Raw genomic sequence first — 452,505 nt, forward strand, 5'->3', positions numbered from 1 at the left:
CACCCGTGTTGACGACGAAGTCGGGGCGCAGGCCGGCCAGGGACTGCAGCCAGGCGCGCTTCTTGCGCTGCCCGCCCACCATGTGGATGTCGGACACCTGGAGTACGCGCAGCGAGCGCATCCCCCGGGGAAGGACCGGCACCGTGACCCGGCGCAGCCGGAAGGACCTCGCCTCGAAACCGGCGGCATAGGCCACACCCGCGGCCCCCACCGCAGCGATTCCGGCAGCCGCTTTCAGGGGTACTCCGTAACGCGCACGCATGGACCCATCGTCTCAGACCCGGAAAACCAATGAGCGCCACTGCCCCCGCACCTGGCAGACTCACATCCATGACCACGCTCAAGGCCAAGCTCCAGGAAGACCTCACGACCGCCATCAAGGCGCGTGACGAGCTGCACTCGTCCACGCTGCGCCTGACCCTCTCCGCCATCACCAAGGAGGAGGTCGCCGGCAAGGAGGCACGTGTGCTCTCCGACGAGGAAGTCCTCAAGGTGATCGCCAAGGAGGCGAAGAAGCGCCGCGAGGCGGCGGAGGCCTTCGCCCAGGGCGGCCGCGCCGAGCAGGCCGCGCGGGAGACCGCGGAGGGCGAGTTCCTCGACACGTACCTGCCCAAGCAGCTCACCGACGACGAGCTCGTCGCGATCGTGGCGCAGGCGGTCGAGGAGGCCAAGGCCGCGGGTGCCGAGGGGCCGCGGGCCATGGGCGCCGTCATGAAGATCGTGAACCCGAAGGTCGCCGGGCTGGCCGAGGGCGGGCGTGTCGCCGCCGTCGTCAAGCAGCAGCTCTCCTAAGAGCAGGGAACACAAGGAGGGCCCCAGCCGGAACCGGCTGGGGCCCTCCTTGTGTTCCTTGTGTGCTCTGTGTTCCCTGTGTTCCCTCGCGTCGCGTGCCGACCGCTACCGGTCGTCGCGGCCGCCGATCACGCCGCCCGGGTCGATGGTGATCCCGGGGAAGGGGGGCTGAGGCTCGACGCCGCCCGTGGCCCCGCCGGTGGCCCCGCCCGTAGCCCCGCCGGTGGCTCCGGCGGTCTGGCCGCCGGGCCGCCCGCCGGGCTTTCCGTCGCCGCCCGGCTTGCCGGGCCTGGGCTGGGTGGTGGGCGGCTTGTTGCCGCGGGGGCCGCCGGACGGAACGTTCGATTCCGGGATGCTGACCGTGATGAAGCGCAGGGCCTCACGGCCGTCCAGCGCGCCCGTGACCGCGTCCTTCCAGATCGGGCCGGGCAGCCCGCCGCCGAAGACCTTCAGGTAGGGCTTGCCGCCGATCACGATGTTCTCCATCGTGATCTTCTTCGCCCCGCCCGAGCCGACCCACACCGCGCCGGAGATGTTCGGGGTGTAGCCCACGAACCAGGCGTTGTAGCGGTTGTCCGTCGTGCCCGTCTTGCCCGCGCTGTCGCGGTCGGTCAGACCGGCCCGCTCACCGGTGCCGGAGTCGATCACTCCGCCCAGCAGGGTGTTGATGGTGTCGGCGGTCGTCTCCGACATCGCCCGCTCGCACTTGCTCTTCGGCACCGAGAGGGCCTTGTTGTGCGAGTCGGTGATCGACTCGATGGCGACGGGGGTGCAGTAGACACCGCGGTTGGCGAAGGTCGCGTACGCGTTGGCCATCGTCAGCGGGGACATCTCCTCCGAGCCGAGCGCGATGGCGGGGCCGTCGGCCAGCTTCGCCCCGCTCGCCGGGACCACACCGAGCTTCTGCGCCATCTCCGACACCGGGCACAGGCCGATCTCGGAGATCATCTCGACGAAGTAGGTGTTGATCGACTTCTCCATCGCCGTCCGCAGCGCGTAGGGGCCGATCTCGTCCTCGGTCTCGTTCTCCGCCGATTCCTTGTTGACGTTGACGTACTGGGACCCGTCGCAGCGGGTGATCCCGCTCGGGTAGTCCATCTTGTTCGGCGCCGGGTAGACCTTCGTCGGCGGCAGGCCCCGCTCCAGCGCGGCGGCCGCGATGAACGGCTTGAAGGTCGATCCGACCTGGAAGCCGAAGTTCGAGCCGCCCATCCGCTTGTCCACGGAGTAGTTGATCTGCGTCTCGTTCTTCCCGAAGCCGTACGGCTTGGACTGACCCATCGCCAGCACCCGGCCGGTGCCCGGCTGGACCATGGTCACGGCCGTCGCGATCGCGTCGTCCTGGTAGACGTGGTCCTTGATCGACTCGTTGGCCGCGTCCTGCGACTGCGGGTCCAGGGTCGTACGGACGGTCAGACCGCCCTGGTTCCAGACCTTCGCCCGCTCCTCGCGCGTCTTGCCGAAGGCGGTGTCGGTCAGGAAGGTGTTGCGCACGTAGTCGCAGAAGAAGCCCGCGCCCTTGACCGCGGTGATGCAGCCGTTCTTCGGCTTGGTCACCTTCAGGGTGACCGGCTTCGCCTTCGCCGCGTCCGCCTCGGCCTGCGAGACGTCCCTGGTGTCGGCCATCCGCTGCAGGACGATGTTGCGGCGCTTCGTCGCCTCCTGCGTGTCGTTCACCGGGTCGTACCGGCTCGGCGACTGCACGACGCCCGCCAGCAGCGCGGACTCATCCAGGGTCAGGTCCTTGGCCGGCTTGCTGAAGTAGCGCTGGGCCGCGGATTCGATTCCGTACGCCTGCTGGCCGAAGTACGTGATGTTGAGGTAGTTCTCGAGGATCTTCTTCTTCCCGAGTTCCTCCTCGACCTGGATCGCGTACTTCAGCTCGCGGATCTTGCGGCCGAGGCTCTTCTCCTGGGCCTCGCGCACCTTGGTCTCGTCGTCGCCGGCCTCTTCGACGAACACGTTCTTCACGTACTGCTGGGTGAGCGTGGAGGCGCCCTGTGCGGCGCCGCCCTCCTGCGCGTTGCGGTTGACCGCGCGCAGGATGCCCTTGAGGTCGACGGCTCCGTGTTCGTAGAAACGGGAGTCCTCGATGGCGACGATCGCCTTCTGCATGTACGGGGAGATCGCCGTGAGCGGGACCACTTGCCGGTCGCGTGAATAGACGGTGGCGATCAAGCCACCCTCGGCGTCCAGAATCGTGGTCCGCTGGCTCAGCGGCGGAGTCTTGAGATTGGCCGGGATCTCATCGAATCCCTCGACCGTGCCCTTGGCCGCCAGCCCCAGGGCGCCTGCAGCCGGAATCGCCATGCCGGCCAGCACAACTCCGGAGAGAACGGACACCCCGAGGAACTTGGCGGCCTGCTGGCTCCCCGTGAGCCCGCCGCCCGAGCGCTTCTTTCCCATAGAGGGCAGCCTACGTTCTGATTCGCCGGACACACGCGAATGCCTTGGCCTAAGCTGTCCCCAACTGTCACAGCAGTGCGGTGCGACATCAACCCCTCGGCTTGATTTTCACCCTTCCCGAATGGGGTGGACACATGTCCGAATCTCGCCCCTCTGCTGAAGCTGATCCTCCGATTCCACCCGAATTGCCTGAATGGCCGGGCATGTCGCCGGATCACTCCGTCGGGTGATCTGCCGCTTACCCATAGTCCGTTCGGACCATTCAAGATTGGGCCCGTCGGGGGTGTTGCACTGTGCCCGCCTTCCGTAACGTCCTCAACTGGCAGCGGTGAATATGCCGCTACCGCCGTGGGGGAGCCTCGATTCGGGAGAGGACGGCGCCGGGATGGGCTGGGTTACCGACTGGAGTGCGCAGGCAGCCTGCCGCACTACCGATCCGGATGAACTGTTCGTTCAAGGAGCGGCACAGAACAGGGCCAAGGCGGTGTGCACCGGATGTCCGGTGCGGACCGAATGCCTGGCCGATGCGCTCGACAATCGCGTCGAGTTCGGCGTGTGGGGCGGAATGACCGAGCGGGAACGACGTGCGCTGCTGCGCCGGCGTCCCACCGTCACCTCGTGGCGACGGCTGCTCGAAACCGCCCGTACGGAGTACGAGCGCAGTACGGGCATCCTCACCATGGATGCAGACACGGAGATCGACGTTCCGTACGAGACATACGCGGCAGCCGGGTAGACCACACGGACGCCACGACGTACGAACGCCTACGCTCCGGCCGGAACCCCGGCCGCGAGTCGCTCTCCGATGGCCCGCAGCCCGGCGAGGTCGTGCACATCGCCGGGCAGGGCGGCCACTTCGGCCACCGCCACCTCGGGGTGCAGTGAGGTGAAGCGATCGCGTGTGCGCTGCTCACGCGCGATCACCTGCATCCGTTCGGCATGCAGGCGCAGCAGTCCTGCCGTGATCCGGTCGACGACCGCGGTATCGCCTTCGGTGCCGGGGGAGCCTGTCTCGGGAGGGTTCGCGGTCTTTGCGGTCCGTGCCGTCGTCTCTGCGGTCGGTGCGGTCGCCGTCCGGGTGGTCGCCGTCCGTGTGGTCCCGGCCGCCTCGGTCGGTCCCGCGGCCGTGTCACGAAGTCCAGCTTTCCCGGACTCCTGATCGACAATGCCGCCTTCTTCAAGATTCTCTGCGGCGGCCAACGCCCGTTCGGCGGACAGCTGGTCGGCGCCGCTGCCGTGCACCCGGTTCAGTACCAGTCCGGCCAGCGGCATGCTCTCCGCGGCCAGCCGCTCCACGAAATACGCCGCCTCGCGCAGGGCGTCCGCTTCGGGCGCCGCCACCACGAGGAAGGCCGTGCCGGGGGCCTGGAGCAGCCGGAAGGTCGCGTCGGCGCGCGTGCGGAAGCCGCCGAACATCGTGTCCATCGCGGCCACGAAGGTCTGCACGTCCTTCAGCAGCGAGGCCCCCATCAGCTTGCTGAGGGTGCCGGTCATCATCGACATGCCGACATTGAGGAACTTCATCCCCGCCCGGCCGCCCACCTTCGCCGGAGCCATCAGCACCCGGATGAACTTCCCGTCCAGGAAGGACCCGAGGCGCTTCGGCGCGTCCAGGAAGTCCAGCGCGGACCGGCTCGGCGGGGTGTCCACGATGATCAGGTCCCAGTCGTCCCGGGCCCGCAGCTGTCCCAGCTTCTCCATCGCCATGTACTCCTGCGTGCCCGCGAAGCCGGCCGACAGCGACTGGTAGAAGGGGTTGGCGAGGATGGCCCGGGCCCGCTCGCCGTCCGCGTGCGCCTCGACGATCTCGTCGAAGGTCCGCTTCATGTCCAGCATCATGGCGTGCAGTTCACCGCCGTCGGCGCCCACGCCCGCGACCTTGCGCGGGGTGTTGTCCAGCGAGTCGATGCCCATCGACTGCGCGAGCCGGCGCGCCGGGTCGATGGTGAGCACGACCGCCTTCCGCCCGCGCCCGGCCGCCCGTACGCCCAGTGCCGCGGCCGTGGTGGTCTTGCCGACCCCGCCCGCCCCGCAGCACACGACGATCCGGGTCTCCGGGTCGTCCAGCAGCCGGTCGACCGCCAGCCGCGGCGGAGTGTCCAGCCCCACGGTGTCCACCCCCTCGCTCATTCGGCCACCGTCTGCTTCCGCAGTTCCTTGGCCAGCTCGTACAACCCGGCCAGATCCACCCCCGCGCCGAGCAGGGGCAGTTCGTACGTCGGCAGGTCCAGCCCCGCCAGTACGGTGCGCTGCGCGCGCTCCAGCTCCACCCGGCTCGCGTGCTCGGCGGCCTGCGCGAGCAGCGGGTCCACCAGCCGCTCGGCCAGGCCGCCGCGGCGCGCGCCGCCGAGGCCCGCCCGGGACAGCGCCCTGGCCACCTCGGCGCGGTGGTCGCCGGCCGCGGTGCGCAGGGTGTCCTCGTCCAAGTGGTGCGGCCGCACCATGTTGACGACGACCCGGCCGACCGGCAGCCCGGCCTCGCGCAGTTCCTCGATGCCGTCGGCGGTCTCCTGGACGGGCATCTCCTCCAGGAGGGTGACCAGGTGGACGGCCGTCTCGGGGGACTTGAGCACCTTCATGACGGCCTGCGCCTGGTTGTGGATCGGCCCGAACCGGGCCAGGCCCGCCACCTCGTCGTTGACGTTCAGGAACCGGGTGATCCGCCCGGTCGGCGGCGCGTCCATGATCACGTGGTCGTAGACGTACCGGCCGGCCTTGTCCTTGCGCCGCACCGCCTCGCACGCCTTGCCGGTCAGCAGGACGTCGCGCAGTCCGGGAGCGATGGTCGTCGCGAAGTCGATGGCGCCGAGCTTCTTGAGCGCGCGGCCGGCCGAGCCGAGCTTGTAGAACATCTGGAGGTAGTCCAGCAGCGCCCGTTCGGCGTCGATGGCGAGCGCGAAGACCTCGCCGCCCCCGCCGGGCGCGACGGCGATCTTCCGCTCCTCGTACGGGAGCGCCTCGGCACCGAAGAGCTGCGCGAGCCCCTGCCTGCCCTCGACCTCCACCAGAAGAGTCCGCTTGCCCTCGCGTGCGAGGGCAAGCGCGAGTGCCGCGGCGACCGTGGTCTTGCCGGTGCCGCCCTTGCCGCTGACCACCTGGAGCCTGCTCACAGCGTCCGAGCCTAACCACTCGCCTCCCGGAACACGCATGAGCCTCCCCCGGACTCGGCCCGGGGGGAGGCTCGGCACCACAGGCACTACCCTCGCTCCCATGACCAAGAAGTTCGAATATGCGACGGTCCCGCTGCTGGTTCACGCCACCAAGCAGATCCTGGACACCTGGGGCGAGGACGGCTGGGAGCTCGTCCAGGTCGTGCCCGGCCCGAACAACCCCGAGCAGCTCGTGGCCTACCTCAAGCGGGAGAAGGCATGAGCGGGGTCGTCGACGCGAAGCTGGCCGAGCTCGGCCTGACCCTGCCCGAGGTCGTCCCGCCGCTGGCCACGTACCAGCCGGCCGTGCGCTCGGGCGTGTACGTCTACACCGCGGGCCAGCTCCCGATGGTGAAGGGCAACCTGCCGGTCACCGGCAAGGTCGGCGCGGAGGTCTCGCCGGAGCAGGCCAAGGAGCTGGCCGCCACGTGCGCGCTGAACGCCCTGGCCGCCGTCAAGTCGGTCGTCGGTGACCTCGACAAGATCGCGCGTGTCGTGAAGGTCGTCGGCTTCATCGCCTCGGCCCCCGACTTCACGGCCCAGCCGGGTGTGCTCAACGGTGCGAGTGAGCTCCTGGGCGCCGTCCTCGGCGACAAGGGCGTCCACGCCCGCAGCGCGGTCGGCGTGGCGGTCCTGCCGCTGGACGCCCCGGTCGAGGTCGAGATCCAGGTCGAACTGGTTCCCGGAGCCTGACCCTTTCGGAGGGGCTGGATTGCCCGCAGGGCAATTTCGGCCCCGCCGGCGTTCGAGGCGTGAGGTCCGGGGCGGAGCCCCGGTCCTCAAGGCCCGGCGCAGCGACCTGCGCGGCCCGCCAGCGCCGCATGCCGCGACGGGTGACCCTCGAACATCGGGCCGGATGGCCGTAGCATCCGGCCATGCCGAATGGTCAGCATGGTCAGCAGCAGCCCCCCGCCGGAGGCCAGTGGTACCCGCCGGAGTGGCCCGACCGCATCCGCGCGCTCGCGGACGGCTCCCTCGTCCCGGTGCCACCGCGCCGCGCCGCCACCGTGATGCTCCTGCGCGACACCCCCGCCGGTCCCGCCGTGCACATGTTGCGCAGACGGGCCTCCATGGCCTTCGCCGGGGGCGCGTACGCCTATCCGGGCGGCGGGGTCGACCCCCGCGACGAGGAGCACCAGGTGGGCTGGGCGGGGCCCTCGCAGCAGGACTGGGCCGCCAGGCTCGGTACGGACGCGCGGACCGCCCAGGCCATCGTCTGCGGCGCCGTACGGGAGACCTTCGAGGAGGCGGGCGTCCTGCTCGCCGGGGAGACCCCGGACACCGTCGTCGGCGACACCACGGGTGACGACTGGGAGGCCGACCGGCAGGCCCTGGTCGCCCGCGAGCTGTCCTTCGCGGAGTTCCTCGACCGCCGCGGCCTGCGGCTGCGCTCCGACCTGCTCGGGGCGTGGGCCCGCTGGATCACCCCCGAGTTCGAGCCGCGCCGCTACGACACCTGGTTCTTCGTCGCCGCCCTCCCCGAGGGCCAGCGCACCCGCAACGCCTCCACCGAGGCCGACCGGACCGTCTGGATCCGCCCGGCCGACGCGGCCGCCGGCTACGACAAGGGCGAGCTGCTGATGATGCCGCCGACCATCTCCACCCTGCGCTCCCTGGAGCCGTACGGGAGCGCCGTCGACGCCCTCTCCGCGGCCGCCGCCCAGGACCTCACCCCGGTGCTGGCCGAGGCCGTGCTGGAGGACGGCGAGGTGGTGCTCAGCTGGCCGGGCCACGACGAGTTCACCAAGCGGGTCCGCCTCGGCCGTCCGGGAGGCACCGCATGAGCGACGCCGCCGCACTGCCCGGACAGCCCCGCGGAGTGGTCACCTCCGGTCCGGCGACCGCCCGCGCGGTGAACGTCCTGGCCCCCAACGCCTCCGCGATGACCCTGGACGGCACCAACACCTGGCTGCTCTCCGAGCCCGGCTCCGACCTCGCCGTCGTGATCGATCCCGGCCCGCTGGACGACGTACACCTGCGGGCGGTCATCGCCACCGCGGAGCAGGCCGGCAAGCGGATCGCCCTCACCCTGCTCACCCACGGCCACCCCGACCACGCCGAGGGCGCGGGCCGCTTCGCCGAGCTCACCCGTACCAAGGTCCGCGCCCTGGACCCGGCCCTGCGCCTCGGAGACGAGGGCCTGGCCGCCGGGGACGTGATCCGGACGGGCGGGCTGGAGCTGCGCGTGGTCCCGACGCCGGGCCACACCAGCGACTCGCTCTGCTTCCACCTGCCCGCCGACCGGGCCGTGCTGACCGGCGACACCATCCTCGGCCGCGGCACCACGGTCGTCGCCCACCCCGACGGCCGTCTCGGCGACTACCTGGACTCCCTGCGCCGCCTGCGCTCGCTCACCGTGGACGACGGGGTGCACACCGTCCTCCCGGGCCACGGGCCGGTCCTGGAGGACGCGCAGGGGGCCGTCGAGTACTACCTGGCCCACCGCGCGCACCGGCTCGCCCAGGTCGAGACCGCCGTCGAGAACGGGTTCGTCACCCCCGAGGCGGTCGTGGCCCAGGTCTACGCGGACGTGGACCGTTCCCTGTGGCCTGCTGCGGAATGGTCCGTCCGGGCGCAGCTCGAGTACCTTCAAGATCACGGACTGATCCCTGGAGGGCCCGAATGAACACCGTTTTCCTGCTCGTGATGCTGATCGGCACCGCCGGATGGATCACCTCGACGGTGTCGCTGCGCGTGAAGAGCCTCCAGATGAAGGCGGACCGGATGGAGCGCCGCCTGGCCCTCGTACTGGACCACTTCGGCATAGAGGAGCCGGAGCCGGCCGGCCTGGACGAGGTACGCGCCCTGATCGCGACCGACCGGCAGATCTCGGCGATCAAGGCCTACCGCCAGATCACCGGCGCGGGTCTGGCCGAGGCCAAGCTGGCCGTCGAGGCCCTCGCCGACACCCGGACGTCCTAGCCCGCGTCCCGCGGGGTCTTCGTGCCGTGCCGGGCCGTGTACTCGTCCGCGAGCCACGGCCCGAGGTCCTCGACGTACGCGCGCAGCACGGCCGGGTCGGCGACCGGATCCAGTGCCGCGACGGCGGCGGCGCGCATCTGGTCCGCGCGCTCCGGGTAGTACCCGCCGAAGATCTCCGCGGACTCGGCGAGGTCGCTGGTCCAGCCGCCCCACCGCGGCATCACCAGCGTGAACCCGGTGCGCACCAGGTGCCGTGAGAAGAACCGGCACAGCCTCCGGTGTTCGTCCTCGGTCGACGCCTCCCGCACCCGCCTGCGCCACCTGGGCAGTACGTCGGCCAGGTCGCCGTTGGTCTCGCGGGCGAGCAGGCTGTCCGGACGGTAGCGCGGCAGGTGCTCGGCCAGGTCCGCGCCGAGCAGGGGCGTGCACAGGCAGGCGAGGAACCAGCCCAGGTCGAATCGTTCCGCCTCGCTCAGCAGGGTGTCCTTGCCGTACAGCAGGATGCCGACGCCGTCGATCTCCGGGAAGTCCTCGTCGAGACCGCGCGCCAGCACCTCTGCGGCGTCGCGGTCCTCGTCGGCGGGCTCGTGGTGCAGGGCCAGCAGGAGGTCGAGGTCGGACCGCCCGGGCCGGGCCGTCCCGCGCGGTACGGACCCGTACAGGTACGCGCTGTGCAGCCGCCGCCCGTACGCCTCGCGGATCCGCCCGCGGGCGGCCGCGACGACGCCCGCGAACTCTCCCTGGACCTGCCCGAGGGAGCCCTCGCGCTCGAAGTACCCGTACGCGTCCAGCCCTCTGTGCTCCATGCACCAACTGTGCACGGAGCGGCCCCCGAGGGGTTCGAGGCGCGGGGGCCTCGTCCTGGACGTGCGAAAGGGCCCCGCCCCTTCGGGCAGGACCCCCTCGAACAGCCGGGACCGGGCGTCAGCGCGAGCGCTTCGCCAGGCGCTCCACGTCCAGCAGGATGACGGCACGCGCCTCCAGGCGGAGCCAGCCGCGGCCCGCGAAGTCGGCCAGGGCCTTGTTCACGGTCTCGCGGGAGGCGCCGACGAGCTGTGCGAGCTCCTCCTGCGTGAGGTCGTGCACCACGTGGATGCCCTCCTCCGACTGCACGCCGAAGCGGCGCGACAGGTCGAGGAGCGCCCGTGCCACACGGCCGGGAACGTCGGAGAAGACCAGGTCGGACATCTGGTCGTTGGTCTTGCGCAGGCGCCGGGCGACGGCGCGCAGCAGCGCGGTCGCGACCTCGGGCCGGGCGTTGAGCCAGGGCTGGAGGTCGCCGTGGCCGAGGCCGAGCAGCTTGACCTCGGTCAGGGCGGTTGCGGTGGCGGTGCGCGGGCCCGGGTCGAAGAGCGACAGCTCGCCGATCAGCTCGCCGGGGCCGAGGACGGCCAGCATGTTCTCGCGGCCGTCGGGGGAGGTGCGGTGCAGCTTCACCTTGCCCTCGGTCACGACATACAGCCGGTCGCCGGGGTCGCCCTCGTGGAACAGGGCGTCACCGCGTGCGAGGGTCACCTCGCCCATGGAGGCGCGGAGCTCCGCGGCCTGCTCGTCATCGAGCGCCGCGAAGAGCGGGGCGCGCCGCAGAACGTCGTCCACGAGTCTCTCTCCTATGTCGACCAGCTCAGGGGACCGTGCTCCCCATTTTGCCGGACGGCTCAAACAGTGCGATCAATCACAAGGATGCCGGACAGACGGGCGTGCTGTGCGGCGAGAGGCCAATCGGAGTGGTGTTACCTGAGGTCCGGGCGGGTGTCAGCGGCCGGCCTTAGGCTGGCCGGGTGTCCAATAAGCCGGTGAGAGCACAGGCCAAGGGGTCCGCCGGAGTGACGGAGCCCCAAAATTCAGCCGTGGGCGAACAAGCCCCAGTGAACGCGTCCGCGAAGGCCGCTGCCACCCCCCAGGGCAAAGTTTCGGCCAAGAAACCGAAGCCGGCCAAGCCGGAATCACGCCTGGCCATGGTGCGCAGGGCGCGGCGGATCAACCGCGAGCTGGCCGAGATCTATCCGTACGCCCATCCGGAACTCGACTTCCGCAATCCCTTCGAACTGCTCGTCGCGACGGTGCTCTCCGCGCAGACCACCGACCTGCGGGTGAACCAGACGACACCGGCCCTCTTCGCCGCCTACCCGACGCCCGAGGACATGGCCGCGGCCTCCCCCGAACATCTGGAGGAGCTGATCCGGCCGACCGGGTTCTTCCGGATGAAGGCCAAGTCCCTGCTCGGCCTCTCGAAGGCCCTGCGCGACGACTTCGGCGGGGAGGTCCCGGGGCGGCTCGAAGACCTGGTGACGCTGCCCGGAGTGGGCCGCAAGACCGCGAACGTGGTCCTCGGCAACGCGTTCGGCGTCCCCGGGATCACCGTCGACACCCACTTCGGCCGGCTGGTGCGCCGCTGGAAGTGGACCGAGCAGCAGGACCCCGAGAAGGTCGAGGCGGAGATCTGCGCGATCTTCCCGAAGAGCGAGTGGACGATGCTCTCGCACCGCGTGGTCTTCCACGGCCGCCGGATCTGCCACTCGCAGCGGCCGGCCTGCGGGGCCTGCCCGATCGCCCCGCTCTGCCCGGCCTACGGGGAGGGCGAGACGGACCCGGAGAAGGCGGCGAAGCTGCTCAAGTACGAGAAGGGCGGCCAGCCGGGCCAGCGGCTGACCCCGCCCCCGGACTACCCGGGCCTGCCCGCACTGCCGCTGGGGGGTGCTCCGGCGCCGTCCTGAGCGGTCCCGGGCGGACCCCGCAGTGGCGCTGCACCTGAGGAACCAATCGGTACCCGCACTGCGTTTGGCGGTGTGGGAGATCACGGACGGGGATGCCTATGACGCGCGGTAGCGGTAGCGGTACACGGGACGAGGCTGCGGCGGGAGCCCGCGAGCGCGACGCCGTCGCCCTCAGCACGCACGGCCTGCCCGCCTGGCTCGACCCCGTCGTCGAGGCCGCCCGGAGCGTGCAGCCGCGGCAGCTGAGCCGGTTCCTGCCGCCCGAGGACGGCCGCGGGCGGCAGTCCGCCGTGCTCGTCCTCTTCGGGGAGGGCCCCCGAGGCCCCGAGCTGCTCCTCATGGAGCGCGCCGGCACCCTGCGCTCGCACGCGGGGCAGCCGTCCTTCCCCGGTGGCGCGCTGGATCCGGAGGACGGCGATCCGCACACCACCGGCCCGCTGCGCGCCGCGCTGCGCGAGGCCGAGGAAGAAACCGGACTCGACCCTTCCGGCGTCCAGCTCTTCGGTGTGCTGCCCCGGCTCTACATCCCGGTCAGCGAGTTCGTCGTGACCCCGGTCCTCGGCTGGTGGCGCACCCCCAGCCCGGTCGGCGCCGTGGACCCGGCCGAGACGGCCCGGGTCTTCACGGTTCCCGTGGCCGATCTCACGGATCCCGAACACCGGGTCATGGCCGTCCACCCGGCCGGCCATCAGGGGCCGGGATTCACGGTCGAATCGGCTCTGGTCTGGGGTTTCACCGCCGGGGTGATCGATCGGATCCTGCATTTCGCAGGCTGGGAGCGCCCCTGGGACCGCACGCGCCAGGTCCCGCTCGACTGGCGCGCATGAGACGGTGGCCCACGTGAACGTGCTGGACATCCTGTTGCTGCTCGCCGCCGTGTGGTTCGCGATCGTCGGCTACCGCCAGGGGTTCGTCGTCGGCATCCTGTCGGTGATCGGATTCCTCGGCGGTGGCCTCATCGCCGTGTCCCTGATTCCGCTGATCTGGGACCGGGTGACGGACAACGGCACCCAGGTGTCCACCACCGTCGTCGTCATCGCCGTCGTCGTGATCATCGTCTGCGCCTCGGTCGGCCAGGCCCTGACCACCCACCTCGGCAACCGGGTCCGCCGCCAGATCACCTGGTCACCGGCGCGCGCCCTCGACGCGACCGGCGGCGCCCTGGTCAACGTCGTCGCGATGCTGCTGGTGGCCTGGCTGATCGGACTGCTGCTCGCCGGGACCGCAATACCCACCCTGGGCAAGGAGGTCCGCAACTCCAAGGTGCTCCTCGGCGTGTCGAGGGTGCTGCCCGACCAGGCGAACACCTGGTTCATGGACTTCAGCTCCACGCTCGCGCGCAACGGCTTCCCCCAGGTGTTCACCCCGTTCTCCAACGAGCCGATCACCGAGGTCAGGGCACCCGACCCGGCGCTCGCGATCAGCCCCGTGGCCGAGCAGGCCAAGCGCTCGATCGTGAAGGTCGTCGGCACCGCGCCCAGCTGCAGCAAGGTGCTGGAGGGCACGGGCTTCGTCTTCGCGCCCGGCAAGGTGATGACCAACGCGCACGTCGTCGGCGGCGTCGGCGAGCCGACCGTCCAGATCGGCGGCGAGGGCAAGCTCTACGACGCCAAGGTCGTGCTCTACGACTGGGAGCGCGACATCGCCGTACTGGACGTGCCCAAGCTGAAGGCGCCGGCGCTGGAGTTCACCGACAAGGACGCGACGAGCGGCAGCGACGCGATCGTCGCCGGCTTCCCGGAGAACGGCGCGTACGACGTCCGCGCCGCCCGCGTCCGCGGCCGGATCAATGCCAACGGACCGGACATCTACCACCGCGGTACTGTCCGACGGGACGTCTACTCGCTGTTCGCGACCGTCCGCCAGGGCAACTCCGGCGGCCCGCTGCTGACCCCGGAAGGCAAGGTGTACGGGGTCGTCTTCGCGAAGTCCCTCGACGACCCGAACACCGGCTACGCGCTGACGGTGGACGAGATCCGCGACGACATCCAGACCGGCAAGGTCGCCGACCGGCGGGTCCACAGCCAGGGCTGCGCCCTCTGAGGCACCGCGCCCGCCGGGCCCCTACGTCCGTGGATGGCGCAGGCGCGCCGAGACCCAGCGGGCCCGTCGGCGCAGGATGCGCGGAATCCCGAGGCGGAGGTCGTGGCCGTGGCGGCCGGCCCTCTCGTGGGTGCCCGGCGTAGCCGCCGAGCGGTGTTCGTGCGCGGTGTCACCGTAGTCGTGCGTCCAGCTCATACTCCGAGCTGTGCCCGTGCCCCAAGGTCGGTAACCCCGCCAGGGGCGGCCAATTGGCCTATGCGCCAGGCAATTGAATGCTCGTAAGACGGGCGTACGAGCGAACTGTCCGACTTTCACAGGGTGGTCGGGTCCGGCCGGGTGCCGGACGGAGGGCCCGGCGCGGGACCTGACGGAGAGTCGGCCGGAGGGCGGTGCGGCGGTCCGGTGTGGCGGTCCGGTGCGGCGGTCCGTGCGGTGGTCCGTGTGGCGGTCCGGCTCAGCGGTCCGGCTCGGGATCCTTCAGCCAGTTCACCAGCTCCGTCGAGAAGGCCACGGGGTCCTCCTCGTGCGGGAAGTGCCCGAGCCCGTCGAACAGCCGCCACCGGTACGGGGCTTCGACGTACTCCCCGGACCCGGCCGCACTGCGCGTCCGCATCACCGGGTCGAGCGAGCCGTGCAGATGCAGCGTCGGCACCCGCACCGGCCGCTTCATCCGCCGGTTGAACTGCAGTCCGTCGGGCCGCGCCATCGACCGCATCATCCAGCGGTACGGCTCGATCGAGCAGTGCGCGGTGGACGGGATGCACATGGCCCGCCGGTACACGGCGAGGTCCTCCTCCTCGGGCGGACGCGGCCCCGACCAGTCCCGGATCAGGTCCCCTACGAGGGCCCCGCCGTCGGCGACGAGTTGACGCTCGGGCACGAACGGCCGCTGGAAGCCCCAGATGTGCGAACTGGCCCGCGTCTGCCCGAAGTCCGACAGCATCGCCGAGCGCCAGCGGCGCGGGTGCGGCATGGAGGAGACGACGAGCCGGCGCACCAGCTTGGGCCGCATCACGGCCGCCGTCCAGGCGAGGTACCCGCCCAGGTCGTGCCCGACGAGGGCGGCGTCCGGCTCGCCGAGGGACCGTACGACCCCGGTGATGTCGAGGGCCAGATTGGCCGGGTCGTAGCCGCGCGGGGTGCGGTCGCTGCCGCCCACTCCGCGCAGGTCCATCGCGACCGCCCGGTACCCGGCGTCGGCGAGCGCGGTCAGCTGGTGCCGCCAGGTCCACCAGAACTGCGGGAAGCCGTGGAGCAGCAGCACCAGTGGCCCGTCGCCGAGTTCGGCGACGTGGAAGCGGGCGCCGTTCGCGGCGACGTCCCGGTGCGTCACCGCCTGCCCGCCGGGAAGGCCGAGCCGTACCGCCGTGGCGGCTGTGGGGGGAATGCCGGAATCCGGGGTGGGCGCTGTCATGAGGACGAGCGTGCCACACCCACAGCCTTGTCACTCACCGGCCGCGGGTGCGGCTTGACGGTCCCGACCATCGCGGCGGTCTGCTTGACGGAGGCGATGGACCTCTCCGGCGGCTTGATCTTCTTGAACTTGCGCACCGCGATCAGCACGAGCACACCCGCGATGAGCAGGAACGCACTGCCGACGATGAGGAAGGACCAGGCGAGCCCGAGCCCGAGGTTGTGGATCCCGTACGCGGCGGCGAAGGTCAGCACCGGAAGCGAGAAGACCGCGAGCACACCTGCGCCGGCGAGGGAGGCGGAGCCGCTGCCCACGCGCTTGACGTCCTCGCGGATCTCCGCCTTGGCGAGGGCGATCTCGTCGTGAACCAGGGCGGACATCTCGGCGGTGGCCGAGGCGACCAGCTGGCCGAGTGTGCGCTCGGCTCCCTGCGCCTCTTGGTCCACTGCGCTCATCGCTCTCTCCCTCTGTCGTCTGCTGCCGTGCGGCTGTCCTGCGTCGTCAGTCAGATCATGCCGGACGGTCGCCCTCGGTGGTGGACCCGGCCGTGCTTTGGAGCGCCGCGGCCGCCGCGCTCTCGGCCTTGCGGCGGTGCTCCGCGGCCCGGTCCTCGTAGATCCTGGCCATCCTCAGGTGGTACTCGGGGTTGTGCTCCTCGTAGATGTCCGGGATGCCGTCGAGGTCCTCGTCCCGTTCCTCGGCGTCGGTGAGCGCCTTGTACCTGCGGTTGCGGAGCTTGAGCATGATGCCCGCGATCAAGGCGGCGATGAGCGAGCCGATCAGCACGGCGGCCTTGACCTCGTCGGTGAGGACCGGGTCGCCGGTGAAGGCGAGCTCGCCGATCAGGAGGGAGACGGTGAAGCCGATGCCGGCGAGCGAGGCCACGGCGAGCACGTCGGGCCAGGCGAGGTCTTCGTTCAGTTCGGCCTTGGTGAAACGGGCGGCCAGCCAGGTGCCGCCGAAGATGCCCACGGCCTTGCCGACGACGAGGCCGAGGACCACGCCGAGGGTCTCGGGCCGCGTGAACACCTGGGCGATGGCCTCGTCGGAGAGCGAGACGCCGGCGGACATCAGCGCGAAGAGGGGCACGGCGAGACCGGCCGAGATGGGCCGCACCAGGTGCTCGATGTGCTCGCCGGGGGAGTGCTCCTCGCCCTCCCTGCGGGTGCAGCGGAGCATCAGGCCCATGGCGACGCCGGCGATGGTGGCGTGGACCCCGCTGTTGTACATCAGGCCCCAGATGACCAGCGCGAGCGGGACGTAGACGTACCAGCCGCGGACGCCCCGGCGCAGCAGGAACCAGAAGAGGGCCAGGCCCACGAGCGCGCCGCCGAGCGCCAGGAAGTCGATCTCGCTGGTGAAGAACACTGCGATGATCATGATGGCGAAGAGGTCGTCGACGACCGCGAGCGTCAGCAGGAAGGCGCGCAGGGCCGACGGCAGGGAGGTGCCGAGGACGGCGAGGACGGCGAGCGCGAAGGCGATGTCGGTGGCGGTCGGGACCGCCCAGCCGTCCATCGCGCCGTTGCCGAGGACGTTGACCAGTACGTAGACGAGCGCGGGCACGGCCATGCCGCAGACGGCGGCGATCACCGGGAGGGCCGCCGCCTTGGCGTCGCGCAGATCGCCCGCGACGAGCTCGCGCTTGAGCTCGATGCCGGCGACGAAGAAGAAGATCGCCAGCAGCCCGTCGGCCGCCCAGTGCTCGAGCGAAAGGTCCAGGCCGAGGGCGCTGGGGCCGATGTGGAAGTCCTGGACCGCCTGGTAGCTGGCCGCCAGGGGTGGGGTGTTCGCCCAGATCAGGGCGGCGACGGCGGCTGCGAGCAGGAGCACGCCGCCGACGGTCTCGGTGCGCAGGGCATCGGCGACGAAGCGGCGCTCGGGCAGCGAGAGCAGGCCGAGCAGCTTGCGGCTCTGGCGGTCGGTGGGGCTGGGCGCTGCCACGAGGGGGCACCTCCGGGGTCGGTTGGACGGCATGGCGAAGCACATTGCCGACCAGACTTCCCGGCGCACCCTGTGGTCTTTCTTTACGCTTTAAATATTTTACAGGGTGTACGCGAGGGCGTATCCGGCGATCTTCACTTTATGTGCGAAAGGGGCACCCGGCGCGTCACGCCGGGTGCCCCTTTCGGTGTGCCTCGGTCCCTCGGTCTCTCGGTCCCTTGGCGTCCTGGACTCTTGGTGTCAGTCCTCGCTGCCGGCGGCGGCCGGGAGCTTGCTCTGGATCAGGTCCATGACCGAGGAGTCGGCGAGCGTGGTGACGTCACCGACCGCGCGGTTCTCCGCCACGTCGCGCAGCAGACGGCGCATGATCTTGCCCGAGCGGGTCTTCGGCAGCTCCTGGACCGGCAGGATCCGCTTCGGCTTGGCGATCGGGCCGAGCGTGGTGCCCACGTGGTTGCGCAGGTCGGCGACCAGGGTCTCGGTCTCGGACGCGCTGCCGCGCAGGATGACGAATGCCACGATGGCCTGGCCGGTGGTCTCGTCGTTGGCGCCGACCACGGCCGCCTCGGCGACCGAGGGGTGCGAGACGAGCGCCGACTCGACCTCGGTGGTCGAGATGTTGTGGCCGGACACCAGCATCACGTCGTCCACCCGGCCGAGCAGCCAGATGTCCCCGTCGTCGTCCTTCTTGGCGCCGTCACCGGCGAAGTACTTGCCCTCGAAGCGCGACCAGTACGTGTCGATGAACCGCTGGTCGTCACCCCAGATGGTGCGGAGCATCGACGGCCACGGCTCGGTGAGGACCAGGTAGCCGCCTCCGCCGTTCGGGACCTCGTGCGCCTCGTCGTCCACGACGGTGGCGGAGATTCCGGGCAGGGCGCGCTGCGCGGAGCCAGGCTTGGTGGCCGTGACGCCCGGCAGCGGGGAGATCATCATCGCGCCGGTCTCGGTCTGCCACCAGGTGTCCACGATCGGACAGCGGTCGCCGCCGATGTGCTTGCGGTACCAGATCCAGGCCTCGGGGTTGATCGGCTCGCCGACCGAGCCCAGCACGCGCAGGCTCGACAGGTCGAACTTCGCGGGGATGTCGTCGCCCCACTTCATGAAGGTACGGATGGCCGTGGGCGCCGTGTAGAGGATGGTGACGCCGTACTTCTGCACGACCTCCCAGAACCGGCCCTGGTGCGGGGTGTCCGGCGTGCCCTCGTACATCACCTGGGTGGCGCCGTTCGCGAGCGGCCCGTAGACGATGTAGGAGTGCCCGGTCACCCAGCCGATGTCGGCGGTGCACCAGTAGACGTCGGTCTCCGGCTTCAGGTCGAAGACCGCGTGGTGGGTGTACGCGGCCTGCGTGAGGTAGCCGCCGGAGGTGTGCAGGATGCCCTTCGGCTTACCCGTGGTCCCCGAGGTGTAGAGGATGAAGAGCGGGTGCTCGGCATCGAAGGGCTGCGGGGTGTGCTCGGCGGACTGGCGGCCGACCACGTCGTGCCACCACACGTCGCGGCCCTCGGTGAAGGCGGTGTCCTGGCCGGTGCGGCGCACGACGAGCACGTGCTCGACCTGCGGGCACTTGGCGACGGCCTCGTCGATGGCGGGCTTCAGGGCGCTGGGCTTGCCGCGGCGGTAGCCGCCGTCGGCGGTGATGACCAGCTTGGCGTCGGCGTCCTGGATGCGGGAGGCGACGGCGTCGGCGGAGAAGCCGCCGAAGACGACGGAGTGCGCGGCGCCGACGCGGGCGCACGCGAGCATCGCGACGACCGCCTCGGGGATCATCGGCAGGTAGACGGCGACGCGGTCGCCCGCCTCGACACCGAGCTCGGTCAGGGCGTTGGCGGCCTTGGAGACCTCGTCCTTGAGCTCGGCGTAGGTGATCGCGCGGCTGTCGCCGGGCTCGCCCTCGAAGTGGATGGCGACGCGGTCGCCGTTGCCGGCCTCGACGTGGCGGTCCACGCAGTTGTAGGCGACGTTCAGCTTGCCGTCCGCGAACCACTTCGCGAAGGGCGGATTCGTCCAGTCGAGCGTCTCGGTCGGCTCGGTGGCCCAGGTCAGCCGCCGGGCCTGCTCGGCCCAGAAGCCCAGCCGGTCCGCGTCGGCCTGTGCGTACGCAGCCTCTGTGACATTGGCGGCGGCGGCCAGATCGGCAGGCGGTGCGAACCGCCGCTCCTCCTTGAGCAGATTGGCCAGGCTCTCATTGCTCACGACATCTCCCTTTCCCAGGGTGTCCGTTGTGTCCCCGGGCATAGCTCATCAGTCAGCGGCCCAGGTGACAAGGGGTAGCCGAGAATTGGTTTAGACCTATATCACGATCGGCCCGCACGCGAACGACGCGCGAAGGCCTCTTCCCGCTGCAGGGGGCGGGAAGAGGCCACACGATTGCACGGATACCGGAGGCTATCGGTTCACGGGCGCCGGGGTTCAGGCGTGCCGCGATGCAGGTGTGCCGCGGCTCAGCGTGCCGTGGCTCGGCGTTCAGGCATCGAGGCGTTCAGGCGTGCTGGCCCACCGTGTCGAAGACGCGGCAGTCGAAGAAGTCCTCGCCCTCGGACAGCAGGTAGGCCTGCGCCTCGCCCACGTGGAAGTACATCCCGTGCAGCTCCAGGGTGCCCTCGGCGAGCCGCCTGGCCACCGATTCGTGCGCCCGCAGATGCTCCAGCTGCTGGACCACATTGGTCAGGCACAGCTGCTCCACCGCGTCCGCCGGGAGCCTGCCCGAGATCCGGGCCCAGGCGTGGTGGCGGCTGGCCATCCGCTCCAGGCTGGGCAGTCCGTGCCGCAGCCAGCGGCGCAGCGGGGTCATCGGAACCCCGGGCGCGGAGCTGAGCAGCGCCTGCATGGCCCCGCAGCCCGAGTGCCCGCACACGGTGATGCTGTCCACCTTCAGTACGTCCACGGCGTACTCGATCGCCGCCGCCACGGAGTCGTCCGTGGACTCCGCGCCGGGCAGCGGGACCAGATTGCCGACATTGCGGACCGTGAACAGGTCGCCCGGACCGCTGGCCGTGATCATGCTGGTCACCAGGCGGGAGTCCGCGCAGGTGAGGAAGAGCTGCGAGGGCCGCTGCCCCTCGCGGGCCAGCCGGGCCAGCTCGTCCCGCACGTGCGGGGCGGTGTCGCGCTGGAAGGCGCTGATCCCGCTGGCCAGTTGGCCGGCGCCGCGCCGCCGGGGCGCCGGCGTGGGGGTTTCGGCCGCGGAGGTCTCGGCGGCCGCCGCCGCCCTGGCCGCGGCCGTCGGCGTACGGGTCCCCGTGGGGCGGTGGTCGCAGTGGTTCTGCCAGGGGGTCCAGGGCCGGCAGCACTGGTGCACCCCGCGCTGGGCCGCTCGCCGGGAGCGGTCTGCGCCGTGGGCCGCGTGGATCTCGTCGCCGGCTGCCCCATGGGGCCCGTCGGAGCCGCCGGCGCCGGCGTCCGGATCGGTACCGTCGGCCGGGTCGGCGTCCCCGGTGGTGCGGGTCGCCGAGCCGGAGCGGCCGGTGACCTCCAGCGAGCCCCCGTGCGCCAGGTGGGACTCCTGCCAGTCGTGCAGCGTCTCGTAGGCCGCGTGGTCCATGAAGGAGCCGTCCAGCTCGATCACCGCGTGCCCGTCGTGCGGAATCTGGTTCAGCACCCGGCTCAGCCGCGGCACCGCGAGGAAGGTCAACTGCCCGCGCGCCCGCACCCGGTGCGTCCCGCTGTCCAGCCGTTCCATGGTGATCCGGGTCCGGGCGAGCCGGTGCAGGGCCAGGGCGACGGCCACCGCGATGCCGATGGCCACACCCTCCAGGACCCCGCCGAGTACCACGGCCACGATGGTCGTGCCGTAGACCAGGATCTCCCGGTGCCGGGTGACGCTGCGCAGGTGGGTGATGCTGACCATCTGCACGCCCACGGCCATCACCAGCGCGGCCAGTGCGGCCAGCGGGATCAGGTCGAGGACCGGGACCAGCAGCCCGGCCGCGAGCAGCACCCAGAGCCCGTGCATCATGGCCGATTTCCGGCTGACTGCGCCGGACTTGACGTTCGCCACGCTGCGGACGGCCACGCCCGTGATGGGCAGTCCGCCCAGGGCCCCGGAGACGATGTTCGCCGCGCCCTGCCCCCGCAGTTCCCGGTTGAGGTCGGCGCGCGGCGGCCGGTTGCCCGTGCGCCGCTCGGAGGCGATCAGCTTGTCGGTCGCGACGGCGGAGAGCAGGGACTCGACGCTGCCGACCAGGGTGATGGTCAGTACCGCGGCGATGATCCCGAGGACCGGGCCCTCGGGCAGCTCGGGCAGGGCGTGGCTGCTCCAGGACGGCAGGTCCACCCGGGGCAGGCTGAGCCCGGCCAGCGCGGCGAAGGCGGTGGCCATGCCGACGGCGGCGAGCGCCGCCGGCACCTTGCGCAGGGCGCGGCCCACCCGCCCGGGCAGCCGAGGCCAGCCGAGCAGGACGATCAGGGTCAGCACGCTGATCCCGAGTGCGACCGGGTGCAGGTCGGCCAACTGGCCGGGCAGGCCCTGGACGTTGGCCACGGCGGAGCTCTGCGGTGTGCCGCCGAGCACGATGTGCAGCTGGGCCAGGGCGATGGTCACGCCGATGCCGGCGAGCATGCCGTGCACGATGGCCGGGCTGACCATGAGCGCCGACCGGGCGGTGCGCAGTGCGGCGAGGCCGAGCTGGCAGAGGCCGGCGAGCACGGTGATGGCACACGTGGTGCGCCACCCGTAGTGCTGGATCAACTCGGCGGTGACCACGGTGAGTCCGGCGGCGGGGCCGCTGACCTGGAGCGGGGCGCCGCCGAGCCGTCCGGCGACGATCCCGCCGGCCGCCGCGGCGACCAGCCCCGCCTGGAGTGGGGCGCCGGTGGCCAGAGCGATGCCGAGCGAGAGTGGCAGGGCGATCAAGAAGACGGCGATGGAGGCGGAGAGGTCCGCGGGGAGGTCTTTGCGGATCTGTTCGGTCGTGCGCGTGGGGGAGGTGGCTGTCATAGGTTCCCGTCTCCTCTGAGGGAGGGATGAAGCGGCGGGAGTCTCAACACTCGGTAAATGGATGGTAATGGAGAGTAAAGGCAAGCGGTGAATAATACGGGCAAATGGCCCATGAATTAGCACTCAAGAGTGATTAAGCATTTTGTCCGGCTTGTCATACCTTCTTCAAAGTTGACCCCGTGGGACGTTGCGGAACGGAAGTCCTGCGATGGAACTGCGAGGGAGAGGTGGGGCGGATGATCGCCGCCACGAAGAAGATCGCCGGCGGCCTGGTCGCCACGGCGCTGGTCCTGGGAGTCGCCGGGTGCAGTGCCTCGGGACCCGCCAAGTCCCCGAACCCAGGGGCCCCGAACGCGCGGAAGGGCAACGCCCCCGAAGCTCCCGGCAGCGTCAACCGGCCCATCGGCGACGGTTCGACCGCTTACACCGGCCCCCAGCCGAACGTGCAGAAGGCGCAGAAGCTGAAGCCCGGAGAAAAGCCGCCGCAGTTCGTGGTGTTCTCCTGGGACGGGGCCGGTGAGGACAGCCAGAAGCTCTTCTCGCACTTCCGCGAGGTCGGAAAGCAGTACAACGCCCGCATGACCTATTTCCTCAGCGGCGTCTACATGCTCCCCGAGGAGAAGCGTTCCCTCTACACCGCGCCGCAGCACTCGCCCGGCCGCTCCGACATCGGCTTCGGCGACCTCCAGGGCATCAAGGACACCGCCACCCAGGTCCGGGGCGCATGGCTCGAGGGCAACGAGATCGGCACCCACTTCAACGGGCACTTCTGCGGGCCGGACGGGGGCGTCGGCACCTGGTCCGTGGACGAGTGGAAGAGCGAGATCAACCAGGCCAAGTCCTTCGTCAAGAACTGGAAGACCAATGCGGGCCTGAAGACCATGGATGCGCTCCCCTTCGACTACGAAAAGGAGCTCATCGGCGCCCGCACCCCCTGCCTCGAAGGTCAGAAGAACTTCATGCTGGCGGCGAAGGACATGGGCTTCCGCTACGACTCCAGCGGCATCAGCAAGCAGATCTGGCCCAAGAAGACGGACGGGCTCTGGGACGTCCCGCTCCAGCTGGTGCCCATGCCGGGGCGCGCCTTCGACACCCTGAGCATGGACTACAACTACATGGTCAACCAGTCCGGGACGACCTCGCAGGGAGATCCCTCGCAGCACGCGTACTGGGGCGACCAGATGCGCGACGGCCTCCGGGAGGCCTTCGACCGCGTCTACCAGGGCAACCGTGCGCCGCTGATCATCGGCAACCACTTCGAGTCCTGGAACGGCGGCACCTACATGCGCGCCGTCGAGGAGTCCATCAAGACCATGTGCACCAAGCCGGAGGTCCGCTGCGTGCCGTTCCGCGAGCTGGTGGACTGGCTGGACGCCCAGGACCCGAAGGCCCTGGAGTGGATGCGCACCCTCGACGTCGGCGAGGCGCCGAAGCAGGGCTGGGCGAAGTTCCTGACCGCGGGGCCGCCGGCAGCGCCGGCCGCCCCCGCGGGCGTCAAGCCGGCTGCGGAGCCGGCTGATGAGAGTGCGGACGAGGGCTGACGAAGGACTCGCCTCCGGCAGCGCTCGCGACGCCCTCGCGCAGGGTGAAACCGGGGTCGATCTGGTCCGCCAGGTCGGCCCCGGTCTTGGCGTTGCCCCAGCTCTCCGCGTTCTTGAGGTGGAACCGCACCATCTGCTCGGTGTACCGGTCCCAGTCGCGGTGCGCGTACGAGTCGTCGGCGGCGTCCTGGAGCGCCTGGAGGGCGAACCGGTTGGTCGCCTCCAGCAGCTCGAAGGCGGCCGGACGGCCCTTCTCCATCGCCCGTACCCAGTCGGAGTGCCCGACGGTGACCAGCAGGTCCTCGCCCACCTCGTCCTGGAGGAACTCGATGTCCTCGGGGCCCTGCACCTTGTTGCCGACGACCTTCAGGGCGACGCCGAAGTCCCGCGCGTACTCCTTGTACTGGCGGTAGACGGAGACGCCCTTGCGGGTCGGCTCGGCCACCAGGAAGGTCATGTCGAAGCGGGTGAACATGCCCGAGGCGAAGGAGTCGGAGCCTGCCGTCATGTCGACGACCACGTACTCGTCCGGGCCGTCGACCAGGTGATTGAGGCACAGCTCGACCGCCCCGACCTTGGAGTGGTAGCAGGCCACGCCCAGGTCGGCCTCGCTGAACGGCCCGGTGGCCATCAGCCGGACGGGCTCCCCGTCCAGCAGGAGCGTGCGCGCGCAGGCCTCGTACACCGGGTTGTCCTCGGTGACCCGCAGCAGGCGGGAGCCCCGGCCGGGCGGCGTGGTCTTGATCATCGTGTCGGCGGACGCGATGCGCGGGTTGGAGCCCCGCAGGTACTCCTTGATCAGGGGCAGGTGCGCGCCCAGGGCGGGCAGTTCGGCGGCCTCGTCCTCGCCGAGTCCGAGCGCGGCGCCCAGGTGCTGGTTGATGTCGGCGTCCACCGCGACGACGGGGGCTTCATTGGCGGCGAGGTGGCGGATGAAGAGGGAGGACAGCGTCGTCTTGCCGCTGCCGCCCTTTCCCACGAAAGCGATCTTCATGTTCACCAAGCGTAGTGGGTCGGTAGCACGGTGTTGTCAAGCTGAGTGAAGAAGACCACTCCAAGGAGGGGTCGGTGCTATGGGTGCGCAGTGCGTAGGCTCCCTACTTATGAGTAGCGCTTCTGACCCGTTGGTCGCCCTGGCCGGGCTTCCGGGTGTCGCCGATTCCGTGGATTCCGTACGCAAGGCCGTGGACCGCGTCTACGGGCACCGGGTGATGCGCCGCCGCAGCGGTGAGATCACCTCGGAGGCCGCCCTGCGCGGCGCCCGCGGGAGCGCGGCGCTGTCCGGTGCGGACTGGGCCCTGGAGGAGGTGCGCCGCCGCACCGACTTCGGGTCGGAGCCGGAGGCGCTGACGGTGGGCGCGGCTCTGCGGCTCACCGCGGAGGCCGGGCAGCTGCTGAGCATCTGGCGCCAGTCGCCGCTACGGGTCCTCGCGCGGCTGCACCTGGTGGCGTCGGGGTCGACGGCGGAGGGGGACGTGGTCGGCCGCCCGCGCCTGGCGGGCGAGCAGGTGGTGGAGCCCCTGGTGGACCTCCCGCTGCCGAGCGCCGAGGAGGTCGCGGGCCGGCTGGACGGCCTGTCCCGCCTGATCATCGCGGGCGGCTCCGCCCCGGCCCTGGTCACGGCGGCGGTGGTGCACGGCGAACTGCTGGCCCTGCGCCCCTTCGCCTCGTACAACGGGCTGGTCGCGAGGGCGGCCGAGCGCATCGTCCTGATCAACAGCGGTCTGGACCCGAAGGCGATCTGCCCGGCGGAGGTCGGCCACGCGGAGCAGGGGCGCGAGGCGTACCTGGCCGCTTTCGAGGGCTACGTCTCCGGTACCGCGGAGGGGATGTCCGCCTGGATCGCCCACTGCGGGCGGGCGATCGAGCTCGGGGTGCGCGAGTCGACGGCGGTGTGCGAGGCCCTGCAGCGCGGCGCGGCCTGACCCGGGGGCGGAAGGCCGGGGCGGAGGCGGGCGGCCGACGGGTTCGGATCGCCCCCGGACATGGGTTGCGGCGACACCGTACTGCTTTGGTGTCGCCGCTGGCATTTACGCCCAGTTACCAAGCGTCCTCGATAGTTGCCCATCAGGTCGGGGACTTTGCCCGTTACCTGGTGCGGCTGGCCCGTAATCGACGGGTCGACGTCGCGTGGGTGCTCGGCGTTCATGCTTCGGTCCGTGGGCCTTACTGCGTTTTAAAGATGATCCTCTCGGATGTTCTTTGGTCTCGCGGGCCGTTGCTTTATTTGTACTCCGCTTCGGTGCCATGCGAAACCCCTGGCTCCACTTTTTACTTTCCGGGGCGAGTCCGGGTGAACCGGACAGCCCGTATCCGCGCAGGTCAGGACAATCAGCCGGACGCGGCGGCGGCCAGTGCATTGGCCCGGCGGCGGCTCGCGTACCAGACCAGCCCGGCCGTGGCGGCTGCCGCGCCCACGGCGGCCGCTGCGACCAGGGCCGGACGCGTCGGCATCGAGAGCCCGGGAAGCCGCTGCTTGAGCCGCACGGGCCGGTTGAACACCAGGACCGGCCACTCGCGGGCCACCGCTTCCCGGCGCAGCGCACGGTCGGGATTGACCGCGTGCGGGTGTCCCACGGCCTCCAGCATCGGGATGTCGGTGGCCGAGTCGCTGTAGGCGTAGCACCGGGCGAGGTCGTAACCCTCGGACTCTGCGAGCTCGCGCACCGCCTCCGCCTTGGTGGGCCCGTAGGCGTAGTACTCGATCTCGCCGGTGAAGCAGCCGTCCTCGCCCACGACCATGCGCGTGGCGACGACCCGGTCCGCGCCGAGCATCTCCCCGATGGGCTCGACGACTTCCGCGCCGGAGGTCGACACGATGACCACGTCGCGGCCCGCCGTGTGGTGGGCCTCGATCAGTGAGGCGGCCTCGTCGTAGATGATCGGGTCGATGAGGTCGTGCAGGGTCTCCGCGACGATCTCCCGCACCTGCTGCACGTTCCACCCCTTGCAGAGGCCGGACAGGTACTCCCGCATCCGTTCCATCTGATCGTGGTCGGCGCCGCCGGCCAGGAAGATGAACTGCGTGTACGCGGTGCGCAACACGGCTCGCCGGTTGATCAGGCCGCCTTGGTAGAAGGACTTGCTGAACGTCAGGGTGCTCGACTTCGCAATGACCGTCTTGTCCAGGTCGAAGAAGGCTGCGGTGCGAGGCGAGGAGTGCGGCAAGGGCTGATTTTCCACGCCTCGAGCATATGCGCCCACCATTCGGCGTAAGGTGTGGCGCGTGGGTTTGCCTGAGAGGGCTCTCGGGTACACCATGGAAGTCACGGATCGTTCGCGACCGTGCTAACCCGGTCTGGCTCCTCCCCCCCCGAGTCGGACCGTGGGGACGACCCCCGCTCTCCCCCCCGGCGGGGGTCGTCGCATGTCCGGACGCGGTTCGCGTCCCTGCCTTCGGCCCCAAGTGGCCATCCCCCCGGCCCTCCTCTTGTGCGGGGCCGACGCGGCGAAGGCCCTCACCACATCAGACTCGTGACGGTGCGTAGTGGTTCCGCCGCGCTCCGGAACTCACCTGCGTGGGTGACCGGGTTATTCACAATCGATGGGTTGTCCACAGTTATCGAGCAAGATCCACTTGTTTTTCCTGATCGCTGCACGGTGATTCCAGCCGCGAAGTCCGCGGTGCTGGATTTGCAGTGAGAAGGGGGCGGAGATCGTGGCTCGATCGAAGTCGTGTGAAACGCCGGAGTCCGTGGTGGCGGGCACGGGAGCAGGGGTGGCAGCGGCGGCCGGAGCCGCGCCCGGCGGCGGGCGGCCGCTGATCATCACCGAGGATCCCGTGCTCCTCGACGACCTGCTGAGGCTGTGCGCCGCCGCGGGTGCCGAACCGCATGTGCACCACGCGGTGCCCGGGCAGAGCGGTGCGGGCGGTGTGTCCGGCGCAAGTGACGGGAGTGCCGGTGCTGTTGGCTGGGATTCCGCGCCGCTCGTGCTCGTCGGGGACGACGCCGCGGGGCGGGTCCGGGGGGCGCCGCGCAGGGCCGGGGTGCTCCTCGTCGGCCGGGACCTGGACGACCCCCTCGTGTGGCAGCGCGCCGTGGAGATCGGCGCCGAGGAGGTGCTGCGCCTTCCCGACGCGGAGAGCCTGCTCGTCGACCGCATCGCCGACGTCGTGGAAGGGGCCGGGCGGCCCGCCCTCGCCGTCGGGGTGATCGGAGGCGCCGGCGGGGCCGGAGCCTCCACCCTCGCCTGCGCGCTCGCCGTCCGGGCGGCCCGCGCCGGGGAGCGGACCATCCTCATCGACGGCGATCCGCTGGGCGGGGGCATGGACGTGCTGCTCGGCGGCGAGAGCGCCGAAGGGCTGCGCTGGCCGGACTTCGCGGCGTCGCGGGGGCGTGTCGGCGCCGGAGCGCTGGAGGAGTCCCTGCCCGAGCTGCACGCCCTGCGGGTGCTCAGCTGGGACCGAGGGGACCGGGTGGTGGTGCCGCCCGCCGCGATGCGGTCGGTGGTGGCCGCCGCGCGCCGCCGGGGCGGGGTCGTGGTGGTCGACCTCCCGCGGCGGGTGGACGAAGCCGTGGCCGAGGTGCTGGCCCAGCTCGACCTGGTGCTGATGGTGGTCCCGGGCGAGCTGCGGTCGGTGGCCGCGGCGGGCCGGGTGGCGGCCGGGGTGCGGATGGTGGCCCGGGACGTGCGCGTCGTCGTACGGGGCCGCTGCCCGAGCGGCCTGGACCCGGAGGCCGTGGCGGGGCTGCTGGGGGCGCCGCTGGCCGGCGAGGTGCCGGTCGAGGTGGGACTGCCGGGGCGGGTGGCCGAGGGGGAACCGCCGGGGGCGCAGGGGCGGGGCGCACTGGCCCGCTTCTGCGACGGCTTCTGGCAGCGGGCGCTCGGTCCGGCCCAGGGGGTGCCGGCATGAGCGCGGTGCTCCTGGACGCGGTGCGCCGGCGGCTCGCCGAGAGCGGGGCCGAACCGACCCCGGCTCGGGTGGCGGCGGCCCTGCGAGCCCAGGGTCGGCTCCTCGGGGATGCCGAAGTGCTGGGTGTGGCCGCAGAGTTACGGTCCGAGCTGGTCGGTGCGGGCCCGCTGGAGCCGCTGCTGGCCGACCCCGAGGTCACCGATGTGCTGGTGGCGGCCCCCGACCGGGTGTGGGTGGACCGCGGTGGCGGACTGGAGCTGACCGGGGTGACCTTCGCCGATGCCGCGGCCGTGCGCAGGCTCGCCCAGCGGCTGGCCGCCGTGGCGGGACGGCGCCTCGACGACGCCCGGCCCTGGGTGGACGCCCGCATGCCGGACGGCACCCGGCTGCATGCCGTGCTGCCGCCGGTGGCCGTCGGCTCGGCCTGCCTCTCGCTGCGGGTGGTGCGGCCGCGGGCGTTCACGCTGGAGGAGCTCGTCGCGGCGGGGACGCTGCCGCCCGGCGGGCACCGGCTGCTGCGGGACATGGTCGAGGCCCGGCTGTCGTTCCTCGTCTCCGGTGGCACGGGAACCGGCAAAACCACTCTGCTCAGCGCCCTGTTGGGGCTGGTGGGGCCAGGCGAGCGGATCGTGCTGGCCGAGGACTCGGCCGAGCTGCGCCCCGACCATCCGCATGTGGTGCGGCTGGAGACCCGGCCGGCCAATCAGGAGGGGGCGGGTCTGGTCACGCTGGCGGACCTGGTCCGGCAGGCACTGCGGATGCGGCCCGACCGGCTGGTGGTCGGCGAGGTGCGGGGCGCCGAGGTGGCGGATCTGCTCGCCGCCCTGAACACCGGACACGAGGGCGGCTGCGGCACCGTCCACGCCAATGCCGCCGCCCATGTCCCCGCCCGGCTGGAGGCGCTCGGGACGGCCGCGGGGCTCGACCGGGCCGCCCTGCACAGCCAGTTGGCCGCCGCGCTGACCCTGGTGCTCCACCTGGTCCGGGACCGCGAGGGCCGGCGCCGGCTGGCCGAGGTGCACGTGCTGGAGCGGGACGCCGCCGGACTGGTGGTCACCGTACCGGCGCTGCGCTGGGCCGCCCGGGGCTTCGTACGGGAGCGGGGCTGGGACCGGCTGCGTCCACTGCTGCGAGGTGCCCGGTGAGCGCCGCGGCGGGGCTGCCGGTGCCGGTGTTCGCCGGGGTGCTGTGCGCCGGGGCGGCCGCCTGGGGGCTCTCGGGGGGCGACCGCATGGTCCGGCGGGCGCGGGTGGTGCTGGCCGCGGGCGGTCCGGCGGTCCCCGGCGGACCGCTGCACCGGGAGCGGCTGCTGATCGCCGTACGGGTGCGGGCGGCGCAGTGGCGGGAGTGGGCCTGTGTCGGGGCCGGCCTCCTGGTCGCGGTGGTCGGTGGGTCGGTGATCCCGCTGCTGGCGGGCGCGGCCGCGCTGCCGCTGCTGCGGAGGTGGCTGCGGGTACGGGCGCGGGAGCGGGCCCGGGCGGCGCGGGCCGCCGAAGTGGTGGCCCTGTGCGGGGCCGTGGTGGGCGAGTTGCGCGCGGGAGCCCAGCCCGGGCAGGCGCTGACGGCCGCGATGCGGCGCACCGCTGCGGGCCCCGGCGGGCCGGGTGCGGCGGAGGCGGGGGTGCTGGCCGCCGCGGCGTTCGGCGGGGACGTGCCGGGGGCGCTGCGACAGGCGGCGAAGGAGCCCGGCGCGCAGGGGCTGGCCGGGATGGCCGCCTGCTGGCGGGTGTCGGTGGACGGCGGTGCGGGACTGGCCGCCGGGCTGGACCGGCTGGAGGGGGCCCTGCGGGCGGAGCGGGACCGGCAGGAGTCGCTGCGGGCCCAGCTGGCTGGGGCGCGCTCGACGGTGCTGGTGCTCGCCCTGCTGCCGCTGGTGGGCCTGCTGATCGGCACCGGGCTGGGGGCGGATCCGCTGCGGGTGCTGCTGCACACCCCGATGGGGTGGGGCTGCCTGCTGGCGGGCGCACTGCTGGAGGCGCTGGGGCTGTTGTGGTGCCGGCGGATCGTACGGGCGGGGGAGCGGTGATGAGCGGCTTCCTCGTCCACAGGCTGGGGATCGCGCTGGGCCTCGCCGTCGTGGCCCTCTGGGTGGGGTGGGCGGTGGTGGCGCGGGTCCGGGAGCGGTCGGCCCGGCGCAGGATCACGGCCCTGCTCGGGGTGGAACAGGGTCTTCGCGGGCCGGTGTTCGCTTCCGCGGTGCGGGGTGTGGTGGCGGCCTGGGCCGGGCCGGCCGGGGCGCTGCTCGTGTGCTGGTTGCTCGTCGGCGGGACGACGGGTGCGGTGGCCGGCGTGCTGGCCGCACTCGGGGTGCGGCGGTGGCAGGCGAGGGCGCGGCCGCCGGCCGGGGTGGATCCGAGGGAGGCGGAGCGTCAGCTGCCCTTCGCCGCTGATCTGTTGGCCGCGTGCCTGGCGGCCGGGGCGGGTCCGGTGGAGGCCGCGGAGGTGGTCGGGGAGTCCCTGGGCGGTCCGGTGGGCGAGTGTCTGGCGCGAGCCGGGGCGGAGCTGCGGCTCGGCGGCGAACCGGGCGCCGGGTGGGGGAGGTTGGCCGAGATACCGGGCGCCCGGGCCCTCGCGGAATGCCTGGAGCGGGCCGCCCGGACGGGGGCGCCCGCGGCGGAACCGGTCTCCCGGCTCGCGACGGGCCTGCGGGAGGAGCGGGCCCGGCTGGCGGGAGCCAGGGCGCAACGGGCGGCGGTCCTCGTCACCGCGCCGGTGGGGCTGTGTTTCCTGCCCGCTTTTCTCGCGATCGGGGTGGCGCCGGTGGTGATCGGAATGGCCTCGGGACTTCTCTCGAACACCTGACGTCGCATTGACCACAAACATCAACAACGAAAATCCACAGGAGGTTTGCCATGAGGATCATCTGGTTTCGGGTGCGGACGGCGCTGCGCGGTCGCGGGAGCGACGCGGGGATGTCCACCTCGGAATACGCCATGGGCACGATCGCGGCCTGCGCATTCGCCGCCGTTCTCTACAAGGTGGTGACGAGTGAAGTCGTCGCGACGGCCCTTCAGTCGACCATCGGGAAGGCGCTCGATGTGCCGTTCTGAGGGGAGGTCCGTGGCGCGCCGGGGAATGTCGGACCGGGGATATGTGACGGCGGAGGCGGCTCTGGTGATCCCGGCGCTGGTGCTGTTCGCGGCGTTGCTGGTGTGGGCGCTGATGGCGGCGGCCGCTCAGATCCGGTGCGTGGACGCGGCCCGGGCCGGCGCCAGGGCGGCGTCCCGGTCGGAGCCGGCCGAGGTGGCCGTGGCGGCGGCGCGGGAGGCCGCGCCGCCGGGGGCGCGGGTGGAGCTGGAGCGGGTGGGCGACCTCTGGCGGGTCCGGGTGGCGGCGCCGGCGCCGGGGCCGGGTGGGCTCCCCGTACGGCTCGGGGCGCAGGCGGTGGCCCTGGCGGAGGACAGCGTGGGGCCGCCGCCGTGAGCCGGGACCGGGGCTCCGCCACGGTCTGGGCGGCGCTGGTGGCCACGGTGCTGGGGGCGGTGTTCGGCGGGGTGCTGCTGCTCGGCCAGGCCGTCGTGGCCCGGCACAGGGCGGCTTCGGCCGCCGATCTGGCGGCGCTCGCCGCGGCGGCCACCTGGGCCCACGGACCGGAGATCGCCTGCGCCACGGCATTGCGGGTGGCCCGGGCGCAGGGAGCGGGGCTCGCCGGGTGCCGTCTGCACGGCGAGGTCGCCGAAGTGACGGCCCGGGTCCCGGCGGGCCCCTTCACCCCCGCCGTCGCGGCCCGTGCGGGCCCGCCTCGGGCGTCGCCGGACTGAGCCGGGCACAGGAGCCCGGGCAGGGCCTCAGGGGCTGTCAGGGCCCTGGTCAGGGCCGGAGGGCGGGGTCGGCGGGGATTCGGCGAGGAGGCGGGTGAGGAGACGGATGGCTCCGCGTTTGTGGAGGGGGTCGTTGCCGTTGCCGCACTTGGGGGACTGGATGCAGGAAGGGCAGCCGGCATCGCACTCGCAGGCGGCGATCGCGTCGCGAGTCGCCGTCAGCCAGGCGGCGGCGGTGTGGAAGGCGCGCTCCGCGAAGCCGGCGCCGCCGGGGTGGCCGTCGTAGACGAACACCGTGGGGAGGAGGGTGTCGGGATGCAGCGGCACGGAGACGCCGCCGATGTCCCAGCGGTCGCAGGTGGCGAACAGCGGGAGCATGCCGATGGAGGCGTGTTCGGCGGCGTGCAGGGCTCCGCCGAGGATCTCCGGGTTGATCCGGGCCTCGTCGAGCTGGTCCTCGGTCACCGTCCACCACACGGCCCGGGTGCGCAGGGTGCGGGGCGGCAGGTCGAGTTTGGCCTCGCCCAGGACCTCGCCGGTGATCAGCTTGCGGCGCAGGTAGGAGACGACCTGGTTGGTGACCTCGACGGAGCCGAAGCAGAGCCGGGCCGAGCCCCACGGGATCTCGGTCTCGGTCTCCAGGATGGAGATGGAGGTGGTGTCGCGGGCGGTGGTGGAGAAGGGCGGGTTCGCCTCCTCCACGAGGGCCGCCGAATCCTCCAGGTCCAGGTGTTTCACGAGATACGTGCGGCCCTGGTGGAGGTGGACGGCCCCCTCGTGGACGGCGGTGTGGGCGGCCGACTCGTCGACCGTGCCCAGCAGCCGGCCGGTGGCGGCCTCGACGATCTGCACCGGGCGGCCGCCGCCGCCCCGGATGTCGGTCAGGTCCGAGGCCCGTTCCCGGCGGGTCCAGTGCCAGGCGGTCGCCCGGCGGCGCAGCAGCTTCGCCGCTTCGAGCTGGGGGAGGAGGTCCTTGGTCGCCGGGCCGAAGAGGTCCAGGTCGGAGTCCGTCAGCGGCAGCTCGGCCGCCGCCGCGCACAGGTGGGGGGCGAGGACGTACGGGTTGTCGGGGTCGAGGACGGTGGCCTCCACCGGCTGGCGGAACAGCGCCTCGGGGTGATGGACGAGGTAGGTGTCCAGCGGGTCGTCGCGGGCGATCAGCACGGCCAGGGCGCCCTGGCCGGCGCGCCCGGCGCGGCCGGCCTGCTGCCACAGGGAGGCCCTCGTGCCCGGGTACCCGGTGATCAGTACGGCGTCCAGCCCGGAGACGTCCACGCCCAGCTCCAGGGCGGTCGTGGCGGCCAGTCCCAGCAGCTCGCCGGAGTGCAGGGCCCGCTCCAGGGCCCGGCGCTCCTCGGGCAGGTAGCCGCCCCGGTAGGCCGCGACCCGCCGGGCCAGCGAGCGGTCCACCTCGGCGAGCCGCTCCTGGGCGATCACCGAGATCAGCTCGGCGCCGCGCCGGGAGCGGACGAAGGCGACCGTGCGGACCCCCTGGACGACCAGGTCGGTCAGCAGGTCGGCGGTCTCCGCGGTGGCCGTACGGCGTACGGGGGCACCCTTCTCGCCCCGCAGCTCGGTGAGCAGCGGCGGTTCCCACAGGGCGAAGACCAGCTCGCCGCGCGGGGAGGCGTCGTCGGTGATCTCGATCACCCGTACGCCGGTCAGCCGGGACGCGGCGGCCGCGGGATCGCTGGCCGTGGCGGAGGCCAGCAGGAAGACCGGTTCGGAGCCGTAGCGGGCGCACAGCCGCCGCAGCCGGCGCAGGACCTGTGCCACGTGGGAGCCGAATACCCCGCGGTAGGTGTGGCACTCGTCGATCACGACGTAGCGCAGGGCCCGCAGGAAGGAGGACCAGCGCGGATGGGCCGGGAGGATCCCGCGGTGCAGCATGTCGGGGTTGGTCAGGACGTAGTTCGCGTACTGGCGCACCCACTCGCGTTCCTCGACGGGCGTGTCCCCGTCGTAGACGGCGGGGCGGACGGCGTTGCCCAGCGGGGCGGCCAGTTCCCGTACGGCGCGCCGCTGATCGGCCGCCAGTGCCTTGGTGGGGGCCAGGTACAGGGCCGTGGCGCCCCTGCCGTTCGGCGCCTCGGCGCCGTCCGCGAGGGCGGAGAGCACGGGCGCGAGGTAGGCCAGGGACTTGCCCGAGGCGGTGCCGGTGGCGACGACCACCGACTCGCCGTCCAGGGCGTGCTCGGCCGCCGCGGCCTGGTGTTCCCACGGATGGTCGATGCCGGCGGCCTGGATGGCGGCTACGACATCCGTTCGGATGCGATGGGGCCAGACTGCATGACGGCCCGCCCGAGGGGGCAAGTGCTCCGTATGGGTGATGCGCGCAGCTCGGGAAGGCCCCCGTGACAGGCGGTCCAGGACCGTGCCGGGAGTGGGTCTTGGGTCCACGGGTGGCTTGGGCCGTCCGGGACCGTGAGTATTGGCCATTGGAACCGAGTGTGTCACCGGCGTGCGGGACAATGGTCCGAAGGCGTCGTGCGCGCCTGCCGGTAAGTGATTGAATGCCATCGCGGCAGCCAATCCCTCGCCTACCTTCGGGTGGGGAGGCCCCTAGGGGGCGCCGCTCGATAGCAAGGTGCTGGAGGATCCGTGGACCTGTCCCTGTCGACTCGCACTGTCGGCGACCGTACGGTCGTGGAGGTCGGTGGCGAGATTGATGTGTATACCGCGCCCAAGCTGCGCGAGCAGTTGGTCGAGTTGGTGAACGACGGCAGCTACCACCTGGTTGTCGACATGGAGCGAGTGGACTTCCTCGACTCCACCGGACTTGGTGTGCTCGTGGGAGGTCTCAAGCGTGTCCGTGCGCACGAGGGTTCGCTGCGCCTGGTGTGCAACCAGGAGCGCATCCTGAAGATCTTCCGCATCACCGGTCTGACCAAGGTGTTCCCGATCCACACCACGGTGGAAGACGCCGTCAACGCCACCGACTGACGGCTCCAGGCGGCCCCCGGCAGCCTTCGGGCGGCCGGGAGCCGGCAAGGAGAGCGGGGGTACCGGGCCATGGATGGCCCGGGCCCCTCTCAAGGCACGCCCGTAGTCCGAGGGGGACGCGCATGGCCACCGTTGAACTGCGCTTCAGCGCCCAGCCCGAACACGTCCGGACGGCCCGCCTGGTCGCGGCCGCCGTGGCGCGCCGGGCCGGTGTCGAGGAAGCCGTCCTCGACGAGGTCCGCCTCGCCGTGGGCGAGGCCTGCTCGCGTGCCGTCGGACTCCATCGCAGCAACGGCCTGACCGCGCCCGTCCGGGTGGTTCTGACCGAGGAGGACAAGACGTTCTCCATCGAGGTCGGCGACGAGGTTCCGGGACCGGCCGGCGGCGCCGATGCCGTACCCGGCCTCGAGGCCGCCCTGGACCCCGACGCCGACACCGAGGACGAGATGGGGCTCGCCGTGATCAGCGGGCTCGTCGACGACGTCGAGGTGACCAGTGGGGAATCGGGCGGGACCATCCGGATGAGCTGGCCCGTCTCCGGGTCCTCCGATCTTCCCTGAGATCCACAAGGCGCTCGCCCTTCATATCTTCCGATCTTTATCAAGGCCCTGCTGAGCAGGGCCTTTTTCATTTCCCTAGATCAATGACCGGGCGTCAATGCCTTTGCCCCATTACTACTTTCGAGGGTAATGGAGTGACGCGATCTATTGCTGAGGAGCAAGAGCACGCCAATTGCGTTTCCTGCGCACTGTTTTGATCGGGGCGCGCTCCCTACAATCCGTCCACATCTTGAGCTCATCACGTCAAGGAGGACGAATGACGGGGCTCTTCACCCCTATCGCGCCGGATCGCACCACAGATCTGGCATCCGCAGTACTCACCGATGACAATCGGCTCATCGTGATCGTCATTGCGGCCGTGGCACTCGCCGCACTCGTCGTCGCGCAGATCCTGGTCCGCCAGGTCCTCGCGGCCGACGAGGGAACCGACAGCATGAAGAAGATCGCCGCGGCCGTCCAGGAAGGCGCCAACGCCTACCTCGGCCGACAGCTGCGCACCCTCGGCGTCTTCGCCGTCGTGGTCTTCTTCCTCCTCTTCCTGCTCCCCGCAGACGACTGGACGCAGCGGGCGGGACGTTCCGCCTTCTTCCTCGTGGGCGCCATCTTCTCGGCGGCCACCGGCTACATCGGCATGCGCCTCGCGGTCCGCGCCAACGTGCGCGTCGCCGCCGCCGCACGCGAGGCCACCCCCGCCGAGGGAGAGCCCGCCAAGGACCTGACCGAGGTCTCCCACAAGGCGATGAAGATCGCCTTCCGCACGGGCGGCGTGGTCGGCATGTTCACCGTCGGCCTCGGCCTCTTCGGCGCTTCCTGCGTCGTGCTGGTCTACGCCGCCGACGCCCCCAAGGTCCTGGAGGGCTTCGGCCTCGGCGCCGCCCTGATCGCGATGTTCATGCGCGTGGGCGGCGGCATCTTCACCAAGGCCGCCGACGTCGGCGCCGACCTGGTCGGCAAGGTCGAGCAGGGCATTCCGGAGGACGACCCGCGCAATGCCGCGACCATCGCCGACAACGTGGGCGACAACGTCGGAGACTGCGCCGGAATGGCGGCGGACCTCTTCGAGTCCTACGCCGTCACCCTGGTGGCCGCGCTCATCCTGGGCAAGGCCGCCTTCGGCGACCTGGGCCTCGCCTTCCCGCTGATCGTCCCCGCGATCGGCGTCATCACCGCGATGATCGGCATCTTCGCGGTCTCCCCGCGCAGGTCCGACCGCAGCGGCATGACCGCCATCAACCGCGGCTTCTTCATCTCCGCCGTGATCTCCCTGGTGCTGGTCGCGATCGCCGTCTACGCCTACCTGCCCGCCACCTACAAGGAGCTCGCCGGCGTAGAGAACCCCGCGATCACCAACCACTCCGGTGACCCGCGGATCCTGGCGGTCGTCGCCGTCGCCATCGGCATCGTGCTGGCGGCCCTGATCCAGCAGCTGACCGGCTACTTCACCGAGACCAACCGCCGTCCCGTCCGGGACATCGGCAAGTCCTCCCTGACCGGCGCGGCCACCGTCGTCCTCGCCGGCATCTCGGTGGGCCTGGAGTCCGCCGTCTACACGGCGCTGCTCATCGGTCTCGGCGTCTACGGCGCGTTCCTGCTCGGCGGTACGTCGATCCTGCTCGCGCTCTTCGCGGTGGCCCTGGCCGGCACCGGCCTGCTCACCACCGTCGGCGTCATCGTCGCCATGGACACCTTCGGGCCCGTCTCCGACAACGCCCAGGGCATCGCCGAGATGTCCGGCGACGTCGAGGGCGCCGGTGCGCAGGTCCTGACCGACCTGGACGCCGTGGGCAACACCACCAAGGCCATCACCAAGGGCATCGCCATCGCCACGGCCGTGCTCGCCGCGGCCGCGCTCTTCGGCTCGTACAACGACGCGATCGCCACCGCGGTCAGGGAGGTCGGTGCCAAGGCCGGGGAGATGAACCTCAGCCTGGACATCGCACAGCCCAACAACCTGGTCGGGCTGATCCTGGGCGCGGCGGTCGTGTTCCTGTTCTCCGGCCTCGCCATCAACGCGGTCTCCCGCTCCGCGGGCGCCGTGGTCTACGAGGTGCGCCGCCAGTTCCGCGAGCACCCCGGGATCATGGACTACACCGAGAAGCCCGAGTACGGGCGCGTCGTCGACATCTGCACCAAGGACGCGCTGCGCGAGCTCGCCACGCCCGGCCTGCTCGCCGTCCTCACCCCGATCGCCGTCGGCTTCTCCCTCGGCGTGGGCGCGCTCGGATCCTTCCTCGCCGGAGCCATCGGCACGGGCACGCTGATGGCGGTCTTCCTCGCCAACTCCGGTGGCGCGTGGGACAACGCGAAGAAGCTCGTCGAGGACGGCCACCACGGCGGCAAGGGCAGCGAGGCCCACGCCGCGGTCGTCATCGGCGACACGGTCGGCGACCCGTTCAAGGACACCGCCGGTCCCGCGATCAACCCGCTGCTCAAGGTCATGAACCTGGTGGCGCTGCTGATCGCACCCGCCGTCGTGCAGTTCAGCTACGGCCCGGACACCAACCCGACCGTGCGGGCGATCGTCGCGGTCCTCGCGATCGCCGTCATCATCGGCGCGGTGTACGTCTCCAAGCGCCGCGGCATCGCCGTCGGCGACGAGACCGAGGGCGGAGCCGCCGAGCGGGTGGCCCAGCCGGCCGACCCCGCGACGGTCTCCTGACCCGAGGTCCCGGCAGCAGGACGGGCAGAGCCGGGCAGGGCCGGCCGTACGCCCGAAGGGCGGACAGGCAGCGCGGACTGACGCGCCGTCTGTCCGCCTTTGTGCGTGCCCGGATGGGAGGCGTGTATCTTCCGGGCCGAGAGCCTTCGAAGGGACCAATCCGGTGAACAAGAAGCTTGCGACCGCGTTGTCGGGCGGTGCGGTGCTGATGCTCGTCCTGTCCGGCTGCGGCGGGGACGACGGCGACGAGAAGGCCAATGCGTGGGCCAAGAAGGTCTGCGACCAGTGGCAGCCCGAACTGAAGAAGATCGAGACGGCCAACGCCGACATCAAGCGTGTGGCTACGGAGAGCAGTAAGCCCGACGAGGTGAAGCAGACGGACTCGGCGGCGTTCGCGACCATGTCGGAGTCGTACAAGACCATGGGGACCGCTCTGCAGTCGGCGGGAGTTCCGCCGGTCAAGGACGGCGCGGCGACCCAGGAGGCGGCCGCCAAGGGCTTCGAGTCGACGGCCAAGGGGTACGCCGACCTGAAGGCGAAGATGGACGCCCTCGACCCGCAGGACCAGACGAAGTTCGCCGACGGCCTCAAGGAGGTCGCGGGCGGCCTCCAGGAGGCGACGAAGGGCGGTCAGGACGCGCTCGCCACGCTCAACGCGGGAGGCCTGGACAAGGCGATCAACGCCCAGAAGGGCTGCCAGGTCGCTGCGGCGTCGGCCTCGCCCAAGTAGTTCACCCAAGTAGTGCGCTCAGGCAGCTCGCCCAGGTAGCCGGCCCAAGTGGCCCGCTCAGGCAGGGCGTCCGATCAGGGCGGCCGGGGTCCCGGAAGGGACCGCGGCCGCCCTTTCGTACGTACGGGCCCGGGCTGATCGGCAGGACGGGCCCCAGCGGACACAATGGAAGCGTGAGTAACACCAGCCTTCCCACGTCCGACCACGCCGCCGAACTCCGCAGCGCCCTGCTGGCCGCCGGCTTCACCGCCGACGGGCTGCTCGAGCTGCTCGGCGCCCCCGCCTACGCCGCGCTGGCCCGCAGTGAGACGGTCCCCGCCCTGCGTGCCACCCGTGGCCGCGGCGACGGCCCGCTCGCGAGCCTGGTCCGGCTGTTCCTCCTCCAGCAGCCCGAGGCGTACGTGCACGCCGCGGCCGCGCTGCCCGTCGACGTGGCCCTCGCCGACGGCTGGCTCCGGATGGAGGGCGACGAGGTGCACGCCACCGTCGACGTGCGTCCGTACGGCGGCCCGGACGGCGAGGACTGGTTCATCGTGTCCGACCTCGGCTGCGCCGTCGGCGGGGCCGGCGGGATCGGCAGCCGCGAGGAGGGAGTGGTCCTCGGCGTCGGCGGTGCCTCCACCACCCTGGCCGGGATCACCGTCCGCACCCCGGTCGGCTCCGCCCTCGACGTCGGCACCGGATCGGGCATCCAGGCGCTGCACGCCTCCCGGCACGCCACCCGGGTCACCGCCACCGACGTCAACCCCCGGGCCCTGGACTTCACCCGTCTGACGCTGGCCCTGTCCGGCGCCCCGGAGGCCGAGCTGCTCACCGGCTCCCTCTTCGAACCGGTGGGCGAGGCCACGTACGACCTGATCGTGTCGAACCCGCCGTTCGTGATCTCCCCCGGCGCCCGGCTGACGTACCGGGACGGCGGCATGGGCGGCGACGACCTGTGCCGGACCCTGGTCCAGGAGGCCGGAGCACGGCTCAACCCGGGCGGGTACGCGCAGTTCCTCGGCAACTGGCAGCACGTCGAGGGCGAGGACTGGCGCGACCGGCTGCGCTCCTGGGTGCCGCGCGGCTGCGACGCCTGGATCGTGCAGCGTGACGTGCAGGACGTGACGCAGTACGCGGAGCTGTGGCTGCGCGACGCCGGCGACCACCGGACCGACCCCGAGGAGTACGCCGCGCGGTACGAGGACTGGCTGGACGAGTTCGAGGCCCGCAAGACCAGGTCCGTCGGCTTCGGCTGGATCACCCTGCGCCGGTCGGACGCCGCCGAGCCCTCGATCGTGGTCGAGGAGTGGCCGCACACGGTGGAGCAGCCGCTCGGCGAGGCGGTGCTCGCCCACTTCGCCCGCCAGGACTACCTGCGGGAGCACGACGACGCCGCCCTGCTGGAGGCCTACTTCGTGCTGGCCGAGGAGGTCGTGCAGGAGCAGGTCGGCGCGCCGGGCGCGGAGGATCCGGAGCACGTCGTGCTCCGGCAGAACCGCGGGATGCGGCGCGCCACCAAGGTCGACACGGTCGGCGCGGGCTTCGCCGGAGTGTGTGACGGCTCACTGACCGCGGGCCGGATCCTGGACGCGATCGCGCAGCTGGTCCAGGAGGACCCGGTGGTGCTGCGGGACCGGACTCCGGAGGCGATCCGGTTGCTGGTCGAGCAGGGCTTCCTGGAGCCGGCACAGGGCCCCGCGCAGTAGCGGCACCGGGATGTAACCCGGGGTTCGCCCGGTGTACCCCCGGGGCTGGCAGTCTCCTGCGCAGCGGGTTCCGGGGGGAACCCGAGGGTGGCCCGGGGGTAAGGGGAGCAGCGTGGAAAACGGTCCGGCGATCTTCGCGGCGCCCGTGTTCCTGCTGTTCGGGGCCGCTCTGCTGGCCTGGACGGGGGCGCGCGCCCTGCACCGCGAGCCGGTGGCCGAGGGCGTGCGCCCCGTCGTGGCCGTACCACTGCTCCTGCTCGCCGGCGGAGGCTCGCTGGCCCTCGGGGCGTGGTGCCTCGCCCGGCTCTGACACCGGAGTGTGAAGGTCCCGTACGAGGGCCCGGTCCGGACCTGATCCGGCCGCGAAAGCCGACGTGGGACGGGGTGCGGGAGCGGGGCCAGACGGCCCCGCGGCCACCCTGCCCGGTGATCGGGAACGCTCCGGCGCGGCATCCGGGCGGCAGAAACGGCACTTGTCGGGTTACCGTTCGAGTGGCCGTTGCGGGCTTCTGCCGTTTGACACGGGGGCGGGTTGTACCGTCACACTCCGCAGCGTCGCCGTACTGCGACCGAGTGCCGACCGGAGAGAAGAGCCAAGTTGTCCCCGACTAGCGAGACCGCAAAGGGCGGCCGCCGACTCGTCATCGTCGAGTCCCCAGCCAAGGCGAAGACGATCAAGGGCTACCTCGGCCCGGGATACGTCGTCGAGGCGAGCGTCGGGCACATCCGCGACCTCCCGAACGGCGCGGCCGAGGTTCCCGACAAGTACACCGGTGAGGTCCGTCGCCTCGGCGTGGACGTCGAGCACGACTTCGCGCCGATCTATGTCGTCAACGCGGACAAGAAGTCCCAGGTCAGGAAGCTCAAGGAGCTGCTGGCCGAGTCCGACGAACTCTTCCTCGCCACCGATGAGGACCGCGAGGGCGAAGCCATCGCGTGGCACCTGCAGGAAGTCCTGAAGCCCAAGGTCCCCGTCCACCGGATGGTCTTCCACGAGATCACCAAGGACGCGATCCGCGACGCCGTCGCCAACCCGCGCGAGCTGAACCAGCGCATGGTCGACGCCCAGGAGACCCGCCGCATCCTCGACCGCCTCTACGGCTACGAGGTCTCGCCGGTCCTGTGGAAGAAGGTCATGCCGCGGCTGTCGGCGGGCCGCGTCCAGTCGGTGGCCACGCGCATGGTCGTCGAGAGGGAGCGCGAGCGCATCGCCTTCCGCTCGGCCGAGTACTGGGACCTGACCGGAACCTTCGCCACCGGCCGCGCCGGTGACGCCTCCGACCCCTCGACGCTCGTTGCCCGCCTGAACACGGTGGACGGCAAGCGCATCGCCCAGGGCCGTGACTTCGGCTCGAACGGGCAGCTCAAGAGCGAGGTGCTGCACCTCGACGAGGCGAACGCCCGGGCGCTCGCCGCCGCGCTGGCCGACACCTCGTTCGCCGTGCGGTCGGTCGAGTCCAAGCCGTACCGCCGGTCCCCGTACGCCCCCTTCCGTACGACGACGCTGCAGCAGGAGGCCTCGCGCAAGCTGGGCTTCGGTGCGAAGGCGACGATGCAGGTGGCGCAGAAGCTGTACGAGAACGGCTTCATCACCTACATGCGTACCGACTCCACCACGCTGTCCGACACCGCGGTGTCGGCGGCACGGGCGCAGGTCACCCAGCTCTACGGGGCCGACTACCTGCCGGAGAAGCCGCGCGTCTACGCCGGCAAGGTCAAGAACGCCCAGGAGGCGCACGAGGCGATCCGTCCTTCGGGTGATCGTTTCCGCACCCCGGCCGAGACGGGTCTCACCGGCGACCAGTTCCGCCTGTACGAGCTGATCTGGAAGCGGACCGTCGCCTCCCAGATGAAGGACGCGGTCGGCAACAGCGTCACCGTGAAGATCGGCGGCCGTGCCTCGGACGGGCGCGACGCCGAGTTCACCGCCTCCGGCAAGACGATCACCTTCCACGGCTTCATGAAGGCGTACGTCGAGGGCGCTGACGACCCGAACGCCGAGCTCGACGACCGCGAGAAGCGGCTGCCGCAGGTCGCGGAGGGCGACGCGCTCGCCGCCGAGGAGATCACGGCGGACGGGCACTCGACCAAGCCGCCGGCCCGCTACACCGAGGCCTCGCTGGTCAAGGAGCTCGAAGAGCGCGAGATCGGCCGCCCGTCGACGTACGCGTCGATCATCGGCACGATCCTCGACCGCGGCTACGTCTTCAAGAAGGGCACGGCGCTCGTGCCGTCCTTCCTGTCGTTCGCCGTGGTGAACCTGCTGGAGACGCACTTCGGCCGGCTCGTCGACTACGACTTCACCGCGAAGATGGAGGACGACCTCGACCGCATCGCGCGGGGCGAGGCCCAGTCCGTGCCGTGGCTGAAGCGGTTCTACTTCGGCTCGGAGGACGCGACCGAGGTCGTGCCGGCCGACGGGGACCACCTCGGCGGTCTGAAGGAGCTGGTCACGGACCTGGGCGCGATCGACGCCCGGGAGATCTCCTCCTTCCCGGTCGGCGAGGGCATCGTGCTGCGGGTCGGCCGCTACGGGCCGTACGTGGAGCGGGGCGAGAAGGACGCGGAAGGCCACCAGCGGGCCGACGTGCCGGACGACATGGCTCCGGACGAGCTGACGGTCGAGTACGCGGAGGAGCTGTTCGCGAAGCCGAGCGGCGAGTTCGAGCTCGGCAAGGACCCGGTCAGCGGGAACGAGATCGTCGCCAAGGACGGCCGCTACGGGCCGTACGTGACGGAGATCCTGCCCGAGGGCACTCCGAAGACGGGCAAGAACGCGGTCAAGCCGCGGACGGCCTCGCTCTTCAAGTCCATGAGCCTGGACACGGTCACCCTCGACGAGGCGCTCAAGCTGATGTCGCTGCCGCGCGTGGTCGGCGCGGACGCGGAGGGCGTGGAGATCACGGCCCAGAACGGCCGCTACGGCCCGTACCTGAAGAAGGGCACGGACTCGCGGTCCCTGGAGACCGAGGACCAGCTCTTCTCGATCACGCTCGACGAGGCGCTCGCGATCTACGCTCAGCCGAAGCAGCGGGGCCGCGCCGCGGCCAAGCCGCCGCTGAAGGAACTGGGCACGGACCCGGTGAGCGAAAAGCCGGTGGTCGTCAAGGACGGCCGCTTCGGGCCGTACGTGACGGACGGCGAGACGAACGCGACGCTGCGGCGGGACGACGACGTCGAGACGATCACGCCGGAGCGGGGCTACGAGCTGCTCGCGGAGAAGCGCGCGAAGGGCCCGGCCAAGAAGACGGCGAAGAAGGCTCCCGCCAAGAAGGCCCCGGCGAAGAAGGCGACGGCGACGAAGACCGCCGCCGCGAAGAAGACGACGGCGGCCAAGAAGACGACCGCCAAGAAGACGGTGGCGAAGAAGACGGTGGCCAAGAAGGCCGCCGCGGCCCCCGCGGACGAGTAGTCGCCACGAGAGCCCCACGCGAAGCGTGGGGCTCTCGTGCGTCCGCCCGTCACATTCGGCCTCGCCGGCGTTTGAGGCGTGGGGTCCGGGGCAGAGCCCCGCAACGGCGCCGGGCTGGCTGCCGGAAGGTGGGTCAGGGGTCACACCCGGCTCTGTCCACAGGCTTCCGCACCTGCCAAGCGCAGCGGATAGGCTGGGCGGATGACGCGAGCCGAGCAGCCAACGGTCGTGACCGCCCCGGCGAACCCCACCTACGACGAAGCCCTAGCCGCGGATTCCCGCGAGCGTGCGGTGCGCGCACTGCTGCGCACCCCCAGGCTGCGCCGACTGTGGAGCGCCCAGCTGGTGAGCGGCATCGGAGATGCCCTCGCCCTGCTGGTGCTGGTGCTGCTGGCCCTTCAGGCCGCGGCCTCGGAAGGGGCCTTCGGCGGCGGATACCGCGGTGCGGCCCTCGCCGTCGCCGCCGTCTTCGGGGTCCGGATCCTCGCCACCCTCCTCTTCGGCGCGGTCCTCCTCGGCCCGCTCGCCGGGCTCCTCGGCTCGGGCGGCAAGCTGGACCGCCGCTGGACGATGATCGGGGCCGACGGGGTCCGCCTCGGACTCTTCGTCGTGGCCCCGCTCTGGCTCGACTGGATCCCGGCCCACGCGCTGACCGCGCTGCTGGCCACCGTCTTCGTCTCCGGCGCCGCCGAGCGGCTGTGGACCCTGGCCAAGGAGAGCGCGGCGCCCGCGCTGCTGCCCGCGCCGCCGCCGGAGGGGGCGACCGTACGGCCGCTCCCGGACCACCTGGACGCGCTGCGCCGGCTGACCCTGCGTACCGCCTTCGCGGCGCTCCCCATCGCCGCGGCCGCGCTGCTCGCCGCGACCCTGGTCGGCAAGGCGCTCGGCCTCGGCGTGGACTGGTTCGCCGCCAACCAGGCCGCCCTCGGCTCGTACGTGGCCTCCGGCCTCTTCGCCGCGTCGGTCTCGCTGCTGCTCCCGCTCGTGCTGCCCACCGCGGCGACCCCGCGACCGCGATCCCCGCTGGAGGGCCTGCGCGCCCCCAAGGCGGGCGACCGGCCCGACAAGGGCCGTACGGGCGCCATCCCCCTGCTGGTCCTGAGCTGCGCCGCGGTCGCCGGAGCGGTGTCCTGCGCCGTCGCCGTGTCAGTCCTGCACGCCTTCGACCTGGGCGGCGGCCCGGCCGCCTTCGCGCTGTTCGTCCTCGCGCTGGTCGGCGGCACCGCCGCCGGCATCCGCGCCACCCAGGCCGGCAAGGTGCTGCCCGGGCTGTCCCGGCGCCGGCTGCTGGCCCTCGCCATAGCGGTGACCGGGCTGGCGCTGCTGCTGACCGGCCTCGTCCCGGACACGGCGACGGTGCTGTTCCTCTCGCTGCTCGCCGGCACCTCCGCGGGCATCGCCGCCCATTCCGGCCACACGCTGCTGGACCAGGAGACCGAGGAATTCCGCCGGGCCCGGGTCACCGAGCACCTCCAGGCGGTCGTGCGGGTGGCCGTGGCCATCGGCGCGGTCGCCGCCCCGGTCCTGGCCGCGGTGATCGGCCCGCACCGGCTGACCGGCGCCGAGGTCGTCTTCTCGCACGGCGGCGCCGCCTTCACCCTGATGCTCGTCGGCGCCCTGCTGCTGCCGGTAGCCGTCGTGGTCCTCACCAAGGCCGACGACCGCAGCGGCGTACCCCTGCGGCGCGACCTGCGCGAGGCGCTGCGCGGCGGGGAACCGGTGCAGACCGCGTCCGCCACCGGATTCTTCATCGCCCTGGAGGGCGGCGACGGAGCCGGCAAGTCCACCCAGGTCGAGGCGCTGGCCTCCTGGATACGGGGCAAGGGCCACGAGGTCGTCGTGACCCGCGAGCCGGGGGCGACCCCCGTGGGCAAGCGGCTCCGCTCGATCCTTCTCGACGTGTCCTCCGCCGGACTCTCGAACCGCGCCGAGGCGCTGCTGTACGCCGCCGACCGGGCGGAACACGTCGACACCGTGGTGCGCCCGGCCCTGGAGCGCGGCGCGGTCGTCATCTCGGACCGCTACATCGACTCCTCCGTGGCCTACCAGGGCGCCGGCCGGGACCTCTCCCCGACCGAGATCGCCCGGATCTCGCGCTGGGCGACCGACGGGCTCGTCCCGAACCTGACCGTGCTGCTCGACGTGTCGCCGGAGGCGGCGCGCGAGCGGTTCACGGAGGCCCCGGACCGGCTGGAGTCGGAGCCGGCGGAGTTCCACCAGCGCGTGCGGTCCGGATTCCTGACGCTGGCCGCGTCCGACCCGGGGCGCTACCTGGTGGTCGACGCGGGCCAGGACCCGGACTCGGTGACCACCGTCGTACGGCACCGCCTGGACCGGATGCTCCCGCTCTCCGAGGCCGAGGTGGCCGCCCAGGTGGAGGCCCGGCGCCTCGCCGAGGAGGAGGCACGGCGCAAGGCCGAGGAAGAGGCGGCCCGCAAGGCCGAGGAAGCGCGGCTGCGGGCCGAGGAAGAGGCCCGGCTGGCCCGCGAGGCCGAGGAAGCGCGGATCAAGGCCGAGGCGGAGGCCGCGCGCTTGGCCGCCGAGGAGCGCCGGCGCGCCGAGGAGGAGGCCCGGGCCAGGGCCGAGGCCGAGCGGCTGCGCGCGGAAGCCGAGGAGAAGGCGCGTGCGGCTGAGGCCGAGCGACTGCGCCGGCAGGCCGAGGAGGAGGCCCGGCTGCGGGCCGAGGCCGAGGAGCGGCGGCTGGAGAAGCAGCGGCGGGCCGAGGAGGCCCTGCTGAAGGCCGAGGAGGCGCGCCGACTGGTGGAGGCCGCGTCGGCCGAGGCGGCGGCGAAGGCCGCGGCCGCTGCTGCCGCGGCGGAGGCCGCTGCGGCTTCGGCGGCTGCTCCGGCGCCGGCGGCTCCCGCGGCTGCCCCTGCTCCCGCGCCCGCCCCCGCGCCGGCTCCCGCTCCCAAGGTGGGCATGACGAAGGAACCGCACCCGGACGACGCCGTGACGGTCGAGACCCCGGTGGTCAAGCGGGTCGTCCAGCCGGACGACGTCACCCAGACCGTCCCGGTGCCGAAGGTCGACCCGGCCTCCGCTGCGGAGACGGCGGTGCTGCCGCCGGTGCGTCCCGCCGATGAGACGGCCGTGCTGCCGCCGGTCCGCCCGTCGGCCGCTCCCCAGGGCAGCGGCACCGGCGCCGGCGCTGGTAGCGGTAGGGCCCGGTCCGCTTCGCGGCCGACGGCGCAGCGTCCCGAGGAGAACCCGGCCGACCGGGTGCCGTCCGGAATCTTCCGGGACTCGGCCAACGACCGGACGCGGGAGCTCCCCGTACTCGGTGAGGACGGCCGGCAGCAGCGGCCGCGCCCGGACTGGGCCGAGGAGACCCCGCTGGACGATCTGCCGACGCTGGCGGACGAACTGCTGGGCCGCCACCGGGACGCCGAGGACGGCGACGAGGGCGAACGAGGACCGCGCCGCCGCCGCTGACCCCGGCGGGGACGGGATTGTCGGTGGCGCCCGCCACAATGGGTGCACGGTGAGTGAAAGGTGGTGGGCGGGATGCCCGTATGGGACGACCTGGTGGGACAGGAGCGGGTCCAGACGCAGCTGGCCGCCGCCGCCGTCGACGCCGACGCCCTGGTCACGGCCATCACGGACGGGACCGCGCCGCCCGCGGCGTCCAAGATGACCCACGCCTGGCTGTTCACCGGCCCGCCCGGATCCGGGCGGGCCACCGCCGCCCGGGCCTTCGCGGCCGCCCTGCAGTGCACCAGTCCCGACCGCGCCCTCGGCGGTGAGCCCGGCTGCGGGTTCTGCGACGGCTGCCACACCACGATGGTCGGCACGCACGCGGATGTGGAGATCGTACGCACCGACCTGCTCTCGATCGGTGTGAAGGACACCCGCGACCTGGTGCGCCGTGCGCAGCTCTCCCCGGCCGTCGGCCGCTGGCAGGTCATCGTCCTGGAGGACGCCGACCGGCTCACCGAAGGCGCCGGGAACGTGCTCCTCAAGGCCGTGGAGGAGCCGGCTCCGCGGACGGTGTGGCTGCTGTGCGCGCCCTCCCTGGAGGACGTGCTGCCCACGATCCGCTCCCGCTGCCGGCACCTGACCCTGCGCACCCCGGCCGTCGAGGCCGTCGCCGAGCTGCTGGTCCGGCGCGACGGCATCGAGCCCGCGGTCGCCGCGGTCGCCGCCCGGGCGACCCAGGGGCACATCGACCGGGCCCGCAGGCTCGCCACCGACGAGACCGCCCGCGCCCGCCGCGCCGCCGTGCTGAAGCTCCCGCTGCGCGTCGACGACGTGGGCGGCTGCCTCAAGGCCGCGCAGGAGCTCGTCGACGCCGCCGCCGAGGACGCCAAGCAGGTCGCGGAAGAGGTCGACACCAAGGAGACCGAGGAGCTGCGGGCCGCCCTCGGCGCCGGAGCGGGCGCCGGCAGTCGGATGCCGCGCGGCACGGCGGGCGTGATGAAGGAGCTGGAGGACCGGCAGAAGCGCCGTCGCACCCGCACCCAGCGCGACACCCTCGATCTGGCGCTGACCGACCTCACCGGCTTCTACCGGGACGTCCTGGCCCTGCAGCTCGGCTCGTCCGTGGCCATCGCCAATGAGGAGATACGGCAGGACCTCGACCGGATCGCGCGGGCCTCGGGCCCCGAGCGGACCCTGCGCCGGATCGAGGCGATCATCGCCTGCCGGGAAGCCCTCGACCGCAACGTGGCTCCTCTCCTCGCGGTCGAGGCGATGACGATGTCGCTGCGCGCGGGCTGACCGCCGCCGGGCCGCCGCCTGTCCGGTGCACGGCCGACGTCCGGGTCCACACCCGGTTGACGGACTCACCCGAACGGGCGGACCGGCCGCCGGGGCCGGGACGGGCCCGGTCCGTGCCCCGCCGGGCGCGGGCCACGGAAGGCCCGCGGCCGTCCGCCGCAGAAGAGCCTCCCGGCTCCCTCCGGCAGCCGTACGCTCCGTGGATGGACACCAGTCGCCTGCTGCGTACCACCGGGACCGTGATCGCAGCCGCCGGGCTGCTGCTCTCCGGGTGCACCTCGGGCGGTCTGGACGCCCCCCGCGCCGCCGCGGGCGGATCGGACGCCCCGCGCGCCGCCGAGTCCTCCGGGGCGGCGTCCGGCAAGGCGTCGGCCCGGCCGTCGCCCGACGCGGCCGCGCTGCGCCGGTACTACGAGCAGAAGCTGACCTGGCGCGACTGCGGGGTCCCCGGATTCCAGTGCTCCACCATGAAGGCCCCCCTGGACTACGCGAACCCCGGCTCCGGCCAGGACGTCGACATCGCGGTGGCGCGCCGCGCGGCCACGGGTCCCGGCAAGCGGCTCGGCTCGCTCGTGGTGAACCCGGGCGGCCCGGGCGGCTCCGGCATCGGCTACCTGCAGGCGTACGCGGGCATCGGCTATCCCGCGCCGATCCGCGCCCGGTACGACATGGTCTCCTTCGACCCGCGCGGGGTGGACCGCAGCAGCCCCGTCGAGTGCCTGACCGGCCCGGCCATGGACGCGTACACGCAGGTGGACCAGACGCCGGACGACCCGGCCGAGCGGGCCGAGCTGGTGGCCGCGTTCAAGAAGTTCGCGGCCGGCTGCCAGGAGCGCTCGCAGCGGGTCCTGCCGCACGTCTCCACCGTCGACGCCGCCCGCGACATGGACCTGCTGCGCGCCGTGCTCGGCGACGAGAAGCTCACGTACGTCGGGGCCTCGTACGGCACCTTCCTCGGAGCCACGTACGCGGACCTCTTCCCGGACCGGGTCGGCCGGCTGGTCCTGGACGGTGCGATGGACCCCTCCCGTTCCGCGATCGATCTGAACCGGGATCAGACGGCCGGTTTCGAGACGGCCTTCACCTCCTTCGCCGTGGACTGCGCGAAGCAGCCCGACTGCCCGCTCGGCAAGGGCGGCCCGGACGCGGTGGCGGCGCGCCTGAAGGAGTTCTTCCGCAAGGTCGACGCCCAGCCCGTGCCCACCGGGGACGCGGACCGCCCGCTGGGGGAGGCCCTGGCCACGACCGGGGTGATCGCGGCGCTGTACGACGAGAGCGCCTGGCCGCAGCTGCGCGAGGCGCTGACGTCGGCGATGAACGGCGACGGAGCGGGCCTGCTGAGCCTGGCCGACAGCTACTACGAGCGCGGCGAGGACGGCAAGTACGCCAACCTGATGTTCGCGAACGCCGCCGTCAACTGCCTCGACCAGCCCCCGGCCTTCAAGGACCCGGCAGCGGTCGATGCCGCTCTGCCCTCCTTCGAGAAGGCCTCGCCCGTCTTCGGCGCGGGCCTGGCCTGGGCCGCGCTGAACTGCGCGTACTGGCCGCTGGAGGCCACGGGCAAGGCGGAGAAGCTGGCCGCGAAGGGCGCCCCGCCGATCGTGGTGGTGGGCACCACGCGGGACCCGGCGACCCCGTACAAGTGGGCGCAGGCGCTGGCCGGCCAGCTCGAATCGGGCACCCTCCTCACCTACGACGGCGACGGCCACACGGCGTACGGGCGCGGCAGCGACTGCATCGACACCGCGATCAACCGGTACCTGCTGGAGGGCAAGGCACCGCAGGACGGCAAGAAGTGCTGAGGCCGCTGGTGGGGTGAGGGGTGTGGGGAGCGGGGTGCAGGGTGTGTGCGGGGTGTCGAAACGATACTGCTGCGGGCATTGGAGTGAACTGCCGTTCCCGTCGCGGCACCCGGGCGGTTGGACCGGCCGACGCGTACATCGACCAGCGCGTCCTTCCGTACATCCCTAGGGGAGTCATGCGTATTCGCTCTGCTGTCACCGCATCCGTCCTGGCCGCCGGCATCCTGCTGGGCGGGGCCGGCGCCGCCCTGGCCAACGACGGGGTCGACATCGACTACTTCTCCGGCGGTCACGCGGGCTACTCGTCGAACTGCTCGACGTTCGCCGCGGTACCCAACAACCGCCCGGCGTTCACCGGCCCCGTCTACAGCTCGAACTGCATCACGGACGGCGAGAAGAAGTGGGCGAAGGGGCACCACCTGGGCGCCTGACCCGGGCGGCTCGCGCCGCGGGGGCGGACCGGCGGCGACGTCGGCCGCCCCCGCGGCGTTTCCGCTCCCGGGAGGCCGGTGCGGCCTAGTGCGCGGACCCGGTGGTCTTGAACGAGCCGGGCACCATCCACACCACGAGCACCAGGACGGCGGCCGTGATGCCGATCGAGACGTACGAGGTCGTGGCCAGGGCGCTGTCGAAGGCGTCGCGGGACCGCTCCAGCAGCCCGGTGGCCTCGGCGGCCTGCGCGGCCGGCAGGCTCTCGGCGTACTCCTTCGCCCCGCCGATCGACTCGGCCGCCTGAGCCGGCGCCCCGGCCATGTGCGCGGCGTACGCCGCGGCGTGGACGGAACCGAGGAGGGCGACGCCGAGGCCCACGCCGAGCTCGTACGAGGTCTCGGAGACGGCGCCGGCCTGCCCGGCCCGCTCCGCCGGGACCGCCGAGACGAGCACGGCGGCGGCGGTGGTGACGGCGAGGCCGTCGCTGAAGCCGAGGGTGACCAGGAAGACGGCGATGTAGGCGTACGAGGTCGGCTGCGGGGCCAGCGCCAGCAGGGTGAACCCGGCCACCAGCCCGGCCAGGCCGATGGCCATGCAGGCCCGTACGCCGATCCGGTGCATCAGCGTCGGCGCGAGGAGCGAGCTGCCGAGCATGGCGAGGGCGGTGGGGAGGGTGCGCAGGCCGGCCTCGAAGGGGGAGTAGCCGTGGACGTACTGGAGCCACAGGGAGACCAGGAAGAGCGCGGCGCCGGCGGCGAGCATGGCCATCAGGGTGACGAGCGCGGCGGCGGTGAAGGGGCGGTTCCGGAAGAGCCGTACGTCGAGGAGCGGATCCGCCAGCCGCAGCTGGCGGCGGGCGAACCAGGCGAGCAGCCCCATCCCGGCCGCGAGGATCAGCACGTCCGACGCCTTGGGGCCGCCCTTCGCCAGGTGCTTGATGCCCCAGGCGAGGGCGATGATGCCGACGACGGAGAGCACGGCGCTGAGCACGTCGAGGGCGTGCTCGCCGGCGTCCTTGTACTCGGGCAGCAGCCACAGACCGGCGACGACCGTTACGACCACCACCGGGACGTTGACCCAGAAGGCGGCGGACCACCCGTACCGCTCGACCAGCAGCCCGCCGACGAGCGGCCCGATCGCGGCGCCGGCCCCGGCGACGGCGGCCCAGATGCCGATGGCGAGGGCCCGCTCGTGGGCGTCGGTGAAGATGTTCCGGATCAGCGAGAGCGTGGACGGCATGACCATCGCCCCGCCGACGCCGAGCAGCACCCGCCCGGCGATGAGCTGCGCCGAGGTCCCGGAGGTCGCGGCGACCACGGAGGCGACGCCGAAGATCACGAAGCCGATGAGGAACAGCTTCCGCCGCCCGAACCGGTCGCCGACGGCGGCAGTGGTGACGAGCAGCCCGCCGAGGACCAGCCCGTAGATGTCGATGATCCACAGCTGCTGCACGGCGCTGGGCTGCAGATCGTCGATGAGGGAGGGGAGCGCGACGTTCAGGATGGTGGCGTCCATCGCGACGAGCAGCAGGCTGGCACAGAGCACGGCGAGCATCGCCCAACGCCCGGACGTTCCCGCTACGGCTCGGGCCACGGGACAACTCATCCCTTCGGGGGACGCACAGTAGAACGATGCACCGAATGCAGTGCATCTGCCCCAGTATGTGACGTCCGCCTCACCCCCGCAGAACCCGGTTCAGGGCACCCGTCCACACCCTGTAGACTTGGCGCCGCTGCTGATGAGCGCCCCTCTTCGAGGGAATACTTGTCTGACCAGCGGTGCCGCCTTAGCTCAGTTGGCCAGAGCAACGCACTCGTAATGCGTAGGTCTCGGGTTCGAATCCCGAAGGCGGCTCTGTAGAAGCCCCAGGACTCACTCGCCGTGACCTGGGGCTTTTGCTATTTTCCGGATCTTGCGCCGCCGTGCACGGGCCGCCCGGGTGCCGAAGGATCTCCATGATGGTGGGCATGTCCACCCCCAACTCGTTGAGGATCGCCCCAGCCGTGTGACGGCTCCCGTCGTGCCGGCGCGGTCACTGATCCCTGACTCGTCGGGGAGCTGCTTGAACTCCTCAGGCGCGCCCGTGGTTCGATGGCGTCTGGGAGACCGTCGGAAGGGACTTCGACCCGGATGGGAAGCAGCACCCTCGCGGAAGTCCTCGGAGCTACCCGAGCAGTCCTGTTCGACTTTGACGGGCCTGTCTGCGACGTGTTCGCGGGGAGCCCGGCCCCCGATGTCGCACGTCGCCTGGCTGAGACCCTGGCGGGGTACGACGCGGCTCTGGGCAGCAAGGCTCGAGGCACCGACGACCCGATGGAGATCCTCCGTCTCTCTCCGCAAGGCGGAGAGCCCGCCCTACGGGCGGTAGAGGAGGAGCTGACCAAGGCCGAAGTGACAGCCGTCAAGCTGGCGGGACCGCCCATCCCGGGCGCCGTGGCCGCTCTAGAAGCGGCCCGCTCCTCGGGCCGCAAAGTCGCCATCGTCAGCAACAACTCGACGGCGTGCGTGCGCGCCTTCCTGATGTTGCACGGGCTCCGTCATCTCGTGGACGCGGTCGTGGGGCGCGCACCGTACTGGCCGGACGCGATGAAGCCCGATCCCCACTCGTTGTTGCTGGCCGCCAGCCAACTGCAAACGCACCCTCATGAATGCACCCTCATCGGCGATTCAGTGACGGACGTGGAGGCCGCGAAAGCCGCTGGTGGCCCCTCTATCGGTTTTGCCAACAAGCCCGGCAAGGTACGCGCCTTGAGCGATGCCGGCGCGGACGTGATCATCACCGCGATGGCCACCGTGGCCGACGAGCTGAGCCCGCCATGGGCCACTGCAGACCACCGCTCTGGCCAACCTGTGGCCAGGGTGGCGACACCGTGTGCGTTGTGGCGCGGGGGCCGATTCCCACAGTGCCGGTGGGTGGGTTCATCCGGCGGCCGACGAACGGCCCCGGGCGCGCAACGCAGTCACCCGTTCGTCAGGTATCGAGTGGCACGAATGGCCCAGTCGCCTGAAGCTGGTCTATGCGCCCGGGATTGGGCGATGCGAGCGAGCAGCCAATCTTCCTTCGAAGTCGGAGGTCCGCATGTCTACGCTCATCATGGAAGAGTCAAGGCCGATCAACGCGTTCCACCCCGATGACGGCTCGTACACGGCGTATCCCACCACCACGGTGAACGTCCAGATCAAGGGCCTCCAGATCCCCCCTCCGCCCGATGGTTGGGAAGTGTGTGTCCACGTCGGGCTCGCCCGCCACGAGGCTGAGCACGCAGAGATAGGGATCATTTCGGTGGCCAAGGTGGGCCTGGGGCCGAGTGTGACGTTCGACCCGTGGGAAACGGCGGCCTACGGCCAGATCCTGGGGTTCACGGTGGGGGCTTACGCCCGCCACGGCGCCATGCGGGGCTGGTGGCTCTGGCAGCTGTGGAAGACCTGACAGGGTGAATGACGGGCGGGGCGGCGATGGCGGTGGGGCGGCCTCGTGCACGACTGTGGGGGCACGGGGGGCAGATCGGCCCCATCTCCTGATTCGTGGCTGCCAGTTCGTCTACCGCAGAGCGGCGTGCTTCTTCGTGAGGCGGGACCGCCACGCCCAGCGGGCGAGGCCGCCGACGGAGAGGGAAACGATGATGGCGCCCCAGTCGATCACGTGAGGAAGGCCGGGGAAGAAAGCGAAGAAGGCGAAGGAAGCCGCGGCACCGACAAGGAAGGCAACGACGCCGGCGCGCCGGCGTTTGGCTGCCCAGGCGGGGTCTTCCGGGGTGGACTGGGTCATGTGCGGCTCACTTCGTGATGTGGTGGCACTGGCCGGCTCGGCGAACACCGTTGACGTGGATGTATGCACACGCTTTCCCGTAACGGGGGAGCTTCTGGGGTGCGTTGTCGCGCATCGGGTTGATCTTGCACTCGGTGTGGGTCTTGCCGCGGGAGGTGCGATAGGTCTTGTTGTCGGTGTCCGCGTAGGTGAAGTCGATGCGCCAATTGCAGAAGCCGGCGTTGAGGGCTCCGACGAAGCCGCAGTCGATGCCCGCGTTCTGGTAGGTGATGTTCTTGCCCTCGCCGCGGATGATGTGGGTGAACATGCAGCCTGTCGGGACCTTCATGGTGACGCCTCCGACTTGGTAGTCGAAGGTGGCTACAGGGGTAGAGCCGATGGCGCCGGCGTGCGCCTCGGCGGGAGGTAAGACGGCCAGTGCGGCCGTCGTGGCGAGAGCGGCGATGATCCGTGCTGTGGAGAGCCTGCCCATCGGTGTCCCCTTCTGGCGGAGTGTGTCTGCAGATCGGAACTCCTGTCGTCGGCGCAGGGTGCCGCCCTCGAGAGGCAGCCCACTACGAAGAGTGATCAGCTGATTGGCATGCTGACCACCCGTAACCAGCACCACCGGCCATCGGGCTCATGCGTGAGCGGTGCGTGAGTGGAGGGGTCGCGCAGGGTGGATTGGGTGGCACTCGGTGGTTGGGCCTGTGTTTCAGAGTCTGCGCGGCGCATGTATCGACCGGGCCCCGGGCCCGTACGTGAGCGGAGCGGCTGCCACCTTTCTCGCGGCCTTGTCCTACTCGGGCTTGCGCCGGAGCGGGTCAGGCCGTGAAGCCCGCTCGGCGGGCGTCGGCTCTGTGCGCTGCCCCGGTCATGGGGTGGGCGTGGGGGAGGGGGTGGTGGGGGTGAGGCGGACCGTGTTCAGGATGCGCATGATCAGGGTGTCGGGGATGGCGCCGGGGACGGCGGTGCGGCCGTAGAAGTCCCAGGCCACGAAGGCGCCCTCGGTGTTCTTGAAGCTGAAGACGATCGCCTGGCCGTCGCCGGCGCAGCGGTTGGGCTGGGCGGCGCCCTTGGAGCGGGCTTTGACGTACGTGCCCTTGAGGCCGGTCTTCGTCGTGTACTCCACGGGCTTGTCCCACTTCACGACGCTCTTGTCCGGCTGGGTGAAGGCGGCGTAGACCCAGGTCGGGGCGTTCTTCTCGGCGACCTCGGCGGTGTCCTTGGCGCCTTCGGCCCCCTTGGTGCCGACGCTGCCGAGCGGGAAGTCGGTGACCGTGCCGTCGCCGTTGGCGTCGATGCTGCACCACTCGGACTTGTAGAAGGCGGGCGCCGTGTGTCCGATGAGGATCTTGTCCGGGTCGTTGTCGTCCGCGTGGCCGCTGAAGACGTCGGGCGAGAGGACCTCCCAGTCCGGCGGGACGTCGAAGGAGGTGCCGTACTTGGGGTTGACCACCGTCTTCCAGCCCGCGACGAGCGGCTTGGAGGGGTCCGGGGGGCCGTCCGGCTCGTCCCTGGCCATGATGACGGCGGTCACGGCGGCGGTGGCCGCCACGGCCATGAGGGCCGTCAGTGCGGCCGTGAGCCTTCTGTTGGGCTTGCGCGGAGGCTTCGGCGGCTGCTGGAAGGGCGGCGGCTGGTACAAGCCGTCCGGCCGGCCCGGCTGTTGGTACGGGTTCTGCACGTGCCCCTCCTGGGGTGCGGGACTGCGCGAGGTTACTTGCCGAACGAGAGGATCGCGCGGCTCTTCTTCTTGGGCTCCGGGCTGTAGACCCAGCCGTTGAGCAGGAACAGCCGTCCGCCCGCCCAGGTGGTGCGGATGCTGTGCGAGTAGAAGACGCTCGCGGCTCCGGCGGACACGGCCGGGCTCTGCAGGACGGGCTGCGAGGCGCCGTCCGCCGGTGCCAGCGAGACGACCGAGCCGGCCGCGCCGCTGCCGGGGGAGACGTACACGAGGACCCTGCCCTCCTCGATCGCCAGCGGCCACATGGCGCGGCCCTTGGGCTGCTCCGCGGTGCGCCACCGCTCCTTGCCCGTGTTCAGGTCGACGGCGACGACCTGGTTGGTGTCCTCGGTGTCGAGGGTGGCGGCGGGCTTGCCCGCGCCGATGTAGAGGGTGTCGGCGTCGGCGACGGCCGCGTAGCACTCCTGGAACCCGCTCCCGTTGCCGAAGCCGTTGCACCGGCCGCTGACCCCGAACCCGGCGGCGCTCTGCGAGCGGACCTTTCCGTCGGCCGTGAACGCCGTGATGTTCCAGGTCTTGCGGTCGTCGTGGTGCGCGGCGACCACCAGCGGGTCCACGGAGAGCACCCGGCCGACGGTCCAGCCCTTGTCGTACTTGTAGCTCCACTTGGAGGTGCCCGTGGCCGGATCCAGCTCCTCGATCATCGACTGTCCGCGCGCGGTGGCGTCGCCCGGGTCGAAGCAGTTGCGCAGGCCGATCAGCCGGGATCCTCCGCCGAACGCGGACGGGGTGCAGCCGTCCGTCTTCGACGTGCCGAAGAGCTTCCTGCCGTCGGTGACCGAGAAGCCGCTCATGACCGCCGACCGGGCGAGGGCCACGGTGTCACCGCTGATCGCGATCTCGAACTCCGTCGAGGAGTCGTACGCGTTCTCCGCAGGCACCGCCACCTTCCATCCGGCCTTGCCCGTGGCGAGGTCGATCAGCTGGAGGTGCGTGCAGTGGGAGCTCTCCGAGGTGCTCTCCTTCAGCCCGACGACCAGTTTGCCGTCCGTGGTCGGGGCCCGCGGAACCGCGCACAGCCGGGTCGCGAGCGGGAGCTTCCACTTGTCCTGGCCGTCGGTCGCCCCGTAGCCGGTCAGCTCGGTGGCGATCGCCTTGACCACCACGTCGCCCACCCGCCACGGGCCGTACTGGGAGGCGCCCGAGCCGGGGAGCTCGGCCTGGTTGTCGCGCAGCCAGACCCGGGCCTCACCGGGCCGGATGCCGGCGTTGGGGTCGTAGGTGTCGGGGCCGACGCCGGGGCCCTTGCCGTCGCCCTTGTCGATCGAGGGCGAGGCGGCGGGCCGGGCCTCGGACGGTTCGTCGCGGCCGTCGCCGACCGCGAGGTACACGCCGCCGCCGAAGGTGAGCAGGACGGCCACGGCCAGTGCCGTCAGGACGGCCGACCGGCCCTTGAACCGGCCGCCGCGGCCGCCGCCACCTGCGGGGCCGCCGGGCGCCGGGACCGGTTGTGGCTGCAAATGCGCCGGGGGCTGTGGCTGTGCCGGTGCCTGCGCCGGAGGCCCTGCCTCCGCCGGCGGCTGCGGTTCGAACGGTTCGGGCGCGGGGCCGAAGCCGCCGTGCCGCTGCTCATCGCTCATGGGGAGAGTGTGGCCGGTAGAGCACCCTTTCTAGAATAGATTTTTAGACTACTTCGCCACACCCCTTCGGGTCGCCCGGCCGGAGGCGCAGGGCTACGTTGGTACATGTGGGTGCCTGTCCCGCCGTGTGAGGAGGCCGGGCATGACTACACATCGGCGCAGGTCAGCAGCTGTGGTGGCGGCCGTGGCCGGCCTCATGATGCTCCCCCTCCCGGCCGGGGCGGGCGCGGGGGCGGCCTATGCGCGGGACGCGGCGGCGACCGTGCCGTATGCGCCGTCGACCGTACCGAACGCGCCAGCCGTGCCGAATGCACCGACTGCGCCGAACGCGCCGGCCGTGACGGTCCCGGTTCCGGCCCCGACGCCCGCCCCGCCCCCCGCCTCCGACGAGTTTCCGCAGCTGACGCCCGCCGTGGCCCGGCAGTTGGACGACGCGATCCGGAAGGTCCAGACCGAGGCGAAGGTGCCCGGGGTGATCGTGGCCCTGTCGGCGCCGGGCAAGGGCGAGTACGTACGGTCCTTCGGCATCGCCGACAAGGCGACGGGCGCGCCGATGACCCCCGGCCTGAACATGCGGATCGGCAGCGAGACGAAGACCTTCACCGTGACCGCCCTGCTGGAGCTGGTGGACGAGGGCAAGGTCGGGCTGGACGACCCGATCGGCAAGTACATCGAGGGGGTGCCGAACGGCGACCGGATCACCCTGCGCCAGCTGGCCGAGATGCGGAGCGGATTGTTCAACTACTCCGAGGACGAAGGGTTCTTCAAGGCGCTGACCAGCGATCCCCGACGGCCCTTCACCCCGCAGGAACTGCTCGCGTACTCCTTCAAGCACCCGGTCCTCTTCGAGCCGGGCGCGAAGTTCTACTACTGCAACACCAACCTGATCCTGCTCGGGCTGGTGGTGGAGAAGGTCAGTGGGATCCCCCTGGCCGAGTACATCGACCGGGAGGTCGTCAAACCGGCCGGGCTGGGGCACACGCTGTTCCCCACGGGCGCGGAGTTCCCCAAGCCGCACGCCCACGGCTACACGGACCAGACGGCCACCGGCAAGACCGCGGACGCCACCGACTGGAACCCCTCCTGGGGCTGGGCGGCCGGCGCGATGATCTCCGACCTCACCGACCTGCGGAGCTGGGCGAAGACCCTCGCGACCGGGACCCTGCTGACCCCCGCCACCCAGGCCGAGCGGCTGAAGGTGATCGACGCGCTCCCGGGCACCGGCTACGGCCTGGGCATCTTCAACGTCCAGGGCTGGATCGGGCACAACGGCTCACTGCCCGGCTACCAGTCGCTGACCGTCTACCTGCCGCAGGCGCAGGCCACGCTGGTCGTGCTGCTCAACACGGACATCGCCTACCAGGGCAGCGAGCCGAGCACCCTGTTCGGTCGGGCGATCACCGAGATCGTGACCCCCGAGCACGTCTTCACCCTGCCCGCCCAGCCCGTCACCGGGCACTGAACAGGCCTTCTCACGACCGCTGGTGCGGATCGGCGCCGCCCGTGCACCATGGGTGCGGCGCGCGAGACAGCCTCCAGGGAGATGTGAGACGTACATGAGCGGTCAGGCAGCAGCACAGCAGGACATCCAGCCCCCGCACGGGGAGGGCGCGGGCGAGGTGGCGGTCCGGGCCGCGGGCGAGGCGGACCTCGACACGGCGGCCGCGCTGTTCCGCGGATACCTCGACTTCTACGAGGTGGACCTCGAAGACCCGGACGGCCCGCGGGCCTTCCTCGCGGAACGCATCGCGAAGGACGAGTCGCTCGTCCTGCTCGCCGAGGCCCCGGGCCTCGGGACGGTCGGCTTCGCGCAGGTCTACCGCGCCTTCTCGTCCCTCACCCTGAGTACTGCCTGGGTGCTCAACGACCTCTACGTCGCCCCCGTCGGCCGCCGCACCGGCGCCGGCCGGGCGCTGCTGCGCGAGGTGCTGCGCCGGGCCCGCGAGGCCGGGGTGTCCGGCGTGCAGCTGGAGACGGCGTACGACAACACGGTGGCGCAGGGGCTGTACGAGGCGGAGGGCTTCGTCCGCGAGGAGTTCCACGTGTACTTCCACGACCTGGGCTGAGCAACTCCGTCCGGGGGATGAAACATTGTCGCGCTGCCATCGCGTCAATGGGGTGAGACGGACGCGAGGGAGAGCACATGGGGCAGGGCCGCAGAGACGGCTTCCGTGAGTTTGCGGCAGGCCGGTCGGGCCACCTGTACCGGTCGGCATGTCTGCTGGCGAGCGGGGACACCCACCTCGCGGAGGACCTGGTGCAGGAGACCCTGGGCCGGATGTACCTGCGCTGGGGGCGGATCTCCCGTATCGACAATCCGGCGGCCTACGCCCAGACGGTGCTGGTACGGGCCTTCCTCACGCACCAGCGCCGCCGGTCGGCGGGGGAGCGCCCGGTCGGGGAGTTCCCCGACTCGGGCGCACCGGCCGGCGGCGCCGACCCGGAGCTGCGGCTGACGCTGCTGCAGGCGCTGGGGCGGCTGGCGCCCAAGGACCGGGCGGTGCTGGTGCTGCGCTACTGGGAGGACCGGAGCGTCGAGGAGACCGCCGACGCGATGAACTCCAGCTCGGCGGCGGTCCGTACGCGGACCTCGCGGGCGCTGGCCCGGCTGCGGGAGCAACTGGGCGGGAGCCTCACAGCGTTCGCCGATCTCTGAGAGCGGCGGACCGGCCGGGGCCGGGCCTGATCAGGTCAGGTCAGGTCAGATGCGGTCCGGTCCGTGCGGTTCCTTCGCGTCCCTTGTCTGCCCTCACTCCACCCTTGAAGCGGAAGGCTTGCTTCCTCATGCCCTTTGAAGATGACCTCGGCGCAGCCCTCCGGAGTGCGGGGGACGGTTTCACGGCCGACCGGGACGCCCTGGCGGACGCCGGCGAGCGGCGCGGCCGACGGATGGTGGCGCGTCGCCGCCAGGCCGCCGCGGCCGGCGGATCCGTGCTGGCCCTGGCCCTGATCGCAACGGCGGGCGCCTATGCCGGCGGCCTGCTCGACGGCACCGGAGGGGCCGGCACGGTCAACGTCGCGGCGCCGCCGCCGACCTCGCCCGGCAGTGACGACAAGGGGCCGCTCGCCGGCTCCGGCACCGTCTCCGCGGAGCAGATGATCGCGAACCTGCGGGGGCTCCTGCCCGGCGGCCAGCTGACCGAGCCCGTGGGGCGGGGTTCGGACGACCAGGTGCCGCTGGTCTCCGGCGTGTACGACGACGGGAAGGGCAAGGCGGCCATCAGCCTCGGCCTCAGCCGGGTGGACCCGGACGGCAGCAACGCCCGCGCGGCGACCGAGTGCGGGGACAAGAACCTGCAGGAGTACGACGACTGCCAGACCGAGAAGCTGGCGGACGGTTCCCGGCTGCTGCTCCACAAGGGGTACGAGTACCCGGACCGGCGGGCGGACACCAAGGTCTGGCGGGCCGTGCTCGTGACCCGACAGGGTTTCCAGGTCGAGCTGTCCGAGTGGAACGCCCCCGCCGAGAAGGGCGTCCCCGTCTCCCGGAGCAACCCGCCGCTGACGACCGACCAGTTGAAGACCGTGGTCACCTCGGCCGTCTGGCACCCGGCGCTGAACGACCTGCCGGCGCCCGAGCCGGAGCCGTCCGCCCGGCCGGGGTCTTCGACCGCCCTGCGGGACCAGGACGCCGCGAAGGCACTGGAAGACCTGGTGGCCGGGCTCGGGATCGAGATCCCGATCAGCTCCAAGGGCGGGGAGGGCCCGTACGGCTACATCGTGTTCGACGACGGCAAGGGCAAGTCCCTGGTCCGGCTGAGCCTGGGCCGGAGCGACTCCGGCTTCGCGGGTCTCAATCAGCCCCCGCTGCCCGACGGCACCCTGGTGAACGTCAAGCAGGGCCCCGCCGAGAAGGGCAAGGGCGTGATCGAATGGACGGTGGACACGGTGCGCACGGACGGCCTGCGCGTGGTGGTCTCCGCCTTCAACACCGCCAATACGAGCGGCACGGCCACCCGCGAGCAGCCCGTGCTGACGCTGGACCAGCTGAAGGAGATCGCGCTGGCCCCGGGGTGGAACCGGACCCGGAACTAGTACTCGTACGAGAGGGACGCCCCGGCCGCTGCGACCGGCCGCTATTTGGCGTCGGCGTAGCACTCCACGACCGCCGCGGTGAACGGGAACCGGACCGGGGTGTCGCCGAAGGCGATCCGGCCGGCTCGGTCGCCGGCGGCGCGGATCGCCTCCACGACGGCCCCGGCCTCCTCGGCGGGGCAGTGCACGATCACCTCGTCGTGCTGGAAGAACACCAGCTCGGCCCGCATCCCGGCGGTCGCCTGCCGCAGGGCCGCGAGGAGCAGCAGGGCCCAGTCGGCGGCGCTGCCCTGGACCACGAAGTTACGGGTGAACCGGCCGCGGGCCCGGGTGTTGGTGGAGGCGTAGCTCGGGGTCCAGGCGTCGCCGTCGCCGTCCTGCGGGATCCCGGCCTCGCCGTCGCCCGGGTCGCCGTCCCCGTCCGCGTCCCGGGCGGAGACGGGCGGCGGGCAGGTGCGGCCGAGCCAGGTCCGTACGAGCCGGCCCTCCTCGCCCGCCTTCGCCGCGTCGTCCACGTACGCCACGGCCCGGGGGAAGCGGCGGCGGAGCGCGGCCAGGTTCTTCAGGCCGTCCCCGGAGGTCTGGCCGTAGACGGCGCCGAGGACGGCGATCTTGGCCTTGTCCCGGTCGCCGGAGAAGCCCTGGCGGGACACGGCGGTGTAGAGGTCCTCCGGGCGCCCGGCCACCTCCATGAAGGCGGGGTCGCGGGAGATCGCGGCGAGCACGCGCGGCTCCATCTGGTCGGCGTCGGCCACGACGAGCCGCCAGCCGGGGTCCGCGACCACGGCCCGGCGGATCACCTTGGGGATCTGCAGGGCCCCGCCGCCGTTGGTGACCCAGCGGCCGGTCAGGGTGCCGGCGGGGATGAACTCCGGGCGGAAGCGGCCGTCGTGGACCCAGTCCGCGAGCCAGCTCCAGCCGTGGGCGGTGTAGATCCGGTACAGCTTCTTGTACGCGAGCAACGGCTCCACGGCGGGGTGGTCCAGCTCCTGGATCTCCCAGCGGCGGGTGGACTTGAGCTTGATCCCGGCCTCGGCGAAGGCCTTGATGACGTCGGCCGGCAGCTCGGGGCGCACCCGTCGGCCGAAGGCGGCCGAGACGCGGTCGGCCAGCTCGGCGAGGCGCCGGGGCTCCCCGCCGCCCGCGTACCGCTCGCCGAGCAGCTCGGTCAGCAGGGCGCGGTGCACGTCGGCCCGCCAGGGCAGACCCGCGCGGTTCATCTCGGCGGCGACGAGGAAGGCCGCGGACTCGGCGGCGGTGAGCAGCCGCATCCGGTCGGGGTGGGCGGTGGCGTCGAGCCGTTTCGCCTGGTCGGCGTGGACGGCGAGGAGCGCGTCCAGGGGGACGGGGGTCGGCTGCGGGTCGAAGAGGGAGTCCTGGGCGCGGGGCTCCGCGGCGCGCTGCCGCGGATCGGGCGGTACGGGGGCGTTCGTGAGCCGGGCCCAGGCGGCGGCCGCCGACCGGGGCTCGCCGAAGCGGCCCTCGTGGCCGAGGAGCAGCAGCTCGGCGTCCTCGATGTCGTGGCACCGCTCGACGCGGGCGCCGGCCGCGAGCAGGCGGGGGTACACGGCGGAGGTGGACCGCCAGACCCAGCGGGTGCCGGGCGGGGCGGAGCGGATCGCGTCGGCGGGGTCGCGGACGCGGAGCCGGACGCCGTCCGCGGGGGGTACGGGGGCGGCGTGCCACCAGCCGTCGGCGTCCTCGGCGAGGGCCCAGCGGGGGGTGCGGTCGCTCATGGGTGCGAGTGTCCCACCGGGGTCTGACAGGGGTGGGCCGCCGGGCCGGGCGGGCGGCGCGGCGTTGCCGGGGGCGCTGCCCCCGGACCCCCGCGCCTCAAGCGCCGGCGGGGCTGAAGGTGGGGCGGCGGGGCTGAAAGATCGGGGCTCCGCCCCGGACCCCGCGCCTCGAACGCCGGCGGGGCTGGATGGTGCGGCGGGCTGAAGGTGGGGCGGCGGGGCTGGAATCGGCTCGTGCCAAGCTGGGAGGTGTGAGAGACCTTGCCGAGACCGTTGACCGGGCCTTTGCCGCCGCCCTCTATGCCCAGGACGATGCCGGGCTGGACACCGGGGCCTCGTTGCTCGTCGCCGATCAGGGGCGGTGGGGCGGGGTCGGGCGGGAGCTGCTGGCGCGCGGGGAGGCGTACGTACGGCAGGGGTGGGAGCGGGGGTGGCAGCCGGCCGATGTGCTGCGGCTGGTCCGGCGGGATCTCGACGAGCGCCACCTGCGGATCGCCGGGGACCTGATAGCCGCCGAGGCGCGCCGCTACGCCCGGCTCCCGGAGCGGTGGACCGACGCCGAGGTGTGGTGGACGGGCGACGACACGTACGCCGAACAGCTCGCGCAGCGGGAACGGGCGGACCGGTTCACGCTGGCCACCGCCTTCCTGGAGGTGCTGCGGATGCTGATCCGGCTGCCCTCCATCGAACCGGTGGGTCCGGTTCCCGGCGACCCGGCCGCCGACGCCCTGGAGCACGCGCACATCGAGCCGCGCATGCTGGGACGGATCCGGGCGCTGCTGGCCAAGGCCGAGGCGACCACCTTCCCGGAGGAGGCGGAGGCGCTCAGTGCCAAGGCCCAGGAGCTGATGGCCCGGCACACCGTGGACGAGGCGCTGCTGGCCGCGCGCGGCGGCGCCCCGGCGCAGGTGCCGGGGGCCTGCCGGATCGGCGTCGAGCCGCCGTACGAGGAGGCGAAGGCGGTGCTGCTCGACGCGGTGGCCACCGCCAACCGCTGCCGGGCGGTGTGGAACAGCGGCTTCGAGTTCTCCACGGTGGTCGGCTTCGAGAGCGACCTGGAGGCCGTCGAGCTGCTCTACACCTCGCTGCTCGTCCAGGGCACGGCGGCGATGACCCGCGCCGAGGCCGCGCAGCGTTCGGGCGGACGCAAGCGGACGAAGACCTTCAGGCAGTCCTTCCTGCTCGCCTACGCCAGCCGGCTCGGCCACCGGCTCGCCGAGACGGCCGAGCACACGGCCACGGAGGCCCCCGACAACCTGCCCGCGCTGGTGGCCCGCGATGTCGCCGTCACCTCGCGGGCGGACGAGATGTTCCCCCGCACCACGACCACCCGGCTGCGCGGGGCCACCGACCACGCGGGCTGGGAGGACGGCACGGCCGCCGCCGACCGCGCCCACATGGCAGGCAGGCGCAAGCCGTTGCCCCGGTAGGCCCGGTCCGTCAGGGCTTCGGGTCGTCCTCCGCGCGCATGGGCCCGCGCCTCCGACTTCAGGATCCGCGCCGATCTGCCCAGCGAGCGGGCCATGTCGGGCAGCCTCGCCATGAGTCGGTTCCGGGTGCTGAAGGAGGCCGCCCGCGCCCCGTGCCCGGGCGACGCCCCGGCCGCGCCTGGCTGGGGCGCGAGGCTCCTGGAGGCCCACCTTCCGGACCGCGGCCCTGGGGGCGGACCTGTCTGTGATCAAGGGACCACCCCGCGTGCACGTGCATCTGCCCGTGCAGCCGCTTGTGAACACAGCTATGATCCGGAGGAGTTGACATCTGCACTATCGGGGGCTTCCTGTGGACCACGCGTACAACGGGATGGCAGCTGCAGAACTCGCTTCCTTGTTTGAGCTGACGTGGCAGAAGAGCAGACACAGCAACTCGCAGGGTTCCTGCGTGGAGTTCGCGAAGCTGCCCGGCGGCGACGTCGCCATGCGCAACTCGCGCTTTCCGGACGGACCGGCACTCGTCTACACGCCGGCCGAGATAGAAGCCCTGCTTCTGGGCGTCAAGGACGGCGAGTTCGATCACCTGATCGGCTGACGGAACGGCGCATCCATCAAGCCATGCACGTGCACTGGCCGGGACCGATCGCAGTGATCGGTCCCGGCCAGTTGTCTTGATCTTCGCTCTTGTGTCAGTCCTGGAGCAGGAACAGCGCCCAGACCACTTTCCCGGTGAGCCGCCCCGCGAGCGGGTGCCAGCCCCAGCTGTCGCTGTACGAATCCACCAGGAACAGCCCGCGCCCGGACTCCAGGTCGAAGTTCTCCTCCGTGCGCTCCGGGGAGAAGGCCCCGCCGGGCCGGTCCTCGCTGGGGTCGCGCACCGCGCACACCAGCCGGGTGCTCCACCGCATCAGGTGCAGCCGTACCGGCGGCTCCGGCTCGCCGTCCGGGCACCGCGCATCCTCGGGCAGGGCATGGCGCAGCGCGTTGGTGACGAGCTCGGAGACGACCAGGGCCACATCGTCGAAGCGGTCGTCGAGGCCCCACTGGGACAGCGTCGACCGGGTGAAAGTGCGCGCGCCCCGCACCGCGTCGAACCGTGCGGGCAGAGCGCAGGAGGCGGACCCGGAGACAGCCGTGGGGTCGACCGGGGGAAGCCCCTGCCGTAACGGCTCGAGCATGGTCGATCCATTCGTCCCCATGCGAGGCACTCCCGGGATTCGCGGACGAAGCGGCGGCTTTGTCCAAAGAGAACTGCGGGGTGGGTCCGGCGCCGGCGCGAAGAGCACGCAGGTGCGCGGGGACCATCGTTCCGAATGCGCGAGCCGGATGCAAGGGCAGATGCACGTGCACGCGCCGGACCTGTCCCCTCACGTGACGGTTCTTGCTCATTTCTTCCTACGCATACTTACGGACTTCTTTTCCCGGAGGCAGGATTCCGTTACAGAACGAGTACGGCCCGATGCGTTTTGGTGGCAGACTGCGGGCCCTGGGGTACGGGGGCCCCGCGACGCACGCGCACACCACGCGCACGCCAATGCGATGGGGAGGGCAGTACTAGTGACCGCAGAAGCAAGCGGTTCTGTGGTGCGCCGCATCCTCCTGGGCTCCCAGCTCAGGCGACTCCGAGAATCCCGCGGCATCACCCGTGAGGCGGCCGGCTACTCGATCCGCGCATCCGAATCGAAGATCAGCCGCTTGGAGTTGGGAAGGGTGAGCTTCAAGGCAAGGGACGTCGAGGACCTCCTGACGCTCTACGGGGTCACGGACGCCTCCGAGCGCGAGTCCCTCCTGGGACTGGTGCGCGAGGCCAACGCGACCGGCTGGTGGCACAGTTACGGCGACGTGCTGCCCGGGTGGTTCCAGACGTACATCGGCCTGGAGGGCGCTGCCTCGCTCATCCGGATCTACGAAGTCCAGTTCGTCCACGGCCTGTTGCAGACGGAGGCCTACGCCCACGCCGTCGTCAGCCGAGGCATGCCCGGCGCCACCACCGCCGAGATCGACCGCCGCGTCGCCCTGCGCCTGGAACGGCAGAAGGTCCTCGTCTCCGAGAGTGCCCCGGTCTTCCACGCCGTCCTCGACGAGGCCGCGCTGCGCCGCCCGTACGGGGACCGCAACGTCATGCGCGGTCAGCTGGAGCACCTCATCGAGGTCTCCCAGCGGCCCAACGTGCAGCTCCAGGTGATGCCCTTCTCCTTCGGCGGCCACGCGGGAGAGAGCGGAGCCTTCACCCTGCTGCGCTTCCCCGAGTCGGACCTCCAGGACATCGTCTATCTGGAACAGCTCACCAGTGCCCTCTACCTGGATAAAGACGAGGAAGTGGGTCAGTACGAGCGGGCGATGGAGCGGCTCCAGGCCGACTGCCCCGACCCCGACCGGACCAGGGATCTTCTCCGTGGCCTGCTTCAACTGTCTTGATTCGCACGTAGTATGACGTCTGATCAGTGCATGATGACCGATCGGTCTCCGGTGCAGCGCACGGGTGCGCGCTCGCAGTAAGGGATGGCATGTCCATATTCAGCGACCTGGCTCACCAGTACATCGACGGCGAATGGCTGGCCGGCACCGGTTCGTGGGACATCATCGACGTCAACCCGTACAACGGGGAGAAGCTCGCGGCCATCACCGTGGCCACCGTCGAGCAGGTGGACCAGGCCTACCGCGGCGCCGAGCGCGCCCAGCCGGAGTGGGCGGCCACCAGCCCTTACATCAGACGCGCGATCCTGGAGCGCGCCCTGCGGATCACCGAGGAGCGCGAGAAGGAGATCGTCGAGGCGATGATCGACGAGCTCGGCGGGACCCGTCCCAAGGCCGAGTACGAGGTGCACCTCGCCAAGGAGTTCATCCGCGAGTCGATCCAGCTGGCCGTCCGCCCCGAGGGCAGGATCCTCGCCTCGCCGGTCGAGGGCAAGGAGAACCGGGTCCAGCGGCTTCCCGTCGGCGTCGTCACCGTGATCAGCCCCTTCAACTTCCCCTTCCTGGTCACCCTGAAGTCGATCGGCCCGGCCCTGGCGCTGGGCAACGCGGTCGTCATCAAGCCCAACCAGAACGCGCCGGTCGTGGGCGGCGGGCTGATCGCCAAGATCTTCGAGGACGCGGGACTGCCGGCCGGTCTGCTGAACGTCCTGGTCACCGACATAGCCGAGATAGGCGACGCACTCCTGACGCACCCCGTCCCCAAGGTCATCTCCTTCGCGGGATCGGACCGGGTCGGCCGGCACGTCGGGGCGGTCGCCGCCCGCCACTTCAAGCGCACGGTCCTGGAGCTCAGCGGCAACAGCGCGCTCGTGGTCCTCGACGACGCCGACCTCGACTACGCGGTGGACGCGGCAGTCTTCAGCCGCTTCGTCTACCAGGGCCAGGTCTGCATGGCCGCCAACCGCATCCTCGTCGACGCGGCCGTCGCCGAGGAGTTCACCGAGAAGTTCACCGCCCGCGTGCGGGGACTGAAGACCGGTGACCCGCACGACGCCGACACCCACATCGGCCCGCTGATCAACTCCTTCCAGGCCGACGCCCTGACCGCGCTGGTGGACCAGGCCGTGGAATCGGGCGCCCAGGCGCTCGTACGAGGGTCTACGCGCGGCAACCTCGTCGAACCGACGGTGCTCGCCGGGCTCCCCGAGGACTCCCCGCTGCTGGGCCAGGAGATCTTCGGCCCGGTGGCCCTGCTGGTGGTCTTCGACGGCGAGGACGAGGCCGTACGGCTGACCAACGCGACCCCGTACGGCCTGAGCGGCGCCGTGCACACCCGGGACGTGGAGCGCGGGGTCCGCTTCGCGCAGCGCATCGAGACGGGCATGATGCACGTCAACGACTCCACGATCGGGGACGAACCGCTGGCCGCCTTCGGCGGCGAGAAGGCCTCTGGCCTGGGCCGACTGAACGGCGAGGCGACCGTCGAGGCGTTTACCACCCAAAAGTGGATCTCGGTGCAGCACGGGCGGAGCCGCTTCCCGTTCTAGACTCAGCCGGGCGTACGGCATGCGTCCGGGGGAGATCAGCGTTGAGCAACATACCGGAGACCGGACGGACCCCTCGGGTCCAGAACCGGCTCGTCGTCATCCAGATCGTGGTCTTTTCGCTGCTGCTCACCCTGGGCGGACGGCTCTGGTACCTCCAGATACGCAATGGCCGGGAGTACACGGACGAGGCGAAGAACAACCACGTCCAGCAGGTGGTCCAGCCCGCCGTGCGCGGCTCGATCCTCGACTCGCGCGGGGTTCCGCTCGCCGACAACGCCACCCACCTCGTGGTCTCCGCCAGCCGCACCGAGCTGCTGACCATGAAGGACAAGGGCAAGTCCGTGCTGACCCGGCTCGCCGGGGTGCTGGGCATGGACGCCCAGGAGGTCATCGACAAGGTCCGGCTCTGCGACGCCAAGACCAAGCAGCCCTGCTGGAACGGCTCCCCGTACCAGCCGATCCCGGTCAGCAACCAGGCGACCACCGAGCAGGCCCTGCAGATCCGTGAGCACCCCGAGGACTTCCCGGGCATCACCGCCGAGGCGACCGCCCTGCGGCGCTACGCGGCGCCCGACGAGGCCAACACCTCCCAGGTGCTGGGCTACCTCTCGCCGGTCACCGACGAGGAGATCGCGAAGGCGAAGAAGTCGGACTCCCCGTACCTGCGCTCCGACCAGGTGGGCCGCTCCGGCCTGGAGCGCACGTACGACAAGGAGCTGCGCGGGAAGGCGGGCATCACCCGCTACGAGGTGGACAACCTCGGCCGGGTCATCGGGCAGGGCGAGACCGATCCGGCGCAGCCCGGCGCGAACATCGTGACCTCGATCGACTCGCGCGTGCAGGCGGTGGCCGAGCGCGAGCTGAACAACGCGATGGTCGAAGCCCGCAAGGTCAACGACAAGAACACCGGCAGGAACTACGAGGCCGACTCGGGCTCCGTCGTGGTGATGGAGACCAAGACCGGCCGCATCGTCGCGATGGCCTCGAACCCGACCTACGACCCGAACGCCTGGGTGGGCGGGATCTCCGCCAAGGACTACGCCGGGCTCACCGACAAGGAGTCCAACTACCCGCTCCTGAACCGGGCGATCCAGGCACAGGCGGCGCCGGGCTCCATCTTCAAGGTGGTCACCTCGACCGCCGCGGTCAATGCCGGGTATCCGTTCAACAACCGCTACCCCTGCCCCAGCTCGTACTCGGTCGGCAGCCAGACCTTCACGAACTTCGAGTCGCAGGGCCACGGCGACATCACCATCGGCCGGGCCCTGGAGGTCTCCTGCGACACGGTGTACTACGCCATCGCGGACCAGGAGTGGAAGAAGGACGGCGGCATCAAGCCGAAGAAGGACCCGAACGACTGGTTCCTCAAGACCGCGCACGAGTTCGGGCTGGGCAAGCGCACCGGCATCGACCTGCCGAACGAGGTCCCCGGCCGGATCCCCGACCGCAAGTGGAAGCAGGACTTCTTCGACGCGAACAAGGACGCCTGGTGCCGGGACGGCAAGAAGAACGGCAGCTTCGCAGAGAAGATCGCCTACGAGAACTGCCGCCAGGGCAACCAGCTGCGCGAGGGTGACGCCATCAACTACTCGATCGGGCAGGGCGACACGCTCGTCACCCCGGTCCAGATGGCCTCCGTCTATGCGGCCATCGCCAACGGCGGCACCCTGCACCAGCCCAGCGTCGGCAAGGCGGTCGTCAGCGCCGACGGGAAGTCGGTCCAGGAGATCGCGCCGAAGGAGCAGGGCAAGCTGCCGATGGACCGCAAGACCCGCGACAACATCGACGAGGCACTCGCCGGCGTGGCCACCAACGGCAGCGCCGCCTGGCGCTTCGGCGGCTGGCCGCAGAAGCAGATCCCGATGCACGCCAAGACGGGCACGGCCGAGGTCCAGGGCAAGCAGACCACCTCGTGGTTCGCCTCCTACACCGAGGACTACGCGATCGTCATGACGATCTCCCAGGGCGGCACCGGCTCGGGCGCCTCCGGCCCGGCGGTCCGCAACATCTACGAGGCGATGTACGGGCTGGACAAGACGGGCAAGCAGGACCTCACCAAGGCCCTGCTCCCGCAGCCCGCCACCGCGCTGCCGGCGATTCGGCCGGACGGGGAGATTTCCCCGAACTGAGCGGGCATCTAGGACAGGATCTGACCGCAAGGCTCCGTAGCGTGTGAGGTGTCGGGGGGAGGGCCCCCGGCACACCCCACGCAGAGGCGGTCCGGTCATGGCCCAGATTTCCACCGAGGTCCTCGGCGACGAGCGCGGCACGCTCCTCGCCTTCGTCGAGGCCCAGCGCACGGCGATCCGCGAATCGCTCCTCGGGCTCGGCGAGGAGCAGGCGGCGAGCCGCACCACCGCCAGCGAGCTCACCCTGTCCGGGGTGCTCAAGCACGTGGCCGAGGTCGAGCTGAACTGGCTGCGGCTGGCCCAGCAGGCCCCGAACGAGCGGCAGCGGACCCAGGAGACCTGGGGCGAGGCCTTCCGGCTGGTGGAGGGCGAGTCCATCGCGTCCGTCCTGGCCTTCTGGGACGAGGTCGCGCGGGAGACGGAGGCCTTCGTCGCCACCCTCCCGAGCCTGGACGACACCTTCCCGCTCCCGCCGGCGCCCTGGTTCCCGAAGAACGGCAAGGTCTCGATGCGCTGGATGCTCCTGCACCTGGTGGAGGAGTTCGCCCGGCACGCGGGCCACGCGGACATCGTCCGGGAGTCCCTGGACGGCACCCGCGCCATGGGCTGAGGGTCCGGCCACTAGCCTGGCCGCATGTCAGCGATCAGGCTTCTCGTCCTCGGCGCGGTCCGCCAGCACGGGCGGGCGCACGGGTACCAGGTGCGCAACGACCTGGAGTACTGGGGCGCCCACGAGTGGTCCAACACCAAGCCCGGCTCGATCTACCACGCGCTCAAGCAGATGGCGAAGCAGGGCGTCCTGCACGCCCACGAGGTGGCGCCGAGCGCGGCGGGGGGTCCGCCGCGCACGGAGTACGAGGTGACGGACGCGGGCAGCGAGGAGTACTTCAAGCTGCTCCGCGAGGCCCTGGCGGCGTTCGACCAGAAGACGGACCTCCTCTCGGCGGCGATCGGCTTCATGGTCGACCTGCCCCGGGCGGAGGTCCTGGCCCTGCTGCGGGAGCGGCTGGCGAAGCTGGCGGCCTGGCGGACGTCGGTGACGGACTACTACACGCCCGAGGAGGGCCCGCAGGCGCTGGGTCACATCGGCGAGATCATGCACCGCTGGGTCCATTCCGCGGACGCCGAGGCCGAGTGGACCCGCGGGCTGATCGCCCGGATCGAGGGGGGCGCCTACTCGTTCGCGGGCGAGGGCGGCGACCCCTTCGTCGGGGTCCTGGCGGACGGCCAGGAGAACCCGTACGCCTAATCAAGTTTGACTAGCCCGGATCCGGGCAGTACCTTGGCGCATCCTGCTACTCAAATTTGACTAATGAGCTGGGCGTGAGGAGTTGGAATCGCGTTGGCGATCTTCGTGGAAGGTGTCCACAAGCGGTACGGGGACAAGCCGGCCCTGGCCGGACTGGACCTGGAGGTGACGCGCGGGACGGTGCACGCCGTGCTCGGCCCCAACGGAGCCGGGAAGACCACGGCGGTCCGCATCATGAGCACCCTGCTGCGGCACGACGAGGGTGTGGTCCGGGTGGCGGGCCACGACGCACGGAAGGATCCGGCGGCCGTCCGCGCCCGGATCGGGCTGCTCGGCCAGCACGCGGCGCTCGACGAGGAACTGTCCGGGCGGCAGAACCTGGAGATGTTCGGCCGCCTCCACCACCTGGGCGCGGGGCGGGCCGGGCTGCGGGCCGACGCGCTGCTGGACCGGTTCGGCCTCGCCGACACCGGCAGCAAGCCCGTGAAGCAGTACAGCGGAGGCATGCGGCGCCGGCTCGACCTCGCGGCGTCCCTGATCACCGAGCCCGAGGTGCTCTTCCTCGACGAGCCGACCACCGGGCTCGACCCGCGCGGCCGCACCGAGGTGTGGAGCGCGGTCCGCTCGCTGGTGGGCGGCGGCACGACCGTCCTGCTGACCACGCAGTACCTGGAGGAGGCGGACCGGCTGGCCGACCGCATCACGCTGATCGACGCCGGCCGGGTGGCGGCCGAGGGCACGGCCGACGAGCTGAAGTCCCGCGTCGGGCCGGACCGGATCGTCGTCGTCCTGCGGGACGCGGCCCGGCTCGCGCAGGCGGCGGCGCTGCTGCCGGACCCGGCCGTGGACGCGGACACCCTCACCCTGGGCTTCCCGGTGGCGGACCGCATGGCCGGCCTGGCCCTGACCCTGCGCGCGCTGGAGGAAGCGGGCATCGAGGCGGCGGACCTCTCGGTCCGGCGGCCCACGCTCGACGAGGTCTTCCTGCACCTGACCGACCGCACGGACCCCGACCGTAGGAACACCGACCGCACGGACGCCGCGGAGGTGGCCGCATGACGCAGCACACGATGTCCGGGGCGGGCTGGGTGGCCGTGGACTCCTGGACGATGACCCGGCGCGAGCTCGCGCACTGGGCGCGCCAGCCGGTCCAGATGGTCGTCGGCCTGGTCTTCCCCGTGATGATGCTGCTGATGTTCGGCTTCCTGATCGGCGGCGGGCGCGGCATCGACGGCGAGTACGTCGAGTTCCTCGTGCCCGGCATGCTCGCGCTGACCATGGCCTTCGGACTGGAGGCGACCATGACGGCGGTCACCCGGGACCTGGGCAAGGGGGTGATCGACCGGTTCCGCGCCATGCCGATGTCCTCCTCGGCGGTCCTGGTCGGCCGCAGCGCTGCGGACATGCTCCAGTCGGCCGTGGGGCTGGTGGTCCTGGCGGGCGTCGGCCTGCTGCTCGGCTGGCGCTGGCACGGCTCGCCCGCGGCCGCGCTGCTGGCCTTCGCGCTGCTCCTGCTGCTGCGCTTCGCGATGCTGTGGATCGGGATCTTCCTGGGCATGGTCGCGGGCCGGCCCGAGCTGGTCCAGGCGGTCCAGATCCTGGTGTGGCCGGTGGGCTTCCTCTCCAACGCCTTCGCCACGCCGGAGGCCATGCCGGGCTGGCTGGGGACGGTGGTGGAATGGAACCCGATGTCGGCGACGGCGACGGCGGTCCGCGACCTGTTCGGCAACCCGGCGGCGGCGCCCCATTCCTGGGCCTCCGACCATGCCGCGCTGCTCGCGGTCGGCTGGCCGCTCCTGCTGCTGGCGGTCTTCCTCCCGCTGGCGGTGGCGAGGTTCCGCGGCCTGAGCAGATAGGCCCGGGGCGGGGACTTGCACCTCACGCCACGTGAGGAACCACAGTGAAGGGCGTACCCAACCAAGAGGAGAGGGACGGGAAGATGGGCTACTCCGTGGGCCAGGTCGCCGGTTTCGCCGGAGTCACGGTGCGCACCCTGCACCACTACGACGAGATCGGTCTGCTCTCCCCGAGCGACCGCAGCCACGCGGGTCACCGGCGGTACGACGACGCCGACCTGGACCGGCTGCAGCGGATCCTGTTCTACCGGGAGCTCGGCTTCCCCCTCGACGAGGTCGCGGTCCTGCTGGACGACCCGGAATCGGATCCGCGGGAGCATCTGCGCCGGCAGCATGCCCTGCTGACCGACCGGATCGCCCGGCTCCAGCAGATGGCCAAGGCCGTTGAGCACGCCATGGAGGCGAAGAAGATGGGCATCAACCTCACGCCCGAGGAGAAGTTCGAGGTCTTCGGGGACCAGGATCCCGAGCAGTACGCGCAGGAGGTGGAGGAGCGCTGGGGCGACACCGAGGCGTACGCCGAGTCGCAGCGCCGGGCGGCCTCGTACACCAAGGACGACTGGCAGCGGATCCAGGACGAGTCCGCCGACTGGGGCCGCCGGTACGTGGCGGCGATGGAGGCGGGCGAGGCCGCCGGCGGTGAGCGCGCGATGGACCTGGCCGAGGAGCACCGCCTGCACATCCACAAGTGGTTCTACGACTGCCCGTACGAGATGCACACGTGCCTCGGTGAGATGTACGTGGCGGACGAGCGGTTCACCGCGTTCTACGACGCGATGAAGCCGGGCTTCGCCGCGCATCTGCGGGACGCGATCTTCGCGAACGGTGTGCGCAAGGTGTAAGCGGAATATCACGCATCCGACCCCCTCCGGTCCCTGGAACCGGGCGGGGGTCGTGTGCGTTGATAATTGAGACCGCCTTTACCTTGCCCGCAACCGCCTGCTGCCCCCGGCACGCCCCCCGATCCAGGAGAGTCCGGAACCCGTGTACACGATTGCGCTCGGCCCTCAGTGGCTGTCCCCGGACTACCTGATCTCGCACTTCGGCCTGATCGGCATTCTCGTCATCGTCTTCGCCGAGTCGGGGCTCTTCGCGTTCCTGCCCGGCGACTCCCTGCTGTTCACGGCGGGTCTGCTGGTCGCGGACGGGCAGTACATCAAGCAGCCGCTGTGGCTGGTCTGCACCCTGATCGTGGCCGCCGCCATCATCGGCGACCAGGTCGGCTACATGATCGGCAAGTTCTTCGGCCCGAAGCTCTTCAACCGGCCGAACTCCAAGCTCTTCAAGCGGGAGAACCTCGACAAGGCGCACGAGTTCATGGACCGGCACGGCCCGAAGGCCATCGTGCTCGCCCGCTTCGTCCCGATCATCCGCACCTTCGCGCCGATGGTCGCCGGCGCCGGCTCGATGAAGTACCGCACGTTCCTGACGTTCAACGTCATCGGCGGCATCGGCTGGGGCGCGGGCGTCACGATCGCGGGTTACTGGCTCGGCCAGATCGAGTTCATCAAGACGAACGTCGAGCCGATCCTGGTGGGCATCGTCCTCATCTCGGTCATCCCGGTGATCTTCGAGGTGCTCAAGGCCCGCAAGGAGAACAAGGCGAACGCCGTCGAGGCACAGGCCGAGGCCGCCGCCGTCGACGGGGGCCCCCAGACCCCGGGCACCCGCGGCCGCCACGCCAAGCGCTAGCCGTTTCGCCCCGACGGGGTACGCACACGCCCCGCAGGCACGCAGGAGCCTGCGGGGCGTACGCGTACCCCGTAGGGCTAGAAACCCCTCGTCCGCTTCGCCGCACGGCGCTTGGCGGCGCTCGCGGCCCCCGGGATGCGCATGAACAGCCGGGAGGTCTCCGACCCCAGGTTGACCCCGATGGCGATGGCCAGCGCGATGGCCGCCGCGTTCACCAGGGAGCCCAGCCCTTCGTTCAGCCGGTTCTCGGCGATCAGCAGCAGTCCGTAGTACGTCGCCGAGCCGGGCAGCAGCGGGCCGATGGCGGCCGTCACGTACGGCAGTGCGGATGCGAAGCGGTAGCGGGAGAAGAGCTGCCCGAAGAGGCCCACCAGCCCGGCGGCGATGGCGGTGGACGGCACCGGCGGGATCTCGCCCGCGTAGTGCAGGGCGCCGAAGGTGACCCAGGCGACGCCGCCGTTGAGGGTCACGATCAGCACGGTGGAACGTTCCTGCTGGAGCAGGATCGCGAAGGTGAAGACCAGCACCATCGAAGCCGCGATCTGGAGCAGCGGCCGCTGCTGGATCTCCAGGACCTCCTCCGGCCGCGGGGAGGCGTCGAACTGCAGGCCGACGTAGAGCACGACCAGTACGCCCATGATGATGCCGATGAAGAGGTACATGACCTCCAGCAGCCGGGCGGAGGCGGTGATGTAGAAGCCGGTCAGGCCGTCCTGCACGGCCGCGACCAGGGCCCGCCCGGGCAGCAGTGCGAAGAGCCCGCCGGTGATCACGGCGGAGGCCTTGACGTCGATCCCGGTCATGTTCAGCGCCACCCCGATCGCGGCCGGCGGCATCGCCGCGACCACGAACTGGTAGAACTCCGGCAGCCCGCGGCCGGCGCACAGCCAGGCCAGCCGGTCGCCGAGGACCGCGCCGAGCGCCGCCGCGATGAACACCAGGACCCCGCCGCCGACCAGGGTGGAGGCGGCGCCGGCGAGCAGCCCGGCGGCGGCGGTGAGCATCCAGCCGGGGTACGGGTGGCGGTTGCGGCGGATCTCGGCGAGGCGCCGGTAGGCCTCCTCCAGCGAGATGTCGATCTCGGGGGCGCTGATGTCGTCCACCAGCCGGTAGACGGCCGAGAGGCGGTTGTAGTCGGTGCCGCGGCGGCGCACGGTCCGGTTCGCCGAGACCGGGTGGTCCACCAGCGAGGGCTGGTGGGTGATCGACAGCAGGGTGAAGGTGACGGTGGGCTCGCAGCGGTCCAGCCCGTAGGAGCGGGTCACCGCGAACATGGCGGCCTCCACGTCCTCGGCGCCCTCGCCGCCCGCGAGCAGCAGCTCGCCGATGCGCAGGGTCAGGTCGAGCACGCGGCCCACGGCGGGCCCGGCCTCGCTCGGCCGGTGTACGAGATCCGGTACGGGACGCACGTCGACCGGCATGCGCAGCATCGTGCGCATGCGGTCCTGCCAGGGGGATTCCTTCAGCTGGGAGAGGGGGAAGTCCTGGCCGGGGGTGTAGGCGGGCGGGGAGTGCGCGGCGCTGTAGGTGGCCGGGGTGGCGAAGGCCGATCCCTCGGGCTCGGGCTGCACCGGCTCGGCGCCCGCCGGACGGGCGAACTCCGAGGTGGGCTGGTCCTCGTCGAGGGCCTCCGGCTCCATCCCGGGCGGCGGCGTGAAGGCGCTGTGCGCCTCGTCGGACTGGGGCTTCCTGTCCTCTGCCCCGTCGGCCTCCGCCACGCGTCCTCCAGTCCGTGATCACCTGCCGTATCAGTATGCGGAACCGTTTCCTCCATGGCGAAGGCAGGTTGCAGCCCGGCTCCGCATGCGACAGCGGGCGGCACCCCGTCCGGGGTACCGCCCGCCATGTCACAGAGGGCGCGGGGGAGACCCCCGGCCCGTTACCGCCGAGCGCGAGCTCAGTGGTGGCCGCCCTGCGCCTCCAGGCGCTTGTACGAGGCCTCGATCTCGGCCTCGGCCTCGGTACGGCCGACCCAGTTCGCGCCCTCGACGGACTTGCCCGGCTCCAGGTCCTTGTAGACCTCGAAGAAGTGCTGGATCTCCAGGCGGTCGAACTCGGAGACGTGGTGGATGTCGCGCAGGTGCTCGACACGCGGGTCGGAGGCCGGCACGCAGAGCAGCTTGTCGTCGCCGCCCGCCTCGTCCGTCATGCGGAACATGCCGATGGCGCGGCACTTGATCAGGCAGCCGGGGAAGGTCGGCTCGTCCAGGATGACCAGCGCGTCCAGCGGGTCGCCGTCCTCGCCGAGGGTGTTCTCGACGAAGCCGTAGTCGGCCGGGTAGCTGGTCGAGGTGAAGAGGCGACGGTCCAGACGGATCCGGCCGGTCTCGTGGTCCACCTCGTACTTGTTCCGCGAACCCTTGGGGATCTCGATGGTGACGTCGAACTCCACGTCCTGCTCCTCCATGATCAGCTTCAGCGGTCCGAGTTGCTTCGGGACCGCACTTGATTCAAATACGCGCGCGTCCGGCCCAGCCTCCCCCAGCTACCGCTGGGAGGGGCCCCCAGCCGGTGGGGTGCCATGCTCGCGGCAAGACGCAGTGGTTAAGTGTCCCTCACGCATATGTGTGATCGCGAAAGGGGCTGGTCCGAGGTGCCATTGGTCAAGTCGTGGCAGCTCATCGCGGGTGCGGCCGTCGCCGGTCTCGCCCTGTCGGTGGCAGCGGTGGCCGCTGCCGGTCCGTGGGACTCCGGCCAGCGTAAGGCCGAGCGGGACAGAGCCGCCTCCTGGGGCGTCACGGGTGGCGCAGATCACGGCGGAGGGCCCGGCTCCGGGCTCCTGCCGCAGGCCGCGCCCAGCGCCCCCGGCGTGCTCGGCGCGATCGGCCCCGGTGTCGCGCAGGGGCAGGCGGCCGCCCCCGCCGCCGCCGGGAAGCTCGCCGCCGCGCTCAAGCCGCTGCTCGCCGACCCCGCGCTCGGCACCCTGCGCACCGCCTCCGTCGTCGACACCGCCACCGGGGAGGTGCTCTACGAGTCGGGGGCGCGGGACGCCATGACCCCCGCGTCGACCGTCAAGATCGTCACCGCCGCCGCCGCGCTGGCCGCGCTCGGGCCCGAGCACCGGATCAGGACCACCGTCGTGCCCGGAGCGGCCCCCGGGCAGATCGTCCTGGTCGGCGGCGGCGACCCCTCCCTCACCGCGAAGAAGAAGAGCCCCGCCGGATCCGGCGGCAGCCTCGTCGCGCTCGCCGCCGACACCGCGCAGGCCCTCAAGGCCGCCGGAACCGACACCGTGACCCTCGGCTACGACGACAGCCTCTACACCGGCCCCGCCCGCCACCCGATCGGCGTGAACCCCAACATCGCGCTCGTGACCGCCCTGACGGCCGACGAGGGCCGCCCCGACGACTCCACCTCCGGGCCCGTGGACCGGACCGAGGACCCGTCCAGGGACGCCGCCCGAGCCTTCCGCACGCTGCTCACGGACCGCGGCATCAAGGTCACCGGCGAACCGGCCAGGACCAAGCCCGCAGCCGGCGGGGCCGCCCCCGCCCAGCCGCTCGCCACCACCCTCTCCACGCCGGTGGCCGGGCTCGTCGAGCGGATGCTGACCAACAGCGACAACGACATCGCCGAGGCCCTCGCCCGGCAGACCGCCCTCGCCTCCGGCCAGCCCGCCAGTTTCGAAGGCGCGGAGAAGGCCGTCGCCGCCAGGCTCGCCGCCCTCGGCGTCGACGCCGCGGGCTCCCGCTTCGCCGACGGCAGCGGCCTGAACCGCGCCGACAAGGTCAGCGCCGGCCTGCTGACCGGCCTCCTCACCAAGGCCGCCGACCCGCAGCGCCCGGAGCTGCGGCCGGTCCTCACCGGGCTGCCCGTCGCAGGCTTCACCGGGACCCTGCGCGGCCGCAACGCGGGCACCTCCCCCGCCGCGGGCCTGCTCCGGGCCAAGACGGGCACCCTGACGGGCGTGAACTCCCTCTCCGGGACGGTCGTGGACTCCTCCGGCCGACTGCTCGCCTTCGCGTTCCTGACCGCGAACAGCCCCGGCCCCGAGGGCGCCGAGAAGGCCCTCGACAAGCTGGCGGCGGCCGTCGCGACCGCTTCGTAGGTCTTGCCGGGCAGGACCTGAGGGGGTCCGCCGGGGGCCCTGCCCACGTACGGTTGACGCATGACGAGCATCAGTGGTGCGGAGATGGTCGACTGGAACCTCGCGGTGGCGACCGCGACCCGTTTGGTGCGACCCGGGCCGGAGGTCACCCGGGACGAGGCACGGGCGGTCGTCGCGGAGCTGCGCGGGCACGCCAGGACCTCGGAACGGCACGTGCGCGAGTTCACCCGGATGATCGCGGAAGGGGCCGCCGTCCCCGACACCCCCGTCCTGGTCGTCGACCGGGCCGGCTGGGTCAAGGCCAACGTCGCCGGATTCCGCGAGCTGCTCCAGCCGCTCCTCGGCAAGATGCAGGACCGCCGCGCGGGCGCCCCCGGCGGTGCCGTGCTCGGCGCGGTCGGCGGCAAGGTCACCGGCGTCGAGCTGGGCATGCTGCTGAGCTTCCTGGCCTCCAGGGTCCTCGGCCAGTACGAGACCTTCGCCCCGGTCTCGCGCGACCTGCCGGCCTCGGCCGGGGGCGGGAGGCTGCTGCTCGTCGCCCCCAACATCGTGCACGTCGAGCGCGAGCTGGAGGTGAACCCGCACGACTTCCGGCTGTGGGTCTGCCTGCACGAGGAGACGCACCGTACACAGTTCACGGCCGTCCCGTGGCTGCGCGACCACCTCGAAGGCGAAATCCAGACGTTCCTGGGCGCCACCGACGTGGACCCGGCGACCGTCCTGGAGCGCATCCGGGAGGCCGCCCAGTCCTTCGCGGGCGCCCGCCCCGTCGCCGAGCAGGGCGACGAGGGGCGCTCCTTCGTCGAGCTCGTGCAGACCCCCGAGCAGCGCGAGATCCTGGGCCGCCTCACCGCCGTCATGTCCCTCCTGGAGGGCCACGCCGACTTCGTCATGGACGGGGTCGGCCCGCAGGTGGTGCCGTCGGTCGCCGAGATCCGCGAGAAGTTCCAGCAGCGCAGGGCCAGCGGAGCCGGCCGTCTCGACGCCGCCCTGCGCAAGCTCCTCGGCCTCGACGCCAAGCTGCGCCAGTACCGCGACGGCGAGCGCTTCGTGCGCGCCGTCGTCGGCCAGGTCGGCATGGACGGCTTCAACCGGGTCTGGACCTCCCCGAACACACTGCCGACCAAGGCCGAGATCGCCAAGCCCGCCGACTGGGTGGCCCGGGTCCACCGCAAGGGGAGCGAAGAGAGCGAATGAGGGTGACTCAAGGGGCGTAAACATGTCTCACTGGGGGAAGCAGCGTCACCCGTCCGAGGGACCGTGGGCCGTGGAAGGGCGTGCGATGCTCGGGGAACGGCTCGGTTCTGTCACCATCAACGCACTCTGAGTGACATCTCTGAGTCACGGCCCCCGTCCGGCGGGGGCACCGGGCACCACCCCCAGCGCACCACACCCCAACGCCTCCGAGGCATCCGAACTCCATCGAAGGGCACCGGACATGGGTCCCCATCCTGCGGTCGCGGCGATACGCCTGGCGGTCCGCCGCGTACTCCACGACGTCCTCACCGACCTCACCGACACACCCGCCGGCCCCCGCACCGCAGCGGGCACCCGGCCACTCGTCCTCGTCGCGTGCTCCGGTGGCGCCGACTCCATGGCGCTCGCCTCGGCCCTCGCGTTCGAGGCCCCCAAACTCGGCATCCGGGCCGGCGGCATCACCGTCGACCACGGCCTCCAGCCGGGCTCCGACCTGCGCGCCGCCGAGGTCGTCACCCGCATGACCGCACTCCGCCTCGACCCGGTGGAGTCCGTCGCCGTGCGCGTGGGCCGTGAGGGCGGACCCGAGGCCGCCGCCCGCGATGCCCGCTACGGGGCCCTGGACGAGGCCGCAGACCGCCTCGGCGCCGCCGCCGTGCTCCTGGGCCACACCCGGGACGATCAAGCCGAAACCGTCCTGCTGGGCCTCGCCCGCGGCTCCGGGATCCGCTCGCTGTCCGGCATGGCCGAAGTGTCCGGAGGCCCCGGCCGCAGCCACCGCTACCGCCGCCCCTTCCTCCAGGTCGACCGGCAGACCGCCCGCAAGGCCTGCATGGTCCAGTCCCTCGCCGTCTGGGACGACCCGCACAACATCGACCCCGCCTACACCCGCTCCCGCCTGCGCCACGAGGGACTGCCCGCCCTGGAGAAGGCGCTGGGCAAGGGGGTCGTCGAGGCCCTGGCCCGCACCGCCCAGCTCTCCCGCGACGACGCCGACGCCCTGGACGCCTGGGCCGCCGAGGCCGAGACCGGCGTACGGGACGCGGACGGCCGCCTGGAGTGCGCCAAGCTGTACGCCCTGCCCCCGGCCGTCCGCCGCCGGGTGCTGCGCAGGGCCGTGGTCGCCGCGGGCTCTCCCGCGGGTTCCCTCTTCGCCCGCCACATCGAGGAAGTCGACCGGCTCATCACCGGATGGCGCGGCCAGGGCGCCATCAACCTGCCCGGACGGGTGGAGGCCCAGCGGCAGGGTGGCAGACTTGTCATCCGGCAGGGCTGATTGGTGCTGAAACACGGCTGAGTCCTCCGGGGTCACCCCCGGAGCCCCGGCCGACAACGAAAGTGATGCGGGTGGACGAGAAGGACATGGGCAACGACCTCCAGTCGGTGCTCATCACCAAGGAAGAGATCGACGCGAAGCTGGCCGAGCTGGCCGCGAAGATCGACGCGGAGTACGCGGGCAAGGACCTGCTCATCGTCGGTGTGCTCAAGGGTGCCGTGATGGTGATGGCGGACCTGGCGCGCGCCTTGTCCACCCCGCTCACCATGGACTGGATGGCGGTGTCCTCGTACGGCGCCGGAACCCAGTCCTCGGGTGTGGTCCGGATCCTCAAGGACCTGGACACCGACATCAAGGACAAGCACGTCCTGATCGTCGAGGACATCATCGACTCCGGTCTGACGCTGTCCTGGCTGCTGTCGAACCTGGGCTCCCGCCAGCCGGCCTCCCTCGAGGTCGTCACGCTGCTGCGCAAGCCCGAGGCCGCGAAGGTCGCGATCGACGTGAAGTGGGTCGGCTTCGACATCCCCAACGAGTTCGTGGTGGGCTACGGCCTCGACTACGCGGAGAAGTACCGCAACCTGCCGTTCGTCGGCACCCTCGCCCCGCACGTCTACGGCGGCTGATCCCGCTCCCGGTCCCCGGGGCCCGTTGCGGGAAGCAGCGCACGCTCCGGGGAACCTGTGGGCGATTCCCGCCGTTGGAGCAGGGGAAGGCGGGTCTGTCAGCCGTCCCACGGGGCAGCGGGTGACAATACAGGGGTACATTCCGAAGAACAGTCTTTACTCACAGCAGCATTTACCTACGGGCAGGAGGGACGGGGTGCCTGGCGCCCCGTATGGATGGACGTGAAGCGATACTTCCGTGGGCCGGTCATGTGGATCGTGCTGGCCGTCCTCGCCGTGGTCGTGTTGATGAATGTCGTCGGCTCCGGCGGCGGCTACAAGTCGGTGGACACCAGCGAGGTCATCAAGGCGATCAACACTGGCCAGGTGGAGACAGCGAAGCTGACCACCGGCGACAGCCAGATGATCAAGATCGAGCTGCGCGACGGCCAGAAGCTCGGCAAGCACGACGGCACCAAGTTCCAGGCCAACTACATCGGGGATCAGGGCGTCCAGCTCGCCCAGAACCTCCAGACCAAGTACGACGCCGGTCAGATCCCGGACGGGTACTCCGTCACTCCGGACAAGACCAGCCCGTTCCTGAGCGTTCTCCTCTCGCTCCTGCCCTTCGTCCTCATCGTCGTTGTCTTCCTGTTCCTGATGAACCAGATGCAGGGCGGCGGCTCCCGGGTCATGAACTTCGGGAAGTCCAAGGCCAAGCTCATCACCAAGGACACCCCGAAGACGACGTTCGCCGATGTCGCGGGCTCGGACGAGGCCGTCGAGGAACTCCACGAGATCAAGGAGTTCCTCCAGGAGCCGGCGAAGTTCCAGGCCGTCGGCGCCAAGATCCCCAAGGGCGTGCTGCTGTACGGCCCGCCCGGCACCGGAAAGACCCTGCTCGCGCGCGCCGTCGCGGGTGAGGCCGGTGTCCCCTTCTACTCGATCTCCGGATCCGACTTCGTCGAGATGTTCGTCGGTGTCGGTGCCTCGCGTGTCCGTGACCTGTTCGAGCAGGCCAAGGCCAACGCCCCGGCGATCGTCTTCGTCGACGAGATCGACGCCGTCGGCCGGCACCGCGGTGCGGGTCTCGGCGGCGGTCACGACGAGCGCGAGCAGACCCTCAACCAGCTGCTGGTCGAGATGGACGGCTTCGACGTGAAGGGCGGCGTCATCCTGATCGCCGCCACGAACCGTCCGGACATCCTCGACCCGGCACTGCTGCGCCCCGGCCGTTTCGACCGGCAGATCGCCGTCGACCGTCCGGACATGCAGGGCCGTCTGGAGATCCTCAAGGTCCACCAGAAGGGCAAGCCGGTCGCCCCGGACGTCGACCTGAGCGCCGTCGCCCGTCGTACGCCCGGCTTCACCGGTGCCGATCTCTCCAACGTCCTGAACGAGGCCGCGCTGCTCACGGCCCGCTCGGACAAGAAGCTGATCGACAACCACTCGCTGGACGAGGCGATCGACCGCGTCGTGGCGGGCCCGCAGAAGCGGACCCGGATCATGTCGGACCGGGAAAAGAAGATCACCGCGTACCACGAGGGCGGACACGCCCTGGTCGCGGCGGCCTCCCCGAACTCCGACCCGGTCCACAAGATCACGATCCTGTCCCGCGGCCGGGCCCTGGGCTACACCATGGTCCTGCCCGACGAGGACAAGTACTCGACCACGCGCAACGAGATGCTCGACCAGCTGGCGTACATGCTGGGCGGGCGCGCGGCCGAGGAGCTGGTCTTCCACGACCCGACCACGGGCGCGGCGAACGACATCGAGAAGGCCACCGCCACGGCGCGGGCCATGGTCACGCAGTACGGCATGACCGAGCGTCTCGGTGCGATCAAGTTCGGCGGCGACAACACCGAGCCGTTCCTGGGCCGCGAGATGTCGCACCCGCGGGACTACTCGGAAGAGGTCGCGGCGCTGGTCGACGAAGAGGTCAAGAAGCTCATCGAGACCGCGCACAACGAGGCCTGGGAGATCCTCGTCGAGAACCGTGACGTCCTCGACAACCTGGTCCTCGCGCTGCTGGAGAAGGAGACGCTGAACAAGGAGCAGATCGCCGAGATCTTCTCGACGATCGTGAAGCGTCCGGCCCGCCCCGCGTGGACCGGCTCCTCCCGCCGCACCCCCTCCACCCGTCCGCCGGTGCTCTCTCCCAAGGAGCTCCAGCTGACGAACTCGGCGAACGGCACCTCGGCGACCACCGCCGTCACGCCGGTCTCCACGGAGAAGGGCATCGAGGTGGCCCCCGAGGACCGCCCCGAGGTCTGATCCACCCGGAATGGAAGCCGCGCCCCCCAGGTTCTAGCCTGGGGGGCGCGGCACTTTCATCTGGTCATACTTGGGTGGCCGCGAGCGCTGTGCACACAGGAACGAGGAAGAGATGACCGACCCAGTGACCCTGACCGGCGACGAGGGCACGATCGGCGTGTTCGACGAGAAGCGCGCCGAGGCGGCGGTCCGTGAGCTCCTGATCGCGGTCGGCGAGGACCCGGACCGCGAGGGTCTCCTGGAGACCCCGGCGCGCGTGGCCCGGGCGTACAAGGAGATATTCGCCGGCCTATACCAGAAGCCCGAAGAGGTCCTGACCACGACGTTCGACCTCGGCCACGACGAGATGGTCCTGGTGAAGGACATCGAGGTCATGTCGAGCTGTGAACATCACCTGGTCCCCTTCCACGGTGTCGCCCACGTCGGCTACATCCCGTCCACCGACGGCAAGATCACCGGCCTGTCGAAGCTGGCCCGCCTCGTGGACGTGTTCGCCCGCCGTCCCCAGGTGCAGGAGCGCCTGACCACGCAGATCGCGGACTCCCTGATGGAGATCCTGGACCCGCGCGGCGCCATCGTGGTGATCGAGTGCGAGCACATGTGCATGACCATGCGCGGTGTCCGCAAGCCGGGCGCGAAGACCATCACCTCGGCGGTCCGCGGCCAGCTCCGCGACCCCGCCACCCGCAACGAGGCGATGAGCCTGATCATGGCCCGCTGAGCCGGCGCCCGCGGGGCACCTACACCCCGCACAGGCCCGTCGGCCCCGGCGCGCAGCCGGGGCCGGCCTAGGCCTTGGCCGTGGCCTTGCCGGGGTCCTCGTCCTCGGGGAGCTTGAGCACGTGTTCCAGGAAGAGCGCGGCGGCGATGACGGCCGCTCCCGCCAGGACCGAGAACCCGGCGTACCAGGCCTGGTCGCGGCGGGCGGGGATGTCCAGGGAGTCGGTCAGCAGGAAGACGCCCACCCCGCCGTACATGCCCGCCACCAGCGCCGCCACCAGCGCGCTGGCCTGGCCGAATACCACCGCTCGGGCCGCCATCAGCGGCTCCACGCCCTTGGCCCCGGGGCGGCGCTCACGCTGGGCCTTGAGCCGGGAGCGCATGGACAGGGCCGTGGCCAGCAGCACCGCCGCGATGACGCCGAGGACGATCGGTGCGGCCAGCGGAACGCCGGGCAGTGTGCCGTACGCGTTCCACAGCCGGGCGCCCGCCCAGGACAGGATCCCGGCGACCACGAAGATGCCCGCCAGGACCGCCGGCCTCAGTTGCTTCACTTGCCCGTTCCCCGCTTTCCGCGCCGATCAGTCAGGCAGTCCACAGGGTAACGACTACTCCGGGAGGTGGAGTTCCAGGTCGGGGCGCGGCGTGACGCCGCTCAGGCCGGTTTCGGCCAGCAGCGCGGCGACCGGGCCGCGGCCCGGGATCCGGGCCTCCGGGTCGATGTCGTTCCAGGGGGCCAGCACGAAGGCGCGCTGGTGGGCGCGCGGGTGCGGCAGGGTGAGGACGGGGTCGTCGGAGACCCTGTCGGCGTACGCGACGATGTCCACGTCGATCGTGCGCGGGCCCCAACGCTCCTCGCGGACGCGGTCGAAGGCCTCCTCGATGGCGTGGCCGCGCTCCAGGAGCGAGGAGGGGGGCAGCGTGGTCTTCACCGCGATGACCGCGTTGAGGTACGAGGGCTGCGAGCCGGGCTCGACGCCCCACGGCTCGGTCTCGTAGACGGGGGACACGGCCTTGACCCGCAGGCCCGGGGTGTCGCCGAGGGCGTCGATGGCGCCCTGGAGGGTCTCCAGCCGGTTGCCGAGGTTCGCGCCGAGCGCGATCACGGCCCATTTGGGGTTGGACAGGGTGACGTCCGCCGCGTCGACCGTCTCCACGACGGAGGCGGGTACAGGCTGGACGGTGGGGTCGCTCTGAGCGTTCAGTCCGTTGTTCATGCGCGGCTCCGGGTGATCGTGATGGTCACGTCGTCGAAGGGGACGGTGATGGGCGCGTCCGGCTTGTGGACGACGACCTCCACCTGCGCCACCGCTTCGTGCTTCAGGCACTGCTGGGCGATCCGCTCGGCCAGGGTCTCGATCAGATCCACGGGCTCGCCCTGGACCACGTCGACGACCTCCTCGGCGACCACCCCGTAGTGCACGGTCTTCGCCAGGTCGTCTCCGGCCGCCGCGGGGCGGGTGTCGAGGTGCAGCACGAGGTCGACGATGAAGGTCTGGCCTTCCTCGCGCTCCCGGGGGAAGACGCCGTGGTGCCCGCGAGCCTTGAGGCCGCGCAGCGCGACACGATCCACGCGAATCACTCCTGCTTTCGTAGTGCTTCCGGTCCCGGGGCTCCCCGGGGCCATGGGCCTACGCCGAGTGCGGTCGGCGTCGTCCATCTTCGAATTTACCTGCGAAATACTCCGGGTCCCGCCGTAGGGGTCAGGAGGCGTCGTCCTCGTCCTCGTCCTCGGACTCCGTGAGGACGGGAGAACCGTGGTGGGACCAGAGGCGCCAGCCCGCGGATGTGCGTCGGAACACATTCGTGGCGACGACGAGCTGACCGACGAGCGGGCCGAGTTCCCCGCCGTCCTCGGCTGGTCCGCCGCTGAGGATGTTCTCCGTGCACGTGACCAGGGCGGTGTCGCCTATCACGGTCACCTTGGTGTCGGTGAGGAAGAACTGGATGTAGTCCGTGTGGGACATGATCAGCGCGTACGAGCGGAGCACCTCGCCGCGGCCGGAGAGCACGGGCCAGCCGGGGTGGACGCACGAGATCTCGTCCTCCAGCCAGAGCGCCGACAGAGCGTCGAAGTCCCCCCGCTCCATTGCCTCGTAGAAGGCCGTGTTGACCTCTTCGACCGCTTCGATGTCGGTTCTGCTCACAGTGCTCCTTGTCGGTCGTTGAGGATCAGAGTGCCCCTTCCACGGCGCGTGCCACCCGAACCGCGTCCGCCGTCGCCCGTACCTCGTGGACCCGTACGGCCCAGGCGCCCTGGTGGGCGGCGATGGCCGAGACGGCGGCCGTGGCGGCGTCGCGCTCGCGGGCGGGCGGCGGGGCCGCGCCGTCCGCGCCGGCCAGGACCCGCCCGAGGAAACGCTTCCTCGACGCGGCGACCAGCAGCGGGAAGCCCAGCGCGCGCAGCTCGGGCAGGTGGGCGACCAGGGCCAGGTCGTGCTCGGCGTTCTTGGCGAAGCCGAGGCCCGGGTCGACGACGAGCCGCTCGGGGGCGATCCCGCCGGCCACGACGGCGTCGATCCGGGCCCGGAGCTCGGCGGTGACCTCGGCGAGCACGTCCTCGTAGACGGCGAGGCTGTTCATGCCGGCGCTGAAGCCGCGCCAGTGCATCACGACGAAGGGCACCTCGGCGGCGGCGACGGCCGGGATCATGCCGGGGTCGGCGAGGCCGCCGCTGACGTCGTTGACCAGCAGGGCGCCCGCGGCGACGGCCTGGGCGGCGACGGCCGCGCGCATGGTGTCGACGGACACGGTGACACCCTCGGAGGCGAGGCCGCGGACCACGGGGACGACCCGGCGCAGCTCCTCCTCCTCGTCGACGCGGGAGGCGCCGGGCCGGGTGGACTCGCCGCCGACGTCGACGAGGTCGGCGCCCTGCTCGACGAGGTCCAGGCCGCGCTTGACGGCTGCGGTGGTGTCGAACCAGCGGCCGCCGTCGGAGAAGGAGTCGGGCGTGACGTTCACGACGCCCATGACCGCGCAGCGGTCCCACTCCGGCAGACCTGCGACCCGGCCCCTGCCGGTGGCTCCGCGCTTCGTGTTCATAGGTCCAAGGGTAGGGCTGACCTGGATACGACAGGGCCCCGGCGGTCTGTCGGCCGCCGGGGCCACGGTGGGGCGTGCGGGCGGCTATGCCGCCTGCGCCTCGCGTTCCGTCTGCTTCGGGACGGTCGTCATGTGGTTGTGCGTGCAGGTGCGGACCGGCTTGGGACGGCGGCGGCTGGCGAAGAGGCGCGGGAGGGCCAGCGTCACGAAGCCCTCGGCCTGCATCACGGCGAAGCCGATGCGGGGCAGGTCACGGGTGGAGCGGTAGACCATGAAGCGCGGCTCCCAGCGGGGGCGGAACTTCTCGTTGAACTTGTACAGCGACTCGATCTGGAACCAGCGCGAGAGGAAGACCAGCAGGCCGCGCCACATCCGCAGCACCGGGCCGGCGCCGATCTTCTCGCCGCGGGCGAGGGCGGCGCGGAACATCGCGAAGTTCAGCGAGACCTTCTCGATGCCGAGGCCCGGGCAAGCCTCCAGCGAGGCCACGATGAGCAGCTCGTTCATGCCGGGGTCGGCGGCGCGGTCGCGGCGCATCAGCTCCAGCGACATGCCGTCCTTGCCCCACGGGACGAAGTGCAGGACGGCCTTGAGGTCGCCGTACGGGCTGGTGTCGCCCTCTTCCACACGGTGGGCGGTGGCGATGAAGCAGTCGCCGTCGCCGTCCTCGCCGACCCGGCCCAGGGCCATCGAGAAGCCGCGCTCGGTGTCGGTGCCGCGCCAGGCCTCGGCTGCGCCGCGCACCTGCTCCAGCTCGGTCTCGGTCAGCTCGCTGACCCGGCGGACCTTGGTGGTGTAGCCGTTGCGCTCGATGCGCTTCACCATCTGGCGGACATTGCGCATGGCGCGGCCCGAGAGGGAGAAGTCTTTGACATCGACAATCGCCTCGTCACCCAGCTCCAGGGCGTCCAGACCGGTCTCGCGGGTCCAGACCTCGCCGCCGGTCTCGCTGCACCCGACGACGGCCGGGGTCCAGGAGTGGGCCTTGGCCTCCGCCATGAACCGCTCGATGGCGCCGGGCCAGGCCTCGACGTCGCCGATGGGGTCGCCGGAGGCGAGCATCACGCCGGAGACGACGCGGTAGGTGACGGCGGCCTTGCCGCTGGGGGAGAAGACGACGGCCTTGTCGCGGCGCAGCGCGAAGTGGCCGAGCGAGTCGCGGCCGCCGTGCTTGGCGAGCAGCTCGCGCAGCTTGGTCTCGTCGTCGTCGGTGAGCCGGGCCGCCGGGTGCTCGGGGCGGAAGGCCAGGTAGACGGTGGTGAGCGCGGTCAGCATGCCGAGGGCGCCGAGGGAGTAGCCGACGGTCCAGGAGACCCGGCCGGCGTAGTCGACGGGACCCTCGAAGCCGAAGAGCCCGTAGACGACGTGGGTGATCTGCTCGTACAGGCCCGGGTTGCCGACGACCTTGCCCGGGTGGACGTTGACGATGACCAGCCCGAGCCCGATGGAACCGGCGCTCATCAGCACGAAGTTCGCGAGGGCCTTCCAGCGGCTGCGCGGATCCGGCAGCGCCTTGAATTCACCCTGATGGCGCACCAGCAGGGCGAGGAGCACCGCCGCGAGGACCACGCTGATGACCGAGTGGCGGTACGCGAACTGCGCGGCCGCGCCCGCGGGCAGCAGGACGACTGCGGCCCGCCAGGCCCGCCGCTTGTGGCGCTTGAGGCCGTGGGCGAGCAGCAGGAGCAGTACGCCCGCGCTGATGGAGAGGGCTGCCGCGAACGGGCCCAGGGACCCGGGCAGCACCTCGGCGACCGCGTGGATCCGGCTGTGCCGGAAGCGCGGGAAGACACCGGCCGCAACGTCCAGAAGGCCGACGATCATGACGGCCGTGCCTACCAGGCCGGGCACCGACTCCGGCTGTGGGCCTCGGAGGATTCGGCGGACCCTGCTCGGAACCTGTCCCGACTTATCGCCATCTATCCTGCTAGACATCGCTTCCCGTTGCTCCGCGAGAGATCATGTGGCCGAAGGCCGCTACAGCCTCCGGTGTTGTGGTGCGTCCCTTAGGACGACATCGACGAGGAGCGGGTTCACTCTTTCGTCGGAAAAATCTGTCCTGCCACCAGAAAGTCGACTGACTGCTCATGGGTCTCACGAGTACTACGGTTCTGGCGTTGGCCATCCTGGCCGGTGTGCTGCTGTTCGCGGCCACGGTCTGGCTGTGGCCGAAGCTGTCGGGCCGCACCTGGCGCGCTGTCGCCGGCCGGATCGGGCTCCTGCTGGCGACGCAGCTGGCGCTGTTCTCGGCTGTGGGTCTCGCGGCTAACAAGTCGTTCCTCTTCTACGGTTCCTGGGCCGACCTGTTCGGCCAGGAGACGTCCATGGGCAAGGTCGTCGACCACTCGATGAGCAGCGATGACATCAAGGTCGTCGACAAGCAGAAGCTGGACGTCCCCGGTGGTGCCAAGCCGCAGGTCGGCGGTCAGATCCTGAAGGTTGCCATAACCGGGCAGAAGTCGAAGATAACGAGCCCCGGCTACGTCTGGCTCCCGCCGGAGTACTTCCAGCCCCAGCACAAGGACCAGAACTTCCCCGCGTCCATCGTCCTGACGGGCTACCCGGGCACCGCCGAGAACCTGATCAAAGGGCTCGACTACCCCATGAAGGCCTTCAGCCTGTCCAAGTCGGGCAAGATGAAGCCGATGATCCTGGTCATGCTGCGCCCGACCATCGCGCCGCCGCGTGACACCGAGTGCGTCGATATACCCGGCGGCCCGCAGACCGAGACCTTCTTCGCCGAGGACCTCCCGCAGGCCATCCAGAGCACCTTCCGGGTCGGCAAGAAGCCGCAGAACATGGGCTTCATCGGCAACTCCACGGGCGGTTACTGCGCACTGAAGATCGCCGCGCACTACCCGGAGACCTTCGGCGCCGCCGCGGGCCTGTCCGCGTACTACGACGCCCCGGACGACCCGACGACCGGCGACCTGTTCCACGGGGACGAGAAGCTGAAGAAGCGCGCGGACGTGCTGCACAGCATCGAGAACAAGAAGCCGAGCGGTACGTCCTTCCTCGTGACCAGCAGCGAGAAGGGCGAGCCGAACCTCGGTGACACCCGGAAGTTCATCAAGAAGGTGAAGGGCCCGGACCGGGTCTCCTCGATCATCCTCGACAGCGGTGGCCACAACTTCAACACGTGGCGACGCGAGATCCCGCCGATGCTGATGTGGATGAGCGGACGCATCCAGGCCTGAGGCCGTGGACGCGGTGAAGGCGGAAGGGCCCAGCTCATAGGCGAATTCCAGGGGTCGTTGCAACACGTGATCACCGACGTGTGGTGGCGAGCAGTTCAGACAGGCGCTCGGCCGGGGTTTCCCAGCCGAGCGTCCTGCGTGGGCGGCTGTTGAGTTCGGCAGCGACTGCGTCGAGGTGGTCCCGGGTGTGGCCGGACAGGCTGCTGCCCCAGAGACTGCCCGATTCGCGACCAGCGTACGGGCCCCTGTCTCTCGCCCCATGGCAGCTCCAGCCCAAAGCCGCTCCCGCCGACCTCATCCGGCCCGTGTGCGATCGTCACGCCTCCTAGGTACGTTGAGCCGTCAGCCGAGGGAGAACGCTCGCGAGGGAGTCGCCCCGCAACGCGTGGCTGCGGGGCGACGATCCACTTTCGCAACGGGCCTAGGGGGGTTAGTCGACCGTCTGCCCGTCGTACATACCGCCCCTGCAGGTCGGGAGCACGGGCGTCGACCGATCGATCGTTCCGCCGTTGTCCGTGCACTCACCCGGGGTGACGCTGGCCGGGGTGACGCTGACGGCGGTGGCGGTGGCGGTGGCGGCGGTGGCGGCGCCTGTGAGGCCGAGTCCGGCGAGGGCTGCCGTGGCGAAGACTGCGGCGAGGATTCGTCGAATGCGCATTTGGTTCGCCTTTCACAGATTGCCTCGGTTGGGGCACTAACCAGCTTGATCTTCACCCATGTGGGTGGCACGTCATGTTGGGCCATTCGGGTGACAGTGTTGTCGGGTGCGGGGTCGGTGACGCGACCCGTCAGAGCCGATGGAAGCCCGTGCCACATCCGTGCCAGAAAGAGCGGATCCCAGCGGTCAGGAACAGTCAAGCGCGACGCCTCGCGATTCATCACCAGAGGCCGTTTGCGCTGGTCAGCGTCAACCCCCTCCGTGTCGGCCCGGTGATTCCCAAGCTCAGAGCGCGGGTTCGATTCCCGTCACCCGCTCCACGGCGGAGGCCCAGCTCATAGGCGAATTCCAGGGGTCGTTGCAACACGTGATCACCGACGTGTGGTGGCGAGCAGTTCAGACAGGCGCTCGGCTGGGGTTTCCCAGCCGAGCGCCTTGCGTGGGCGGCTGTTGAGTTCGGCAGCGACTGCGTCGAGGTGGTCGCGGGTGTGGCCGGACAGGCTGCTGCCCTTGGGGAAGTACTGCCGCAGGAGGCCGTTGGTGTTCTCGTTCGAGCCTCGCTGTCAGGGGCTGCCAGGGGCTGCCGGGATCGCAGAAGTAGACCGGCACGTCCGTGGCGACACTGAAGGCGTGGTGGGCGGCCATCTCGGCGCCCTGGTCCCAGGTCAAGGACCGTTTCAAGTGGGCAGGCAGGGTCTGGACCGTGTCGACCAGTGCCTTGCGGACAGCGGCGGCTCCGTGGCCGTTGGGAAGGTGGACCAGCATCAAGTAGCGAGTGCTGCGTTCGACCAGGGTGGCGGGGAAGCGTCTGCGCAGAGCGTGGCGGATCTGCTCGGGACTCCAGCGCAGGGTCAGGTGCTGCTGGACGAAGTCACGGAGCTCCGGGTTCTGGCCGATCTTGCCGACCTTCGGCCGAGGCCGTCGCCGAATTGCTCGCCGGTGGGCCGCATGCGGTCGGTAGTACCACTGGCTGCTGGGCAGGACCGTGCGGTTGCGGCGGATCTCCCGGCTGATGGTGGACGGGCTGCGTCCCAGCTCGGCAGCGATCGTGCGGCCTGACACCTTCTCCCGGAGGCGGTCGGCTATGTGGATCCGGTCCGCCTCGCGCAGGTAGCGCGAAGGAGCGTCGTCCTCGGGCTCCTGGGCGGCCGCCGGCTCTGGGGCCTCGATGTACCGCCACGGCCCCGTTTCCACGAGAGGCGGTGCCGCCTTGTTCTTCCCGGACGCCTGCCGGCCGTTACGCCATCGCCTGCCTGTCCGGTCGTTGATGCCAACGATCCCGCAGGCGTCCAGGTGAGAAGTTCCTTGATCCACGAGCAGAAGGTACGTCTCCCGCTCGCGGCTCAATTTCTTGCGTCCCTGTGGCCGTCGATCCGCCCGAACCTCGAAGTCCATCGCATCCCCTGAGCTGGGGTGTTGCGACGACCACTAGAACTCAAGCCGGCCGGGCCCTTCCGCGTTCGCGCTACGCGTCCTGCAACTGGGCCCGGCGCAGTGCCCGGTGCACGCCCTCCGGGGTCAGTACGCCGACCAGGGCGCCGGAGTCCGGGTCCGTGACCCCGATCCGGCCCGAGTCCTCCTGCAGCAGGGCGGCGAGCGCCTCGCGCAGCGTCGCGCCCAGCTCCACGGCCGCCGCCGGGGCCTTGCCCTCGGCCGCCGCCAGGTCGCCCGCCTCGACCGCGGTGACGGCGAGCCGCTTCAGCCCGCGGTCGGAGCCGACGAAGGAGGCCACGTACGGGGTGGCCGGTGAGCCGAGGACCGCCGCGGGGCGGGCGAACTGCTCGATGGTGCCCGTCCCGTAGACGGCCATGCGGTCGCCGAGCCGGATGGCCTCCTCCAGGTCGTGCGTGACCAGCAGGATCGTCTTGCGCACCGTCTTCTGCAGCGCCAGGAACTCGTTCTGCAGCCGTTCGCGCACCACCGGGTCCACCGCGCCGAACGGCTCGTCCATCAGCAGCACCGGCGGATCGGCGGCGAGGGCGCGGGCCACGCCGACGCGCTGGCGCTGCCCGCCCGACAGCTGCTCCGGGTACCGGCCCCCGTACACGGCCGGATCCAGCCCCACCAGTTCGAGCAGCTCGGCCGCCCGGGCGCGGGCCTTGGCCTTCGGGGTGCCGATCAGCTGCGGCACGGTCGCCGTGTTCTCCAGCACCGTCTTGTGCGGGAACAGCCCGACCTGCTGGATGACGTACCCGATCCGGCGGCGCAGCTCGACCGGGTCGGCGGCCGCGATGTCCTCGCCGGCCAGCAGGATCCGGCCGGAGGTCGGGTCGATCAGCCGGTTGACCATCTTCATCGTGGTCGTCTTGCCGCAGCCGGACGGTCCCACGAGCGTGACCAGCTCGCCCTCCGCCACCTCGAACGACAGGTCCTCGACGGCTGTCGTCCCGTCGGGGTAGCGCTTGGTCACATGCTCGAATCGGATCACGGGTCCATCCTTCCGCACGCGCGGTGCGGTTTTGTGAAGGGCGTGTTGCTCCGGTGCGAAGGATTCCGGCCACGGGGGGTGGTGGGGGTTATGGTCGCTCGTGGCTGTGTGATCGGAAGACGTGTGTTCGAAAGCGGGGGGTGAGGTGCATGGCCGGGCAGAACTGCCTGGTGGCGAACGACTGGATCTGCTGGGACTACGTCACCTCCCGTTCCCAGGAACTCACCGACGCCACCGTCGAACACATCTGGATCACGGCCGTGTCGGTCCTGATCGGCATCGTCGTGTCCGTGCCGCTCGCCCTGCTGGCCCGCCGCGGCCGGCACTGGGCGGCGCCCGTGCTCGCCTTCACCACGCTGCTCTACACGGTCCCCTCACTGGCCATGTTCTCCCTGCTGCTGCCGGTCTTCGGGCTCTCGGCGGCGCTGGTGGTGACCGGGCTCGTGCTGTATTCGCTGACGATCCTGGTGCGCAACGTGCTGGCCGGCCTGGAGGCCGTGCCCGAGGAGGTGCGCGAGGCCGCGCGCGGCATGGGCTACGGCCCGGGTCGGCTGATGTGGCAGGTCGAACTGCCACTGGCGCTGCCCGCGCTGCTCGCCGGCGTACGGATCGCCACCGTCTCCACGGTCGCGCTGACCACGGTCGGCTCCATCGTCGGCAAGGGCGGCCTCGGCAACCTCATCGCCCCCGCGGTGAACAGCTCCTTCAAGGCCCAGGTGCTCACCGCCTCGGTGCTGTGCGTGCTGCTCGCCCTCGTGGCCGACCTCCTGCTGCTGGGCATACAGCGGCTGCTCACGCCGTGGACCCGGGCCGGAGCCCGCCCGGCGGCTTCCGGGAAGGGGGCCTGAGCCCGTGGGAGTACTGGGAGGGGCCTGGGACTGGCTGGCGAACGGCGCCAACTGGTCGGGGGAGAGCGGGGTCTGGCACCGGCTCGGCGAGCACGTCTACGTCAGCGGGGTCGCGCTGGCCATCGCCTGCGCGGTGGCGCTGCCGGTCGGCCTGTACCTCGGCCACCTCGGCAAGGGCGGCGCCCTCGCGATCAACGTCTCCAACATCGGCCGGGCCGTTCCGGTCTTCGCGGTGCTGGCGCTGTTCATGGTCTCCCCGCTGCGCAACGCGGGCTATCTGCCGACCATCGCCGCGCTCGTGCTGTTCGCCGTCCCGCCGCTGCTGACGAACGCGTACGTCGGCATGCGCGAGGTGGACCGCTCGGTGGTGGAGGCCGCCCGGGGCATGGGCATGTCCGGCGGCCAGCTCTTCCTGCGCGTCGAGCTCCCGCTGGCCCGCGGCCTGGTGATGACCGGGCTGCGCTCGGGCGCGGTGCAGGTCATCGCCACGGCCACGATCGCCGCCATGGTCGGCCAGGGCGGCCTCGGCCGGATCATCACCGCCGGCTTCAACACGTACAACACCCCGCAGGTCGTCGCGGGCGCCCTGCTGGTGGCGGCGCTAGCCCTGCTGGTGGAGGGCGTGCTGGTGGCGGCGGACCGGCTGTTGCCGCGGGCCGCGGGCCACCGCTGAATCCTGTCCACAGTCTCGAACGGAGTCACTCCATGACCAAGACCACGCGCGTCCTCGGCGCGTCCCTGGGCGCCCTGGCCCTGACGGTGTCGCTGGCCGCGTGCGGCGGCGACAGCCTGGAGAAGAGCAAGGACGGCGGCTCCTCGGCCCCGGCCGCGGAGGGCAAGGGCAGCCTGGTCGTCGGCGCCGCCGGGTTCACCGAGTCGAACGTGCTGGCGGAGCTGTACGCGCAGGTCCTCAAGGACGCGGGCTACAGCACCTCCGTCAAGACGGTCAACAACCGCGAGCTGTACGAACCCTCGCTGGAGAAGGGCGAGATCGACGTCGTCCCGGAGTACGCGGCCACGCTCGCGGAGTTCCTCAACGCCAAGGTGAACGGCCCGAAGGCGCCCGAGGAGAAGCCGGTGGCGTCGAGCGACGTCGCGGCGACGGTGGCGGGCCTGGAGAAGCTCGCCGCCCCGCTCGGGCTGAAGGCGCTGCCCGCGGGCGGGGCGGTCGACCAGAACGCATTCGCGGTGACCAAGGAATTCGCCCAGAAGAACAACCTCAAGACGCTTTCCGATCTTGGTAAGTCGGGGCTGAAGGTGAAGATCGCGGCGGGCGACGAATGCTCCGTACGGCCCTTCTGCGCACCGGGGTTGACGAAGACATACGGAATTCAGGTTTCCGGCATTGACCCGAAGGGCGTCGGCACCCCGCAGGCCAAGCAGGCCGTCAAGGACGGCGTCGACCAGCTCGTGCTGACCACGACCACGGACGCCACCCTCGACAGCTTCGGCCTGGTCCTGCTGGAGGATGACAAGAAGCTCCAGAACGCCGACAACGTGCTCCCGGTGGTCAACGCCAAGGACGCCGGCGCCCCCGAGGTCGCGGCCGCCCTCGACAAGCTGACCAAGGCCCTCACGACGGCCGACCTCGTCGACCTGAACCGGAAGGTGGACGCGGAGCGCGCCAAGCCGGCGGACGTGGCGAAGGCCTACCTGGAGTCCAAGGGCCTTCTGAAGAAGTAGAAGTCACGTGGGTTGATGGAGGAATGTGGCGTACCTGCCCGGGAAGAGCGGCAAGAGATTTGCCGGGCGGGTATCCCGCTGGACCCCCACGCCCTGTAAATTTCGGGCCATGCCCCGTGGACGCCACCGCAATCCCGAACCCCTGCACCGGCTGCTCACGCCGACGACCGTCGCAGGTGTGTCCGTCATCAGCGCCGGAGCGGCCTGGCTGCTCGCGGAACCGCTGGCGCTGAGGCTCCTCGTGGCCGTCACCGCGGCCGCCGGGGTCGGCGGCGCCGTCGTGATGCGCGCCTGGGACCGCTCGGCCGGCCGCCGCGTCGCGGAGCTCGTGCGCGAGCGGGTCAAGGACGAGTGGCGGACGGACGAGCGGATAGCCGAGCTCGAATCCGACCTCGAAGAGGCCCGCGTGCTGCGCGGCCGGCTCGACGCCAAGCTGCGCGCCAAGCGGGTCGAACTGGCCGGGCTGCGCGGCGAGCACGCGGCGCTGCTGCGGCGGTACGCGACCGCCGAGACCGAGCGCGCCAGCGCCCTGGAGGGCCGCCGGCTGCTGGCCATCGAGGCCTCCGCGGCCCCGGCTGCGGCGCAGAAGGAACTTCCGCCGGTCTCCGAGGAGCGCACCTCGGCGGGCGCGCCCACCACGGTCGGCTACGCCCGGGCCCACGCGGCTCTGGGGGCGCTGGCCCGCAGGGCGCAGACGCAGGCGGCGCTGCCCGCGGCCCCCGCCGCGCCGGCGCTCCCCTCGCCCGGGGCCCCCGCCTCCGCGGTCCCCGCCCGGCGTCCGGCTGCGGCGGTGGCCCCGTACGCGGCCCAGCGGCGTACGGCCTCCCGCGTCGAGGGCGGCTTCGACTTCTTCGGCACCAAGAACGCGGCGCAGGCCCGTGCGGTGATCGAGGCGGTCCAGAACGAGGACCTGGCCGACGTGGTCGGCGCCGAGGCCCTCGCGGTCCACAAGGCGGAGTCCGCCCAGGACGCCCCCGGACCGGAGTTCAAGCCGGCGACCGCCGAGACCCGTGCGGTGGGCCAGGTCATCGACCTGACGGCCCACGACGAGACCGAGCCGATCGACGTGGTCCGGCTGCGCACCGCGATCTCGTAGCGCCCGTCCCCGTCCCCGTTCGCCGTCGGCCCGTCCCCGTCCGGCACGTCCCCGTCCGGCCCGTGCTCAGTCCCGGTACGAGGCCACCAGCCGGGCCAGGTGCCGGCCCGCCACCAGGAGCGGGGTGCGGCTCTGGGTGACCTGTGAGGTCATCTCGGCGCCCTCCAGGGTGTTGATCACGGTGACCGCCAGATCGCGCGCCTCCGGCTCGGGGTGGCCCGAAGCCAGGAGCTTCGCGGCGACCAGCTCCTGCCAGTGGGCGAAGGCCCGGGCGCAGGCCGCCTGGATCTCCGGCACCCGGCCGACCGTCTCCAGGGCCGTGGCCGTCACCGGGCAGCCGTCCCTCCAGTCGGAGGCCTGCAGTTCCTGCGCGAGCAGGACGGCGACGGCCTCGACCGCCTCCGCCGGATCCTGGTGGGCGGCCAGTCCGGTGCGGAGCATCCCGGCGAACTCCTCGTCGCCGAAGTGGATCGCGGCCACCGCGAGCTCCTGCTTGCCGCCCGGGAAGAAGTGGTACAGCGAGCCCAGGGTCGCCTCGGCCTCGCGGACGAGCTGCTTGACCGGGGTGTTCTCGTAACCGCCGTGCTGCATGAGGCGGGAGGCGGTGCGGACCAGCCGGTCGCGCGTGCCCAGTTCTGTCTTCGTCCCTGCTGCTGCCATGGACGTGATCCTACCGCCGATTCTAGATAGAGCGTTCGTTCTAGTCCGTGTTACGGTCGTCCCGATCGCTGGATAGAGCGTTCGTTCTAGTCCATTTCGCAGGGGGAGGACTCCGTCATGAACCAGGTTTCGACCGTCCAGGACACCAAGGTCACCGTCGTCGGTCTCGGCCCCATGGGCCGGGCCATGGCCGCCGCCTACCTCGACGCCGGCTACGAGGTCACCGTCTGGAACCGCAGCGCGGGCAAGGACGCCGACCTCGTGGCCCGCGGGGCCCGCCGGGCGGCCGGCATCGGCGAGGCCGTCGCCGCCAGCCGGCTGACCGTGCTCAGCCTCATCGACGTGGAGGCCATGTACGGCGCGCTCGGCGACACCGACCTGCGCGGCCGGGTGCTCGCCAACCTGTCCTCGGACGTCCCGGACAAGGCCCGCGCGGCCGCACGGTGGGCCGGGGAGCGCGGGGCCGCGTACCTCACCGGCGGGGTCAACGTCCCCCCGACCGGCATCGGGCAGGAGGGTTCCTCCGTCTTCGTCAGCGGCACGGAGGAGGTCTACGAGGAGCACCGCGCCGCGCTCGACGTGCTCGCCGCCACCGACTACCGGGGCGCCGACCCCGGCTACGCGCAGCTGTACTACCAGCTCAACATGATCCTCTTCTGGACCGCCTACACGGGCTGGTACCAGGCCCTCGCCGTCGCCCGCGCCAACGGGCTGACGGCTGCCGACATCCTGCCCTACGCCGGCTACACGGCCGACAGCATGCGCGGCTTCTACACCCAGGGCGCCCCGCGCGTCGACGCCGGCGAGCACGGGGGCGCGTACGAGCGCCTCGCCATGTGCGCCGCCAGCGTCGAGCACGTCCTGCACACGGCCGCCGACTCCGGTGTGGACACCGGGATCCTCGCCGCGCACGCCGAGCTCTACCGGCGCGGGGTCGCCGCGGGCTTCGGCGCCGACAGCAGCTCGCGGCTGATCGGGCTGCTGGGCGGCGCCGGCAAGCCCGCCTAGGCCCGGCCGGGGGCCCACAGGCGGACGGGCCCTAGCGGATCGAGTCGAACCAGCGGACGGCCTGCGGCGCCGAGCGGACGGCCGTGGTGAAGTGGTCGGCGTCCGGCCCCTGGTCGACGACCTTCGCGCGGACCCCGTGGCGGGCCAGATCGGCGGCGCAGGCACGGGTGTTGGCGATCGGCACGTCGGTGTCGGCGGCGCCCGTGTAGAGGCGTACGGGCGCGGCCGGCTTCCAGTCGCAGGCGCCGTCGTTGGCCGCCAGGACCTCGCGCAGCGCCCCGTGCGGCTCGCGGATGTTCTCGGCCCACTCCGGGGTGAGGAGCTCCTGCGGTGTCGCGGGGAGCGCGGCCACGATGTCCTGCTCCCGGTGGCTCCCGTCGAACAGGCCTTCCACAGCCTGTGCATAGGGTGCGCGGAAGACCTCGGCGGGGTCCTTGTAGAGCGGGTGCAGCCGGTTCTGGGCGGTGAGGAAATAGGAGAGGTAGAAGACGGCGGACACGGGTGCGACCCGGCCGTCGCCGATCGCCGGTATCTCGGAGCCGGTCAGGTCGTACGGGCCGGCCATCGGGGCCAGCGCCCGCAGCCGGAACCCGTCGCGGCCGCGGGAGAGTTCGCGGCCCAGGGCCATCGCCACCTGGCCGCCCTGCGAGAAGCCGGTGGCGTACACGTCGCGGGTGACGGGACGGCCCAGCCGGCCGGCGGCGGTGCGGGCGGCCTTCAGCATGTCGACGGAGGCGGTCACGGAGGACCGGGTGTCCATGTACGGGTGGCTGCCGGGGCCGCCGCCCAGGCCCAGGTAGTCGGGGGCGGCGACGGCGCGGCCGGCGGAGGCGTGCAGGTACGGGGTGAGCCGGTTGTAGCCGGCCCCGCCGGACGGGGCGTCGTCGCGGGTGGCCAGCGTGCCGTGGGTGTCGGAGACCAGGTCCAGGCGGTGCGGGCCGCCGCGCGGCAGGACCAGCAGCCCGGTGGCGGTGGTGGGGCGGCCGTGGGGGTCCACGGTGGCGTAGGTCAGCCGGTGCGCGGTCACCCCGTACCGGACGGTCCCGGTGTCGAAGCCGAACGCGGCGAGTGCGGCGGAGACCTGCTCGCGGCCGAGCGTGTCGAGGGGGGTGACGGAGATCAGGGTCCCGCGGGCGGTGGCCGAGGCGGGTGCAACGGTGGTGGCGGCGGAGGCGGGCGCGGCCAGGGCCGCCGGGGCGGCGATCCCGCCGAGTACCGCCGCGAGGGCCACGGCCGCGGCGCCGCGCCGCAACCACTGCCGGCGCCGCTGCCTGCTGTTCTGCGTGAGCGTCATGGCGGAGACGCTACGGTCGCCCGCCCGGCCCCGACATCCGGTCGGCCCCCGCCGGTTGAGGGGGGAAAGCCCCCGGGAACGGGCTCAGAACAGCGGTAGCTGACCGGGGTGTTCGGGCAGCACGAAGCCGTCCAGCGTCGGCGCGGAGGCGCCGAGCACCACCCGGGCCCGGGATCCGGGGCAGGACACCAGGTCGCCGCGTTCGCGCCCGGCCGGGGGGTCGTGGCGGGCGATCCGGCCGGCGGTGACGGCGCAGTCGCGGCCGCAGGCGGGGCAGGCCCGGCGGGGGGAGTGGGACATGGCCCCCAGTCTGCCCTGCCCCGCCGACATCAGCCCTGCCGGGCGGCGAGCCACGCCTCGTGGGCCTGCTGGACCCGGGCCCACAGCGCCGCCCGGTCGGCGGCGGTCAGGTCGTCCAGTCCGCGCCCGAAGACGCTCCCGATGACCTCGAAGAGCTCGTCCTCGTCGGCCAGTTCCCGCTCGCTGGTCCCCTTCGCGGAGTCGAGCCGGGTCAGGATGCGGCCGCGCAGCACGTCCGCGCCCTCCGCGTCACGGCGGAACAGCGCGAAGGTCCGGACGAAGACCGAGTCCTCGGCGGTCGACAGCCAGGTGTGCATGGCCTCGAAGTCGGCCGTCGCCGCCGGGGCGTCCCGGAAGTTCATGCGGGGCATGTGCATGTCGGGGGTGAGGAGGCTCCAGCCTTCTCCCTCGCCCTCCAGCGGCTCCAGCCGCTCCAGCCGGTACCGCAGGCCGCCCTGCTCGTACGCCCCCTCGCGCAGCGGCAGCGGCTCGTACGGGCCGTCCCCGAGCCCGGCGTCCACCCAGTACGCGGTCCCGTCGACGCGGACGGTCAGGGTGAGGTGGCCGCCGCCGACCTCGCGGGAGGCGGCGTCGTCGCACACGCCGCCGATGTGCCGGGTCACCTCGTAGCCGAGGGTCTCCAGGAGGAGCGCGAGGCCGCCGTTGAGGTGGAAGCAGTAACCGCCGCGGCCGGCGGCGAAGCGGCGGGCCGACAGTTCGGGGTCGATGCCGGGCGGCCGGCCGAGCTGGATGTCGATGTTGTCGTAGGCGATGCGCTCCAGGTGGGCGCGCTGGAGCGCGAACAGCCCTTCCACGCTGGGGGCTCCGGGATCGATGACGCCGAGCCGGCGCAGGTAGCCGTCGAATATGTCGGAGATCATCCGGTCAGCCTAGGCGCCGGCCGGGTGCGGTCCCCGGGATTTACCCCGACGCTCCCGACGCCTCCGGTGCCTCCTGTGCCTCCGATGCCCCGGCGGTCACGGGCGTGGCCTGCCGAGGGCTGCGACGGCGTCGACCATGTGGTCCCAGAAGAGCCCGGTGTCGAGGGTCACGGCGACCTTCGCGTTGACCGGGCGGTCCAGGTACCGGTGGAGGTCCACCACGGTGGCCCCGCGCGTGTACCGGCCGTGCAGTTCCACGGTGACGTTCGCCTCCACGCACTCCACGACGGCCGGGTCGATCACGCGGGCCACCGCGACGGGATCGTGCAGCGGCGGATGGGGCATGTTCCACAGCCGCCTGTACGTCGATCCGAAGTAGGCCAGCAATCCGGCGCAGATGTCGCCGAGTTCGGTGCCGAGGCCCTCGAAGCGGGCCAGGACCTCGGGCGTGGCGAGGGCCTGGTGGGTGACGTTGAGCCCGCACATGGTCACGGGTACCCCGCTGCGGAAGACGATGTCCGCGGCCTCCGGGTCGGTGTGGATGTTGAACTCGGACGCGGGGGTGCGGTTGCCCCGCTCCGTGGAGCCTCCCATCAGCACGATCTCGCGGATGCGGGCGGCGCTGTCGGGGTAGCGGGTCAGCAGCAGGGCGATGTTGGTCAGCGGGGCGGTGGGGACCAGGGTGACCGGCTCCGGGTGTTCCACGAGGATCCGGTGGATGAGCTCCACCGCGTGCTCGGGGACCAGGTCGACCGTGGGCTCGGGGAAATGCGGTCCGTCCATCCCGGATTCGCCGTGCACGTCGTCCGCGACGGCCAGCTGCTGGAGCAGCGGCCGGTCGCACCCGGCGGCGATGGGCACGTCGGTGATCCCGGCGACGGTGCACACCCGGCGTGCGTTGAGGGAGGTCTTCTCCAGCGTCTGGTTGCCGGCGACGGTGGTGATGGCGAGCAGGTCGACCGCCGGGTTCGCCGCCGCCAGCATGATCGCCAGTGCGTCGTCGTGCCCGGGATCGCAGTCGATGATGATCGGGACGGGCACGGGCGACCTCCTCGTCGGACTGTGGACCACCCAGTCTGCCGCCGAAGGGGCCGCTCGCGCGGTCTCTACTTGTCGATGTCCCCGACCACGAAGAAGAGCGAGCCCAGGATCGCCACCATGTCCGCGACGAGCTGCCCCGGCAGCAGCACGGCCAGGGCCTGGATGTTGTTGTACGAGGCGCTGCGCAGCTTCAGCCGGTACGGGGTCTTCTCGCCCTTCGAGACGAGGTAGTAGCCGTTGATGCCGAGCGGGTTCTCGGTCCAGGCGTACGTGTGGCCCTCGGGCGCCTTCAGGACCTTGGGCAGCCGCTGGTTGACCGGCCCCGGCGGCAGCTCCGCCATCCGGTCCAGGCAGGCGACGGCCAGGTCGAGCGCGTTGTGGGTCTGCTCCAGCAGGCATTCGAAGCGGGCCAGGCAGTCGCCCTCGGTGCGGGTGACGACCTTGAGGACGTCCTGCAGCTCGCCGTAGGCCAGGTAGGGCTCGTCGCGGCGCAGGTCGAAGTCGACGCCGGAGGCGCGGGCGATCGGGCCGGAGACCCCGTACGCGTGCACCGCCTCGGCGGACAGGACCCCGACGCCGCGGGTGCGGGCGCGGAAGATCTCGTTGCCGCGCACCAGGTCGTCGTAGACGTGCATGCGGGTGTTGACGTCGGCGATGGCGGCGCGGGCCCGGCCGAGCCAGCCGGCCGGCAGGTCCTCCTTGAGGCCGCCGACGCGGTTGAACATGTAGTGCATGCGGCCGCCGGAGATCTCCTCCATGACGGCCTGGAGCTCCTCGCGCTCGCGGAACGCGTGGAAGATCGGGGTGATTCCACCCAGTTCGAGCGGGTATGAGCCGAGGAACATCAGGTGGTTCAGCACCCGGTTCAGCTCGGCGAGCAGGGTCCGCATCCACACGGCCCGCTCGGGGACCTCCATGCCGAGCATCCGCTCGACGGCCATGACCACGCCGAGCTCGTTGGAGAACGCGGACAGCCAGTCGTGGCGGTTCGCGAGCATCACGATCTGCCGGTAGTCGCGGGCCTCGAAGAGTTTCTCGGCGCCGCGGTGCATATAGCCGACCACGGGCTCGGCGCTGACGATCCGCTCGCCGTCCAGGACGAGGCGCAGGCGCAGCACGCCGTGCGTGGAAGGGTGCTGGGGGCCGATGTTGAGCACCATGTCGGTGCTCTCCGCCGCTCCGCCGATGCCGACCGTGGTCTCCGTCATGCGGGCATTGTCTCAGTCCTAGGCTGAGGGCATGGATACGGGGACAGAGGGTGAGACGGGCGGGCCCGTGTGGGTGGGGCTGCCGGGCGGGCTGCTCACTCTGCGGCGGCTGCTGCTGGTGATCTGGACGACGGGGTTCGCCGCCGTGACGGCCGTCGTACTGGGGCTGACGGTCGGCCCGTGGTGGGCGTTCTTCGCGGTGCCGTGGCTCGCCGCCCTGGTCTGGGGCTGGGTGCTGCTCGGCCGGAACTGGCGGTCCTGGCGGTACGCCGAGCGCGCGGACGACCTGCTGATCAGCCGGGGCGTGCTGTGGCGGGAGGAGACCGTGGTCCCGTACGGGCGGATGCAGCTGGTCGAGGTCACCTCGGGCCCGCTGGAGCGGCGCTTCGGACTGGCCTCCGTACAGCTGCACACGGCGGCGGCGGCCACCGACGCCAAGATCCCGGGCCTGGTGCCCGCCGAGGCGGAGCGGCTGCGCGACCGCCTCACCGCCCTCGGCGAGGCAAGGTCGGCGGGGCTGTGACCTCCGGCCCGGCGGGCGGGGACCCGCTGACCCCCACCCCCGCTGCCGCCCCCGCCGCCGAGCCCGCCGCGGGCGGACGGCGGCTGCACCCCTTCACACCGCTGCGCCGCGCCTGGGTGCCGATCGCCGCGACCGTCGGCGTGATCGCCCAGCAGGGCGACCAGGCCCAGAAGTGGATGGCGGGCCTGTCGGTCCTCCTGCGGCTGCTGGCACTGGCCGCCATCGTCCTCGTCTTCGCCGTCTACGGCTTCCTGAGCTGGTGGTTCACCCACTACGCCGTGACCGACACCGAACTGCGCATCCGCACCGGGCTGCTCTTCCGCCGCACCGCGCACATCCGCCTCGACCGCCTCCAGGCCGTGGACGTCACCCGCCCCCTGCTGGCCCGGCTGACCGGCGTCGCCAGCCTGCGCCTCGACGTCATCGGCACCGACGACAAGGACCAGCTGTCCTTCCTCGGCGAGAAGGAGGCCGTCGCCTTGCGGGCCGAACTACTCGCCCGCGCGGCGGGCTTCGCCCCCGAGGAGGCGGTGCGCCTCGGCGAGGCCCCCGACCGGGAGCTGCTGCGGGTGAGCCCGCGCGAGCTCGTCGTGTCGCTGCTGCTCAGCCTCGGCGTCCTGGCGGCGCTCGCGGCCGGGGTCGTCGGGCCGGTGGCCGTGTGGTGGTTCAGCTCCAGCCCGTGGGCGGCCGTCGTCGCCCTGCTCCCGCTGCTCGGCGCGGTCTGGGCGGCCACCGCGGGCCGTTTCCTCGCGGAGTACGACTGGCGGGTCGCGGAGTCCCCGGACGGGCTGCGCCTGGACCACGGCATGCTGGACCGGGCCCACGAGACCGTGCCGCCGGGGCGCGTGCAGACCGTACGGATCGTGGAGCCGCTGCTGTGGCGGCGGCGCGACCGGGTCCGCGTGGAGCTGGCCGTGGCGGGCTCGAAGAACGAGGTCCTGGTCCCGGTGGCCTCGCGGGCCGCGGCGTACGCCGTGATCGCCCGGGTGCTGCCCGGGGTGGACCTGGCAGCCCTGTCCTTCTCCGGCTCCCCGCGCACGGGCTCGCGCTGGGTGGTCCCGGTGTGGTGGAAGGGTTACGCGCTGGCCGTCTCCCCGGAGGTGTTCGCCGCACGGCACGGCCGCCTGTGCCGCCGAACGGAGATCGTCCCGCACGCCAAGGTGCAGAGCGTCCGCCTCACCCAGGGCCCGTGGGCCCGCGCCCGCGGCCTGGCCGACGTACACGTGGACACCGGCGCGAACGGCACGGTCACGGCCCGGCTGCGCGCGGCGGACGAGGCCGCCGCCCTGCTGGCCGCCCAGGCCGTCCGGGCCCGCACCTCCCGTGCGTCGGCCCGCCCGGACCGCTGGATGACGGAGCCCGGGGCGTGAGCCGGGCCCGTGAGCCGGACGGGGGGCCGGCTGCGGCACACGAGGTAACTGTGTGATTACAGGAAGAACCTATCGGTGACTCCGGGTAGCGAAGGGGGCGACGGATCCTCGCCTGATCCGTCGTCAGCAACCCCAAGGGACAGCACTGATGAACCTGAACGCCGCACGTCTCCCGCGCATGGCACGAGTGGCCGCCCCCGTCGTGGCCGCGCTCGCGCTGACGATGGCCTTCGCGGGCCCGGCCGCCGCCGACCCGTCGTTCGTGACGAAGTCGGGCGGCGCGATCCTCTTCGCGGCCCTGCCCGGAGAACAGAACACCGTGAAAATCCAATTGAGCGGCTCCAACGTCATCGTCAGTGACACGACGAGCACGCTCACCGCAGGTCCCGGCTGCGCCCAGCTGAACCCCAACGCGGTCAACTGCGGCGGTGGCGTGACCCGTATCCAGGCCGCTCTGGGCAACGGGAACGACGTCCTGAGCAACCAGACCTCGATTCCCGCCGATGTCGACGGCGGAGCGGGTGAGGACAGCATCACCGGCGGGGGCGGCAACGACCGGCTGACGGACCCCGACGGCTGGAACTCCACGCCCGGCAGTCTCACCTTCGACGGGGGCGGGGGCAACGACACCATCGTCAGCAAGAACGGCGGCTTCGACCGGATCGCCTGCGGCGCCGGCTTCGACATCGTCGTGGCCGACCAGGCCGCCCTCGACGGCCTCAGCGTCACGCCCGCCCACGGCTGCGAGTTCGTCATCCGCTGACGCCGCCCGGGCCGCGCACGGCGTTTCCCCTCGGGCCGGGGCGGCCCGAGGGGAAACGCTCGTGAAGCGGGCTACCCGGCGCCGCCGCCCGCGCGGACCAGACCCGTCTCGTACGCCAGGACCACCACCTGCACCCGGTCGCGCAGCCCCAGCTTCGTCAGGATGCGGCCCACGTGCGTCTTCACGGTCGCCTCGGAGAGGACCAGCCGGGCGGCGATCTCCCCGTTCGACAGCCCCTGTGCCACCAGCAGCATGACCTCGCGCTCGCGCTCCGTCAGCCGCTCGATCTCCTTGTTCTGCGGCTCCTGCGTGGTCGTCGGCAGCATCGGCGCGAAGCGGTCCAGCAGCCGGCGCGTCGTGGACGGGGCCACCACCGCGTCCCCGCTGTGCACCGAGCGGATGGCCCCCAGCAGCTCGGCCGGCGGGACGTCCTTCAGCATGAAGCCGCTCGCACCGGCCTTCAGGCCGGAGAAGGCGTACTCGTCCAGGTCGAAGGTGGTCAGGATGATGACCTTCGGGTGCTCGTCCGGCTCGCAGATCCGCCGCGTCGCCTCGACACCGTCCAGCCGCGGCATGCGGACGTCCATCAGCACCACGTCCACCTTCGTGGCCCGCAGCACCTCCAGCGCCTCCAGGCCGTCGCCCGCCTCGGCGACGACCTCCATGTCCGGCTGGGCGGCGAGCACCATCCGGAAGCCGGTGCGCAGCAGCACCTGGTCGTCGACCAGCATCACTCGGATGGACATCAGTTACCTCGTCCTCGTCATCTCTTCTTCAGGGGAAGCAGTGCGCTGATCCGGAAGCCGCCGCCGGGACGCGGGCCCGCGTCCAGGGTTCCGCCGACCATACCGATCCGCTCGCGCATGCCGATCAGTCCGTGCCCGGCGCCGTCCGCGCCGCCGTCCTCGTACAGCTCGTGGGCCGCGCCCCGGCCGTCGTCCTCGACCAGCAGGCCGAGTCCGTCGTCGAAGTAGACCAGCCGGACGCTGGCCTTCGCCTCGGGGCCGCCGTGTTTGCGGGTGTTGGTCAGCGCCTCCTGCACGATCCGGTACGCCGTCAGCTCGACCCCGCTGGGCAGCCGCCGCGGTGCGCCCTCGACCTCGAAGTCCACCGCGAGCCCGGCCGCCCGTACCTGCTCGACCAGGACCTCGATCTGTTCGACGTCGGGCTGCGGCACGTAGTCCTCGGACTCCTGCGGCTCGCCGGTGCGCAGGACGCCCAGCAGCCGGCGCATCTCGGCGAGGGCCTGGCGGCCGGTGCCGGAGATGGTCTGGAGGGCCTCCTTGGCCTGCTCGGGAGCCACGTCCATGACGTACGCCGCCCCGTCCGCCTGGACCACCATCACCGAGACGTTGTGCGCGACGACGTCGTGCAGCTCGCGGGCGATCCTGGCGCGCTCGCCGGCCACGGCCACCTTGGCCTGGGCCTCGCGCTCCTTCTCCAGCCGCTGGTTCCGCTCGATCAGCTGGGCGTAGTAGGCCCGGCGGGTGCGCAGGGAGTCGCCCAGCACCCAGGCCAGCACGAAGGGGATGACCATGAAGACGGCGAAGAGGACGTTGTCGACGCTGTTGCTGCCCTTGTCCACGCCGAAGCGCACGAAGTACAGCGGCGCGGCGGCCAGCCCCCAGCCCAGTGCGGTGCGGGAGACCCAGCGCGGGACCTCGCTCGCGGCGACCGTGAAGAGGATCACGAACATCGCGACGTCGTAGACCCCGGCGACGATCCCCATCAGCAATTGGAAGACGCCCGCCCCGAGGGTGAGCCAGAACATGGCCTGCGTCCATTTGCGGCGCAGGGCCACGGCCGTGCTCAGTGCGATCACCACGGGGACGGCGGCGAACTTCAAGGGTCTGCCGATGTCGGGCTCACCCACGACGTTCAGCATCGAGACCCCGAAGAAGAGGACAGCCCAGAAGCTGTCGACGCCCGTCGGGTGTCTGCGGAGGAAGTCGTAGAGGCGCTGCACGTAACCCAGAGTAGGGAACGACGATAGGTGCTGGAGTCAACCAGAGGTTCGAACCTGGCAACAGGGGCGTACTCCCCAAGGTGGAGGGTGAACCTAACCTTTGTGGGGTGAGCACCCAGGTGGGACATACGACTCCGGTCCGGTGGCGCGACGCGATGGACGCCGCCCTGTACGGGCCCGGCGGCTTCTACGTGCGCCCGGGCGGGCCCGGGCCCGCCGGACACTTCCGCACCTCCGTGCACGCCTCCGCGCTGTACGCGGGCGCCGTGGCCCGGCTGCTGCGCCGGGTGGACGCGGAGCTCGGGCACCCGCAGGGGCTGGACCTGGTCGACGTGGGGGCCGGGCGCGGGGAGCTGCTGGCCGGGGTGCTGGCCGCGCTGGACCCGGAGACGGCCGCACGGGTGATCCCGTACGCCGTGGAGCGGGCGGAGCGGCCGGCCGGGCTCGACCCGCGGATCCGCTGGGTCGCGGCCCCGCCCGAACGGGCGACGGGGCTGCTCTTCGCCAACGAGTGGCTGGACAACGTGCCGCTGGAGATCGCGGAGGACGGGCGCTACGTCCTGGTCGCCCCGGACGGTACGGAGAGCCCTGGCGGCCCGCTGGACGGCGCGGACCGGGCCTGGCTGGAGCGGTGGTGGCCCGGCGGCGGTGCGGAGGCCGGCGGGGTGGAGATCGGCCGGGTGGAGATCGGACGGGCGCGCGACGAGGCCTGGGCGGCGGCCGTGGCGAGTCTGGAGCGGGGGCTGGCGGTGGCGGTGGACTACGCCCACACCCGCGACGCGAGGCCGCCGTACGGCACCCTGACGGGCTTCCGGGCGGGCCGGGAGGTCCCGCCCGTCCCGGACGGCAGCTGTGACGTCACCGCGCACGTGGCGCTGGACTCCTGTGCGGGACCGGACGCGGTCCTGCTGACCCAGCGCGAGGCGCTGTCGAGGCTCGGGGTCTCGGGCTCCCGCCCCGCGCTGGCGCTGGCCTCGGCGGATCCGGTGGCGTACGTCCGGGCGCTGGCGTCTGCGGGCGAGGCGGCGGAGCTCACGGCACGCGGGGGGCTCGGCGACTTCCTGTGGCTCTGCCAGCCCGTCGGGATCCGGGCGGCTTGGCCGGGGGCCGCCGCCGACTGACGCGGACCCGGTGTGCGGAGCCCGGCCGGCGCCGGCCGGGGCTGGAATGCCGGGGCTTGACCGGGCGGCGCGGTGTCGGCCCCGTACGCCGTCAGGCGCGGCTGATGATCAGCCGCGCCTGACGGTCCGGGGACGGAAGGGTTACTGCTGGACCTCGTCGTGGCCCTGGTGGAGGCCGCCGCCGCTGCCCGAGCCGCCCGTCGGCGTCGAGACGACCGGCTTCGACAGCGGGGCCAGGTCGTGCGCGTAGTGGCCGACCGCGTCCGCGATGACGTCGACGTTGATGTCGAGCGCCTTCTGGTCGATGTTGGTGATGTCGTCACCCTTGCCGTGGTAGTTCACGTCGTAGGCGACGCCCGCCTGGCCGCCGAACTTCGCGGCCTGCTCCGGGGTCTTGATGCCCTCGGCGCCGGTGAAGGTGCCGCCGGACGGGATGCCGACCTCGATGAACGGGCCGTAGTCCGAGCGGCCGGAGAAGTCCGTGCCCTCGTGCGGGATCTTCTTCGAGTCGAGGAAGTCGGTGATCCCCTTCTCCAGCTGGGCGGAACCGGCCGGGCCGGGGCCCGCGCCGGTGGCGTCCGAGTCGTCGCCGTCGTAGACGAAGTACGCGGAGTTCGGCGAGGCGATCATGTCGAAGTTGAGGTAGAGCTTGATCTGCTTCTTCTGCTCGTCCGTCAGCCCGGCGACGTACGCCTCCGAGCCGAGCAGGCCGAACTCCTCCGCCGACCACCAGGCGAACTTGACCTTGTTCTTGACCTTCTTCTGCTCGCTCGCGAGCCGCTGGGCGACCTGGAGGATGCCCGCCGAGCCGGAGCCGTTGTCGTTGATGCCCGGGCCGGCCGCGACCGAGTCGAGGTGCGCGCCGAGGAAGACGGTGTTGTTCTCGTCGCCGCCCTTGGTCTCGGCGATGACGTTGAACGTCTTGCGGTTCTCGCGCAGCTGCCGGATGTCGAGGGTGACCTCGACCGGGCCGGCCGCGGCCTCGGCGGCGAGCTTCTCGCCGTCCGCCTGGGTGATGCCGCCCGTCGGGACCTTGCCCGCGTTCGGGTCGCCGAGGGTTCCGTTGAGGGCGCCCGCGGTGTTGTTGTAGATGACCGCGCCGACCGCGCCGGCCGCCGCCGCGTTCTGCTGCTTCACCGCGAAGGTGCAGCCGCCGCGCTTGACCAGGGCGATCTTGCCGGTGAAGGTGCCGGAGGCGAAGTCGCCCGGCTCGCAGCCGTTCGTCCCGTCCGCGTCGACCGGGGCGACGGCGACCTGGGCGGTCACGCCGCCCTCCGGGCTGTTCGCCGTGTAGGACATCAGGTGGATCGGTACGTCGCGCTGGTTCGCGCCGCCCACCGTCAGCTTCTCCTCGATCGTCTCGACGTAGACGAAGTCGAACTCGTTGCGGGTGACGGTGTATCCGGCCGCCTTCAGCACGGCCTCGATGTACTTGGCCGACTGCTCGTGGCCCTTGGAACCGGCCGCACGGTTGCCGTTGTTGTAGTCGGCCAGGGACTGCAGGACCTTGAGGTGGTTGTAGGCGCCCTTGCCGGTCGCGTCCTTGACCAGCTTCCTTGCGAGCGCGTCACCGCGGGCGGCGTCGCTCTGCGGGCTCCCGGTGGCTCCGGCCGGTCCGGCGAGCAGCAGCGGTGAGACGAGGGCCGCTGCGGCCAGGGCGGCGGTTGCTGCGGCTATACGGCGTGAGGGCATGAAGGTCCTTCCACGACAAAGGCGAGCAGGGCGGGCGGATCTGGGCACAGCAAGGCAGAGCAGGGCACAGCAAGGCAGAGCGTGGTGCAGCTGAAACGCAGAATCGGTGTGCGTCAGGTGGGGAAACAGTGAGCGCACGTTAGACAGCAAGTGGCCATCATGGCCAGAGTTTTCGCTGATTTCGGTTTATGAATTCCGTATATCGGTGACTCTGCGCCGACGAAATCCGGCCAATCGCCCGCCGGTTCCGCCTAGCGGAGGACGCCCTCGATGAAGTCGGCTCCGATGCGGGCGACCGCCCCGAGATCCAACTGGTGCTGGGCGTAGCGGCCTTGTCGTCGCGTGTGCATCAGGCCGGCCTTCTTCAGGACGGCCAGATGCCGTGACACCTCCGGCGCGGTGATCCCGTACACGGTCGCCAGCTCGCTCGTCGTGAACGGGGCCCGGGCCAGGCTCCGGCACAGCATCATCCGCATGGGATGCGCCAGCGCCTCCATCCGCCGCTGGAGCAGCTCCACCGAGCCGGGCTCGGAGACCGGTTCGGGGGAGCCGAGCGGATAGTGGACCACCGGTCGCCAGCCCGGCGCGTGCAGCACCAGCAGATGCGGCCAGCCGAAGTTGGTCGGCACGAAGACCAGGCCGGCGCCTATTCGGGGATCGGTCGCGGTCGTCGATCCGTGGACCATCTTGTCGGCGGTGATGGTGGTGCCGCCCTCGTCGACGCTCAGCGCCGCCGAGACCTCCTTCAGCACGGCCGGCAGCCCCTTGCGGCGCAGCACCTCCGTCTTGTGCCGGGCGTCGGCGCTCTGCCCGGGCTCGACGCGCTTCCACGTCTCGGCGAAGAAGGCCTCGTCGCAGTCCTCCAGGAGGCGCCGCATCCACACCCGTACGGCGGCCGTGTCGTCGAGGAGCCGCATGGAGAAGTCCAGCTGGCGCGGGCCGCGGGCGGCGGCCGTCTCCAGCGCCTTGGCCCGCGCCGCCGGGTTGTCCAGGGGCGAGGAGGACGGTCCGCCCTCGTTGTAGAGCGCCAGCCAGCACTGCTCCAGGGCGGCCCGCACGAACCGCTCGTCGTCCAGCCGGTCGAGCACGTCCAGCGCCTCGGCCAGCGTGGCGGCGGGCAGCCCGGTTCCGCCGGGCAGTCCGGCGAAGGGCATGAAGATGTCGGAGAACGAGCTCCGCCACATGAAGTCGGCCTCCAGCAGCCGGTCCGCGAGGCACGGATCGAGCGAGGCGGCGGTGGCGGTGGTCCAAGAGGTCAGCCCCGGGTGGTGCGCGGGCTGGGAGAGCGCGTGCAGCGCCATGCAGAGCTCCGCGAGCGGGGAGGGCGCGAAGGTGATCCGCTCTGCGGGGAGTCCGGCGATGTCGATCGTGACGCTCATCAGGCCATTCTGTCGTCCCGCCCGCCGGGGGAGCGGCAGGGCGGGCGGGCCGGCGCCGCCGTCCGAGTGGCCGCGGGCGCTCCGGCGCGGCGGCCGGAAGAGTGATCGTTTGCCGGTGGGGCGGCCGCGGGGAGCCGTCGATTGACGGGGAACGTCAACTGTCGTGCGCGGTGCCGCCGACGGGGTGAGGGTAGAGGTATGAGCGCGATCGAGCAGTACCTCATAGACACCTGGCGGGCCTCCCAGCACGCGGAGCCGATGCCCCCGCCTCCCGGCCGCGACGACATCGCCGTGCTGCGCGAGATCCGGTCGTACGAGCAGGTCAAGGCCGTCGTGGAGGGCCGCCCGGCCCGCCACCCCTGGCGCGCGGCCCTGCACCGGATGCTGACCCGCCCCCGCGCGTGCTGATCCGCCCCCGGCGGCCGGACCGGGCCGGTGGCCGGTGAGCGGGCCGGCTGCGCCGGGGCCGGGCGGCCCTGAGACGGCTCAGGCGAAGCTGGGCGCGTTGCGCTCGTAGACCAGTCGCAGTCCGATCAGCGTCAGCCACGGTTCGTGGTCGTCGATCACCGAGGACTCGCCCAGCACGATCGGCGCCAGCCCGCCCGTCGCGATGATGCGGACGTCGTCCGGATCGCCGTTCGGCCCGGCCAGCTCCTTCGCCATCCGGGCCACGACCCCGTCGACCTGGCCCGCGAAGCCGTAGACCACGCCCGACTGCATCGCCTCGACCGTGGACTTGCCGATCACGTTGCGCGGCCGGGCCAGCTCGATCTTGCGCAGCTGGGCCCCCCGTACGCCGAGCGCCTCCATCGAGATCTCGATGCCCGGGGAGATCACCCCGCCCACGTACTCGCCCTTCGCGGACACCGCGTCGAAGGTGGTCGCCGTACCGAGGTCGACCACGATCGCCGGGCCCCCGTAGAGCTCGACCACGGCGACGGCGTTGACGATCCGGTCGGCGCCGACCTCCTTCGGGTTGTCCGTGAGGATCGGCACGCCCGTCTTGGTGCCGGGCTCCACGATCACCGCGGGCACGTCGCCGTAGTAGCGGCGGGTCACCTCGCGGAGCTCGTGCAGGACCGCCGGCACCGTCGCGCAGATCGCGATGCCGTGGATGCCGTCGCCCAGCTCGCTGCCGAGCATCGGGTGCATGCCCATCAGGCCCTGCATGAGCACGGCCATCTCGTCGGCCGTGCGCCGCGGGTCGGTCGAGATGCGCCAGTGCTCGACGATCTCGTCACCGTCGAACAGGCCCAGGACCGTGTGGGTGTTGCCCACGTCGATGGTGAGGAGCACCGGTTACACCGCCTCGCGCAGATCGAGGCCGATGTCCAGGATCGGCGAGGAGTGCGTCAGCCCGCCGACGGCCAGGTAGTCCACGCCGGTCTCCGCGTACGCCCGGGCGGTGTCCAGGGTGAGGCGGCCCGAGGACTCCAGCACCGCGCGCCCGGCGACCAGGGCCACGGCCTCGGCGGTCTGCCCGACCGTGAAGTTGTCCAGCAGGATCAGGTCGGCGCCGGCCTCCAGGACCTCGCCGATCTGCTCCAGGGTGTCGACCTCGACCTCGATCGGGACCTCCGGGAAGGCCTCCCGCACGGCCTTGAAGGCCTGGGCGACGCCGCCCGCGGCCACCACGTGGTTGTCCTTGACCAGCGCGGCGTCCGACAGCGACATCCGGTGGTTGACGCCGCCGCCGCAGCGCACCGCGTACTTCTCCAGCGCGCGCAGGCCCGGCGTGGTCTTGCGGGTGTCGCGGACCTTCGCCCCGGTGCCCTCCAGCACGTCCGCCCAGCGGCGGGTGGCGGTCGCGATGCCGGACAGCCGGCACAGGATGTTCAGCGCGCTGCGCTCCGCCGTCAGCAGGTCGCGGGTGCGCGAGCGCACCGACAGCAGCAGCTGCCCGGCCTGGACGCTGTCGCCGTCCTCCGCGTGCCGCTCCACCTCGAAGGCCTCCGTGCACACCACGGAGAACACGGCCTCGGCGATCCGCAGACCGGCCACGACGCCGTCCTCGCGCGCGACGAAGTCGGCGACCGCCTCGGCCTCCTCGGGCACCGTGGCGACGGTGGTGACGTCCACGCCGCCGTCCAGGTCCTCGGAGAGCGCCATGTGCGCGATGTCCTCGACCTCGATGGGGTCCAGGCCCGCGTCGGCCAGCAGCTGGGCGAGCGCCGGGTCCAGGCCGCTCTCCTCGCCGTCACCGCAGGCGCAGTCGTCGCCGCAGCCGCCGTCGTTCTGGTCGATCAGGGGAAGTTCGGGGGTGCTCACGGTCACTGCTCCAGGCTCGGGGTGCTCAGGGGGTGCACGGACGGGAAGTCCGCGGAGTCGGTGGGGACGACGACCAGGGCCCGCTTCTCGGTCGCCGAGAGCCGGACGACGAGGTGGCGCCGCCAGTCGGCATCGTCCCGGTCCGGGTGGTCCTCGCGCCAGTGGCAGCCGCGGGTCTCCTCGCGCCGCTGCGCGGCGGCGACCAGGACCCGTGCCACGCACAGCAGGTTGGTGGCCTCCCAGGTGTCCACACCCGGCTCGGCGGTCTTGCCGTGCGCTTCGAGGTCGTTCAGGGCGGTCGCGTACAGCGCTTCGAGGGCCTCGGCCGCCGCGGCCAGCGAGTCGGCGGAGCGGAGCACGCCCGCGCCCTGCGTCATGATCCGCTGGATCTCGTGCCGGGCCGCGGCGGGCTGCAGCGGGCCGGTCGCCGGGACCGGGACGACCGGGCCGTTGGCGCCGAAGCGCTGCGCGGCGATGTCGTCGGCGATCCGCTCGGCGAAGACCAGGCCCTCCAGCAGCGAGTTGGAGGCGAGCCGGTTCGCGCCGTGCACACCGGTGCAGGCGACCTCACCGCAGGCGTACAGGCCGCGGACGGTGGTCCGGCCGTGCAGGTCGGTCCGTACGCCGCCGGACGCGTAGTGCGCGGCGGGCGCGACGGGGATCGGCTCGGTCACCGGGTCGATGCCGTGCGAGCGGCAGGCGGCGAGGATCGTCGGGAACCGCTGCTCCCACATCTCGGCGCCGAAGTGCCGGGCGTCCAGGTACATGTGCTGCGCGCCCTGCTCCTGCATGCGGCGCATGATGCCCTTGGCGACGATGTCGCGCGGGGCCAGCTCGGCGAGCTCGTGCTGCCCCTGCATGAAGCGGACGCCGTCCGCGTCGACGAGGTACGCGCCCTCCCCGCGGACCGCCTCCGACACCAGCGGCTGCTGCCCCTCGGCGTCCGGGCCGAGGAAGAGCACCGTCGGGTGGAACTGCACGAACTCCAGGTCGGAGACCTCGGCGCCGGCCCGCAGGGCGAGCGCCACGCCGTCACCGGTGGACACCGACGGATTGGTGGTGGCCGAGAAGACCTGGCCCATGCCGCCGGTCGCGAGGATCACGGCGGGCGCGTGGACGGCGCCGACGCCGTCGTGCTGCCCCTCGCCCATCACGTGCAGGGTGACTCCGGCCGTACGGCCCTGCGCGTCCTGCAGCAGGTCCAGTACGAGTGCGTTCTCGACGGTCTCGATGCCGGCGGCCTGGACCGCCTCGACGAGCGCCCGGGAGATCTCGGCACCGGTGGCGTCGCCGCCCGCGTGGGCGATCCGCCGGCGGTGGTGGCCGCCCTCCCGGGTCAGTTCTATCTCGCCGGTCTCCGCGGAGGTGTCGAAGACCGCGCCGGCGGCCATCAACCGCCGCACCGCGTCCGGGCCTTCGGTGACGAGCAGCCGTACGGCCTCCTCGTCGCACAGGCCCGCGCCCGCGACCAGGGTGTCGTCGAGGTGCTGCTCCGGGGTGTCGCCGTCACCGAGGGCCGCGGCGATGCCGCCCTGGGCCCAGCGGGTGGAGCCGTCGTCGAGCCGGGCCTTGGTGACCACGACGGTACGGCGGCCCGCGGCGGCGCAGCGCAGTGCGGCGGTCAGGCCCGCCACACCGGAACCGACGACCACGACATCGGCGTCGAGGGACCAGCCGGGGGCGGGCGCGTGCAGCCGTATGCCGGTGCCCGCGGCCGTGTCTCCGCCGTCGCTGCCTGCGGGGCCTCTGCCTGGGGTGCTCACGAGTGTGCTCCGAATTCCAATGGGATGTTGTCGATCAGCCGGGTCGCGCCCACCTTCGCGGCGACGGCCAGCACGGCCTGCCCGGTGAAGCCGGGACCGGCCTCGGTGAAGTCCTGCGGGTCCACCAGCGCCAGGTAGTCCAGCACGAGCGGCGGCTCGTGGCGGCCCGCCTCCTCCAGGACGTGCAGCGCGGCGGCCCGTACGGCGTCCGGCAGCCCCCCGCCCGCCGCCGACACGGCGTGCGCGTCGGCCGAGGCCCGGATCTCGCCGAGCCGGGCCAGGGCGGTGGCCCGCTCGTCACTGGCCGGGGAGGCCTCGGCGCGGGCGCGCAGCGCCGCCTGCGCCGCGAGCCGGTCCTGCCCGGCGAACAGGGCGCGGGACAGGGCCAGGGCGGTGTGCCGCTCGACGGGGGAGAGGTAGCGGTTGCGGGACGACAGCGCGAGCCCGTCCTCCTCGCGGACGGTCGGGACGCCGACCACCTCCACGGGGAAGTTCAGGTCGGTCACCATCCGCCGGATCAGCGCCAGTTGCTGGGCGTCCTTCTGGCCGAAGAGGGCCAGGTCGGGGCGGGTGAGGTGGAGGAGCTTGGCGACGACGGTCAGCATCCCGTCGAAGTGGCCGGGGCGGGTGGCCCCTTCGAGGCGCTCGCCCATCGGCCCGGCGCTGACCCGCACCTGCGGGTCGCCGCCCGGGTAGACCTCGTCGACGGACGGGGCGAACACCGCGTCGGCGCCCGCCCCTTCGGCGATCCGCAGATCGGCGTCGAGGGTGCGCGGATAGCGGTCGAGGTCCTCGTTCGCCCCGAACTGCAGCGGATTGACGAAGACGGTGACGACGACCTGGCCGTCCGGCCCGGCCTGTTCGCGCGCGGTACGGATCAAGGTGGCGTGGCCCTCGTGCAGGGCGCCCATCGTCATCACCACGGCCCGCCGGCCGGTGCGCGCAAGACCGTGCAGCTCCTCGGCGGTGTGCAGCAGCAGCCGGTTCACTCGTGGCCCCCGTCGGCGTCCGTGTCGGCGAGAACGCCGAGCAGGTCCTCGGCGAGTTCCGGTTTGAGCAGACCGTGCGCGAGGGCGCGGTCGGCGGTGGTGCGGGCCATCGCCAGGTATCCGGCGACCGTGCCCGGCGCGTGCCGGCGCAGTTCCGAGACGTGCGCGGCGACCGTACCGGCGTCCCCGCGGGCCACCGGGCCCGTCAGGGCGGCGTCTCCGGAGCGCAGGGCGTTGTCGAGGGCCGCGCCGAGCAGCGGGCCGAGCATCCGGTCGGGGTGCTCGACCCCGGCCTTGGCCAGCAGCTCTATCGCCTGGGCGACCAGCGTGACCAGGTGGTTCGCGCCGAGGGCGAGGGCCGCGTGGTAGAGCGGACGGTTCTCCTCCGCGATCCACTCGGGCTCCCCGCCCATCTCGATGACCAGGGCCTCGGCGGCGAGCCGCAGTTCCTCGGGGGCGGTGACGCCGAAGGAGCAGCCGGCCAGCCGCTGCACGTCGACCTCGGTGCCGGTGAAGGTCATCGCGGGGTGCAGGGCCAGCGGCAGCGCGCCCGCACGGCGCGCCGGGTCGAGCACGGCCGTCCCGTACCGGCCCGAGGTGTGCACGATGAGCTGGCCGGGGCGGATCGCACCGGTCTCGGCCAGACCCTCCACGAGGGAGGGCAGGGCGTCGTCGGGGACGGTGAGGAGGACCAGATCGGCCCGCTCCAGTACCTGCGCGGGCGGCACGAGCGGCACGTCGGGCAGCATCCGCGCGGCCCGGCGCACGGACGCGTCGGACACACCGGAGACGGCGACGGGCCGGTGCCCGGCCTGCTGGAGCGCACGGGCCAGCGCCGGACCGACACGGCCGGCTCCGACGACGCCGACGGCGAGCCGGGCAGGGCGTGGCTGCTGTGATGGATTCACGCGGGGAGGGCCTTCCGTTCCAGTCCGCGGGGGGTACCGGACGATACGCCGCCATGCTAGCTCCTGGGGCAATTGGCCGGACGGCGACGACGAGGGCGAGGATCGGGCTCCATGAGCGACGACAGTGACCAGACGGAACGTACGAAGCGGCAGGTGGCGGCCTGGCGCGGGGCCGGGCGCAGGCTGTCGCGCAGCCTGCTCGAACCCACGGTGGGGGAACTGCTCGCCGAGCTCGCCGAAGCCCCGTACGCCATGGACGGACCGGCCGACGTGTACGGCGACGGGGTCGTCGAGGAGCTGGAGCGCCGGGTCGCGGAGCTGCTGGGCACGCAGGACGCGGCGTTCTTCCCCAGCGGGACGATGGCCCAGCAGATCGCGCTCCGCTGCTGGGCGGGACGGACCGGGAACCCGGTGGTGGCGCTGCACCCGATGAGCCATCCGGAGCGGTGGGAGGGGGACGCGCTGTCCAACGTCTCCGGGCTGCGGGTGGTGCACCCGACGACGGAGGCCCGCCAGCCGACGCCCGCGGAGGTCGCGGAGGTCCGGGACCCCTTCGGCACGCTGATGCTGGAGCTGCCCCTGCGGGACGCCGGCTTCCTCCTCCCCAGCTGGGAGGAGCTGGAGGCACTGGTCGAGGCGGCCCGCGAGCGGGAGGCGGTGGTCCACTTCGACGGCGCCCGCCTGTGGGAGTCCACCGTCCACTTCGGGCGCCCGCTGCCGGAGATCGCGGGGCTCGCGGACTCGGTCTACGTCTCCTTCTACAAGTCCCTCGGCGGCCTGAGCGGGGCCTGCCTGGCCGGGGCGCGGGAGTTCGTGGAGGAGACCCGCGTCTGGCGCCACCGGTACGGCGGCCAGATCTTCCGGCAGTTCCCGCAGGCCCTGTCCGCGCTGGCCGGACTGGAACGGGAACTGCCCCGGCTGCCGTCGTACGTCGCCCAGGCGCGGATGGTGGCCGGGGCGCTGCGCTCGGCGTTCGCGGAGTCCGGGGTCCCGTGGTCGCGGATCCACCCGGAGGAGCCGCACACGCACCAGTTCCAGGTGTGGCTGCCGTACGAGGCGGACCGGCTGACGGAGGCGGGACTGCGGCTGGCGGAGGAGACGGGCACGGTCCTCTTCCGCCGGTGGTCTCCCGACGGGCCGCCGGGTCTCGCGGTGACGGAACTGGAGATCACCGAGCCGGGCCTGTCCTGGACGGAGTCCGACGTGAAGGAGGCCGTCGCGGCTTTCGTGGCCCGGCTCTGAGCCCCCGGAGGGAAGTGGCGAATCACCGAATTCGGGGAAACTCATCGGTCCGGGCCGGTGTCGGAGTTACCGTCCACTCGACGGCAATTACCGGCCACCGTTGCCCGGAGGAGACACCATGACCGCTCAGCCCACGTGGCGGAAGTCCTCGTTCTGCGCTGAGGGCGACGCCTGCGTCTACGTCGCCACCGCCCCCGGAGCCCTAGTCAAGGTCGCCGACCGCGTCGACCCCGCGCACCTCGTGCTCGCCACGACCCAGGCCGCCTGGGCCGATTTCATCCGCGCCGTGAAAGAAACCGCCGCGCCGTAATTGCTCACCCTAAGGGGATTTTGTCCGATTAGCGCGTATCTTCGGCCCATGCCCACGCCCTACGGATCTCGCGGCGGCATGGCGTTCAGCGCTGCTGAACTGCACGTGCTCAGGCGTCTCCTCGCCCACGCCCTTCAGTCCTCCCCGGCCCCCCTGGCGGCCGCGGAGGTCCAGGACTGCCTGCGCCTCGCGCAGTCGGTGGACGAAGCGGTCCAGGAGGCGGGCCGGCTCAGAGCGTTCCTCCTGGAGGACCTCGCCCGCTACCGGGGCGCCCTGCCCGGCAGCCTCTCCGGCTACCTGGAGCTGCTGCAGGACGCCCTGGCCGCCGGCTACGAACCGGTACCCGACGACCTCGCCGCCCTGCGCGCGCTCCGCGCCAATCCGGTCGCCGCCGCGCTGCTGGAACGGGCCCAGGGCGTCGCGGAGCGCTCCGTGCGCCGGCGGCTGTCGACGACTCCCGCGCCCCGGACCCGGCTGCTGGCGCTGGCCGGCGGGCGGGAGGAGCAGCCGAAGCCGGCTCCGCAGCCCAAGGAGCCGCCCCGGCCGGAGCGGCCGGTTCCCACCCCCGGTGAGGTGTTCCCGCCGCGCCGCAAGCCGGCCCCGCCCCCGGCGGCCGGGTGGGCCGTCGGGTAGCTACGCTGTGGGGCATGGACTACGTCTCCGCGCTCGTGCCCCCCATCGTGATGGCCGCGTTCTTCATCGCTCTCGTCGTGACGATCGTGAAGAGCCAGGGCGGCGCCAACAAGGCCAAGGAAGACGCGGCGGTCGACGCCGTGATCGCCCGGGCCGAGGCCGCGCGCCAGCAGAACTAGCCCTCCGGGCGACGGGAGTGCGGCCCACCGGCCGCACTCCCGATTTTGTCGCGCGTTGCCGAGTGAATAGTCGGGCAATTCCGCACAAGCAGCACTATCGTGCTGTTGTGCCTCGCCCCTTGGGAGAACTCGAAGACGCCGTCATGACGCGGGTGTGGCAGTGGAACCGCCCGGTCACCGTTCGTGAAGTACTGGAAGACCTCCAGCAGGAACGGTCCATCGCGTACACCACGGTCATGACCGTTATGGACAATCTTCATCAGAAGGGCTGGGTCCGCCGGGAAGCCGAAGGCCGCGCCTATCGATATACGGCGGTCTCCACCCGCGCCGCCTACTCGGCCGCACTGATGAACGAAGCCTGGTCGACGAGCGACAACCCCGCGGCCGCCCTCGTCGCCTTCTTCGGCATGATGTCCGCGGAACAGCGGGAAGCACTCCGGGACGCCGTACGGGTCGTCCAGCACGACGACGAGTCCGGCGCCGAAGCCGTGGCCGAAGCCGCGGCCCGGCCCTCCGCTCCGCCGGAAGCCGAAGGGGACTCCGGCGAGCGCCGGGGGGAGCCGGGGCGATAGCGTCCGCAGCCATGGGAGAGTTTTCCTCTGCACATGCAGAAACAGTGACGATCCGCCGTGCCCGCACCGGTGATGTTCCCGCGCTGCGCCGCCTCCTCGACCAGTACGTGCAGCAGCGGATCCTGCTGGACAAAGCCCCGGTCGTCCTTTATGAGGACATCCAGGAGTTCTGGGTCGCGGAACGCGACTCCGACGGTCAGGTGGTCGGCTGCGGAGCTCTCCACGTGATGTGGGAAGACCTCGCCGAAGTGCGTACTCTCGCCGTGGACCGCGACTTGAAGGGCGGCGGCGTCGGCCACAAGGTGCTGCAGCAGTTGTTGCGGACCGCCCGCACGCTCGGGGTGAGCCGGGTTTTCTGCCTGACCTTCGAAGTCGAGTTCTTCGCGAAGCACGGGTTCGTCGAGATCGGCGAGACCCCGGTCAAGACCGATGTCTACATGGAGCTCCTGCGTTCCTATGACGAGGGCGTCGCGGAGTTCCTCGGTCTCGAACGAGTGAAGCCGAACACCTTGGGCAACAGTCGGATGCTTCTGCACCTCTGATCGATGGCCTCAGCTTTTCCGTCGAACCGCACACCTGTGGCCTATGTCCGAATCGCGCACGTTTCCCGCCCTGTTGCGGTCCTGAACCTCTCCCCGGGGGTTTGTGTTTTCCAGGCAAAAGCGGTTTCCTTTCCACGTACTGCTTTTCGATGAAAGGAAATCCCGGTGGCACAGAAGGTTCAGGTCCTTCTTGTCGACGACCTCGACGGTGGCGAGGCGGACGAGACGGTGACGTTCGCTCTGGATGGCAAGACCTACGAGATCGACCTCACCACCGCCAACGCTGAAAAGCTCCGCGGTCTGCTCGACCCGTACACCAAGGGCGGCCGCCGCACCGGTGGCCGTGCCACCGCGGCACGTGCCAAGGGCCGCGCTTCGGCGACGACCGGCAACCCGGACACCGCGGAGATCCGCGCGTGGGCCAAGGAGAACGGTTACAACGTGAACGACCGCGGTCGCGTGCCGGCCGAGATCCGCGAGGCCTACGAGAAGACCAAGGGCTGACGGACCCCCGTCGTACGCCGGCCCAGGCGGGCCCGGTGGCATTCCGTCGCCGCCGCCGCCACCAGGCGTACGAGATCGGGCCCGGCGGTTCCCTTGCCGGGACCGGGTCCGGCGGCCTGCCCGGGACCGGGCAGGGCCGGCAGCAGTGCCTCACACCCCTGCTCGGGGGGTCGCAGCCAGACAGCGGCCCCCCGAGGGCTTTCTCCCAGGGGCTGCCCCGGGGGAGCCGGGGCGGTGATCCGGCCACCCGCACCCAGGGCGGTCAGATCCAGGGCGACCCCGCCCCACTCCAGCCAGTCGAGCAGCCCCTCCAGCTCCTCTGCGCTCCCCGCGGCCACCAGGAACCGCATCCGGCGCCCCATGAGCGCCACCGGGCCCGTGGCGACCGGCCTGCGCAGCAGCGCCGCCCCCGCATCGGACGGCAGCTCCAGCACGTCGAACCGGATCCCGGTCGCGAGCCGGCCGGGCGGACCGCCCGTGACGGCCCAGCCGAGCACCCTCTCGTACCAGGAGGCGTACGCGCCCTCCCCGGGCGCGACGCGGGGGAGCGGGACGGTCGGCGCAGCGGTTACGGCCATACCCGGAGCAACTCGCGAAACGCTCCGGGGTTACGGGCGCCGTGACACACCGCACTCACTCATATGCGGAACGTAAACATCTGTGGAGGCGGAGTCCCACATTCGGGACGGAACTGTGTTCGCCCTTAGCTGAGGCGACCGGTGCCGAGGGCATGGAGTGTCAGTCCTTACGGGTAAGACATTCCTAGTGGATCGGGGCGACACGCTGATTTGACGGGCTTCCGTTCGCCGTCGGCGTACACGCATGACGGGTATCTGCCTGGCCTGCGGGAACATCGTCTCGCACCATCGAGTTGGAGCAGTTGTCGGCTCTGTGAGCCGGTTTTCCCGCTGATGCAGGGGTGAGCCGAGGACGGATGTCGGCAGTTGGAATGAGCTGTCCCGCCCCGCGGGACTAGCATGCGGAAGGACAGGGCGGGGACCGACCCCGAACTGCCCGACCGCTCTGAGGAGCGATAAACGATGTTCGAGAGGTTCACCGACCGCGCGCGGCGGGTTGTCGTCCTGGCTCAGGAAGAAGCCCGGATGCTCAACCACAACTACATCGGCACCGAGCACATCCTCCTGGGCTTGATCCACGAGGGTGAGGGTGTCGCCGCTAAGGCCCTGGAGAGCCTCGGGATTTCGCTCGAGGCTGTTCGCCAGCAGGTTGAGGAGATCATCGGACAGGGGCAGCAGGCCCCTTCCGGCCACATCCCCTTCACCCCGCGGGCGAAGAAGGTCCTGGAGCTTTCGCTCCGAGAGGCCCTCCAGCTCGGCCACAACTACATCGGCACCGAGCACATCCTGCTCGGCCTGATCCGCGAGGGCGAGGGCGTCGCCGCCCAGGTCCTCGTGAAGCTGGGCGCCGATCTCAACCGAGTCCGGCAGCAGGTCATCCAGCTGCTCTCCGGCTACACCGGTGGAGGCAAGGAGTCGGCCACGGCCGGCGGCCCGGCCGAGGGCACGCCCTCGACCTCGCTCGTCCTGGACCAGTTCGGCCGCAACCTCACCCAGGCGGCCCGCGAATCCAAGCTCGACCCGGTCATCGGGCGCGAGAAGGAGATCGAGCGGGTCATGCAGGTGCTGTCCCGCCGTACGAAGAACAACCCGGTCCTCATCGGCGAGCCCGGCGTCGGCAAGACCGCCGTCGTCGAGGGCCTGGCCCAGGCGATCGTCAAGGGCGAGGTTCCCGAGACGCTGAAGGACAAGCACCTCTACACGCTTGACCTCGGCGCCCTGGTCGCGGGTTCCCGCTACCGCGGTGACTTCGAGGAGCGCCTGAAGAAGGTGCTCAAGGAGATCCGCACCCGCGGCGACATCATCCTGTTCATCGACGAGCTCCACACCCTCGTGGGTGCGGGCGCCGCCGAGGGCGCGATCGACGCCGCCAGCATCCTCAAGCCCATGCTGGCCCGTGGTGAGCTCCAGACCATCGGTGCCACGACGCTGGACGAGTACCGCAAGCACCTCGAGAAGGACGCGGCCCTCGAGCGCCGCTTCCAGCCGATCCAGGTGGCGGAGCCTTCCCTCCCCCACACGATCGAGATCCTCAAGGGCCTGCGCGACCGCTACGAGGCCCACCACCGCGTCTCCATCACGGACGAGGCCCTCGTCCAGGCGGCGACGCTGGCGGACCGGTACATCTCGGACCGCTTCCTCCCGGACAAGGCGATCGACCTGATCGACGAGGCCGGCTCCCGGATGCGCATCCGCCGGATGACCGCGCCGCCGGACCTCCGCGAGTTCGACGAGAAGATCGCGGCCGTGCGCCGCGACAAGGAGTCGGCCATCGACTCCCAGGACTTCGAGAAGGCGGCTTCCCTCCGCGACAAGGAGAAGCAGCTGCTCGCGGGGAAGACCAAGCGCGAGAAGGAATGGAAGGCCGGCGACATGGACGTCGTCGCCGAGGTCGACGGCGAGCTCATCGCCGAGGTCCTCGCGACCGCGACCGGCATTCCCGTCTTCAAGCTCACCGAGGAGGAGTCCTCGCGACTGCTCCGCATGGAGGACGAGCTCCACCGTCGGGTCATCGGCCAGAAGGACGCCATCAAGGCGCTCTCCCAGGCGATCCGCCGTACCCGTGCGGGTCTGAAGGACCCGAAGCGCCCGGGTGGCTCGTTCATCTTCGCCGGCCCGTCCGGTGTCGGTAAGACCGAGCTCTCGAAGACGCTCGCCGAATTCCTCTTCGGTGACGAGGACGCGCTGATCTCCCTCGACATGTCGGAGTTCAGCGAGAAGCACACGGTTTCCCGTCTCTTCGGTTCGCCCCCCGGCTACGTGGGCTACGAAGAGGGCGGCCAGCTCACCGAGAAGGTGCGCCGGAAGCCGTTCTCCGTCGTCCTCTTCGACGAGGTCGAGAAGGCCCACCCGGATATCTTCAATTCCCTTCTGCAGATCCTGGAAGACGGTCGTCTGACCGACTCCCAGGGCCGGGTCGTGGACTTCAAGAACACGGTCATCATCATGACGACCAACCTGGGTACCCGGGACATCTCGAAGGGCTTCAACCTGGGCTTCGCGGCGCAGGGAGACACCAAGACCGGTTACGAGCGCATGAAGGCGAAGGTCAACGAAGAGCTCAAGCAGCACTTCCGGCCCGAGTTCCTGAACCGCGTCGACGACACGGTCGTCTTCCACCAGCTCACCGAGGAAGACATCATCCAGATCGTCGACCTGATGATCGCGAAGGTCGACGAGCGCCTGAAGGACCGCGACATGGGCATCGAGCTGAGCGGCGACGCGAAGCTCCTGCTCGCCAAGCGCGGCTACGACCCGATCCTGGGTGCCCGGCCGCTGCGCCGGACCATCCAGCGCGAGATCGAGGACGTCCTGTCGGAGAAGATCCTCTTCGGCGAGCTGCGTCCCGGTCACATCGTGGTCGTCGGCAAGGAGGGTGAGGGCGAGGAAGCCAAGTTCACCTTCCGCGGCGAGGAGAAGTCGGCCCTGCCGGACCTCCCCCCGATCGAGGCCACGGGCTCCGGCCCGGACCTGTCGAAGGGCGCGTAAGCGCGACTGGGCACCAAAGGGGCGGCCCCGGGACTGAAAAGTCCCGGGGCCGCCCCTTTTCGTCGTGGGGTGCGAGCGGCCGCTCTCCGCGCGCGGGCCGGGGTGCGCAGGGGGAGGACGCACGGGACGGGCCCGTCGGCGGGGCTGCGGGCGGCGGAGACGGCCTGCCACCGGACGTGGGTGGTCTCGGCCGGCTCCGGTCTTGCCGGGCGGCAGGACGCGCTCGTACCGGGAGCGGCTCGCGCCGGGCCGCGTAGGGGGGTTCCGCAGGGTGCCCGTCGAATGTCCCGGATGGGTGGGCCGCAGGTCCTGAATCGGTGACAAGCCGCACAGAACAAAACGGACGTACTAGGTGGATTCGTAGATCGAAAAGGCCTGCGGAGCGGACTTCCGCCCCAGGAGGGGGGCCGTCAACCGGCCACATCACACCGGCCCGGCTACGAGCCCCGGTAGTAATCGGGACATTTGGGGAAGTCCCCGGCCGCGGGTTACCAAAGGTGAGCCAACCCGGCACACGGTCCAGCGTGCCGGGTCACTTCATGCCCGTGGCGGGCATGAACCGCCCTTGTCCCCGGCCCCGGAGGTCTGCACATGTCCGCGAAGCGCGTCATCACCCGTCGTACCCGTATCGCCGTCGGCACCACCGCTCTCGGTGCAGTGCTGGCCCTGGGGGCCGGGACGACCGCCGCGTTCGCCGACACCACGCAGACGGCCCTCGCCGGCACCGCCGAGCTCGTCGCCCAGCAGGCCTCCGCCCAGGCCGGCGCCGCGGCCGCCAAGACCGAGGCGAAGCCCGCTGCGAAGACCGCCTCGAAGAAGGGTCTCTGGGACAAGCCGCTGGAGAAGTACACGCTGTCCGCGACCTTCGGCAAGGGCGGCAGCATGTGGTCGCACAAGCACTCCGGCCAGGACTTCGCCGTCCCGGTCGGCACCCCGGTCAAGTCGGCGGCCGCCGGCACCGTCGTGAAGGCCGGCCCGAACGGCGGCGGCGACGGCCCCGCGTACGGCAACGCCATCGTGATCAAGCACGCGAACAACACGTACTCGCAGTACGCGCACCTCTCGAAGATCCAGGTCCGGATCGGCGAGAAGGTCGCCGCCTCCGAGCGCATCGCGCTGTCGGGCAACACCGGAAACTCCAGCGGCCCGCACCTGCACTTCGAGATCCGCACCACCCCGAACTACGGCTCGGCCGTCAACCCGGTCGCCTTCCTGCGGAACGTCGGCGTCAGCGTCTGACCCGACCGGTCCCCGTGACCGTCCCCACGACCCGGCCCGGCCGGCTGCTCAGGTGAGCAGCCAGGCGTGGGCCGGCTTCGTTTCCGCCCCGAGCTTGCCCTCCTTGTAGGCGGCCGCCTGCTCCGGCGTGAAGGCCGTGTCGTAGATCTTGATGTTGTGCAGGGCGCCCTGCCAGGCACCGGTCCAGATGTTGTGGTGCTTGGAGCGGCCCAGCTGGAGCGGACCCGGGGCCTGCCAGATGGGCGGCACCTGGGTGGTCTCGCCGGCCTTCTTGCCCTCCACGTAGAGCGCGATGGTCTTCTTCTCGGCGTCGTAGGTGGCCATCAGCATCGTGGGGGTCTTGAGCACGGTGGGGCCCTCGGCGGTCACGGTCCTCGTCGTGGCCGCGGCGCCCTTGTCGCCGGTCTGCACGCGGAAGATCCAGACCTGCTTGCCGCCCACCTCGTTCACGCCCAGCTCGAAGGAGAACGACTCCCCGTCGCCCTGGCTGATGGCGATCCGCGAGCCCTTGGCGCCGGAGCTGTAGACGCGGGCCGTGACGGTGAAGCTCTTGGTCACGTCCACGACGGGCTCGGCGGACTGGGCGTACGAGTTCGCGTTGCCCTTCCCCACGATCTGGAACCGCTTGCCCAGCGGGCCGAGCTGGAAGTCGGGGCCGAGCCGGATGCCGGTCTTGCCGTAGCTGTCGCGCAGCAGGGTCGCGTCACCCTCGACGGTCGCGGTGTAGGCCGCGGGGGACTTCGAATCACCGGGCTCCGGCGATGCGGACGTGGAGGGCTGGGCATCGGCCCCGTCCGGCCCGTCGCCGTTGTCGCCCAGCAGGAAGAACGTTCCGCCGCCGGCCAGCAGCGCCAGTACGGTCACTCCGCCGCCCAGCATCCACAGCCGCTTCTTGCGCCGCTCGGCCGCGGACCGGTCGGCCATCGCCTCCCAGTCGGGCTGCGGCGTCGAGGATATGCCCGGCTGGGCGGACTGGGCCGGGGGCCACTGCCCTCCGGCGTCCTGCTGCTGGTACGGATTCGGCTGCTGCCCCTGCTGCGGGTAGCCGTAGCCGTACCCCTCGCCACCGCCGGCCGGGTAGCCGTAACCGCCCTGCTGGGGCGGGCCGGACGGGAAGCCGTAGCCGCCGCCCTGCCCGGACGGACCCGGCGGGAACCCGTATCCGCCGCCGGGGGCGGGCTCGGGCTGCGGGTTGCTCGGGGGATTCACGGCGTCGGTCATGCCAGGGATGCTAAAACACGGACCCCGAACCCGTACCGCCCGGTACCGGTACGGGCTCCGCAGTCCCGCCCCCGGACCGCCTCTGCGGGGACCTAGCCCTGCGGCAGCTTGATCACCGGGAAGCTGCCCGTCGCCGTCGGCGCGTGTTCCGGCAGCCACAGGACGGCCACCGCGCCCGCCGCCGCGCCCTCGCGGTCGAAGCCGCCCGGAGCCGCCACGTTGCGGAAGGTCAGCCGGGCGCCCAGGACCCGCGCCTGGCCCTCCGCGATGGTCAGGCCCAGCCCGTGGCCCACGCCCGCGCGGTCCGTCGACCCGGTCCGGAACCGGCTCGGCCCCTCGCGCAGCAGTGCCTCCGGGAAGCCCGGCCCGTGGTCCCGGACCCGTACGACCCGGCCCTCGACGTCGACCTGGATCGGCGGCTGCCCGTACCGCGCGGCATTGGCCAGCAGGTTCCCCAGGATCCGCTCCAGCCGTCGCGGGTCGGTGCTGACGATCTCGTCCGCGACGACCCGTACGGTCGCCTCCGGCATCAGCGCCGTCACCCGCCGGCTCACGAACTCGCCCAGCGCCACGTCCTGGAGCTCCGCCCGCTCCGACGCGCTGTCCAGCCGGGCCACCTCCAGCACGTCCTCGACCAGCGCGCGCAGCGCCTGCGCCCGGTCCCGGACCAGCTCGGTCGGCCGCCCCGGAGGCAGCAGCTCCGCCGCCGTGAGCAGGCCCGTCACCGGCGTGCGCAGCTCGTGCGCGATGTCCGCCGTCACCCGCCGCTCGGCCTCCAGCCGCTGCTGCAGGGCGTCGGCCATGGCGTCCACGGCCCGCGCCAGGTCGTCCGTCTCGTCGCGGACGACGCCGCCGACCGCGTCCCGCACCCGTACGTCGGGATCACCGTGCGCCACCCGCTGCGCGGCGGCCGCGGCCTTGCGCAGCCTGCGCGAGATCTGCCCGCCGATGAGCACGCCGAGCGCCGATCCGCCGATCACGGCGGCCAGCCCGCCGACGACCAGGGCCCGGTCCAGGTCGGGGATCAGGTTGGCGCTCTCCCGGAACTGCGTGTGCAGCGACAGGACCTGCCCGTTCTCGAGCGGCACGGCGGCCCACACCTCGGGCAGCCCGTGCGGCCGCTCCTGGATGTAGGTCCCGCGCCGTCCCGACTGCGCCTTGTGCCGCAGCTCGGCGGGGAGTTCGGGGTCGTTGAGCTTGGCTCCCATCGGCGGCTTGCGCCCGGCCTCGGCGTTGCGGGAGATGAACTGCACGCGGTCCAGCTGCACTTCGCGCGCGCTCTCCAGCATCGACACGCGGGCAGCACTGTGCACCACCAGGCTCAGCGCGATCGTAACGAGGGCGCCCACGGCGGCGATGGCGAGTGTGATCTTCCAGCGGATCCCCGTACGGAGGGTGAACCGTCTCATGCCTTGAGCTTGTATCCGAAGCCCCGGACCGTCTCGATCCGGTCCTGGCCGATCTTGGTGCGCAGGCGCTGCACGTGGACGTCGACCACGCGGGTGTCGCCGCCCCAGTCGTAGTCCCAGACCCGCTCCAGCAGGCGGTCGCGCGACAGTACGGTGCCCGGCGCCGAGGAGAATTCCAGCAGCAGCCGCATCTCGGTCGGCGTCAGTGCCACGGCGGCGCCCGAACGGCGGACCTCCATGCCCTCGGTGTCCACCTCCAGGTCGCCGAAGGAGAGCACGCCGCGCTCCGCGTCCGACATGTCGTGCGGGGAGCCCGGTCCGCCGTTCTGCGGGCCCCCGGAGTGGTCGAAGCGGCGCAGCACCGCGCGGATCCGGGCCACGAGCACGGACCCGTCGAAGGGCTTGGTGACGTAGTCGTCGGCGCCCGCCTCCAGGCCCAGCACCACGTCGATGGAGTCGGCGCGCGCCGACAGCATGATCACGGGGACGGTGGACTCGTCGCGGATGCGGCGGCACAGGCTCACGCCGTCCATGCCCGGGACCATCACGTCGAGCAGCGCGATGTCCGGCCGGTCGGCGCGGAAGGACTCCAGGCCGGACAGGCCGTCGGGCATGGCGGTGACCACGAACCCGTCGCGTTCCAGCGCCAGGGTCGTGGCCTCACGGATGACGTCGTCGTCCTCCACGAACAGGACATGGGTCTCGGCCATGCGGAAGCCTCGCCTCGGTTCTTCTGTGCTCAGTTCTTCTGACTCGTGGCCGGGGCGGGCTGGACACCGCCGTCGATCACGTTGCTGTACTCCGAGTGGACTCGGTCGTGCTCGGTGAACGCCTCCCCGTTCCAGCGGTACGTGATCACGTCCTCGCCCGACGGATAGGAGAGCGGGTCGCTCTTTCCGTAGACCTGTTTCGTGACCACCAGGTCGCCCCGGTCGATCTCCGCGTAGACGGGTGGCTGTTCGTCCGAGAACACATTCTCGTACGAGCCGCCGTCCGCCCGGTACACGTACGAGCCGCGGCCCAGGGCGTCGGCGCAGGACAGCACGTTGACGACGATGTCGACGACGGGGCTCCCGGTGACCTTCCCGTAGCTCACGTCCACCGGGTACTCCTTGCCCGTACAGGGCTTGAGATCCCGCTTGATCTCCGCGCTGACCTTCGGGTCCGCCTTGAGCAGCGCGATGGGGTCGACCTTCTTCAGCGGCCGGCCGGACGCGGTGGCCGAGCCCGAGGAGGGGTCGGCGGAGGTGGACGGGGTGGCCGGGCTGGCCTTGGCCACGGTGTCGGAGCGGGCGGGGCCGCCGTCGCGCAGGCCGGTGCCGCCGGTCGCGCAACCGACCGCGAACACGGCAGTGCCGACGAGGACGACAGCCCCCGCCGACACCAGTACCAGCGATCTCCCGCCGGTCAGAACTTGGCCGTTCAGGCCGCGCACCGCTCACGCCCCTCGTACCGCATGGTGTGGTCACCGCGCTCCAGCGCCCGCATGTCGAGGTCCCGGCTCTCCAGTTCCTGCCGGAGGCGGGCCAGCGCGCGGTGCAGAGTGCTCTTCACGGTACCCGCAGACATTCCGAGTGCCGCGGCCGTCTCCTCGGTGCTCATCTGCTCCCAGTGTCGCAGTACGACCACGCTGCGCTGCTTGGGTGCGAGCACCTTGAGGATGTCCATCAGCAGGGCGCGGTCGGCGCGCTGGTCGGAGCCGTCCTCGACGGAGGCGTCGGGGAGCTGCTCGGTGGGGACCTCTTCGAGCTTGCGGGCACGCCACCACTCGGTGCGGGTGTTGATCATGACGCGGCGCAGGTAGGCGTCGGCCAGGGACTTGTCGGCGATGCCGTCCCAGCGGCCGTAGGTGCGCACGAGCGCGGTCTGCAGGAGGTCCTGGGCGTCGGTGGGGTCCGGGACCAGGCGCCGGGCGCTGCGCAGCAGCGCGTCCTGCCGGGTGCGTACGTACTCTTCGAATCCGAGTACCTCACCGTGCGCCATTCGAGACCGCCTCCGCTGCCGTCCACCGCTCATCCGCTGCCTTACGGATTCGAAGGTACGGAGGGGTTGTCACGGGCCTGTGCGGGCCAGCCTTCGGTGGACGCACGGACACCCATAGGTTGTGTAACAGTGCCGTGAGCTGGGGTTTCGCGGACGGAAGCGGAATTGTCGACTCAGTTTCAAGGTCGACTACGCGTGGTCGCGGAGTGGTCGCCGAGTGCTTGCCGGGCCGTCGCCGGGATGTCATCCGCGGGGCGCCGGGACCCCTGCCCCGGCCTCGCCCGGCGACGGCTCCGCTCAGGTCTGCGGAAGCCGGTACAGGCCCCCGTCGAGGGGTTCCACCAGTCCGTCCGAGACCAGCCCGTCCAGAGCCCGGGCCCGCTGCACCGGCTCGTCCCACACCGTGTCGAGCACGGCCTGCGGCACGGCGCCCACCGCCTCCCGGAGCACCGCGAGGAGCTTGCCGCGCACCTGCCGGTCGGTCCCGGCGTACGTCTGCCCGCGCCGCGGCGGTCCCTCGTGCGGCGGCTTCCCGGCGAGGCGCCACGCGCACAGCCCGGCCACCGGGCAGCGGACGCAGTCCGGGCTCTTCGCGGTGCACACCAGCGCGCCGAGCTCCATCGAGGCCGCCGCCCAGCGCGCCGCGGTCGCCTCGTCCCCGGGCAGCAGGGCCCGGGCCAGGCGCCGCTCCGCGGCGGTGGTGGCATTGGGCGGGTACTCCACCCCGGTGGCGGTGCGCGCGAAGACCCGCCGGACGTTCGTGTCGAGGACGGCGTGCCGCTGCCCGTACGCGAAGGAGGCCACGGCGGCCGCCGTGTACTCGCCGATCCCGGGCAGCGAGAGGAGCTGCGCGTGCTCCCGCGGTACGTCGCCCCCGTGCCGCTCCGTTATCGCGACGGCCGCGCCGTGCAGCCGCAGGGCGCGGCGCGGGTAGCCGAGCCGCCCCCAGGCCCGTACGGCCTCGCCGGGGGCCTCGGCGGCCAGGTCGGCGGGGCGGGGCCACCGGGCGAGCCACTGCTCGTAGACCGGGAGGACCCGGCTGACCGGGGTCTGCTGGAGCATGAACTCGCTGACCATGACCCCCCAGGGGCCGGCCTCGGGGCGGCGCCAGGGCAGGTCGCGGGCGTGCTCGTCGAACCACGCGATGACGGGGGAGTGCAGCGCGTGCGAGGAGTCGGGGGATGCGGCCGTGGCGGAAGCGGGAGATGCAGTCATGACAGACGGCATCCTGGCACGTTTCAGGCCCCTCCCGCCGGGCCCGGGCCGGTGAACCGGACGGCGGCGCGGACCCCGCTCGCCCGTATGGCGGCGATGACCGCACTTCACCGCCTCCGAGGCGACGCACGCGACGGCGGTGGCCGGCGGGGCGAGGACGGCGCGATGTCGAGGTACGGGCCTGAGCTGTCCATGGCCACCGAAGGTAGTCAGAGCGGATCAATCTCCGCATCAGACCTCTGGCTGGTTCCCGGCGGTTCCGGATGCGCCCGCAGGATGATCATCGGCAAATCAAGTCCGCTGCGCGGCATGTGGGGCACTGATCGGGCCGCGAACTCTCGTAAAGTTCCGTCCGTGGGATCTCTGCGCAATCCGGTCGGGCCGCTCCCCTCCTCCATCTACTGGCGACGGAGGGCTGTGCTGGCGTCCGTCGTCGCGCTCCTCGCGCTCCTCGCCGTATGGACCGTCAGTTCCGGCGGGGGGAAGACGAGTACGAACGGAAAGGGCCAGAGCGGCCCCGACCCCGTCGCCTCGATCACCCCCGGCCCGGCCGGGACGGGCCCCGCGATCAGCGCGGCCCCCGGCGGGCGCCCGGAGACCGGCAGCGGCGGAACCACCGGCTCCGAAGGCGGCGGAACGGGCGGCGCGGGCAAGAACGGTGAGCCGGGCGGCGGCACGGCCGCGGGCGGAGGCTCCGGCTCGGGCGGCGGCGGCGCGGCGGCCGGCCCGGCGCAGGTCCCGGCGGACTCCCCGCTCCCCACGTGCGCGACGGGTGCGCTGCAGTGGGAGGTCAGGAGCGTGAAGAACGAGTACGAGGCGAACGAGAAGCCCCGGCTCGAACTGGTCGCCCGCAACACCTCCGGCACCACCTGCAAGATCGACCTCGGCCCGAAGCAGGCGGTCCTGACCATCCTTCAGGCGAGCAGCAGCAAGGCGGTGTGGTCCTCGGCGGACTGCCCCCCGGGCGCGGGCAACGCCTTCTTCCGGCTGCCGGCGCAGGGCGAGACGAAGCAGGCGCTGGAATGGGACCGCAGGTTCAGCGCGGCCGACCAGTGCCAGTCGCCTCCGGCGGGGTCCGCGGCTCCCGACACCTACGTGGTCGAGGTCAAGTCCCCGGGCATGCCGGTCGCCCGGACCTCGTTCGTCCTGAAGCAGGACTAGCGTCCGCGGCGCCGCTGCGGGGGCTCCGCCCCCGAACCCCCGCGCCTCAAACGCCGGCGGGGCTGTATGTCAGACGTAGCGCTCGAGGATCGAGGACTCCGCCAGGCGGGAGAGGCCCTCGCGGACGCTGCGCGCACGCGCCTCGCCGACCCCGTCCACCGTCTGCAGGTCGTCGACGCTCGCGGCGAGCAGCTTCTGCAGCCCCCCGAAGTGCTCCACGAGCCGCTCGATGATCGCGCCCGGCAGCCTCGGCACCTTCGCCAGCAGCCGGTACCCGCGGGGCGACACCGCCGAGTCCAGGGTCTCCGGCGAGCCCGTGTACCCCAGCGCCTTCGCCACGATCGCCAGCTCCAGCAGCTCCGGATGCGTCAGCGCGTCCAGTTCCGCCAGCGCCTCGTCCACCGTGCGGGAACGCTTCGCCGTCGGCTCCGGGACGTAGTCCCGGATGACGAGCTCCCGCTCCTGCTCGATGCCGACCGTCAGCTCGTCCAGCTGCAGCGACAGAAGTCGCCCGTCCGTGCCCAGTTCGACCACGTACTCGGCGATCTCGGTCGCGATCCGGCGGACCATTTCCAGCCGCTGCGCCACCGCCGTCACGTCGCGGACCGTGACCAGGTCCTCGATCTCCAGCGCCGACAGCGTGCCCGCGACCTCGTCGAGGCGCAGCTTGTACCGCTCCAGCGTGGCCAGCGCCTGGTTCGCCCGCGACAGGATCGCCCCGGACTCCTCCAGGACGCGCCGCTCCCCGTCCACGTACAGCGCGATCAGCCGCATCGACTGGGAGACGGAGACGACCGGGAAGCCGCACTGCTTGGAGACGCGGTCCGCCGTGCGGTGACGCGTACCGGTCTCCTCGGTCGGGATCGAGGCGTCCGGCACCAGCTGCACGCCGGCCCGCAGGATCTTGGTGATGTCCTTGTCGAGGATGAGCGCGCCGTCGAGCTTGCACAGCTCGCGCAGCCGGGTCGCGGTGAACTCCACGTCCAGGACGAAACCACCGGTGCACATGGCCTCGACGGACTTGTCCATGCCGAGGACGATGAGCCCGCCGGTGTTGCCGCGGACGATCCGCTCCAAGCCGTCACGCAGCGGCTGACCAGGTGCGACCGCGCTCAGCGAGGCGCGCATCATGGCCTCCTGCTTGGAGCTGGCGCCCGACTTGCCGGATGCTGCTGCCCCGTCCTTGGCTGCCACTGCACTCCTCCGGTCGCGGGTTGCGCCGCCCCGCACCGCGGGCACGAGGACGTGCGTACGGCCGGGCGGACCAGCACAAAGTCTACCGGCGCGCGCTGCGGCCCCGCCGTGGCTTGGCCAGGTACGCCTTACGGGGGCCCCGTACGGGCCCCCTGACCAGGGCCGCTGCCCCGTCAGTCCGAGGCCCGCTCCCTGGCCGGAGTACGGGAGCGGCCGCGCGGCAGCACCCGCAGCGCGTCGCCCATGTCGGCCACTTCGATCACCTTCATCCCGGCCGGGACCTTCCCCGGATCCGCCGGGACCAGCGCGTGCGTGAAGCCGAGCCGGTGCGCCTCGGCGAGGCGCCGCTGCACGCCGGTCACCCGCCGCACCTCGCCGGCCAGGCCGACCTCGCCGATCGCCACGAGGTTCTTCGGCAGCGGGACGTCACTGGCGGCGGAGGCCAGGGCGAGCGCGATCGCCAGGTCGGCGGCCGGCTCGGTCAGCTTCACCCCGCCCACGGTCGCGCTGTAGATGTCGCGCTTGCCGAGCGCCGTGATCCGGCCGCGCTGCTCCAGCACCGCCAGCATCATCGACACGCGCGAGGTCTCCAGGCCCGAGGTCGTGCGCCGGGGGGAGGGGATCTGCGAGTCCACGGTCAGCGCCTGCACCTCGGCGACCAGCGGACGCTTCCCCTCCAGAGTCACCGTCAGGCAGGTGCCCGGAACGGCCTCGGCACGCCGGGTCAGGAACAGCCCGCTCGGGTCGGCGAGCCCGGTGATCCCCTCGTCGTGCAGCTCGAAGCAGCCGACCTCGTCGGTGGCCCCGTACCGGTTCTTGATGCCGCGCACCAGCCGCAGCCGCGCGTGCCGGTCGCCCTCGAAGCTCAGCACCACGTCCACGAGGTGTTCCAGCAGCCGGGGGCCGGCGATCGCCCCGTCCTTGGTCACGTGGCCGACGAGCAGGGTGGACATCCCGCGCTCCTTGGAGGCCCGGATCAGCGCCCCGGCCACCTCCCGCACCTGGGCCATGCCGCCGGGCGCGCCGTCGATCTCGGGGGAGGCGACGGTCTGTACGGAGTCCAGGATCAGCAGGGAGGGCTTCACGGCGTCGAGGTGCCCGAGCACGGCGGACAGATCGGTCTCGGCGGCGAGGTAGAGGTGGTCGCTGAGGGCGTTGATCCGGTCGGCCCGCAGCCGCACCTGGCTCGCCGACTCCTCGCCCGTGACGTAGAGGGTGCGGTGCTCGTCGCTCGCCGCCTTCGCCGCGACGTCCAGCAGCAGCGTCGACTTCCCGACGCCGGGCTCGCCGGCGAGCAGGACGACGGCGCCGGGGACGAGCCCGCCGCCGAGGACGCGGTCCAGCTCGTCCACGCCGGTGCTGCGCGCGGTCGCGGTCCGCCCGTCGACCTGCCCGATCGGCACCGCGGCGGTCGACACGCGGCCGGCGGCGGTGGTCCGCACGGCGGGTGCGCCCATCTCCTCGACGGTGCCCCAGGCCTGGCACTCGGGGCACCGGCCGAGCCATTTCGCGGTCGTCCAGCCGCACTCGGTACAGCGGTAGGACGGCCGGTCCTTGGCGGATGAACGAGCAGTGCGGGCAGCCATGCCGCTCACGGTAGCCGCCCGCACTGACAGACCCGGCGGGGGCGGGGTGCGGACGGGGGGCGGGGGCGGAACCTTCCCACGTCAGGGCCTTCGTCAGCGGACCACCGATCTGTTCACCCGTAAGGGCTAAAAGTGGGGAAGGCTTCCAGGGCGCCACCGGCGCGCCGCCTACGGTCGCCAGGTGAACAGCAGCAACCAGGCACACCCCTCATCGCGCACCGGCGCACACCGGGCGCACGGGCGCACGCACAGCGAGGGGGAGCAGCCGCCCCCCTTCCGGCACGAGCCTTACCTGGACGGTCTGTTCACGTACTGCCTGTCGGTCCTGTGCGACCACGACACCGCCACCGACGTGCTGGGCGACGTCCTCGCCGTGGCCGAGCGGCACCCCGGCCGCTGCCCCGACGAGGGGGACCGGCGGGCCTGGCTCTACGCGCTCGCCCGCTGGGGCTGCCTGCGCCGGCTGGCAGAACAGCGGCGCACCCGACCCGGAGCGCATTCCGCCCGGCGTGCGCCGGAGCACGCCGGGCGCACGCGTGCGCCCGGCGGGGACACGGACCCGGGCGATGCCCCGGACACCGAACGCGCCCCGGACACCCGTCGGCCCGTTGACGTGAACGCCTACCGCCGTACCGAACTGGCACGGCTCGCCTGGCCCGAGGCCGCCGGTACCACCCCCGCCCAGCGCGAGGCCCTCGAACTCGCCGTCCGCCACCGCCTCGGCGTCCCCGAACTCGCCGCCGTCCTCGGCGCGCCCCCGGCCGCCGCCCGGGAGCTCCTGTCCGGCGCCGCCTGCGAGGTGGAGCGCACCCGCGCCGCCCTCGCCGTCGTGGAGACCGGGAACTGTCCCGCCGTCTCCCTGCTCACCGGCGGCGACGGTGACGGCCAGGGCGACGGCAACGTCCTGCTGTCCGGCACCCTGCGCGCCGAACTCGTCCGCCACGTCGACGACTGCCCCCGGTGCCGCCGCGTCGCCGAACGCGTGGGCGTCGCCGCCCCGTGGCCCGGCTCCGGCGGCATCAACACCGCCGCCCTCCCGCTCGTCCCCGCCCCCCGCACCGCCGTCCACGCGGCGATGCTCCGCTCCGGCCGGGGCCGCGGCCGCAGGCCCGGCCCGCGCTTCGACCGCACCGGCTTCCCGATGGACCCCAGGGACCGCGCGGCCCGCCGCGACCGGCTGCGCGCCCGGGCGGTGACCACCACCGTCGTCGCCACCGTCGTCGCCGCCCCGGTGCTGGCCCTGTGGGCGGCGTACCGCGGCGCCCCCAGCACGGGGGAGCCCGTCGGCGGCGACTCCACCCGCATCTCCGCCAGCGAGTCCGAGCTCCCGACGGCACGGACCGACGGCCGCCCGCTGACGGCGTACGAGAACGCCGGGAACGCCGCCAGCACCACCGGCGGCCCCGGCTTCGCCCAGAGCGACGACGAATCCGACGTCTCCGTCGAGGTGATCAGCAGCGGCCCGCCGGCCGGCCCCGACCACGCCGGAGCCCCCGGCCGCCTCGCCGTCGCCGCGTCCTCCCGCGGCTCCCTCACGCTGCTCACCCTCACCGCCTCGGGCGGCGCCCCGGTGGACTGGCGGCTCTGGTCCGACGCGCCCTGGCTCCGTGCGAGCCGGACCGCGGGCACGCTGGCCCCAGGAGAATCGGTCACCCTGCGGATCGCCGTGGACCACGAGGCCCAGCCCGTGGGCGCCTGGACGGCCCGGGTCGGGGTCGATCCGAGCGGTGCGGTGGTCTCCATCCAGGGCCGCGGACGCCCCGCGTCGACCCCCGCGCCGTCGCCCGATCCGACGCAGCCGGCGACCCCGACGGCCACCCCGGACCCGACGCAGCCGCCCACGCCGACCCCGACGCCCACGGAGCCGACGATCCCGCCGCCGTCCCCGACGCCCACGCCGACCGCGACGCCGTCGGACGGCTCAGGCGGAACGGTTTCCCCGGGGCCGGACCCGGGCCCGTCGGGGGCACCGGGCTAGCGGGCCGCCGGGCCGGAAGCCCGCCCGCCCGACCGGTTCGGCCGGCCGGACGGACGGGTCACGCAGGTCAGGCCGGGTCGGCCGGGTGCGGGGCCATCGGCAGCAGGGAGGCCAGCCGCGCCTCGCACAGCTTCACGAGCGCCTCGTACCCCTCCTTGCCCATCAGCTCCGTCAGCTCGGCGCGGTACGACACGTACACCGGGTCGCCGGCGCCGTGCGCGGAGGTGGCCGACGTGCACCACCAGTGCAGGTCGTGGCCGCCGGGACCCCAGCCCCGGCGGTCGTACTCGCCGATCGACACCTGCAGCACGCGGGTGTCGTCGGGCCGGTCGATCCACTCGTACGTCCGGCGGATCGGCAGCTGCCAGCAGACGTCGGGCTTGGTCTCCAGCGGCTCGCGGCCCTCCTTCAACGCGAGGATGTGCAGCGAGCAGCCCGCCCCGGCGGGGAACCCCGGCCGGTTCAGGAAGATGCACGCGCCGTCCCAGCGCCGGGTCTGCTTCTCCCCGTCGTCGTCGTGCTGCGTCCACCCGCTCTCGCTGCCGACGTCGTGGAACTGCCACAGCTCGGGCGTCAGCCGGGCCACGTGCTGCGCGACCCGCTTCTCGTCGTCCTCGTCGGAGAAGTGCGCGCCGAGCGTGCAGCAGCCGTCGTCCGCCCGGCCCGCCTGGATGCCCTGGCAGCCCTGGCCGAAGATGCAGGTCCAGCGGGAGGTCAGCCAGGTCAGATCGCAGCGGAAGACCTGCTCGTCGTCGCCGGGGTCGGGGAATTCCACCCAGGCCCGGGGGAAGTCGAGGCCCTTCTCGTCGGAGACGACGGGGGGCTTGCCCTTGCCGTTCTTGCCGCCGGAGTTCTTGCCCTTGGCGGTGGTCTTGCCCGTGTCCTTCTGCGACCGGGTCTTGTTGGCCTTCTTCGTATTTGGCACAAACCCAAGCCTAAGCGCCCCTTACCTCACCCCTCGGCGTTCGTCGCAGTAGCGTTTCCCCCTATGAGACTCGGTGTCCTTGATGTGGGTTCGAACACGGTCCATCTGCTGGTGGTGGACGCGCACCCCGGTGCGCGCCCGCAGCCGGCGCACTCGCACAAGGTGGAAATGCGCCTGGCGGAGCTCCTCGACGAGGGCGGAGCCGTCACCCCCGAGGGCGTGGAGCGCCTCGTGTCGGTGATCGGCGACGCCGTGCAGGCCGCCGAGGACAAGGGCTGCGAGGACGTCCTGCCCTTCGCGACCAGTGCCGTGCGCGAGGCCACGAACGCGGACGAGGTGCTGGCGCGGGTCAAGACCGAGACGGGCGTCGACCTGCCGGTGCTCAGCGGCGCGGACGAGGCCCGGCTGACCTTCCTGGCGGCCCGCCGGTGGTTCGGCTGGTCCGCCGGGAAGCTGCTGGTCCTGGACATCGGCGGCGGCTCGCTGGAGATCGCGTACGGCATCGACGAGGACCCGGACGCGGCCGTCTCGCTGCCGCTGGGCGCGGGCCGCCTCACCTCGGGCTGGCTCCCGGGCGACCCGCCGGACGCGCTGGACATCAGGGCGCTACGGCGGCACGTGCGGGCGGAGATCGCCCGCACGGTCGGCGAGTTCAGCCGCTTCGGCGCCCCGGACCACGTCGTCGCGACGTCGAAGACCTTCAAGCAGCTGGCCCGCATCGCGGGCGCGGCCCGTTCGGCGGACGGCCTGTACGTGCAGCGGGACCTGAGCCGGAAGTCCCTGGAGGAGTGGGTGCCGCGCCTCGCGGCGATGACCACGGCCCAGCGCTCGGCCCTGCCGGGTGTCTCGGAGGGCCGGGCGAACCAGCTCCTGGCGGGCGCGCTCGTCGCGGAGGGCGCGATGGACCTCTTCGGTGTCGACGAGCTGGAGATCTGCCCGTGGGCCCTGCGCGAGGGCGTGATCCTCCGCAGGCTGGACCACATGCCGACGGGATCGTAGGAAAGTACGGGCTCCCGGGCGCGCGGGCTCCGGCGGGCCGGGGAGGTCAGTGCAGTCGGAGCACGCTCGTGAGGCCGGCGTGGTCGGAGGGCCACAGGCCTGACGGGGTGCGGTCGCCGGGGTTCTCGCCCACCCGGTCGGCCGTCAGCGCGTGGATCCTGCCGCGGAAGAGCACGTAGTCGATGCGCTGGGTGAGGTTGGAGGCGGCGTTGCGCAGGCCGGGGTCCTGGCAGCAGGTGAAGCCGGGGCCGCCGGGGCGGTGGCGGTTGGCGGTCCAGGCGTCCTTGAAGCCGGCGGCCAGGAGGCGGTTGTAGCTCTGCGTGGCGGTTCCCGGTGTCGCGCCGACTCCGCCCGCCGCCGAGTTGAGGTCGCCGAGCAGCACGGTGGGGTGCGTGGTGTTCAGCGGGCCCGCGAGCAGTTCGCCGGCCTGCGCCTCCTGGACGGCGGGGGCGGCCGGTTCGAGGTGCGTGGTCACCACCCGGGCGGTGCGGCCGCGGAGCGTGACGTCGGCCGAGACCCAGCCGCGCTCGATCTTGAGGGGCGCATTGGGCGGGCAGCCGAGCACGGGCCGGCAGACGGGCACGTGGTTCTGGAACCGGGCGGCTTGCGCGTGCGCCACGGAGAAGGCGCGGGCGGGCAGGTCGGTGCGGGCCAGGAGTACGTCGCGGTCGGTGAGGCGGATGTCCTGGAGGCCGCCGCCGGGCGCGGCGCGCGGGGCCTCGAAGTCGCTGCCGACGGTGACGCTGGCCACCGCGGCGTAGTGCTTGCCGCGGGCGGAGAGCTCGTCGAGGAGGATCTGCAGGAAGTCGTACTCGACGTGGGTGGCGCTGCCCGGCCCGGCCGGGGTCTGGCTGCGCCACAGCACGGCTTCCTGGAGGCCCACGAGGTGGGGGTCGCTCTCGGCGATCTCGGCGGCCAGTGCCTTGGCGCGCTCCGGGAAGTTCGTCGCCTGGACGTTCGCCCACACCGCGGTCACCGCGGCGACGAGCCCCTGCGGGCTGGTGGCGGCGAGGACGGGGGCGAGGTCGGCGCCCAGGTAGAGGTTGCGGGTGGCGACGCGCAAGGGGGTCCGGCCCCCCTCGGCGGCCGAGGCCGTGCCGAGCGAGCCGGGTGCGAGCAGCGCGAGCGCGCACAGGGCGGATGTGATCCAACGGCGAGTCATACGGGCAGCCCTCTCGGTGCATTGCGGGCGAAAACCCGCATCTTGCCTGCAACCTAGGGCGGCTGACGGACCGTGGCGATCCCACTGTGGGCCGGGCGGCCTACGGTCCACCGGCCCGCGTGCGTCCGGTTCGGCCGGAGCCCGCCCGCAGCGGCCGGCGCCGGCCACGCAGGGCGGCGGCCCGGGCCGGCCCCGGCCTCCCGCCGGCGCAGGGCCCGATCCGGGCCCGCGCCGCTCCCCTCCCGGCATCGGGCCAGCTCCTGCGCAGGGCCTGCGCAGGGCCCGCGCCGGCCTCCCGCCAGCCCTCGCGCCGGGTACGCCCCGCCCTCGGGTCGGCCCCGGCCTCCCGCCGGTGCTCGGCCGCGCCGGCGCAGGGCCCGATCCGGGCCCGCGCCGCTCCCCTCCTTGGCCTCCGGTCAGCGCTCGCGCCGGGCCTGTGCCGGGACCCGCAAGGCCCGCGCCGGCCTCCCGTCGGCGGTGCCGCCGTCGGCCTCCCGCCAGCCCTCGCGCCGCGTACGCCCCGCCCTCGGGTCGGCCCCGGCCACGCAGGCCCCGGCCACGCCGGCCCCGGGCCGGGCCGGAGTCCCGCAGACGGTGCCGCCGTCGTCCTCCCGCCCGCCCTCACGCCGCGTACGTCCCGCCCTCGGGTCGGCCGTACGCCGGGCGCGCGTCGGCGTCGCGGCGCCCTAGGGGCGGGCTCGGGCCAGGCTCGCCCAGCCCTCGCCCAGCCCTCGCCCCGGCCTCGCGCCGGCCTCGCGCCGGCCTCGCGCCGGCCTCGCGCCGGCCTCGCGGCGGGCTCGGGGCCCGTCTCCGGGCCGGGTTCGGGTGGCGGTCGTCACGTACCGGGCGGGCGTCGGGCCCGTACCCTGTCTCCGTGGCAGAACCAGTCCGCATCCCGACCGCGAAAGTCGCCCTCTCCACGGCCTCCGTCTATCCGGAGTCCACCGCGACCGCCTTCGAGATCGCCGCGCGCCTCGGGTACGACGGCGTGGAGGTCATGGTCTGGACGGATCCGGTCAGCCAGGACGTCGACGCCCTGCGCCGGCTGTCGGACCACCATCAGGTGCCGATCCTCGCCGTGCACGCGCCGTGTCTGCTGATCACCCAGCGCGTGTGGTCCACCGACCCGTGGACCAAGCTGCAGCGGGCGCAGGCGGCGGCCGAGCGGCTCGGCGCGTCCACCGTCGTCGTGCACCCGCCCTTCCGGTGGCAGCGCCAGTACGCGCGGGACTTCGTCACCGGGATCTGGCGGATGGCCGACGAGACCGACGTCCGGTTCGCCGTGGAGAACATGTACCCCTGGCGCTACCGCGACCGCGAGATGCTCGCGTACGCACCCGAGTGGGACGTGACGAAGGACGACTACCGGCACTTCACCGTCGACCTCTCGCACACCGCGACTGCCCGGACCGACGCCACCGCGATGATCGACCGGATGGGCGACCGGCTCGCGCACATCCACCTCGCCGACGGAAACGGTTCGGCGAAGGACGAGCACCTGGTCCCGGGGCGGGGTACGCAGCCCTGCGCCGAGCTGCTGGAGGGCCTCGCCCGGAGCTCGTTCGACGGTCACGTGGTGATCGAGGTGAACACGCGGCGGGCGATGTCGTCGGCCGAGCGCGAGGCCGACCTCGCCGAGGCGCTGGCCTTCACACGGCTGCACCTCGCCACCACCGCCACCACGAACACCACCGCCACCACCACGAAGACCACGAACACCACCACCCGGGACGGGGCCCGGCGGTCATGACGGGAACGGAGAAGCCGCGCCGCCGCGGGCCCGGCCGGCCGCGGCAGGACGAGGCCGACGACGGCCCCGGCACGCAGGAGCGCATCCGGCTGGCCGCCCGCGAGGTGTTCGCGGAGCGCGGGTACGACAAGACCTCCGTCCGCGGCATCGCGAAGGTGGCGGGGGTGGACCCGGCGCTGGTCCACCACTACTTCGGCAGCAAGGACGACCTCTTCGCCGCCGCCATCGAGATGAGCATGGAGCCGGCCCTCGTGGTCCCCGCGATCATCGGCGCCGGACCGGACGGCATCGGCGAGCGACTGGCCCGGTACTTCCTGGGCGTCTGGGAGAACCCGGTCACCCGGGCCCCGCTGCTCGCCGTGATCCGGTCCGCGCTCACCCACGAGGCCGCCGCGAAGGTGCTGCGCGGGCTGGTGCTGCGGCGGGTCCTGGAGCGGGTCGCCGCCGACCTCGACGTCCCCGACCCGACCTTCCGCGCCGAGCTCGCCGCCTCCCACATGGTGGGCATCGCGATCCTGCGCTACGTCGTGCAGGTCGAGCCCCTCGCGTCCGCGGACGCGGAGGACATCGTGGCGCTCGTGGCCCCTACGCTGCAGCGGTACCTGACCGAGGAGTGAGCCTGTCGTCCCGTCATGCGGACGCACCGTCCGGACCGCGGGCGGTGGGCGTAGCCTCGTACCTGAGCCATATCCGCAGTCGCGGCTGACCGTACAGCCGCACTCATGGGGAGTGAACCGCATGCCCGAGCTGAGGTCCCGCACCGTCACCCACGGCCGCAACATGGCAGGCGCTCGTGCGCTGATGCGCGCGTCGGGCGTAGCGAGCGAGGACATCGGCAAGCCGATCATCGCGGTCGCCAACTCCTTCACCGAGTTCGTCCCCGGGCACACGCACCTGGCCCCGGTCGGCCGGATCGTCTCCGACGCCATCCGGGCCGCGGGCGCGATCCCGCGCGAGTTCAACACGATCGCGGTCGACGACGGCATCGCCATGGGCCACGCCGGCATGCTGTACTCCCTGCCCTCTCGCGACCTGATCGCGGACAGCGTGGAGTACATGGTCGAGGCGCACTGCGCCGACGCCCTGATCTGCATCTCCAACTGCGACAAGATCACCCCGGGCATGCTGATGGCCGCGCTGCGCCTCAACATCCCGGTCGTCTTCGTCTCCGGCGGCCCGATGGAGGCCGGTCAGGCCACCCTGGTCGACGGCACCGTCCGCAAGCTCGACCTGATCGACGCGATGGTGGACGCCTCCAACGAGAACGTGTCCGACGAGGACGTGCTCCGCATCGAGGAGAACGCCTGTCCCACGTGCGGGTCGTGTTCCGGCATGTTCACCGCCAACTCGATGAACTGCCTCGCGGAGGCCATCGGCCTGGCCCTCCCCGGCAACGGCTCGGTCCTCGCCACGCACACCGCCCGCCGCGCCCTGTACGAGGACGCCGGCCGCACGGTCGTGGAGATCACCAAGCGCTACTACGAGGGCGGCGACGCGTCCGTCCTGCCGCGCAACATCGCCACCCGCGAGGCCTTCGAGAACGCCATGGCCCTCGACATCGCCATGGGCGGCTCCACGAACACGATCCTCCACCTCCTCGCCGCCGCGCAGGAAGCGGGCCTGGACTACGACCTCACCGACATCGACGCCGTCTCGCGCCGCGTCCCGTGCCTGTCCAAGGTCGCGCCGAACGTGGCGCCCGGAGGCACGTACTACATGGAGGACATCCACCGGGCCGGCGGCATCCCCGCCATCCTCGGCGAGCTGCACCGCGGCGGCCTCCTCAACAAGGACGTCAACACGGTCCACTCGGACGGCCTGGAGGACTGGCTCGCGAAGTGGGACGCCCGCTCCGGCACGGCGACCGAGACGGCCATGGAGCTGTGGCACGCGGCCCCCGGCTGCAAGCGTTCGGCCACCGCCTTCTCCCAGTCCGAGCGCTGGGAGACCCTCGACCTCGACGCCGAGGGCGGCTGCATCCGCTCGGTGCAGCACGCGTACTCCAAGGACGGCGGCCTGGCCGTGCTGCGCGGCAACATCGCCGTCGACGGCTGCGTCGTGAAGACGGCCGGCGTCGACGAGTCGATCTGGACCTTCGAGGGCCCGGCCGTGGTCTGCGAGTCGCAGGACGAGGCCGTCGACAAGATCCTGCGCAAGGAGGTCAAGCCGGGCGACGTCGTCGTCATCCGCTACGAGGGCCCGCGCGGCGGCCCCGGCATGCAGGAGATGCTCTACCCGACCTCCTTCCTCAAGGGCCGCGGCCTCGGCAAGGTCTGCGCGCTGGTGACGGACGGCCGCTTCTCCGGCGGCACCTCGGGCCTGTCCATCGGCCACGCCTCCCCGGAGGCGGCCTCGGGCGGCAACATCGCCGTCGTCCAGGACGGCGACCGCATCCGCATCGACATCCCGAACCGCTCCATCGAGCTCCTCGTCGACGAAGCCACCCTGGCGGCCCGCCACGAGGCCCTCGGCGGCGTCTACGCCCCGAAGAACCGCGAGCGCAAGGTCTCCGCGGCCCTGCGCGCCTACGCGGCGATGGCCACCAGCGCCGACAAGGGCGCGGTCCGCGACGTCACCCGCCTGGGCTGACACCGACCCCCGCCGGCGCCCCCGCACCCTCCGGTGCGGGGGCGCCGCCGTCTCACCACCCGCCCGGATCCCCCGCCCCCACGGCGAACACCGACCCATCGGGCGCCCCCGCGAACACCCGCCCCCCACCGACCACGGGCGCGGGCAGGGTGGAGGTGTACTTGGTGGTGCCGTCGGCCATGCGCGGCTTGGTCTGCCCCGTCGGCCGGCCGCTGCCCGCGTCGACGGCCAGGAGCCGTCCGTCCGGGGCCGTCAGGAACACCCGGCCGTCGGCGAACACCGGTCGGGAGGCCACGGCCAGGCCAGTCTCCAGCCGCCACTGCTCCTTGGCCGGTCCGACCGCGACCAGCGTGCCCGAGGTCCCGAACAGGTACACGGTGCCGTCCTGCCCCACCGTCGCCTCCGCGTCGTACACCGGCGCCGTCAGCCGCACGCGCTGCACCCCGTGCGCCGCCAGGTCGGTGCGCACGACCGCGCCGGTCCCGGAGGACGCGTCGAGGTCCAGCAGGTACAGGCCGCCCTGCGCTGCGCCGACCGGGCGCAGCCGCCCCGCGGTCCGGAGCTGCCAGCGGACCGTCCCGTTCGCCGGATCCACCGCGGCGAGCTGTGTCGACCTGCCGTCGCTCCCGGGCGTCGCCACGTACAGCCCGGGCGCTCCGGACTCGTCGGTGCCGCCCCACCACTCGGCACCGACCCCGCCGATCTGCTGGGTCCAGAGCGGAGTGCCACCGGCCGCGTCCAGCGCGGTGACGCTGCCGGTCGTTCCCACGAGCAGGACTTGCCCGCCCGCGGTCACCACCCGGGAGCCGCCCGGCAGCTTCCGCTTCCAGGTTTCCCGTCCCGTGCCCGGGTCCAGCGCCTGCAGGGTCTCGCTGCCCGGCGCCACGACGAGAACCTGCCCGCCCGCGTGCACCGGCGCACCGAGGGCCGCCGTCCGGGGCGCCTGGGTGGTCGCCTCCACCGCCCACACGGTGGTGCCGTCCGCGGGGTCGAGCCGGGCCGCGGCGAGGCCCGGCCCGGCGCAGTAGAGGGCCGCCGACTGCCAGGAGCAGGCGCCGATCCGGCTGCCCGTACCGGGTTTGCCCAAGGGGACCGCCCAGGGGACGAAGCTCTTCTGCGGCGCCGGATCCGCCTGCGCGGCGATCTGGCCGCGCGGTCCGGCATCCGCCCCGAACTGCCAGTACCCGCCGACCGCGGCGGCGCCGGCGAGCAGCAGCCCGACCCCGACCCCGATCCCGACGGCCGCGCGGGGCCGGCGTCCGGCCTTCTCGGGCTCGACGGCGCTCCGCTCCCGCCGGTGCGTGAGCTGCTCCGACTCCGAAGGCTGCCGCGGCCGGGGGATGAAGGCCTGGGTGTCCTCGGCCGTCGGGTACGCGATCGCCCGCATCTCGGCGATCAGTTCCTCGGCGGTGGGCCGCTCCACCGGATCCTTCGCCAGGCACCGGGCGACGAGCGGTACGAGCCGGGGCGGCAGCCCGGTCAGATCGGGCTCGCTGTGCACCACCTGGTAGGCCACCAGGTAGTGGCTGTCCGAGTCGAACGGCCCGTGCCCCGTCGCTGCGTGCACGAGCACGGCCCCCAGGGCGAAGACGTCCGCGGCCGTCCCCACGTCCCGCGGTCGCTGGAACTGCTCGGGCGCCATGTATGGCGGGGTGCCGATCAGCTTCCCGGTCTCGGTCCGCAGATCACTGTCCGCCGGACGCGAGATCCCGAAGTCGATGACCCGCACGCCGTCCGGAGCCATCAGCACGTTGCTGGGCTTCAGGTCCCGGTGCACCACTCCGGCCCGGTGGATGTCACGCAGGGCCTCGGCCAGGCCGGCGGCGAGCCGGGTCAGATCGACGGGGTCCAGGACCTGTTCCCGTACCCGCTCGGCGAGCGTCGGCGCGTCGATGAACAGGGTGGCCATCCACGGCCGTTCGGCATCGGGATCGGCATCCACGACGGGTGCGGTGAAGGCGCCGCTCACCCGCCGCGCCGCGGCGACCTCCTGGCGGAAGCGGGCCCGGAACTCCGGGTCCACCGCGTGCTCGGGATGCACGATCTTGACGGCGAGTTTCAGCCCCGAGCCGGACGTGGCCAGGTGGACGACGCCCATCCCTCCGGAACCGAGCACCGATTCGAGCCGGTACTGCCCGGCGTACTCCGGAAAGCCCGCGTAGTCCGCGCGCAGCGAATGCACCGCTCACCACCCCCGCCGGAGCCTAGTCGATGCTCCCTTCGCATCTCCAAGGTCCTGCTACCCTGCGCGAGTTGCGCAGGGCAACGCCCATGGGGGGAGATTTCACATGTCGGTTGAGAACGATTCGAGCCAAATCCAGAGCGTGGCCGCCGGTTCCGGCTACCCGATGTTCCCGGTCGCCCCCGGCACCCGGCTGAACGTCCGGAACGGACCCGGCACCAACTACTCGGTCATCGAGGTCCTGCCGCTCGGCGCGACCGTCTCGCTCCGCTGCCAGTGCGAGGGCACCACCGTCTCGGGCCCGTACGGCACGACGGACATCTGGGACTGCATCGGCAACGGCCGGTTCGTCTCCGACGCGTACGTGAAGACGGGCAGCGACGGCTACGTCACCAACCAGTGCGGCTGACCACGGGCGGGGAGAACACGATGATCAGCAGACGACGCATGCTCGGCCTCGGCGGCTCGGTCATCGCCGTGGCCCCGTTGCTCACACTCGCCACCGCAGCCGAGGCGTCGGCCGACAGCGGCTTCCAGACGTTCCCGGTCGCGCCCGGCTACCGGGTGAACGTCCGCAGCGGCCCCGGCACCGGCTACTCCATCGTCAAGGTCCTGCCGTACGACTCGTACGTCTCGATCCGCTGCCAGGGCCCGGGCGACACGATCACCGGCCCGTACGGCACGACGGACATCTGGGACTGCATCGGCAACGGCCAGTTCGTCTCCGACGCCTACGTCAAGACGGGCAGCGACGGCTACGTCGCCACGCGCTGCTGACACGCCCCTGGCCCGTCTGACACGTGAGACACACCCGGCCCGGCAGGCCCGGCGAGGGATAATCGCTGCCGTGAGCGACGACCAGCGAGACCAGACCCCAGCCGAGCCGGCCGCGCAGGCCCCGGTCCCCACCGGCCCCGAGCCCGAGCCGATCCCGTTCTTCGGCACCACCTGGGTGAACCACGACGGCGGCTACGCCCTGCGCCGCGTCGGCCTCGCCCTCGGCTCGCTGGTCACCGCCATCGCCGCCGCCGTACTGCTGCGCCTCTCCTACGAGGGCCTGGAGATCGGCAACGTCGGCCCCTTCCTCAGCATCTCCGTCGTCGTCCTCTTCGCGATCGCCAGCGCCATCGCGTTCGCCAAGACCTGGGAGTCCTTCAGCCGCCGCCCCGCCCCGTCCTCCGACGAGGCCGCCCTCAAGGGCCTCAAGGCGATCGGTTTCATCGGCTCCCTCATCGCGTACTTCCTGCGCTGCCTCGGCGAGGCCCCGGGTGAGAAGCTCCGCCGCGCCGAGTACGAGCGCGCCAAGGCCGACTTCGCCCGCCGCCGCAGCTCCCGTACGGGGAACCCGGCCGCCCGCCGCCCCAAGCGCAAGAAGTAGCCCGAGCCGCCCGCCCGCTCCACCGCACCCCGACCCACCGCACTCCGCCCAGGCGATTGACGTCCGGCACAGCCAGGAGCACTATTCATCACATGATGAATAACCAGTCCGAGGGAGCCCCGGCCGCCGTGCACGCCCACGGCCTGACCGTCCGCCGCGGCACCGGCCGTACCCCCCGCACCGTCATCGACTCCATCGCCTTCGACGTCCCCCGCGGCCGCATCACCGGCCTCCTCGGCCCCTCCGGCTGCGGAAAATCCACCCTCATGCGCGCCATCGTCGGCACCCAGGCCCACGTCACCGGCACCCTCGACGTCCTCGGCCGCCCCGCCGGCCACCCCGAGCTCCGCTCCCGCATCGGCTACGTCACCCAGGCGCCCAGCGTCTACGACGACCTCACCGTCCGGCAGAACCTCGACTACTTCGCCGCCGTCCTCGATCCTTCCCCTCGCTTCGCTGGGGAGACCCCTCGCCGCTCCGCCGCCGACCGCCGGGCCGGAGCCGTACGCCAGGCCATCGCCGACGTCGACCTCACCACCCACGCCGACGCCCTCGCCGGCAACCTCTCCGGCGGCCAGCGCAGCCGCGTCTCCCTCGCCGTCGCCCTGCTCGGCACCCCCGAGTTGCTCGTCCTCGACGAACCCACCGTCGGCCTCGACCCCGTCCTGCGCCGCGACCTGTGGAACCTCTTCCACGACATCGCCGCCACCCGCGGCGCGACGATCCTCGTCTCCTCCCACGTCATGGACGAGGCCGAGCGCTGCCACGACCTCCTCCTCATGCGCGAGGGCCGCATCCTCGCCCAGGACACCCCCGACGCACTGCGCACCCGTACCCGCTCCGCCACCGTCGAGGAGGGCTTCCTCCGCCTCGTCGACGAGGCCAACACCCTCGCCGCCCAGGAGTCGACCCCGTGAACAGCGCCCGCACCACCGCCACCGCCGCCCGCGTCCTGCGCCAGCTCCGCCACGACCCGCGCTCCATCGCGCTGATGCTCCTGGTGCCCGTCCTGATGCTCACCCTGCTGCGCTTCGTCTTCGACGGCAGCCCCCGCACCTTCGACGGCATCGGCGCGTCACTCCTCGGGATCTTCCCCCTCATCACCATGTTCCTGGTGACCTCCATCGCCACCCTGCGCGAACGCACCTCCGGCACCCTCGAACGCCTCCTCGCCATGCCGCTGGGCAAGGGCGACCTCATCGCCGGCTACGCCCTCGCGTTCGGGGCCGTCGCCGTCCTCCAGTCCCTCCTCGCCACCGGCCTCGCCCTCTGGGTCCTCGGCCTCGACGTCGTCGGCTCCCCCTGGCTGCTCCTGCTCGTCGCCCTCCTCGACGCCCTCCTCGGAACGGCCCTCGGCCTGTTCGTCTCCGCCTTTGCCGCCTCCGAGTTCCAGGCCGTCCAGTTCATGCCGGCGGTGATCTTCCCCCAGCTGCTCCTCTGCGGCCTCTTCGCCGCCCGGGACACCATGCACCCGGTCCTCGAAGGCCTCTCCGACGTCCTGCCCATGTCCTACGCCGTCGACGGCATGACCCAGGTCGTCACCCACACCGACATGACCGCCGACTTCGTCCGCGACGCCGTGATCGTCGCCGCCTGCGCCCTGCTCGTACTCGCCCTCGGCGCGGCCACCCTTCGCCGCCGCACGCCCTGACCGCACTGCGGACAGTGCCTCCCCCTCCATCGCCCGGGTGCAAGGATGAGGACGTATACGCAGCCCACGCGCACAAAACAGTTCGGCGAGGTGAATCGGGCATGACCCAGACAGTCGCAGTCCTCGGTACCGGCAAGATCGGCGAGGCCCTGCTCAGCGGAATGATCCGCGGCGGCTGGCCCGCCTCGAAGCTCCTCGTCACGGCCCGCCGCGCCGACAGGGCCGAGGAGCTCCGCACCCGCTACGGGGTCGAGGCCGTCTCCAACGCCGAAGCCGCCAAGCGCGCCGACACCCTCATCCTCACCGTCAAGCCCCAGGACATGGCCAAGCTCCTCGACGAGCTCGCCCCGCACGTCCCCGCCGACCGCCTGGTCATCAGCGGCGCCGCCGGCATCCCCACCTCGTTCTTCGAGGAACGGCTCAGCCCCGGCACCCCCGTCGTCCGCGTCATGACGAACACCCCCGCCCTCGTCGACGAGGCCATGTCCGTCATCTCCGCCGGCAGCCACGCCACCGCCGAGCACCTCGCCCACACCGAGGAGATCTTCGGCGGCGTCGGCAAGACCCTGCGCGTCCCCGAGTCCCAGCAGGACGCGGCCACCGCCCTCTCCGGCTCCGGCCCCGCGTACTTCTACTTCCTGGTCGAGGCCATGACCGACGCCGGCATCCTCCTCGGCCTGCCCCGCGCCCAGGCCCACGACCTGATCGTCCAGGCCGCCATCGGCGCCGCCGTGATGCTCCGCGACAGCGGCGAGCACCCGGTCAAGCTCCGCGAGGCCGTCACCTCCCCGGCCGGTACGACGATCAACGCCATCGTGGAGCTGGAGCGGCACGGCGTACGCGCCGCCCTCATCGCCGCCCTCGAAGCGGCCCGCGACCGCAGCCGCGAGCTCGCCTCCGGCAACAGCTGAGACACCCGTACCGGTGGGGGTCCCGCAGCACGCGGGACCCCCACCCGTCACGGCTCCAGCAGCCCGATGGCCCGGTACGCCCGGTCCACCACGGGCCGCGCCAGCTCCCGGGCCCGCCCGGCACCTTCCCGCAGCACCTTCTCCACCTCCGCCGGGTCGCCGGCCAGCTCCGCATGCCGCTCCTGCACCGGCCGCAACAGCTCGACCACCGCGTCGGCGACGTCCCGCTTCAGCGCCCCGTACCCGCTGTACCCGTCGGCCAGCCCGACCGGATCACCCCCGGTGCACGCCGCCAGGATGTCCAGCAGGTTCGCGACCCCCGGCCGCGCCTCCCGGTCGTAGACCACCGCACCGTCCCCGCTGTCGGTGACCGCCCGCATCACCTTCCTGCGCACGACCCCGGGCTCGTCGAGCAGGTAGACGATCCCCGCCCCGTTCTCATGGGACTTCCCCATCTTCGAGGTCGGCTCCTGCAGGTCCATGACCCGCGCGGCCACCGCCGGATGCGTCGCCTTCGGCACGGTGAAGGTGTGGCCGTAGCGCTGGTTGAAGCGCACCGCCAGGTCGCGCGTCAGCTCCACGTGCTGCCGCTGGTCCTCCCCGACCGGCACCTCCTGGGTCCCGTACGCCAGGATGTCGGCGGCCATCAGCACGGGATAGGTGAGCAGCGACAGCCGTACGCCGTCCCCGGAGGCCTGAGCCTTCGCCGCCTTCTCCTTGTACTGGATCATCCGCCGCAGCTCCCCGTCGGTGGCGGTGCACTCCAGGAGGTACGCCAGCCGCGTGTGCTCGTCGACGTGGCTCTGCACGAAGAGCGTGCACCGCTGCGGATCCAGCCCGGCGGCGAGCAGCAGCGTCGCCGCCTGCCGGCTCAGCCTCCGTACGCGCGCCGGTTCGTGCTCGACGGTCAGCGCGTGGAGGTCGACGACGCAGAACAGCGCCTCGTCCGGCTCCTGGTCGGCGGCGACCCACTGCCGTACGGCCCCCAGGTAGTTGCCCAGCGTCAGATGACCGGTCGGCTTGACCCCGCTGAAGATCCTCGTCATGTCCTGCTCTCCCTGTGTGTGAGTGGTGTCGGGGCCATCGCGTGGGGCGACCGAGCCACTCCCGGGAGGGAGAAACAAAAACGGCCGCCGTAGCGGCGGCCGTGAGCGCATGCGTGCTCGCGTGGAAGGTCGGCCGCCGTCAGGCGGCCCACCAGCGAAGGCTGAGCGTGAGCACATGCGTAGTCATGGGCCCAGCGTAGACGGGCGGGGGCGAGCGCGGCGTGAGTTTCGAGGACGTCCGCGCGCCGGACGGCGGGGGGTTGACACAGGTGTGCCCGATCCGTAAGGTTCTTCGAGTTGTCCGAAGTGAGCGCCGACCCCGGTCGGTCCCCGGACGGCCATTCCGCACCACACATTCGAACGAACGACGCACTCCGTCGTCTTGTTTTCATGCGTATTTGCGAATGAGGAATCCGCGTCCGAGGACGCCGCCGCCGATTAGGTTCGGGGGCGGGGAATCCGCTACTGTCTCACTCGCCGAAGGGGCCAAACAGCCCCGAGGCAAAGCCCGCTGACCGGGCGTCAGGCCCGAAAGGATCTGATAGAGTCGGAATCGCCGGAAAGGGAAAGCGCGAAAGCGCAGGAACTGGAAAGCGCCGAGGAAGTCGGGCCCGAAAGAGTCTGATAGAGTCGGAAACGCAAGAACACAGAACGAAAGCCCGGAGGAAAGCCCGAGAGGGTGAGTACAAAGGAAGCGTCCGTTCCTTGAGAACTCAACAGCGTGCCAAAAATCAACGCCAGAAGTTGATACCCCGTCCACTTCGGTGGATGAGGTTCCTTTGAAAAAGTCCTGTCGGGCCTTCGGGCACTGGCAGGCAATTACACAGCGAGGACGTTGTGGCGCGTCGGTCTTATTCCGACATGACGTGCCCGCTCTAAGTGATGTGTGCACCCGATTACGGGTAAACATTCATGGAGAGTTTGATCCTGGCTCAGGACGAACGCTGGCGGCGTGCTTAACACATGCAAGTCGAACGATGAAGCCCTTCGGGGTGGATTAGTGGCGAACGGGTGAGTAACACGTGGGCAATCTGCCCTTCACTCTGGGACAAGCCCTGGAAACGGGGTCTAATACCGGATACCACTCCTGCCTGCATGGGCGGGGGTTGAAAGCTCCGGCGGTGAAGGATGAGCCCGCGGCCTATCAGCTTGTTGGTGGGGTAATGGCCCACCAAGGCGACGACGGGTAGCCGGCCTGAGAGGGCGACCGGCCACACTGGGACTGAGACACGGCCCAGACTCCTACGGGAGGCAGCAGTGGGGAATATTGCACAATGGGCGAAAGCCTGATGCAGCGACGCCGCGTGAGGGATGACGGCCTTCGGGTTGTAAACCTCTTTCAGCAGGGAAGAAGCGAAAGTGACGGTACCTGCAGAAGAAGCGCCGGCTAACTACGTGCCAGCAGCCGCGGTAATACGTAGGGCGCAAGCGTTGTCCGGAATTATTGGGCGTAAAGAGCTCGTAGGCGGCTTGTCACGTCGGATGTGAAAGCCCGAGGCTTAACCTCGGGTCTGCATTCGATACGGGCTAGCTAGAGTGTGGTAGGGGAGATCGGAATTCCTGGTGTAGCGGTGAAATGCGCAGATATCAGGAGGAACACCGGTGGCGAAGGCGGATCTCTGGGCCATTACTGACGCTGAGGAGCGAAAGCGTGGGGAGCGAACAGGATTAGATACCCTGGTAGTCCACGCCGTAAACGTTGGGAACTAGGTGTTGGCGACATTCCACGTCGTCGGTGCCGCAGCTAACGCATTAAGTTCCCCGCCTGGGGAGTACGGCCGCAAGGCTAAAACTCAAAGGAATTGACGGGGGCCCGCACAAGCGGCGGAGCATGTGGCTTAATTCGACGCAACGCGAAGAACCTTACCAAGGCTTGACATATACCGGAAAGCATTAGAGATAGTGCCCCCCTTGTGGTCGGTATACAGGTGGTGCATGGCTGTCGTCAGCTCGTGTCGTGAGATGTTGGGTTAAGTCCCGCAACGAGCGCAACCCTTGTCCTGTGTTGCCAGCATGCCCTTCGGGGTGATGGGGACTCACAGGAGACCGCCGGGGTCAACTCGGAGGAAGGTGGGGACGACGTCAAGTCATCATGCCCCTTATGTCTTGGGCTGCACACGTGCTACAATGGCCGGTACAATGAGCTGCGATACCGTGAGGTGGAGCGAATCTCAAAAAGCCGGTCTCAGTTCGGATTGGGGTCTGCAACTCGACCCCATGAAGTCGGAGTCGCTAGTAATCGCAGATCAGCATTGCTGCGGTGAATACGTTCCCGGGCCTTGTACACACCGCCCGTCACGTCACGAAAGTCGGTAACACCCGAAGCCGGTGGCCCAACCCGTAAGGGAGGGAGCTGTCGAAGGTGGGACTGGCGATTGGGACGAAGTCGTAACAAGGTAGCCGTACCGGAAGGTGCGGCTGGATCACCTCCTTTCTAAGGAGCACAGTACCGATTGCAGACAAACGTTCTGCACGGTCAGCTCATGGGTGGAACGTTGATTAGTTGGCATCTTCGGTCTGATGGTTCTCGAGTACTGCTTCGGCGTGGAAAGAGGAGACGGATGAACGGGGATGCTTGGCACGTTGTTGGGTCCTGAAGGTACGGCCGTAAGGTCATGTCTTCAGTGCCGGCCCCAGTGAACTCACTAGCTTGTCTGGTGGGGTGATGGGTGGCTGGTCGTTGTTTGAGAACTACACAGTGGACGCGAGCATCTGTGGCCAAGTTTTTAAGGGCGCACGGTGGATGCCTTGGCACCAGGAACCGATGAAGGACGTGAGAGGCCGCGATAGGCCCCGGGGAGCTGCCAACTGAGCTTTGATCCGGGGGTGTCCGAATGGGGAAACCCGGCAGTCGTCATGGGCTGTCACCCATGCCTGAACACATAGGGCATGTGGAGGGAACGCGGGGAAGTGAAACATCTCAGTACCCGCAGGAAGAGAAAACAACCGTGATTCCGGGAGTAGTGGCGAGCGAAACCGGATGAGGCCAAACCGTATGCGTGTGATACCCGGCAGGGGTTGCGCATGCGGGGTTGTGGGAATGAGCTTGATCGGTCTGCCGGCCGGTCGGCGAGTCAGAAACCGTTGATGTAGTCGAAGGACATGCGAAAGGTCCGGCGTAGAGGGTAAGACCCCCGTAGACGAAACATCAGCGGCTTGCTTGCTCATCTCCCAAGTAGCACGGGGCCCGAGAAATCCCGTGTGAATCTGGCGGGACCACCCGCTAAGCCTAAATATTCCCTGGTGACCGATAGCGGATAGTACCGTGAGGGAATGGTGAAAAGTACCGCGGGAGCGGAGTGAAATAGTACCTGAAACCGTGTGCCTACAAGCCGTGGGAGCGTCGCCGTTGTTCTTCGGAACAACGGTCGTGACTGCGTGCCTTTTGAAGAATGAGCCTGCGAGTTAGCGGTGTGTAGCGAGGTTAACCCGTGTGGGGAAGCCGTAGCGAAAGCGAGTCCGAATAGGGCGATTGAGTTGCACGCTCTAGACCCGAAGCGGAGTGATCTAGCCATGGGCAGGTTGAAGCGGAGGTAAGACTTCGTGGAGGACCGAACCCACCAGGGTTGAAAACCTGGGGGATGACCTGTGGTTAGGGGTGAAAGGCCAATCAAACTCCGTGATAGCTGGTTCTCCCCGAAATGCATTTAGGTGCAGCGTCGTGTGTTTCTTGCCGGAGGTAGAGCACTGGATAGGCGATGGGCCCTACCGGGTTACTGACCTTAGCCAAACTCCGAATGCCGGTAAGTGAGAGCACGGCAGTGAGACTGTGGGGGATAAGCTCCATGGTCGAGAGGGAAACAGCCCAGAGCATCGACTAAGGCCCCTAAGCGTACGCTAAGTGGGAAAGGATGTGGAGTCGCAGAGACAACCAGGAGGTTGGCTTAGAAGCAGCCACCCTTGAAAGAGTGCGTAATAGCTCACTGGTCAAGTGATTCCGCGCCGACAATGTAGCGGGGCTCAAGCGTACCGCCGAAGTCGTGTCATTGCAGCAATAGGGCCAACGCCCGCTGTGATGGGTAGGGGAGCGTCGTGTGCCGGGTGAAGCAGCAGCGGAAGCTAGTTGTGGACGGTTCACGAGTGAGAATGCAGGCATGAGTAGCGATACACACGTGAGAAACGTGTGCGCCGATTGACTAAGGGTTCCTGGGTCAAGCTGATCTGCCCAGGGTAAGTCGGGACCTAAGGCGAGGCCGACAGGCGTAGTCGATGGACAACCGGTTGATATTCCGGTACCCGCTTTGAAACGCCCAATATCGAATCAGGCGATGCTAAGTCCGTGAAGCCGTTCCGGACCCTTCGGGGAAAGGAAAGTGGTGGAGCCGACGAACCAGACTTGTAGTAGGTAAGCGATGGGGTGACGCAGGAAGGTAGTCCAGCCCGGGCGGTGGTTGTCCCGGGGTAAGGGTGTAGGCCGAGGGGTAGGCAAATCCGTCCCTCATATAAGGCTGAGACCTGATGCCGAGCCGATTGTGGTGAAGTGGATGATCCTATGCTGTCGAGAAAAGCCTCTAGCGAGTTTCATGGCGGCCCGTACCCTAAACCGACTCAGGTGGTCAGGTAGAGAATACCGAGGCGTTCGGGTGAACTATGGTTAAGGAACTCGGCAAAATGCCCCCGTAACTTCGGGAGAAGGGGGGCCATCACTGGTGAAGGAACTTGCTTCCTGAGCTGGGGATGGCCGCAGAGACCAGCGAGAAGCGACTGTTTACTAAAAACACAGGTCCGTGCGAAGCCGTAAGGCGATGTATACGGACTGACGCCTGCCCGGTGCTGGAACGTTAAGGGGACCGGTTAGTGCGCTTTCGGGCGTGCGAAGCTGAGAACTTAAGCGCCAGTAAACGGCGGTGGTAACTATAACCATCCTAAGGTAGCGAAATTCCTTGTCGGGTAAGTTCCGACCTGCACGAATGGCGTAACGACTTCTCGACTGTCTCAACCATAGGCCCGGTGAAATTGCACTACGAGTAAAGATGCTCGTTTCGCGCAGCAGGACGGAAAGACCCCGGGACCTTTACTACAGTTTGATATTGGTGTTCGGTTCGGCTTGTGTAGGATAGGTGGGAGACTGTGAAACCCCAACGCCAGTTGGGGTGGAGTCATCGTTGAAATACCACTCTGGTCGTGCTGGATGTCTAACCTCGGTCCGTGATCCGGATCAGGGACAGTGTCTGATGGGTAGTTTAACTGGGGCGGTTGCCTCCCAAAGGGTAACGGAGGCGCCCAAAGGTTCCCTCAGCCTGGTTGGCAATCAGGTGTTGAGTGTAAGTGCACAAGGGAGCTTGACTGTGAGACCGACGGGTCGAGCAGGGACGAAAGTCGGGACTAGTGATCCGGCGGTGGCTTGTGGAAGCGCCGTCGCTCAACGGATAAAAGGTACCCCGGGGATAACAGGCTGATCTTCCCCAAGAGTCCATATCGACGGGATGGTTTGGCACCTCGATGTCGGCTCGTCGCATCCTGGGGCTGGAGTCGGTCCCAAGGGTTGGGCTGTTCGCCCATTAAAGCGGTACGCGAGCTGGGTTTAGAACGTCGTGAGACAGTTCGGTCCCTATCCGCTGTGCGCGTAGGAATATTGAGAAGGGCTGTCCCTAGTACGAGAGGACCGGGACGGACGAACCTCTGGTGTGCCAGTTGTCCTGCCAAGGGCATGGCTGGTTGGCTACGTTCGGGAGGGATAACCGCTGAAAGCATCTAAGCGGGAAGCCTGCTTCAAGATGAGTATTCCCACCTCCTTGAGAGGGTAAGGCTCCCAGTAGACGACTGGGTTGATAGGCCAGATGTGGAAGCCCGGTAACGGGTGAAGCTGACTGGTACTAATAGGCCGAGGGCTTGTCCTCAGTTGCTCGCGTCCACTGTGTTAGTTCTGAAATAACGAACAGCTGTGTCCATGCCAGCGTTCAAATTTCATAGTGTTTCGGTGGTCATAGCGTTAGGGAAACGCCCGGTTACATTCCGAACCCGGAAGCTAAGCCTTTCAGCGCCGATGGTACTGCAGGGGGGACCCTGTGGGAGAGTAGGACGCCGCCGAACAATCATTGCGGGAAGCCCCGCACCAAACCCTCGGGTTCGGTGCGGGGCTTTTCTGCGTTTACGACCCGCAGGGCTTGGCGCGAGACCGCCTCACCAGTCGGCGGGATAGCTTTTGAGGGTGCTCGTGTCGAGCGTCCAGCGGCCGGCGGTGACAGTGTCGCCGACTTCGCGGTGTCGTCCGTGTCCTCCTCCGCGATGACCATGAGGTCGGGGACCTTGGTGAGACCTGTTTGAGGATCGCCCATGTTCGTGTCGTTGAGGGCCATCACCTCGGGTGTCTGGGCCTCGATCTGACGGCGCAGTCGCATCACGTTGAGCCCGTGCGGGGCCGTGGGGCTCACCATCGTCAGGAAGATCTGGCCGTCGGTGGTCTGCACCTTCCACCGGTCTTCCCGGCGCTCGGCCAGCTCCGCCAGTTGCTCCGCGAAATCGTGCATGCGGCGCATCTGCTCGGGGGTGAGGTCGGCCATGGTGTCCTCCTGGCGGGTGCCCGGCCAGCGTATCCGGCTCGACGAGGCGGTCCGTGAATCTTCTGCCGTTCGTCCGTTCACCAGCTCCGGGTTGCCGGGGACCTGAGCTGACGGCTCGTAAGGTTGGGGTATGGGCTATGACCTCGTCATCTTCGACAACGACGGCGTGCTGGTGGACAGTGAGCCGCTCGCCAACAGCGTCCTCGCCGCGTACCTGACCGAGCTGGGGCACCCGACCACGTACGAGGACTCGCTCCGCGACTACATGGGGGCCGCCGTGCACCGGGTGCACGACCTCGTCCTCGAACGGACCGGGGAGCGGCTGCCCGCGGACTTCGACGCGACGCTGGCCGCGCGGACCGTCGCCGCGTTCGAGCGGGAGCTGAAGCCGGTCGCCGGCATCGAGGACGTGCTCGGGGCGCTGACCGCCAGCGGGGTCGGATACTGCCTGGCCTCCTCCGGAAGCCACGAGCGGATCAGGGCCGGGCACCTGGCGGCCGGGATCGACGGCTGGTTCGAGGAGGAGTGGATCTTCAGCTCCGAGGACGTGGGCGAGGGCAAGCCGGCCCCCGATCTGTTCCTGTACGCGGCACGGCAGATGGGCGTCGAGCCCGCGCGGTGCGTCGTCATCGAGGACAGCCCCCGCGGGATCCAGGCCGCCGTGGCCGCCGGGATGGACGTGTACGCGTACACGGCGATGCTGCCCGCGGACGAGCTGCCCGGGGCCACCGGGTACTTCGGGGACATGATGCAGGTCCCGCTGCTCCTCCAACTGCCTGTGTGATCGCTCTACCCACGGGTAGCCTCGGGCCCTACGCTGACGCGCCATGACGGATGATGTGCGGCTGCGGCGCGGCCGGGGCGCTCTGGGGTTCAGTTTCTTCGCGCAGGGTGTCGCCTTCGCGCTGCTCGTGACCCGGATCCCGGCCATCCAGGACCGGTACGGGATATCCGACGGGCTGCTGCCCGCCTTCCTCGCCGCCGTGCCGGTCCTCGCCGGCGTGGCGAGCGTGGCCACCGAGCACCTGGTGAAGCGGGTGGCGCCCAGCGTCGTACTGCGGTGGGCGCAGCCGCTCGTGCTGCTGTCCCTGCTGGCCGTCGGGACCGGCAGCCAGATGTGGCACGTGGCGGTGGCCCTGGGGGCGTTCGGGCTGTCGGTGGGTGCGCTGGACGCCTCGATGAACATGCTCGGGGTCAGCCTGCAGCGGGCCTACGGGCGCAGCATCATGCTCGGCTTCCACGCCGCGTACAGCCTCGGCGGGATCCTGGGCGCGTCGGCCGCGTGGGCGGGGGCGCACTGGCACCTGAGCCTGTTCACCGGCTATCTGCCGGCCGTGGCCGTGCTGGTGCCGCTCGTGCTGCTGCTGAGCCGGCGCTACGTGGACGGGACGGGCGCGGGGGAGGTGCAGGAGAAGGGTCTGGGAAGCGGCGGGTTCAAGCTGCTGCTGCCGCTGTGCCTGGTGATGGCGTGTGCGTACATCGGGGACTCGACGGTGGCGAACTGGAGTGCCAAGTACCTCCAGGACGTGCTCGGGAGCTCGGAGCAGACGGCGACCGTCCCCTACAACGTCTACATGGTGACCACCCTCATCGGGCGGGCCGTCGGGGACCTGGGCGTGCGCCGGTTCGGGGCCGCGGCCGTGGTGCGGGGCGGGACGCTGGTCGCGGCCGCCGGCTTCGCCGTCGTCGCCGCCGCGCCGGGGGCCTGGGTGGGGATGCTCGGCTTCACCCTGCTGGGGATCGGGCTGTGCGTGATCGTGCCGCAGACCTTCGCCGCCGCCGGGCGGCTGTTCCCGGGGAGCTCCGACACCGCCATCGCCAGGCTCAACATCTTCAACTACGTCGGTTTCCTGATCGGGTCGCCGCTCGTCGGCGGGATCGGTGACGCCTGGAGCTACCGGGGCGCGATGCTGGTGCCGATGGCCCTGGTGCTGGTGACACTCTTCCACGCCCGCTCGTTCGGCTCCGACGGCGCCCGATACGGTGTCCGGCATGAGCGGCGAGCCGGTGACCGGGCTGTTGATGTGGGACGAGGCGGTAACGAGGTATGACTTCGGACCGAGCCATCCGATGGACCCGGTGCGCCTGGCGCTGACCATGGGCCTGGTGCGCGCCTTCGGGCTGGACCGGGCGATGGAGGTACGGGCGGCGCCGGCGGCCGGGGACTCGACGCTGCGGCTGGTCCACCGGGAGGACTACGTCGCCGCGGTGCGCGAGGTGTCCGGCGACCCGGGGGCCGCCGACGGGTCGTACGGACTGGGCACCCTGGACGATCCGGCCTTCCACGGCATGCACGAGGCGTCGGCGCTGATCGCCGGGCAGTCCGTGGCGGGCGCGGAGGCGCTCTGGAGCGGGGATGCCGAGCACGCGGTGAACTTCGCGGGCGGGCTGCACCACGCCATGCCGGGCGGGGCGGCCGGTTTCTGCGTCTACAACGACGCGTCGCTGGCGATCGCCAGGCTGCTGGAGCTGGGGGCCGAGCGGGTGGCCTACGTGGATGTGGACGTCCATCACGGGGACGGCGTGCAGGCGGCCTTCTGGGACGACCCGCGGGTGCTGACGATCTCGATGCACGAGCATCCGCGGACGCTGTTCCCGCAGACCGGCTGGCCGGAGGAGACCGGCGGGCCGGCGGCCGAGGGGTCGGCGGTGAACATCGCGCTGCCCGCCGGGACCGGGGACGAGGGGTGGCTGCGGGCCTTCCACGGGGTCGTGCCGGAGCTGCTGGCGGACTTCCGGCCGCAGGTGCTGGTGACCCAGCACGGGGCCGATACGCACTTCGAGGACCCGCTCGCCCACCTGGCGGTCTCCCTGGACGCCCAGCGGGCCGTCCAGGAGTCCTGTCACCGGCTCGCGCACGAGTACTCGGACGGCAGGTGGCTGGCGCTGGGCGGCGGCGGGTACGCGGTGGTGGACGTCGTGCCGCGGTCGTGGACGCACCTGGTGGCGATCGCCGCGCACCGGCCGGTGGACCCGGAGTCGGCGGTACCGGCGTCGTGGCGGGACGAGGTGTACGCGCGGACGCGTCAGTTGGCGCCGGCCCGGATGACGGACGGGCGGACGCCGTCGTGGCGGGACTGGGACGCGGGGTACGACCCGGCGGACCGCACGGATCAAGCCGTTCTCGCCACGCGGCGGGCGGTCTTCCCGCTGCGCGGAATGTTGACCTGACCCCCTCTCGGATGACCTTGCTGCATCGTTACGCCAACGGTGGGGCTGTTCGCCGGAATTGATGACCCGCCAGATGTGTTGGGGGCAGCATCGGAGGGTGTTGAGCACCGGCGCGCTGCGTGCGCATCTGCTGGCCGCCCGGTTGGCCGGGCCCGTCGCCACCTCCCGGGAGGAGAGCCTGCGCAGCTACCGGCTGTTCGCGGCGCGCGATCCGCGGGTGATGCTGGGGCTGGATCCGGAGTGGGGCTGGGGCGAGGGTGACCTGCTGAGGCTGATGGCGGACAAGTGCGGTGTCTCGGCGGACCCGGCGCACGTCAGCGGGCCGGACGTGATCGACCCGGAGCGGACGGTGGCGGCGCTGGAGGCCTTCGCGGCGCGGCTGCGGGAGGCGGCGCAGGCGCGGTCGCCCGTGCTGTTCGGGACCGGTCACCCGCACCGGCTCCTGGGCTTCTACGCCGGTTTGGCCGAGGCGATGTCGGCGGCGGGATGTGTTGTCCTCACCCCGGCGCAGGGGGTGAGTGTCGACATGGCGACCCGGTTCGGCGTACGCACGCACCGCATCGAATACGTACGGGGGGTCGCGCTGGTGCGGGAACCCGGCGTGCGGGTGCCGGGGAGTGCGACCGGCGTGCACACCCATTCACCCCTGCCGGTTCGGATCGCGCTGGGGGCCCTCGCGGAGGCCGGCGGGCCGCTGCCGGAGCTGGTCGTGGGGGACCACGGGTGGGTCTGCGGCGCAGGTCAGCTCGGTGTGAAGGCGATCGGGCTGGCGGACACGGACGATCCCGCGCTGTTCGTCGGGGAGGCCGAGGGGCGGGTCTCGGTGGCCGTTCCACTTGATGACGCGGTGCGAGCGGACTACTACCGACCGCTTATCCGCTACGTGCTCGGCCGGGCGAGTCTGACGGGGCGGCAGGAGTGGCCGTAGCTCCTCTTCCCCACTCGTATCACGCGCCCCTACTCTGGGGAGTGAGCGTGCGACGACGAGGAGTAACCGGAGGGGAAGCCGGTGCCCGTCATGCGCGGAAGGTCAAGGTGTGTCATGGCTGCTGGCGAGAGGCCTCTCAGCGAGGTTCAGTTCCTGACCGTGGCGGAGGTTGCCTCGGTGATGCGAGTGTCGAAGATGACCGTGTACCGGCTGGTGCACAACGGTCATCTGCCCGCAATCCGGGTGGGCCGGTCCTTCCGGGTCCCCGAAAACGCGGTCCACGAGTACCTCCGAGAGTCCTATGTGGGGGTGGAGTCGGCCTGAGACTGACCCCGGCACGCCCTCGGATTACAAGCTCAGAGCTCGGGACGGTAGGCTAGGCCGACGTAGGTCGTGTGGGCCCCGACGCCCCGCACCGAATGAAGAGAAGTGAGCGAGGGTAGTCGTGGGCTCTGTTATCAAGAAGCGGCGCAAGCGGATGGCTAAGAAGAAGCACCGCAAGCTGCTCAAGCGCACCCGCGTCCAGCGCCGTAACAAGAAGTAAACGGCAGCTGTACGTGTTCTCCGCAGCCCCTCCACCATCCTTGGTGGAGGGGCTGCGGTGCAGCCGGGGACTTCTTCGAGGGAGGCGCTGAGCTCGTGGGGAAGGTCGTACTCGTCACCGGGGCAGCCCGGCAGTTGGGCGGCCGCTTCGTGCGCCGGATCCAGCGTGACCCGGACGTCGAGCGGGTGATCGCGGTGGACGCGGTGACACCGCCGCACCGGCTCGGATCGGCGGAGTTCGTCCGTACGGACATCAGACAGTCGGCGATCGCCCGCGTGCTCGCCGAGCACGCCGTGGACACGGTGGTCCATCTGGCGGTCACCGGGGGCGCCGCGGGCGTCGGCGGTGCGCGCAGCGCCGTCAAGGAAACGAACGTCATCGGGACGATGCAGCTCCTCGGGGCCTGCCAGAAGTCGCCGACGGTACGCCGGCTCGTGGTGAAGTCCAGTACCAGCGTGTACGGGGGCACCTCCCGCGATCCGGCCGTCTTCACCGAGACCACCGAACCGAAATCGCTGCCCGCGGGCGGCTTCGCCAAGGACGCCGCCGAGGTCGAGGGATACGTTCGCGGCTTCGCGCGCAGGCGGCCGGACGTCGCGGTGTGCGTGCTGCGGTTCGCGAACATCCTGGGCCCCTTCGCGGACTCGGCCCTCGCCGAATACTTCTCGATCCCCGTGATGCCGACCGTGCTGGGCTACGACCCGCGGCTGCAGTTCGTGCACGAGGACGACGTGCTCGACGTCCTGCGGCTCGCCGCACAGGAGCCCAGGCGCGGCACGCTGAACAGCGGGACCTTCAACATCGCGGGTGACGGCGTGCTGCTGCTGTCGCAGTGTTCGCGGCGGCTGGGGCGGCCCACGATGCCGCTGCTGCTGCCCGCGCTGACGTGGGTGGGTTCCGCGCTGCGGGCGGTCGGGGTCACCGACTTCTCGGCGGAGCAGATGCGGCTGCTCACGCACGGCCGGGTCGTGGAGACCACGCAGATGCGGGAGGTCCTCGGTTTCGAGCCGCTCTACACGACCGCCGAGACCTTCGCGGACTTCGCGCGGAGCCGGGGGAGCGGGCTGCTGCCCCCGGAGCGGGTCGGGCGGGCAGTGGACCGGATGGCGGCCATGCTGGGGGCAGACGGGCCCGATGTCGATGCCGACGCGGTTGAAGGAGCGAAGCGATAGTGGCGGACGCCAAGGTCATTCCGTTCGACGAGGACCGGCCGCGCCGGCGGATCCCCCGCCGGGTGCGTGCGGTGTCCGCCGCCGAGCCGGTGGAGCAGCCGCTCGCTCCGGAGCCGGCGCCCGAGCCGGCTCCGGCGGAGCGCGGTGACGGCTGGGACCGGCGGATCGCGGGCGGGCTGGCCTTCCTGCGGCGGCGGGTCACCGGGGACTACGAGGTCGACGAGTTCGGCTACGACAAGGAACTGACGGACCAGGTCCTGATGTCCCTGATGCGGCCGCTGTACGACAAGTACTTCCGGGTCGAGGTCAGGGGCATCGAGAACATCCCGGCGGAGGGTGGCGCGCTGATCGTGGCCAACCACTCCGGGACGCTGCCGCTGGACGGGCTGATGCTCCAGGTCGCCGTGCACGACCGCCACCCGGCACAGCGTCACCTGCGGCTGCTGGCGGCGGACCTGGTGTTCATGCTGCCGGTGGTCAACGAGCTGGCGCGGAAGGCCGGACACACCCTGGCGTGCGCGGAGGACGCGCAGCGGCTGCTGGAGGCCGGGGAACTCGTCGGTGTGATGCCGGAGGGCTTCAAGGGGATAGGGAAGCCGTTCGGGGACCGGTACAAGCTGCAGCGGTTCGGCCGGGGCGGGTTCGTGTCCACGGCGCTGCGGGCGGGCACGCCGATCGTGCCGTGCTCGATCGTGGGGGCGGAGGAGATTTACCCCATGGTCGGCAACGCGAAGACGCTGGCGCGGCTGCTGGGGGTCCCGTACTTCCCGATCACGCCGACGTTTCCGTGGCTGGGGCCGCTGGGGGCGGTGCCGCTGCCGACGAAGTGGACGATCCAGTTCGGCGAGCCGATCTCCACCGAGGGCTATGCGGCCGAGGCGGCGGAGGATCCCATGCTGATGTTCAACCTGACGGATCAGGTGCGGGAGCAGATCCAGCACACGCTCTACAAGCTGCTGGTGCAGCGGCGGTCCGTGTTCTTCTGACCCGCCGCTGAAGGATGAAGGCGGGGCTGCCGTGGGCAGCCCCGCCTTTCCTCTACTCCGCGTCCTCCGCGCCCAGGCCCAGGCCCGGGAGGATGCCCGGGAGGAGGGGCGGGAGGGTGATGTCCGGCCTGGCCTGCTCCGGGGTGCCGGAGGGGGGCGGGGCCGACTGTCCCGCGGGCGGGTTGAGCAGGTCGCCCGTACCGCCCAGGAGACCGCCGCCGGCCGGTGGCCGGGTGCTGCCCGAGGGGGACGGCGCGGGGCTGCCGGAGGGCGTCCCGGCGGCCGGGGCGGACTGCTGGGCCCCGCTGGGGGCGCCCGGCTTGTGGGAGGAACTGCCGGGGGGCGTGCTGGTGCCGCGGGTCTGCTCCGGTGGCTTCGGGAGCAGGCTCTGGAGCGGCGCCACGTCTTCGTCTATGGCCTGGAAGACCGACTCCACCTCACCGCCCACGTCCGTGAGCTGCGCCGGGAGCCTCTCGCGGAGCTTGCCCCACGCATCGCGGTGGGAGCGGGAGAACGACGACAGCTTCTGGATCGGGCCGAGCGAGCCGTCCCGTTCGTATGCCGCCTGGAGGAGCCGGTGGCCCTCCTCCGCGTCGTGCTTCACGCCCGCCAGGGCGCGGCGGATCGCGCCCAGGGACTCGTGGTCCAGGTCGCCCAGCCGGCCCCGTTCCATCAGCCTGCGGGCTTCCGACAGACGGTTCGAGGCCTGGTCGAGGTAGAGCTCGCCCCGGTCCGCGTCGTCGTCGGCCATCCCCAGCTTCAGGTCCTCCATGCCCCGCTTCACGGGGTAGAGGTGGTCACCGGGCAGGGCGTCGGAACTGGCAGCGGCCACTCCGCTGAAGGCCCCCGCGGCCACACCCACGGTGAGGCCGCCCGCTGCGATGCCCTTGGACCAGCGGGAGCGGGGCCGCAATTTCCGGAGCGGGGTCGCCCGGTGGGCGCCGCGGCCGGTCCGCTGCTCGGGCACGTGAGGGTCCGAGGCGGCACCGCCCCCGGCCCTCTCTTCCAACACCATGGCCTCCATGGCGGCAACGAGCTGGGCTCGCTGCACCACCTTGACCTCGGGGTCCAGCACCGGGCGCGGCATTCTTTCGCCGAGCACGCTCGCCAGGGCCAACAACCGGTCGTGGTCGGCAGGTTCGGCAGGTGCCTCGGACTGCTCGGCCGCCGGGTCCGGTTCCGAAAGGTCGGACGGGGTCCGATCCTCCAGGGCCTGGGCGAAGGCGTTCGCCCGCCGGTGCGGAGTCACGTTCGCGATCACTGGCGGCACCTCCTCTCGTCATGACGATCGACTCCCCAAGGGGTCCGGAAGGTTGCCTTCCTTGAGCACATCCACACTTTCGGGTGAGCGGCTTCGGGCAGGGCGTGTCCACAGGGAGTCTGCATTCCGCACAACGAGCGTCGCGGCACTTGGGTTACGGACGAAGGATGATCGGACCACAGCGTCATCGAGGGGTCACCGGATGTATGTGAGGTTGTGTTGATTTATGAGGGGGTCAGCGGGCGTCGTCCGGGAGGAGGCGGGCCAGGGTGCGGACCGCCCGGTACTGGAGCGTCTTGATGGCTCCTTCGTTCTTTCCCATGACCCGGGCCGTCTCGGCGACCGAGAGGCCCTGCAGGAAGCGCAGGGTCACGCACTCCTGCTGCTGCGGATTGAGCTTCCGCACGGCCTCCAGCAGGGCCGCGTTGGAGAGGGACTCCAGGACGGAGTCCTCGGGGCTGCGCTCGACCTCGTTGGCGTCGAGCATCTCTCCGGTGGTGACCTCCAGCCGGAAGCGGCTGGACTTGAAGTGGTCCGCCACCAGGTTGCGGGCGATCGTCACGAGCCAGGCGCCGAAGTCGCGGCCCTGCCAGGTGAAGGTGGAGATGCGGCGCAGCGCGCGCAGGAACGTCTCGCTGGTGAGGTCCTCCGCGGTCGCCTTCCCCCCGACCCGGTAGTAGATGTAGCGGTAGACCGTGTCGCTGTACTGGTCGTAGAGGCGGCCGAAGGCATCGGCCTCGCCCGCCTGGGCTCGTTCGACCAGGTCCATCATGCGGGCCTGGTCGCTGTCCGCGGTGGGGCGGCGGGGGGTGGCCTGGGTGCTCGTGCCGGCGGCGCCGTTCGAGCCCCCGGCCGCGCGACCTCGTCTGCCCACCGTCGCCCCGCCGTCGGTCAGGGCATAGCAAGGACCGGCCGGGCCGATACCGGCGGGGACCGCGGCGGCGAAGGCGGGGACGGTGTACGCGGTGGGGACGAAGCCGCGCAGGTGGTCGAGGACCGTTGCGCGCAGCTGAGCCAGGCCCGAGGCGTCAACCCCGACAGGTGGGTACACGGGACTCCCAGAGGCAGAGCTTCCATCACGTGCAGTGCGGGACCGTTCACCCGTCGTGGCGACAGATGGCCGGTGGCATGCGTTTGAGGAGAATAACGCTTCGTACAGGCAGCACTACACCCAGTTGCTCAAATCACCGGTTCCGACACTTCCGTTGCGTGTCGAGGGCATATTCAGTCGCGGTTGGTGATCGATTCTTGATCACTTGGATACGCGGAATGGACGCTTCCAAGGGGGGCCGCGACCGAGTCGGGCAGGCCGGAGTGCCGCGCCGGGGGCGCGGGTAGAGGTGAGCGAATGCCCGGGGCCGGGCCGCGGGGCCGGCGCGTGCGCGGGCGGCGGGGCCCGGGCCTGCCGTTGTTACTTGCGGCGGCGGTGCAGGGCGATGGCGGCGGCCGCGCCGCCCGCGATCGCGCCGACGCCGGCGGCCGCCGGGACGCCGACCTTCACGGCCTTGCGGCCGGTGCGGTAGTCGCGCAGCCGCCAGTCGTTGGTACGGGCATGCTTGCGCAGTTTTGTGTCCGGATTGATCGCGTACGGATGTCCGACCAGTGACAGCATCGGGATGTCGTTGTGCGAATCGCTGTACGCGGCGCAGCGCGCGAGGTCCAGCCCCTCGGCGGCGGCCAGGGCGCGGACCGCCTCGGCCTTGGCGGGGCCGTGCAGCGGCTCGCCGACCAGGCGGCCGGTGTAGACGCCGTCCACGGACTCGGCGACGGTGCCCAGGGCCCCGGTCAGGCCGAGCCGGCGGGCGATGATCGTGGCCGTCTCCACGGGGGCGGCGGTGACCAGCCACACCTTCTGGCCGGCGTCGAGGTGGGCCTGGGCCAGGGCGCGGGTGCCCGGCCAGATCCGCTCGGCCATGTACTCGTCGTAGATCTCCTCGCCGATGGCCATCAACTCGGAGACCTTGTGGCCCTTGACGATGGACAGGGCGCTGTCGCGGGCGTCCTGCATGTGCTCGGGGTCCTCGACCCCGGCGAGCCTGAACCAGGCCTGCTGCCAGGCGAAGCGGGCGAGTTCGCGGCGCTGGAAGAACTCGCGCTTGTAGAGGCCGCGGCCGAAGTGGAAGATCGCGGCGCCCTGCATGACGGTGTTGTCGAGGTCGAAGAAGGCGGCGGCGAGGTCGTCGCCGGCGACCGGGAACTCGGGCTCGGCCGGGGGCTCTTCCCGGGGTGCCTCGACCGCGGGTGCCTCGATCTCCGCTTCGGCCTCGGCTCCGGTCAGCGCCGTCTTGCGGGCGGCCTCCGCCGAGGCCTCGCCTGCCAGCACGCTCCGCGCGGTTGCGGAGCGTCTACGAGGGGTGAGCCATCCGAGAGCGGCCATGCGGCGAGCATAGCCACTGTGTTCGGTACTTCCCGAACCGATGGGAAACGGAGGCGTTAACACTTCGGGAGAATGGGGCCATGAGCCCTTTGTTGCGCCGCAAGGAAAAGAAGCGTCCCGGCGAGCGGATGGTGACGCTGATCGGGAAGCCCGGGTGTCACCTGTGCGACGACGCCGAGGGGGTGGTCGCCGAGATCTGTGCCGAGACCGGAGCACAGTGGGAGAAGAAGGACATCTCCCAGGACGAGGAGCTCTACCGGCTGTACTGGGAGCAGATCCCGGTGGTGCTCGTCGACGGCGAACAGCACACCTTCTGGAGGGTGAACCCGGACCGGCTCAGGCGGGCATTGGGGGCCTGACCCGCTTCCCGGTTACCATCATGGGCGATTTGTGGGGTCTGGGGGCGTATCTGTGAGGAGTGTGCACGGTTTTGCCCCCTTTTGGATTTGAACGGGTTCGGCGTACGGCCGGTTCCGGGTTTCCGCGCCGAGGTCGCGTGACCCCGGTCACTTTGCGCGGACAAACCGGACACAATCTTTGTGCACGCGTTCACAAAGGCATAGCCTGCTGTCGACGGGGCGGTCTTGGGACAAGTGACCGCCTGCAGCCCCGCTCATCCCGCAGGAGCATCGTGGCAACTGGCCGAACTCACCGACCGGCGACCCGCAGCCGAGGTATTCCCGAGGCCACTGTCGCCCGGCTTCCGCTGTACTTGCGTGCCCTCACCGCGCTCTCCGAGCGATCGGTGCCCACGGTGTCTTCCGAGGAGCTCGCAGCCGCCGCCGGAGTCAACTCCGCGAAGCTGCGCAAGGACTTCTCGTACCTCGGTTCCTACGGCACCCGCGGCGTCGGCTACGACGTCGAATACCTCGTCTACCAGATCTCCCGCGAGCTCGGCCTGACCCAGGACTGGCCGGTCGTCATCGTCGGCATCGGCAACCTCGGCGCCGCCCTCGCCAACTACGGCGGCTTCTCCGCGCGCGGCTTCCGCGTCGCGGCCCTCATCGACGCCGACCCGGCGATGGCCGGCAAGCCGGTCGCCGGCATGTCCGTGCAGCACACCGATGATCTGGAGAAGATCATCGAGGAGAACGGCGTCTCGATCGGTGTCATCGCGACCCCGGCGGGTGCGGCCCAGCAAGTCAGCGAGCGGCTGATCGCGGCCGGGGTCACCTCCATCCTGAACTTCGCGCCGACCGTGCTGTCCGTGCCCGACGGCGTCGACGTGCGCAAGGTCGACCTCTCCATCGAGCTCCAGATCCTGGCGTTCCACGAGCAGCGCAAGGCCGGCGAGGAAGCGGCCGCCGCTGCCGCCGGCGGCTCCTCCGTGGGCGGCGCCGCCCCCGCCGCGGCCGTCGTGCCGCCGGCCGGCCGTGCGGCCGCCGAGGCGCGCAAGGGTAACCCCGAGGGTGACCACCCGGCGGTGATGCCGGCATGAGTCTGCTCGTCGTAGGGCTGAGCCACCGCAGCGCACCCGTGAGCGTCCTGGAGCGGGCCTCGCTGTCCGCGGACGCCAAGATCAAGCTGCTGCACGACACCCTCGCCGCGGAACCCGCGGCGGAGGCGGCGGTGCTCGCCACCTGCAACCGGATCGAGCTGTACGCCGACGTGGACAAGTTCCACGCGGGTGTGGCCGAGCTGTCCACGCTGCTGGCCCAGCACAGCGGAGTGGCTCTGGAAGAGCTCACCCCGTACCTGTACGTGCACTACGAGGACCGGGCGGTGCACCACCTGTTCTCGGTGGCGTGCGGGCTGGACTCGATGGTCGTGGGCGAGGGGCAGATCCTCGGCCAGATCAAGGACGCGCTGGCGCTGGGGCAGGAGCTGCACACCGCCGGCCGGCTGATCAACGACCTGTTCCAGCAGGCGCTGCGGGTGGGCAAGCGGGCGCACTCGGAGACCGGGATCGACCGCGCGGGCCAGTCGCTGGTGACCTTCGGGCTGGAGCAACTGGCCGTGCGCGTGCCGGTGGGCGAGTGGGCCGCCGGCAAGCGGGCGCTGGTGATCGGCGCCGGGTCGATGTCCTCGCTGGCCGCGGCGACGCTGGCGCGGGTCGGCGTCGCCGAGATTGTGGTGGCGAACCGGACCGCGGACCGGGCGGAGCGGCTTGCGGAGATTCTGGTTGCCTCGGGCACCGGGGTCGCGGCGGTGGCGATCCCCATGGCCGGGGTTGCCGATGAGCTGACACGAGTCGATGTGGTGGTGTCCTGCACCGGGGCGACCGGGCTCGTGCTGACCGCCGATGACGTGCTCGCCGCCGTGTCCCAGGGCTCCGCCCCGGACCCCGCGCCTCAAACGCCGGCGGGGCTGGATGTGCCGGCCGGGCTGGAATCGGCGGATGCGGACGTCATTGCGCGGCTCGTCGCCGCTGCCCGGGACGGGGGGCGGCTCGCCGATGCGGGGGCTGCTCGGACCATCAGTGCCGCCGTCGAGGCCGACGGGTGCCCGGTGGGGCCCGACGGCCGGGCCGCGCTGACCGGGGTCGACGCCAACTCCCTCGAACTGCACGGGACCTGGGCCGACCAGGGCGAGGCCGCCGCGCAGCGGCAGCCGCGCAGGAGCGCCCGTACGCAGACCGACGCGACGGCCGTCCGGCTCGCGCTGCTCGACCTGGCCATGCCCCGGGACATCGATGCCGCCGTGCACCGGATTCCCGGCGTGCGGCTCGTCGACATCGAAAGCCTGGCCGAGGCGTCTGCCGACGCCCCGATGGCGGCCGACGTCGACGCCGTACGCGGCATAGTCACGGAGGAAGTGGCCGCCTTCGGGGCCGCACAGCGGGCCGCGCACATCACGCCCACCGTGGTCGCCCTGCGGGCCATGGCGGCGGAGGTCGTGGCCATGGAAGTGGCGCGGCTCGACGGGCGGGTGCCCGACCTCGACGAACGGCAGCGGGCCGAGGTCACCCAGACCGTGCGCCGCGTCGTCGACAAGCTCCTCCACGCGCCGACCGTGCGCGTCAAGCAGCTCGCCAGCGAGCCCGGCGGTGCCGGGTACGCGGAGGCACTGCGCGAACTCTTCGACCTCGACCCTCAGACGGTTGCTTCCGTCAGCCGGGCGGACGCGGCCGATCCGATGAACGACGACCCAGGACGGGCATCATGAACACACGTCCCGACCAGCCGCTGCGGCTCGGTACGCGGCGGAGCAAGCTGGCCATGTCCCAGTCGGGGCACGTCGCCGACGCGGTACGGGCGATCACCGGCCGGCCCGTCGAGCTCGTGGAGATCACGACCTACGGCGACGTCTCGCGCGAGCACCTCGCGCAGATCGGCGGGACGGGTGTGTTCGTCACCGCCCTGCGCGACGCGCTGCTGCGGGGCGAGGTCGACTTCGCCGTGCACTCGCTGAAGGACCTGCCGACGACGCAGCCCGACGACCTCGTGATCGCGGCCATGCCGCGCCGCGAGGACGCGCGGGACGCGCTCGTCGCGCGGGACGGTCTGACCTTCGAGCAGCTGCCCGACGGTGCCCGCATCGGCACCGGGTCGCCGCGGCGCACGGCCCAGCTCAACCACCTGGCGCTGTCGCTCGGCAAGCGGATCGAGACGGTGCCCATCCGCGGCAACGTCGACACCCGGATCGGCTTCGTCCGCGACGGCGAGCTCGATGCCGTCGTGCTCGCGGCCGCCGGCCTCAACCGGATCGGTCGCGGTGACGAGGCGACCGACCTGCTCTCCGTCGACAACGTCCTGCCGGCCCCCGGCCAGGGCGCCCTGGCCGTGGAGTGCCTCGCGTCCGATACGGACCTCATCGCCGAGCTCGGCGAACTCGACGACCCCTTCACCCGGGCCGCCGTGACCGCCGAGCGTTCTCTGCTCGCCGCCCTGGAGGCCGGCTGCAGCGCACCCGTGGGCGCGTTCGCCGATCTTCTGGCCGACGGCCAGGTTGTCAATGAAATGCGCCTGCGCGGCGTCGTCGGAACCCTCGACGGCTCGACGCTGGTGCAGCTGTCCACCACCGGTCCCGTGCCCCAGTCGTACGACGAGGCCATGGCTCTCGGCCGCGAACTCGCGGACGAGATGCTGGCCAAGGGCGCGGCCGGTCTGATGGGGGAGCGATCGCTTTGAACCCCTCAATTCCGACCACCTCCGCTTTTCCGGCCGTCGCCGCCCACGGACGCGTCACCTTCCTCGGTGCCGGCCCCGGCGACCCGGGTCTGCTGACGCTGCGCGCCGTCGAGGCGCTCGCCGCCGCGGACGTACTGATCGCGGAGCCCGAGGTGCTCGAGGTCGTACGGACGCATGCGCGCGCGAATGTCGACACGCCGCAGCTGACGATTGCTGACGAAGTGTCAGCAGCCGCCGGGGTCCCGGTGATCCGGGACGCGGCCAATCTTGTCATGGAGGCCGCACGCTCCGGCAGGCGGGTCGTACGTGCCGTCACGGGCGACCCCGGGCTCGACGGCAACGCGGCCGAGGAGATGCTCGTCTGCGCCACCGCCGGCATCCCCTTCGAGGTGGTGCCCGGTATCGCGACCGCGGTCGGCGTGCCCGCGTACGCCGGTGTCCCGCTGCGCGACAAGCAGGGCGCGGACGTCCGGTTCGTCGACGCGAAGACCGCCTCGGCGCGCTGCTGGAGCGAGGTCGGCGCGAGCGACGGCATCCTCGTCGTCTCCGCGACGCTGGAGACCGTCTCGGCCGCCGCCGCCGAGCTGGTGAGCGCCGGGCGCAAGCCCGACACCCCGCTGACGGTGACCGTCGCCGGCACCACCACGCGGCAGCGCACCTGGTCCGCGACGCTGGGCACGATCGCCCAGGTGTTCAAGCAGGGCAAGGTGCTCCCCTCGCCCGAGGGCGCCCGGCCCGTCATAGCCGTGGTCGGTGAGCACAGCGCCGCCGCGCGGCGCGAGGACCTGTCCTGGTTCGAGTCGAAGCCGCTGTTCGGCTGGCGGGTCCTCGTACCGCGCACCAAGGAACAGGCCGCTTCGCTCTCCGACCAGCTGCGTTCGTACGGCGCGGTGCCCCACGAGGTGCCGACCATCGCCGTGGAGCCGCCGCGCACCCCGCAGCAGATGGAGCGCGCGGTGAAGGGCCTGGTGACGGGCCGCTACGAGTGGATCGCTTTCACGAGCGTGAACGCCGTCAAGGCCGTCCGGGAGAAGTTCGAGGAGTACGGGCTCGACGCCCGCGCCTTCGCGGGCATCAAGGTCGCGGCGGTGGGCGAGCAGACCGCCGCCGCGCTCGTGGAGTTCGGCGTGAAGCCGGACCTGGTGCCGAGCGGGGAGCAGTCCGCGGCCGGACTGCTGGAGGACTGGCCGCCGTACGACCCGGTCTTCGACCCGATCGACCGCGTGTTCCTGCCGCGGGCCGACATCGCGACCGAGACGCTGGTCGCCGGGCTGATCGAGCTCGGGTGGGAGGTCGACGACGTCACCGCCTACCGGACCGTGCGCGCGTCGCCGCCGCCGGCGGACACGCGCGAGGCGATCAAGGGCGGCGGGTTCGACGCCGTTCTCTTCACGTCGAGCTCCACCGTGCGGAACCTGGTCGGCATCGCCGGGAAGCCGCACAACGTGACCGTCATCGCGTGTATCGGGCCGGCGACGGCCAAGACGGCGGAGGAACACGGGCTGCGCGTGGACGTGCTGTCCCCGGAGCCGAGTGTCAGCAAGCTGGCGGAGGCCCTCGCCGAGTACGGTGCGGCGCGCCGCGAGGCGGCCAAGGAGGCCGGCGAGACGGTGTTCCGGCCGAGCGAGCGCCGGCCGGGGGCGCGGCGTCGTCGTACCACCTAGCGGTGGGCTGAGCCGTACCACCTGGCGGTGGGCTGAGCAGTACGAGGGCGGGGTCGGGCGCTGGTGCGCCGGGCCCCGCCCTCGTTTCTTTGCCGGGGCGGGGCGGGGCGGGGCGGGGCGGCGGGGTGGGGCCGGGCGCGCGCCGGGGCGTCTCCTCGGGCGCCGAACGTGGCGGGGGGTCGGAGGGCCGAGCCCCGTTGCGTTCGACGCCCTGCGGGGAGCGCCCCGGCACACACCCGGCCCCGCCGGATCCACCCCGGCACACACCCGCCCCGACACACACCCGGCCCCGCCGGATCCGCCCCGGCACACACCCGGCCCGGCAGGAACCCGGCCCGGCAGGCACCCGCTCCGGCAGGAACCCGCTCCGGCAGGTGCCCGGTCCGCCGGAGCCCGCACTGGCAAGGGTCGCGTCGGGGGCTGCCCTGGGGGTCGGGGGTGGGCTGGGGGCCCCTACGCTTGTTGCGACTGTTCTCGATGCTCGAAGAGGCGACTGAAGATGAGCACGTACGGATCCTTCCCCGGCTCGCGGCCCCGCCGGCTGCGCACCACCCCGGCGATGCGGCGGATGGTCGCGGAGAACCGGCTGCACCCCTCGGACCTGATCCTTCCCGCGTTCGTACGGGAGGGCATCAGTGAGCCCCTGGCGATCTCGGCGATGCCGGGCGTCGTCCAGCACACCCGGGACACGCTGCGGAAGGCCGCCGCGGAGGCGGTCGAGGCGGGGGTCGCGGGGATCATGCTGTTCGGTGTGCCGGCCGACGAGAACAAGGACGCGCTGGGCACGGCTGGCACCGAGCCGGACGGGATCCTGCAGGTCGCGATCCGCGATGTGAAGGCCGAGGTGGGGGACGATCTGGTGATCATGTCCGACCTGTGCCTCGACGAGTACACGGATCACGGGCACTGCGGGGTGCTGGACGAGCACGGGCGTGTCGACAACGACGCGACGCTGGAGCGGTACGCCGAGATGGCGCAGGTCCAGGCCGACGCGGGCGTCCACGTGGTGGGCCCCAGCGGGATGATGGACGGCCAGGTCGGGGTCATCCGCGACGCGCTGGACGAGACCGGGCACGAGGACGTGTCCATCCTGGCGTACACGGCGAAGTACTCGTCGGCCTTCTACGGTCCCTTCCGCGAGGCCGTCGCCTCCTCGCTCCAGGGCGACCGCAAGACCTACCAGCAGGACCCGGCGAACGCGCGGGAGTCCCTGCGGGAGCTCGCCCTCGACCTGGAGGAGGGCGCCGACATGGTGATGGTCAAGCCGGCCGGACCCTACCTCGACATCCTGTACCGGGTCGCGCAGGAGGTGGACGTCCCGGTGGCGGCGTACCAGATCAGCGGCGAGTTCGCGATGATCGAGGCGGCGGCGGAGAAGGGCTGGATCGAGCGGGACCGGGCCATCCTGGAGACCCTGCTGGGCATCAAGCGGGCGGGTGCCGACACGATCCTCACCTACTGGGCGACCGAGGTCGCCGGCTGGCTGCGCAACGCCTGACCCGCTCTACGGCCAGTCGACGAGGCCGTGGAAGACGATGAAGTCGAGGACGACGGCGGCCGGAGCGGTCACCGCGAACCACACCCTGGCGGCGGCGTGGCGCCGCTGCCAGGGCAGCGCCCACGCGGCGAGCAGTAGGACCAGGACCAGGGCCAGGCCGGACCCGAACACCGGGAAGGCGGTGCCGTAGGAGGCGTCGAACCGGTCGCTCGCCGCGTCACCGCAGGAGTCGCAGGCCATCGGGGACAGCCCGACGAAGAAGGACGCGACGGCCGCGAGCGGCGGCGTCAGCAGGGTGGAGACGAGCGGCGCGACGAACGCGCGGGGGTGGCGGGCGGTGTCCGGGGTCATGGGTCCAGTCAACTCCGCCGAAAGAGCCCGAACATGAGTGCGCATACTCAGGTGGAAGGCCCGCTGACCTGCGAACCTCGTAGGCGTACGTGCGCATGTGGCACGGCTGCGCCAAAGAGGGGTGGACATGCAGGACGGCGATCTCGAGGTCTCGGAGGACGGCCTCACCAAGCTCGCTGACGACTTCGACCAGGTGCAGGGTCATCTGGAGCATCAGATCCGCGACATGGACCGGGTGGTCGACAGCATCGCGGCGGGCTGGCAGGGGCCCACGGCCACGGCCTACCGCGCCCTGCACCGGGGGGCCGCCGAGGACGCCGTGCGGATCCGGCAGGTGCTCTCCCTCCTCGAACAGGCCACCAGGGGCTCCCGTGACGGCTTCACGGCCCAGGAACTGGAAGTCCTGGCCTCGTTCAAGCGCGTACAGAGCCAGAGGCAACCGCTGGCTGGAGGTGCTGGGCAAGAGCGTGGTGAGCATCGGCGGTGTCGCCGTCGGCTTCACCGAGACCGCCAACGCCTACACCAAGGCCGATGCGGCCGCCCACCCCAAGCCGGGACAGGCCCCGGAGCAGCGCCCGGTGCCCACGGTCATCGACAAGGACCCCAAGTTCGCCAGTGTCCCCGACATCAAGTGGGGTGACGACGACGGCGGCGACGACCTGATCCGCGGGGCGATGGAGGGCATACCGGAGATCGTCCGGGACGTCCTGCAGCCCGTCGCGAAGCACGTCTTCCGTGTCGGCAAGGTGGCGGACGTCCACCCCTTCCCGCAGCAGCACTACCTCAACTCGCACTGCCACAGCTGGATGAACGCCTCGACCGTCCCGGGCAACACGGCGGCCGAGCTGACGATGATCATCGGCACCATCACCAACCACCAGAGGGCCGACTGGGAAGGCGCGATGCGGACGTTCTGCAGCGCGCTGTGGGGCGCGACGGACTGGGGTCGGTCCGGTCCGTCCCGGCACGGCTGCCAGTGGGCGCACACCACCCCGCCGCCCGGGACGCGGACGCCCACGGGCAGTCAGCCGGTGATGAGCGTCCTGGGCGACGTGGCGATCAAGGTCAGCGACTGTCTGCGCGAGTACGCGGAAGCCGCGGTCGAGCTGAACCACGACGTCTTCGAAGAGCTCAAGCGGGCCATGAAGCAGGCCGCCCTGAGCATCCTCGAAGACCTGGAGAAGGCCAAGGAGAAGCCCAGCATCAAGAGCATCGCCGGCGCGGTCACCAGCGTGGCCAGCGGGCTCGGCGGGGCCGCCGGAGTGCTGCTGAAGTTCGACGTCAACACGGTCCTGAAGCTGGACAAGGCCAAGCTCAACCGGATCGTGGACAAGTGCACCGGCATCGTGGACGGCCTCACCACGCGCACGGAGGCGCTCCAGGGCGTCCTGGACGAAGCGCACATGAGCGCCCCGAAGTTCGAGGCCGGGGTCGCCCGCGCCCGCGCCCACGGCTTCGGCGCCCGGTCCCTGGAGGACTTCAGGACCACCTCGCAGACCTGGCTGAAGATCGACTCGGCCACCGGCAAGTACGTGCTGGACCTGGCCGCCAACGAATGGACGGCGGACGGCCACACGCTGGACAAGCACGTGGGCAAGACGGACGAGCAGCTGGTGCAGCGCCTGCGCGACCAGCAGTCGGCCGGCCCGACCCCCGCCTGGCCGCACGGCAAGCCGAGGCCGAGCGGCTCCTCCGCCTTTCCGAACTACCAGCGGGCGCAGGAACTCACCCAGTACAACCTCAACCAGAAGGCCGGGGAGATCGATGCCTGGATCAAGGGGCCGCCGCCACCCGCAGACGGCGCAGTGAAGTCCTTCGTGGGGACGGCGCCCCCTGGTGAGACCAGCGGCCGCAGCGTGAGCAAGCAGCCGACCGACCCTCTCGATCCGCTGTCCGGATTCAAGGAGGGCGGCATGCAGGCCAAGGCGGATTACGTGACGGGCATCGACACGAGGAGCAGGTACGACAGCAGCCGCAATCCTCGTTCACCGTCATGACGTCCATGCCCGGCAAGTGAGAAAGGCCCTTCGAAGATGTCCATCGACCAGGCGTCGTGGGAAGCGGCGGTACAGCACCTGTACGAGGACGGGTTCGCGTTCATCGCCACCGGTCCGCGGGGGCACGAGGACTGGCGGGCCGACGTGCTCGCCGTCATGGAACGCGCCGTCCCCGATCCGCGCGGCTGGGCCGGGCTCGACGACACCGCGAACGATCGCTCTCCGGAACACCCCGCCGTCCCGTTCTGCCGCCCGTCCTTCAGGGACGATCCGGCCCGCCCGCTCACCCCGGCCGACGTCGGGGAACGGCTGCACGAGATCGACCGTGCGAGCGCCGAGAATCTCCTGCTCGCGATCACCGAGGACGGCTGCACCCTGGGGAACCTCGCAAGGTTCACCGAGAGCTTCGAAGAGCTGCAGGGCATGGCCCGCACCCTCCTCGCCCGCTACGGGGACGCGTTCACCTGCCACACCAACGTCAGCTCGGTCGGGCACGTCGGCACACTGGACTTCGGGGGCACATCCATGGGCTGGATGCCGATGACCTACTACGGGGAGGACTGCGGCCTGGTCGTCGTCTCCGACACCGAGGTCGGGCTCTTCTGGGCGTTCGGCGACATCTGACCCCCGAGAGGGGGAATCCATGCCGACCCGTTCAACGCGAATTGAGACAATGATCCGATGCTGACCCGTTCCGCCACCTACCCCGACCGGGAGACCGCCCAGTGGGCCACCCAGCAGGTGGTGACCGCCAACGAGCAGGTGTGCTGCGCGCCTACCTCGGCCAGCCCGCCGACGACACGGCGGAGCGGCGCAGCCGCGCGCTGGACGCCTACCTGCGCCACACCTGGCACACCCGCCCCTGGGCCATCGCGGAGGCGGAGCGCCAGCTGCGCGAGTACGGCCGCAACCCCCCCGGGGCGCCTGCGGATCGACCTCGGCGAGTTCTACGCCGTCCCCGACGTCGGGATCCCCCAAGCCTCGATCGGCGACTGGCTCTTCGTCCTCGCCGACCACCTCAAGCAGAGCGTCGAGGACGGCGAGGTGCCGCCGCCGGCGAACCCGCAGACCCACTGGGAGTGGCACGCACGGTTCCCGGAGACCGCGCAGCTGCTGGGCGGCTGGTTCTCGCAGGACATCGTCGACGAGTTCCCCGACCACGAGGCGGCGGTCGCGGACTACGCCGCCACCACCGACCCCCAGCTCGTCGCCCGCCTCGTCGGCGAACTCCACGAGCTGATCGCCCTCCCGCTGGACGAGGGCGACTACGCCATGGCCGCCGCGGAACTCGGCATGGAGGTCAACCCGCCCGAGCCGTTCTCGCACGGAGCGTGGTTCCGGACGGTGGCGACGACCCTGACCGCCGGCTGACGGATCGGGGCCCGGGGGTGTCCGGACTGCGCGCGGTACCCCGGAGGCGCCATGCCTTGGCGTCACCCGTACGACCCCACCTCCCGGGCGACCGGGGTGGCGGGCCGGCTGCGCGAGGCCCGCCGGCGCCCGGCCCCGGACGGTACGCCGGGCGGCTGCGCTGTGTTGCGGGTCTGTCCACCCAGTGCGACGGTGGTCCGGGGGCGATGCCGACGGCCTTGAGGCGACGGCACTGCAGGCCGAATGCACGGCCGATCCGCGCCCCACCTTCTTCGGCATCTGCCAGTCGGTGGATCGGCGCGTCCACGAACCGGGGGAAGCGCACAGAAAGCGGGAAACCCAATGTCGAACGAACCCATGGACAGGCGTGCCTTCGACCAGCAGCCTGAACGACCCGACGGGCTCGGCACGGGCCAAAGGAGCGAGTACACCGGCCGGTACGTGGTCGTACTCGATCCGAGGGATCAGGAGAGCGGACTGAACGCGCTGCGTTCCGCCGCCGACATCGCGCCCGTGGAACGGGTCCGCGGGGCCGCGGCCGCGCACGTCTCCGGGCTCCTGGAGGATCCCGAGGTCTCGGTGCTCTTCGAGGACCTCGCCGTGGCTGTCGTCGAGGTACGGCCGGAGAACCGCTTCGCGCTGGTGACCACGGCCGAGGCGCAGAACTCGATCCTGGCGGCCGAGCCGGAGCGCTGGGTCTACGCCTCGCCGATCACCGCCCCGCAGCAGGCGCCGACCGCTTTCTTCCCGGCCTACCGGAGCGACGCGCACGTCGTCGCCCGGCATTCCCTGGCCGAAACCGCCTTGGAACAGGGGCCGGCGCTGGACGAGACGCGCGTGACCTGGGGCCTCCAGGTGATCAGGGCCAACGTCTCCGGCCTGACCGGACGCGGAGTGAAGGTCGCCGTCCTCGACACCGGCGTGGACACGGACCACCCGGACCTGGCCGGTCGTATCGAGGACACGGCCTCCTTCATCCTCGGCCAGACGGTCGAGGACGGCCAGGGCCACGGCACGCACTGCATCGGCACCGCTGCCGGTCCGGCCAACCCCCAGCAGGGGCCCCGTTACGGGGTGGCGTGCGATGCGCGCGTCCTCGTCGGCAAGGTGCTCGCCAACGACGGCTTCGGCCCGGACGGCGCAATCCTGGCGGGCATCGCCTGGGCGCTCGACCACGGCGCGCAGGTGATCTCCATGTCGCTCGGCTCCCGCGTTCAGCCGGGTGAACTCTTCCCGCTCACCTACGAGATCCTGGCCCAACGCGCCCTCGACAAGGGGGCGGTGATCGTCGCGGCGGCGGGCAACGACAGCCGGCGGCCCGGGCTCGTGTCGCCCGTCGGGCGACCCGCCAACTGCCCCTCCATTCTCGCCGTGGCCTCGGTGAACAAGGCCATGGGGATGGCGCACTCCTCCTGCGGAGGCATCAACGGCCAGGGCGGCGAGGTCAACATCGCGGGTCCCGGCGTGGCCGTCCACTCGGCTGCCCCCGGCGGCGGTTACGCGACGCACTCGGGCACCAGCATGGCCACCCCGCACGTCGCGGGTGTCCTCGCCCTGCTCGCCGAGGCGAACCCCGCGGCCTCCGCGCGCGATCTCTGGGACGCTCTGCTGGCCAGTGCGCTCGTGCTGCCGCACCCCGTCCGGGACGTCGGTGCGGGTCTGGTCCAGGCTCCGTGAGCGAGTCCTCCGAGCCGGTCGGGGTCATCCTGGCGGTCGACGTCGGCCGGTTCGCGGAAGTCGTCGAGGCCCTACGACGTGCCGGACTGACGGTCACGAGCGAGCAGCCGACCGTCGGCACGCTCTCCGGCACCGTCGCGGAGGACCGGATCGCGGCGCTGGCGGCGGTCGACGGCGTCCTGGCCGTCGACAGGGAGCGCGTCAACCGGATCTCCCCGCAGTAGCCCCCCGTTCGCGCTCCATCCGCCGCGGGCGCACCCTGGAGGGAAGGGTGACCCCCTGGAGGTGATGCACCATGGCCACGCTCGTCGGGTGGCATGTGGAGCTCGAATTCACCGAGGAGGGCCACCGCACCAGTGCGGCGGCCCTGGTCAGACTCGGGGACGGCTCCGAGATCAAGGCGCGGGGCTATGCCCTGCGTCACCCCTCCGACCCGGAGCAGCTGAGGGTCGGGGAAGAGATCGCGGGCGCTCGCGCGCTCATGGATCTCGCGTCGCAGATGCTGCAGAAGGCCCACGCCGAGATCGACGAGGCGACGGGCCGGCACTCCTATCCGCTCAATAGTTGAGCGGGTACGCGCCGTCGGCGTGCCGAGGGGCTCCTCCTGGTGAGGAGCCCCTCAGCGCGTCCTGCTGCGGAACAGGACCGCCGACAGGGTCACGGCCACGGCCGTGATGCCCGCGCACCAGGTCAGGGCCACCCAGGGCGCGTCGCCCGCGGGCTGCGCCAGGAGCAGGGCGCGCAGGGACTCGATCACGGGGGTCAGCGGCTGGTGGTCGGCGAAGCCGTGCAGCCAGCCCGGCATGGTGTCGATGGGGACGAAGGCGCTGGACGGGTACGGCAGGAACATCATCAGGAAGGTGAAGCCGCCCGCCGCCTCCGGGGATTTGGCGAGCAGGCCGAGCGCGGCGGCCAGCCACGAGATCGCCGTGATGTACGTGAGCAGCAGGCCGGCCGCGGCGAGGAAGGCGGCCGGGCCCGCCTGGGGCCGGAAGCCGATGGCGAGGGCCACGGCGAGGACCAGGGTGGTGGAGACCAGGTTGCGCAGGACCGAGGCGGCGACGTGCCCGGCGAGGATCGGGATGCCGCCGATGTCGAGGGAGCGGAAGCGGTCGATGACGCCGTTCGTCATGTCCTCGGCGACGCTGACGGCGGTGGAGGCCGCGCCGAAGCCCGCGCAGAGCAGCATGGCGCCGGGGACCACGTACGTCACGTACGCCGTGCCGGTGTCGATGGCGCCGCCGAAGAAGTAGACGAAGATCAGCATCAGCATGACGGGCAGCATCAGGGCGGCGATCAGGGCGTCGGGCCGGCGGCTGCTGATGCGCAGGCTGCGGCCGGCCAGAGTGAGGGCGCTCACGGGCACGGCGGTCATCGGTCGGCTCCCGTCAGGGTGAGGAACACGTCGTCGAGGGTGGCGCTGCGGACGGCGAAGCGGTCCACGGCGGTGCGGTCCGGATCGAGTTCGTCGAGCAGGGCGCGGACGTGGGCGGCGGTGCCGTCGGTGGCCAGGCCGAGGACGAGCGCGTCGGGGTCGAGGTGGACGGCGCGCGGGGCGAGGGCCTCGTAGGCGGCGCCGGTGGTGAGGGTCAGGTCCAGGCGGTGTCCGGCGACGCGGGCCTTGAGTTCGGCCGGCGTGCCCTCGGCGGCGATGCGGCCGCCGGAGAGGACGGCGACGCGGTCGGCGAGCCGGTCGGCCTCCTCCAGGTACTGGGTGGTGAGCAGGACGGTGGTGCCGTCGGCGCGCAGCTCCCGTACGAGATCCCACAGGTCCTGGCGGCTGCGCGGGTCCAGGCCGTTGGTCGGCTCGTCAAGGAAGAGCACCTCGGGGCGGGAGACGAGGCTCGCGGCGAGGTCGAGGCGCCGGCGCATGCCGCCGGAGTACGTCTTCGCGGTGCGGCCGGCGGCCTCGGTGAGGCCGAAGCGGGCGAGGAGTCCGTCGGCGCGGGTACGGGCGGCGCGCGGGGAGAGCCCGGCGAGGCGGCCCATCATGCGCAGGGTCTCGGCGCCGGTCAGGAGCTCGTCGAGGGCGGCGAACTGGCCGGTGAGGGCGATGAGTTCGCGGACGCGGGCGCGTGCGGTGACGGTGTCGTGGCCGGCGATGCGGGCGGTGCCGGAGTCGGCGGCGGTGAGGGTGGCGAGGATCCGGACGGTGGTCGTCTTGCCGGCGCCGTTGGGGCCGAGGAGGGCGAGGACGCTGCCGCGCGGGACGGCGAGGTCGATGCCGTCGAGGACGCGGAGGTCGCCGTAGGACTTGGTCAGACCGGTGGCGTGGATGCCGAGGTCGCCGGAGGCGTGCGTGGTCATGGGGGATGGTGCTCCCTTCCCAGCTTCTGCGTATGCCTTACGCTCTTCTGTGTAAGTAATACACAGAACTAGGATGGGGGTCAATCGAGGAGTGGGCGGACATGGCGGACGAGGACAGCGGGACAGGGCTCCCGGCCAGCCTGGAAATGGCCTGGGGCCTGCGCGAACGCCCCGGCAAGGGACCGCGCCCCACGCTCACGCTGCCGAGGATCGTGGAGGCGGCGGTGACGCTGGCCGCTGCCGAGGGGGTGGACGCCGTCTCCATGGGCCGTGTGGCCAAGGAACTGGGCGTCTCGACGATGTCCCTCTACCGGTACGTCGCCGCGAAGGAGGAGCTCTACGTCCTCATGGCGGACGCGGGCGTCGGCGCCCCGCCGCCGCTACCGCCCGAGGCCGAGGGGTGGGGCTGGCGCGAGCTGCTCACGGACTGGGCGTACGCGCAGCGGGCCGTCCTGATGGCCAACTCCTGGATCCTGCGCATCCCGATCACCGCCGCCCCGGTCTCCCCGAACCAACTGGCCTGGATGGACCGGGGCCTCGCGTCCATGGCCGGCACGGGCCTGAAGGAGAGCGAGAAGCTCTCGACGATCATCCTGATCGGAGGGCTGGTACGGAACGAGGCCACGATGGCCGCCGACATGATGGACGCCATCGTGAAGTCCGGGGTCGCCCCGGAGCAGGCGCTCGGCCAGTACGTCCGCACGCTGAACCTGCTGACCGGCCCGGACAGCCACCCGGCCGTGACGCGGCTGCTGGGCTCGGACGCGTTCAGCGGCTCCGGCGAGCCGGACTTCCAGTTCCGCTTCGGCCTGGACCGCATCCTGGACGGTCTGACCCCGCTGGTCGCCGAGCGCGCCGCCGGCTGACGGAGCCGCGGGGTGCTACTGGCTTACCCAGCCGGTCAACGCCGCCCAGCTCGCCGGGGCGAGGTCCAGGACGGGGCCGTCTGTGTTCTTGGAGTCCCGGACGTGGATGGTGCCCGTGCAGGTGGCTACCTCGACGCACGCGTCGCCCTCGTCGGTGCTGTAGCTGGACTTGAACCACTGCGGTGCGGTGTTCATAGCTCTCCTACCAGACGGCCCAAAAAGGCTGCAGTCTCTTCGGGGTTGAGGGCCTGAGTCCGCAGCATGGCATACCGCAGGGTCAGGATGCTGATGTCGTCAGGGTTGGTGACGCGCTGGCTGCTGCGCTGGCATTCGACGTAGGCGCGGTGCTCGTGCTCCGGCGTTTCCAGCATGACGAACGAACCGGAGAGACCGGGGTGGGAGATCTGCCCGAACGGCAGCACTTGGAGTGTCACGTGCGGCAACTCCATGCAGCTCAGCAGATGGCGCACCTGCTCGCCGTAAACTGCGTCCCCGCCGATCCGGTCCCGGAGCGCTGCTTCCGACACCACGAAGGAAAGGCTCGGCGGATGCTTCCGGTGCAGCAGCTCGGTCCGAGCCATCCGGCGGGATGTCAGGGTCTCGATCTCCTCCTGAACGAATGCCGGGACGCGACCGCGGAAAAGGGCCCGCGCATAGTTCTCGGTCTGCAGCAGTCCCGGCAGCACCACAACCTCATACCAGGAGAAGGCGACGGCGTGTTTCTCCAGGTCCATGTACTCATCGGACCACGTGGGCGTCGGATCCTTCTCGGGCATCCCGTGAGCAGCGACGGACAACAGTCCGGGGAGCCCGAGGTGTTGGTCCATCAACTCCGCGACGTTCGGCATCAGAGTGCGTCGGCCTTGCTCAATGGACGCGATGGTCTCCTCGTCCAGCCGAACCAGCTCTCCGAGCTGCTTCTGGGTCAGGTTCTTGGCGATGCGGGCGGCGGCCACCATCGCGCCGACCATCTTCATGGTCGTCGCGTTCGGCCGTACTCGTTTCCTCGGTGGCATGACAGCGAACTCCCCACCCACGCATGCGGAATACCCCGTGCGGACCCGTACTCATCAATGAGTACGGGTCGGCGCTCAGCCACACGCTAGTCACGCAACGCGACGATCGTCCCGTGAATCCAACTATTCAGGCGGCGCTCATGCCCGAGCGTCTCTACCTGCGCTCACCCCGCTCCATCCCAGCTGCGCGCCAGTTCACACGTGACACCTTGCAGGCGTGGGGCGTGGACGAACGCCGGGACGACATGTTGCTCTGCGTGAGCGAGTTGGCGACCAACGCCCTGCGGTACGGGGTTCCGCCCGGCCGCGGCTACCTGCTGCGGCTGTTCGGCTTCGAGGACGCCACCGTCCGGGTCGAGGTGCACGACAGCGGGCCCGGGTTTTCCCGGATCACCGGGCAGCCGCACGGTCACGGGCTGACCCTCGTGGCCGCGCTCTCCGACGACTGGGGGGCGCTGGCCCGGTCGCCCGGGAAGGTCGTCTGGTGCGAGTTCCGCCGAGAAGTGACGGCGAGGCGGGCCGCCGCCCAGCCGGCGGTGAGGCAGAGCGGGGTGTAGAGCACCAGGTTGAGGGCGTAGAAGGGGCTGTCCGGCGGGCTGTCGAGGAGGCCGGCGGCCCAGCCGAGGCCCGCGAGGCCCCGTACGGTCAGGCCGGCCGCGACCGCGGCGGTGACGGCGCGGGTCGCCCGGCCGCCGCGGCCCCGGGCGTGGGTGAGTACGGCGGTGGCTCCCGTCAGCAGGACGGCGGCCAGGGGGAGCACCGCCGCCGGTCCGAAGGAGGTGTCCAGGCCGAGGACGGCCAGGGACAGGCTCCGTTCGTCGGCGGCGGGCCAGGTGGCGCCGGTGGCCCAGTACAGGTGGACCAGTCCGTCGGCCGCCAGCAGTCCGGCCACAGCCGTTCCCGCGCGCTTGTTCCTCATGTGAGCCCCCTTCGTGGTGGAAGAACCGTCACCGTGAAGGAGGGGGCGCACGGGGAGGACATTCCCTGTGCGCCCGGTCACATCAGCCGACCTGCTCCGGGGAGGTCGCCGTGATCACCGAGAAGACGCCGCCCTGCGGGTCGGCGAGGACGGCCATCCGGCCCGCCACCATGTCGAACGCCGGGGCCATGACGCTGCCTCCGGCCCGCACGACGGCGGCCTGGATCTCGTCGACGCTGTCCACGTGGAAGTACGGCATCCAGTGCGGCGGCACCCCGGCCGGCAGCTTGGCCAGGTCCATCATCCCGCCGACCGCGCGGTCGCCGACCTTGAACTCGGTGTAGTCCCCGGCGTCCGGCATCTCGGAGCGGGCCGTGGTGACGGGCAGGATGGCCGTGTAGAAGGCGGCTGCGGCGGGGACGTCGGGGGTGTTCAGCTCGTTCCAGATGAGGGCGCCGTGCTCGTTGACGATGCCGGCGCCGTCGAAGGTGCCGACCTGCCACAGGCCGACTGCGGCGCCGGTGGGGTCGGTGATGACGGCCATCCGGCCGAGGTCCATGACGTCCATCGCGCCCATCATCACCGTGCCGCCGGCGTCGGTGACCGACTTGAGGGTGGAGTCGAGGGAGTCGGTGGCCAGGTACGTGGTCCACGCGACCGGCGGCATCGGGTCCGGGACGGTGCCGTCCGGGTTGCTCGCCTTCATGATGCCGGCGACGGGCTGGCCCTTGAGGGTGCAGACGGAGTAGCCGCCCTGCTCGGCCGGGCCGATCTCGCCCTGCCAGCCGAAGAGGTCGTTGTAGAAGTCGAGGGCCGCCTGCTGGTCGGGGACCATCAGGTCGATCCAGCAGGGGGTGCCGGGCTTGTAGGGGCCGTTCATGTCGGGCACGGGTGCCTCCGGGGGCGGATGGGGGAAGGACGGGCCGTCCCCTACCCGGTCCGCGCGGCCGGAATCGGGCCGTACGGGTGATGTCGGCCTTGCTGCCGGGCTGCGAGAGGGTATCGGCCGTGGCGGGCCGCAGCGATGCCGTACGCGGGCCGTGCGGGACGAGCCAAGACTGGTACGGTAAACCCGTACGAGTGTCCGTAGTGTTCAGGAGGACAAACGTGTCGATGTCCGCGAATGAGGCTCGGCAGCGCTTCTACCCGCTGATCCGGCAGGTCAACGAGGACCACGTACCCATAGAGGTGACCTCCCGGGAGCACGGCGACGTCGTCATCATGTCCGCCGAAGACTTCCGGTCCTGGCAGGAGACCGTCTACCTGCTGCGCTCACCGCGCAACGCGCAGATCCTCATGGAGTCGATCGCCGAGCTGGACGCCGGTCACGGCCAGGCCAGGGAGCTCATCGAAGCGGAAGGCGACGAGGGGTTCGCCGCGTGAAGGTCCTTTTCTCCAGCAGCGCCTGGGATCAGTACACCTACTGGGCGACCGCCGACCCCAAGCTCCTGAAGAGGATCAACCGCTTGATCAAGGAGATCCAGCGCACGCCGTTCGAGGGTGCCGGCAAGCCGGAACCGCTCAAGGAGAACCTCTCGGGGTGGTGGTCCCGGCGGATCACCGACGAGCACCGTCTGGTGTACCGGATCAGGGACGCGGCCGTGGAGATCGCTCAGGCCCGCTACCACTACTGACCGGAAAGGCGCGCGGCCCCGCCACCGGGTGGGTGACGGGGCCTGGCGACCGCGTGCCTCAGGCGGTGGTGCGGCGGCGGCGGCCGGTGCCCGCGACCAGGGCGGCGCCCATGGCGAGGGCCACGCCCGCGCCGCCGAGGGCCCAGGTGGTGGCCGAGTCGGCGCCGGTGGCGGCGAGTTCGCCGCCGGTGCCCTTGGTGGTGTCGACGATCGACTTGGAGCCGCCGTTCGGCTTCGGCTGGTTGCCGTTGTCACCGGTGGCCGGGTCGGCGGCGACGATCTTCGTCAGGCGGGCCTTGGAGTGCGAAGTCGCCCACGGCTTCGGGGTGTCCGGGCCGACGTGGGAGGTGCCCCAGGAGGAGATCCGCAGGTCGCCGAGCGGCGCGTCGGCCGTCAGGCGGATGCGGACCTGGATGTCGAAGCTCTGGCCGTCCGCGACGGGGCCGCCCGCGAGGTCGACGCCGAGGAACACGCCCTCCTCCTCGTTCCGGATCTCGGCCTCGTGCCAGCCGGACTTGCCGTTCTTGTCCTTGCTCAGGACCTCGACCTTGACCTGGGAGCTCTTCATCGGGACCCAGTCCGGCCGGGCCAGGACCAGGCCGACGTTGAAGCCGTCCAGGGCCTTCTTGCCGGAGTTGTCGACGTGGACGGACAGGTGGGTCCAGTCGCCGCCGGCCTTGACGGTCTCCGGGACGCCGTTCACCGCGAGCGCGGGGCCCTCGACGAACGGGTCCTCGTCCCCGTCCTCGGCGCCTTCGATCTTGGCGTCGTACCAGCTGCTGGGGCCGTACTTCCAGCCGTCGGCGCTGATGCTCACGGCGTCGGAGGCCATGTCGAAGCGGATGCGCGGGGCGTCCGCGGTGAAGCGGATGCGCACGTCGAGGTCGTAGCTCGCGCCGCGGTCGAGCTCGCCGACGGTGCCGATGAAGTAGTCGCTCATGCTGGTGGCGTCGGTCTCGTGGTCGAGCGCCGTGGCGGGCCACCAGTAGCTGCTGCCGTCCGTGCGGACGATGCGGGTCTCGATCTCGTAGTGGCTGGCCTTCAGCTTGCCGCCGGCCTTGTCGACCGAGAGGCGGGGCTGGAGCCCGTTGACCCAGTCGCCGCCCGAGTTGTCGACCGACACCTTCAGCTGGGTCCAGTCGCCGCCCGGCTTGAAGCCGTTCTTCGGGATGCCCGCGACGGTGACGTCGGGGCCCATCATGATGCCGTCGGACTTGGCCTGCGGCTTGTCCGCGGCGGGCTTGGCGTCCTTCGACGGCTGCTCGGCGGGCGCCGGGGCCGGGGCGGTCGGTGCCGGCGACTCGACGACGGGCGCGGGCTTGTCCGCGACCGGCTTCTCGGCGACCGGCTTGTCCGCGGCCGGCTTCTCGGCGACGGGCGTTTCGGCGACGGGCGTGGTCGGCGCACCGGCGTCGGCGGTGGCGTCGTCCTTCGGCGCCACGTCGGGAACGATCACGGCCGGCTGGTCGGCGGCCATGGCGGGCGTGGCGGTCAGGATGGTCGGTCCGGCCACGGCGACCGCGGCGACCGCGGCCATGCGCTTGATCTTCTTCATTTGTATCCCCCATACATCTTCTTTTGAACATGATCAGATTAGTGGGGGTGGTGGGAAAGTTGACACCTTAAACATCACGAAACGCCAACGACCCCGGCAGTGGATGCCGGGGTCGTTGACCTTTGGTGCGTTCTGTCCGCAGTCCGGATATCAGAGCTTCTCGGGCGTCCGGATCCCGAGGAGGGACATGCCCTTGGTGAGCGTGCGGGCCGTCAGGTCGCACAGGAACAGCCGGTTCTCGCCGACGACGAGCTCGGGCTCGGGCTTCACGACCGGGCACTCGGTGTAGAACGTCGTGAACAGCGAGGCCAGCTGGTACAGGTACGCAGCCAGCTTGTGCGGAGCGTGCTCCGCGGCCGCCTCCTCGATCAGCGCGCCGAAGCCGTCCAGGTGCAGACCCAGCGCCCGCTCGGCCGGCGCCAGCACCAGCTCAGGGTGAGCCACCGGGGAACGGTCGCCCGCGTTGCGCAGGATCGACCGGATCCGGGCGTACGCGTACTGGAGGTACACGGACGTGTCACCGGTCAGCGACACCATCTGGTCCAGGTCGAACTTGTAGTCGCGCGCCGCCGAGGTGGAGAGGTCCGCGTACTTGACCGCGCCGATGCCGACCTGGAGACCGTTCTCGACGATCTCCTGCTCGGTGAGCAGGCCACGGTCCTTGTCCTTGTCCCGCACGACTGCCGTGGCGCGGTCGACGGCCTCGTCCAGGAGGTCCACCAGCCGGACCGTCTCGCCCTCACGGGTCTTGAACGGCTTGCCGTCCTTGCCGAGCACCGTGCCGAAGGCCAGCTGCACGGCCTTGACCTCGTCGTTCAGCCAGCCCGCGCGGCGGGCCGTCTCGAAGACCATCTTGAAGTGCAGGGACTGCCGCGCGTCGACCACGTAGATCAGCTCGGTCGCGCCCAGGGTGCCCACCCGGTCGCGGATCGCGGACAGGTCGGTGGCCGCGTAGCCGAAGCCGCCGTCCGACTTCTGCACGATCAGCGGGGTCGGGTTGCCGTCCGGGCCCTTGACGTCGTCGAAGAACACGCACAGCGCGCCGTTGGAGCGGACGGCGACGCCCGACTCCTCCAGCAGCTTGCACGTCTCGACCAGCATGTCGTTGTAGCCGGACTCGCCGACCACGTCGGGGTCCTGGATGTCCATGTCCAGCTTGTTGAAGACGGAGTAGAAGTAGATCTTCGACTCGTCCACGAACCGCTGCCAGAGGGAGAGGGTCTCCGGGTCGCCCGCCTGGAGGTCCACCACCCGGGCCCGGGCGCGCGTCTTGAACTCCTCGTCGGAGTCGAACAGGGCGCGCGAGGCCTTGTACAGGCGGTTGAGGTTGGACATGGCCTCCTCGCCGGAGACCTCCTCCTCGGACTTGTGGTCCAGCTCGTGCGGGTGCTCCAGCAGGTACTGGATGAGCATGCCGAACTGGGTGCCCCAGTCGCCGATGTGGTGGCGACGGACCACCTTCTCGCCCGTGAACTCCAGGATCTCCACCATCGCCGCGCCGATCACGGCCGAGCGCAGGTGCCCGACGTGCATCTCCTTGGCCACGTTCGGCTGCGCGTAGTCGATCACCGTGGTGCCCGGGTTCGCCGCGAGCGGGACGCCCAGCCGGTCGTCGCCGGCCCGCGCGGCCAGGGTCTCGATGATCGCCCGGTCGGTGATGGTGATGTTCAGGAAGCCCGGGCCCGAGACCTCGATCTCCTGGATCAGGTCACCGGTCGCGATGCCCTCGACCACGGTCGTCGCCAGCTCGCGCGGGTTGGCCTTCGCCTTCTTCGCGAGCGCCAGGATGCCGTTGGCCTGGAAGTCGGCCCGGTCGCTTCGTCGCAGCAGCGGGTCGGCGGCACCGGCCTCCGGCAGGGCGGAGGCGAGGGCGTCCGCGACGCGCTGATTGACGGAGGAAGCGAGGGAAGGGACCGAGGCCATGAGCTGCCGTTCCTGTGAGGTTGTGCCGGTGGGTGCACTTGGTTGTTCCGACAAGAGCCGAGTATCCCACGTGGGGGCAACCGGTTTCCCGTGCGAAAAGCAACCTCAGAGTGACCTGTTCCGTCTGGGAGAATGGCTGAAGCCAGCATTCGAGATAGAAGGACGTGTCGTGGCTCAGAGCAGCACCGAGACCGACTGGGTCTCCCGTTTCGCGGACGAGGTCATCGCCGAGGCGGAGCGCCGAGCACCCGGCAAACCTGTCGTCGTCGCGTCCGGACTCTCCCCCTCCGGCCCGATCCACCTGGGCAACCTCCGCGAGGTCATGACCCCCCACCTGGTCGCGGACGAGATCCGCCGCCGGGGCATCGAGGTCCGCCACCTCATCTCCTGGGACGACTACGACCGGTACCGGAAGGTGCCCGCCGGCGTGCCCGGCATCGACGAGTCGTGGGCCCAGCACATCGGGCGCCCGCTGACCGCCGTGCCCGCCCCGGCCGGCTCCGCGTACCCGAACTGGGCCGAGCACTTCAAGGCCGTCTTCGTCGAGGCACTGGCCGAGATGGGCGTCGAATACGACCCGATCAGCCAGACCGAGCAGTACACGAACGGCGTCTACCGCGAGCAGGTCCTGTTCGCGATGAAGCACCGCGGCGACATCGACGCGGTCCTCGACCAGTACCGCACCAAGCAGAAGCCGGGCGGCAAGAAGCCCCAGCAGAAGCAGGTCGACGAGGCCGAGCTGGAGGCCGCCGAGGGCTCCGGAGCGGCCGCCGAGGACGACGGCAGCACCGGCGAAGGCGGGTACTTCCCGTACAAGCCGTACTGCGGCGAGTGCGGCAAGGACTTCACCAAGGTCACCTCGTACGACGACGAGACCACCGAGATGACCTACGTCTGCACCGAGGACGAGTTCACCGAGACGGTCAAGCTCAGCGAGTTCAACCGCGGCAAGCTCGTCTGGAAGGTCGACTGGCCCATGCGCTGGGCCTACGAGGGCGTCATCTTCGAGCCCTCCGGCGTCGACCACTCCTCACCCGGCTCCTCCTTCCAGGTCGGCGGCCAGATCGTGCACATCTTCGGCGGCGAGCAGCCGATCGGACCGATGTACGCGTTCGTCGGCATCAGCGGCATGGCCAAGATGTCCTCCAGCAAGGGCGGGGTCCCCACCCCGGCCGACGCGCTGAAGATCATGGAGCCGCAGCTGCTGCGCTGGCTCTACGCCCGCCGCCGCCCCAACCAGTCCTTCAAGATCGCCTTCGACCAGGAGATCCAGCGGCTCTACGACGAGTGGGACAAGCTGGAGGCCAAGGTCGCCGACGGCTCCGTGCTGCCCGCCGACGCCGCCGCGCACACCCGCGCCGTGCGCACCGCCGCCGCCGAGCTGCCGCGCACCCCGCGCCCGCTCCCGTACCGGACGCTCGCGTCCGTCGCCGACATCACCGCCGGCCACGACGAGCAGACCCTGCGCATCCTGACCGACCTCGACCCGACGCAGCCGCTCACCTCCCTCGACGAGGTACGGCCGCGCCTGGACCGCGCCGAGAACTGGATCACCACCCAGGTCCCGGCCGACCAGCGCACCCTCGTACGCGAGGAGCCCGACACCGAGCTCCTGTCGTCCCTGGACGACGAGGGCCGCGAATCGCTGCGCCTGCTCCTGGAGGGCCTGGACTCGCACTGGTCCCTCGACGGACTGACCACGCTCGTCTACGGCGTCCCGAAGGTCATGGCCGGACTGGAGCCCGACGCCAAGCCGACGCCCGAGCTCAAGGTCGCGCAGCGGACGTTCTTCGCGCTGCTGTACCGGCTCCTCGTGACCCGCGAGACCGGACCGCGACTGCCCACGCTGCTGCTGGCCGTGGGCGCGGACCGGGTGCGCAAGCTGCTCGCCGTCTGAGGCCGCACGAACCATGCGGAAGGGCCCGCACCCCTCGGGGTGCGGGCCCTTCCGCATGGTCGGACGCCGTACTCGGCCGCTCAGGCGATGTGCTCCGCCTCGCGGTCCTTGTTGTAGCGCAGCTTGAACGCCGGGATCATCCGGCGGAGCAGGGAACCGCTGCGCGGATGGGTCACGCCGTACCCGTCCGAGAGGTGTATGTCGAGGGCCTCGGCCGACGGGTAGTCCTGCTTCTCGTCGGACAGCGCACAGAACACCTTGTACGCGACCTCGGCGAACTCGGCCTCGTCGGGCGTCTCCGGACCCTCCTCCGCGGCCGGCTGGGCCTGCTGGGCCTGCTGCGCCGGGCCTTGGGCCTGGGCGGCCTGGGCCGCCTGGAGGCCCTGGATGCCATCCTCCTGGCGGGGCGCCGGGATCGGCAGGTCCTGCTGCACCGGCTGCTGCTCCTCCGGCCCCATCGGGGGCAGCACCGGAGTCGGCTCCAGCCCCTCGACGTACTGCGGGTTGTAGCCGCCCTCGTACGCCGCCTGCGGAGCCTTCGGCGCGGCGAACCACGCACTGTTGTGGGCCGCCGGCATCGCCGTCGGCTCCACCGCGAACGGCGGCGGGCCGTGCATCACGGCCGGCCCGGCCGGAACCCCGCCCACGCCCTGCGCCCCGGCGGCCTGCCGGGCCTGCTCCGCCTGCTGGGCGAGCCCCGGCGTGCCCACCGCGCCCGCCGCGGCCACCAGGGCCGGCGCACCGGCCGCACCCTGCTGATCCAGCGGGGGCAGCACCGCCGGCTCGATGCCCGCCACCGCCAGCGCCTCCGGCGCCGTCTCCTTGAGCGGCACACCGATCCGGGCCAGCTTCAGCGGCATCAGCGCCTCCACCGGAGCCTTCCGCCGCCAGGAACGCCCGTACCGCGCCTGCAGGCGCGCCTGGTAGATCAGCCGGTCCTGCTCCATGCCGACCGCCTGCTCGTAGGAGCGCAGCTCCCACAGCTTCATCCGGCGCCACAGCTTGAACGTGGGTATCGGCGACAGCAGCCACCGCGTGATCCGCACGCCCTCCATGTGCCGGTCCGCGGTGATGTCCGCGATCCGGCCCACCGCGTGCCGGGCCGCCTCCACCGTCACCACGAACAGGATCGGGATCACGGCGTGCATGCCGACACCCAGCGGGTCCGGCCAGGAAGCCGCACCGTTGAAGGCGATCGTCGCCGCCGTCAGCAGCCACGCCGTCTGGCGCAGCAGCGGGAAGGGTATGCGGAGCCAGGTCAGCAGCAGGTCCAGCGCGAGCAGCACGCAGATGCCCGCGTCGATACCTATCGGGAACACCAGCGAGAAGCTGCCGAAGCCCTTCTGCTCGGCGAGGGAGCGCACCGCGGCGTACGAGCCGGCGAAGCCGATCCCCGCGATGACCACGGCTCCCGCGACCACGACGCCGATGAGTATCCGGTGCGTACGAGTCAGCTGCATCGCGGCCACCCGCGATCCCCTCCCCTTGTCGAGCACAAACCGAGCGCTGAGCACTTACCGAGCCTTTACCGAGCTGCGGCAGGCACAGCGTACGGGTGACTGGATGTCAGTGCCCCAGGAGGCCCCGCCACCCCGCCACCACCACTACCAGCGGGGCTGCGGCTACTGCTGGGGCTGCGGCGACTGCGACTGCGGCTGCTCCGCCTGCTGCTTGTTGGCGGCGTCGACCGAGGCCACGGCCTCCTTGGCCGCCGCAACGGCGTCCTGGAGCAGCTTCGCCTGGTCCGGAGCACCGGCACCCTCGTACGCGGCACCGTTGTAGTCGAGCGTGACCACCACGTTCTGGGTGCGCGCCACGATCGTCGTGTTGAAGAAGTCGACGTCCTTCTTGACGCTGTAGACGACCGACGTCCCCTGGTCGCCGATCCCCTCCGTGGCCTCGGGCTTCAGGTTCTGCGCGCCCTCGGACGCCTTCGCCTTCTCGACCTGCTTGTTGTACTCCTCCTCGGCGCGCTTGTTCGCGCTGCCGAGCGAGGCGTGCGAGTCGGCCCGGAAGAAGGAGAGCGACAGCCAGCGGTACTGCGAGCCCTTCAGACCGTCCGAGTCCAGGCCGTTCCAGGAGCAGCTGGCACGGCTGGCCAGGTCGTTCGACTTGGCCGCCGTACCGCTCTTGTCCTTCGCTTCCGGAACGACCGTGTCTATCGTCGCCGTCTGGAGCGCCTTGCAGGGATCCGGAAGCGTGGCGTACGCCGCCTTCTCCAGCTCGGGGGAGGACTTCGCCTTGGGCTTGGCCGACGAGGAGGCCGTGGACTTCTTGCCGCCGTTCGAGCCCGAGTCCTTGCCCGAGTCGGACGAGCACCCGGCGACGGTGAGGATCACCGGGACGGCTGCGCAGGCGAGAACGCGGGTGAGGCGCGAGGCTGATCGGTGCATGGTTCCTTCAGTGCGTGTGAGGGGTCATCTTCGGACGCGGGACCCGGGCAACGGTAGCCCGAGCGGGTGCCCGCCTGCTGTGCGCGGGGTCACGCACGGCCGCGGCGGGCGCCGTTCACTCGTTGAAACGCTCCACCAGAGCCTGCGCCAACTGCTGCGCCCTGTCCTGGGTTTCCGCACTCGGCGGGACCGTACCGGGCAGGGCCGGCTGCACGCTGTACTCGACCTTGACGATGACATTCGAGGTGCGGAACACAATCCGCACGGTGCGCGTCTGCGCGGCGGTGGCCCCGGCGGGGCTCAGCTTGTCCTCGATGAAGGCCTGGCTGCCGAGGCCGTCCAGGACGCGGGAGCCGAGCTCGACCGGCGCGGACGGGCTCCCGCCGGGGGACGCCGCTCCGGGGGACGCCGCTCCGGCCGAGGGCGTGGCCGCGGCGGTGGCGGCGGTCGTGGGCGTGGGCGCGGGACCGGCGGGACCCGAGGGAGTCGGGCTCGTGGCGGGGCCGGGGAAGGGCAGGTGCGCGTCCGTGAGCAGGCGTACGTAGACCTGCTTCGCCTTGTCGTCGTCGCTGCTGGTGGCCCGGTCGTACGAGACCACGCGCTCGAAGCCGACCGACAGCAGCCGTGTCTCCTCCGGCGACTGCGCGGTCCAGCGGCAGCCGACGTGCCGGTCGCCGTCGTACGAGGCGTCCGCGACGCCGGCGTACAGCTGGTCGCGCTGCTCGGCGGTGAGGCTGTCGCCGGCCGGCAGCATGGCCTTGAGCTTCTTGCTGTCGACACCGGCCTTGCAGGGCGCGGGCAGACTGCGGTACTTCCCCGGCTGGGCGGGCGCGGCGGGATTGCCGCCGGCCTTCGAGTCGCTGGTGCCGCCGCCGCTGCTCCCGCCGGTGCACCCGGTCAGACCGAGCGCGCCGGCCGCGAGCGCGGTGAGCACCGCGATGCCTGGCAGGATCCGCGACCCTCGCCGTACCGCCTTGCGCTGCACGTCCACTGGCTCCCTTCGACCGGCGGGCCCCCGCCGGTCAGGAAAATGCGTTGCCGCTCCTTGGCCACGGCTGGACACAATGTCTATCGCACACGCTGGTGCTGGCGCCGGTCCCCTGTCGTATTTGGGATCAAGAGCGAGGCTTTTGAGCAATCTGACTTTTCTGTGATTTTCGGGGGATTGATTCCGTATGTCGTATGTCGAGGTACCTGGGGCGAACGTCCCCATCCGGATGTGGACCGACCCGGCGTCGGTCGAGGACGGCGCGATGCAGCAGCTGCGCAACGTCGCCACCCTCCCGTGGATCAAGGGCCTGGCCGTCATGCCGGACGTCCACTACGGCAAGGGCGCCACGGTCGGCTCGGTGATCGCCATGAAGGACGCGGTCTGTCCGGCGGCGGTGGGCGTGGACATCGGCTGCGGCATGTCGGCGGTGAAGACGTCCCTGACGGCGAACGACCTGCCGGGGGACCTGTCCAAGCTCCGGTCGAAGATCGAGCAGGCGATTCCGGTGGGCATGGGCCTCCACAAGGAGGCGGTGGACCCGTCGCGGCTGTACGGCTTCTCGGAGGCGGGGTACGAGGACCTCTGGGCGCGGTTCGACTACCTCACCGATGCGGTGAAGTTCCGGCAGGAACGTGCCACGAAGCAGATCGGAACGCTCGGAAGCGGCAACCATTTCATCGAATTCTGTCTCGATGAGACAGGTTCGGTCTGGCTGATGCTGCACTCCGGGTCCCGGAACATCGGCAACGAGCTTGCCGCCTACCACATCGGCGTGGCCCGCAGCCTGGACCACAACCAGAACCTGGTCGACCGGGACCTGGCGGTGTTCCTGTCGGCGACCCCGGAGATGGAGGCGTACCGCAACGACCTCTTCTGGGCGCAGGAGTACGCCAAGTACAACCGCGCGGCGATGATGAGCCTCTTCAAGGAGGTCGTGCGCAAGGAGTTCCGGAAGGCGAAGGTCTCCTTCGACCGGGAGATCAGCTGCCACCACAACTATGTGGCGGAGGAGCGGTACGAGGGCATGGACCTGCTGGTCACGCGCAAGGGCGCGATCCGGGCCGGCAGCGGCGACTACGGGATCATCCCGGGCTCCATGGGTACGGGCTCGTACATCGTGAAGGGCCTCGGTAACGAGAAGTCGTTCAACTCCGCCTCGCACGGAGCGGGCCGGAAGATGAGCCGGACGGCGGCGAAGAAGAAGTTCTCGGCGCGCGACCTGGTGGAGCAAACCAAGGGCGTGGAGTGCCGTAAGGACTCGGGCGTCGTGGACGAGATCCCGGGCGCGTACAAGTCGATCGAGCAGGTGATCGACCAGCAGACCGACCTCGTCCAGGTCGTCGCCAAGCTCAAGCAGGTCATCTGCGTGAAGGGCTGAGGCCCGGGCGCGGCTGTCGGGGGAGTGGAGGGGCCCGGACCGATCGTGATCGGTCCGGGCCCCTCCGCGTGCGTCAGCCCTCGTCCCCGTCGAGGAGGCGGTCCACGGGGAGTTCGAGGGTGATGCCGATGGATCCGGGCAGGGGGACGGACGTGCCGCGCTTGAAGGCCTTGCGGGAGTGGTATTCGCCGCCGCGGGGGTCGGTGTGGAGCACGGCTTCGTCGTGGCGTCGGTCGGCGACCAGGTAGATCGGGATGCCGGCCTGGGCGTAACAGTCGACCTTGGTTCCGAGGTCGTCAGACCAGTTGGACGAGGTGACCTCCACGACCATGCGGAAGATGTGGGGTGCGAAGCAGTTCTTCTCGACGTGCGCATCCCGATAGTCGGACTCGACGAGCGAGAGGTCCGGAATCGCGAAGTCGGTCGGTCCCGACGGCAGCCACAGGCCGATGCCCTGGAGGTATTTGAGGCCCGCCTGTCGGGCCCCGGCCGTGAAGAGCTCCTCGATGAGCCAGGTCAAGGATTCGGCGTGAGGTCCGTCGGCAGGTGGTGTCACGGTGAGCCTCCCCTGGAGAATTTCCACTCGGTGCCCGGGAAGCTCCCTGGAGAGTCGATCGGCGGCCTCCGCGATCGTGGTCTCGTGCTGTATCACGGCCATAGCTTCCTCCTTTTCGTGGCTCACGCTTTCGGAGGGTAGCCGCGCCCGCTGACATTCCGAGCGGATTCACCCATACGGACCCTGGGTGCACAGGTCCTCAACTTCCCCTTCTGGCACGAGGGTTGACGGTCGAGTTGGTCTAGACCAAGGTGTGCGGCATGGGGAGAACTCGTGTGTTTCTGGCCGCGCTCGCGGCGTTGTCGCTTGCTCTGGGGGCCGCCGGGTCCGCGCAGGCCGGGGTGGGGTTGCCGGCTGTCGTGGCGCATGTGCCGACGCAGGAGAAGGTCGTCTTCATCACGATCGACGACGGGTGGAACCACGATCCGGAGGCGGCCCGGATCCTGCTGGAGAAGCGGGTGCCGGTGTCGTTGTTCCTGCTGCCCGGGGCGACCTCGTACGACACCGGGTACTTCACCCGGCTCGTGGAGGAGGGGCGGGCGAGTGTGGAGAACCACACCGTCAGTCATCCGGATCTGACCACGCTCGACGCGGTGGGGAAGGATGGCGAGGTGTGCGGGGCCGGGGAGCGGATCGAGGCCGACTTCGGGCGGGCGCCGAAGCTGCTGCGGCCGCCCTACGGGGCCGTGGACGACGAGGTGCGGCTCGCGGCCAAGGCGTGCGGGGTGAAGGCGCTCGTCACGTGGACCCACGACTTCACCACCTGGGGCGAGACGCCGCCCACGCCGCGGCTGAAGGCCGGGGACATCGTGCTGCTGCACTTCACGCCGACGCTGGCGGCGGATCTGGAGCGGGCGCTGGGCGCGGCCAGGGCCGCGGGGCTGAGGCCCGCGGCCCTGATGCCGCACCTGAAGGCGGCCGGTCTGGCTTAGAGCTCGCGGTGGACCTTCGTGTTCGAGGCCTGGGCGCGGGGGCGGACCACGAGGAGGTCGATGTTGACGTGGCTGGGGCGGGTCACCGCCCAGGTGACGGTGTCGGCCACGTCGTCGGCGGAGAGGGGGTCCGCGACGCCCGCGTAGACCTTTTCCGCCTTCTCGGCGTCGCCGCGGAAGCGGGTCTTGGCGAACTCCTCCGTCTTGACCATGCCGGGGGCGATCTCGATGACGCGTACGGGCTGGCCGACGATCTCCAGGCGGAGGGTCTCGGCGAGGACGCGGGCGCCGTTCTTGGCCGCGACGTAGCCGGCGCCGCCCTCGTACGTGGAGTGGCCGGCGGTGGAGGAGAGGACCACGACCGTGCCGTCGCCGGAGGCGGTGAGGGCGGGGAGCAGGGCCTGGGTGATGTTGAGGGTGCCGATGACGTTGACCTCGTACATCGTGCGCCAGTCGGCGGGGTCGCCGGTGGCGACGGGCTCGGCTCCGATGGCGCCGCCCGCGTTGTTGACGAGGACGTCGCAGCGGTCGAGGGAGGCGGCGAAGGCGTCGACGGCGGCGCGGTCGGTGACGTCGAGGGCGTGGGCGGCCGCGGAGTGGCCGGCGTCGGTGAGCTCGGCGGCGAGGGCCTCGATGCGGTCCTTGCGGCGGGCCGTGAGGACGACGTGGTAGCCGGCGGCGGCGAGCTGCCGGGCGGTGGCCGCGCCGATGCCGCTGCTCGCGCCGGTGACTACGGCGGTTCGGGTGGCCGGTGCCGTGCTCATCTACGGGGCTCCTCGGTCGTGCGTAGGTCGTTCATACGGGCGATTACCCGCCAGCATAGGCGCGGCCCGGCGGGCGGGTGGTTCAGCGCCCGCGCGGGGCGTACATGATCACGGCCATGCCGGTGAGGCAGACGAGGGCTCCGATGACGTCCCAGCGGTCGGGGCGGTAGCCGTCGGCGACGACGCCCCAGAGGAGGGATCCGGCGACGAAGACTCCGCCGTAGGCGGCGAGGACGCGGGCGAAGTCGCCCTGGGGCTGGAGGGTGGCGACGAAGCCGTAGAGGCCGAGGGCGATCACCCCGGCGCCGATCCAGGCCCAGCCCTTGTGCTCGCGGACGCCCTGCCAGACGAGCCAGGCGCCGCCGATCTCCAGGAGGGCGGCGAGGGTGAAGAGCGCGGCGGAGCGTGCGATCAGCATGGCTGGAAGCGTACGAGGGCGGGTGGGGCAGATGGGGGTACGGCCCGCCCTCATTCGTGTGATGGTCCGATCGGCGGTCGCTGCCGGTGGCTAGCCTCCGCGCGAGGAGGTGGTGGCGGTGCGCCGTGGTGCCGTACGGAGTGTGGTGGTGGCGGGGTTGCTGGCGCTGGGTGCGGGTGCGCCGCCCGGGTGGGCCTCGGCTTCGGCCGGGCCGGAGGCCGACGTGGCGTACCACGGCCGGGTCCACCTGTCGGGGGCGCACCTGCGGATCTGGCTGGTCCCGGAGAACGACGGGCCGGCCGCGCTGGCGAACGCGACGCTGCGGGTGCGGCTGTCGGCCGAGCTCGCGGACCGGCAGGAGCTGGCGGCGGGCTGCGCGCGGGCCGGTGTGCGCGAGGTGGTGTGCGAGACGGGCCCGATGCCGCTGCACGGGCGGGGCCGGCACATCGGGCTGGCGCTGGCGCTGCGGGAGCGGGTGCCGGAGGTGGTGGTGCGGGTCGACACGTGGTGGAACGGCGGTGCGACGGACCGGAACCTCGTGAACAACGAGCACGTGGTGCTGGCCCTGGACACGGGTGACGCGTACGCCTTCTAGGGCCTGCTGATCCTTCGAGCGGCTGCCCCTTCGAGCGGCTGCGCCGCGCCCGTGCCCGGCCGGTCAGGTGGTGCCGAATTCGACGAGGGCCTCGTCGACGATCCGCTCCAGGCGGGCGTGGTGGGCTCCGCGCCAGTAGACGCGCTCGCATTCGGTGCACTGCGCGAACACGTCGTAGGAGCGGTGCGTGCCGTGTTCGAGGCGGTCGCCGACGCTCTCCTTGTCGGCCTCGTGGAGCGGGCCGTTGCACGCGGTGCAGCGGGTCCACGGCGCGAGGACGGGCGCGAACCGGCCGAGGACGTCGCGCAGTTGCTCGTCGGGGTTGTCGCTGTAGACGTAGGCGCCGGCGAACAGCTCGCGGCGGCGCAGCAGTCCGCGGTCGCGGGAGAGCAGGACGCGCTGCTCGGCGGCGGAGCGGGTGGCGAGGGCGGGGTCGCCGATGTCCTCGTTCTCGTAGGCGGCGTCGACGCCGAGCAGGCGCAGGCGGCGGGCGAGGGTGCCGAGGTGGACGTCGAGGAGGAAGCGCAGGGGTGCGCCGGGGATCCGTTGGGGCCGGTCGACGCCGAACACCTCGACGTTCTGGCCGTCCTGGGGGACGTACGAGACGGGCACTTCGCGGCCGTCGACGAGGAGGCGGCCGACTTCGGTGAGCGGGACGCCGGCCGACTCCACGACGTGGCCGAGGCTGGAGGCGCCGTCGGTCGTGGTCGGTACGCGTTCGGCGCGCCGGCTGGGCGGGGCGAAGAGGCGCAGTTCGGGAGCGAGGGTGAGCTGAATGCCGGGTCCGTTCACCCTGCCAGCATGCCATTTCCGGGGGGCCGGCCGCCGCCCCTTTAGGGAGGTCAGGCGGATGTGGCGACGGTCTGGTCGTACGCGTCGCGGTGGGCGCTGACCTCGTCGAAGTGGTTCTCGGCCCAGAGCTTCACGGAGGAGAGGAGGCAGCTGAGGCTGTTGCCGAGGTCGGTGAGCCGGTAGTCGACGCGGACGGGGACGGTGGGGGTGACGGTGCGGCTGACGAGGCCGTCGCGTTCGAGGGAGCGGAGGGTCTGGGTGAGCATCTTCTGGCTGACGCCGGGGATCTTGCGGCCGAGGTCGCTGTAGCGCAGGGACCGGTCGTCGGCCTGGGCGAGGGCGCTGACGATGAGGCCGACCCACTTGTCGCTGATGCGGGCCAGGAGCTGGCCGGTGGGGCACTCCTTGAGGAAGGCGTCGTAGCCGGCACGGGCTTGTGTGCGGCGGGCTTCGGCGGTGCTGGTGGCCATGCGGTCCCCCACTTCGGGTCACTTCAGGTCGGTCCGGGTCACTGCGGGTTCGGGGTGCTCCAGGGGCACTTCGGGGTCGGGTACGCACTTTGGAGTGCGTACTTACGGAAAGAGAGTACCTCTCCCTAGGTTAGTGGTCATCGGAACACGGCAACGGACAAGGGGAGTTGGCGACATGAGTGACGAGCGGACGATGCTGGCGGTCGTGGTGGACGAGTTCGGCGGGCCGGAGCGGGTCGAGCTGGCCGAGGTCCCGGTGCCGCGGCCGGAGGCGGGCCAGGTCCGGGTCCGGGTGCGGGCCGCCGGGGTCAACCCGGTGGACGGCGCGGTCCGCGCCGGCGTCTTCGGCGGCGCCGGGCAGCGGATCGGCCTCGGCTGGGACGTGGCCGGGGAGATCGACGAGGTGGGCGCGGACGTGACCGGCCACCGTCGTGGCGACCGGGTCGTGGGGCTGCACTACGGGACGGTGAAGCCGCTGGGCACGCACGCGGAGTACGCGGTGCTCGACGCCACCGCCGTGGTGGCCGCGCCGGCCACGGTGGACACCGTGGCCGCGGCGGGGCTGCCGCTGGCCGGGCTCACCGCGGCCCGCGCGGTGGACCTGCTGGGGCTCGCCCCCGGCGCCTCGGTGCTCGTCACCGGCGCGGCGGGCGTGGTCGGCGGGCTGGCGGTGCAGCTCGCGGCGCGGGCCGGCCTGGTGGTGACGGCCCTGGCGGGCGCCGGGGACGAGGACTTCGTACGGTCCCTGGGCGCGGCCGCCTTCGTCCCGCGCGGCGGGGCTCCGGCCGGGCCGGTGGACGGGGTCCTGGACACGGCCGTCCTGGGGGAGCCCGCGCTGGGCTTCGTCCGCGACGGCGGGGTCTACGTCGGCGTGATCCCGGGCGCGGCCCCGGCGGCGGAGCGCGGGATCCGCGTCGAGGAGCAGGAGGTCGCAGCGGACGGGGAGCACCTGGCCCGCCTGGTGTCCCTGGTGGACGCGGGCGAGCTCACGCTCCGCGTGGCGGACACCTTCCCCCTCGCGGACGCGCAGAAGGCGCACGACCGCCTCGCGACCCCGGGGGTCCGCGGCCGCATCATCCTGACGGCGTGATCCCGGCGGGCGGAGTGGTCCCGGCTGGCGGCGTGGTCCCGGCGGGGGGTGTGGTCCCGGCGGGCGGTGCGCTCCTGCTGGGCGGTGTGGTCCCGGGCCGCGGCCCCACCCGGTAGCGCCAGTCGCGGCTCGGGTGGGGCACGCCGGGCGGATACTCGAAGTCGACCTCCCCCAGGCACTCGAACCCCGCCCGCCGGCAGACGGCGTTGGACGCCGGGTGGTCCGTCCCCGGGAACGCGTGGATGCTGTCGCGGGTGCCGTGGGCGCGGACGTAGGACAGGAGCTCGGCGAGCGCCGCCACCGCCAGCCCCCGGCCCTGGAACTCGGGCAGCACGCCCCAGCCGGCCTCGTAGACCGGCTCGCCCCGCCACTCGCGCTCCCAGAAGCCGATGCTGCCGACGCTCTCCCCGGAGGGCTCCAGCACCACCCGGAACATCCGCCCGGCGGCCGGCTCCCGCGCGCTCAGCGCCACGTACCGCCGCTGCCGGTCGGCGAGCTTCTCCGGCGTCTCCGGCCCGCCGAGATGCCCGGTCATCGCGGGCTCGTTCGCGCGCTGCAGCAGCCGGAAGTCCCTCTCACCCCACGGCTCCAGCCGCACACGTGTCTCCATGCGATCCACCGTATGCGGCCGGGGTGCGGGGCGGTCCGGATCTATCCCCTGGACCACTTCGCGCTGTCGTGGGTGGTGCAGCGGGCCAGGGTGACCGGGGTGTGCTCGTCATAGGACGTGAGGTCCATGCACATGTTGACGCCGCGGTTGTGGATGGTGCCGTCGCCGAGGAGGTCCCACTTGGAGCTGTCGCGGTCGTTGCACCGGTAGGTGGTCACCGGGGTGAATTCGGCGTACCGCCGCACGTCCATGCACAGGTCCCCGCCGACGTTCTGGATGGAGCCGTCGGTGTGCCACCTCCACTTGGCGCTGGCGTTGTCGGTACAGCGGTACATCGTCACCGCGGTGTGTTCGTCGTACGACTTCAGGTCCATGCACAGCTGGTTGCCGCGGTTCTGGATGGTCTGCGACGGCTGGCCGAGCGCGTGGCTCGGGCCGGCCTGCAGCAGCGTCGTGGCCGTGAGCAGGGACATCGCGGCGACCCCGTGCAGGGCTGCCCTTCGTGCGTTCATCGAATTCCCCTCGGAGGTGAGTGGTCAACTCACCCCGAAGGCTATCGACTCGGAAATACGTGTGTATTTCGCTCGAACGAGTGGATTGAACTCGCTGCACCCCGAGGAATGGCCAAGGAACGTATCTGCACAGGGAAGGGAGGGTGGCCCGCCGGGCCCGTCAGCTCCGCTGGAAGAACTCCACCTCCGCCAGGGCGAGATGGCGCTCCGGGGCCGACCCGGCGGGTGCGTCGAGGGTCAGGCGGACCGTCATGACGTCGCTGATGCCGGTGGGGAACGTCTGGGGGCCGGGCTTGTCGCTCAGCGTGAGCTTCTTGTGGACCTTCCGGCCGTCCCGCGCCGTCACCTCCATGTCGATCTGCAGCGCCCGCGCCTGCTTCGCGTAGTCCTCGGGCGAGGACGAGGCGCCGTTGGTGATGATCACGGCGACCAGGCGGATCGGCTTGGCGAAGGTGTACGTCACCGAGGCGCCGGGGCCGGGCGCGCCCCAGTAGCGGTTGCTGAGCCCGTCCCTGCTGTCGCCCACCGGGTGCCCGGGCACCTCGGCGCTCGCCTCGACGCGGGTGGCGGTCACCTCCTTGGCCTTGCCGAGCTTGTCGCGGGTGTCCTCGATCAGGTGCCGTCCGGCCGGCAGCAGCAGGAATCCGCCCGCGCACAGGGCCAGCACGACGGCCAGGACAACCAGGAAGCGCACCATCCGGCCCGAGCCGGCGCGCGTGCGGCGGCGCAGTGGCCAGACCGTCCGCCACCACGGCAGGGGCGCCGGCGCGGTGGTGGGCGTCAGCGGAGTCGCGCAGCGGCGGCAGAAACGGCGGTCCGGCGGGTTGGGTGTACCGCAGGCGGGGCAGGGCACGCCGGTCACGTCGTCGCTCACGGCGACGGGACGCACGACCGGGCGCGGCGCGACCGCCTTCGCGGGCTGGACGGGCTGCGGGGAGGCGGGAGCCTGCGGCGCTACGGCAGGTGTGGGTGCGGGGGCCCGCGGCGCCACGGGCTCGGGGGCGGCGGGTCGCCTGGCGGCGGGCGGAGCGGCGGGCGGCCTCGCGGGGGGTGACGGGGGCGGTGTCGCGGGGCCGGAGGGGGGCGTGGGCGCCGTCGGCGCCTGCGCCCCGGGCGCCCCGCCGCCGGCCCGGTCCTCGGGCAGCCCGGTCTCCGAGGCGGCGGGCGCGGACCGGTCGGACCTCCTACGCAGCCAGGACGGCCACCGATCCGCACGAGCGGGCACGGAATGCACGGCCCCGTCGCGCGGCCCGCTCGGGGGCTGCCGGTCTGCGTCGGCGGGTGTGGATCGGGGCGGCTGCGCACCAGAGGGTGCGGACGGGGCGGACCCGTTGCGCGGGCTGCTCGGGGGCTGCCGGTCTGCGTCGGGCGTCGTGGGCGGGGACGGCTGTGCGCCGGTGGGTGTGAGGTGGGGTGGTTCCGCGCCGGCGGGTCCGGACAGGGTGGTCCCACTGAGCGGTCCGGAGGCGGGCCGCTGATCTGTGCCGGCGGGTGTGGGCGGTGCCGGCTGCGCGCCGGAGGGCGCGGACGGCACCGCCCCGTTACGCGGCCCGGCTGAGGGCTGTCGATCCGCATCGGCCGTAGGAGGCGGGGCGGACTGGGGGCCGGTGGGCGTGGGTTGGGGTGGCCGTGCGCCGGAGGATGCGGACAGGCCGGACCCGTTGCGCGGCTCGGAGGGGGGCCGCCGATCCGCGTTGGCGGGTGTGGGGGCGGACAGGCCGCCGGAGGGCGCGGACGGGGCCGACCCGCTGCGCGGCCCGGCTGAGGGCTGTTGATCCGCGTCGGCCGTCGGGGGCAGGGCGGACTGCCCGCCGGAGGGTGCCGACGGCGCCGACCCGCTGCGCGGCCTCGCAGCGGGCTGTCGGTCTGCGTCGGCCGCCGTGGGCGGGGCCGGCTGTCCGGTGGTGGGTGCGGACGGGGTGGATCCGGAGGGGGGTCGGTGATCCGCGTCCGCGCTTGTGGGCAGGGGGGATTGCGCCTCGGCGGACGCGGAGGGGGACGGGGGCCGGGGCGGCTCCTCAGTGGCGGCCGCAGGCTGGTGGGGCGGCACGGGGGCGGCCGCAGGCGGGGCCGGCTCCGTGCGGGCGGGCCTAGGCGGGGTGGACTGCGCAGTGGCGGGCGCAGGCAGGGCCGGCTCCGTGTGGGCGGGCGCGGGCGGGGTGGACGCCGCGGTGGCGGGCACGGCCGGGGGCGAGTCCGCCCCGGCGGTCGGTCGGGCGCCGACCCGTTCCGGGGCCGTGGCTTCCCCGGGCGTGGACCCTTGGGCCGTGGCCTCCTGGGGCGTGGACCCCTGGGCCGTGGCTTCCCCGGGCGTGGACCCCTGGGCCGTGGCCTCCTGGGGCGTGGACCCTTCCCAGGGCGTACCCCCTTGGGTCGTGGCCTCTCGGGGTGCGGGCCCCTGGGCCGTGGCTTCCCCGGGCGGTGGCCCTTGGGGCGTGGTTTGCCCGGGTGTGGGGTCCTGGGGGGTCGTGTCGGCCTGGGGTGGGTGTTCGAGGGTGTCGTCCCACGGGCCCGCGGGGTCGGCCGGGGCGGCCGGGCGGCGCGTGGGGGTGGAGTCCGACCAGCCCAGGTAGGCGCCGCAGTTGCCGCAGAAGTCGTCCGTCACGCCGTTGGACGCCCCGCACACGGGACACGCACGCATCGCCGTCACCTTCCCTCACCCCCGGGCGGTCCCGGCAGGACCTCGACCCGGCAGACCGTGTGGACGGGGCACAGGGTGCGGACGAGTGCGCGGACCCGGTCCGCGTCCACCGCGTACGCCGCCCCCTCGCGCTGCGGCCACACCCGGATCAGGACCTCGTCGGCCGGGGGCGGGGGCAGATCCGCGCCCGCCGTACGGGACCAGGTGGCCCCGCCGTCCCCGCTGACCTCGGCGGACACGCCCAGGACCAGGCGCAGGGCCTCGGTCAGGCCGCGCCGGGTGCCGCGCCAGCGGTGCAGTTCCACCGCGCGCGCCACCGCCTCGCGCCGCAGTCCGGTCGGCCACCGGGGGTCGTCGATGCCGCCCACCCAGGACGCCAGCCAGGGCAGGAAGTCGGCGGGGGCCAGGCGGGGGTCGAAGTAGGAGGGGAGGTTGTCGAGGGTCGTGAACACCGGGGCCAGGACGGTGTCCAGGCCCGCCGTGAACCGCTGGGCGAAGTCGTCGTCGGCGTACAGCGCGGGCAGTTGCTCGCCGATCGGGTGCCGGCTGGGCAGGCCGGGGACGGCGGCGCGGCTCATCCGTGCACCCCCGTCTCCGGCTCCGTCACGACCACTTGGTGCTGGTAGGAGAAGACGAGCGCGCCCGCTCCGATGTCGATCCGGTCGACGGGTGCGCCGCGCCGCCCGGTGATCGGGTCGGCGGCGAACATCCGGATGTCCTCGACGAGGACGTCTCCGATGGCGCGTTGGAGGACGCCGAACACCTCGCCGTACTGGACGGGCCTCCCGAACGGCCAGCCGGCGCCGTCGGGTCCGCCGTGCAGCGGGTTGAGGTGGCGGAACAGTGCGGCGAGCGCCGCCTCGCGCACCCGGTCGGCGTCCGCGGCGGGTGCCGACAGCCGGGCCACCACGGTGATGCCCTGGTAGACGGGCGGCTCCACGACGAGGCGGGTGCCGATCAGGCGCCGTTCGTCGAGGGTGGTGGTGATCGCGGCGAGCATCTGGTCGGAGGGGATCAGCTGCTCGAAGCGGAGCCGGTCGTCGCCCTCGTCGGCCACCGCGTCGGGCACGACCAGGACGCGTACGGCGCCCGCGCCGCCGGAACCGTCCGCGGCGGGCAGGCAGCGGACCCGGCGCACCGACGGCGCCGCCTGGCGGGCGATGATCTCGTAGTCCTCGGCGGTGACCGCACGTTCCTGCATGCGCAGCGTCTCCGGCGCCCGCAGCTTGGCGTTGTCGATGGTCTCCCCGGCGACGCCGCCGCGCGCCGCCTCCCGGTTGGTGACCCGGGCGACGTAGGGGACGGAGCTGCGCAGTACGGAGATCGCGCCGCGGGAGACGTTGCCCGCCGGGCCGCCTCCGGTGCGGTAGCGGGCCACCCGGATCTGGGAGCCCTTGGGCGGTACGGCGCCGCAGGGGCGCAGGCTGCCGTCGGCTTCGCGCAGCACCGGCGGGAACGAGAACTCGCCGGTGGTGGCGTTGACGCGGACGTGCCGGTCCGCGGGCGCCGAGCGGCCGAAGTGCTCCACCACGTCCCAGCGCTGCCAGCCCTCGGGGGAGGACACCTCCACCACCGGGGGTTCCCCGTCGAGGAGCACGGGCGGGCGGCCGAGCCGGAAGGTCTGGCCCGCCACGCCCTCCGACGCGCCGAGCGGTACGTCGGTCACCCGCTCGGCGTGTTCCACGGTCATCGTGCCGCCGACGGTGAAGACGGCGGCCTCGCGCACGGTCGGGGACTCCGAGTAGAAGGGCTGGCCGGGCTCGGGCTCGGTGACCCGGCAGCGCAGCCAGCCCGCACGGGTGCCGCTGATCAGCGATGCGGTGTGCCCGGCGGGGACGTACACGATGATCTCGCCGGGCCGGTTGAGGCCGCCGGTGCTGTCGGAGTCGGTCTCGCAGCGCTGCCACCGGCCGCCGTCCCACGCCTCCCACACGAGCGGGGGCTGGCGCGGGTCCACCCCGACGCCCTCGACGCGGCTGTCGAGGCGGACCGCGACCACGCAGCGCGGTACGGCCGTCGGCAGGCCGAACAGGAGCGCGTCGCCTGGCTCGGGGGTCGCCTGGAAGCACGGTATGTCGCGGCCCTCGGCGAGGGCGCCGGTCCGGTCGGTCTGGTCGCCGGTGCGGGGGGCGGTGACCAGGCGCGTCAACTCGCTGGGCACGATCCGCAGGTCGTCGGCGGTCGCGAAGACCACGGCCTCCTCGGTCTCGCCGGCGGCGGTCGTCACCTCGGTGCCCGCGGGCAGCGTCACCGTGTCGGGCTGCGGGGCCGACAGCCAGAAGTCGACATCGGCGACGGCGGCCGAGGGCGGGTACAGCTGGATGTCCAACAGGTCGAGGAACGCCAGGTAGTTCTTGTCCGGGACCCGGTTCAGCCGGTACAGCAGCTGGTCCACGAGGTAGGCGAACGTCTCGATCAGGGTGACGCCCGGGTCGGAGACGTTGTGGTCGGTCCATTCCGGGGCGCGCTGCTGCACGTACCGCTTCGCCTCGTCGACGAGTTGCTGGAACCGCCGGTCGTCCAGGTTGGGGGAGGGCAGGGCCATCAGTCCGCGACCATTTCCTCGGCCCCCTCCTCGGAGGGGATCGTGTAGAAGGGGAAGACCAGGTTGCGCCGGTCGTTGGTGGTGCGCACCGTGTAGTGCACATCGATGTAGAGGGTGCCCGCCTCGACGGCGTCGAAGGCCACGACGACCTCGTCCACCGCGATCCTGGGCTCCCAGCGTTCCAGGGCCTCGCGCACCTGCTGGGCGACCCGGCCGGCGGTGTCGCCGTCGCCGGGGGCGAAGACGTACTCGTGGATGCCGCAGCCGAATTCGGGCCGCATCGGCCGTTCGCCGGGGGCGGTGCCCAGGATGAGGCGGATGGCCTCCTCCAGCTCCCGTTCCCGCTCGACCATGGCGATCCCGCCGGTCGGCCCGACCCGCAGGGGGAACGCCCAGCCGCGGCCGATGAACCGTTCGCTCATCACACACCGCCGATCAGGACGTTCATGGCGCCGGTCAGGACCATCGCGCCGCACGTGGTCTGGTCGCGCGCCCGTGCGGCGGGCAGGCCGCCGATGAGCACCGTGCCCGTGGCGAGGGCGGCCGGGTTCGGCATGATCACGTTGCCCGGCCCCAGCGCCGCGTGCGGCGGGACCACGCAGACGTGCAGGCTGCCGACGACGGCGGCGGGGAGGCCGCCGATCAGCACCGTCGCCACCGCCGCGGCGGCGCCGGGCGGCGGCGTGGCGAGCCGGCCACCGTGGTTGGTGGGGTCGCCGGTACGGGCTGCGGCTGGCATCGGGTGCTCCTCGGGGAAGGCGGTCGTGGTGCGGGCGCGGTGCGTTCGGTCGGGGTGCGGTCGGTCACGGTGCGTTCGGTCGGGGTGCGGGCCAGGGCCATGGGGGCCTCAGTTGATCCGGATGAGCCGGGCCTTGAGGACGGCGAGCAGGCCGCCGTTGACGGTGACGTCCGAGGTTCCGTTGACCCGCACCGACCGGCCGCCGATGCTGACCCCGGCGGTGCCGTCGATGTCCACCTGGCGGCCGGACACCTTCACGGTGCCCTGCGGGGCGTCGAGCGTGATGCCGTTCTTGTCCAGCAGGACCGAGGTCAGCGGGCGGCCCCGCCCCGCGTACACGGTGAGCTCGATCCGGTCCCGGCGGTCGTCCATGCGTACTTCGAGCCGCTCGTCCCCGGTGACCAGCCGCAGCCCCGAGGGGCCCGGTGCGGGCGCGTCGAGCAGTTCCACGCGGTGGCCCGAACGCGACACCACCGAACGGCGGTTGACCTTGCCGCTGGTCTTGTCGATCAGCGGTACGTCGTGCGGTGAGGGCTGGTCCACGCCGTTGTAGAGCCCGCCGATGACGTACGGGCTGTCGAGCAGTCCCTGCTCGAACCCGACGAGCACCTCGTCGTTGACCTCGGGGCTCACCACGCCGCCGCCGCCCTTGCCGCCCCACTGGACGGTGCGCACCCAGTCGGTGACGTACGTGTCGTCGAGCCAGGGGAACTTCAGTCGTACCGCCCCGCGTTGGGACCCGTTCGGCTCGCGGACGTCCGTCACCACGCCGATCGCGAGACCGGGGATGCGCGGGCCGCGCCCCGGCGCGTTGGCGCCGGTCACCAGGCCGGCCAGGGAGCGGTCGGGGCTGGAGCTGACCCACACGGTGGTGCGGTAGCCGCCGTGCGGCTCCAGGACGTGCTGCACGGCCGTCGCCGTGTACCGGCCGGAGAACGCCTGTCCGACGTTGCCGAGCGCGACCGCCTTGCCGGCGCGCAGCAGCGGGTTGCCCTCGGCCACCGCCTCCAGCTCGCCGAAACCGGAGCTGATCCGGTCCGCCGCCGCCTTCGCGACCGCCGTGGTCTCGGCCTGCGTACGGTACGGGGTGTCGGTGACGGCCACGGCCGACTTCCCGAAGCGTGCGGCGAGCTGGGGGCTGAGGCCCGGCACCACCGTGTCGCTGACCACCGACGGCTGCTGGGCGACCAGCGGCCGCTTGGTGGTCACGTCCCAGCCGCGGACCTGCACGGTCGAGGAGCCGTCGGCGGCCGAGAGCGCGGCCCGCAGGGCGAGGAGGTTCCTCCCGTACTCCAGGACCATCGGATTGCGGACGGCCGACGTCGACGGGGCCGGCGCGCCGGATGCCTTCACGGGCCGGGTGAACTGGAGCAGCCCCTGGTCGTCGACGCGCACCTGCGCGCCGCTCTCGCCCGCGAGGTACTGCAGGAAGTCCCAGTCGGAGACGTTCGCCTGGGACAGCTGCTTGTACGTCACCGGCGCCGCCTCCACCTTCCCGACGGCCAGGCCGGCTCCGGCGGCCACCTTGCGGACGATCGCGGCGGCCGTCATGTTCCGGTACGCCACGACCTTCCGGCCGCGCTGGAGGCGGTGGGCCTTGGAGTAGGCGCGGACGACGGTGAACGAGCCGGTGCGGTCCCGGTCGATCTCCAGGGCCGTGACCTCGCCGTTGAACAGCCGCTCCCGCGCCTGGCCCTTCACGGTCATCACCGACACGCGCAGCGGGGAGCCGATGGTGATGCCGGTGGCGCGCAGGAACTCGTGGTCGGGGTCGCGGTAGGTGAGGACCGCGGTGTCCGGCAGGCCCACGTTCTCGTCCACCACACAGCTCACCAGCTGCGCCGCCCAGATCGGCGGCAGTTCGCCGGGGGCCTCCACGATCGGGTCGGCCGCGAACGACCGGCCTCCGGGTTCGGACCCGCTCACCGCTGCTCCTCCTCGCCGTGCTGGTCACGCGTGCCCGGCACCACGATCTCGGTGCCGGGGACGAGCGCCATCGGGTCGTCTATGCCGTTGGCCTCCGCGATGGCCCGCCAGGCCGTCGCGTCGCCGTATTCGCGCCAGGCCAGCATGGCCAGACTGTCGCCCGCCACCACGGTGTGCGTGCTGCGGGCGGTGCGTGAACCGGAGGTCGGGTTCTGCCCCGGAGGGTCGATGCTCGCCTCCTCGATGGACAGCGAGCAGGTGGCCCGCAGCGGCTTGCCGTCCACGTCGAAGAGCGTGTACGACACCGACAGGTTCGACAGGACCCCGTCGAAGGAGGTCGTCCGCGCGCTGCCCCATTCGAAGCGCACCCAGGGGCTCGCCGGCTTCTTGCGGCCGAGGCTGGCCGGGGTCGGCACGCACGCCTTCATCAGCTTCTCCACCGCCTGCTCCACCGAGTTGTCGTGGGTGGCGGTGGCGTCCAGGAACACCTCCAGGCTCAGGGTGCGGGGACCGCTGCCGACGAACTCGGGCAGCGCCGACTGGCCCGCCATCCGGGACGGGGAGCGCCGCCACTCGGTGGTCTTGCCCAGCTGCAGGGTCGACGGGTTGAACTGGAGATCGAGCTTCGCGATCGTCCCGCCCGGCTTGGCCCCGACCGAGGCCGGGGGCTCCTTGAGGGTGAGCTGGGCCCTGGCGCGGCTGGCGCGTGCCGATGAGGCCATGGCGTGGACTCCCTTCCGGGGCGGGGACGGCGAAGAGGACGGATGCGGGCGGGGGCGGGCGGATGCGGGCGGGGCTCGGCGGGGGCGGTCAGGAGGGCAGCAGCCCCTGGTGGGCGATCTCCAACGTCTCCACCGCCGCTGCGGAGTTGGCGGGGTCGAAGGAGGGCCCCTGCCACCGGACCGGGACGATCCCGAACACCTGCCAGCTGATGATCCGGCCCAGATCGGGCCGCAGGGCGACGATCTCGCCGTCCTTGGGCTCGACCCGGCGCAGGGTCTCGTCCAGCCAGCGGCCGATCTTCGCCGTGTCGGCGGTGACGGGCCGGGTGAGGGTGATGTTCGACCAGGTCACGCGTCCCGGAAGCTGCCAGGTGAAGCCGTTGTTGCCGCCCTCGGCGTAGCTCTCCATCTCGACTTCGGCGCCCATGCCGGAGCAGGTGTGGAAGGCGCCCAGGTCGTTGCCGCCGATCGCCAGCCGGAAGAACACGCTGGTCGCGAAGATGTTGTCCGTCATCGGTCCGTCGTCCGTTTCTCGTGCGTACGTGTTCTCAGCGACGGCCGTCGAAGGGCCGGCCCGCGCGTTCCCGGCCGCGCCGCAACTCGGTGCGCAGCAGGCGGGACACCGGATCGAGCAGGCGGCGCGCGAGATCGTCCAGATCGGCGTCGGGGACCTGCGGTGCCGCGTGCCGGTCGGCCGGGGCGTGCCGGTCGGGCTTGCCGCCCCCGGCCGGCCCGGGGCCGGTCCGGGGCCCGCCCGGGGCGCGCTGCACCGGTGACGGGCCCGCCGGACGGGGGACGCCCGGCGCCGGTGCCGCCGGTCCGGCCGCTCCCGGGACGGCGGTGGGGGCCGGTGTCCTGGGGCGCACGACGGGCACGGGCTGCGCCGACGGCACGGCCGGGGCCGGCTGGACCACGAGCGGCGGTGTGTGCGGGCCGGTCACGGGGAGGGGGGTGGCCGCGGCGCGGGCCGGGGCCGACGCGGGCGCGGGACGCACGGCGCGTACGGCATGCACGGGGGACGGCGGGGCCGAGCCGCGCGGCCCGTCCGTCGCGGCCCGCTGGACCTGCTGCGGTGCGGCCGACGGGGCGGCCCAGCGGGCCGCGACCACGGGACGGCTCGCCGGGCGCGGGGCGGGGGCGGCCGCGCTCCCCATGTCATGGGTGCCGAGGGGCAGGGGCCGCGCCGCCAGGAGCCGGAGGCTGCGGGAGGCGGAGGGCGCCGCCGTGGCGTCGCCTGCGGTCTTGTCGGTGACCGAGCGGGCGACGACCAGCGGAACCGGGCGAGCGGAACCGGAGGGCGCGCCGGGTGCGGCAGTACGGCGCTGTACGCCGCCGGCCCCCAGCAGGGGTGCGTGGCCGGGCGCCGTCGACGGAGCCCCGGGCGCGGGGGCGCGCTGTACGTCGGCGGGTGAGGCGGGCCGAGCCGTTCGGGACCGGTAGGAGGGGGAGGCGGGCGGCGCCGCGCTCGGCGGCAGCGAGGGCAGCGGCGCCCCCAGGCCGCTGCGTACGCGCGGCGTGGACCGTCCCGGGCCGGACCCGCGGGTCACCTCGGCGGGCCGCCCCGGGCGGAGCTGCGGGGAGGGCTTCGGCCCGGTGCCGTCACCGGCCGTCGGCTCTGCCTGGCGCTGCACGATGGGCAGGGCCGGGGCGGGGGCGGGAGCTGCTGCGGGGCGGCCCGAGGGTATGGCGGTGGCGGGGAGTTCGGTGAGGGGCGCGCCGAGCGGCGGGCGGCTTCCCGCACGCTGCCCGGGCCCGCCCGTGCCGGCTGCGGGCTCCACCGGGCGCTGCGCACCCTTGCCGGATGTGGATGCGCCCTCGGCTGCGGGCTCCGCCTGGCGCTGGACCACGGGCATGGCCGGGGCGGGCGGGGAGGCGGGGTGGCCCGACGGCGTGGCCGTGGAGGGCAGTTCGGTGGGGGGCGTCCCGAGGGGCGGGCGGCTCTCCGTGCGCTGTACGGGCGCGCCCGGGCCTGCCGTGAGCTCCGCCTGGCGCTGGGCGGAGGGCTTCGGCCGATCGCTGCCGGGAGCGGCGGCGCCCTCTGCCGAGGGCTCCGCCTGGCGCTGCAGCGTCGGCTTTGCCGGGGCGGCGGGCCGCTCCGCGCGGTGCTGCGGGGAGGGCTTCGGCGCGCCGTTGCCAGGGGTGGATGCACCTTGGACGGAGGGCTCCGCCTGGCGCTGGACCACGGGCATCGCCGGGGCGGGCGGGGAGGCTGGGTGGCCCGACGGCGTGGCCGTGGAGGGCAGTTCGGTGGGGGGCGTCCCGAGGGGCGGGCGGCTTCCCGTGCGCTGTACGGGCGTGTCCGGGCCGGCTGCGGGCTCCGCCTGGTGCTGCAGCGTCGGCTTCGCCGGGGCGGCGGGCTGCTCCGCGTTGGGCTTCGGCCGATCGCTGTGGGGTGTGGCGCCGGCCTCGGCTGCGGGCTCCGCTTGGCGCTGGACCACGGGCATGGCCGGGGCGGGCGGGGAGGCGGGGTGGCCCGACGGCGTGGCCGTGGAGGGCAGTTCGGTGCGGGGAGTGCCGAGTGGCGGGCGGCTTTCCGCGCGCTGCACGGGTGTCTCGGGGCCGGTCGCGGGCTCCGCTTGGCGCTGTGCGGTGGGCTTCGGCTCCCTGCTGTCGGGAGTGGTGGGCTCCGCCTGGCGCTGCAGCGTCGGCTTCGCCGGGGCGGCGGGCTTCACTGCGTGGTCCTGCGGGGTGGTATTCGGCCCGCCCTCGGCTGCGGGCTCCGCCCGGCGCTGGACGACGGGCAGCGCCGGGCCGGGGGAGGCTGCAGAGCGGTCCGACAGCGTGGCTGCGGCGGGGAGTTCGGTGAGGGGCGTGCCCAGTGGTGCGCGGCCTTCCGCACCCTGCACGGGCGTGTCCGAGGCAGGGGTGCCCAGCGGTTCGCGGCTTTCCGCACGCTGTACGGCCGTGGCCGTGGCCGTGGCCGTGGTCGTGACCGGAGACGTCCGCACGGGGGCGGGACGGATGGCGGGCACGCGGCGCCTGGGTGTGGCGGGCACGCGGGCGAGGGTCAGCGTGCGGCCGACGGCGCGCGGCCGGACCACGGCGGTGCCGGGGGCTTCCCCGCCCGTGCGGCCGGGACGGGCAGCCGGGGCCGCCGGGGCGGGCGCGGACCCCGTGGAGCCGGACGGGCGGGCTGCGGACCGCTGGACGGGCGGACCGGAGGGGGACGGGGCGGCACCCCCGGCGGATGCTCCCCGGGTCGCCGATGCGTCGGGGATCACCGCGATGCGGCGGATCAGCGGGAACCGCGGAGGCGTCGGCGCAGGGTCGGGCGCGCCAGGGGCCACGGCGGCGCGGCTGCCCGTCGCCCCGGCCCGCTGCACGGCGGGAGCGGGCGTGCCGAGTACGGCTGCGCTGTGCGTGGACGCGAGGCCGCGGGCGCCGGGCGCCCCGGGTGCCTGCGGCGTGCCGCCGCGCAACGGCGACGCGGTGTCCGGCACGGGTGCGCCCGTGCCGGAGGCCACCGGACCGGCGGCCGCGCCGTGCGTGCCCGGGCTGCTCCGACGGGACGACGGGGCGTCGGGGCGTACGCGCCCCGGTGCGCCCGGAGCCGAGGGCTGCTCCGCTTCGTGCGGCTGCCGCAGTGCCCGCAGCAGCAGCGGGCCGCCGCTGCTGGGGGTGGGGCGTGCGCCGGCGGGGCGGGCGACCCCGCGTACGAGACCGGCCGGGGCGGACGGCAGCAGGGCGTGGGCGAGCCCGGTGTCGAACGACGGATCGCGCCACGCGGCCAGGCCGGACCGGAAGGCGAGGCCGTCGCTGACGCCGATGGCCGCGCGGGACACGGTCAGGGCGGGCGGCGCCGTCATGCGCCAGCCGCCGTCCCAGTCGCCGGGTACGCCGACGGGTGCACCGGCCTCCGGTGCGGCGGCCGCGTCCGGGGCCGCCGGCGCCGCTGTCCGGTCGGTCGCGGCGTCCGGCACGGCGGCGCGCCGACGCAGCCTGTCCCGCCATGCCATGCGTTCAACCGCCTTCGTTCACACGGGTGTTGATGCGAGCTATCTCGGAGACCCACTCCTGGCGCTCGCCGTGGGTGAGGTCGAGGATCTCGTCGCGTTGCCAGTGGAAGTGGTAGGCGATGTACGCGATCTCCTCCCTGAGCCGGGGGAGGGCGTACGTCACGATTCCCCCAGGCGCCCACCGGAGAGGTCGACCTCGAAGCCGCCTTCGCAGTGCGGGCAGGTGACCGCCGCGCGCGTGTGGCCCTCGCTGTTGACGCGCCGGTAGAAGTCCTGCAGGAACGCGACGTCGGTCGCGTACATCCGTTCCACGATCCCGGCGTGCACGTCGGTGATGGTGCCGAGCCGGGTGATCACCTGGCTGAGCAGCACCACGCTCAGGTACGCCGGGTTCTCCTTGACCCGAAGGTCGATCTGGGGCCGCAGTTCGTCGCGGGCGGTGGCCAGGCGCATCGAGCCGTGCCGGTGCACCGTCCCCGCTTCGTCGACGTAGCCGCGCGGCAGCTCGAACTCGAACTCCGTCCGCAGCCCGTGGTCCTCGCGTGCCGCCGGAGCGGCGGCGGCCGGGGGTGCCACCGCCTGCTCCGGGGCCGTCGTGGGCGCCGTGACCTGGAGGATCTCCTCCAGATTGCCTGCAGTCACCGTACGACGTCTCATTCGACGATGATCTCCTCGAACACGATGGTCACCGACTCGGTGGCCGCGGCGGACTCGCCGGCCTTGAGGGAGGGGCCCTCCCACTTGGAGGCCCAGCCCTGCATCAGCTGGATGCGGCGGACGGTCGCACCCGTGGAGTCCTTGATCTCGATGGTGAGGTTCTGCCGAGCGGTGTCGACGGCCCCGTTGTTCAGGGTCTCCTTGATCCACTTGGTGAACTCGCTGCTCTTGTCGAGTCCCCGGGTGATCGTGACCTCGCCGGCCTGGCGGGCGCCGGGCTGCTTGCGGATGATCTGCTTGCCCTCCGCGCTGACCTGGCGGACCTCGACGACCTCTTCCTCGACGGTCAGGCCGCTGATCTCCTGGATCGATTCGACCAGGTAGCCGCCGAGCTGTACGCCGAAGATATGGGTGGAAAGAGCATCGCCCTCTGCCATGACTGTCCTTCACCTTTCCTTGCTGCCCCGGAGGGTCACTCGTCGATGAGGCTGGTGCTGTCGGAGAACTGGGCCAGCCGGAACACCACGAACTCGGCGGGCTTGACCGGCGAGACACCGATCTCACAGACCACGCGGCCCTGGTCGATCGACTCCTGCGGGTTGTTGTCCCGGTCGCACTTGACGTAGAACGCCTCCGCGGCCGTGCGGCCGAACAGTGCGCCGCGGCGCCACTCCTCGGTGAGGAACGCGGTGACGTTGCGCCGGATGCTCGACCAGAGCCGGTCGTCGTTCGGCTCGAAGACCACCCACTGGGTGCCCAGGAGGATGGACTCCTCCAGGTAGTTGAAGAGGCGGCGCACGTTCAGGTAGCGCCAGGCCGGGTCGGAGGAGAGGGTGCGGGCACCCCAGATCCGGATGCCGCGGCCGGGGAAGGCCCGTACGCAGTTCACACCGATCGGGTTGAGCAGGTCCTGCTCGCCCTTGCTCAGGCGCAGTTCCAGGTCCACCGCGCCGCGGATCACCTCGTTGGCGGGGGCCTTGTGCACACCCCGCTCGGCGTCGCTGCGCGCCCACACGCCGGCGACGTGGCCGCTCGGCGGGACGGTCGTGTTGCGCCCGGCGGCCGGGTCGAAGACCTTCACCCACGGGTAGTAGAGGGTGGCGTAGCGGGAGTCGTAGCCCGCCTCGTCGTTGCGCCAGGTGCGCACCTGCTGCGCGGAGAGTCCGGGCGGGGTGTCCAGGACGGCCACCCGGTCGCCCATCTGCTCGCAGTGCGAGATCACCGCGAGCTGCACGGTGCGTACGCCTTCGGAGTCGATGTCGCCGCGCTGGTAGGCGCTCATCAGGTCCGGCACCGCGACCATCGTGATCTCGTCGATGGTCTCCAGGCCGGCGAAGCCGGTGCGGGCGGCGGAGTCGCCGACGTACTCGGCCGGGTCGAGCCGGGCGACGCCGCCGCGGCCGGCCGGGGCGGGCGATGCGCCGGGGGCGTCGGGCACGACGACGGTCTGCGCGGCGGGCCGGGTCTGGGCGGCGCCCCGCTGCTCGGTGACCTCGATCAGCTTCGAGGCGCGGGCCTGGGCGACGAGGTAGCCCTTGACGTTCTTGCGGGCGGACACCTCGTAGGTCTCGGCCACCTGCTCGCCCTGGCGGACCAGGACCTTGAAGCGGTCCTCGGGCGGGTTCTCGCCCTCCGCTTCGGCGATCTCCACGGACACGCCGGTGGCGCCCGGCCGGGCCGAGATCAGGAAGCCGCCGAGCTCGACCGGCTCCACGGCGCGGGGCTGGGGGGCGGCGCCCGCGGCGGCCGGTGCGGAGGCGTCCCCGGCCGGCCCGCCGATGCGGACGACGTAGGCGGCGCCGCCGCCGTTGGCGAAGTAGCCGTAGACGGCGTGGGGCAGGTAGGTGCCCTCGGTGAAGCCGCCGAACCGCTGGGAGTACTGGTCCCAGCTGGTGACCAGCGTCGGCTCGTGGAACGGGCCGCTCTGGGCGAAGCCCACGAACGCGGCGACGGCGGTGCCGACCCCTTCGATCGGGCGAGCACCGGACTGCACCTCCTCCACGTACACGCCCGGGGTGAGGTACGTCGGCATGCTCGCTCCTTCGGGTTACGGCTTCACAATCAGGTCTGACCACAGCCTTTCCGGCGGCCGCCGCCCGGGACAAGGGCGTTGGGACCTGGCCGGGGGCAAGTGCGCTGCCCTCCCGGTCGCCCCCGCCGGACCGGGCAGGCACCGGGCCCGGCCCGGCCCGGCCGCCCCGCTCACACCTGCGTGACCTGGCCCAGGTACGGGCCGAACTCGCTCTCCAGGACCAGGCGGCCGAGCTTGCGGTACTCCTGTGCGACCGCCGTCACCACCTGGCTCATGGTCAGCGGTTCACCCGACGCGGCCGCGAAGTAGGCGGCCGTCACGGCGCAGGCCCGGATCGAGCCTCCGGCCAGTTCGAACCGGTCGGCGCAGAAGCGGAGATCGAGGTCGCCGGCCCGGGGCAGCCGCTCGCCCAGGCACCGCTCCCACAGGGCCAGGCGCTGGGTGGCGTCGGGTACCGGGAAGTCCGCGACCACGTCCAGGCGGCGGGTGAACGCCTCGTCGAGGTTGGCCCGCAGATTGGTGGTCAGGACGGCGATGCCGTCGAACGACTCCATCCGCTGGAGCAGGTACGCCGATTCCATGTTGGCGTGCTTGTCGTGGGCGTCCTTCACCTCCGAGCGCTTGCCGAAGATCGCGTCGGCCTCGTCGAAGAGCAGCACCGCGTTGACGGCCGATGCCTCGGTGAAGATCCGCTCCAGGTTCTTCTCGGTCTCGCCGACGTACTTGTCGACGACCGTGGACAGGTCCACCACGTACAGGTCCATGCCCAGGTCGGCCGCCACGACCTCGGCGGACATGGTCTTGCCGGTGCCGGAGGACCCGGCGAACAGCGCGATCACCCCGCGCCCGCGCCCGCCGCCGGGCCGCATGCCCCACTGGCCGAGCACCTGGTCGCGGTGGCGGGCGCGGACGGAGAGTTCACGCAGTCGGCGGTGGGTGGGGGCGGGCAGCACCAGGTCGTCCCAGCCCACGGCGGGCTCCACCCGGCGGGCGAGGCGGGCGAGCCCCGCGCCGTTCTGGGCCCGTACGGCGGTGCGCAGGTCGTCGGGGGAGAGCGGGCGGCCGTCGAGTGCGGCGGTGCGTACCGCGGTGTCGGCGGCGCGCCTCAGCTGCCCTGCGTCGAGGCGGTGCGCGGACACGGACCGGGCGAGCGCGTCGGCGTCGCCGCCCGCGCCGTGTTCCGCGTCGGCCCGCTCCAGCGCGTGCCGCCAGCGGGTGACGTGCCGGTCGGGGGTGGGGGCGGCCACCGTCAGCGTGACGGGGGTGTCGGCCGCCCAGGCGGGTTCCCAGCCGCTCGTTCCGTACGTGAACAGGGGGATGCCGCGCAGCACGGTGCACAGCGTGCGCAGGACGCGGGCCCGCTCGTCGGGCTGTTCGGGCAGTTCCTCCAGCGGCCCGATCAGCACTCCGGCGCCCGTCAGGCGGGCCTCGCGGGCGGTGGCGCGGGCGAGTGCGGGCAGGGCGCGGGCGTGGTGGGTCAGTGCGGCCGCGTCCAGGGCCAGGGGTCCCGGCCCGTACGCGTGCAGTGCGGCGGTGGCCAGGCCTTCGGGATCGCCGCCGCGGGTCCGCAGGTGGACGTGGCGGGTGCCGCTGCCGGCCGCGGCGACGGCCTGCCGCAGCTCGGCCGGGTCGACGGCCGGGTCGTCGGTGGCCCGGCGGAGCACTTCGGCCAGACGCGGGTCGGGCGAGGCGTCGCCGAGCAGATGGGCGGTGACCCGGTCAGGGACGGCCAGCACCCTGGACAGGGGCGGCCGTTCGGGTTCGGTGACCTCCAGCAGTCCGCCGGCGACGAGCGGTGCGGTGGGGGAGAGCCGGAAGCGTGCGGCCGCCGCGCCGGTGTGGCCGCACAGTTCGAGGGCGAGGCCGACGGTGGGCCGGCGGCGCGTCAGGTCGTCGTTGAGGTAGCCGTAGAGCCGTTCGAAGCGGGCGTCCAGGTCCGGCGCCATGGCCACCAGGAGCAGGTCCAGGTCGAGCGGCTCCAGGGCGAAGCGCGTGGCCAGGACGTCGAGCGGCGAGCCGGGTGGGGGAGCGGCCGGTGCGGGCGCGGGCAGGCCGGGGCCGTGCGGCGCGTCCAGGATGCGGGCGGCGGCCTCGGGGGTGAGGTACTGGCCCCGGTAGGGGTCGTCCGGGTCGGGATCGACGGCCCGCCGCAGCTCCACGGCCCGGCGTACCCGCTCCTCGACGAGCCGGAGTCGGGTCCACAGGTAGGGGGTGGTGTCGGCCGGGACCGCGGGCGCGGTCGCCGGCGGGACGGTGTGCGTCACGGCTGCCGTTCCCCCCGTCGGCGGCGGGCGGGGGCGTTCGGCCGTTCCCGGGAGCCGCCGAAGCCCTCCGGTCCGGGCTCGCTCAGCCCGGTGTAGCGCAGCCGGCGCGCGTTCTCGGCCCCGTCCGGTTCGGCCTGCGGTACGGAGTTCACGACGAGCCCCTCGGTGACCGGCGGGGCCGTGATCGTGCTGATGCCCGCCAGCGGCGCCTTCACGCGCAGCCCGAGGGACGGCTTCAGTTCGCCGCCCAGCGCCGACCACACGTCGGAGGCGGCCGGTGCGTCCATGCCGGTGCCGCCCGCGTCCACGTCCACGAGCAGGCCGAGTTCGGCGAGCGTGCCGGTGAGCAGCCGCGGGGGCAGGGTGTCGGTGTTCACGAGGCAGGAGAGCACCTGGGAGAGCAGCCGGTGCTCGTCCTGCGGCCTGCTGGCCCACGCGGTGACCAGGTACGTCAGCTCGAACCAGCGCGGCGGGGTGCGGCGCGCGACGACGAAGCCGTCCGCGTCGTACACCTCGCCCGCGCCGCTGCCGCGCCGGGTGTGGTCCTCGCGGATGTCGTACAGGAACACGCAGACGGTGGGCGCGCTGCGGCGGGCCGCCCATTCGCTGGTCGGGGCGTCGAAGACCACCTCGATGCCCGACGCCTCCAGGCCGGACTCCGCCAGCAGCCGGCGCAGCCCCTCGTCGACTTCGTGGATCACCGGCGGGTCACCTCGTCCGGCGGCTGCACCGAGCCGTTGACCACGAGGAAGTCGGTCTGCACCGGCGAGAAGCCGGGGCCGCTCGCGATGATGACGCGGGGGCCCGTCTGGTCCTTGGCGAGGATCAGCAGCTGGCCGATGAACGTGCCGTCGCGCTGCGGGAGGGTCGGCGCCGCCGCTGCGGTGATGCCCGGCTTCCACGTGAACCGCACCGGCACGCCGGGCGGGAAGTCCTCGCCGCGCACGGAGGTGACGAAGCCGGGCTTGCCGATCGGCGGCACGGCGACGATGCGCGGCTGGAGGATGCGCAGTTGCTGCCGGGCGGTGTTGTCGCGGGGGTCGGCGTCCGTGCCGGTCGTGGTCAGGGTGCCGGTCACCTCGCCGGTGAGCGCCTTGTCGGGGCTGAGGACGACCCGCAGGACGGTCCGGGCGCCCGGTGCCAGGTCGGGCAGTACGCACTCCCAGTTCTGGTCGCAGCCCGCCGGCGGCCCGGAGCGCGGCACGCCCTGCGGGAGGCCGATGCGCAGCCGCAGGCCGGTGGCGAGGGCGTTGCGGCCGTTGCGGACGGTGTACGTGACGACGACGCGGCCGCCGACGTAGCCGGGGTTCGGCTGCGCCGTGAGGCTCAGCCCGGGTCCGGCCGGGGGCGCGGGCGGCTCCGGCTGGGGTGTGGGCGTCGCGGGCGGGGTCGTCGGCGGGGCCGGTGTCGGCGTCGGCGGGGTGGGTGTGGGCTTCGGGGGTACGGGTGCCTCGCGCACCGGCACCACGGTCCGCCCGGAGTTGTCGCTGGGGCGGGGGTCGAGCACGGTGCCGGTGACCGACCAGTCCACCGGCTGGTCCCCGGGGGTGACGCCGGTGAGGGTGACGGTCACGGTGACGGTGGCGCCGGCGGGCACCACGCCCAGGGTGCAGGTCAGCGCGGCAGCGTCACAGGTGGCGCCGGGTGCGGTGAGCGCGGTGACGGTCACGCCGAGCGGGGGCGCGACGGTCAGCCGGGTACCGGGCGAGGCCGCCGGGCCGTGGTTGACGACGTCCACCCGGACCGTGCCGGAGCCGCCGACGGTGAGCGGTGCGGCCTTCTCGGGTGCCCGCACCGCGAGGTCCACCGACTGCTGCACGCCGGGTTCCTTCTGGCGGCCCGGCAGGCCGGTGATGAGCAGGTTGTGGTCGCCGGAGGCCACGTCCACCAGCTTCAGCTTCTCGGGGCTGTTGGGGGCCCGTGAGCCGCGGGCACTGAGCACCAGGCTCTTGCCGTCGGCGGTCCATGCGGCGTCGCGGGGCTGGAACGGTCCCTTGGCCGTGGGTTCGGGCAGCTCCCGGCCGCAGGCCCCCGGCACGTCGCGGGCGGCGTCGGGCAGCAGGACCCGGCAGGCACTTCCGGTCGCGGAGGCGAGCAGGATGCCGCTGCGCTCGTCGACGCGGCCGGCGCCGTTCTTGCGGTTGAAGGCGATGGTGGCGCCGTCCGGTGAGAACGCCGGGCTGTCGTCGATGACCTCGCAGGCACCGGGACAGATGGTGGCGCTCAGGTCGCGCTGCCGGTCCAGGTGGTCCACGGGCACGGTCCAGACGTGCTTGTTGCCGCCCTTGTCGTTGATCACGAGGTTGCGGGTGAAGGCCAGGGTCGTGCCGTCGGAGGACCAGGTGGGCTGGGCGTCGCCCAGCCGGGCCTGGCCGGCGGGCGGGGTGATCTCGCCGCGGATCGCGCCGGTGGCCGCGTCCGCGATCAGGATGCGCGCGACGCCCGCGTCACCGCCGACCCCGCCGGGCGAGGTCCGGGTGAAGGCCAGGAGCTTGCCGTCGGGGGAGAACGTCGGGTCGGTGTCCCAGTCCCTGGGGCCGCGGCCGGCGAGCGGCAGGGCCGATGGGTTGGTTCCGTCGGCGTCCGCCATCCAGATCCGCTGGATCCGGGCTTCGGGCTTGCCCTCGAAGCGGGTCAGCACGATCCTGCGCCCGTCGGGCGTGTAGTTCTGCCGCTCGGTCCACGGGTCGGAGCCGGGGGCGGGCTGGAACAGCGGGTCCTTGGCCGGGTCGGTGTTGGTGTCGGCCGCCGGGTCCTCCTTGAGGATTTCCAGGCCGAGGTCGCGGGGGTCGGAGCCGTCCATCCGGGCGTCCTGCAGGGTCACCGTGTGCGGTCCGGCCGCCGAGGTCCGCTCGACCACGACGCCGCCGCCGGTCAGCGGGCCGAGCCAGGTGGCCGAACCGACCTCGCGGTCCTCGCTGAGCACCAGCTGGGGCGTGTCCGCCGAGTGCGCGGGCACCCGGAAGACGTGGTCCCAGTCGCCCTTGCAGTCACAGGTGCGGTCCGGGCTGAGGAAGAGCAACCCGTTCCCGTCGGGCAGCCACGCTGCCCCGCGGGTACGCCAGTTGGCCTGGGCGCCGGCCAGCAGCGGGCCGTCGCCGCGCCCGTCGGTCCAGCGCAGGCGGGGCCCGGTCGAGTCGGCGGTGGTCGGGGTGGCCGTGTAGGCGATCAGGTCCCGGTTCGCCTTGTCGTCCACCGGGTTCCACACCGGCTCGGTGGCCGTGCCGTTGGCCGGGTCGGTGACGCGGGTGGCGGCGCCGCCCCGCAGGGGACGTACGTAGACCTGCCGGCCGACGGCCTTGTCGCCGTCCGAGGAGTAGGCGAGGCGTCCGCCCTCCGGCGAGACCGTGGGGTGCTCCTCGTTCGCGGGGGAGTCGGTCAGCCGGGTGAGGCCGGTGCCGTCGGTGCGCACCAGCCACAGGTCGCGCTGGATGCCGCCGGCCGGGGCGGGCTGCGCCGAGTCGAAGACGACCGACCGGCCGTCCGGGGTCAGCCGGGGGTTCGCCACGTCCAGACCGCTGGTCAGGCGCCGCACCGAGCCGTCCGCGGAGCGCAGGTAGACCTGCGGGGTCCGCTCGTCGCGGCGGCCGGCGAAGACCAGCTGGTCGCCCAGTGCGGCCGGCTGGGTGTCCAGGTGGGCCGGACCCTCGCCGAACAGCGGGGTGCTGGACGTGTCGTTCGCCACCCGGCCGAGGCTGCGGTGGCGCGTGCCGGCGTACACGACCCGGCCGTCACCGGCGTCGGCCGCCAGGGGGCGCGCCTCGGCGTCGCCCGGGCCGGTGGCCGCCGTCACCGCGAGCAAGGGCACCAGCAGCAGCAGCGGCGCGCCGGCCCTCCCCCAGCGGCGTCGACGACTGCCGGAGCCACCCGTGCCCATCACGGTCCACCTCACAGTCCGGTACAGCATTCACGTATGACCCCGCCACCTTGCGGGCCCGGCGCGTGCGGCCGGCAGGGCCGTGGGGCCGCTCCCGGGGGAAGCACCCGGTGCGCTTTCGGGCAGTGGGGGTGCGGCCCTGCCGGCTTCCGCCGTGCGCGCCGGCTCCCGCCGTACGCTCAGATCAGTCCGTTGCGCAGGGCGTAGCCGACCGCATGCGTGCGGTTGCGCAGGTGCAGCCGCGTGATGATCTCGTGCAGCACGTTCTTGACGGTCCGTTCGGAGTACGAGGTCTTGCGTGCGATCTCCGAGGTGTCCAGGCCCTCCGACACCAGGCGCAGCATGTCGGCCTCGCGCGCGGTGAGGGTGGACAGGGACACGGCGTGCGGGTCGAGGGTCGAACGCTGCAGGCTGCCCACGTGGTCGAGGAGCTTCGCGAGCAGGTCGCCGGGCAGCACGCCCTCGCCGTTGGCTATCGCCAGGACCAGGCGCAGGAGCCGGTCCTGGTCGGCGTCGGTGCGCCGCAGCACCGCGGTGACCCCGCATTCGATGGCGCGTTGCAAGGCGTCCCCGGATTCGAACGTGCCCACCACGAGCCCGGTGCGCGTGCCGGAGTTGTGCCGCAGCCGGTACAGCAGGGCGGCCGTCTCGTCGTCCACGCTGTCCACGGCGACGAGCGACACCTGGGCGCCGTCGGCGTCGGCGGCGTCGACGAGTTCGATCTCGCGCCGCTGGCGCAACTGGTGGACGATTCCGACGTGCAGGACCGGGTCCGGTGCGTACACGGCCACCGTGACCCGTTGGCCGGCGCCGGACGAGGAGGCGGGTCCGTAGTTCTCAGTCTGGGTCATGTGTCGTACCTGTTCCATGATGCGTATGTGGGGCAACGGATGGAGAGGAATGGTCAACAAGGGCTTCGTTGCCCGTAGTTGATGAGTGTCTGTGGGGGCATCGGGGTTGCCCGGGGCGTTGCCCTCGCGTCCGTGGGAGCGGCCGGGACGGCGGCGTAGCGTCGAGGCGTGATATCCCCAGCAGCCTCTTCCAGCCCTGGCGCGCCCGGCCTCGACATCCCGCCGGTTTCGGTGACGCCGGGCGGTACCGCAACCACCAGCCTGACCGTCCGCAACGACAGCGACATCGTCGAGGCGTACCGCCTGGAGATCGTCGGCGACTGCGCTGCGTGGGCCACGGTGGAACCCGAGCGCGTCTCCCTCTACCCCGGCACCTCGGAAACGGTGACGATCCGTCTGGCGCCGCCCCGTTCGCCGCAGGTGCGGGCGGGGGAGGTGCCGCTCGCCGTGCGCGTGCTGCCCACCGAGCACCCGGAGGCCGTACGGGTCCCCGAGACCACGGTGCATGTCGGTGCATTTCGGGAACTTAGGGCTGAGAGCGCTCCCAAACGGCGCCGCGGCTGGCTGCGCGGACGATATCGACTGGCCGTGCGCAACGAGGGCAACTGCCCCGTACAGCTGGGCTTCACGCCCGCCCAGCCGGGAGAGGAGCTGAAGTTCGCCTTCACCCCCGCGGTGCTGAAGCTGGAGCCCGGGGAGTCCGCGGAGGTGGGGCTGCGGGTCCGCACCGGCCGGCCGGTGTGGTTCGGGACGCCGGTGACCTGGCCGTTCACCGTGGAAGTGGCCGAAGCCGCAGCTGCAGCCGCAGCAGGTGACGGTGCCGGAGACGGTGGCGCCGAGGACGGCCGGGAGCGGCCGGAGCCGGACCCCGTCCGGGTCACGCTGGACGCGGAGTTCGTCCAGATCCCGATCTTCCCGAAGTGGCTGCTCGCGGTACTGGCCGCACTGCTCGCGCTGCTGCTCGCCTGGTTCCTGCTGGTGCGTCCGGCCGTGCGCAGCACGGCCAAGGAGGCCGCCGACGAGGCGGTCCAGAAGAAGCCGACGCCCAGTGCGGACCTGAACGGGCAGACCCCGGTGACCGGCGACGGCAAGCAGCCGGGCGGTGCGGGCAAGGGCACCCAGCCCGGCGCGGGCGGAGCAGGCACGGGAACCGGTACGGGTACGGGCGCCGGAGGCGGAGGCGGCGGTACGGGATCCGGAGGGCAGCAGAGCTCGGCCACCATCGACCTGCAGACCGGCGGCGGGCAGGCCAAGACCGGCACCTACACGGTGCCCGCGGGCAAGGTCTTCGGGATCACGGACATCGTGGTCGCGAACTTCCAGGGCGACGAGGGGGTGGTCACCATCGACTTCGGCGACCGAAAGATCACCACGATCGCGCTGGAGACGTTCCGCAACCAGGACTACCACTGGGTCACCCCCATCAGCATCACCGAGAGCCAGACTGTGACCGTCCAGGTGACCTGCGCGAAGCCGGGCACCCCGGCCACCGGCCGTCAGGCGCAGGAATGTCACGAGGTGCTCAATGTGAGCGGAGTGCTGAGCGACCTCCGGTAACCCGAGCGGCACGGACATCGTCGGTCAGGTTGCACGCCGGGGCAAAGGGGGCCTTTGCCCCGGCGTCCGGAAATCGGTACTCCTGAGTAGCGAACGGACGTTCTGCTCGCTGCCGCGCGCTTTCATTTCTGCAGTGCCCGGAAGGGTTAACCCCGGTACGCAGGAAGTCAGTTGACGAAACGCCAAAGATGGCCTGTTTTCGACTCTCTCTTTTGGTCCAGTCAGTGCGTGGGGGGGAATCCCACCTCAGGGGTGTCGGGCCGCAGCGGCTGATCGCCTGGCATATTGCGCAGCAATCTGCGCCGGATGCCACCGTGCACGACACAGCGCGAAGGCCGACCCAAAAGCCCTTGGCCGTGACAATCTGCTCGCCAGCGCAAGGGTTTGGAGCGGAGGAGAGCACGTCTCGTGGGTGTCACTGTCAATCCCACCGTCAGCCGGCGCCGGCTGGGTTCGGAGCTACGCCGGCTCCGGGAGATCAGCGGTATGACGACGCAGCAGGTGGCGGCACGCCTGCTGATTTCCCAGCCGAAGATCAGCCTGCTGGAGAACGGCCGCCGCCTCATCAAGCCGCGCGACGTGCGGGATCTCTGCGGGCTCTACGGAGTCCGGGATCAGCGGCGCGTCGACCATCTGATGCAACTGGCCCGGGAATCGGGACGGCAGGGCTGGTGGAACGCCTACGACGACATCCCGTACGGCGACTACATCGGCCTGGAGGCCGAGGCCGCCACGATCCGCATCTACGAGCCCTTGGTGATTCCCGGCCTGCTGCAGACCCCCGCCTACGCCCGGGCGGTCATCGCAGGAACGATCCCCCATGCCACTGCCGAACAGGCCGCCACACGCCTCCAGGTACGGATGCGGCGCCAGGACCGGCTGCGCGCGCCGGGCAACCCGCTGCGCTTATGGGTCGTGCTGGACGAATCGGCGCTGCGGCGCGTGGTGGGCGGCCGCGAGGTCATGCGCGAGCAGTTGGACCATGTGACCCGCCTCAGCGCCCAGCCGCACATCACCGTTCAGGTTCTCCCCCACGGTGTGGGTGCGCACCCGGGTGTCTCGGGACAGTTCTCGCTGATCGAGTTCGCCGATGCCGCCGATGCGACCGTGGTGTATCTGGAGAGGTTCTCCAGCGACCTTTATCTGGAGAAACGATTTGACGTGCGTCGCTTCAGCGACATGTACGCGCACCTGCAAGCTCAGGCACTGAGTCCGGACCGTACCCGGAACTTCCTTGGGGAAGCCGTCAAGGCGCACGCGGGCACGGACCCCACTGAGCCCCTGGACGGAGTGTCCAGGGGCTCAGCCGCCGAACGGCGGACCGGATGGAAGACGGTCACGCCTGCGACGGGCTAGTCCTGTCGGGTTGTTGCACCTCGCCGGGTCCGCTTCATGGCGAAGAAGGCCGAGCCTCCGATGAAGGCGAGCGCGGCTGCGCCGGCGGTCATGATGCCGGCCTCGCTGCCTGAGCCGGTCGCGGCGAGGTCTGCCGAGGCCGCCTTCGGCTGCCGGTCGGTGGCGGCGCTCACGTGGGCGAAGTTGACGCTCTTGGCGGTGTGGTCGGGGCGGAACTGGCCCAGCGCGTCGTCGAGGCCGCCGGGCAGGAAGTCAGCCCACGGGGGCTTGCCCTGGTCGGGGCCGTCGTGACCGTGGCCGGGCGGCTTCCCGTGGTCGTCGTCGTGACCGTGGCCGGGCTTGCCGTGGTCGTCATCGTCGTCGTGACCGTGGCCGCCCTCGTGGCCCTCGTCGTCCTCGTCGTCGTGACCGTGGTCGTGATCGCCCGAGTCACCCTTTTCGCCCTTGTCGCCGCGAGGCCCCTTGGGTCCGGCGGGTCCTGCCGGTCCAGCGGGTCCGGCAGGTCCAGCGGGTCCGGCAGGTCCGGCGGGCCCTGCGGGTCCGGGGGAACCGCTGGGTCCGGCGGGGCCGGGAGCCCCGTCGGGGCCGGGGGCACCGGGTGCGCCGGGGCTGCCGGACGGGCCGGGAGCACCCGTCGGGCCGGGTGCGCCGGGGCTGCCGGAGGGGCCGGGGGCACCCGTCGGGCCGGGTGCGCCGGGGCTGCCGGAGGGGCCGGGGGCACCCGTCGGGCCGGGGGCGCCGGGGCTGCCGGAGGGGCCGGGGGCACCCGTCGGGCCGGGGGCGCCGGGGCTGCCGGAGGGGCCGGGAGCACCCGTCGGGCCGGGGGCGCCGGTCGGGCCGGGAGAGCCGGTGGGGCCGGGCTCACCCGTCGGGCCGGGGGAGCCGGTGGGGCCGGGCGATCCCGTCGGACCGGGAGACCCGGTCGGTCCGGGAGGTCCGGGCGGGCCGGCGGCGCAGGTCGGCCTCGTAATGGTGTTGTTGTCCATCGTGACCGCGGCATTACGCGCCAGGGCGCGGCCTTCGATCACGGCGCTGTTGTTCACCGTGATGGAGTCCATGGCCAGGATGGTGCCCTTGAACTGGGTGGTCGTGCCGAGGGTGGCGGAGGTGCCCACCTGCCAGAACACGTTGCAGGCGTTTGCTCCGTTGATGAAGGCCACGACACTCGACGAAGCCGTGGTCAGGGTCGAGGGGATCCGGAAGATGAAGACGGAGTTGGGGTCGTTCTGGCCGTCGAGGGTGACCGTCCCGGTGAGTTGCAGGGACGGCGGGGACGCCGGGGCCGTGTAGACGCCGGGCCCCAGCGTCAGTCCGCCGATCTCGTCCGAAGCGAGAATGGTCCCGGGCCCCCGGCCTGCCGCGTCGTCGTAGGCGACGACGAGGTCGGACTTCGCCTGAGCGGCGGCGGCGTTGGGGGCTACGCGCGTCACTCCGTTGACGGTGCCGGGCGGGAAGCCGGTCACCGATGTGCCCGGATAGAGCCCCAGGTCGCCGTTGATGACGGTGGGGTTCGTGTTGGTGACCGTCGAACCGGCCAGGACCCCGTAACTGGCGGTGGTCCCCAGCAACACGGGGGCTTCTGCGGCGTGCGCGAGGCTCACGGGCAGGGTGGCCGACGCCGCCAGCAGCGCTGCGGGGAGCACGGCGAGGGCTGACCGTTTCAGCATGCTGCGTTGAGGTCTTCTCTCGGGTGGAGCCGACCGGATGACATCCAATGCCATAGCAGGACCTTTCTTGTTGCTTCGGGTCCCGGACCTCCCGAAGGGGGATCCCGAGCTCCCGCGACGATGACGGCTCAGGGCCGCAAGTCCCCCTGCCTGCGCCGGTGTGCAGGCTCCCCGTGAGCGGGGACCGAGAACGACTCCCTGCCCGAGGTAGTGATACGCCGTCACGCGGGAGTAGTCACGCATATTTCACAGCAATAGGCTGCAAATCGGAAAAAATGGTCTATGTGGGTGATGCAAGGTCAGAACCGCCGAACAGGCGGGGGCGCCCCACCGGCCTGCCGGCTCAGGCGGGCTCAGGCCGGCTCAGGCGGGTTCGGTGCGGTGGGTGGGTGACTTCGCGGCGTGATCCGGCAAGGGCGCAAGTCCGCGCAAGGCCGGGCAGCCCCCCGCGGAGGGCCGCCCCTTGTCGGCGAAAGGCGAAGTCAGGGCCAGACCAGGCAGTACGGCTGGTGGCCCGCCTCGTGGAGGCGGTGGGAGAAGTCCTGCCACTCGTGGAGCAGCTGGTAGACGTTGAAGGCGTCGCTCGGGCCGCCGCGGTCCGGGACCGTGGACCAGATGAAGGCCGCCGCGCCCACCGACTCCTCGCCGATGCCGCGCAGCGGGTCGACCACCGTCATGGGGAGCTTGACCACCGCGTAGTCGGGGTGGAGGACGACCAGCTCCAGCGGCGGGACCTTGTGGAGGGGTATGCCCTCGATGCCGGTCAGGACCATCGCGGCCACCGTCTCCGGCTTGATCTTGGTGAAGAGGCCGCCCATGCCGAGCTCGTCGCCGCCGAGCTCCTCGGGCCGCATGGTGACCGGGACGCGGGCCGCCGTGGCGCCGTCGGGCGCGCCGAAGTATTTGTACGTCACACCCATGCCACGGCCCTTGGGCAGGTCCTCCGCGGGCGTCGTGGGTCCCGGGACGGAGTCGGCCGCCTCCGTGGCGCGACGGCGGTGCTTGCCCCGTCGGCGGGCCTCGCGGGCTTCGCGGGCGCGCTGGGGATCGAGGCCGTCCGTACCCTCGCCCGGTCCACCACCGCGTTGCATATCTCCACCCGACTGGTCTTGCTTGCCCCGGCCCCGCGGCCCCCGCCACGCAGCCTGATCATCATGGCAGTGACCTCCCCCGCGGCGACGCGGTGAAACGCCCGTCCGCAAGTCTGTCGCGGCCTCTGAGACCATGGCTGGTGTGAGCTACCCGTACCCGTATGAAGCCCCAGTTTCGCAGACGCTCTTCGAGCGCGCCTCCCTCGTGACCCCCGGCGGCGTGAACTCTCCCGTGCGCGCCTTCCGCGCCGTGGGCGGTACGCCCCGGTTCATGGTGTCCGGCACCGGTCCGTACCTCACCGATGCCGACGGTCGGGAGTATGTCGACCTCGTGTGCTCGTGGGGACCGATGATCCTCGGCCATTCCCACCCCGAGGTGATCGCGGCCGTCCAGGCGGCCGTGGCCCGCGGTACCTCCTTCGGTACGCCCGGTGAGGGCGAGGTGGCGCTCGCCGAGGAGATCGTGGCGCGCATCGAGCCCGTCGAGCAGGTGCGGCTCGTCTCCTCGGGGACGGAGGCCACGATGTCGGCGATCCGCCTGGCGCGCGGTTTCACCGGCCGCGCCAAGATCGTGAAGTTCGCCGGCTGCTACCACGGTCATGTGGACGCGCTGCTGGCCGCGGCCGGTTCCGGGCTCGCGACCTTCGCCCTGCCGGACACCCCCGGTGTGACGGGCGCGCAGGCCGGCGACACGATCGTCCTCCCCTACAACGACCTGGAAGCGGTCCGGGCGGCCTTCGCCGCGCACCCCGGTGAGATCGCCTGCGTGATCACCGAGGCCGCGCCCGGCAACATGGGCGTCGTGACCCCGGCCGAGGGCTTCAACCAGGGGCTCGCCGACCTCTGCCGCGAGAACGGCGCCCTCTACATCTCCGACGAGGTGATGACGGGCTTCCGTACCTCCCGCGCCGGCTGGTACGGCGTCGACGGGGTCAAGCCCGACCTCATGACCTTCGGCAAGGTCATGGGCGGCGGCTTCCCGGCGGCGGCCTTCGGCGGCCGCGCCGACGTCATGGGCCACCTCGCGCCCGCCGGCCCGGTCTACCAGGCCGGCACCCTCTCCGGTAACCCGATCGCCACCGCCGCCGGCCTCGCGCAGCTGCGCCTGCTGGACGCGGCCGCGTACGAGAAGGTCGACGCGGTGTCGAAGGAGATCCAGGGCCTGGTCAGCGGCGCGCTGGCCAAGGAGGGTGTGGCGCACCGGCTGCAGACCGCGTCGAACATGTTCTCCGTCTTCTTCACCGAGGACGAGGTGCGCAACTACGACGACGCCAAGAAGCAGGAGAGCTTCCGCTTCAACGGCTTCTTCCACTCGATGCTGGCGCAGGGCGTCTACCTGCCGCCGTCCGCCTTCGAGTCCTGGTTCGTTTCCACCGCCCACGACGAGCGGGCGATCGAGCGCATCGCGGCGGCGCTGCCCGCCGCCGCCCGAGCCGCAGCGGAGGCCACCGCATGAGCAGCAGCGAGATCACCGTCGTGCACCTGGTGCGCCACGGCGAGGTGCACAACCCGGACGGGGTCCTGTACGGGCGCCGCGAGGGCTACCACCTCTCCGAGCTGGGCCGGCAGATGGCGGACCGGGTCGCCGAGCACCTCAAGGGCCGGGACATCTCCTACGTGGTGTCCTCCCCGCTGGAGCGGGCGCAGGAGACGGCGGAGCCGATCGCCAAGGTCCACGGCCTGGCCCTGGCGACCGACGCCCGGCTGCTGGAGGCGGAGAACGTCTTCGAGGGCAAGACCTTCGGCGTCGGGGACGGCGCGCTGCGCAAGCCCGGCAACTGGAAGCACCTGACGAACCCGTTCAAGCCCTCCTGGGGCGAGCCGTACGTCGAGCAGGTGGTCCGGATGATGAGCGCGCTGGAGGCCGCGCGCGACGCGGCCCGCGGCCACGAGGCCGTGGCGGTCAGCCACCAGCTGCCGATCTGGATCGTGCGCAGCTTCGCGGAGAAGCGCCGGCTGTGGCACGACCCGCGCCGCCGCCAGTGCACCCTCGCCTCGCTGACGTCCTTCACGTTCCAGGGCGACAAGCTGGTGTCGGTGGGCTACAGCGAGCCGGCCCGGGACCTGGTCCCGGCGCACCTGCTGGCCGGGGCGAAGCCGGTGAAGGGTGCGTCCAAGGCGTTCGGCGCCTGACGGATCGTTACGCCATCCGGGCTTCTTGATCGACACTCTGTTACGAAGCGTTACAGCTTTACCTAAATAAATACAAGTTGCGCCGGGAATCACCCTTCCAGTGCCGCAAGTAGCTCCGAATTGTCCGTTTATATGGGATTCGGCGAGGGCTTGCGAGGGACGACGGGGAGGGTGGCGTGCGCGACTTCAGTCGAAGGGGAGTGCTCGGACTCGGACTTGGGGCTGCCGCCGCGGTGGGGATCGCGGGCTGCGGCTCACCCGACAAGGCCGAGCCCGGCACCCCCGGACCGATCAAGAACCCCAAGCCCGGCGGGAAGCCGGCGGCCAAGGCCATCGGTGACGGCTCCACCGCCGACACCGGCCCGCAGCCGAACCAGCCGGACAAGCCCGTGCCCCTGCAGCCGGGCGAGACCCCGCCGCAGTTCGTCGTCTTCAGCTGGGACGGCGCGGGGGAGATCGGGAACGGCCTCTTCCCGCGCTTCCTCAAGCTCGCCAGGGACCACGGCGCGGCCATGACCTTCTTCCTCTCCGGCATCTACCTGCTGCCCGAGTCGAAGCGGAGCCTCTACCAGCCGCCGAACAACCCGGTCGGCGCCTCGGACATCGGCTACCTCAAGGACGAGAACGTCCGCTCCACCCTCAAGTACGTACGCGAGGCCTGGCTCGACGGGCACGAGATAGGCACGCACTTCAACGGCCACTTCTGCGGCGGGTCCGGCTCCGTCGGCCGGTGGACCCCGGACGACTGGCAGAGCGAGATCGACCAGGCTGTGTCGTTCGTCACCAACTGGCGCACCCACACCGGTTTCACCGACCTCGACCCCCTGCCCTTCGACTACCGCAAGGAGCTGACGGGCGCCCGCACCCCCTGCCTCCTCGGCCGGGACAACCTGCTGCCGACCGCCCAGAGGCTGGGCTGGCGCTACGACTCCAGCTCGCCCGGCGGCCTCCAGGTCTGGCCGGTGCGCCGGTCCGGCATCTGGGACCTGCCGCTGCAGTCCCTGCCCTTCCCGGGGCACTCCTTCGAGGTGCTGTCGATGGACTACAACATCCTCGCCAACCAGTCGAAGAACACCACGCGGGGCGTGCCCGCCAACTACCCGGCCTGGCGCAGCCAGGCCACGGCCACCTACCTCGGCGGCTTCCGGCGGGCCTACGAGACCAACCGGGCCCCGCTCTTCATCGGCAACCACTTCGAGGAGTGGAACGGCGGCATCTACATGGACGCCGTCGAGGAAGCCCTCAAGGGCATGGCGGACAAAAGGGATGTACGGCTCGTATCCTTCCGGCAGTTCGCCGACTGGCTGGACGTCCAGGACCCCAAGGTGCTCGCCAGGCTCCGCGGTCTCGGCCCGGGCCAGTCCCCGGCCGGCGGGTGGAACGCGTACCTGGCCGCGGCCTGACGGCGGCCGGTCCGCGGCCGGTCCGCGCCCGATCAGAGGCCGGTCCGCGCCCGATCGGCGGCCGGTTTGCGCCCGACCATCGCCTGACCAGGGCATTGACATCCCCGCGGGGGGCGCGGTGGATCCGCGAATTGCTCATGCGAAACTTTTCACATGAGCCTTAGCCGCGCTGCTGTCCGTCGAAGTAGCCGCCGCTCGACCAGCGGCCGCGCCACCGTCCTCACCGCGCTGACCGCGGTGACCGTCGCGGGCGTCATGACCCTGACATCCTGCAGCGGCTCGGACGGCGGCAAGACGACCTCCACCGGCGGCAACTACGTCACGGGCGCGACCGGCATCACCACCGCCGCCAAGGGGGAGCGCGCCGAGGCCCCCAAGCTCGACGGCGAGACCGTCGACGGCAAGGACCTCGACACCACCACCCTCAAGGGCAAGGTCGTCGTCCTCAACGTCTGGGGCTCCTGGTGCCCGCCGTGCCGCGCCGAGGCCCCCACCTTCGCGAAGGTCTCCAAGGAGCTGGCCGACGCCGGCAAGGACGTCGCCTTCGTCGGCATCAACACCCGCGACACCAGCACGCAGAACGCGGTCTCCTTCGAGGAGACCTTCGGGATCACCTACCCGAGCCTCTACGACCCCGCCGGGAAGCTGATGCTGCGCTTCCCCAAGGGCACGCTCAACCCGAACGCGATCCCCTCCACGATCATCCTCGACAGGGAGGGCAAGATCGCCGCCCGCACCCTGGCCCCGCTCGGCGAGGAGCAACTGCGCTCGATGATCGACCCGATCCTCGCGGAGCAGTGACCTCGTGGTCGACTACGTGCTCGCCGCCGAGGCGACCGGCGTGAACACCACCGTGCTGAACGGGGCGCTGCTGCTGGCCCTGCCCATCTCGGTCCTCGCCGGCCTCGTCTCCTTCTTCTCGCCCTGCGTGCTCCCGCTGGTCCCCGGCTACCTCTCCTACGTGACCGGCGTCAGCGGAGCCGACCTCGCCGAGGCGCGACGCGGGCGGATGCTGGCGGGCGCGGCCCTGTTCATCGCAGGCTTCACCGCGGTCTTCGTCTCCACCGGCGCGCTCTTCGGCTACTTCGGGGAGACCCTCAAGGAGAACACCGAGATCATCTCCCGGGTCCTGGGCGGCCTGGTGATCATTCTCGGCCTCTTCTTCATGGGCGCGATACCGGGTCTGACGATGCGGGAGTTCCGCTTCCACAAGAAGCCGACGGCGGGCCTGCTCGGCGCCCCGCTGCTCGGTGTGCTCTTCGGCGTCGGCTGGACCCCCTGCATGGGCCCGACCCTCGCGGCCGTCACCACGCTCTCCCTCGACCAGGCGAGCGCCGGCCGGGGCGCGCTGCTGACCGTGGCCTACTGCCTCGGACTCGGCCTGCCGTTCATCCTCACCGCGATCGCGTTCCGCAAGGCGCTCGGCGCATTCGGCTGGGTGAAGAAGCACTATGCGTGGGTGATGCGCATCGGCGGAGGCATGCTGATCCTGACCGGTCTGCTGCTCGTCACAGGAATGTGGGCCAGCATCGTCAGCGACATGCAGAGCTGGACCCAAAGCTTCACGGTGGGGATCTGAGGACAACACGGACATGAGTACGACTGACAAGGCATCCACCGAGGCGTCGCCCGAGTCCGCGGCGGCGGACGCCACCGAGTCCGCCGCGGCGGACCCCGCGGAGGCCGTGGCCGGAGCCCAGCTCTCCACCGCCCCCCTGGAGGACAGCCCCGCCGGGCCGGCCGTCGGCATCGGCGTCATCGGCTGGGCCCGCTGGTTCTGGCGGCAGCTCACCTCCATGCGGGTGGCGCTGATCCTGCTCTTCCTGCTGTCCCTGGGCGCCATCCCCGGCTCCCTCATCCCGCAGAGCAACGTCGACGAGTCGAAGGTCATCGACTGGAAGCGGGCCCACGGGTCCTGGGTGACCGTCGCCGAGAAGCTCCAGCTCTTCGACGTCTACAGCTCGGTGTGGTTCTCCGCGATCTACCTGCTGCTGTTCATCTCGCTGGTCGGCTGCATCCTGCCGCGCTCCTGGCAGTTCGTCGGCCAGCTCCGCGGCCGTCCGCCGGGCGCCCCCAAGCGGCTCGACCGGCTCCCCGCCCACACCACCTGGCGCACCGGGAAGACCCCGGACGAGGTCCTCTCGTACGCCACGGCGGTGCTCCGCGGGCGCCGCTTCCGCACCGAGGCCGGCCAGGGCCACGTCGCGGCGGAGAAGGGCTACCTCCGCGAGGCCGGCAACCTGATCTTCCACGTCGCGCTGATCGTGATGCTGGTGGCCTTCGCCTGGGGCCAGTACTTCAAGTCCGAGGGCGGCAAGCTGGTCCTGCGCGGCACCGGCTTCTCGAACACGCTCACCCAGTACGACGACTTCAAGGCCGGCACCCTCTTCCACCCCGACGACCTGCCGCCGTTCAGCTTCACGCTGGACCGGTTCGACGCGACGTACGAGCTGACCGGCCCGCAGAAGGGCACCCCGCGCGACTTCAAGGCGTACGTCACCTTCAGCGAAGGCGCCGCCGGCAAGCCGCAGAAGCGCGAGATCCAGGTCAACAAGCCCCTCCAGGTCGACGGCTCCAAGGTCTACCTGCTGGGCCACGGCTACGCGCCGATCATCTCGGTGACCGACCCCACCGGCAAGGTGATCTTCAAGGACGCCGTGCCGATGCTCCCGCAGGACTCCAACCTCACCTCCACCGGAGCGATCAAGGTCACCGACGGCTACAAGGACAAGAACGGCAAGCAGGAGCAGCTCGGCTTCAACGCCGTCTTCGTGCCGACCTACGCCGGCGAGGGCCAGGGCACGATGTTCTCCCAGTTCCCGGCCGTGCTCCAGCCGCGGCTCATGCTCAACGCCTGGCACGGCAGCCTCGGCGTGGACTCGGGGCTGCCGCAGAACGTGTACGTGCTCAAGACGGACAAGATGCAGTCCTTCAAGGACGAGTCCGGCGGGGCGTCCAAGCAGAAGCTCTCGCTCGGCGACACGATGACCCTGCCGGACGGCGCGGGCACCGTGAAGTTCGAGGGCATCGAGCGCTGGGCCACGTTCTCCGTCACCCACCAGCCCGGCAGCGGCCTCGCCCTCGCCGGCGCGATCGCCGCCATCGCGGGCCTGGCCGGATCCCTGTTCATCCAGCGCCGCCGGATCTGGGTCCGTGCGGTGGCCGGCCCGGACGGCGTGACCGTCGTCGAAATGGCGGGTCTGGGCCGCAGCGAGTCCGCCAGGCTCCCGCAGGAGCTGGCGGCCCTCGCCGCCGCGCTGCACCAGCAGGCGCCGACCGCGCCCGCCGCACTTGCCGAACCACGTGTCGAAGAAACCCCTGAAGGAGAGCGCGGATGACGCCGCTCGCAGCCGCAGCCAATGAGAATCTGGCTCAGATCAGCAACTACCTGATCTATTCGTCGATGGCGGTCTTCACGCTCGCCTTCTTCGCGCACATCGCCGAGTGGACCTTCGGCAGCCGCAGCAAGGTGGCCCGTACGGCCGCCGCGCTGACCGGCGCCGAGGGGGCCCAGGACGCGCCCGCCGTGCAGGTCCGCGCCAAGGGCGGCGGCACGGCCGTCCTCGACCAGCCGAAGGTCGTCACCCGTTCGGCCGCCGGCACCCGCGACGTGCCGGACGGCCCCGGCGCCGGCGGCGGCACCGTGCAGGGCGACCTCTACGGGCGGATCGCGATCTCGCTGACCGCGCTCGCCTTCCTCATCGAGGCGGGCGGCGTCCTCGCCCGCGCGATGTCGGTGCAGCGGGCCCCGTGGGGCAACATGTACGAGTTCTCGATCACCTTCTCCACGGTGGCCGTCGGCACGTACCTGGCACTGCTCGCCCTGAAGAAGAACGTCCGCTGGCTCGGCCTGATCCTGGTCACCAGCGTGCTGCTGGACCTCGGCATCGCCGTCAAGATCCTCTACACCGACAGTGACCAGCTCGTCCCGGCCCTGCACTCGTACTGGCTGTGGATCCACGTCTCCACCGCGATCTTCTGCGGCGCCGTCTTCTACATCGGCGCGGCCGGCGCGGTCCTCTACCTCTTCCGCGACGCCTACGAGGGCCGGCTCGCGAACGGCCGGACCGCGGGGAAGTTCTACGCGTCAGTCATGGAGCGGCTGCCCTCCGCGGCCTCGCTCGACAAGTTCTCGTACCGGATCAACGCGGCCGTCTTCCCGCTGTGGACCTTCACGATCATCGCGGGCGCGATCTGGGCGGGCGACGCCTGGGGCCGCTACTGGAACTGGGACCCCAAGGAGGTCTGGTCCTTCGTGACCTGGGTGGCGTACGCCTGCTACCTGCACGCCCGCGCCACCGCCGGCTGGAAGGGCCGCAAGGCCGCGTACCTCGCGCTCTTCGCCTTCGCCTGCTGGATCTGGAACTACTACGGCGTGAACATGTTCCTCAACGGCCTGCACTCCTACTCGGGCGTCTGACCGGCGGGAGTGGGACGCTGGTGGCATGTCTCTCGTGAGCCACGCCACCAGCGAGCGCCGCGGCGAAGACCGCTGGCTGCTCCGCTTCGAGCTGCACCTGCCGTACTCCTACGCGGCCCTCTGGCCCGCCCTGACCACGCCGGACGGGCTGCGCGGCTGGCTGGCCGCGGCGGACGTCCTGGAGCGCAGGCTCGGCGGGGCGGTCACGCTGCGCTGGCTGAACACCGGGACCGTGGCGACCGGGCGGGTCACCGCCTGGGACGTCGAACGGGTCGTGGAGTACACGATCACCGAGCACGGGCGGATCCGCTTCCACCTGGAGGCGGTCGGGACCGATTCGACGGTGATCCGGTTCGTGAACGAGCGCGGCGGGCCGGAGGACGAGCGCCTCGACTGCCTGGCCGGCTGGCACGAGCACTTCGAGCTGCTGGAATCCGCGCTGGCCGGCCGCCCGGCGAACTGGGCGGCCTGGACGGACGACCGCTGGTCGCAGCTGCGCGACGCCTACGCCTCCTTCACCAGGGCGTAACCGGCGCCCGCCGTCACCAGACCGGGCGCAGGGGCGGCAGCGCGCCGTCCCCGTGGAGCGCGCGCACGAGGTGCCCGAGCTCCTGGCGCAGGACCGTGAGGTCGGCGCCGCCGGCCAGTTCGGCCTCCAGCTCGTGCAGGATCCGGCCCGCGACGCCCAGGTGGGCGTCGGCCGCCGGGGTCAGCACCACCAGTTTGCGGCGGCCGCCCCCGGGGTGCGGCTCGCGCCGGACGTAGCCGCGTTTCTCCAGGTCGTCGACGATCTGTCCGGCGGCCTGCTTGGTCACCCCGAGCCGTTCGGCGAGCTCGGTGGCGGTGGCGCCGGGGCCCTTCAGCGCCTGGAAGGCCATGCCGTGCAGGGGGCGCAGGTCCGGGTATCCGGCCTCGGCGACGCGCCGGGTGAACTCGCCCAGCATCAGCTGGAAGCCCAGCCCGAGCAGGAAGGTCAGCTCGATGCCCTCGTTCTCGTCTCTCGTCACGCAAATATGGTGACACGGCCAAGTCAAGCTGCTTTACTCGAGCTGTCGAGTAAAGCAGCTTGACTCAGTTGCGACGAGAAGACGAGGATCGCCTTGCACGTCATCACCGTTTCGCCCGAGCACGTCACCGCCACCCCGAACGCCACCATGACCGGCCGCGCCGCCCCCAGCCGGGGCAGCTCCGAGCTCAGCACCTGGCACGTCGACATGGCCGCCGGCAGCACCGGACCCGAGCACTTCGTCAACCGCGAGCAGGTCTGGCTGCTCACCGCCGGCTCCCTGGAGGTCACCTGCGCCGGCCGCACCGAGAAGGTCGCCGCGGGCCAGACCCTGGTCCTTCCGCCCGATGTGCTGCGCCGGATCCACGCCTGCGAGAACTTCGAGGCGTACGTGGCCATGCGCGCCGACGGGGTGGTCACCGTCCCGGGCGCCGAGGGCACCCGCGTGCTGCCCTGGGCCCAGTGACCCGAAGGGGTCGGGAGCACGCGGTCGCCGCACCACCGGACGCCGGGGCGGCCGCGCATCGCGCGCCGCGCTGAAGGCCCTGTCCGTGAGCGGGGCCGGCGCCGGGCTCGCCGTCCTCGTCATCGGCGCCGTCTGGCTCTACCAGCGCGTGCGCGGCGAGAGCGACACGATCGAGGTGGCGCCGCGCCGTGACGGGCGGGTTCACGTCATCGACGCCCAGATCCTGGGGGACAACACGTTCCCGGGCCCCAAGCCCTACCTCGTGGTGGCCCCGGGGGTGCTGGCCTTCACCACCGACCCGACCGGGACCTACGGCCGTACTCCGCTGCCCTCCGGGCTGGTGCTGGAGCGGGTCCGCCCCGTCTTCGCCTCGGACCCCGGCGCCAGGGACCTGTACATCGGCCGCTCACCGCGCCCGTGCCTGGTGGCCCAGTGCCGGGACGGGGAACGCGAAGTGCTCATCGCCGTCCGGCGCAAGAACATGCGGTGGCTGGTCGGCGCCCTGCGGCAGGCGGACCAGGCGGACCAGCCGGACCAGGCGGCCGTGCCGGACGGGGCCTAGTCCTGGTCAGTCCTGGTCCTGGTCCCGGCCCTTGTCCTTCTTGTCTTTCCTGTCCTTGTTCTCCTGCTCGTCGCGCAGGGACTTCAGGAACTCCGGGTTGTCGTCGGGCGCGACCCACCGGGTCCCTCCCCGGGCCCCGCGACCGCCACCGCCGACGGCCGAGCGCTTCTTGCCCGCGAACAGCCACACCACCGGCCCCACGATGGAGAAGAGCAGGATGATGATCACCCACACCACCTTGGGAAGGTGCTTGACCTCTTCCTCGGGCGTGTTCAGGCAGTCGATGAAGGCATAGATGGTCAGCGCGAGGATCAGCAGGAACGGCAGATAGCGCAGCACGGTGTGGAACCGACTCCCCGGCAGTGACGGCAGGCCCGCTCGGGCCCCGGTGACACCTCCAGAGTAGTTGGTGACGGATACTTGCCCCTATGGCTTACGACGATCTCCGCTCGCTGCTCCGGGCTCTGGAGCGGGAGGGCGACCTCAAGCGCATCAAGGCCGAAGTCGACCCGTACCTGGAGGTCGGGGAGATCGTCGACAGAGTGAACAAGGCGGGGGGCCCGGCCCTCCTCTTCGAGAACGTCAAGGGCTCGGCCATGCCGCTGGCCATGAACGTCTTCGGGACCGACCGCCGCCTCCTGAAGGCCCTCGGCCTGAAGTCGTACGGCGAGATCAGCGAGAAGATCGGCGGCCTGCTCAAGCCGGAGCTGCCGCAGGGCTTCATCGGGGTCCGCGAGGCCTTCGGCAAGCTCGGCTCGATGGTCCACGTGCCGCCGAAGAAGGTGAAGGGCGACTCCGCGCCCGTCCAGGAGGTCGTCCTCACCGGCGACGACGTGGACCTCGACCAGCTGCCGGCGCTCTTCACGTGGCCCAAGGACGGCGGGTCCTTCTTCAACCTCGGCCTGACGCACACCAAGCACCCCGAGACGGGCGTGCGCAACCTCGGCCTCTACCGCCTCCAGCGCCACGACAAGCGCACCATCGGCATGCACTGGCAGATCCACAAGGACAGCCGCAACCACTACGCCGTCGCCGCCAAGCGCGGCGAGCGGCTGCCGGTCGCGATCGCCTTCGGCTGCCCGCCCGCGGTGACGTACGCGTCCACCGCGCCGCTGCCTGGCGACATCGACGAGTACCTCTTCGCCGGCTTCGTCGCCGGCAAGCGGATCGAGATGGTCGACTGCAAGACGGTCCCGCTGCAGGTCCCGGCCAACGCCGAGGTCGTGATCGAGGGCTGGCTGGAGCCCGGCGAGATGCTCCCGGAGGGTCCCTTCGGCGACCACACCGGCTTCTACACCCCGCAGGAGCCCTTCCCGGCCCTGAAGATCGACTGCGTGACGATGCGCAGGCGGCCGCTGCTCCAGTCGATCGTGGTCGGCCGGCCGCCGACCGAGGACGGCCCGCTGGGGCGGGCCACGGAGCGGTTCTTCCTCCCGCTCCTCAAGATCATCGTGCCGGACATCGTGGACTACCACCTGCCGGAGTCGGGCGGCTTCCACAACTGCGCGATCGTCTCGATCGACAAGAAGTACCCCAAGCACGCGCAGAAGGTCATGCACGCCATCTGGGGCGCGCACATGATGTCGCTGACCAAGCTGATCATCGTGGTGGACGCCGACTGCGACGTCCACGACCTGCACGAGGTGTCCTGGCGGGCCCTCGGCAACACGGACTACTCCCGCGACCTCACCGTCGTCGAGGGGCCGGTGGACCACCTGGACCACGCCTCGTACCAGCAGTTCTGGGGCGGCAAGGCGGGCATCGACGCCACGAAGAAGCTGCCCGAGGAGGGCTACACCCGCGACGGCGGCTGGCCCGACATGGTCGAGTCCGACCCGGCGACCGCCGCCCTCGTGGACCGCCGCTGGAAGGAGTACGGCCTGTGAGCCCCCTCGTCTCGGGACCCGGGCTGTTCATCGGCAGTCTCACCGCCTTCGTGATGCTGGAGCGCCCGAAGCTCGACCCCACCGACCCGGGCCTGCGGCAGGCCGCCGAGCGGGCGGGCGTGACGGCCGAGGAGTTCGCGGGCCCCGGCGACGTCTGGGCGCTGATGTGGGAACAGGAGGACGGCGAGGGCGGTGGCTTCGAGCTGCCCGGCCTGCGTGACGTCGAGGCCGAGGACTTCGCCGAGCGGCTGCGGCTCGCGCTGGGCACCGGCGAGGCCTGCACGGTCGAGGCCGGGGCCGTGCTCCGCCTCGACGCCCGACCGGCCGGCACCGACGGCTACGCCTTCACCGCCCACGTCACCCCGCCCGAGGGCGAGGACGAGGAGTCGGAGCCCGTGACGCTGGAGCTGGAGCCGGCCCGCACGGCTTCGCTCCTGTCCCACCTGGAAGAGTTCCTCCGGAGCCTCGGGTGACCCCGAGACGGCGGATCGGTGACGACGAGGTCCGGGTCGCGCTCACCGGCCCCCGGGAGCCGTCCGACGCCCGGCGCGTCACCGCCGACATGGAGACAGGGCCGGTACCGCTCGACGGGCTGAGGGCCGAACTCGAACAGTTCCGGAGGGATCTCGCATGATGACCACCGCCGAGGGCGTCCTCGGACCCGGCCCCACGCCGGAGGCGAGCGGCAAGGTCAAGGCCTTCCTGCGGCTCGTGATGATCGAGCACTCGGTCTTCGCGCTGCCCTTCGCCTACATCGCGGCGCTCACGGCCATGTTCCAGCTCGACCGGCACGTGCACTGGGGCAAGCTGCTGCTCGTCACCGTCTGCATGGTGGGGCTGCGGACCTTCGCGATGGCGGCCAACCGGATCATCGACCGCGAGATCGACGCCCGCAACCCGCGCACGGCCGGCCGCGAGCTGGTCACCGGCGCGGTGTCGGTCCGCTCGGCCTGGACCGGCGCAGGGATCGCGCTCCTCGTCTTCCTCGGCTCGGCGGCGCTGCTGAACCCGCTGTGCCTGATGCTGGCGCCCGTCGCGGTGATCCCGATGGTGGTGTACCCGTACGGCAAGAGGTTCACGAACTTCCCGCACGCCATCCTGGGCCTGGCTCAGGCCATAGGGCCGATCGGGGCCTGGCTGGCCGTCACCGGCGAGTGGTCCTGGGACGCGGTGATCCTGGGCCTGGCGGTGGGCGTGTGGATCGGCGGATTCGACCTGATCTTCGGCTCCCAGGACGTGGCCTCGGACCGCGCGGACGGCGTCAAGTCCGTCCCGGCCCGCTTCGGCGTCCCGGCCGCCCTCTGGGGCGCCCGCGGTGCGCACGTCGTGACCACGGCCCTGCTGGCCTGGTACGCCCTCGCCACCGACGCGGGCGCGCCGTTCTGGGTGGGCCTGGCGATCGTCGTCGTCGCCTTCTTCTACGAGCACACGATCGTGACCCCGCACGACCTGTCCCGCCTGAACCGCGCCTTCTTCACGGTCAACGGCTTCATCGGCATTGCCCTGTTCGTGTGCGCCCTGCTCGATCTCGTGGTCCGGGGTCTGACCCTCTGAGGAGGCCGGCCGGCCCGTGGACCCCTGTGCCGTCAGGCCGTGAGGACGGGCTGCCGGCGGGCCGGGCGGCGGTAGAACAGGGCCGTCAGCACGCCGCCGACCAGGCCGCAGAGGTGGCCCTGCCAGCTGACGCCCGCGTCCGTCGGGAGGATGCCCGTGACGATGCTGCCGCCCCAGAGGGCCGCGATGCCCACGGCGACGGCGACGCCCAGCACCTTGCGCTCGACGAAGCCGCGGACCAGCAGGTAGCCGAAGAGGCCGAAGACGACGCCCGAGGCGCCCAGGGTCATCGTGTCCGGCGGGGAGATCAGCCAGGTGCCGATGCCGTCCGCCAGCATGATCAGCCCGCACACCGCGAGGAAGTGCCGGATCCCGGACAGGGCCGCTATGAAACCGAGGGCCAGCAGCGGAACGCTGTTGGAGGCGACGTGGTCGAAGCCGAAGTGGAGGAAGGACCCGGTGACGACGCCCGTCAGGCTGTCCGGGTCGCGGGCCACGATCCCGTACGCGTCCAGCGCGTGCCCGGTGGCGTAGTCGACGGCCTCCAGGGCCCACAGGACCGCCACCCAGCCCAGCATGAGCTTCGCAGCCGCCTTCGCCCGGTCGCTCTGCCGCCACTCGCCCTGATGGACCGTCGTGTCCGTCGTGCTCATCGTGTCCGTGCCCCCTCCCGGCGCCCCAAGTACGGAACGTCCAGGCACCTTACCGAGTGCCCGTCGGCGGTGGCCGGATAGTCTCGGAGGTATGACTGAGCGCAAGCGCACCCCGTGGGTGGTCGGGGTTTCCGGGGCGTCCGGGACGCCGTACGCGGCGGCGGTGCTCCGCGGGCTGCTGGCGGCGGGCGAGAGTGTCGACCTGGTGGTCAGCCGGGCTTCGCGGCTCACCCTGTTGGACGAGACCGGGATCGCCTTCCGCGACGCGCACTGGCGCGACGATCTGGGGGAGTGGCTGCAGCGGGGGGCCGACGGGAAGCCCGGGACCTTCGCGCGCCCGGAACTGGACGACGTCCGCTACTGGGGCGCCGGGGACCTTGCCGCCGGACCGAGTTCGGGCTCGTACCCGGTCAAGGGGATGCTGGTCGTCCCCGCGTCCACGGCCTGCGTGGCGGGGGTGGCGCTCGGACTGTCGAAGGACCTGCTCCAGCGCGTGGCGAGCGTGACGCTCAAGGAGCGGCGCCGGCTGGTGGTCGCGGTGCGGGAGACCCCGCTGAACGGGCAGACGCTGCGGCATCTGGTGGCGCTGGACGAGGCGGGCGCGATCGTGCTGCCCGCCTCTCCGGCGTTCTATGCGGGCGCGACGCACATCCAGGATCTGGTGGACTTCGTCGCGGGGCGGGTGCTGGACGCGGCAGGGGTGCCGCACCGGCTGTACCGCCGCTGGGAGGGGGAGCTGGGCGGCTCCCGTACTCCCCGGGGGGCGAACGGTGGTGACTAGGCCTTCTTGCCGGACAGCGGCTTGCGGGCCTTGTCGACGCGGTAGGCGGCGGCGGGCTGGTGGGCACGGGATCGGTTGGCCAGCTCCTGGAGCTGTCGCATGTGTGCGTGGGCCATCTCGATCGTGAACACGGTGAACCACTCCTGAAGATCGTGATTGATCTGCTGAAAGATTTCGCAGGGTGTTGACCCTGTGTGCCTTAGATTCTATACCTAGACTTGCAGGATCGCCGAATAATGGAAGGCTCCACGTAATGGACACGGTGGACAGGCAGCTCATCCAGGCACTCCGGGAGAACGGTCGTGCCTCGTACGCGGAGCTGGGCCGTCTCGTGGGCCTCTCCGGCCCCAGCGTCACCGACCGCATCAACCGTCTGGAGACGGCCGGCGTCATCACCGGCTACCGCGCGACGGTGGACTCGCGCTCACTCGGCCTCGGCGTCACGGCGCTGATCGGACTCTCCATGTCCGACGCCGCGGACCACGAGGACGTGGCCCGGCGGCTGCGCGACCTCGCCGAGATCGAGGACTGCTGGTTCATCGCGGGCGACGACTCCTTCATGCTCAAGGTGCGCGCCAACGACGTGGACGGCCTGGAGAAGATCATCCGCAGGCTCTCCGGCACCAAGGGCGTCTCGCGCACCCGCACCACCATCGTGCTCTCCACCAAGTGGGAGAACCGGGTCGGGGAGCTGCCCGAGGAAGCCTGAGAGTACGGTTGGGCAGGGTTCGCAGGACAGGCAGAGGGATCTAGAGGAGGCGACCGGCACATGGACGCTGGGCTCAAGCGTGAGCTGGAGGAGAAGGTTCGCTCCGGCGAGCGGCTGACCCGTGAGGACGGCATCGCCCTCTACGAGTCGGACGACCTGGCCTGGCTCGGTGGCCTCGCCCACGAGGTGCGCACGCGCAAGAACGGTGACGTCGTCCACTTCAACGTCAACCGGCACCTCAACATGACGAACGTGTGCACCGCCTCGTGTGCGTACTGCTCGTTCCAGCGCAAGCCGGGCGAGAAGGACGCGTACACGATGCGCATCGAGGAGGCCGTGCGCCTGGCCAAGGCCATGGAGAACGACAACCTCACCGAGCTGCACATCGTCAACGGCCTGCACCCGAACCTGCCGTGGCGCTACTACCCGCGCTCGCTCTCGGAGCTGAAGAAGGCGCTGCCGAACGTCTCGCTGAAGGCGTTCACGGCGACCGAGATCCACCACTTCGAGACGATCTCCGGCATGTCGGCCTCCGACATCCTGGACGAGCTGATCGAGGCCGGCCTGGAGTCGCTCACCGGCGGCGGCGCGGAGATCTTCGACTGGGAGGTGCGTCAGCACATCGTCGACCACCGCACCCACTGGGAGGACTGGTCGCGCATCCACCGGCTGGCGCACTCGAAGGGCCTCAAGACCCCCTCGACGATGCTCTACGGGCACATCGAGGAGCCGCGCCACCGCGTGGACCACGTGCTGCGGCTGCGCGAGCTCCAGGACGAGACCGGCGGTTTCCAGGTCTTCATCCCGCTGCGCTACCAGCACGACTTCGTGGACATGCAGGACGGGAAGGTGCGCAACAAGCTCCAGGCGCGCACGACGATGGCGACCGGCGCGGAGGCGCTGAAGACCTTCGCCGTCTCGCGGCTGCTCTTCGACAACGTGCCGCATGTCAAGGTCTTCTGGGTGATGCACGGCGTGCAGACCGCCCAGCTCGCACTGCAGCACGGTGCGGACGACATGGACGGCTCGGTCGTCGAGTACAAGATCACGCACGACGCGGACAACTACGGCACCCCGAACAAGCTGGGCCGTGACGATCTGCTGGAGCTGATCCGGGAAGCGGGCTTCCGCCCGGTCGAGCGCAACACGCGCTACGAGATCATCCGCGAGTACCCCGGTCCGGACGCGGGTCTGCGCGAGACCCCGCAGGCGATGCGGGTCTGACGTCCCGTCGGCCTTGTCCGACCCCCTCTCGGCGAGTTAACCCCGGCCCATGGGCCGGGGTTTAACTTTTTCTGGACGGGCCGATGAGGTAATGGGTAAACTCGTAAAATGACCCTTACTTTCACCCTGGACCCGGTCGTCGACCCTTCCCTGCGTGAGGGAATCCTCGGGCTGTGGGCCGACGTCTCGAACGCGGGCGGCGCCGTGGGCTTCGTGCCGCCGGTCGTCGCCGACGACATCCGCCCCGCACTCGACAAGCACCTCGCCGGCGTCGCCGACGGGAGCTGCCGCCTGCTCGTCGGGCGTGACGAGGACGGCTCGGTCGCCGCGACCGCCTTCCTCACCCGCAACGCCCACCGGCTGCAGCTCCACTGGCTGTGGGCGTACACGGTCATGGTCCATCCGCGCCATCAGGGCAAGGGCCACGGGCGCGATCTGATGGCCGCGACGGAGAGCGCGGCCCGCTCCCTCGGGGGCATCGACGCGATCCGCCTCACCTGCCGCGGCGGCCACGGCCTGGAGCACTTCTACGCGGCCTGCGGCTACAAGGAGGTCGGCCGCGTGCCCGGCGCGGTCCGGGTGGCCCCGGGCGACGACCGCGACGACATCACGATGCTGCTGCCGCTGTACTGACGTGCGCCGTCGCCCGCCCCCGTACCCCGGAGGGCCGCCGCCGGGCCCCGGCGTGCTTCACTGGACGGGCACCGGCCTGCGTGACGGCCGGCTGCCGACGCACCAGCCGACGTACGACCACGACGAGAGAGAAGGGGTCACCGTGTCCCTCAAGCCGAGCGCGACGATCCGATACACCGCGATGCGCCTGGGCATCTTCGTCGGATGCCTCGTCGTCGTCGCGGGCCTCGTCCGGCTCGGGTGGGTGCCCGCCGGGCTCGGCGACGCCAACGCCGCCTGGGTCGTGCTGCTCGCCCTCGTCATCTCCGCCCCGCTCTCCTTCGTCCTCCTGCGCAGGCAGCGCGAGGAGATGTCCCAGCAGATCTCCGGGCGCGTCGCGGGTGCGAAGGAAAGGCTCGCGGCGAACCGCAGCCAGGAGGACCAGGCCGACGATGCGGCGCGCGTGAGCTCGTAACGCCACAGTTGGCTTCATCACACATCGAACCGCCCCAGCACCGGGTATACCGCCCGTAACGCTGGGGCGGTCGTGTTTTCCGGGGCGGCGCAAGAGGGCCTCGTGCGCCGTTGTCTCAAAGGGCCCCTTTGAGATTCCCAAAGGAGAAGTGTTAGCGTGTCGAACATGTTGACCACAGTTGCGCACCCGATGACCACGAGCGTTCCGCTCGTGATGCGCCTGCACGTCGACCTCTGCCGCCGCGCGTCCGCGGCCTGTTGCTGTTGAGCTGAATCGATACAGCAGCGGTCCCGGCCGGCTCTTCTCCCCCAGGCTCCGCCCGGGGAGGTGCCCCCAAGCTGCTGCCGCACCGCGTCACCACCGCAATACCTCCCCCCATTCTTTGTGCGTCACCTCCGGAGAGTGTCCGTGTCCGCGACCCCCCAGGCCCCTGCCAAGGCCTCGTTCAAGTTCCCCTTCTGGGCCCAGATCGTCGCCGGTCTCGCCCTCGGCGTCCTCTTCGGCTGGATAGCCCGCAGCCAGGACGTCAGCTGGCTCGCCACCACCCTGGAGAAGACCGGCGACATCTTCGTCCAGCTGCTGAAGCTGGCCATCGCCCCGCTCGTCTTCTTCGCGATCCTGGTGTCGATCACCAACCTGCGGAAGGTGAACAACGCCGCGCGGCTCGCCTCGCGCACGCTGCTCTGGTTCATGATCACCTCGCTGATCGCGGTCGGCATCGGCCTCGCGATCGGCCTGCTGACCGACCCCGGCTCGGGCACCGGCCTCACCGCGGCCGACGGCAAGGAGCCCAAGAAGACCGGCTCCTGGATCGACTTCCTGACCGGGATCGTGCCGACGGACATCGTCACGCCGTTCACCGAGCTGAAGGTCCTTCAGATCGTGTTCCTGGCCGTGGTCGCCGGCATCGCCGCCCTCCAGCTGGGCGGCAAGGCGAAGCCCGTCCTGGACCTCGCCGAGTCCGCCCTGGAGCTGCTCCAGAAGGCCCTGTGGTGGGTCATCCGCCTCGCCCCGATCGGCACCATCGGCCTGATCGGCACCGCGATCGCCACGTACGGCTGGGACCTGATCGGCAAGTACGCGACCTTCACCGCCGACATCTACATCGGCTGCGCCCTCGTGATGTTCGGCGTCTACCCGCTGCTGCTCGCCACGGTCGCCAAGGTCAACCCGCTCCAGTTCTTCAAGGGCGCCTGGCCGGCCATCCAGCTGGCCTTCGTCTCCCGCTCCTCGGTCGGCACCATGCCGGTCACCCAGAAGGTCACCGAGCGCCTCGGCGTCCCGAAGGAGTACGCCTCCTTCGCCGTCCCGTTCGGCGCCACCACCAAGATGGACGGCTGCGCCGCGATCTACCCGGCGCTCGCCGCCATCTTCATCGCGCAGATCTTCGACGTGCAGCTGGGCATCAAGGAGTACCTGCTCATCGTCTTCGTCTCGGTCATCGGCTCGGCCGCCACGGCCGGTCTGACGGGCGCGACGGTCATGCTGACGCTGACCCTCTCCACGCTGGGCCTCCCGCTGGCGGGCGTCGGCCTGCTGATGGCGATCGACCCGATCCTGGACATGATCCGCACCGCCACGAACGTGGCCGGCCAGGCCCTGGTCCCGGTCATCGTCTCGGCCCGCGAGGGAATCCTGGACAAGGAGGCCTACGCCTCCGCCTCGGCCTCCCCGCTGGACGAGGAGCCCTCCTCCACCCCGGCCCCGGTCGCCGTCGCGGCCTGACCTCCCGCACGCGCCGCAGCCCCCGCCCCCGTCCGGGCGGGGGCTGCGGCGTTCGCCGGGAGGCGTGCCCCAGGCGTCAGACGGTCTGCGCGCGGAAGTACGCGACCGTCGCGATCAGGAACGGCACGGCGAACCACCACCGGCCCATGGTCCGCCGGTACACGGGGGTGATGGTGATCAGCAGCCCCATCAGACACAGGACGACGGAGAAGTTCCCCAGGAACCGGGCGTCCTCGCGGAACCGGTCGTACGGCGAATCGGGCTGCGTGACCACGGCGGCCCAACAGGCGAGCGCGGCGGGGCCGTAGAGCAGGACGAGCGGGATCCCGAGCACCCACTGCAGGCAGCCCCGGTCCTCGGGCAGGTCGATGTTCTCGCGGGGGAGCCTCATCCGAGCGTCACCATCCGGATCCAGGCGATCATGCCGAGGACCACCGGAGGGGCGAACCACCACGGGCCCAGGGTGCGGCGGACGGGCGGGACGAGGGTGATCAGGATCCCGAGCACGCTGAAGATGACGGCGAAGAGGGCCATCGCCGTCGTCCCGGCGTAGCCCGGATCGTCCCACTCGGCCGCCGGTCCGAAACGCACCGCCGTGTAGACGAAGAACGCGTTGAGCAGGTGCAGGAGGCCGAGCGGGATTCCGAAGGCCCACCGGAGGAAGCGCTGGTCCTCGGGCAGGCCGGTGCTCTCGTGGGGAGGTGTCATCGCATTGCTTCCTTGACCTGGCCGAGCCCCTCGGTGAAGTTGTCACCGTAGTCCTGGGCCTTCTTCGACTCCCAGTACGGGCCGCCGTTGTAGCGGGCGGCGATCTCGCGCATCTGGGCGTCGGTCAACTGGTCGGCCGGCACGTCCGCGTACGGGGTCTCCGACTTGATCTGGGCCAGGAAGCCGGCGGCTATGAACGCGTTCTGGCGGTGGTCCTGGAGGGACTCCTCCACGAGGGCGCGCTGGGCCTCCGTGAGGTGCGCGGGGTCGTAGCCGAGCACTTCGGCGCCGCGCCGGACCTGGATCGCGATCGGGCCGAAGGAGGTCTGGTCGGGCACCCCGCCGAGCCGGCTCGGGAGGTTCTCGGGCGTGATGGGGCTCAGGGGGAACGCGGCGGTGTGGCGGAGGTGGTCGGTGAAGTCGTCGACGTAACCGCCCTGTCCGGCGATCTCGTTCCAGGCGATCCCCGCGACCAGCTCCTCGGGCAGTCCCGCGTGCTGGGCGGCGGCCCGGAGGATCTCCTTGTTGCGGGAGATCCACTGGGCCTTCTCCTGGTCGTTGTCCGGCGGGTTCCAGTACATCTCCTCGCCCTGGGGCAGCCCGGCGACGCGCATCCGGATGTCCTTGAGCTCCGGCGAGACGTAGGTCTTCTCCCCGACCGTCCCGTGCATCTCCCGCTTCGGGCCGCTGCCCGGCAGGTGGGCCAGCGGACTGTTGCGCGCCTCCTCGCCCTCCCGGCGCAGGTCGGCCATGGCGGCGTACAGGTCGGGCCGTTCGCCGCCGCCCTGGACCCGGAGCGCGGGCATCAGCTCGTACGCCTGCTTCAGCGCGTGGACGCAGGTGTCGCGCGCCTCCTGCTCGACGGTCTTGGCGAGGTGGAAGCCGCCGCCCGCGGCGTCGTGGAGCCGGTTCGCCTCGTCGCGGATGTCGTCCACGTCCATGGCCACTTCGGCCAGGAAGTCGAGGACGCCCGTCGTGGCGCGCATGTCCTCCCACTGGCGCATGGGCTCCGCCCGCTGTGCGACCTTGGTGACGGCGATGCCCTTGGTGCCGATGAGCGCGGCGAGCGCCCGTTCCGACCGGGCGCCGTTGCGGTAGTGGGACTTGGCCGTCTCCAGTGCCAGGGCGTAGGCGTGCAGGGCGCTCGCGGCCTTGTCGAAGCCCTGGGCCATGTGCGTCACCAGCTCCCGGGCATCGGTGAGCCGCGTGAAGTACGTCAGGCTTCCGTCGCTCTCCCACTTGGTGCGCTCCGCCCGCCGGGCGGGTTCCTCGACCTCCACGAGGAGGTCGCGCAGCCGGCGGAACTCGTCCGCGTTCCGTTCGACCAGCGCGGGGTTGCACTCCGCCATGAACGTGACGTCGGCGTGGTAGCTCAGACCGCTGCTCATCTGTCCTTGTCCTCCGGCTTCAGGTACACGCCGGTCTCCACGATCCTGCGGAGGAAGGCCGCCGCGGTGTCGTCGTCCACCCGGGCGAAGCCGGTGCCGGTGGTCTTCAGGCGGGTGGCCAGGCCGGCGAACAGGGCGACCGTGTCCTTGAACTGGTCGTCGGCGAACCGGGCGAAGCGGAGGGTCTGGGCCGCGACGTCGGGGTGCGCCCGCGGCGCGCGGGCCATCGTGCTTGCGTCGCCGTCGGGACGGCCCTCGTGCAGCAGTGCGGCGATCTCGATCAGCAGGTTCGCGTTGCCGTTGATGGACGAGGCCCCGGCCAGCAGGCTTCCCGCGGCACTGCCGCCGCCACCCGGCTCGGGCGCCACCTGGTTGAGCCGCATGGGAACGGGCCGCTCCCCGGCCTGCGCGGCGGCCTTGTGCTCCGCCCACTCCGCGTCGAACGTCATGACTACCCCCCGATGTGGCGATCATGTGCATGTTAAACCGGACAAGCCCCCCACGACGCCGTACAACTCCCGGGCAACCTCACGCCCCGACGGGCCGGGGCGTCGGGGGTGGCGGCGGCCGGGTCGCGGTTCTCCGGGATGCGGGCGGGGGTGCGGCGCCGGTCGGCGCCGGGGCGCGGGGGACCGCGATGCGGTGGGGGCGGACGTACAAGAACCCAAAGAACCGGGGGAAAGAACCAACCAACCCCACCCAACCCAGCGTGCGTAGCTCGGATGGGTGAAACGTGCCAACTGAGCTGGATTTGGGGAGGGTTGGCGGGCATATGCTCGCCCCGACCACCTCAGAAATGAGACGGCCCCCGACGGGACTGGCATCCCGGCCGAGGGCCTGACCAACAAGGAAGCAACCTCTTCCCAATGGCTCCCCAGCACCTTAGCGCGCCGTCGCGCGCAGCGGCCCGTGTTCGACCCGGGACCCCCCGATCCGGTGTCATTCACGTCAACACGCCGCACACCCGTCACTTCACCGTGGTGGGCAACCACCTGCTCCAGCACGCCGACTTGTCGGCCACGGCCATCGGGGTCGCGGCCTACATCCAGTCGCTGCCCGACGGGGCTCCCGTCGGAATCAAGGCGCTCACGAGCCGGTTCCGCGAGGGGGAGGTCCGGATCGCCTCCGCCCTGCGGGAGTTGGAGCGGCACGGCTACCTGGAGCGGCGGCGCGAGCGGCTGGCGACCGGGCAGGTGGTGACCCGCACGTTCTCGTACAACAGGCCGGGGACTGTCGCGGACCCTGACGGCCCGCCGCCTTCCGACGACCCGCCGCCTCCGGATGACGCGCCTCCGGATGACCCGCCTCCACCATCGCCGACACCGCCGGACCGGGAGTCCTTGCCGGGGCCGGAGCCGGGACCGGAGCCGCGACCGGCGCCGGTTCGGAGGGACCGGGCGTTCGATGCCCTGCCCGTGCCGCGGGCGTTGCACCACGGTGCGGCCGATCTGCTCGCCGGGCTGCGGCGCCACGACCCGCGGCTCCTGCTGGCCGAACGCGACGTACGACGGCTCGTGCCGGGGGTGTCGGCCTGGCTGGAGCGCGGGGCCGACCCCGAGGCGGTGGCGCGGGCGCTGTCCGGCGGCCTTCCGGAGCGCATGCGCGATCCCGCGTCCGTCCTCGCGTACCGGCTCACCACGCTGGTCCCGCCGCACCTTCCACCCGCACCGGTGGTCCGGCGGCCCGGACGGCCGGATCCGTTCCAGACCTGCGACGGCTGCGAGCGGGCCTTCCGGGCCCCGGTTCCGGGGCGTTGCCGCGATTGTCCGCCGGTCGCCGCGTAGGCCGCGTGGGTCCCGTAGGGCTCAGGGGGAGGTGACGGCCTGTTCCAGGAGGCCGCGCAGGGTGCGCTGTTCCTGCTGGGTGAGGCCGGACAGGGGGGAGCCCGCGGCGAGGAGTGCGAGGAGGCGTTCGCGCAGTGCGGTGCCCTCGGCGGTGAGGACGAGGTGCTTGGCGCGGCGGTCGGTCGGGTGCGGGTGGCGCTCGACCAGGCCCTGCTTCTCCAGCTTGTCGACGACGAAGGTGGTGTTGGAGGGCTCGCAGCTCATGCGCTCGGCGAGCTCCCGCATGGTCATCGGCCCGCTCATCTCCCGCAGTGCGGTCGCCTGGGGCGCGGTGAGGCCGAGGGTGGCGGCGCGCTCCCGCACGTGCTCGGCGATCCGCTGGGCCAGTCCGTTCACCAGGCCGCACAGCTGGCGCTCGGCGATCACCTGCTGTTCGGGGGGCGTCGTCATGCCACCACCCTAGCAAGTCCGTCAAGGCTGAATATTTCCAGCTTGAATGATTCGAGCTTGATGCTTATGGTGACGTCGTCGCCGCGGGGAACGCCCCGCGGCCACCTGATGACGACTCACGGAAGAGGACCCATGGCTGACTTGACGGTGGACCAGGACGTACGGCTGCGTCGGCCGGCGGGGATCCGCTCGATACGGCTGGGCGGCACCAAGGTGTCGTACGTGCCGGACGGCGAGGTCCGCCTCCGGCCGCTGGAGCTGCTCCCGGACACCACCGACGAGGTGTGGGCCGCCCACCCGGAGTACCTGGACACCACCGGCCACCTCGTGGGCAGCGTCGGCAGCCTGCTGGTGGAGCACGGCGACCGCGCACTCCTGATCGACGCGGGCTTCGGCCCGCAGGAGTACGAAGTCGAGGCCGGCCCCCTCGCCGCGGCCCGCGGCGGTGCGCTCCCGCAGGGCCTCGCCGCACTCGGGCGCCGCCCCGAGGACATCGAGGCAGTGGCCTTCACCCACCTCCACGCCGACCACCTCGGCTGGGCCTGCCACCCCGCCCCCGGCGGCGACCGGCCCCTGCTCGCCCACGCCGACTACCTGATCTCCGAGGCGGAGTGGGGCGGGCGCGACCTCCTGGCGGCCCAGGGCATGGCCGAGCAGGTCGCGGCCCTCGCGCCGCGCGTGCGTACGGTCACGGACGGGCAGGAGATCTTCCCCGGCGTACGCGTGCGGATCGCCGCCGGCCACACCGTCGGGCACGCCGAGTACGTCATCACCGGGGGCGGGCGGCGCCTGATCGCCTTCGGTGACGCCGTGCACTCGCCGATCCAGATCGACCACCCCGAGTGGTCCTCGGCCTTCGACCACGACCAGGCCCGGACCGCCGACCACCGCCACCGCCTCGTTGCCGAGCTTGCGGAGCCCGACACGATCGGCTTCGGCGTCCACTTCGCCGACGTGGTGTTCGGTCGCGTCCAGCGGGACGGCGACGGTCCGGCCTGGCGCCCCCTGGACGCCTGATGCCCGATGCCCGATGCCTGATGCGTGAGGTCTGAACCGCTGGATCGGGCGAGGGATATGGTGCTAGCGTCACTAGCACCATGTTGCTGAGGCTGAACATCGCGGACGACCGGCCGCTGCACGAGCAGGTGGCCGGGGCCGTGCGGCGGGCCGTCGCCGAGGGGGAGTGCGCCCCCGGAGACCGGCTGCCGCCCGCTCGGGAGCTCGCGCAGGCGCTCGGGGTGAATGCGAACACCGTCCTGCGCGGGCTGCGCGCCCTGCGCGACGAGGGGGTGCTGGAGTTCCGGCGGGGGCGCGGGGTGACCGTGGCCGGCGGGGCCGACACGCGCTCCGCCCTGCTGGAACGGGTACGCGAGCTGGTGGCCGACGGGGCCCGCCTGGGCTACGGCAAGGCCGATCTCGTCGCCATGATCGAGGGGGCGTCGTGAGCAAGGGCGGGGTGTGGGGTGCGGCCGGCTGGGCGGCCGGGGTCGCGGCGGTCCTGGTGGCGCTGCCGCTGGCGGCGAGCGGGCGGCTGCCGGACCGGATGGCCACCCACTGGGGCGGCGGTTCCGGCGCGCCGCCCGACGGGGCCATGCCGTTCGGGGACGCGATGGCCTTCCCGCTCGCGATCTGGGCCGTACTGGTCCTGGGGGTCGCGGTGTTCGCCGTGACGCGGGCCCGGGCCGCCACCGTACTGCTGCCCAGCGGTGTGTTCCTGGCCGGTGCGCAGGCCGCGATCGTACGGGCCAACCTGGACCACGAGGACTGGCGGCAGGCCGATCCGGTGGACGGCCGGGTGGTGGCGGCGGTGCTCGCCGCGGCGGTACTGGCGGCCCTGGCCGGCGCGCTGATCAACCGTCAGGGGCCGGTGTGGGCCGTGAGCCCCGCAGCCGGCGGCTCGGCGGCCGGCAGCCCGGCGGCCGGCAGTGCCCGTATGGACATCCCCGCAGGTGAGCGGCTCGTATGGCTCGCTCGGACCTCGAACCCGTGGCTCCGGCTGACCGCCGGCCTGCTGGGAGCCCTCGCGGCCGTCGCCGCGGTCGCCGGGGCGGGCGGGCTGCTCGGACCGGCGTGGCGGCTGGTCGTGCCGCTCGGCTTCGCCGCTCTCGCGGTGCTCGTCTTCTCCTCGGTACGGGCACGGGTCACCGGGCAGGGGCTGGAGGTCGGCTTCGGGCCGCTCGGGTGGCCCGTGCGGCGCTGGGCCGCCGCGGACATCGAGTCGGCCCGCGCCGAGCACCGGACGCCCGCCCAGGTCGGCGGCTGGGGCTACCGGTTCAGCGGGCTCGGCACGACGGTGATGCTGCGTGCCGGGGAGTGCCTGGTCGTCCGCTCCCGCGGCAAGGACTTCGCGGTGAGCGTCGAAGACGCCGCCCGCGGTGCGGCCCTCCTCAACTCCCTCACGGCGAAGAGCCGTTCGGCGCCTCCGGGGCCCTAGGAAGCGCTACGGGCCGCGCCGGCGGCCGCGCGGTGGTGGCTCGGGCGGGTGCCGTACACCCGCTGGAAGGCCACGCTCAGTCCGAAGGCGCTGCGGTAGCCGACCTGCCGGGCGATCGACTCCACCGTGGCCTCGGACCGCACCAGCAGGTCGGCCGCCAGGGCCAGCCGCCAGCCCGTCAGGTAGGCCATGGGCGGCTGGCCGACCAGCTCGCCGAAGCGGCGCGCGAGCGTCGCCCGCGATACGCCGGCCTCCTCGGCGAGCGCCGCCACCGTCCAGGGCCGCGCGGGCCGGTCGTGGATCAGGCGCAGTGCCGGGCCGGCCACGGGGTCGCCGAGCGCCCTGTACCAGCCGGGCGGGTCGGACTCGGGGCAGGTGAACCACTCCCTCAGCGTGGACAGCAGCAACAGGTCCAGCAGCCGGTCCAGGACCGCCTGCTGGCCGGGGTCGTCCCGGCTGATCTCCAGGGCCGTGAGGTCGAGGATCGGGCCGGGCTCGCCGCCGTAGCGCACCACGAGCACCCGGGGGAGCGCGCTCAGCAGCCGCTCCGAGACCCGGCCGCCGACGTGGTAGCTGCCGGTGAGCAGCACGTTCGGCGCGTCGGCGTCCAGGCTGTTCCCGCAGGTGCGCACCCCCAGTACGAGGTCCTCGCTGATCTCCGCGCCGTCGGCCGTCGTGCAGTGGTCGGGGCCGTGCACCACGTACAGCGGGGGCGCCACCGGGCCGTCGTCGGCGGTGCCGGCGGTGTCGGCGATGGTGAAGGGCCGGCCCCCCACCACGATGGCCACGTCGCCGCGGTCGAGCGCGACGGGCTCGGCGTCGCCGCCGGGGAGGATCCGGCCCGAGCCGCGCAGCATGGTGACCAGGGTGAGGGGAGTCCGGTCGGCGAACCGGATCGACCACGGTGGGGCCAGGATGGCCCGGCTGAACAGGGCCCCGTCGGACCGGACTTCGTACAGCAGACTCGCCAACGCATCCATGCGGAAAGACCTTAGACGCTCAGACATCGATCTGAGCGGGAAGGCCATTCCGCGGCTCAATGGCTGCGGCTTGACTGGCCGCATGACGACGAAACCGATTCTGGTCCTCGGCAGCACAGGCAAGACGGGACGGCGCGTGCTCTCCCGCCTCCGACAGTACGGACACGAGGTCCGGGCGGCCTCTCGCAAGGGGCCGACCCGCTTCGACTGGAACGACGAGAACACCTGGGAGCCGGCGCTGGAGGGGGCCGGCGCGGCCTATCTGGTCGACTCGCAGCAGAGCGACGCCGCGACGTCGCTGCGATCCCTTGCCGAGCTGGCCGTGGCCCGCGGTGTGGAGCGGCTGGTGCTGCTGTCGGCCCGCGACTGGGTGGTGCCGGACGGCGAGGAGAAGCTTCCCGGTGAGCGCGCGGTACGGGAGTCCGGTGCGCAGTGGACGATCCTGAAGCCGACCTGGTTCGCCCAGAACTTCAGTGAGGACCCCTTCTACCGCGGGCAGTTGCTCGACGGCGAGTTCGTGATGTCGACCGGGGACGGCATCGAGCCGTTCGTCGACGCCGAGGACATCGCCGACGTCGCGGTGGCCGCCCTCACCGAGGACGGACACGGCGGGCAGGCCTACGAGCTGACCGGGCCGAGGCTGCTGAGCCTGGGCGACGTGGTCGGGGAGATCGCCCGGGCCACCGGCCGGGACATCGCCTACCGCCCCGTCCCGGCGGAGGAGTACGCGGCCTACGCCCTGGGGAAGGGCCTCCCGGAGGACTACGTGGCCCTGCTGAACCTGCTCAACGGCTGGATCGAGGAGCGCCGCTTCGCGACCCTCGCCGACGGCGTGCAGCGCGCCCTCGGCCGTGAGCCCCGCGATTTCGCCGACTACGTCCGCCGCACCGCCGCCACCGGGGTGTGGCACTGATCGACAGGGTCCGGTGCCGGTCTCCACGCGTGCGGCACAGATCGGTGTCAGTGGCACCGATCGGTGTCAGTGGGGTGGAGCGTCCGTGAAGAAGGGCTCCAGGGGCTGGTCAGGCAGGGTTACCGCTACGTAAATTACCCGCGGTAACGCTCGTGCCGAGCCAAGGAGAGTGCGCCATGGGAGCCGAGCTGAAGCCGGTCAGGCCCGTCCGTCCCACCCGCCCCGCCCGTCCCGCCACAGCCGTCGAACCCGTCAAGACGGTGGTCGACGGGGTGGTGCGCGAGGTCCGGGTCCCCGCGCTGGTGGGACCGCCGCAGCGGGGATCCCTCGGGGACATCCCCTTCGACAACGCCCGGGAGGCCCCCGGCGAAGCGGTGCTCGCCCGCAAGGAGCGGGACGGCTCCTGGCGCGACGTCACCGCCGCCGAGTTCGCGGCCGAGGTGCTCGCCGTCGCCAAGGGCCTGATCGCCGAGGGGCTGCGCGAGGGCGACCGGCTGGCGATCATGGCCCGTACGACCTACGAGTGGACCCTGCTCGACTTCGCCGGATGGGCGGCCGGGCTGGTCACCGTACCGATCTACCCCACCTCCTCCGCCCTCCAGGCCCGCTGGATCATCCAGGACTCCGGAGCCGTGGCCTGCGCCGTCGAGGACACGGCGCAGGCCCGGCTCATCAGCAACGAGCGGGCCCACCTGCCCTGGCTGGCGCACCTGTGGGAGTTCGACACCGGAGCCGTGGCCCGGCTGATCAAGGCCGGGGAGCGCATCCCCGACGCGCTGGTGCACGCCCGCCGGGAGGCCCGTACGCCGGACACCGTCGCCACCCTCATCTACACCTCCGGCACCACCGGACAGCCCAAGGGCTGCGTGATCACCCACGCCAACTTCTTCGCCCAGGTGGACAACGCGGTGGAGCTGCTGCACCCCGTCTTCAAGTCCGTCAGCACGGACCCGGCCTCCACCCTCCTCTTCCTGCCGCTCAGCCACGTCTTCGGGCGGATGGTGGCCGTCGGCTGCATGCGGGCCCGCGTCAAGCTCGGGCACGCGCCCAGCATCAGCACCGAGGACCTCCTCGCCGACCTCGCCGGCTTCCGGCCCACCTTCCTCCTGGCCATCCCGTACGTACTGGAGAAGGTCTACAACACCGCCCGGGCCACCGCCGAGAGCATGGGCCGGGCCTCCTCCTTCGACCGGGCCGCCCGCATCGCGCAGCGCCTCGGCGAGCTGGCGAAGGGCAAGGCCCCCGGGCTCGTGCTGCGCGCCGGCCGCGCCCTGTACGACCCGCTCGTCTACCGGCGGATCCGGGCCGCACTCGGCGGCCGCGTCCGCTACATCCTGAGCGGCGGATCTCCGCTGGGCCGGCGGCTCGCCGCCTTCTACACCGGCGCCGGCATCGAGGTCTTCGAGGGCTACGGCCTGACGGAGACCACCGGTGCCAGCACCGTGACCCCGCCGCAGCACCCCCGGCTCGGCACGGTGGGCTGGCCGCTTCCGGGCACGGCCGTACGGATCGCGGACGACGGCGAGGTACTGCTGGGCGGCGGGCACGTCTTCGCCGGCTACTGGAACAGCGGGCACGCCCTCCCGTACGGGAGCTGGCTGGCCACCGGCGACATCGGGGAGCTCGACGCCGACGGGTACCTCACCATCACCGGCCGCAAGAAGGACCTGATCATCACCTCCGGCGGCAAGAACGTGGCCCCCGCCCCCCTGGAGGACTGGCTGCGGGCCCACCCGCTGGTCGGCCAGTGCATGGTGGTCGGGGACAACCGGCCGTACATCACCGCGCTGATCACCCTGGAGCCCGACGGGCTGCAGCACTGGCGCCAGATGCACAAGAAGCAGGGCGTGCCGATGCGCGAGCTGGTGCGGGACGAGGTACTGCTGGCGGACCTCCAGCGGGCGGTCGACGAGGCGAACCGGCTGGTGTCGCGGGCCGAGTCGATCCGCCGCTTCGCCGTCCTGCCCGGCGACTTCACCGAGGCGCGCGGCCACCTGACCCCATCGATGAAACTCAAGCGGGGCGCGGTCGCCCGCGACTACGCCGACCGCATCGAAGAGCTGTACCGGGGCCCGCGGGACGCCTAGGCGATCCGGGTTCGCCGGACCGGGTGCGGGCCGACCAAGCGTACGACTCCCGCGGCAATCGCTGCGGCGGCCTCGCCCTTGTGGTGCTGGAGGGCGGGGCCGCCGTCGCGGGCGTGTCAGTGGCTGGCGTTCGGCGGTGCCGTCATCGTCGGAAGCCGTTCCCGTCGAGGCGTCTTCGGCCGGTGGTCAGCCCTCCTGGAGCCGGGCCAGGATCCACTTGCCGAGCTCCGGGGTCATGGCGGTGTGGCCTTCGTTGGTGGTGGCGCAGAGGAAGTCGTGGAGGTCGCTCTTCTCGCGGTCGACCTTGGAGTAGAGGGCGGTGTGGTCGTCGATGTCGGCCGACGCCACTGCGCTGATGGTGGGGACGAAGGTGGAGGTGTTGTGGGTGAGGTCCGCCGGCTGCTCGTTGACCATTGCGGCCAGCACGGCGGCCATGCCGAAGTTGGCGGCGTCCTGCAGGAGGGGCGCCTTGGGGAAGAGGCCGCCGGGAGCGCCGTCGAGTTCGGGGAAGCCGGTGGTCTTGATCGGGACCGGTTCCTTGCGCGCCTGCGCCATCTGGGCGACGGTCTGCTGCCCCTGGCCCTGGGTGCGGAGTTGGGCGCTCACCTTCGGTCCGGTGGCGGCCATCGCGGTGTCGTCGGCGGGGATGTTGTTCCCGATGCCGGTGCCGGTGCCGTTGGCGACACCGAGCAGGCGGGGGCGCTGGGGCCAGTCGCCCATCCGGTGGAGTGCTTCCAGGAAGTCGGTCCGCTCCTGGTCCTGGCCGGCGGTGACGTCGAGGGTGACCTTGGTGCCGGTTGCGACGTGCCAGCGCAGCATCTGGCGTGCGGCCGGGCTGTTGACCAGGTCGGAGTAGAGGCTGAGCACCGGGTTGGTGCTGCCCCAGTGTTCCTTGACGAAGTGGGCGAATGCCTGGACTCCGAGGGGCAGCCACGCGCCCCGGTGCGGGGTGTCGTAGGAGAGGTAGGTGGAGGTCTGGTGGTCCTCCCGCTGCCTTTCCATCTTGGCCAGGGCGTAGCGGGTGACCATTCCTCCCATGCTGAAGCCGCCCACCGTCAGCATGGCGTCGCCTTCGCGGTCGGCGATCGTCCTGCGGATGCACTCGATCGCGGTGTCGGCGTTGTCGAGGATGGATGCGCTTCGGTCGTCGAAGCCGAGGAGGATGACGTCGAAGCCGTTCTCACGCAGTGTGGAGATGAACGGGTAGTCCCCGTTCTCCAGGCCGTCGTACAGAACGTGGCCGTTGCTCCCTCCCATCGCGAAGCCGTCGGCGAGGATCACCGGCCGCCTGACGGCCGTCCGGTCGGATGAGCTGTAGTAGATCCAGGCGGTCCCGTTGCGGAGCTCCCACTTGGTGTCCCAGGGGTCCGTTTCCGCGGTTACGGGCTGAGCCCCGGCAAGGGGGCCCCAGATGCTGACGACAGGCTTGGACATGCTTCGACGACTCCTTGGTGTCGCGGCTGGTCACACCGAACGCGGTGATCGTCTCAGCGCAGGCATCCAATGCCCCGCCGCAATCCGGCAGCATCACTCGTTCGGCTCCTGGTTGTAACCAGCACTGTCACAGCAGGTCCTGGCGGCGGGCCGGGCGGGGCGCGCTCCCGCCCCCGCCGGGGAGTTTCCCGGCAGGGGCGGGGCGGGGCGGTCGAGGGCCTTCGGGTTCAGCAGTCGGCGTGCGTCGGACGGCCCGCGAAGCGGTCCGCCAGCCAGTTCCCGGCCGCCAGGGAGTGCGTGATCACGCCGCTGACGTGCTCACCGACCCAGACGGTGTCGAATTCGAGGTTCGCGCCCCGTGCGCACCAGTCGGCGCGCAGCCGGCGGCCCACCCCGTACGGGATCAGCTCGTCGGCGAGCGCGTGGTACTGGTACACCGGCGCGGCCGGGGCGGTCCGCCCGAGCCTGCTCTGGTTCAGCCGGGCCCGCCAGTCCGGCTGGGCGAGCGGGTCGCGCGTGGTCAGGTCGGAGATCCGCTTGAAGGAGCCGGCGATCGAATCGATCGCCACGCAGTTCTCCTTCATGCCGGCGATCAGCAGCCGGCCCGCCGGGTTGAGGTAGGAGTCCAGCTTCAGCTCGGGGAAGGCCGCGTCCTGCCCGGCGGCCGCCATGAAGATGAGCCCGGAGCCGTAGGAACCGTTGTTGAAGTCGGCCACCTCCAGCAGGTCACCGGGGACCCCGCCGGTCGCCGTGCCCTTCACCTGGAGCTCCGGGGCGTACGAGCCCTGCAGCTCGGCGGCCCAGCTGCTGGCCTGGCCGCCCTGGGAGTAGCCCATGATGCCGACCGGTCCGGTCGCCGACAGGCCCGTCCCGGGCAGCCGCTGGGCGGCGCGCGCCGCGTCGAGGACGGCGTGCCCGGCGGAGGGGCCGACGGTGTAGGTGTGGACGCCCGGCGTGCCGAGGCCCTCGTAGTCGGTGACGACCACGGCCCAGCCGCGGAGGGTGAGCTGCTGGATGAGGTTGGCCTCCATGGCGGTGCCGCGGGGGAGGTTCTCGCTCGGCGCGCAGGAGTCGCCGAGGCCGACCGTGCCGACGGCGTACGTGATCAGGGGGCGCGGGCCGGTGCGGCCGTCCTGCGGGACGATGACGGTGCCGGAGACGATGTTCGGGGCGCCGTCGGCGGTGGTCGAGCGGTAGTGGATCTTCCAGGCCTTGGTGTCGGTGGGCTGGCCGGGCAGCGGGTGGAAGGCGGACGGGGCGCTGCCGACGATGTCGCCGGGGGCGCCCGTGGTGCCGGCGGTGGCGGCGGTGGCGGCGGTGGCGGAGACGGGGGCGGCGCCGGCGGTGGGGATCGCGGCCGGGACGGCCGAGACGGCCAGGGTGGCCACGGCGGCGAGGGCGGTGCTGCGCAAACGCATGGGGGCTCCCGGAGGCTCGTTCCGTGCGGGAATCGGTGAGGTGAAGGTAGTGACCGACCGGTAGGGAGGTCGCTGACCGTGCAGCTCACCTTTCCTGGCCCGGAAACGCACGCCCGGAAAAGCACAGGGCCGAGGCCGCCCCGGGAGCACCGTGAGGGGTGGTCCCGGGGCGGCCTCGGCCGTTCCCCGCCTGGGGTGCCGCAATCAGGCGGCGCGCGCCCTGCGGCTGCCGTGCGGCGTCCGCTCGGCGGACTCGTGCCCGGTACGGGTGGGCCTCATGGGGATGAGGGTGCCGGTGGAGGGGGTGGAGTGGGTGAAGGCGCCGATGGCGCTGGGGGCCACGCGGATGGCTCCCACAGCGATGGCGGCCTTCAGGAGAGCGAGGCGGTGGATGCTGGTCATGGGGTTCTCCTTCACGCTGCGGGGAGTGGGGCCCGGTCTGCCGGGATGCGGAGGCCGAGCCTCGTGCCTCCATTGGGCCCCGGCGGCAGCGACCCCGTCACGCCACTCGATCTCGGGGCTTGACAGCGGACCGGGGCCGGGAGCCGGGGCCGGGAGCACGTCGGCAAGACGGACGAACAGCTTTTGCAGCGGATCAAGGACGAGCAGCGCGCGAACGGAAAGTACGACATCCTCACCTCCTCGTCCTTCCGGGATCTGGATTCGGCGCAGAAATACACTCAGTACAACGTCCGGCAGAACACTTCGGTGATCCAGGACTGGCTCAAGAACCCACCGCCCGCGAAGGACCTGCACATCGGCGTCGCCTCGGTCCCGCACGAGGGCCCGGTCAACGGGTCCACCTCGACCGGTCGGACCATCGTGGTGGACAAGGACACCGGCACGATCGCGCCCGCCCGGGACACTCTCGGAGTGACGTCTCATCTCAAGTACGACCCGAGCCTGAACCCGCCCTTCGTCGTCTACACCTCGGCGCCTGCGTAGTGGAACGGATGAGGGAACCCCTGACCTCGGAAACCTGGGCGGACGCGCTCGACCTGTACGAGTCGAGCTACACCTTCGTCTCCGTAGCCCCCCGCGACCATGCGCAGTGGTGGCTCGACTTCGCCTCGATCGTCCGGCTGGAGGCCCGTGACCCGCGCGGATGGCGGTCGATCGATCCGGACGAGGAGGAGTTCGACCTCCGGGTGGATCCGATCTATCCCTGGCTCGCTCCCCCGGCCACGATCGAGGAGGCGGAGCGGTTCCACGGCCGGGTGAGGGAACTCCCCCGCTCCTCGGTCCGGTCACTGCTGGTGCTGCTCGGCATCCTCGGCCTGGACGTGGCGAAGGCATCGAACTGGGAACGACGCCGGCCCGGGATGGAGCGGAGGGCCGATCTGATCATGTCCCGGTTCCCGAGCGGCACGCGCTTCCATTCGAACCTCGGCTGGAAGGGCGACCACCCGGACTTCTACGAGCAGCCCTTCCGGACCCACGACCCCTTCAGCCGGTACGACTGGGATGCCGGACTGATCGCCGTGAACGATGACGAAGTCGCCGTGTTCTGGAACTTCCTGTCCACCTGACCAGACCGAACCGGGAAGACCACGTGCTCACCAGATCCGCCACAAACCCCGACCGGGAAACCGCCCAGTGGGCCGCCCAGCAGGTCGTCACCCGCAACGAGCAGGCCATCCACCGCTGGCTCGCCCAGGGCACCCGCCCCCGGCTCACCATCGAAGCCGCCTGGCCCTCGCGCGAGGAACCGGTCGGCCGCGTCCTGATCCAGGCCATGGCGCTCGCCGGACGCGGGGCCGTGGACGTGCGGGCCGCGCGGGTGGTGCTCCGGCGCGAGCTGCGCACCTACGCCCGGAACCCGCCCGGCCGGCTGCGGCTGCGCCTCGGAGAGTTCTACCCGGTCCCGGACATCGGGCTGCCCGAGGCCGAGATCCAGCAGTGGCTGCTGGTACTCGCCGACCACATCAGGCAGAGCATCGAGGAGGGCCTGGTCCCGCCCCCGGCGGCGCTGCCCGAGACGCACTGGGAGTGGCACGCCCGCTTCCCGGAACTCGGCCAGTTCCTCGGCGGCTGGTTCTCGCAGGACATGCCCGCGGAGTTCGAAGACCACGAAGCCGCCGTCGCCACGCACGGTAGCGGGTTGTTGCAGAGCGTGTGCTTTCAGAGTAAATTCGGCAGCAAGATCCCCTTACGTGCATGCGGAGCGGATATGGCCAGAATCATCAGCTTGCGGGCGCCCGAGTCGATCGGCCTGCACGACATGTCCCAGCAGCAGATCGAGGCGTACGTCAGCGATGTGGCCACCCGCGCGCTGGACAGCCTCCCCGAGGGCGTCAAGCCCGTCGGTGTCAATGCGGTCGAGATCGAGTCTCTTCTTTCGGCCAGCGATTCGGAGCGGGGTGGACTGTGGGCCCAATGGACCCGTGCCTGCTGTGCGCAGCGGGCCGACATCGAGGACTTTGAACCTCCGGTGCTCGAAGAGTTCACCGCTCCCGGCAGCACCGTGCACCGGGATGCCAGCCGCACCCACGTCGAGTCGATGCTCCGTACCGCGGCCCTCGAATACCCGGACATGCACGGTGAATCCGGCGGATAGTAAGGACCACGCCCCCTATGGCCGCCATTCCCCTCACCTTGCATCGCGATCGTTTCGACGCCAGTCGGGTGAGAGCCCTCCCGCGCGGTGACTACCTGCTCGTGATGGACAGAGTTTCGGGCCGCTGGATGACGGTCGATACGCCGACGGGGCAACTGCTGCCACTCGTGGCGTCTTCGCCCCACCAGTTGCCCCAACAGGTCCGTGGCGCGGTCGGGCAACTTCGGGAACTCCTGCTCGACCGGGGTATCGGGGTCATCGGCGCCGAGCGGCGGTTCGAGCAGCTCAACACCGTGATCCTCAAGCTGACCAATGCCTGCAATTACGCCTGCACCTACTGCTACGACTACGAGACCTTCGAGCGGGCCGTCGTGCTGTCGCGGGACGTGGCCGTCAGTGCGCTGAAGCAGGCTCTCGATCTCGCCGAGCGCGAATTGTGGGTGATCCTCCACGGGGGTGAGCCCATGCTCGTGTGGCAGCTGGTGGAGGAACTCGTCACGGCCGGCCGGCAGCTCGCCGCCGAGCGGGGCAAGCGGATCCGGTTTGTGGGCCAGACGAACCTGTCCCGCCTCAACGATGAAATCGTGGAGTTCTCCCTTCGCCACGACATCGTCTGGGGGGTGTCGATCGACGGCGGACCAGATCTTCACGACCACTTCAGGGTCGACCACAAGGGGCGCGGCACCTACTTCCAGTTCGCCAAGGCCTTGGACCGCTACCCGTCCTTCGTGCGCGGGTGCGGCGTCATGAGCACCATCACCGCCGTCAACCAGGGCAGGCTCCTGGAGTTGGCCCGGCACTTCCGAGATCTCTCCATGGCGTCCTGGGACTGGAGCCTGTTCCAGCCGATCGGTCGGGGAAGAGACCAACAGGCCACCTTCGCCCTTGACCCCGACGTTCTTGTCACCGCGTGGGGCGAGCTGTTCGACGCCGTCGAGGGCGGGGAGTTCGACGGTTTCCCCGTACTGCCTGTCAAGAAGTACCTGGACAACTTCATCGCGGGGCCCGGCGGCAACATGTGCATGCGCCCGCAGTGCGGTGCCGGCCGCGATCTGTTGTCCATCTCCTCCGACGGCTCGGTCGAGGCGTGCGACTGCATCGATCCCACCGGCCCGCTCTCCGGCCTCGGTTCCGTCGACGAGGGCCTGGTCGCCGCCCGCGACAGCAATGTCGCCGCCCTCATCCGAAGCCGGGACCTCAGCGGCACCCGGTGTTCCGAATGCATCTGGTACGGCGTCTGCGGAGGTACGTGCCTCGCACACGCTCCCGGGCTCAACGACGTCTGGCCGGAGTCCTGCGCGGTGGCCTTGTGCGCCTTCGACAAGATCTCGTACTCGTTGGCGAACTCCACCCGCCTTCTCGACTACCAGCGAACGCTGGGCTAGACGATGCCCGGTATGGCTGAGGCACTGCACCTGCTCTCCTACGATCCCTGCGCGAGCCAGGTGTTCTGCCGGCGGCCGCTCGGGGAACTCCATCGTCTCGCCGACTGGGTGTGCGAGCGTGATCCGTACGGCGAACTGACGAGACTTCGTGCCGCACTGGGTCTGGTGGACCCACGGGACGACGACCTCCACGGCCATGTCCGGCATCAGCTCTGGTGCGCTTGGCGCCAGGCATCCTGGACGGCGGGCCTGGCCCGGCCGCTGCCGGCCGTGGTGGCAGCGGGACAGCAGTGGCTGGACGAGACCCGCGGACACCCCACCGTCCTCGTCTCGCCCATGACGATGACCACGGCGGACGCCCTCCACACGGTCTCGGCGGTGTTCGCCGACCGGCATGTGGTCGCCGTGGGCGAGGGCGCCATTCCGCAGTACGACGCGGAGATTTCCGTGGTGAACGGCGATGTCGGCTCGATCCGGCACGTCCTCAGGCACCTTGCGGCCGGTGGAGTGCTCGGTACCTACGCCGACTTCGTGTACGCGGACCGCGACGCCGAGCCAACCGTCATGTTCGGACGTGCACGGCCCATCTCGTCGGGATTCGTCGCGGTGGCGTCCCGGCCCGGCACGATGCTCCTGCCCACCGTCATGAGACGGTCCGACGACGAGCAGATCGCGATGGAATTCGACGAACCCATCCTCGTGCAGGGCATGCCCCAGGACGCGCGATCCGCACGGAAGAGCATGCGCCAGCTGATCGCACAGCTCCTGGAGTCGCTGATCCGCCGCAACCCCCAGCAATGGCTCCTGCTGCCGACGCTGAGCTTCGACTCTCCGCAGCTTGCCCGGGTCTAGCCGCCCGACGCGATCCGGTAGGCACCCGGGGTCGTGCCCGTCCAGCGGCGGAAGGCGCGGTGGAAGGCCGTGTCCTCCGAGAAGCCGAGCCGGGCCGCCAGCTCCGCGATCGGCTCCCCGCTCTCCGCCAGCCCGGCGATCGCCGCGTCCCGCCGCACGTGGTCCTTCAGCTGCTGGAAGGAGGTCCCCTCCTGCTGGAGCCGGCGCCGCAGCGTCGCCGGGGACACCGCGAGCCGCGCCGCCACCTCCCCGAGCGCGGGCAGCCGCGGCGACGTGCGCAGCCGCTGCGTCAGGGTGCGGCGGACCTGCTCGGCGACGGTGGTCCCGTACTCCGGGCGCGACAGCAGGTCGAAGGGGGCACGCCGGAGCATCGCGTCGAGGGCGGCCTCGTCCCGGACGAGCGGCGCGGTCAGCCAGTGCACGTCGAAGGCGGCGCCCGTACGGTCCGCCCCGAAGCGGACCGGGCAGTCGAAGAGGATCTCGTACTCCTCCTCGTGCGGCGGCGGGGGATAGGCGAAGGCGGCGTGGGCGAGCGGGATGCGGCGCCCCACCAGCCAGCTGCTCAGCCGGTGCCAGATCGCGAGCACGCACTCGGTGAGGAAGCGGTCCTCGTCACGGGCGAAGTCGTTGCGGACGGTGAACCGTGCCTCGCCGTCCTCCACTTCGAGCGCCAGCTCCGGCCCGCCGGGGAACAGCCCGTAGAAGGCGGCCGCCCGCTCCGTCGCCGCGCCGAGGTCACGGCAGCCGAGCGAGGCGTGGCACATCATCGCGAAGGTGCCGGGGCGGCTCGGGACCGCGCTCAGCGCGAGGAACTCGTCCTGCGTGGTCCGGTACAGCGCCCGGAACAGCCGGGCGAACTGCGCGGGCGTGATCCGCGCCCGGTCGTCGCCCAGCAGCAGGGGCGGGATCTGCGCCTCCTGGAGCAGCGGCACGGTGTCGATGCCGCTGCCGCGCGCCCCCGCGAGCAGGGCGCGCACATGGTGCACGGTGATCGTCCGCCTCCCCATGCCTTCGACGGTAGCCCGCCGTGGCGCGGGGCGATACGGACGTGCGCGGACCGGTGAGCGCTCGGGTCAGCAGGGGTGACGCTTCCGGTCATGCCGCGGCGGCCGTGCGGCTGCCTAGCGTCGGGGGTCACCAACTCCCCCGGAGGCATGCGATGGACGGTCGGCCGAGCACGCTGGCGGTGTTCACCCAGTGGACCGAGGAGCGGTACGGGCCGGAGACGGCCCTGCGGTTCCGCTCGCCCGACGGCGGGTGGCGGACCCGTACGTACGGGGAACTGGGCGCGGAGGTACGGGCCGTCGGGCGGGCGCTGCTCGGCCTGGGCGTGGCGGCCGGGGAACGGGTCGCCGTACTGGCGGAGACCCGGCCGCAGTGGACGTACACGCACTTCGGGGTGCTGGCGGCGGGCGCGGTCCTCGTACCGGTCTATCCGACGGCGGGCGAGGAGGAACTCGCCTGGGTCCTGTCGGACTCGGAGGCGGTGGCCGTGGTCTGCGACGACGCGCGGCAGGCCGAACGCGTCGAGGCGCTCCGGGTGAAACTGCCCGCCCTGCGGTCGGTGGTGGCGATGGACGAACTGCCCGCGCTGGAGGGGGGTCCGGAGGCCGACCTGGCCCGCCGGGCGGCGGCCGTGACCCCCGCCGCGGACGCGGCGATCGTCTACACCTCGGGCACGACGGGCCTGCCGAAGGGCTGCCGCCTCACCCACGGCAACCTGGGCGCCATCCAGGACGCCACCGTCCCCCTGATCAAGGGCGGGCCGGGGGACTCGACGTACCTGTACCTGCCCCTCGCGCACCTGCTGGCCCAGCTGATCCAGTACACGACCCTGCTGGAGGGCGGGGAGCTGTGCTACTTCGGCGGCAGGATCGAGGACGTGCTCGCGGAGATCGCCGAGGCCCGGCCGACCCACCTCCCCTCCGTGCCCCGGCTGTTCGAGAAGCTGCACTCGGCGGTGCTCTCGCTGGCCGAATCCCGGGAGGGCGGCCGCGAACGCTTCCAGGAGGCGGTACGGCTGGGCGTACTCGCGGCGGACGGGCGGCTGCCGCAGGACCGGCGGGCGGAGTACGAGGCGGCGGAGAAGTCCCTCTACTCCCTGGTCCGGGGCGCGTTCGGCGGCCGGCTGAAATGGGCGCTCACCGGCGGCGCCCCGATCGCCCCGGCGACCCTGGACTTCCTGCGGGCCTGCGGGATCAGTGTGTTCGAGGGGTACGGCATGACGGAGTCGGGCGGAGTCATCTCCCTCAACCACCCGGAGGCGGTGCGCCACGGAACGGTCGGCCGCCCGATCGCGGGCTGCGAGGTGCGGATCGCGGAGGACGGGGAGGTGCTGGCGCGCGGGGCGATGGTCTTCCCGGGCTACCACGCGAACGCGGCCGCGACGGCGCAGGCCCTGGACGGGGAGGGCTGGCTGCACACCGGTGACCTGGGCGAACTGGACCCCGACGGCTACCTGCGCATCACGGGCCGCAAGAAGGAGCTGATCATCACCTCCGCCGGGAAGAACCTCACCCCCACGGAGGTCGAGTTCGCCGTCCAGCGCTCGCGCTACGTCTCCCGCGCGGTCCTCATCGGCGACCGCCGCCCCTACCCGGTCGCCCTGATCACCCTCGACGCGGACGAGATCACGGCCTGGGCGGCACGCGAGGGCCTCGACCCGGGCCCGACCCCGTCCACGCACCCGGCGGTCCACGCCCTGATCGAAGCGGCGGTGGCCGAAGCCAACGCCACGCTCTCCCGCCCGGCCCGCATCCGCGCCTTCCGCATCCTCCCGGAGGACTTCACGACAGCCGCGGGCACCCTCACCCCGACCCTGAAACTCCGCCGCGCGGCGGTGGCGGAGCGGTACGCGGAGGTGATCGCGGGGCTGTACGGGGATGCTGATCACGGGGCATGACGATGGCCGGCATCGCCCCTCACGACCACCGCCGTCGATCGACTCGGGTGGGGGGAACCGGCTCCGGAAGGAACGGCGTCCAGTGATGCACAAGATCGACAACCGATCCGAAGGAGTCCGACATGACCGGCACGGCCACCCGGTACCTCTATCTCGCCCGGCACGGCGAGGCGTTGCCGGACGAGAGCGGGCTGACGGAGGACGGCTGCCGGCAGGCCACGCTGCTCGGCCGCCGCCTCCGGGACATACCCCTCGCCGCTGTTCACCACGGCCCGCTGCCCCGGGCCGAGCAGACCGCACGCCTGATCGGCGACCAGCTGAAGGACGTGCCGCTGCACTGCTCGGAAGCGGCCGGTGACTACGTCCCCTACATGCCGAGCCGGGAGGAACTCCCGGCGGAATCCGCCGACTACTACCTCCGGTTCCTCGAAGGGGCCTCGGACGAGGAGCGGGAGAACGGACCTGCCCTGGTCCGCCGGGCGATGGACCTGTTCACCGGTCCGGTGGACGGCGACGAGGACCGGCACGAACTGGTCGTCACCCACAACTTCCTGGTCGCCTGGCTCGTACGCGAAGCCATGTACGCGCCGAAGTGGCGCTGGCTCGGCCTCAACCACGCCAACGCCGCCCTGACGGTCATCCGGTACGCCCCCGACCGGCCCGCCGCGGTCCTCTTCTCCAACGACATGCGACACCTGCCCGCCGAACTGCGCTGGACCGGCTTCCCGCCCGAGCTGCACATCTGACCCCCCCCTGGAGAGTGCTCCGCTCAGGGTGCGTTGATCCCGAGGTTCTGGTTGGTGGTGTTCGTCGCCCCGGGGCTGTGCAGGTTGTTGTTCGTGTTGATGTTGTTGAAGAGCGTCACGACCCCGTTGAGGTCGACGGGCAGGATCGAGCCGCCACCGCCACCGCCACCGCCTCCGGTGCCGGTGCCGGTGGGGCAGGTGCCGCCGGTGATGCGGGTCGGGTCACTCGCCGAGGCCAGGATTCCCTCCTCAAGGGGCCCACTGAGGGTGACGATGTTGTTGACGGTGCCGCAGGGAGCATCAGCAGCCACATTCACGGTGACGTCGAATGAAAGAGAGGAGGAGGCGTCGAAGGCGGCGTCGCAAATGAACCCTGTACCTCCGGGATTGCTCGGGCAGAGGACCACTACGCCAGGGCCCGCCACAAGGTTGTCGAACGTAACGAAGGTCAGTCCCTGTGGAAACTGGTCCGCGATGCGCACGGTGCCAGCGGTCGGTGTGTCTCCGGTGTTGGTGAACTCGAAGTGGTAGGTCCCCTGCCCGCCCCGGACGAAGTCCCCCGTGTGGGACTTGGTCGCGTTCAACTGGACCGCGGCGTATGCCGGGGTGGCCCCGGTGAGCGGCAGGGCGACGCTCAGCCCGAGGACGGCCGCGAGGGCGGTCATCCGTCGCTTCAGTGTGTGCATGAACATGGTCGGTTTCTCCTGTCGGGTGGTTCGCGAGGGACTCCTGGCAGTACGGCAACGCAGGGGGTGCGGCGTCATCACGGGATCGGTGGCCGCTTCACTCGTTCGCCTCGGCATCAGGGGGCGCGTTCACCCCGCTGATCGGCCCCGGCTGTTTCCGGGGAGGGACCGTGCGTACCCCACGCCTTCGGCTAAGACCTGGCCCGCACCGCACCCGAACGGCGCAACCGGCGGCGCCGGTCGGGCGAAGGCGCGCCTCGCCCGGGCCGTGCCCCATAACCGGCTCGGGCGGGGGGCGTTGGGGCAGGCATGGCTCACCTCACCCTCGCCCGCATCGTGTCGGGTGTCGCCCTGACCCTCGCCGTCGACCTCGTCTCCGCCCCCGTCGCCCAGGCCGCGCCCGTCACCGTGCGCCCGGCGGCCGGCACGGGGGCCGGCGCCCTCAGCCTGGACAACCTGCTGTCCCTGCGCTTCCTCACCCCGACCGTCCAGGACGCGAAGCGCCAGGTCACCGGCCTCGTCTCCGGCCTGTCCCCGGCACCGACCAGCGCCACCGCCCTCGGCGGCCTGCTCAAGTAGCGAGCTCGGCCGCCCCATCCGCTCGGCGAGGCAAGCCCCTCCGTTCCCGCTCGGCGAAGCCACCCCCGCACCCCGCGTTACGCCCCGCCCCGTGCGGGTATCGGCTCCACGGGAGAGGGAGGGGCGTTGTGCGCGCTGCCGTGCGGAGGTTGGGGCAGGGGGCGGCCGGGGCCGGCGTGGTCGTGACGCTCGCGGTGGCCGGGTGGTTGGTGTGGCTGCTGCCCGGGCCGCAGATGGCGGCGGTGCTCGGCTTCGGGCCCGTGGACGGGGTCGTCACGATCCACAGGTGCTACGAGGCCACCGACGCCGAGGGCTATGCGACGGGTACCGACTGCACGGGTTGGTACACCCCCCGGCGGTCCGGGGAGCCGGAGCGCGAGATCGTGCTGGACACGGCCGGGGACGACTACCGGTTCGGTACCCACGTGGAGGTCAGGACGGCGCGCGGCCGGGCCTACGAGCTCTCGGGGAGCGCCGTGTTCAACCTCGGCACCGCCACCGGCCTGCTCCTCGTGCCGTTCCTGACGCTGGCGTCCTGGCTGTTCTCCTGCGCCCGCCACGGCAGGGTCGAGGACGGCGAGCTCTACTTCCTCGCGGCCATGGGCGGTCTGCTGGCCGCCATCGTGCTGGGGGCGCTGGCCGGCATGGTGGTCGGGATCGGCACGTTCGTCTTCTGACCGTCGCGGCGCCGGGACCGCCACCGCCACCGCCGTCGCTACGGCTCTGTGCCCGGTCGTCGGTCCAGGTCGTCGAGGATCCGCTGGAACGGCCTGCGCAGGACCACGGCGACCGGGCTGGAGTCGGCGTGGGCGTAGGCGGCGAGTGCGGTGCGGGCCCTGGCCAGGGCGGGCAGGCCGTCGTGGCCGTCGCCGGCGGTGAGGGAGCCCGCGATGGCCTCTGCCGTGGTGGCGCCGAGCCCGGGCAGGTGATCGCGGGCGCGGGCGAGGTCGGCGGCGAGGTCGTCCCGGCCCGCGAACGCGACGACCTCCCGGGCGAGCGTCGCGAGCTGCGCGGTGAGCCGGTCGGCGGTGGCGATACCGCCCGCCAGCTCTCCTACGGCTTCGCGGTGACGGCGGCGCACGGGGTTGAAACGCATGGCGCGTGCGGCTTCGCGCGCGCGAGCGGCGTCGGCGTGGACCGCGTCGTTGTGGGCGTTGACGAGGGCGAGGTTCTCGCCGGCTGCCGCCGGCCCGGTGGCGAGGGCCGCAGTGGTGGCGGTGAGGGCCAGGGTCAGGTGCGTGCTGCAGTCGGCGGCGAGGGCCGACAGGGTCCGCCGGGGATCGGGTGGCCACAGGAGCGGGGCCAGCACGATGGTCACCACCGCACCGGCCACGGTCTCCCAGAGACGGTGCAGGGCGTACGAGTCGGGTGAGGTGCTGGCGAAGACCAGCAACGACGAGGCCGCCACCTGGATGTTCAGCCCACCACCGGCCCGGAGCAGCATCCCGGCCCCCAGCCCCAGGGTCACGACCAGGGCGAGCGTCACCGTCGAGGGGCTCCACAGGTTGAGGGCCACGATGGCGATCACCACGCCCGCCACGACCCCCAGGACCCGCTGCAGCGAGGCCCCCAGGGCCGTGAACGGGTCACCGCGCAGCGCGACGAGCGGAACGACCGCTGCGAACACCGGGGGCTGGTCGGCGCCCAGCCACAGGGAGACCTGCCATGCGGCCACGACGGTGACCACGATGCGCGCCGCGGCGGGCCCGTCGGTACGCAGGATGTCCTGCGCCCCGGCCGCATGCGCCCGCAGGCCGGCGCCGGCGGGGCGGTTCATCCGTACAGCGTGCAGCGCTCGGACGGCCCACCGCCTCCATTCGGCCGGAGGCGGCATGTCGTGTGGTGCGCGTCCGCGCTCGGATCCTGCGGTGCACTCGTGCGAACTGAAGCGTTTCTTCCTGGTTTGGCCGGGGGAGGGGGCGGTGGTCGAGCGTTCGCGCGCCCGGGGGATCAAGAGGGGTGCGCGGGGGCGTCCGGCTCCGTGGTGATCATTCCGAGAAGACAGGGGATCTTCTTGTTACCCGTGGTCCTTTCCGCGATGTTGTCCGTGATGGTGGTACCGCCCGCGTCCGCCGCCGGTGGCGCGATGTACGAACTGCCCCTCCTGCCGGGCCACACCAACAGTGCGGCCCAGCTGATGAACGACGCCGGGGACGTCGTCGGGCTCTCGCTGGACGAGAACAGGGACGGCTACCTCGTGCGGTGGGGAGCCGACGGCTCCCTCACCCCTTTGCAGGCCATCGACGACGGGTCGGGCGGCGAGGCGGTCAAGGTCGTCGACGATGGCACCGTGGCCGGCTTCACCGACACACCGGACGGCGTACGGCACGCCGCCCGGTGGTCCGCGTCAGGCGCCCTCACCCGGCTGGAGGAACCCGCGGGCTACGTCAACGGCGAAGCCCAGGACATCAACAACGCCCACGTCGCCGTGGGACACCTCTCGACGGACACGGCCACCACGCGCCCCGTGCGCTGGGGCGCCGACGGCCGCGCGACCGAACTGCGGCTGCTCCCACGGGCAGTGGGCGGCGCGGCCACCGCGATCAACGAGCGCGGAGAGATCACCGGTTACGTGTCCCTGCCGGGCGACCGGGCCCGCGCCGTACGGTGGGACGCCGTGGGCCGTGTCCACGACCTCGGCTCGCTCGGAGGCTCGTACGCCGAGCCGTCCGCGATCAACGAGCGCGGCACCGTGATCGGCCGGGCGACGGACGCGAACGGCACGTGGAAGGCCGTCCGCGCCCCGCACGGGAAGCAGCTCAAGGCCCTGCCGTCCCAGGACCCGGGCGCGCGTGCGGTGAGCGTCAACAACTCCGACGTCGTGGTCGCGAACGTCAAGGACCGCTCCCTGCGCTGGAGCGGAACCGGTACCGCCGTCACCGAACTCGAACTGCTGCGGGGCAGCGGCCACACCTTCGTCCGGGGCATCAACGACGCGGAAACCAGCATCGGCAACTCCGACGAGCGCGCCGTGACGTGGGATGCGCAGGGCAAGGTCACCGCACTGCCGACGCCTGCCGGCCGCGACAAGGCCGATCCGGTCGCGATCAACGCGGCCGGGGCCGTCGCGGGCAACCTGGCCGGCGCGAGTGGCTGGCCGGTCCGGTGGCGGGCCGTCGTCTGGCGGTAGCCGTAGTCGAACCCGCCTGCCGGACCTACTCCGGCAGGCGGACCGCGGTGATCCCGTCCAGGAAGGCGGCCCAACTGGCGGGGCCCACCGAGAGGTGGGGTCCGGCCGTCACCTTGGAGTCGCGGACGTGGACGGCGGCGGGGCAGGCGGCGACCTCGACGCACTGGCCGCCCTCGCCGCTGCTGTGGCTGCTCTTGAACCAGGCCAGGTCTGCGGTATTCATAGGTCTCCCAGCGTCTTCTCGATCAGGTCCAGGGACTCGCTGGGCCTGAGCGCCTCTGCCCGGATGATTCCATAGCGCTCGGCCATGATGCGTACCTGCGCCGGGTCGGTGATGAGGTGGGGACGGGTGTAGCTCTCGATGTAAGCCACCTGGGCACGTCCCTTGGGGTGAAGCAGGGTGAACGAGCCGTCCATGGCTGCTTGCTCACCGCGTGCGAACGGCACCAACTGGAGTTCCACCGTGCGGAGCTGCCCCACCTCCAGGATCCGTCGCAGTTGCTCCCGGTGCACCTCGCGACCGCCGACCTGACGGTGCAGAAGGCTCTCGTCGAGGACCAGGCTGATGGTGGGGGAAGGCCACTGCTGCAGGATCTGTTGGCGGGCCAGTCGATCCTGGACACGCCTTTCGATGGTCTCCTCGTCCAGCAGCGGGCGGCGTTTGGTGAAGATCGCGCGGGCGTGGGCCTCGGTCTGGAGCAGCCCCATCAGCCCCTGGTGGCTGTAGTCGTGGATAGCGTCGGCGGTGGCCTCCGCGACGGCATAGTCCCGGAACCAGTCCGGATGCCGCGTCCGGGCCCGTTTCAGCGCCTCCTTGACCTCCGGGATCGCCACCAGGAGGACCCCGCGCGCCTGGAGGATGCGGTCCGCGCGTTCCAGGAGGTCCGGCTGGGGGGTGCGGACGCCGCGTTCGATCGCGCCGATGAGGTCCTCGCCGACGTTCAGGCGGGTGGCGAGTTCCTTCTGGAGGAGGCCGGCCGCCTCGCGGAGCGTCTTGATCTGTTTGCCCAGGGCGCGGAACAGGTGGGCCGTGCCGTCCGCCTCCACCGGGCGTTCGGGGCGTTCCTCGCGGTCTGACAGGTCGTTCATCGGCTGAACCGCCCTCATCCGTACGGGCCGTACACGAACAGGCCGACGTCCCTACGGATCACCGTCGTAGCGCCGCCGTCACTGGAAAGCGTAAGGCGCGGTCGCCACGCTCGGTGAGGTGACGACCGAATTGAGTGACATGGCACTGGCCTTCCGGCAGCGTTTCAGCTCGACGCGCCGCGGGGCCCGGCTCGCCCGGCGGCTGGCACAGGCGCAGCTGGCCTTCTGGGGCGTGCCCTACGGCTGCGCGCTCTCCGACGACGTGGGGCTCGTCGTCGGGGAGCTCGCCGCCAATGCCGTCCTGCACGGGCGGGTGCAGGGGCGGGACTTCGAGCTGCGGATGGGGTACGACGGAGGGCATAACGTGCGCGTTGCGGTGAGTGACACCCGGGACGACGCGCGGCCGCCGGGGGAGCCGCCCGTGGTCGATCCGTGGTCGGCGGAAGGCGGACGCGGGCTGCTGGTGGTGCAGGCGCTGGCGCGGGAGTGGGGCGTGGCGCCGAGGGGGCCGGGGAAGACCGTGTGGGCGGACCTGTCGGGCACGGGCACGGGTGCCGGGTGAACCGCCTCGGCGCGATGCGACCCACGGGGCCGGGTCGGGCGCGGGGGAGGGTGACGGGCCCGGGGGCGTGGCGGCCGGAGACCGGGTGGGTGCAGGGTGCGGCCGCGGCCTGGTGCGCCCAGCGCATCGGCCGTGTGGTCCCGCTGCTCCGGACGGCCCACCCCGCGGCACGGCCACCGGCCCTTGCGCCCGCCCTGTGCTCGGGTGACCCCGTGCGCATCGGCGGTCCCGCCGTGCCGCCACGTTTCCCACGGCGCCGAGCGGCCACGCGCAGCCGGCCGTCCCTTCTGGAGGACAACGCAATGAACCCTCGACGCACCCGGTGCGCGGCGGCTCTCGGCACGCTGCTCGCCTCGGTCGCCCTCGGCTCCTTCGCGGCCCCGTCCGCTGCTTCGCAGCCGCGCGAACTGGTGGTTCCCTCGGCTGCCTACCCGACCGTCCAGTCCGCGGTCGACGCCGCGCACCCCGGAGACCGCATCGCCGTCCGCCCCGGCGTCTACCGGGAGCAGGTGGTGATCCGCAAGGACCTCACCCTCACCGGGGCGGGGGCCGGGAAGACGACCATCCTCGCCCCCGAGCAGTTGGTGACGGGCTCCGACGGCCTCAACTCGATCGTCTCGCTCGACAACGCGGCGAAAGTGAAGATCTCCCGCCTCGCGGTGAGCGGGCCGGGTTCCGGCACCTGCGACGCGGGCGCGCTCGGAGCCGGCATCCGGGTCCTGGGCGGAGCGCACCTGGACCTGAGCCACGCGGCGGTCTCCCACATCAAGGACACCCCCATGGCCCCGTGCTTCCGGAGCGCCAATTCCATCCTGATCGGGGACTTTCCCACCGGTGCGGGGTCGGCGACCATCCGGGACTCCCGGATCACGGACTATCAGGGCTCCGGCATCGTCGTACTCAACGCAGACTCGCAGGCCACGCTCCTCCGCAACGTCGTGACCGGCCAGAAGAGCATCTCCACGGACGGAATCGAGTTCGTCGAGGCGACCGGCCGGGCCGAGCGGAACACGGTGAGCGACAACGCCTGCCGCGAGCCGGATCCGGGGTGCGGCCCCGATTTCTTCACCGAGTTCCAGCACGCCGGGATCCTGGCCAACACGGGAGTGACGGTCACCAGGAACCGCCTCACCGGCAACCAGCTCGGCATCTACGGGTTCGGCACGATGGAGACCAGCCACAACACCCTGATCAACAACGAGTACTTCGGGATGGCCCTCCAGGACGGGACGTTCACCGCGGTCAAGGACACCATCCGGGGCGGCGGGGGCGGCGTCGCGGTCATCGCCTCGGCCGTCGACACCAGCGCATGGCTCAAGCAGGTGCGGATCACGAACGTCTCGGGGGAGCGGATCCAGAAGTTCGAGTGCTGTGGGTTCACCGCGAAGGTGACCACCCAGCACTAGGTCACTCCGCAGCGGCCCGGCCCTCGCCGGCCATGAAGCGCCAGACCAGGGCGTGCCCCAGCACGATCAGGCCGATGAGCATCAGCGCCTCGGCCTGGATGGGGTCCAGCCCGAACGGCTCGGCGAGTTCGGGGACGGCGCCGATCACGGCGATCAGGGCGTAGAGCAGCGCGGCGCCGGCCTGCTGCCAGGTCAGGAAGCGGTCGCCGCGCGCCCGGGCCAGCAGTCGCAGGGTGCTCGCGCAGCCGATCAGCGAGAGGACGATGAAGGCCGCGCGCCAGACCTGCGGCTGCTCGGTACCGCCGACCTGCGCGAACAGGCCCATCAGGGCGGGCAGCAGGAAGGACAGGTAGATCCCGCCGACGACGCGCCGCAGGGCGGGGTCGCGCATCCAGTCGTGGTGGCTCTGGACGACGTTCCACCACAAGCCCACCAGGGTGAAGCAGGTGGCGGAGAAGAGGGCGTAGAAGGTGCTGACATCCATGGGCGGCGCAGCCTCGGGGGGAGTTGGCGACGATGAAGGCCGGCTCGGTGATGGCGCAGCAGGCCGTACGGACGTCAGGGCACTCTCGCAGCGGCAGCTGTGCCGTGGTGTGCCGCGGGGGACGGGACACGCCTGAAGGCATCCCATCGGCCTAGATTTCAAGATCGCCAATGATCGTGCGGGTCCTATGATCTGCGCATGATCGAAGGAGAGTTGGTACGGCTTCGCGCGCTCCGCGCGCAGGATGCGGAGCATCACGTCCGGTGGCGCAACGATCCGGAGGTGGTCCACTGGGCCACCGGCGGCGACCCGTGCTTCGGGCCGGTCACGGCGGAGGCCGTCGAGCTCGCGTTCGAGTCGATGCTGCGGCTGAGCCCGAGGGAGTCGGCCGTCTTCACGGTCGAGGACCTGGCCGACGGCGCGGTGATCGGCATGGTGGACTACCGCGACCTGGATCCCATCGCCGGGCTGGCCACGGTCGGGGTCACCATCGGCGAGCGGGACCGCTGGGGTCACGGCCACGGCTCCGATGCGCTGCGGCTCCTGGTCGGGCACCTGTTCGGCGCCCTCGGGCTGCACCGGATCGAGCTCGACACCTGGAGCGGCAACGAGCGGGCCGTGCGCGCCTTCACCAAGGCGGGCTTCCGCGAGGAGGGCCGACGCCGGTCCACCCTGCTGGTGGCGGGCAAGCGCTACGACTCCGTGCTGTTCGGCATGTTGCGTGAGGAATGGCCGGGCGCTGCGGGCCCGGCCTGATCGGCGGGGCGCCGGCCCCGGGCCGGCGCCATGGCCTTCACAACGCCGCCGCCCCGGCCCCCGCACGTCGTGTGCGGGGGCCGGGGCGGCGGTGTGTCCTGCGTGGGCCGGGCGGTCCTACGGGTTGGTGAAGTAGCCGAGGAGGTCGGTGATGACGTGGTTGCCGCCGCCCCAGCTGTTGGAGACGCTGACCTTGCCCGATCCGACCGGGGTGGTCACGTGGTTGGGGACGGTGACGCCGGGGATCGTGTTGAGGCTGCTGGCGCCCGGGAGCGTGCCGCCGAAGGCGTACGCCGTCAGGAAGCCCGGGCTGGTGGTGTCGGTCGCGGTGACGTTCAGGACCGCGCCCACCGCGTTCGCCGGCAGACCGGAGACCGTCGTCGTGGCACCCGGGGCGAGCTTGCCCGTGGTGCGGGTGTCGGCGAGACGCTTCGGGACGACCGGCTTGAACAGCGCCTTGCCGTCCTTTCCGTAGTAGCCCACCGCATCCAGCACCAGGTGCGTGGAGCCGGAGTTGGTGAAGAGGGTGATCGTGCCGTCCGGGCCGACCGGCACGATGGCCTGGTTCGACTTGTCCTTGCCCGGCTCCAGGTTCAGGTTGGAGGTGGCGGTCCGCTTCGCCGGGTTGGGGTAGGCGATCACGTGCGCCGCCTCAGTGGAGCCGGTGCCGGTCAGGTTGAAGGCGACGGCGGTGGCGTCGGCGGGGATGCCGCCCACGCCGGCGACCTTGACCGTGCGGGTCTTGCCGCCGGTCAGCGCGCCGCCGCTGGTGCGGGTGTCGAGCAGCCGGGTCGGGGCGAGCGGGCTGAACCGCTGTCCGATGTTGGGCTGGTAGTAGCCCACGAAGTCCACGATGATCGACGCCCGGCCGGAGTTGAGCTGCATGTACGCCCCGTCGTGGCCGGCGACGGGGACCGTGACGGTGTTGGACGTGGTGGCGCCGGCCCGGACGTTGACGTTCGAGGTCGCGGGGCGGTCCTGTCCTTCGGGCCAGACGGTGAGGTGGGTGTCCTCCAGGGCGCCGGTGACGGTCACGTTGACGACGACCGCGGACATGCTGCCCGAGAGCGGGAACTCGGGCCGGTTGAGCCCGATGGGCAACTGCATCGACAGGGGTTCGCCACCCGGCATGGAGGGGGTGTCGTCGCGGCTGTCGTAGAACCGGAACGGCTCGACGGCGACGTAGCCGGCCGCCGCGTAGTCGGCCTTGACCGTGCGGCTGGAGGCGGACTTGGCGCCCTGGGAGTCCTCGGCGGTGACGGTCACCGTGTAGTCGCCGGGGGTCCGGTAGGTGTGCGTGAGCCTGGACAGGTCGGAGACGCGCTCGGTGGTGCCGTCGCCGAAGTCCACGTCGACGCGGCTCAGCGGCCACGGCGCCTTGGTGGCCGACGGGTCGACCTGGAAGGTCAGCGGGGAGATGCGCTCGATCGGGTTGTCCGAGGTCGGCAGGACCGACTCGGCGGTGAAGGACGTGGTCAGCGCGCCGGCCGCGGTCACCTTGACCTGCTGCTCGGCGAAGGCCTTCCTCCCGGCGGCGTTGGACGCGGTCACCTTGACCACGCACGCGCACGGAGAGCCGTAGACGTGCGAGGCGACGGCCTGGGCGGCCTCGCCCTGCCGGGTGACGACCGGGGCGCTCCCGTCGCCGAAGTCCACGCTGTACGACATGCCGGTGGGCCATTGGCTGTTCGACGAGGTCGTCACCTCCACCGTGGTGCCGACCGGTGCCCAGGCCTGGTCGACCGACATGGTGACCGTGCTCAGGTAGTCGTGGGTCTCGCCGGCTCCGCGGTCGAGGAACCCGCCGTCCTTGCCGGTGTTGGCCACGCGGGGGTCGTCGATCGGGCCGAAACCGGCGATGTCCAGGGAGGCCAGCGCGCCCGGCGCCGTCGCGTCGGCGGAGTCGACGAGGGCGGCGTTGACGTCCGCCGGGTTCAGGAGGTCCTGCCCGCCCTGGCCGGTCGCCGCCCGGAACTCCGAGGGGGTCTTGTAGTCGGTGCCCGCCCACTGGTACGGAGCATCCGTGATCTCGGGCTGGCGGTTGAGGACGTTGTAGTCGGCCCGGGTGCCGGCCGCCGCGCTCTGCGCCACCAGGAGACCGTGGCGTGACGGGGAGGGCGTCTTGCAGGCGGGCTGGGAGCGCTCGGCGATGATCAGGTTGTTGAACACCGAGCTTCCGGTGGAACCGCCGCCGACCGAGATGCCCGTACCGCAGTAGCTGGTGACGTTGTTGTTGGCGATGACCGTGCCGGGGGCGTCCACCACGGAGATCGCAGGCTGGGAAATGCTGTGGCGGACCCTGTTGCGGCTGAGGACCGTGCGCTGGGCGCCGGCTCCGATCTGCGCAGAGATGACGGTGCTCCGGCTGACGCGTACGTCCGCGCTTCCGGCACCGATCACGAGCTCGCGCAGAATGTCGGACGTCTCCACGGTGACGTCGCTGGAACGCTCGACCTTGGCGCCGCTGCGCGTACTGATCCCACGGAACACGAGGTGGGAGGCGCCGTCGATGGTCAGGGCGCCGCCCAGATCCGCCTTCCGGACGCTGCCGGCCTCGGTGGTGAAGGTGATCGGCTTGCCCGGCTCTCCGGAGCGGTCGATCGTGAGGGCTCCGGGGTAGGAGCCCGGCGTGATCCGCACGGTCTGGCCCGGCTGGGCCGCCTTGGCCGCCGCCTGGATCGAGCAGAACGGGGTGTTCTGCGTTCCGGTGCCGGTGTCGGAGCAGTTGGCGTTCTCGCCGTTGTTCACGAACAGTTCGGTCGGTGCCTCGGCGGCGGAGACCGCCGGTATGCCGAGGATGGTGACGAGGCCCGCGGTGAGCAGGACCGCCGCACGAGTAGGACGTACCAACAGTTTTCCTTCGAGGACGGCCCGTTCCCCCCGAAGGGCACCAGGCGCATGAGACACAGAGATGCCGCTCATGATCCCTTGTCGGGCAGCCGTTTGTCACCAGGGAATTGAACATGCTCAACGCCGGTCGGGCAGGTCTAGCCCCGGGCCACCGGCCGGTAGGTGCACACGTGGACGCCCGCCGGGCTGACGGCCGTTGAGGTCAGTTCGAGGGTGCGCAGTCCGCCGTCGGCCGGGAAGATCGACTTGCCGCCGCCGAGGAGCACCGGCATGACCATGAGCCGGAGTTCGTCGACCAGGCCCTCGCTCAGCAGGGTGCGTACGAGCGTGGGGCTGCCCATGACCACCAGGTCGCCGCCGCCGTCGCCCGCCTGCAGCTCGCGGATGCGGGCCACGGCCTCGCCGCCCGCGATGAGCGTGGTGTTGTTCCACGTCAGCTCGTCCTCGCCCAGGGTCGTGGACACCACGTACTTCGGGATCGCGTTCATCCGGTCCGCGAACGGGTCGCCGGCACGGTCCGGCCACGCCGCGGCCATCGTCTGCCAGGTGCGGCGCCCGAACAGCAGCGCCTCGGCCTTCTTCGTCGCGTCGTCGAAGGCACCGCCCACCACCTTCTCGTCGAAGAACGGGTGCGACCAGCCGCCGTGGGCGAAGCCGCCGTCGTTGTCCTCGCCCTGGCCGCCGGGTGCCTGTACGACTCCGTCGAGGCTGATGAATTCGGTGATGACGATGCGCATGGGGGTGTTCCTCTTCCTCGGGCCGGTCGGTGTGCACGCGGCCGGTGCCTGCAGTCGGTGCGTACACAGGAGAGACTGCCGCGCCCGCCGGAACTCATCGCGCCCCCACGCGGATGCGGCCGTGACGTGGGTCACGCCGTCACGTGCCGAGGGTGGCCGAATATGGATGACAGTGGCTGGTTCACGAGGGATGATGATCGGCGTCTGTTCGAGTTCGCGTGCGCCCGACTGACGCTGGGGGAACAGAACGTCTACCAGTCGTGCGGCGCCGCGACCGGCGTGACTCCCACGTCACTTCTGGCATGAAGGAAACCCTTCTGGTGCGTCCCACTCGTGCGACGGTCCTGCTGACCGCAGGTCTCGTCACTCTTCTCGGCGTTCCGTCCGCCGCGGCCGCCGAGGCCCCGGCCACGCTCTACGTGAACAACTACGCAGGCTCCTCCTGCTCGGACGGCGGCCCCGGCTCGCAAGGCCAGCCCTTCTGCACCATCTCGGCGGCGGCCAAGGCCGTGGCGCCGGGCCAGACCGTGCGGATCAAGACGGGCAAGGCATACGCCGAGGCCGTCACCATCGACCGCTCCGGCGCACCGGGCAAGCCGATCAGCTTCGTGGCCGACGGGCCGGTGGGCAGCCTGGTGAGCCTGGGCGGCAATCCGCTCACCATCAGCGGTGCCTCGCACGTGGTGGTCCGCGATCTGAATGCCACTGGCGGCATCAGGGTCAGCCGGTCCGCCGACGTCGAGCTGGACCGGATCAAATCGTTCGGCCCGACGACCGGGGCGTCCCTCGTGGTCGGCGACGCGAGCACGGACGTGCGCGTCAGCCGGGCGCTGCTGTACGGCGCCCGGATCGAGGGCGGCGCCGAGCGCACCGTACTCAGCCGCAACGAGATCCACGGCACCAAGAGCGATCCGCTCGCCGTGGTGGACGCTCCCGGCACCGTCATCACGAACAACACGGTCTCCTTCGGCTGCGGCACGGCCGTGTCGCTCAGCGGTGGTTCGACCGGCTCCGCCGTGTTCAACAACGCGATCAACGCCACGTACCTGTCCGGTCCCTGCGACCCGGCTCTGGGACGCGGCGCCATCGCGGTGGCGCAGAGCGCGACGGCCGCCACCCGCGCCGACTACAACCTGATCGCCGGCGATTTCCAGGCCGGACAGGTCTACAAGTGGGGCGGCGCTGCCCACCAGGACCAGGCGGCGTTCCACGCGGCGACGGGCCAGGGCGGGCACGACATCGTGCTCCCGTCCACCGCGGACGCCGGCACGAAGGCCGTGGACTCCGCCGACGCGACCGCGCCCGGCGTGCTGCTCACCGACAGCCGCGGGTATCCCGTCGTGGACGACCTGCGCGTGCCCAACACCGGCAAGGACGGCGGGTACCTCGACCGCGGCGCGCGCGAGGGCCAGAACTGGCTGGAGAGCGCCCGGCTGGAGCTCGACCAGCCCTGGGCGCCGGCCGGCACCGCCGTGAAGGCGACGGCCTCCGCGGTCAGCGCCTGGTCCGCACCGCTCACCTACCACTTCGACTTCGGTGACGGCTCCGCCCCGGTCGTCACCGACGAGCGCACCGCCACGCACGTCTACAGCTCGCCGTGTGAGTGCACGGCCACGGTGACCGTGTACAACGAGGCCAAGCTGAAGGTCGCCGCCGGCTCCAAGGCCAAGGTGACCGCGCCCGGTCCGCTGACGGCCGCCTTCGCCTCCAAGCCGTTCCTGCCGACCGCCGAGGACCCGCGGGCGTACGTCGCCCCGCTGACGGTGGAGGTCGACCCGCGGAGCTCCACCGCACCGTGGCCGGTCCAGCAGGTGGACGTGGACTTCGGTGACGGCGCCAAGGAGCGGGTGTCCGCGCTGGAGCCCGTCCGGCACGCCTACGCGCAGCCCGGCGACTACAAGGTGACCGTGACCCTCACGGACGCCAAGGGCGCCACCTCTGCGGTCAGCCGGACCGTGCAGGCCGCGTACGCCGCGTCGGGCTACGTGCCCGTGCACCCGTTCCGCGTCCTGGACACCCGTCTCTCCAACAGCCCGGTGCAGGCCGGCACCGCCGCCCAGGTGGCCGTGCCGGTCGTCTACTACAGCTCGGGCCCCCACCACACGGGCGGGGCGACCGCGGCCGTCCTGAACGTGACGGTGACCGGCGCCACCCAGGACACCCACCTGAACGTCTGGCCCTCGGGCCAGCCGCGGCCGGCGACCTCGAACGTGAACGTCCGCGCGGGCGGCACCTCGTCCAACACGGTCACCGTGCCCATCGGCTCCGACGGCAAGATCCTCGCCCAGCTCAACTCCGGCCAGGGGCACGTCGTCGTCGACTTCGTCGGCTACTACCAGCCCAACACCGGGCAGAAGTTCTACCCGGTCACCCCGACCCGTCTCGCCGACACCCGCACCATGGGCGGCGCGCTGGGCGCCGGCCAGACCCGGACCGTCAAGGTGGCGGGCGTGCGGAGCATCCCGCCGGACGCCGCGGCCGTCGCGCTCAACCTGACCAGCACCGGCGCCACGACCGACACGCACGTGATCGCCTACGCGGAGGCGGACAAGCGCCCCACCACCTCGAACCTCAACCCGGAGCCGGGCAAGGACAAGTCCAACCAGGTCATCGTCCCGGTCGGCCCGGACGGCACGATCACCCTCTACAACAACGCCGGCTCCACCGACCTCGTCGTCGACGCCGTCGGCTACTACCACCAGTGGGGCGGCGGGGCGCTCTTCACGCCGGTCGTTCCCAAGCGGCTCGCCGACACCCGCACCACGGGCAAGCTCGCCCCCGGCGCGACCACCACGGTCTCCGGTCTGCCGGCCGACGCCGTCGGCGCGGCCCTGAACGTCACCGCGACCGAGAGCACCGGCGCCGGCTTCCTCACGGTCCACGGGTACGGGACCGCCCGCACGGACGCCAGCAGCCTCAACACCCGGCCCGGCGAGACCGTCCCCAACCACGTCATCACCCCCGTCGGGGACGGCAAGGTCAGCATCTGGAACAGCTGGGGCGGCAGCAACCACGTGATCGTCGACCTGTTCGGCTACTTCGCCCACGGCTAGCCGGCCCGGGAACACCCGCAGCACCCGCAGTACACCGGAGCCCCGGCCCCCGCACCCCGCGGAGGCCGGGGCTCCGGCCGTTCGGCGCTCCGATCCGAAATGGGAGCCCATCGGGGCAATCCGGGCGAGGAGTTGGGGTCTCTGTGCGTTCGGTCATGAGACCGTGGTGAAGCCGAGACGAATGGTGCGTCACATCTGCCGGACCGACGGCGAGTCGGGTGCGAATACCTGATAGACAGTGGATATTCACGGCTAGACCGGCCGTACACCTTTGACGGCTCCTGGGGGGATCGCCGCACTGTGAAGCCGCTTCACCGTCACCTCGTCAACACCTCGCGCAAGGTCCTGTGCACGGCCGCACTCGCGGCCAGCCTGACCACCGCCGCGGTCGTGACCAATCCGTCGACCGCCGACGCGGGCGAGTCCGAGCCGACTCCGGACAGCCCGCAGGCCGCCGACCGCGGTGACGCCCGGCTGGACCTGCCCGACATCGTCGCAGACCCGCCGCCCGCCGGCGCGGGCGCGCAGGAGGGGGCCAGCGGGATACCCGCGACCGCCCTCGACGCCTATCACCGTGCCGAGCTCTCGGTGGCCGCCGCGCTCCCGAACTGCAAGCTGCCCTGGCAGCTGCTCGCGGGCATCGGCCGGGTCGAGTCCGTCCACGCCTCCGGCTACGGGCTCAAGGCCGACGGCTACACCGAGAAGCCCATCCGCGGCCCCCGCCTCGACGGCAACGGCTTCGCCGAGATCCGGGACACCGACAAGGGCGAGTGGGACGCGGACACGGTGTACGACCGTGCCGTCGGCCCGCTCCAGTTCATCCCCTCCACGTGGGCCACCTGGGGCGCCGACGGCAACGGCGACGGCAAGCGGGACCCGAACAACATCTACGACGCGGCGCTCGGCGCCGGGCTGTACCTGTGCGCGGGCGACCGGGACCTCTCGAACCAGGCCAAGCTCGACGAGGCGATCCTCAGCTACAACCGGTCGCGCGAGTACGTGAACACCGTGCTCGGCTACATGCGGCAGTACCAGAGCGGCGGCGCCGCCGAGGTCCCGAACCCGCCGGCCGGGAACTACCCGCCCCAGCAGCCGGGCACCTCGCTGCCCACCCCGCGGCAGACCCCGGTCACGCACACCCCGACGCCCAAGCCGACGCCGACCCCGACGCCGACCCCCACCCCGACGCCCACGCCCACGCCGACCCCGACCCCGACTCCGGAGAAGCCGGCCCCGCACCTGCAGGAGCTGGTGCTGCTCGACGGGCCCGGGCTGACGGCCGAGGCCGGCTCGGCCTTCACCGTGACCCCGAAGGTCAAGCTGGTCCTGAGCGACGGCAAGCCCGCCGCCGACCGCGAGGTGATCTTCGCGGTCGAGGAGGACACCACCGGCGGCACGCTCTTCGGGGCGGAGAAGTCCCTGGTGGTCAAGACGGGAGCCGACGGCATCGCCGCCGCGCCCGGTCTGAAGGCGGGCACCAAGGCGGGCACCTTCAAGCTGCGCGCCTCCGCCTACGACACCACGACCAAGCTCACGATGAACTTCGAGGGCCGCGTCACGGTGACGGTCGCCGACAAGCTGGCCCGCCCGGAGGGCTCGAAGCCGCTGGAGGCGGTCGCCGGCACGAGCCTCACGGGCGTGCAGGTCCTCGCCACGGCCGCCGGCAAGGCCGTCGCGGGTACGGAGGCCGTCGCCGACCTGGTCGTGAAGGACGCGGACGGCAAGTGGGTCCCGGTGGACCCGGCGACCGCGAAGGGCCCGTACTTCAAGGACGAGGACGGCAAGAAGGTCTTCGGCCGGGTGCTGCCCAAGGCGGACGCCGACGGCAAGATCGTCCTGCCGGAGCTGTTCACCACGGACGTGCCCCCGGGCACGTACTCCCTGCGTCTGACCACCAAGGAGAACGTGACCCTGATCCTGGACATCAAGATCACGGCCCCCACCCAGCAGCCCCCGGCCTAGCCGGGGCGGATCGGTCCCGGCCCGCCCCGGCGGGCCCGCGGCCGGGCCCCGGCCCGTACGACAAGTGGCCCCCGGCACCGTCCCACGGTGCCGGGGGCCACTGCCGTACCCCGCCCCACCCCGGGAGGGGAAAGGCAGGAGCCCTGCCGCTCTGCTCGCGCAGAGGTGACAGGGCTCCTTGGGTACTGCTTTTCCAACCCGCGATGAGGTTGGCCCAGGCGATTAGGCCGGGGTGACGTTCTCCGCCTGCGGGCCCTTCGGACCCTGCGTGACGTCGAAGTTCACCATCTGGTTCTCCTCGAGGGAGCGGAAGCCAGAGGCGTTGATCGCGGAGTAGTGGACGAAGACATCCGGGCCGCCGCCGTCCTGGGCGATGAAGCCGAAGCCCTTTTCAGCGTTGAACCACTTCACGGTTCCGGTAGCCATGAGCCCTCCTATGGGCCAAAGGGTCGCCCTGCTCCAGAACCTGCTAAGAAGTCTGAAAACTACAAAAGCCTGCGGGTCACATTCTCCGCAGGCCTCGTACTGCAAGGGAAACCAAACTGCAACTTGCGTCGAGCCTAGCACGCACCCTGTGGCGGAGACCAGAGGGAAAGATCACGTCACCCGGACGTTTGAGACCCGCCCGAAGGCTGACGCGGACACGGGGACTAGTCTCGCGATGTGGACGTCTACCGCAGCCGGCCCCGCGTCGGCCACATTCAGTTCCTGAACTGCCTTCCCCTCTACTGGGGCCTGGCCAGAACCGGCACGCTGCTGGACCTGGAGCTGACCAAGGACTCCCCCGAGAAACTCAGTGAGCGCCTCGTCCAGGGGGACCTGGACATGGGTCCGATCACCCTCGTGGAGTTCCTCCGCAATGCCGACCAGCTCGTCGCCTTCCCCGACATCGCGGTCGGCTGCGACGGTCCCGTGATGTCCTGCGTGATCGTCTCGCAGGTGCCGCTGGAGCAGCTCGACGGCGCCCGCGTCGCCCTCGGCTCCACCTCTCGTACGTCCGTACGACTCGCTCAGCTGCTGCTTTCCGAGCAGTACGGGGTACGGCCCGACTACTACACCTGCCCGCCCGACCTCAGCGTGATGATGCAGGAGGCGGACGCGGCCGTACTGATCGGCGACGCCGCGCTGCGCGCCTCCCTCCACGACGCACCCCGGCTCGGGCTGACCGTGCACGACCTGGGGCACATGTGGAAGGAGTGGACCGGACTGCCGTTCGTCTTCGCCGTCTGGGCCGCCCGCAAGGACTACCTCGCCCGTGAGCCCGGCGTCGTGCGCGAGGTCCACGAGGCCTTCCTCGCCTCCCGGGACGTCTCCCTGGAAGAGGTCGCCAAGGTCGCCGAGCAGGCGGCCCGCTGGGAGGCCTTCGACGCGGACCTGCTGGAGCGGTACTTCACGACGCTCGACTTCCGCTTCGGCCCCGATCAGCTGGCCGGCGTACGGGAATTCGCACGCCGTACGGGACCCACGACGGGGTATGCCTCGGATGTCGCCGTGGAGCTGCTGAGCTCGGTGGTCCAGGAGTGCTGACCGGGTTTACCTCGCGGTAGCCCATGGAGCCGTCCGGGCGAATGCGAAGTTTCCCGGGAATTCACGCCTTTTTGCATTTCTGATCGCGGAAGGGAAATGCAAAAGGGCGACAGGGTCCTTCCCCCGCGCCCGCACGGCCTAGGCTGCTGCTCGAACGGGTGGCACAAGGCGCCCGGGAACACGGGGAATTGGGGGACGCGATGCAGCCGCTCGAAGCCGGTGAGCCGCGGACCATCGGCGCGTACCGGCTGCTCGGCCGGCTCGGCGCGGGTGGCATGGGCCGGGTCTACCTGGGGCGCAGCGCGGGCGGCCGGACCGTCGCCGTCAAGATCGTTCACCCGCATTTCGCCGCCGACGAGGAATTCCGGGCCCGGTTCCGCCGCGAGGTGGAGGCGGCCCGGCGGGTGGGCGGCGAGTGGACCGCTCCGGTGCTGGACGCCGATCCGGAGGCTCCGGTGCCGTGGGTGGCCACCGGGTACGTGGCCGGGCCCTCCCTGGACCGCGCGCTGGCCGCGCACGGGCCGCTCCCGGAGAACTCCGTACGGGCCATCGGCGCGGGTCTGGCCAGCGCCCTGGTGGCCGTGCACGGGCTGGGCCTCGTCCACCGGGACGTGAAGCCGTCGAACGTGATGCTCACCCTCGACGGGCCGCGCCTGATCGACTTCGGGATCGCGCGGGCCACCGACGGCACCGCCTCGCTCACCTCCACCGGGGTGTCCGTCGGCTCGCCCGGCTACATGTCGCCCGAGCAGATCCTCGGCAAGGGCATCACCGGGGCGGCCGACGTGTTCTCGCTCGGCGCGGTCCTGGCCTTCGCGGCGACCGGGCAGCCGCCCTTCACCGGGGACAACTCGGCCACCCTCCTCTACAAGGTGGTGCACGAGCCGCCGGAGCTCGGCGCGCTGCCGGCCGGCGAGCTGCGCGAGCTGATCGCGGCCTGCCTGGCCAAGGCGGCCGCCGACCGGCCGTCCCCGGAGACGGTCGCGGCGGCCCTCGGCGGGGCGCTGGGCGCCCCCGGCTGGCTGCCCGCGTCCCTGGTGGAGCAGGCCAGCCGGGCCGCGGTGGCGCTGCTGGACCTCGACGCCGATCCCTCCGGGGGCGGATCCGGGCCGGGGGTCGGCTTCGGGGCGCCCGACCCGTCGTACGGGGGCGGCGCCACGGCGGACGCCCCATCGGGGCCGGTGCCGTTCACGGCCGCCTCGTACGGGGGCCCGGCGGGCGCCGGTTTCGCCGCGCCCGGCCCGTACCAGTCCTACGGGAGCCAGGGCTCGGCGCCCGGCGTGTTCGGGGCCCCGACCGAGGCCGCGGGCGCCGGCGGCGCCGGCCCGTACGGTCCCACCGCCGGCGGGGGGCTGCCCGGGCAGCGGACCGCCGCGGAGGGGGCGGGGGGCCGGCAGGTCAGCGTCAGGGCGGCCGGCCGCCGCTTCAGCTGCACCGTCGTCCTCGCCGCGGCCGTCGTGCTCGCGGGGCTGTCCGGCGGGCTGTACGGGATGGGCCTGCTGCCCGGCCAGGGGGACAAGGGCAGGGACGTCGCCTCGGACGGCGGCCCGCGCACCTCCAGCCCGGCGGCCCCGGGGGCCACCCCGCCCTCGGGGGCGCCGAGCGCGAGTTCCGCGACCCCCTCCGGGACCCGCACCGACGTCCCCAAGGAACTCATCGGCACCTGGAAGGGCACGGTCACCACCGCCCGGCTCGGCGTCTCCACCGAGTTCGAGATCACCATCAAGGGCGGAAAGACCGGCGAGGTCGTCGCCCGGGACAAGTCGGTCCTGGCGGTCCTCGGCACCGACTGCAGCGGGGACTGGAAGCTCTCCTCCGCCACCGACCGCTCGCTCGTCCTGGACACCTCGGGCAACCGCAACCCGGCTCCCGGGGTCTGCTCCAACGGTTCCGCCGACGAACGCTTCACCCTCAACGCCAACGGGACCCTCCACTACAAGTCGGGCGACAGCCCGGCCGGGAACCCCGAGGGCGACCTGACCCGCAGCCCGTGACGGGGCGCGGGAACCCCTGGCGTAGGCTGGATCGGTCCGGACCTTGACACAGACACACCGCCGAAAGGTGACTCACCGGTGACCGACCAGGCCGTTCTCCAGTCTGTCCTCGACCGCGCCGCCGCGGGGGGCCGGATCACCAAGGAAGAGGCGCTCGACCTCTACCGCCACGCGCCGTTGCACGCGCTCGGCCAGGCGGCCGACGCGGTGCGCCGGCGCCGCTACGCCGGTACCGAGCACATCGCGACGTACATCATCGAGCGCAACATCAACTACACGAACGTGTGCGTCACGGCGTGCAAGTTCTGTGCCTTCTACGCGGCCCCCAAGGACACGAAGAAGGGCTGGTCCCGCGACCTCGACGACATCCTGCGCCGCTGCGCGGAGACCGTGGAGCTCGGCGGCACGCAGATCATGTTCCAGGGCGGGCACCACCCGGACTACGGCGTCGAGTACTACGAGCACCACTTCTCCGCCATCAAGAAGGACTTCCCGCAGCTGGTCATCCACTCCCTCGGCGCGTCCGAGGTCGAGCACATGGCCCGCATCTCGGGCGTCTCGGCGGAGGAGGCCATCCAGCGCATCCACGCGGCCGGCCTCGACTCCTTCGCGGGCGCCGGCGCCGAACTGCTGCCGGAGCGGCCGCGCAAGGCGATCGCCCCGCTCAAGGAGTCCGGCGAGCGCTGGCTGGAGATCATGGAGATCGCCCACAAGCTGGGCGTGGAGTCCACCTCCACCATGCTGATGGGCACCGGCGAGACCAACGCCGAGCGCATCGAGCACATCGCGATGATCCGGGACACCCAGGACCGTACGGGCGGCTTCCGCGCCTTCATCCCGTACACCTACCAGCCCGAGAACAACCACCTCAAGGGCCGCACCCAGGCGACGATCTTCGAGTACCTGCGCATGATCGCGATCGCGCGCCTGTTCCTCGACAACATCGCCCACATCCAGGGCTCCTGGCTGACCGTCGGCAAGGAGGCGGGCCAGCTCTCGCTTCACTACGGCGCCGACGACCTCGGCTCGATCATGCTGGAGGAGAACGTCGTCTCCTCGGCCGGTGCCAAGCACCGCTCCAACCGCCAGGAGATCATCGACCTGATCCGCAAGGCGGGCCGCACCCCGGCGCAGCGCGCGACGACCTACGAGCACCTGCTGGTGCACGACGACCCGGCGAACGACCCGGTCGACGACCGCGTCGTCTCGCACATCTCCTCCACCGCCATCGAAGGCGGCACGGCGCACCCCGAACTGAAGCTCATCTCCACGAACTGACGCGTCCGAGACGATGCTGACGCTTCACACCGCCGAACTCCTCGTCCCCGGGCGGGGGTCCGCACCGCTGCCCGGCGGTGCGGTCCTCGTCGAGGGCGACCGGATCGCCCGCGTGGGGCCGTACGAGGAACTCGCCGCGGACCTTCCGCACGCGCGCACCCGCCGCTGGCCCGGGGTGCTCACCCCGGGGCTGCAGGTGCGCGGGGCGGACGAGCTGCTGGAGCGGACGTACTACCCGGACGACCCGTACGAGGTCCCCGAGCTCGGCGCCGACCCGATCAGCGGCGAGGCCCGGCTGGACGCCCTGAAGATGACCGAGGCGCGGTGGGGCAACAGCGCCCGGCGCGGCACGCAGAAGCTCCTCGCGCGCGGAGTGGTGGCGGTGTGCGGCCGCTTCACGATCGCGTCGGTGCGCACGGCGGTGACCCGCTCCGGGCTCCTGATCCTGCCGCCGGCCGCCTACGAGGGGCGGCCCGCCCTGGATCCCCTCGCCGGCCGGGACACGGCCGGGGAGGCCTTCCACGGGCTGCTGGAGCCGGGCGCCGCGGCCCGCTTCGCGGTCTTCGCGGTGGCGGACGAGGCCGAACTGCTGGTCCGGGGCGCGACCACCTGCGTGGCCACGGTCATCGGTGGACGACTGCTGCACCGCCGTCGCTGAGCGAGCCGTCCCCGGCGCGCCGGGTGCTCTCCCGGGCGAGGGCCGCCAGCAGACAGGCTTGCAGGCGGCTGATCCCGCCGAGCTTGGCCCGTATGTTCACGACGTGGAACTTGACCGTGCTGACGGACAGTTGCAGCTCCGCGGCGAGCTCCCGGTTGGAGGCCCCGGTGGCCAGGCACAGGAACACGGCCGACTCCTGCTCGGTCAGCTGCGCCTCGGCGGACTGCGCGTCGGCGGGCAGGGCCTCGCCCGTCGTCTGCGGCCCGGCCGGTTCCCCGTAAGACTCGTACGAGGGGAACCACGAGGGGACGCTGAAGCTGACGACGCGCACGAATTCCACTCCCCCCGAACCGCCCTCCTACGGGCGGCTCTCCCCCCTATGGGACGCGTGGACCGGACAGGTAGGTTCCATTCGCGTCGTACGGCCATGCATTGGCCTTGCAGCCGTTCAGGCCCTTGATCTGCTGCATCATCGCGGGAGCGGGCTTGCCGGCGGCCGGGCAGGACTCGTGCTCGCGGCCTATCTCGTGCCCGACCTCGTGGTTCACGATCAGTGCCCGGTACTCCTCCACGGGCCCGTTGAACTGCGGCGAACCCTCCTGCCAGCGCTTGAGGTTGACCACGACGGTGTGCCCGGCGCGGCAGTTGGTCTCGCCGATGAGCTCGGGGGTGACCACGTCGCACAGCCGGTCGGTGGTCGTGGGCGTCGCGATCTTGACGGTGAAGTCCACCGGCTGGCCCGCTCCGACGAGCTGGAAGCCGTACGCCGGGTCCCGGGTCCAGCCGCGCGGATCCGAGAGGATCGCCTCGACCGAGCGGGCGGCCGACTCCGGGTCGACCCCGCTGCCCTCCTCGACCTCGATCCGCCAGCGCAGCGCGGGACCCTTGCCCTTCGCCGCGCCGGCGGTGGTGGAGCCGGTAAAGACGCCCGGACGGGCGGGCGTCGCGGCGCCCGAAGGCGTGCCCGAGGGCTTCTGGGAGGGCGCTGCGGAGGACGGGGACGGCGAGGGGGACTGCTGGCCGCCGTTGGGGACCGGGTTCCCCGCACCGTCGGCGGACTCCCCGTCCTGCGGCTCGGGCTGGGCCGCCGCCCGCCCCGCGGCTGCATTGGCGCTCTCGTCCTGGGGGACCAGCGCGTACGCGGTCGCCGAGACCGCGACGAGCGCGGCCGAACCGAGGAGGAGGGTGCGCCGCAGCCGCTTGCGCCGCTCGGCCCGGCGCCTGGCGCGCGGGCCGATGCGGCGGGAGCGACCGGTGGAATGGCCTGCCGGCATCGTGAAGCCCTTTGCTCGTGGCGGCCGCCACGGATCCGGCCGCTGATCAGCCCCATGATCCATTGGGTGACCTTCACCGGGCCGCACCGCCCCCCAGTCAACGTGCCCCGAACCCCGGGCGGAACTGTCCTTCGGACCAGTTTCCCCCACCCGGCAGGGGACCGGCCGGCGCCGGCGGGAGGCTGCCGGGGAGGCGGCACCGGCGGGGGCGGCGCGGCCTGAGAGGATGGGGCCGTACCCGCCGATCCGCATCGCACACCGAGGGGCGAACGCCAGTGACAAGGGCCTCCCTGGACAAGCAGCCGCACGAAGTCGCCTCCATGTTCGACAGGGTCGCGGCGAACTACGACCTGACCAACGACGTCCTCTCCCTCGGCCAGGACCGGGTGTGGCGCAAGGAGGTCGCGAAGGCGGTCGGCGCGCGTCCCGGGCAGAAGGTCCTCGACCTGGCCGCCGGCACGGCGACCTCCTCGCTGCCCTTCGCCGCGACGGGCGCGTACGTGGTCCCCTGCGACTTCTCGCTGGGCATGCTCCAGGAGGGCAAGAAGAAGCACTCCTGGCTGCCGCTGACCGCCGGCGACGCGACGAGGCTGCCGTTCAAGGACGACGTCTTCGACACCGTGACGATCTCCTTCGGCCTGCGCAACGTCCAGGACACCGACGCCGGCCTGCGCGAGCTGTACCGGGTCACCAAGCCCGGCGGCCAGGTCGTGATCTGTGAGTTCTCGCAGCCCACGTGGGCGCCGTTCCGGACCGTCTACACCGAGTACCTGATGCGCGCCCTGCCGCCGGTGGCCCGCGCCGTGTCGTCCAACCCCGACGCGTACGTGTACCTCGCCGAGTCCATCCGTGAATGGCCGGACCAGCCCGCGCTCGCCGCACTGCTGCAGAAGGCCGGCTGGTCCAAGGTCGCCTGGCGCAACCTCAGCGGCGGCATCGTCGCGCTGCACCGGGGCACCAAGGACTGACCGCCGTGCCCGACGCCGCCCCCACCGACTACGGGCCCCTGCTGGAGCGGATCGCGGCCGACATCGCCCCGCTCCTGGGCAGCGGCACGCCCGCCGAGTACATCCCGGCCCTCGCCGAGGTGGACCCGCGGCACTTCGGGATGGCCGTCGCCGACCTCGACGGCAACGTCTTCGGGGTGGGCGACTGGCAGGTCCCCTTCTCCGCGCAGTCCATCACCAAGGTCTTCGCGCTCGCCCTGGCCCTGGCCGAGGGCGGCGACAGCCTGTGGGAGCGGGTCGGCCGGGAGCCCTCCGGCAACCCGTTCAACTCGCTCGTACAGCTGGAGTACGAAAACGGCATTCCGCGCAACCCGTTCATCAACGCGGGCGCCCTCGTGGTCACCGACCGGCTCCAGACCCTCACGGGCGACGCGAGCAGCGAACTGCTCGAGTTCCTGCGGCAGGAGAGCCAGAACCCCGCCATAGGGTTCGACGCCGAGGTCGCGGCCTCGGAGCAGGAGCACGGCGACCGCAACGCGGCCGTCGCCCACTTCATGGCCTCGTACGGGAACATCGACAACCCGGTGCCCGCACTGCTGGAGCACTACTTCTGGCAGTGCTCCATCGAGATGACCTGCGCCGACCTGGCCCTCGCCGGCCGCTTCCTGGCCCGGCACGGGCTCCGGGCGGACGGCTCGCGACTGCTGACGCGCAGCGAGGCCAAGCAGATCAACGCGGTGATGCTGACCTGCGGGACCTACGACGCCGCCGGTGAATTCGCGTACCGCGTCGGCCTGCCGGGCAAGAGCGGCGTCGGCGGCGGGATCGTCGCGGTCGTCCCGGGCCAGTGCGTTCTGGCGGTGTGGAGCCCGGGCCTGGACGCCCAGGGCAACTCGGTCGCGGGCGTAGCCGCCCTGGACCGCTTCACCACCCTGACGGGCCTCTCGGTCTTCTGACGCGCGCGCCCAAACACGGCGCTCCGCGCCCGCTCCTCAAACGCCGGAGGGGCTGGAACATCCAGCCTCGCCGGCGTTTGAGGCGCGGGCCCTGGGGCGGAGCCCGGTTACTCGCCCCGCAGGGACAGGGCGTAGCGCCGGGCCGGGTTGCCACCCGGCGTGGTGAACTCCTCGGCCAGCGCCATGCCCAGGCGTTCCGCGACCGCCACCGAACGCGCGTTGCGCGCGTCGATCATCGCCACCACGTGCGGAACCCCGGCCTCGCGGACCCGCTCCAGCGTGGCCAGCGCAGCGGCGTACGCGTAGCCCCGGCCCCACGCGGAGCGGCCCAGCCGCCAGCCGATCTCGATCTCCCCGACCGGCCCCCACCCCTTCTCCCGGGGCCACGGCTGGGCGCCGGTGAAGCCGATCACCGTGCCCTCCCCGTCCAGCAGGGTCCACAGGCAGTAGCCGAGCTGGGCGTCGTGCATGCGCTGGCGCGCGGACAACTCCTCGTATGCGGACAGCTCCGCGGGACCTCCCAGGAACTCCATGACGTCGGGGTCGGCGAATACCGCGTGCCAGGCGTGCGCGTCCTCGTCCGTGGGCACGCGGAGCTGTACGGCGGGAAGCGGCCGGGTCGGCGAGGTGGTCATCGGAGGCACCCTTCGGATCGTGATCTCTCTCGCTGCATAGACTGCACATGTCCGGTGCCGTTGGGCACCCTTTATCGAGCCTTCGGGAGACCCCGCAGTGACCGAGCTCCTCTCCGAACACTCCGCGGACGTGATCGTCGTCGGGGCCGGGCCCGCCGGCTCGACCACCGCCTACTACCTCGCCAAGGCCGGATTGGACGTCCTGCTGCTGGAGAAGACGGCGTTCCCGCGCGAGAAGGTATGCGGTGACGGCCTCACCCCGCGCGCCACCAAACAGCTGGTGGCGATGGGCATCGACATCTCCGAAGAGGCCGGCTGGCTGCGGAACAAGGGTCTGCGCATCATCGGCGGCGGCCAGCGGCTGCAGCTGGACTGGCCGGAACTCGCCTCCTACCCGGACTACGGACTCGTCCGCAAGCGCGACGACTTCGACGAGACCCTGGCCCGCCAGGCGCAGAAGGCCGGCGCCCGGCTGTACGAGCGCTGCAACGTCGGCGAGCCCGTACGCGACCCGCGCACCGGACACATCACCGGCGTGCACGCGAAGCTGGGCGAGGAGAAGACCCCGGTCACCTTCCACGCCCCGCTCGTCGTCGCGGCCGACGGCAACTCCTCCCGGATCTCCCTGGCGATGGGCCTGCACCGGCGCGAGGACCGCCCGATGGGCGTCGCCGTCCGCACGTACTTCACCTCGCCGCGGCACGACGACGACTACCTGGAGTCCTGGCTGGAGCTGTGGGACCGGCGCGGCGCGCAGGACCGGCTGCTGCCCGGCTACGGCTGGATCTTCGGCATGGGCGACGGCACCTCCAACGTCGGCCTCGGCATCCTCAACTCCTCCTCCGCCTTCAAGGAGCTGGACTGGCGCGAGGTCCTCAAGGCCTGGTGCGCCTCCATGCCGGAGGACTGGGGCTACACCCCCGAGAACATGACGCAGCCGATCCGCGGCGCGGCCCTGCCGATGGCCTTCAACCGACAGCCGCACTACACCAAGGGCCTGCTGCTGGTCGGCGACGCGGGCGGGCTCGTCAACCCGTTCAACGGCGAGGGCATCGCGTACGCCATGGAGTCGGGCCAGATCGCGGCCGACGTCATCGTGCAGGCGCACGCCCGGGCCACCCCGGCCCAGCGCGAGCTGGCCCTGCACAACTACCCGAAGGTGCTCAAGGAGACCTACGGCGGCTACTACACGCTGGGCCGCGCCTTCGTGAAGCTCATCGGCAACCCGAAGGTCATGAAGGTCGCCGCGCAGCGCGGCCTGACCCACCCGGTCCTGATGCGGTTCACGCTGAAGATGCTGGCCAACCTGACCGACCCGACGGGCGGCGACGCGATGGACCGCATCATCAACGGCCTGTCGAAGGTGGCCCCGAAGGCCTGAACCGGACGGCGGCGCCCGCGCGGGCGCCGCCCGTTCAGTCCTCCGTGTCCGTGCCCGTGGCCGTGGCCGTGGCCGTGTCCGCAGCCGTGGCATCGGCCGGGGCCGCGTACGGGGCCGGGTCGGCGTCCGGGCGGCCGTGCACCGTACGGACACACCTCGCCAGCAGCACCAGCCCGCACAGCAGCAGCACGCCCGAGGCGGTCCAGCCGAGCCCCAGCGTGAGCGGGTGCCCCGGCTTGTGCCAGGGGCGGGCGGTCGTCAGCAGCCAGCCCCCCACGGCGAGCAGGCCGAGCCCGAGGGCGCCCGGGACGGCGGTGGGGTCGCCGGCGCCGTGGGACTCGTACGGCTTCGGGTTCACGGGACCACCACCTCCGGTGACGGATCGGCTCTGACGGTCAGGGTGCCCCCGCTATCTTCGCAGGGCCTCGGCCGGTTCCACACGGGCCGCCCGCCAGGCGGGATAGAGCCCCGCCAGCAGCCCGGTGACCAGGCCGACGAGCGGGGCCGCGGCGACGGTGACCGGGTGGATCACCGGGGTCCAGTCCCGCGCGAGGGAGACGGCGACCACGGTCAGCTCGCCCAGCGAGGTGCCCACCAGCCCGCCGAGCGCCCCGAGGGCCGCGGACTCGGTGAGGAACTGCGCCGAGACGTGCCGGCCGCGGGCGCCGAGCGCACGGCGCAGCCCGATCTCGCCGGTCCGCTCCAGTACGGCGACGAGCGTGGTGTTGGCGATCCCGACGGCCCCGATGACCAGGCAGATCCCGGCGAGCAGCAGGAAGAGCGCGCTCAGGTCGGACGTGACGCCGGAGCGCAGCGTGCGCGGGTCCGGCGGCGGGACGGCCTTCAGGTACTCGGGATGGTCGGGGCGCAGCGCGAGCGGGGCCAGGTCGGCGACCTGCCGGGCGGCCCCGAGCTCGGTGGCGATCAGCATGCTCGCGGAGCCGGGCGACGGGGGACCCCACAGCTGCTCCGCGGTGGTGCGCGGGACGAGGACCGACATCAGGTGCTCGGGCCGGCGTTCCAGGTCGGCGACGATGCCGCCCACGGTGAAGGGCTCCTGGCCGATGTAGAGGGCGGGCCGGGTGGCCAGGGTGGTGATCCCCAGGCGGGCGGCCAGCCCGCTGCCGATGACGACGACGCGTTCGTGGCCGCGCTCGGCGAAGTCGTCGTAGAGCCGCCCCTGCTGGAGCGTCGGCACGAGGGCGGCGACGGCCCCGGGGGAGGCGGCGACGACGGCCGCGCCGGTGGTGGCCTCGCCGGCGCCGGACGGCAGGGGGCCGACCGAGGTCCGCGAGTCCAGCCGCACCGTCCACATCACCCCGGCGTGCTCGATGCCCGCGACCGCGCGCAGCCGCCGCTCGGCATCGGCGGGGAAGCCGGGGCCGGCGAACTCGTCCTGCCGGCCGGCGACGTCCTCGATGCTCACCTCGGTGGCGGTCAGGACGTTGAACCGGCCGTCGATCTGCGAGGAGATGGTGGCGGTGAGGCCGAGTACGGCCACGAAGCTGCCGACGCCGAGGACGGTGCCGAGAGCGGTGAGCGCGGCCCGGCCGGGGCGGCGCAGCATGCCGGCGACGGCCTCGGACAGGGCGTCGCGCAGGGACAGCCGGGTCGGTGCGACGGTGTTCACAGGTGCAGCCGCCCGTCGCGGATGGTGACGGTCCGGCGGCCGCGCCGGGCCACTTCGAGGTCGTGCGTGATGACGAGGACGGTCATTCCGGAGCCGTGGAGATCGTCCAGCAGCCCGAGGACGGAGGCGGCGTTCGCGGAGTCGAGGTTTCCGGTCGGCTCGTCGCACAGCAGCAGCGAGGGCCGCCCGACGAGCGCGCGGGCGATGGCCACGCGCTGCCGCTCACCGCCCGACAGCCGCCCGGGCACGGCGCCGGCCCGGTGCCCGAGACCGACCTGGTCCAGGGCCTCGCGGGCCCGTACGAGGCGCTGGGCGCGCGGGATTCCGGTGTAGAGCATGGCGAGGGTGACGTTCTCCAGGGCGGACCGGTGGGGCAGCAGGTGGAAGGACTGGAAGACGAAGCCGATGCGGCGGCCGCGCAGGGCGGTGCGCTCCCGGTCGGGGAGGGCCGCGGTGTCGATCCCGTCGAGGAGGTACCGGCCGGTGGTGGGGGAGTCGAGCAGCCCGGCGACGTTGAGGAAGGTGGACTTCCCGGAGCCGGAGGGGCCGACGACGGTGATGAACTCACCGCGCCGGACGAGCAGCTCGCAGGGGTGCAGGGCCTCGACGGGCGGCGGCCCGGGGTAGGTGAGTCCGACCCCGCGGAACTCGATCACGGGAACGCCCTCGCCGGCGGGCACCTCGGCCCCGGCCTCGGACCCGGGCGCCTCGGCCCCGGTGCCGGCCTGGACCCCGACCCCGGCCTGGACCCGGGCCCCGACCCCGGCCTGGACCTGGGCCCCGACCCCGGCCTGGACCTGGGCCCCGACCCCGGCCTGGACCTGGGCCCCGACCCCGGCCTGGACCTGGGCCCCGACCCCGGCCTGGACCTGGGCCCCGACCCCGGCCTGGACCTGGGCCCCGACCCCGGCCTGGACCTGGGCCCCGACCCCGGCCTGGACCTGGGCCCCGACCCCGGCCTGGGCCCCGACCCCGGCCTGGACCCGGGACCGGGCCCCGGCACCGGCCCGGGGCCCGGGGGCTTCCGCCCGGGCATCGGCCGCTTCGGCCTTGGGCCGGGCATCGGCCTCGGACCCGGCTGCGGGTGTATCGGCTCCGGCTCGGCCCTCCGATGCTCCGGCTCCGGCCTCGACGGCGGGCGCCTCGGCGCTGGTCTCGGACCCGGGCGCTTCGGCTCCGGCCTTAGCTGCGGATGCGCCGGCTCCGGTCTCGGACCCGGGCGCCTCGGCCCCGGTGTCGGCCTGAGCCCCGGACTGGAACCCGGCTCCGGCCCGGGACCCGGGCGCTTCGGCTCCGGCTTCAGCCGCGGATGCCGCGGCTCCGGCTCGGGCCTCGGCCTCGGGCGGCTCGGCGGCAGGGGAGGCGGTCCGGGGGCGCCGGGGCAGGAGCCTCATTTGGCTGTCCCGCGGGTCTCGCGGGTTCCGCGGGATGCGACCCCGATCACGACGCGGGTGCCGGCCGTGAGAGAGCCCGGCTGGGCCGGGGTGACGGCCACGAAGCCGTCGCCGCTGGTGCCGGTGCGCACCTCGATGCGCCGCTGGGTGCCCTCGGCGGAGACGGCGGTGACGACCGTACGCCCGTCCGCGCCGGCCGACACAGCGGTCACCGGGACCACGAGCGCCTCGCCGTCGGTGGAGGCGGACTCGATGGTCAGCCGGACGTCCTGCCCGGCGAAGCCGGCGGGCAGCGGCTGGTCCGCGCGGACCACCATCCGGTACCCGAGGTCGGCACCACCGCTGCTGCCGCCGCCCGTGCCGTCCCCGCCGCCGCCCTTGGAGTTCTGGCCCTGGCCCTGCTGCTGGGGCGGGCCGGCGGGCTGCGCCGCGGACCGCTCGGTGGCGACCGACGACACCTTCCCGCGGATGTCGGTGCCGGAGACCTCGGAGGAGACCACCACCGCCATGCCGGGGCGCAGCAGCTGCTTCTTGTCGTCCTTGAGGTAGGCCTCGACGACGAGCTCCCCGGCGGAGAGCGTGAGGACCGGGCCCGAGACGGGGGAGCCCACGCGGGCGCCGACGGAGCTGACGCGGGCCGGGAAGGAGCCCAGGAACACGGTCTCGGCGGTGGGCAGCATCGGACCGTCGGCGGCCTCTGCGGCCGCCAGCGCGGCCTGCGCCTCCTTGAGGGCCTGCCGGGCCCGTACCAACTCCCGCCCGGAGCCGGAGCCGGAGCTCGCGCCGGAGCCGCCGCTCGCCGCCGCGCCGGCCGCCGCTGCCCCCTTGCCGGATCCCGCGTCCGCGGGTGCGCCCGTGGGACCCGGGCCCGGCCCGCCGGTGGAGCCGCCGCCCTGACCCGCGGAACCGGCGGAGCCCACCGCGTCCTCGACGGCCCACGTCGCCGACCGGACCGCCTCGCGCGCCGACTTGAGCGCCGCGCCGCCGTCGGCGACCGCGGGCAGCGGCTCGTACCCGATGGCCCGGTAGCGGGCGGCGAGCGCGGCCTTCGTACCGGCCCCGAAGACGCCCTTCGGGTCGGAGCCGGTGCCGTGCCCGAGCTCGCGCAGCGCCTGCTGGACCTGCGCGACGTCGTCCCCGGTGGCCCCCGGCTTGAGGTCCCGGTACATCGGCTGGGTGCCGTGCAGGGTGAACACCGGCCGCCCGGAGACCTCGGCGATCAGCTGCCCCGCCGTGACCGGATCCCCGGCCTTCGGCGGCAGCTTGGTCACCACGGCCGCCCCCGACCCCGAGCCGTCGCCGGAGCGCACCCCCTGCGGGGACACCTCGACGCTCTGGTCGGCGACGACGGAGCCGCGCATCACCAGGGTCTGCGCGAGCACCCGCCGCTCGACCTCCGCGGTCAGGGCCCCCTGCGCGGGCGGCCCGGTCTCCGCGGCCACCTGGGCGGGGGACTTCACCAGGGTGGTGGCCAGCAGCCCCCCGATCGCCATCAGCGCGGCCCCGCCGACGACTCCGAGCACCACGCGCCGCCCCCGCGCGAGCCCGCTCCGGTCGTCCTCCGGGACCTCGGTGTGCTCCACGACGTGATCGAACTCGCTCATCTCGGCGTCCGGCACTTCTTCAACGCGTCCAGGTGGTCGCGCTTGAGCGCGGTCCACTGCTCGGGAGTGCCCTTGCTCTGGTCGATCTCGCCGGTGACCGGGTCCGGGTCCGGGTACCAGGACACGCCTTCGGCCCGCAGGCACGCGGCCTCCTTCTGCGCGGCGGCGAGCACCTCCGGCTCGGCCGGCCGGGGCTTCGCCGCGGCCGGCAGCTTCGACTCGCAGGCCTTGTGCGCCTCCTCGTTCCAGGGCTTCGACTTGTCCACGCGGGGCGCGCCGTAGTCCGTGTAAACGATGGCCACGCCCTGCTTCTTCAAGCAGTCGTGGTAGGCGATTTCCTCGGCGGTGGGCGGCGGACTGTCGCTCGCCTTGGGTTCGTCGTTCCCGCCGCCGCATCCCGTCAGTGAAATGCATATGAGGAGCAGTGGAGCGAAATAGCGTGCGTGCACGACGGGAGTTCCCTTGCGGCGGTAGAAGTGGGATCGGCGCGCCCGTGCGAGAAGTGCGAGGAGTGCGCGCCGGGCGATAGTAGGGAGCGGAAAGTTCGTGCACAAGTTCCTGGACAGTAACCGAACATGACTGTCCATCAGGTGAGAAGGGCTTGGTTTTTCGGTGCCTTGACCTGTTGAATCCCGGCCGGACGGAGAGTCGTGATCATGGTCGCGGCTCTGCGTCACCATTTCACCTGCAGAGGAGCAGATCATGAACAAGGCATTCCGCGCGCTGACCACGGGCGGCGTCGCCGCCGTATCGATGGGCGCGATTCTCCTGGGTGCGGCCGGACCGGCGGCGGCCATGGGCAAGGACGGAAATCTGGAAGTCCACGAGTTCGGTCTTTTCTACTACCAGAATCAGTCCGGTTGTGTCTTTGACCTGTACGGCGAGGACCTGAACTTCAACGACAACTACTTCAAGAGCGGGTGCACGGGTGCCGGGGCCCTCGTGAACGACAACACCGAGTCCTACAAGAACCGCGACGTCTACGCCTGGAAGGTCGCCACCGACGCGAACATCGACGGCAACGTCGGTGAGATCCCGTCGAACTACTCCGGCAACGCCTCGGCCACCTTCAAGAACAAGATCAGCTCGGCCACCTACACCCTCCACCCCTGATCCGGACCAAGGAGTTCCACGCAATGCGCACCGCCTGGCGCCTCCGTCCCGTCGCCCCGGTCGTCCTGCTGGCCACGGTGCTGGCCGGATGCTCCGGCGCCGGCGGTGCGGAAGGCGGCGAACCGGAGCTCGGCCCCGTCGAGGCCAATCCGGCGACGGCCACGCTGTCCTTCCCCATGGACGCGTACACGGACTCCGATGCCGAGCGGAGCCGCATGGGCCAGGTCCAGCAGATGCTGGTCTCCCGGTGCATGGCCCGGTACGGGTTCACGTACGAGGGGGTGAAGGCGGCCGCTCCGTCCGGCGGCGGGGCGGCCGAGGACCGGCACCGGTACCTCTTCGGCCTGGCCGATCCGGCGTACGCGGCGGCCCACGGGTACGACAAGTCGGCGGGGGAGGGAATGCCGGCCAAGCCCCCGGCCCCGCAGCTGAGCGACAGCGCCTACGTCGTGATGAACGGAGAACAGCCGGGCGCCCAGAGCGGCGCGGCGCCTGACGCGAACACCGAGGAGGAGGCCGCGCAGCTGGACAGCGGCCTCACCGCGGGCGGGCAGAAGGTGCCGGCGGGCGGGTGCGCCCGCGAGGGGTACCGGAAGCTGTACGCGCCGACCAGGGACAGCGTGGACCTGCTCTTCGCGTTCGGGCTGGCCTCGGAGGCGCACGAGCGGTCCCGGCAGGACTCCCGGGTCGTCGGCATGCTGAAGAAGTGGTCGGCATGCATGGACAAGTCGGGATACGGCGGGATTTCCACGCCGTACGAGGTCATCGAGAAGGCGGGCCTGGAGAACGACAAGGGCGGGGCGAAGGCCGTCACGGCGGCCAAGGCCGATGTCGCGTGCAAGCGCGAGGTGAACCTCGTCGGGATCTGGGCCGCGGTCGAGAAGGCCTACCAGGAGCGGCTCGTCGAGGAGCACGCCGAGACGCTGGCGCTCTACAAGAAGCAGCGCGACGCCCGCTTCAAGCTGGCGGCGAGCCTCGTCTGAGGCGCGCCGAAGGGCCGGTACTCCACCCCCGAGCGGGGGAGTACCGGCCCTTTCGCGCGTTCGTGACGATCCGGAGGATCAGAGGACGCGGACGGCGCCGGTCGGCTTGTCGTAGCTCAGGTTGCGCTCGACGATGCCCGTGCTGGGGTTCTGCGCGCCGACGAACTTGCCGCCGCCGACGTAGATGGCGACGTGGTACGCGCTGCCCTTGGAGCCCCAGTACAGGATGTCGCCCGGCTGGAGGGCGTTCAGGGACACCGAGGTGCCGGCCGAGGACTGCGCCTGGGACATGCGCGGCAGGGAGATGCCGGCCTGGCGGTAGGCGGCCTGGACGAGGCCGGAGCAGTCGAACGAGGACGGGCCGGTGCCGCCCATGACGTACGCCTTGCCGACCTGCGCGCGGGCGAAGTTGACGATCGCCGCGGCGGAGCCGGTGGCCGGGGCGGTGACGGTACCGGTGCCCAGGGAGCTGCCGGAGCCGGAGCCGGAGGCCGAGGTGCTGTTGAGGGAAGTACGGGCGGTGGAGCGGGTGGCGCGCTCGGCCTCGGCCTTGCGGTCCGCCTCCTCCTTCTCCTTCTTCTCCTCGTCGGCCTTCTTCTGGGCCTCTTCCTTGGCCTGCTTCGCCTCGGCGGCGGCGCCGGTGCGGGCGCTCTCCTCCTGGGCGGTCAGTTCGCCCTCGACGGCGGCCAGGCGGGTGTTCTCGGCCGCCTTGGTGACTGCGGAGGAGACCTCGGCGGCCAGATCCAGGTTGAGGACCGGCATTTCGAGCGTCGTCTCGGCCACGGGCTCGGACGGGGACGCGCTCGCGGTGCCGGCCATGGCCAGGGTGCTGAGGACGCCACCGGCAACTCCGGCGCGGACCGCGAGCTTCGAGGCGCTACGACGGGGCTTCCGGTGGCTGGGTATGTGAGCGGTGTGGGACATGAGGACAACCGCTATCAGGGCGTCCGGGGTCCCTTCAAGAAACGTGGGTTGCGCCACAGTTGCCCGCGAACGGCGCTAACCGGGCGCGTCCGGCTCCTTATTGACGCCGTAACGGGCGAAACGGACAGGCCCTCACAAGGCTGTGATCATGGGGTTTCTGAAATAAGTCCGAATTGATCCACGACCTACCATCCCTCCGCACAGATGGCCAAGCCCTCTTTCGGAAGCACGGATTCAGAGTGGCGCAGGTCACAGGAACGTCACGCCATGCGGACGCTGTGGCCCGTCCGTGACCTTCCTGTGAAGAGGCCGAGAGGTTCGTGAACGGATGCACGCGCGCGGCGCGCTCCCCGGCCCCCGTCTGCCCCGCGTCCACCTCCGTACACACCGGCTCCCCCGACCGGGCGACGCCGATCCCTTTATCACCCCCACGCCCTCGGTGCCAATTTGCCTGCACGGGCCACCGTTTGATAGTGCCGTGCGCCTTCTACCTGCGGTAACGGGGCCGGATGTCACCTTTGGTGATCATGTGGATGCTTCACGTATGAAGATCACCACTCATTGGCCTTCATGATCGTTCGTCAGGTGGTGGAGATCACAAACTCGGTGTTGTAACCCGTGTCGCAGATCACAGACGGGCGGGCATAAGATGCGCACCAGTCCGGCTTGTGAACTGCCTCACATGCGAGCGCTCGATCAAAGCGCGATCTTCGCGAGGCGGTGCACGCGGTGCCGGCGGCGGTCCAACGGTCAAGGACGACTGGAAGGAGCGAGGAGCGTGAATGCGTACGCACCCATCCTCGTGCTCGGCGCCCTCGGCGCAGGGTTTGCGATCTTCTCCGTGGTCATGGCCACGCTGATCGGCCCAAAACGGTACAACCGGGCGAAGCTCGAAGCCTACGAGTGCGGCATCGAGCCGACGCCGATGCCGGCCGGCGGCGGCCGCTTCCCCATCAAGTACTACCTGACGGCGATGCTCTTCATCGTCTTCGACATCGAGGTTGTCTTCCTCTACCCCTGGGCCGTCACCTTCGACTCCCTGGGGATCTTCGGGCTCGTCGAGATGCTGCTCTTCGTGCTCACCGTCTTCGTCGCCTACGCCTACGTGTGGCGCCGCGGCGGCCTGGAATGGGACTGAGGGGCTGAATTTTCCATGGGACTGGAAGAGAAGCTGCCGAGCGGCTTCCTGCTGACCACCGTCGAACAGGCCGCGGGCTGGGTGCGCAAGTCGTCCGTCTTCCCGGCGACCTTCGGCCTGGCCTGCTGCGCCATCGAGATGATGACCACCGGAGCGGGCCGGTACGACCTGGCCCGCTTCGGCATGGAGGTCTTCCGCGGATCCCCGCGCCAGGCCGACCTGATGATCGTGGCCGGCCGGGTCAGCCAGAAGATGGCGCCGGTGCTGCGGCAGGTGTACGACCAGATGCCCGCTCCCAAGTGGGTCATCTCCATGGGGGTCTGCGCCTCTTCGGGCGGCATGTTCAACAACTACGCGATCGTCCAGGGCGTCGACCACATCGTCCCGGTGGACATCTACCTGCCCGGCTGCCCGCCGCGCCCCGAGATGCTGTTGGACGCGATCCTCAAGCTCCACCAGAAGATCCAGGGCGGAAAGCTCGGCGTGAACCGGGAAGAGGCGGCACGTGAGGCGGAGGAGGCGGCCCTCAAGGCCCTCCCCACCATCGAGATGAAGGGGCTGCTCCGGTGAGCGAGACCCAAGAGCCGGAGAACGGCACCACCGGCGACAACGGCGGCAACGGCAGCAACGTCCCTGCGCCGCGCGACCAGGGCCCCGAGGTCATCGGCGTCCGCAAGGGCATGTTCGGCGCCAGGAACGGCGGCGACACCAGCGGCTACGGCGGCCTGGTGCGGACGATCGCCCTCCCGGGTCCGTCCGCTCGGCCCTACGGCTCGTACTTCGACCAGGTCGTGGACGAGCTGGAGGGAGCCCTGGAGGAGCAGGACCTGCTCCCTGCGAACGCGATCGAGAAGGTGGTCGTGGATCGGGGAGAGCTCACTCTCCACATCGCCCGCGAGCACCTCGTCCGGGTCGCGCGCACCCTGCGCGACGACCCCGCCCTGCGCTTCGAACTCTGCACCGGCGTCTCCGGGGTCCACTTCCCCGACACTGCGCCGATTCACGACATGGGCCGCGAGCTGCACGCCGTCTACCACCTGCGCTCGCTCACCCACGGCCGGATCGTGCGGCTGGAGGTGTCCGTCCCGGACAGCGACCCGCACGTCCCGTCGCTCGTCTCCGTCTACCCGACCAACGACTGGCACGAGCGCGAGACGTACGACTTCTTCGGCCTGGTCTTCGACGGCCACCCGGCCCTCACCCGGATCATGATGCCGGACGACTGGCAGGGCTTCCCGCAGCGCAAGGACTACCCGCTCGGCGGCATCCCCATCGAGTACAAGGGCGCCCAGATCCCGGCTCCCGACCAGCGGAGGTCGTACAGCTGATGTCCACGTCAAACCACGCCTCCGCCGACCATGCTTCCGCGCGCGAGACGACCGAAGGCACCGTCTACACCGTCACCGGCGGCGACTGGGACGAGATCGTCCAGTCCGCGGCCAGGGCCGACGACGAGCGGATCGTCGTCAACATGGGCCCCCAGCACCCCTCCACCCACGGGGTGCTCCGCCTGATCCTGGAGATCGACGGCGAGACGGTCACCGAGGCCCGCTGCGGCATCGGCTACCTGCACACCGGCATCGAGAAGAACCTCGAATACCGGAACTGGACGCAGGGCACCACCTTCGTGACGCGCATGGACTACCTCACGCCGTTCTTCAACGAGACGGCGTACTGCCTCGGCGTCGAGAAGCTGCTCGGCATCACCGACCAGATCCCGGACCGCGCCACCGTCATCCGCGTCCTGCTGATGGAGCTCAACCGGCTCTCCTCCCACCTGGTGTGCATCGCCACCGGCGGCATGGAGCTGGGCGCGACCACGATCATGATCTACGGCTTCCGCGACCGCGAGCTGATCCTCGACATCTTCGAGCTGATCACCGGCCTGCGCATGAACCACGCGTTCATCCGCCCCGGCGGCCTCGCCCAGGACCTGCCCCCGGGCGCCGTCGACCAGCTGCGCGAGTTCGTCAAGACGATGAAGAAGAACCTGCCGGAATACGACAAGCTCGCCACCGGCAACCCCATCTTCAAGGCCCGCATGCAGGACGTCGGCTACCTCGACCTCACCGGCTGCATGGCGCTCGGCGCCACCGGCCCGATCCTGCGCTCCGCCGGCCTGCCGCACGACCTGCGCAAGTCCGAGCCGTACTGCGGATACGAGAACTACGAGTTCGACGTGCCGACCACCGAGAGCTGCGACTCCTACGGGCGGTTCCTGATCCGCCTGGAGGAGATGCGCCAGTCGCTGCGGATCGTCGAGCAGTGCCTGGAGCGCCTGGAGCCGGGCCCGGTGATGGTCGCCGACAAGAAGATCGCCTGGCCGGCGCAGCTGGCGATGGGACCCGACGGCCTCGGCAACTCCCTCGACCACATCAGGAACATCATGGGCACCTCCATGGAGGCCCTCATCCACCACTTCAAGCTGGTGACCGAGGGCTTCCGGGTCCCTGCCGGACAGGCGTACGCGGCCGTCGAATCGCCCAAGGGCGAGCTCGGCGTGCACGTCGTCTCCGACGGCGGCACCCGCCCCTACCGGGTCCACTTCCGCGACCCGTCCTTCACCAACCTGCAGGCCATGGCCGCGATGTGCGAGGGCGGCCAGGTCGCCGACGTCATCGTCGCCGTCGCCTCCATCGACCCCGTGATGGGAGGCGTCGACCGATGACCGCCAGTCCTCAGAACCAAGGGGTCTCGCTGGGCATGCCCCAGCTGCCGGCCCCCGACTTTCCGGCGGAGGTACGCGAGCGCCTCGAAGCGGACGCGAAGGAGGTCATCGCCCGCTACCCGGACAGCCGCTCCGCGCTGCTGCCGCTCCTGCACCTGTGCCAGGCGCAGGAGGGCCACGTCTCGCGCACCGGAGTCCGCTTCTGCGCCGAGGTGCTGGGCCTGACCACCGCCGAGGTCACGGCCGTCGCGACCTTCTACACGATGTACCGGCGCAAGCCCTCCGGCGACTACCAGGTCGGCGTGTGCACGAACACGCTGTGCGCGGTGATGGGCGGCGACGCCATCTTCGAGGAGCTCAAGGAGCACCTCGGGGTCGGCAACAACGAGACCACCCCCGACGGCAAGGTCACCCTCGAACACATCGAGTGCAACGCGGCCTGCGACTTCGCCCCCGTGGTGATGGTCAACTGGGAGTTCTTCGACAACCAGACCCCCCAGTCCGCCAAGGCCCTGGTGGACGACCTGCTGGCCGGCCGCGAGGTCTCGCCGACCCGGGGCGCGCCGCTGTGCACGTACAAGGAGACCGCCCGGATCCTGGCCGGGTTCCCGGACGAGCGCGAGGGCGCGGTCGAGGCGACCGGCGGCGCCGGTCCCGCCTCCCTGATCGGGCTGCGCATCGCCCGCGGCGAGTCCCCGCACGCCTCGATCGTGCACCCGCGCACCGAGGCGCGCGGCGAGACCCGTGGCGACACCACCACCGAGGGAGGGGAGGGATGACCGTGTCCTCCGAACTGAGCAATGGGGGCAGTACCTCCCGGCCGGAGGCCGGCGGAGGCACGAGCCCGGAGAAGCTCCTCGCGCCCGTGCTCTCGGCCTTCTGGGACGAGCCGCAGTCGTGGACGCTGGAGACCTACCGGCGCCACGAGGGCTACGAGGGCCTGCGCAAGGCACTCGCGATGACCCCGGACGACCTCATCGCCTACGTGAAGGACTCGGGTCTGCGCGGACGCGGCGGTGCGGGCTTCCCCACCGGAATGAAGTGGCAGTTCATTCCGCAGGGCGACGGAAAGCCGCACTACCTCGTCGTGAACGCGGACGAGTCGGAGCCGGGAACCTGCAAGGACATCCCCCTCCTCTTCGCCAACCCGCACTCCCTCATCGAGGGAATGATCATCGCGTGCTACGCGATCCGCTCGCAGCACGCCTTCATCTACCTGCGCGGCGAGGTGGTGCCGGTCCTGCGGCGCCTGCACGAGGCGGTGCGCGAGGCGTACGAGGCCGGTTACCTCGGGAAGGACATCCTCGGGAGCGGGCTCGACCTCGACATCACGGTGCACGCGGGAGCGGGCGCGTACATCTGCGGCGAGGAGACGGCGCTGCTCGACTCCCTCGAAGGCCGGCGCGGTCAGCCCCGGCTGCGTCCCCCCTTCCCTGCCGTCGAGGGGCTCTACGCGTGCCCCACTGTCGTGAACAACGTCGAGTCCATCGCCTCGGTTCCCGCGATCCTGAACAGGGGCAAGGACTGGTTCAAGTCGATGGGGACCGAGAAGTCCCCCGGCTTCACGCTGTATTCGCTCTCCGGGCACGTCGCCGGCCCCGGCCAGTACGAGGCCCCGCTCGGCATCACCCTGCGCCAGCTGCTCGACATGAGCGGCGGCATGCGGCCCGGACACCGGCTGAAGTTCTGGACCCCCGGCGGCTCCTCCACCCCGATGTTCACCGACGAGCACCTCGACGTCCCGCTCGACTACGAGGGCGTCGGCGCCGCCGGCTCGATGCTCGGCACCAAGGCACTCCAGTGCTTCGACGAGACGACCTGCGTGGTGCGGGCCGTGACCCGGTGGACGGAGTTCTACGCCCACGAGTCCTGCGGCAAGTGCACCCCGTGCCGCGAAGGCACGTACTGGCTGGTCCAGCTGCTGCGCGACATCGAGGCCGGCAAGGGCGTCATGTCCGACCTCGACAAGCTGAACGACATCGCCGACAACATCAACGGCAAGTCCTTCTGCGCGCTCGGTGACGGCGCGGCCAGCCCGATCTTCTCCTCGCTCAAGTACTTCCGCGAGGAGTACGAGCAGCACATCACGGGCAAGGGCTGCCCCTTCGACCCCAGGAAGTCGACCCTCTGGGCCGACACGGAGGTGAACGCATGACCGTCACCACTACGGCCGCCTCCGGAGGAGACGCGGCCGTTCCGCCCGAGGATCTGGTGTCGCTGACCATCGACGGGGCCGAACTGTCCGTGCCCAAGGGCACCCTCGTCATCCGGGCCGCCGAACAGCTCGGCATCGAGATCCCCCGGTTCTGCGACCACCCCCTCCTCTCCCCGGCCGGCGCCTGCCGCCAGTGCATCGTCGAGGTCGAGGGCCAGCGCAAGCCGATGGCCTCCTGCACCATCACCTGCACCGACGGCATGGTCGTCAAGACCCAGCTCACCTCCGAGGTCGCCGACAAGGCCCAGCGCGGGGTGATGGAGCTGCTGCTCATCAACCACCCGCTGGACTGCCCGGTCTGCGACAAGGGCGGCGAGTGCCCCCTGCAGAACCAGGCGATGTCGCACGGCAACGCCGAATCGCGGTTCGAGGGCAGGAAGCGCACCTACGAGAAGCCGGTCCCGATCTCCACGCAGGTGCTGCTGGACCGCGAGCGGTGCGTGCTGTGCGCCCGCTGCACCCGCTTCTCCAACGAGATCGCCGGCGACCCGATGATCGAGCTGCTGGAACGCGGCGCACTGCAGCAGGTCGGCACCGGCGAGGGCGACCCCTTCGAGTCGTACTTCTCCGGCAACACCATCCAGATCTGCCCGGTCGGCGCCCTCACCTCGGCCGCGTACCGGTTCCGCTCCCGCCCCTTCGACCTCGTCTCCTCCCCGAGCGTGTGCGAGCACTGCGCGGGCGGCTGCGCGACCCGTACCGACCACCGCCGCGGCAAGGTGCTGCGCCGCCTCGCCGCGGAGGACCCCGAGGTCAACGAGGAGTGGATCTGCGACAAGGGCCGCTTCGGGTTCCGCTACGCGCAGCGCCCGGACCGGCTCACCACCCCGCTGGTGCGCAGCGCCGCCGGGGTCCTGGAGCCGGCGAGCTGGCCCGAGGCCCTGGAGGCCGCGGCGGCCGGGCTCGCCGCCGCGCGCGGCCGGGCCGGGGTGCTCACCGGCGGCCGGCTCACCGTCGAGGACGCCTACGCGTACGCCAAGTTCGCCCGGGTGGTGCTCGACACCAACGACATCGACTTCCGGGCCCGCGTGCACAGCGCGGAGGAGGCCGAATTCCTGGCCGCCACCGTCGCCGGCACCGGCAAGGACCTCGACCGGCGCGGTGTCACCAACGCCTCGCTGGAGGCGGCCCCGGCCGTCCTCCTCGTCGGCATCGAGGCGGAGGAGGAGGCCCCCGGCGTCTTCCTGCGGCTGCGCAAGGCCCACCGCAAGCACAAGCAGCGGACCTTCGCCCTCGCCCCCTTCGCCACCCGCGGCCTGGAGAAGACGGGCGGCACCCTGCTGGCCGCCGCCCCCGGCACCGAGCCCGAGTGGCTGGACGCGCTGGCCTCCCGGACCGGCCTGGAGGCCGGCGGGGCCGTCGCCGCCGACGCGCTGCGCGAGCCCGGCGCCGTCATCGTGGTCGGTGAGCGGCTCGCCGGGGTGCCCGGCGCGCTGACCGCCGCCGTACGGGCGGCCGCGGCCACCGGGGCCACGCTGGTGTGGATCCCGCGCCGGGCCGGTGAGCGGGCCGCCGTCGAGGCGGGCGCGCTGCCGTCCCTGCTGCCGGGCGGCCGTCCGGCCACCGACCCGCGGGCCCGCGACGAGGTCGCGACCGCCTGGGGCCTGGACGAACTCCCGCACCGCTACGGCCGCGACACCGGCCAGATCGTCGAGGCCGCTGCCTCCCGCGAGCTCTCCGCCCTGCTGGTCGCGGGCGTCGAGGTGAGCGACCTGCCGGATCCGGTCCGCGCGCGGATCGCCCTCCAGGAGGCCTTCGTGGTCTCCCTGGAACTGCGGCCCAGCGAGGTCACCGCCCACGCGGACGTGGTCCTCCCGGTCGCCGCGGTGGCCGAGAAGGCGGGCGCGTTCATCAACTGGGAGGGCAGGGTCCGCCCGTTCGAGGCGGCGCTCAAGCCCGACCAGATGACCCGCCGGCTCGCCCCGGCCGACGCCCGCGTGCTCCACATGCTGGCCGACGCCGCCGACCGGCCGATCGCGCTGCCCGACGTGCACGCCGTACGCCGGGAGCTCGACGCGCTCGGCCCGTGGGCCGGGGAGCGCGCCGCCGAACAGTCCGCCGACACCGCGGCGCTGCCCCGCCCGGGCGTCGGCGAGGCGGTCCTCGCGGGCCACCGGCTCCTCCTCGACCAGGGCCGGCTCCAGGAGGGTGACGAGGCCCTGGCCGGGACCCGGCACGAGGCGAGCGCCCGGCTGTCGGCCGCCACGGCCGCCGAGACGGGCGTCAAGGACGGAGACGTCCTCGCCGTCACCGGACCGGCCGGCTCCGTGGAACTCCCGCTCCGGATCACCGAGATGCCCGACCGCGTGGTCTGGCTCCCGCTGAACTCCACCGGCTCCGGCGTCCTCGCCGACGCCGGCGCCCGCCCGGGCAGCCTCGTACGCATCGGCCCGGCGACCCCGGCCGGCACCGGCGACACCACTGCGGAGGTGGACGCGTGAACGCGGTACACGGTGACTTCGTACAACTGGCCGCCGAGGACCTCTCCCTGTTCGGCCGCGACGTCTGGTGGCTGGTCGTCCTCAAGGCGGTGTTCTGCTTCGCCTTCCTGATGGTGACCGTGCTCTTCTCCATCGTGTGGGAGCGCAAGGTCGTCGCCTGGATGCAGCTGCGCATCGGCCCCAACCGGCACGGGCCCTGGGGCATGCTCCAGTCGCTCGCCGACGGCGTGAAGCTGATGCTCAAGGAAGACCTGATCGTCAAGCGCGCCGACAAGGTGGTCTACGTCCTGGCCCCGATCATCGCGGCGATCCCGGCCTTCATGGCCATCGCGGTGATCCCCTTCGGGCCCGCGGACGACCAGATCTCCATCTTCGGCCAGCGCACCTCGATGCAGCTGACCGACCTGCCCATCGCGATGCTCTACATCCTCGCGGTGGCCTCGGTCGGCATCTACGGCATCGTGCTGGCGGGCTGGTCCTCCGGCTCCACCTACCCGCTCCTCGGCGGACTGCGCTCCTGCGCGCAGATGATCTCCTACGAGATCGCGATGGGCGCGGCCTTCGCCTCGGTCTTCCTCTACTCCGGGTCGATGTCGACCTCGGCGATCGTCGAGGCGCAGGAGGACCGCTGGTTCATCGTCCTGCTGCCGGTGTCCTTCATCATCTACGTGATCACGATGGTCGGCGAGACGAACCGCGCCCCCTTCGACATGCCGGAGTCCGAGGGCGACCTGGTCGGCGGCTTCAACACCGAGTACTCGTCCATCAAGTTCGCGCTGTTCATGCTGGCCGAGTACGTCAACATGGTCACCGTCTCGGCGGTCTCGGTCACCCTCTTCCTGGGCGGCTGGCGGGCCCCGTACCCGATCAGCTCCTTCTGGGAGGGCGCGAACCACGGCTGGTGGCCGATGCTCTGGTTCGTCCTCAAGGTGCAGCTGCTGCTGTTCTTCTTCATCTGGCTGCGCGGCACGCTGCCGCGCGTGCGCTACGACCAGCTGATGAAGCTCGGCTGGAAGGTGCTCATCCCGGTCTCCGTGGTCTGGCTGATGCTGGTCGCGACCGTCCGGGCCCTGCGCAACGAGGCGTACGACTTCAGCGAGATCGTCCTCTACGTCGGCGGCGGAGTCGTGGCGATCCTGCTGCTCTCCTTCGTCGCGGACATCTTCCGCGACAAGCGCGAGAAGGCGCAGGCGGCCGAGGCCGTCGGCGACGCCGCGCCCTTCGACCCGCTGGCGGGCGGATTCCCCGTACCGCCCAAGCCCGGCCAGCACCTGGCACCCGTACCGCGCAGGCGGCCCCGCAGCGAGCGGGAGCTGATTGTCAGTGGCGGGACGAATACTGACAGTGACCGAGAGGAGGCTTGAGAGATGTCCGACGACGACAAGTGGCAGAACCCGGTGGCGGGCTTCGGCGTGACCTTCAAGGCCATGTTCAAGAAGCGCCTCACCGAGCAGTACCCGGAGCAGCAGAAGACGACCGCCCCGCGCTTCCACGGACGGCATCAGCTCAACCGGCACCCCGACGGTCTGGAGAAGTGCATCGGGTGCGAGCTGTGTGCCTGGGCCTGTCCCGCCGACGCAATCTACGTGGAGGGCGCGGACAACACCGAGGAGGAGCGCTACTCCCCGGGCGAGCGGTACGGCGCCGTCTACCAGATCAACTACGCCCGCTGCATCCTGTGCGGGCTGTGCGTCGAGGCGTGCCCGACGAGGGCCCTCACCATGACGAACGAGTTCGAACTGGCCGACGCCAGCCGTGAGTCGCTCATCTACACCAAGGAGCAGCTGCTCGCCGGCCTCACCGAGGGCATGGTCGAGGCGCCGCACGCGATGTACCCCGGCACGGAGGACACCGACTACTACCGCGGGCAGGTGACGGGGGCCGCCCCGGGCACGGTCCGGCAGGTCGCGGTCACCAAGGGCGAGAAGCCCGAGGACGAGCCGGTGGACGGCCCGCAGGCCGAGGAGGTGCAGGCGTGAGCACCATCGCGGCGAGCCTCACCTCCACCGGCGAGGCCGTGCAGTTCTGGATCCTCGGCACGGTCGCCGTCATCGGCGCCCTGGCCACGATCCTGATGAAGAAGGCCGTGCACAGCGCCCTCAGCCTGGCCGGGACGATGATCATCCTGGCGGTCTTCTACCTCGCCAACGGGGCGTACTTCCTGGGCGTCGTCCAGGTCATCGTCTACACCGGCGCGATCATGATGCTCTTCCTCTTCGTGGTCATGCTCGTCGGCGTCACCGCCGCCGACTCCCTGAAGGAGACCATCAAGGGGCAGCGCTGGCTGGCCGCCCTGTGCGGGCTCGGCTTCGGCATCCTGCTGATCGCCGGCATCGGCCACGCCAACCTCACCCACTTCAACGGGCTCGGCCGGATCAACTCCGCCGGACACGTCGAGGGCCTGGCCCAGCTGATCTTCACCAAGTACGTCTTCGCCTTCGAGATCACCGGCGCGCTGCTGATCACCGCGGCCGTCGGCGCGATGGTGCTCACCCACCGCGAGCGCACCGAACGGGCGGCCACCCAGCGCGAGCTCGCCGAGAAGCGCGTCCGCGAGGGCGTCCAGCTCCCGCCGCTGCCCGCGCCCGGCGTCTACGCCCGGCACAACGCGGTGGACGTCGCCGGCCTCCTGCCGGACGGCACCCCGTCCGAGCTGACGGTCAACAAGACGCTGCGCGGCCGCGGCCAGATCCGCGACGTGTCGAGCGAGGCGCTGAACGACCTGAAGGCACTGGAGCAGGCGTCGGCGGAGCGCCTCGGCCGCGAGGAGGCATCCAAGTGAATCCGGTCAACTACCTGTACCTGGCGGCCCTGCTGTTCACCATCGGCGCGACCGGCGTGCTGATCCGCAAGAACGCGATCGTGCTGTTCATGTGCGTCGAGCTGATGCTCAACGCCTGCAACCTCGCCTTCGTCGCGTTCTCCCGGATGCACGGCAACCTCGACGGCCAGATCATCGCGTTCTTCACGATGGTCGTCGCCGCCGCGGAGGTCGTGGTCGGCCTGGCGATCATCGTGTCGCTCTTCCGTACCCGCCACTCGGCCTCGGTCGACGACGCCAGCCTGATGAAGCTGTAAGGGGTCGCTGTGGAGAACCTGATTGCGCTGCTGATCGCGGCGCCCCTGCTCGGAGCGGTGGTGCTGCTGTGCGGCGGCCGGCGCCTCGACAGGATCGGCCATTGGATCGGCACCCTGCTCGCGGCCGTCTCCTTCGGGATCGGCGCCGTGCTGTTCGCCGACATGCTGTCGCGCAGTGCCGATGACCGGACCCTGTACCAGCGCCTGTACACCTGGATCCCCGTCGAGGGCTTCCAGGCGGACATGGCCTTCCAGCTGGACCAGCTGTCGATGACCTTCGTCCTGCTGATCTCCGGGGTGGGCACGCTCATCCACGTGTACTCGATCGGGTACATGGAGCACGACGAGCGCCGCCGCCGCTTCTTCGGCTACCTCAACCTGTTCGTCGCGGCCATGCTCCTGCTGGTCCTCGCCGACAACTACCTGCTGCTGTACTTCGGCTGGGAGGGCGTGGGCCTCGCCTCGTACCTCCTGATCGGCTTCTGGCAGCACAAGCCCAGCGCGGCCACCGCCGCGAAGAAGGCCTTCCTCGTCAACCGGGTCGGCGACATGGGCCTGTCGATCGCGGTCATGCTGATGTTCACCACCTTCGGCACCTTCGCCTTCGAGCCGGTGTTCGCCTCCGTGGGCAAGACCTCCGAGGGCATGCTGACGGCGATCGGCCTGATGCTGCTGCTGGCCGCCTGCGGCAAGTCGGCGCAGGTCCCGCTGCAGTCCTGGCTCGGTGACGCGATGGAGGGCCCGACCCCGGTCTCGGCCCTCATCCACGCGGCCACCATGGTGACGGCGGGCGTGTACCTGATCGTCCGCTCGGCCGCCGTCTTCAACGGGGCACCGGACGCGCAGCTCGTGGTCACCGTCGTGGGCGCGGTCACGCTGCTCTTCGGTGCGATCGTCGGTTGTGCGAAGGACGACATCAAGAAGGCCCTGGCGGGCTCGACGATGTCGCAGATCGGCTACATGATCCTCGCCGCGGGCCTCGGCCCGATCGGCTACGTCTTCGCGATCATGCACCTGGTGACGCACGGCTTCTTCAAGGCAGGGCTCTTCCTCGGGGCGGGTTCCGTGATGCACGGGATGAACGACGAGGTGGACATGCGCAAGTACGGGGCCCTGCGGAAGTACATGCCGGTCACCTTCGCGACCTTCGGACTCGGCTACCTGGCCATCATCGGCTTCCCGGGCCTGTCGGGCTTCTTCTCGAAGGACATGATCATCGAGGCGGCCTTCGCGAAGGGCGGCACCGAGGGCTGGATCCTCGGCGGCGTGACCCTGCTGGGCGCCGGCATCACGGCGTTCTACATGACCCGCGTCATGCTCCTCACCTTCTTCGGCGAGAAGCGCTGGCAGCCCGACGCAGAGGGACACCCGCCGCACCCGCACGAGTCCCCGAAGTCGATGACCATCCCGATGGTCATCCTGGCCTTCGGTTCGGTCTTCGCCGGCGGCTTCTTCGAGATCGGCGACCGCTTCCTGAACTGGCTGGAGCCCGTCACCGGTTACGAGCACGGCCACCCGCCGGTCAGCGCCATGACGATCACCGCGGCCACCATGGCCGTCCTCCTCGTCGGCGTCGGCATCGCCTGGGGGACGTACGGCCGCAGGCCCGTCCCGGTCCTCGCCCCGCGCGGCTCGCTCCTCACCCGGGCGGCCCGCCGGGACCTGTACCAGGACGACTTCAACCACGTCGTGCTGGTGCGCGGCGGGGAGCACCTGACCCGCTCGCTCGTGTACGTCGACCACAGCCTCGTCGACGGGGTGGTCAACGGGACGGCCGCCTCGGTCGGCGGGCTCTCGGGCCGCCTGCGCAAGCTGCAGAACGGCTACGCCCGCAGCTACGCGGTCTCGATGTTCGGGGGAACGGTGGTCCTGATCGCCGCGACCCTGCTGATGAGGGCGGTGTGAAATGAGTTTCCCGCTTCTGACGGTGACGGCCGCGGTCCCCGCGGTCGGTGCGATCCTGACGGCGGCCGTCCCGGCCGCCCGCAGGACCGCCGCCAAGTGGCTCGCGCTGCTCTTCTCGCTGGCGACCCTGGCGCTGGCCGTGCTCGTCGCGGTCCGCTTCGACCCGAGCGGTGACCGCTACCAGCTCACCGAATCCCGGCCCTGGATCGCCGACTTCGGCGTCCGCTACGAGCTGGGCGTCGACGGGATCGGGGTGGTCCTCATCGGGCTCACCGCGCTGCTGATCCCCTTCGTGATCGCGGCCGGCTGGCACGACGCCGACCCCCTGGAGACCAAGAGCTCCCGGTGGCGGCCGACCCAGGGCTTCTTCGCCCTGATCCTGCTGGTCGAGGCGATGGTGATCATCTCCTTCGAGGCCACCGACATCTTCCTCTTCTACATCTTCTTCGAAGCCATGCTCATCCCGATGTACTTCCTCATCGGCGGCTTCGGGGACCGGGCGCACTCCGGTTCCGACGAGAACGCGTCCGCGCAGCGCTCGTACGCTGCGGTCAAGTTCCTGCTCTACAACCTGGTCGGCGGCCTGATCATGCTGGCCGCCGTCATCGGTCTCTACGTGGTCGCCGGGAACTTCTCGCTCCAGGAGATCACCGCCGCCCGCGCCGCGGGCACGCTCGACATGGCGACCAACACCGAGCGGCTCCTCTTCCTCGGCTTCTTCTTCGCCTTCGCGGTGAAGGCCCCGCTGTGGCCGCTGCACACCTGGCTGCCGAACGCGATGGGGGAGTCCACCGCCCCGGTCGCCGTCCTGATCACCGCGGTCGTCGACAAGGTCGGCACCTTCGCGATGCTCCGCTACTGCCTCGGGCTCTTCCCGGACGCCAGCAAGTGGGCCACGCCGGTGATCCTGGTCCTGGCCCTGATCAGCATCGTCTACGGCGCGCTGGTCGCGGTCGGCCAGCGGGACATCAAGCGGCTGGTCGCCTACGCCTCGATCTCGCACTTCGGCTTCATCATCCTGGGCATCTTCGCGATGACCTCCCAGGGCCAGTCCGGCGCCACCCTCTACATGGTCAACCACGGCCTGTCGACGGCGGCGCTGATGCTGGTGGCCGGCTTCCTGATCTCGCGGCGCGGCTCGCGGCTCATCGCCGACTACGGCGGCGTCCAGAAGGTGGCCCCGGTCCTCGCCGGGACCTTCCTGATCGGCGGCCTGGCCACCCTCTCGCTGCCGGGCCTCGCGCCCTTCGTCAGTGAATTCCTGGTCCTGGTCGGCACGTTCGCCCGGTACCCGGTCGTCGGCATCATCGCCACCATCGGCATCGTGCTCGCCGCGCTCTACACGCTGGTGCTCTACCAGCGCACGATGACCGGCCCCGTGAAGGAGGAGGTCCGCACGATGCCGGACCTGCGCCTGCGGGAGCTGCTGGTGGTCGCCCCGCTGATCGCGCTGCTGATCGGGCTGGGCGTCTACCCGAAGGTGCTCACCGACATCGTCAACCCGGCGGTGGAGCACACCATGTCGGACGTGAAGCAGACGGACCCGAAGCCCGAAGTGGCCGTCGAAGCCAAGAACGGGGAGGCGGCGAAGTGAGCACAGTGACTTCCGCCCACAGCCTGTGGACGCTGGCGGCCGAGGCACCGGTCGACCGGATCCCGGCACCGACCATCGAGTACGCACAGCTCGCGCCCACGCTGATCGTGGTGGGCGCGGCGGTCCTCGGGATCCTCGTGGAGGCCTTCGTGCCCCGCAAGTCCCGTTACTACGTGCAGGTGTTCCTCGCCGTCGCGGCGCTGGCCTCGGCCTTCGCGGCGGTCGTCGGCCTCGCGGCCGGCGGGTACGGCTCGACCAAGGCGCACATCGCCGCGATGGGCGCCATCGCCGTGGACGGCCCGGCGCTGTTCCTGCAGGGCACCATCCTGCTGGCCTCGGTCGTCGCGATCTTCACCTTCGCCGAGCGGCGCCTCGACCCGGCCGCGCACGGCAACCGGGTGGACTCCTTCGCCGCCCAGGCGGCGTCCGTACCGGGCAGCGAGAGTGAGAAGGCCGCCGTCAAGGCGGGCTTCACCACCACCGAGGTCTTCCCGCTGGCCCTGTTCGCGATCGCCGGAATGCTGATCTTCCCGGCGGCCAACGACCTGCTGACGCTCTTCATCGCGCTGGAGGTCTTCTCCCTCCCGCTGTACCTGCTCTGCGCCGTCGCCCGCCGCCAGCGGCTGATGTCGCAGGAGGCCGCGGTGAAGTACTTCCTGCTGGGCGCCTTCTCCTCCGCCTTCCTCCTCTTCGGCATCGCGCTGCTCTACGGCTACGCGGGCTCCGTCTCGTACGCGGTGATCGCCGACGTGGTCGACGGCACGGTCGCGAAGATCGACCCGGCGCTGGCCTCCACGATGGGCAACGACGCGCTGCTGCTGATCGGCGGCGCGCTGATCCTGATGGGCCTGCTCTTCAAGGTCGGCGCGGTCCCCTTCCACATGTGGACCCCGGACGTCTACCAGGGCGCCCCGACCCCGGTCACCGGCTTCATGGCGGCGGCGACGAAGGTGGCCGCCTTCGGCGCGCTGCTGCGGCTGCTCTACGTGGTCCTTCCGGGCCTGCGGTGGGACTGGCGGCCGGTGATGTGGGGCGTGGCCATCGTCACGATGCTGGCGGGCGCGGTGGTCGCCGTGACCCAGACGGACGTCAAGCGGCTGCTCGCGTACTCCTCGATCGCGCACGCGGGCTTCATCCTGGCCGGTGTGATCGCGACCTCGGCGGAGGGCGTCCAGGCGGTCCTCTTCTACCTGGGGGCGTACTCCTTCGTGACGATCGGCGCCTTCGCCGTGGTCACGCTGGTGCGCGACGCGGGCGGCGAGGCGACGCACCTGTCCAAGTGGGCCGGGCTGGGCCGGCGTTCGCCGCTGACGGCGGCCGTCTTCGCCGTGTTCCTGCTGGCCTTCGCCGGCATCCCGCTGACGTCGGGCTTCACCGGCAAGTTCGCGGTGTTCACGGCGGCGGCCGAGGGCGGCGCGGGAGCGCTGGTCGTGGTCGGTGTGATCTCGTCCGCGATCGCCGCGTTCTTCTACATCCGGGTGATCGTCCTGATGTTCTTCAGCGAGCCGAAGGCCGACGGCCCGACGGTGGCGGTTCCCTCGCCGCTGACGATGACCACCATCGCGGTGGGCGTCGCGGTCACCGTGGTCCTGGGTGTGGCCCCGCAGTACTTCCTGGACCTGGCGGGGCAGGCGAGCACCTTCGTCCGCTGACCGGTTCGCCGTACGGCACAGGGCCCGGCCCCCTTCGGGGGAGCCGGGCCCTTCGTCGTTGCACGGGGCTACTCCTCCGGACGGTGCCGGGGTGTGATCGCTGTGAGGTCGACATCGATGGTGAACGGTGCGGAGACCTTCAGGCGGTCGTGGAAGATCCCCGTCGCGACGTAGGCACCCGTGGCGGGATCCAACTCGTAGACGTAGACCACAGCACGTCCGTCCTTGTTCTCGACCCGCCAGAAGTGGACGATCCCGGCCCTGGCGTACTTCAACGGCTTGGTTTCGCGGTCACGTCCGACAGAGTCGGGGGAGACCACCTCGATGGCCAGCACCACTGCCTCGGCAGGGAACCGGGTCTGTTCCAGATCGCCTACGACATCCGTGCGTACGACCACCACATCCGGCTCGGGTCGATTCCGTTTGTCGATGTCGATCGTGAACTCGCGAAAGATCTCGAAGTCGGCGGGGGCCGCCGACCGCAGCTGCCACTTGAACAAGTCAATGGCCCGCTCGTGGAAGATGCTCTGCGGACTCACGAAGATCAGGCTTCCGTCGATCAGCTCCGTGTGCGGAGGCAGATTCGGAAGCGTGTCCAGGTCGTCCGCGGTCCAGCCGCCCGCGGGCGGGATGGGCCAGCGGGGTCCCGGCTCCGGCTCAGGCTGCGGCGCTGCGGGTTCGACGCTCATCAATGCTCCCATGGGGCAGAGTCTCGCGAGTGCGTTCAGCGTATCGCCGCAGTTCTCGCGAAAGGCCGTCCCTATGGGTGAGTCATATGCGCATGGCACTTGACTGCATCGGCGGGCGCGGACTAGCGGCCGTGCGCGTGGGCGGGGGGCTTGCCCGGGGTGGGTGCCTTCTTCGGGCAGGTCAGGGCCGGGTTCCAGTTGTGGAAGCGGCCGGCCGGGTTCTTCTTGTACGCCCACATGTGCAGGTCGTAGTGCTTGGGCATGCCCGCCCAGTGGCCCGGCATCGGCCCGTCGAAGGGCAGCCCGAACATGCTCGGACGGTCGTCGGCCGTCTTCAGGTCCTGGTCCCGGTCGGTGGACATCCACTCCACGGTCTCCAGCCTGCGGCGGCCGCCCCGGTCCTTCTCCCGGCTGTAGAGGAGCGCGGTCGGCCTGGCGGGGTCCTTCGAACCCCAGTTGGCCTGCTTGACGTAGTGGTAGTTCATGGCGCCCACCCCGAACGGGTTGGTCATGCACTCCTCGCCGTGGGGGACGTACCCGTCCTTGACGGCCTCCCGCTCGTCCGCGTACCTGGCCGTCGCCGCGATCGCCGTCGCCATGTCCCGCATGGCCTGCGCGTTGCGCGGGTCGGGCGCGGGCCCTTCGACCGCCTGGGCCGGAGCCACGGCGGTCAGGCCGAGGGACACGGCGGCCGCACAGGCGAGGGCGGTCTTCAGACTGCGTACGTACATGGCGGGGCTCCTCGCGGTGGGGGTACGGGGTACGGGTTCCCGCTTCCATTCGTCCGTCCACCATCCCGGCCCGTCCCGCCCGCCGCACGCGGCGCGCCTCCGAACGGGGCCCCGGCGCCCCTCAGGCGCGGGCCGCGTACGCGCGGACGTCCGCGTCCGGGTCCGTGACCGCAGTGGCGAGCGCGGTCCGGGCCTCCGCGGAACCCCGGTGGGCCAGCAGGGACAGGACCGCCGCCTTGCGGACGTCCGCGTTGGCGTCGGCCAAGGCCTTGGCCAGAGCCGGTACCGCCGCTTCCGGGGCGGCCGCCGACAGCCCGGCCGCCGCCCCCGCCCGGACCTGCCAGGCCGCGTCGGCCAGGGCCGCCACCGCGGTGTGCGCGTACCCGTCAGGGCAGCCGACCGAGGCCAGGGCGCCCAGCGCCGCACCCCGCACCAGCGGGTCGGCGTCCGCGAGCAGCGGGTCCAGCGGCGCCGGCGCCGGATCGCGCACCGCGGCCAGCCCCTTGGCCACCGCCACCCGGACCTCGCGGGCCGGATCCGAAGCGGCCGCGGCCAGCGCCGGGACCGCGTCCACCGAGACCAGCGCCCGCACCGCGTGGATACGGACCTCCGGGTCGGCATCGGCCAGCGAGGCGGCGTACAGCTCCGCGCCGCCCAGCCGCAGCGCCCGCAGGGCTTCGAGCGCGGCCGAGCGCACCACCGCGTCGGGCACGGCCAGCGCGGCGCGCAGCCCGGCCGCCAGCTCCGGCCCGCCCGGCAGCACCTCCACCAGCTCGCGCAGCGCGGCCGCGGCGGCCGCCCGTACGGCCGGAGCCCCGTCCGCGAGCCGGTCCGCCAGTGCCGGCCCGGCCCCCGCGGGGACGGTCTCGCCGAGCGCGGCGACGGCCGCCGCCCGGACCGCGGGATCGGGGTCGTCGAGATAGGGACGCAGGAGGTCCAGGCCGGGTGACTCCTCCGCCAGGGCGAGCAGTTCCAGGATCCGCGGCGAGGCGTCTCCCGCCCGCTCGGCGGGCAGGCGCTCCACTGCGGCAGGCGCCGAGCCCGCGGAGCCGGGGGCCCCGGGGCCTTCCCCGCGCCCCGCCGGAGGGGACTGGCGGGGGCCCGCCGTGGCCACCGGGACCAGGGCGACCTCGCCCAGGTGCCGCGAGGGGCCGCCGGCCGGGGCGAACCCGTCGACCGGCACCAGGTACGGCTCCACCGGCCGGGCCGTGAACTCCATCGCACCCGAGGCCGACTTGCGCAGGTCCAGGTGGTACAGCCAGCCCGTGTCGTCGCGCTCCGGGTGGTCGAGCCGCTCGTGGTAGAGGCCCCAGCGGGACTCGGTGCGGGCCAGCGAGGAACGGGCCGCCATCTCCGCGCAGTCGCGGATGAACGACACCTCCGCGCACCGCATCAGCTCGTGCGCGGTGGTCGCTCCCATCTCCGCGATCTCGCCGGTCATCCGGTCGAAGGCGGCCACGGCGAGCGAGAGCTTCGCGCCCGTCTTCGGCGGGGCCACGTAGTCGTTCACGAACCGCCGCAGCTTGTACTCCACCTGCGGCTGCGGCGGGCCCTCCGGGTTGCGCAGCGGCCGGTAGATCAGCTCGTGGGCCGCCGCCACCTGGCCGGCCGGCAACTCGCCCTCGTACGCCGTGTACCCGGCCGCGTCCGCGCCCGCCAGGTCACCGAAGACGAACGCCCCGATCATGTAGTTGTGCGGTACGGAAGCCAGGTCCCCGGCGGCGTACAGCCGCGGCACGGTGGTGCGGGCGTGGTCGTCGACGCGGACGCCCGACGCCGAGTGGCCCCCGCACAGCCCGATCTCCGAGATGTGCATCTCGATGTCGTGCGTGCGGTAGTCGTGGCCGCGGCCCGCGTGGAAGGTGCCGCGCGTCGGCCGCTCGGTGGTGTGCAGGATCGATTCCAGCGAGGCCACCGACTCCTCCGGAAGATGGCTGAGCTTCAGGTACACCGGGCCGCGGTCCGAGGCGAGTTCGGCGGCGAATTCCGCCATCATCTGGCCCGACCAGTAGTCGGAGTCCACGAACCGCTCGCCGTGCCGGTTGACCTGGTAGCCGCCGAAGGGGTTCGCGACGTACGCGCAGGCCGGGCCGTTGTAGTCCTTGATCAGCGGGTTGATCTGGAAGCACTCGATCCCCGTCAGCGCGGCGCCCGCGTGGTAGGCCATGGCGTAGCCGTCGCCCGCGTTGGTCGGGTTCTCGTAGGTGCCGTAGAGGTATCCGGAGGCCGGCAGGCCGAGGCGTCCGCAGGGGCCGGTCGCCAGGATCACCGCGCCCGCGCGCACCGTCACGAAGGCGCCCGTCCGGGTGTTGAAGCCGACCGCGCCGATCGCCCGGCCGTCCTCGGGCGAGGTGAGGACCCGCACCGGCATCACCCGGTTCTCGATCCGGATCCGCTCCCGCATCTCGCGGCGCCGCAACTGCCGGTAGAGGACCTTCTTGACGTCCTTGCCCTCGGGCATGGGCAGCACGTACGAGCCCGAGCGGTGGACCTGGCGCACGGCGTACTCGCCGTGCTCGTCCTTCTCGAACTTCACCCCGTACGACTCCAGGCGCTGCACCATCGCGAACCCGCGGGTGGCGGTCTGGCGGACCGTGGACTGGTCGACGATGCCGTCGTTGGCGCGGGTGATCTCGGCGACGTAGTCGTCGGGCTCGGCGCGGCCGGGGACGACGGCGTTGTTGACCCCGTCCATGCCCATGGCGAGGGCGCCGGAGTGGCGTACGTGGGCCTTCTCCAGCAGCAGGACGCCGGCCCCGTGCTCGGCGGCGGTCAGCGCCGCCATCGTGCCGGCGGTGCCGCCGCCGATGACGAGGACGTCGCAGGAGAGTTCCTCGGCGTCGCCGATCGCGGGGATGTCCACGGTGCTGCCTTTCAGAGAGAGTCGATGATCTGCTGCCGCAGGGCGGCGTGCGTCGCCGCGCGGCCACGGTCGCGGGGATGCGGTACGGACACCACCTCACCGGTGCCGAGCAGGGCGACGCGGTCCCCGACGAAGAGGGCCTCGTCCACGTCGTGGGTGACGAAGACGACGGTCGCGCCGGTGCCGGCGAGGACGTCCACGAGGAGGTCCTGCATCTCGGCCCGGGTCTGCGCGTCGAGCGCCCCGAACGGCTCGTCCATCAGGACGGCGCGCGGGCGCGCCGCGAGGGCGCGGGCCAGCTGCACGCGCTGGCGCTGGCCGCCGGAGAGCTGGTGCGGGAGCCGGTGGGCGTGGCCGCCGAGACCGACGCGCTCCAGCCACTCCCCGGCAGCCCGCCGCCGCTCCGCCCGCGACGGCCGGCCGGGCCCGCCGGTGCGGGAGCGCCTGATGGCGAGGGGGAGTTCGACGTTGGCGCGGACCGTGCGCCAGGGGAGCAGGGCGTCGTCCTGGAAGACCAGGGCGCGGTCGGCGTCCGGGCCGGTCAGCGGCCGCCCGTCCTGTTCGACGGTGCCGCCCAGCGCGGGCAGCAGACCGGCCAGGGTGCGCAGCAGTGTGGACTTCCCGCATCCGGACGGGCCCACCACGGCCAGCACCTCCCCGGCGTCGACCGCGAGGTCGACCCCGTCGAGCACCACGTTCCCGCGGTGGCCGAGCCGCACCCCGCGCAGTGCGAGCCGGGCCCCTCGGGGCGGTGCGTCGACCGGGGTGGTCGCGACATCGGTCAGGCTCATGGCGAGGTCACCTCTCATGTACGGAGCTTCGCGTGTTCCGCCCCGGCTTCGGAGGCGGGACGGGGGGCATCGGGGCCCGTCTCGGCGCGGACCTGCGGCGGGCGGGGCCGCGGGAGGGCCGCCGCGGCGGCCACGGCGTCGCGCGCCGGCAGCCACCGCGTCAGGCGGCGGCCCGCGCGCTCCACCGCCGTGGACGTCAGCCAGCCCAGCGCGCCGATGGTGACCATGCCGACGAAGACGCCGGGGTAGTCGACCACCGTGTAGTCCTGCCAGGTGCGGTAGCCGACCCCGTACTCGCCGGAGATCATCTCGGCCGAGATCACGCAGATCCACGACACCCCGATGCCGACCGACAGGCCCCCGAAGATGCCCGGCAGGGCCCCGGGCAGGACCACGGAGAACAGCACCCGCGCCCGCCCGCCGCCCATCGTCAGGACCGCCTCCTCCCACACCGGGGCCAGCGCCCGCACCGCGTGCCGCGTCGAGACCAGCACCGGGAAGAAGGCGGCCGCGCAGGTGATGAAGACGATCCCCTGCTCGTTGGACGGGAACATCAGGATCGCCACCGGCACCAGCGCGATGGCCGGGATCGGACGCAGCACCTCCAGCAGCGGGCCCACCACGTCGGCCGCGATCCGGGACCGGGCGACCGCCGTGCCCACCACCACGCCCAGGACGGCGGCGAGCGCGAAGCCCGTCACGATCCGGCGCAGGCTGGAGGCCAGGTCCTGCCAGTAGGGCCCGGTCCCGGCCCGCTCCGCGAACGTCGAGGCGATCTCGCCCACCGTCGGGAACTGCTCGAAGCGCAGCCACAGGTTCACGTCGAGCGAGGTCAGCCCCTGCCACAGCAGGAGCGCCGCCCCGAGCGAGGCCGCCCGCAGCAGCCAGCGGGCGCCCGTCATGACGCCAGGGCCCCGGCCTCGGCGAAGCTCAGGATCCGCGCCCCGGATCCCTGGTGCTGGTCGACGTACGACTTCGCGCCCGCCGGCGTGACGAAGGCGCGCAGCTCGGACCCCTCGGCCACCCACACGGCCTTGTCCGCGAACCACAGCGTGCCGGTCACCGCGTCCGGCACGTACGCCGCCCGGACGTCCGCGCCGCGCGCCGCCTTCAGCAGCTCGCGCGGGGAGTCGAAGGACTGCGTCCGGGTCTGGCCTTTCAGCCACAGCTCGGACTTGGGGGCCGACGCCTTCGGGTACTCCGGCGCGCCGGCCGCCACCCGCTTCAGGGGCTCGGGGTCCACGAAGGCGTCCACGTCCACGTCGCCGACGAGCTTGCCGGCCTGCAGCACCGGCACGTCCTGCTTCAGCGCGTCGATCAGCTCCGGGCGCAGCGCCGGGTCGAAGGTGGCGATGCCGTTCGCGCCGTTGTAGAGGTACACCACCTCCGCCGGCAGACCGGTCTCCTTGGCCACCGACTCGGCGGCCGCCACCGGCTCCGCGCGCAGGTGGTCGGTGGCCTTGCGCTGCGCCCGCAGGAAGTCGTCCAGTACGCCCGGCCGCTCCTTCGCGAACTTCTCGCGCACGGTGACCCCGTGGAAGGTCGGCAGGTTCAGCTCGGCGCCGTCGTAGAGGGCCTTCGCCCGCCCCTCGTACGCGAGCTGCCCCGGCCACGCCACGAACTGCGACAACGCGTCCGCGCTGCCCGCCTGGAGGGCCGAAGCGCCCACGCTGGGCTGCTGGTTGAGCTTCTGGATGCCGCTCTCCGGGTCGATCCCCGCGCGCTGCAGGGCCCGTACGAGGGTGCCGTCGGCGGCGGAGCCCACGCTCGTGGACACCTTCTTGCCGCGCAGGTCGGCGAGGGACTCCAGCTTCGAATCCGGAGCGGTGACCACGGTGTTGAGGCCGCCGCGCAGGTTGTAGCCGGTCACGGAGACGAGGTGGGTGGGCTGCTTCAGCTCCTTGCCGCGCGCCGCGTTGATGAGGAGCGGGAAATCGCCCATCGAGCCGATGTCGATCTTCCCGGCGGTCATCTGGGCGGTGATCGGGGCGCCGGTGGCGTAATCCTGCCAGTCCACCTTGTAGGTGACGCCGTCCTGCTTGCCGCGCGCGGCGAGTTCCTGCTCGAAATAGCCGAGGGAGCGCAGCAGGGTGCCGGCGGTGACGGTGTTGATGGTCTTGGACTGGTAGCCGACGGTCACGGTGACCGTCCGGGAGCCGGACGCCCCGGAGGCGTCGCCGCCGCAGGCCGTGGCGAGCGGGGCGAGGAGCAGGACGAGTGCGGGCGCGAGAGCCTTCGTACGCATGGAGGTGGGGCCTTTCACCGGAGCAGGTAGGGCATGTTGACGGTGACCGCGCCGGTGGGACAGCGGGCGGCGCACGGGCCGCAGTACCAGCACTCGTCCACGTGCATGTAGGCCTTGCCGTTGTCCTCGCGGATCGCGAGCGAGTCGAGCGGACACATGTCGACGCAGAGGGTGCAGCCGTCGATGCACAGGGACTCGTCGATGGTCACGGGCACGTCGCCGCGCTGGGGGACCACAGGCATGGCTGTCTCCAGGGAAGGGGGTGTGGCGGTGGCTTAGAGGGAGCGGCGCAGCAGGCCGCTCATGGTGATCCGGTCGCCGCGGAAGCGGATGAACTCCAGGTCCACGGGCCGGCCGTCGCGCAGATGGGTGAGCCGTTCGAGCATCAGGACGGCGGCCCCGCGCGGGGCCTGCAGGACGGCGGCGGAGTGCGCGTCGGCGTTGACGGCCTCGAGGGTGATCTCGGCGTGGCCGAGCGGCTGCCCGGTCAGCTGTTCCAGGAGCCGGAAGACGTCCGTGTTCTCCAGGTCGCAGCCCAGCAGCTCGGCTCCGATGTCCATCGGCACGTAAGTGAGGTCGAGGGAGAGCGGCAGCCCGTTCAGGCGCCGCAGCCGTTCGATGTAGAGCACGTCGGCGTGCTCGGGCAGGCCGAGGCGGCCGGCGACGGGGGCGGGGGCGCGCACGGGCCCGACCGTGCGGACCTCGTTGGTCACCCGGCCGTGCTCGTGCAGGGTCTCGGCCAGGCCCTGGAGGCGGTCCAGGCCGTGCGGGTACTTCTCGCAGACGACGACCGTGCCGACACCCGGCCGGCGCTCCACCAGCCGCTCGCCGCGCAGCAGGTCGAGGGCCTGGCGGACGGTGTTGCGGCCGGCGCCGTAGTCGGCGGCGAGGGCGCCCTCCAGGGGGAGGACCCCGTCGGGGTAGCCGCCCGCCAGGATCTGGTGGCGGAGCAGGTCGGCGAGCTGTCGCGCCTGGTCCGCGCGCAGCCGCCGGCGGCGCGCGGCGGCGACCGGGACGGTGTGCGTGGCGGTGCGTTCGGCTGGCATGGCAGGGAACGTACCGGGGGCCCGCAGGCGGTGGTGTTGCTGCAGTGTTGCGCCACCTGACGGCGCATTCACAAAGCTCTGAGCTGCGGTTTCGGCGGGGTGGCGGAAAGATCCGCCACCCCGCCGACCGAGGGGTGGACTAGCGCTGTCCCACGATGCGGCCGGTGACCTCGCCGAGGCCGACGCGCGTCCCGTCCGGGCCCGGGGCCCAGGCGGTGAGGGTGACGGTGTCCCCGTCCTCCAGGAAGGTGCGCTTGCCGTCGGCGAGCTCGATCGCGTCCCGGCCGTTCCAGGTCAGCTCCAGCAGCGAGCCGCGCTGGCCGGTCTCGGGGCCGCTGACGGTGCCGGAGCCGTACACGTCGCCGGTGCGCAGGGAGGCGCCGTTGACGGTCATGTGCGCCAGCTGCTGGGCGGCGGTCCAGTACATCGACGCGAACGGCGGCTGCGCCACCTCCTGACCGTTGATGGAGACGGTGATGCTCAGGTCGAAGCCGCCGGGGCGGTCGAGCTCGGCGTCGTCCAGGTACGGCAGGAGCGGGAAGTCCCGGGCCGGCGGGGTGACGCGGGCCGCGTCCAGGGCCTCCAGCGGGGTGACCCACGCGGAGACGGAGGTGGCGAAGGACTTGCCGAGGAAGGGGCCCAGCGGCACGTACTCCCAGGCCTGGATGTCGCGCGCGGACCAGTCGTTGAGCAGGAACAGCCCGAAGACGTGGTCCTCGAAGTCGGCCAGCGGCACCGGGCGGCCCAGCTCGGAGGGCGTGCCGACGACGAAGCCGACCTCCGCCTCGATGTCGAGCTTGACGGACGGGCCGAAGACCGGCGCCGGGTCGGTGGGCGCCTTGCGCTGCCCGGAGGGCCGTACGACGTCGGTCCCGGAGACCACGATGGTGCCGGAGCGGCCGTGGTAACCGATGGGCAGGTGCTTCCAGTTGGGCGTCAGCGCGTCGCCGTCCGGGCGGAACATCCGCCCGACGTTGGTGGCGTGGTGCTCGCTCGCGTAGAAGTCGACGTAGTCGGCGACCTCGTACGGCAGGTGCAGGGTGACCTCGTCGAGCGGCAGCAGGTGCGGCTCGACCGTGGCGCGGTGGCCGGGGTCGGTCACCCAGGCGGTCAGCGCGCGGCGCACGTCGCGCCAGGCGGTGCGCCCGGCGGCCAGCAGCGGGTTGAGGGAGGACTGCCCGAGCAGCCCGGCGTACGGGGAACCGAGCGCGGCGGCGGCCGCCCCCGCGTCGAGCACGTGCCCGCCGATCCGCACGCCGATCCGGCGGCGGTCCTCCGGGGACGTCGAGAAGACGCCGTACGGGAGGTTGTGCGGCCCGAACGGGTCGCCCTCGGGGAGATCGAGGGGGCTCTGCTGGGGCATGGGGTGCTGCCTCGCTTTCGACGCGGTCCGGGGGTGTCCCGGTAGACACGGGTGCGGGACACGCTACTCAGGATCCCGCGGGAAAGCGCGGGCACCCGGTCGGAGATGAAACACACCCCGGGACGACGCTCGTGGTCAGGTATCCACAGTTCCGGTCATATCTGATCTTTTGGTGCGTGCTGCCGATCGAGGGCTCTACGGTCGGGGTTGTGCACTTCCCTGCCCCGTCCCTGTCCCGTTCGACACGGGAGCGCGTCAAAGTGACGGATGGGACGTGGGGGAGGCCGGATTCGGGCTCTATTTGTAGGACTTGTCCAAAGGGGTCCGTATCCTAGGCGCCGTGACTTCCGCCCCGCCTCCGGCCCTCCCCTACGCCTTGATCGCCACAGACCTGGACGGGACTCTGCTGCAAGCCGGGGACACCGTCTCCGCCCGCTCGTACGAGGCGCTCGCGAGGGCGCGCGCGGCCGGCGCCCAGCACATCATCGTCACCGGACGCCCCGTTCCCCAGGTCCGACACGTCCTCGACCGGCTCGGCTACACGGGGCTCGCGGTGTGCGGGCAGGGCGCGCAGGTGTACGACGCGGCGCGCGGACGCCTGCTGCGCTCCGTCTCCATGGACCGGGATCTTGCCGAGGTGGCCCTCGGCAAGATCGAGGCGGAGATCGGCGAGGTCTACGCCGCGGTCAACCAGGAGGGCCTGGACGCGGAGATGCTGATAGGGCCGGGCTACCGGATGTGGCACCCCCACCTGCCGACGGTCCGCGTCCCGCGGCGCTGCGACCTGTGGTCGGCGCCGATCAACAAGGTGCTGCTCCAGCACCCGGAGCTGGACGACGACGAACTGACACGGGTGGCGCGGTCGGTGGTCGGCCACATGGTGAACGTCACGATGGCGGGCGAGCACACGGTGGAACTCCAGCCGCCCGGCATCGACAAGGCCAGCGGGCTCGCGCGGGCGGCGGACGTCCTGGGGGCGTCCCCGGCCGGGACGATCGCCTTCGGGGACATGCCGAACGACGTCCCGATGTTCGCGTGGGCCGCCCACGGGGTGGCCATGGCCAATTCCCACCACGAGCTGGTGGCGGTGGCCGACGAGATCACCTTGTCCAACGAGGACGACGGCATCGCGGTGGTGCTGGAACGGCTCTTCGGCTGACCGCCGTCTCCGGGGGCGCCGCCCCCGCACCCCCGCGCCTCAATCGCCGGCGAGGCTGGATTCGGCCGGCGCCGGCCGCCGGGTGCGGCGTGGTTGCCCGCAGGGCAATCCCAGCCCCTCCGGCGTTTGAGGAGCGGGGTCCGGGGCGGAGCCCCGGGGCCGCCCGCCGGGGCGGTCGGCCCCGCTCAGCCCGCCGCGCGCGGCAGACGGCGTTCCCACGTCCGGTGGAAGACCACCTCGTCCCCCTCCCGGCACACCACCTCGTTCGACGTCAGGAAGCCGCCCTCGTCGCAACGGATCTCCGACCGGGTCTCCACCCGCGCGTCCCAGCCCAGTTCCGGCCGGTGGAGCCGGATCCGCCACCGCGAGAACGTGCGCGCCGACAGCGCGTCCGCGTCCTGGATCTCGTACACCTCCTCCGCGTCCTCCCCGTACTCCAGGCCGTCCGGGTACACCCGAGTGCCCCCGTACCGCGGGTCCACCTCCAGCCGCCACGTCCCGCGCGCGACGTCCCGTACGACCAGCCGCTCCGGGCGCGGTTCGTCCAGCGTGGCCGGGAAGGCGACCCCCAGCGGCGGCGCCTGCTCCGGCGGCTCGAAGACGATCCCCTCGTCCACGGCGGACGCGGCGGACGCGGCGGACGCGGCCCGCACCGGCAGGGTCAGCGCGCTGCCCGCCGGGTCCAGGGTCCAGCCGGCCTCGGACCCGGCCCGCGGCCAGATCCACGGCCAGTACGCGGAGGACACGGCCAGCCGGATCCGGTGCCCGGGCGGGAAGGCGTGGCCGATGCCGTTCAGCTCGAAGGTGACGTCCTCGTACGAGCCCACCGGCCACGGCACGGCCCGGTCCCGGCCCTGGCGGGCCGACAGGTTCAGGGCGCCCCGCGTGACCAGCGTCGAGGTGCCGTCCGGGGCGACGTCGCACAGCCGGGCCACGACCTGCCCGTACGGCACGTCGAGCCGCAGCCGCAGGGTCACCGAGGGCCGGCCCAGGATCTCCACCGGCTCCCCGCCCCCCACCGGGAACTCGAAGCAGGCCGACTTCGCGTCCTCCTCCCGCTGGTCCGGCGGCAGGTCGGCGTCGTTGCCGAAGGGGAAGAAGCGGCCGGCGTCCATTCCGGTGTGCTGCGGGGAGGCGACGTCCACCGGCGCGCCCTGGAACACGTACGGGACGGGGATCACGGACGCCGAAGGCCAGGCCTTCTCGCCGACCCAGCGCCCCGGGAGCTCCTCGTACACCGTCGCCGGCGGGTGCGAGTCGCTGATCCAGGCGCGCAGCAGCGGCTCGTCCATCACCCCGTTGTCCGTGCCCCTCAGCCAGTGGTCCCACCAGCGCAGGGTCTCCTGGAGGAAGCCGATCGCCGGTCCGGGCGGCAGCCCGCGGTCCGGGTACTGGTGCGACCAGGGCCCGATCAGGCCGCGTACGCGCCCGGACGGCAGGTGCTCGACGAGCCGCAGCACGGCGTCCCGGCAGGGGTCGTGCCAGCCGCCCACCGCGAGCACCGCCGCGCCGATCGCCGTGTAGTCCTCGCAGACGCTGCCGTGGCGCCAGTAGGCGTCGCGGGTCTGGTGCGAGAGCCAGGTGTGGATCAGCGGCTCGACGGACTCCAGCCGGTCCAGCCACTGCTGCCGCCAGCCGTCGCCGGCGAACAGCGGGTCCGGCGGCCGGGAGGCGAAGGCCAGCATGGTCGCCGCCCACGCGTGCATGTCCACGGCCAGCACCGAGCCGCCCATGTAGTGCGCGTCGTTGTCGAACCGGTCGTCCGTCGAGCAGACGGTGACGACCGCCTTCAGCGCCTCGGGGGCCAGGGCGGCGATCTGGAGGGAGTTGAAGCCGCCCCAGGAGATCCCGAACATCCCCACCGCCCCCGTGCACCACGGCTGCGCCGCCAGCCACTCCACCACCGCGACCCCGTCCGCCAGCTCGCGGGCGTCGTACTCGTCGCCGGGGCGGCCGCCGCTGCAGCCGTGGCCGCGCACGTCCACCCGTACGGAGGCGTATCCGTGGCCCGCGTACCAGGGATGGCGCTGCCAGTCGCGCGGCGCGGTCCAGTCGGTGAGCCGGTACGGGAGGTACTCCAGCAGCGCCGGAACCGGCTCGTCCGTCACCGGGCGCCAGACGCGCGCGTACAGCTCCACACCGTCCGCCATCGGGATCCGGACATCCTCGTGGGTGGTCTCGTACGGGAACGCGGTACGGATGATCATGTGTGAACCACCTCAATGGACCTCAGTGGACGGGTGGCGAGCACGGTGAAGGCGAGGCAGCCGCCGAGGATCCGCCACACGGCCCTGCGCATCGCGTCGGGCGCCGGGGCGTACTCGGCGGAGTGCGGTCGGCGAGCCATCCGCCGGCGGCGGAGAGGAGGGGGACCATGGTCCCGTAGGCCGCCGAGGCGGAGGCCGCGGTGCCCGGGCTCAGCCCCGGGCCGCCCCCGGCCACCGTGTCCGCGGGCTCGTCCCAGGCGGTCGCGATTCTGGACAAAACGTATGCTCCGGTTGTTTCGGCTCCTCCAGAACATACCGGTGTGCATCGGACAGCGCTCGGGTGGTGGCCGGGAAGGCGCTCTCGGTGATCGAAAACAGACCCGATACGCTGGCTTGAGTGATGGCAGCGACACATCGACAATCCATGTGATCGTCAGCGTGATCGTCAGCAGACAGGAGTACCCCTCGTGACCGTCGTCGGGCCGTTCGGACTGAGCGTGCGGGACCAGGCTCTTGAGACCGATGTCCAGGCCGGACTGGCCGCCGTCGAGGCGGGTCTGCTGGAGGCCACCAAGAGCGAAGTCCCCTTCATCACCGAGGCCGCACAGCACCTGGTCCGGGCCGGAGGCAAGCGGTTCCGGCCGCTGCTGGTGATGCTCGCGTCCCGTTTCGGGGATCCCTACGCGCCCGGAATCGTTCCGTCCGCCGTGGTGGTCGAGCTCACGCACCTGGCCACGCTCTACCACGACGACGTCATGGACGAGGCGGACGTGCGCCGCGGCGTCGAGAGCGCCAACGCGCGCTGGGGCAACTCGGTCGCCGTACTGACGGGCGACTTCCTCTTCGCCCGCGCCTCGCACATCCTGGCCGACCTCGGACCCGAGGCCGTACGCATCCAGGCCGAGGCCTTCGAACGGCTGGTGACGGGTCAGATCCTGGAGACGGCCGGTCCGCGCGACGGCCGCGACCCCGTCGCCCACTACCTCGACGTCATCGCCGGCAAGACCGGCTCGCTGATCGCCGTATCCGGCCGCTTCGGCGCGCTCATGGCCGGCGCCGACGAGTCGGTCGTCGACATCCTCACCCAGTACGGCGAGCGGCTCGGCACCGCCTTCCAGCTCGCCGACGACGTCCTCGACATCGCCTCCGACGCGCACGAGTCCGGCAAGACCCCGGGCACCGACCTGCGCGAGGGCATTCCGACGCTGCCCGTGCTGCGGCTGCGCGAGATGGCCGAACGGGACGGGCGCCCCGAGGACCTGGAACTCGTACGCCTCCTGGACGGCGACCTGACGGACGACGCCCGCCACGCCGAGGTGCTGACCCGGCTGCGGGCGCACCCCGCCCTGGAGCAGGCCCGCCGCGACACCATCCGGTACGCGGAGGAGGCGCGGGCCACGCTCGCCCCGCTGCCCGAGTGCTTCGCGAAGGCGGCGCTCGAAGAGCTCTGCGACGCCGTGGTGCACCGCGCCGGCTAGTCCCCCGGGCACCCGCATTATCGGAACGGGCCCTTCCGCCCCGGCGACCCCTACGGGTCCGGGCAGGAGGGCCCTTCCCGTGTCATCCCACGGTCGTACGCACAGTTGCGTCCGGGGGCTGACGCCCCCGAGCCGGTGATTTGGTCAGATGGAGTCATCAACCCCACCAGATCGGGTGAGCGCGGCGACACGGCGGTCGCCGCCGTCGACACAAGAGGGCAGGGCACTGACATGGCAGCGAACACGAAGACTTCTCGCAAGGTCGCCCGGTACGCCGTACCGGTGGCGGTGGCGGGTGTTGCCGCGGCGACCGTGGCGATGGTCCCGGCCTTCGCCAACGCCGGCGGGCCCGACCTGCCGAAGGTGACGGCGCAGCAGCTCATCGAGAAGGTCGCCGCCTCCGACGTACAGCAGCTGTCGGGCACGGCCAAGATCAGCACCGACCTGGGCCTCCCGAAGATCGCGACCGGGCTGCTCGGCGGCGGCGGGGTCGCCGGCGGCTCCGCCAACCCGGAGGACAAGGTCGCGCAGCTGGCGAGCGGCACGCACACCTTCCGCGTCGCGGCAGACGGCCCGGACCGCCAGAAGCTCACGTTCCTGGACGGCAAGGACGAGTACATCCTCATCCACAACGGCGACGACGTCTGGGGCTACGACTCCAAGTCGAACGAGGTCTTCCACGAGAAGAACCCGCAGACGGGCAAGGACGCCGGCAAGGACCACAAGACGGCCGACCGGATGGGTGCCTCCCCCCAGAAGATCGCCGAGGAGCTCCTGAAGGCCGCCGGCCCGACCACCGACGTCAGCGTCGGCGACACCGCGCAGGTGGCCGGCCGGGACGCCTACCAGCTGGTGCTCAAGCCCAAGCAGAGCGGCTCCACGGTCGGCTCGGTCCAGATCGCGGTCGACGCCAAGAACGGCGTGCCGCTGCGCGTGCAGCTGCTCTCCGCCCAGGGCGGCAAGCCGATCGTGGACGCCGGCTTCACCAAGGTGGACTTCGCCAAGCCGGCCGCCGACACCTTCACCTTCACCGCGCCCAAGGGCGCCAAGGTGACCGAGGGCGTGGACGGCTCGGGCAAGGGGGACAAGGACCACTCCTTCAAGGCTCTGGAGTCCTTCCCGGGCCTGGACGGGCTGCTGGGCGGTCCGAACGGCCAGGGCGACGTGAAGGTGCTCGGCGAGGGCTGGGCGACCATCGCGCGGATCGACTCGGGCGCCGGCAAGGGCCTGAAGGACCTGGAGAACGACAAGAACGCCCCGAAGGAGGCCAAGCAGTTCCTCGACTCCCTCGGGGACAAGGTCACCGGGAAGTTCGGTGAGGGCCGGGTCCTGTCGACCCGCCTGGTCAACGCCCTGGTCACCGACGACGGCAAGGTCTACGTCGGCGCGGTCACCAAGGACGCGCTGGTGAAGGCGGCCGACGCCAACAAGTAGTCACCCCGCACGAGAGCGCCGCAAGGGTGGGCCGGGACTGTGTCCCTGCCCACCCTTGCGGCATTCCGGCTGTCCGTACAGCACACCCGCTGTACGGTGTTGGACATGTCGAGACACGTCACCATCCGCCTGGACGAGGACTTCCACGAACGCCTGAAGGCACGTGCGGCGGCCCTGGGGACGACGGTCACCGCGCTGATCACCGAGGTCACCGAACGCGAACTCGACGAGAACCGGAAGAACTTCCTGTCCGGCATAGAGGAGTTCGCCGACCACTGGGGCTACTTCCAGGAGCGGTTCGGGAATTGAAGATCACCATGGAGTGGGCCTGGACCGCTCTGGCCCACCATCTCCCGTCCGACCCCGCCGTGTGGGATCCCTCCGGGGTGGCCGCCGCGGTCGCCCGCCACCAGAACGACCTCGTCCTGGTGCCCGAACAGCCCGCCCCGGACACCGCGTGGCGGGCCGCCGCGTTTCTGCACACCCTCGCGGTGTGCCCGGCGCTGGAATCCCCGATGAACGAGTTCTACGCGGCCGCCGCGACCCGCTCGTACCTGCGCGTGGCCGGGGCCCGGCAGCTGCCCTCGCCGGAGGAGCTCGGCGATCTCGTGGAGGCGGCGAAGCTGGGCCGCGCGGACATCGCGGCCGTCGCCGAGGAGCTGCGCGCCCGGATCCAGGAACCGCTGCCCGCCTCGCTGCAGGGCCGCGCCGAGGAGACGTAGCCGAGACGGCGGCGAGCCCCGGCACGATCGGGTCGGATCGTGCCGGAGCTCTCGGTGCTCTCGGTGCTCGGGCCGTGTGCCGCGTGGCCGGCGGTGCGCCTAGAAGGTGATCTTCCAGCTGTTGATGTAGCCGATGTCCTGCGCGGCCGCATCCTTGACCCGGAGGTTCCAGACCCCGTTCGCCACCTCGCTGGAGGCGTTGACGGTGTACGACTGCACGAGGTTGTCGGCGCTGCCGCCGGTGCGGTTGTGCAGGTTGTAGACCGTGCCGTCCGGGGCCACCAAGTCGACCACCAGGTCACCGCGGTAGGTGTGGACGATGTTCACGTCCACCTTGGTGGTGGCCGGGGCGTTGCCCGCGACACCCGAGACCGTGATCGGCGAGCTGACCGCGGCGGCGGGGGAGTCGGGGATGTTCACGTCCGTCGTGTTCTCGAAGGACTGGCCCGGCGGGACCGGGGTGCCCGCCCCGAGGTTCCAGATCGCGTACGCGATGGCGTCGGCGTTGCGGTCCAGGGCCGTGTCGTTGATGTTCGACAGGCTGTCGCAGGAGGAGTGGTAGCAGCGGTCGAAGGCCTGACCGGAGGTCCCGCCCCACTTCTGCGCCTGGGCCGCCGTCTTCGTGTAGTCGGCGCCGGAGAACAGGCCGCCGACCGGGATGCCCGCGTTCTTGAACGGCGCGTGGTCGGAGCGGCCGTCGCCCTCGGTCTCGATCTCGGTCGGGATGCCGAGGCCCGCGTAGTAGTTCTTGAAGGTCTGCTCGATGGTCGGGTCGTCGTCGTAGACGAAGTAGCCCGGGTTCGGCGAGCCGATCATGTCGAAGTTCAGGTAGCCGGAGAGCTTCGCCTTCTCGGCGGCCGGCAGGTTGTTGACGTAGTACTTCGAGCCGATCAGGCCCAGCTCCTCCGCGCCCCACCAGCCGAAGCGCAGGTGCTTCGTCGGCTGCAGGCCCGCACGGGAGACGGCGAGCGCGGCCTCCAGGACGGCGGCGCTGCCGGAGCCGTTGTCGTTGATGCCGGCGCCCGCGGTCACCGAGTCCAGGTGCGAGCCGGACATCAGCACCGAGTTGGGGTCGCCGCCCGGCCAGTCGGCTATCAGGTTGTAGCCGGTGGCGCCGCTGGAGGTGAAGGTCTGCAGCGTGGTCGTGAAGCCGGCCGCGTCGAGCTTGCCCTTCACGTAGTCGATCGAGGCCTTGTAGCCGGCCCTGCCGTGGGCGCGGTTGCCGCCGTTGTTCGCGGCGATCGTGGAGAACTGCGACAGGTGGGCCTTGACGTTGGCCAGCGGGATGTCGGGCGGGGTCGGCGCCGCGGTGACCGCCGTGGGGGCGGCGAGAGCGGCGGGGGCGGTGGAGGCGATCAGGCCGGCGACCGCGAAGGCGGTCACGGCAACAAGGCGCCGGGAGACGGACAGGCTCATGTGGGGGCTCCGGGATTCCGCGGGGATTTGACGGAACGAGCGGGATAGAGCAGGTGAGCGTTAGTGCGTCAGTGCGAGCCTGATGTTCAGCGAGAGTATGACTGTCCGTCAAGACCACAATTCGGTCAGGGCAGTTCGGAAAACGGACGATCCCCGGTACAGGTGCCCTGTACCGGGGATCGTGGGTGTGGAGCGTTTGCTGGTGTGTGCCTGCCGACAGGCTCTTACGCTGGCTCGCGAGCCGGTGCCGGCGCGGCGGCGGGGGCCACCCCGAGGGCCGCCCGGGACCGCCGTGCCGTGCGCAGCGCGTCCCAGGTCAGGAGGGCGAGCGCGGCCCACACCAGGGAGAAGCCGGCCCAGCGCTCGGGCGGCATGGCCTCGTGGAAGTACAGGACGCCCAGCCCGAACTGGAAGACGGGGGCCATGTACTGGAGCAGCCCGAGGGTGGACAGCGGGACGCGGATGGCGGCCGCCCCGAAGAGCACCAGCGGGATCGCGGTGACCAGCCCGGTCGCGGCCAGCAGGAGCGCGTGCCCGACACCCTGCGAGGTGAAGCTGGACCGGCCCTGCGAGCCCAGCCACAGCAGGTAGCCCAGGGCCGGCAGGAACAGCATGGCCGTCTCGGCGGCCAGCGACTCCAGCCCGCCCATGTTGAGCTTCTTCTTGATCAGCCCGTACGTCGCGAAGGAGCAGGCCAGGGCCAGCGAGATCCACGGCGGCCGCCCGTAGCCGACGGCGAGCACGAGGACGGCGACGAAGCTGATGCCGACCGCCACCCACTGCACGCGGCGCAGCCGCTCGCCGAGCACGAGCACGCCCATCGCGATGCTGACCAGCGGATTGATGAAGTAGCCGAGGCTCGACTCGACGACGTGGCCGTTGTTGACCGACCAGATGTAGAGGCCCCAGTTCACGCTGATCACCGACGCGGCCAGCGCGGTCAGGCCGAGCTTGCGCGGCTGGCGCAGCAGCTCCCGGATCCAGCCCCAGCGGCGCACCGCGAGCAGCGCCAGCCCGACCACGGCCAGGGACCACGTCATGCGGTGGGCGAGGATCTCCACGGCCCCCGCAGGCATCAGGAGCGGCCAGAAGAGGGGGACCAGCCCCCACATCCCGTATGCGCCGAATCCGTAGAGCAAACCCGTGCGCTGCTCGTTCTCCGCCTTCACGGGGCCTCCTGTGCGACTTCCAGCCAACTTCACGACCGTAGCGCCGCGCGGCCCGGATGTCATGCCCGTAATCACGAGATACTCATGACATCTTCCGGGGCTTGCGTGGACGGGCCCGTGGTGCCGCCCGCCACGGGCCGCCGCCTCCGAGCCGCCCCGAGCCCGCCTCAGGCCCGCCCCGAGCCCGCCTGAGGCCCGCCCAGGGCCCGCGGCCGGGTTCCGCCGCTGCCCGCCGGGGACTCGGATCAGGCCAGTGCGGCGCTGATCGCCTCGGCCACCGGGGTCGTCGGCCGTCCGATCAGCCGGGCCAGGTCACCGCTGGTGCCCGCCAGCCGGCCGCGGGCGATCGCCGCGTCCACGTCGACGAGGACCGCGGCGAAGGGTGCGGGGACGCCGGCGCCGGTCAGGATCGCCAGGTGCTCGGCGGCCGGGACCTCCTTGTACGCGATCTCCCGGCCGGTCTGCGCCGACAGCTCCGCCGCGTACTCCGTGAAGCTCCAGGCGGCGTCGCCGGAGAGCTCGTAGACCCGGTTCAGGTGGCCCTCGCCGGTGAGCACCTCGGCCGCGGCGGCCGCGTAGTCGGCCCGCGCTGCCGAGGCGACCCGGCCCTCGCCCGCATTGGCCACGACCGCTCCGTGCTCCAGGACGACGGACAGGTGGTGCGTGTAGTTCTCGTGGTACCAGCCGTTGCGCAGGAAGGTGTACGGGATCCCGGAGTCGAGGACGGCCTGCTCGGTGCCCTTGTGGTCGACGGCGAGGTCGAAGTCCGCCTCGGGGCCGCCGAGGATCCCGGTGTAGGCGAACTGCGCCACGCCCGCGGCCCGCGCGGCCTCCAGTACGGCGGTGTGCTGCTCCACGCGCCGCCCGACCTCGTTTCCGGAGATCAGCAGGACCCGGTCGCCGGCCCGGAAGGCCCCGGCCAGTGCTTCGGCGTCGTCGTAGTCGGCGACGCGGACCTCGACGCCGCGCTCCGCCAGGTCGGCGGCCTTCTCCTTGTCGCGGACGACGACGGCGACCTGGTCGGCGGGGAGGCGGTTCAGCAGTTCCCCGACGACGAGACGGCCGAGGGCTCCGGTGGCGGCGGTGACGACGATGCTCATGATGACTCTTCCCGTGGGTGGCGCTGGGCAGTAACACCACCCTACGGGAAGCGCTAACTTTTAGAAAGTGCTTCCCGTGGGATTGTGTACGAGGCGCGGGGGAGACACGCCGAAGCCCGGAACTCCGGGGAGATCCGGGCTTCGTACTTCGTGCGGCTTCGTACGGCCGGGTCCGTGTCGGTGTCCGCGTCCGTGCCCGCGTACGTGTCGCGCGGGTCAGCCGACGACGGTCCAGGTGTCGTTGCCGGACAGCAGCGCGCCCAGGTCGCCCTTGCCGCTGCGGTCGATCGCCGTGTCGAGCTGGTCGGCCATGAGGGTGTCGTAGACGGGCCGCTCGACGCTGCGGAAGACCCCGATGGGGGTGTGGTGCAGGGTGTCGGGGTCGGCCAGGCGGGAGAGCGCGAACGCCGTGGTGGCGCTGGCGGTCTTTGCGTCGTGGACCAGGATCTGCGACTCGTTGGCCGGGGTGACGTCGACGACCTCCAGGTCGCCGGTGGCCGGGTTGCGCACGACGCCCTTCGCGTCGTCCGCCCCGAAGCGGATCGGCCGGCCGTCCTCCAGCCGGATCACCGCCTCCAGTGCCTGGTCCCTGTCCTTGAGGACCTCGAAGGCGCCGTCGTTGAAGATGTTGCAGTTCTGGTAGATCTCGACGAGCGCCGTGCCCTGGTGGTCGGCCGCCGCGCGCAGCACCTCGGTGAGGTGCTTGCGGTCGGAGTCGACGGTACGGGCGACGAAGGAGGCCTCGGCGCCGATCGCCAGCGACACCGGGTTGAAGGGCGCGTCCAGCGAGCCCATCGGCGTGGACTTGGTGATCTTGCCGACCTCGGACGTGGGGGAGTACTGGCCCTTGGTCAGCCCGTAGATCCGGTTGTTGAACAGCAGGATCTTGAGGTTGACGTTGCGGCGCAGGGCGTGGATCAGGTGGTTGCCGCCGATGGAGAGCGCGTCGCCGTCGCCCGTCACGACCCATACGGACAGGTCACGGCGGGAGGTGGCCAGGCCGGTGGCGATGGCGGGCGCGCGGCCGTGGATGGAGTGCATCCCGTACGTGTTCATGTAGTACGGGAAGCGGGAGGAGCAGCCGATGCCCGAGACGAAGACGATGTTCTCCTTCGCCAGCCCCAGTTCCGGCATGAAGCCCTGAACGGCGGCGAGCACGGCGTAGTCCCCGCAGCCCGGGCACCAGCGGACCTCCTGGTCCGACTTGAAGTCCTTCATCGACTGCTTGGACTCGGACTTGGGCACCAGCGAAAGCAGTGTGCGGGACCCTTCGGTCACGGTCACCTCAGTCATTGATGGCCTCCTCGAGAACCTTGGCGAGCTGCTCCGCCTTGAACGGCATTCCGTTGACCTGGGTGTACGACTGGGCGTCGACCAGGTATTTCGCCCGGATCAGGGTGGCGAGCTGCCCGAGGTTCATCTCCGGCACCACTACCTTCTCGTAACGCTCCAGGACCTCGCCGAGATTCCTGGGGAAGGGGTTCAGGTGGCGCAGGTGGGCCTGGGCGACGGGGAGTCCGGCGTTCCGCAGCCGGCGGACGGCCGCGGTGATGGGGCCGTAGGTGGAACCCCAGCCGAGGACCAGGGTGGTGGCTCCGTCCGGGTCGTCGACGTCGAGGTCCGGCACCCGGATCCCGTCGATCTTGGCCTGGCGGGTGCGGACCATGAGGTCGTGGTTGGCGGGGTCGTAGGAGATGTTGCCGGTGCCGTCCTGCTTCTCGATGCCGCCGATGCGGTGTTCGAGGCCGGGCGTGCCGGGGACGGCCCACGGCCGGGCGAGCGTCTCCGGGTCCCGCTTGTACGGCCAGAAGACCTCGGTGCCGTCGGCGAGGGTGTGGTTCGCGCCGGTGGCGAACTTGACCTTCAGGTCGGGCAGGTCCGTGATTTCCGGGATCCGCCAGGGCTCGGACCCGTTGGCGAGGTAGCCGTCGGAGAGCAGGAAGACCGGAGTCCGGTAGGCGAGCGCGATCCGGGCCGCGTCGAGGGCGGCGTCGAAGCAGTCCGCGGGGGTCCGCGGGGCCACGATCGGCACGGGCGCCTCGCCGTTGCGGCCGAACATGGCCTGGAGGAGGTCCGCCTGCTCCGTCTTCGTCGGCAGGCCGGTGGAGGGACCGCCGCGCTGGATGTCCACGATCAGCAGCGGCAGCTCCAGCGACACCGCGAGGCCGATCGTCTCCGACTTGAGCGCCACACCGGGGCCGGAGGTGGTGGTCACCCCGAGCGCCCCGCCGAAGGCCGCGCCGAGGGCCGCGCCGATCCCGGCGATCTCGTCCTCGGCCTGGAAGGTCCGCACGCCGAAGTTCTTGTGCTTCGAGAGCTCGTGCAGGATGTCCGAGGCCGGGGTGATCGGGTAGGAGCCCAGGTAGAGGGGCAGGTCGGCCTGCTGGCTCGCGGCGATGAGGCCGTAGGAGAGGGCCAGGTTCCCCGAGATGTTGCGGTAGGTGCCGGTGGGGAAGGCGCGGGTGGCTGGGGCGACCTCGTAGGAGACCGCGAAGTCCTCCGTCGTCTCGCCGAAGTTCCAGCCGGCCCGGAAGGCGACGATGTTCGCCTCGGCGATCTCCGGCTTCTTCGCGAACTTCTGCCGCAGGAACTTCTCGGTGCCCTCGGTGGGCCGGTGGTACATCCACGACAGCAGGCCCAGCGCGAACATGTTCTTGCTGCGCTCGGCCTCCTTGCGGGAGAGCCCGAAGTCCTTCAGCGCCTCGACCGTCAGGGTGGTCAGCGGTACCGGGTGGAGGTTGTACGCGTCCAGGGAGCCGTCTTCCAGCGGCGAGGTCTCGTAGCCGACCTTGGCCATGGGGCGCTTGGTGAACTCATCCGTGTTGATGATGATGTCCGCGCCGCGCGGCACGTCCGCGATGTTCGCCTTCAGCGCCGCCGGATTCATCGCCACCAGCACGTTCGGGGCGTCGCCCGGCGTGAGGATGTCGTGGTCGGCGAAGTGGAGCTGGAAGGAGGAGACGCCCGGGAGGGTTCCGGCGGGGGCGCGGATCTCGGCGGGGAAGTTCGGCAGCGTCGACAGGTCGTTCCCGAACGACGCGGTCTCCGAGGTGAACCGGTCACCGGTGAGCTGCATACCGTCACCGGAGTCACCCGCGAACCGGATGATCACACGATCGAGACGGCGTACTTCCTTGCTGCCCGGGCTCGCCGGGGTGCGTTGTCCTCCGACAACCGCACCCCCAGCCCCGTCGGCCTGCTCGGCTGGGCTGCTGACCTGGCTGGTCACTGAACTGGACCTCCTTCGAGGCGTGAGCACCCCCAGACCCACCCTACGTCGGTAGGGATCAGGCTCCCCGAAGGCGACCACATTCTGGACCGTAGGACCGCCCTTTGAGACGGCCCGACCGGTATGCCGTATCTGACAGAGTGTCAGTCGATCAAGATTTCAGATAGGTGAGAACGGCCAGTACACGCCGGTGATCCCCGTCACTCGGCGAGAGGCCCAGCTTCATGAAGATGTTGCTGACGTGCTTTTCCACTGCTCCGTCACTCACGACCAGTTGTTTCGCCACCGCGGAATTGGTACGCCCCTCGGCCATCAGCCCGAGCACCTCACGCTCGCGCGGGGTCAGCCCCGCCAGGACGTCCTGCTTCCGGCTGCGGCCGAGCAGCTGGGCGACGACCTCTGGGTCCAGGGCCGTACCGCCCCGCGCCACCCGCACCACCGCGTCCAGGAACTCCCGCACCTCGGCCACCCGGTCCTTGAGCAGATACCCCACCCCGGTGGTCGACCCGGCCAGCAGTTCGGTGGCGTACTGCTCCTCCACGTACTGCGACAACACGAGCACGCCTATCCCGGGATGGTCCCGGCGCAGCCGTACGGCCGCCCGCACGCCCTCGTCGGTGTGGGTCGGCGGCATCCGCACGTCGGCCACCACCACATCCGGCAGCGCGTCCTCGGCCGCCAGGTCCGCGATCGTCTTGAGCAGGGCTTCCGCGTCCCCGACGCCCGCCACGACGTCATGCCCCCGGTCGGTCAGAAGCCGGGTCAGGCCCTCACGCAGCAGCACTGAATCCTCGGCGATGACCACCCGCACCCTGTCTTCCACGTCTTTGCAGCTCCCGCGTCCACTCGATTCCCGCACTACACGACTCAGCCAAGCATCCCAGCCTTAAGTCCTGGTGAAGGCAGAGCCGGGACAACACGTGGGCGTCCGGCGGCAGTTTTCACGAACCGGACGGTCACATGCCGTCCGAAAGGCGCCACACCGACGAAGCGCTGGCCGCGCCAATCCAGCCCTTCCGGCGTTTTGAGGCGCGGGATCCGAGGCCGCGCTGACGAAGCGCTGGCCGCGGCAAATCCAGCCCCTCCGGCGTTCCAAGCGCGGGGTCCGAGGCTGCGCCGACGAAGCGCTGGCCGCGGCAAATCCAGCCCCTCCGGCGTTTGAGGAGCGGGGTGCGGGGCGGAGCCCCGGTCTTTCAGCCCCGCCGGCGTTTGAGGCGCGGGATCCGAGGCTGCGCCGACGAAGCACTGGCCGCGCCAATCCAGCCTCGCCGGCGTTTGAGGCGCGGGGTTCTGGGGCGGCGCCCCAGGAGACGCCGCCGCAGCGGACACGCGAACGGGACCCCCACCCACCCGGACGGGAGTCCCGCTCACCAGCAAAAAGAAGGGGGCCCAGGGGCCCGGGGGCTCAGCCCCGGTCACGCCACGGCAGCTCCGCTGTGACCGTCGTCCCGACACCCGCGGGCGAATCCACCACCAGCACCCCATCCACCGCATCCAGCCGCCCCGTCAACCCCGCCAACCCGCTCCCCCCGCCGGAGGCACCCGCTCCGCCCCGCCCGTCGTCCGCGACCTGGATCAGCAGCCGCTCCCCGGACTTCCACACGTCCACGGAGGCCGACCGGGCCACCGCGTGCTTGCTGATGTTCTGCAGCAGCTCCGAGACCGTGAAGTACGCGATCCCCTCGATCGCCTCCGCCGGGCGGGCCGGGAGGTCCACGGCCACCCGTACCGGCACCGTGCAGCGCGCGGCCACCGACGACAGCGCCGCGTCCAGCCCGCGGTCGGTCAGCACGGCCGGATGGATCCCGCGGGCCAGGTCGCGCAGCTCCTGCAGGGCGATCTTCACCTCGCCGTGCGCCTCGTCCACCATGCGGGCCGCGGCCTGCGGATCCTCGGTGAGCTTCTCCTTCGCCAGCCCCAGGTCCATGGCGAGCGACACCAGCCGGGCCTGCGCCCCGTCGTGCAGATCGCGCTCGATGCGTCGCAGGTCGGCGGCGGCGGTGTCCACCACCACGCCCCGGTCGGACTCCAGCTCGGTGACGCGGCTGTCCAGACGGGAGCGCCCGAGCAGCCCGCCGACCATGACCCGGTCGACGGTGGTCAGGGCCCGGATCACCCAGGGGGTGGCCAGGGTCAGCGCCAGTCCGGCGAGGCAGGCGAGGGCGACCTCCACGGGCGAATCGACGTAGGAGGAGTAGTCGCCGTTCTGGAAGACCATCAGCCCGGGCTGGTCGGTGTAGGTCGGGATGACCCAGAACCAGAGCGGGTACAGCAGCAGGATCCAACCCGACGCCCAGAACGTCAGTGCCAGGCAGAAACCGAACACCGCCCACGGGAAGTGGATCACGGAGTACAGCACGTGCCGCCAGGCGCTCCCGCTCTTGAGCAGCGCACCCATGGCGGCGAGGGGCCCGGACTTCTTGGCCCGGATCGGCGCGGGGCCGCCGATGTCCGCCCCGAGCAGCGCGCGCACCCGGGCCCGCTCCACCGCGCCGAACCCGCGGCACATCGCGAGCACGCCGGCGAGGACCGGCACACCGAGGAAGGTGACGAGCAGCCCGGCGCCGAGGCTCACACCGGTGATGGCGAGCGAGAAGTACAGCGTGCTCAGCGGCAGCCCGATCAGCAGGTACCCGAACTCCCGCCAGGTCCGCCCCTCGACCGGAGCCCGCAGCACCGCGCCGACACCACCGCCCGTGCCCTTGCCGTTGTCCATGATCCCGACCCACCCTTCCGGTCCTCGTTTACACCCCCACCCTGCCGCCCCGCCCCACCCCCGAACCATCCAGCGAGTCGGCCTCTAGACCGGGGGGTTAACCCCACCGCCCGCCACTCACGATTCATCGGCCGCCAATGCCCCAGGGACCTTCGAGACGAGGCCGCGCCAATCCAGCCCCTGCGGCGTTTGAGGAGCGGGGTGCGGGGCGGAGCCCCGGTCTTTCAGCCCCGCCGGCGTTTGAGGCGCGGGATCCGAGGCTGCGCCCACGAAGCACTGGCCGCGCCAATCCAGCCCCGCCGGCGCCTGAGGCGCGGGGTTCTGGGGCGGCGCCCCAGGAAGCGTCGCCGCAGCGGACACGCGAACGGGACCCCCACCCACCCGGACGGGAGTCCCGCTCACCAGCAAAAAGAAGGGGGCCCAGGGGCCCGGGGGCTCAGCCCCGGTCACGCCACGGCAGCTCCGCAGTGACCGTCGTCCCGACACCCGCGGGCGAATCCACCACCAGCACCCCATCCACCGCGCCCAACCGCTCCGCCAGCCCCGCCAACCCGCTCCCCCCGCCGGAGGCACCCGCTCCGCCCCGCCCGTCGTCCGACACCCGTATCAGCAGCCGGGCCCCCGCCCGCCACACCTCCACGCTCGCGCCCCGCGCCCCCGGCCCCGCGTGCTTGCTCACGTTCTGCAGCAGCTCGGACACCACGAAGTACGCGATCCCCTCGATCGCCTCCGCCGGCCGCGCCTCCGGCAGGTCCACCGCGACCTTCACCGGCACCACGCACCGCGACGCCACCGACGACAGCGCCGCGTCCAGCCCCCGGTCCGTCAGCACGGCCGGATGGATCCCGCGGGCCAGGTCCCGCAGTTCCTGGAGCGCCAGCTTCACCTCCCCGTGGGCTTCGTCGACCATCGCCGCCGCGCCCTCCGGGTCCTCGAGCAGCTTCTCCTTCGCCAGGCCCAGCCCCATCGCCAGCGCCACCAGCCGCGCCTGCGCCCCGTCGTGCAGGTCCCGCTCGATGCGCCGCAGGTCGGCCGCGGCGGTGTCGACGACCACGCCGCGGTCGGATTCCAGCTCCGCGATCCGCCGCTCCAGGTCGTCGGAGGGCGACAGCAGCCCCCGTACCATCGCCCGGTCCGCGTTCGCCAGCAGCCGCGCCAGGTACGGCAGCACCGGCCACAGCACGAACAGGCCGGTCAGAGCTACCGTGAAGGTGAGTACGCCCCACGGCAGCCGGATCAGCTGGTACAGCACGGTCCGCCAGCCGACGGGGTCCTTGATGCTCGTCCACAGCCAGGGGAAAAATCCGCCGGACCGCTTCGGACCGGGGATCGGGGTCGGCTCGTCCACCCGTACGCCCAGCAGCGCGCGGGCGCGTGCCCGGTCCAGTCGTCCCATTTGCCGAGACAGATAGAGACCGCATGCGAGCAGGGGAATTCCGATCGCGGTCACGGAAAGACCGCCAGTGACGGAAACCATGACAACCGCGTAAACAAATCCGACGATCGCCAACGGCAGGTTGGTCAGCAGATGGGCGATCTCCTTCCACGTCACGGCGCTGAAGGCGGCGCGTACGGGGGGAGGCCGATCGTTGTCGGGGATGGCATGGCTCGTGGTCATGGGCCACAGCCTGTCAAGAGCGGCCCGCCGATGCCATGGGGTGTCCGGGGTGCTGTGAACGGGGGATAACCCCACCCTGTGTGAGGCAGGCCCTAGACTCCCGTCCGTACCAGATCGTCGACAGTGACCGAGGAGCGAGGAACGGACGTGCCCGAACCAACGGTATCGACCGTAACCGTGCTCGCGGCGGACTACTTCCGGAGTTATTCGGTCGTCGGTCTGCTGGCCGCCCTCGGTGTGCTCTTCGTGGCCGTGGCCTTCGGCGCAGGCCGCCTGCTGAGGCCCGTGGTCCCCACCCACGAGAAGCTGCTGACCTACGAATGCGGCGTGGACCCGGTCGGCGAGGGCTGGGCGCACACCCAGGTCCGCTACTACGTCTACGCCTTCCTCTACGTCATCTTCGCCGTCGACTCGATCTTCCTGTTCCCGTGGGCGACGGTGTTCGCCGCCGCCGGTTACGGCGCCACGACGCTGGTGGAGATGTTCATCTTCCTGGGCTTCCTGGCCGTCGGCCTGCTCTATGCGTACAAGAAGGGCGTCCTCGAATGGACGTGACACCTCAGCCGGAGCTGCTCCCGGAGCCCAAGCGCCTGGGAGTCCTCTCCCGTCTGGCCCCGGAACCCATGAAGGTGGTCCTGAACTGGGGCCGCCGGTACAGCCTGTGGGTCTTCAACTTCGGTCTGGCCTGCTGTGCGATCGAGTTCATCGCCGCGTCCATGGCCCGGCACGACTTCATCCGCCTCGGCGTGATCCCCTTCGCACCGGGGCCGCGCCAGGCCGACCTCATGATCGTCTCGGGCACCGTCACGGACAAGATGGCCCCGGCCGTGAAGCGCCTCTACGAGCAGATGCCGGAGCCGAAGTACGTCATCTCCTTCGGCGCCTGCTCCAACTGCGGCGGCCCGTACTGGGACTCGTACTCGGTGACCAAGGGCGTCGACCAGATCATCCCGGTCGACGTCTACGTGCCGGGCTGCCCGCCGCGCCCGGAGGCGCTCCTCCAGGGCATCCTCAAGCTCCAGGAGAAGATCGCCCGCGAGTCGCTGGCCGACCGCTACGCCGCCGGGCCGTCCGTCTCGCAGCTCACCAGCGGCCTGGTCACGGCCCCGCCGGCCCCCGGGAGCGGTGCGTGAACCTCTACGACTCCCTCCCCGACGCGGCGCCGACGGTCTTCGGAGCCGAGGCCGTCGCCGAGTTCTCGTACGACGTCCTCACGGTGGACGTGCCCGTCGGCAGCTGGATCGCCGCCCTCGAAATCGCCCGGGACAAGCTGGGCTGCACGTACTTCGACTGGCTGAGCGCGGTCGACGAGCCCGGCACCGGCTTCCGGATCTGCGCGCACGTCGCCTCGCTGGAGAACCACCGCGTACGGCGTCTCCTGCTGCGCACGACCGTCCCGCACAGCGCCCCCTCCCTGCCGTCGGCGGTCGCCGTCTACGCGGGAGCGGAATGGCACGAGCGCGAGACGTACGAGATGTTCGGGGTCGTCTTCACCGACCACCCGCACCTCGTCCACCTCCTCCTTCCGGAGAACTTCGAAGGGCACCCGCTGCGCAAGGACTTCGTCCTGGCCGCGCGGGTCGCCAAGGCCTGGCCCGGCGCCAAGGAACCGGGCGAGGCCCACGATCCGGACGCGCCGAAGCGCCGTCAGATGCTCCCGCCGGGCGTCCCGGACCCCAACGACTGGGGCCCGATGAAGGGCCAGCTCCCGCCGGCCCCCGCCCGCCCGGCCCGCACCCCCCGCGCCGCAGGCGCGGCGGGCGCCGCCGCCCGCACCCCGCGCGAGGGTGCCCCGGTCCGCCGCACCCGCTCGGTCGCCGAAGGCTCGGCCACCCAGCCCCCGGCGGCCCCGGACGCCGAAGCCCCGGCCCGCCCGCCGCGCCGCACCCGCTCCGTATCGGAAGGCTCGGTCAGCCAGGCCCCGCCCACCGCGGAGCCGGGCGAGACCCCGTCGGCCGAAGCGACCCCGGCCGCCGAAGCCCCGGCGACCCCGTCGGCCGAAGCCCCGGCCCGCCCGCCGCGCCGCACCCGCAGCGCGAGCGACGGTTCCGCGAGCCAGCCCGCGCCCACCGCGGAGCCGGGGGAGACCCCGGAGGCCGAGGGCTCCGGGGCCCGCCCGCCCCGCCGTACCCGCTCGGCGACGGACGGCTCGGCCGGCCAGACCCCGGACGCGCCGCAGCCCACACCCGCGCCCCGCCGGGTCGCGCCCCGCAGCGCGGACGCCCCCTGGCACGACCCGAAGCCCGCCTTCGACGAGCAACCGTCACCCAAGGCCGACACCACGGAGCCCCCGCCGGAGGCGGACTCCACGAAGCCGGCCACCACGGGCAGGCGGGCGGAGACCCCGCCGCCCGCGCCGGAGGCAGAGGCAGACGCCCCCGACACCCACCCCACCACCGACAACGGAGGCGACGCGTGAACGACGTCCTCGACGTCGCCCTGCGGCTGATCGTCGTCTTCGCCGTCTTCCTCGTGCTCCCGCTCGTCGTCGGGCAGACCGAGCACAAGGTGATGGCCCACATGCAGGGCCGCCTCGGCCCCATGTACGCCGGCGGCTTCCACGGCTGGGCCCAGCTCGTCGCCGACGGCGTGAAGTTCGCGCAGAAGGAAGACATCGTCCCGGCCAACGCCGACCGGCGGATCTTCCAGCTGGCCCCCGCCGTCGCCCTGCTGCCGTACCTCCTCGTCCTCCTCGCCATCCCCATCGGGCCGGGCGAGGGCGCGGTCGGCCAGGCCATCGACGCGGGCCTGTTCTTCGTGCTCGCCGTCATGGGCGTCGGAGTCCTCGGCTCCCTCATGGCCGGCTGGGCCTCCGCGAACAAGTTCTCCCTGCTCGGCGGCCTGCGCACCGCCGCCCAGCTGCTCGCCTACGAGCTCCCCATGCTGCTCGCCGCCGCCTCCGTCGCGATGGCCGCCGGGACGGTCTCCCTCCCCGGGATCGTCGAGAGCTTCGAGTGGTGGTGGCTGCCCTGGCAGATCGTCGGCGCGCTCGTCTTCTTCACCGCCGGCCTCGCCGAACTGCAGCGGCCCCCCTTCGACATGCCCGTCGCCGACTCCGAGATCATCTTCGGCGCCTACACCGAGTACACCGGCCTGCGCTTCGCGCTGTTCCTCCTCGCCGAGTACGCCGGCATCGTCGTCCTCTGCGCCCTCACCACCGTCCTCTTCCTCGGCGGCTGGCAGGGCCCCTTCGGCGCCGACGGCCTCGGCTGGGTCTGGACCCTGCTCAAGACCGGGATCCTCGCCTTCGTCGTGATCTGGCTCCGCGTGAGCTACCCGCGCCTGCGCGAGGACCAGCTCCAGAAGCTCGCCTGGACCACGCTCATCCCGCTCGCGCTCGCCCAGATCGCGCTCACCGGCATCGTGAAGGTGGCGATGAACTGATGCCCATCCCCGGATCCGGCCTCGCCAAGGGCCTGGCCGTCACGCTGCGCACGATGACGAAGCGCTCGCACACGGCCCAGTACCCCGAGGTCCAGCCCGCACTCCCGCCCCGCTCCCGCGGGGTCATCGGCCTGTTCGAGGAGAACTGCACGGTCTGCATGCTCTGCGCCCGTGAGTGCCCCGACTGGTGCATCTACATCGACTCCCACAAGGAGACGGTCCCCGCGTCCACCCCCGGTGGCCGCGAGCGCAGCCGCAACGTCCTCGACCGCTTCGCCATCGACTTCTCCCTCTGCATGTACTGCGGAATCTGCATCGAGGTGTGCCCCTTCGACGCCCTCTTCTGGTCGCCGGAGTTCGAGTACGCGGAGACCGACATCCACGAGCTGACCCACGAGCGCGACAAGCTCCGCGAGTGGATGTGGACCGTCCCGGCCCCGCCCGCGCTGGACCCGGCCGCCGAGGAGCCCAAGGAGATCGCCGCCGCCCGCAAGGCAGTGGAGAAGGCCGAAGCGGCAGCAGCGGCCGCCGCCGCTGCAGCCGAAGCAGCCGCCGCCACCGCGACCGACGGCGGAGCCGAACCCCCGACCACCCCGACCCCGGAGGGAGACGCGTGAGCCCCGCCGCCACCCTGGCCGCAGCCCAAGCCGCCGCCACCGGGCCCGGTTTCCTCTCCCCGACCGGCGTCGAGATCGCGTTCGTGCTCGTCGGACTCGCCACCCTCGGCGCGGCCCTCGTCACGGTCACCACCCGGCAACTGGTGCACGCCGCCCTCTGGCTGGTCGTCGCACTCGGCGGCATCGCCGTCGAGTACCTGCTGCTGACCGCCGAGTTCATCGCCTGGGTGCAGGTCCTCATCTACCTCGGATCCGTGGTCGTCCTCCTCCTCTTCGGGCTGATGCTCACCAAGGCGCCCATCGGCCGTTCCCCGGACGCGGACTCCGGCAACCGCTGGGTCGCCCTCGGCGTCGCAGCGGTCGCAGCCGTGGCCCTGGTCTGGGTCGTCGTCGACGCCTTCCGCACGACCTGGATCGACCTCGACGGACCGGTCCAGGGCTCCACGAAGGTCTCCGGCGAGATCCTCTTCCAGCACTGGGTGCTGCCCTTCGAGGCGCTCTCCGTCCTCCTCCTCGCGGCACTGATCGGCGCCATCGTGCTGTCCCGCAGGAACAGTCCCGCCGAAGACGGCGTCACCAGTGACAAGGGGCAGCGCTGATGCACCTCGCCTACCCCGCGGTCCTCGCGGCGCTCCTCTTCTGCACGGGCCTGTACGGCGTACTCGCCCGCCGCAACGCCATCCTGGTTCTGATGTCCGTCGAGCTGATGCTCAACGCCGTCAACCTCAACCTGGTGGCCTTCGACGTCTGGCTGCGCGACGCCCTGCACGCCGGCCAGGCCCTCACCCTCTTCACGATTGCCATCGCCGCCGCCGAGATCGGCATCGGCCTCGCGATCGTGCTGATGGTCTACCGCAACCGCGGCACCTCCGACGTCGACCGGCTGCGCGACACCGCCGAAGGCCACGAGCCCGCCCAGACCACCCCGAACCACCAGAGCGAGGTCACCGCGTGAGCACCACGACCCTCGCCGTCCTCGTCCCGCTGCTCCCCTTCCTGGGCGCGGTGGCGGGACTGCTCTTCGGCCGTACCGCCCCCGGGTTCGTCCGGCCGCTCGCGATCCTGCCGACGCTCGGCGCCGCCGTACTGGCCGTGATCGTCGCCGTCCGCCAGGGCGGCGGCCCGGCGATCAGCACGGCGACCCTGCTGACCCCGACCGGCTCGGTGCCGATCGACCTCTCGCTGTACCTGGACGGCTTCGCCGTGCTGGTCGCCGTCCTGGTCGGGCTCGTCGCCACCTGCGTACAGCTCTACTCGACGGCGTACCTCCGTGAAGACCCGCGCTACCCGTCGTATGCCGCTCTCGTCTCACTGTTCACCTCCGCCATGCTGCTCGTCGTCTACTCCGGCGACCTGATGGTGCTGCTGGTCGGCTGGGAGGTCATGGGCATCTGCTCGTACTTCCTGGTCGGCCACTACTGGGAGACCGAGGCGGCCCGCTCCGCCTCCCTGAAGGCCTTCCTCGTCACCAAGCTCGGTGACGTCCCCTTCCTGATCGGCCTGTTCGCACTCGCCGCCGACGCCGGCTCCTTCCAGATCACGAAGATCCTGGGCACCGTCGCCGCCGGCGGACTCGACCACCCGACGCTGATCGCGCTGCTCCTGCTCGCCGGAGTCGCGGGCAAGTCCGCGCAGTTCCCGCTGCACACCTGGCTCCCCGACGCCATGGCGGGCCCCACCCCGGTCTCCGCGCTGATCCACGCCGCGACGATGGTCGCCGCCGGTGTCTACTTCATCGCCCGCCTCCTCCCCGTCTTCGCGGCGTCCTCCGCCGCGCTGGTGGTCATGGCCGTCATGGCGGCCGTCACGATGGTCGGCTCCGCCCTCGCCGCCCTCGCCCAGGACGACATCAAGCGGGTGCTCGCCTACTCCACGATCGGTCAGCTCGGCTACATGACCGGCGCCCTGGCCGTCGGCGACCGCGGCGCCGCGATCTTCCACCTCCTGTCGCACGGCGTCTTCAAGGCCCTCCTCTTCCTCGGTGCGGGCGTGATCATCCACGCTGCCGGTACGAACTCCCTGGCCGCCATGTCCCGGATGGACGGCCTGACCAAGCGCATCCCCGACGCCTTCTGGACGATGACGATCGCGCTGCTCGCGCTCGCCGCGATCCCGCCCTTCGCCGGCTTCTTCTCCAAGGAAGCCGTCCTCGTCGCCGCCGAGCAGACCGCCACCGGCCACTCGGACTTCGCCCCCAGCAGCGCCGGCTGGCTGGTGCTGGTCGCCGGCGTGCTGACCGCCCTGCTCACCGCCGCCTACGCCACCCGGCTGTGGCTGATGGCCTTCCGCGGCCGGGGCGCAGCCGCCCCCGACCACGGCAAGGAGCCCGTCGCCATGACCGGCGTGCTGTGGCTGCTCGCGGTCCCGTCGATCGGCTTCGGCCTCGCGGCGGGCCCGATCGCCGACTGGTTCGACGGCGAGGAGCTCACCCCGACCCTGGTCACCTCGGTCCTCGGCACGGGCGCCGCGGTCATCGGCGTGATGCTCACCTACGCCCTCTGGCAGCGTGCCGCGGCCCGGCCGGCCACGGCCCCCGCCACGGCCGGCGCCGCGTCCGCGGCCACCGCCGCCGCCGAGTCCGCGGCCGAGGCCCCCGAGGTCGCCGAGGTGACCCACGACCACCCCGCCGTCCCGGCCGGGCCCGCCCCCGACCCCGGTCGCGCGCTCCTGGGCCCGCTGCACCGCCACGCCGCCGACGGCTTCCACCTCGACGCCGTCTACGACCGGCTCTTCGTCCGCCCGGTCCGGGCGGCGGCAAGCCTCGTCCGCTTCCTCGACCGCGAGGTCGTGGACACGTACGTCCGCGGCGCGGGCGCCGGCCCCCGGCTGCTCGGCAGCCTCGTACGCCGTGCCCAGACCGGCAACGTGCAGAGCTACCTGAGCGCCCTGCTCGCCGGCGCCGTGGTCCTGGCGATCGCCACCGCCGTCCTCGCCAACGTCAACGCCGGATCGTGAGCCGTGAGTCAGCCGTGATTGATATCAGCCCGTCCGTGATGCAGTTCCTTCTGGCGTTCATCGTGGCCGCACCGCTCCTCGGCGCCGCCGCGGCCCTCCTGCCGGCCCCGCCCGGCCTCAAGGGCCGCAGCCCCGAGCAGGCCGTGCTCCGCCACGGCGTGACCGTGACCGGCGTGATCCTCGCCGCGGCCATCGCCCTCACCCTGGGCTTCGACCACGACGCCCCGTCCCGCTTCCAGGCGACGACGGACATCAGCTGGATCCCGGCGCTCGACGTCCGGATCCACGTCGGTGTCGACGGCATTTCGCTCCCCCTCCTCCTGATGACCGCGCTGCTGTTCTTCCTCTGCGCGCTCTACAGCTACTTCAAGCTCCCCGCAGGCCCTTCCCCGAAGGCCTTCGTCGCCCTGCTCCTCGTCCTGGAGTCCGGCACCCTCGCGACCTTCGCCGTCCTCGACCTGCTGCTCTTCTTCCTCGCCTTCGAGATGGTCCTCATCCCGATGTACTTCCTCATCGCCCGCTGGGGCGGTGCTCAGCGGCAGGCAGCCGCCTGGAAGTTCATCCTCTACACGCTGCTCGGATCCGTCGTCATGCTGCTCGGTCTGCTGCTGATCGGACTGAAGAGCGGCACATTCGACATGGTGGCACTCGCCACTGACAACGGCCGCGAACTGACCTACACCACCCAGCTGGTGGCCGTTCTCGCCATCGGCATCGGCCTCGCCGTGAAGACCCCGATGTGGCCGCTGCACAGCTGGCTGCCGGACGCGCACACGGCCGCGCCCACCGTCGGATCCGTCCTGCTGGCCGGCGTCCTGCTCAAGATGGGCACGTACGGGTTCGTCCGCATCCTGCTCCCCATCACCCCCGACGGCATGGCCACCTTCGCCCCCTACCTGGGCGCCTTCGCCGCCGTCGGCATCGTCTACGGATCGCTCGCCTGCCTCGCGCTGGCCCGCAAGGGGAACAAGGGCGACCTCAAGCGCCTCATCGCGTACTCCTCCGTCGGCCACATGGGCTTCGTCCTCCTCGGCATCGCGTCCATGACCCCCACGGGAGTCAACGGCGCGCTCTTCGCCAACATCGCCCACGGCCTGATCACCGGCCTCCTCTTCTTCCTGGTCGGCGCCCTCAAGGACCGCTACGGCACCGCCGACCTCGACACCCTCGCCGGGGCCACCGGCGCCGCCCTCTACGGCCGCGCCCCCCGCATGGGCGCCTTCCTCGCCTTCGCCGCCGTCGCCTCCCTCGGCCTGCCGGGCCTGGCCGGGTTCTGGGGAGAGATGCTGGCCCTCTTCGGCGCCTTCGACCCCGCCGAGGGCCTGTCCCGCCCCGCCTTCCTCACGTTCATGGTCATCGGAGCGTTCGGCACCCTGCTCACCGCCGCCTACCTGCTGGTCGTCGTGCGGCGCGTCTGCATGGGAGATCCCAGGGACGGCCGCGAGCTCGCCGTCGCGGACATCCAGCACTACGAGTTCGCCGCCTGGACCCCGCTCGTCGCCCTCACCGTCCTCGCCGGCCTGTGGCCCGCGGTCCTCCTCGGCCTCACCGACCCGGCCGTCCAGAAGCTCCTCGCAGGAGGCAACTCATGACGGCCCTGACGGTCCTCTCCGCCGAGACCCCCAGCCTGGTCCAGTCCGTCGACTGGCTCGCCATCGCGCCCGTGGTGATCACCGCCGCGGTCGGCCTGTTCGTCCTCGTCGCCGACCTCTTCGTGTCCGAGCGCCACAAGCCGCTCCTCGGCTGGATCTCTGTCGCCGGCCTGGCCGCCGCGACGGCCACCCTGCTGCCGCTGCGCCCCGGCGACCGCACCACCTTCTGCCTCACCAGCGACCCCGCGGCCTGCAGCTACGCCGCCGACCACTTCGCGCTCGTCATCCAGTTCCTGGTGCTGGCCGGAGCCCTGGTCACCGCCCTGCTGTCGGTCACCGCCGTCCGCGACGCGCGCATGCCCGCCGGCGAGTACTGGTTCCTGCTGCTCTCCTCCGCCGCCGGCGCGGCCCTGCTGCCCGCATCCCGCGACCTCGCCACCCTGATCGTCGCCCTCGAAGTCGCCTCGCTGCCCGCGTTCGCCCTCGTCGGCATGCGCCGCGGCGACCGGCTCTCCTCAGAGGCCGCCCTCAAGTTCTTCCTGTCCTCCGTCACCGCCACCGCCGTGTCGCTGATGGGCGTCAGCTTCGTCTACGCCGCCACCGGCTCCCTGCACCTCACCCAGATCGCCGACCGCCTCGAAGACGTCCCCGGACAGCTCGACACCCTCGCCATGGCCGGCGTCGCGCTCACCCTCGTCGGCTTCGCCTTCAAGACCGCGGCCGTCCCCTTCCACTTCTGGGTCCCCGACACCTACGTCGGCGCCCCGCTGCCCATCGCCGGCTATCTCTCCGTGATCGGCAAGGCCGTCGGCTTCACCGGCCTCATCCTCGTCACGGTGATCGCCTTCCCGGCGTACTCCGACATCTGGGGACCGGCCCTCGCCGTCCTCGCCGCGCTCACCATGACGGTGGGCAACGTCGGCGCACTGCGCCAGTCCGCCGACCGCCCGAACAGTGCCGTACGGCTGCTCGCCTGGTCCTCGGTCGGCCAGGCCGGCTACCTGCTGGTCCCGATCGCCGCAGCCGCGTACTCCGGCCGCGACCAGATCGGCTCCACCGTCGCCTACGCCCTCATGTACGCCGCCGTGAACCTCGGTGCCTTCGCCGTGGCCGCCCTCGTCGCCCGTACGAAGCCGCTCCACCGGATCAGCGACTACCGCGGCCTGTACGCCGAGCGTCCGCTGGCCGCCCTCTCGCTGGCCTTCTTCCTGCTCTGCCTGGCGGGCCTGCCGCCGGGCATCATCGGGCTCTTCGCCAAGGTCACCGTCTTCCGGTCCGCGGTCGACGCGGGCCTGGGCTGGCTCGCCGTGGTCATGGCGATCAACGTCGTGATCGCCCTGTACTACTACCTGCGGTGGACCGCGCTCCTCTTCCGCGGGCCGGAGGCCGTCGAGGGCTCCGAGAGGACCGTGGGCGCGCAGACCCGTACGAGGGCCCCCTGGCCGGTGACGGCGGCCATCGTCGTCACCGCGATCACCGCGGTCGTCCTCTCGGGCGCCCCGCAGCTGATCCTCCGCGTCGCGTCGGGCAGCCTCTTCGCGCAGTAGCCCGCAGGAAGCGACCCCCGCCCTCACCCGTACGGAGCAACGTCCGCCGCGGCCCAGCCGCCCCCCGCGAAGGGGCGGCGGCGGGCGGCCGCCGCCGTGCGCCCTGGGAACCAGACGCCCTCACCTCGCGTTGACCAGGAAGGGAGGGTCCACTGGACCGTAGACCCTCAGACCCATGACGGGGCTCCCCCTGCCGCACCATTTGGAGGGCGTACCGTGCACCGCCGGCACAACGGGCTCAAGACCGCCGTACTCCTGGGCGGGCTGTCCGCACTCATCATCCTCATCGGAAGCTTCTTCGGGCGGGGCGGCCTGATCGTCGCCGTGGTCATCGCCCTCGGGACGAACGCCTACGCGTACTGGAACAGCGACAAGCTGGCTCTACGCGCGATGCGCGCCCGCCCCGTCAGCGAGTTCGAGGCCCCCCAGCTCTACCGCATGGTGCGCGAGCTCTCCACGTCCGCGCGCCAGCCCATGCCACGCCTCTACATCTCGCCCACCGAGGCCCCCAACGCCTTCGCCACCGGCCGCAACCCGCGCAACGCCGCGGTCTGCTGCACCGAGGGCATCCTGCGCATCCTGGACGAACGCGAGCTGCGCGGGGTCATCGGCCACGAGCTCAGCCACGTCTACAACCGCGACATCCTGATCTCGTCGGTCGCCGGCGCCCTGGCCTCGGTGATCATGTTCCTGGTGAACTTCGCCTGGCTGATTCCGGTCGGCCGGTCGAACGACGACGAGGGCCCCGGCCTCTTCGGCATGCTGCTGATCATGATCCTGGGCCCGCTGGCCGCCTCCGTGATCCAGCTGGCCATCAGCCGCTCGCGCGAGTACGAGGCCGACGCGTCCGGGGCCCAGCTCACCGGAGACCCGCTCGCCCTGGCCAGCGCCCTGCGCAAACTCGACGCGGGCACCAAGCAGCTCCCGCTGCCCGCGGAGCCCCGGCTGGAGACGGCGAGCCACATGATGATCGCCAACCCGTTCCGTCCCGGAGAAGGTCTTTCTAAGATGTTCTCCACACACCCTCCGATGGCCGAGCGCATCGCCCGGCTCGAACAGATGGCAGGCCGCCCCCAATGAAGACAATCCTGAACGTCATCTGGCTCATCCTGAGCGGCGTCTGGCTGTTCCTGGGGTACCTCCTCGCGGGCGTGCTGCTCTGCATCACCATCATCGGCATCCCCTTCGGCATCGCCGCCTTCCGCATCGCGGTCTACGCCCTCTGGCCCTTCGGCTACACCACGGTCGAGCGCCACGACGCGGGCGCCGGCTCCTGCATCGGCAACGTCCTGTGGCTGATCCTGGCGGGCTGGTGGCTGGCCCTGAGCCACATCGTCACGGGCATCGCCCTCTGCATCACGCTCATCGGCATCCCGTTCGGCATCGCCAACTTCAAGATGGTCCCGCTCGCCCTGCTCCCCCTTGGCCGCGAAATCGTGCCGACGGACGCCCCGTTCGCCTCCCGCTGATCGCCGCGCCTGGGGCGGACCTTCAAGGTCCGCCCCAGGCACACGAGATGGGTCAGGCCTTCAGGAAGCGCTTCGATGCGGCGAGCGCTTCGCTTGTGCTCATTTGCGGAGGTCCTCGCCATCACGTACGAAATAGTCGCCACCGAACTCGGACAGTTCCCGCTGGGCCGGAATCCTCACAACGACGTATGACCGCCCGCTGAACGAGACTGTGTCGATGCTTGCGAGAATGTCGCCCTTGAGTTCGGTGCCGAGCGGGGCGTCCTGGAACCCCTGCACGATCTTCCTCAAGTACGTGGCCATGTCGATGCCCAGCGCTACGCACTCGCGGTCGACCCCCACCAGGTGCTTACTGCCGACGGTGACAGGGATGATCGAGTCGAGCTGCGTGATGTGATGGGCATGCTCGGCGCGGTCTGCGACTCCGAGGATGATGTAGCCATCACCGTCAGGCCCGGTGTTGGCGATCGCGGAAGCGATCTTGGGGAGTTTATCCAAGAGATTCTGGTTGATCTCTCGCTTGGCGGACAGGGAGACGATGCCCTGCTTGAACTCATATCGTGCGCTCTCGATAGGAGAGCGTCGGATGAGATTGGGAAATTCGATCTCCATCGCCGGCCCGTGAGTCAGGGGCCCCCGCGGGGAGTCGGTGAAGTGCTTGTCCACTAGGCCACGTACGATGTCGATGTTGGCTTGACGCTGGGCCTCTGTGGTGGTGTTGCGACTCGGAGTGAGTTTGGCCGTCACTCCCCGGATGGCTTCGAATGCGCCTTCCCGGTCTGCAAGCTGCTGACCTCGGCGGACCATTAGGTCGTAGAAGGCCATGAAGACCGCGTAGAACGGTGTCTTGGCCGATGTGAACCCGCTGGTGCTGACATGTGAGCGGAAGGCGCCGATCACGCCGGGCCGCATGTACTCCACGATGGACTTCATCGCCCCGAGGACGAGTTTCACGTCGTCCCCGAGCTTGGTCGTGCCATACGCATGCAAATCGACAGCCAGTGATGCGCTTTCGACGGTCTCGAGATCGAAATACTTGTCCAGGACGTCGGAACTCACACTGAATGTATTTCCCCGCACCACAGAAATGCAGATGTCGGCCAGGAGTTGCTCGTCCTCGCTCTGTTGGAGCTGGCGAGGATTGAGGATGCCGAGGCTGCACCAGAACGTCTCTTCTGCGGAGATGCCGTAGCCGAGTCGTTCTCGGGATGAGTCGATGGAGACTACGGGCATCTTCGTGAGCGGGAGGATGTCGGGGGAACCGTCGTACCGGAACTCCGAGGCGAGGCGGCGGAGCATGGATACGAAATCACTGAGCACTCCCGCCTGACGCTTTTCCTGTGCGCTTAGTTGACGGCCGCCGGAATTGATGCGCCGGAACACCTCGGTGATCTTGGCTTCCTCGCCGGAGTCGAAGATCGTGACAGCCAGCTGGTAGTCAAGGAGATCGGCGCAGAAGGATGCGGCGAGCAGGGTGGGATCTCCAGGCTCGGGCGTGAATGCTTTCGATTCTGCAAGCTGTCGGGCCCGGGAAAATTCGTTGAGATCGAAGTACTGTTGCTGATCTCCTGCTCCGGGGATACCGTATCGCTGCTCGATGAAACCGAAGATGGCGTCCAGGCGCTGCATTCCATCAATGATTTCATAGTGCTGATCAGGTGCTTCGGCGAGCAGGAAGAGAGGAATAGGGAATCCACGCAGGATGCTGTCGATTAGATGCATCTTTTCGTTGACGCCCCAAACCAGCTTCCGCTGGTAGTTCCTGTTCACGACGAGCTTCTCGCTTCGGTACAGGTTGTAGGCTTCTTGGATCGACATGCCGCGAGGTGTGATGGACATCCTTACCCCCTGTGTTCGCAATCCTAGTTGATGATGCTAGATGAGCCGGTGTGAAGACGTTGGGGTTTTACGGATCATCGATCGAATACGTCCGTCCGCGTGAAAGGCTCCTCGACCGACGTGCACTCTCCTCGGCTCTGCTACTTCCGTTCCTGGTCCTGCGGGGAGCCGAGGGTCGGGGTTGTCCACAGGCGGGGCGGGTTGTCGGTGGGGTGCGTCACCATGAACGCATGAACGAGAACGAGCAGTTGCTGGAGCAAGTCGCAGACCGCGTACGCAACTCCGCGCGCGGGCACGCAGGGCCGCTGCCCGCGCCGCTGGGCAGCGGGGAGATCGCCCGGGCCGAGGGCATACTCGGCTTCGCCCTGCCGCCGCTGCTCAGCGCGCTCTACACCCGCATCGCCGACGGCGGATTCGGACCCGAATGCGGGCTGCTGCCCCTGCGCCAGACCGTTCAGAACTACGAGGCGCACCGCGCTTCCGGATGGCGCTGGCCCGAGGGCGTGCTGCCGATAGCCGACTTCGGCTGCACCATGTACGCCTGCGTGGACTGCCGCTCCGAGACCGCCCAAGTGCTGCTGTTCGACCCGAGCCTCGGGGAGCCGGACCTCGCCTGGTCCATCGACACCCCGAGCCTGGCCGGCTGGCTGCGAGGCTGGCTCGACGGCACCGCCTGGTTCTGCGAGGAGTCGGAGCTGGGGGAGGAGCGCGACCTGGAGCTGGCGCCCTGGGCGGAATTCAGATCCCGGATCTGAGCCGGCTCCGCACCCCGTAGGCCAGCGCACCGACTGCCAGCACCGCCGCCCCCGCGACCGCCGACGCGAGGGGCAGCGCGCAGGCCAGCACCACACAGCCGGACAGCCCGACCGCTGCCACGGTCCGTCCCTTGACACCTGAATCGAGAGTCCACGCGGAGGCGTTCGCGATCGCGTAGTAGGCGAGCACTCCGAAGGAGGAGAAACCGATCGCGCCCCGCACATCGACGGTGGCCGCGAGCACCGCCACGACCGCACCCACTGCCAGCTCCGCATGGTGCGGCACCTGATGCCGGGGATGTACGGCGGCCAGCGGACGCGGGAGATGACCGTCCCGGGCCATCGCCAGCGCGGTGCGTGACACCCCGAGCACGAGGGCCAGCAGCGAGCCCAGCGCGGCCAGGGCCGCGCCCACCCGGACGACCGGTCCCAGTTCGGGCCGGCCAGCCGCCCGGACCGCGTCGGCGAGCGGGGCCGCCGAACGCGCCAGCCCGTCGGCTCCGAGCACCGACAGAGCCGCCACCGCCACCGCGGCGTACACCAGCAGCGCGATGCCCAGCGCGAGCGGCACCGCCCGCGGGATCGTCCGTTCCGGGTCGCGCACCTCCTCGCCCAGGGTGGTGATCCGGGCGTAGCCCGCGAAGGCGAAGAACAGCAGACCGGCACCCTGCAACAGCCCGGCGGCGGCCCAGTCCGAGCCGCTCAGCCGCCCCGCTCCGGCCGCACCGGAGGACAGGCACACCACGACCACCCCCGCCAGCACCGCCAGTACCACCGCCACGATCAGCCGGGCGATCCGGGCGGACTTCTGAACACCGCCGTAGCTCGCGGCGGTCAGCGCCACCACCGCCGCGACGGCCACGGCATGCTGCTGCCCGGGCCAGACGTACGCGCCCACGGTGAGGGCCATCGCCGCACAGGACGCGGTCTTGCCGATCACGAACCCCCAGCCGGCCAGGTGGCCCCAGAAGGGCCCGAGCCGCTCGCGCCCGTAGACGTAGGTGCCGCCCGAGGCCGGGTAGCGGGCGGCGAGCCGCGCCGAGGAGTGCGCGTTGCAGTAGGCCACGACCGCCGCCAGGGCGAGCGCGGCGAGCAGCGCCTCGCCCGCGGCCTGCGCCGCCGGGGCGAGGGCCGCGAAGATGCCGGCGCCGACCATCGCGCCGAGCCCGACGACGACGGCGTCGGAAGTACCCAGGGTGCGCTTCAGCTGGTGGTCCACGGGCGGAGGGTAGCCCGGCTAGGTGACGCCCTCGCGGCCGGGGAGCGGCGTCCGCATCCGCTCCCAGCCCTCGAGGGCGGTCAGGCAGGCGTGGTCGAGGTGGCGCAGCCCGCTCAGATCGAGCCGTACCGGCTGCCCGTGCGGCAAGGCGTCCAGCGCGTCGAGCAGTTTGGGCAGCCGCAGGAAGCTGGCGTTCCCCACGATCCGCACGGACAGCTCCTCGTCCTCCCACACCTCCTCGATGTGCACGTGGGAGGTCTCCCAGGCCGCCTTGGCGACGGCGAGCCCCAGCCCGACCAGCACCCCCTCGAAGAGGTTGGTGACCACGATCGCGGAGGCCGTGGCCAGCAGCACCACCGCCTCACCCCGGTGCGTCCGCCACAGCGCGGCCACCGCCTTGGCCGGCAGCAGCTTCCAGCCCGCGTGCAGCAGCACCCCGGCCAGCGCGGCGAGCGGCACGATCTCCAGCACCTGGGGGAACGCCACCGCGAACAGCAGCAGCCAGCCGCCGTGCATCACCCTGGCCGCGCGGGTGCGCGCGCCGGCCTCCACATTGGCGGCGCTGCGCACGATCACGGCGGTCATCGGCAGCGCTCCGAGCAGCCCGCACACGGTGTTGCCGACGCCCTGCGCGATGAGTTCCCGGTCGTACTCGGTCCTCGGCCCGTCGTGCATGCGGTCCACGGCGGCGGCGCTGAACAGCGTCTCGGCGGAAGCGATCAGCGCCAGTGCGACCACGGTCCCGGCCGCCCCGACGGAGGCCAGCACCTCGAAATCGCCCCAGCCGGGCGGGGACACGGCCGCCAGCACGCCCGTCACCCGCACCTTCTCGACGGGCAGCCGCAGCAGGGCGGCCGCGGCGGTGGCGGCGGCCACCCCGACGAGCGCCCCGGGCACGATCCGCAGCCGGGCGGGCACCCGGCGCCAGGCGACCATGGCGGCGATCGTCCCGACCCCGAGCAGCACGGCGACCCAGTCGGCCTGCGCCCCGAGCTCGTGCGCACCGCCCAGCTTCGCCAGGGTCTGCCCCGGAGCCTGCACGCTGCCCAGGGCGTACAACTGCCCGGAGATCAGGACCAGCCCGATCCCGGCCAGCATCCCGTGGACGACGGCCACCGAGATCGCCCGGAACCACCGCCCGAGCCGCAGCACCCCCATGCCCAGCTGCAGTACCCCGGCGGCCAGCACCAGCACCCCGAGCGCGGGCAGGCCGTACGTCTGCACCGCCTCGTAGACGAGCACGGTGAGCCCGGCCGCGGGCCCGCTCACCTGCAGCGAGCTCCCGCGGAACCATCCGGTGACCAGCCCGCCGACCACCCCGGTCACGATCCCCAGCTCGGCCGGCACCCCGGAGGCGACCGCCACCCCCACGCACAGCGGCAACGCGACCAGCGCGACGACGACGGACGCCCCGAAGTCATCCCGAAACGTGCCGGCCCCAGACATGCGAGAACCCCCTGCCGCGCGGTGATGCGATGCCCTCAGCCTGGTGGGCGCACTCACCGCGGCCCAAGTACCCACAGGAGTCCACGGTGGCGCGTGCGCCGCACACGCCCCGCACACACCCCCGCACACGCCGCGGCCCGGCGGTCGGTGAGGACCGCCGGGCCGGCGTGGTGGCAGGTCTCGGACCTGGGTCAGCGGTAGTTCACGAACTGGATCGCGAAGTCCAGGTCCTTGCCCTTCAGCAGCGCCTGGACCTCCTGCAGGTCGTCACGGCTCTTGGAGCTGACGCGCAGCTCCTCGCCCTGGACCTGGGCCTTGACGCCCTTGGGACCCTCGTCCCGGATGATCTTCGCGACCTTCTTGGCGTTCTCCTGGGAGATGCCTTCCTCGATCGTGGCGAAGATCTTGTACTCCTTGCCGGACAGCTGGGGCTCGCCGGCGTCCAGCGCCTTGAGCGAGATCCCGCGCTTGACCAGCTTGGTCTCGAAGACGTCGAGGACGGCCTTCACGCGCTCCTCGGAGTTCGCCTCCATCAGGATCTTCTCGCCGGACCAGGCGATCGTGGCGCCGGTGCCCTTGAAGTCATAGCGCTGCGAGAGTTCCTTGGCGGCCTGGTTGAGGGCGTTGTCGACCTCCTGCCGCTCGACCTTCGAGACGATGTCGAAACTGGAGTCGGCCATGTGCTGTGGCTCCTTGAAGTCGGTTGTGATCGCCCCGGAGGGCGCGGCCGGACATCCCCGGCCCGCTCCGCAAAGCCTAGCCACCGCGGCCACCCGCAACGCTGATCAATCCGGTGGCGAACCACCCCCGGTCATCAGGTATCGTTTACGTCGTTGCCAGGGAGCGCCGCCGCAAGGCGGAAAAAATGGCAGCATCTCTTGGCGGTGTGCCCGAGTGGCCAAAGGGAGCAGACTGTAAATCTGCCGGCTCAGCCTACCCAGGTTCGAACCCTGGCGCCGCCACGCGAAAGAAGCCCCTCTGATCTGCGGAAACGCAGACCAGGGGGGCTTCCTCGTTAACGCCGGGACCACGGGGCTACGGCCGCGCCGCCTTCAGCGCCGTGGTGGGGCCTCAGGAGCAGCCGGGGACCGCGCCGGCGCAGTTCTCGGGCAGGTTCTTGACGATCTTGCTCTCCTTGAGGGTCACGACGGCGTCGGGCTGGTTGTTGATGCCGCCGCCGGCGTTGGCGGCGCGGTTCTCCGCCACCGTCGTGTGCTCCAGCGTCAGCTGCGTGACGTCGCCGCCCGCCTCCTCCGCGTTGTTGATGCCGCCGCCGTCGTGCCCGGCCGAGTTCGACTCGACCTTGGTCTTCTTCAGCGTCGCGGTGCCGGCGTTGTTGACGGCGCCGCCGTCGTTGCCCGCCTTGTTGTTGGCGAGGGCGGACTGCTTGATCTCCAGCGTCCCGCCCGCGGCGTTGTTGACGGCCCCGCCGTTCAGACCGGCCCAGTTCTCGATGAGCTTGGTGTGCTTGATCTTCGCGGTGCCCAGGTTGTTGATGCCGCCGCCGTTGCCGTCACGGGCCTCGTTGTTCGTGATGAGTCCGTGCTCGACCTTCAGCTCGCCCTCGTTCTGGATGCCGCCGCCGTTCTCGTCCGCCGTGTTGCCGGCGACGGTGCTCTTGTGGAGCGTGAGGGTGCCGGTCGCGCTGTTGCTGAGGCCGCCGCCGTTCCCCGGGACCTCCGTGGCGGACGCGGCCACGTTGGTCAGGATCTCGGTGTCGACGAGGGTGACGTCACCGCCCTCGTTGGAGATGCCGCCGCCGTTCCCGCCGGTCTGGTTTCCGGCGACCTTGCTGTCCTCCAGGCGCAGGGTGCCCGCGTTGGCGATGCCGGCGCCGTTCCCGTCGGTACGGCCACCGGTCACGGTGAGGCCCTTGAGGGTGAGGGTGCCGCCCTCGTCCACCGAGAGGAGGCGGAAGAGCGGGCTGCCGCCGGTCACCGAGCGGATCAGGGTCGAGTTGTGGCCGACGATCGCGACGTTCCCGGTGATGGACGGCAGGGCATTGCCCGAATCGCCGAAGTCGTCCACGAAGCGGTACGCACAGTCCTTGGCCAGGTTGATCGTGCCGCCCGCGGCATCCGTATTCGCCTGCTCGACGGCGGCGATGAGCGCGGCGACATCGCCACAGGCGATGCTCACCTTGTTCGGCGCCTGCGCCATGGCCGGCGACGCCGCCATGCACATGCCCACGCTTGCCGCCACGGCACATCCAGCGAGTACGAGACGATTCTTCATCGATGCCCTTCCTCTCGGTTACAAGCCGGGCAGCCCTCCTTCTCCTCTCCCTGCACGTGGAGAGGAGGAGGAACCTGATCATGGAGCCCGGCAAGACGTACGAGTGGTATCGCTCGCGTCGGGTCATCTCCCGCACCCTGGTGCGGACGCTCTGAGATTCCATTCGAATGGCGGTCGCCCGTTCGTCCCCCGGCACTGCGCACCGAGCCCCCGTTCCGCGTCGATTCCCGGGGCGGGACGCCGGCCGATCACGGTGGTGCCGACAGCGGCCCACCGTCGGCCCATCGACCGCATCGTCGCGGGCTCCTGTTCGTTCACCCGGAGTGAAGTGGACATCTGATACACGGGGGAAGGTCGGCGGCGGGGTGCTCGTCGCCCTGCTCGGCGCGGGGATTCCGGCTCTGATGGGAGCGGCCCTGCACACGGACGTGGGGGAGCCGTACCAGGAGACCCGGTTGTACTTCGGCACCGAACGCCCGGGTGGCCGAGGCCCCATCGAGGAGCGGGAGTTCATGCGGTTCCTGGATGCGGAGATCACCCCCGCCTTCCCCGAGGGGCTGACCCTCCACGACGGGTACGGCCAGTGGCGGGGCAAGGACGGCAAGACCGTCCGCGAGACCTCGTACGAGGTGGTCCTGCTGTACCCCGAGAAGGAGGCCGACGAGCGCAGCACGCGCATCGAGCGGATCCGGCAGGCCTACGAGGACCGGTACCAGCAGGACTCGGTCGGGCGGTCCGACGACAAGGTCAGTGCCGGGTTCTGAGCCACCGTCCGAACCACCGTGCGAAACCATCGCCTGAACCACACCCGAACCACAGCCCGGGTGGCCGTCGGGGCGGCCGTCAGTTGCCCGCCACGTCCTTGACGGCCACCTGGACCGGGGTCGAACCGGAGATCAGCTCCAGCGTCAGGCCCGCCGTCGCCGGGGTCTCGACCAGCTCGGCCAGCACCGCCGCCACGTCGTCGCGCGGAACGGCCCCACGGCCCGTCTGCGCCTCCAGACGGACCAGACCCGTCCCGGCGTCGTCGATCAGCGAGCCGGGGCGCAGGACGGTCCACTCCAGGCCCAGCCGGGTGCGTACGTGGTCGTCGGCCTCGCCCTTGGCCCGCAGATAGGTGTCGAAGACCTCGTCACCTCCGTGGTGCGCGTCCGCGCCCATCGAAGAGACCATCAGGAAGCGCCGCACACGGGCCCGTTCGGCCGCATCGGAGAACAGCACCGCCGCGCCCCGGTCCACGGTGTCCTTCCGCCCGATGCCGCTGCCGGGGCCCGCGCCCGCTGCGAACACCGCCACGTCCGCGCCCTGCAGGATCCCGGCCACGTGTTCCACCGAGGCCGACTCCAGATCGCAGAGCACCGGCTCGGCGCCCGCCTCCCTGAGGTCGTCGCCCTGTGCCGGGTCGCGGATGATGCCCGCGACCTCGTATCCGCGCGCGGCGAGCAGGCGCTCCAGCCGCAGCGCGATCTGACCGTGTCCACCCGCGATGACGATGCGCATGCCCCGACCGTACGACGAGCCGGGCGCCCACGCCCGCGAACGCACGGCGAACTTCAGGGACCGGGCTCCGTACGGCCCTGCCGGGGCAGGTCGAGCGCCACCGCGACCGCGGAGTCGCAGTACTCCCGCACGGCACTCGTACGGGCTACCACCCGCCCGCGGTGGATCACGATCCGGCTGTACGCGAGGGACAGCACACCCGCGATCCGGTCCCCGCGCACGGCGAGCAGTTCCGCCGGGAAGCCGGCCTCCACCCGCACCTCCGGCAGGCCCATGGCCTCGCGGGCGCAGGAGCTGACCGACTCGTAGGCCTCGCCCGCCCGGAGCCCGCCCTGCGAGGCCAGCAGGTACGCGGCCTCCAGCGGGTCGCCGCGGCCGACCGGGTTCCCGGCGTCCCGCAGTGCCCCGCTGCCGGCCGCGACGCGCACGCCGGCGGCCCGCAGCAGCCGTACGGGCGCGGTGCGCAGGCCGCGGCGTTCCAGGGCCGCGCAGTCGCCCTGGGGCAGGCAGGTCACCCGTACGCCGGCCGCGGCCAGCTGGTCGGCGGCGCGGGCCGCCGCGTCCAGGGGGAGCCGGGACAGACCGCCGCAGGGGCCGATGGTCACCCCGGGGCGCAGCCCGCCGGCCATCGCCGCGAGCCGGGCGAGGCGGCCGGGATCGTCACCGTCCGTGTGCAGATCCACGGGGCAGCCGTGCTCGGCGGCGAGTTCCAGGACGGCTTCGAGGAAGCCCGTCGGGTCCGGGTCCAGGTCCGGGCAGCCGCCGATCACGGAGGCGCCCATCTTGACCGCGTCGCGGAGCATGGCGAGCCCGTCCGCGCCGGCCACCCCGGTCAGCAGCCGGGGGACGGCCACGGCGGTGAGGTCGGTGAGGCCGCGCAGTGAGCGCCGGGCCTGGAGCACGGCCTCCATGGGGCCGAGGCCGTGCACGTCCCCGATCCGCACGTGGGAGCGCACGGCGGTGGCGCCGTGGCCGAGCTGGAGCAGGGCCGCCTCGGTGGCCCGGCGCTGGACCTCGTCGGGCGTGTAGGAGACGGGCCCCTCGCCGTCGGCGGTCAGCGCGGTGTCCCCGTGGGCGTGCGGCTCGGCGGGAGCGGGGAGCAGCAGGTAGCCGCCCAGGTCGACCCGGGAGAGCGTGGGGGAGGGGAGGCTGCCTGCGGTGCCGACGGCCTGGATCCGGCCGCCGCTGAGGCGGACGTCGACGGTCCGGCCGTCGGTGAGGCGGGCCCCGGCGAGCAGCAGGGTGGTGGCCTCGGCTGCGGCCGCGTTGCCGTTGCCACTACGGGGCGACCGGAACGGCTGCTGCGGCTGGCTGTCGGACATCGCGCTCCTGCGGTGGCTCGGGCGGTTCCTGGGCCCCGGCCGCGGCCCACGGCCCAAGATCACGCAGCGTGCTCAGAGCCTAGGGCGCGGCGCACCCCGCTTCACGGAAGAGCGCAATAGTCGTACCGGTGTGGTGCCCGTACGCACCGGTGAGGTGCTCGTACGCGGTGGTGTGGTGCCGTACGCCTCGGTGTGGTGCCCGTACGCCTCGGCGTGCGTGGGCACGCACGGAGCAGGCCGACCCGCCTCGTTCGGCGTCCGCGTGGATGTGAGCCCGCACACATTCCGGTCGAAAGATGGGGTGGGAGTGGTCGGTGGGTTGATCGGGAAGGGCCGCGCGACCCCCTCGGAGCCCGGTCCCCGCAAAGGATTTGGGCGATCGGCGGGCAACCGTGTAATGTCTTCATCGCTCGCCCCAATAGCTCAGTCGGTAGAGCGTCTCCATGGTAAGGAGAAGGTCTGCGGTTCGATTCCGCATTGGGGCTCTGGTGAGAGAGGTTCCCCACCCTCGGGTGGGGAGCTGATCACATCAAAGCGGCGTAGCTCAGTCGGTAGAGCAAGCGGCTCATAATCGCTGTGTCACCGGTTCAAGTCCGGTCGCCGCTACACACAGTAGCCGATTGCGGGGTCGGTCTCCCGGTCGGCTACTCTTGTATGCGTTCATCCGTCCCAATTTCCGTCAAGGAGCACTCACGTGGCTGCCACCGACGTCCGCCCGAAGATCACGCTGGCCTGCGTGGAGTGCAAGGAGCGGAACTACATCACCAAGAAGAACCGGCGTAACAACCCGGACCGTCTTGAGATGAAGAAGCACTGCCCGCGCTGCAACTCGCACACCGCGCACCGCGAGACCCGCTGACCCCAGCGAAGTCTCAAATACAGGCACCGTCATGAGGTCGTCCCCTTCATTGGGGGGCGGCCTTGTGTCGTTTCCGTGCCCGCCTTTGTCTTTCTTCTTGTTCTTGTGTCTTTCGTGTCCCTTCAACAGGAGGTAGTGAGCATGGCTCTCGACCAGTCCTTCGTGGGGCGGAGCTACCCGCCCACCGATCCGTACGAGGTCGGCCGGGAGAAGATCCGCGAATTCGCGGTTGCGGTGGGTGACGCCAATCCCGTCTACACCGACCCCGAAGCCGCCAAGTCGTACGGCTACTCCGATGTGATCGCGCCGCCGACTTTTGTGTTCGCCATCACTTTCAAGGCGGCCGGCCAGGTCATCGAGGACCCGCAGCTGGGTCTGGACTACAGCCGCGTCGTGCACGGCGACCAGAAGTTCGCGTACTCCCGGCCGGTGCGCGCGGGTGACCGGCTCTCTGTGACCTCCACCATCGAGGCCGTGAAGTCGATGGCGGGCAACGACATCATCGACATCCGCGGCGAGGTCCACGACGAGACCGGCGAGCACGTGGTGACGGCGTGGACGAAGCTCGTCTCCCGCGCCCCCGAGGAGGCCTGACATGGCATCGCACATCCAGTACGCCGACGTCGAGGTCGGCACCGAGCTGCCGGCGGCGTCCTTCCCCGTGACGCGCGCCACGCTCGTGCAGTACGCCGGCGCCTCGGGCGACTTCAACCCGATCCACTGGAACGAGAAGTTCGCCAAGGAGGTCGGACTGCCGGACGTGATCGCGCACGGCATGTTCACCATGGCCGAGGCGATCCGCGTGGTCACCGACTGGGTCGGCGACCCGGGTGCGGTCGTCGAATACGGCGTGCGCTTCACCAAGCCCGTCGTGGTCCCGAATGACGACCAGGGCGGGCTGATCGAGGTCACCGCCAAGGTCGCCGCGAAGCTGGACGACAACCGCGTCCGGGTCGACGTGACGGCCATGAGCGCGGGCCAGAAGGTCCTGGGCATGTCGCGCGCGGTGGTCGAACTGGCCTGAGCGAGGTGGCGGGTGGGTGCCTTGGCGGGGGCCTGGGGCCTGGGGGCTGGCGCTTGGCTGCTGAGCTGCTGAGCTGCCGGCCGCTGGGGCCCGCCGTTGGGGTCCGCCGCTGGGACCCGCCGTTGGGGCCGCCGTTGGGGCTGTCCGTGCGGGCTCGCCTCCGATGGGGCGGGTTTCCCGTCGGTCCCATCGTCATCCGTGGCGGGACGGCCCCTCAAGGGCGCTCCTTCGTCGCGTCGCTACGCGATGGCCTGCGGCCACCCTTGACCGACCGTCCCGCCACGGAAAATCGAAGACAGCCGGGAAAGCCCGAAAGAACGGGCCGGGCGATCGAGGCAGGGACGGGCGCGTTGGTGGCCTCCGGCCCGGTCGGGGGCGCATCAGGTCGCTGCGCACATCGCATTGCTTGGCGGCTGCCGGCCGTCTGCGGGTGGGACATAAGCCGCCACCGATCGGTACGCGGTGCGCGCGGCTCGGCGGCTGTCGGTCGTCTGCGGGCGGGCATGAGCCGCCTCCGATCGTGCGCAGTTCGCGCGGCTCGGCGGTGGTCGGCCGTCTGGGGCTGGATATGAGCCGCCTCTGGTCGGTGCGCGGTTCGCAGGGCTCAGCGGCTGCGACCCGTCTGGGGCTGGGCGCAGGCCGCGCCGCCCCTCCGTGTGCGTTTCTCCGTGACGGCGACCTTCGGTCGGCCGCGGGTGCCCGGGCTGCGCCGGAGCGTTTTGCCTCGCCGTGCGGTCCCTCGCCTTGCTCCTCTCGAAGCCCGGGACCGGCCCTTGACGAAGTTAGTGATTGAGTACTAACTTTGCTGCATGGCAAGGATGAGTGCAGATGAGCGGCGGGAGAGTGTGATTCGTGCGGCGATGCACGAGTTCGCTCGCGGTGGTTACTACGGGACCTCCACCGAGGCGATCGCCAAGCGGGTGGGTGTTTCGCAGCCGTATCTCTTCCGGCTCTTCCCGAACAAGTCCGCCATCTTCCTCGCCGCGGCCGAGCGCTGTCTGAGGGATACGCGGGCGGTCTTCGCCGAGGCTGCCGAAGGGCTGCACGGCGAGGAGGCGACCCTTGCCATGGCGAACGCCTATGCCCGGCTGATCGCCGAGGATCCCGACAAGCTCCAGATGCAGCTCCAGATGTACGTCACCGTCGCTGCCGCCGAGGCGGCCGGGGACCACGAGCTCGGCGAGCTCGTGCGCAAGGGCTGGATGGAGCTCTGGGACACGGTCCACGCGCCCCTCGGTGGGGACGTCGGCGAGACCACGACCTTCTTGGCGTACGGGATGCTGATCAACACCCTGGCCGCCATGGGGTTCCCGCCCGAGCACCGGGTCTGGGAGGGTCTCTACCCGTCGGCGCGTGCCACGGGCCGTCTGGAGGCGTGATGCCGGGGCGCGTCCTGTCGGTGCGCGCCTTCATGTCCACAAAAGTTAGTCAGCAATAACTAACTATCCTGAGGGGGAAACGTGAACACGCACGACACGGACACCAAGCTCCGGGGGCCCGCCGTCTGGGCCCTCGTCCTCACCGGCGTGGCCAGCTTCATGGCCGCGCTCGACAACCTGGTCGTCACCACCGCCCTTCCCGCCATCCGCGAGGACCTCGGCGGCCGGCTGGAGGACCTGGAGTGGACGGTGAACGCGTACACGCTCACCTTCGCCGTCCTCCTGATGTTCGGCGCCGCCCTCGGCGACCGCTTCGGCCGCCGCCGGCTCTTCATCGCCGGCCTCGCGATATTCACCGCCGCCTCCGCCGCGGCCGCACTGTCGCCCGGCATCGACGCGCTGATCGCCGCCCGCGCCGTGCAGGGCGTCGGCGCCGCGATCATGATGCCGCTCACCCTCACCCTGCTCACCGCAGCCGTCCCGGCCGCCCGCCGCGGCATGGCCCTCGGCATCTACGGCGCCGTCACCGGCCTCGCCGTCGCCAGCGGCCCCCTGATCGGCGGCAGTCTCACCGAGCACATCTCCTGGCAGTGGATCTTCTGGCTGAACGTCCCGATCGGCCTGGCGCTGATCCCGCTCGCCCGCCTGCGGCTCGCCGAGTCCACCGCCCCGGGCGCCCGTCTCGACGTCCCCGGCACCCTGCTCATCAGCGGCGGCCTCTTCGGCATCGTCTACGCCCTGGTCAACGCCAACTCCGAGGGCTGGACCAGTGCCACGGTCCTCACGGGCCTGATCGTCGGAGCGGCGCTCGTCGGCGGCTTCATCCACCACGGCTTCACCCACGCCAACCCCATGCTGCCCATGCGGCTCTTCCAGAACCGCGGCTTCCTCGGGATCAACATCGCCAGCCTGCTGATGTTCCTGGGCATGTTCGGCTCGATCTTCCTGCTCAGCCAGTTCCTCCAGGGAGTCGCCGGGTACTCGCCCACCGAGGCCGGGCTGCGCATGCTCCCCTGGACCGGAATGCCGATGATCGTCGCGCCGCTGGCCGGGATCCTCTCCGACCGCATCGGCGGCCGTCCCGTCGTCGCCGCCGGCCTGGCGTTCCAGGCCCTGGGCCTCGGCTGGTTCGCGGCGGTGCTGAGCACGGACGTCTCGTACGCCGCCCAGCTGCCGCCGCTGATCCTCAGCGGGATCGGTATGGCCCTCTACTTCGCCCCAGCCGCCAACGTCCTGATGTCCACCGTGGCCCCCGCCGACCAGGGCAGGGCCTCCGGCACCAACAACGCCCTGCGCGAGGTCGGCGGAGCCCTCGGCGTCGCCGTCCTGGCCTCGGTCTTCTCCGCCCAGGGCGGCTACGAATCCCCGCAGGCCTTCACCGACGGCACCATCCCCGCCCTGTGGATCGGCGCCGGCGCCGTCGCCCTGGCCGCCGCCTTCGCCCTGCTCCTGCCGCGCCGGGCGAAGCCCTCCCCGGTCCCCGCCGTCGCCGCCGGGGCGGTCGCGACACCCGAGAAGGTGCCCGCCGGCGGCTGACCGTGCCCGACCCCGCTCGCCGGCCGGGGCCCGCGCAGGGGCCGGCCGGGAGAACCGCAGCACCGCCCGCGCACGAAGATCCGTACGACTCATCGTGAAGGAGCGCCGCCATGCCCGACATCCCCTGGTCCACCCCCACCCAGGCATCCCCCGACGCCGAGGTCTACGTCATGGCCTCCCGCTTCGAGACCGCCACCCTCGCCGGCGCCGTCAGGTTCTTCCTCAAGACCCCCGGCATCGTCCTGCAGATCCGCAAGGCTTCCGGCGCCCACGGGGTCGCCCTGCGGGCCCGGGTCCTGCGGCGCACCTTCCTGACCCTCTCCGCGTGGGAGGACCGGGACGCGCTCTACCGCTTCGCCGGCAGCGAGCCCCACCGCTCCAGCTCCCGCGCCGCCAGCGCCCACATGAAGGAATCGGCCTTCACCTTCTGGACCGTGCGCGCCTCCGAGCTGCCCATCGGCTGGGAGGAGGCCGAGCGCCGGCTGGCCGAACAGAAGGCCGCCTCGTGAGTCACGGTCCGTGGCCCCGCAGGGATGCGAGGGGCGCGGACCGTACTCTTGTCCACGTGCAGGAACTCCACGACGCCCCCCTCGCCCCGCTGACCACCTTCCGTCTCGGTGGCCCCGCCGCCCGCCTGGTCACCGCGACCACCGACGCCGAGGTCGTCGCCGCCGTGCGCGCCGCGGACGAGAGCGGCACCCCGCTCCTCGTCATCGGCGGAGGCAGCAACCTGGTCATCGGCGACCAGGGCTTCGACGGCACCGCCCTGCGCATCGCGACCACCGGCTTCGTCCTGGACGGCACCACCCTGGAGCTCGCGGCCGGCGAGAACTGGAGCGACGCCGTCGCCCGCACCGTCGAGGCCGGCCTCGCCGGTATCGAGTGCCTCGCCGGAATCCCCGGCTCGGCCGGCGCCACGCCCATCCAGAACGTCGGGGCGTACGGCCAGGAGGTCTGCGACACGATCACCGAGGTCCTCGCCTACGACCGCACCAGCGGCGAGACGGTCACGCTGACCGCCGCCGAGTGCGCCTTCCGGTACCGCAACAGCACCTTCAAGGACCAGCCCGAGCGGTACGTCGTCCTGCGCGTGCGCTTCGCACTGGAGGACGCGGGCGGCCTCTCCGCACCGATCAAGTACCCCGAGACCGCCCGCGCCCTCGGCGTCGGGGCCGGCGACCGGGTCCCGGCCGCCACCGCCCGCGAGACCGTGCTGCGCCTGCGCGCCGGGAAGGGCATGGTCCTCGACCCCGCCGACCACGACACCTGGTCGGCCGGCTCCTTCTTCCACAACCCGATCCTGACCGACGAGGCGTACTCCGCCTTCCTCGCCCGCGTCCAGGACCGCCTCGGCCCCGAGACCGCCCCGCCCGCCTACCCCGCCGGCGACGGCCGTACGAAGACCAGCGCGGCCTGGCTGATCGACAAGGCCGGCTTCACCAAGGGCTACGGCACCGGCCCCGCGCGCATCTCCACCAAGCACACCCTCGCCCTCACCAACCGGGGCGAGGCCACCACCGAGGACCTCCTCGCCCTGGCCCGCGAGGTCGTCGCGGGCGTCCACGCGGCCTTCGGCGTCACCCTCGTCAACGAGCCGGTGACGGTCGGCGTCAGCATCTGAGGAGCCCCGGCCGCCCATGCTCTGTCCCCTGCACGGGGCCGGTACGGACCCCACCCGCCTCGTGGGCCGCACGCTCAGCAGAGTCGTAGCGTCCTGGCACATCAGCGAGGGCGAACGCTCCGAGGCGCCCCTCGACGTCTGGCTGATCGACAGCGTCGGCGACTCGATCCGCATCACCACCGGGTCCGACCAGTGCCTCATCGTCGAGTCCGCGGCACCCCACGAGCCCTACGACATGGGGGAGTGGGGCCGTATCGAGGTCGGCGAGGACCTCGGCGATCACCCCTTCCTGCGCCACCTCGGCGAGACCGTCGCCTCGGTCGCCGAGTTCGCGGTGCCCGAGCAGGGCCGCACCCACCTCGAGATCGGCTTCCAGGACGGGCGCCGGGTGCGCGCCGACTGCTACGAGGGGGACCTGCGGCTCACCCGGTGAGCCAGTGGTCGATCCCGGCCAGCAGCTTCTCCTGCACGTCGGCGGGCGCGGCCGAACCGCGGACGGACTGGCGGGCCAGCTCGGCGAGCTCCGGGTCCGTGAAACCGTGGTGGCGGCGGGCGATCTCGTACTGGGCGGCGAGCCGGGACCCGAAGAGCAGCGGGTCGTCCGCGCCCAGCGCCATCGGCACCCCGGCCTCGAAGAGGGTGCGCAGCGGGACGTCCTCGGGCCGCTCGTACACCCCGAGGGCGACGTTGGAGGCCGGGCAGACCTCGCAGGTGATCTGCCGGTCGGCGAGCCGCTTCAGCAGCCGGGGGTCCTCCGCGGCCCGTACGCCGTGTCCGATGCGGGCGGCGTGCAGATCGTCGAGGCAGTCGCGGACCGACGACGGGCCGGTGAGCTCGCCGCCGTGCGGGGCCGCGAGGAGGCCGCCCTCGCGGGCGATGGCGAAGGCCCGGTCGAAGTCGCGGGCCATGCCGCGGCGCTCGTCGTTGGAGAGCCCGAAGCCGACGACCCCGCGGTCGGCGTAGCGGACGGCGAGGCGGGCCAGGGTGCGGGCGTCGAGGGGGTGCTTCATGCGGTTGGCGGCGATGAGGACCCGCATGCCGAGGCCGGTCTCGCGCGAGGCCGCGTCGACGGCGTCGAGGATGATCTCGACGGCCGGGATCATCCCGCCCAGCAGGGGCGCGTAAGAGGTGGGATCCACCTGGATCTCCAGCCAGCCGCTGCCGTCCCGTACGTCCTCCTCCGCGGCCTCGCGGACGAGGCGGCGGATGTCGTCGGGCTCGCGGAGGCAGGAGCGGGCGGCGTCGTAGAGCCGCTGGAACCGGAACCAGCCGCGCTCGTCGGTGGCGCGGAGCTTGGGCGGCTCCCCGGCCGTCAGGGCGTCGGGAAGGCGCACGCCGTACTTGTCGGCGAGCTCCAGCAGGGTCGATGGCCGCATCGACCCGGTGAAGTGCAGGTGGAGGTGGGCCTTGGGCAGAAGCGTGAGATCGCGTGCGTGCTCCATCTGGTGATCCTGCCGTACCGCTGCGCTCGGCGGGAGGGGGTTTTACCGATCGGGGGCTTGCGCGAACGCGTGAACGGGCGCGGATCCGCTGCGCGGGTGCCTTCCGGGCGCCGCCCGGACCCCGCGCCTCAAACGCCGGCGGGGCTGAAGATCGGGGCTCCGCCCCGGACCCCGCGCCTCAAACGCCGGCGGGGCTGAAAGAGCGCCTCAAGCGCCGGCGGGGCTGAAAGAGCGCCTCAAAGGCCGGCGGGGCCGGATCTGGCCCGGCGGGGCCGGAAACGCCTGGGCGGCGGCACCCTCAGGGGTGCCGCCGCCCAGGTCGTGCTGCGGGCCGCGTCAGGCCTTGGCCTCCGCCAGGAGCTTCTGGATGCGGGAGACGCCCTCCACCAGGTCCTCGTCGCCCAGGGCGTAGGACAGGCGCAGGTAACCCGGGGTGCCGAAGGCCTCGCCGGGCACGACCGCGACCTCGACCTCGTCCAGGATCAGGGCCGCGAGCTCGACGGAGCTCTGCGGGCGCTTGCCGCGGATCTCCTTGCCGATGAGCTCCTTGACCGACGGGTACGCGTAGAACGCGCCCTCGGGGGTCGGGCAGAAGACGCCGTCGATCTCGTTGAGCATCTTCACCATCGTCTGGCGGCGGCGGTCGAAGGCCTTGCGCATCTCCGCGACCGCGTCGAGGTTGCCCGAGACGGCGGCCAGCGCGGCGACCTGGGCCACGTTGGAGACGTTGGAGGTGGCGTGCGACTGCAGGTTGGTCGCCGCCTTGATGACGTCCTGCGGGGCGATGACCCAGCCCACGCGCCAGCCGGTCATCGCGTACGTCTTGGCGACGCCGTTGACGATGATGCACTTGTCGCGCAGGGCCGGGACCAGGACCGGCAGCGAGGTGAACTTCGCCTCGCCGTAGACGAGGTGCTCGTAGATCTCGTCCGTGAGCACCCACAGGCCGTGCTCGGCCGCCCACTCGCCGATCGCGCGGGCGTCGGCCTCGCTGTAGACCGAGCCGGTCGGGTTGGACGGGGAGACGAACAGGACGACCTTGGTGCGCTCGGTGCGCGCGGCCTCCAGCTGCTCGACGGAGACCCGGTAGCCGGTGGTCTCGTCGGCGACGACCTCGACCGGGACACCGCCGGCGAGACGGATGGACTCCGGGTAGGTGGTCCAGTACGGAGCCGGGACGATGACCTCGTCACCCGGGTCCAGGATGGCCGCGAAGGCCTCGTAGATCGCCTGCTTGCCGCCGTTGGTCACCAGGACCTGCGACGCCTCGACCTCGTAGCCGGAGTCGCGGAGGGTCTTGGCGGCGATCGCGGCCTTCAGCTCGGGCAGGCCGCCGGCCGGCGTGTAGCGGTGGTACTTGGGGTTGCGGCAGGCCTCGACCGCGGCCTCGACGATGTAGTCCGGGGTCGGGAAGTCGGGCTCACCGGCACCGAAGCCGATCACCGGGCGCCCGGCGGCCTTGAGGGCCTTGGCCTTGGCGTCGACGGCGAGGGTGGCGGACTCGGAGATGGCGCCGATACGGGCGGACACCCGGCGCTCGGAGGAAGGCGTTGCAGAGGTCATGCGAGCAATCGTCCCAGACGGCAAAGAAGCGCCGCACACCGTTTCAGTCATCGGACCGGACGAGCCCGGGAGATGGGACGGACACCCTCCGGACGGCGACCGGACCATGTCAGCCCGGGCGCTGTTCGACGTCAGGGCCCGGTTCACGTACACTCACCTGTCGTTGGACCTCACCAGCCGCTGCAGAGCGCGAGCACTCCGTGCACTCGCTCGGATGCGGTAGGTTGGGGGACGCAAAGGGTCGTAGCTCAATTGGTAGAGCACTGGTCTCCAAAACCAGCGGTTGGGGGTTCGAGTCCCTCCGGCCCTGCTCCACACTCCTTCTCGGATGTGTGTGCGCAGGTACGTACTTAGATGCAACGCCGTGCGGCGCAACCGGGCGCGGTACGGCCACGACCCGGATTCAGGTGAGAGACGTGACGGACGCCCTGGGCTCCATCGACATGCCTGACGCCGAGGACGAGACGCGCGAGAAGAAGGCCCGCAAGGGCGGCAAGCGCGGCAAGAAGGGTCCTCTGGGCCGGCTCGCGCTTTTCTACCGCCAGATCGTCGCGGAACTCCGCAAGGTTGTCTGGCCCACTCGTAATCAGCTCACGACGTACACCACCGTGGTGATTGTCTTCGTCGTCATCATGATCGGTATCGTGACCGTGATTGACTTTGGGTTTGAAAAAGCCATCAAGTTCGTCTTCGGCTGATCCCCGCGGAGGGCGGCGCCTTGATGGGTGTCGCCCGTTTTCGCATGTTCCACCACCTTTTGTATCCAGGAAGAAGCAGCCACCGTGTCTGACCCGAACCTGAACGCGAGCCACGACTCCGTCGAGTCCGTCGAGGACGAGCTCGACATCGTCGAGGCGGCAGACGCTGTGGACCCCGATGAGGCCGAGCACGCCGACGCCAAGGCGGGTGTCGCCGCCGAGGAGGCCGCGCTGCACGTCGAGGACGAGATCGCGGCCGACGCCGAGATCGAGGACGACGCCGAGTTCGAAGAGGCCGCCGACGACGTCGAGGCTGACGTCGAGGCCGAGGCCGACGAGGAGGCCGAAGAGGCCGCCCCGGTCGAGCCCGTCGACCCCGTCCAGGCCCTGCGCGACGAGCTTCGCCTGCTTCCCGGCGAGTGGTACGTGATCCACACCTACGCCGGCTACGAGAAGCGCGTGAAGGCCAACCTGGAGCAGCGTGCCGTCTCGCTGAACGTCGAGGAGTTCATCTACCAGGCCGAGGTGCCCGAGGAAGAGATCGTCCAGATCAAGAACGGCGAGCGCAAGAACGTCCGGCAGAACAAGCTGCCCGGTTACGTTCTCGTCCGCATGGATCTGACGAACGAGTCCTGGGGCGTCGTCCGCAACACGCCTGGCGTCACCGGCTTCGTCGGCAACGCGTACGACCCGTACCCGCTGACCCTGGACGAGATCGTCAAGATGCTCGCGCCGGAGGCCAAGGAGAAGGCCGACAAGGCCGCCGCGGAGGCCGCCGGTCTGCCGGCGCCCGCCGTCAAGCGCACCATCGAGGTCCTGGACTTCGAGGTCGGCGACTCGGTCACCGTCACCGACGGCCCGTTCGCGACGCTGCAGGCGACGATCAACGAGATCAACCCGGACTCGAAGAAGGTCAAGGGCCTCGTCGAGATCTTCGGTCGCGAGACCCCGGTCGAGCTCAGCTTCGACCAGATCCAGAAGAACTGATCTTCTGAGACAACGCTTCCGGACAGGTCAGATCGCCCCGTGAAGGGCGGTCTGACCTGCTCGGTTTTCAGCCCCGCACCGATACCCGTTATCGTGGTGCGGTATGCCTCCATCCGGATGACCGGTTGGCGGCGAAAAACTCTCACTAGGACCCGGAGAGAGCAATGCCTCCCAAGAAGAAGAAGATCACGGGGCTCATCAAGCTCCAGATCAAGGCCGGTGCGGCCAACCCGGCTCCGCCGGTCGGCCCCGCGCTCGGTCAGCACGGCGTCAACATCATGGAGTTCTGCAAGGCCTACAACGCCGCGACCGAGTCGCAGCGTGGCATGGTCGTGCCGGTGGAGATCACGGTCTACGACGACCGTTCCTTCACCTTCATCACCAAGACTCCGCCGGCCGCGCGCCTCATCCTGAAGCACGCGGGCGTGGAGAAGGGCTCCGGCGAGCCCCACAAGACCAAGGTCGCCAAGCTCACGGCTGCCCAGGTCAAGGAGATCGCCGAGCTGAAGATGCCCGACCTGAACGCCAACGACATCGACGCCGCCGTGAAGATCATTTCCGGCACCGCGCGCTCGATGGGCATCACCGTCGAAGGCTGATCCAGCCCCCCCTCCAGCACCACCAGTGGTAGGACCAAGCGCTGGTCCGCACCACGACTCCACGCCTGAAGAAAAAACACAGGAGCAGAAGTGAAGCGCAGCAAGACTCTCCGCGCTGCGGACGCCAAGGTCGACCGGGAGAAGCTGTACGCCCCGCTCGAGGCCGTCCGTCTCGCCAAGGAGACCTCCGCGACCAAGTTCGACAGCACCGTCGAGGTCGCCTTCCGCCTGGGTGTCGACCCGCGCAAGGCCGACCAGATGGTGCGTGGCACCGTGAACCTCCCGCACGGCACCGGCAAGACCGCCCGGGTCCTGGTCTTCGCGACCGGTGACCGTGCTGCGGCCGCGGAAGCCGCCGGCGCCGACATTGTCGGCGACGACGAGCTGATCAACGAGATCGCCAAGGGCAACCGCCTGAACGAGTTCGACGCCGTTGTGGCCACCCCGGACCTCATGGGCAAGGTCGGCCGCCTCGGCCGCGTGCTCGGTCCCCGTGGCCTCATGCCGAACCCGAAGACCGGCACCGTCACGATGGACGTCGCGAAGGCTGTCACCGAGATCAAGGGTGGCAAGATCGAGTTCCGCGTCGACAAGCACTCGAACCTGCACTTCATCATCGGCAAGGTCTCCTTCTCCGATGAGCAGCTGGTCGAGAACTACGGCGCGGCCCTGGACGAGATCCTTCGTCTGAAGCCGTCCGCCGCGAAGGGCCGCTACATCAAGAAGGCCGCCCTGAGCACCACGATGGGTCCCGGCATCCAGCTGGACTCGAACCGCACCCGGAACCTCCTCGTCGAGGAAGACCCGGCTGCTGTCTGAGCCTGATGGCTCACTGAGTGGCTGAACGGGCCCCTCGCCCCCTTCACAGGGCGGCGAGGGGCCCGTTTCCGTGTTTCGGGCCACAGGCGCGCGTCGCGGGCGTAATGGAGGCGAGATCCCGTCGAGGGGGAACGTAGGGTCGCCTTGAATTCGACGCACGATCATGGGGGAGAACCAGATGCACCAGGCTGTCCGGACCCGGGCCGGTATCGCGATGGCGGGTACCGCACTGCTCGTGGGCGGCCTCACGGCCTGCGGTGGCACGAAGGCCGACGCGGGCGGCGGCAAGGCCGGCGGGGGCGACGCGAAGGCGAGCTCGCCCGTGGAGGCGGTGAAGGCGTCGTACCTGAAGACGGTGGCAGCCAAGTTCGCCAAGGCGGAGCTGTCCACGGTCGGGCAGGACGGCAAGACCAGCGGCCAGTCCGGCACGAAGGGCTGGTACCCGGCCAGTCACGACGTGGTCATGAAGGGCGAGGAGCCCGAGACCCGGTCGATCATGATGGGGGACCTCGTCTACACCCGGACGGACAAGCCCGTGGGGGGCAAGTCCTGGATGCGGATGAACCTGGCCAAGGACGGGAAGCCGGGGATCCGGCTGAACGAGGACCCGGCCGAGTACCTCGCGATGCTGCTGGGCCAGGAGAAGCTCAAGCACGTCGGCGCCGAGAAGACCGACGGCATCGACGCGCAGCACTACAAGGGCAGCCTCACCAACGAGGACCTGCTCAAGGCGGACGAGTCCACCAAGGTCATGGACGAGAAGAACCGCCAGTACCTGCGCGAGGCCGTGAAGCACGTCAAGACCTTCGAGGTCGACCTGTGGATCGGCAAGGACGGCTACCCCGTCCGCGTCGACAGCGTGAGCACGGACGCCAACGGCACCTCGAAGACCACGGCGAAGTTCTCCGACTTCGGCGCCGCCCCCGCCGTCCAGCCGCCGCCGGCCGACCAGGTCATCGCCTTCGAGAACGTCCTGAAGGGCGTCGACGAGTCCCTCGCGGAGACCGATCAGAAGCTGAAGGACGCCGACGACGACCTGAAGGAAGCCGACAAGACGCTGCGGGACGCCGGACTGGGCGGTCTCGGCGGCTCCTGAGACGGCCGGGCCTGAGGCGATTTGCCTCGACTGGACGCCTTCACGTACTCTTCCGGAGAAGCCAAAGACCGCTGGTCGTTGCCGTGCCCCGCAAGGGTGCGGCGGCCGAAGGATCCGCTGAGTGCGGACGTCCTGCGCAGGTGTTCGTGGAAAAGCTCCCGGAGTGATTCGGTTGAGCTTCAGCCCCGTGCGCTTGCGCCGGGGCGTTTCGTTTTGTTCAGCCCCTTCTGAGCGGTCCTCATCACCCGGAAGGAGGCCGACGCTCTATGGCAAGGCCCGACAAGGCTGCCGCGGTAGCCGAGCTCACGGACCAGTTCCAGAGCTCGAACGCCGCCGTGCTGACCGAGTACCGGGGTCTCACCGTCGCGCAGCTCAAGACGCTGCGTCGTTCGCTCGGTGAGAACGCCCAGTACGCCGTGGTGAAGAACACGCTGACCAAGATTGCGGCCAACCAGGCCGGGATCACCGCGCTGGACGAGCACTTCGCTGGTCCGACCGCGGTCGCCTTCATCACCGGTGACCCGGTGGAGTCGGCGAAGAGCCTGCGTGACTTCGCCAAGGACAACCCGAATCTCATCATCAAGGCGGGTGTCCTTGATGGTAAGGCGCTCACCGCCGATGAGATCAAGAAGCTTGCGGACCTCGAGTCCCGCGAGGTTCTGCTCAGCAAGCTGGCCGGCGCGTTCAAGGGCAAGCAGTCTCAGGCTGCCTCGCTCTTCCAGGCGCTGCCGTCGAAGTTCGTCCGCACCGCGGAAGCGCTTCGCGTCAAGCTCGCCGAGCAGGGCGGTGCCGAGTAATTCGGCTCGCGCACTGATCCACGCCGCCTAGTGCGTGGGTCGTAGCGGGCCGTTACGCCCGCCTCTATATACATCCGGCACCTGCCGAATTAGTGGAAGGATCGCCCATCATGGCGAAGCTCTCTCAGGACGACCTCCTCGCCCAGTTCGAGGAGATGACCCTCATCGAGCTCTCTGAGTTCGTGAAGGCCTTCGAGGAGAAGTTCGACGTCACCGCCGCCGCGGCCGTCGCCGTTGCCGGCCCCGCCGCCGGTGGCGCTGCCCCCGAGGCCCCCGAGGAGCAGGACGAGTTCGACGTCATCCTCACCGGTGCCGGCGACAAGAAGATCCAGGTCATCAAGGTCGTGCGTGAGCTGACCTCCCTGGGCCTGAAGGAGGCCAAGGACCTCGTCGACGGCGCTCCGAAGCCGGTCCTCGAGAAGGTCGCCAAGGAGGCCGCTGACAAGGCCGCCGAGTCCCTCAAGGCTGCCGGCGCGGCTGTCGAGGTCAAGTAACACCTCTGAGGCCTCTCTGAGGCCTCAACCAAGGGCGATCACCCGTAAGGGTGGTCGCCCTTTGGCGTACCCGCAGTGCCTGACTTGCCCTGGTCTCGTTGGGGAGTAGGGTGATCATCGTTGCCTCGAAGCAGGGTCGGAAGATGATCCGCTCGGAGCAGGGGGCCTTGACGAACGGGACGCGGCGCGCAATTCTCAGACCCGTCGAGAGGTCGACCGCCTCGATCCGAGATCTGAGGCATGGATCGACTACGAAGAGGGCAGTACTGATACGCGCTCTGTGTACGAGAGCCGCACGCGTTGGACGCAGGGTCGGATGGACGCTGCGTGGGTGGAACGAGTTGGGGAAGGCCTGTTGCCGGTTTCCGGAAACCTGGTCTGGACATCAGTGAGCCAAGTGGCTACACTGACCCTTTGCGCTGCCTGTTAGCTGTCCCCTGCCCGTCGCCAGGGACATGCCCACGCTTGAGCACACTTGATTGATCCGCCCTGACCTGGCCTTTCAGCTGGATTTGGGGGGCTTGTCTTCTGTGTCTGCTGGGACCGGTACGCGCGTAGTGAGTCCGAGCCCTCGGAAGGACCCCCTCTTGGCCGCCTCGCGCAACGCCTCGACCAATACGAACAACGGTGCCAGCACCGCCCCGCTGCGCATCTCCTTTGCAAAGATCAAGGAGCCCCTCGAGGTTCCGAACCTCCTGGCGCTGCAGACCGAGAGCTTTGACTGGCTTCTCGGCAATGCTGCCTGGAAGTCTCGCGTCGAGTCGGCGCTTGAGAGTGGACAGGACGTCCCCACCAAGTCCGGTCTGGAAGAGATCTTCGAGGAGATCTCGCCGATCGAGGACTTCTCCGGGTCGATGTCGCTGACCTTCCGCGACCACCGTTTCGAGCCGGCGAAGAACTCTGTCGACGAGTGCAAGGAGCGCGACTTCACGTACGCGGCTCCGCTGTTCGTCACGGCCGAGTTCACGAACAACGAGACCGGAGAGATCAAGTCTCAGACGGTCTTCATGGGCGACTTCCCGCTCATGACCAACAAGGGCACCTTCGTCATCAACGGCACCGAGCGTGTCGTCGTGTCGCAGCTTGTCCGCTCCCCTGGTGTCTACTTCGACTCCTCCATCGACAAGACGTCCGACAAGGACATCTTCTCCGCCAAGATCATCCCGTCCCGGGGTGCCTGGCTGGAGATGGAGATCGACAAGCGCGACATGGTCGGTGTACGCATCGACCGCAAGCGCAAGCAGTCCGTCACCGTCCTCCTGAAGGCTCTCGGCTGGACCACCGAGCAGATCCTCGAGGAGTTCGGCGAGTACGAGTCCATGCGCGCCACCCTGGAGAAGGACCACACCCAGGGTCAGGACGACGCGCTGCTCGACATCTACCGCAAGCTGCGCCCGGGCGAGCCGCCGACCCGCGAGGCCGCTCAGACGCTGCTCGAGAACCTCTACTTCAACCCGAAGCGCTACGACCTCGCCAAGGTCGGCCGCTACAAGGTGAACAAGAAGCTCGGCGCCGACGAGCCGCTCGACGCCGGTGTGCTCACCACCGATGACGTCATCGCGACGATCAAGTACCTGGTCAAGCTGCACGCCGGCGAGACCGAGACGACCGGCGAGTCCGGCCGTTCGATCGTGGTCGAGACCGATGACATCGACCACTTCGGCAACCGTCGTCTGCGCAACGTCGGCGAGCTCATCCAGAACCAGGTCCGCACGGGTCTGGCTCGTATGGAGCGCGTCGTCCGCGAGCGCATGACGACCCAGGACGTCGAGGCCATCACGCCGCAGACCCTGATCAACATCCGGCCGGTCGTCGCCTCCATCAAGGAGTTCTTCGGCACCAGCCAGCTGTCGCAGTTCATGGACCAGAACAACCCGCTCTCGGGCCTGACCCACAAGCGCCGTCTGTCGGCGCTGGGCCCCGGCGGTCTGTCCCGTGAGCGGGCCGGCTTCGAGGTCCGTGACGTTCACCCGTCGCACTACGGCCGCATGTGCCCGATCGAGACCCCTGAAGGCCCGAACATCGGTCTGATCGGCTCGCTCGCCTCCTACGGCCGCGTCAACGCGTTCGGCTTCGTGGAGACCCCGTACCGCAAGGTCATCGACGGCGTCGTCACCGACGAGGTCGACTACCTGACGGCCGACGAGGAAGACCGCTTCGTCATCGCCCAGGCCAACGCCGGCCTGTCCGAGGACATGCGCTTCACCGAGAACCGCGTGCTGGTGCGCCGTCGTGGCGGCGAGATCGACTACATCGCCGGCGACGACGTCGACTACATGGACGTCTCCCCGCGCCAGATGGTGTCCGTCGCGACCGCGATGATCCCCTTCCTGGAGCACGACGACGCCAACCGTGCCCTCATGGGCGCGAACATGATGCGCCAGGCCGTTCCGCTCATCAAGGCGGAGGCCCCGCTCGTCGGCACCGGCATGGAGTACCGCTGTGCGGTCGACGCCGGTGACTCGATCCGTGCGGAGAAGGACGGTGTGGTCCAGGAGGTCTCGGCCGACTACATCACCGTCGCCAACGACGACGGCACGTACACCACGTACCGCGTCGCCAAGTTCTCCCGCTCGAACCAGGGCACCTCGGTCAACCAGAAGGTCATCGTCAACGAGGGTGACCGGATCATCGAGTCCCAGGTCCTCGCCGACGGTCCCGCGACCGAAGAGGGCGAAATGGCCCTCGGCAAGAACCTGCTCGTCGCGTTCATGCCGTGGGAAGGTCACAACTACGAGGACGCGATCATCCTGTCGCAGCGCCTCGTGCAGGACGACGTCCTCTCCTCGATCCACATCGAGGAGCACGAGGTCGACGCCCGTGACACCAAGCTCGGCCCCGAGGAGATCACCCGGGACATCCCGAACGTCTCCGAGGAGGTCCTCGCGGACCTCGACGAGCGCGGCATCATCCGCATCGGTGCGGACGTCGTCGCCGGCGACATCCTGGTCGGCAAGGTCACGCCCAAGGGTGAGACCGAGCTGACCCCGGAGGAGCGCCTGCTCCGCGCGATCTTCGGTGAGAAGGCCCGCGAGGTGCGTGACACCTCGCTCAAGGTCCCTCACGGTGAGATCGGCAAGGTCATCGGTGTCCGCGTCTTCGACCGCGAGGAGGGCGACGAGCTTCCTCCGGGCGTGAACCAGCTGGTCCGCGTCTACGTCGCCCAGAAGCGCAAGATCACCGACGGTGACAAGCTCGCCGGCCGCCACGGCAACAAGGGTGTCATCTCCAAGATCCTTCCGATCGAGGACATGCCCTTCCTTGAGGACGGCACGCCGGTCGACATCATCCTGAACCCGCTGGGTGTCCCGTCCCGAATGAACCCGGGACAGGTCCTGGAGATCCACCTCGGCTGGCTCGCCAGCCGCGGCTGGGACGTCTCCGGGCTCGGCGAGGAATGGGCCGAGCGTCTGAAGGTCATCGGGGCCGACCGTGTCGAGCCCGGTACCAACGTCGCCACCCCCGTGTTCGACGGTGCCCGCGAGGACGAGCTCGCCGGCCTCTTCGAGCACACCATCCCGAACCGCGACGGCGACCGCCTGGTCCTCCCGTCCGGCAAGGCGCGCCTGTTCGACGGCCGCTCCGGCGAGCCGTTCCCGGACCCGATCTCGATCGGGTACATGTACATCCTCAAGCTCCACCACCTGGTCGACGACAAGCTCCACGCTCGGTCGACCGGTCCGTACTCCATGATCACGCAGCAGCCGCTGGGTGGTAAGGCTCAGTTCGGTGGCCAGCGCTTCGGTGAGATGGAGGTGTGGGCGCTCGAGGCTTATGGCGCCGCTTACGCCCTCCAGGAGCTGCTGACCATCAAGTCCGACGACGTCACCGGCCGCGTGAAGGTCTACGAGGCCATCGTCAAGGGCGAGAACATCCCCGAGCCGGGCATTCCCGAGTCCTTCAAGGTGCTCATCAAGGAAATGCAGTCGCTCTGCCTCAACGTGGAGGTGCTGTCCTCGGACGGCATGTCCATCGAGATGCGCGACACCGACGAGGACGTCTTCCGCGCGGCGGAGGAGCTCGGTATCGACCTGTCCCGGCGCGAGCCGAGCAGCGTCGAAGAGGTCTGACGGGCCTGACGGGGGGCTCGCTCAAGAGCCCCCCGTCATCCCCGGGACCGTTCAGACCATGATTGAGACTCGACCCCGAAAGAGGGATTGACGCACAGTGCTCGACGTCAACTTCTTCGACGAGCTGCGGATCGGCCTTGCCACCGCGGACGACATCCGAACCTGGTCGCACGGCGAGGTCAAGAAGCCGGAGACCATCAACTACCGCACCCTCAAGCCCGAGAAGGACGGACTCTTCTGCGAGAAGATCTTCGGTCCTACCCGGGACTGGGAGTGCTACTGCGGCAAGTACAAGCGTGTCCGCTTCAAGGGCATCATCTGTGAGCGTTGTGGCGTCGAGGTCACGCGCGCCAAGGTGCGCCGTGAGCGGATGGGCCACATCGAGCTTGCCGCTCCCGTCACCCACATCTGGTACTTCAAGGGCGTCCCGTCGCGCCTCGGATACCTGCTGGACCTCGCGCCGAAGGACCTCGAGAAGGTCATCTACTTCGCCGCGTACATGATCACGTTCGTCGACGACGAGCGTCGCACCCGCGACCTCCCGTCGCTGGAGGCGCACGTCTCCGTCGAGCGCCAGCAGATCGAGAACCGCCGTGACGCGGACCTCGAAGGCCGTGCCAAGAAGCTCGAGACCGACCTGGGCGAGCTCGAGGCCGAGGGCGCGAAGGCCGACGTACGCCGCAAGGTGCGCGAAGGTGCCGAGCGCGAGATGAAGCAGCTCCGTGACCGCGCCCAGCGCGAGATCGACCGCCTCGACGAGGTGTGGGCCCGCTTCAAGAACCTCAAGGTCCAGGACCTCGAGGGCGACGAGCTGCTCTACCGCGAGCTGCGTGACCGCTTCGGCACGTACTTCGACGGCTGCATGGGCGCCGCCGCGCTGCAGAAGCGTCTCGAGTCCTTCGACCTCGAGGAGGAGGCCGAGCGCCTCCGCGAGATCATCCGTACCGGCAAGGGCCAGAAGAAGACCCGTGCGCTCAAGCGCCTCAAGGTCGTCTCCGCGTTCCTGCAGACCAGCAACAAGCCCAAGGGCATGGTTCTGGACTGCGTGCCGGTGATCCCGCCGGACCTGCGTCCGATGGTGCAGCTGGACGGTGGCCGCTTCGCGACCTCCGACCTGAACGACCTGTACCGCCGCGTGATCAACCGCAACAACCGTCTGAAGCGTCTCCTCGACCTCGGTGCCCCCGAGATCATCGTGAACAACGAGAAGCGCATGCTTCAGGAGGCCGTGGACGCCCTCTTCGACAACGGTCGTCGTGGTCGTCCGGTGACCGGTCCCGGCAACCGTCCCCTGAAGTCCCTCAGCGACATGCTGAAGGGCAAGCAGGGTCGATTCCGTCAGAACCTTCTCGGCAAGCGCGTGGACTACTCCGCGCGTTCCGTGATCGTCGTCGGTCCCCAGCTGAAGCTGCACCAGTGTGGTCTGCCCAAGGCCATGGCGCTGGAGCTCTTCAAGCCGTTCGTGATGAAGCGCCTGGTCGACCTGAACCACGCGCAGAACATCAAGTCGGCGAAGCGCATGGTCGAGCGCGGCCGCACGGTCGTCTACGACGTGCTCGAAGAGGTCATCGCCGAGCACCCGGTTCTGCTGAACCGTGCGCCCACGCTGCACCGCCTCGGCATCCAGGCCTTCGAGCCCCAGCTGGTCGAAGGCAAGGCCATCCAGATCCACCCGCTCGTCTGCACCGCGTTCAACGCGGACTTCGACGGTGACCAGATGGCCGTGCACCTCCCGCTCTCCGCGGAGGCGCAGGCCGAGGCCCGCATCCTGATGCTGTCCTCGAACAACATCCTCAAGCCGGCCGACGGCCGTCCGGTCACGATGCCGACCCAGGACATGGTCCTCGGTCTGTTCTTCCTGACCACCGACGGTGAGCTCCGTGACACCAAGGGCGAGGGCCGCGCGTTCGGCTCCACGGCCGAGGCGACCATGGCGTTCGACAACGGCGAGCTCGCGCTCCAGTCGTCCGTCGACATCCGCTTCCCGGTGGGCACCATCCCGCCGCGCGGCTGGGTGGCGCCGGTCGCCGAGGAAGGCGAGCAGGAGTTCCAGCCGGGCGACAGCTTCCGTCTGCGCACCACCCTGGGCCGCGCGCTCTTCAACGAGCTGCTGCCCGAGGACTACCCGTTCGTCGACTACTCGGTGGGCAAGAAGCAGCTCTCCGAGATCGTCAACGACCTGGCGGAGCGCTACCCCAAGGTCATCGTGGCGGCGACGCTCGACAACCTGAAGGCGGCCGGCTTCCACTGGGCGACCCGTTCGGGCGTCACCGTGGCCATCTCCGACGTCGTCGTGCCCGAGGCCAAGAAGGCCATCGTCGCGGGCTACGAGGCGATGGACGAGAAGGTCCAGAAGCAGTACGAGCGCGGTCTGATCACCAAGGACGAGCGCACGCAGGAGCTCATCGCGATCTGGACCAAGGCGACCAACGAGGTTGCCGAGGCGATGAACGCGAACTTCCCCAAGACGAACCCCATCTTCATGATGGTTGACTCGGGTGCCCGAGGAAACATGATGCAGATGCGACAGATCGCCGGTATGCGTGGTCTGGTGTCGAACGCGAAGAACGAGACCATCCCGCGTCCGATCAAGGCGTCCTTCCGTGAGGGCCTCACCGTTCTGGAGTACTTCATCTCCACGCACGGTGCCCGTAAGGGTCTGGCGGACACCGCCCTGCGTACCGCCGACTCGGGTTACCTCACCCGTCGTCTGGTGGACGTCTCGCAGGACGTGATCATCCGCGAGGAGGACTGTGGCACCGAGCGCGGTCTGAAGCTGAAGATCGCCGTTCGCGGCGAGGACGGCGTGCTGCGCAAGGCCGACGACGTCGAGACCTCGATCTACGCCCGCATGCTGGCCGAGGACGTCGTCATCGACGGCAAGGTCATCGCGCCGGCCAACGTCGACCTCGGTGACGTGCTCATCGACGCCCTGGTCGCCAACGGCGTCGAGGAGGTCAAGACCCGCTCGGTCCTGACCTGTGAGTCCGCGGTCGGCACCTGTGCCTTCTGCTACGGACGCTCGCTCGCCACCGGCAAGCTGGTCGACATCGGTGAGGCGGTCGGCATCATCGCCGCCCAGTCCATCGGTGAGCCCGGTACCCAGCTGACGATGCGTACCTTCCACACCGGTGGTGTGGCCGGTGACGACATCACGCAGGGTCTGCCGCGTGTCGTCGAGCTCTTCGAGGCCCGTACCCCGAAGGGTGTCGCCCCGATCTCCGAGGCCGCCGGCCGCGTGCGGATCGAGGAGACCGAGAAGACGAAGAAGATCGTCATCACGCCCGACGACGGCAGCGACGAGACGGCGTTCCCGATCTCGAAGCGCGCCAAGGTCATCGTGCACGAGGGCGACCACGTCGAGGTGGGCCAGAAGCTCACCATGGGTGCCACCAACCCGCACGACGTGCTGCGCATCCTCGGCCAGCGTGCCGTCCAGGTCCACCTGGTCGGCGAAGTCCAGAAGGTCTACAACTCGCAGGGCGTGTCGATCCACGACAAGCACATCGAGATCATCATCCGGCAGATGCTGCGCCGCGTGACGATCATCGAGTCCGGCGACGCGGAGCTCCTGCCGGGCGAGCTGGTCGAGCGGTCGAAGTTCGAGACCGAGAACCGTCGTGTGGTCACCGAGGGCGGTCACCCCGCCTCCGGCCGTCCGCAGCTGATGGGTATCACCAAGGCCTCGCTGGCGACGGAATCCTGGCTGTCGGCCGCCTCCTTCCAGGAGACGACCCGAGTCCTGACGGATGCGGCGATCAACGCCAAGTCCGACAGCCTCATCGGCCTCAAGGAGAACGTCATCATCGGTAAGCTCATCCCGGCCGGTACGGGCCTCGCCCGCTACCGCAACATCCGGGTGGAGCCCACCGAGGAAGCCAAGGCAGCGATGTACTCGGCCGTCGGTTACGACGACATCGACTACTCGCCCTTCGGCACCGGCTCCGGCCAGGCTGTCCCGCTCGAGGACTACGACTACGGCCCGTACAACGGCTGAGAGCTCGTAAGAAGAAACCCCCCGTCGCTCCGAGAGGAGCGGCGGGGGGTTTCCTCGTTCCTGGCCCCGTTCCTGCGGGGCGCGGGGCGCGGGCGCGGGGTCACAGGGCCACACGGCGCAGGGCGCGGGAGGGGGCCTCAGGCGCGGCGGCGGCGCAGGCCCGTCACCGTGACGCCGGCGAGGACCATCAGGCCGAGTGCGCCGCCCGCCAGGCCCGGGGTGAGGCCCTTGGGGGTGAAGGTGCAGGAGAGCTTGCGGGTGCCCGGGGGGAGGTCCACGGCGAGCAGGCCGTGGAAGCTCTTCGCGGGGGCCGAGCACTTCCAGCCCGGGATGTCGGTCACGGCCAGGACGGCCGTGCCGGCGGCGCCCTGGGGGAGGGCGGCCTCGATGGAGTGGCCGCCCGTGGTGACCTCGGTGGCGCCGGTGGTGGTGAGGTGGCGGACCGCGGTGTCGAGGTCCGCGCGGTCGAGACAGCCCAGCGGGTGCTCGCCGGCGGTGGCGCCCTCGGTCTGCGTCCTCACCGTCACGTCGAGCCTGCCGGAGGCGGGGACCGGGCCGAGCGGGACGACCCCGGTCATCTCGTCCTCCAGCCGCTGCTGGGCGCCGCCCGTCTCGAGGGTTCCGTAGAGGGCGGGGGAGTACCAGTAGGCCTCGGAGCCGGGGGTGCACCGGGCGGTGTACGTCTGCTCGGTGGCGCTGCCGGCACGGGTGACCTGGGGGACCTCGTAGACGGTCGCGCCCAGGACGTTCTCCTGGCGTGCGTAGACGCTGCCGGCCGGGTTGGGGGAGGCGTACGGGCCGGTGCGGACGGTGACCAGCGGGGGCGCGGGGAACTTCGAGGCGGTCCAGGTGCCCGGGGCGGACCCCGGGCGGACCCGTGCGCCGATCGAGAAGATCGCGTCGAGCACCGGGTTGTCGGCGCCGAAGAAGGTGCGGCCGTCGTTCTTGAAGCCGTAGCCGAGGGGTTCGAGGGCCTGGTACGTGGCCTCCGGGAGGTAGCTGCTGTAGTACTGCGGGCCCTCCGCCCGCAGGGCGAGGGCGTCGTTGTACGCGGTCTGGGGCGCGCCGGAGTCGGTGCGGTAGGCCGGCCAGCCGCTCACGCCGCGGACCGCGTCGAAGTGGCCGGTGATCGACCGGTTCGACGTGGCGATCGGCTTGGCCCAGCGTTCGCGGGCCCGGCGCGCGTCGGCGCTCGCCGCGGCGACGGTGGACTCGGCGAGGACCACGCCGATCATCAGGGCCGCGGCCAGGGGGACGAGGGCGCGGCGCTTCTCGCCGAGGGAGAGCAGGACGAGGGCGAGCAGCGAGACCGCCCCGCCGCCGAGGACGGCGTGCCAGGTCCAGCCGCCGAAGTCGTCGGTGTGGCGCAGGACGAAGGTGGCCGCGACCAGCAGGGCGGCGGTCAGGGCCAGGTGGAGGGGGCGCGGCCGGTTCGCCAGCGCCAGCCAGGCGACGATCACCACCATGCCGCTGAAGACGAAGGTCTCGCGGTACGGGTTGCCGTTCGGCACCGCCAGCCCGTGCCACACGAACTGCGTGGGCGGGAACTGGAAGGAGGCGGCCACGAGCAGGATCGCGGCCGCCCACACCAGGCGGGTGCGCTTCGCGATCTTCGTGTTGAGGAGGAAGCTTCCTGCCAGGACCAGGCCCAGCGAGGCCACGTACAGGCGCGGGCGGCCGCCCCACAGGTGGGTGGCCGGGAGCATGCCGGCGAGGAAGACCTCGATGCGTACGGGGTCGAAGGCGGCGGCCTTGGTGGGCTGCGCGGCGCCGCTGGACAGGAAGGACGGCAGGAGCAGCGGGAGGGTGAGCAGGATCCCGGTCCCGGCGGCCGTCGCGGCCCGCCACACGGCGCGCAGCCTCTGGCGTCCGGTCATGTCGCGGGTGATCAGGCGGATGGCCAGCAGGATGCAGGCGGCCATCGTGGCCATCATCGCGGTGTAGAAGTTCCCGAACCAGGCGAGGGCGACCAGCAGGGCCACGCCCGGCCAGCGCCGCTCCTCCAGGCACCACTCGACGGCGATGCCGAGCATCGGGAGCGCGACCAGGCCCCACAGCCACATGGGGATGTAGGAGGCGTCGCTGAGCGCCCAGCCGCACAGGCCGTACGTGGCTCCGAGTACGCCCCGCTGCCACCAGGGGCCGGGGTGCAGCTTGCCGAGGTACACCGTCATCACGGCGGCGGCGGTGCCCATCGTGACCGGGGTGATCGCGAAGACGGCCAGGTCGACGTGGGCGCGCGGGACGAGGACGGCCAGCCAGGAGAAGGGGTTGCCGAGGTACGTGTAGTAGTCGGACAGGAACTGCTGTCCGAAACCGCCGCGCCAGGAGAAGAACAGGTCGCCGGCGGCCTGCCCGTGGACCAGGTCCCACAGCGCCCGGTGGAAGGGCACGTACTGGTTGGCCTGGTCGTTGAGGGCGCGGCCGGTGTTGCCGAGCGGGAAGGTGCCGCGGGCCACCCAGGCCGCGCAGAAGGCGCCCGCGGTGATCAGGAAAGCCAGCAGGGGGCCGCGGAAACGCCTGGTCCGGCGGATGCCCGGGCTGCGCTGGGCCGGCAGGCCCGGGGCCGGGGGACGGGCGTCGACGGTGGTCGGCTCGGGTGCCACGGTCCCCAATGTCCTGCTCCCTGCTGATCGACTCGCGGGCGTCCCGCGCCGGGCAAGGTGTCAGTTTAGGGCGCCGGGGCGGGGTACAAGGCCGATCGGGCCGCTCCCCGCTTGCGCGCGGCGGGTTTTCGTGCTGGGCATTTGTTTTGACCTACCTCTGTGAGGTAGGTACGCTCTGACCTTGTGCCTGGGGTGTGCCCTGGCTCCCGCGTGTGCATAAGACCCCGCGGAGAGTCGAGAAGAACACACCGCAATCTGCGCCTGCCTCACCTCGGTGAGAGCGTGCAGCGTTCGACACACCCGACCGCGTGGGTCGGGGGAGTTCCAGGTTAGTTTCACTACACGGCACACAGAAACCGGAGAAGTAGTGCCTACGATCCAGCAGCTGGTCCGTAAGGGCCGGCAGGACAAGGTCGAGAAGACAAAGACCCCCGCGCTCGAGGCTTCGCCCCAGCGTCGCGGCGTCTGCACGCGTGTGTTCACGACCACCCCGAAGAAGCCGAACTCGGCGCTGCGTAAGGTCGCGCGTGTGCGTCTGACCTCTGGCATCGAGGTCACCGCTTACATTCCGGGTGAGGGACACAACCTGCAGGAGCACTCGATCGTGCTCGTGCGTGGTGGCCGTGTGAAGGACCTGCCGGGTGTTCGTTACAAGATCATCCGCGGTGCGCTTGACACCCAGGCTGTCAAGAACCGCAAGCAGGCCCGCAGCCGCTACGGCGCCAAGAAGGAGAAGTAAGAATGCCTCGTAAGGGCCCCGCCCCGAAGCGCCCGGTCATCATCGACCCGGTCTACGCATCTCCTCTGGTGACGTCGCTCATCAACAAGATCCTCCTGAACGGCAAGCGCTCCACCGCCGAGCGCATCGTTTACGGCGCCATGGAAGGCCTCCGCGAGAAGACCGGCAACGACCCGGTCATCACGCTGAAGCGCGCGCTGGAGAACGTCAAGCCGTCCCTCGAGGTCAAGTCCCGCCGTGTCGGTGGCGCGACCTACCAGGTCCCCGTCGAGGTCAAGCCGGGTCGCCAGTCGACCCTGGCCCTCCGCTGGCTCGTGGGTTACTCCCGCGCCCGTCGTGAGAAGACCATGACCGAGCGCCTCATGAACGAGCTGCTCGACGCCTCCAACGGTCTTGGCGCTGCCGTCAAGAAGCGCGAGGACACGCACAAGATGGCCGAGTCCAACAAGGCCTTCGCGCACTACCGCTGGTAGTCCCAACCCACATCGAGACCGAGAGAAGACTGAGCCGATATGGCTACCACTTCGCTTGACCTGGCCAAGGTGCGCAACATCGGCATCATGGCTCACATCGACGCGGGCAAGACGACCACCACCGAGCGCATCCTGTTCTACACCGGTGTGTCTTACAAGATCGGTGAAGTCCACGACGGCGCTGCCACGATGGACTGGATGGAGCAGGAGCAGGAGCGCGGCATCACGATCACGTCCGCCGCGACGACCTGCCACTGGCCGCTCGAGGACGTCGACCACACCATCAACATCATCGACACCCCGGGTCACGTGGACTTCACGGTCGAGGTGGAGCGTTCGCTCCGCGTCCTCGACGGTGCCGTCACCGTGTTCGACGGTGTCGCCGGTGTGGAGCCGCAGTCCGAGACCGTTTGGCGTCAGGCGGACCGCTACGGCGTGCCGCGCATCTGCTTCGTCAACAAGCTCGACCGTACCGGTGCCGAGTTCCACCGCTGTGTCGACATGATCAAGGACCGCCTTGGCGCGATCCCGATCGTCATGCAGCTCCCCATCGGTGCCGAGGCCGACTTCACTGGTGTCGTCGACCTCGTCACGATGAAGGCGTTCGTCTGGTCCGCCGAGGCGACCAAGGGCGAGATGTACGACGTCGTCGACATCCCGGCCACGCACACCGAGGCTGCTGAAGAGTGGCGCGGCAAGCTGGTCGAGACCGTCGCCGAGAACGACGACGAGATCATGGAGCTCTTCCTGAACGGCGACGAGCCGTCCGCGGAGCAGCTGCACGCCGCCGTCCGTCGCATCATCCTCGGCTCCGGCAAGGGCAAGGGCGAGCCCACGATCACCGCGGTGTTCTGTGGCACGGCGTTCAAGAACAAGGGCGTTCAGCCCCTGCTCGACGCCGTCGTCCGCTACCTGCCGTCGCCGCTGGACATCGAGGCCATCGAGGGCCACGACGTCCGCGACGCCGAGGTTGTCGTGAAGCGCAAGCCTTCCGATGACGAGCCGCTCGCGGCGCTGGCGTTCAAGATCATGAGCGACCCGCACCTCGGCAAGCTCACCTTCGTCCGGGTTTACTCGGGCCGCCTGGAGGCCGGCACTGCGGTGCTGAACTCCGTCAAGGGCAAGAAGGAGCGCATCGGCAAGATCTACCGCATGCACGCCAACAAGCGTGAAGAGATCGACGCGGTGGGCGCCGGTGACATCGTCGCCGTCATGGGCCTGAAGCAGACCACCACCGGTGAGACGCTGTGTGACGACAAGAACCCGGTCATCCTGGAGTCCATGGACTTCCCGGCGCCGGTCATTCAGGTCGCCATCGAGCCCAAGTCCAAGGGTGACCAGGAGAAGCTGGGTGTCGCCATCCAGCGTCTCGCGGAGGAGGACCCCTCCTTCCACGTTCACTCGGACGAGGAGACGGGCCAGACCATCCTCGGCGGTATGGGCGAGCTGCACCTCGAGGTGCTGGTCGACCGTATGAAGCGCGAGTTCAAGGTCGAGGCCAACGTCGGCAAGCCGCAGGTCGCGTACCGCGAGACGATCCGCAAGGCCGTCGAGCGTCACGACTACACGCACAAGAAGCAGACCGGTGGTACCGGTCAGTTCGCCAAGGTGCAGATCGCGATCGAGCCCATCACCGAGACCGACGGTCCGGCGTACGAGTTCGTGAACAAGGTCACCGGTGGACGCGTCCCGAAGGAGTACATCCCTTCGGTCGACGCCGGTGCGCAGGAGGCCATGCAGTTCGGCATCCTGGCCGGCTACGAGATGACGGGCGTTCGCGTCACGCTTCTCGACGGCGGCTACCACGAGGTCGACTCCTCGGAGCTCGCCTTCAAGATCGCCGGTTCGCAGGCCTTCAAGGAGGCCGCGCGCAAGGCTTCTCCCGTGCTCCTCGAGCCGATGATGGCCGTAGAGGTCACCACGCCCGAGGACTACATGGGTGACGTCATCGGTGACATCAACTCCCGCCGTGGCCAGATCCAGGCCATGGAGGAGCGTCACGGTGCTCGCGTCGTGAAGGGCCTCGTGCCCCTTTCGGAGATGTTCGGCTACGTCGGAGACCTCCGCAGCAAGACCTCGGGTCGCGCCAGCTACTCGATGCAGTTCGACTCCTACGCCGAGGTTCCCCGGAACGTCGCTGAGGAGATCATCGCGAAGGCCAAGGGCGAGTAACTCTTCCGAGTACACGCTTTAGGCTTGTCACCGGAGCCTCTGGGGCAACAGGAGTAACCTCCGTTGCCCCGGAGGGGCCGGCATTCCAGCAAAGATCACCTGGCGCCGATGAGTAAGGCGTACAGAACCACTCTCCAGGAGGACCCCGTGGCGAAGGCGAAGTTCGAGCGGACTAAGCCGCACGTCAACATCGGCACCATCGGTCACATTGACCACGGTAAGACGACCCTCACGGCCGCCATTACCAAGGTGCTGCACGACGCGTACCCGGACCTGAACGAGGCCTCGGCCTTCGACCAGATCGACAAGGCTCCTGAGGAGCGCCAGCGCGGTATCACCATCTCCATCGCGCACGTCGAGTACCAGACCGAGGCGCGTCACTACGCCCACGTCGACTGCCCGGGTCACGCGGACTACATCAAGAACATGATCACCGGTGCCGCGCAGATGGACGGCGCGATCCTCGTGGTCGCCGCCACCGACGGCCCGATGCCGCAGACCAAGGAGCACGTGCTCCTGGCCCGCCAGGTCGGCGTCCCCTACATCGTCGTCGCCCTGAACAAGGCCGACATGGTGGACGACGAGGAGATCCTGGAGCTCGTCGAGCTCGAGGTCCGTGAGCTCCTCTCCGAGTACGAGTTCCCGGGCGACGACCTGCCGGTCGTCCGCGTCTCCGCGCTGAAGGCGCTCGAGGGCGACAAGGAGTGGGGCGAGAAGCTCCTCGGCCTCATGTCCGCCGTCGACGAGGCCATCCCGACCCCGCCGCGTGACACCGAGAAGCCGTTCCTCATGCCCGTCGAGGACGTCTTCACGATCACCGGTCGCGGTACCGTCGTCACCGGCCGTATCGAGCGTGGTGTCCTGAAGGTCAACGAGACCGTCGACATCATCGGTATCAAGGAGACCAAGACCACCACCACGGTCACCGGTATCGAGATGTTCCGCAAGCTCCTCGACGAGGGCCAGGCGGGCGAGAACGTCGGTCTGCTCCTCCGTGGCATCAAGCGCGAGGACGTCGAGCGCGGCCAGGTCATCATCAAGCCCGGTTCGGTCACCCCGCACACCGAGTTCGAGGCCCAGGCCTACATCCTGTCGAAGGACGAGGGTGGCCGTCACACCCCGTTCTTCAACAACTACCGTCCGCAGTTCTACTTCCGTACCACGGACGTCACGGGTGTCGTCACCCTGCCGGCCGGCACGGAGATGGTCATGCCGGGCGACAACACCGAGATGACGGTCGCGCTGATCCAGCCGGTCGCCATGGAGGAGGGCCTGAAGTTCGCCATCCGTGAGGGTGGTCGTACCGTGGGCGCCGGCCAGGTCACCAAGATCACGAAGTAATTCGTGTTCTGACCTGGTAGCTCGTTGAATCGGGCACCAAGTTGCACTGAAGGGCCCCGGCCCACCGCCTCGGCGGTGGGGCGGGGCCCTTCGGCGTTACGGGCCCGGGTGCGAGAGAGGACCCGGGTACGAGAGAGGGCCGCACCCCCGTCCGGGGATGCGGCCCTCTCTCGTACGTGCGGCGGGTCAGTTCACGCGCAGGGACTCGGTGAACTCGAGGCAGGCGGCGTGGTCGGGCAGCAGCCCGGTCTCGATCGCCTCGGCCAGCGACGGGGCGGCCTCGTCGCGGGCGGACAGCAGCGGGACGTCCGCCGGCCACTCGATGCCCAGATCGGGGTCGAGGGGGTGGACCGAGTGCTCGCCGGTCGGGTTGTACGTCTCCGAGCAGAGGTACGAAAGCGTCGCGTCGTCGCTCAGCGCGCAGAAGCCGTGGCCCAGGCCCTCGGGGATGTAGACCGCACGGCGGTCCACGTCGTCCAGGCGGACGCCTTCCCACTTGCCGAAGGTGGGGGAGCCGACCCGGAGGTCGACGATGACGTCGAGCACGGCGCCGCGTACGCAGGTCACGTACTTGGCCTGGCCGCGCGGCACGTCGGCGAAGTGGATGCCGCGGACCACGCCCGCGGAGGAGACCGAGAGGTTCGCCTGCGCCAGGTTCAGCGGGTGGCCGACGACCTCGGCCAGCCGGTCGAAGCGGTACCACTCGGTGAACAGGCCGCGCGGGTCGCCGTGCAGCTGCGGGGTGACCTCGAAGGCACCCGCGATGGAGAGTTCGCGGAACTTCATCGGGCGTCCTCCTCGTCGAGCAGCGTCAGCAGGTAGTTTCCGTAGCCGCTCTTGGTGAGGGGCTCCGCGAGCGCGCGCAGCTGGGCCGAGTCGATCAGGCCGGCCCGCCAGGCCGCCTCCTCGATGCAGCCGATCTTGAAGCCCTGGCGCTCCTCGATCACGCGGACGAACTCGGAGGCCTGGACCATCGATACGAAGGTGCCGGTGTCCAGCCAGGCGGTACCGCGGTCGAGGATGGTGACGTTCAGCTCGCCGGCCTGGAGATACGCGTCGTTGACGGCGGTGATCTCCAGCTCGCCGCGGGCGCTGGGCTTCAGGCCGCGGGCTATCTCGACGACCTGGTTGTCGTAGAAGTACAGACCCGGCACCGCGTAGCGGGACTTGGGCTTCTCCGGCTTCTCCTCGATGGAGATGGCCTGGCCGTTCTCGTCGAACTCGACCACGCCGTACGCGGTGGGGTCGGCCACCGGGTACGCGAACACGCGGCCGCCCTTGGCGCCGGTGTGCTGGGCGAGGCGGGTGCCGAGGCCACTGCCGTGGAAGATGTTGTCGCCGAGGATCAGCGCGACGGACTCGTCACCGATGAAGTCGGCGCCGAGGACGAAGGCCTGGGCGATGCCCTCCGGGCGCTCCTGGACGGCGTACTCCAGCCGCAGGCCGAACTGCGAACCGTCACCGAGCAGTCGCTCGAACTGGTCGCGGTCTTCCGGGGTGGTGATGATCAGAATTTCGCTGATCCCCGCCATCACCAGGGTGGAGAGGGGGTAATAGATCATCGGCTTGTCGAAGACGGGCAGCAGCTGCTTCGAGACTGCCCGGGTCAACGGCCAGAGTCGCGATCCGGTGCCACCGGCCAAAAGGATTCCACGCATGGGTGAACCCTATGCGAGAGGGCGCGGGGGAGCCGAGCCAAGGGAATGTGACGTTCGGCAGGCCGCTAGACTCTTCGTATTATGCGCATCCTCGTGACCGGCGGCGCCGGCTTCATCGGTTCAGAATTCGTCCGCCAGCAGCTCGGTGCAGATGCCACGGCGCAGATCACTGTCTTCGACAAGCTGACGTACTCGGGCGTCGAGGCCAACCTCGCTCCGGTCGCGGACCACCCCGGCTACACCTTCGTCAAGGGCGACATCTGCGACGCCGAGGCCGTCGACCAGGTCATGCCCGGCCACGACGTCGTCGTGCACTTCGCCGCCGAGTCCCACGTGGACCGCTCGATCGCCGGCGCGGGCCCGTTCGTGATGACCAACGTCGTCGGCACCCAGGTGCTGCTCGACTCCGCCCGCAAGCACGGCGTCGGCCGCTTCGTCCACATCTCCACCGACGAGGTCTACGGCTCGATCAGCGAGGGCTCCTGGACGGAGGAGTGGCCGCTGGTGCCCAACTCCCCGTACTCCGCCTCCAAGGCGTCGTCCGACCTGCTGGCGCTGGCGTACCACCGCACCCACGGCATGGACGTGGTGGTCACCCGCTGCTCCAACAACTACGGGCACTACCAGTTCCCGGAGAAGGTCATCCCGCTGTTCGTCTCGAACCTGATGGACGGCAAGAAGGTCCCGCTGTACGGCAACGGCGGCAACGTCCGCGACTGGCTGCACGTCTCCGACCACTGCCGCGGCATCGACCTGGCCATGCGCAAGGGCCGCGCCGGCGAGGTCTACAACATCGGCGGCGGCACCGAGCTCACCAACAAGGAGCTCACCGGCGTCCTGCTGGAGGCCGCGGGCCTCGGCTGGGAGATGGTCGAGCAGGTCGAGGACCGCAAGGGCCACGACCTCCGCTACTCCATCGACATCAGCAAGATCGGCGCCGAGCTGGGCTACGCCCCGCAGGTCACCTTCGAGGACGGCATCAAGGCCACCATCGAGTGGTACCGCGAGAACCGTGCCTGGTGGGAGCCGCTGAAGGCGAAGGCGGCCCTGCAGAAGTGAGCACCGACCCGCGAGCCGGGCGCTGGCTCGTCACCGGCGCCGCCGGGATGCTCGGCCAGGACGTCCTGGCCGTCCTGAAGCGCGCCCGGATCGAGGCCGTGGGCCTGCGCCGCGCCGACCTCGACATCACCGACCCGGCCGCCGTCCGGGCCGCGGTCGAGGGCTTCGACGTCGTCGTGAACTGCGCCGCGTGGACCGACGTGGACGGCGCCGAGACCGCCGAGGAAGCCGCCACCGCCGTCAACGGCACCGGTGTGCGCCTCCTCGCCGAGGCCTGCGCCGCCGCCCACGTGCGCCTGCTCCACGTCTCCACCGACTACGTGCTGCCCGGCGACGCCTCGGAGCCGTACGGCGAGGACACCCCCACCGGGCCGGTGAACGCGTACGGCCGCTCCAAGCTGGTCGGCGAGCAGGCCGTGACCGAACTGCTGCCGCAGGACGGCTACGTGGTCCGCACCGCCTGGCTGTACGGCGAGCACGGCCCCAACTTCGTGGCCACCATGCTGAAGCTGGCCGCCCAGCGGGACACCCTCGACGTCGTCGACGACCAGCACGGCCAGCCCACCTGGTCCTACGCGCTGGCCCGCCGGCTCGTCGAGCTCGGCCAGGCCGCGCTCAAGGGCTGGGCCATGGGCGGGATCTACCACGGCACCGCGAGCGGCCGCACCACCTGGATGGGGCTCGCCCGCGAGACCTACCGGCTGAGCGGGCTCGACCCCGAGCGGATCCGGCCGACGACCTCCGAGGCGTTCGTCCGCCCCGCCGTCCGCCCCGCCTTCAGCGTGCTCGCGCATGACCGCTGGGACGAGGCGGGAATGACCCCGCTCGCCGACTGGCGCGACCAGCTGGCCGAGGCCCTCGCCACCCCCGCCTTCAAGGCACTGGCCGGAGCGGCCCGGGACGGCCGGGCGGGATGAAAACCCTGCTGACCAAGTTGAGCGCGGCGCTGCCGCCGGGCACCGTCGCGGTGGCCGGCGGCACCGTCGTGCTCGGCGCGGCCTCGTACGTCCACCTGGGCGTGGCCGGCTACAGCCTGACCACGGACGCCCAGGCGAACGTGTCGGTGCTGTGGACGATCGTGATGTCCATCGGCATCGGCGTCTTCTTCCCCATCGAGCAGGAGCTCACCCGGATCGTCTCCGCCCGGGTGGTACTCGGCCAGGGCGCCGCCCCGGTGCTGCGCCGCGCGACCCTGCTCACCGCGGGCATCCTCGGCGCGACCCTGCTCGTACTCGGCCTCGGCGCACAGCCCATCGCCGATCTGCTCTTCCACGGGGACCGCGGCCTGGTGGCCGCGCTCGGCGGGGCCTTCACCGGCATGGCCGCCTGCTACCTCACCCGTGGGGTGCTCGCCGGCCTCGGCCGCTTCGGCGCGTACGGTGCCCAGCTCGCCGTCGACGGCGGCCTGCGCATCGTGCTCGCCTTCGCCTGCGCACTGTCCGGACTGCACTCGGCGCTCGCCTTCAGCCTCATCCTCGCCGTCGCACCCGTCGTCGCGACGCTGGTCACGCTGCCCGCGCTGCTGCGCGCGGTCGGGCCCGGCGAGCCCATCGCCTGGCGGGACCTGTGCAACGGCCTCGGCCTGCTGGTCTGCGCGACCCTGCTGTCCCAGCTGGTCGTCAACGCGGCCGTGATGAGCACCAAGCTGCTGGCCCCGTCCGACAGCGCGCTGATCGCGGCGCTGCTGAGCGCCCTGGTCCTGGCGCGGGTGCCGCTCTTCGTCTTCGGTTCGCTCCAGGCCTCGCTGCTCAGCGGCCTCACCGCCGCCTTCACGGCCGGCGACCGGGTGGCCTTCTGGGCGATGCTGCGCCGGATCGCCGCGGTCGTGGGAGCGCTCGGCCTGCTCGGCGGGGTGCCCGCCACGGCCCTCGGCCCCTGGCTCATCGAGGTGCTCTTCCACATCGAGGACCCGGTGCTGGACCGGCTCGACTTCTTCCTGCTGTCCGCCGGCACCGTGGCGTACATGTTCGCGATGGTGCTCGGACAGGCGCTCATGGTATTCAAGCGGCACAACCTGCAGTTGCTCTGCTGGGCCGTCGGTACCGCGGTGCTGGTGGGCATCACCCTGGTCCCCGGCGACGTGGCCGTGCGCGTGATCCTCGCCTACGCGCTCGGCTCCACCGCCACCGTCCTCGCTATGCTGACAGCCCTCAGGCTGAGCTTCCCCGGAGCCGCGGCCGCAGCCGCTGAAGCACCCCGGCAGATGGCCGACGCAGGCCCCCCGGGCGTGGGTACGGCCGGTAAATGACCATGCCTCCCCACGACGTCACACCGATCACCGAGCACTCGTATGTGCCACATTCCGCTGGAGCTACCGTGTCCCAATACGACGATGTCTGGCTGGTCATACCGGCCTATAACGAGGGCCAGGTGATCGCCGACGTGGTGGAGGGGGCCCGCAAGACGTTCCCCAACATCGTCGTCGTCGACGACGGCAGCACCGACGACTCGGCCAAGCACATAGCGACGACCGGCGCCCACCTGGTGCGCCACCCGGTCAACCTCGGCCAGGGCGCGGCCCTGCAGACCGGTCTCACCTACGCGCTCGCCCAGCCCGGCGCCCGCTACTTCGCCACCTTCGACGCCGACGGCCAGCACCAGACCAAGGACGTCGAGACGATGGTCGCGGTGCTCCGCCGCGACGAGGCCGACGTCGTGCTCGGCTCCCGCTTCATCGAGCAGAACGGCCAGGTGCCGTGGATCAAGCAGGTCGTGCTGCGCACGGCCGCCGCCGTCAGCCCGACCGCGCGCAAGCTCAAGCTCACCGACGCGCACAACGGTCTGCGCGTGCTGGGCCGGGAAGCCGCCGAGCAGCTGAACATCACCATGAACGGCATGGCCCACGCGTCCGAGCTCGTCGGCTTCCTCGCCGGCTCCACGCTGCGCGTCACCGAGGTACCGGTGGACATCCTCTACACCGACTACTCACGCGCCAAGGGTCAGTCCCTGATCAACGGCGTCAACATCCTTTTTGACATTTCGCTGCGGGAGCGTGGGCGTCGATGAAGTACTTCTGGATCCAGCTGCTGCTGATCGTCGGCTCGGTGTCGATGGCCCTGATGTTCATCCGGACCTGGGGCCAGGCGAAGAACCGGGCGTGGAAGCGCATCGCGTTCTCGGCGTTCGTCATCGTCAACGTGTACGCGGTGCTCCGCCCGACCGACGTCACCTGGCTCGCCCAGCAGCTGGGCGTCGGCCGTGGCACCGACCTGGTGCTGTACGTGATGGTGCTCGCGATGGGCTTCCTCACGCTCAACACCTTCCTGCGCTTCCGCTCGCTGGAGAAGAAGATCACCGACCTCGCCCGGACGGTGGCCATCAACGAGGGCGTCCGGCACAACGACGAGCGCCTGGGCGCGGACGCCGTCGTGGCGCAGGCCGCCGCACCGGACTCCGCCGCCGGTGCCAAGGCCGAGGCCAAGGCCGAGGCCGGCGCCGACTCCGACTCCGTGAAGGCCTGAAGTCCATGGTGACCTTCGACTTCATGCTCCCCTACTACGGGGACGTGCAGCTGATGCAGGACGCCGTCCGCAGCGTCCTGGCGCAGACCGACCGGGACTTCCGCCTCGTCGTGATCGACGACGGCAAGGAGCCCGACGTACCCGGCTGGTTCGCGCAGCTCGGTGACGACCGGGTCCACTACACGCGCAACGAGCAGAACCTCGGCATCACCAAGAACTTCCAGAAGTGCGTGCGGCTGTCCGAGGCCGACTACGTCGTCATCATGGGCTGCGACGACCTGCTGCACCCGCACTACCTGGAGACCGTGCGCGGGATCGTCGGGGCCCACCCGGGCATCGGCATGGTCCAGCCCGGCGTCGAGGTCATCGACGGCGACGGCCGGGTGACGGCGGGCCTCGCGGACAACACCAAGAAGCGGCTGTACGCGCCGCAGGTGAAGGGCCGCCGGCTGATGGCCGGTGAGGAGCTGGCCGCCAGCGTGCTGCGCGGCAACTGGCTCTACTTCCCGTCGATCGCCTGGCAGGGCGAGGCCCTGCGCAAGGTGAACTTCCGCGACGACTACTCGGTGATCCAGGACCTCGCGCTCGTCGTCGACCTGCTCGAAGACGGCGCGCAGATGGTCATCGACAACTCCACCACCGTGTTCCAGTACCGCCGTCACGCGGTCAGCGAGTCCTCGGTGCAGGCCTTCTCCGGCACCCGCTTCACCGAGGCCGAGCGGTACTTCTCCGCGGTCGCCGCACGCATGGACGCCCGCGGCTGGCCGAAGGCGGCCCGCGCGGCGCGCTTCCACAGCGCCTCCCGCCTGCACGCGCTGACGATGCTCCCCGGAGCCCTGCGCCGCGGACACAAGGAGGGCGCTCGTACGCTGGCGAAGCACGCCTTCACCTCCGGCCAGAACTGAGCCGACTCCGCCCACCACGAAACGGACTGAGATGACACACCTGGCCACCGAGGAGGTCGGTGAGGCCGGCGCTCCGGCGCAGCGGCCTGCCGAACCGGCGCAAGGCAAGGGCCACTTGTCCCCCTCCCGGGGCGAGGCGTGGCTGTCCCGGCGGTGGGTCCTGGCCCTGGCCGAGGTCGTCGTCAGCCTGGTGGCAGCTCTCGGGTTCACGCTGCTGAGCACGCACATCAGCGTGAACCCGCTCGTCCGCATCGGTCAGGTCAGCGGTCTGGCCAAGCTCCAGATGTACGCGGCCGTACTCGGCCTGCCGCTGCTCGCGATCCTGCTCTACACCGCCTACCGCGGCAGCCTGCACCGCCACCAGCTGGCGAAGCGCCTGGTGTGCGCCGCCCTGGCCGGTCTCGCCACCGGTGTGGTGGCGGGCGGCGTGGTCGTCGCGCTGCGCGGTACGCCCTGGGGCCTCGGCGGCCAGGAGGGCGACCCGAGCGCCCTGATCGCCATGGCCAACTCGTTCCTGCACGGCGAGGGCCCGTCGGGCATCTACCCGCCGCTCTTCCCCGGCCTGATGGCCGTCTGGGCGAAGCTCCGCTACGACGGCGCCGGCGGGACCGGGTTCGCCCTCAAGGACTTCCAGATCTTCTTCACCGCCATCGCGGGCCCGATGACGTACCTGGCCTGGCGGCTGCTGCTCCGGCCGTTCTGGGCGCTGCTGATCGCCGTGCCGTCGGCCATCCTCTTCATGGACCCGATCCGTCCGTACAGCCACGCCAGCATGCTCGTCCTGCTGCCGCTGCTCGGCTACACCCTGCGCGAGATGCGCCGCTGCGGTGACCGGCCGCTGCGCGCGACGCTGCTCCGCGGCGCGGTCCTCGGCCTCGTCTTCGGCGTGGTCTTCCTCTGGTACTCGGGCTGGTACGTCTGGGCCGCACCCGGCGTGTTCCTGCTGGCGCTGTGCGTCTTCCCGTGGCGCGCCGGCAAGGCGGTGGTCAAGCGGACCGCGGCGTTCGTCGGCGCCACCCTGCTGACGGCCGGCATCGTGGGCGCCCCGCTGATCTACCAGATGGCCCGGCTCGGTTCCCAGACCCCGGACCGCTACGCGTTCCTGGCCGTGTACGTCGACCCGGCGTACGTGCTGGGCTGGGTGTCCGACCGCTCCGGGAAGCTGGAGTACCAGACCTGGCCGGCGGCCGGCGAGATGGCGGGCCAGAGCGGCTTCGCCCTGCTGCTGCTGTTCGCCGTGGGCCTGGGCGTAGGCCTGGGGCTGCGCAACATCATGGTCCTCACCGCAGCCGCCACGCTGGCGGGTGCCTGGCTGGCGCGCTTCTGGTTCGCCTCGCACATGGCGCACGACAAGGCCGTGCAGCTCTTCCCCCGCACCACCTGGATCATCATGTACTGCCTGATGATCCTGGCCGTCCTCGGCATGATGGCGGTGGTCAACCGGAGTTCGGGCTGGGCCGAGCGCACCCTGCGGCCGAGCGGCGCGGCCCCGGCCGACCGCGTCGTGCCCCGGCGGGTCGTGGCGCAGCTCGCGGCCGGCATGGCGTGCGCGGTCGCGCTGTTCGCCACGATGGGCGCGTCCTGGTCGGTCAACCGGTACATGCCGCAGTCCGACAACATGACGATGGGCATCGACGCCTGGCGGGCCCACACCATCAAGAAGGCGGACGGCACTTGCCCGCGCTTCGCGCCGGACAAGAAGAACTGCGCGGACATCGTCACGACCGACTGGAAGCAGAACGCCGACGACGGCGAGATCTGGTGCGGCGGCATCGGCCCGCTGAACTGGCAGGCCGTCTGCGGGCGCAAGGCGCCCGCATCGGAGCTGAAGAAGGAAGAGCAGGAGCAGAAGGAGAGGGAAAAGGCGAAGAAGTAGCCTTCGTCCCCGTCGAGGACCCCCGGTCCGCAGTCCGCTGCGGACCGGGGGTCCTCGTGTGTCCGCACCCGTGTCCGGCAGAGGCCGACCCCCGTGATCGGGCCGGCGCCGGAGGCCAGTAGCATCCGGCCCGTCGGAGATGACTTCCGGCCATCACAACAGGGGTGGGGCAACGTGAAACTAGGTCGTGTCCGCGGGACGGCTCTGGCTGCCGCCCTCGGTGTCCTGACGGTTCTCGGAATCCAGGGCGTCGCCAGCGGCACGGACGCCGCCGACGGGGGCGAGGTGTCGCCCTACAGCACCCGCGCCCGCGAGAAGGGGCCGGTCGAGGGGGAGCTGCACAGGCTCGCCCTGAAGCCCAAGGGCAGGGGCGAGGCCGTCCTCTCCCAGCAGGGCACCGAGCCCTTCGGGCTGCTCGGCGTCTCCTGGGCCGACCCCGAGGCCGAGGTGACGGGGAGGATCGAGGCCCGCACCCGCGACGCCGACACCGGCAAGTGGTCGAAGTGGGTCCGGCTGGAGCAGGCCGAGTCCGGCCTCGACGGCAAGCGCCCGGGGCTGCGCGGTGCCACCGAGCCCGTCTGGGTCGGTCCCTCCGACGGGGCCGAGGTACGGGTGGCCGGCGGCGGCGTGCTGCCCGCCGGCATGGAACTGAACCTGGTGGACCCGGGCGCCGGCGGCGCGAAGGCCAAGAGGAAGGGCAACCTGGGCCTCGGACCCGCCGCCTTCGCCCTTCCCGCGGTCGACCCCGCGCCGACGACGCCGGGACCCGAGTCGACCGCCCCGCGGCCGGACGTGGTCTCGCGCGTGCAGTGGGGCGCGGACGAGTCCCTGAACGACGAGGGCCCGATCTACCTCCCCGGAGCGAAGATCAAGGCGGTCTTCGTCCACCACACCGCCGCCACCGCGCCGTACGAGTGCTCCGAGTCCGCCGCCATCGTGCGGAGCATCCACAAGTACCACGTGGAGATCGAGAAGTGGCGCGACCTCGGCTACAACTTCCTCGTCGACAAGTGCGGCACGGTCTTCGAAGGCCGTCAGGGCGGTGTGGACCAGCCCGTCCAGGGCGCGCACACCTTCGGCTGGAACTCCGAGTCGACGAGCGTCTCGATCCTCGGTGACTACACGAACGCGGGGGCCTCGCCCGCCGCGCTCGACGCCGTCTCGAAGGTCGCCGCGTACAAGCTCGGCCAGTACGACGGCGACATCAACGGCACGGCGACGCTGACCGCCGGCGCCACCCAGAAGAACTTCTCCGGCAAGAGCTACACCGAGAGGCAGCAGTACGAGTTCAAGTCACTCTCGGGCCACCGGGACGGCTTCAACACCCAGTGCCCGGGCAACTCGCTCTACCCGCAGCTGGAAGCGCTCCGCCAGACGGGTCCCGCGGCCCAGCTGAAGATCGCCTCGGTGAACGGGACGCCGGTCGCGCCGGGCGCCACCGTCCCCGGCGGCGCGGCCCTGACGGTCGACTGGACCACCAGCACGGCCAGTGCCGGGCTCAGCAAGTTCGAGGTCCTGGTGGACGGTGAGGCCACCGCGGTCACAGACGGCCAGGCCCGCAGGGCGACCGCGCTCGTGACCGACGGCAAGCACGAGGTCCGGGTCCGCGCGACCGCCGCGAACGGCAAGGTCTCCACGAGCCTCGCGGTCACCGTCGAAGCGGACGTCAAGGGCGCCAAGTTCGTCCCGCTCGCGCCGAAGCGCCTGATGGACACCCGTACCGGTCTGGGCGTCCGCTCCGGCCCGGTCGGCACCGCCGGCGTGGTCACCCTGCCGGTGGCCGCCGCCACCGGTGGCACGCCCACCGCGGTGGTGCTGAACGTGACGGCGACGAACCCGACGGAGCCGAGCTTCGTGTCGGTGTACCCGAGCGGCACGACCCGCTCCAGTGCCTCGAACCTGAACTTCACCCCGGGCCGGACGATCCCCAACCTGGTGGTCGTCCCGGTCATCAACGGGAGCGTCAGCTTCTACAACAACCAGGGCAACGTCGACCTGATCGCGGACATCACCGGCTACTTCACCTCGGGCGGTGAGGGCGCCACGCAGACCAACTTCGGCCCCAAGCGCCTGATGGACACCCGTACCGGCCTGGGCGTTCCGGCCGGCCCGGTGGGTACCGCCGGCGTGGTCACCCTGCCGGTGGCGGGCGTCGGCGGCATCCCGGCCGAGGGCGTCAAGGCCGTGGTGCTCAACGTGACGGCGACCAACCCGACGCAGCCGAGCTTCGTGTCGGTGTACCCGAGCGGCACGACCCGCTCCAGTGCCTCGAACCTGAACTTCACCCCGGGCCAGACCATCCCCAACCTGGTGGTCGTCCCGGTGGTGGACGGCAAGGTCAGCTTCTACAACAACCAGGGCAACGTCGACCTGATCGCGGACATCACCGGCTACTTCTCGGACGGCGCCGAGGGGGCCAAGCACGCGAGCTTCGGTCCCAAGCGCCTGATGGACACCCGCACGGGCCTCGGCGTCCGGCAGGGCCGGGTCCCGGCGGGCGGCGTGGTGACGCTGCCGGTGGCGGGCGTCGGCGGCATCCCGGCCGAGGGGGTCAGGGCCGTGGTGCTGAACGTGACGGCGACGAACCCGAGCGAGGACAGCTACGTGTCGGTGTACCCGAGCGGTACGACCCGTTCGAGTGCCTCGAACCTGAACTTCACCGCCGGACTCACGATCCCGAACCTGGTGGTCGTCCCGGTGGTGGACGGCAAGATCAGCTTCTACAACAACAACGGTTCCGTGGATCTCATCGCGGACATCACGGGGTACTTCAGCTAGTGGAGTGAACACGTCTTTTCGCAGGTGAGGGGCTCCGCACGGAGGTGCGGGGCCTCTCGCGTGCTCGACGGCACGGTACGCAGGGGGACAGGGCATGGGAAACAACAACCACAACGGCAGCAACGGCGGAGCGGGCGTCTCCGACGACGAATGGCGCCGGTTCCAGGAGGACGCCGCCGCAGGGACGGGCGCGGCGCCGAGGGAGCCGTCCGCGCGGGCGCGGATGGTCACCGAGCGGCTGCGCGCGACGCAGGGCGAGGAGCCGCCGGGGTGGCGCACCGGGCCCGCCTGGCGGGAGCGCCGGCGTCCGGGGCGGCTGGGGGCCGCCGTGGCCGTCGTGCTGATCGCCGGGCTGGCGCTGATCGCCGTACGGCCCGAGCTGGTGATCGACCGGATCACCGGCAAGGCGGACGCCCGCCAGGAGGCGAAGAACGCCGCTCCGCTGCCCGCGGAGTCCGTGCGCCCGACCGCGCCGCCGGCAGCCGTGGACCCGGACCAGCCGACTCTGCAGGAACCTTTCCGCGGTTCCCCGGCCCTCCAGTGGGCCGACGGGGCCGCCGGCATCGAGGTCCCCGAGGCCACGGCCGTCGGTGAGACGTCCAAGCAGCAGGTCGCGGACGCGCTGGAGAAGGCCAGGCAGTTCCTGATCGCGGCCAACCTCGACCCGGCGACCCTGCGTGGGGAGCGGCCGGCCGCCGCCCTGGCGCTCCTGGACCCCCGCCAGCCCGAGGTCCCGCAGCGGCTGGAGCAGTCCCTGACGGAGCCCACCGCGGAGAACAGCCCGGTGATGCTCTTCACCCGCTTCGACCAGGCGAAGGTCAAGCCGGTCGGCGACGTCGTCAAGGTGCGCGGCAGCATGCGCGCGGAGCAGGGGGATCCCGGGGAACTCCTGGTGGTGACGGACTACACCTTCGTCCACCCCATGACGGACGGGGGCACGAGCGTGCAGCGCACCATCGTGCGCCGGCAGATCACCCTGAGCCTGCTCGACCCGGCGCGCTGGCAGGCCACCCGCGGCCGGCTCCAGCTGCGCAAGTACGTCTCGGAGTGGTCGAACGTCGGGTGCGAGACGACCGGCGGCTTCCTGCACCCGGACTTCCCGCGGGAGGCGCCGGCCGGGCCGGCGCCCACCGGGCCCGCCGTGGACCCGTACGACCGCAGCAGGGACATCAAGGGCGAAGGGTGCGGGACGGTCACCCGCTCCTGACCGGGGGAGGAGCCCCGCCGGGCGATGCGCGTGGTGCAGTTTGACCACTCAGCGTGGCGGGGTATTCTCTTCGGCCCGATTGGCCAGGTACGTGCCTCGTATGGCAGACTACTCAAGTTGCTCGGCTGAGTGCCGATGCTGCGCGCCTCCCGCCGGGAGGACCGGAAGCGAGTCCCACAGTACTCGTCGTCCTTAATCTGCCTCTCGGGGCAGCAATGGGGGCGGACGTACGGGAATCTTCTGGGAAGCGTCAGCACGGTGCCCACCAGGCACTCGGTGGGTGTTTCTCCCCCGAAACGCGGTCACAGGGACCGCACCCCCTTGGACGAGGGAATTTCCGTATGGGAATTTTCTGTAGAGGGAGTGCGACACGCCCGACCGCGTGGGTCGGAGAGAAGCCGCGGGATCCGTCCCGCAGCCGACCGAGAGCCAGAGCGTTTCCACATACAGACAGGACTACGGAGTAGCCATGGCGGGACAGAAGATCCGCATCCGGCTCAAGGCCTACGACCACGAGGTCATCGATTCCTCGGCGAAGAAGATCGTCGAGACGGTGACGCGCACTGGTGCGTCGGTCGCGGGCCCGGTGCCGCTGCCCACTGAGAAGAACGTGTACTGCGTCATCAAGTCGCCGCACAAGTACAAGGACTCGCGCGAGCACTTCGAGATGCGCACGCACAAGCGCCTGATCGACATCCTCGACCCGACCCCCAAGACCGTTGACTCGCTGATGCGCCTGGACCTTCCGGCCGGCGTTGACATCGAGATCAAGCTCTGAGAGGCGTCGAGAAGATGGCAAAGCAGATCAAGGGCGTCCTGGGCGAGAAGCTCGGCATGACCCAGGTCTGGGACGAGAACAACCGTGTCGTCCCGGTGACCGTGGTCAAGGCCGGACCCTGCGTCGTTACCCAGGTCCGTACGAACGACATCGACGGCTACGAGTCGGTCCAGATCGCCTTCGGCGAGATCGACCCGCGCAAGGTGAACAAGCCCCTCAAGGGCCACTTCGCCAAGGCCGACGTGACCCCCCGCCGCCACCTGGTGGAGCTCCGCACCTCCGACGCCAGCGAGTACACGCTCGGCCAGGAGATCACTGCTGAGGTGTTCGAGTCCGGCGTCAAGGTTGACGTCACGGGCAACAGCAAGGGCAAGGGCTTCGCCGGTGTCATGAAGCGGCACAACTTCCGGGGCCTCGGCGCCGGTCACGGTGTGCAGCGCAAGCACCGCTCCCCCGGTTCGATCGGTGGCTGTGCCACCCCTGGGCGTGTCTTCAAGGGCATGCGCATGGCCGGTCGCATGGGTAACGAGCGTGTCACCACCCAGAACCTGACCATCCACGCGGTTGACGCGGAGAAGGGTCTGCTCCTCATCAAGGGTGCGGTCCCCGGTCCGAACGGCGGCCTCGTCCTGGTCCGTACCGCGGCCAAGGGGGCTTGAGGTAATGAGCACCATTGACATCCTTTCGCCGGCAGGCGACAAGGCCGGTACCGTCGAGCTCCCCGCGGAGATCTTCGACGCGAAGACCAGCGTTCCGCTGATCCACCAGGTCGTTGTCGCTCAGCTGGCTGCTGCCCGTCAGGGCACGCACAAGACCAAGCGTCGTGGCGAAGTCCGTGGTGGTGGCCGCAAGCCGTACCGCCAGAAGGGCACCGGCCGCGCGCGCCAGGGTTCGACCCGTGCGCCGCAGTTCGTCGGCGGTGGCGTTGTCCACGGCCCGCAGCCGCGTGACTACTCCCAGCGGACCCCGAAGAAGATGAAGGCCGCCGCCCTCCGCGGTGCCCTCTCGGACCGCGCGCGTCACTCCCGCATCCACGTCGTCACCGGCGTGGTCGAGGGTGCCGCCTCCACGAAGGCCGCCAAGACGCTGTTCGGCAAGATCTCGGAGCGCAAGAACCTGCTCCTGGTCGTCGACCGCGCCGAAGAGGCCGCGTGGCTGTCCGCCCGCAACCTGCCCCAGGTTCACATCCTGGAGCCGGGCCAGCTGAACACGTACGACGTGATCGTCTCTGACGACGTGGTCTTCACTCAGGCCGCTTTCGAGTCCTTCGTGTCTGGCCCCAAGGCCGATGAGACCGAAGGGAGCGACGCCTGATGTCTGAGGCGACCGTTACCAGCAAGACCTTCACTGACCCGCGCGACCTGCTGATCAAGCCGGTTGTCTCGGAGAAGAGCTACGCGCTGCTGGACGAGAACAAGTACACGTTCATCGTCGCGCCCGGCGCCAACAAGACCCAGATCAAGCAGGCCGTGGAAGCGGTCTTCTCGGTCAAGGTCACCGGGGTCAACACGATCAACCGTCAGGGTAAGCGCAAGCGCACCAAGACCGGTTTCGGCAAGCGTGCGAACACCAAGCGCGCCATCGTGACCCTTGCCGAGGGCAACCGTATCGACATCTTCGGCGGCCAGGCCTCCTAACGGAGGTCTAGTCGTCCGGAATCGGACGAGGACTGAGAAATGGGTATCCGCAAGTACAAGCCGACGACCCCGGGCCGTCGTGGCTCCAGCGTCGCCGACTTTGTCGAGATCACGCGGTCCACGCCGGAGAAGTCGCTGGTTCGCCCCCTGCACAGCAAGGGCGGCCGTAACAACACCGGTCGGATCACCGTTCGCCACCAGGGTGGTGGACACAAGCGCGCCTACCGCGTGATCGACTTCCGTCGTCACGACAAGGACGGCGTGCCGGCCAAGGTCGCGCACATCGAGTACGACCCCAACCGCACCGCGCGCATCGCGCTCCTGCACTACGCGGACGGCGAGAAGCGCTACATCATCGCGCCGAAGGCGCTGAAGCAGGGCGACCGGATTGAGAACGGCCCCACGGCCGACATCAAGCCCGGCAACAACCTGGCCCTCCGCAACATCCCGGTCGGTACCACGATCCACGCGATCGAGCTCCGTCCCGGTGGTGGCGCCAAGTTCGCCCGTTCCGCGGGTGCCTCCGTGCAGCTGCTGGCGAAGGAGGGCACGATGGCCCACCTTCGTATGCCTTCCGGTGAGATCCGCCTGGTCGACGCGCGCTGCCGCGCGACCGTCGGTGAGGTCGGCAACGCCGAGCAGTCGAACATCAACTGGGGCAAGGCCGGCCGCATGCGCTGGAAGGGCGTTCGCCCGTCCGTCCGCGGTGTCGCGATGAACCCGGTTGACCACCCGCACGGTGGTGGTGAGGGCAAGACCAGTGGTGGTCGCCACCCGGTCTCCCCGTGGGGTCAGAAGGAGGGTCGTACTCGCTCGCCGAAGAAGGCTTCGAGCAAGTACATCGTCCGCCGCCGCAAGACGAACAAGAAGCGCTAGGAGCGGGTTTAGATGCCGCGCAGTCTCAAGAAGGGGCCCTTCGTCGACGACCACCTCGTAAAGAAGGTGGACGTCCAGAACGAAGCCGGCACCAAGAACGTCATCAAGACCTGGTCCCGTCGCTCGATGATCATCCCCAGCATGCTGGGTCACACCATCGCGGTGCACAACGGCAAGACCCACGTCCCGGTGTTCGTCACCGAGTCGATGGTCGGCCACAAGCTCGGCGAGTTCTCGCCGACTCGCACCTTCCGCGGCCACGTCAAGGACGACCGGAAGTCGAAGCGCCGCTAAAGGCGGGGTGGTTACGACTATGACTTACACCGAAGGGACAACCATGGAAGCCAGGGCCCAGGCGCGGTACATCCGCGTCACGCCCATGAAGGCCCGCCGAGTGGTGGACCTTATCCGTGGCATGGATGCCACGGAGGCTCAGGCGGTCCTGCGTTTCGCCCCGCAGGCCGCGAGCGTGCCGGTTGGCAAGGTGCTTGACAGCGCCATTGCCAATGCCGCACACAACTACAACCACCCGGACGCCTCCACGCTGGTCATCAGCGAGGCGTTCGTGGACGAGGGCCCGACCCTGAAGCGGTTCCGTCCGCGTGCGCAGGGCCGTGCCTACCGGATCCGCAAGCGGACCAGCCACATCACCGTGGTCGTCAGCAGCAAGGAAGGTTCCCGGTAATGGGCCAGAAGGTAAACCCGCACGGGTTCCGGCTCGGCATCACCACCGACTTCAAGTCGCGTTGGTACGCCGACAAGCTGTACAAGGACTACGTCAAGGAAGACGTCGCCATCCGTCGGATGATGACGTCCGGCATGGAGCGCGCCGGCATCTCGAAGGTTGAGATCGAGCGCACCCGTGACCGCGTGCGTGTGGACATCCACACCGCTCGTCCGGGCATCGTCATCGGCCGCCGTGGCGCCGAGGCCGACCGCATCCGCGGTGACCTCGAGAAGCTCACGGGCAAGCAGGTCCAGCTGAACATCCTCGAGGTCAAGAACCCCGAGCTTGACGCTCAGCTGGTTGCCCAGGCCGTTGCCGAGCAGCTCTCCTCCCGCGTCTCCTTCCGTCGCGCCATGCGTAAGAGCATGCAGGGCACGATGAAGGCCGGCGCCAAGGGCATCAAGATCCAGTGTGGCGGCCGTCTCGGCGGCGCCGAGATGTCCCGCTCCGAGTTCTACCGCGAAGGCCGTGTGCCGCTGCACACCCTCCGCGCGAACGTGGACTACGGCTTCTTCGAGGCCAAGACCACCTTCGGCCGTATCGGTGTGAAGGTCTGGATCTACAAGGGCGACGTCAAGAACATCGCCGAGGTTCGCGCCGAGAACGCTGCGGCCCGTGCGGGTAACCGCCCGGCCCGTGGCGCGCAGGGCGCTGGCGACCGTCCCGCCGGCCGTGGTGGCCGTGGTGGCGAGCGCGGCGGCCGTGGTGGCCGCAAGCCGCAGCAGGCTGCTGGTGTCGAGGCCCCCAAGGCCGACGCTCCCGCCGCCGCTCCGGCCGAGAGCACCGGAACGGAGGCCTGACCGACATGCTGATCCCTCGTAGGGTCAAGCACCGCAAGCAGCACCACCCGAAGCGCAGCGGTATGGCCAAGGGCGGTACTGAGGTCACGTTCGGCGAGTACGGCATCCAGGCGCTGACCCCGGCGTACGTGACGAACCGCCAGATCGAGGCGGCTCGTATTGCGATGACCCGCCACATCAAGCGTGGCGGCAAGGTCTGGATCAACATCTACCCGGACCGCCCGCTGACGAAGAAGCCTGCCGAGACCCGCATGGGTTCCGGTAAGGGTTCTCCCGAGTGGTGGATCGCCAACGTGCACCCGGGCCGGGTCATGTTCGAGCTGTCCTACCCGAACGAGAAGATTGCTCGTGAGGCGCTCACCCGCGCTGCTCACAAGCTTCCGATGAAGTGCCGGATTGTTCGGCGCGAGGCAGGTGAGTCGTGATGGCGACGGGAACCAAGGCGTCCGAGCTGCGTGAGCTCGGCAACGAGGAGCTCGTTGGCAAGCTGCGCGAGGCCAAGGAGGAGCTGTTCAAGCTCCGCTTCCAGGCGGCCACGGGTCAGCTGGAGAACAACGGCCGGCTCAAGTCCGTCCGTAAGGACATCGCTCGCATCTACACCCTGATGCACGAGCGTGAGCTCGGTATCGAGACGGTGGAGAGCGCCTGATGAGCGAGAACAACGTGACTGAGAAGACCGAGCGCGGATTCCGCAAGACCCGTGAGGGTCTGGTCGTCAGCGACAAGATGGACAAGACCGTCGTCGTCGCCGTCGAGGACCGCGTGAAGCACGCCCTGTACGGCAAGGTCATCCGCCGTACGAACAAGCTCAAGGCTCACGACGAGCAGAACGCTGCCGGCGTCGGCGACCGCGTCCTCATCATGGAGACGCGTCCGCTGTCGGCGAGCAAGCGCTGGCGCATCGTCGAGATCCTCGAGAAGGCCAAGTAATTCGTCCGGGGGGTTTCCCCCGGATTCGTTCCGCCAGGCTCGGTGGGGGCGACGCTCTCCGGAGTGAAGCCCCCGCCGGGAACCGGCAGACAAACAGGAGATACACGTGATCCAGCAGGAGTCGCGACTGCGTATCGCCGACAACACTGGTGCCAAGGAAATCCTTTGCATCCGTGTTCTCGGTGGTTCCGGTCGCCGCTACGCGGGCATCGGTGACGTCATCGTCGCCACCGTCAAGGACGCGATCCCCGGTGGCAACGTGAAGAAGGGTGACGTCGTCAAGGCGGTCATCGTTCGCACCGTCAAGGAGCGTCGCCGCCAGGACGGCTCGTACATCCGCTTTGACGAGAACGCCGCCGTCATTCTGAAGAACGACGGCGACCCTCGCGGCACCCGTATCTTCGGCCCGGTGGGCCGTGAGCTGCGCGAGAAGAAGTTCATGAAGATCATCTCGCTCGCGCCGGAGGTGCTGTAAGCATGAAGATCAAGAAGGGCGACCTGGTTCAGGTCATCACCGGTAAGGACAAGGGCAAGCAGGGCAAGGTCATCGTCGCCTTCCCCGCTGACAACCGCGTCCTCGTCGAGGGTGTCAACCGGGTCAAGAAGCACACCAAGGCTGCGCAGAACCAGGCCGGTGGCATTGTGATCACCGAGGCCCCGGTCCACGTCAGCAACGTTCAGCTGGTTGTGGAGAAGGACGGCAAGAAGGTCGTCACCCGCGTCGGCTACCGCTTCGACGACGAGGGCAACAAGATCCGCGTTGCCAAGCGGACGGGTGAGGACATCTGATGGCTACCACTCCGCGTCTCAAGACGAAGTACCGCGAGGACATCGCGGGCAAGCTGCGTGAGGAGTTCTCCTACGAGAACGTCATGCAGATCCCCGGCCTCGTGAAGATCGTGGTCAACATGGGTGTGGGCGACGCCGCCCGCGACTCCAAGCTGATCGACGGCGCCATCAAGGACCTCACGACGATCACCGGTCAGAAGCCGGCCGTCACGAAGGCCCGGAAGTCCATCGCGCAGTTCAAGCTGCGTGAGGGTCAGCCGATCGGCTGCCACGTCACCCTCCGTGGTGACCGCATGTGGGAGTTCCTGGACCGTACGCTGTCGCTCGCGCTGCCGCGTATCCGTGACTTCCGTGGTCTGTCGCCGAAGCAGTTCGACGGCCGTGGCAACTACACCTTCGGTCTCACGGAGCAGGTCATGTTCCACGAGATCGACCAGGACAAGATCGACCGTACCCGGGGTATGGACATCACCGTGGTCACCACGGCGACCAACGACGACGAGGGCCGTGCCCTCCTTCGTCACCTCGGCTTCCCCTTCAAGGAGGCGTAAGCGAGATGGCGAAGAAGGCTCTCATCGCGAAGGCTGCCCGCAAGCCCAAGTTCGGTGTGCGTGCGTACACCCGCTGCCAGCGCTGCGGTCGCCCTCACTCCGTGTACCGCAAGTTCGGCCTGTGCCGCGTCTGCCTTCGTGAGATGGCTCACCGTGGCGAGCTGCCGGGCGTGACCAAGAGCTCCTGGTAAATCACCCTCGTCCGCAAGGACTTGGGCGTTACCAGGCACTCTCGGTAAGCATCTGGACGGTGGGTGCCCAGCCGCGCATGCCTTAGGCTTGTGTGGTTGGGCGTCCGCCGCCCATAACGACTTACTACGCCGTAGGTCCCCGCACCGCACCCGTCCCGCCACTGAGTGGGGAGAGGGATGGCGCATACAGGAAACCCCGGCGAGAGAGGCCGAAGGCCACTTCATGACCATGACTGACCCGATCGCAGACATGCTCACGCGTCTGCGTAACGCTAACTCGGCGTACCACGACACCGTCGTGATGCCGCACAGCAAGATCAAGTCGCACATCGCAGAGATCCTCAAGCAGGAGGGTTTCATCACCGGCTGGAAGGTCGAGGACGCCGAGGTCGGCAAGAACCTCGTCCTCGAGCTGAAGTTCGGGCCGAACCGCGAGCGCTCCATTGCGGGCATCAAGCGGATCTCGAAGCCCGGTCTGCGCGTGTACGCGAAGTCCACCAACCTGCCGAAGGTCCTCGGCGGCCTGGGCGTGGCGATCATCTCCACGTCCCACGGTCTCCTGACCGGTCAGCAGGCAGGCAAGAAGGGCGTAGGTGGGGAAGTCCTCGCCTACGTCTGGTAGTCGGGAACGGAGGAAAAGCAATGTCGCGAATCGGCAAGCTCCCCATCCAGGTTCCCGCCGGTGTGGACGTCACCATCGATGGCCAGACGGTCGCGGTGAAGGGCCCCAAGGGTTCCCTCGCGCACACCGTCAAGGCGCCCATCGCAATCGTCAAGGGTGAGGACGGCGTTCTGAACGTCACCCGCCCGAACGACGAGCGTCAGAACAAGGCCCTGCACGGCCTGTCCCGCACGCTGGTGGCGAACATGATCACCGGTGTGACCACGGGGTACGTCAAGGCTCTCGAGATCAGCGGTGTCGGTTACCGTGTCCTGGCGAAGGGCTCCAACCTGGAGTTCCAGCTGGGTTACAGCCACCCGATCCTGGTGGAGGCGCCCGAGGGCATCTCCTTCAAGGTCGAGTCGCCGACCAAGTTCACGGTCGAGGGCATCGACAAGCAGAAGGTCGGCGAGGTCGCCGCCAACATCCGCAAGCTGCGGAAGCCCGACCCGTACAAGGCCAAGGGTGTCAAGTACGCCGGCGAAGTCATCCGCCGCAAGGTCGGAAAGGCTGGTAAGTAGCCATGGCATACGGTGTGAAGATCGCCAAGGGCGACGCGTACAAGCGCGCTGCCAAGGCTCGCCGCCACATCCGCATCCGCAAGAACGTCTCGGGTACGGCGGAGCGTCCGCGCCTCGTCGTGACGCGTTCCAACCGCAACATCGTTGCTCAGGTCATCGACGACCTCCAGGGTCACACCCTGGCGTCGGCGTCGACCCTGGACGCTTCGATCCGCGGTGGCGAAGGCGACAAGAGCTCGCAGGCCCAGGCTGTCGGCGCGCTCGTCGCCGAGCGTGCCAAGGCTGCGGGTGTCGAGACCGTCGTGTTCGACCGCGGTGGCAACCGATACGCCGGGCGCATTGCCGCTCTGGCTGACGCCGCCCGCGAAGCCGGGCTGAAGTTCTAAGCCCCGGTTCCGGGACTCACGGACGTAACAGAGAGAGGTAATCCAATGGCTGGACCCCAGCGCCGCGGAAGCGGTGCCGGTGGCGGCGAGCGGCGGGACCGGAAGGGTCGCGACGGTGGCCCTGCCGCCGAGAAGACCGCTTACGTTGAGCGCGTTGTCGCGATCAACCGCGTCGCCAAGGTTGTCAAGGGTGGTCGCCGCTTCAGCTTCACCGCGCTGGTCGTGGTGGGCGACGGTGACGGCACTGTAGGTGTCGGTTACGGCAAGGCCAAGGAAGTTCCCGCGGCCATTGCCAAGGGTGTCGAGGAAGCCAAGAAGAACTTCTTCAAGGTTCCGCGCATCCAGGGCACCATCCCTCACCCGATCCAGGGCGAGAAGGCTGCGGGCGTCGTCCTGCTGAAGCCTGCTTCCCCCGGTACCGGTGTTATCGCCGGTGGCCCGGTGCGCGCCGTTCTGGAGTGCGCCGGCGTTCACGACATCCTGTCGAAGTCCCTGGGCTCCGACAACGCGATCAACATCGTGCACGCGACCGTGGCGGCCCTTCAGGGCCTGCAGCGTCCCGAGGAGATCGCGGCTCGCCGTGGTCTGCCCCTCGAGGACGTCGCCCCCGCGGCTCTGCTTCGTGCACGTGCTGGGGCGGGTGCGTAATGGCTCGCCTCAAGATCACGCAGACGAAGTCGTACATCGGCAGCAAGCAGAACCACCGCGACACGCTGCGTTCGCTCGGGCTCAAGCGCCTGAACGACGTCGTCGTCAAGGAGGACCGCCCCGAGTTCCGCGGAATGGTTCACACCGTCCGCCACCTCGTGACGGTTGAGGAGGTTGACTAATCATGGCTGAGAACAGCCCGCTGAAGGCCCACAACCTCCGTCCCGCCCCCGGCGCCAAGACCGCGAAGACCCGTGTCGGTCGTGGTGAGGCGTCGAAGGGTAAGACGGCCGGTCGTGGTACGAAGGGCCAGAAGGCCCGTTACCAGATCCCGCAGCGCTTCGAGGGTGGGCAGATGCCCCTCCACATGCGCCTGCCGAAGCTCAAGGGCTTCAAGAACCCGTTCCGCACCGAGTTCCAGGTCGTGAACCTGGACAAGCTCGGCGCTCTCTACCCCGAGGGTGGAGAAGTCACGGTGGCCGACCTGGTCGCCAAGGGCGCGGTTCGCAAGAACAGCCTCGTCAAGGTCCTGGGCCAGGGCGAGCTCTCCGTGGCGCTGCAGGTTTCGGTTGACGCCGTTTCCGCCTCCGCCAAGGAGAAGATTGCCGCTGCCGGCGGCACGGTCACCGAGCTCGTCTAAGACGATTTCGTGGCTGAATAGCTCGAAACCCGACCGGGGATGCCTCACATATGGGGCATCCCCGGTTGGTCGTTCCACGGGAGGCACACTCGCCGGTAAGGTGGCGTGCACCATTGCTTTGTCGTATACGTCGATCCCTCAGACCGTCACCTCTGACGCAGTAGCGCGGGGGTCGCAGGAGGCACCGTGCTCACCGCGTTCGCCCGGGCGTTCAAGACGCCCGACCTGCGCAAGAAGCTGCTCTTCACGCTCGGCATCATCGTGCTGTTCCGGCTCGGGTCCCACATCCCGGTACCCGGCGTGAGCTATAAGAACGTACAGATCTGCGTCGAACAGGCGGGCAACAGCAGTGGGCTGTTCGGCCTCGTCAACATGTTCAGCGGCGGTGCGCTGCTGCAGATCACGATCTTTGCGCTCGGCATCATGCCGTACATCACGGCGAGCATCATTCTGCAGCTGCTGACCGTGGTCATCCCGAAGCTGGAAACCCTCAAAAAAGAGGGACAGTCCGGTACGGCGAAGATCACTCAGTACACGCGCTATTTGACGGTCGCCCTCGCGATCCTGCAGGGCACCGGCCTTGTCGCCACCGCCCGCACCGGTGCCCTTTTCGGGACCTGTCCGGTCGGCCGCGAGATCGTTCCGGATCGGTCGATCTTCACCACGGTCGTCATGGTGATCACCATGACCGCCGGTACCTGCGTCGTCATGTGGCTCGGTGAGCTCATCACCGACCGCGGCATCGGCAACGGCATGTCGATCCTCATGTTCATCTCGATCGCCGCCGGCTTCATCGGCGCGCTGTGGCAGATCAAGCTCCAGGGCAAGATCGCCGACGGTTGGGTCGAGTTCGGTGTCGTCATGCTGGTCGGCCTCGCGATGGTCGGCCTGGTGGTCTTCGTCGAACAGGCGCAGCGCCGGATCCCGGTCCAGTACGCGAAGCGCATGATCGGCCGCCGTGCCTACGGCGGTACCTCGACCTACATCCCGCTCAAGGTGAACCAGGCGGGCATCATCCCCGTCATCTTCGCCTCGTCGCTGCTCTACATCCCGGCACTGGTCGTGCAGTTCAGCGGTTCCACCGCGGCCTGGGCCAACTGGATCCAGAAGCACTTCGTCAAGGGCGACCACCCGTACTACATCGCGGTCTACTTCCTCCTGATCGTCTTCTTCGCGTTCTTCTACGTGGCGATCTCGTTCAACCCCGAGGAAGTTGCAGACAACATGAAGAAGTATGGTGGGTTCATCCCGGGTATTCGCGCCGGTCGACCCACCGCTGAGTACCTGAGCTACGTGCTCAACCGGATCACCTGGCCGGGGTCGCTGTACCTGGGTCTCATCGCTCTTGTGCCGACGATGGCGTTGGCCGGCTTCGGAGCGAACCAGAACTTCCCGTTCGGCGGGACGAGCATCCTGATCATCGTGGGTGTGGGTCTGGAAACCGTGAAGCAGATCGAGAGCCAGCTCCAGCAGCGTAATTACGAAGGGTTCCTCCGCTGATGCGAATCGTCCTCGTCGGACCGCCCGGTGCGGGCAAGGGAACGCAGGCCGCGTTCCTTGCCAAGAACCTGTCGATCCCGCACATCTCAACGGGCGACCTGTTCCGGGCCAACATCAGCCAGGGCACCGAGCTGGGCAAGCAGGCGAAGGCGTACATGGACGCCGGCGACCTGGTCCCCGACGAGGTGACCATCGGCATGGCGAAGGACCGGATGGAGCAGCCCGACGCCGTGGGCGGCTTCCTGCTCGACGGCTTCCCGCGCAACGTCTCGCAGGCCGAGGCCCTCGACGTGATGCTCCAGGCGGAGGGCATGAAGCTCGACGCCGTCCTCGACCTGGAGGTCGAGGAGGACGAGGTCGTCAAGCGGATCGCCGGTCGCCGGATCTGCCGCAACGACTCTTCGCACGTCTTCCACGTGACGTACGCCCCGCCGAAGGCCGAGGGCGTCTGCGACACCTGCGGCGGCGAGCTGTACCAGCGCGGCGACGACTCCGAGGCCACGGTCCGCAACCGGCTGGAGGTCTACCACACGCAGACCGAGCCGATCATCGACTACTACAAGGCCCAGGGCCTGCTGGTGACCATCCCGGCCCTCGGTGAGGTCGCGGACGTCACGAAGCGCGCGATGGACGCCCTCAAGAAGTAGTACCCCCGTAGTGCAAGAACGGCCGCGGTGTCCCCAGGACATCGCGGCCGTACTGTTGAGAAGACTCGTACCGAGGCTGGAAGGCGTTTTTCATGGTCCAGATCAAGACCCCCGAGCAGATCGCGAAGATGCGCGAGGCGGGGCTGGTCGTCGCGGCGATCCACGCGGCGACCCGTGAGGCGGCCGTTCCCGGCGCCACGACGCGGGATCTGGACATGGTGGCCCGCAAGGTGATCGCGGACGCCGGCGCCAAGTCGAACTTCCTCGGCTACGGCGGCTTCCCCGCGACGATCTGCACTTCGGTGAACGAGGTCGTCGTCCACGGCATCCCGGACGACAAGACGGTGCTCAAGGACGGCGACATCATCTCGATCGACGCCGGTGCCATCGTCGACGGCTGGCACGGCGACGCCGCCTACACCGCCTTCGTGGGCACTGGGCACGCCCCTGAGCTCCTGGAGCTCTCCCGGGTGACCGAGGAGTCCATGTGGGCCGGTATCGCCGCCATGAAGCTCGGCAGCCGCCTCGTGGACATCTCCAAGGCGATCGAGACGTACATCAAGCGCCAGCCGCGTCCCGCCACCGGTGACCACAGCCTCGGCAAGTTCGGGATCATCGAGGACTACGGCGGCCACGGCATCGGGTCCGAGATGCACATGGACCCCCACCTGCTGAACTACGTCTCGCGCAAGCGGGGCAAGGGCATCAAGCTGGTCCCGGGCGTCTGCCTGGCGATCGAGCCCATGGTCTCCCTGGGCACCGCCCAGACGGAGGTGCTGGCGGACGACTGGACCGTCATCACCACGGACGGCACCTGGTCCTCGCACTGGGAGCACTCCATCGCCCTGACGGAGGCCGGTCCGATCGTTCTGACCAGCCCGGACTGCGGCAAGGCGAAGCTGGCGGAGTACGGGGTCACCACGGCTCCGGACCCGCTGGCGTAATGATCTACACTCTGGGGCAAACTTTCCGGATTCGTCTTTCTGGGAGCCCTGACGTAGACTGACTCGTCGGCTCTCGTGCACTTCCATGCCTGCATGGCGCACCGAGCCGATCAAGGTAGCCGATTCGAAGGGCGAAGCGTGGCCAAGAAGCAAGGTGCCATCGAAATCGAGGGCACCGTGATCGAGTCCCTCCCGAACGCGATGTTCAAGGTGGAACTGCAGAACGGTCACAAGGTCCTCGCGCACATCAGCGGCAAGATGCGCATGCACTACATCCGCATCCTCCCGGATGACCGGGTCGTCGTGGAGCTGTCTCCGTACGACCTGACGCGTGGCCGGATCGTCTACCGATACAAGTAGATCTTGTCCTCACTCCTGCCTGGGCGTCTTGTCCCGGTGCGGGTGGTGGCACTGACCCGGAGAACCTCACCAACATGAAGGTCAAGCCGAGCGTCAAGAAGATCTGCGACAAGTGCAAGGTGATCCGCCGTCACGGCCGGGTCATGGTCATCTGCGACAACCTGCGCCACAAGCAGCGCCAGGGCTGACGCACGCCGACCGACCTGCCTTAACGCAGTTCTTCGCGCGACGTAAGAAAACGTACATACGCAGAATCCGCCCAGCCCTGCAAGGGGCCGGCGGCACCTCCGGCGGGGGCCGGGGACCCGGACGTACCACCACCCATTCAGGTGTGGTCGGCGGTCGGGGCTGATTCTGCGGAAGACCCCCGAACACACAGGAGCCATTGAATGGCACGCGTTTCCGGTGTTGACATCCCGCGCGAAAAGCGTGTGGAGATCGCACTCACCTACGTCTTCGGTATCGGGCGCACCCGGTCCAAGGAGATCCTCGCCTCCACCGGCGTGAACCCGAACACCCGCGTTCGTGACCTGGCCGAAGAGGACCTGGTCAAGATCCGCGAGTACGTGGACGCCAACCTCCGCACCGAGGGTGACCTCCGCCGCGAGATCCAGGCCGACATCCGTCGCAAGGTCGAGATCCAGTGCTACCAGGGCATCCGCCACCGTCGCGGCCTCCCGGTGCACGGTCAGCGCACCAGCACGAACGCGCGTACCCGCAAGGGCCCGCGTCGCGCGATCGCCGGTAAGAAGAAGCCGGGCAAGAAGTAGTCCTGTTCAGCGGTCTTGCGCTGTAGGACCGACCACCTCCCGTAGGAGATTTAGATGCCCCCCAAGGGTCGTCAGGGCGCTGCCAAGAAGGTGCGCCGCAAGGAAAAGAAGAACGTCGCTCACGGGCACGCCCACATCAAGAGCACGTTCAACAACACCATCGTTTCGATCACCGACCCCTCGGGCAACGTGATCTCCTGGGCCTCCGCCGGCCACGTCGGCTTCAAGGGCTCGCGCAAGTCCACCCCCTTCGCCGCGCAGATGGCCGCCGAGTCGGCCGCCCGCCGCGCGCAGGAGCACGGCATGCGCAAGGTTGACGTCTTCGTCAAGGGTCCGGGCTCCGGCCGCGAGACCGCGATCCGCTCCCTCCAGGCCACCGGCCTCGAGGTCGGCTCGATCCAGGACGTCACCCCCACCCCGCACAACGGCTGCCGCCCGCCGAAGCGCCGCCGCGTCTGACGCAGCGGACGCACCTGTGCGTTCTTGAGTGTCCGGGCGGTACGACCCCTTCGGGGGCCGTGCCGCCCGTACCCTTGCAGTAGCCGTACCTCGGTACGGCGTCCCGTCGGGCGTCAAATAGTGGGCGTCCACGAATGAAGGAACACAGACATGCTTATCGCTCAGCGTCCTTCGCTGACCGAAGAGGTCGTCGACGAGTACCGCTCGCGGTTCGTGATCGAGCCGCTGGAGCCGGGCTTCGGCTACACCCTCGGCAACTCCCTGCGCCGTACGCTCCTGTCCTCGATCCCGGGTGCCGCTGTCACCAGCATCCGCGTGGACGGCGTCCTGCACGAGTTCACCACCGTGCCGGGCGTCAAGGAAGACGTCACCGACATCATCCTCAACATCAAGCAGCTGGTCGTCTCCTCGGAGCACGACGAGCCGGTCGTGATGTACCTGCGCAAGCAGGGTCCCGGCCTGGTCACCGCTGCTGACATCGCGCCCCCGGCCGGTGTCGAGGTGCACAACCCGGACCTGGTCCTCGCCACGCTCAACGGCAAGGGCAAGCTGGAGATGGAGCTGACCGTCGAGCGCGGTCGCGGCTACGTCTCCGCCGTCCAGAACAAGCAGCTGGGCCAGGAGATCGGTCGCATCCCGATCGACTCCATCTACAGCCCGGTCCTCAAGGTCACCTACAAGGTCGAGGCGACCCGAGTCGAGCAGCGCACCGACTTCGACAAGCTGATCGTCGACGTCGAGACCAAGCAGGCCATGCGCCCGCGCGACGCCATGGCGTCCGCCGGCAAGACCCTGGTCGAGCTGTTCGGTCTGGCGCGCGAGCTCAACATCGACGCCGAGGGCATCGACATGGGCCCCTCGCCGACGGACGCGGCCCTGGCCGCCGACCTGGCGCTGCCGATCGAGGAGCTCGAGCTCACGGTCCGCTCGTACAACTGCCTCAAGCGCGAGGGCATCCACTCCGTGGGTGAGCTCGTCGCCCGCTCCGAGGCGGACCTGCTCGACATCCGCAACTTCGGTGCGAAGTCGATCGACGAGGTCAAGGCGAAGCTGGCCGGCATGGGCCTGGCCCTCAAGGACAGCCCGCCCGGGTTCGACCCGACCGCCGCCGCCGACGCGTTCGGCGCGGACGACGACGCCGACGCCGGCTTCGTCGAGACCGAGCAGTACTAAGAAGCTTGTGGGGGGCTCACGCCCCCCACACCCCCTCTCGCGACCGCCTGAGGGAACTGACTCCGGTACCTGACACGGCCGGTGCAGATTTGAAGGAGTAACAATGCCGCGTCCCGCAAAGGGTGCCCGCCTGGGCGGTTCCGCCGCGCACGAGAAGCACCTCCTCGCGAACCTCGCGAAGGCGCTCTTCGAGCACGGCCGCATCACCACCACCGAGGCCAAGGCCCGTCGCCTGCGTCCCTACGCCGAGCGTCTGGTCACCAAGGCCAAGAAGGGCGACATCCACAACCGTCGCCTGGTGCTGCAGACGATCACGGACAAGAGCATCGTGCACACGCTGTTCACCGAGATCGCCCCGCGCTACGAGAACCGCCCCGGTGGTTACACGCGCATCACCAAGATCGGCAACCGTCGTGGCGACAACGCCCCGATGGCCGTGATCGAGCTGGTCGAGGCCCTCACGGTTGCCCAGCAGGCCACTGGTGAGGCCGAGGCCGCCACCAAGCGCGCGGTGAAGGAGGCGGAGGCCAAGGCCGAGGCCACCGAGACCCCCGCCGAGGAGACCAAGGAGGCCTGATCCCCCGGGATCACGCTTGCTTGATCGGCTCTGAACGGGCCCGCCCCTTCCCGGGGCGGGCCCGTTCTGCATTTCGGTGACTCTGAGAGGATCTGTCACGTGAGTGACGAGGTGGAGCCCGGGCACGTCCGGGTGCGGCTGGACCTGAGCTACGACGGCAAGGACTTCTCCGGCTGGGCGAAGCAGCGCGTGCTGCGCACCGTCCAGGGCGAGCTGGAGTCGGCCCTGCAGACCGTGATGCGGCTGTCCGAGCCGGTCGAGCTGACCGTGGCCGGGCGTACCGACGCGGGCGTGCACGCCCGCGGGCAGGTCGCCCAGTTCGACCTCGCCGAGGAGGTGTGGGCCGAGCACCACGACAAGCTGCTGCGCCGGCTCGCGGGCCGGCTGCCGCACGACGTACGGGTGTGGAAGGCCGCCGAGGCCCCCGAGGGCTTCAACGCGCGCTTCTCGGCCATCTGGCGCCGCTACGCCTACCGCGTCGGCGACCACCAGGGAGGCGTCGACCCGCTGCGCCGCGGCCACGTGCTGTGGCACCAGTGGCCCCTCGACGTGGACGCCATGAACGAGGCCGCCACCGCGCTGCTCGGCGAGCACGACTTCGCCGCGTACTGCAAGAAGCGCGAGGGTGCCACGACCATCCGTACGCTCCAGCAGCTCAGCTGGGAGCGCGCCGAGGACGGGATCGTCACCGCGACCGTCCGCGCCGACGCCTTCTGCCACAACATGGTCCGCTCGCTGGTGGGCGCCCTGCTGCACGTCGGCGACGGGCACCGGCCCACCGACTGGCCGGGGAAGGTCCTGCGCGCCGCCGTACGGGACTCCTCGGTCCACGTCGTGAAGCCGCACGGCCTGACCCTGGAAGAGGTCGGCTACCCCGCGGACGAGCTGCTGGCCGCCCGCAGCAAGGAAGCGCGCAACATGCGGACCCTGCCGGGCGCCGGCTGCTGCTGACCGCGGCCGCGGGTGTCCGCCTAATCCGTTTGGGCGGATCGGCGCCGGACCTGGACAATGCGCGGCATGGGACATCTCGAAGCCAGCCACCTGGAGTACTACCTTCCCGACGGGCGGGTACTGCTCCCTGACGTCTCCTTCCGCGTGGGGGAGGGGTCGGTCGTCGCGCTCGTCGGGGCGAACGGGGCCGGCAAGACCACCCTGCTGAAGATGATCTCCGGCGAGCTGCAGCCGCACGGCGGCGGGATCACCGTCTCCGGCGGCCTCGGTGTGATGTCGCAGTTCGTGGGCTCGGTGCGGGACGAGACGACCGTGCGGGACCTGCTGGTCTCGGTGGCCCAGCCGCGCATCCGGGAAGCCGCCAAGGCGGTGGACCGCGCCGAGCAGCTGATCCTGACGGTGGACGACGAGGCCGCGCAGATGGCCTACGCGCAGGCGCTGAGCGACTGGGCGGACGTCCAGGGGTACGAGGCGGAGACGCTGTGGGACGTCTGCACGATGGCCGCGCTGGCGATCCCGTACGACTCCGCGCAGTTCCGCGAGGTGCGCACGCTGTCGGGCGGTGAGCAGAAGCGCCTCGTGCTGGAGGCGCTGCTGCGCGGGCCCGACGAGGTGCTGTTGCTCGACGAGCCGGACAACTACCTGGACGTCCCCGGCAAGCGCTGGCTGGAGGAGCAGCTGAAGGCCACCCGCAAGACGGTGCTCTTCGTCTCCCACGACCGGGAGCTGCTGACGCAGGCCGCGGAGAAGATCATCAGCCTGGAGGCGAGCCCGACGGGCTCCGACGTCTGGGTGCACGGCTCCGGCTTCGCCACGTACCACGACGCCCGCAAGGAGCGCTTCGCGCGCTTCGAGGAGCTCAAGCGGCGCTGGGACGAGGAGCACGCGCGGCTGAAGGCGCTGGTGCTGCGGCTGCGCAACCAGGCCGCGAGCAGCCCCGACATGGCCTCGCGGTACCGGGCGATGCAGACCCGCTTCCAGAAGTTCGAGGAGGCCGGCCCGCCGCCGGAGCCGCCGCGGGAGCAGGACATCCGGATGCGGCTCAAGGGCGGGCGTACGGGCGTGCGCGCCCTGACCGTGGAGAACCTGGAGCTGACGGGCCTGATGAAGCCCTTCTCGCTGGAGGTCTTCTACGGGGAGCGCGTCGCGGTGCTCGGCTCGAACGGCTCCGGCAAGTCGCACTTCCTGCGGCTGCTGGCGGGCGAGGACGTCAAGCACACGGGCACGTGGAAGCTGGGCGCGCGGGTGGTTCCCGGCCACTTCGCGCAGACGCACGCCCACCCGGAGCTCTTCGGGCGGACCCTCGTCGACATCCTGTGGACGGAGGCGGCGAAGCCCCTGGGGCAGGCGATGGGCGCCCTGCGCCGGTACGAGCTGGAGCGCCAGGGCGACCAGCCGTTCGAGAAGCTCTCGGGCGGGCAGCAGGCGCGGTTCCAGATCCTGCTGCTGGAGCTGGCGGGCACCACGGCGCTGCTGCTGGACGAGCCGACGGACAACCTGGACCTGGAGTCGGCGGAGGCCCTGCAGGACGGACTGGAGGCGTACGACGGCACTGTGCTGTGCGTCACGCACGACCGGTGGTTCGCGCGCACATTTGACCGTTACCTGGTCTTCGGTTCGGACGGTGTTGTGCGGGAGACTCAGGAACCCGTCTGGGACGAACGTAGAGTCGAACGCAAGCGCTAGGGGGATACCGTCACCCCCTCGGATGAGTGAGGGGCAGGCGTCGTGGGGCTGCGGCCTAGCATCTGGCTGATGAAGTGGGAGAACCAGGCCTCCGGAACCCGGGCCCCGGGCGGCGGCGCCGCCGGGGAGCGGTCCCCGGGGGACGGGGCCTCGGGGAGCCGGCTGATCGACTGGCTGCTGCGCCCGGCCTCCCGGACCTGGCAGGTCCTCTCCCTCGCGGTGCTCCTCGGGGTCTGCGTCTCCACGAGCCTGCGCGCGAACTGGGGCTCGGACAACGCCTTCGTGGTCAAGGCCGCGCAGACGCTGCTCGCGGGCGGGTCCCCGTACGAGGACAAGCGCTTCCTCTACCTCCCCAGCGCCGTGATCATGGCGGTTCCCGAGGCCCTGCTGCCGCGGACGGTGCTGCAGTGGGTGCTGCCGGCCGGGATGTCGGGGCTGCTGGGCGCGGGCTGGCTGGCCGCCCTGCGGATGTTCTCGGTGCCGCTGCGCTCGCGCTTCGCGGTCGGCGGTTTCGCGGTGCTCGCCCTCGCCTACAAGCCGTACGTGAACCTCGTGCTGATCGGCAACTGGACCGCCATCTCGGCGGCCGCGCTGCCGGTGGCGCTGCTGCTGGCGCACCGGCGGTCGTGGGCGGCGGCCGGGCTGGTGGTCGGGCTGGCGATCGCCTGCAAGCCGATGCTGGTGCCGGTCGGGCTGCTGTTCCTGCTCGCCCGGCAGTGGCGGGGACTGGCCGCGGCCGTGCTGGTGCCGCTGGGGCTCTCGCTGGCAGGCGCGCTGATGATGCCGAGCCCGACGCTGTTCTTCACCAAGACCCTGCCCTTCCTGCTCAAGGGGCAGGACGGGTACGCGCTGCCCTGGGACGCCTCGCCCATCGCGGTGCTGCCCCGGCTGGGGGTGCCGGAGTCGGTGGCGGTGCTGCTCGCGTTCGCGGGGGCCGCCGGCGGTCTGTGGGCGGCCTGGGTGCGGTGGCGCCGCCAGGACGAGACCGACCGGGGGGAGCTGCGCCTGGTGGAGACCGCCTGCATGGTGATGCTCGCCGCATTCCTGGTCTCCCGGCCCTCCTTCGACCACTACCTGCTGGTGGTGCTGCCGCTGCTGCTGGCCTCGGCGGTGCGGCCGGGCTCGATGCCCCGCTCGCCCTGGTTCTGGCTGGCGTTGACGCCCCAGGTGGCCCTGATCCCGTGGCCCTCGGAGCTGGCCCACAAGCGGCGCGCCTTCAAGGACTGCGCCACCCTGTGCGGGCTCGCGTTTGTGCTGGCGCGTCGTGCACTGCTCTCGGGTCGGGTTACTCTGGAGCCCGTAACAACTGCGGGGTCCCCACCCAGGACCGAACCGGAGTGCGCCGCGACGCCAGCAGAATCGGCATCGCGGACCGCGTTTTGACCCTTACGGGTCTGCTTGGGTATCCTGCTGGTTTGTTATGCGTATTGGCTTTCTCATTCTCACGTGAAAGGGCCTTGCGCCGGTCCACCGGACCGATGACCAGCGGTTCACACGGGTTGCGTCCCCGATGTGAACGAGGGCTGTCGTGATCGTCCGTGGTGACCCTGTCAGGACCTTCCCGCTGGGCTTGCGCCCTATGGGATACCACCACTGAAGAAGCGAAGGCATACGCGTGCGTACGTTCAGCCCCAAGCCCGGCGACATCTCGCGCCAGTGGCTCGTCATCGACGCCCAGGACGTTGTCCTCGGCCGTCTGGCGACCCAGGCCGCTGCCCTCCTGCGGGGCAAGCACAAGCCGACTTACGCCCCCCACATGGACATGGGCGACTTCGTCATCATCGTCAACGCCGACAAGGTTCACCTGTCCGGCAACAAGGCGACTCAGAAGATGGCGTACCGCCACTCCGGTTACCCGGGCGGTCTCCGTTCGGTGCGCTACGACGACCTCCTGGCGAACAACCCGGAGAAGGCCGTCGAGAAGGCCATCAAGGGCATGCTCCCCAAGAACACCCTGGGCCGTCAGATGCTCTCGAAGCTGAAGGTCTACTCGGGCGACCAGCACCCCCACGCTGCCCAGCAGCCGGTGCCGTTCGAGATCACCCAGGTCGCGCAGTAGTTCCGGCCACCCCCTAAGACGTAGAAAATTCTGAGGAGCATCGTGGCCGAGACCACCGCCGAGACGACCGTCGAAGAGTTCGAGGGCAACGTCGAGGAGTACACCAGCGAGTCCGAGGCCGTAGTCGAGGGCGACTACACCTCCGAGTCCCTTGCCGGTCGCTTCGGCGACCCCCAGCCGGCTGCCGGCCTGGGCCGTCGCAAGAACGCCATCGCCCGCGTCCGGATCGTTCCGGGCACCGGCAAGTGGAAGATCAACGGTCGCACCCTTGAGGACTACTTCCCCAACAAGGTGCACCAGCAGGAAGTCAACGAGCCGTTCAAGCTGCTCGAGCTCGACAACCGCTACGACGTCATCGCCCGCATCGCGGGTGGCGGCGTTTCCGGCCAGGCCGGCGCCCTGCGCCTCGGTGTGGCCCGTGCGCTGAACGAGGCGGACGTGGACAACAACCGCCCGGCGCTGAAGAAGGCCGGCTTCCTCTCCCGCGACGACCGTGCGGTCGAGCGCAAGAAGGCCGGTCTCAAGAAGGCCCGTAAGGCTCCGCAGTACAGCAAGCGTTAATCTGCGCCTGCTGTTCTGCAACGAAACCGCCCCGGCAGCACTCTCTGTGCTGCCGGGGCGGTTCGTTTACCGCCACAAGCGGCAAATACCTGTCACAAGCGGTCACAAAGCGATGCGGAAACTCGGGAGGACAACAGTGGGACGACTCTTCGGGACGGACGGTGTACGCGGCGTTGCCAACGCGGATCTGACGGCGGAGCTCGCGCTCGGCCTCTCCGTGGCGGCTGCCCACGTACTGGCCGAAGCGGGCACCTTCGCGGGCCACCGGGCGACGGCCGTGGTCGGCCGGGACCCCCGGGCCTCCGGCGAATTCCTCGAGGCCGCGGTCGTGGCCGGCCTCGCGAGCGCGGGCGTGGACGTCCTGCGCGTCGGTGTGCTGCCCACCCCGGCGGTGGCGTATCTCACCGGTGCGCTGGGTGCCGACCTCGGCGTGATGCTCTCCGCCAGCCACAACGCCATGCCCGACAACGGCGTCAAGTTCTTCGCGCGCGGCGGCCACAAGCTCGCCGACGAGCTGGAGGACCGCATCGAGTCCGTCTACGAGGAGCACCGCACCGGCGCCCCCTGGGACCGGCCCACCGGCTCCGGCGTCGGCCGGGTCTCCGACTACACCGAGGGCCTCGAGAAGTACGTCGCCCACCTCATCGGCGTCCTCCCCAACCGCCTCGACGGCCTGAAGATCGTCCTGGACGAGGCCCACGGCGCGGCCGCGTACGTCTCGCCCGAGGCCTTCGCCCGGGCCGGCGCGGAGATCATCACGATCGGCGCCGAGCCGGACGGCCTGAACATCAACGACGGCTGCGGCTCCACCCACCTCGGCCTGCTCAAGGCGGCCGTCGTCGAGCACGGCGCCGACTTCGGCATCGCGCACGACGGTGACGCCGACCGCTGCCTGGCCGTGGACGGCGCGGGCGCGGAGGTCGACGGCGACCAGATCCTCGCCGTGCTGGCACTGGCCATGCGCGAGGCCGGCCAGCTGCGCGAGAACACCGTGGTCGGCACCGTGATGTCCAACCTGGGCTTCAAGCTGGCCATGGAGGGCGAGGGCATCCACGTCGTGCAGACCGGGGTCGGCGACCGGTACGTGCTGGAGTCGATGAAGGAGCACGGCTACGCGCTCGGCGGCGAGCAGTCCGGCCACGTGATCATCCTCGACCACGCGACGACCGGTGACGGCACGCTGACCGGCCTGCTCCTGGCGGCGCGGGTCGCGGCCACCGGCAAGTCCCTCGCCGAGCTGGCGGGCGTCATGCAGCGGCTGCCGCAGGTGCTGGTCAACGTCCCCGACGTGGACAAGTCCCGGGTCACCACCTCCGCGGAGCTGGCGGCGGCCGTGGCCGACGCCGAGCGCGAGCTGGGCACCACCGGACGGGTGCTGCTCCGGCCCTCCGGTACGGAGCCGCTCGTACGGGTGATGGTCGAGGCCGCCGACATCGAGCAGGCCCGCGCGGTCGCAGGCCGGCTCGCGGACGTCGTGAAGTCGGCGCTGGGCTAACCTCCGCCGTTCGCCGTGCCTGGCGCACCCGGCTTCCGGACCATCCGGTCCTGCTGGGTGCGCCACAGCATTTTCCAGGCGATGAGGGTGAGCGTCCCCGAGAGGATGATGCCGCCCAGGTTGAGCGCCAGCTGGATGCCGGAGCCCCACATCTGGCCGAGGTCGCCGTAGCTGAGGGCCACGGCGGCGTTGGCGCCCGCCGGGACGGTGGTCACGGAGATCGCCACGCCGACCAGGGCACCGGCCTTCGCGGACGTCAGCGAGAGCATGCCGGCAACGCCCGCGAGCAGGGCCACGACGAACGAGAACGGGTCGGGCTGCCAGATGAAGCTGGTGTTCGGCCGTTCGTTCTCCAGCAGGTGCTCGTGGAAGAGCCCCAGCTCGTCCATGACCAGGCTGAAGACCGTCGTCGCGACGATCGCCGCCGTGAAACCGACCGTCAGCGCGACGAACGAGCGCCAGGCCAGTTTGGGTCTGCGCTGCACCAGACCGGTGCAGATGCCGGCGAGCGGGCCGAACTCGGGGCCGACCGCCATCGCGCCCACGATCAGCACGGCGTTGTCGAGCACGACGCCGCACGCCGCGATCATCGTCGCCAGGATCATGAAGGCGGCGTAGGTGATGGTGAGGGTGGACTCCTCGTGGGTCGACTCGGCGAGCTGCTCCCAGACCACCGCGTCGGCGGCCTCGCCCGGGGCCTCCGCCTCCGCGTCGTCGGCGCGCCGGGAGATCGAGAGGTCGATGTTCTCGACGGCGATGGACCCGCTCTTGTCGATGCCGAGGGAGCGCATCTCCTGGAGGAGCTCGTCGGCCGCCTCCCGGGCGACGTCGCACAGGACGAGATCCCCCTCGGGGGTGCGCGCCGCACCGGTCAGTACCACCAGGTGGGTGGTGCCGACCGTGTGGTCGATCAGCTCCACCACCTGCTCCGTGAGGTGGTGCGGGGTGATCATCCGAAGATGCAGCATGCCCGCACCCTAGCCACCCGGGTGTCAGAGCTTGCGGAGGCTCAGCTTCTGCACCTTGTGGTCCGGGCCCTTGCGGACGACGAGGGTGGCCCGGCCGCGGGTGGGCGCCACGTTCTCCAGCAGGTTGGGCTTGTTGATCGTCCGCCACATCGTCTGTGCGTACTCCATGGCCTCCTCCTCGGAGACCTGGGTGTACTTGCGGAAGTAGGAGAAAGGATTCTGGAAGGCGGTCTCGCGCAGCTTCCGGAAGCGGTTGAGGTACCAGCGCTCGATGTCCTCGGGGCGCGCGTCCACGTACACGCTGAAGTCGAAGTAGTCGGCGAGGGCGACGCGGGTGCGGCCGTCCGTGCCGGGGAGGGCCGGCTGGAGTACGTTGAGGCCCTCGACGATGAGGATGTCCGGGCGGCGGACGACGAGCTCCTCGCCGGGGACGATGTCGTAGATCAGGTGCGAGTAGACCGGGGCCCTGACCTCGTCCTTCCCGGCCTTGATGTCGGCGACGAAGCGGGTCAGCGCGCGACGGTCGTAGGACTCCGGGAAGCCCTTGCGGGAGGTGAGCCCGCGCCGCTGGAGCTCCTTCATCGGGTACAGGAACCCGTCGGTGGTCACCAGCTCCACGCGCGGGTGCTCGGGCCAGCGGGCGAGGAGGGCCTGCAGGAGGCGGGCCACGGTGGACTTGCCGACCGCGACCGAACCGGCGACCCCTATGACGAAGGGCGTGCCCTGCTGGGCGCCGTGGCCGTTGCCCGCGTCCCCGAGGAAGGTGTTCAGGGTGCCGCGGAGGTTGCTGGTGGCGCCGACGTAGAGGTTGAGGAGGCGCGAGAGCGGCAGGTAGACGTCGCGGACCTCGTCGAGGTCGATGACGTCGCCGAGGCCGCGCAGCCGCTCGACCTCGTCGGCGGTCAGCGGCAGCGGGGTCCGCTCGCGCAGGGCGCTCCACTCGGCCCGGGTGAGGTCGACGTACGGCGAGGCCTCGGGGCCCCGGCGGTGGGCGGGGCGCGTGGGGTGCCCCTCCCGGCCGCGTCGCTCCGTTGCGTCGTCCGGCGTGCTGCTTCGTGGCGGCGAAGTGATCACACCGCCATTGTCGGGGCTCGGAGGCGCTTGTGGGTGGTGTGGTCGGTCACGTGCGCGGGGGCCCTGAGAGGGCCGGGCCGGGGGTTGTGGCGGGGCCGGTCTCGATTCGGGGCAAAGGGGGTCTCGCCCTGATCACGATCGGGGGCGGTCGCGGAAAACCCCGATGGGCTGATCGAACGGCCCGTACATTGTTGATCACCGCAGCGCTGAGGACCTTTCGTGCTGCCCTGATGTCGTTTGCTCCATGGGGGAGATCTTTCGTGCGCACCGCTCTTGTCCGTCGTACCGTCCTGACCGCGTCCGCGGTGTCCCTGGCCCTGCTGGCCACTGCCTGCGGCTCCGACAAGGCCGACACCAAGGCCGACGCCAAGCCGTCGGCCGCCGCCTCCTCGCCGGCCGCGGCCGCCCCGGACGCCGCCAAGGCGAAGACGGACGCCGAGCTGTCCGCCCTGATCCTGACCAAGGCCGACCTGGCGGACCACCTGGTCACCGCCGTCCCGAAGGACGAGGTGGCTCTCGGTGAGGCCGCGTCCGGCGACAAGGCCGAGTGCCAGCCCGTGGTCAGGACGCAGGGCACGGCCACCATCGGCAAGGCCGCCGGTGTGGCGCGGATGAAGGCCGTCGCCAAGCCCAAGGAGGGCGCCAGCCCGGAGGACACGGCCGCCGCAGGGCTGAAGGCCCTCGCCGGCACCCGGACCTCGGTCACCCTCGCCTCGTACGAGGGCAAGGGCGCGGAGGAGGCCTTCGCGGCCGTCAAGGCCGCGGCCACCGCGTGCGCAGGCGGCTTCACGCTGACGATGGAGGGCGAGAAGACCAAGATCGACAAGGTGGTCTCCGGCACCGCCACCGGTGGCGACGAGGCGATCGCCCTCACGCTGGAGGCCGATGTGGAGGGCACGAAGGTCACGACCGAGACCGTCGTCGTGCGCAAGGGCAACACCCTGGCCACCCACACCGCGTCGGCCCTGGGCGTCGCGGAGAAGCCGACCGCCATCGTGGCCGCGCAGGTGAAGAAGCTCGGCTGAGCCCCTCCCGATCCGACGTCGACCCCGCTCCGGCCTCTTGGCCGGGGCGGGGTTTTCGTCTTGTTCGGCTACGGGGCAGACGGCCAACTACGGCGTACGCTGCGGCCTATGTGCGGAATTGTGGGTTACGTGGGAGCGCAGTCTGCGCTCGATGTGGTCATCGCCGGACTCAAGCGACTGGAGTACCGCGGCTACGACTCGGCGGGGGTCGCCGTACTCGCCGACGGCAGCCTGGCGGCCGCCAAGAAGGCCGGCAAGCTGGTCAATCTGGAGAAGGAACTGGTCGGGCACCCGCTGCCGGCCGGCTCCACGGGACTCGGGCACACCCGGTGGGCCACCCACGGCGGTCCCACCGACGTCAACGCACACCCGCACCTCGACAACTCGGGGCGGGTGGCCGTCGTGCACAACGGCATCATCGAGAACTTCGCCGAGCTCCGGGCCGAACTCGCCGAGCGCGGCCACCGGCTGGACTCCGAGACGGACACCGAGGTCGTCGCGCACCTGCTGGCCGAGCACTTCTCGGCGACCGGCGACCTGGCCGAGGCCATGCGGCAGGTGTGCCGGCGCCTGCAGGGCGCCTTCACGCTGGTCGCCGTGCACGCCGACGACCCGGACGTGGTGGTCGGCGCGCGCCGGAACTCGCCCCTGGTGGTCGGCGTCGGAGAGGGCGAGAACTTCCTCGCCTCGGATGTGGCCGCGTTCATCGCCCACACCCGGTCCGCGATCGAGCTGGGCCAGGACCAGGTCGTGGAACTGCGCCGCGAAGGGGTCACGGTGACCAAGTTCGACGGTTCGCCCGCGACCGTGCGGGCCTACCACGTGGACTGGGACGCCTCGGCGGCCGAGAAGGGGGGCTACGACTACTTCATGCTCAAGGAGATCGCCGAGCAGCCGAAGGCCGTCGCCGACACCCTCCTGGGCAGGATCGACGCGAGCGGCTCGCTGACCCTGGACGAGGTGCGCATCCCCGTCTCGGTGCTCAGGGAGGTCGACAAGGTCGTGATCGTGGCGTGCGGTACGGCGTACCACGCGGCCATGATCGCGAAGCTGGCCATCGAGCACTGGACCCGCATCCCCTGCGAGACGGAGCTGGCGAGCGAGTTCCGCTACCGCGACCCGATCCTGGACCAGCGGACGCTGGTCGTCGCGATCTCGCAGTCCGGCGAGACCATGGACACCCTGATGGCGCTCCGGCACGCGCGCGAGCAGGGGGCCAAGGTGCTGGCCGTCTGCAACACGAACGGGTCGACGATCCCGCGCGAATCGGATGCCGTGCTCTACACGCACGCCGGTCCGGAGGTGGCCGTCGCCTCGACCAAGGCGTTCCTGACGCAGCTGGTCGCCTGCTATCTCGTGGCGCTGTACCTCGGGCAGGTGCGCGGCACGAAGTGGGGCGACGAGATCCAGGCCGTGATCCGCGAACTGTCCGACATCGCCGCCGCGGTGGACACCGTTCTGGAGACCATGGAGCCGGTACGGCAGCTCGCGCGCTCCCTCGCCGACAAGAACACCGTGCTGTTCCTCGGCCGGCACGTCGGGTACCCGGTGGCGCTGGAGGGCGCGCTCAAGCTCAAGGAGCTCGCGTACATGCACGCCGAGGGCTTCGCGGCGGGCGAGCTCAAGCACGGGCCGATCGCCCTGATCGAGGAGGACCTGCCGGTCGTGGTGGTCGTCCCGTCGCCGCGCGGCCGGTCGGTGCTCCACGACAAGATCGTGTCGAACATCCAGGAGATCCGGGCCCGCGGGGCGCGGACCATCGTGATCGCGGAGGAGGGCGACGAGGCGGTGGTCCCGTACGCCGACCACCTGATCCGGATCCCGGCGACGCCGACGCTGCTCCAGCCGCTGGTGGCGACGGTGCCCCTGCAGGTCTTCGCGTGCGAACTGGCGACGGCGCGGGGCAACGAGGTGGACCAGCCGCGTAACCTCGCAAAGTCCGTGACCGTGGAGTAGTGACCGGCTGGAGCTGTAAGACGTGATTATCGGCGTCGGGATCGACGTGGCGGAGATCGAACGGTTCGGCGCGGCGCTGGAGCGCACGCCGGGCCTCGCCCAGCGGCTGTTCGTCGACTCCGA

The 452,505-nt window shown here is 71.0% G+C and carries 428 protein-coding genes, 5 tRNA genes, 3 rRNA genes and 9 pseudogenes (2 of these 445 only partly in view); 278 read left to right on the top strand and 167 right to left on the bottom strand.

Features of this window, described 5'->3' with window-relative positions:
* Window positions 1-262, bottom strand: partial view of a metallophosphoesterase gene (locus OG472_RS24620; RefSeq protein WP_405942073.1) — the 5' portion only. The gene continues 677 nt to the left of window position 1, outside the view; only the first 262 of its 939 coding nucleotides appear in the window; the start codon lies at window positions 260-262; the stop codon falls past the left edge of the window.
* A 68-nt stretch (window positions 263-330) separates the two neighbouring features.
* Here OG472_RS24620 and OG472_RS24625 point away from each other — a divergent pair, with 68 nt between their 5' ends.
* The gene (locus tag OG472_RS24625) at window positions 331-792 is read left to right on the top strand and encodes a GatB/YqeY domain-containing protein (RefSeq protein ID WP_319722136.1); all 462 of its coding nucleotides are present in this window, start codon (window positions 331-333) and stop codon (window positions 790-792) included.
* 105 nt (window positions 793-897) lie between these two features.
* Here the strand turns inward: OG472_RS24625 and OG472_RS24630 are convergent, their stop codons facing one another.
* Window positions 898-3,198 (bottom strand): transglycosylase domain-containing protein, encoded by a 2,301-nt coding sequence (locus tag OG472_RS24630; RefSeq protein WP_405942074.1) that lies wholly within the window; start codon window positions 3,196-3,198, stop codon window positions 898-900.
* A 385-nt stretch (window positions 3,199-3,583) separates the two neighbouring features.
* Here OG472_RS24630 and OG472_RS24635 point away from each other — a divergent pair, with 385 nt between their 5' ends.
* Window positions 3,584-3,934 carry a WhiB family transcriptional regulator gene (locus OG472_RS24635; RefSeq protein WP_319722166.1) on the top strand — a complete coding sequence of 117 codons (351 nt, stop codon included), beginning with the start codon at window positions 3,584-3,586 and terminating at the stop codon, window positions 3,932-3,934.
* Window positions 3,935-3,963: 29 nt separating this feature from the next.
* Here the strand turns inward: OG472_RS24635 and OG472_RS24640 are convergent, their stop codons facing one another.
* The gene (locus OG472_RS24640; protein ID WP_401611050.1) at window positions 3,964-5,328 is read right to left on the bottom strand and encodes an ArsA family ATPase; all 1,365 of its coding nucleotides are present in this window, start codon (window positions 5,326-5,328) and stop codon (window positions 3,964-3,966) included.
* Complete coding sequence (locus OG472_RS24645) at window positions 5,325-6,308, bottom strand: ArsA family ATPase (protein WP_405831277.1); 984 nt, start codon at window positions 6,306-6,308, stop codon at window positions 5,325-5,327. The genes OG472_RS24640 and OG472_RS24645 overlap by 4 nt, the downstream gene beginning before the upstream one ends.
* 100 nt (window positions 6,309-6,408) lie before the next feature.
* On the opposite strand from OG472_RS24645, the gene OG472_RS24650 reads away from it, so the two are divergent.
* The 5 genes from OG472_RS24650 to OG472_RS24670 all read left to right on the top strand — a co-directional run bounded on the left by OG472_RS24650 (window position 6,409) and on the right by OG472_RS24670 (window position 9,269).
* The gene (locus OG472_RS24650) at window positions 6,409-6,570 is read left to right on the top strand and encodes a DUF4177 domain-containing protein (protein ID WP_007264966.1); all 162 of its coding nucleotides are present in this window, start codon (window positions 6,409-6,411) and stop codon (window positions 6,568-6,570) included.
* A complete protein-coding gene (locus OG472_RS24655) occupies window positions 6,567-7,040 on the top strand; it encodes a RidA family protein (RefSeq protein WP_361752417.1) in 474 nt (157 codons plus the stop codon). The genes OG472_RS24650 and OG472_RS24655 overlap by 4 nt, the downstream gene beginning before the upstream one ends.
* Before the next feature lie 182 nt (window positions 7,041-7,222).
* Window positions 7,223-8,131 (top strand): NUDIX hydrolase, encoded by a 909-nt coding sequence (locus tag OG472_RS24660; RefSeq protein WP_405831279.1) that lies wholly within the window; start codon window positions 7,223-7,225, stop codon window positions 8,129-8,131.
* Window positions 8,128-8,973, top strand: a complete 846-nt coding sequence (locus OG472_RS24665) for an MBL fold metallo-hydrolase (protein WP_383566862.1) — start codon at window positions 8,128-8,130, stop codon at window positions 8,971-8,973. Before OG472_RS24660 ends, OG472_RS24665 begins: the two co-directional genes overlap by 4 nt.
* Window positions 8,970-9,269, top strand: coding sequence for a hypothetical protein (locus tag OG472_RS24670; RefSeq protein ID WP_405831281.1), 300 nt, complete (start codon window positions 8,970-8,972; stop codon window positions 9,267-9,269). The genes OG472_RS24665 and OG472_RS24670 overlap by 4 nt, the downstream gene beginning before the upstream one ends.
* On the opposite strand, the gene OG472_RS24675 is transcribed toward OG472_RS24670, so the two are convergent.
* Together OG472_RS24675 and OG472_RS24680 are read right to left on the bottom strand one after the other, a co-directional pair.
* The gene (locus OG472_RS24675; protein WP_401611046.1) at window positions 9,266-10,075 is read right to left on the bottom strand and encodes a nucleotidyltransferase domain-containing protein; all 810 of its coding nucleotides are present in this window, start codon (window positions 10,073-10,075) and stop codon (window positions 9,266-9,268) included. The two genes, OG472_RS24670 and OG472_RS24675, sit on opposite strands and share 4 nt — an antisense overlap.
* 118 nt (window positions 10,076-10,193) lie before the next feature.
* Window positions 10,194-10,868 carry a Crp/Fnr family transcriptional regulator gene (locus OG472_RS24680; protein ID WP_003981529.1) on the bottom strand — a complete coding sequence of 225 codons (675 nt, stop codon included), beginning with the start codon at window positions 10,866-10,868 and terminating at the stop codon, window positions 10,194-10,196.
* A 251-nt stretch (window positions 10,869-11,119) separates the two neighbouring features.
* On the opposite strand from OG472_RS24680, the gene nth reads away from it, so the two are divergent.
* The 3 genes from nth (at window position 11,120) to OG472_RS24695 (ending at window position 14,029) form a co-directional block, all read left to right on the top strand.
* Window positions 11,120-11,986, top strand: coding sequence for an endonuclease III (gene nth / locus OG472_RS24685; RefSeq protein WP_405942075.1), 867 nt, complete (start codon window positions 11,120-11,122; stop codon window positions 11,984-11,986).
* Between the two features lie 92 nt (window positions 11,987-12,078).
* Complete coding sequence (locus tag OG472_RS24690; RefSeq protein ID WP_401611044.1) at window positions 12,079-12,813, top strand: NUDIX hydrolase; 735 nt, start codon at window positions 12,079-12,081, stop codon at window positions 12,811-12,813.
* A 13-nt stretch (window positions 12,814-12,826) separates the two neighbouring features.
* Entirely contained in the window at window positions 12,827-14,029 is a 1,203-nt protein-coding gene (locus tag OG472_RS24695) for a MarP family serine protease (protein ID WP_383566849.1), read from the top strand.
* Window positions 14,030-14,050: 21 nt separating this feature from the next.
* Here OG472_RS24695 and OG472_RS24700 read toward each other — a convergent pair whose 3' ends face one another.
* The 6 genes from OG472_RS24700 to OG472_RS24725 all read right to left on the bottom strand — a co-directional run bounded on the left by OG472_RS24700 (window position 14,051) and on the right by OG472_RS24725 (window position 22,329).
* Window positions 14,051-14,224, bottom strand: a complete 174-nt coding sequence (locus OG472_RS24700) for a hypothetical protein (protein ID WP_319722124.1) — start codon at window positions 14,222-14,224, stop codon at window positions 14,051-14,053.
* A 259-nt stretch (window positions 14,225-14,483) separates the two neighbouring features.
* Window positions 14,484-15,443 carry an alpha/beta fold hydrolase gene (locus OG472_RS24705; protein ID WP_405831296.1) on the bottom strand — a complete coding sequence of 320 codons (960 nt, stop codon included), beginning with the start codon at window positions 15,441-15,443 and terminating at the stop codon, window positions 14,484-14,486.
* Window positions 15,440-15,898, bottom strand: coding sequence for a phage holin family protein (locus OG472_RS24710; protein WP_401611039.1), 459 nt, complete (start codon window positions 15,896-15,898; stop codon window positions 15,440-15,442). The genes OG472_RS24705 and OG472_RS24710 overlap by 4 nt, the downstream gene beginning before the upstream one ends.
* A gap of 55 nt (window positions 15,899-15,953) precedes the next feature.
* Window positions 15,954-17,432, bottom strand: a complete 1,479-nt coding sequence (gene nhaA / locus OG472_RS24715) for a Na+/H+ antiporter NhaA (RefSeq protein WP_401611037.1) — start codon at window positions 17,430-17,432, stop codon at window positions 15,954-15,956.
* A 195-nt stretch (window positions 17,433-17,627) separates the two neighbouring features.
* Window positions 17,628-19,628 carry an acetate--CoA ligase gene (acs, locus tag OG472_RS24720; protein WP_383566836.1) on the bottom strand — a complete coding sequence of 667 codons (2,001 nt, stop codon included), beginning with the start codon at window positions 19,626-19,628 and terminating at the stop codon, window positions 17,628-17,630.
* Window positions 19,629-19,872: 244 nt separating this feature from the next.
* Window positions 19,873-22,329: a SulP family inorganic anion transporter gene (locus tag OG472_RS24725; protein ID WP_405831299.1), complete on the bottom strand. Its 2,457-nt coding sequence runs from the start codon at window positions 22,327-22,329 to the stop codon at window positions 19,873-19,875.
* A 236-nt stretch (window positions 22,330-22,565) separates the two neighbouring features.
* Here OG472_RS24725 and OG472_RS24730 point away from each other — a divergent pair, with 236 nt between their 5' ends.
* Complete coding sequence (locus tag OG472_RS24730; protein WP_401611033.1) at window positions 22,566-23,870, top strand: hypothetical protein; 1,305 nt, start codon at window positions 22,566-22,568, stop codon at window positions 23,868-23,870.
* Here OG472_RS24730 and OG472_RS24735 read toward each other — a convergent pair.
* Window positions 23,824-24,864, bottom strand: coding sequence for an ATP-binding protein (locus OG472_RS24735; RefSeq protein WP_405831301.1), 1,041 nt, complete (start codon window positions 24,862-24,864; stop codon window positions 23,824-23,826). The genes OG472_RS24730 and OG472_RS24735 overlap by 47 nt on opposite strands.
* A gap of 109 nt (window positions 24,865-24,973) precedes the next feature.
* Here OG472_RS24735 and OG472_RS24740 point away from each other — a divergent pair, with 109 nt between their 5' ends.
* On the top strand, window positions 24,974-25,795 hold the full coding sequence (locus tag OG472_RS24740) for an oxidoreductase (RefSeq protein ID WP_383566824.1): 822 nt from the start codon (window positions 24,974-24,976) through the stop codon (window positions 25,793-25,795).
* A gap of 406 nt (window positions 25,796-26,201) precedes the next feature.
* On the opposite strand, the gene OG472_RS24745 is transcribed toward OG472_RS24740, so the two are convergent.
* Window positions 26,202-27,077, bottom strand: a complete 876-nt coding sequence (locus OG472_RS24745; protein WP_401611029.1) for an HAD family hydrolase — start codon at window positions 27,075-27,077, stop codon at window positions 26,202-26,204.
* Between the two features lie 511 nt (window positions 27,078-27,588).
* Between OG472_RS24745 and ssd the strand changes: the two genes are divergently transcribed.
* The 7 genes from ssd to OG472_RS24780 all read left to right on the top strand — a co-directional run bounded on the left by ssd (window position 27,589) and on the right by OG472_RS24780 (window position 32,486).
* Window positions 27,589-28,725 carry a septum site-determining protein Ssd gene (ssd, locus tag OG472_RS24750; RefSeq protein WP_405942076.1) on the top strand — a complete coding sequence of 379 codons (1,137 nt, stop codon included), beginning with the start codon at window positions 27,589-27,591 and terminating at the stop codon, window positions 28,723-28,725.
* Window positions 28,722-29,870, top strand: coding sequence for a TadA family conjugal transfer-associated ATPase (locus OG472_RS24755; protein ID WP_383566819.1), 1,149 nt, complete (start codon window positions 28,722-28,724; stop codon window positions 29,868-29,870). The genes ssd and OG472_RS24755 overlap by 4 nt, the downstream gene beginning before the upstream one ends.
* Before the next feature lie 86 nt (window positions 29,871-29,956).
* Entirely contained in the window at window positions 29,957-30,751 is a 795-nt protein-coding gene (locus OG472_RS24760) for a type II secretion system F family protein (RefSeq protein ID WP_405834924.1), read from the top strand.
* Window positions 30,751-31,527 carry a type II secretion system F family protein gene (locus tag OG472_RS24765; RefSeq protein WP_405942077.1) on the top strand — a complete coding sequence of 259 codons (777 nt, stop codon included), beginning with the start codon at window positions 30,751-30,753 and terminating at the stop codon, window positions 31,525-31,527. The genes OG472_RS24760 and OG472_RS24765 overlap by 1 nt, the downstream gene beginning before the upstream one ends.
* A gap of 50 nt (window positions 31,528-31,577) precedes the next feature.
* A complete protein-coding gene (locus OG472_RS24770) occupies window positions 31,578-31,775 on the top strand; it encodes a DUF4244 domain-containing protein (protein ID WP_319729372.1) in 198 nt (65 codons plus the stop codon).
* Entirely contained in the window at window positions 31,762-32,148 is a 387-nt protein-coding gene (locus OG472_RS24775) for a TadE family type IV pilus minor pilin (protein ID WP_401611025.1), read from the top strand. The genes OG472_RS24770 and OG472_RS24775 overlap by 14 nt, the downstream gene beginning before the upstream one ends.
* On the top strand, window positions 32,145-32,486 hold the full coding sequence (locus tag OG472_RS24780) for an Rv3654c family TadE-like protein (protein WP_405831305.1): 342 nt from the start codon (window positions 32,145-32,147) through the stop codon (window positions 32,484-32,486). Before OG472_RS24775 ends, OG472_RS24780 begins: the two co-directional genes overlap by 4 nt.
* Before the next feature lie 27 nt (window positions 32,487-32,513).
* Here the strand turns inward: OG472_RS24780 and OG472_RS24785 are convergent, their stop codons facing one another.
* Window positions 32,514-35,006 carry a DEAD/DEAH box helicase gene (locus OG472_RS24785; protein ID WP_401611022.1) on the bottom strand — a complete coding sequence of 831 codons (2,493 nt, stop codon included), beginning with the start codon at window positions 35,004-35,006 and terminating at the stop codon, window positions 32,514-32,516.
* 81 nt (window positions 35,007-35,087) lie between these two features.
* Here OG472_RS24785 and bldG point away from each other — a divergent pair, with 81 nt between their 5' ends.
* The 11 genes from bldG to OG472_RS24840 all read left to right on the top strand — a co-directional run bounded on the left by bldG (window position 35,088) and on the right by OG472_RS24840 (window position 51,427).
* Complete coding sequence (gene bldG / locus OG472_RS24790) at window positions 35,088-35,429, top strand: anti-sigma factor antagonist BldG (RefSeq protein WP_008743037.1); 342 nt, start codon at window positions 35,088-35,090, stop codon at window positions 35,427-35,429.
* A gap of 122 nt (window positions 35,430-35,551) precedes the next feature.
* Window positions 35,552-35,989 carry an ATP-binding protein gene (locus OG472_RS24795; RefSeq protein WP_327415512.1) on the top strand — a complete coding sequence of 146 codons (438 nt, stop codon included), beginning with the start codon at window positions 35,552-35,554 and terminating at the stop codon, window positions 35,987-35,989.
* Window positions 35,990-36,245: 256 nt separating this feature from the next.
* On the top strand, window positions 36,246-38,648 hold the full coding sequence (locus OG472_RS24800; protein ID WP_401611020.1) for a sodium-translocating pyrophosphatase: 2,403 nt from the start codon (window positions 36,246-36,248) through the stop codon (window positions 38,646-38,648).
* A 163-nt stretch (window positions 38,649-38,811) separates the two neighbouring features.
* Window positions 38,812-39,378: a small secreted protein gene (locus tag OG472_RS24805; RefSeq protein ID WP_401611018.1), complete on the top strand. Its 567-nt coding sequence runs from the start codon at window positions 38,812-38,814 to the stop codon at window positions 39,376-39,378.
* 173 nt (window positions 39,379-39,551) lie between these two features.
* Entirely contained in the window at window positions 39,552-41,066 is a 1,515-nt protein-coding gene (locus OG472_RS24810) for a methyltransferase (protein ID WP_401611017.1), read from the top strand.
* Window positions 41,067-41,178: 112 nt separating this feature from the next.
* Window positions 41,179-41,376: a hypothetical protein gene (locus OG472_RS24815; protein ID WP_405831308.1), complete on the top strand. Its 198-nt coding sequence runs from the start codon at window positions 41,179-41,181 to the stop codon at window positions 41,374-41,376.
* 288 nt (window positions 41,377-41,664) lie between these two features.
* Window positions 41,665-44,478, top strand: coding sequence for a type I DNA topoisomerase (topA, locus tag OG472_RS24820; protein ID WP_401611016.1), 2,814 nt, complete (start codon window positions 41,665-41,667; stop codon window positions 44,476-44,478).
* 201 nt (window positions 44,479-44,679) lie between these two features.
* Entirely contained in the window at window positions 44,680-47,910 is a 3,231-nt protein-coding gene (gene tmk / locus OG472_RS24825; protein ID WP_405831309.1) for a dTMP kinase, read from the top strand.
* Window positions 47,911-47,982: 72 nt separating this feature from the next.
* A complete protein-coding gene (locus OG472_RS24830) occupies window positions 47,983-49,194 on the top strand; it encodes a DNA polymerase III subunit delta' (RefSeq protein WP_401611013.1) in 1,212 nt (403 codons plus the stop codon).
* Window positions 49,195-49,397: 203 nt separating this feature from the next.
* On the top strand, window positions 49,398-50,996 hold the full coding sequence (locus OG472_RS24835; RefSeq protein WP_405831312.1) for an alpha/beta hydrolase: 1,599 nt from the start codon (window positions 49,398-49,400) through the stop codon (window positions 50,994-50,996).
* 176 nt (window positions 50,997-51,172) lie between these two features.
* Window positions 51,173-51,427, top strand: coding sequence for a hypothetical protein (locus tag OG472_RS24840; protein WP_401611011.1), 255 nt, complete (start codon window positions 51,173-51,175; stop codon window positions 51,425-51,427).
* Window positions 51,428-51,512: 85 nt separating this feature from the next.
* On the opposite strand, the gene OG472_RS24845 is transcribed toward OG472_RS24840, so the two are convergent.
* Window positions 51,513-53,021, bottom strand: coding sequence for an MFS transporter (locus tag OG472_RS24845; RefSeq protein WP_401611009.1), 1,509 nt, complete (start codon window positions 53,019-53,021; stop codon window positions 51,513-51,515).
* A 187-nt stretch (window positions 53,022-53,208) separates the two neighbouring features.
* On the opposite strand from OG472_RS24845, the gene OG472_RS24850 reads away from it, so the two are divergent.
* Window positions 53,209-53,282: transfer RNA gene (locus tag OG472_RS24850), tRNA-Thr, on the top strand.
* Window positions 53,283-53,367: 85 nt separating this feature from the next.
* Here OG472_RS24850 and OG472_RS24855 read toward each other — a convergent pair.
* Window positions 53,368-53,501, bottom strand: a pseudogene (locus OG472_RS24855) (integrase); the annotation flags it as partial.
* Between the two features lie 57 nt (window positions 53,502-53,558).
* On the opposite strand from OG472_RS24855, the gene OG472_RS24860 reads away from it, so the two are divergent.
* Both OG472_RS24860 and OG472_RS24865 read left to right on the top strand, forming a co-directional pair.
* Window positions 53,559-54,563 carry an HAD family hydrolase gene (locus tag OG472_RS24860; RefSeq protein ID WP_405831315.1) on the top strand — a complete coding sequence of 335 codons (1,005 nt, stop codon included), beginning with the start codon at window positions 53,559-53,561 and terminating at the stop codon, window positions 54,561-54,563.
* Entirely contained in the window at window positions 54,508-54,858 is a 351-nt protein-coding gene (locus OG472_RS24865) for a hypothetical protein (RefSeq protein ID WP_401611164.1), read from the top strand. Before OG472_RS24860 ends, OG472_RS24865 begins: the two co-directional genes overlap by 56 nt.
* Before the next feature lie 111 nt (window positions 54,859-54,969).
* Here the strand turns inward: OG472_RS24865 and OG472_RS24870 are convergent, their stop codons facing one another.
* The 4 genes from OG472_RS24870 to OG472_RS24885 all read right to left on the bottom strand — a co-directional run bounded on the left by OG472_RS24870 (window position 54,970) and on the right by OG472_RS24885 (window position 58,503).
* Window positions 54,970-55,197 (bottom strand): hypothetical protein, encoded by a 228-nt coding sequence (locus OG472_RS24870; RefSeq protein WP_405831316.1) that lies wholly within the window; start codon window positions 55,195-55,197, stop codon window positions 54,970-54,972.
* Between the two features lie 7 nt (window positions 55,198-55,204).
* Window positions 55,205-55,669 (bottom strand): hypothetical protein, encoded by a 465-nt coding sequence (locus OG472_RS24875; RefSeq protein WP_405831318.1) that lies wholly within the window; start codon window positions 55,667-55,669, stop codon window positions 55,205-55,207.
* A 381-nt stretch (window positions 55,670-56,050) separates the two neighbouring features.
* Entirely contained in the window at window positions 56,051-56,863 is an 813-nt protein-coding gene (locus tag OG472_RS24880; protein ID WP_405831320.1) for a hypothetical protein, read from the bottom strand.
* A 32-nt stretch (window positions 56,864-56,895) separates the two neighbouring features.
* Window positions 56,896-58,503 (bottom strand): PQQ-binding-like beta-propeller repeat protein, encoded by a 1,608-nt coding sequence (locus tag OG472_RS24885; RefSeq protein WP_405831322.1) that lies wholly within the window; start codon window positions 58,501-58,503, stop codon window positions 56,896-56,898.
* A gap of 142 nt (window positions 58,504-58,645) precedes the next feature.
* Between OG472_RS24885 and OG472_RS24890 the strand changes: the two genes are divergently transcribed.
* From OG472_RS24890 to OG472_RS24905, 4 genes are all read left to right on the top strand, one after another.
* On the top strand, window positions 58,646-59,965 hold the full coding sequence (locus OG472_RS24890) for a serine hydrolase domain-containing protein (protein WP_401611000.1): 1,320 nt from the start codon (window positions 58,646-58,648) through the stop codon (window positions 59,963-59,965).
* A gap of 94 nt (window positions 59,966-60,059) precedes the next feature.
* Window positions 60,060-60,569: a GNAT family N-acetyltransferase gene (locus tag OG472_RS24895; protein ID WP_405831323.1), complete on the top strand. Its 510-nt coding sequence runs from the start codon at window positions 60,060-60,062 to the stop codon at window positions 60,567-60,569.
* Between the two features lie 77 nt (window positions 60,570-60,646).
* Window positions 60,647-61,159, top strand: a complete 513-nt coding sequence (locus OG472_RS24900; RefSeq protein WP_401610997.1) for a SigE family RNA polymerase sigma factor — start codon at window positions 60,647-60,649, stop codon at window positions 61,157-61,159.
* A 128-nt stretch (window positions 61,160-61,287) separates the two neighbouring features.
* The gene (locus tag OG472_RS24905) at window positions 61,288-62,538 is read left to right on the top strand and encodes a hypothetical protein (protein WP_405942078.1); all 1,251 of its coding nucleotides are present in this window, start codon (window positions 61,288-61,290) and stop codon (window positions 62,536-62,538) included.
* Window positions 62,539-62,579: 41 nt separating this feature from the next.
* Here the strand turns inward: OG472_RS24905 and OG472_RS24910 are convergent, their stop codons facing one another.
* Window positions 62,580-64,274 carry a bifunctional 3'-5' exonuclease/DNA polymerase gene (locus tag OG472_RS24910; RefSeq protein ID WP_405831326.1) on the bottom strand — a complete coding sequence of 565 codons (1,695 nt, stop codon included), beginning with the start codon at window positions 64,272-64,274 and terminating at the stop codon, window positions 62,580-62,582.
* Between the two features lie 251 nt (window positions 64,275-64,525).
* Between OG472_RS24910 and OG472_RS24915 the strand changes: the two genes are divergently transcribed.
* The gene (locus OG472_RS24915) at window positions 64,526-65,704 is read left to right on the top strand and encodes a DUF2786 domain-containing protein (RefSeq protein WP_405831328.1); all 1,179 of its coding nucleotides are present in this window, start codon (window positions 64,526-64,528) and stop codon (window positions 65,702-65,704) included.
* 349 nt (window positions 65,705-66,053) lie between these two features.
* Window positions 66,054-66,299, top strand: coding sequence for a DUF397 domain-containing protein (locus OG472_RS24920; protein WP_030656519.1), 246 nt, complete (start codon window positions 66,054-66,056; stop codon window positions 66,297-66,299).
* A 94-nt stretch (window positions 66,300-66,393) separates the two neighbouring features.
* Here OG472_RS24920 and OG472_RS24925 read toward each other — a convergent pair whose 3' ends face one another.
* Window positions 66,394-66,903, bottom strand: a complete 510-nt coding sequence (locus tag OG472_RS24925; RefSeq protein ID WP_401610990.1) for an ATP-binding protein — start codon at window positions 66,901-66,903, stop codon at window positions 66,394-66,396.
* A gap of 340 nt (window positions 66,904-67,243) precedes the next feature.
* Between OG472_RS24925 and OG472_RS24930 the strand changes: the two genes are divergently transcribed.
* From OG472_RS24930 to OG472_RS24970, 9 genes and pseudogenes are all read left to right on the top strand, one after another.
* Window positions 67,244-68,122: a helix-turn-helix domain-containing protein gene (locus tag OG472_RS24930; RefSeq protein WP_383566739.1), complete on the top strand. Its 879-nt coding sequence runs from the start codon at window positions 67,244-67,246 to the stop codon at window positions 68,120-68,122.
* An 89-nt stretch (window positions 68,123-68,211) separates the two neighbouring features.
* Entirely contained in the window at window positions 68,212-69,669 is a 1,458-nt protein-coding gene (locus OG472_RS24935) for an aldehyde dehydrogenase family protein (protein ID WP_383566736.1), read from the top strand.
* Window positions 69,670-69,710: 41 nt separating this feature from the next.
* A pseudogene (mrdA, locus tag OG472_RS24940) lies at window positions 69,711-71,786 on the top strand (penicillin-binding protein 2); the annotation flags it as partial.
* Between the two features lie 109 nt (window positions 71,787-71,895).
* On the top strand, window positions 71,896-72,408 hold the full coding sequence (locus tag OG472_RS24945) for a DinB family protein (RefSeq protein WP_401610989.1): 513 nt from the start codon (window positions 71,896-71,898) through the stop codon (window positions 72,406-72,408).
* A 24-nt stretch (window positions 72,409-72,432) separates the two neighbouring features.
* A complete protein-coding gene (locus OG472_RS24950) occupies window positions 72,433-73,047 on the top strand; it encodes a PadR family transcriptional regulator (RefSeq protein ID WP_401610987.1) in 615 nt (204 codons plus the stop codon).
* An 87-nt stretch (window positions 73,048-73,134) separates the two neighbouring features.
* Entirely contained in the window at window positions 73,135-74,106 is a 972-nt protein-coding gene (locus OG472_RS24955; protein ID WP_405943207.1) for an ATP-binding cassette domain-containing protein, read from the top strand.
* Window positions 74,103-74,903, top strand: a complete 801-nt coding sequence (locus OG472_RS24960) for an ABC transporter permease (RefSeq protein WP_401610985.1) — start codon at window positions 74,103-74,105, stop codon at window positions 74,901-74,903. Before OG472_RS24955 ends, OG472_RS24960 begins: the two co-directional genes overlap by 4 nt.
* Before the next feature lie 83 nt (window positions 74,904-74,986).
* Window positions 74,987-75,745, top strand: a complete 759-nt coding sequence (locus OG472_RS24965; RefSeq protein WP_405942079.1) for a MerR family transcriptional regulator — start codon at window positions 74,987-74,989, stop codon at window positions 75,743-75,745.
* 142 nt (window positions 75,746-75,887) lie between these two features.
* Complete coding sequence (locus OG472_RS24970) at window positions 75,888-76,595, top strand: DedA family protein (RefSeq protein WP_383566721.1); 708 nt, start codon at window positions 75,888-75,890, stop codon at window positions 76,593-76,595.
* A 77-nt stretch (window positions 76,596-76,672) separates the two neighbouring features.
* On the opposite strand, the gene OG472_RS24975 is transcribed toward OG472_RS24970, so the two are convergent.
* Together OG472_RS24975 and OG472_RS24980 are read right to left on the bottom strand one after the other, a co-directional pair.
* Entirely contained in the window at window positions 76,673-78,313 is a 1,641-nt protein-coding gene (locus OG472_RS24975) for a threonine/serine exporter ThrE family protein (RefSeq protein ID WP_401610983.1), read from the bottom strand.
* Window positions 78,314-78,492: 179 nt separating this feature from the next.
* Complete coding sequence (locus OG472_RS24980) at window positions 78,493-78,987, bottom strand: inorganic diphosphatase (RefSeq protein ID WP_008742522.1); 495 nt, start codon at window positions 78,985-78,987, stop codon at window positions 78,493-78,495.
* A gap of 171 nt (window positions 78,988-79,158) precedes the next feature.
* On the opposite strand from OG472_RS24980, the gene dacB reads away from it, so the two are divergent.
* From dacB to folE, 6 genes are all read left to right on the top strand, one after another.
* Window positions 79,159-80,643, top strand: coding sequence for a D-alanyl-D-alanine carboxypeptidase/D-alanyl-D-alanine-endopeptidase (dacB, locus tag OG472_RS24985; protein WP_405831331.1), 1,485 nt, complete (start codon window positions 79,159-79,161; stop codon window positions 80,641-80,643).
* A 60-nt stretch (window positions 80,644-80,703) separates the two neighbouring features.
* The gene (locus tag OG472_RS24990; RefSeq protein ID WP_383566712.1) at window positions 80,704-81,840 is read left to right on the top strand and encodes a zinc-dependent metalloprotease; all 1,137 of its coding nucleotides are present in this window, start codon (window positions 80,704-80,706) and stop codon (window positions 81,838-81,840) included.
* A 241-nt stretch (window positions 81,841-82,081) separates the two neighbouring features.
* On the top strand, window positions 82,082-83,116 hold the full coding sequence (gene tilS / locus OG472_RS24995) for a tRNA lysidine(34) synthetase TilS (protein WP_383566709.1): 1,035 nt from the start codon (window positions 82,082-82,084) through the stop codon (window positions 83,114-83,116).
* 65 nt (window positions 83,117-83,181) lie between these two features.
* Window positions 83,182-83,742, top strand: coding sequence for a hypoxanthine phosphoribosyltransferase (gene hpt / locus OG472_RS25000; protein ID WP_030010907.1), 561 nt, complete (start codon window positions 83,182-83,184; stop codon window positions 83,740-83,742).
* Window positions 83,743-83,958: 216 nt separating this feature from the next.
* Window positions 83,959-85,995 (top strand): ATP-dependent zinc metalloprotease FtsH, encoded by a 2,037-nt coding sequence (ftsH, locus tag OG472_RS25005; protein WP_401610977.1) that lies wholly within the window; start codon window positions 83,959-83,961, stop codon window positions 85,993-85,995.
* Window positions 85,996-86,107: 112 nt separating this feature from the next.
* Window positions 86,108-86,716: a GTP cyclohydrolase I FolE gene (gene folE / locus OG472_RS25010; RefSeq protein ID WP_215141601.1), complete on the top strand. Its 609-nt coding sequence runs from the start codon at window positions 86,108-86,110 to the stop codon at window positions 86,714-86,716.
* A gap of 67 nt (window positions 86,717-86,783) precedes the next feature.
* Here the strand turns inward: folE and OG472_RS25015 are convergent, their stop codons facing one another.
* The 6 genes from OG472_RS25015 to OG472_RS25040 form a co-directional block, all read right to left on the bottom strand.
* Window positions 86,784-87,269 (bottom strand): DUF3180 domain-containing protein, encoded by a 486-nt coding sequence (locus OG472_RS25015; RefSeq protein WP_383566699.1) that lies wholly within the window; start codon window positions 87,267-87,269, stop codon window positions 86,784-86,786.
* Between the two features lie 54 nt (window positions 87,270-87,323).
* The gene (folK, locus tag OG472_RS25020; protein ID WP_401610974.1) at window positions 87,324-87,932 is read right to left on the bottom strand and encodes a 2-amino-4-hydroxy-6-hydroxymethyldihydropteridine diphosphokinase; all 609 of its coding nucleotides are present in this window, start codon (window positions 87,930-87,932) and stop codon (window positions 87,324-87,326) included.
* Complete coding sequence (gene folB / locus OG472_RS25025; protein WP_030010912.1) at window positions 87,929-88,288, bottom strand: dihydroneopterin aldolase; 360 nt, start codon at window positions 88,286-88,288, stop codon at window positions 87,929-87,931. The genes folK and folB overlap by 4 nt, the downstream gene beginning before the upstream one ends.
* 130 nt (window positions 88,289-88,418) lie before the next feature.
* Window positions 88,419-88,805, bottom strand: coding sequence for a nuclear transport factor 2 family protein (locus OG472_RS25030; RefSeq protein ID WP_401611149.1), 387 nt, complete (start codon window positions 88,803-88,805; stop codon window positions 88,419-88,421).
* Between the two features lie 82 nt (window positions 88,806-88,887).
* A complete protein-coding gene (gene folP / locus OG472_RS25035; RefSeq protein WP_383566692.1) occupies window positions 88,888-89,760 on the bottom strand; it encodes a dihydropteroate synthase in 873 nt (290 codons plus the stop codon).
* Window positions 89,761-89,844: 84 nt separating this feature from the next.
* Complete coding sequence (locus tag OG472_RS25040; protein ID WP_401610970.1) at window positions 89,845-91,695, bottom strand: phosphatidylglycerol lysyltransferase domain-containing protein; 1,851 nt, start codon at window positions 91,693-91,695, stop codon at window positions 89,845-89,847.
* Between the two features lie 152 nt (window positions 91,696-91,847).
* Between OG472_RS25040 and OG472_RS25045 the strand changes: the two genes are divergently transcribed.
* Entirely contained in the window at window positions 91,848-92,957 is a 1,110-nt protein-coding gene (locus OG472_RS25045; protein ID WP_401610968.1) for an alpha/beta hydrolase, read from the top strand.
* A 430-nt stretch (window positions 92,958-93,387) separates the two neighbouring features.
* Here OG472_RS25045 and OG472_RS25050 read toward each other — a convergent pair whose 3' ends face one another.
* The 3 genes and pseudogenes from OG472_RS25050 to OG472_RS25060 all read right to left on the bottom strand — a co-directional run bounded on the left by OG472_RS25050 (window position 93,388) and on the right by OG472_RS25060 (window position 96,043).
* A complete protein-coding gene (locus tag OG472_RS25050; RefSeq protein WP_405942080.1) occupies window positions 93,388-93,615 on the bottom strand; it encodes a hypothetical protein in 228 nt (75 codons plus the stop codon).
* 371 nt (window positions 93,616-93,986) lie between these two features.
* Window positions 93,987-95,010: pseudogene (locus OG472_RS25055) on the bottom strand (IS30 family transposase).
* Between the two features lie 70 nt (window positions 95,011-95,080).
* Window positions 95,081-96,043 (bottom strand): ABC transporter ATP-binding protein, encoded by a 963-nt coding sequence (locus OG472_RS25060; protein WP_401610965.1) that lies wholly within the window; start codon window positions 96,041-96,043, stop codon window positions 95,081-95,083.
* 149 nt (window positions 96,044-96,192) lie between these two features.
* Here OG472_RS25060 and OG472_RS25065 point away from each other — a divergent pair, with 149 nt between their 5' ends.
* The 4 genes from OG472_RS25065 (at window position 96,193) to OG472_RS25080 (ending at window position 99,670) form a co-directional block, all read left to right on the top strand.
* Window positions 96,193-96,891, top strand: coding sequence for an ABC transporter permease (locus OG472_RS25065; protein ID WP_401610963.1), 699 nt, complete (start codon window positions 96,193-96,195; stop codon window positions 96,889-96,891).
* Between the two features lie 4 nt (window positions 96,892-96,895).
* Window positions 96,896-97,564: an ABC transporter permease gene (locus OG472_RS25070; RefSeq protein WP_383566678.1), complete on the top strand. Its 669-nt coding sequence runs from the start codon at window positions 96,896-96,898 to the stop codon at window positions 97,562-97,564.
* Window positions 97,565-97,596: 32 nt separating this feature from the next.
* Window positions 97,597-98,574 (top strand): ABC transporter substrate-binding protein, encoded by a 978-nt coding sequence (locus OG472_RS25075; protein WP_405831338.1) that lies wholly within the window; start codon window positions 97,597-97,599, stop codon window positions 98,572-98,574.
* A gap of 109 nt (window positions 98,575-98,683) precedes the next feature.
* Entirely contained in the window at window positions 98,684-99,670 is a 987-nt protein-coding gene (locus OG472_RS25080) for a hypothetical protein (RefSeq protein WP_401610959.1), read from the top strand.
* Between the two features lie 66 nt (window positions 99,671-99,736).
* On the opposite strand, the gene OG472_RS25085 is transcribed toward OG472_RS25080, so the two are convergent.
* On the bottom strand, window positions 99,737-100,330 hold the full coding sequence (locus OG472_RS25085; RefSeq protein ID WP_383566669.1) for a TetR/AcrR family transcriptional regulator: 594 nt from the start codon (window positions 100,328-100,330) through the stop codon (window positions 99,737-99,739).
* 117 nt (window positions 100,331-100,447) lie between these two features.
* Here OG472_RS25085 and OG472_RS25090 point away from each other — a divergent pair, with 117 nt between their 5' ends.
* The gene (locus tag OG472_RS25090; RefSeq protein WP_405831339.1) at window positions 100,448-101,338 is read left to right on the top strand and encodes an NAD(P)-dependent oxidoreductase; all 891 of its coding nucleotides are present in this window, start codon (window positions 100,448-100,450) and stop codon (window positions 101,336-101,338) included.
* 31 nt (window positions 101,339-101,369) lie between these two features.
* On the opposite strand, the gene OG472_RS25095 is transcribed toward OG472_RS25090, so the two are convergent.
* The 5 genes from OG472_RS25095 to OG472_RS25115 form a co-directional block, all read right to left on the bottom strand.
* Entirely contained in the window at window positions 101,370-102,632 is a 1,263-nt protein-coding gene (locus tag OG472_RS25095) for an alpha/beta hydrolase family protein (protein ID WP_405831341.1), read from the bottom strand.
* Window positions 102,633-102,716: 84 nt separating this feature from the next.
* On the bottom strand, window positions 102,717-102,932 hold the full coding sequence (locus tag OG472_RS25100; protein ID WP_383566661.1) for a hypothetical protein: 216 nt from the start codon (window positions 102,930-102,932) through the stop codon (window positions 102,717-102,719).
* A gap of 29 nt (window positions 102,933-102,961) precedes the next feature.
* Entirely contained in the window at window positions 102,962-103,813 is an 852-nt protein-coding gene (locus OG472_RS25105; protein WP_401610953.1) for an arylamine N-acetyltransferase, read from the bottom strand.
* A gap of 96 nt (window positions 103,814-103,909) precedes the next feature.
* The gene (locus tag OG472_RS25110) at window positions 103,910-104,854 is read right to left on the bottom strand and encodes a nucleoside hydrolase (protein ID WP_405831347.1); all 945 of its coding nucleotides are present in this window, start codon (window positions 104,852-104,854) and stop codon (window positions 103,910-103,912) included.
* 65 nt (window positions 104,855-104,919) lie between these two features.
* The gene (locus OG472_RS25115; protein WP_361752564.1) at window positions 104,920-106,062 is read right to left on the bottom strand and encodes an NADH-quinone oxidoreductase subunit D; all 1,143 of its coding nucleotides are present in this window, start codon (window positions 106,060-106,062) and stop codon (window positions 104,920-104,922) included.
* Between the two features lie 31 nt (window positions 106,063-106,093).
* Here OG472_RS25115 and OG472_RS25120 point away from each other — a divergent pair, with 31 nt between their 5' ends.
* The 3 genes from OG472_RS25120 (at window position 106,094) to OG472_RS25130 (ending at window position 108,718) form a co-directional block, all read left to right on the top strand.
* Window positions 106,094-106,585, top strand: coding sequence for a PH domain-containing protein (locus OG472_RS25120; RefSeq protein ID WP_405831349.1), 492 nt, complete (start codon window positions 106,094-106,096; stop codon window positions 106,583-106,585).
* Complete coding sequence (locus OG472_RS25125) at window positions 106,582-107,955, top strand: PH domain-containing protein (protein WP_405942081.1); 1,374 nt, start codon at window positions 106,582-106,584, stop codon at window positions 107,953-107,955. Before OG472_RS25120 ends, OG472_RS25125 begins: the two co-directional genes overlap by 4 nt.
* A 148-nt stretch (window positions 107,956-108,103) precedes the next feature.
* Entirely contained in the window at window positions 108,104-108,718 is a 615-nt protein-coding gene (locus OG472_RS25130) for a hypothetical protein (protein ID WP_405831351.1), read from the top strand.
* A 71-nt stretch (window positions 108,719-108,789) separates the two neighbouring features.
* Here the strand turns inward: OG472_RS25130 and OG472_RS25135 are convergent, their stop codons facing one another.
* Both OG472_RS25135 and OG472_RS25140 read right to left on the bottom strand, forming a co-directional pair.
* Window positions 108,790-109,464, bottom strand: a complete 675-nt coding sequence (locus OG472_RS25135) for a response regulator (RefSeq protein ID WP_401610945.1) — start codon at window positions 109,462-109,464, stop codon at window positions 108,790-108,792.
* A 17-nt stretch (window positions 109,465-109,481) separates the two neighbouring features.
* Window positions 109,482-110,684, bottom strand: coding sequence for a sensor histidine kinase (locus tag OG472_RS25140; RefSeq protein ID WP_405831353.1), 1,203 nt, complete (start codon window positions 110,682-110,684; stop codon window positions 109,482-109,484).
* Window positions 110,685-110,839: 155 nt separating this feature from the next.
* On the opposite strand from OG472_RS25140, the gene OG472_RS25145 reads away from it, so the two are divergent.
* Window positions 110,840-111,805, top strand: a complete 966-nt coding sequence (locus OG472_RS25145) for an SAM-dependent methyltransferase (RefSeq protein ID WP_405834925.1) — start codon at window positions 110,840-110,842, stop codon at window positions 111,803-111,805.
* A 141-nt stretch (window positions 111,806-111,946) separates the two neighbouring features.
* Here OG472_RS25145 and OG472_RS25150 read toward each other — a convergent pair whose 3' ends face one another.
* Entirely contained in the window at window positions 111,947-113,497 is a 1,551-nt protein-coding gene (locus OG472_RS25150) for a M28 family metallopeptidase (protein ID WP_401610941.1), read from the bottom strand.
* A gap of 251 nt (window positions 113,498-113,748) precedes the next feature.
* Window positions 113,749-114,876, bottom strand: a complete 1,128-nt coding sequence (locus tag OG472_RS25155) for a DUF5937 family protein (protein ID WP_405831355.1) — start codon at window positions 114,874-114,876, stop codon at window positions 113,749-113,751.
* 198 nt (window positions 114,877-115,074) lie between these two features.
* Between OG472_RS25155 and OG472_RS25160 the strand changes: the two genes are divergently transcribed.
* Window positions 115,075-115,284: a hypothetical protein gene (locus OG472_RS25160; RefSeq protein ID WP_405831357.1), complete on the top strand. Its 210-nt coding sequence runs from the start codon at window positions 115,075-115,077 to the stop codon at window positions 115,282-115,284.
* A 78-nt stretch (window positions 115,285-115,362) separates the two neighbouring features.
* On the opposite strand, the gene OG472_RS25165 is transcribed toward OG472_RS25160, so the two are convergent.
* Genes OG472_RS25165 through OG472_RS25185 form a run of 5 tightly spaced genes read right to left on the bottom strand, consistent with a single transcriptional unit; the run spans window position 115,363 to window position 120,804 of the window.
* Window positions 115,363-116,172, bottom strand: coding sequence for a type III pantothenate kinase (locus OG472_RS25165; RefSeq protein ID WP_401610935.1), 810 nt, complete (start codon window positions 116,170-116,172; stop codon window positions 115,363-115,365).
* A gap of 3 nt (window positions 116,173-116,175) precedes the next feature.
* Window positions 116,176-117,144 carry a carboxylating nicotinate-nucleotide diphosphorylase gene (gene nadC, locus OG472_RS25170; protein WP_401610933.1) on the bottom strand — a complete coding sequence of 323 codons (969 nt, stop codon included), beginning with the start codon at window positions 117,142-117,144 and terminating at the stop codon, window positions 116,176-116,178.
* Window positions 117,145-117,146: 2 nt separating this feature from the next.
* Window positions 117,147-118,907 (bottom strand): L-aspartate oxidase, encoded by a 1,761-nt coding sequence (locus OG472_RS25175; RefSeq protein ID WP_405831359.1) that lies wholly within the window; start codon window positions 118,905-118,907, stop codon window positions 117,147-117,149.
* Window positions 118,904-119,896 (bottom strand): pantoate--beta-alanine ligase, encoded by a 993-nt coding sequence (panC, locus tag OG472_RS25180; RefSeq protein WP_405831360.1) that lies wholly within the window; start codon window positions 119,894-119,896, stop codon window positions 118,904-118,906. The genes OG472_RS25175 and panC overlap by 4 nt, the downstream gene beginning before the upstream one ends.
* Complete coding sequence (locus OG472_RS25185; protein WP_405831361.1) at window positions 119,893-120,804, bottom strand: Rossmann-like and DUF2520 domain-containing protein; 912 nt, start codon at window positions 120,802-120,804, stop codon at window positions 119,893-119,895. The genes panC and OG472_RS25185 overlap by 4 nt, the downstream gene beginning before the upstream one ends.
* 111 nt (window positions 120,805-120,915) lie before the next feature.
* Here OG472_RS25185 and OG472_RS25190 point away from each other — a divergent pair, with 111 nt between their 5' ends.
* The 7 genes from OG472_RS25190 to OG472_RS25220 all read left to right on the top strand — a co-directional run bounded on the left by OG472_RS25190 (window position 120,916) and on the right by OG472_RS25220 (window position 124,786).
* Window positions 120,916-122,046: a threonine aldolase family protein gene (locus tag OG472_RS25190; protein WP_405831363.1), complete on the top strand. Its 1,131-nt coding sequence runs from the start codon at window positions 120,916-120,918 to the stop codon at window positions 122,044-122,046.
* A gap of 118 nt (window positions 122,047-122,164) precedes the next feature.
* Window positions 122,165-122,356, top strand: a complete 192-nt coding sequence (locus OG472_RS25195) for a DUF397 domain-containing protein (protein ID WP_401610923.1) — start codon at window positions 122,165-122,167, stop codon at window positions 122,354-122,356.
* A gap of 48 nt (window positions 122,357-122,404) precedes the next feature.
* Window positions 122,405-122,989, top strand: coding sequence for a hypothetical protein (locus OG472_RS25200; protein WP_401610921.1), 585 nt, complete (start codon window positions 122,405-122,407; stop codon window positions 122,987-122,989).
* A 14-nt stretch (window positions 122,990-123,003) separates the two neighbouring features.
* Window positions 123,004-123,168: a hypothetical protein gene (locus OG472_RS25205; RefSeq protein WP_319727111.1), complete on the top strand. Its 165-nt coding sequence runs from the start codon at window positions 123,004-123,006 to the stop codon at window positions 123,166-123,168.
* Between the two features lie 107 nt (window positions 123,169-123,275).
* A complete protein-coding gene (locus tag OG472_RS25210; RefSeq protein ID WP_405942082.1) occupies window positions 123,276-123,740 on the top strand; it encodes a BlaI/MecI/CopY family transcriptional regulator in 465 nt (154 codons plus the stop codon).
* An 11-nt stretch (window positions 123,741-123,751) separates the two neighbouring features.
* Entirely contained in the window at window positions 123,752-124,282 is a 531-nt protein-coding gene (locus OG472_RS25215; protein WP_401610917.1) for an amino-acid N-acetyltransferase, read from the top strand.
* A 165-nt stretch (window positions 124,283-124,447) separates the two neighbouring features.
* A complete protein-coding gene (locus OG472_RS25220) occupies window positions 124,448-124,786 on the top strand; it encodes an Lsr2 family protein (protein WP_383566600.1) in 339 nt (112 codons plus the stop codon).
* Here the strand turns inward: OG472_RS25220 and OG472_RS25225 are convergent.
* A complete protein-coding gene (locus tag OG472_RS25225; protein ID WP_401610915.1) occupies window positions 124,765-125,364 on the bottom strand; it encodes an SCO3374 family protein in 600 nt (199 codons plus the stop codon). The genes OG472_RS25220 and OG472_RS25225 overlap by 22 nt on opposite strands.
* 462 nt (window positions 125,365-125,826) lie before the next feature.
* Between OG472_RS25225 and OG472_RS25230 the strand changes: the two genes are divergently transcribed.
* Window positions 125,827-128,352 (top strand): ATP-dependent Clp protease ATP-binding subunit, encoded by a 2,526-nt coding sequence (locus OG472_RS25230; protein WP_046777943.1) that lies wholly within the window; start codon window positions 125,827-125,829, stop codon window positions 128,350-128,352.
* A gap of 591 nt (window positions 128,353-128,943) precedes the next feature.
* Entirely contained in the window at window positions 128,944-129,591 is a 648-nt protein-coding gene (locus OG472_RS25235) for a M23 family metallopeptidase (RefSeq protein ID WP_401610912.1), read from the top strand.
* Between the two features lie 48 nt (window positions 129,592-129,639).
* Here the strand turns inward: OG472_RS25235 and OG472_RS25240 are convergent, their stop codons facing one another.
* From OG472_RS25240 to OG472_RS25265, 6 genes are all read right to left on the bottom strand, one after another.
* Entirely contained in the window at window positions 129,640-130,812 is a 1,173-nt protein-coding gene (locus OG472_RS25240) for a LamG-like jellyroll fold domain-containing protein (protein WP_401610910.1), read from the bottom strand.
* Window positions 130,813-130,904: 92 nt separating this feature from the next.
* Entirely contained in the window at window positions 130,905-132,221 is a 1,317-nt protein-coding gene (gene cseC, locus OG472_RS25245) for a two-component system sensor histidine kinase CseC (protein ID WP_401610908.1), read from the bottom strand.
* Window positions 132,218-132,931 carry a two-component system response regulator CseB gene (gene cseB / locus OG472_RS25250; protein WP_401610906.1) on the bottom strand — a complete coding sequence of 238 codons (714 nt, stop codon included), beginning with the start codon at window positions 132,929-132,931 and terminating at the stop codon, window positions 132,218-132,220. The genes cseC and cseB overlap by 4 nt, the downstream gene beginning before the upstream one ends.
* Window positions 132,932-132,960: 29 nt before the next feature.
* Entirely contained in the window at window positions 132,961-133,656 is a 696-nt protein-coding gene (locus tag OG472_RS25255) for a hypothetical protein (RefSeq protein WP_401610904.1), read from the bottom strand.
* Window positions 133,644-134,204 (bottom strand): SigE family RNA polymerase sigma factor, encoded by a 561-nt coding sequence (locus OG472_RS25260; protein WP_030010715.1) that lies wholly within the window; start codon window positions 134,202-134,204, stop codon window positions 133,644-133,646. Before OG472_RS25260 ends, OG472_RS25255 begins: the two co-directional genes overlap by 13 nt.
* Window positions 134,205-134,501: 297 nt before the next feature.
* A complete protein-coding gene (locus OG472_RS25265) occupies window positions 134,502-135,419 on the bottom strand; it encodes an A/G-specific adenine glycosylase (protein WP_401610902.1) in 918 nt (305 codons plus the stop codon).
* A gap of 354 nt (window positions 135,420-135,773) precedes the next feature.
* Between OG472_RS25265 and OG472_RS25270 the strand changes: the two genes are divergently transcribed.
* Window positions 135,774-136,580, top strand: coding sequence for a hypothetical protein (locus tag OG472_RS25270; RefSeq protein ID WP_405831369.1), 807 nt, complete (start codon window positions 135,774-135,776; stop codon window positions 136,578-136,580).
* A gap of 69 nt (window positions 136,581-136,649) precedes the next feature.
* Here the strand turns inward: OG472_RS25270 and disA are convergent, their stop codons facing one another.
* Both disA and radA read right to left on the bottom strand, forming a co-directional pair.
* On the bottom strand, window positions 136,650-137,774 hold the full coding sequence (gene disA / locus OG472_RS25275; RefSeq protein ID WP_361769502.1) for a DNA integrity scanning diadenylate cyclase DisA: 1,125 nt from the start codon (window positions 137,772-137,774) through the stop codon (window positions 136,650-136,652).
* 173 nt (window positions 137,775-137,947) lie between these two features.
* On the bottom strand, window positions 137,948-139,360 hold the full coding sequence (gene radA / locus OG472_RS25280) for a DNA repair protein RadA (RefSeq protein ID WP_401610898.1): 1,413 nt from the start codon (window positions 139,358-139,360) through the stop codon (window positions 137,948-137,950).
* Between the two features lie 181 nt (window positions 139,361-139,541).
* Here radA and OG472_RS25285 point away from each other — a divergent pair, with 181 nt between their 5' ends.
* Window positions 139,542-141,338, top strand: a complete 1,797-nt coding sequence (locus OG472_RS25285) for a BACON domain-containing protein (protein ID WP_405831372.1) — start codon at window positions 139,542-139,544, stop codon at window positions 141,336-141,338.
* A gap of 67 nt (window positions 141,339-141,405) precedes the next feature.
* Here OG472_RS25285 and OG472_RS25290 read toward each other — a convergent pair whose 3' ends face one another.
* On the bottom strand, window positions 141,406-142,263 hold the full coding sequence (locus OG472_RS25290; RefSeq protein WP_401610894.1) for a hypothetical protein: 858 nt from the start codon (window positions 142,261-142,263) through the stop codon (window positions 141,406-141,408).
* A gap of 63 nt (window positions 142,264-142,326) precedes the next feature.
* On the opposite strand from OG472_RS25290, the gene OG472_RS25295 reads away from it, so the two are divergent.
* A complete protein-coding gene (locus OG472_RS25295; protein ID WP_401610892.1) occupies window positions 142,327-143,262 on the top strand; it encodes a Ppx/GppA family phosphatase in 936 nt (311 codons plus the stop codon).
* Window positions 143,263-143,308: 46 nt separating this feature from the next.
* Here OG472_RS25295 and OG472_RS25300 read toward each other — a convergent pair whose 3' ends face one another.
* The gene (locus OG472_RS25300) at window positions 143,309-144,424 is read right to left on the bottom strand and encodes an endonuclease/exonuclease/phosphatase family protein (RefSeq protein ID WP_405942083.1); all 1,116 of its coding nucleotides are present in this window, start codon (window positions 144,422-144,424) and stop codon (window positions 143,309-143,311) included.
* A gap of 874 nt (window positions 144,425-145,298) precedes the next feature.
* Between OG472_RS25300 and OG472_RS25305 the strand changes: the two genes are divergently transcribed.
* From OG472_RS25305 to ilvD, 3 genes are all read left to right on the top strand, one after another.
* Window positions 145,299-146,174: a sugar phosphate isomerase/epimerase family protein gene (locus OG472_RS25305; RefSeq protein ID WP_405831375.1), complete on the top strand. Its 876-nt coding sequence runs from the start codon at window positions 145,299-145,301 to the stop codon at window positions 146,172-146,174.
* Window positions 146,171-146,791: a TetR family transcriptional regulator gene (locus tag OG472_RS25310; protein ID WP_401610887.1), complete on the top strand. Its 621-nt coding sequence runs from the start codon at window positions 146,171-146,173 to the stop codon at window positions 146,789-146,791. Before OG472_RS25305 ends, OG472_RS25310 begins: the two co-directional genes overlap by 4 nt.
* A gap of 121 nt (window positions 146,792-146,912) precedes the next feature.
* Entirely contained in the window at window positions 146,913-148,763 is a 1,851-nt protein-coding gene (ilvD, locus tag OG472_RS25315; RefSeq protein ID WP_401610886.1) for a dihydroxy-acid dehydratase, read from the top strand.
* A 52-nt stretch (window positions 148,764-148,815) separates the two neighbouring features.
* Here ilvD and OG472_RS25320 read toward each other — a convergent pair whose 3' ends face one another.
* On the bottom strand, window positions 148,816-150,945 hold the full coding sequence (locus tag OG472_RS25320; protein ID WP_405942084.1) for a serine/threonine-protein kinase: 2,130 nt from the start codon (window positions 150,943-150,945) through the stop codon (window positions 148,816-148,818).
* Window positions 150,946-151,051: 106 nt separating this feature from the next.
* Here OG472_RS25320 and OG472_RS25325 point away from each other — a divergent pair, with 106 nt between their 5' ends.
* From OG472_RS25325 to proC, 6 genes are all read left to right on the top strand, one after another.
* On the top strand, window positions 151,052-151,354 hold the full coding sequence (locus OG472_RS25325) for a peptidase (protein WP_383566547.1): 303 nt from the start codon (window positions 151,052-151,054) through the stop codon (window positions 151,352-151,354).
* Window positions 151,355-151,374: 20 nt separating this feature from the next.
* On the top strand, window positions 151,375-151,722 hold the full coding sequence (locus OG472_RS25330; RefSeq protein WP_401610884.1) for a peptidase: 348 nt from the start codon (window positions 151,375-151,377) through the stop codon (window positions 151,720-151,722).
* A 70-nt stretch (window positions 151,723-151,792) separates the two neighbouring features.
* Window positions 151,793-152,323: a hypothetical protein gene (locus OG472_RS25335; RefSeq protein WP_405831379.1), complete on the top strand. Its 531-nt coding sequence runs from the start codon at window positions 151,793-151,795 to the stop codon at window positions 152,321-152,323.
* A gap of 92 nt (window positions 152,324-152,415) precedes the next feature.
* On the top strand, window positions 152,416-153,240 hold the full coding sequence (locus tag OG472_RS25340) for an ABC transporter ATP-binding protein (protein WP_401610881.1): 825 nt from the start codon (window positions 152,416-152,418) through the stop codon (window positions 153,238-153,240).
* Complete coding sequence (locus OG472_RS25345; RefSeq protein ID WP_401610880.1) at window positions 153,237-153,974, top strand: ABC transporter permease; 738 nt, start codon at window positions 153,237-153,239, stop codon at window positions 153,972-153,974. The genes OG472_RS25340 and OG472_RS25345 overlap by 4 nt, the downstream gene beginning before the upstream one ends.
* 101 nt (window positions 153,975-154,075) lie before the next feature.
* On the top strand, window positions 154,076-154,885 hold the full coding sequence (gene proC, locus OG472_RS25350; RefSeq protein WP_030720587.1) for a pyrroline-5-carboxylate reductase: 810 nt from the start codon (window positions 154,076-154,078) through the stop codon (window positions 154,883-154,885).
* 47 nt (window positions 154,886-154,932) lie between these two features.
* On the opposite strand, the gene trpS is transcribed toward proC, so the two are convergent.
* On the bottom strand, window positions 154,933-155,931 hold the full coding sequence (trpS, locus tag OG472_RS25355; protein WP_401610878.1) for a tryptophan--tRNA ligase: 999 nt from the start codon (window positions 155,929-155,931) through the stop codon (window positions 154,933-154,935).
* A 909-nt stretch (window positions 155,932-156,840) separates the two neighbouring features.
* Between trpS and OG472_RS25360 the strand changes: the two genes are divergently transcribed.
* From OG472_RS25360 to rrf, 3 genes are all read left to right on the top strand, one after another.
* Window positions 156,841-158,365: ribosomal RNA gene (locus tag OG472_RS25360) — 16S ribosomal RNA — on the top strand.
* A 282-nt stretch (window positions 158,366-158,647) separates the two neighbouring features.
* Window positions 158,648-161,771: ribosomal RNA gene (locus tag OG472_RS25365) — 23S ribosomal RNA — on the top strand.
* A 76-nt stretch (window positions 161,772-161,847) separates the two neighbouring features.
* Window positions 161,848-161,964 (top strand): 5S ribosomal RNA (gene rrf / locus OG472_RS25370).
* The 16S, 23S and 5S rRNA genes sit together here, the layout of an rRNA operon.
* Window positions 161,965-161,966: 2 nt before the next feature.
* On the opposite strand, the gene OG472_RS25375 is transcribed toward rrf, so the two are convergent.
* On the bottom strand, window positions 161,967-162,434 hold the full coding sequence (locus OG472_RS25375; RefSeq protein WP_405942085.1) for a hypothetical protein: 468 nt from the start codon (window positions 162,432-162,434) through the stop codon (window positions 161,967-161,969).
* A 130-nt stretch (window positions 162,435-162,564) separates the two neighbouring features.
* Here OG472_RS25375 and OG472_RS25380 point away from each other — a divergent pair, with 130 nt between their 5' ends.
* The 8 genes from OG472_RS25380 (at window position 162,565) to OG472_RS25415 (ending at window position 169,235) form a co-directional block, all read left to right on the top strand.
* The gene (locus OG472_RS25380; protein ID WP_383574918.1) at window positions 162,565-163,218 is read left to right on the top strand and encodes an HAD family hydrolase; all 654 of its coding nucleotides are present in this window, start codon (window positions 162,565-162,567) and stop codon (window positions 163,216-163,218) included.
* 43 nt (window positions 163,219-163,261) lie between these two features.
* Window positions 163,262-164,485 (top strand): MFS transporter, encoded by a 1,224-nt coding sequence (locus OG472_RS25385; protein ID WP_405942086.1) that lies wholly within the window; start codon window positions 163,262-163,264, stop codon window positions 164,483-164,485.
* Entirely contained in the window at window positions 164,457-165,605 is a 1,149-nt protein-coding gene (locus OG472_RS25390; RefSeq protein WP_405943208.1) for an acetoin utilization protein AcuC, read from the top strand. Before OG472_RS25385 ends, OG472_RS25390 begins: the two co-directional genes overlap by 29 nt.
* A 97-nt stretch (window positions 165,606-165,702) precedes the next feature.
* Entirely contained in the window at window positions 165,703-166,533 is an 831-nt protein-coding gene (locus tag OG472_RS25395) for a phosphatase (protein ID WP_405831387.1), read from the top strand.
* Between the two features lie 114 nt (window positions 166,534-166,647).
* Window positions 166,648-166,857, top strand: a complete 210-nt coding sequence (locus OG472_RS25400; protein WP_008738568.1) for a helix-turn-helix domain-containing protein — start codon at window positions 166,648-166,650, stop codon at window positions 166,855-166,857.
* Window positions 166,858-166,978: 121 nt separating this feature from the next.
* Complete coding sequence (locus OG472_RS25405; RefSeq protein WP_003948845.1) at window positions 166,979-167,077, top strand: 30S ribosomal protein bS22; 99 nt, start codon at window positions 166,979-166,981, stop codon at window positions 167,075-167,077.
* A gap of 95 nt (window positions 167,078-167,172) precedes the next feature.
* Window positions 167,173-168,249: an NAD-dependent epimerase/dehydratase family protein gene (locus OG472_RS25410; RefSeq protein ID WP_401607812.1), complete on the top strand. Its 1,077-nt coding sequence runs from the start codon at window positions 167,173-167,175 to the stop codon at window positions 168,247-168,249.
* Window positions 168,249-169,235: a lysophospholipid acyltransferase family protein gene (locus OG472_RS25415; protein ID WP_405942087.1), complete on the top strand. Its 987-nt coding sequence runs from the start codon at window positions 168,249-168,251 to the stop codon at window positions 169,233-169,235. Before OG472_RS25410 ends, OG472_RS25415 begins: the two co-directional genes overlap by 1 nt.
* Before the next feature lie 52 nt (window positions 169,236-169,287).
* On the opposite strand, the gene OG472_RS25420 is transcribed toward OG472_RS25415, so the two are convergent.
* The 3 genes from OG472_RS25420 to OG472_RS25430 form a co-directional block, all read right to left on the bottom strand.
* Window positions 169,288-170,496 (bottom strand): DUF5667 domain-containing protein, encoded by a 1,209-nt coding sequence (locus OG472_RS25420; RefSeq protein ID WP_401607808.1) that lies wholly within the window; start codon window positions 170,494-170,496, stop codon window positions 169,288-169,290.
* A gap of 235 nt (window positions 170,497-170,731) precedes the next feature.
* Complete coding sequence (locus OG472_RS25425; RefSeq protein ID WP_361768711.1) at window positions 170,732-171,547, bottom strand: ECF subfamily RNA polymerase sigma factor, BldN family; 816 nt, start codon at window positions 171,545-171,547, stop codon at window positions 170,732-170,734.
* 360 nt (window positions 171,548-171,907) lie between these two features.
* A complete protein-coding gene (locus tag OG472_RS25430) occupies window positions 171,908-172,873 on the bottom strand; it encodes an HAD family hydrolase (protein WP_405942088.1) in 966 nt (321 codons plus the stop codon).
* An 80-nt stretch (window positions 172,874-172,953) separates the two neighbouring features.
* Between OG472_RS25430 and OG472_RS25435 the strand changes: the two genes are divergently transcribed.
* From OG472_RS25435 to hemB, 6 genes are all read left to right on the top strand, one after another.
* On the top strand, window positions 172,954-173,232 hold the full coding sequence (locus OG472_RS25435) for a glutaredoxin family protein (RefSeq protein ID WP_401607802.1): 279 nt from the start codon (window positions 172,954-172,956) through the stop codon (window positions 173,230-173,232).
* A gap of 272 nt (window positions 173,233-173,504) precedes the next feature.
* Window positions 173,505-174,311: a redox-sensing transcriptional repressor Rex gene (locus OG472_RS25440; protein WP_030721283.1), complete on the top strand. Its 807-nt coding sequence runs from the start codon at window positions 173,505-173,507 to the stop codon at window positions 174,309-174,311.
* Window positions 174,308-175,978: a glutamyl-tRNA reductase gene (locus tag OG472_RS25445; protein ID WP_405831391.1), complete on the top strand. Its 1,671-nt coding sequence runs from the start codon at window positions 174,308-174,310 to the stop codon at window positions 175,976-175,978. Before OG472_RS25440 ends, OG472_RS25445 begins: the two co-directional genes overlap by 4 nt.
* Entirely contained in the window at window positions 175,975-176,943 is a 969-nt protein-coding gene (gene hemC / locus OG472_RS25450; protein ID WP_405831393.1) for a hydroxymethylbilane synthase, read from the top strand. The genes OG472_RS25445 and hemC overlap by 4 nt, the downstream gene beginning before the upstream one ends.
* Window positions 176,940-178,607 (top strand): uroporphyrinogen-III synthase, encoded by a 1,668-nt coding sequence (locus OG472_RS25455; protein ID WP_401607796.1) that lies wholly within the window; start codon window positions 176,940-176,942, stop codon window positions 178,605-178,607. Before hemC ends, OG472_RS25455 begins: the two co-directional genes overlap by 4 nt.
* 499 nt (window positions 178,608-179,106) lie before the next feature.
* Window positions 179,107-180,105, top strand: coding sequence for a porphobilinogen synthase (hemB, locus tag OG472_RS25460; protein WP_405831395.1), 999 nt, complete (start codon window positions 179,107-179,109; stop codon window positions 180,103-180,105).
* Between the two features lie 6 nt (window positions 180,106-180,111).
* Here the strand turns inward: hemB and OG472_RS25465 are convergent, their stop codons facing one another.
* A complete protein-coding gene (locus OG472_RS25465) occupies window positions 180,112-180,456 on the bottom strand; it encodes a hypothetical protein (RefSeq protein WP_405942089.1) in 345 nt (114 codons plus the stop codon).
* A 127-nt stretch (window positions 180,457-180,583) separates the two neighbouring features.
* Here OG472_RS25465 and OG472_RS25470 point away from each other — a divergent pair.
* The 7 genes and pseudogenes from OG472_RS25470 to OG472_RS25500 form a co-directional block, all read left to right on the top strand.
* Window positions 180,584-180,790, top strand: a pseudogene (locus OG472_RS25470) (WXG100 family type VII secretion target); the annotation flags it as partial.
* A gap of 37 nt (window positions 180,791-180,827) precedes the next feature.
* Window positions 180,828-182,453, top strand: coding sequence for an RNase A-like domain-containing protein (locus tag OG472_RS25475; protein ID WP_405942090.1), 1,626 nt, complete (start codon window positions 180,828-180,830; stop codon window positions 182,451-182,453).
* A 36-nt stretch (window positions 182,454-182,489) separates the two neighbouring features.
* The gene (locus tag OG472_RS25480) at window positions 182,490-183,077 is read left to right on the top strand and encodes a hypothetical protein (protein ID WP_405942091.1); all 588 of its coding nucleotides are present in this window, start codon (window positions 182,490-182,492) and stop codon (window positions 183,075-183,077) included.
* 101 nt (window positions 183,078-183,178) lie between these two features.
* Window positions 183,179-183,824 (top strand): annotated as a pseudogene (locus OG472_RS25485) (contact-dependent growth inhibition system immunity protein).
* Window positions 183,825-184,166: 342 nt separating this feature from the next.
* Window positions 184,167-185,501 carry a S8 family peptidase gene (locus OG472_RS25490; protein ID WP_405831399.1) on the top strand — a complete coding sequence of 445 codons (1,335 nt, stop codon included), beginning with the start codon at window positions 184,167-184,169 and terminating at the stop codon, window positions 185,499-185,501.
* Window positions 185,498-185,725 (top strand): hypothetical protein, encoded by a 228-nt coding sequence (locus OG472_RS25495; protein WP_405831401.1) that lies wholly within the window; start codon window positions 185,498-185,500, stop codon window positions 185,723-185,725. The genes OG472_RS25490 and OG472_RS25495 overlap by 4 nt, the downstream gene beginning before the upstream one ends.
* A 71-nt stretch (window positions 185,726-185,796) precedes the next feature.
* A complete protein-coding gene (locus OG472_RS25500) occupies window positions 185,797-186,069 on the top strand; it encodes a DUF1876 domain-containing protein (protein WP_030722627.1) in 273 nt (90 codons plus the stop codon).
* 51 nt (window positions 186,070-186,120) lie between these two features.
* Here OG472_RS25500 and OG472_RS25505 read toward each other — a convergent pair whose 3' ends face one another.
* Complete coding sequence (locus OG472_RS25505) at window positions 186,121-186,876, bottom strand: ABC transporter permease (protein WP_401607780.1); 756 nt, start codon at window positions 186,874-186,876, stop codon at window positions 186,121-186,123.
* Window positions 186,873-187,808, bottom strand: coding sequence for an ATP-binding cassette domain-containing protein (locus OG472_RS25510; protein ID WP_405942092.1), 936 nt, complete (start codon window positions 187,806-187,808; stop codon window positions 186,873-186,875). The genes OG472_RS25505 and OG472_RS25510 overlap by 4 nt, the downstream gene beginning before the upstream one ends.
* A 101-nt stretch (window positions 187,809-187,909) precedes the next feature.
* On the opposite strand from OG472_RS25510, the gene OG472_RS25515 reads away from it, so the two are divergent.
* The gene (locus OG472_RS25515; RefSeq protein ID WP_401607776.1) at window positions 187,910-188,674 is read left to right on the top strand and encodes a TetR/AcrR family transcriptional regulator; all 765 of its coding nucleotides are present in this window, start codon (window positions 187,910-187,912) and stop codon (window positions 188,672-188,674) included.
* A 15-nt stretch (window positions 188,675-188,689) separates the two neighbouring features.
* Here the strand turns inward: OG472_RS25515 and OG472_RS25520 are convergent, their stop codons facing one another.
* Entirely contained in the window at window positions 188,690-188,869 is a 180-nt protein-coding gene (locus tag OG472_RS25520; protein ID WP_401607774.1) for a DUF397 domain-containing protein, read from the bottom strand.
* On the bottom strand, window positions 188,866-189,651 hold the full coding sequence (locus tag OG472_RS25525) for a Scr1 family TA system antitoxin-like transcriptional regulator (RefSeq protein ID WP_401607772.1): 786 nt from the start codon (window positions 189,649-189,651) through the stop codon (window positions 188,866-188,868). Before OG472_RS25525 ends, OG472_RS25520 begins: the two co-directional genes overlap by 4 nt.
* Before the next feature lie 179 nt (window positions 189,652-189,830).
* On the opposite strand from OG472_RS25525, the pseudogene OG472_RS25530 reads away from it, so the two are divergent.
* Window positions 189,831-190,112, top strand: a pseudogene (locus OG472_RS25530) (ATP-binding protein); the annotation flags it as partial.
* Here OG472_RS25530 and OG472_RS25535 read toward each other — a convergent pair.
* Complete coding sequence (locus tag OG472_RS25535) at window positions 190,100-190,609, bottom strand: DUF3995 domain-containing protein (RefSeq protein WP_405942093.1); 510 nt, start codon at window positions 190,607-190,609, stop codon at window positions 190,100-190,102. The pseudogene OG472_RS25530 and the gene OG472_RS25535 overlap by 13 nt on opposite strands.
* Before the next feature lie 82 nt (window positions 190,610-190,691).
* Complete coding sequence (locus tag OG472_RS25540; RefSeq protein ID WP_405943209.1) at window positions 190,692-191,489, bottom strand: VOC family protein; 798 nt, start codon at window positions 191,487-191,489, stop codon at window positions 190,692-190,694.
* Window positions 191,490-191,716: 227 nt separating this feature from the next.
* Between OG472_RS25540 and OG472_RS25545 the strand changes: the two genes are divergently transcribed.
* Both OG472_RS25545 and OG472_RS25550 read left to right on the top strand, forming a co-directional pair.
* Window positions 191,717-191,992 carry a type II toxin-antitoxin system prevent-host-death family antitoxin gene (locus OG472_RS25545; protein WP_361768669.1) on the top strand — a complete coding sequence of 92 codons (276 nt, stop codon included), beginning with the start codon at window positions 191,717-191,719 and terminating at the stop codon, window positions 191,990-191,992.
* A complete protein-coding gene (locus OG472_RS25550; RefSeq protein ID WP_405831409.1) occupies window positions 191,989-192,243 on the top strand; it encodes a Txe/YoeB family addiction module toxin in 255 nt (84 codons plus the stop codon). The genes OG472_RS25545 and OG472_RS25550 overlap by 4 nt, the downstream gene beginning before the upstream one ends.
* A 58-nt stretch (window positions 192,244-192,301) precedes the next feature.
* On the opposite strand, the gene OG472_RS25555 is transcribed toward OG472_RS25550, so the two are convergent.
* Window positions 192,302-193,798 carry a hypothetical protein gene (locus OG472_RS25555; protein ID WP_405942094.1) on the bottom strand — a complete coding sequence of 499 codons (1,497 nt, stop codon included), beginning with the start codon at window positions 193,796-193,798 and terminating at the stop codon, window positions 192,302-192,304.
* 150 nt (window positions 193,799-193,948) lie between these two features.
* Window positions 193,949-195,721, bottom strand: a complete 1,773-nt coding sequence (gene argS / locus OG472_RS25560) for an arginine--tRNA ligase (RefSeq protein ID WP_405942095.1) — start codon at window positions 195,719-195,721, stop codon at window positions 193,949-193,951.
* Window positions 195,722-195,890: 169 nt separating this feature from the next.
* Between argS and lysS the strand changes: the two genes are divergently transcribed.
* Window positions 195,891-197,618, top strand: coding sequence for a lysine--tRNA ligase (lysS, locus tag OG472_RS25565; protein WP_401607760.1), 1,728 nt, complete (start codon window positions 195,891-195,893; stop codon window positions 197,616-197,618).
* A gap of 80 nt (window positions 197,619-197,698) precedes the next feature.
* Here the strand turns inward: lysS and OG472_RS25570 are convergent, their stop codons facing one another.
* The 3 genes from OG472_RS25570 to OG472_RS25580 form a co-directional block, all read right to left on the bottom strand.
* Window positions 197,699-199,087 (bottom strand): DUF2637 domain-containing protein, encoded by a 1,389-nt coding sequence (locus OG472_RS25570; protein WP_405831412.1) that lies wholly within the window; start codon window positions 199,085-199,087, stop codon window positions 197,699-197,701.
* A gap of 153 nt (window positions 199,088-199,240) precedes the next feature.
* Window positions 199,241-200,011 carry a DUF3558 family protein gene (locus tag OG472_RS25575; protein ID WP_383574850.1) on the bottom strand — a complete coding sequence of 257 codons (771 nt, stop codon included), beginning with the start codon at window positions 200,009-200,011 and terminating at the stop codon, window positions 199,241-199,243.
* Window positions 200,012-200,126: 115 nt separating this feature from the next.
* Entirely contained in the window at window positions 200,127-200,996 is an 870-nt protein-coding gene (locus OG472_RS25580) for a DUF3558 domain-containing protein (RefSeq protein ID WP_405942096.1), read from the bottom strand.
* Window positions 200,997-201,186: 190 nt separating this feature from the next.
* Between OG472_RS25580 and OG472_RS25585 the strand changes: the two genes are divergently transcribed.
* Window positions 201,187-202,380 carry an RtcB family protein gene (locus OG472_RS25585; RefSeq protein ID WP_405831416.1) on the top strand — a complete coding sequence of 398 codons (1,194 nt, stop codon included), beginning with the start codon at window positions 201,187-201,189 and terminating at the stop codon, window positions 202,378-202,380.
* 73 nt (window positions 202,381-202,453) lie between these two features.
* On the opposite strand, the gene OG472_RS25590 is transcribed toward OG472_RS25585, so the two are convergent.
* Window positions 202,454-203,038, bottom strand: a complete 585-nt coding sequence (locus OG472_RS25590; RefSeq protein ID WP_405831418.1) for a Uma2 family endonuclease — start codon at window positions 203,036-203,038, stop codon at window positions 202,454-202,456.
* Between the two features lie 158 nt (window positions 203,039-203,196).
* Between OG472_RS25590 and OG472_RS25595 the strand changes: the two genes are divergently transcribed.
* Window positions 203,197-203,868, top strand: coding sequence for a polysaccharide deacetylase family protein (locus OG472_RS25595; RefSeq protein WP_405942097.1), 672 nt, complete (start codon window positions 203,197-203,199; stop codon window positions 203,866-203,868).
* Here OG472_RS25595 and OG472_RS25600 read toward each other — a convergent pair.
* Window positions 203,865-204,632, bottom strand: coding sequence for an SDR family NAD(P)-dependent oxidoreductase (locus tag OG472_RS25600; RefSeq protein ID WP_405831421.1), 768 nt, complete (start codon window positions 204,630-204,632; stop codon window positions 203,865-203,867). The genes OG472_RS25595 and OG472_RS25600 overlap by 4 nt on opposite strands.
* Window positions 204,633-204,714: 82 nt before the next feature.
* The gene (locus OG472_RS25605) at window positions 204,715-205,050 is read right to left on the bottom strand and encodes a YnfA family protein (protein ID WP_383574839.1); all 336 of its coding nucleotides are present in this window, start codon (window positions 205,048-205,050) and stop codon (window positions 204,715-204,717) included.
* Window positions 205,051-205,168: 118 nt separating this feature from the next.
* On the opposite strand from OG472_RS25605, the gene OG472_RS25610 reads away from it, so the two are divergent.
* On the top strand, window positions 205,169-205,645 hold the full coding sequence (locus OG472_RS25610; RefSeq protein ID WP_405831423.1) for a hypothetical protein: 477 nt from the start codon (window positions 205,169-205,171) through the stop codon (window positions 205,643-205,645).
* 63 nt (window positions 205,646-205,708) lie between these two features.
* Here the strand turns inward: OG472_RS25610 and OG472_RS25615 are convergent, their stop codons facing one another.
* On the bottom strand, window positions 205,709-206,437 hold the full coding sequence (locus OG472_RS25615) for a Mut7-C RNAse domain-containing protein (RefSeq protein WP_383574835.1): 729 nt from the start codon (window positions 206,435-206,437) through the stop codon (window positions 205,709-205,711).
* 50 nt (window positions 206,438-206,487) lie between these two features.
* Complete coding sequence (locus tag OG472_RS25620) at window positions 206,488-206,907, bottom strand: winged helix-turn-helix transcriptional regulator (protein WP_401607733.1); 420 nt, start codon at window positions 206,905-206,907, stop codon at window positions 206,488-206,490.
* 193 nt (window positions 206,908-207,100) lie between these two features.
* On the opposite strand from OG472_RS25620, the gene OG472_RS25625 reads away from it, so the two are divergent.
* Entirely contained in the window at window positions 207,101-207,997 is an 897-nt protein-coding gene (locus tag OG472_RS25625; protein ID WP_401607906.1) for an NADP-dependent oxidoreductase, read from the top strand.
* Here OG472_RS25625 and OG472_RS25630 read toward each other — a convergent pair.
* The 19 genes from OG472_RS25630 to OG472_RS25720 all read right to left on the bottom strand — a co-directional run bounded on the left by OG472_RS25630 (window position 207,981) and on the right by OG472_RS25720 (window position 231,329).
* On the bottom strand, window positions 207,981-208,607 hold the full coding sequence (locus tag OG472_RS25630) for a GNAT family N-acetyltransferase (RefSeq protein WP_405942098.1): 627 nt from the start codon (window positions 208,605-208,607) through the stop codon (window positions 207,981-207,983). The genes OG472_RS25625 and OG472_RS25630 overlap by 17 nt on opposite strands.
* Window positions 208,608-208,648: 41 nt before the next feature.
* Window positions 208,649-209,119: an RICIN domain-containing protein gene (locus OG472_RS25635; protein WP_401607728.1), complete on the bottom strand. Its 471-nt coding sequence runs from the start codon at window positions 209,117-209,119 to the stop codon at window positions 208,649-208,651.
* A 160-nt stretch (window positions 209,120-209,279) separates the two neighbouring features.
* Window positions 209,280-209,993, bottom strand: a complete 714-nt coding sequence (locus OG472_RS25640; RefSeq protein ID WP_405942099.1) for an NADase-type glycan-binding domain-containing protein — start codon at window positions 209,991-209,993, stop codon at window positions 209,280-209,282.
* Window positions 209,994-211,765: 1,772 nt separating this feature from the next.
* A complete protein-coding gene (locus OG472_RS25645) occupies window positions 211,766-212,338 on the bottom strand; it encodes a phage tail protein (protein ID WP_401607724.1) in 573 nt (190 codons plus the stop codon).
* Window positions 212,335-214,305 (bottom strand): putative baseplate assembly protein, encoded by a 1,971-nt coding sequence (locus tag OG472_RS25650; RefSeq protein WP_401607722.1) that lies wholly within the window; start codon window positions 214,303-214,305, stop codon window positions 212,335-212,337. Before OG472_RS25650 ends, OG472_RS25645 begins: the two co-directional genes overlap by 4 nt.
* Window positions 214,305-214,727: a GPW/gp25 family protein gene (locus tag OG472_RS25655; protein WP_319733867.1), complete on the bottom strand. Its 423-nt coding sequence runs from the start codon at window positions 214,725-214,727 to the stop codon at window positions 214,305-214,307. Before OG472_RS25655 ends, OG472_RS25650 begins: the two co-directional genes overlap by 1 nt.
* Window positions 214,727-215,044: a PAAR domain-containing protein gene (locus tag OG472_RS25660; protein WP_383574819.1), complete on the bottom strand. Its 318-nt coding sequence runs from the start codon at window positions 215,042-215,044 to the stop codon at window positions 214,727-214,729. Before OG472_RS25660 ends, OG472_RS25655 begins: the two co-directional genes overlap by 1 nt.
* A gap of 108 nt (window positions 215,045-215,152) precedes the next feature.
* Window positions 215,153-216,970, bottom strand: coding sequence for a VgrG-related protein (locus OG472_RS25665; RefSeq protein WP_401607719.1), 1,818 nt, complete (start codon window positions 216,968-216,970; stop codon window positions 215,153-215,155).
* A complete protein-coding gene (locus tag OG472_RS25670; RefSeq protein ID WP_405831436.1) occupies window positions 216,967-217,692 on the bottom strand; it encodes a LysM peptidoglycan-binding domain-containing protein in 726 nt (241 codons plus the stop codon). Before OG472_RS25670 ends, OG472_RS25665 begins: the two co-directional genes overlap by 4 nt.
* Window positions 217,693-217,780: 88 nt before the next feature.
* Entirely contained in the window at window positions 217,781-218,206 is a 426-nt protein-coding gene (locus OG472_RS25675; protein ID WP_383574813.1) for a phage tail protein, read from the bottom strand.
* Between the two features lie 34 nt (window positions 218,207-218,240).
* Window positions 218,241-221,648, bottom strand: a complete 3,408-nt coding sequence (locus OG472_RS25680; protein ID WP_405942100.1) for a hypothetical protein — start codon at window positions 221,646-221,648, stop codon at window positions 218,241-218,243.
* A gap of 4 nt (window positions 221,649-221,652) precedes the next feature.
* Window positions 221,653-221,811: a DUF6760 family protein gene (locus OG472_RS25685; RefSeq protein WP_327263844.1), complete on the bottom strand. Its 159-nt coding sequence runs from the start codon at window positions 221,809-221,811 to the stop codon at window positions 221,653-221,655.
* Window positions 221,808-222,305 (bottom strand): hypothetical protein, encoded by a 498-nt coding sequence (locus tag OG472_RS25690; protein ID WP_361761634.1) that lies wholly within the window; start codon window positions 222,303-222,305, stop codon window positions 221,808-221,810. Before OG472_RS25690 ends, OG472_RS25685 begins: the two co-directional genes overlap by 4 nt.
* Entirely contained in the window at window positions 222,302-222,742 is a 441-nt protein-coding gene (locus tag OG472_RS25695) for a phage tail protein (protein ID WP_030388073.1), read from the bottom strand. The genes OG472_RS25690 and OG472_RS25695 overlap by 4 nt, the downstream gene beginning before the upstream one ends.
* Window positions 222,743-222,777: 35 nt before the next feature.
* A complete protein-coding gene (locus OG472_RS25700) occupies window positions 222,778-224,337 on the bottom strand; it encodes a phage tail sheath family protein (RefSeq protein ID WP_401607714.1) in 1,560 nt (519 codons plus the stop codon).
* 170 nt (window positions 224,338-224,507) lie between these two features.
* Window positions 224,508-226,601 (bottom strand): AAA family ATPase, encoded by a 2,094-nt coding sequence (locus OG472_RS25705; protein WP_405942101.1) that lies wholly within the window; start codon window positions 226,599-226,601, stop codon window positions 224,508-224,510.
* Window positions 226,598-227,302, bottom strand: a complete 705-nt coding sequence (locus OG472_RS25710; RefSeq protein WP_405942102.1) for a DUF4255 domain-containing protein — start codon at window positions 227,300-227,302, stop codon at window positions 226,598-226,600. Before OG472_RS25710 ends, OG472_RS25705 begins: the two co-directional genes overlap by 4 nt.
* Window positions 227,299-230,478, bottom strand: coding sequence for a hypothetical protein (locus OG472_RS25715; RefSeq protein ID WP_405942103.1), 3,180 nt, complete (start codon window positions 230,476-230,478; stop codon window positions 227,299-227,301). Before OG472_RS25715 ends, OG472_RS25710 begins: the two co-directional genes overlap by 4 nt.
* Window positions 230,479-230,657: 179 nt before the next feature.
* The gene (locus OG472_RS25720) at window positions 230,658-231,329 is read right to left on the bottom strand and encodes a response regulator transcription factor (protein ID WP_405831447.1); all 672 of its coding nucleotides are present in this window, start codon (window positions 231,327-231,329) and stop codon (window positions 230,658-230,660) included.
* A 168-nt stretch (window positions 231,330-231,497) separates the two neighbouring features.
* On the opposite strand from OG472_RS25720, the gene OG472_RS25725 reads away from it, so the two are divergent.
* Window positions 231,498-232,886 carry a hydrolytic protein gene (locus tag OG472_RS25725; RefSeq protein WP_405831449.1) on the top strand — a complete coding sequence of 463 codons (1,389 nt, stop codon included), beginning with the start codon at window positions 231,498-231,500 and terminating at the stop codon, window positions 232,884-232,886.
* A gap of 408 nt (window positions 232,887-233,294) precedes the next feature.
* Window positions 233,295-234,242 carry a helix-turn-helix domain-containing protein gene (locus tag OG472_RS25730; protein WP_405831450.1) on the top strand — a complete coding sequence of 316 codons (948 nt, stop codon included), beginning with the start codon at window positions 233,295-233,297 and terminating at the stop codon, window positions 234,240-234,242.
* Here the strand turns inward: OG472_RS25730 and OG472_RS25735 are convergent.
* Together OG472_RS25735 and OG472_RS25740 are read right to left on the bottom strand one after the other, a co-directional pair.
* The gene (locus OG472_RS25735) at window positions 234,239-235,909 is read right to left on the bottom strand and encodes an ice-binding family protein (RefSeq protein WP_405942104.1); all 1,671 of its coding nucleotides are present in this window, start codon (window positions 235,907-235,909) and stop codon (window positions 234,239-234,241) included. The genes OG472_RS25730 and OG472_RS25735 overlap by 4 nt on opposite strands.
* A 482-nt stretch (window positions 235,910-236,391) precedes the next feature.
* Window positions 236,392-237,000, bottom strand: a complete 609-nt coding sequence (locus tag OG472_RS25740; protein ID WP_405831452.1) for a hypothetical protein — start codon at window positions 236,998-237,000, stop codon at window positions 236,392-236,394.
* A 133-nt stretch (window positions 237,001-237,133) separates the two neighbouring features.
* On the opposite strand from OG472_RS25740, the gene hemL reads away from it, so the two are divergent.
* The 8 genes from hemL to OG472_RS25780 all read left to right on the top strand — a co-directional run bounded on the left by hemL (window position 237,134) and on the right by OG472_RS25780 (window position 245,485).
* The gene (hemL, locus tag OG472_RS25745; RefSeq protein ID WP_405831453.1) at window positions 237,134-238,456 is read left to right on the top strand and encodes a glutamate-1-semialdehyde 2,1-aminomutase; all 1,323 of its coding nucleotides are present in this window, start codon (window positions 237,134-237,136) and stop codon (window positions 238,454-238,456) included.
* Complete coding sequence (locus OG472_RS25750) at window positions 238,453-239,133, top strand: histidine phosphatase family protein (RefSeq protein ID WP_383574796.1); 681 nt, start codon at window positions 238,453-238,455, stop codon at window positions 239,131-239,133. Before hemL ends, OG472_RS25750 begins: the two co-directional genes overlap by 4 nt.
* A gap of 176 nt (window positions 239,134-239,309) precedes the next feature.
* Window positions 239,310-240,536, top strand: a complete 1,227-nt coding sequence (locus OG472_RS25755; protein WP_405831454.1) for a hypothetical protein — start codon at window positions 239,310-239,312, stop codon at window positions 240,534-240,536.
* A gap of 153 nt (window positions 240,537-240,689) precedes the next feature.
* On the top strand, window positions 240,690-241,337 hold the full coding sequence (locus OG472_RS25760; RefSeq protein ID WP_401607686.1) for a TlpA family protein disulfide reductase: 648 nt from the start codon (window positions 240,690-240,692) through the stop codon (window positions 241,335-241,337).
* Between the two features lie 4 nt (window positions 241,338-241,341).
* Entirely contained in the window at window positions 241,342-242,115 is a 774-nt protein-coding gene (locus tag OG472_RS25765) for a cytochrome c biogenesis CcdA family protein (RefSeq protein WP_401607683.1), read from the top strand.
* Between the two features lie 13 nt (window positions 242,116-242,128).
* On the top strand, window positions 242,129-243,874 hold the full coding sequence (locus OG472_RS25770; RefSeq protein WP_405831456.1) for a cytochrome c biogenesis protein ResB: 1,746 nt from the start codon (window positions 242,129-242,131) through the stop codon (window positions 243,872-243,874).
* Window positions 243,871-244,956 (top strand): c-type cytochrome biogenesis protein CcsB, encoded by a 1,086-nt coding sequence (gene ccsB / locus OG472_RS25775; protein WP_401607677.1) that lies wholly within the window; start codon window positions 243,871-243,873, stop codon window positions 244,954-244,956. The genes OG472_RS25770 and ccsB overlap by 4 nt, the downstream gene beginning before the upstream one ends.
* Before the next feature lie 25 nt (window positions 244,957-244,981).
* Complete coding sequence (locus OG472_RS25780; RefSeq protein WP_405831458.1) at window positions 244,982-245,485, top strand: SRPBCC domain-containing protein; 504 nt, start codon at window positions 244,982-244,984, stop codon at window positions 245,483-245,485.
* Window positions 245,486-245,498: 13 nt separating this feature from the next.
* On the opposite strand, the gene OG472_RS25785 is transcribed toward OG472_RS25780, so the two are convergent.
* The gene (locus tag OG472_RS25785) at window positions 245,499-245,963 is read right to left on the bottom strand and encodes a MarR family winged helix-turn-helix transcriptional regulator (RefSeq protein WP_405831460.1); all 465 of its coding nucleotides are present in this window, start codon (window positions 245,961-245,963) and stop codon (window positions 245,499-245,501) included.
* Between the two features lie 93 nt (window positions 245,964-246,056).
* Here OG472_RS25785 and OG472_RS25790 point away from each other — a divergent pair, with 93 nt between their 5' ends.
* Window positions 246,057-246,428, top strand: coding sequence for an AraC family ligand binding domain-containing protein (locus tag OG472_RS25790; protein WP_405831462.1), 372 nt, complete (start codon window positions 246,057-246,059; stop codon window positions 246,426-246,428).
* A gap of 85 nt (window positions 246,429-246,513) precedes the next feature.
* Window positions 246,514-246,990, top strand: a complete 477-nt coding sequence (locus OG472_RS25795; protein WP_405831463.1) for a hypothetical protein — start codon at window positions 246,514-246,516, stop codon at window positions 246,988-246,990.
* A 6-nt stretch (window positions 246,991-246,996) separates the two neighbouring features.
* On the opposite strand, the gene OG472_RS25800 is transcribed toward OG472_RS25795, so the two are convergent.
* Complete coding sequence (locus OG472_RS25800; protein WP_405831465.1) at window positions 246,997-247,329, bottom strand: PLD nuclease N-terminal domain-containing protein; 333 nt, start codon at window positions 247,327-247,329, stop codon at window positions 246,997-246,999.
* Between the two features lie 89 nt (window positions 247,330-247,418).
* Between OG472_RS25800 and OG472_RS25805 the strand changes: the two genes are divergently transcribed.
* Genes OG472_RS25805 through mqnP form a run of 4 tightly spaced genes read left to right on the top strand, consistent with a single transcriptional unit; the run spans window position 247,419 to window position 250,430 of the window.
* Window positions 247,419-248,876 carry a menaquinone biosynthesis decarboxylase gene (locus OG472_RS25805; protein ID WP_383574776.1) on the top strand — a complete coding sequence of 486 codons (1,458 nt, stop codon included), beginning with the start codon at window positions 247,419-247,421 and terminating at the stop codon, window positions 248,874-248,876.
* A complete protein-coding gene (locus OG472_RS25810; protein WP_405831466.1) occupies window positions 248,873-249,349 on the top strand; it encodes a hypothetical protein in 477 nt (158 codons plus the stop codon). Before OG472_RS25805 ends, OG472_RS25810 begins: the two co-directional genes overlap by 4 nt.
* Window positions 249,346-249,510 carry a hypothetical protein gene (locus OG472_RS25815; RefSeq protein WP_405831468.1) on the top strand — a complete coding sequence of 55 codons (165 nt, stop codon included), beginning with the start codon at window positions 249,346-249,348 and terminating at the stop codon, window positions 249,508-249,510. The genes OG472_RS25810 and OG472_RS25815 overlap by 4 nt, the downstream gene beginning before the upstream one ends.
* Window positions 249,507-250,430, top strand: a complete 924-nt coding sequence (gene mqnP, locus OG472_RS25820; protein WP_401607656.1) for a menaquinone biosynthesis prenyltransferase MqnP — start codon at window positions 249,507-249,509, stop codon at window positions 250,428-250,430. Before OG472_RS25815 ends, mqnP begins: the two co-directional genes overlap by 4 nt.
* 32 nt (window positions 250,431-250,462) lie before the next feature.
* Here mqnP and OG472_RS25825 read toward each other — a convergent pair whose 3' ends face one another.
* Window positions 250,463-251,083, bottom strand: a complete 621-nt coding sequence (locus tag OG472_RS25825; protein ID WP_405831470.1) for a rhomboid family intramembrane serine protease — start codon at window positions 251,081-251,083, stop codon at window positions 250,463-250,465.
* A gap of 91 nt (window positions 251,084-251,174) precedes the next feature.
* Between OG472_RS25825 and OG472_RS25830 the strand changes: the two genes are divergently transcribed.
* Window positions 251,175-251,864 (top strand): UbiX family flavin prenyltransferase, encoded by a 690-nt coding sequence (locus OG472_RS25830; RefSeq protein WP_401607651.1) that lies wholly within the window; start codon window positions 251,175-251,177, stop codon window positions 251,862-251,864.
* Here OG472_RS25830 and OG472_RS25835 read toward each other — a convergent pair.
* On the bottom strand, window positions 251,861-251,995 hold the full coding sequence (locus tag OG472_RS25835) for a hypothetical protein (protein ID WP_267884487.1): 135 nt from the start codon (window positions 251,993-251,995) through the stop codon (window positions 251,861-251,863). The genes OG472_RS25830 and OG472_RS25835 overlap by 4 nt on opposite strands.
* 122 nt (window positions 251,996-252,117) lie before the next feature.
* On the opposite strand from OG472_RS25835, the gene OG472_RS25840 reads away from it, so the two are divergent.
* The 5 genes from OG472_RS25840 (at window position 252,118) to OG472_RS25860 (ending at window position 256,609) form a co-directional block, all read left to right on the top strand.
* Window positions 252,118-252,573, top strand: a complete 456-nt coding sequence (locus OG472_RS25840) for an Lrp/AsnC family transcriptional regulator (protein WP_030388096.1) — start codon at window positions 252,118-252,120, stop codon at window positions 252,571-252,573.
* A gap of 60 nt (window positions 252,574-252,633) precedes the next feature.
* On the top strand, window positions 252,634-253,797 hold the full coding sequence (gene mqnE, locus OG472_RS25845; RefSeq protein ID WP_030710107.1) for an aminofutalosine synthase MqnE: 1,164 nt from the start codon (window positions 252,634-252,636) through the stop codon (window positions 253,795-253,797).
* 108 nt (window positions 253,798-253,905) lie between these two features.
* Window positions 253,906-254,430 carry a GNAT family N-acetyltransferase gene (locus OG472_RS25850; protein ID WP_401607647.1) on the top strand — a complete coding sequence of 175 codons (525 nt, stop codon included), beginning with the start codon at window positions 253,906-253,908 and terminating at the stop codon, window positions 254,428-254,430.
* Between the two features lie 52 nt (window positions 254,431-254,482).
* Window positions 254,483-254,884 carry a DUF4229 domain-containing protein gene (locus OG472_RS25855; protein WP_383574761.1) on the top strand — a complete coding sequence of 134 codons (402 nt, stop codon included), beginning with the start codon at window positions 254,483-254,485 and terminating at the stop codon, window positions 254,882-254,884.
* 408 nt (window positions 254,885-255,292) lie between these two features.
* Window positions 255,293-256,609, top strand: a complete 1,317-nt coding sequence (locus OG472_RS25860; RefSeq protein ID WP_383574759.1) for a dicarboxylate/amino acid:cation symporter — start codon at window positions 255,293-255,295, stop codon at window positions 256,607-256,609.
* Window positions 256,610-256,685: 76 nt separating this feature from the next.
* On the opposite strand, the gene OG472_RS25865 is transcribed toward OG472_RS25860, so the two are convergent.
* From OG472_RS25865 to OG472_RS25880, 4 genes are read right to left on the bottom strand one after another with little or no spacing between them, the layout of a single operon-like run.
* Complete coding sequence (locus OG472_RS25865; RefSeq protein WP_405831472.1) at window positions 256,686-257,000, bottom strand: hypothetical protein; 315 nt, start codon at window positions 256,998-257,000, stop codon at window positions 256,686-256,688.
* Window positions 256,997-257,317 carry a hypothetical protein gene (locus tag OG472_RS25870; RefSeq protein WP_401607639.1) on the bottom strand — a complete coding sequence of 107 codons (321 nt, stop codon included), beginning with the start codon at window positions 257,315-257,317 and terminating at the stop codon, window positions 256,997-256,999. Before OG472_RS25870 ends, OG472_RS25865 begins: the two co-directional genes overlap by 4 nt.
* On the bottom strand, window positions 257,314-258,705 hold the full coding sequence (locus OG472_RS25875; protein WP_401607636.1) for a hypothetical protein: 1,392 nt from the start codon (window positions 258,703-258,705) through the stop codon (window positions 257,314-257,316). The genes OG472_RS25870 and OG472_RS25875 overlap by 4 nt, the downstream gene beginning before the upstream one ends.
* Window positions 258,702-259,154, bottom strand: a complete 453-nt coding sequence (locus OG472_RS25880) for a hypothetical protein (RefSeq protein WP_405831473.1) — start codon at window positions 259,152-259,154, stop codon at window positions 258,702-258,704. The genes OG472_RS25875 and OG472_RS25880 overlap by 4 nt, the downstream gene beginning before the upstream one ends.
* Window positions 259,155-259,685: 531 nt before the next feature.
* Here OG472_RS25880 and OG472_RS25885 point away from each other — a divergent pair.
* Window positions 259,686-260,489: a helix-turn-helix domain-containing protein gene (locus OG472_RS25885; protein WP_405831474.1), complete on the top strand. Its 804-nt coding sequence runs from the start codon at window positions 259,686-259,688 to the stop codon at window positions 260,487-260,489.
* A gap of 21 nt (window positions 260,490-260,510) precedes the next feature.
* Here the strand turns inward: OG472_RS25885 and OG472_RS25890 are convergent, their stop codons facing one another.
* Window positions 260,511-260,939, bottom strand: coding sequence for a MarR family winged helix-turn-helix transcriptional regulator (locus tag OG472_RS25890; protein ID WP_405831476.1), 429 nt, complete (start codon window positions 260,937-260,939; stop codon window positions 260,511-260,513).
* A 132-nt stretch (window positions 260,940-261,071) separates the two neighbouring features.
* On the opposite strand from OG472_RS25890, the gene OG472_RS25895 reads away from it, so the two are divergent.
* From OG472_RS25895 to OG472_RS25905, 3 genes are all read left to right on the top strand, one after another.
* Window positions 261,072-261,956 carry an MBL fold metallo-hydrolase gene (locus OG472_RS25895; RefSeq protein ID WP_405831477.1) on the top strand — a complete coding sequence of 295 codons (885 nt, stop codon included), beginning with the start codon at window positions 261,072-261,074 and terminating at the stop codon, window positions 261,954-261,956.
* Between the two features lie 80 nt (window positions 261,957-262,036).
* Complete coding sequence (locus OG472_RS25900) at window positions 262,037-262,384, top strand: GntR family transcriptional regulator (RefSeq protein ID WP_401607626.1); 348 nt, start codon at window positions 262,037-262,039, stop codon at window positions 262,382-262,384.
* The gene (locus OG472_RS25905; protein ID WP_405831478.1) at window positions 262,381-263,373 is read left to right on the top strand and encodes a DUF1648 domain-containing protein; all 993 of its coding nucleotides are present in this window, start codon (window positions 262,381-262,383) and stop codon (window positions 263,371-263,373) included. Before OG472_RS25900 ends, OG472_RS25905 begins: the two co-directional genes overlap by 4 nt.
* On the opposite strand, the gene OG472_RS25910 is transcribed toward OG472_RS25905, so the two are convergent.
* Window positions 263,370-264,353 carry an AraC family transcriptional regulator gene (locus tag OG472_RS25910; RefSeq protein WP_405831479.1) on the bottom strand — a complete coding sequence of 328 codons (984 nt, stop codon included), beginning with the start codon at window positions 264,351-264,353 and terminating at the stop codon, window positions 263,370-263,372. The two genes, OG472_RS25905 and OG472_RS25910, sit on opposite strands and share 4 nt — an antisense overlap.
* Before the next feature lie 82 nt (window positions 264,354-264,435).
* On the opposite strand from OG472_RS25910, the gene OG472_RS25915 reads away from it, so the two are divergent.
* Entirely contained in the window at window positions 264,436-265,266 is an 831-nt protein-coding gene (locus OG472_RS25915) for an NAD(P)H-binding protein (RefSeq protein WP_405831481.1), read from the top strand.
* Window positions 265,267-265,442: 176 nt separating this feature from the next.
* Window positions 265,443-267,353 carry an AMP-dependent synthetase/ligase gene (locus tag OG472_RS25920; protein ID WP_405831482.1) on the top strand — a complete coding sequence of 637 codons (1,911 nt, stop codon included), beginning with the start codon at window positions 265,443-265,445 and terminating at the stop codon, window positions 267,351-267,353.
* Window positions 267,354-267,539: 186 nt separating this feature from the next.
* Here the strand turns inward: OG472_RS25920 and OG472_RS25925 are convergent, their stop codons facing one another.
* The 3 genes from OG472_RS25925 to OG472_RS25935 all read right to left on the bottom strand — a co-directional run bounded on the left by OG472_RS25925 (window position 267,540) and on the right by OG472_RS25935 (window position 270,607).
* On the bottom strand, window positions 267,540-268,787 hold the full coding sequence (locus tag OG472_RS25925; RefSeq protein ID WP_401607615.1) for an esterase/lipase family protein: 1,248 nt from the start codon (window positions 268,785-268,787) through the stop codon (window positions 267,540-267,542).
* Between the two features lie 227 nt (window positions 268,788-269,014).
* Entirely contained in the window at window positions 269,015-270,205 is a 1,191-nt protein-coding gene (locus tag OG472_RS25930; protein WP_405831483.1) for a lipase family protein, read from the bottom strand.
* A 204-nt stretch (window positions 270,206-270,409) separates the two neighbouring features.
* A complete protein-coding gene (locus tag OG472_RS25935) occupies window positions 270,410-270,607 on the bottom strand; it encodes a hypothetical protein (protein ID WP_401607916.1) in 198 nt (65 codons plus the stop codon).
* A 162-nt stretch (window positions 270,608-270,769) separates the two neighbouring features.
* On the opposite strand from OG472_RS25935, the pseudogene OG472_RS25940 reads away from it, so the two are divergent.
* From OG472_RS25940 to OG472_RS25965, 6 genes and pseudogenes are all read left to right on the top strand, one after another.
* A pseudogene (locus OG472_RS25940) lies at window positions 270,770-271,150 on the top strand (RNase A-like domain-containing protein); the annotation flags it as partial.
* Between the two features lie 8 nt (window positions 271,151-271,158).
* Entirely contained in the window at window positions 271,159-271,734 is a 576-nt protein-coding gene (locus tag OG472_RS25945; RefSeq protein ID WP_405831485.1) for a hypothetical protein, read from the top strand.
* A 23-nt stretch (window positions 271,735-271,757) separates the two neighbouring features.
* Window positions 271,758-272,003, top strand: a pseudogene (locus OG472_RS25950) (RNase A-like domain-containing protein); the annotation flags it as partial.
* Window positions 271,998-272,288: pseudogene (locus OG472_RS25955) on the top strand (contact-dependent growth inhibition system immunity protein); the annotation flags it as partial. The pseudogenes OG472_RS25950 and OG472_RS25955, both read left to right, overlap by 6 nt.
* A gap of 491 nt (window positions 272,289-272,779) precedes the next feature.
* Complete coding sequence (locus OG472_RS25960) at window positions 272,780-274,147, top strand: radical SAM protein (RefSeq protein WP_401607603.1); 1,368 nt, start codon at window positions 272,780-272,782, stop codon at window positions 274,145-274,147.
* A 12-nt stretch (window positions 274,148-274,159) separates the two neighbouring features.
* Window positions 274,160-274,999, top strand: a complete 840-nt coding sequence (locus OG472_RS25965; protein WP_405831488.1) for a hypothetical protein — start codon at window positions 274,160-274,162, stop codon at window positions 274,997-274,999.
* On the opposite strand, the gene OG472_RS25970 is transcribed toward OG472_RS25965, so the two are convergent.
* The gene (locus OG472_RS25970; protein ID WP_405831490.1) at window positions 274,996-276,006 is read right to left on the bottom strand and encodes an AraC family transcriptional regulator; all 1,011 of its coding nucleotides are present in this window, start codon (window positions 276,004-276,006) and stop codon (window positions 274,996-274,998) included. The genes OG472_RS25965 and OG472_RS25970 overlap by 4 nt on opposite strands.
* Window positions 276,007-276,158: 152 nt before the next feature.
* Between OG472_RS25970 and OG472_RS25975 the strand changes: the two genes are divergently transcribed.
* The gene (locus tag OG472_RS25975) at window positions 276,159-277,901 is read left to right on the top strand and encodes an AMP-dependent synthetase/ligase (RefSeq protein WP_405831492.1); all 1,743 of its coding nucleotides are present in this window, start codon (window positions 276,159-276,161) and stop codon (window positions 277,899-277,901) included.
* Between the two features lie 122 nt (window positions 277,902-278,023).
* Window positions 278,024-278,647: a histidine phosphatase family protein gene (locus OG472_RS25980; protein ID WP_405831494.1), complete on the top strand. Its 624-nt coding sequence runs from the start codon at window positions 278,024-278,026 to the stop codon at window positions 278,645-278,647.
* Between the two features lie 23 nt (window positions 278,648-278,670).
* Here the strand turns inward: OG472_RS25980 and OG472_RS25985 are convergent, their stop codons facing one another.
* Window positions 278,671-279,339 (bottom strand): hypothetical protein, encoded by a 669-nt coding sequence (locus OG472_RS25985; RefSeq protein ID WP_405831496.1) that lies wholly within the window; start codon window positions 279,337-279,339, stop codon window positions 278,671-278,673.
* A gap of 303 nt (window positions 279,340-279,642) precedes the next feature.
* On the opposite strand from OG472_RS25985, the gene OG472_RS25990 reads away from it, so the two are divergent.
* Window positions 279,643-279,912 carry a hypothetical protein gene (locus OG472_RS25990; protein WP_405831498.1) on the top strand — a complete coding sequence of 90 codons (270 nt, stop codon included), beginning with the start codon at window positions 279,643-279,645 and terminating at the stop codon, window positions 279,910-279,912.
* A gap of 128 nt (window positions 279,913-280,040) precedes the next feature.
* Window positions 280,041-280,589, top strand: coding sequence for a hypothetical protein (locus OG472_RS25995; protein ID WP_401607588.1), 549 nt, complete (start codon window positions 280,041-280,043; stop codon window positions 280,587-280,589).
* A 38-nt stretch (window positions 280,590-280,627) separates the two neighbouring features.
* Here the strand turns inward: OG472_RS25995 and OG472_RS26000 are convergent, their stop codons facing one another.
* Window positions 280,628-281,689 carry an FUSC family protein gene (locus OG472_RS26000; RefSeq protein WP_405831500.1) on the bottom strand — a complete coding sequence of 354 codons (1,062 nt, stop codon included), beginning with the start codon at window positions 281,687-281,689 and terminating at the stop codon, window positions 280,628-280,630.
* A 273-nt stretch (window positions 281,690-281,962) separates the two neighbouring features.
* On the opposite strand from OG472_RS26000, the gene OG472_RS26005 reads away from it, so the two are divergent.
* A complete protein-coding gene (locus OG472_RS26005; RefSeq protein ID WP_405831502.1) occupies window positions 281,963-283,042 on the top strand; it encodes a hypothetical protein in 1,080 nt (359 codons plus the stop codon).
* A 25-nt stretch (window positions 283,043-283,067) separates the two neighbouring features.
* Here OG472_RS26005 and OG472_RS26010 read toward each other — a convergent pair whose 3' ends face one another.
* Window positions 283,068-283,265, bottom strand: a complete 198-nt coding sequence (locus OG472_RS26010; protein ID WP_405831504.1) for a DUF397 domain-containing protein — start codon at window positions 283,263-283,265, stop codon at window positions 283,068-283,070.
* Complete coding sequence (locus OG472_RS26015) at window positions 283,262-284,131, bottom strand: Scr1 family TA system antitoxin-like transcriptional regulator (protein ID WP_405831506.1); 870 nt, start codon at window positions 284,129-284,131, stop codon at window positions 283,262-283,264. Before OG472_RS26015 ends, OG472_RS26010 begins: the two co-directional genes overlap by 4 nt.
* A gap of 139 nt (window positions 284,132-284,270) precedes the next feature.
* Here OG472_RS26015 and OG472_RS26020 point away from each other — a divergent pair, with 139 nt between their 5' ends.
* The gene (locus OG472_RS26020) at window positions 284,271-284,693 is read left to right on the top strand and encodes an ATP-binding protein (protein ID WP_401607900.1); all 423 of its coding nucleotides are present in this window, start codon (window positions 284,271-284,273) and stop codon (window positions 284,691-284,693) included.
* Window positions 284,694-284,995: 302 nt separating this feature from the next.
* On the top strand, window positions 284,996-286,099 hold the full coding sequence (locus OG472_RS26025) for a nitrous oxide reductase family maturation protein NosD (RefSeq protein ID WP_405831508.1): 1,104 nt from the start codon (window positions 284,996-284,998) through the stop codon (window positions 286,097-286,099).
* 1 nt (window position 286,100) lies between these two features.
* On the opposite strand, the gene OG472_RS26030 is transcribed toward OG472_RS26025, so the two are convergent.
* Window positions 286,101-286,583, bottom strand: coding sequence for a hypothetical protein (locus OG472_RS26030; protein WP_401607574.1), 483 nt, complete (start codon window positions 286,581-286,583; stop codon window positions 286,101-286,103).
* 198 nt (window positions 286,584-286,781) lie between these two features.
* On the opposite strand from OG472_RS26030, the gene OG472_RS26035 reads away from it, so the two are divergent.
* Window positions 286,782-287,339 (top strand): GNAT family N-acetyltransferase, encoded by a 558-nt coding sequence (locus tag OG472_RS26035; RefSeq protein ID WP_401607571.1) that lies wholly within the window; start codon window positions 286,782-286,784, stop codon window positions 287,337-287,339.
* 117 nt (window positions 287,340-287,456) lie between these two features.
* Here the strand turns inward: OG472_RS26035 and OG472_RS26040 are convergent, their stop codons facing one another.
* Window positions 287,457-290,189, bottom strand: coding sequence for a PKD domain-containing protein (locus OG472_RS26040; protein WP_405831511.1), 2,733 nt, complete (start codon window positions 290,187-290,189; stop codon window positions 287,457-287,459).
* A gap of 137 nt (window positions 290,190-290,326) precedes the next feature.
* Entirely contained in the window at window positions 290,327-290,926 is a 600-nt protein-coding gene (locus tag OG472_RS26045) for a dihydrofolate reductase family protein (protein ID WP_405831513.1), read from the bottom strand.
* A 302-nt stretch (window positions 290,927-291,228) separates the two neighbouring features.
* Between OG472_RS26045 and OG472_RS26050 the strand changes: the two genes are divergently transcribed.
* A complete protein-coding gene (locus OG472_RS26050; protein ID WP_405831515.1) occupies window positions 291,229-293,979 on the top strand; it encodes a PKD domain-containing protein in 2,751 nt (916 codons plus the stop codon).
* Between the two features lie 300 nt (window positions 293,980-294,279).
* The gene (locus OG472_RS26055; protein ID WP_405831517.1) at window positions 294,280-295,941 is read left to right on the top strand and encodes a lytic murein transglycosylase; all 1,662 of its coding nucleotides are present in this window, start codon (window positions 294,280-294,282) and stop codon (window positions 295,939-295,941) included.
* 222 nt (window positions 295,942-296,163) lie between these two features.
* Here OG472_RS26055 and OG472_RS26060 read toward each other — a convergent pair whose 3' ends face one another.
* Entirely contained in the window at window positions 296,164-296,367 is a 204-nt protein-coding gene (locus tag OG472_RS26060) for a cold-shock protein (protein ID WP_030162033.1), read from the bottom strand.
* A gap of 237 nt (window positions 296,368-296,604) precedes the next feature.
* Here OG472_RS26060 and OG472_RS26065 point away from each other — a divergent pair, with 237 nt between their 5' ends.
* From OG472_RS26065 to OG472_RS26080, 4 genes are all read left to right on the top strand, one after another.
* The gene (locus tag OG472_RS26065; protein ID WP_383573997.1) at window positions 296,605-297,468 is read left to right on the top strand and encodes a menaquinone biosynthetic enzyme MqnA/MqnD family protein; all 864 of its coding nucleotides are present in this window, start codon (window positions 296,605-296,607) and stop codon (window positions 297,466-297,468) included.
* A 200-nt stretch (window positions 297,469-297,668) separates the two neighbouring features.
* Entirely contained in the window at window positions 297,669-299,462 is a 1,794-nt protein-coding gene (locus tag OG472_RS26070) for a protein kinase domain-containing protein (protein ID WP_405831518.1), read from the top strand.
* 78 nt (window positions 299,463-299,540) lie between these two features.
* Window positions 299,541-300,740, top strand: a complete 1,200-nt coding sequence (gene mqnC, locus OG472_RS26075) for a cyclic dehypoxanthinyl futalosine synthase (protein WP_401607559.1) — start codon at window positions 299,541-299,543, stop codon at window positions 300,738-300,740.
* A 13-nt stretch (window positions 300,741-300,753) separates the two neighbouring features.
* Complete coding sequence (locus tag OG472_RS26080) at window positions 300,754-301,398, top strand: imidazolonepropionase-like domain-containing protein (RefSeq protein WP_405831520.1); 645 nt, start codon at window positions 300,754-300,756, stop codon at window positions 301,396-301,398.
* On the opposite strand, the gene OG472_RS26085 is transcribed toward OG472_RS26080, so the two are convergent.
* Together OG472_RS26085 and OG472_RS26090 are read right to left on the bottom strand one after the other, a co-directional pair.
* The gene (locus OG472_RS26085) at window positions 301,364-301,729 is read right to left on the bottom strand and encodes a response regulator transcription factor (protein ID WP_401607554.1); all 366 of its coding nucleotides are present in this window, start codon (window positions 301,727-301,729) and stop codon (window positions 301,364-301,366) included. The two genes, OG472_RS26080 and OG472_RS26085, sit on opposite strands and share 35 nt — an antisense overlap.
* 46 nt (window positions 301,730-301,775) lie before the next feature.
* Complete coding sequence (locus OG472_RS26090; protein ID WP_405831522.1) at window positions 301,776-302,672, bottom strand: DUF3152 domain-containing protein; 897 nt, start codon at window positions 302,670-302,672, stop codon at window positions 301,776-301,778.
* Window positions 302,673-302,947: 275 nt separating this feature from the next.
* Here OG472_RS26090 and OG472_RS26095 point away from each other — a divergent pair, with 275 nt between their 5' ends.
* Both OG472_RS26095 and OG472_RS26100 read left to right on the top strand, forming a co-directional pair.
* Window positions 302,948-303,640: a demethylmenaquinone methyltransferase gene (locus tag OG472_RS26095; protein ID WP_401607550.1), complete on the top strand. Its 693-nt coding sequence runs from the start codon at window positions 302,948-302,950 to the stop codon at window positions 303,638-303,640.
* A gap of 38 nt (window positions 303,641-303,678) precedes the next feature.
* Window positions 303,679-304,575, top strand: a complete 897-nt coding sequence (locus OG472_RS26100; protein ID WP_401607899.1) for a glutaminase — start codon at window positions 303,679-303,681, stop codon at window positions 304,573-304,575.
* A gap of 107 nt (window positions 304,576-304,682) precedes the next feature.
* On the opposite strand, the gene OG472_RS26105 is transcribed toward OG472_RS26100, so the two are convergent.
* The gene (locus tag OG472_RS26105) at window positions 304,683-305,210 is read right to left on the bottom strand and encodes a GNAT family N-acetyltransferase (protein ID WP_405942105.1); all 528 of its coding nucleotides are present in this window, start codon (window positions 305,208-305,210) and stop codon (window positions 304,683-304,685) included.
* A 97-nt stretch (window positions 305,211-305,307) separates the two neighbouring features.
* Here OG472_RS26105 and OG472_RS26110 point away from each other — a divergent pair, with 97 nt between their 5' ends.
* The gene (locus tag OG472_RS26110; protein WP_401607546.1) at window positions 305,308-306,591 is read left to right on the top strand and encodes a geranylgeranyl reductase family protein; all 1,284 of its coding nucleotides are present in this window, start codon (window positions 305,308-305,310) and stop codon (window positions 306,589-306,591) included.
* 34 nt (window positions 306,592-306,625) lie between these two features.
* Here the strand turns inward: OG472_RS26110 and OG472_RS26115 are convergent, their stop codons facing one another.
* The 5 genes from OG472_RS26115 to OG472_RS26135 all read right to left on the bottom strand — a co-directional run bounded on the left by OG472_RS26115 (window position 306,626) and on the right by OG472_RS26135 (window position 311,668).
* Window positions 306,626-306,949 (bottom strand): hypothetical protein, encoded by a 324-nt coding sequence (locus OG472_RS26115; protein ID WP_405942106.1) that lies wholly within the window; start codon window positions 306,947-306,949, stop codon window positions 306,626-306,628.
* Between the two features lie 51 nt (window positions 306,950-307,000).
* Complete coding sequence (locus tag OG472_RS26120; RefSeq protein ID WP_405942107.1) at window positions 307,001-308,221, bottom strand: ABC transporter permease; 1,221 nt, start codon at window positions 308,219-308,221, stop codon at window positions 307,001-307,003.
* A complete protein-coding gene (locus OG472_RS26125) occupies window positions 308,218-308,901 on the bottom strand; it encodes an ABC transporter ATP-binding protein (RefSeq protein ID WP_401607897.1) in 684 nt (227 codons plus the stop codon). Before OG472_RS26125 ends, OG472_RS26120 begins: the two co-directional genes overlap by 4 nt.
* A gap of 710 nt (window positions 308,902-309,611) precedes the next feature.
* Window positions 309,612-311,219 (bottom strand): peptidoglycan-binding protein, encoded by a 1,608-nt coding sequence (locus OG472_RS26130; RefSeq protein ID WP_405942108.1) that lies wholly within the window; start codon window positions 311,217-311,219, stop codon window positions 309,612-309,614.
* Window positions 311,216-311,668: a hypothetical protein gene (locus OG472_RS26135; protein WP_401607537.1), complete on the bottom strand. Its 453-nt coding sequence runs from the start codon at window positions 311,666-311,668 to the stop codon at window positions 311,216-311,218. Before OG472_RS26135 ends, OG472_RS26130 begins: the two co-directional genes overlap by 4 nt.
* Before the next feature lie 253 nt (window positions 311,669-311,921).
* Here OG472_RS26135 and OG472_RS26140 point away from each other — a divergent pair, with 253 nt between their 5' ends.
* Together OG472_RS26140 and OG472_RS26145 are read left to right on the top strand one after the other, a co-directional pair.
* Window positions 311,922-312,332: a hypothetical protein gene (locus OG472_RS26140; RefSeq protein WP_361753740.1), complete on the top strand. Its 411-nt coding sequence runs from the start codon at window positions 311,922-311,924 to the stop codon at window positions 312,330-312,332.
* Window positions 312,333-312,355: 23 nt separating this feature from the next.
* Window positions 312,356-313,315, top strand: coding sequence for a hypothetical protein (locus OG472_RS26145; RefSeq protein WP_401607535.1), 960 nt, complete (start codon window positions 312,356-312,358; stop codon window positions 313,313-313,315).
* Between the two features lie 78 nt (window positions 313,316-313,393).
* On the opposite strand, the gene OG472_RS26150 is transcribed toward OG472_RS26145, so the two are convergent.
* Window positions 313,394-314,239 (bottom strand): C40 family peptidase, encoded by an 846-nt coding sequence (locus OG472_RS26150; protein ID WP_383573969.1) that lies wholly within the window; start codon window positions 314,237-314,239, stop codon window positions 313,394-313,396.
* A gap of 778 nt (window positions 314,240-315,017) precedes the next feature.
* Here OG472_RS26150 and OG472_RS26155 point away from each other — a divergent pair.
* From OG472_RS26155 to nuoN, 14 genes are read left to right on the top strand one after another with little or no spacing between them, the layout of a single operon-like run.
* Complete coding sequence (locus OG472_RS26155; protein WP_030010013.1) at window positions 315,018-315,377, top strand: NADH-quinone oxidoreductase subunit A; 360 nt, start codon at window positions 315,018-315,020, stop codon at window positions 315,375-315,377.
* Window positions 315,378-315,392: 15 nt separating this feature from the next.
* A complete protein-coding gene (locus tag OG472_RS26160; protein ID WP_266381642.1) occupies window positions 315,393-315,947 on the top strand; it encodes an NADH-quinone oxidoreductase subunit B family protein in 555 nt (184 codons plus the stop codon).
* Complete coding sequence (locus OG472_RS26165) at window positions 315,944-316,705, top strand: NADH-quinone oxidoreductase subunit C (protein WP_405942109.1); 762 nt, start codon at window positions 315,944-315,946, stop codon at window positions 316,703-316,705. Before OG472_RS26160 ends, OG472_RS26165 begins: the two co-directional genes overlap by 4 nt.
* Complete coding sequence (locus OG472_RS26170; protein ID WP_376615678.1) at window positions 316,705-318,045, top strand: NADH-quinone oxidoreductase subunit D; 1,341 nt, start codon at window positions 316,705-316,707, stop codon at window positions 318,043-318,045. Before OG472_RS26165 ends, OG472_RS26170 begins: the two co-directional genes overlap by 1 nt.
* Window positions 318,042-318,824 carry an NADH-quinone oxidoreductase subunit NuoE gene (nuoE, locus tag OG472_RS26175; RefSeq protein WP_405942110.1) on the top strand — a complete coding sequence of 261 codons (783 nt, stop codon included), beginning with the start codon at window positions 318,042-318,044 and terminating at the stop codon, window positions 318,822-318,824. Before OG472_RS26170 ends, nuoE begins: the two co-directional genes overlap by 4 nt.
* The gene (gene nuoF, locus OG472_RS26180) at window positions 318,821-320,200 is read left to right on the top strand and encodes an NADH-quinone oxidoreductase subunit NuoF (protein WP_405942111.1); all 1,380 of its coding nucleotides are present in this window, start codon (window positions 318,821-318,823) and stop codon (window positions 320,198-320,200) included. Before nuoE ends, nuoF begins: the two co-directional genes overlap by 4 nt.
* Complete coding sequence (locus OG472_RS26185) at window positions 320,197-322,701, top strand: NADH-quinone oxidoreductase subunit G (RefSeq protein WP_401607524.1); 2,505 nt, start codon at window positions 320,197-320,199, stop codon at window positions 322,699-322,701. Before nuoF ends, OG472_RS26185 begins: the two co-directional genes overlap by 4 nt.
* Window positions 322,698-324,065, top strand: a complete 1,368-nt coding sequence (gene nuoH, locus OG472_RS26190; RefSeq protein WP_405831534.1) for an NADH-quinone oxidoreductase subunit NuoH — start codon at window positions 322,698-322,700, stop codon at window positions 324,063-324,065. Before OG472_RS26185 ends, nuoH begins: the two co-directional genes overlap by 4 nt.
* Before the next feature lie 3 nt (window positions 324,066-324,068).
* Window positions 324,069-324,680: an NADH-quinone oxidoreductase subunit NuoI gene (gene nuoI, locus OG472_RS26195; RefSeq protein ID WP_376615683.1), complete on the top strand. Its 612-nt coding sequence runs from the start codon at window positions 324,069-324,071 to the stop codon at window positions 324,678-324,680.
* Window positions 324,677-325,483, top strand: coding sequence for an NADH-quinone oxidoreductase subunit J (locus OG472_RS26200; protein ID WP_327415749.1), 807 nt, complete (start codon window positions 324,677-324,679; stop codon window positions 325,481-325,483). The genes nuoI and OG472_RS26200 overlap by 4 nt, the downstream gene beginning before the upstream one ends.
* Entirely contained in the window at window positions 325,480-325,779 is a 300-nt protein-coding gene (gene nuoK, locus OG472_RS26205) for an NADH-quinone oxidoreductase subunit NuoK (RefSeq protein ID WP_030653455.1), read from the top strand. Before OG472_RS26200 ends, nuoK (OG472_RS26205) begins: the two co-directional genes overlap by 4 nt.
* A gap of 9 nt (window positions 325,780-325,788) precedes the next feature.
* Entirely contained in the window at window positions 325,789-327,684 is a 1,896-nt protein-coding gene (nuoL, locus tag OG472_RS26210; protein WP_405942112.1) for an NADH-quinone oxidoreductase subunit L, read from the top strand.
* 1 nt (window position 327,685) lies between these two features.
* Window positions 327,686-329,278 carry an NADH-quinone oxidoreductase subunit M gene (locus OG472_RS26215; RefSeq protein ID WP_405942113.1) on the top strand — a complete coding sequence of 531 codons (1,593 nt, stop codon included), beginning with the start codon at window positions 327,686-327,688 and terminating at the stop codon, window positions 329,276-329,278.
* 5 nt (window positions 329,279-329,283) lie between these two features.
* Window positions 329,284-330,930, top strand: a complete 1,647-nt coding sequence (gene nuoN, locus OG472_RS26220; RefSeq protein ID WP_401607894.1) for an NADH-quinone oxidoreductase subunit NuoN — start codon at window positions 329,284-329,286, stop codon at window positions 330,928-330,930.
* 68 nt (window positions 330,931-330,998) lie between these two features.
* Here the strand turns inward: nuoN and OG472_RS26225 are convergent, their stop codons facing one another.
* The 9 genes from OG472_RS26225 to fahA all read right to left on the bottom strand — a co-directional run bounded on the left by OG472_RS26225 (window position 330,999) and on the right by fahA (window position 340,658).
* Complete coding sequence (locus tag OG472_RS26225; protein ID WP_405831538.1) at window positions 330,999-331,619, bottom strand: Uma2 family endonuclease; 621 nt, start codon at window positions 331,617-331,619, stop codon at window positions 330,999-331,001.
* Between the two features lie 122 nt (window positions 331,620-331,741).
* A complete protein-coding gene (locus tag OG472_RS26230; protein WP_405831540.1) occupies window positions 331,742-332,350 on the bottom strand; it encodes a hypothetical protein in 609 nt (202 codons plus the stop codon).
* Between the two features lie 121 nt (window positions 332,351-332,471).
* On the bottom strand, window positions 332,472-335,213 hold the full coding sequence (locus OG472_RS26235; protein WP_405942114.1) for a fumarate reductase/succinate dehydrogenase flavoprotein subunit: 2,742 nt from the start codon (window positions 335,211-335,213) through the stop codon (window positions 332,472-332,474).
* 11 nt (window positions 335,214-335,224) lie between these two features.
* Window positions 335,225-336,004, bottom strand: a complete 780-nt coding sequence (locus tag OG472_RS26240; protein WP_401607509.1) for an ABC transporter ATP-binding protein — start codon at window positions 336,002-336,004, stop codon at window positions 335,225-335,227.
* Between the two features lie 14 nt (window positions 336,005-336,018).
* Window positions 336,019-336,906 carry an ABC transporter permease gene (locus OG472_RS26245; protein WP_405831543.1) on the bottom strand — a complete coding sequence of 296 codons (888 nt, stop codon included), beginning with the start codon at window positions 336,904-336,906 and terminating at the stop codon, window positions 336,019-336,021.
* A complete protein-coding gene (locus OG472_RS26250) occupies window positions 336,903-338,249 on the bottom strand; it encodes an ABC transporter substrate-binding protein (RefSeq protein WP_405942115.1) in 1,347 nt (448 codons plus the stop codon). The genes OG472_RS26245 and OG472_RS26250 overlap by 4 nt, the downstream gene beginning before the upstream one ends.
* Window positions 338,250-338,263: 14 nt before the next feature.
* Complete coding sequence (locus tag OG472_RS26255; protein ID WP_030011381.1) at window positions 338,264-338,491, bottom strand: ferredoxin family protein; 228 nt, start codon at window positions 338,489-338,491, stop codon at window positions 338,264-338,266.
* A gap of 33 nt (window positions 338,492-338,524) precedes the next feature.
* Window positions 338,525-339,295, bottom strand: coding sequence for a GntR family transcriptional regulator (locus OG472_RS26260; protein ID WP_401607502.1), 771 nt, complete (start codon window positions 339,293-339,295; stop codon window positions 338,525-338,527).
* A gap of 139 nt (window positions 339,296-339,434) precedes the next feature.
* A complete protein-coding gene (gene fahA, locus OG472_RS26265) occupies window positions 339,435-340,658 on the bottom strand; it encodes a fumarylacetoacetase (RefSeq protein ID WP_401607500.1) in 1,224 nt (407 codons plus the stop codon).
* A 340-nt stretch (window positions 340,659-340,998) separates the two neighbouring features.
* Here fahA and OG472_RS26270 point away from each other — a divergent pair, with 340 nt between their 5' ends.
* Entirely contained in the window at window positions 340,999-341,817 is an 819-nt protein-coding gene (locus OG472_RS26270) for a Cof-type HAD-IIB family hydrolase (protein WP_401607498.1), read from the top strand.
* 185 nt (window positions 341,818-342,002) lie between these two features.
* Here OG472_RS26270 and OG472_RS26275 read toward each other — a convergent pair whose 3' ends face one another.
* Window positions 342,003-344,024 (bottom strand): CocE/NonD family hydrolase, encoded by a 2,022-nt coding sequence (locus OG472_RS26275; protein ID WP_405942116.1) that lies wholly within the window; start codon window positions 344,022-344,024, stop codon window positions 342,003-342,005.
* Between the two features lie 467 nt (window positions 344,025-344,491).
* On the opposite strand from OG472_RS26275, the gene OG472_RS26280 reads away from it, so the two are divergent.
* The 4 genes from OG472_RS26280 to OG472_RS26295 all read left to right on the top strand — a co-directional run bounded on the left by OG472_RS26280 (window position 344,492) and on the right by OG472_RS26295 (window position 347,658).
* Window positions 344,492-345,502 carry a polyprenyl synthetase family protein gene (locus OG472_RS26280; protein ID WP_383573927.1) on the top strand — a complete coding sequence of 337 codons (1,011 nt, stop codon included), beginning with the start codon at window positions 344,492-344,494 and terminating at the stop codon, window positions 345,500-345,502.
* Between the two features lie 231 nt (window positions 345,503-345,733).
* On the top strand, window positions 345,734-346,936 hold the full coding sequence (locus OG472_RS26285; protein WP_405942117.1) for a LolA family protein: 1,203 nt from the start codon (window positions 345,734-345,736) through the stop codon (window positions 346,934-346,936).
* 105 nt (window positions 346,937-347,041) lie between these two features.
* Window positions 347,042-347,245, top strand: coding sequence for a hypothetical protein (locus OG472_RS26290; RefSeq protein WP_383573923.1), 204 nt, complete (start codon window positions 347,042-347,044; stop codon window positions 347,243-347,245).
* Window positions 347,242-347,658 carry a hypothetical protein gene (locus tag OG472_RS26295; protein ID WP_401607490.1) on the top strand — a complete coding sequence of 139 codons (417 nt, stop codon included), beginning with the start codon at window positions 347,242-347,244 and terminating at the stop codon, window positions 347,656-347,658. Before OG472_RS26290 ends, OG472_RS26295 begins: the two co-directional genes overlap by 4 nt.
* A 99-nt stretch (window positions 347,659-347,757) precedes the next feature.
* On the opposite strand, the gene OG472_RS26300 is transcribed toward OG472_RS26295, so the two are convergent.
* The 8 genes from OG472_RS26300 to OG472_RS26335 form a co-directional block, all read right to left on the bottom strand.
* Window positions 347,758-349,074, bottom strand: coding sequence for a M28 family metallopeptidase (locus OG472_RS26300; RefSeq protein ID WP_405942118.1), 1,317 nt, complete (start codon window positions 349,072-349,074; stop codon window positions 347,758-347,760).
* Between the two features lie 224 nt (window positions 349,075-349,298).
* The gene (gene rarD / locus OG472_RS26305) at window positions 349,299-350,243 is read right to left on the bottom strand and encodes an EamA family transporter RarD (protein ID WP_405831557.1); all 945 of its coding nucleotides are present in this window, start codon (window positions 350,241-350,243) and stop codon (window positions 349,299-349,301) included.
* A 245-nt stretch (window positions 350,244-350,488) separates the two neighbouring features.
* Window positions 350,489-351,343, bottom strand: coding sequence for an SDR family oxidoreductase (locus tag OG472_RS26310; RefSeq protein ID WP_405831559.1), 855 nt, complete (start codon window positions 351,341-351,343; stop codon window positions 350,489-350,491).
* 216 nt (window positions 351,344-351,559) lie between these two features.
* Complete coding sequence (locus OG472_RS26315) at window positions 351,560-352,636, bottom strand: 2-oxoacid:ferredoxin oxidoreductase subunit beta (RefSeq protein WP_401607481.1); 1,077 nt, start codon at window positions 352,634-352,636, stop codon at window positions 351,560-351,562.
* Window positions 352,629-354,572, bottom strand: coding sequence for a 2-oxoacid:acceptor oxidoreductase subunit alpha (locus OG472_RS26320; RefSeq protein WP_383573914.1), 1,944 nt, complete (start codon window positions 354,570-354,572; stop codon window positions 352,629-352,631). Before OG472_RS26320 ends, OG472_RS26315 begins: the two co-directional genes overlap by 8 nt.
* 151 nt (window positions 354,573-354,723) lie before the next feature.
* Window positions 354,724-355,383: a LuxR C-terminal-related transcriptional regulator gene (locus tag OG472_RS26325; protein WP_401607889.1), complete on the bottom strand. Its 660-nt coding sequence runs from the start codon at window positions 355,381-355,383 to the stop codon at window positions 354,724-354,726.
* A gap of 594 nt (window positions 355,384-355,977) precedes the next feature.
* The gene (locus tag OG472_RS26330) at window positions 355,978-357,288 is read right to left on the bottom strand and encodes a sensor histidine kinase (RefSeq protein ID WP_405942119.1); all 1,311 of its coding nucleotides are present in this window, start codon (window positions 357,286-357,288) and stop codon (window positions 355,978-355,980) included.
* A 436-nt stretch (window positions 357,289-357,724) separates the two neighbouring features.
* Entirely contained in the window at window positions 357,725-358,906 is a 1,182-nt protein-coding gene (locus OG472_RS26335) for a sensor histidine kinase (protein ID WP_401607476.1), read from the bottom strand.
* A 147-nt stretch (window positions 358,907-359,053) separates the two neighbouring features.
* On the opposite strand from OG472_RS26335, the gene OG472_RS26340 reads away from it, so the two are divergent.
* From OG472_RS26340 to OG472_RS26395, 12 genes are all read left to right on the top strand, one after another.
* A complete protein-coding gene (locus tag OG472_RS26340; RefSeq protein ID WP_030710243.1) occupies window positions 359,054-359,461 on the top strand; it encodes an NADH-quinone oxidoreductase subunit A in 408 nt (135 codons plus the stop codon).
* Window positions 359,452-360,039, top strand: coding sequence for an NADH-quinone oxidoreductase subunit B family protein (locus OG472_RS26345; RefSeq protein ID WP_361753679.1), 588 nt, complete (start codon window positions 359,452-359,454; stop codon window positions 360,037-360,039). The genes OG472_RS26340 and OG472_RS26345 overlap by 10 nt, the downstream gene beginning before the upstream one ends.
* On the top strand, window positions 360,036-361,325 hold the full coding sequence (locus OG472_RS26350) for an NADH-quinone oxidoreductase subunit C (protein WP_405942120.1): 1,290 nt from the start codon (window positions 360,036-360,038) through the stop codon (window positions 361,323-361,325). Before OG472_RS26345 ends, OG472_RS26350 begins: the two co-directional genes overlap by 4 nt.
* Window positions 361,322-362,290: an NADH-quinone oxidoreductase subunit H gene (locus OG472_RS26355; protein ID WP_401607470.1), complete on the top strand. Its 969-nt coding sequence runs from the start codon at window positions 361,322-361,324 to the stop codon at window positions 362,288-362,290. The genes OG472_RS26350 and OG472_RS26355 overlap by 4 nt, the downstream gene beginning before the upstream one ends.
* Window positions 362,287-362,907, top strand: a complete 621-nt coding sequence (locus OG472_RS26360; RefSeq protein WP_401607887.1) for a NuoI/complex I 23 kDa subunit family protein — start codon at window positions 362,287-362,289, stop codon at window positions 362,905-362,907. The genes OG472_RS26355 and OG472_RS26360 overlap by 4 nt, the downstream gene beginning before the upstream one ends.
* The gene (locus tag OG472_RS26365) at window positions 362,904-363,506 is read left to right on the top strand and encodes an NADH-quinone oxidoreductase subunit J (protein WP_383573903.1); all 603 of its coding nucleotides are present in this window, start codon (window positions 362,904-362,906) and stop codon (window positions 363,504-363,506) included. Before OG472_RS26360 ends, OG472_RS26365 begins: the two co-directional genes overlap by 4 nt.
* The gene (gene nuoK, locus OG472_RS26370; RefSeq protein WP_401607468.1) at window positions 363,506-363,862 is read left to right on the top strand and encodes an NADH-quinone oxidoreductase subunit NuoK; all 357 of its coding nucleotides are present in this window, start codon (window positions 363,506-363,508) and stop codon (window positions 363,860-363,862) included. The genes OG472_RS26365 and nuoK (OG472_RS26370) overlap by 1 nt, the downstream gene beginning before the upstream one ends.
* A 50-nt stretch (window positions 363,863-363,912) precedes the next feature.
* Window positions 363,913-365,862, top strand: coding sequence for an NADH-quinone oxidoreductase subunit L (locus OG472_RS26375; RefSeq protein ID WP_405834930.1), 1,950 nt, complete (start codon window positions 363,913-363,915; stop codon window positions 365,860-365,862).
* Window positions 365,863-365,900: 38 nt separating this feature from the next.
* On the top strand, window positions 365,901-367,454 hold the full coding sequence (locus OG472_RS26380) for a NuoM family protein (protein ID WP_405943210.1): 1,554 nt from the start codon (window positions 365,901-365,903) through the stop codon (window positions 367,452-367,454).
* Window positions 367,451-369,001 (top strand): NADH-quinone oxidoreductase subunit N, encoded by a 1,551-nt coding sequence (locus OG472_RS26385; RefSeq protein WP_405942121.1) that lies wholly within the window; start codon window positions 367,451-367,453, stop codon window positions 368,999-369,001. The genes OG472_RS26380 and OG472_RS26385 overlap by 4 nt, the downstream gene beginning before the upstream one ends.
* A gap of 216 nt (window positions 369,002-369,217) precedes the next feature.
* Window positions 369,218-370,081 (top strand): zinc metalloprotease HtpX, encoded by an 864-nt coding sequence (gene htpX / locus OG472_RS26390; protein ID WP_327415774.1) that lies wholly within the window; start codon window positions 369,218-369,220, stop codon window positions 370,079-370,081.
* Window positions 370,078-370,470: a YccF domain-containing protein gene (locus OG472_RS26395; RefSeq protein WP_383573893.1), complete on the top strand. Its 393-nt coding sequence runs from the start codon at window positions 370,078-370,080 to the stop codon at window positions 370,468-370,470. The genes htpX and OG472_RS26395 overlap by 4 nt, the downstream gene beginning before the upstream one ends.
* 99 nt (window positions 370,471-370,569) lie before the next feature.
* Here the strand turns inward: OG472_RS26395 and OG472_RS26400 are convergent, their stop codons facing one another.
* Complete coding sequence (locus OG472_RS26400) at window positions 370,570-372,309, bottom strand: DUF262 domain-containing protein (RefSeq protein ID WP_405942122.1); 1,740 nt, start codon at window positions 372,307-372,309, stop codon at window positions 370,570-370,572.
* A 230-nt stretch (window positions 372,310-372,539) separates the two neighbouring features.
* On the opposite strand from OG472_RS26400, the gene OG472_RS26405 reads away from it, so the two are divergent.
* The gene (locus OG472_RS26405; RefSeq protein WP_405942123.1) at window positions 372,540-373,064 is read left to right on the top strand and encodes an SMI1/KNR4 family protein; all 525 of its coding nucleotides are present in this window, start codon (window positions 372,540-372,542) and stop codon (window positions 373,062-373,064) included.
* Here the strand turns inward: OG472_RS26405 and OG472_RS26410 are convergent.
* The 3 genes from OG472_RS26410 to OG472_RS26420 form a co-directional block, all read right to left on the bottom strand.
* On the bottom strand, window positions 373,048-374,283 hold the full coding sequence (locus tag OG472_RS26410) for an APC family permease (protein WP_405942124.1): 1,236 nt from the start codon (window positions 374,281-374,283) through the stop codon (window positions 373,048-373,050). The two genes, OG472_RS26405 and OG472_RS26410, sit on opposite strands and share 17 nt — an antisense overlap.
* Window positions 374,284-374,301: 18 nt before the next feature.
* Window positions 374,302-375,729, bottom strand: coding sequence for a SulP family inorganic anion transporter (locus OG472_RS26415; RefSeq protein ID WP_405942125.1), 1,428 nt, complete (start codon window positions 375,727-375,729; stop codon window positions 374,302-374,304).
* Between the two features lie 191 nt (window positions 375,730-375,920).
* Complete coding sequence (locus OG472_RS26420; RefSeq protein WP_030009008.1) at window positions 375,921-376,409, bottom strand: YajQ family cyclic di-GMP-binding protein; 489 nt, start codon at window positions 376,407-376,409, stop codon at window positions 375,921-375,923.
* A gap of 200 nt (window positions 376,410-376,609) precedes the next feature.
* Between OG472_RS26420 and OG472_RS26425 the strand changes: the two genes are divergently transcribed.
* Window positions 376,610-376,691: transfer RNA gene (locus tag OG472_RS26425), tRNA-Tyr, on the top strand.
* Window positions 376,692-376,800: 109 nt separating this feature from the next.
* Here the strand turns inward: OG472_RS26425 and OG472_RS26430 are convergent.
* Window positions 376,801-377,931 carry a hypothetical protein gene (locus OG472_RS26430; RefSeq protein ID WP_405942126.1) on the bottom strand — a complete coding sequence of 377 codons (1,131 nt, stop codon included), beginning with the start codon at window positions 377,929-377,931 and terminating at the stop codon, window positions 376,801-376,803.
* Window positions 377,932-378,287: 356 nt separating this feature from the next.
* Here OG472_RS26430 and OG472_RS26435 point away from each other — a divergent pair, with 356 nt between their 5' ends.
* On the top strand, window positions 378,288-378,728 hold the full coding sequence (locus tag OG472_RS26435) for a DUF3574 domain-containing protein (protein WP_401607451.1): 441 nt from the start codon (window positions 378,288-378,290) through the stop codon (window positions 378,726-378,728).
* 79 nt (window positions 378,729-378,807) lie between these two features.
* On the opposite strand, the gene OG472_RS26440 is transcribed toward OG472_RS26435, so the two are convergent.
* On the bottom strand, window positions 378,808-379,464 hold the full coding sequence (locus OG472_RS26440; RefSeq protein WP_405942127.1) for an SDR family oxidoreductase: 657 nt from the start codon (window positions 379,462-379,464) through the stop codon (window positions 378,808-378,810).
* A 53-nt stretch (window positions 379,465-379,517) separates the two neighbouring features.
* Window positions 379,518-380,786 (bottom strand): amidohydrolase family protein, encoded by a 1,269-nt coding sequence (locus tag OG472_RS26445; RefSeq protein WP_405942128.1) that lies wholly within the window; start codon window positions 380,784-380,786, stop codon window positions 379,518-379,520.
* A gap of 412 nt (window positions 380,787-381,198) precedes the next feature.
* Here OG472_RS26445 and OG472_RS26450 point away from each other — a divergent pair.
* From OG472_RS26450 to OG472_RS26495, 10 genes are all read left to right on the top strand, one after another.
* A tRNA-Thr gene (locus OG472_RS26450) sits at window positions 381,199-381,271 on the top strand.
* A 48-nt stretch (window positions 381,272-381,319) separates the two neighbouring features.
* A tRNA-Met gene (locus OG472_RS26455) sits at window positions 381,320-381,392 on the top strand.
* 88 nt (window positions 381,393-381,480) lie between these two features.
* Window positions 381,481-381,645 carry a 50S ribosomal protein L33 gene (rpmG, locus tag OG472_RS26460; RefSeq protein WP_003956487.1) on the top strand — a complete coding sequence of 55 codons (165 nt, stop codon included), beginning with the start codon at window positions 381,481-381,483 and terminating at the stop codon, window positions 381,643-381,645.
* A gap of 141 nt (window positions 381,646-381,786) precedes the next feature.
* Window positions 381,787-382,239, top strand: a complete 453-nt coding sequence (locus tag OG472_RS26465) for a MaoC family dehydratase N-terminal domain-containing protein (protein ID WP_361753644.1) — start codon at window positions 381,787-381,789, stop codon at window positions 382,237-382,239.
* A gap of 1 nt (window position 382,240) precedes the next feature.
* Window positions 382,241-382,669, top strand: a complete 429-nt coding sequence (locus OG472_RS26470) for a MaoC family dehydratase (RefSeq protein ID WP_405942129.1) — start codon at window positions 382,241-382,243, stop codon at window positions 382,667-382,669.
* An 809-nt stretch (window positions 382,670-383,478) separates the two neighbouring features.
* Window positions 383,479-384,048, top strand: coding sequence for a TetR/AcrR family transcriptional regulator (locus OG472_RS26475; RefSeq protein WP_405942130.1), 570 nt, complete (start codon window positions 383,479-383,481; stop codon window positions 384,046-384,048).
* An 81-nt stretch (window positions 384,049-384,129) separates the two neighbouring features.
* On the top strand, window positions 384,130-385,584 hold the full coding sequence (locus OG472_RS26480; RefSeq protein ID WP_405942131.1) for a DHA2 family efflux MFS transporter permease subunit: 1,455 nt from the start codon (window positions 384,130-384,132) through the stop codon (window positions 385,582-385,584).
* Between the two features lie 110 nt (window positions 385,585-385,694).
* Window positions 385,695-386,093: a DUF3291 domain-containing protein gene (locus tag OG472_RS26485; RefSeq protein WP_383573870.1), complete on the top strand. Its 399-nt coding sequence runs from the start codon at window positions 385,695-385,697 to the stop codon at window positions 386,091-386,093.
* Window positions 386,090-387,205: a UDP-N-acetylmuramate dehydrogenase gene (locus OG472_RS26490; RefSeq protein ID WP_405942132.1), complete on the top strand. Its 1,116-nt coding sequence runs from the start codon at window positions 386,090-386,092 to the stop codon at window positions 387,203-387,205. Before OG472_RS26485 ends, OG472_RS26490 begins: the two co-directional genes overlap by 4 nt.
* Before the next feature lie 16 nt (window positions 387,206-387,221).
* Complete coding sequence (locus tag OG472_RS26495) at window positions 387,222-387,638, top strand: hypothetical protein (RefSeq protein WP_401607432.1); 417 nt, start codon at window positions 387,222-387,224, stop codon at window positions 387,636-387,638.
* On the opposite strand, the gene OG472_RS26500 is transcribed toward OG472_RS26495, so the two are convergent.
* The gene (locus tag OG472_RS26500) at window positions 387,628-388,647 is read right to left on the bottom strand and encodes an adenosine deaminase (RefSeq protein WP_319726601.1); all 1,020 of its coding nucleotides are present in this window, start codon (window positions 388,645-388,647) and stop codon (window positions 387,628-387,630) included. The two genes, OG472_RS26495 and OG472_RS26500, sit on opposite strands and share 11 nt — an antisense overlap.
* A 336-nt stretch (window positions 388,648-388,983) precedes the next feature.
* A complete protein-coding gene (locus tag OG472_RS26505) occupies window positions 388,984-390,210 on the bottom strand; it encodes a pyridoxal phosphate-dependent aminotransferase (protein WP_365482344.1) in 1,227 nt (408 codons plus the stop codon).
* A gap of 237 nt (window positions 390,211-390,447) precedes the next feature.
* Here OG472_RS26505 and OG472_RS26510 point away from each other — a divergent pair.
* From OG472_RS26510 to OG472_RS26555, 10 genes are all read left to right on the top strand, one after another.
* Window positions 390,448-390,520 (top strand) — tRNA-Trp (locus tag OG472_RS26510).
* A gap of 106 nt (window positions 390,521-390,626) precedes the next feature.
* Window positions 390,627-390,908 carry a preprotein translocase subunit SecE gene (gene secE, locus OG472_RS26515; RefSeq protein ID WP_401607427.1) on the top strand — a complete coding sequence of 94 codons (282 nt, stop codon included), beginning with the start codon at window positions 390,627-390,629 and terminating at the stop codon, window positions 390,906-390,908.
* A gap of 84 nt (window positions 390,909-390,992) precedes the next feature.
* The gene (gene nusG, locus OG472_RS26520; protein ID WP_405942133.1) at window positions 390,993-391,895 is read left to right on the top strand and encodes a transcription termination/antitermination protein NusG; all 903 of its coding nucleotides are present in this window, start codon (window positions 390,993-390,995) and stop codon (window positions 391,893-391,895) included.
* 164 nt (window positions 391,896-392,059) lie between these two features.
* Entirely contained in the window at window positions 392,060-392,494 is a 435-nt protein-coding gene (rplK, locus tag OG472_RS26525) for a 50S ribosomal protein L11 (protein ID WP_030710298.1), read from the top strand.
* Window positions 392,495-392,584: 90 nt separating this feature from the next.
* Window positions 392,585-393,313 (top strand): 50S ribosomal protein L1, encoded by a 729-nt coding sequence (gene rplA, locus OG472_RS26530; protein ID WP_030710300.1) that lies wholly within the window; start codon window positions 392,585-392,587, stop codon window positions 393,311-393,313.
* Between the two features lie 178 nt (window positions 393,314-393,491).
* Window positions 393,492-394,409 (top strand): hypothetical protein, encoded by a 918-nt coding sequence (locus OG472_RS26535; RefSeq protein ID WP_405942134.1) that lies wholly within the window; start codon window positions 393,492-393,494, stop codon window positions 394,407-394,409.
* Between the two features lie 266 nt (window positions 394,410-394,675).
* A complete protein-coding gene (rplJ, locus tag OG472_RS26540; RefSeq protein ID WP_030710304.1) occupies window positions 394,676-395,206 on the top strand; it encodes a 50S ribosomal protein L10 in 531 nt (176 codons plus the stop codon).
* A gap of 110 nt (window positions 395,207-395,316) precedes the next feature.
* Complete coding sequence (gene rplL / locus OG472_RS26545; RefSeq protein ID WP_361753619.1) at window positions 395,317-395,700, top strand: 50S ribosomal protein L7/L12; 384 nt, start codon at window positions 395,317-395,319, stop codon at window positions 395,698-395,700.
* A gap of 587 nt (window positions 395,701-396,287) precedes the next feature.
* Window positions 396,288-399,770, top strand: a complete 3,483-nt coding sequence (gene rpoB / locus OG472_RS26550; RefSeq protein WP_030008451.1) for a DNA-directed RNA polymerase subunit beta — start codon at window positions 396,288-396,290, stop codon at window positions 399,768-399,770.
* A 97-nt stretch (window positions 399,771-399,867) separates the two neighbouring features.
* Window positions 399,868-403,767, top strand: coding sequence for a DNA-directed RNA polymerase subunit beta' (locus tag OG472_RS26555; RefSeq protein WP_319726621.1), 3,900 nt, complete (start codon window positions 399,868-399,870; stop codon window positions 403,765-403,767).
* Between the two features lie 137 nt (window positions 403,768-403,904).
* Here the strand turns inward: OG472_RS26555 and OG472_RS26560 are convergent, their stop codons facing one another.
* Window positions 403,905-406,373 (bottom strand): YfhO family protein, encoded by a 2,469-nt coding sequence (locus OG472_RS26560; protein ID WP_405942135.1) that lies wholly within the window; start codon window positions 406,371-406,373, stop codon window positions 403,905-403,907.
* 367 nt (window positions 406,374-406,740) lie between these two features.
* Between OG472_RS26560 and rpsL the strand changes: the two genes are divergently transcribed.
* From rpsL to tuf, 4 genes are all read left to right on the top strand, one after another.
* Entirely contained in the window at window positions 406,741-407,112 is a 372-nt protein-coding gene (gene rpsL / locus OG472_RS26565) for a 30S ribosomal protein S12 (RefSeq protein WP_007265893.1), read from the top strand.
* Window positions 407,113-407,114: 2 nt separating this feature from the next.
* Complete coding sequence (gene rpsG / locus OG472_RS26570) at window positions 407,115-407,585, top strand: 30S ribosomal protein S7 (RefSeq protein ID WP_007265894.1); 471 nt, start codon at window positions 407,115-407,117, stop codon at window positions 407,583-407,585.
* Window positions 407,586-407,624: 39 nt separating this feature from the next.
* The gene (gene fusA / locus OG472_RS26575; RefSeq protein ID WP_401607403.1) at window positions 407,625-409,757 is read left to right on the top strand and encodes an elongation factor G; all 2,133 of its coding nucleotides are present in this window, start codon (window positions 407,625-407,627) and stop codon (window positions 409,755-409,757) included.
* Between the two features lie 147 nt (window positions 409,758-409,904).
* Window positions 409,905-411,098 carry an elongation factor Tu gene (tuf, locus tag OG472_RS26580; RefSeq protein WP_030008455.1) on the top strand — a complete coding sequence of 398 codons (1,194 nt, stop codon included), beginning with the start codon at window positions 409,905-409,907 and terminating at the stop codon, window positions 411,096-411,098.
* Window positions 411,099-411,284: 186 nt separating this feature from the next.
* Here the strand turns inward: tuf and rfbC are convergent, their stop codons facing one another.
* Window positions 411,285-411,884, bottom strand: a complete 600-nt coding sequence (gene rfbC, locus OG472_RS26585) for a dTDP-4-dehydrorhamnose 3,5-epimerase (RefSeq protein WP_361753610.1) — start codon at window positions 411,882-411,884, stop codon at window positions 411,285-411,287.
* Window positions 411,881-412,756, bottom strand: a complete 876-nt coding sequence (rfbA, locus tag OG472_RS26590) for a glucose-1-phosphate thymidylyltransferase RfbA (protein ID WP_319725466.1) — start codon at window positions 412,754-412,756, stop codon at window positions 411,881-411,883. The genes rfbC and rfbA overlap by 4 nt, the downstream gene beginning before the upstream one ends.
* A gap of 81 nt (window positions 412,757-412,837) precedes the next feature.
* Here rfbA and rfbB point away from each other — a divergent pair, with 81 nt between their 5' ends.
* The 45 genes from rfbB to glmM all read left to right on the top strand — a co-directional run bounded on the left by rfbB (window position 412,838) and on the right by glmM (window position 447,359).
* On the top strand, window positions 412,838-413,815 hold the full coding sequence (rfbB, locus tag OG472_RS26595; RefSeq protein WP_361753608.1) for a dTDP-glucose 4,6-dehydratase: 978 nt from the start codon (window positions 412,838-412,840) through the stop codon (window positions 413,813-413,815).
* A 47-nt stretch (window positions 413,816-413,862) separates the two neighbouring features.
* Window positions 413,863-414,732: a dTDP-4-dehydrorhamnose reductase gene (rfbD, locus tag OG472_RS26600; protein ID WP_401607882.1), complete on the top strand. Its 870-nt coding sequence runs from the start codon at window positions 413,863-413,865 to the stop codon at window positions 414,730-414,732.
* A complete protein-coding gene (locus OG472_RS26605; protein ID WP_405942136.1) occupies window positions 414,729-416,063 on the top strand; it encodes a hypothetical protein in 1,335 nt (444 codons plus the stop codon). Before rfbD ends, OG472_RS26605 begins: the two co-directional genes overlap by 4 nt.
* A 68-nt stretch (window positions 416,064-416,131) precedes the next feature.
* Window positions 416,132-416,821 carry a glycosyltransferase family 2 protein gene (locus OG472_RS26610; RefSeq protein WP_319725460.1) on the top strand — a complete coding sequence of 230 codons (690 nt, stop codon included), beginning with the start codon at window positions 416,132-416,134 and terminating at the stop codon, window positions 416,819-416,821.
* A complete protein-coding gene (locus tag OG472_RS26615) occupies window positions 416,818-417,276 on the top strand; it encodes a DUF2304 domain-containing protein (RefSeq protein WP_405831595.1) in 459 nt (152 codons plus the stop codon). Before OG472_RS26610 ends, OG472_RS26615 begins: the two co-directional genes overlap by 4 nt.
* A 5-nt stretch (window positions 417,277-417,281) precedes the next feature.
* Window positions 417,282-418,181: a glycosyltransferase family 2 protein gene (locus OG472_RS26620; RefSeq protein WP_401607397.1), complete on the top strand. Its 900-nt coding sequence runs from the start codon at window positions 417,282-417,284 to the stop codon at window positions 418,179-418,181.
* Between the two features lie 31 nt (window positions 418,182-418,212).
* Window positions 418,213-420,057: a hypothetical protein gene (locus OG472_RS26625; RefSeq protein ID WP_405831597.1), complete on the top strand. Its 1,845-nt coding sequence runs from the start codon at window positions 418,213-418,215 to the stop codon at window positions 420,055-420,057.
* Window positions 420,058-420,231: 174 nt separating this feature from the next.
* Complete coding sequence (locus OG472_RS26630; protein ID WP_405831599.1) at window positions 420,232-422,835, top strand: peptidoglycan recognition protein; 2,604 nt, start codon at window positions 420,232-420,234, stop codon at window positions 422,833-422,835.
* Between the two features lie 94 nt (window positions 422,836-422,929).
* A complete protein-coding gene (locus OG472_RS26635) occupies window positions 422,930-424,042 on the top strand; it encodes a hypothetical protein (RefSeq protein WP_405831601.1) in 1,113 nt (370 codons plus the stop codon).
* Between the two features lie 469 nt (window positions 424,043-424,511).
* Window positions 424,512-424,820 (top strand): 30S ribosomal protein S10, encoded by a 309-nt coding sequence (rpsJ, locus tag OG472_RS26640; protein ID WP_003948644.1) that lies wholly within the window; start codon window positions 424,512-424,514, stop codon window positions 424,818-424,820.
* Window positions 424,821-424,834: 14 nt separating this feature from the next.
* Window positions 424,835-425,479 carry a 50S ribosomal protein L3 gene (rplC, locus tag OG472_RS26645; RefSeq protein WP_007265899.1) on the top strand — a complete coding sequence of 215 codons (645 nt, stop codon included), beginning with the start codon at window positions 424,835-424,837 and terminating at the stop codon, window positions 425,477-425,479.
* A 4-nt stretch (window positions 425,480-425,483) separates the two neighbouring features.
* Window positions 425,484-426,134, top strand: a complete 651-nt coding sequence (gene rplD / locus OG472_RS26650; RefSeq protein WP_030388861.1) for a 50S ribosomal protein L4 — start codon at window positions 425,484-425,486, stop codon at window positions 426,132-426,134.
* Entirely contained in the window at window positions 426,134-426,457 is a 324-nt protein-coding gene (rplW, locus tag OG472_RS26655) for a 50S ribosomal protein L23 (RefSeq protein ID WP_007265901.1), read from the top strand. The genes rplD and rplW overlap by 1 nt, the downstream gene beginning before the upstream one ends.
* 39 nt (window positions 426,458-426,496) lie before the next feature.
* Window positions 426,497-427,333: a 50S ribosomal protein L2 gene (gene rplB / locus OG472_RS26660; RefSeq protein WP_008739715.1), complete on the top strand. Its 837-nt coding sequence runs from the start codon at window positions 426,497-426,499 to the stop codon at window positions 427,331-427,333.
* Between the two features lie 12 nt (window positions 427,334-427,345).
* Window positions 427,346-427,627 carry a 30S ribosomal protein S19 gene (rpsS, locus tag OG472_RS26665; RefSeq protein WP_008739713.1) on the top strand — a complete coding sequence of 94 codons (282 nt, stop codon included), beginning with the start codon at window positions 427,346-427,348 and terminating at the stop codon, window positions 427,625-427,627.
* 43 nt (window positions 427,628-427,670) lie between these two features.
* The gene (gene rplV, locus OG472_RS26670; RefSeq protein WP_037792011.1) at window positions 427,671-428,018 is read left to right on the top strand and encodes a 50S ribosomal protein L22; all 348 of its coding nucleotides are present in this window, start codon (window positions 427,671-427,673) and stop codon (window positions 428,016-428,018) included.
* A complete protein-coding gene (gene rpsC / locus OG472_RS26675) occupies window positions 428,018-428,860 on the top strand; it encodes a 30S ribosomal protein S3 (RefSeq protein WP_030230639.1) in 843 nt (280 codons plus the stop codon). Before rplV ends, rpsC begins: the two co-directional genes overlap by 1 nt.
* 5 nt (window positions 428,861-428,865) lie before the next feature.
* The gene (rplP, locus tag OG472_RS26680; protein WP_008739704.1) at window positions 428,866-429,285 is read left to right on the top strand and encodes a 50S ribosomal protein L16; all 420 of its coding nucleotides are present in this window, start codon (window positions 428,866-428,868) and stop codon (window positions 429,283-429,285) included.
* Window positions 429,285-429,509, top strand: a complete 225-nt coding sequence (rpmC, locus tag OG472_RS26685; protein ID WP_008739703.1) for a 50S ribosomal protein L29 — start codon at window positions 429,285-429,287, stop codon at window positions 429,507-429,509. Before rplP ends, rpmC begins: the two co-directional genes overlap by 1 nt.
* Complete coding sequence (gene rpsQ / locus OG472_RS26690; RefSeq protein ID WP_030008467.1) at window positions 429,509-429,790, top strand: 30S ribosomal protein S17; 282 nt, start codon at window positions 429,509-429,511, stop codon at window positions 429,788-429,790. The genes rpmC and rpsQ overlap by 1 nt, the downstream gene beginning before the upstream one ends.
* 106 nt (window positions 429,791-429,896) lie before the next feature.
* The gene (gene rplN / locus OG472_RS26695) at window positions 429,897-430,265 is read left to right on the top strand and encodes a 50S ribosomal protein L14 (RefSeq protein WP_008739701.1); all 369 of its coding nucleotides are present in this window, start codon (window positions 429,897-429,899) and stop codon (window positions 430,263-430,265) included.
* A 2-nt stretch (window positions 430,266-430,267) separates the two neighbouring features.
* A complete protein-coding gene (gene rplX, locus OG472_RS26700) occupies window positions 430,268-430,579 on the top strand; it encodes a 50S ribosomal protein L24 (protein ID WP_030008468.1) in 312 nt (103 codons plus the stop codon).
* Window positions 430,579-431,130 carry a 50S ribosomal protein L5 gene (gene rplE / locus OG472_RS26705; protein ID WP_030388859.1) on the top strand — a complete coding sequence of 184 codons (552 nt, stop codon included), beginning with the start codon at window positions 430,579-430,581 and terminating at the stop codon, window positions 431,128-431,130. Before rplX ends, rplE begins: the two co-directional genes overlap by 1 nt.
* Before the next feature lie 5 nt (window positions 431,131-431,135).
* Entirely contained in the window at window positions 431,136-431,321 is a 186-nt protein-coding gene (locus OG472_RS26710; RefSeq protein WP_003956452.1) for a type Z 30S ribosomal protein S14, read from the top strand.
* Window positions 431,322-431,544: 223 nt separating this feature from the next.
* Window positions 431,545-431,943, top strand: coding sequence for a 30S ribosomal protein S8 (rpsH, locus tag OG472_RS26715; RefSeq protein WP_007265911.1), 399 nt, complete (start codon window positions 431,545-431,547; stop codon window positions 431,941-431,943).
* A gap of 20 nt (window positions 431,944-431,963) precedes the next feature.
* Entirely contained in the window at window positions 431,964-432,503 is a 540-nt protein-coding gene (gene rplF, locus OG472_RS26720; protein WP_266442974.1) for a 50S ribosomal protein L6, read from the top strand.
* Between the two features lie 2 nt (window positions 432,504-432,505).
* Window positions 432,506-432,889 carry a 50S ribosomal protein L18 gene (rplR, locus tag OG472_RS26725; protein ID WP_030008471.1) on the top strand — a complete coding sequence of 128 codons (384 nt, stop codon included), beginning with the start codon at window positions 432,506-432,508 and terminating at the stop codon, window positions 432,887-432,889.
* Window positions 432,890-432,934: 45 nt separating this feature from the next.
* The gene (gene rpsE, locus OG472_RS26730; RefSeq protein WP_030388857.1) at window positions 432,935-433,537 is read left to right on the top strand and encodes a 30S ribosomal protein S5; all 603 of its coding nucleotides are present in this window, start codon (window positions 432,935-432,937) and stop codon (window positions 433,535-433,537) included.
* Window positions 433,537-433,719 carry a 50S ribosomal protein L30 gene (gene rpmD / locus OG472_RS26735; RefSeq protein ID WP_005313525.1) on the top strand — a complete coding sequence of 61 codons (183 nt, stop codon included), beginning with the start codon at window positions 433,537-433,539 and terminating at the stop codon, window positions 433,717-433,719. The genes rpsE and rpmD overlap by 1 nt, the downstream gene beginning before the upstream one ends.
* A gap of 2 nt (window positions 433,720-433,721) precedes the next feature.
* Window positions 433,722-434,177: a 50S ribosomal protein L15 gene (gene rplO, locus OG472_RS26740; protein ID WP_008739693.1), complete on the top strand. Its 456-nt coding sequence runs from the start codon at window positions 433,722-433,724 to the stop codon at window positions 434,175-434,177.
* A gap of 186 nt (window positions 434,178-434,363) precedes the next feature.
* A complete protein-coding gene (gene secY, locus OG472_RS26745) occupies window positions 434,364-435,677 on the top strand; it encodes a preprotein translocase subunit SecY (RefSeq protein WP_401607386.1) in 1,314 nt (437 codons plus the stop codon).
* Window positions 435,677-436,324, top strand: coding sequence for an adenylate kinase (locus tag OG472_RS26750; protein WP_319725412.1), 648 nt, complete (start codon window positions 435,677-435,679; stop codon window positions 436,322-436,324). The genes secY and OG472_RS26750 overlap by 1 nt, the downstream gene beginning before the upstream one ends.
* A 92-nt stretch (window positions 436,325-436,416) precedes the next feature.
* Window positions 436,417-437,268: a type I methionyl aminopeptidase gene (gene map, locus OG472_RS26755; RefSeq protein WP_401607383.1), complete on the top strand. Its 852-nt coding sequence runs from the start codon at window positions 436,417-436,419 to the stop codon at window positions 437,266-437,268.
* Window positions 437,269-437,406: 138 nt separating this feature from the next.
* Window positions 437,407-437,628 carry a translation initiation factor IF-1 gene (gene infA / locus OG472_RS26760; RefSeq protein WP_003956442.1) on the top strand — a complete coding sequence of 74 codons (222 nt, stop codon included), beginning with the start codon at window positions 437,407-437,409 and terminating at the stop codon, window positions 437,626-437,628.
* 74 nt (window positions 437,629-437,702) lie between these two features.
* Window positions 437,703-437,816 carry a 50S ribosomal protein L36 gene (gene rpmJ, locus OG472_RS26765; protein WP_003956441.1) on the top strand — a complete coding sequence of 38 codons (114 nt, stop codon included), beginning with the start codon at window positions 437,703-437,705 and terminating at the stop codon, window positions 437,814-437,816.
* 201 nt (window positions 437,817-438,017) lie between these two features.
* Window positions 438,018-438,398 (top strand): 30S ribosomal protein S13, encoded by a 381-nt coding sequence (rpsM, locus tag OG472_RS26770; RefSeq protein ID WP_030710357.1) that lies wholly within the window; start codon window positions 438,018-438,020, stop codon window positions 438,396-438,398.
* Window positions 438,399-438,452: 54 nt separating this feature from the next.
* The gene (gene rpsK / locus OG472_RS26775) at window positions 438,453-438,857 is read left to right on the top strand and encodes a 30S ribosomal protein S11 (protein WP_003956432.1); all 405 of its coding nucleotides are present in this window, start codon (window positions 438,453-438,455) and stop codon (window positions 438,855-438,857) included.
* Window positions 438,858-439,007: 150 nt separating this feature from the next.
* Complete coding sequence (locus OG472_RS26780; RefSeq protein ID WP_008739666.1) at window positions 439,008-440,030, top strand: DNA-directed RNA polymerase subunit alpha; 1,023 nt, start codon at window positions 439,008-439,010, stop codon at window positions 440,028-440,030.
* Window positions 440,031-440,133: 103 nt separating this feature from the next.
* A complete protein-coding gene (rplQ, locus tag OG472_RS26785) occupies window positions 440,134-440,607 on the top strand; it encodes a 50S ribosomal protein L17 (RefSeq protein ID WP_319733898.1) in 474 nt (157 codons plus the stop codon).
* Window positions 440,608-440,706: 99 nt separating this feature from the next.
* On the top strand, window positions 440,707-441,558 hold the full coding sequence (gene truA / locus OG472_RS26790; protein WP_401607380.1) for a tRNA pseudouridine(38-40) synthase TruA: 852 nt from the start codon (window positions 440,707-440,709) through the stop codon (window positions 441,556-441,558).
* A gap of 57 nt (window positions 441,559-441,615) precedes the next feature.
* Window positions 441,616-443,244, top strand: a complete 1,629-nt coding sequence (locus OG472_RS26795) for an ABC-F family ATP-binding cassette domain-containing protein (protein ID WP_405831606.1) — start codon at window positions 441,616-441,618, stop codon at window positions 443,242-443,244.
* Between the two features lie 69 nt (window positions 443,245-443,313).
* Window positions 443,314-444,627: a glycosyltransferase family 87 protein gene (locus tag OG472_RS26800; protein WP_405942137.1), complete on the top strand. Its 1,314-nt coding sequence runs from the start codon at window positions 443,314-443,316 to the stop codon at window positions 444,625-444,627.
* 232 nt (window positions 444,628-444,859) lie between these two features.
* A complete protein-coding gene (gene rplM / locus OG472_RS26805; protein ID WP_073912858.1) occupies window positions 444,860-445,303 on the top strand; it encodes a 50S ribosomal protein L13 in 444 nt (147 codons plus the stop codon).
* A gap of 42 nt (window positions 445,304-445,345) precedes the next feature.
* Window positions 445,346-445,864 carry a 30S ribosomal protein S9 gene (rpsI, locus tag OG472_RS26810; RefSeq protein WP_327415814.1) on the top strand — a complete coding sequence of 173 codons (519 nt, stop codon included), beginning with the start codon at window positions 445,346-445,348 and terminating at the stop codon, window positions 445,862-445,864.
* A gap of 136 nt (window positions 445,865-446,000) precedes the next feature.
* The gene (gene glmM, locus OG472_RS26815; protein ID WP_401607373.1) at window positions 446,001-447,359 is read left to right on the top strand and encodes a phosphoglucosamine mutase; all 1,359 of its coding nucleotides are present in this window, start codon (window positions 446,001-446,003) and stop codon (window positions 447,357-447,359) included.
* On the opposite strand, the gene OG472_RS26820 is transcribed toward glmM, so the two are convergent.
* Window positions 447,356-448,327 carry a DUF389 domain-containing protein gene (locus OG472_RS26820; RefSeq protein WP_405831610.1) on the bottom strand — a complete coding sequence of 324 codons (972 nt, stop codon included), beginning with the start codon at window positions 448,325-448,327 and terminating at the stop codon, window positions 447,356-447,358. The genes glmM and OG472_RS26820 overlap by 4 nt on opposite strands.
* Before the next feature lie 24 nt (window positions 448,328-448,351).
* On the bottom strand, window positions 448,352-449,401 hold the full coding sequence (coaA, locus tag OG472_RS26825) for a type I pantothenate kinase (RefSeq protein WP_361753568.1): 1,050 nt from the start codon (window positions 449,399-449,401) through the stop codon (window positions 448,352-448,354).
* Window positions 449,402-449,661: 260 nt separating this feature from the next.
* On the opposite strand from coaA, the gene OG472_RS26830 reads away from it, so the two are divergent.
* The 3 genes from OG472_RS26830 to OG472_RS26840 form a co-directional block, all read left to right on the top strand.
* Entirely contained in the window at window positions 449,662-450,426 is a 765-nt protein-coding gene (locus OG472_RS26830) for a hypothetical protein (RefSeq protein ID WP_401607368.1), read from the top strand.
* Between the two features lie 108 nt (window positions 450,427-450,534).
* Window positions 450,535-452,382, top strand: a complete 1,848-nt coding sequence (glmS, locus tag OG472_RS26835; RefSeq protein WP_401607365.1) for a glutamine--fructose-6-phosphate transaminase (isomerizing) — start codon at window positions 450,535-450,537, stop codon at window positions 452,380-452,382.
* 22 nt (window positions 452,383-452,404) lie between these two features.
* Window positions 452,405-452,505, top strand: partial view of a holo-ACP synthase gene (locus OG472_RS26840; protein ID WP_401607363.1) — the 5' end (the start) only. The gene runs 268 nt beyond the window's last position; the window shows 101 of its 369 coding nt (coding positions 1-101); it begins with the start codon at window positions 452,405-452,407; its stop codon lies beyond the right edge, outside the window.

This window comes from Streptomyces sp. NBC_00207, assembly GCF_045160965.1.
Lineage (GTDB): Bacteria > Actinomycetota > Actinomycetes > Streptomycetales > Streptomycetaceae > Streptomyces.

What these genes read in the sequence shown, in the direction of transcription:
- OG472_RS24625 (WP_319722136.1), top strand. Translation starts at nt 331, where the DNA reads ATGACCACGCTCAAGGCCAAGCTCCAGGAAGACCTCACGACCGCCATC.
- OG472_RS24630 (WP_405942074.1), bottom strand. Translation starts at nt 3,198, where the DNA reads ATGGGAAAGAAGCGCTCGGGCGGCGGGCTCACGGGGAGCCAGCAGGCC.
- OG472_RS24635 (WP_319722166.1), top strand. Translation starts at nt 3,584, where the DNA reads ATGGGCTGGGTTACCGACTGGAGTGCGCAGGCAGCCTGCCGCACTACC.
- OG472_RS24640 (WP_401611050.1), bottom strand. Translation starts at nt 5,328, where the DNA reads ATGAGCGAGGGGGTGGACACCGTGGGGCTGGACACTCCGCCGCGGCTG.
- OG472_RS24650 (WP_007264966.1), top strand. Translation starts at nt 6,409, where the DNA reads ATGACCAAGAAGTTCGAATATGCGACGGTCCCGCTGCTGGTTCACGCC.
- OG472_RS24655 (WP_361752417.1), top strand. Translation starts at nt 6,567, where the DNA reads ATGAGCGGGGTCGTCGACGCGAAGCTGGCCGAGCTCGGCCTGACCCTG.
- OG472_RS24660 (WP_405831279.1), top strand. Translation starts at nt 7,223, where the DNA reads ATGCCGAATGGTCAGCATGGTCAGCAGCAGCCCCCCGCCGGAGGCCAG.
- OG472_RS24665 (WP_383566862.1), top strand. Translation starts at nt 8,128, where the DNA reads ATGAGCGACGCCGCCGCACTGCCCGGACAGCCCCGCGGAGTGGTCACC.
- OG472_RS24670 (WP_405831281.1), top strand. Translation starts at nt 8,970, where the DNA reads ATGAACACCGTTTTCCTGCTCGTGATGCTGATCGGCACCGCCGGATGG.
- OG472_RS24675 (WP_401611046.1), bottom strand. Translation starts at nt 10,075, where the DNA reads ATGGAGCACAGAGGGCTGGACGCGTACGGGTACTTCGAGCGCGAGGGC.
- OG472_RS24690 (WP_401611044.1), top strand. Translation starts at nt 12,079, where the DNA reads ATGCCTATGACGCGCGGTAGCGGTAGCGGTACACGGGACGAGGCTGCG.
- OG472_RS24700 (WP_319722124.1), bottom strand. Translation starts at nt 14,224, where the DNA reads ATGAGCTGGACGCACGACTACGGTGACACCGCGCACGAACACCGCTCG.
- OG472_RS24705 (WP_405831296.1), bottom strand. Translation starts at nt 15,443, where the DNA reads ATGACAGCGCCCACCCCGGATTCCGGCATTCCCCCCACAGCCGCCACG.
- OG472_RS24710 (WP_401611039.1), bottom strand. Translation starts at nt 15,898, where the DNA reads ATGAGCGCAGTGGACCAAGAGGCGCAGGGAGCCGAGCGCACACTCGGC.
- nhaA (WP_401611037.1), bottom strand. Translation starts at nt 17,432, where the DNA reads ATGTGCTTCGCCATGCCGTCCAACCGACCCCGGAGGTGCCCCCTCGTG.
- acs (WP_383566836.1), bottom strand. Translation starts at nt 19,628, where the DNA reads ATGCCCGGGGACACAACGGACACCCTGGGAAAGGGAGATGTCGTGAGC.
- OG472_RS24725 (WP_405831299.1), bottom strand. Translation starts at nt 22,329, where the DNA reads ATGACAGCCACCTCCCCCACGCGCACGACCGAACAGATCCGCAAAGAC.
- OG472_RS24730 (WP_401611033.1), top strand. Translation starts at nt 22,566, where the DNA reads ATGATCGCCGCCACGAAGAAGATCGCCGGCGGCCTGGTCGCCACGGCG.
- OG472_RS24735 (WP_405831301.1), bottom strand. Translation starts at nt 24,864, where the DNA reads ATGAAGATCGCTTTCGTGGGAAAGGGCGGCAGCGGCAAGACGACGCTG.
- OG472_RS24740 (WP_383566824.1), top strand. Translation starts at nt 24,974, where the DNA reads ATGAGTAGCGCTTCTGACCCGTTGGTCGCCCTGGCCGGGCTTCCGGGT.
- OG472_RS24745 (WP_401611029.1), bottom strand. Translation starts at nt 27,077, where the DNA reads ATGGTGGGCGCATATGCTCGAGGCGTGGAAAATCAGCCCTTGCCGCAC.
- OG472_RS24755 (WP_383566819.1), top strand. Translation starts at nt 28,722, where the DNA reads ATGAGCGCGGTGCTCCTGGACGCGGTGCGCCGGCGGCTCGCCGAGAGC.
- OG472_RS24760 (WP_405834924.1), top strand. Translation starts at nt 29,957, where the DNA reads ATGGTCCGGCGGGCGCGGGTGGTGCTGGCCGCGGGCGGTCCGGCGGTC.
- OG472_RS24765 (WP_405942077.1), top strand. Translation starts at nt 30,751, where the DNA reads ATGAGCGGCTTCCTCGTCCACAGGCTGGGGATCGCGCTGGGCCTCGCC.
- OG472_RS24770 (WP_319729372.1), top strand. Translation starts at nt 31,578, where the DNA reads ATGAGGATCATCTGGTTTCGGGTGCGGACGGCGCTGCGCGGTCGCGGG.
- OG472_RS24775 (WP_401611025.1), top strand. Translation starts at nt 31,762, where the DNA reads ATGTGCCGTTCTGAGGGGAGGTCCGTGGCGCGCCGGGGAATGTCGGAC.
- OG472_RS24785 (WP_401611022.1), bottom strand. Translation starts at nt 35,006, where the DNA reads ATGGCATTCAATCACTTACCGGCAGGCGCGCACGACGCCTTCGGACCA.
- OG472_RS24795 (WP_327415512.1), top strand. Translation starts at nt 35,552, where the DNA reads ATGGCCACCGTTGAACTGCGCTTCAGCGCCCAGCCCGAACACGTCCGG.
- OG472_RS24800 (WP_401611020.1), top strand. Translation starts at nt 36,246, where the DNA reads ATGACGGGGCTCTTCACCCCTATCGCGCCGGATCGCACCACAGATCTG.
- tmk (WP_405831309.1), top strand. Translation starts at nt 44,680, where the DNA reads ATGACGCGAGCCGAGCAGCCAACGGTCGTGACCGCCCCGGCGAACCCC.
- OG472_RS24830 (WP_401611013.1), top strand. Translation starts at nt 47,983, where the DNA reads ATGCCCGTATGGGACGACCTGGTGGGACAGGAGCGGGTCCAGACGCAG.
- OG472_RS24835 (WP_405831312.1), top strand. Translation starts at nt 49,398, where the DNA reads ATGGACACCAGTCGCCTGCTGCGTACCACCGGGACCGTGATCGCAGCC.
- OG472_RS24840 (WP_401611011.1), top strand. Translation starts at nt 51,173, where the DNA reads ATGCGTATTCGCTCTGCTGTCACCGCATCCGTCCTGGCCGCCGGCATC.
- OG472_RS24860 (WP_405831315.1), top strand. Translation starts at nt 53,559, where the DNA reads ATGGGAAGCAGCACCCTCGCGGAAGTCCTCGGAGCTACCCGAGCAGTC.
- OG472_RS24865 (WP_401611164.1), top strand. Translation starts at nt 54,508, where the DNA reads ATGTCTACGCTCATCATGGAAGAGTCAAGGCCGATCAACGCGTTCCAC.
- OG472_RS24870 (WP_405831316.1), bottom strand. Translation starts at nt 55,197, where the DNA reads ATGACCCAGTCCACCCCGGAAGACCCCGCCTGGGCAGCCAAACGCCGG.
- OG472_RS24875 (WP_405831318.1), bottom strand. Translation starts at nt 55,669, where the DNA reads ATGGGCAGGCTCTCCACAGCACGGATCATCGCCGCTCTCGCCACGACG.
- OG472_RS24885 (WP_405831322.1), bottom strand. Translation starts at nt 58,503, where the DNA reads ATGAGCGATGAGCAGCGGCACGGCGGCTTCGGCCCCGCGCCCGAACCG.
- OG472_RS24890 (WP_401611000.1), top strand. Translation starts at nt 58,646, where the DNA reads ATGACTACACATCGGCGCAGGTCAGCAGCTGTGGTGGCGGCCGTGGCC.
- OG472_RS24895 (WP_405831323.1), top strand. Translation starts at nt 60,060, where the DNA reads ATGAGCGGTCAGGCAGCAGCACAGCAGGACATCCAGCCCCCGCACGGG.
- OG472_RS24900 (WP_401610997.1), top strand. Translation starts at nt 60,647, where the DNA reads ATGGGGCAGGGCCGCAGAGACGGCTTCCGTGAGTTTGCGGCAGGCCGG.
- OG472_RS24905 (WP_405942078.1), top strand. Translation starts at nt 61,288, where the DNA reads ATGCCCTTTGAAGATGACCTCGGCGCAGCCCTCCGGAGTGCGGGGGAC.
- OG472_RS24910 (WP_405831326.1), bottom strand. Translation starts at nt 64,274, where the DNA reads ATGAGCGACCGCACCCCCCGCTGGGCCCTCGCCGAGGACGCCGACGGC.
- OG472_RS24925 (WP_401610990.1), bottom strand. Translation starts at nt 66,903, where the DNA reads ATGGGGACGAATGGATCGACCATGCTCGAGCCGTTACGGCAGGGGCTT.
- OG472_RS24930 (WP_383566739.1), top strand. Translation starts at nt 67,244, where the DNA reads ATGGGGAGGGCAGTACTAGTGACCGCAGAAGCAAGCGGTTCTGTGGTG.
- OG472_RS24935 (WP_383566736.1), top strand. Translation starts at nt 68,212, where the DNA reads ATGTCCATATTCAGCGACCTGGCTCACCAGTACATCGACGGCGAATGG.
- OG472_RS24945 (WP_401610989.1), top strand. Translation starts at nt 71,896, where the DNA reads ATGGCCCAGATTTCCACCGAGGTCCTCGGCGACGAGCGCGGCACGCTC.
- OG472_RS24950 (WP_401610987.1), top strand. Translation starts at nt 72,433, where the DNA reads ATGTCAGCGATCAGGCTTCTCGTCCTCGGCGCGGTCCGCCAGCACGGG.
- OG472_RS24960 (WP_401610985.1), top strand. Translation starts at nt 74,103, where the DNA reads ATGACGCAGCACACGATGTCCGGGGCGGGCTGGGTGGCCGTGGACTCC.
- OG472_RS24965 (WP_405942079.1), top strand. Translation starts at nt 74,987, where the DNA reads ATGGGCTACTCCGTGGGCCAGGTCGCCGGTTTCGCCGGAGTCACGGTG.
- dacB (WP_405831331.1), top strand. Translation starts at nt 79,159, where the DNA reads ATGTGTGATCGCGAAAGGGGCTGGTCCGAGGTGCCATTGGTCAAGTCG.
- OG472_RS24990 (WP_383566712.1), top strand. Translation starts at nt 80,704, where the DNA reads ATGACGAGCATCAGTGGTGCGGAGATGGTCGACTGGAACCTCGCGGTG.
- tilS (WP_383566709.1), top strand. Translation starts at nt 82,082, where the DNA reads ATGGGTCCCCATCCTGCGGTCGCGGCGATACGCCTGGCGGTCCGCCGC.
- hpt (WP_030010907.1), top strand. Translation starts at nt 83,182, where the DNA reads ATGCGGGTGGACGAGAAGGACATGGGCAACGACCTCCAGTCGGTGCTC.
- ftsH (WP_401610977.1), top strand. Translation starts at nt 83,959, where the DNA reads ATGGACGTGAAGCGATACTTCCGTGGGCCGGTCATGTGGATCGTGCTG.
- folE (WP_215141601.1), top strand. Translation starts at nt 86,108, where the DNA reads ATGACCGACCCAGTGACCCTGACCGGCGACGAGGGCACGATCGGCGTG.
- folK (WP_401610974.1), bottom strand. Translation starts at nt 87,932, where the DNA reads ATGAACAACGGACTGAACGCTCAGAGCGACCCCACCGTCCAGCCTGTA.
- OG472_RS25030 (WP_401611149.1), bottom strand. Translation starts at nt 88,805, where the DNA reads ATGGAGCGGGGGGACTTCGACGCTCTGTCGGCGCTCTGGCTGGAGGAC.
- folP (WP_383566692.1), bottom strand. Translation starts at nt 89,760, where the DNA reads ATGAACACGAAGCGCGGAGCCACCGGCAGGGGCCGGGTCGCAGGTCTG.
- OG472_RS25040 (WP_401610970.1), bottom strand. Translation starts at nt 91,695, where the DNA reads ATGTCTAGCAGGATAGATGGCGATAAGTCGGGACAGGTTCCGAGCAGG.
- OG472_RS25045 (WP_401610968.1), top strand. Translation starts at nt 91,848, where the DNA reads ATGGGTCTCACGAGTACTACGGTTCTGGCGTTGGCCATCCTGGCCGGT.
- OG472_RS25050 (WP_405942080.1), bottom strand. Translation starts at nt 93,615, where the DNA reads ATGCGCATTCGACGAATCCTCGCCGCAGTCTTCGCCACGGCAGCCCTC.
- OG472_RS25065 (WP_401610963.1), top strand. Translation starts at nt 96,193, where the DNA reads ATGGCCGGGCAGAACTGCCTGGTGGCGAACGACTGGATCTGCTGGGAC.
- OG472_RS25075 (WP_405831338.1), top strand. Translation starts at nt 97,597, where the DNA reads ATGACCAAGACCACGCGCGTCCTCGGCGCGTCCCTGGGCGCCCTGGCC.
- OG472_RS25080 (WP_401610959.1), top strand. Translation starts at nt 98,684, where the DNA reads ATGCCCCGTGGACGCCACCGCAATCCCGAACCCCTGCACCGGCTGCTC.
- OG472_RS25085 (WP_383566669.1), bottom strand. Translation starts at nt 100,330, where the DNA reads ATGGCAGCAGCAGGGACGAAGACAGAACTGGGCACGCGCGACCGGCTG.
- OG472_RS25090 (WP_405831339.1), top strand. Translation starts at nt 100,448, where the DNA reads ATGAACCAGGTTTCGACCGTCCAGGACACCAAGGTCACCGTCGTCGGT.
- OG472_RS25095 (WP_405831341.1), bottom strand. Translation starts at nt 102,632, where the DNA reads ATGACGCTCACGCAGAACAGCAGGCAGCGGCGCCGGCAGTGGTTGCGG.
- OG472_RS25100 (WP_383566661.1), bottom strand. Translation starts at nt 102,932, where the DNA reads ATGTCCCACTCCCCCCGCCGGGCCTGCCCCGCCTGCGGCCGCGACTGC.
- OG472_RS25105 (WP_401610953.1), bottom strand. Translation starts at nt 103,813, where the DNA reads ATGATCTCCGACATATTCGACGGCTACCTGCGCCGGCTCGGCGTCATC.
- OG472_RS25115 (WP_361752564.1), bottom strand. Translation starts at nt 106,062, where the DNA reads ATGACGGAGACCACGGTCGGCATCGGCGGAGCGGCGGAGAGCACCGAC.
- OG472_RS25120 (WP_405831349.1), top strand. Translation starts at nt 106,094, where the DNA reads ATGGATACGGGGACAGAGGGTGAGACGGGCGGGCCCGTGTGGGTGGGG.
- OG472_RS25130 (WP_405831351.1), top strand. Translation starts at nt 108,104, where the DNA reads ATGAACCTGAACGCCGCACGTCTCCCGCGCATGGCACGAGTGGCCGCC.
- OG472_RS25135 (WP_401610945.1), bottom strand. Translation starts at nt 109,464, where the DNA reads ATGTCCATCCGAGTGATGCTGGTCGACGACCAGGTGCTGCTGCGCACC.
- OG472_RS25145 (WP_405834925.1), top strand. Translation starts at nt 110,840, where the DNA reads ATGGACGCCGCCCTGTACGGGCCCGGCGGCTTCTACGTGCGCCCGGGC.
- OG472_RS25150 (WP_401610941.1), bottom strand. Translation starts at nt 113,497, where the DNA reads ATGCCCTCACGCCGTATAGCCGCAGCAACCGCCGCCCTGGCCGCAGCG.
- OG472_RS25155 (WP_405831355.1), bottom strand. Translation starts at nt 114,876, where the DNA reads ATGAGCGTCACGATCGACATCGCCGGACTCCCCGCAGAGCGGATCACC.
- OG472_RS25160 (WP_405831357.1), top strand. Translation starts at nt 115,075, where the DNA reads ATGAGCGCGATCGAGCAGTACCTCATAGACACCTGGCGGGCCTCCCAG.
- OG472_RS25190 (WP_405831363.1), top strand. Translation starts at nt 120,916, where the DNA reads ATGAGCGACGACAGTGACCAGACGGAACGTACGAAGCGGCAGGTGGCG.
- OG472_RS25195 (WP_401610923.1), top strand. Translation starts at nt 122,165, where the DNA reads ATGACCGCTCAGCCCACGTGGCGGAAGTCCTCGTTCTGCGCTGAGGGC.
- OG472_RS25200 (WP_401610921.1), top strand. Translation starts at nt 122,405, where the DNA reads ATGCCCACGCCCTACGGATCTCGCGGCGGCATGGCGTTCAGCGCTGCT.
- OG472_RS25205 (WP_319727111.1), top strand. Translation starts at nt 123,004, where the DNA reads ATGGACTACGTCTCCGCGCTCGTGCCCCCCATCGTGATGGCCGCGTTC.
- OG472_RS25215 (WP_401610917.1), top strand. Translation starts at nt 123,752, where the DNA reads ATGGGAGAGTTTTCCTCTGCACATGCAGAAACAGTGACGATCCGCCGT.
- OG472_RS25225 (WP_401610915.1), bottom strand. Translation starts at nt 125,364, where the DNA reads ATGGCCGTAACCGCTGCGCCGACCGTCCCGCTCCCCCGCGTCGCGCCC.
- OG472_RS25230 (WP_046777943.1), top strand. Translation starts at nt 125,827, where the DNA reads ATGTTCGAGAGGTTCACCGACCGCGCGCGGCGGGTTGTCGTCCTGGCT.
- OG472_RS25235 (WP_401610912.1), top strand. Translation starts at nt 128,944, where the DNA reads ATGTCCGCGAAGCGCGTCATCACCCGTCGTACCCGTATCGCCGTCGGC.
- OG472_RS25240 (WP_401610910.1), bottom strand. Translation starts at nt 130,812, where the DNA reads ATGACCGACGCCGTGAATCCCCCGAGCAACCCGCAGCCCGAGCCCGCC.
- cseC (WP_401610908.1), bottom strand. Translation starts at nt 132,221, where the DNA reads ATGAGACGGTTCACCCTCCGTACGGGGATCCGCTGGAAGATCACACTC.
- cseB (WP_401610906.1), bottom strand. Translation starts at nt 132,931, where the DNA reads ATGGCCGAGACCCATGTCCTGTTCGTGGAGGACGACGACGTCATCCGT.
- OG472_RS25260 (WP_030010715.1), bottom strand. Translation starts at nt 134,204, where the DNA reads ATGGCGCACGGTGAGGTACTCGGATTCGAAGAGTACGTACGCACCCGG.
- OG472_RS25265 (WP_401610902.1), bottom strand. Translation starts at nt 135,419, where the DNA reads ATGACTGCATCTCCCGCTTCCGCCACGGCCGCATCCCCCGACTCCTCG.
- radA (WP_401610898.1), bottom strand. Translation starts at nt 139,360, where the DNA reads ATGGCTGCCCGCACTGCTCGTTCATCCGCCAAGGACCGGCCGTCCTAC.
- OG472_RS25295 (WP_401610892.1), top strand. Translation starts at nt 142,327, where the DNA reads ATGAGACTCGGTGTCCTTGATGTGGGTTCGAACACGGTCCATCTGCTG.
- OG472_RS25300 (WP_405942083.1), bottom strand. Translation starts at nt 144,424, where the DNA reads ATGACTCGCCGTTGGATCACATCCGCCCTGTGCGCGCTCGCGCTGCTC.
- OG472_RS25310 (WP_401610887.1), top strand. Translation starts at nt 146,171, where the DNA reads ATGACGGGAACGGAGAAGCCGCGCCGCCGCGGGCCCGGCCGGCCGCGG.
- ilvD (WP_401610886.1), top strand. Translation starts at nt 146,913, where the DNA reads ATGCCCGAGCTGAGGTCCCGCACCGTCACCCACGGCCGCAACATGGCA.
- OG472_RS25325 (WP_383566547.1), top strand. Translation starts at nt 151,052, where the DNA reads ATGTCGGTTGAGAACGATTCGAGCCAAATCCAGAGCGTGGCCGCCGGT.
- OG472_RS25330 (WP_401610884.1), top strand. Translation starts at nt 151,375, where the DNA reads ATGATCAGCAGACGACGCATGCTCGGCCTCGGCGGCTCGGTCATCGCC.
- OG472_RS25340 (WP_401610881.1), top strand. Translation starts at nt 152,416, where the DNA reads ATGATGAATAACCAGTCCGAGGGAGCCCCGGCCGCCGTGCACGCCCAC.
- proC (WP_030720587.1), top strand. Translation starts at nt 154,076, where the DNA reads ATGACCCAGACAGTCGCAGTCCTCGGTACCGGCAAGATCGGCGAGGCC.
- trpS (WP_401610878.1), bottom strand. Translation starts at nt 155,931, where the DNA reads ATGACGAGGATCTTCAGCGGGGTCAAGCCGACCGGTCATCTGACGCTG.
- OG472_RS25375 (WP_405942085.1), bottom strand. Translation starts at nt 162,434, where the DNA reads ATGGCCGACCTCACCCCCGAGCAGATGCGCCGCATGCACGATTTCGCG.
- OG472_RS25380 (WP_383574918.1), top strand. Translation starts at nt 162,565, where the DNA reads ATGGGCTATGACCTCGTCATCTTCGACAACGACGGCGTGCTGGTGGAC.
- OG472_RS25385 (WP_405942086.1), top strand. Translation starts at nt 163,262, where the DNA reads ATGACGGATGATGTGCGGCTGCGGCGCGGCCGGGGCGCTCTGGGGTTC.
- OG472_RS25390 (WP_405943208.1), top strand. Translation starts at nt 164,457, where the DNA reads ATGTGGGACGAGGCGGTAACGAGGTATGACTTCGGACCGAGCCATCCG.
- OG472_RS25400 (WP_008738568.1), top strand. Translation starts at nt 166,648, where the DNA reads ATGGCTGCTGGCGAGAGGCCTCTCAGCGAGGTTCAGTTCCTGACCGTG.
- OG472_RS25430 (WP_405942088.1), bottom strand. Translation starts at nt 172,873, where the DNA reads ATGGCCGCTCTCGGATGGCTCACCCCTCGTAGACGCTCCGCAACCGCG.
- OG472_RS25435 (WP_401607802.1), top strand. Translation starts at nt 172,954, where the DNA reads ATGAGCCCTTTGTTGCGCCGCAAGGAAAAGAAGCGTCCCGGCGAGCGG.
- OG472_RS25445 (WP_405831391.1), top strand. Translation starts at nt 174,308, where the DNA reads ATGAGTCTGCTCGTCGTAGGGCTGAGCCACCGCAGCGCACCCGTGAGC.
- hemC (WP_405831393.1), top strand. Translation starts at nt 175,975, where the DNA reads ATGAACACACGTCCCGACCAGCCGCTGCGGCTCGGTACGCGGCGGAGC.
- hemB (WP_405831395.1), top strand. Translation starts at nt 179,107, where the DNA reads ATGAGCACGTACGGATCCTTCCCCGGCTCGCGGCCCCGCCGGCTGCGC.
- OG472_RS25465 (WP_405942089.1), bottom strand. Translation starts at nt 180,456, where the DNA reads ATGACCCCGGACACCGCCCGCCACCCCCGCGCGTTCGTCGCGCCGCTC.
- OG472_RS25480 (WP_405942091.1), top strand. Translation starts at nt 182,490, where the DNA reads ATGTCCATCGACCAGGCGTCGTGGGAAGCGGCGGTACAGCACCTGTAC.
- OG472_RS25490 (WP_405831399.1), top strand. Translation starts at nt 184,167, where the DNA reads ATGTCGAACGAACCCATGGACAGGCGTGCCTTCGACCAGCAGCCTGAA.
- OG472_RS25500 (WP_030722627.1), top strand. Translation starts at nt 185,797, where the DNA reads ATGGCCACGCTCGTCGGGTGGCATGTGGAGCTCGAATTCACCGAGGAG.
- OG472_RS25505 (WP_401607780.1), bottom strand. Translation starts at nt 186,876, where the DNA reads ATGACCGCCGTGCCCGTGAGCGCCCTCACTCTGGCCGGCCGCAGCCTG.
- OG472_RS25510 (WP_405942092.1), bottom strand. Translation starts at nt 187,808, where the DNA reads ATGACCACGCACGCCTCCGGCGACCTCGGCATCCACGCCACCGGTCTG.
- OG472_RS25515 (WP_401607776.1), top strand. Translation starts at nt 187,910, where the DNA reads ATGGCGGACGAGGACAGCGGGACAGGGCTCCCGGCCAGCCTGGAAATG.
- OG472_RS25520 (WP_401607774.1), bottom strand. Translation starts at nt 188,869, where the DNA reads ATGAACACCGCACCGCAGTGGTTCAAGTCCAGCTACAGCACCGACGAG.
- OG472_RS25525 (WP_401607772.1), bottom strand. Translation starts at nt 189,651, where the DNA reads ATGAAGATGGTCGGCGCGATGGTGGCCGCCGCCCGCATCGCCAAGAAC.
- OG472_RS25535 (WP_405942093.1), bottom strand. Translation starts at nt 190,609, where the DNA reads ATGAGGAACAAGCGCGCGGGAACGGCTGTGGCCGGACTGCTGGCGGCC.
- OG472_RS25540 (WP_405943209.1), bottom strand. Translation starts at nt 191,489, where the DNA reads ATGAACGGCCCCTACAAGCCCGGCACCCCCTGCTGGATCGACCTGATG.
- OG472_RS25555 (WP_405942094.1), bottom strand. Translation starts at nt 193,798, where the DNA reads ATGAAGAAGATCAAGCGCATGGCCGCGGTCGCCGCGGTCGCCGTGGCC.
- argS (WP_405942095.1), bottom strand. Translation starts at nt 195,721, where the DNA reads ATGGCCTCGGTCCCTTCCCTCGCTTCCTCCGTCAATCAGCGCGTCGCG.
- OG472_RS25575 (WP_383574850.1), bottom strand. Translation starts at nt 200,011, where the DNA reads ATGCACCGATCAGCCTCGCGCCTCACCCGCGTTCTCGCCTGCGCAGCC.
- OG472_RS25585 (WP_405831416.1), top strand. Translation starts at nt 201,187, where the DNA reads ATGTCGTATGTCGAGGTACCTGGGGCGAACGTCCCCATCCGGATGTGG.
- OG472_RS25590 (WP_405831418.1), bottom strand. Translation starts at nt 203,038, where the DNA reads ATGGCCGTGATACAGCACGAGACCACGATCGCGGAGGCCGCCGATCGA.
- OG472_RS25595 (WP_405942097.1), top strand. Translation starts at nt 203,197, where the DNA reads ATGGGGAGAACTCGTGTGTTTCTGGCCGCGCTCGCGGCGTTGTCGCTT.
- OG472_RS25600 (WP_405831421.1), bottom strand. Translation starts at nt 204,632, where the DNA reads ATGAGCACGGCACCGGCCACCCGAACCGCCGTAGTCACCGGCGCGAGC.
- OG472_RS25605 (WP_383574839.1), bottom strand. Translation starts at nt 205,050, where the DNA reads ATGCTGATCGCACGCTCCGCCGCGCTCTTCACCCTCGCCGCCCTCCTG.
- OG472_RS25620 (WP_401607733.1), bottom strand. Translation starts at nt 206,907, where the DNA reads ATGGCCACCAGCACCGCCGAAGCCCGCCGCACACAAGCCCGTGCCGGC.
- OG472_RS25625 (WP_401607906.1), top strand. Translation starts at nt 207,101, where the DNA reads ATGCTGGCGGTCGTGGTGGACGAGTTCGGCGGGCCGGAGCGGGTCGAG.
- OG472_RS25630 (WP_405942098.1), bottom strand. Translation starts at nt 208,607, where the DNA reads ATGGAGACACGTGTGCGGCTGGAGCCGTGGGGTGAGAGGGACTTCCGG.
- OG472_RS25635 (WP_401607728.1), bottom strand. Translation starts at nt 209,119, where the DNA reads ATGAACGCACGAAGGGCAGCCCTGCACGGGGTCGCCGCGATGTCCCTG.
- OG472_RS25645 (WP_401607724.1), bottom strand. Translation starts at nt 212,338, where the DNA reads ATGAGCCGCGCCGCCGTCCCCGGCCTGCCCAGCCGGCACCCGATCGGC.
- OG472_RS25650 (WP_401607722.1), bottom strand. Translation starts at nt 214,305, where the DNA reads ATGGCCCTGCCCTCCCCCAACCTGGACGACCGGCGGTTCCAGCAACTC.
- OG472_RS25655 (WP_319733867.1), bottom strand. Translation starts at nt 214,727, where the DNA reads ATGAGCGAACGGTTCATCGGCCGCGGCTGGGCGTTCCCCCTGCGGGTC.
- OG472_RS25660 (WP_383574819.1), bottom strand. Translation starts at nt 215,044, where the DNA reads ATGCCAGCCGCAGCCCGTACCGGCGACCCCACCAACCACGGTGGCCGG.
- OG472_RS25670 (WP_405831436.1), bottom strand. Translation starts at nt 217,692, where the DNA reads ATGGCCTCATCGGCACGCGCCAGCCGCGCCAGGGCCCAGCTCACCCTC.
- OG472_RS25675 (WP_383574813.1), bottom strand. Translation starts at nt 218,206, where the DNA reads ATGACGGACAACATCTTCGCGACCAGCGTGTTCTTCCGGCTGGCGATC.
- OG472_RS25680 (WP_405942100.1), bottom strand. Translation starts at nt 221,648, where the DNA reads ATGGCATGGCGGGACAGGCTGCGTCGGCGCGCCGCCGTGCCGGACGCC.
- OG472_RS25690 (WP_361761634.1), bottom strand. Translation starts at nt 222,305, where the DNA reads ATGAGACGTCGTACGGTGACTGCAGGCAATCTGGAGGAGATCCTCCAG.
- OG472_RS25695 (WP_030388073.1), bottom strand. Translation starts at nt 222,742, where the DNA reads ATGGCAGAGGGCGATGCTCTTTCCACCCATATCTTCGGCGTACAGCTC.
- OG472_RS25700 (WP_401607714.1), bottom strand. Translation starts at nt 224,337, where the DNA reads ATGCCGACGTACCTCACCCCGGGCGTGTACGTGGAGGAGGTGCAGTCC.
- OG472_RS25715 (WP_405942103.1), bottom strand. Translation starts at nt 230,478, where the DNA reads ATGGGCACGGGTGGCTCCGGCAGTCGTCGACGCCGCTGGGGGAGGGCC.
- OG472_RS25720 (WP_405831447.1), bottom strand. Translation starts at nt 231,329, where the DNA reads ATGACCCAGACTGAGAACTACGGACCCGCCTCCTCGTCCGGCGCCGGC.
- OG472_RS25735 (WP_405942104.1), bottom strand. Translation starts at nt 235,909, where the DNA reads ATGCTGAAACGGTCAGCCCTCGCCGTGCTCCCCGCAGCGCTGCTGGCG.
- OG472_RS25740 (WP_405831452.1), bottom strand. Translation starts at nt 237,000, where the DNA reads ATGCAACGCGGTGGTGGACCGGGCGAGGGTACGGACGGCCTCGATCCC.
- hemL (WP_405831453.1), top strand. Translation starts at nt 237,134, where the DNA reads ATGGCTGGTGTGAGCTACCCGTACCCGTATGAAGCCCCAGTTTCGCAG.
- OG472_RS25750 (WP_383574796.1), top strand. Translation starts at nt 238,453, where the DNA reads ATGAGCAGCAGCGAGATCACCGTCGTGCACCTGGTGCGCCACGGCGAG.
- OG472_RS25760 (WP_401607686.1), top strand. Translation starts at nt 240,690, where the DNA reads ATGAGCCTTAGCCGCGCTGCTGTCCGTCGAAGTAGCCGCCGCTCGACC.
- OG472_RS25770 (WP_405831456.1), top strand. Translation starts at nt 242,129, where the DNA reads ATGAGTACGACTGACAAGGCATCCACCGAGGCGTCGCCCGAGTCCGCG.
- ccsB (WP_401607677.1), top strand. Translation starts at nt 243,871, where the DNA reads ATGACGCCGCTCGCAGCCGCAGCCAATGAGAATCTGGCTCAGATCAGC.
- OG472_RS25780 (WP_405831458.1), top strand. Translation starts at nt 244,982, where the DNA reads ATGTCTCTCGTGAGCCACGCCACCAGCGAGCGCCGCGGCGAAGACCGC.
- OG472_RS25805 (WP_383574776.1), top strand. Translation starts at nt 247,419, where the DNA reads ATGGCTTACGACGATCTCCGCTCGCTGCTCCGGGCTCTGGAGCGGGAG.
- mqnP (WP_401607656.1), top strand. Translation starts at nt 249,507, where the DNA reads ATGATGACCACCGCCGAGGGCGTCCTCGGACCCGGCCCCACGCCGGAG.
- OG472_RS25825 (WP_405831470.1), bottom strand. Translation starts at nt 251,083, where the DNA reads ATGAGCACGACGGACACGACGGTCCATCAGGGCGAGTGGCGGCAGAGC.
- OG472_RS25830 (WP_401607651.1), top strand. Translation starts at nt 251,175, where the DNA reads ATGACTGAGCGCAAGCGCACCCCGTGGGTGGTCGGGGTTTCCGGGGCG.
- OG472_RS25840 (WP_030388096.1), top strand. Translation starts at nt 252,118, where the DNA reads ATGGACACGGTGGACAGGCAGCTCATCCAGGCACTCCGGGAGAACGGT.
- mqnE (WP_030710107.1), top strand. Translation starts at nt 252,634, where the DNA reads ATGGACGCTGGGCTCAAGCGTGAGCTGGAGGAGAAGGTTCGCTCCGGC.
- OG472_RS25850 (WP_401607647.1), top strand. Translation starts at nt 253,906, where the DNA reads ATGACCCTTACTTTCACCCTGGACCCGGTCGTCGACCCTTCCCTGCGT.
- OG472_RS25865 (WP_405831472.1), bottom strand. Translation starts at nt 257,000, where the DNA reads ATGAGGCTCCCCCGCGAGAACATCGACCTGCCCGAGGACCGGGGCTGC.
- OG472_RS25870 (WP_401607639.1), bottom strand. Translation starts at nt 257,317, where the DNA reads ATGACACCTCCCCACGAGAGCACCGGCCTGCCCGAGGACCAGCGCTTC.
- OG472_RS25875 (WP_401607636.1), bottom strand. Translation starts at nt 258,705, where the DNA reads ATGAGCAGCGGTCTGAGCTACCACGCCGACGTCACGTTCATGGCGGAG.
- OG472_RS25880 (WP_405831473.1), bottom strand. Translation starts at nt 259,154, where the DNA reads ATGACGTTCGACGCGGAGTGGGCGGAGCACAAGGCCGCCGCGCAGGCC.
- OG472_RS25890 (WP_405831476.1), bottom strand. Translation starts at nt 260,939, where the DNA reads ATGACGACGCCCCCCGAACAGCAGGTGATCGCCGAGCGCCAGCTGTGC.
- OG472_RS25895 (WP_405831477.1), top strand. Translation starts at nt 261,072, where the DNA reads ATGGCTGACTTGACGGTGGACCAGGACGTACGGCTGCGTCGGCCGGCG.
- OG472_RS25900 (WP_401607626.1), top strand. Translation starts at nt 262,037, where the DNA reads ATGTTGCTGAGGCTGAACATCGCGGACGACCGGCCGCTGCACGAGCAG.
- OG472_RS25910 (WP_405831479.1), bottom strand. Translation starts at nt 264,353, where the DNA reads ATGGATGCGTTGGCGAGTCTGCTGTACGAAGTCCGGTCCGACGGGGCC.
- OG472_RS25915 (WP_405831481.1), top strand. Translation starts at nt 264,436, where the DNA reads ATGACGACGAAACCGATTCTGGTCCTCGGCAGCACAGGCAAGACGGGA.
- OG472_RS25920 (WP_405831482.1), top strand. Translation starts at nt 265,443, where the DNA reads ATGGGAGCCGAGCTGAAGCCGGTCAGGCCCGTCCGTCCCACCCGCCCC.
- OG472_RS25925 (WP_401607615.1), bottom strand. Translation starts at nt 268,787, where the DNA reads ATGTCCAAGCCTGTCGTCAGCATCTGGGGCCCCCTTGCCGGGGCTCAG.
- OG472_RS25930 (WP_405831483.1), bottom strand. Translation starts at nt 270,205, where the DNA reads ATGCGTTTGCGCAGCACCGCCCTCGCCGCCGTGGCCACCCTGGCCGTC.
- OG472_RS25935 (WP_401607916.1), bottom strand. Translation starts at nt 270,607, where the DNA reads ATGACCAGCATCCACCGCCTCGCTCTCCTGAAGGCCGCCATCGCTGTG.
- OG472_RS25945 (WP_405831485.1), top strand. Translation starts at nt 271,159, where the DNA reads ATGAGGGAACCCCTGACCTCGGAAACCTGGGCGGACGCGCTCGACCTG.
- OG472_RS25960 (WP_401607603.1), top strand. Translation starts at nt 272,780, where the DNA reads ATGGCCGCCATTCCCCTCACCTTGCATCGCGATCGTTTCGACGCCAGT.
- OG472_RS25965 (WP_405831488.1), top strand. Translation starts at nt 274,160, where the DNA reads ATGGCTGAGGCACTGCACCTGCTCTCCTACGATCCCTGCGCGAGCCAG.
- OG472_RS25970 (WP_405831490.1), bottom strand. Translation starts at nt 276,006, where the DNA reads ATGGGGAGGCGGACGATCACCGTGCACCATGTGCGCGCCCTGCTCGCG.
- OG472_RS25975 (WP_405831492.1), top strand. Translation starts at nt 276,159, where the DNA reads ATGGACGGTCGGCCGAGCACGCTGGCGGTGTTCACCCAGTGGACCGAG.
- OG472_RS25980 (WP_405831494.1), top strand. Translation starts at nt 278,024, where the DNA reads ATGACCGGCACGGCCACCCGGTACCTCTATCTCGCCCGGCACGGCGAG.
- OG472_RS25985 (WP_405831496.1), bottom strand. Translation starts at nt 279,339, where the DNA reads ATGTTCATGCACACACTGAAGCGACGGATGACCGCCCTCGCGGCCGTC.
- OG472_RS25990 (WP_405831498.1), top strand. Translation starts at nt 279,643, where the DNA reads ATGGCTCACCTCACCCTCGCCCGCATCGTGTCGGGTGTCGCCCTGACC.
- OG472_RS26000 (WP_405831500.1), bottom strand. Translation starts at nt 281,689, where the DNA reads ATGAACCGCCCCGCCGGCGCCGGCCTGCGGGCGCATGCGGCCGGGGCG.
- OG472_RS26005 (WP_405831502.1), top strand. Translation starts at nt 281,963, where the DNA reads ATGGTGGTACCGCCCGCGTCCGCCGCCGGTGGCGCGATGTACGAACTG.
- OG472_RS26010 (WP_405831504.1), bottom strand. Translation starts at nt 283,265, where the DNA reads ATGAATACCGCAGACCTGGCCTGGTTCAAGAGCAGCCACAGCAGCGGC.
- OG472_RS26015 (WP_405831506.1), bottom strand. Translation starts at nt 284,131, where the DNA reads ATGAACGACCTGTCAGACCGCGAGGAACGCCCCGAACGCCCGGTGGAG.
- OG472_RS26020 (WP_401607900.1), top strand. Translation starts at nt 284,271, where the DNA reads ATGGCACTGGCCTTCCGGCAGCGTTTCAGCTCGACGCGCCGCGGGGCC.
- OG472_RS26025 (WP_405831508.1), top strand. Translation starts at nt 284,996, where the DNA reads ATGAACCCTCGACGCACCCGGTGCGCGGCGGCTCTCGGCACGCTGCTC.
- OG472_RS26030 (WP_401607574.1), bottom strand. Translation starts at nt 286,583, where the DNA reads ATGGATGTCAGCACCTTCTACGCCCTCTTCTCCGCCACCTGCTTCACC.
- OG472_RS26035 (WP_401607571.1), top strand. Translation starts at nt 286,782, where the DNA reads ATGATCGAAGGAGAGTTGGTACGGCTTCGCGCGCTCCGCGCGCAGGAT.
- OG472_RS26045 (WP_405831513.1), bottom strand. Translation starts at nt 290,926, where the DNA reads ATGCGCATCGTCATCACCGAATTCATCAGCCTCGACGGAGTCGTACAG.
- OG472_RS26050 (WP_405831515.1), top strand. Translation starts at nt 291,229, where the DNA reads ATGAAGGAAACCCTTCTGGTGCGTCCCACTCGTGCGACGGTCCTGCTG.
- OG472_RS26060 (WP_030162033.1), bottom strand. Translation starts at nt 296,367, where the DNA reads ATGGCTACCGGAACCGTGAAGTGGTTCAACGCTGAAAAGGGCTTCGGC.
- OG472_RS26070 (WP_405831518.1), top strand. Translation starts at nt 297,669, where the DNA reads ATGCAGCCGCTCGAAGCCGGTGAGCCGCGGACCATCGGCGCGTACCGG.
- OG472_RS26080 (WP_405831520.1), top strand. Translation starts at nt 300,754, where the DNA reads ATGCTGACGCTTCACACCGCCGAACTCCTCGTCCCCGGGCGGGGGTCC.
- OG472_RS26090 (WP_405831522.1), bottom strand. Translation starts at nt 302,672, where the DNA reads ATGCCGGCAGGCCATTCCACCGGTCGCTCCCGCCGCATCGGCCCGCGC.
- OG472_RS26105 (WP_405942105.1), bottom strand. Translation starts at nt 305,210, where the DNA reads ATGACCACCTCGCCGACCCGGCCGCTTCCCGCCGTACAGCTCCGCGTG.
- OG472_RS26130 (WP_405942108.1), bottom strand. Translation starts at nt 311,219, where the DNA reads ATGAGCGAGTTCGATCACGTCGTGGAGCACACCGAGGTCCCGGAGGAC.
- OG472_RS26140 (WP_361753740.1), top strand. Translation starts at nt 311,922, where the DNA reads ATGAACAAGGCATTCCGCGCGCTGACCACGGGCGGCGTCGCCGCCGTA.
- OG472_RS26145 (WP_401607535.1), top strand. Translation starts at nt 312,356, where the DNA reads ATGCGCACCGCCTGGCGCCTCCGTCCCGTCGCCCCGGTCGTCCTGCTG.
- OG472_RS26150 (WP_383573969.1), bottom strand. Translation starts at nt 314,239, where the DNA reads ATGTCCCACACCGCTCACATACCCAGCCACCGGAAGCCCCGTCGTAGC.
- OG472_RS26160 (WP_266381642.1), top strand. Translation starts at nt 315,393, where the DNA reads ATGGGACTGGAAGAGAAGCTGCCGAGCGGCTTCCTGCTGACCACCGTC.
- OG472_RS26170 (WP_376615678.1), top strand. Translation starts at nt 316,705, where the DNA reads ATGTCCACGTCAAACCACGCCTCCGCCGACCATGCTTCCGCGCGCGAG.
- nuoE (WP_405942110.1), top strand. Translation starts at nt 318,042, where the DNA reads ATGACCGCCAGTCCTCAGAACCAAGGGGTCTCGCTGGGCATGCCCCAG.
- nuoF (WP_405942111.1), top strand. Translation starts at nt 318,821, where the DNA reads ATGACCGTGTCCTCCGAACTGAGCAATGGGGGCAGTACCTCCCGGCCG.
- OG472_RS26185 (WP_401607524.1), top strand. Translation starts at nt 320,197, where the DNA reads ATGACCGTCACCACTACGGCCGCCTCCGGAGGAGACGCGGCCGTTCCG.
- nuoI (WP_376615683.1), top strand. Translation starts at nt 324,069, where the DNA reads ATGTCCGACGACGACAAGTGGCAGAACCCGGTGGCGGGCTTCGGCGTG.
- OG472_RS26215 (WP_405942113.1), top strand. Translation starts at nt 327,686, where the DNA reads ATGAGTTTCCCGCTTCTGACGGTGACGGCCGCGGTCCCCGCGGTCGGT.
- OG472_RS26225 (WP_405831538.1), bottom strand. Translation starts at nt 331,619, where the DNA reads ATGAGCGTCGAACCCGCAGCGCCGCAGCCTGAGCCGGAGCCGGGACCC.
- OG472_RS26230 (WP_405831540.1), bottom strand. Translation starts at nt 332,350, where the DNA reads ATGTACGTACGCAGTCTGAAGACCGCCCTCGCCTGTGCGGCCGCCGTG.
- OG472_RS26240 (WP_401607509.1), bottom strand. Translation starts at nt 336,004, where the DNA reads ATGAGCCTGACCGATGTCGCGACCACCCCGGTCGACGCACCGCCCCGA.
- OG472_RS26245 (WP_405831543.1), bottom strand. Translation starts at nt 336,906, where the DNA reads ATGACGGGCGCCCGCTGGCTGCTGCGGGCGGCCTCGCTCGGGGCGGCG.
- OG472_RS26250 (WP_405942115.1), bottom strand. Translation starts at nt 338,249, where the DNA reads ATGCGTACGAAGGCTCTCGCGCCCGCACTCGTCCTGCTCCTCGCCCCG.
- OG472_RS26255 (WP_030011381.1), bottom strand. Translation starts at nt 338,491, where the DNA reads ATGCCTGTGGTCCCCCAGCGCGGCGACGTGCCCGTGACCATCGACGAG.
- OG472_RS26260 (WP_401607502.1), bottom strand. Translation starts at nt 339,295, where the DNA reads ATGCCAGCCGAACGCACCGCCACGCACACCGTCCCGGTCGCCGCCGCG.
- fahA (WP_401607500.1), bottom strand. Translation starts at nt 340,658, where the DNA reads ATGCCCCAGCAGAGCCCCCTCGATCTCCCCGAGGGCGACCCGTTCGGG.
- OG472_RS26275 (WP_405942116.1), bottom strand. Translation starts at nt 344,024, where the DNA reads ATGATCATCCGTACCGCGTTCCCGTACGAGACCACCCACGAGGATGTC.
- OG472_RS26285 (WP_405942117.1), top strand. Translation starts at nt 345,734, where the DNA reads ATGGCAGCGAACACGAAGACTTCTCGCAAGGTCGCCCGGTACGCCGTA.
- OG472_RS26290 (WP_383573923.1), top strand. Translation starts at nt 347,042, where the DNA reads ATGTCGAGACACGTCACCATCCGCCTGGACGAGGACTTCCACGAACGC.
- OG472_RS26300 (WP_405942118.1), bottom strand. Translation starts at nt 349,074, where the DNA reads ATGAGCCTGTCCGTCTCCCGGCGCCTTGTTGCCGTGACCGCCTTCGCG.
- OG472_RS26310 (WP_405831559.1), bottom strand. Translation starts at nt 351,343, where the DNA reads ATGAGCATCGTCGTCACCGCCGCCACCGGAGCCCTCGGCCGTCTCGTC.
- OG472_RS26315 (WP_401607481.1), bottom strand. Translation starts at nt 352,636, where the DNA reads ATGACTGAGGTGACCGTGACCGAAGGGTCCCGCACACTGCTTTCGCTG.
- OG472_RS26330 (WP_405942119.1), bottom strand. Translation starts at nt 357,288, where the DNA reads ATGGACAACGGCAAGGGCACGGGCGGTGGTGTCGGCGCGGTGCTGCGG.
- OG472_RS26335 (WP_401607476.1), bottom strand. Translation starts at nt 358,906, where the DNA reads ATGACCACGAGCCATGCCATCCCCGACAACGATCGGCCTCCCCCCGTA.
- OG472_RS26345 (WP_361753679.1), top strand. Translation starts at nt 359,452, where the DNA reads ATGGACGTGACACCTCAGCCGGAGCTGCTCCCGGAGCCCAAGCGCCTG.
- nuoK (WP_401607468.1), top strand. Translation starts at nt 363,506, where the DNA reads ATGCACCTCGCCTACCCCGCGGTCCTCGCGGCGCTCCTCTTCTGCACG.
- OG472_RS26380 (WP_405943210.1), top strand. Translation starts at nt 365,901, where the DNA reads ATGCAGTTCCTTCTGGCGTTCATCGTGGCCGCACCGCTCCTCGGCGCC.
- OG472_RS26385 (WP_405942121.1), top strand. Translation starts at nt 367,451, where the DNA reads ATGACGGCCCTGACGGTCCTCTCCGCCGAGACCCCCAGCCTGGTCCAG.
- OG472_RS26395 (WP_383573893.1), top strand. Translation starts at nt 370,078, where the DNA reads ATGAAGACAATCCTGAACGTCATCTGGCTCATCCTGAGCGGCGTCTGG.
- OG472_RS26400 (WP_405942122.1), bottom strand. Translation starts at nt 372,309, where the DNA reads ATGTCCATCACACCTCGCGGCATGTCGATCCAAGAAGCCTACAACCTG.
- OG472_RS26405 (WP_405942123.1), top strand. Translation starts at nt 372,540, where the DNA reads ATGAACGAGAACGAGCAGTTGCTGGAGCAAGTCGCAGACCGCGTACGC.
- OG472_RS26415 (WP_405942125.1), bottom strand. Translation starts at nt 375,729, where the DNA reads ATGTCTGGGGCCGGCACGTTTCGGGATGACTTCGGGGCGTCCGTCGTC.
- OG472_RS26420 (WP_030009008.1), bottom strand. Translation starts at nt 376,409, where the DNA reads ATGGCCGACTCCAGTTTCGACATCGTCTCGAAGGTCGAGCGGCAGGAG.
- OG472_RS26440 (WP_405942127.1), bottom strand. Translation starts at nt 379,464, where the DNA reads ATGCGCATCGTCATCGCGGGTGGACACGGTCAGATCGCGCTGCGGCTG.
- OG472_RS26445 (WP_405942128.1), bottom strand. Translation starts at nt 380,786, where the DNA reads ATGTCCGACAGCCAGCCGCAGCAGCCGTTCCGGTCGCCCCGTAGTGGC.
- OG472_RS26465 (WP_361753644.1), top strand. Translation starts at nt 381,787, where the DNA reads ATGGCTCTCGACCAGTCCTTCGTGGGGCGGAGCTACCCGCCCACCGAT.
- OG472_RS26470 (WP_405942129.1), top strand. Translation starts at nt 382,241, where the DNA reads ATGGCATCGCACATCCAGTACGCCGACGTCGAGGTCGGCACCGAGCTG.
- OG472_RS26475 (WP_405942130.1), top strand. Translation starts at nt 383,479, where the DNA reads ATGGCAAGGATGAGTGCAGATGAGCGGCGGGAGAGTGTGATTCGTGCG.
- OG472_RS26485 (WP_383573870.1), top strand. Translation starts at nt 385,695, where the DNA reads ATGCCCGACATCCCCTGGTCCACCCCCACCCAGGCATCCCCCGACGCC.
- OG472_RS26495 (WP_401607432.1), top strand. Translation starts at nt 387,222, where the DNA reads ATGCTCTGTCCCCTGCACGGGGCCGGTACGGACCCCACCCGCCTCGTG.
- OG472_RS26500 (WP_319726601.1), bottom strand. Translation starts at nt 388,647, where the DNA reads ATGGAGCACGCACGCGATCTCACGCTTCTGCCCAAGGCCCACCTCCAC.
- OG472_RS26505 (WP_365482344.1), bottom strand. Translation starts at nt 390,210, where the DNA reads ATGACCTCTGCAACGCCTTCCTCCGAGCGCCGGGTGTCCGCCCGTATC.
- rplK (WP_030710298.1), top strand. Translation starts at nt 392,060, where the DNA reads ATGCCTCCCAAGAAGAAGAAGATCACGGGGCTCATCAAGCTCCAGATC.
- OG472_RS26535 (WP_405942134.1), top strand. Translation starts at nt 393,492, where the DNA reads ATGCACCAGGCTGTCCGGACCCGGGCCGGTATCGCGATGGCGGGTACC.
- rplJ (WP_030710304.1), top strand. Translation starts at nt 394,676, where the DNA reads ATGGCAAGGCCCGACAAGGCTGCCGCGGTAGCCGAGCTCACGGACCAG.
- rplL (WP_361753619.1), top strand. Translation starts at nt 395,317, where the DNA reads ATGGCGAAGCTCTCTCAGGACGACCTCCTCGCCCAGTTCGAGGAGATG.
- rpsG (WP_007265894.1), top strand. Translation starts at nt 407,115, where the DNA reads ATGCCTCGTAAGGGCCCCGCCCCGAAGCGCCCGGTCATCATCGACCCG.
- fusA (WP_401607403.1), top strand. Translation starts at nt 407,625, where the DNA reads ATGGCTACCACTTCGCTTGACCTGGCCAAGGTGCGCAACATCGGCATC.
- rfbC (WP_361753610.1), bottom strand. Translation starts at nt 411,884, where the DNA reads ATGAAGTTCCGCGAACTCTCCATCGCGGGTGCCTTCGAGGTCACCCCG.
- rfbA (WP_319725466.1), bottom strand. Translation starts at nt 412,756, where the DNA reads ATGCGTGGAATCCTTTTGGCCGGTGGCACCGGATCGCGACTCTGGCCG.
- rfbB (WP_361753608.1), top strand. Translation starts at nt 412,838, where the DNA reads ATGCGCATCCTCGTGACCGGCGGCGCCGGCTTCATCGGTTCAGAATTC.
- rfbD (WP_401607882.1), top strand. Translation starts at nt 413,863, where the DNA reads ATGCTCGGCCAGGACGTCCTGGCCGTCCTGAAGCGCGCCCGGATCGAG.
- OG472_RS26605 (WP_405942136.1), top strand. Translation starts at nt 414,729, where the DNA reads ATGAAAACCCTGCTGACCAAGTTGAGCGCGGCGCTGCCGCCGGGCACC.
- OG472_RS26615 (WP_405831595.1), top strand. Translation starts at nt 416,818, where the DNA reads ATGAAGTACTTCTGGATCCAGCTGCTGCTGATCGTCGGCTCGGTGTCG.
- OG472_RS26620 (WP_401607397.1), top strand. Translation starts at nt 417,282, where the DNA reads ATGGTGACCTTCGACTTCATGCTCCCCTACTACGGGGACGTGCAGCTG.
- OG472_RS26625 (WP_405831597.1), top strand. Translation starts at nt 418,213, where the DNA reads ATGACACACCTGGCCACCGAGGAGGTCGGTGAGGCCGGCGCTCCGGCG.
- OG472_RS26635 (WP_405831601.1), top strand. Translation starts at nt 422,930, where the DNA reads ATGGGAAACAACAACCACAACGGCAGCAACGGCGGAGCGGGCGTCTCC.
- rpsJ (WP_003948644.1), top strand. Translation starts at nt 424,512, where the DNA reads ATGGCGGGACAGAAGATCCGCATCCGGCTCAAGGCCTACGACCACGAG.
- rplC (WP_007265899.1), top strand. Translation starts at nt 424,835, where the DNA reads ATGGCAAAGCAGATCAAGGGCGTCCTGGGCGAGAAGCTCGGCATGACC.
- rplD (WP_030388861.1), top strand. Translation starts at nt 425,484, where the DNA reads ATGAGCACCATTGACATCCTTTCGCCGGCAGGCGACAAGGCCGGTACC.
- rplW (WP_007265901.1), top strand. Translation starts at nt 426,134, where the DNA reads ATGTCTGAGGCGACCGTTACCAGCAAGACCTTCACTGACCCGCGCGAC.
- rplB (WP_008739715.1), top strand. Translation starts at nt 426,497, where the DNA reads ATGGGTATCCGCAAGTACAAGCCGACGACCCCGGGCCGTCGTGGCTCC.
- rpsS (WP_008739713.1), top strand. Translation starts at nt 427,346, where the DNA reads ATGCCGCGCAGTCTCAAGAAGGGGCCCTTCGTCGACGACCACCTCGTA.
- rplV (WP_037792011.1), top strand. Translation starts at nt 427,671, where the DNA reads ATGGAAGCCAGGGCCCAGGCGCGGTACATCCGCGTCACGCCCATGAAG.
- rpsC (WP_030230639.1), top strand. Translation starts at nt 428,018, where the DNA reads ATGGGCCAGAAGGTAAACCCGCACGGGTTCCGGCTCGGCATCACCACC.
- rplP (WP_008739704.1), top strand. Translation starts at nt 428,866, where the DNA reads ATGCTGATCCCTCGTAGGGTCAAGCACCGCAAGCAGCACCACCCGAAG.
- rpmC (WP_008739703.1), top strand. Translation starts at nt 429,285, where the DNA reads ATGGCGACGGGAACCAAGGCGTCCGAGCTGCGTGAGCTCGGCAACGAG.
- rpsQ (WP_030008467.1), top strand. Translation starts at nt 429,509, where the DNA reads ATGAGCGAGAACAACGTGACTGAGAAGACCGAGCGCGGATTCCGCAAG.
- rplX (WP_030008468.1), top strand. Translation starts at nt 430,268, where the DNA reads ATGAAGATCAAGAAGGGCGACCTGGTTCAGGTCATCACCGGTAAGGAC.
- rplE (WP_030388859.1), top strand. Translation starts at nt 430,579, where the DNA reads ATGGCTACCACTCCGCGTCTCAAGACGAAGTACCGCGAGGACATCGCG.
- OG472_RS26710 (WP_003956452.1), top strand. Translation starts at nt 431,136, where the DNA reads ATGGCGAAGAAGGCTCTCATCGCGAAGGCTGCCCGCAAGCCCAAGTTC.
- rpsH (WP_007265911.1), top strand. Translation starts at nt 431,545, where the DNA reads ATGACCATGACTGACCCGATCGCAGACATGCTCACGCGTCTGCGTAAC.
- rplF (WP_266442974.1), top strand. Translation starts at nt 431,964, where the DNA reads ATGTCGCGAATCGGCAAGCTCCCCATCCAGGTTCCCGCCGGTGTGGAC.
- rplR (WP_030008471.1), top strand. Translation starts at nt 432,506, where the DNA reads ATGGCATACGGTGTGAAGATCGCCAAGGGCGACGCGTACAAGCGCGCT.
- rpsE (WP_030388857.1), top strand. Translation starts at nt 432,935, where the DNA reads ATGGCTGGACCCCAGCGCCGCGGAAGCGGTGCCGGTGGCGGCGAGCGG.
- rpmD (WP_005313525.1), top strand. Translation starts at nt 433,537, where the DNA reads ATGGCTCGCCTCAAGATCACGCAGACGAAGTCGTACATCGGCAGCAAG.
- rplO (WP_008739693.1), top strand. Translation starts at nt 433,722, where the DNA reads ATGGCTGAGAACAGCCCGCTGAAGGCCCACAACCTCCGTCCCGCCCCC.
- OG472_RS26750 (WP_319725412.1), top strand. Translation starts at nt 435,677, where the DNA reads ATGCGAATCGTCCTCGTCGGACCGCCCGGTGCGGGCAAGGGAACGCAG.
- map (WP_401607383.1), top strand. Translation starts at nt 436,417, where the DNA reads ATGGTCCAGATCAAGACCCCCGAGCAGATCGCGAAGATGCGCGAGGCG.
- rpmJ (WP_003956441.1), top strand. Translation starts at nt 437,703, where the DNA reads ATGAAGGTCAAGCCGAGCGTCAAGAAGATCTGCGACAAGTGCAAGGTG.
- rpsM (WP_030710357.1), top strand. Translation starts at nt 438,018, where the DNA reads ATGGCACGCGTTTCCGGTGTTGACATCCCGCGCGAAAAGCGTGTGGAG.
- rpsK (WP_003956432.1), top strand. Translation starts at nt 438,453, where the DNA reads ATGCCCCCCAAGGGTCGTCAGGGCGCTGCCAAGAAGGTGCGCCGCAAG.
- OG472_RS26780 (WP_008739666.1), top strand. Translation starts at nt 439,008, where the DNA reads ATGCTTATCGCTCAGCGTCCTTCGCTGACCGAAGAGGTCGTCGACGAG.
- rplQ (WP_319733898.1), top strand. Translation starts at nt 440,134, where the DNA reads ATGCCGCGTCCCGCAAAGGGTGCCCGCCTGGGCGGTTCCGCCGCGCAC.
- OG472_RS26795 (WP_405831606.1), top strand. Translation starts at nt 441,616, where the DNA reads ATGCGCGGCATGGGACATCTCGAAGCCAGCCACCTGGAGTACTACCTT.
- OG472_RS26800 (WP_405942137.1), top strand. Translation starts at nt 443,314, where the DNA reads ATGAAGTGGGAGAACCAGGCCTCCGGAACCCGGGCCCCGGGCGGCGGC.
- OG472_RS26820 (WP_405831610.1), bottom strand. Translation starts at nt 448,327, where the DNA reads ATGCTGCATCTTCGGATGATCACCCCGCACCACCTCACGGAGCAGGTG.
- glmS (WP_401607365.1), top strand. Translation starts at nt 450,535, where the DNA reads ATGTGCGGAATTGTGGGTTACGTGGGAGCGCAGTCTGCGCTCGATGTG.